Source organism: Lactobacillus selangorensis (assembly GCF_001437205.1).
Lineage (GTDB): Bacteria > Bacillota > Bacilli > Lactobacillales > Lactobacillaceae > Paralactobacillus > Paralactobacillus selangorensis.
In genome coordinates this window covers 57,672-509,764 of record NZ_JQAZ01000001.1, presented here as the reverse complement: position 1 = coordinate 509,764, position 452,093 = coordinate 57,672, and the positions used below count along the sequence as shown (strand labels likewise).

Annotated in this window: 451 protein-coding genes, 4 tRNA genes, 1 other RNA gene, 6 pseudogenes, 2 CRISPR repeat arrays, 3 riboswitches and 3 other annotated features (1 of these 470 only partly in view); of the genes and pseudogenes, 224 read left to right on the top strand and 238 right to left on the bottom strand. The window is 47.3% G+C overall.

All coding sequences use genetic code 11. From position 1 onward, the window contains the following. Positions 1–59: 59 nt before the first annotated feature. A CRISPR array of direct repeats spans positions 60–1,277; the repeat unit is 30 nt; unit sequence GTTTTTATTTAAACAATATGGAATGTAAAT. Positions 1,278–1,669: 392 nt separating this feature from the next. The 14 genes from cas4 to dhaM all read left to right on the top strand — a co-directional run bounded on the left by cas4 (position 1,670) and on the right by dhaM (position 14,332). Continuing rightward, positions 1,670–2,158, top strand: a complete 489-nt coding sequence (gene cas4, locus IV40_RS02570; RefSeq protein ID WP_057768794.1) for a CRISPR-associated protein Cas4 — start codon at positions 1,670–1,672, stop codon at positions 2,156–2,158. A gap of 14 nt (positions 2,159–2,172) precedes the next feature. Next, positions 2,173–3,162, top strand: a complete 990-nt coding sequence (gene cas1b, locus IV40_RS02565; RefSeq protein WP_057768793.1) for a type I-B CRISPR-associated endonuclease Cas1b — start codon at positions 2,173–2,175, stop codon at positions 3,160–3,162. Between the two features lies 1 nt (position 3,163). Beyond that, positions 3,164–3,445 (top strand): CRISPR-associated endonuclease Cas2, encoded by a 282-nt coding sequence (gene cas2 / locus IV40_RS02560; RefSeq protein WP_057768792.1) that lies wholly within the window; start codon positions 3,164–3,166, stop codon positions 3,443–3,445. A 13-nt stretch (positions 3,446–3,458) separates the two neighbouring features. Further along, entirely contained in the window at positions 3,459–4,205 is a 747-nt protein-coding gene (gene cas6 / locus IV40_RS02555) for a CRISPR-associated endoribonuclease Cas6 (RefSeq protein WP_057768791.1), read from the top strand. 17 nt (positions 4,206–4,222) lie between these two features. Continuing rightward, positions 4,223–5,608: a Cas8a1 family CRISPR/Cas system-associated protein gene (locus tag IV40_RS02550; RefSeq protein ID WP_057768790.1), complete on the top strand. Its 1,386-nt coding sequence runs from the start codon at positions 4,223–4,225 to the stop codon at positions 5,606–5,608. Further along, positions 5,598–5,927 (top strand): hypothetical protein, encoded by a 330-nt coding sequence (locus IV40_RS02545; protein WP_057768789.1) that lies wholly within the window; start codon positions 5,598–5,600, stop codon positions 5,925–5,927. The genes IV40_RS02550 and IV40_RS02545 overlap by 11 nt, the downstream gene beginning before the upstream one ends. A gap of 1 nt (position 5,928) precedes the next feature. Continuing rightward, a complete protein-coding gene (cas7i, locus tag IV40_RS02540; protein WP_057768788.1) occupies positions 5,929–6,849 on the top strand; it encodes a type I-B CRISPR-associated protein Cas7/Cst2/DevR in 921 nt (306 codons plus the stop codon). Beyond that, on the top strand, positions 6,836–7,615 hold the full coding sequence (gene cas5b, locus IV40_RS02535; protein ID WP_057768787.1) for a type I-B CRISPR-associated protein Cas5b: 780 nt from the start codon (positions 6,836–6,838) through the stop codon (positions 7,613–7,615). The genes cas7i and cas5b overlap by 14 nt, the downstream gene beginning before the upstream one ends. Positions 7,616–7,625: 10 nt before the next feature. Continuing rightward, on the top strand, positions 7,626–9,947 hold the full coding sequence (locus IV40_RS02530) for a CRISPR-associated helicase/endonuclease Cas3 (protein WP_057768786.1): 2,322 nt from the start codon (positions 7,626–7,628) through the stop codon (positions 9,945–9,947). Positions 9,948–10,120: 173 nt separating this feature from the next. Then, positions 10,121–10,615: direct repeats of the CRISPR family, unit length 31 nt; unit sequence CCTTTTTATTTAAACAATGTGGAATGTAAAT. Positions 10,616–10,913: 298 nt separating this feature from the next. Further along, positions 10,914–11,129 carry a hypothetical protein gene (locus IV40_RS02525; protein WP_057768785.1) on the top strand — a complete coding sequence of 72 codons (216 nt, stop codon included), beginning with the start codon at positions 10,914–10,916 and terminating at the stop codon, positions 11,127–11,129. 173 nt (positions 11,130–11,302) lie between these two features. Then, positions 11,303–12,238 carry a restriction endonuclease gene (locus tag IV40_RS02520; RefSeq protein WP_057768784.1) on the top strand — a complete coding sequence of 312 codons (936 nt, stop codon included), beginning with the start codon at positions 11,303–11,305 and terminating at the stop codon, positions 12,236–12,238. A 128-nt stretch (positions 12,239–12,366) separates the two neighbouring features. After that, positions 12,367–13,368: a dihydroxyacetone kinase subunit DhaK gene (gene dhaK / locus IV40_RS02515; protein ID WP_057768783.1), complete on the top strand. Its 1,002-nt coding sequence runs from the start codon at positions 12,367–12,369 to the stop codon at positions 13,366–13,368. Positions 13,369–13,370: 2 nt separating this feature from the next. Further along, entirely contained in the window at positions 13,371–13,967 is a 597-nt protein-coding gene (dhaL, locus tag IV40_RS02510) for a dihydroxyacetone kinase subunit DhaL (RefSeq protein WP_057768782.1), read from the top strand. Next, positions 13,964–14,332 carry a dihydroxyacetone kinase phosphoryl donor subunit DhaM gene (gene dhaM / locus IV40_RS02505; RefSeq protein ID WP_057768781.1) on the top strand — a complete coding sequence of 123 codons (369 nt, stop codon included), beginning with the start codon at positions 13,964–13,966 and terminating at the stop codon, positions 14,330–14,332. The genes dhaL and dhaM overlap by 4 nt, the downstream gene beginning before the upstream one ends. 14 nt (positions 14,333–14,346) lie before the next feature. Here dhaM and IV40_RS02500 read toward each other — a convergent pair whose 3' ends face one another. Then, positions 14,347–14,616: a hypothetical protein gene (locus tag IV40_RS02500; RefSeq protein ID WP_156404206.1), complete on the bottom strand. Its 270-nt coding sequence runs from the start codon at positions 14,614–14,616 to the stop codon at positions 14,347–14,349. Between the two features lie 2 nt (positions 14,617–14,618). Next, positions 14,619–14,930: a hypothetical protein gene (locus IV40_RS02495; protein ID WP_057768779.1), complete on the bottom strand. Its 312-nt coding sequence runs from the start codon at positions 14,928–14,930 to the stop codon at positions 14,619–14,621. Positions 14,931–15,020: 90 nt separating this feature from the next. Here IV40_RS02495 and IV40_RS02490 point away from each other — a divergent pair, with 90 nt between their 5' ends. Continuing rightward, positions 15,021–15,341 carry a hypothetical protein gene (locus IV40_RS02490; RefSeq protein ID WP_057768778.1) on the top strand — a complete coding sequence of 107 codons (321 nt, stop codon included), beginning with the start codon at positions 15,021–15,023 and terminating at the stop codon, positions 15,339–15,341. A 76-nt stretch (positions 15,342–15,417) separates the two neighbouring features. Next, positions 15,418–15,921, top strand: a complete 504-nt coding sequence (locus tag IV40_RS02485; RefSeq protein ID WP_057768777.1) for a homing endonuclease associated repeat-containing protein — start codon at positions 15,418–15,420, stop codon at positions 15,919–15,921. A 32-nt stretch (positions 15,922–15,953) separates the two neighbouring features. On the opposite strand, the gene galT is transcribed toward IV40_RS02485, so the two are convergent. The 4 genes from galT to arsC form a co-directional block, all read right to left on the bottom strand. Next, positions 15,954–17,438, bottom strand: a complete 1,485-nt coding sequence (gene galT / locus IV40_RS02480) for a UDP-glucose--hexose-1-phosphate uridylyltransferase (protein WP_057768776.1) — start codon at positions 17,436–17,438, stop codon at positions 15,954–15,956. Positions 17,439–17,457: 19 nt separating this feature from the next. Beyond that, positions 17,458–18,624 (bottom strand): galactokinase, encoded by a 1,167-nt coding sequence (locus IV40_RS02475; protein ID WP_057768775.1) that lies wholly within the window; start codon positions 18,622–18,624, stop codon positions 17,458–17,460. 13 nt (positions 18,625–18,637) lie between these two features. After that, positions 18,638–19,612 carry a LacI family DNA-binding transcriptional regulator gene (locus IV40_RS02470; RefSeq protein ID WP_269082186.1) on the bottom strand — a complete coding sequence of 325 codons (975 nt, stop codon included), beginning with the start codon at positions 19,610–19,612 and terminating at the stop codon, positions 18,638–18,640. Between the two features lie 120 nt (positions 19,613–19,732). Beyond that, positions 19,733–20,140, bottom strand: a complete 408-nt coding sequence (gene arsC / locus IV40_RS02465) for an arsenate reductase (thioredoxin) (protein ID WP_057768773.1) — start codon at positions 20,138–20,140, stop codon at positions 19,733–19,735. A gap of 86 nt (positions 20,141–20,226) precedes the next feature. Between arsC and IV40_RS02460 the strand changes: the two genes are divergently transcribed. After that, positions 20,227–20,299: transfer RNA gene (locus tag IV40_RS02460), tRNA-Glu, on the top strand. Between the two features lie 476 nt (positions 20,300–20,775). On the opposite strand, the gene IV40_RS02455 is transcribed toward IV40_RS02460, so the two are convergent. Beyond that, on the bottom strand, positions 20,776–21,432 hold the full coding sequence (locus tag IV40_RS02455; RefSeq protein ID WP_057768772.1) for a hypothetical protein: 657 nt from the start codon (positions 21,430–21,432) through the stop codon (positions 20,776–20,778). 147 nt (positions 21,433–21,579) lie between these two features. Between IV40_RS02455 and IV40_RS02450 the strand changes: the two genes are divergently transcribed. Then, a complete protein-coding gene (locus IV40_RS02450; protein ID WP_057768771.1) occupies positions 21,580–22,350 on the top strand; it encodes a hypothetical protein in 771 nt (256 codons plus the stop codon). A gap of 81 nt (positions 22,351–22,431) precedes the next feature. On the opposite strand, the gene pnuC is transcribed toward IV40_RS02450, so the two are convergent. From pnuC to IV40_RS02435, 3 genes are all read right to left on the bottom strand, one after another. Beyond that, positions 22,432–23,208, bottom strand: a complete 777-nt coding sequence (gene pnuC, locus IV40_RS02445; protein ID WP_082617821.1) for a nicotinamide riboside transporter PnuC — start codon at positions 23,206–23,208, stop codon at positions 22,432–22,434. Between the two features lie 249 nt (positions 23,209–23,457). Continuing rightward, positions 23,458–23,670, bottom strand: coding sequence for a hypothetical protein (locus tag IV40_RS02440; protein ID WP_057768770.1), 213 nt, complete (start codon positions 23,668–23,670; stop codon positions 23,458–23,460). A gap of 16 nt (positions 23,671–23,686) precedes the next feature. Beyond that, positions 23,687–24,016: a hypothetical protein gene (locus IV40_RS02435; RefSeq protein WP_057768769.1), complete on the bottom strand. Its 330-nt coding sequence runs from the start codon at positions 24,014–24,016 to the stop codon at positions 23,687–23,689. A 128-nt stretch (positions 24,017–24,144) separates the two neighbouring features. Here IV40_RS02435 and IV40_RS02430 point away from each other — a divergent pair, with 128 nt between their 5' ends. The 7 genes from IV40_RS02430 (at position 24,145) to IV40_RS02400 (ending at position 31,344) form a co-directional block, all read left to right on the top strand. Then, positions 24,145–24,825 carry a histidine phosphatase family protein gene (locus IV40_RS02430; protein ID WP_057768768.1) on the top strand — a complete coding sequence of 227 codons (681 nt, stop codon included), beginning with the start codon at positions 24,145–24,147 and terminating at the stop codon, positions 24,823–24,825. A 96-nt stretch (positions 24,826–24,921) separates the two neighbouring features. Next, positions 24,922–25,575 (top strand): TetR/AcrR family transcriptional regulator, encoded by a 654-nt coding sequence (locus IV40_RS02425; protein ID WP_057768767.1) that lies wholly within the window; start codon positions 24,922–24,924, stop codon positions 25,573–25,575. A 21-nt stretch (positions 25,576–25,596) separates the two neighbouring features. After that, positions 25,597–27,324 (top strand): ABC transporter ATP-binding protein, encoded by a 1,728-nt coding sequence (locus IV40_RS02420; RefSeq protein ID WP_057768766.1) that lies wholly within the window; start codon positions 25,597–25,599, stop codon positions 27,322–27,324. Next, a complete protein-coding gene (locus IV40_RS02415) occupies positions 27,324–29,213 on the top strand; it encodes an ABC transporter ATP-binding protein (protein WP_057768765.1) in 1,890 nt (629 codons plus the stop codon). Before IV40_RS02420 ends, IV40_RS02415 begins: the two co-directional genes overlap by 1 nt. Positions 29,214–29,413: 200 nt before the next feature. Continuing rightward, a complete protein-coding gene (locus tag IV40_RS02410; protein ID WP_162258837.1) occupies positions 29,414–29,620 on the top strand; it encodes a VOC family protein in 207 nt (68 codons plus the stop codon). Positions 29,621–29,632: 12 nt separating this feature from the next. After that, complete coding sequence (locus IV40_RS02405; protein ID WP_057768763.1) at positions 29,633–30,280, top strand: VOC family protein; 648 nt, start codon at positions 29,633–29,635, stop codon at positions 30,278–30,280. 59 nt (positions 30,281–30,339) lie between these two features. Further along, positions 30,340–31,344 (top strand): serine hydrolase domain-containing protein, encoded by a 1,005-nt coding sequence (locus IV40_RS02400; protein ID WP_057768762.1) that lies wholly within the window; start codon positions 30,340–30,342, stop codon positions 31,342–31,344. Between the two features lie 72 nt (positions 31,345–31,416). On the opposite strand, the gene IV40_RS02395 is transcribed toward IV40_RS02400, so the two are convergent. Then, on the bottom strand, positions 31,417–32,145 hold the full coding sequence (locus IV40_RS02395) for a type 1 glutamine amidotransferase (RefSeq protein ID WP_057768761.1): 729 nt from the start codon (positions 32,143–32,145) through the stop codon (positions 31,417–31,419). 15 nt (positions 32,146–32,160) lie between these two features. Beyond that, positions 32,161–33,513 (bottom strand): Mur ligase family protein, encoded by a 1,353-nt coding sequence (locus IV40_RS02390; protein WP_057768760.1) that lies wholly within the window; start codon positions 33,511–33,513, stop codon positions 32,161–32,163. Between the two features lie 140 nt (positions 33,514–33,653). Here IV40_RS02390 and IV40_RS02385 point away from each other — a divergent pair, with 140 nt between their 5' ends. From IV40_RS02385 to IV40_RS02260, 26 genes are all read left to right on the top strand, one after another. After that, positions 33,654–34,283, top strand: a complete 630-nt coding sequence (locus IV40_RS02385) for a thymidine kinase (protein WP_057768759.1) — start codon at positions 33,654–33,656, stop codon at positions 34,281–34,283. Continuing rightward, positions 34,283–35,362, top strand: coding sequence for a peptide chain release factor 1 (gene prfA / locus IV40_RS02380; RefSeq protein ID WP_057768823.1), 1,080 nt, complete (start codon positions 34,283–34,285; stop codon positions 35,360–35,362). Before IV40_RS02385 ends, prfA begins: the two co-directional genes overlap by 1 nt. Then, positions 35,355–36,197, top strand: a complete 843-nt coding sequence (prmC, locus tag IV40_RS02375; RefSeq protein WP_057768758.1) for a peptide chain release factor N(5)-glutamine methyltransferase — start codon at positions 35,355–35,357, stop codon at positions 36,195–36,197. Before prfA ends, prmC begins: the two co-directional genes overlap by 8 nt. A gap of 15 nt (positions 36,198–36,212) precedes the next feature. Next, positions 36,213–37,256, top strand: a complete 1,044-nt coding sequence (locus IV40_RS02370; protein WP_057768757.1) for an L-threonylcarbamoyladenylate synthase — start codon at positions 36,213–36,215, stop codon at positions 37,254–37,256. A 102-nt stretch (positions 37,257–37,358) separates the two neighbouring features. Then, entirely contained in the window at positions 37,359–38,603 is a 1,245-nt protein-coding gene (gene glyA / locus IV40_RS02365; protein WP_057768756.1) for a serine hydroxymethyltransferase, read from the top strand. 73 nt (positions 38,604–38,676) lie between these two features. Further along, complete coding sequence (gene upp / locus IV40_RS02360) at positions 38,677–39,306, top strand: uracil phosphoribosyltransferase (RefSeq protein WP_057768755.1); 630 nt, start codon at positions 38,677–38,679, stop codon at positions 39,304–39,306. 436 nt (positions 39,307–39,742) lie between these two features. After that, complete coding sequence (atpB, locus tag IV40_RS02355; RefSeq protein WP_057768754.1) at positions 39,743–40,453, top strand: F0F1 ATP synthase subunit A; 711 nt, start codon at positions 39,743–39,745, stop codon at positions 40,451–40,453. A gap of 24 nt (positions 40,454–40,477) precedes the next feature. Then, positions 40,478–40,690, top strand: coding sequence for a F0F1 ATP synthase subunit C (gene atpE, locus IV40_RS02350; RefSeq protein ID WP_057768753.1), 213 nt, complete (start codon positions 40,478–40,480; stop codon positions 40,688–40,690). A gap of 49 nt (positions 40,691–40,739) precedes the next feature. After that, the gene (gene atpF, locus IV40_RS02345) at positions 40,740–41,270 is read left to right on the top strand and encodes a F0F1 ATP synthase subunit B (RefSeq protein WP_057768752.1); all 531 of its coding nucleotides are present in this window, start codon (positions 40,740–40,742) and stop codon (positions 41,268–41,270) included. Then, positions 41,257–41,805, top strand: a complete 549-nt coding sequence (locus tag IV40_RS02340) for a F0F1 ATP synthase subunit delta (RefSeq protein WP_057768751.1) — start codon at positions 41,257–41,259, stop codon at positions 41,803–41,805. Before atpF ends, IV40_RS02340 begins: the two co-directional genes overlap by 14 nt. 25 nt (positions 41,806–41,830) lie before the next feature. Then, on the top strand, positions 41,831–43,429 hold the full coding sequence (atpA, locus tag IV40_RS02335) for a F0F1 ATP synthase subunit alpha (protein ID WP_082617822.1): 1,599 nt from the start codon (positions 41,831–41,833) through the stop codon (positions 43,427–43,429). 15 nt (positions 43,430–43,444) lie between these two features. Then, on the top strand, positions 43,445–44,380 hold the full coding sequence (locus IV40_RS02330) for a F0F1 ATP synthase subunit gamma (protein WP_082617823.1): 936 nt from the start codon (positions 43,445–43,447) through the stop codon (positions 44,378–44,380). 39 nt (positions 44,381–44,419) lie between these two features. After that, positions 44,420–45,886: a F0F1 ATP synthase subunit beta gene (atpD, locus tag IV40_RS02325; protein WP_057768750.1), complete on the top strand. Its 1,467-nt coding sequence runs from the start codon at positions 44,420–44,422 to the stop codon at positions 45,884–45,886. Positions 45,887–45,899: 13 nt separating this feature from the next. Beyond that, positions 45,900–46,331 carry a F0F1 ATP synthase subunit epsilon gene (locus tag IV40_RS02320; protein ID WP_057768749.1) on the top strand — a complete coding sequence of 144 codons (432 nt, stop codon included), beginning with the start codon at positions 45,900–45,902 and terminating at the stop codon, positions 46,329–46,331. A 115-nt stretch (positions 46,332–46,446) separates the two neighbouring features. Further along, complete coding sequence (locus tag IV40_RS02315) at positions 46,447–46,680, top strand: DUF1146 family protein (RefSeq protein WP_057768748.1); 234 nt, start codon at positions 46,447–46,449, stop codon at positions 46,678–46,680. Positions 46,681–46,784: 104 nt separating this feature from the next. Continuing rightward, on the top strand, positions 46,785–47,774 hold the full coding sequence (gene mreB, locus IV40_RS02310) for a rod shape-determining protein (RefSeq protein ID WP_057768747.1): 990 nt from the start codon (positions 46,785–46,787) through the stop codon (positions 47,772–47,774). A gap of 11 nt (positions 47,775–47,785) precedes the next feature. Continuing rightward, positions 47,786–47,968 (top strand): DNA-directed RNA polymerase subunit beta, encoded by a 183-nt coding sequence (locus IV40_RS02305; RefSeq protein ID WP_057768746.1) that lies wholly within the window; start codon positions 47,786–47,788, stop codon positions 47,966–47,968. Between the two features lie 11 nt (positions 47,969–47,979). After that, a complete protein-coding gene (yidD, locus tag IV40_RS02300; protein ID WP_057768745.1) occupies positions 47,980–48,255 on the top strand; it encodes a membrane protein insertion efficiency factor YidD in 276 nt (91 codons plus the stop codon). Positions 48,256–48,266: 11 nt separating this feature from the next. Continuing rightward, the gene (locus IV40_RS02295) at positions 48,267–48,491 is read left to right on the top strand and encodes a DUF2969 domain-containing protein (RefSeq protein WP_057768744.1); all 225 of its coding nucleotides are present in this window, start codon (positions 48,267–48,269) and stop codon (positions 48,489–48,491) included. Positions 48,492–48,509: 18 nt separating this feature from the next. Next, a complete protein-coding gene (locus tag IV40_RS02290; RefSeq protein WP_057768743.1) occupies positions 48,510–49,712 on the top strand; it encodes an FtsW/RodA/SpoVE family cell cycle protein in 1,203 nt (400 codons plus the stop codon). Positions 49,713–50,238: 526 nt separating this feature from the next. Continuing rightward, positions 50,239–51,063: a MetQ/NlpA family ABC transporter substrate-binding protein gene (locus IV40_RS02285; protein WP_057768742.1), complete on the top strand. Its 825-nt coding sequence runs from the start codon at positions 50,239–50,241 to the stop codon at positions 51,061–51,063. 17 nt (positions 51,064–51,080) lie between these two features. Next, positions 51,081–52,139: a methionine ABC transporter ATP-binding protein gene (locus tag IV40_RS02280; RefSeq protein WP_057768741.1), complete on the top strand. Its 1,059-nt coding sequence runs from the start codon at positions 51,081–51,083 to the stop codon at positions 52,137–52,139. Positions 52,140–52,141: 2 nt separating this feature from the next. After that, the gene (locus IV40_RS02275; protein WP_057768821.1) at positions 52,142–52,819 is read left to right on the top strand and encodes a methionine ABC transporter permease; all 678 of its coding nucleotides are present in this window, start codon (positions 52,142–52,144) and stop codon (positions 52,817–52,819) included. Between the two features lie 68 nt (positions 52,820–52,887). Further along, the gene (locus IV40_RS02270) at positions 52,888–53,268 is read left to right on the top strand and encodes a DUF1694 domain-containing protein (protein ID WP_057768740.1); all 381 of its coding nucleotides are present in this window, start codon (positions 52,888–52,890) and stop codon (positions 53,266–53,268) included. A 16-nt stretch (positions 53,269–53,284) separates the two neighbouring features. After that, on the top strand, positions 53,285–54,259 hold the full coding sequence (locus IV40_RS02265) for a DUF2785 domain-containing protein (RefSeq protein WP_057768739.1): 975 nt from the start codon (positions 53,285–53,287) through the stop codon (positions 54,257–54,259). Positions 54,260–54,278: 19 nt separating this feature from the next. Beyond that, positions 54,279–54,932 (top strand): HAD family hydrolase, encoded by a 654-nt coding sequence (locus tag IV40_RS02260; RefSeq protein WP_057768738.1) that lies wholly within the window; start codon positions 54,279–54,281, stop codon positions 54,930–54,932. Between the two features lie 53 nt (positions 54,933–54,985). Here IV40_RS02260 and IV40_RS02255 read toward each other — a convergent pair whose 3' ends face one another. After that, positions 54,986–55,666 (bottom strand): YczE/YyaS/YitT family protein, encoded by a 681-nt coding sequence (locus IV40_RS02255; RefSeq protein WP_057768737.1) that lies wholly within the window; start codon positions 55,664–55,666, stop codon positions 54,986–54,988. Positions 55,667–55,681: 15 nt separating this feature from the next. Continuing rightward, entirely contained in the window at positions 55,682–56,587 is a 906-nt protein-coding gene (locus tag IV40_RS02250; protein WP_057768736.1) for a polyphosphate kinase 2 family protein, read from the bottom strand. Between the two features lie 201 nt (positions 56,588–56,788). Between IV40_RS02250 and IV40_RS02245 the strand changes: the two genes are divergently transcribed. After that, positions 56,789–57,637 (top strand): helix-turn-helix transcriptional regulator, encoded by an 849-nt coding sequence (locus tag IV40_RS02245; RefSeq protein ID WP_057768735.1) that lies wholly within the window; start codon positions 56,789–56,791, stop codon positions 57,635–57,637. 40 nt (positions 57,638–57,677) lie between these two features. Here IV40_RS02245 and IV40_RS02240 read toward each other — a convergent pair whose 3' ends face one another. From IV40_RS02240 to IV40_RS02225, 4 genes are all read right to left on the bottom strand, one after another. Further along, positions 57,678–59,309 carry a 6-pyruvoyl-tetrahydropterin synthase-related protein gene (locus tag IV40_RS02240; RefSeq protein WP_057768734.1) on the bottom strand — a complete coding sequence of 544 codons (1,632 nt, stop codon included), beginning with the start codon at positions 59,307–59,309 and terminating at the stop codon, positions 57,678–57,680. Positions 59,310–59,445: 136 nt separating this feature from the next. Beyond that, complete coding sequence (locus IV40_RS02235; RefSeq protein WP_057768733.1) at positions 59,446–59,964, bottom strand: universal stress protein; 519 nt, start codon at positions 59,962–59,964, stop codon at positions 59,446–59,448. An 85-nt stretch (positions 59,965–60,049) separates the two neighbouring features. Then, a complete protein-coding gene (locus IV40_RS02230; protein ID WP_057768732.1) occupies positions 60,050–60,331 on the bottom strand; it encodes a hypothetical protein in 282 nt (93 codons plus the stop codon). Between the two features lie 329 nt (positions 60,332–60,660). Next, on the bottom strand, positions 60,661–61,944 hold the full coding sequence (locus IV40_RS02225) for a replication-associated recombination protein A (protein WP_057768731.1): 1,284 nt from the start codon (positions 61,942–61,944) through the stop codon (positions 60,661–60,663). Between the two features lie 119 nt (positions 61,945–62,063). On the opposite strand from IV40_RS02225, the gene IV40_RS02220 reads away from it, so the two are divergent. Continuing rightward, complete coding sequence (locus tag IV40_RS02220) at positions 62,064–63,989, top strand: hypothetical protein (RefSeq protein WP_057768730.1); 1,926 nt, start codon at positions 62,064–62,066, stop codon at positions 63,987–63,989. 12 nt (positions 63,990–64,001) lie between these two features. Continuing rightward, a complete protein-coding gene (locus IV40_RS02215; RefSeq protein ID WP_057768729.1) occupies positions 64,002–64,922 on the top strand; it encodes a DUF7916 family protein in 921 nt (306 codons plus the stop codon). Between the two features lie 70 nt (positions 64,923–64,992). Here IV40_RS02215 and IV40_RS02210 read toward each other — a convergent pair whose 3' ends face one another. From IV40_RS02210 to IV40_RS02200, 3 genes are all read right to left on the bottom strand, one after another. Next, positions 64,993–65,442: a YueI family protein gene (locus tag IV40_RS02210; RefSeq protein ID WP_057768728.1), complete on the bottom strand. Its 450-nt coding sequence runs from the start codon at positions 65,440–65,442 to the stop codon at positions 64,993–64,995. Positions 65,443–65,540: 98 nt separating this feature from the next. After that, a complete protein-coding gene (gene rpsD / locus IV40_RS02205; RefSeq protein WP_057768727.1) occupies positions 65,541–66,155 on the bottom strand; it encodes a 30S ribosomal protein S4 in 615 nt (204 codons plus the stop codon). 178 nt (positions 66,156–66,333) lie between these two features. Next, the gene (locus tag IV40_RS02200) at positions 66,334–66,813 is read right to left on the bottom strand and encodes a GAF domain-containing protein (protein ID WP_057768726.1); all 480 of its coding nucleotides are present in this window, start codon (positions 66,811–66,813) and stop codon (positions 66,334–66,336) included. 153 nt (positions 66,814–66,966) lie between these two features. On the opposite strand from IV40_RS02200, the gene ezrA reads away from it, so the two are divergent. The 16 genes from ezrA to thiT all read left to right on the top strand — a co-directional run bounded on the left by ezrA (position 66,967) and on the right by thiT (position 84,479). Continuing rightward, on the top strand, positions 66,967–68,679 hold the full coding sequence (gene ezrA, locus IV40_RS02195; RefSeq protein ID WP_082617826.1) for a septation ring formation regulator EzrA: 1,713 nt from the start codon (positions 66,967–66,969) through the stop codon (positions 68,677–68,679). Between the two features lie 159 nt (positions 68,680–68,838). Next, positions 68,839–69,987 carry a cysteine desulfurase family protein gene (locus tag IV40_RS02190; RefSeq protein WP_057768724.1) on the top strand — a complete coding sequence of 383 codons (1,149 nt, stop codon included), beginning with the start codon at positions 68,839–68,841 and terminating at the stop codon, positions 69,985–69,987. A gap of 18 nt (positions 69,988–70,005) precedes the next feature. Beyond that, positions 70,006–71,229 carry a tRNA uracil 4-sulfurtransferase ThiI gene (thiI, locus tag IV40_RS02185; protein ID WP_057768723.1) on the top strand — a complete coding sequence of 408 codons (1,224 nt, stop codon included), beginning with the start codon at positions 70,006–70,008 and terminating at the stop codon, positions 71,227–71,229. Between the two features lie 48 nt (positions 71,230–71,277). Next, positions 71,278–71,494: a binding site (T-box leader), on the top strand. A gap of 54 nt (positions 71,495–71,548) precedes the next feature. After that, positions 71,549–74,200, top strand: coding sequence for a valine--tRNA ligase (locus IV40_RS02180; protein ID WP_057768722.1), 2,652 nt, complete (start codon positions 71,549–71,551; stop codon positions 74,198–74,200). Between the two features lie 92 nt (positions 74,201–74,292). Beyond that, positions 74,293–75,600, top strand: a complete 1,308-nt coding sequence (locus IV40_RS02175; protein WP_057768721.1) for a bifunctional folylpolyglutamate synthase/dihydrofolate synthase — start codon at positions 74,293–74,295, stop codon at positions 75,598–75,600. Continuing rightward, a complete protein-coding gene (locus tag IV40_RS02170; protein ID WP_057768720.1) occupies positions 75,600–76,247 on the top strand; it encodes an HAD family hydrolase in 648 nt (215 codons plus the stop codon). The genes IV40_RS02175 and IV40_RS02170 overlap by 1 nt, the downstream gene beginning before the upstream one ends. 50 nt (positions 76,248–76,297) lie before the next feature. After that, a complete protein-coding gene (radC, locus tag IV40_RS02165) occupies positions 76,298–76,987 on the top strand; it encodes a RadC family protein (protein WP_057768719.1) in 690 nt (229 codons plus the stop codon). Positions 76,988–77,134: 147 nt separating this feature from the next. Then, the gene (locus tag IV40_RS02160) at positions 77,135–78,142 is read left to right on the top strand and encodes a rod shape-determining protein (RefSeq protein ID WP_057768718.1); all 1,008 of its coding nucleotides are present in this window, start codon (positions 77,135–77,137) and stop codon (positions 78,140–78,142) included. Positions 78,143–78,207: 65 nt separating this feature from the next. Then, a complete protein-coding gene (gene mreC, locus IV40_RS02155) occupies positions 78,208–79,068 on the top strand; it encodes a rod shape-determining protein MreC (protein WP_057768717.1) in 861 nt (286 codons plus the stop codon). A gap of 1 nt (position 79,069) precedes the next feature. Next, positions 79,070–79,594, top strand: a complete 525-nt coding sequence (gene mreD, locus IV40_RS02150) for a rod shape-determining protein MreD (RefSeq protein WP_057768716.1) — start codon at positions 79,070–79,072, stop codon at positions 79,592–79,594. Between the two features lie 55 nt (positions 79,595–79,649). Beyond that, positions 79,650–80,321, top strand: coding sequence for a septum site-determining protein MinC (locus IV40_RS02145; RefSeq protein WP_057768715.1), 672 nt, complete (start codon positions 79,650–79,652; stop codon positions 80,319–80,321). Further along, entirely contained in the window at positions 80,321–81,121 is an 801-nt protein-coding gene (gene minD / locus IV40_RS02140) for a septum site-determining protein MinD (RefSeq protein ID WP_057768714.1), read from the top strand. The genes IV40_RS02145 and minD overlap by 1 nt, the downstream gene beginning before the upstream one ends. A gap of 422 nt (positions 81,122–81,543) precedes the next feature. Beyond that, entirely contained in the window at positions 81,544–82,200 is a 657-nt protein-coding gene (locus tag IV40_RS02135; protein WP_156404204.1) for an amino acid ABC transporter permease, read from the top strand. Between the two features lie 18 nt (positions 82,201–82,218). Next, the gene (locus IV40_RS02130) at positions 82,219–82,872 is read left to right on the top strand and encodes an amino acid ABC transporter ATP-binding protein (RefSeq protein ID WP_057768712.1); all 654 of its coding nucleotides are present in this window, start codon (positions 82,219–82,221) and stop codon (positions 82,870–82,872) included. Further along, positions 82,856–83,671, top strand: coding sequence for an amino acid ABC transporter substrate-binding protein (locus tag IV40_RS02125; RefSeq protein WP_057768711.1), 816 nt, complete (start codon positions 82,856–82,858; stop codon positions 83,669–83,671). The genes IV40_RS02130 and IV40_RS02125 overlap by 17 nt, the downstream gene beginning before the upstream one ends. A 61-nt stretch (positions 83,672–83,732) precedes the next feature. After that, positions 83,733–83,830, top strand: a riboswitch (TPP riboswitch). A gap of 52 nt (positions 83,831–83,882) precedes the next feature. Continuing rightward, on the top strand, positions 83,883–84,479 hold the full coding sequence (gene thiT / locus IV40_RS02120) for an energy-coupled thiamine transporter ThiT (protein ID WP_057768710.1): 597 nt from the start codon (positions 83,883–83,885) through the stop codon (positions 84,477–84,479). A gap of 51 nt (positions 84,480–84,530) precedes the next feature. Here thiT and IV40_RS10565 read toward each other — a convergent pair whose 3' ends face one another. Beyond that, on the bottom strand, positions 84,531–84,644 hold the full coding sequence (locus IV40_RS10565; RefSeq protein ID WP_082617827.1) for a DUF4044 domain-containing protein: 114 nt from the start codon (positions 84,642–84,644) through the stop codon (positions 84,531–84,533). Positions 84,645–84,778: 134 nt separating this feature from the next. Here IV40_RS10565 and IV40_RS02115 point away from each other — a divergent pair, with 134 nt between their 5' ends. From IV40_RS02115 to IV40_RS02035, 17 genes and pseudogenes are all read left to right on the top strand, one after another. Then, entirely contained in the window at positions 84,779–85,126 is a 348-nt protein-coding gene (locus tag IV40_RS02115; protein ID WP_057768709.1) for a DUF3397 family protein, read from the top strand. A 163-nt stretch (positions 85,127–85,289) separates the two neighbouring features. Next, positions 85,290–85,721, top strand: coding sequence for a division/cell wall cluster transcriptional repressor MraZ (mraZ, locus tag IV40_RS02110; protein WP_057768708.1), 432 nt, complete (start codon positions 85,290–85,292; stop codon positions 85,719–85,721). A 19-nt stretch (positions 85,722–85,740) separates the two neighbouring features. Next, complete coding sequence (gene rsmH, locus IV40_RS02105) at positions 85,741–86,688, top strand: 16S rRNA (cytosine(1402)-N(4))-methyltransferase RsmH (RefSeq protein WP_057768707.1); 948 nt, start codon at positions 85,741–85,743, stop codon at positions 86,686–86,688. Between the two features lie 15 nt (positions 86,689–86,703). After that, positions 86,704–87,084, top strand: a complete 381-nt coding sequence (gene ftsL / locus IV40_RS02100) for a cell division protein FtsL (RefSeq protein ID WP_057768706.1) — start codon at positions 86,704–86,706, stop codon at positions 87,082–87,084. A 20-nt stretch (positions 87,085–87,104) separates the two neighbouring features. After that, positions 87,105–89,249, top strand: a complete 2,145-nt coding sequence (locus tag IV40_RS02095; RefSeq protein ID WP_420843253.1) for a penicillin-binding protein — start codon at positions 87,105–87,107, stop codon at positions 89,247–89,249. Between the two features lie 32 nt (positions 89,250–89,281). Then, entirely contained in the window at positions 89,282–90,247 is a 966-nt protein-coding gene (gene mraY / locus IV40_RS02090) for a phospho-N-acetylmuramoyl-pentapeptide-transferase (RefSeq protein ID WP_057768704.1), read from the top strand. A gap of 17 nt (positions 90,248–90,264) precedes the next feature. Further along, positions 90,265–91,638, top strand: a complete 1,374-nt coding sequence (murD, locus tag IV40_RS02085; protein ID WP_057768703.1) for a UDP-N-acetylmuramoyl-L-alanine--D-glutamate ligase — start codon at positions 90,265–90,267, stop codon at positions 91,636–91,638. Then, entirely contained in the window at positions 91,635–92,732 is a 1,098-nt protein-coding gene (gene murG, locus IV40_RS02080) for an undecaprenyldiphospho-muramoylpentapeptide beta-N-acetylglucosaminyltransferase (protein ID WP_057768702.1), read from the top strand. Before murD ends, murG begins: the two co-directional genes overlap by 4 nt. Before the next feature lie 20 nt (positions 92,733–92,752). Further along, on the top strand, positions 92,753–93,616 hold the full coding sequence (locus tag IV40_RS02075) for a cell division protein FtsQ/DivIB (protein WP_057768701.1): 864 nt from the start codon (positions 92,753–92,755) through the stop codon (positions 93,614–93,616). Between the two features lie 136 nt (positions 93,617–93,752). Then, a complete protein-coding gene (ftsA, locus tag IV40_RS02070) occupies positions 93,753–95,075 on the top strand; it encodes a cell division protein FtsA (protein ID WP_057768700.1) in 1,323 nt (440 codons plus the stop codon). A 31-nt stretch (positions 95,076–95,106) separates the two neighbouring features. Further along, positions 95,107–96,058 (top strand): annotated as a pseudogene (gene ftsZ / locus IV40_RS02065) (cell division protein FtsZ); the annotation flags it as partial. Positions 96,059–96,430: 372 nt separating this feature from the next. After that, positions 96,431–96,886 carry a cell division protein SepF gene (locus IV40_RS02060; RefSeq protein WP_057768698.1) on the top strand — a complete coding sequence of 152 codons (456 nt, stop codon included), beginning with the start codon at positions 96,431–96,433 and terminating at the stop codon, positions 96,884–96,886. A gap of 24 nt (positions 96,887–96,910) precedes the next feature. Next, a complete protein-coding gene (locus IV40_RS02055; RefSeq protein ID WP_057768697.1) occupies positions 96,911–97,180 on the top strand; it encodes a YggT family protein in 270 nt (89 codons plus the stop codon). 24 nt (positions 97,181–97,204) lie between these two features. Next, the gene (locus tag IV40_RS02050; protein ID WP_057768696.1) at positions 97,205–97,987 is read left to right on the top strand and encodes a YlmH family RNA-binding protein; all 783 of its coding nucleotides are present in this window, start codon (positions 97,205–97,207) and stop codon (positions 97,985–97,987) included. A 14-nt stretch (positions 97,988–98,001) separates the two neighbouring features. After that, positions 98,002–98,820 (top strand): DivIVA domain-containing protein, encoded by an 819-nt coding sequence (locus IV40_RS02045; RefSeq protein WP_082617829.1) that lies wholly within the window; start codon positions 98,002–98,004, stop codon positions 98,818–98,820. 245 nt (positions 98,821–99,065) lie between these two features. Next, positions 99,066–101,882, top strand: a complete 2,817-nt coding sequence (gene ileS, locus IV40_RS02040; RefSeq protein WP_057768695.1) for an isoleucine--tRNA ligase — start codon at positions 99,066–99,068, stop codon at positions 101,880–101,882. A 121-nt stretch (positions 101,883–102,003) separates the two neighbouring features. Then, entirely contained in the window at positions 102,004–102,207 is a 204-nt protein-coding gene (locus IV40_RS02035; RefSeq protein WP_057768694.1) for a cold-shock protein, read from the top strand. Between the two features lie 47 nt (positions 102,208–102,254). On the opposite strand, the gene IV40_RS02030 is transcribed toward IV40_RS02035, so the two are convergent. Then, positions 102,255–103,457: a toxic anion resistance protein gene (locus IV40_RS02030; protein WP_057768693.1), complete on the bottom strand. Its 1,203-nt coding sequence runs from the start codon at positions 103,455–103,457 to the stop codon at positions 102,255–102,257. After that, a complete protein-coding gene (locus IV40_RS02025; RefSeq protein WP_057768692.1) occupies positions 103,447–104,190 on the bottom strand; it encodes a 5-bromo-4-chloroindolyl phosphate hydrolysis family protein in 744 nt (247 codons plus the stop codon). The genes IV40_RS02030 and IV40_RS02025 overlap by 11 nt, the downstream gene beginning before the upstream one ends. A gap of 180 nt (positions 104,191–104,370) precedes the next feature. Between IV40_RS02025 and IV40_RS02020 the strand changes: the two genes are divergently transcribed. The 8 genes from IV40_RS02020 to recD2 all read left to right on the top strand — a co-directional run bounded on the left by IV40_RS02020 (position 104,371) and on the right by recD2 (position 112,212). Continuing rightward, positions 104,371–104,595 (top strand): hypothetical protein, encoded by a 225-nt coding sequence (locus tag IV40_RS02020; RefSeq protein ID WP_057768691.1) that lies wholly within the window; start codon positions 104,371–104,373, stop codon positions 104,593–104,595. A 35-nt stretch (positions 104,596–104,630) separates the two neighbouring features. Further along, on the top strand, positions 104,631–105,329 hold the full coding sequence (locus tag IV40_RS02015) for a 5'-methylthioadenosine/adenosylhomocysteine nucleosidase (protein ID WP_057768690.1): 699 nt from the start codon (positions 104,631–104,633) through the stop codon (positions 105,327–105,329). A gap of 75 nt (positions 105,330–105,404) precedes the next feature. Further along, a complete protein-coding gene (locus IV40_RS02010) occupies positions 105,405–106,583 on the top strand; it encodes a cysteine desulfurase family protein (RefSeq protein WP_057768689.1) in 1,179 nt (392 codons plus the stop codon). A gap of 2 nt (positions 106,584–106,585) precedes the next feature. Then, positions 106,586–106,924, top strand: a complete 339-nt coding sequence (locus IV40_RS02005) for a DUF1831 domain-containing protein (RefSeq protein WP_057768688.1) — start codon at positions 106,586–106,588, stop codon at positions 106,922–106,924. 155 nt (positions 106,925–107,079) lie between these two features. After that, positions 107,080–108,222, top strand: coding sequence for a tRNA 2-thiouridine(34) synthase MnmA (gene mnmA, locus IV40_RS02000; protein WP_156404203.1), 1,143 nt, complete (start codon positions 107,080–107,082; stop codon positions 108,220–108,222). A 146-nt stretch (positions 108,223–108,368) separates the two neighbouring features. Further along, a complete protein-coding gene (locus IV40_RS01995) occupies positions 108,369–109,031 on the top strand; it encodes a histidine phosphatase family protein (protein ID WP_057768687.1) in 663 nt (220 codons plus the stop codon). Positions 109,032–109,058: 27 nt separating this feature from the next. Then, the gene (locus tag IV40_RS01990; RefSeq protein ID WP_057768686.1) at positions 109,059–109,736 is read left to right on the top strand and encodes a tetratricopeptide repeat protein; all 678 of its coding nucleotides are present in this window, start codon (positions 109,059–109,061) and stop codon (positions 109,734–109,736) included. Then, positions 109,729–112,212 (top strand): SF1B family DNA helicase RecD2, encoded by a 2,484-nt coding sequence (gene recD2 / locus IV40_RS01985; RefSeq protein ID WP_236698001.1) that lies wholly within the window; start codon positions 109,729–109,731, stop codon positions 112,210–112,212. Before IV40_RS01990 ends, recD2 begins: the two co-directional genes overlap by 8 nt. 52 nt (positions 112,213–112,264) lie before the next feature. On the opposite strand, the gene rnjA is transcribed toward recD2, so the two are convergent. Together rnjA and IV40_RS01975 are read right to left on the bottom strand one after the other, a co-directional pair. Beyond that, complete coding sequence (gene rnjA / locus IV40_RS01980; RefSeq protein WP_057768684.1) at positions 112,265–113,950, bottom strand: ribonuclease J1; 1,686 nt, start codon at positions 113,948–113,950, stop codon at positions 112,265–112,267. A gap of 4 nt (positions 113,951–113,954) precedes the next feature. Next, positions 113,955–114,167, bottom strand: a complete 213-nt coding sequence (locus IV40_RS01975; protein ID WP_057768683.1) for a DNA-dependent RNA polymerase subunit epsilon — start codon at positions 114,165–114,167, stop codon at positions 113,955–113,957. A 183-nt stretch (positions 114,168–114,350) separates the two neighbouring features. Here IV40_RS01975 and IV40_RS01970 point away from each other — a divergent pair, with 183 nt between their 5' ends. The 3 genes from IV40_RS01970 to IV40_RS10685 all read left to right on the top strand — a co-directional run bounded on the left by IV40_RS01970 (position 114,351) and on the right by IV40_RS10685 (position 115,570). Then, the gene (locus tag IV40_RS01970; RefSeq protein WP_057768682.1) at positions 114,351–114,872 is read left to right on the top strand and encodes a hypothetical protein; all 522 of its coding nucleotides are present in this window, start codon (positions 114,351–114,353) and stop codon (positions 114,870–114,872) included. Positions 114,873–115,018: 146 nt separating this feature from the next. Further along, positions 115,019–115,222, top strand: coding sequence for a hypothetical protein (locus IV40_RS10690; protein WP_057768681.1), 204 nt, complete (start codon positions 115,019–115,021; stop codon positions 115,220–115,222). Positions 115,223–115,306: 84 nt separating this feature from the next. Then, entirely contained in the window at positions 115,307–115,570 is a 264-nt protein-coding gene (locus IV40_RS10685) for a hypothetical protein (RefSeq protein WP_057768680.1), read from the top strand. Between the two features lie 93 nt (positions 115,571–115,663). Here the strand turns inward: IV40_RS10685 and def are convergent, their stop codons facing one another. Beyond that, complete coding sequence (gene def / locus IV40_RS01955) at positions 115,664–116,233, bottom strand: peptide deformylase (RefSeq protein ID WP_057768679.1); 570 nt, start codon at positions 116,231–116,233, stop codon at positions 115,664–115,666. Between the two features lie 115 nt (positions 116,234–116,348). Then, a riboswitch (M-box (ykoK) riboswitch) is annotated at positions 116,349–116,513 on the top strand. 220 nt (positions 116,514–116,733) lie between these two features. On the opposite strand from def, the gene IV40_RS01950 reads away from it, so the two are divergent. The 13 genes from IV40_RS01950 to holA all read left to right on the top strand — a co-directional run bounded on the left by IV40_RS01950 (position 116,734) and on the right by holA (position 129,560). After that, positions 116,734–117,672: a hypothetical protein gene (locus IV40_RS01950; RefSeq protein WP_057768678.1), complete on the top strand. Its 939-nt coding sequence runs from the start codon at positions 116,734–116,736 to the stop codon at positions 117,670–117,672. Between the two features lie 61 nt (positions 117,673–117,733). Next, on the top strand, positions 117,734–118,573 hold the full coding sequence (locus IV40_RS01945) for an ABC transporter permease (RefSeq protein WP_082617830.1): 840 nt from the start codon (positions 117,734–117,736) through the stop codon (positions 118,571–118,573). Positions 118,574–118,585: 12 nt separating this feature from the next. Further along, positions 118,586–118,873, top strand: a complete 288-nt coding sequence (locus tag IV40_RS01940) for a UPF0223 family protein (RefSeq protein ID WP_057768676.1) — start codon at positions 118,586–118,588, stop codon at positions 118,871–118,873. Next, positions 118,873–119,661 carry an inositol monophosphatase family protein gene (locus tag IV40_RS01935; RefSeq protein WP_057768675.1) on the top strand — a complete coding sequence of 263 codons (789 nt, stop codon included), beginning with the start codon at positions 118,873–118,875 and terminating at the stop codon, positions 119,659–119,661. The genes IV40_RS01940 and IV40_RS01935 overlap by 1 nt, the downstream gene beginning before the upstream one ends. Positions 119,662–119,791: 130 nt before the next feature. Beyond that, a complete protein-coding gene (gene typA / locus IV40_RS01930; protein ID WP_057768674.1) occupies positions 119,792–121,642 on the top strand; it encodes a translational GTPase TypA in 1,851 nt (616 codons plus the stop codon). 223 nt (positions 121,643–121,865) lie between these two features. Then, positions 121,866–123,077, top strand: a complete 1,212-nt coding sequence (locus IV40_RS01925) for an FtsW/RodA/SpoVE family cell cycle protein (RefSeq protein WP_057768819.1) — start codon at positions 121,866–121,868, stop codon at positions 123,075–123,077. Beyond that, on the top strand, positions 123,070–123,417 hold the full coding sequence (locus IV40_RS01920; RefSeq protein WP_057768673.1) for a YlbG family protein: 348 nt from the start codon (positions 123,070–123,072) through the stop codon (positions 123,415–123,417). Before IV40_RS01925 ends, IV40_RS01920 begins: the two co-directional genes overlap by 8 nt. Beyond that, positions 123,404–123,967: a 16S rRNA (guanine(966)-N(2))-methyltransferase RsmD gene (gene rsmD, locus IV40_RS01915; RefSeq protein ID WP_057768672.1), complete on the top strand. Its 564-nt coding sequence runs from the start codon at positions 123,404–123,406 to the stop codon at positions 123,965–123,967. Before IV40_RS01920 ends, rsmD begins: the two co-directional genes overlap by 14 nt. Further along, a complete protein-coding gene (gene coaD, locus IV40_RS01910) occupies positions 123,964–124,458 on the top strand; it encodes a pantetheine-phosphate adenylyltransferase (protein WP_057768671.1) in 495 nt (164 codons plus the stop codon). The genes rsmD and coaD overlap by 4 nt, the downstream gene beginning before the upstream one ends. Positions 124,459–124,462: 4 nt before the next feature. Next, positions 124,463–125,539 carry a SepM family pheromone-processing serine protease gene (locus tag IV40_RS01905; RefSeq protein WP_082617831.1) on the top strand — a complete coding sequence of 359 codons (1,077 nt, stop codon included), beginning with the start codon at positions 124,463–124,465 and terminating at the stop codon, positions 125,537–125,539. 69 nt (positions 125,540–125,608) lie between these two features. Beyond that, positions 125,609–126,298, top strand: a complete 690-nt coding sequence (locus IV40_RS01900; protein WP_057768670.1) for a helix-hairpin-helix domain-containing protein — start codon at positions 125,609–125,611, stop codon at positions 126,296–126,298. Beyond that, positions 126,295–128,544 carry a DNA internalization-related competence protein ComEC/Rec2 gene (locus IV40_RS01895; RefSeq protein ID WP_057768669.1) on the top strand — a complete coding sequence of 750 codons (2,250 nt, stop codon included), beginning with the start codon at positions 126,295–126,297 and terminating at the stop codon, positions 128,542–128,544. Before IV40_RS01900 ends, IV40_RS01895 begins: the two co-directional genes overlap by 4 nt. Then, a complete protein-coding gene (gene holA / locus IV40_RS01890) occupies positions 128,541–129,560 on the top strand; it encodes a DNA polymerase III subunit delta (RefSeq protein ID WP_057768668.1) in 1,020 nt (339 codons plus the stop codon). Before IV40_RS01895 ends, holA begins: the two co-directional genes overlap by 4 nt. A 42-nt stretch (positions 129,561–129,602) precedes the next feature. Here holA and rpsT read toward each other — a convergent pair whose 3' ends face one another. After that, complete coding sequence (gene rpsT, locus IV40_RS01885; RefSeq protein WP_057768667.1) at positions 129,603–129,857, bottom strand: 30S ribosomal protein S20; 255 nt, start codon at positions 129,855–129,857, stop codon at positions 129,603–129,605. A 256-nt stretch (positions 129,858–130,113) separates the two neighbouring features. Here rpsT and rpsO point away from each other — a divergent pair, with 256 nt between their 5' ends. The 9 genes from rpsO (at position 130,114) to IV40_RS01840 (ending at position 139,621) form a co-directional block, all read left to right on the top strand. Further along, entirely contained in the window at positions 130,114–130,383 is a 270-nt protein-coding gene (gene rpsO, locus IV40_RS01880) for a 30S ribosomal protein S15 (RefSeq protein WP_057768666.1), read from the top strand. Between the two features lie 175 nt (positions 130,384–130,558). Then, positions 130,559–131,419: a dihydrodipicolinate synthase family protein gene (locus tag IV40_RS01875; RefSeq protein ID WP_057768665.1), complete on the top strand. Its 861-nt coding sequence runs from the start codon at positions 130,559–130,561 to the stop codon at positions 131,417–131,419. Between the two features lie 12 nt (positions 131,420–131,431). Then, positions 131,432–133,249 (top strand): ribonuclease J, encoded by a 1,818-nt coding sequence (locus IV40_RS01870; RefSeq protein WP_082617832.1) that lies wholly within the window; start codon positions 131,432–131,434, stop codon positions 133,247–133,249. Between the two features lie 61 nt (positions 133,250–133,310). Beyond that, positions 133,311–134,234, top strand: coding sequence for a hypothetical protein (locus IV40_RS01865; RefSeq protein ID WP_057768664.1), 924 nt, complete (start codon positions 133,311–133,313; stop codon positions 134,232–134,234). A 185-nt stretch (positions 134,235–134,419) separates the two neighbouring features. After that, positions 134,420–135,610 carry an elongation factor Tu gene (gene tuf / locus IV40_RS01860; RefSeq protein ID WP_057768663.1) on the top strand — a complete coding sequence of 397 codons (1,191 nt, stop codon included), beginning with the start codon at positions 134,420–134,422 and terminating at the stop codon, positions 135,608–135,610. 206 nt (positions 135,611–135,816) lie between these two features. Then, positions 135,817–137,097 carry a trigger factor gene (tig, locus tag IV40_RS01855; RefSeq protein ID WP_057768662.1) on the top strand — a complete coding sequence of 427 codons (1,281 nt, stop codon included), beginning with the start codon at positions 135,817–135,819 and terminating at the stop codon, positions 137,095–137,097. 233 nt (positions 137,098–137,330) lie between these two features. Continuing rightward, positions 137,331–138,578 (top strand): ATP-dependent Clp protease ATP-binding subunit ClpX, encoded by a 1,248-nt coding sequence (clpX, locus tag IV40_RS01850; RefSeq protein ID WP_057768661.1) that lies wholly within the window; start codon positions 137,331–137,333, stop codon positions 138,576–138,578. A 135-nt stretch (positions 138,579–138,713) separates the two neighbouring features. After that, positions 138,714–139,307, top strand: a complete 594-nt coding sequence (gene yihA, locus IV40_RS01845) for a ribosome biogenesis GTP-binding protein YihA/YsxC (RefSeq protein WP_057768660.1) — start codon at positions 138,714–138,716, stop codon at positions 139,305–139,307. Positions 139,308–139,321: 14 nt separating this feature from the next. Next, complete coding sequence (locus tag IV40_RS01840) at positions 139,322–139,621, top strand: nucleoside triphosphate pyrophosphohydrolase family protein (RefSeq protein WP_057768659.1); 300 nt, start codon at positions 139,322–139,324, stop codon at positions 139,619–139,621. Between the two features lie 32 nt (positions 139,622–139,653). Here the strand turns inward: IV40_RS01840 and IV40_RS10855 are convergent, their stop codons facing one another. Continuing rightward, on the bottom strand, positions 139,654–139,800 hold the full coding sequence (locus IV40_RS10855; protein ID WP_164478925.1) for an SPJ_0845 family protein: 147 nt from the start codon (positions 139,798–139,800) through the stop codon (positions 139,654–139,656). Positions 139,801–139,999: 199 nt separating this feature from the next. Here IV40_RS10855 and uvrC point away from each other — a divergent pair, with 199 nt between their 5' ends. Both uvrC and IV40_RS01830 read left to right on the top strand, forming a co-directional pair. Further along, positions 140,000–141,793, top strand: coding sequence for an excinuclease ABC subunit UvrC (gene uvrC, locus IV40_RS01835; RefSeq protein WP_057768658.1), 1,794 nt, complete (start codon positions 140,000–140,002; stop codon positions 141,791–141,793). Positions 141,794–142,040: 247 nt separating this feature from the next. Continuing rightward, complete coding sequence (locus IV40_RS01830; RefSeq protein ID WP_057768657.1) at positions 142,041–142,358, top strand: hypothetical protein; 318 nt, start codon at positions 142,041–142,043, stop codon at positions 142,356–142,358. A gap of 49 nt (positions 142,359–142,407) precedes the next feature. On the opposite strand, the gene IV40_RS01825 is transcribed toward IV40_RS01830, so the two are convergent. From IV40_RS01825 to IV40_RS01815, 3 genes are read right to left on the bottom strand one after another with little or no spacing between them, the layout of a single operon-like run. Continuing rightward, the gene (locus IV40_RS01825) at positions 142,408–144,375 is read right to left on the bottom strand and encodes a PTS fructose transporter subunit IIABC (RefSeq protein WP_057768656.1); all 1,968 of its coding nucleotides are present in this window, start codon (positions 144,373–144,375) and stop codon (positions 142,408–142,410) included. An 11-nt stretch (positions 144,376–144,386) separates the two neighbouring features. Beyond that, a complete protein-coding gene (gene pfkB / locus IV40_RS01820) occupies positions 144,387–145,301 on the bottom strand; it encodes a 1-phosphofructokinase (protein WP_057768655.1) in 915 nt (304 codons plus the stop codon). Beyond that, positions 145,298–146,056: a DeoR/GlpR family DNA-binding transcription regulator gene (locus IV40_RS01815; protein ID WP_057768817.1), complete on the bottom strand. Its 759-nt coding sequence runs from the start codon at positions 146,054–146,056 to the stop codon at positions 145,298–145,300. The genes pfkB and IV40_RS01815 overlap by 4 nt, the downstream gene beginning before the upstream one ends. Before the next feature lie 258 nt (positions 146,057–146,314). Between IV40_RS01815 and IV40_RS01810 the strand changes: the two genes are divergently transcribed. The 9 genes from IV40_RS01810 to IV40_RS01770 all read left to right on the top strand — a co-directional run bounded on the left by IV40_RS01810 (position 146,315) and on the right by IV40_RS01770 (position 157,658). After that, on the top strand, positions 146,315–147,406 hold the full coding sequence (locus IV40_RS01810) for a DUF871 domain-containing protein (protein WP_057768654.1): 1,092 nt from the start codon (positions 146,315–146,317) through the stop codon (positions 147,404–147,406). A gap of 211 nt (positions 147,407–147,617) precedes the next feature. Further along, positions 147,618–148,910: a GTPase ObgE gene (gene obgE, locus IV40_RS01805; protein ID WP_057768653.1), complete on the top strand. Its 1,293-nt coding sequence runs from the start codon at positions 147,618–147,620 to the stop codon at positions 148,908–148,910. 224 nt (positions 148,911–149,134) lie between these two features. Beyond that, positions 149,135–151,024 (top strand): acyltransferase family protein, encoded by a 1,890-nt coding sequence (locus tag IV40_RS01800; RefSeq protein ID WP_057768652.1) that lies wholly within the window; start codon positions 149,135–149,137, stop codon positions 151,022–151,024. Between the two features lie 149 nt (positions 151,025–151,173). Then, positions 151,174–152,115: a ribonuclease Z gene (rnz, locus tag IV40_RS01795; RefSeq protein WP_057768651.1), complete on the top strand. Its 942-nt coding sequence runs from the start codon at positions 151,174–151,176 to the stop codon at positions 152,113–152,115. Positions 152,116–152,120: 5 nt separating this feature from the next. Then, positions 152,121–152,930, top strand: a complete 810-nt coding sequence (locus tag IV40_RS01790; protein WP_057768816.1) for an SDR family NAD(P)-dependent oxidoreductase — start codon at positions 152,121–152,123, stop codon at positions 152,928–152,930. A 14-nt stretch (positions 152,931–152,944) separates the two neighbouring features. Next, positions 152,945–153,343: a lipopolysaccharide assembly protein LapA domain-containing protein gene (locus IV40_RS01785; protein WP_057768650.1), complete on the top strand. Its 399-nt coding sequence runs from the start codon at positions 152,945–152,947 to the stop codon at positions 153,341–153,343. A gap of 218 nt (positions 153,344–153,561) precedes the next feature. Next, positions 153,562–156,171, top strand: coding sequence for an ATP-dependent chaperone ClpB (gene clpB / locus IV40_RS01780; RefSeq protein ID WP_057768649.1), 2,610 nt, complete (start codon positions 153,562–153,564; stop codon positions 156,169–156,171). Between the two features lie 233 nt (positions 156,172–156,404). Continuing rightward, positions 156,405–156,599, top strand: a complete 195-nt coding sequence (gene rpmF / locus IV40_RS01775) for a 50S ribosomal protein L32 (RefSeq protein WP_057768648.1) — start codon at positions 156,405–156,407, stop codon at positions 156,597–156,599. 168 nt (positions 156,600–156,767) lie between these two features. Then, on the top strand, positions 156,768–157,658 hold the full coding sequence (locus tag IV40_RS01770) for a hypothetical protein (RefSeq protein ID WP_082617861.1): 891 nt from the start codon (positions 156,768–156,770) through the stop codon (positions 157,656–157,658). Between the two features lie 55 nt (positions 157,659–157,713). On the opposite strand, the gene IV40_RS10555 is transcribed toward IV40_RS01770, so the two are convergent. After that, positions 157,714–157,890 carry a DUF2929 family protein gene (locus IV40_RS10555; protein WP_082617833.1) on the bottom strand — a complete coding sequence of 59 codons (177 nt, stop codon included), beginning with the start codon at positions 157,888–157,890 and terminating at the stop codon, positions 157,714–157,716. A 147-nt stretch (positions 157,891–158,037) separates the two neighbouring features. Here IV40_RS10555 and dnaE point away from each other — a divergent pair, with 147 nt between their 5' ends. The 10 genes from dnaE to IV40_RS01720 all read left to right on the top strand — a co-directional run bounded on the left by dnaE (position 158,038) and on the right by IV40_RS01720 (position 169,662). Further along, the gene (dnaE, locus tag IV40_RS01765; protein WP_057768646.1) at positions 158,038–161,379 is read left to right on the top strand and encodes a DNA polymerase III subunit alpha; all 3,342 of its coding nucleotides are present in this window, start codon (positions 158,038–158,040) and stop codon (positions 161,377–161,379) included. A 116-nt stretch (positions 161,380–161,495) separates the two neighbouring features. Beyond that, on the top strand, positions 161,496–162,455 hold the full coding sequence (gene pfkA, locus IV40_RS01760; RefSeq protein WP_057768645.1) for a 6-phosphofructokinase: 960 nt from the start codon (positions 161,496–161,498) through the stop codon (positions 162,453–162,455). Between the two features lie 75 nt (positions 162,456–162,530). Further along, on the top strand, positions 162,531–164,291 hold the full coding sequence (pyk, locus tag IV40_RS01755) for a pyruvate kinase (RefSeq protein WP_057768644.1): 1,761 nt from the start codon (positions 162,531–162,533) through the stop codon (positions 164,289–164,291). 119 nt (positions 164,292–164,410) lie between these two features. Further along, positions 164,411–165,334, top strand: a complete 924-nt coding sequence (locus IV40_RS01750; RefSeq protein WP_057768643.1) for a CvfB family protein — start codon at positions 164,411–164,413, stop codon at positions 165,332–165,334. Then, positions 165,321–166,214, top strand: a complete 894-nt coding sequence (xerD, locus tag IV40_RS01745) for a site-specific tyrosine recombinase XerD (RefSeq protein WP_057768642.1) — start codon at positions 165,321–165,323, stop codon at positions 166,212–166,214. Before IV40_RS01750 ends, xerD begins: the two co-directional genes overlap by 14 nt. A 73-nt stretch (positions 166,215–166,287) precedes the next feature. Next, positions 166,288–166,656 carry a hypothetical protein gene (locus IV40_RS01740; protein ID WP_057768641.1) on the top strand — a complete coding sequence of 123 codons (369 nt, stop codon included), beginning with the start codon at positions 166,288–166,290 and terminating at the stop codon, positions 166,654–166,656. A 2-nt stretch (positions 166,657–166,658) separates the two neighbouring features. Continuing rightward, on the top strand, positions 166,659–167,402 hold the full coding sequence (locus IV40_RS01735; protein ID WP_057768640.1) for a segregation and condensation protein A: 744 nt from the start codon (positions 166,659–166,661) through the stop codon (positions 167,400–167,402). After that, the gene (gene scpB, locus IV40_RS01730; RefSeq protein ID WP_057768639.1) at positions 167,392–168,006 is read left to right on the top strand and encodes an SMC-Scp complex subunit ScpB; all 615 of its coding nucleotides are present in this window, start codon (positions 167,392–167,394) and stop codon (positions 168,004–168,006) included. The genes IV40_RS01735 and scpB overlap by 11 nt, the downstream gene beginning before the upstream one ends. After that, on the top strand, positions 167,999–168,742 hold the full coding sequence (locus tag IV40_RS01725) for a pseudouridine synthase (protein WP_057768638.1): 744 nt from the start codon (positions 167,999–168,001) through the stop codon (positions 168,740–168,742). Before scpB ends, IV40_RS01725 begins: the two co-directional genes overlap by 8 nt. A gap of 54 nt (positions 168,743–168,796) precedes the next feature. Then, positions 168,797–168,958, top strand: a riboswitch (FMN riboswitch). 128 nt (positions 168,959–169,086) lie between these two features. Then, positions 169,087–169,662 carry an ECF transporter S component gene (locus tag IV40_RS01720; RefSeq protein ID WP_057768637.1) on the top strand — a complete coding sequence of 192 codons (576 nt, stop codon included), beginning with the start codon at positions 169,087–169,089 and terminating at the stop codon, positions 169,660–169,662. Positions 169,663–169,731: 69 nt separating this feature from the next. On the opposite strand, the gene IV40_RS01715 is transcribed toward IV40_RS01720, so the two are convergent. After that, the gene (locus IV40_RS01715) at positions 169,732–169,956 is read right to left on the bottom strand and encodes a ferredoxin (RefSeq protein WP_057768636.1); all 225 of its coding nucleotides are present in this window, start codon (positions 169,954–169,956) and stop codon (positions 169,732–169,734) included. A gap of 35 nt (positions 169,957–169,991) precedes the next feature. Here IV40_RS01715 and IV40_RS01710 point away from each other — a divergent pair, with 35 nt between their 5' ends. The 25 genes from IV40_RS01710 to IV40_RS01590 all read left to right on the top strand — a co-directional run bounded on the left by IV40_RS01710 (position 169,992) and on the right by IV40_RS01590 (position 197,019). Further along, positions 169,992–171,023 (top strand): helix-turn-helix domain-containing protein, encoded by a 1,032-nt coding sequence (locus IV40_RS01710; protein WP_057768635.1) that lies wholly within the window; start codon positions 169,992–169,994, stop codon positions 171,021–171,023. Continuing rightward, positions 171,016–172,470 carry a RecQ family ATP-dependent DNA helicase gene (locus IV40_RS01705; protein WP_057768634.1) on the top strand — a complete coding sequence of 485 codons (1,455 nt, stop codon included), beginning with the start codon at positions 171,016–171,018 and terminating at the stop codon, positions 172,468–172,470. Before IV40_RS01710 ends, IV40_RS01705 begins: the two co-directional genes overlap by 8 nt. Positions 172,471–172,537: 67 nt before the next feature. Continuing rightward, positions 172,538–173,263: a LysM peptidoglycan-binding domain-containing protein gene (locus IV40_RS01700; RefSeq protein ID WP_057768633.1), complete on the top strand. Its 726-nt coding sequence runs from the start codon at positions 172,538–172,540 to the stop codon at positions 173,261–173,263. Positions 173,264–173,326: 63 nt separating this feature from the next. Next, positions 173,327–173,998: a (d)CMP kinase gene (gene cmk, locus IV40_RS01695; protein ID WP_057768632.1), complete on the top strand. Its 672-nt coding sequence runs from the start codon at positions 173,327–173,329 to the stop codon at positions 173,996–173,998. Between the two features lie 80 nt (positions 173,999–174,078). Continuing rightward, positions 174,079–175,395 (top strand): 30S ribosomal protein S1, encoded by a 1,317-nt coding sequence (gene rpsA, locus IV40_RS01690; protein WP_057768631.1) that lies wholly within the window; start codon positions 174,079–174,081, stop codon positions 175,393–175,395. 76 nt (positions 175,396–175,471) lie between these two features. Then, positions 175,472–176,782 carry a ribosome biogenesis GTPase Der gene (der, locus tag IV40_RS01685; RefSeq protein WP_057768630.1) on the top strand — a complete coding sequence of 437 codons (1,311 nt, stop codon included), beginning with the start codon at positions 175,472–175,474 and terminating at the stop codon, positions 176,780–176,782. Between the two features lie 232 nt (positions 176,783–177,014). Next, positions 177,015–177,290, top strand: coding sequence for an HU family DNA-binding protein (locus tag IV40_RS01680; RefSeq protein WP_057768629.1), 276 nt, complete (start codon positions 177,015–177,017; stop codon positions 177,288–177,290). A 116-nt stretch (positions 177,291–177,406) separates the two neighbouring features. Further along, positions 177,407–178,672, top strand: coding sequence for a tetratricopeptide repeat protein (locus IV40_RS01675; protein WP_201782043.1), 1,266 nt, complete (start codon positions 177,407–177,409; stop codon positions 178,670–178,672). 180 nt (positions 178,673–178,852) lie between these two features. Continuing rightward, the gene (locus IV40_RS01670) at positions 178,853–180,055 is read left to right on the top strand and encodes a CCA tRNA nucleotidyltransferase (RefSeq protein WP_057768627.1); all 1,203 of its coding nucleotides are present in this window, start codon (positions 178,853–178,855) and stop codon (positions 180,053–180,055) included. A gap of 12 nt (positions 180,056–180,067) precedes the next feature. Continuing rightward, a complete protein-coding gene (locus IV40_RS01665; RefSeq protein ID WP_057768626.1) occupies positions 180,068–181,969 on the top strand; it encodes an ABC-F family ATP-binding cassette domain-containing protein in 1,902 nt (633 codons plus the stop codon). Between the two features lie 11 nt (positions 181,970–181,980). Then, positions 181,981–182,934 (top strand): thymidylate synthase, encoded by a 954-nt coding sequence (locus IV40_RS01660; protein WP_057768625.1) that lies wholly within the window; start codon positions 181,981–181,983, stop codon positions 182,932–182,934. 12 nt (positions 182,935–182,946) lie between these two features. Continuing rightward, positions 182,947–183,447: a dihydrofolate reductase gene (locus tag IV40_RS01655; protein ID WP_057768624.1), complete on the top strand. Its 501-nt coding sequence runs from the start codon at positions 182,947–182,949 to the stop codon at positions 183,445–183,447. A gap of 100 nt (positions 183,448–183,547) precedes the next feature. Further along, positions 183,548–184,423, top strand: coding sequence for a DegV family protein (locus IV40_RS01650; protein WP_057768815.1), 876 nt, complete (start codon positions 183,548–183,550; stop codon positions 184,421–184,423). 188 nt (positions 184,424–184,611) lie between these two features. Continuing rightward, on the top strand, positions 184,612–186,048 hold the full coding sequence (locus IV40_RS01645; RefSeq protein WP_057768623.1) for a GDSL-type esterase/lipase family protein: 1,437 nt from the start codon (positions 184,612–184,614) through the stop codon (positions 186,046–186,048). Position 186,049: 1 nt separating this feature from the next. Further along, positions 186,050–186,670, top strand: a complete 621-nt coding sequence (locus IV40_RS01640) for a YpmS family protein (protein WP_057768622.1) — start codon at positions 186,050–186,052, stop codon at positions 186,668–186,670. A 36-nt stretch (positions 186,671–186,706) separates the two neighbouring features. Beyond that, positions 186,707–186,931 (top strand): YozE family protein, encoded by a 225-nt coding sequence (locus IV40_RS01635; RefSeq protein ID WP_057768621.1) that lies wholly within the window; start codon positions 186,707–186,709, stop codon positions 186,929–186,931. 15 nt (positions 186,932–186,946) lie between these two features. Next, positions 186,947–187,804, top strand: coding sequence for a ribosome biogenesis GTPase YlqF (ylqF, locus tag IV40_RS01630; protein ID WP_057768620.1), 858 nt, complete (start codon positions 186,947–186,949; stop codon positions 187,802–187,804). Further along, complete coding sequence (locus IV40_RS01625) at positions 187,801–188,568, top strand: ribonuclease HII (RefSeq protein WP_057768619.1); 768 nt, start codon at positions 187,801–187,803, stop codon at positions 188,566–188,568. The genes ylqF and IV40_RS01625 overlap by 4 nt, the downstream gene beginning before the upstream one ends. A 61-nt stretch (positions 188,569–188,629) precedes the next feature. After that, a complete protein-coding gene (gene dprA / locus IV40_RS01620; protein WP_057768618.1) occupies positions 188,630–189,514 on the top strand; it encodes a DNA-processing protein DprA in 885 nt (294 codons plus the stop codon). A gap of 163 nt (positions 189,515–189,677) precedes the next feature. After that, positions 189,678–191,762 (top strand): type I DNA topoisomerase, encoded by a 2,085-nt coding sequence (gene topA / locus IV40_RS01615; protein ID WP_057768617.1) that lies wholly within the window; start codon positions 189,678–189,680, stop codon positions 191,760–191,762. Positions 191,763–191,778: 16 nt separating this feature from the next. Beyond that, entirely contained in the window at positions 191,779–193,089 is a 1,311-nt protein-coding gene (gene trmFO / locus IV40_RS01610) for a methylenetetrahydrofolate--tRNA-(uracil(54)-C(5))-methyltransferase (FADH(2)-oxidizing) TrmFO (protein WP_057768616.1), read from the top strand. 59 nt (positions 193,090–193,148) lie between these two features. After that, the gene (xerC, locus tag IV40_RS01605; protein ID WP_057768615.1) at positions 193,149–194,048 is read left to right on the top strand and encodes a tyrosine recombinase XerC; all 900 of its coding nucleotides are present in this window, start codon (positions 193,149–193,151) and stop codon (positions 194,046–194,048) included. Between the two features lie 113 nt (positions 194,049–194,161). Further along, a complete protein-coding gene (hslV, locus tag IV40_RS01600; RefSeq protein ID WP_057768614.1) occupies positions 194,162–194,686 on the top strand; it encodes an ATP-dependent protease subunit HslV in 525 nt (174 codons plus the stop codon). Between the two features lie 13 nt (positions 194,687–194,699). Further along, positions 194,700–196,124: an ATP-dependent protease ATPase subunit HslU gene (hslU, locus tag IV40_RS01595; RefSeq protein ID WP_156404202.1), complete on the top strand. Its 1,425-nt coding sequence runs from the start codon at positions 194,700–194,702 to the stop codon at positions 196,122–196,124. Positions 196,125–196,140: 16 nt separating this feature from the next. Continuing rightward, complete coding sequence (locus IV40_RS01590; protein WP_057768612.1) at positions 196,141–197,019, top strand: aldose 1-epimerase family protein; 879 nt, start codon at positions 196,141–196,143, stop codon at positions 197,017–197,019. A gap of 31 nt (positions 197,020–197,050) precedes the next feature. Here the strand turns inward: IV40_RS01590 and plsY are convergent, their stop codons facing one another. Then, a complete protein-coding gene (plsY, locus tag IV40_RS01585) occupies positions 197,051–197,677 on the bottom strand; it encodes a glycerol-3-phosphate 1-O-acyltransferase PlsY (RefSeq protein ID WP_057768611.1) in 627 nt (208 codons plus the stop codon). Between the two features lie 250 nt (positions 197,678–197,927). On the opposite strand from plsY, the gene parE reads away from it, so the two are divergent. From parE to IV40_RS10680, 7 genes are all read left to right on the top strand, one after another. Further along, positions 197,928–199,925, top strand: coding sequence for a DNA topoisomerase IV subunit B (gene parE, locus IV40_RS01580; RefSeq protein WP_057768610.1), 1,998 nt, complete (start codon positions 197,928–197,930; stop codon positions 199,923–199,925). A gap of 18 nt (positions 199,926–199,943) precedes the next feature. Continuing rightward, a complete protein-coding gene (parC, locus tag IV40_RS01575; RefSeq protein WP_269082183.1) occupies positions 199,944–202,400 on the top strand; it encodes a DNA topoisomerase IV subunit A in 2,457 nt (818 codons plus the stop codon). 83 nt (positions 202,401–202,483) lie between these two features. Continuing rightward, the gene (locus IV40_RS01570) at positions 202,484–203,443 is read left to right on the top strand and encodes a LysR family transcriptional regulator (protein WP_057768609.1); all 960 of its coding nucleotides are present in this window, start codon (positions 202,484–202,486) and stop codon (positions 203,441–203,443) included. A 45-nt stretch (positions 203,444–203,488) separates the two neighbouring features. Next, the gene (locus IV40_RS01565) at positions 203,489–204,418 is read left to right on the top strand and encodes a manganese-dependent inorganic pyrophosphatase (RefSeq protein WP_057768608.1); all 930 of its coding nucleotides are present in this window, start codon (positions 203,489–203,491) and stop codon (positions 204,416–204,418) included. Between the two features lie 19 nt (positions 204,419–204,437). Beyond that, complete coding sequence (locus IV40_RS01560) at positions 204,438–204,794, top strand: ASCH domain-containing protein (protein ID WP_057768607.1); 357 nt, start codon at positions 204,438–204,440, stop codon at positions 204,792–204,794. 440 nt (positions 204,795–205,234) lie between these two features. Further along, a complete protein-coding gene (locus IV40_RS01555) occupies positions 205,235–205,819 on the top strand; it encodes a tyrosine-type recombinase/integrase (protein ID WP_057768606.1) in 585 nt (194 codons plus the stop codon). Positions 205,820–205,900: 81 nt separating this feature from the next. Continuing rightward, entirely contained in the window at positions 205,901–206,077 is a 177-nt protein-coding gene (locus tag IV40_RS10680; protein WP_156404201.1) for a hypothetical protein, read from the top strand. Here the strand turns inward: IV40_RS10680 and IV40_RS01550 are convergent. Continuing rightward, positions 206,074–206,346, bottom strand: a complete 273-nt coding sequence (locus tag IV40_RS01550; RefSeq protein WP_057768605.1) for a nucleoside 2-deoxyribosyltransferase — start codon at positions 206,344–206,346, stop codon at positions 206,074–206,076. The genes IV40_RS10680 and IV40_RS01550 overlap by 4 nt on opposite strands. A gap of 916 nt (positions 206,347–207,262) precedes the next feature. On the opposite strand from IV40_RS01550, the gene IV40_RS01545 reads away from it, so the two are divergent. Continuing rightward, a complete protein-coding gene (locus tag IV40_RS01545; protein WP_057768604.1) occupies positions 207,263–208,960 on the top strand; it encodes an NFACT RNA binding domain-containing protein in 1,698 nt (565 codons plus the stop codon). A gap of 51 nt (positions 208,961–209,011) precedes the next feature. On the opposite strand, the gene carB is transcribed toward IV40_RS01545, so the two are convergent. The 9 genes from carB to IV40_RS01500 all read right to left on the bottom strand — a co-directional run bounded on the left by carB (position 209,012) and on the right by IV40_RS01500 (position 219,743). Further along, positions 209,012–212,191, bottom strand: a complete 3,180-nt coding sequence (gene carB, locus IV40_RS01540) for a carbamoyl-phosphate synthase large subunit (RefSeq protein WP_057768603.1) — start codon at positions 212,189–212,191, stop codon at positions 209,012–209,014. Then, on the bottom strand, positions 212,191–213,279 hold the full coding sequence (locus IV40_RS01535; RefSeq protein ID WP_057768602.1) for a carbamoyl phosphate synthase small subunit: 1,089 nt from the start codon (positions 213,277–213,279) through the stop codon (positions 212,191–212,193). Before IV40_RS01535 ends, carB begins: the two co-directional genes overlap by 1 nt. A gap of 155 nt (positions 213,280–213,434) precedes the next feature. Beyond that, positions 213,435–214,766: a uracil-xanthine permease family protein gene (locus IV40_RS01530; RefSeq protein WP_057768601.1), complete on the bottom strand. Its 1,332-nt coding sequence runs from the start codon at positions 214,764–214,766 to the stop codon at positions 213,435–213,437. 142 nt (positions 214,767–214,908) lie between these two features. Then, positions 214,909–215,448, bottom strand: coding sequence for a bifunctional pyr operon transcriptional regulator/uracil phosphoribosyltransferase PyrR (gene pyrR / locus IV40_RS01525; protein WP_057768600.1), 540 nt, complete (start codon positions 215,446–215,448; stop codon positions 214,909–214,911). Between the two features lie 154 nt (positions 215,449–215,602). Beyond that, positions 215,603–216,511 carry an RluA family pseudouridine synthase gene (locus IV40_RS01520; protein ID WP_057768599.1) on the bottom strand — a complete coding sequence of 303 codons (909 nt, stop codon included), beginning with the start codon at positions 216,509–216,511 and terminating at the stop codon, positions 215,603–215,605. A 6-nt stretch (positions 216,512–216,517) separates the two neighbouring features. Beyond that, positions 216,518–216,979, bottom strand: a complete 462-nt coding sequence (gene lspA, locus IV40_RS01515) for a signal peptidase II (RefSeq protein ID WP_057768598.1) — start codon at positions 216,977–216,979, stop codon at positions 216,518–216,520. Beyond that, positions 216,966–217,643 (bottom strand): uracil-DNA glycosylase, encoded by a 678-nt coding sequence (locus IV40_RS01510; RefSeq protein ID WP_057768597.1) that lies wholly within the window; start codon positions 217,641–217,643, stop codon positions 216,966–216,968. Before IV40_RS01510 ends, lspA begins: the two co-directional genes overlap by 14 nt. Beyond that, positions 217,643–219,316, bottom strand: coding sequence for a formate--tetrahydrofolate ligase (locus tag IV40_RS01505; RefSeq protein ID WP_057768596.1), 1,674 nt, complete (start codon positions 219,314–219,316; stop codon positions 217,643–217,645). The genes IV40_RS01510 and IV40_RS01505 overlap by 1 nt, the downstream gene beginning before the upstream one ends. Before the next feature lie 4 nt (positions 219,317–219,320). Further along, the gene (locus IV40_RS01500; RefSeq protein WP_057768595.1) at positions 219,321–219,743 is read right to left on the bottom strand and encodes an EbsA family protein; all 423 of its coding nucleotides are present in this window, start codon (positions 219,741–219,743) and stop codon (positions 219,321–219,323) included. Between the two features lie 34 nt (positions 219,744–219,777). Between IV40_RS01500 and IV40_RS01495 the strand changes: the two genes are divergently transcribed. Continuing rightward, positions 219,778–220,161 carry a ribonuclease HI family protein gene (locus IV40_RS01495; RefSeq protein WP_057768594.1) on the top strand — a complete coding sequence of 128 codons (384 nt, stop codon included), beginning with the start codon at positions 219,778–219,780 and terminating at the stop codon, positions 220,159–220,161. A gap of 40 nt (positions 220,162–220,201) precedes the next feature. Here IV40_RS01495 and IV40_RS01490 read toward each other — a convergent pair whose 3' ends face one another. Together IV40_RS01490 and IV40_RS01485 are read right to left on the bottom strand one after the other, a co-directional pair. Beyond that, a complete protein-coding gene (locus IV40_RS01490) occupies positions 220,202–221,050 on the bottom strand; it encodes an alpha/beta hydrolase (RefSeq protein ID WP_162258835.1) in 849 nt (282 codons plus the stop codon). Positions 221,051–221,146: 96 nt separating this feature from the next. Further along, entirely contained in the window at positions 221,147–221,479 is a 333-nt protein-coding gene (locus IV40_RS01485) for a hypothetical protein (RefSeq protein ID WP_057768592.1), read from the bottom strand. A 270-nt stretch (positions 221,480–221,749) separates the two neighbouring features. Here IV40_RS01485 and nrdH point away from each other — a divergent pair, with 270 nt between their 5' ends. The 3 genes from nrdH to nrdF are packed head-to-tail and all read left to right on the top strand — an operon-like array spanning position 221,750 to position 225,204. Continuing rightward, positions 221,750–221,980 carry a glutaredoxin-like protein NrdH gene (gene nrdH, locus IV40_RS01480; RefSeq protein ID WP_057768591.1) on the top strand — a complete coding sequence of 77 codons (231 nt, stop codon included), beginning with the start codon at positions 221,750–221,752 and terminating at the stop codon, positions 221,978–221,980. A 50-nt stretch (positions 221,981–222,030) separates the two neighbouring features. Continuing rightward, positions 222,031–224,202: a class 1b ribonucleoside-diphosphate reductase subunit alpha gene (gene nrdE / locus IV40_RS01475; RefSeq protein ID WP_057768590.1), complete on the top strand. Its 2,172-nt coding sequence runs from the start codon at positions 222,031–222,033 to the stop codon at positions 224,200–224,202. Positions 224,203–224,226: 24 nt separating this feature from the next. Beyond that, positions 224,227–225,204 (top strand): class 1b ribonucleoside-diphosphate reductase subunit beta, encoded by a 978-nt coding sequence (gene nrdF / locus IV40_RS01470; protein WP_057768589.1) that lies wholly within the window; start codon positions 224,227–224,229, stop codon positions 225,202–225,204. A 48-nt stretch (positions 225,205–225,252) separates the two neighbouring features. Here the strand turns inward: nrdF and IV40_RS01465 are convergent, their stop codons facing one another. The 4 genes from IV40_RS01465 to IV40_RS01455 form a co-directional block, all read right to left on the bottom strand. Further along, positions 225,253–226,380, bottom strand: coding sequence for a THUMP domain-containing class I SAM-dependent RNA methyltransferase (locus tag IV40_RS01465; protein WP_057768588.1), 1,128 nt, complete (start codon positions 226,378–226,380; stop codon positions 225,253–225,255). A 75-nt stretch (positions 226,381–226,455) separates the two neighbouring features. Next, an RNA gene (rnpB, locus tag IV40_RS10550) (RNase P RNA component class B) lies at positions 226,456–226,822 on the bottom strand. Positions 226,823–226,836: 14 nt separating this feature from the next. Next, the gene (gene gpsB, locus IV40_RS01460; protein WP_057768587.1) at positions 226,837–227,286 is read right to left on the bottom strand and encodes a cell division regulator GpsB; all 450 of its coding nucleotides are present in this window, start codon (positions 227,284–227,286) and stop codon (positions 226,837–226,839) included. 56 nt (positions 227,287–227,342) lie between these two features. Next, positions 227,343–227,912: an SLOG family protein gene (locus tag IV40_RS01455; RefSeq protein ID WP_057768586.1), complete on the bottom strand. Its 570-nt coding sequence runs from the start codon at positions 227,910–227,912 to the stop codon at positions 227,343–227,345. A gap of 82 nt (positions 227,913–227,994) precedes the next feature. Between IV40_RS01455 and recU the strand changes: the two genes are divergently transcribed. Both recU and IV40_RS01445 read left to right on the top strand, forming a co-directional pair. Continuing rightward, on the top strand, positions 227,995–228,624 hold the full coding sequence (gene recU, locus IV40_RS01450; protein WP_057768585.1) for a Holliday junction resolvase RecU: 630 nt from the start codon (positions 227,995–227,997) through the stop codon (positions 228,622–228,624). A 2-nt stretch (positions 228,625–228,626) separates the two neighbouring features. Then, positions 228,627–231,026, top strand: a complete 2,400-nt coding sequence (locus tag IV40_RS01445; RefSeq protein ID WP_057768584.1) for a PBP1A family penicillin-binding protein — start codon at positions 228,627–228,629, stop codon at positions 231,024–231,026. A gap of 45 nt (positions 231,027–231,071) precedes the next feature. Here IV40_RS01445 and nth read toward each other — a convergent pair whose 3' ends face one another. The 4 genes from nth to IV40_RS01425 form a co-directional block, all read right to left on the bottom strand. Beyond that, the gene (gene nth, locus IV40_RS01440; protein ID WP_057768583.1) at positions 231,072–231,722 is read right to left on the bottom strand and encodes an endonuclease III; all 651 of its coding nucleotides are present in this window, start codon (positions 231,720–231,722) and stop codon (positions 231,072–231,074) included. 9 nt (positions 231,723–231,731) lie between these two features. After that, positions 231,732–232,361 carry a DnaD domain-containing protein gene (locus IV40_RS01435; protein WP_057768582.1) on the bottom strand — a complete coding sequence of 210 codons (630 nt, stop codon included), beginning with the start codon at positions 232,359–232,361 and terminating at the stop codon, positions 231,732–231,734. A gap of 120 nt (positions 232,362–232,481) precedes the next feature. Then, entirely contained in the window at positions 232,482–232,961 is a 480-nt protein-coding gene (locus tag IV40_RS01430) for a cell wall elongation regulator TseB-like domain-containing protein (protein WP_156404200.1), read from the bottom strand. A 24-nt stretch (positions 232,962–232,985) separates the two neighbouring features. Next, entirely contained in the window at positions 232,986–235,829 is a 2,844-nt protein-coding gene (locus tag IV40_RS01425) for a helicase C-terminal domain-containing protein (RefSeq protein ID WP_057768580.1), read from the bottom strand. 200 nt (positions 235,830–236,029) lie between these two features. Here IV40_RS01425 and mvk point away from each other — a divergent pair, with 200 nt between their 5' ends. Genes mvk through fni form a run of 3 tightly spaced genes read left to right on the top strand, consistent with a single transcriptional unit; the run spans position 236,030 to position 239,039 of the window. Continuing rightward, positions 236,030–236,989: a mevalonate kinase gene (gene mvk / locus IV40_RS01420; RefSeq protein ID WP_057768579.1), complete on the top strand. Its 960-nt coding sequence runs from the start codon at positions 236,030–236,032 to the stop codon at positions 236,987–236,989. 11 nt (positions 236,990–237,000) lie between these two features. Then, positions 237,001–237,996 (top strand): diphosphomevalonate decarboxylase, encoded by a 996-nt coding sequence (gene mvaD / locus IV40_RS01415; RefSeq protein WP_236698002.1) that lies wholly within the window; start codon positions 237,001–237,003, stop codon positions 237,994–237,996. Further along, on the top strand, positions 237,996–239,039 hold the full coding sequence (gene fni, locus IV40_RS01410; protein WP_057768577.1) for a type 2 isopentenyl-diphosphate Delta-isomerase: 1,044 nt from the start codon (positions 237,996–237,998) through the stop codon (positions 239,037–239,039). Before mvaD ends, fni begins: the two co-directional genes overlap by 1 nt. Before the next feature lie 43 nt (positions 239,040–239,082). Here fni and IV40_RS01405 read toward each other — a convergent pair whose 3' ends face one another. The 3 genes from IV40_RS01405 to IV40_RS01395 are packed head-to-tail and all read right to left on the bottom strand — an operon-like array spanning position 239,083 to position 242,186. Further along, complete coding sequence (locus IV40_RS01405) at positions 239,083–240,426, bottom strand: RsmB/NOP family class I SAM-dependent RNA methyltransferase (protein ID WP_057768576.1); 1,344 nt, start codon at positions 240,424–240,426, stop codon at positions 239,083–239,085. A 3-nt stretch (positions 240,427–240,429) separates the two neighbouring features. Continuing rightward, positions 240,430–241,389, bottom strand: coding sequence for an ABC transporter permease (locus tag IV40_RS01400; protein WP_057768575.1), 960 nt, complete (start codon positions 241,387–241,389; stop codon positions 240,430–240,432). 26 nt (positions 241,390–241,415) lie between these two features. Beyond that, positions 241,416–242,186: a hypothetical protein gene (locus tag IV40_RS01395; RefSeq protein WP_057768574.1), complete on the bottom strand. Its 771-nt coding sequence runs from the start codon at positions 242,184–242,186 to the stop codon at positions 241,416–241,418. Between the two features lie 174 nt (positions 242,187–242,360). Between IV40_RS01395 and IV40_RS01390 the strand changes: the two genes are divergently transcribed. Further along, complete coding sequence (locus tag IV40_RS01390; protein WP_057768573.1) at positions 242,361–242,627, top strand: hypothetical protein; 267 nt, start codon at positions 242,361–242,363, stop codon at positions 242,625–242,627. A gap of 51 nt (positions 242,628–242,678) precedes the next feature. On the opposite strand, the gene IV40_RS01385 is transcribed toward IV40_RS01390, so the two are convergent. Further along, positions 242,679–242,993 carry a metal-sulfur cluster assembly factor gene (locus IV40_RS01385; protein WP_057768572.1) on the bottom strand — a complete coding sequence of 105 codons (315 nt, stop codon included), beginning with the start codon at positions 242,991–242,993 and terminating at the stop codon, positions 242,679–242,681. A gap of 60 nt (positions 242,994–243,053) precedes the next feature. Beyond that, positions 243,054–243,770 (bottom strand): dienelactone hydrolase family protein, encoded by a 717-nt coding sequence (locus tag IV40_RS01380; protein WP_057768571.1) that lies wholly within the window; start codon positions 243,768–243,770, stop codon positions 243,054–243,056. 93 nt (positions 243,771–243,863) lie between these two features. Here IV40_RS01380 and IV40_RS01375 point away from each other — a divergent pair, with 93 nt between their 5' ends. Next, positions 243,864–244,673: a Cof-type HAD-IIB family hydrolase gene (locus tag IV40_RS01375; RefSeq protein WP_057768570.1), complete on the top strand. Its 810-nt coding sequence runs from the start codon at positions 243,864–243,866 to the stop codon at positions 244,671–244,673. A 44-nt stretch (positions 244,674–244,717) separates the two neighbouring features. On the opposite strand, the gene IV40_RS01370 is transcribed toward IV40_RS01375, so the two are convergent. The 3 genes from IV40_RS01370 to IV40_RS01360 form a co-directional block, all read right to left on the bottom strand. Beyond that, positions 244,718–245,692, bottom strand: a complete 975-nt coding sequence (locus IV40_RS01370; RefSeq protein ID WP_057768569.1) for an SLAP domain-containing protein — start codon at positions 245,690–245,692, stop codon at positions 244,718–244,720. Between the two features lie 91 nt (positions 245,693–245,783). Continuing rightward, complete coding sequence (locus IV40_RS01365; protein ID WP_057768813.1) at positions 245,784–245,969, bottom strand: 2-hydroxymuconate tautomerase; 186 nt, start codon at positions 245,967–245,969, stop codon at positions 245,784–245,786. Positions 245,970–246,000: 31 nt separating this feature from the next. After that, positions 246,001–246,930: a YitT family protein gene (locus tag IV40_RS01360; protein ID WP_236698003.1), complete on the bottom strand. Its 930-nt coding sequence runs from the start codon at positions 246,928–246,930 to the stop codon at positions 246,001–246,003. 126 nt (positions 246,931–247,056) lie between these two features. Between IV40_RS01360 and IV40_RS01355 the strand changes: the two genes are divergently transcribed. After that, complete coding sequence (locus IV40_RS01355) at positions 247,057–248,493, top strand: C69 family dipeptidase (RefSeq protein ID WP_057768568.1); 1,437 nt, start codon at positions 247,057–247,059, stop codon at positions 248,491–248,493. A gap of 58 nt (positions 248,494–248,551) precedes the next feature. On the opposite strand, the gene IV40_RS01350 is transcribed toward IV40_RS01355, so the two are convergent. The 17 genes from IV40_RS01350 to rpsU form a co-directional block, all read right to left on the bottom strand. Next, on the bottom strand, positions 248,552–251,089 hold the full coding sequence (locus tag IV40_RS01350; RefSeq protein ID WP_057768567.1) for a M1 family metallopeptidase: 2,538 nt from the start codon (positions 251,087–251,089) through the stop codon (positions 248,552–248,554). A gap of 124 nt (positions 251,090–251,213) precedes the next feature. Continuing rightward, positions 251,214–252,128 (bottom strand): hypothetical protein, encoded by a 915-nt coding sequence (locus tag IV40_RS01345; RefSeq protein ID WP_057768566.1) that lies wholly within the window; start codon positions 252,126–252,128, stop codon positions 251,214–251,216. 184 nt (positions 252,129–252,312) lie between these two features. Then, positions 252,313–253,548 carry a peptidase T gene (gene pepT, locus IV40_RS01340; RefSeq protein ID WP_057768565.1) on the bottom strand — a complete coding sequence of 412 codons (1,236 nt, stop codon included), beginning with the start codon at positions 253,546–253,548 and terminating at the stop codon, positions 252,313–252,315. Between the two features lie 13 nt (positions 253,549–253,561). Beyond that, complete coding sequence (locus IV40_RS01335; protein ID WP_057768564.1) at positions 253,562–254,563, bottom strand: Nif3-like dinuclear metal center hexameric protein; 1,002 nt, start codon at positions 254,561–254,563, stop codon at positions 253,562–253,564. Continuing rightward, the gene (locus tag IV40_RS01330) at positions 254,560–255,261 is read right to left on the bottom strand and encodes a tRNA (adenine(22)-N(1))-methyltransferase (RefSeq protein WP_057768563.1); all 702 of its coding nucleotides are present in this window, start codon (positions 255,259–255,261) and stop codon (positions 254,560–254,562) included. Before IV40_RS01330 ends, IV40_RS01335 begins: the two co-directional genes overlap by 4 nt. A 149-nt stretch (positions 255,262–255,410) precedes the next feature. Continuing rightward, positions 255,411–256,574 carry an RNA polymerase sigma factor RpoD gene (rpoD, locus tag IV40_RS01325; RefSeq protein ID WP_057768562.1) on the bottom strand — a complete coding sequence of 388 codons (1,164 nt, stop codon included), beginning with the start codon at positions 256,572–256,574 and terminating at the stop codon, positions 255,411–255,413. Positions 256,575–256,594: 20 nt separating this feature from the next. Next, complete coding sequence (gene dnaG, locus IV40_RS01320) at positions 256,595–258,409, bottom strand: DNA primase (RefSeq protein WP_057768561.1); 1,815 nt, start codon at positions 258,407–258,409, stop codon at positions 256,595–256,597. 144 nt (positions 258,410–258,553) lie between these two features. Continuing rightward, positions 258,554–258,910, bottom strand: a complete 357-nt coding sequence (locus IV40_RS01315) for a DUF488 domain-containing protein (protein ID WP_057768560.1) — start codon at positions 258,908–258,910, stop codon at positions 258,554–258,556. A 1-nt stretch (position 258,911) separates the two neighbouring features. After that, positions 258,912–260,993, bottom strand: a complete 2,082-nt coding sequence (glyS, locus tag IV40_RS01310) for a glycine--tRNA ligase subunit beta (RefSeq protein ID WP_057768559.1) — start codon at positions 260,991–260,993, stop codon at positions 258,912–258,914. A gap of 1 nt (position 260,994) precedes the next feature. Further along, on the bottom strand, positions 260,995–261,894 hold the full coding sequence (glyQ, locus tag IV40_RS01305; protein ID WP_156404199.1) for a glycine--tRNA ligase subunit alpha: 900 nt from the start codon (positions 261,892–261,894) through the stop codon (positions 260,995–260,997). Positions 261,895–262,183: 289 nt separating this feature from the next. Beyond that, positions 262,184–262,969 (bottom strand): DNA repair protein RecO, encoded by a 786-nt coding sequence (gene recO, locus IV40_RS01300; protein ID WP_057768558.1) that lies wholly within the window; start codon positions 262,967–262,969, stop codon positions 262,184–262,186. Positions 262,970–263,037: 68 nt separating this feature from the next. Continuing rightward, positions 263,038–263,943, bottom strand: coding sequence for a GTPase Era (gene era / locus IV40_RS01295; RefSeq protein ID WP_057768557.1), 906 nt, complete (start codon positions 263,941–263,943; stop codon positions 263,038–263,040). A gap of 19 nt (positions 263,944–263,962) precedes the next feature. Continuing rightward, complete coding sequence (locus tag IV40_RS01290) at positions 263,963–264,361, bottom strand: diacylglycerol kinase family protein (protein WP_057768556.1); 399 nt, start codon at positions 264,359–264,361, stop codon at positions 263,963–263,965. Continuing rightward, positions 264,339–264,815: an rRNA maturation RNase YbeY gene (gene ybeY / locus IV40_RS01285; RefSeq protein WP_057768555.1), complete on the bottom strand. Its 477-nt coding sequence runs from the start codon at positions 264,813–264,815 to the stop codon at positions 264,339–264,341. Before ybeY ends, IV40_RS01290 begins: the two co-directional genes overlap by 23 nt. Positions 264,816–264,819: 4 nt before the next feature. Then, positions 264,820–265,812 (bottom strand): PhoH family protein, encoded by a 993-nt coding sequence (locus tag IV40_RS01280; protein WP_057768554.1) that lies wholly within the window; start codon positions 265,810–265,812, stop codon positions 264,820–264,822. Positions 265,813–265,952: 140 nt separating this feature from the next. Beyond that, a complete protein-coding gene (locus IV40_RS01275) occupies positions 265,953–266,402 on the bottom strand; it encodes a GatB/YqeY domain-containing protein (protein WP_057768553.1) in 450 nt (149 codons plus the stop codon). A gap of 25 nt (positions 266,403–266,427) precedes the next feature. After that, on the bottom strand, positions 266,428–266,610 hold the full coding sequence (gene rpsU / locus IV40_RS01270; RefSeq protein WP_057768552.1) for a 30S ribosomal protein S21: 183 nt from the start codon (positions 266,608–266,610) through the stop codon (positions 266,428–266,430). A gap of 205 nt (positions 266,611–266,815) precedes the next feature. Here rpsU and IV40_RS01265 point away from each other — a divergent pair, with 205 nt between their 5' ends. Next, the gene (locus IV40_RS01265) at positions 266,816–267,646 is read left to right on the top strand and encodes a pyruvate, water dikinase regulatory protein (protein ID WP_057768551.1); all 831 of its coding nucleotides are present in this window, start codon (positions 266,816–266,818) and stop codon (positions 267,644–267,646) included. A 42-nt stretch (positions 267,647–267,688) separates the two neighbouring features. Here the strand turns inward: IV40_RS01265 and IV40_RS01260 are convergent, their stop codons facing one another. From IV40_RS01260 to hisS, 6 genes are all read right to left on the bottom strand, one after another. Next, positions 267,689–268,594: a deoxyribonuclease IV gene (locus IV40_RS01260; RefSeq protein WP_057768550.1), complete on the bottom strand. Its 906-nt coding sequence runs from the start codon at positions 268,592–268,594 to the stop codon at positions 267,689–267,691. Positions 268,595–268,722: 128 nt separating this feature from the next. Further along, positions 268,723–269,601 carry a YitT family protein gene (locus IV40_RS01255; protein ID WP_057768549.1) on the bottom strand — a complete coding sequence of 293 codons (879 nt, stop codon included), beginning with the start codon at positions 269,599–269,601 and terminating at the stop codon, positions 268,723–268,725. A 79-nt stretch (positions 269,602–269,680) separates the two neighbouring features. Then, a complete protein-coding gene (gene msrA / locus IV40_RS01250) occupies positions 269,681–270,226 on the bottom strand; it encodes a peptide-methionine (S)-S-oxide reductase MsrA (RefSeq protein WP_057768548.1) in 546 nt (181 codons plus the stop codon). Beyond that, positions 270,226–270,669 (bottom strand): peptide-methionine (R)-S-oxide reductase MsrB, encoded by a 444-nt coding sequence (gene msrB / locus IV40_RS01245; protein ID WP_057768547.1) that lies wholly within the window; start codon positions 270,667–270,669, stop codon positions 270,226–270,228. Before msrB ends, msrA begins: the two co-directional genes overlap by 1 nt. Before the next feature lie 120 nt (positions 270,670–270,789). Beyond that, positions 270,790–272,562: an aspartate--tRNA ligase gene (aspS, locus tag IV40_RS01240; protein WP_057768546.1), complete on the bottom strand. Its 1,773-nt coding sequence runs from the start codon at positions 272,560–272,562 to the stop codon at positions 270,790–270,792. A 12-nt stretch (positions 272,563–272,574) separates the two neighbouring features. Further along, the gene (hisS, locus tag IV40_RS01235) at positions 272,575–273,873 is read right to left on the bottom strand and encodes a histidine--tRNA ligase (protein WP_236698004.1); all 1,299 of its coding nucleotides are present in this window, start codon (positions 273,871–273,873) and stop codon (positions 272,575–272,577) included. Between the two features lie 358 nt (positions 273,874–274,231). Between hisS and IV40_RS01230 the strand changes: the two genes are divergently transcribed. Next, entirely contained in the window at positions 274,232–275,518 is a 1,287-nt protein-coding gene (locus IV40_RS01230) for an N-acetylmuramoyl-L-alanine amidase (protein WP_057768544.1), read from the top strand. Positions 275,519–275,743: 225 nt separating this feature from the next. On the opposite strand, the gene IV40_RS01225 is transcribed toward IV40_RS01230, so the two are convergent. From IV40_RS01225 to IV40_RS01180, 10 genes are all read right to left on the bottom strand, one after another. Continuing rightward, the gene (locus IV40_RS01225) at positions 275,744–276,295 is read right to left on the bottom strand and encodes a hypothetical protein (RefSeq protein ID WP_057768543.1); all 552 of its coding nucleotides are present in this window, start codon (positions 276,293–276,295) and stop codon (positions 275,744–275,746) included. Positions 276,296–276,392: 97 nt separating this feature from the next. Further along, positions 276,393–276,839 (bottom strand): D-aminoacyl-tRNA deacylase, encoded by a 447-nt coding sequence (dtd, locus tag IV40_RS01220; RefSeq protein ID WP_057768542.1) that lies wholly within the window; start codon positions 276,837–276,839, stop codon positions 276,393–276,395. Between the two features lie 12 nt (positions 276,840–276,851). Beyond that, positions 276,852–279,083 (bottom strand): RelA/SpoT family protein, encoded by a 2,232-nt coding sequence (locus IV40_RS01215; RefSeq protein ID WP_057768541.1) that lies wholly within the window; start codon positions 279,081–279,083, stop codon positions 276,852–276,854. Between the two features lie 58 nt (positions 279,084–279,141). Beyond that, entirely contained in the window at positions 279,142–279,492 is a 351-nt protein-coding gene (locus IV40_RS01210; RefSeq protein ID WP_057768540.1) for a hypothetical protein, read from the bottom strand. 97 nt (positions 279,493–279,589) lie between these two features. Beyond that, positions 279,590–280,339 (bottom strand): 16S rRNA (uracil(1498)-N(3))-methyltransferase, encoded by a 750-nt coding sequence (locus tag IV40_RS01205; RefSeq protein ID WP_057768539.1) that lies wholly within the window; start codon positions 280,337–280,339, stop codon positions 279,590–279,592. Between the two features lie 2 nt (positions 280,340–280,341). After that, positions 280,342–281,274, bottom strand: a complete 933-nt coding sequence (gene prmA, locus IV40_RS01200) for a 50S ribosomal protein L11 methyltransferase (RefSeq protein WP_057768538.1) — start codon at positions 281,272–281,274, stop codon at positions 280,342–280,344. 15 nt (positions 281,275–281,289) lie between these two features. Further along, positions 281,290–281,775, bottom strand: coding sequence for a DUF3013 family protein (locus tag IV40_RS01195; RefSeq protein WP_057768537.1), 486 nt, complete (start codon positions 281,773–281,775; stop codon positions 281,290–281,292). Next, entirely contained in the window at positions 281,772–282,413 is a 642-nt protein-coding gene (locus IV40_RS01190) for a DNA-3-methyladenine glycosylase (RefSeq protein ID WP_057768536.1), read from the bottom strand. The genes IV40_RS01195 and IV40_RS01190 overlap by 4 nt, the downstream gene beginning before the upstream one ends. 106 nt (positions 282,414–282,519) lie before the next feature. Then, positions 282,520–282,900, bottom strand: a complete 381-nt coding sequence (locus IV40_RS01185; protein WP_057768535.1) for a hypothetical protein — start codon at positions 282,898–282,900, stop codon at positions 282,520–282,522. A 38-nt stretch (positions 282,901–282,938) separates the two neighbouring features. Beyond that, positions 282,939–283,355 carry a hypothetical protein gene (locus tag IV40_RS01180; protein WP_057768534.1) on the bottom strand — a complete coding sequence of 139 codons (417 nt, stop codon included), beginning with the start codon at positions 283,353–283,355 and terminating at the stop codon, positions 282,939–282,941. Between the two features lie 151 nt (positions 283,356–283,506). Between IV40_RS01180 and IV40_RS01175 the strand changes: the two genes are divergently transcribed. Next, positions 283,507–284,043: a hypothetical protein gene (locus IV40_RS01175; protein WP_057768533.1), complete on the top strand. Its 537-nt coding sequence runs from the start codon at positions 283,507–283,509 to the stop codon at positions 284,041–284,043. A 162-nt stretch (positions 284,044–284,205) separates the two neighbouring features. Here the strand turns inward: IV40_RS01175 and IV40_RS10675 are convergent, their stop codons facing one another. Next, positions 284,206–284,370 (bottom strand): hypothetical protein, encoded by a 165-nt coding sequence (locus IV40_RS10675; RefSeq protein WP_156404198.1) that lies wholly within the window; start codon positions 284,368–284,370, stop codon positions 284,206–284,208. Between the two features lie 122 nt (positions 284,371–284,492). On the opposite strand from IV40_RS10675, the gene ybaK reads away from it, so the two are divergent. Both ybaK and IV40_RS01165 read left to right on the top strand, forming a co-directional pair. Then, on the top strand, positions 284,493–285,002 hold the full coding sequence (gene ybaK / locus IV40_RS01170; protein ID WP_057768810.1) for a Cys-tRNA(Pro) deacylase: 510 nt from the start codon (positions 284,493–284,495) through the stop codon (positions 285,000–285,002). A 70-nt stretch (positions 285,003–285,072) separates the two neighbouring features. Then, on the top strand, positions 285,073–285,381 hold the full coding sequence (locus IV40_RS01165; RefSeq protein ID WP_057768532.1) for a DUF960 domain-containing protein: 309 nt from the start codon (positions 285,073–285,075) through the stop codon (positions 285,379–285,381). A 47-nt stretch (positions 285,382–285,428) separates the two neighbouring features. Here IV40_RS01165 and IV40_RS01160 read toward each other — a convergent pair whose 3' ends face one another. Together IV40_RS01160 and IV40_RS10670 are read right to left on the bottom strand one after the other, a co-directional pair. Further along, positions 285,429–285,632: a hypothetical protein gene (locus tag IV40_RS01160; protein WP_057768531.1), complete on the bottom strand. Its 204-nt coding sequence runs from the start codon at positions 285,630–285,632 to the stop codon at positions 285,429–285,431. 48 nt (positions 285,633–285,680) lie between these two features. Continuing rightward, entirely contained in the window at positions 285,681–285,830 is a 150-nt protein-coding gene (locus tag IV40_RS10670; RefSeq protein ID WP_156404197.1) for a hypothetical protein, read from the bottom strand. A 152-nt stretch (positions 285,831–285,982) separates the two neighbouring features. Between IV40_RS10670 and IV40_RS01155 the strand changes: the two genes are divergently transcribed. The 4 genes from IV40_RS01155 (at position 285,983) to IV40_RS01140 (ending at position 289,557) form a co-directional block, all read left to right on the top strand. Beyond that, the gene (locus IV40_RS01155; protein WP_057768530.1) at positions 285,983–287,122 is read left to right on the top strand and encodes an alpha/beta hydrolase; all 1,140 of its coding nucleotides are present in this window, start codon (positions 285,983–285,985) and stop codon (positions 287,120–287,122) included. 374 nt (positions 287,123–287,496) lie between these two features. Beyond that, a complete protein-coding gene (locus IV40_RS01150; RefSeq protein ID WP_057768529.1) occupies positions 287,497–288,159 on the top strand; it encodes a B3/B4 domain-containing protein in 663 nt (220 codons plus the stop codon). A gap of 418 nt (positions 288,160–288,577) precedes the next feature. After that, positions 288,578–288,952 (top strand): ArsR/SmtB family transcription factor, encoded by a 375-nt coding sequence (locus IV40_RS01145; protein ID WP_057768528.1) that lies wholly within the window; start codon positions 288,578–288,580, stop codon positions 288,950–288,952. Then, complete coding sequence (locus IV40_RS01140; RefSeq protein WP_082617862.1) at positions 288,952–289,557, top strand: CadD family cadmium resistance transporter; 606 nt, start codon at positions 288,952–288,954, stop codon at positions 289,555–289,557. The genes IV40_RS01145 and IV40_RS01140 overlap by 1 nt, the downstream gene beginning before the upstream one ends. A gap of 28 nt (positions 289,558–289,585) precedes the next feature. Here the strand turns inward: IV40_RS01140 and IV40_RS01135 are convergent, their stop codons facing one another. From IV40_RS01135 to IV40_RS01110, 6 genes are all read right to left on the bottom strand, one after another. Then, complete coding sequence (locus IV40_RS01135; protein WP_057768526.1) at positions 289,586–290,218, bottom strand: TetR/AcrR family transcriptional regulator; 633 nt, start codon at positions 290,216–290,218, stop codon at positions 289,586–289,588. A 43-nt stretch (positions 290,219–290,261) separates the two neighbouring features. Beyond that, the gene (locus IV40_RS01130; RefSeq protein ID WP_057768525.1) at positions 290,262–291,401 is read right to left on the bottom strand and encodes an ABC transporter permease; all 1,140 of its coding nucleotides are present in this window, start codon (positions 291,399–291,401) and stop codon (positions 290,262–290,264) included. Then, positions 291,401–292,123 (bottom strand): ABC transporter ATP-binding protein, encoded by a 723-nt coding sequence (locus IV40_RS01125; protein ID WP_057768524.1) that lies wholly within the window; start codon positions 292,121–292,123, stop codon positions 291,401–291,403. Before IV40_RS01125 ends, IV40_RS01130 begins: the two co-directional genes overlap by 1 nt. 143 nt (positions 292,124–292,266) lie before the next feature. After that, positions 292,267–293,241, bottom strand: a complete 975-nt coding sequence (locus tag IV40_RS01120; RefSeq protein ID WP_057768523.1) for a zinc-binding dehydrogenase — start codon at positions 293,239–293,241, stop codon at positions 292,267–292,269. 97 nt (positions 293,242–293,338) lie between these two features. Beyond that, complete coding sequence (locus tag IV40_RS01115; protein ID WP_057768522.1) at positions 293,339–293,773, bottom strand: GNAT family N-acetyltransferase; 435 nt, start codon at positions 293,771–293,773, stop codon at positions 293,339–293,341. Between the two features lie 75 nt (positions 293,774–293,848). Next, positions 293,849–293,934, bottom strand: a tRNA-Ser gene (locus tag IV40_RS01110). Positions 293,935–294,097: 163 nt separating this feature from the next. Here IV40_RS01110 and IV40_RS01105 point away from each other — a divergent pair. Both IV40_RS01105 and IV40_RS01100 read left to right on the top strand, forming a co-directional pair. Further along, entirely contained in the window at positions 294,098–294,649 is a 552-nt protein-coding gene (locus IV40_RS01105; RefSeq protein ID WP_057768521.1) for a TMEM175 family protein, read from the top strand. Between the two features lie 75 nt (positions 294,650–294,724). Then, entirely contained in the window at positions 294,725–295,105 is a 381-nt protein-coding gene (locus IV40_RS01100) for a hypothetical protein (RefSeq protein WP_057768520.1), read from the top strand. A gap of 50 nt (positions 295,106–295,155) precedes the next feature. Here the strand turns inward: IV40_RS01100 and larD are convergent, their stop codons facing one another. The 3 genes from larD to recJ form a co-directional block, all read right to left on the bottom strand. Continuing rightward, on the bottom strand, positions 295,156–295,866 hold the full coding sequence (gene larD, locus IV40_RS01095) for a D/L-lactic acid transporter LarD (protein ID WP_057768519.1): 711 nt from the start codon (positions 295,864–295,866) through the stop codon (positions 295,156–295,158). A gap of 148 nt (positions 295,867–296,014) precedes the next feature. Beyond that, a complete protein-coding gene (locus IV40_RS01090; RefSeq protein ID WP_057768518.1) occupies positions 296,015–296,542 on the bottom strand; it encodes an adenine phosphoribosyltransferase in 528 nt (175 codons plus the stop codon). Further along, entirely contained in the window at positions 296,532–298,874 is a 2,343-nt protein-coding gene (gene recJ / locus IV40_RS01085) for a single-stranded-DNA-specific exonuclease RecJ (RefSeq protein WP_082617838.1), read from the bottom strand. Before recJ ends, IV40_RS01090 begins: the two co-directional genes overlap by 11 nt. A 148-nt stretch (positions 298,875–299,022) precedes the next feature. On the opposite strand from recJ, the gene galE reads away from it, so the two are divergent. From galE to IV40_RS01055, 6 genes are all read left to right on the top strand, one after another. Beyond that, positions 299,023–300,042 carry a UDP-glucose 4-epimerase GalE gene (galE, locus tag IV40_RS01080; RefSeq protein WP_057768517.1) on the top strand — a complete coding sequence of 340 codons (1,020 nt, stop codon included), beginning with the start codon at positions 299,023–299,025 and terminating at the stop codon, positions 300,040–300,042. Positions 300,043–300,098: 56 nt separating this feature from the next. Then, positions 300,099–300,641: a thioredoxin domain-containing protein gene (locus IV40_RS01075; RefSeq protein ID WP_057768516.1), complete on the top strand. Its 543-nt coding sequence runs from the start codon at positions 300,099–300,101 to the stop codon at positions 300,639–300,641. Between the two features lie 67 nt (positions 300,642–300,708). Next, positions 300,709–301,050 (top strand): hypothetical protein, encoded by a 342-nt coding sequence (locus IV40_RS01070; protein WP_057768515.1) that lies wholly within the window; start codon positions 300,709–300,711, stop codon positions 301,048–301,050. A 282-nt stretch (positions 301,051–301,332) separates the two neighbouring features. Continuing rightward, positions 301,333–301,728 (top strand): hypothetical protein, encoded by a 396-nt coding sequence (locus tag IV40_RS01065; protein ID WP_057768514.1) that lies wholly within the window; start codon positions 301,333–301,335, stop codon positions 301,726–301,728. A gap of 95 nt (positions 301,729–301,823) precedes the next feature. Beyond that, entirely contained in the window at positions 301,824–302,597 is a 774-nt protein-coding gene (locus IV40_RS10890) for a C39 family peptidase (RefSeq protein ID WP_236698005.1), read from the top strand. Between the two features lie 190 nt (positions 302,598–302,787). Continuing rightward, complete coding sequence (locus IV40_RS01055) at positions 302,788–303,417, top strand: hypothetical protein (protein WP_057768513.1); 630 nt, start codon at positions 302,788–302,790, stop codon at positions 303,415–303,417. 63 nt (positions 303,418–303,480) lie between these two features. On the opposite strand, the gene IV40_RS01050 is transcribed toward IV40_RS01055, so the two are convergent. Next, entirely contained in the window at positions 303,481–304,395 is a 915-nt protein-coding gene (locus IV40_RS01050; protein WP_057768512.1) for a CAP domain-containing protein, read from the bottom strand. 60 nt (positions 304,396–304,455) lie between these two features. Next, positions 304,456–304,848, bottom strand: a complete 393-nt coding sequence (locus IV40_RS01045) for a hypothetical protein (RefSeq protein ID WP_057768511.1) — start codon at positions 304,846–304,848, stop codon at positions 304,456–304,458. Between the two features lie 157 nt (positions 304,849–305,005). Between IV40_RS01045 and IV40_RS01040 the strand changes: the two genes are divergently transcribed. Beyond that, positions 305,006–305,527 carry a L,D-transpeptidase gene (locus tag IV40_RS01040; RefSeq protein ID WP_420843255.1) on the top strand — a complete coding sequence of 174 codons (522 nt, stop codon included), beginning with the start codon at positions 305,006–305,008 and terminating at the stop codon, positions 305,525–305,527. Positions 305,528–305,576: 49 nt separating this feature from the next. Here the strand turns inward: IV40_RS01040 and IV40_RS01035 are convergent, their stop codons facing one another. The 8 genes from IV40_RS01035 to IV40_RS01000 all read right to left on the bottom strand — a co-directional run bounded on the left by IV40_RS01035 (position 305,577) and on the right by IV40_RS01000 (position 311,997). Continuing rightward, positions 305,577–306,323, bottom strand: a complete 747-nt coding sequence (locus IV40_RS01035) for an SDR family oxidoreductase (protein ID WP_057768509.1) — start codon at positions 306,321–306,323, stop codon at positions 305,577–305,579. Between the two features lie 70 nt (positions 306,324–306,393). After that, the gene (locus IV40_RS01030) at positions 306,394–307,833 is read right to left on the bottom strand and encodes a nicotinate phosphoribosyltransferase (RefSeq protein WP_269082184.1); all 1,440 of its coding nucleotides are present in this window, start codon (positions 307,831–307,833) and stop codon (positions 306,394–306,396) included. Positions 307,834–308,073: 240 nt separating this feature from the next. Then, positions 308,074–308,439, bottom strand: coding sequence for a hypothetical protein (locus tag IV40_RS01025; RefSeq protein WP_057768507.1), 366 nt, complete (start codon positions 308,437–308,439; stop codon positions 308,074–308,076). Between the two features lie 17 nt (positions 308,440–308,456). After that, a complete protein-coding gene (locus IV40_RS01020) occupies positions 308,457–308,696 on the bottom strand; it encodes a hypothetical protein (protein WP_057768506.1) in 240 nt (79 codons plus the stop codon). Between the two features lie 134 nt (positions 308,697–308,830). Continuing rightward, positions 308,831–309,529, bottom strand: a complete 699-nt coding sequence (locus tag IV40_RS01015) for a GH25 family lysozyme (protein ID WP_057768505.1) — start codon at positions 309,527–309,529, stop codon at positions 308,831–308,833. A gap of 146 nt (positions 309,530–309,675) precedes the next feature. Next, the gene (locus IV40_RS01010; RefSeq protein ID WP_057768504.1) at positions 309,676–310,389 is read right to left on the bottom strand and encodes a class I SAM-dependent methyltransferase; all 714 of its coding nucleotides are present in this window, start codon (positions 310,387–310,389) and stop codon (positions 309,676–309,678) included. A 73-nt stretch (positions 310,390–310,462) separates the two neighbouring features. Continuing rightward, positions 310,463–311,458: an aldo/keto reductase gene (locus IV40_RS01005; RefSeq protein WP_057768503.1), complete on the bottom strand. Its 996-nt coding sequence runs from the start codon at positions 311,456–311,458 to the stop codon at positions 310,463–310,465. A 74-nt stretch (positions 311,459–311,532) separates the two neighbouring features. Next, positions 311,533–311,997 (bottom strand): GNAT family N-acetyltransferase, encoded by a 465-nt coding sequence (locus IV40_RS01000; RefSeq protein ID WP_057768502.1) that lies wholly within the window; start codon positions 311,995–311,997, stop codon positions 311,533–311,535. 114 nt (positions 311,998–312,111) lie between these two features. Between IV40_RS01000 and IV40_RS00995 the strand changes: the two genes are divergently transcribed. Continuing rightward, positions 312,112–312,906, top strand: a complete 795-nt coding sequence (locus IV40_RS00995) for an alpha/beta fold hydrolase (RefSeq protein WP_057768501.1) — start codon at positions 312,112–312,114, stop codon at positions 312,904–312,906. 185 nt (positions 312,907–313,091) lie between these two features. Here the strand turns inward: IV40_RS00995 and IV40_RS00990 are convergent, their stop codons facing one another. Beyond that, positions 313,092–314,852: a hypothetical protein gene (locus IV40_RS00990; RefSeq protein WP_057768500.1), complete on the bottom strand. Its 1,761-nt coding sequence runs from the start codon at positions 314,850–314,852 to the stop codon at positions 313,092–313,094. A gap of 128 nt (positions 314,853–314,980) precedes the next feature. Here IV40_RS00990 and IV40_RS00985 point away from each other — a divergent pair, with 128 nt between their 5' ends. Beyond that, positions 314,981–315,538 (top strand): C39 family peptidase, encoded by a 558-nt coding sequence (locus IV40_RS00985; protein WP_057768499.1) that lies wholly within the window; start codon positions 314,981–314,983, stop codon positions 315,536–315,538. Positions 315,539–315,624: 86 nt separating this feature from the next. Continuing rightward, the gene (locus IV40_RS00980) at positions 315,625–316,239 is read left to right on the top strand and encodes a hypothetical protein (protein ID WP_057768498.1); all 615 of its coding nucleotides are present in this window, start codon (positions 315,625–315,627) and stop codon (positions 316,237–316,239) included. A 93-nt stretch (positions 316,240–316,332) separates the two neighbouring features. On the opposite strand, the gene IV40_RS00975 is transcribed toward IV40_RS00980, so the two are convergent. Next, entirely contained in the window at positions 316,333–316,533 is a 201-nt protein-coding gene (locus tag IV40_RS00975; protein WP_057768497.1) for a cold-shock protein, read from the bottom strand. Positions 316,534–316,774: 241 nt separating this feature from the next. On the opposite strand from IV40_RS00975, the gene IV40_RS00970 reads away from it, so the two are divergent. From IV40_RS00970 to IV40_RS00960, 3 genes are all read left to right on the top strand, one after another. After that, positions 316,775–317,212: a sunset domain-containing protein gene (locus IV40_RS00970; protein WP_057768496.1), complete on the top strand. Its 438-nt coding sequence runs from the start codon at positions 316,775–316,777 to the stop codon at positions 317,210–317,212. A 195-nt stretch (positions 317,213–317,407) separates the two neighbouring features. Beyond that, positions 317,408–318,019, top strand: a complete 612-nt coding sequence (locus IV40_RS00965) for a hypothetical protein (RefSeq protein WP_057768495.1) — start codon at positions 317,408–317,410, stop codon at positions 318,017–318,019. Between the two features lie 124 nt (positions 318,020–318,143). After that, positions 318,144–318,680 (top strand): hypothetical protein, encoded by a 537-nt coding sequence (locus tag IV40_RS00960; RefSeq protein ID WP_057768494.1) that lies wholly within the window; start codon positions 318,144–318,146, stop codon positions 318,678–318,680. A gap of 978 nt (positions 318,681–319,658) precedes the next feature. On the opposite strand, the gene lepA is transcribed toward IV40_RS00960, so the two are convergent. The 25 genes and pseudogenes from lepA to IV40_RS00835 form a co-directional block, all read right to left on the bottom strand. Continuing rightward, positions 319,659–321,497, bottom strand: a complete 1,839-nt coding sequence (gene lepA / locus IV40_RS00955) for a translation elongation factor 4 (RefSeq protein ID WP_057768493.1) — start codon at positions 321,495–321,497, stop codon at positions 319,659–319,661. Between the two features lie 116 nt (positions 321,498–321,613). After that, positions 321,614–322,798, bottom strand: coding sequence for a molecular chaperone DnaJ (gene dnaJ / locus IV40_RS00950; protein WP_057768492.1), 1,185 nt, complete (start codon positions 322,796–322,798; stop codon positions 321,614–321,616). A 103-nt stretch (positions 322,799–322,901) separates the two neighbouring features. Next, a complete protein-coding gene (dnaK, locus tag IV40_RS00945; RefSeq protein ID WP_057768491.1) occupies positions 322,902–324,770 on the bottom strand; it encodes a molecular chaperone DnaK in 1,869 nt (622 codons plus the stop codon). 121 nt (positions 324,771–324,891) lie between these two features. Continuing rightward, positions 324,892–325,446 carry a nucleotide exchange factor GrpE gene (gene grpE, locus IV40_RS00940; RefSeq protein ID WP_057768490.1) on the bottom strand — a complete coding sequence of 185 codons (555 nt, stop codon included), beginning with the start codon at positions 325,444–325,446 and terminating at the stop codon, positions 324,892–324,894. Between the two features lie 18 nt (positions 325,447–325,464). Next, positions 325,465–326,529, bottom strand: coding sequence for a heat-inducible transcriptional repressor HrcA (gene hrcA, locus IV40_RS00935; protein ID WP_057768489.1), 1,065 nt, complete (start codon positions 326,527–326,529; stop codon positions 325,465–325,467). A 455-nt stretch (positions 326,530–326,984) separates the two neighbouring features. Further along, a complete protein-coding gene (gene hemW, locus IV40_RS00930; RefSeq protein ID WP_057768488.1) occupies positions 326,985–328,133 on the bottom strand; it encodes a radical SAM family heme chaperone HemW in 1,149 nt (382 codons plus the stop codon). Beyond that, positions 328,099–329,094 (bottom strand): riboflavin biosynthesis protein RibF, encoded by a 996-nt coding sequence (gene ribF / locus IV40_RS00925; RefSeq protein ID WP_057768487.1) that lies wholly within the window; start codon positions 329,092–329,094, stop codon positions 328,099–328,101. Before ribF ends, hemW begins: the two co-directional genes overlap by 35 nt. A gap of 18 nt (positions 329,095–329,112) precedes the next feature. After that, positions 329,113–330,030: a tRNA pseudouridine(55) synthase TruB gene (truB, locus tag IV40_RS00920; protein WP_057768486.1), complete on the bottom strand. Its 918-nt coding sequence runs from the start codon at positions 330,028–330,030 to the stop codon at positions 329,113–329,115. A gap of 95 nt (positions 330,031–330,125) precedes the next feature. Beyond that, complete coding sequence (gene rbfA, locus IV40_RS00915; protein WP_057768485.1) at positions 330,126–330,482, bottom strand: 30S ribosome-binding factor RbfA; 357 nt, start codon at positions 330,480–330,482, stop codon at positions 330,126–330,128. Positions 330,483–330,515: 33 nt separating this feature from the next. Next, positions 330,516–333,119, bottom strand: a complete 2,604-nt coding sequence (gene infB / locus IV40_RS00910; protein WP_057768484.1) for a translation initiation factor IF-2 — start codon at positions 333,117–333,119, stop codon at positions 330,516–330,518. 66 nt (positions 333,120–333,185) lie between these two features. Further along, the gene (locus tag IV40_RS00905; protein ID WP_057768483.1) at positions 333,186–333,506 is read right to left on the bottom strand and encodes a YlxQ-related RNA-binding protein; all 321 of its coding nucleotides are present in this window, start codon (positions 333,504–333,506) and stop codon (positions 333,186–333,188) included. Next, positions 333,503–333,805 (bottom strand): RNase P modulator RnpM, encoded by a 303-nt coding sequence (gene rnpM, locus IV40_RS00900; protein WP_057768482.1) that lies wholly within the window; start codon positions 333,803–333,805, stop codon positions 333,503–333,505. Before rnpM ends, IV40_RS00905 begins: the two co-directional genes overlap by 4 nt. Positions 333,806–333,913: 108 nt before the next feature. Next, positions 333,914–334,937: pseudogene (nusA, locus tag IV40_RS00895) on the bottom strand (transcription termination factor NusA); the annotation flags it as partial. Positions 334,938–334,954: 17 nt separating this feature from the next. After that, positions 334,955–335,431 carry a ribosome maturation factor RimP gene (rimP, locus tag IV40_RS00890; RefSeq protein WP_057768480.1) on the bottom strand — a complete coding sequence of 159 codons (477 nt, stop codon included), beginning with the start codon at positions 335,429–335,431 and terminating at the stop codon, positions 334,955–334,957. 135 nt (positions 335,432–335,566) lie between these two features. Then, on the bottom strand, positions 335,567–339,907 hold the full coding sequence (locus tag IV40_RS00885) for a PolC-type DNA polymerase III (protein WP_057768479.1): 4,341 nt from the start codon (positions 339,905–339,907) through the stop codon (positions 335,567–335,569). A 79-nt stretch (positions 339,908–339,986) separates the two neighbouring features. Further along, a complete protein-coding gene (locus tag IV40_RS00880) occupies positions 339,987–341,702 on the bottom strand; it encodes a proline--tRNA ligase (protein ID WP_057768478.1) in 1,716 nt (571 codons plus the stop codon). Between the two features lie 30 nt (positions 341,703–341,732). After that, complete coding sequence (gene rseP / locus IV40_RS00875; RefSeq protein ID WP_057768477.1) at positions 341,733–343,001, bottom strand: RIP metalloprotease RseP; 1,269 nt, start codon at positions 342,999–343,001, stop codon at positions 341,733–341,735. 143 nt (positions 343,002–343,144) lie between these two features. Beyond that, positions 343,145–343,939, bottom strand: coding sequence for a phosphatidate cytidylyltransferase (locus IV40_RS00870; RefSeq protein WP_057768475.1), 795 nt, complete (start codon positions 343,937–343,939; stop codon positions 343,145–343,147). 20 nt (positions 343,940–343,959) lie between these two features. Further along, positions 343,960–344,724 (bottom strand): isoprenyl transferase, encoded by a 765-nt coding sequence (locus IV40_RS00865; RefSeq protein WP_057768474.1) that lies wholly within the window; start codon positions 344,722–344,724, stop codon positions 343,960–343,962. 129 nt (positions 344,725–344,853) lie between these two features. Next, entirely contained in the window at positions 344,854–345,414 is a 561-nt protein-coding gene (gene frr, locus IV40_RS00860; RefSeq protein WP_057768471.1) for a ribosome recycling factor, read from the bottom strand. Between the two features lie 16 nt (positions 345,415–345,430). Beyond that, positions 345,431–346,162, bottom strand: a complete 732-nt coding sequence (pyrH, locus tag IV40_RS00855) for a UMP kinase (RefSeq protein WP_057768470.1) — start codon at positions 346,160–346,162, stop codon at positions 345,431–345,433. 112 nt (positions 346,163–346,274) lie between these two features. Next, positions 346,275–347,168, bottom strand: a complete 894-nt coding sequence (gene tsf / locus IV40_RS00850) for a translation elongation factor Ts (protein WP_057768468.1) — start codon at positions 347,166–347,168, stop codon at positions 346,275–346,277. A gap of 287 nt (positions 347,169–347,455) precedes the next feature. Further along, positions 347,456–348,253, bottom strand: coding sequence for a 30S ribosomal protein S2 (gene rpsB, locus IV40_RS00845; RefSeq protein ID WP_057768466.1), 798 nt, complete (start codon positions 348,251–348,253; stop codon positions 347,456–347,458). A gap of 154 nt (positions 348,254–348,407) precedes the next feature. Beyond that, entirely contained in the window at positions 348,408–348,677 is a 270-nt protein-coding gene (locus tag IV40_RS00840) for a GIY-YIG nuclease family protein (RefSeq protein WP_057768463.1), read from the bottom strand. Next, entirely contained in the window at positions 348,667–349,398 is a 732-nt protein-coding gene (locus tag IV40_RS00835) for a tRNA1(Val) (adenine(37)-N6)-methyltransferase (RefSeq protein ID WP_057768462.1), read from the bottom strand. Before IV40_RS00835 ends, IV40_RS00840 begins: the two co-directional genes overlap by 11 nt. Before the next feature lie 95 nt (positions 349,399–349,493). Here IV40_RS00835 and IV40_RS00830 point away from each other — a divergent pair, with 95 nt between their 5' ends. Then, positions 349,494–350,147 (top strand): lysophospholipid acyltransferase family protein, encoded by a 654-nt coding sequence (locus IV40_RS00830; RefSeq protein ID WP_057768460.1) that lies wholly within the window; start codon positions 349,494–349,496, stop codon positions 350,145–350,147. A gap of 76 nt (positions 350,148–350,223) precedes the next feature. Here IV40_RS00830 and IV40_RS00825 read toward each other — a convergent pair whose 3' ends face one another. The 25 genes and pseudogenes from IV40_RS00825 to IV40_RS00710 all read right to left on the bottom strand — a co-directional run bounded on the left by IV40_RS00825 (position 350,224) and on the right by IV40_RS00710 (position 375,470). Continuing rightward, the gene (locus IV40_RS00825; protein ID WP_057768458.1) at positions 350,224–350,460 is read right to left on the bottom strand and encodes a YneF family protein; all 237 of its coding nucleotides are present in this window, start codon (positions 350,458–350,460) and stop codon (positions 350,224–350,226) included. A gap of 71 nt (positions 350,461–350,531) precedes the next feature. Further along, positions 350,532–350,780 carry a DUF896 domain-containing protein gene (locus tag IV40_RS00820; protein WP_057768456.1) on the bottom strand — a complete coding sequence of 83 codons (249 nt, stop codon included), beginning with the start codon at positions 350,778–350,780 and terminating at the stop codon, positions 350,532–350,534. A gap of 21 nt (positions 350,781–350,801) precedes the next feature. Continuing rightward, a complete protein-coding gene (locus IV40_RS10850; protein WP_164478924.1) occupies positions 350,802–350,978 on the bottom strand; it encodes a hypothetical protein in 177 nt (58 codons plus the stop codon). A 129-nt stretch (positions 350,979–351,107) separates the two neighbouring features. Continuing rightward, positions 351,108–352,439: an MATE family efflux transporter gene (locus tag IV40_RS00815; protein WP_057768808.1), complete on the bottom strand. Its 1,332-nt coding sequence runs from the start codon at positions 352,437–352,439 to the stop codon at positions 351,108–351,110. A 146-nt stretch (positions 352,440–352,585) separates the two neighbouring features. Further along, positions 352,586–352,942: a 50S ribosomal protein L19 gene (gene rplS, locus IV40_RS00810; protein WP_057768454.1), complete on the bottom strand. Its 357-nt coding sequence runs from the start codon at positions 352,940–352,942 to the stop codon at positions 352,586–352,588. Between the two features lie 119 nt (positions 352,943–353,061). After that, positions 353,062–353,805: a tRNA (guanosine(37)-N1)-methyltransferase TrmD gene (trmD, locus tag IV40_RS00805; RefSeq protein WP_057768452.1), complete on the bottom strand. Its 744-nt coding sequence runs from the start codon at positions 353,803–353,805 to the stop codon at positions 353,062–353,064. Next, on the bottom strand, positions 353,795–354,319 hold the full coding sequence (gene rimM, locus IV40_RS00800; protein ID WP_057768450.1) for a ribosome maturation factor RimM: 525 nt from the start codon (positions 354,317–354,319) through the stop codon (positions 353,795–353,797). The genes trmD and rimM overlap by 11 nt, the downstream gene beginning before the upstream one ends. A 75-nt stretch (positions 354,320–354,394) precedes the next feature. Continuing rightward, positions 354,395–354,637, bottom strand: a complete 243-nt coding sequence (locus IV40_RS00795) for a KH domain-containing protein (protein ID WP_057768448.1) — start codon at positions 354,635–354,637, stop codon at positions 354,395–354,397. Between the two features lie 10 nt (positions 354,638–354,647). Then, positions 354,648–354,938, bottom strand: a complete 291-nt coding sequence (gene rpsP / locus IV40_RS00790; RefSeq protein WP_057768446.1) for a 30S ribosomal protein S16 — start codon at positions 354,936–354,938, stop codon at positions 354,648–354,650. Between the two features lie 128 nt (positions 354,939–355,066). Continuing rightward, entirely contained in the window at positions 355,067–356,506 is a 1,440-nt protein-coding gene (gene ffh, locus IV40_RS00785; protein ID WP_057768443.1) for a signal recognition particle protein, read from the bottom strand. A 17-nt stretch (positions 356,507–356,523) separates the two neighbouring features. Beyond that, on the bottom strand, positions 356,524–356,865 hold the full coding sequence (locus tag IV40_RS00780; protein ID WP_057768441.1) for a putative DNA-binding protein: 342 nt from the start codon (positions 356,863–356,865) through the stop codon (positions 356,524–356,526). 116 nt (positions 356,866–356,981) lie between these two features. Beyond that, a complete protein-coding gene (locus IV40_RS00775) occupies positions 356,982–357,767 on the bottom strand; it encodes an alpha/beta fold hydrolase (protein ID WP_057768439.1) in 786 nt (261 codons plus the stop codon). 650 nt (positions 357,768–358,417) lie between these two features. After that, positions 358,418–359,410: pseudogene (ftsY, locus tag IV40_RS10885) on the bottom strand (signal recognition particle-docking protein FtsY); the annotation flags it as partial. A 15-nt stretch (positions 359,411–359,425) separates the two neighbouring features. Then, a complete protein-coding gene (gene smc / locus IV40_RS00765; protein WP_057768437.1) occupies positions 359,426–362,977 on the bottom strand; it encodes a chromosome segregation protein SMC in 3,552 nt (1,183 codons plus the stop codon). A gap of 28 nt (positions 362,978–363,005) precedes the next feature. Further along, positions 363,006–363,722 (bottom strand): ribonuclease III, encoded by a 717-nt coding sequence (gene rnc, locus IV40_RS00760; RefSeq protein ID WP_057768435.1) that lies wholly within the window; start codon positions 363,720–363,722, stop codon positions 363,006–363,008. A gap of 179 nt (positions 363,723–363,901) precedes the next feature. Then, a complete protein-coding gene (locus tag IV40_RS00755; protein ID WP_057768433.1) occupies positions 363,902–365,662 on the bottom strand; it encodes an oligopeptide ABC transporter substrate-binding protein in 1,761 nt (586 codons plus the stop codon). A gap of 50 nt (positions 365,663–365,712) precedes the next feature. Further along, positions 365,713–366,624, bottom strand: a complete 912-nt coding sequence (locus IV40_RS00750) for an ABC transporter permease (protein WP_057768431.1) — start codon at positions 366,622–366,624, stop codon at positions 365,713–365,715. Positions 366,625–366,642: 18 nt separating this feature from the next. Next, positions 366,643–367,602, bottom strand: coding sequence for an oligopeptide ABC transporter permease (gene opp4B, locus IV40_RS00745; RefSeq protein ID WP_057768429.1), 960 nt, complete (start codon positions 367,600–367,602; stop codon positions 366,643–366,645). A 1-nt stretch (position 367,603) separates the two neighbouring features. Beyond that, positions 367,604–368,611: an ATP-binding cassette domain-containing protein gene (locus IV40_RS00740; RefSeq protein ID WP_057768427.1), complete on the bottom strand. Its 1,008-nt coding sequence runs from the start codon at positions 368,609–368,611 to the stop codon at positions 367,604–367,606. Beyond that, entirely contained in the window at positions 368,598–369,635 is a 1,038-nt protein-coding gene (locus tag IV40_RS00735; RefSeq protein WP_057768425.1) for an ABC transporter ATP-binding protein, read from the bottom strand. The genes IV40_RS00740 and IV40_RS00735 overlap by 14 nt, the downstream gene beginning before the upstream one ends. A gap of 188 nt (positions 369,636–369,823) precedes the next feature. Beyond that, positions 369,824–370,069 carry an acyl carrier protein gene (gene acpP / locus IV40_RS00730; RefSeq protein ID WP_057768423.1) on the bottom strand — a complete coding sequence of 82 codons (246 nt, stop codon included), beginning with the start codon at positions 370,067–370,069 and terminating at the stop codon, positions 369,824–369,826. Between the two features lie 17 nt (positions 370,070–370,086). Continuing rightward, entirely contained in the window at positions 370,087–371,103 is a 1,017-nt protein-coding gene (gene plsX / locus IV40_RS00725) for a phosphate acyltransferase PlsX (RefSeq protein ID WP_057768420.1), read from the bottom strand. Between the two features lie 21 nt (positions 371,104–371,124). Further along, entirely contained in the window at positions 371,125–373,170 is a 2,046-nt protein-coding gene (gene recG, locus IV40_RS00720; RefSeq protein ID WP_057768417.1) for an ATP-dependent DNA helicase RecG, read from the bottom strand. A 65-nt stretch (positions 373,171–373,235) separates the two neighbouring features. After that, entirely contained in the window at positions 373,236–374,909 is a 1,674-nt protein-coding gene (locus IV40_RS00715; RefSeq protein ID WP_057768414.1) for a DAK2 domain-containing protein, read from the bottom strand. 195 nt (positions 374,910–375,104) lie between these two features. After that, positions 375,105–375,470: an Asp23/Gls24 family envelope stress response protein gene (locus tag IV40_RS00710; RefSeq protein ID WP_057768410.1), complete on the bottom strand. Its 366-nt coding sequence runs from the start codon at positions 375,468–375,470 to the stop codon at positions 375,105–375,107. Positions 375,471–375,712: 242 nt separating this feature from the next. On the opposite strand from IV40_RS00710, the gene rpmB reads away from it, so the two are divergent. Beyond that, on the top strand, positions 375,713–375,898 hold the full coding sequence (gene rpmB, locus IV40_RS00705; RefSeq protein WP_057768407.1) for a 50S ribosomal protein L28: 186 nt from the start codon (positions 375,713–375,715) through the stop codon (positions 375,896–375,898). A gap of 61 nt (positions 375,899–375,959) precedes the next feature. Here rpmB and IV40_RS00700 read toward each other — a convergent pair whose 3' ends face one another. From IV40_RS00700 to IV40_RS10870, 11 genes are all read right to left on the bottom strand, one after another. After that, positions 375,960–376,643: a thiamine diphosphokinase gene (locus IV40_RS00700; RefSeq protein WP_057768404.1), complete on the bottom strand. Its 684-nt coding sequence runs from the start codon at positions 376,641–376,643 to the stop codon at positions 375,960–375,962. Next, on the bottom strand, positions 376,630–377,295 hold the full coding sequence (gene rpe / locus IV40_RS00695; protein ID WP_201782045.1) for a ribulose-phosphate 3-epimerase: 666 nt from the start codon (positions 377,293–377,295) through the stop codon (positions 376,630–376,632). The genes IV40_RS00700 and rpe overlap by 14 nt, the downstream gene beginning before the upstream one ends. Before the next feature lie 8 nt (positions 377,296–377,303). Beyond that, positions 377,304–378,200: a ribosome small subunit-dependent GTPase A gene (gene rsgA / locus IV40_RS00690; protein ID WP_057768398.1), complete on the bottom strand. Its 897-nt coding sequence runs from the start codon at positions 378,198–378,200 to the stop codon at positions 377,304–377,306. 104 nt (positions 378,201–378,304) lie between these two features. Beyond that, a complete protein-coding gene (pknB, locus tag IV40_RS00685) occupies positions 378,305–380,218 on the bottom strand; it encodes a Stk1 family PASTA domain-containing Ser/Thr kinase (RefSeq protein WP_057768395.1) in 1,914 nt (637 codons plus the stop codon). Then, positions 380,218–380,964 (bottom strand): Stp1/IreP family PP2C-type Ser/Thr phosphatase, encoded by a 747-nt coding sequence (locus IV40_RS00680; RefSeq protein ID WP_057768807.1) that lies wholly within the window; start codon positions 380,962–380,964, stop codon positions 380,218–380,220. The genes pknB and IV40_RS00680 overlap by 1 nt, the downstream gene beginning before the upstream one ends. A 16-nt stretch (positions 380,965–380,980) precedes the next feature. After that, positions 380,981–382,336 carry a 16S rRNA (cytosine(967)-C(5))-methyltransferase RsmB gene (rsmB, locus tag IV40_RS00675; RefSeq protein ID WP_057768392.1) on the bottom strand — a complete coding sequence of 452 codons (1,356 nt, stop codon included), beginning with the start codon at positions 382,334–382,336 and terminating at the stop codon, positions 380,981–380,983. Beyond that, positions 382,317–383,282: a methionyl-tRNA formyltransferase gene (fmt, locus tag IV40_RS00670; RefSeq protein ID WP_057768389.1), complete on the bottom strand. Its 966-nt coding sequence runs from the start codon at positions 383,280–383,282 to the stop codon at positions 382,317–382,319. The genes rsmB and fmt overlap by 20 nt, the downstream gene beginning before the upstream one ends. A gap of 23 nt (positions 383,283–383,305) precedes the next feature. Then, the gene (priA, locus tag IV40_RS00665) at positions 383,306–385,720 is read right to left on the bottom strand and encodes a primosomal protein N' (protein ID WP_057768386.1); all 2,415 of its coding nucleotides are present in this window, start codon (positions 385,718–385,720) and stop codon (positions 383,306–383,308) included. A 150-nt stretch (positions 385,721–385,870) separates the two neighbouring features. Beyond that, positions 385,871–386,131: a DNA-directed RNA polymerase subunit omega gene (gene rpoZ / locus IV40_RS00660; RefSeq protein ID WP_057768383.1), complete on the bottom strand. Its 261-nt coding sequence runs from the start codon at positions 386,129–386,131 to the stop codon at positions 385,871–385,873. Next, entirely contained in the window at positions 386,131–386,748 is a 618-nt protein-coding gene (gene gmk, locus IV40_RS00655) for a guanylate kinase (protein WP_057768380.1), read from the bottom strand. The genes rpoZ and gmk overlap by 1 nt, the downstream gene beginning before the upstream one ends. Before the next feature lie 81 nt (positions 386,749–386,829). Then, entirely contained in the window at positions 386,830–387,048 is a 219-nt protein-coding gene (locus tag IV40_RS10870; protein ID WP_057768806.1) for a YdbC family protein, read from the bottom strand. A 134-nt stretch (positions 387,049–387,182) separates the two neighbouring features. Between IV40_RS10870 and IV40_RS00645 the strand changes: the two genes are divergently transcribed. Next, positions 387,183–387,503 carry a hypothetical protein gene (locus tag IV40_RS00645; protein WP_057768377.1) on the top strand — a complete coding sequence of 107 codons (321 nt, stop codon included), beginning with the start codon at positions 387,183–387,185 and terminating at the stop codon, positions 387,501–387,503. A 69-nt stretch (positions 387,504–387,572) separates the two neighbouring features. Here IV40_RS00645 and recN read toward each other — a convergent pair whose 3' ends face one another. The 14 genes from recN to IV40_RS00575 all read right to left on the bottom strand — a co-directional run bounded on the left by recN (position 387,573) and on the right by IV40_RS00575 (position 398,117). Beyond that, positions 387,573–389,294, bottom strand: a complete 1,722-nt coding sequence (recN, locus tag IV40_RS00640; protein WP_057768375.1) for a DNA repair protein RecN — start codon at positions 389,292–389,294, stop codon at positions 387,573–387,575. Positions 389,295–389,313: 19 nt separating this feature from the next. Then, positions 389,314–389,763 carry an arginine repressor gene (gene argR / locus IV40_RS00635; protein ID WP_057768373.1) on the bottom strand — a complete coding sequence of 150 codons (450 nt, stop codon included), beginning with the start codon at positions 389,761–389,763 and terminating at the stop codon, positions 389,314–389,316. 19 nt (positions 389,764–389,782) lie between these two features. After that, positions 389,783–390,610, bottom strand: coding sequence for a TlyA family RNA methyltransferase (locus IV40_RS00630; protein ID WP_057768370.1), 828 nt, complete (start codon positions 390,608–390,610; stop codon positions 389,783–389,785). After that, entirely contained in the window at positions 390,607–391,533 is a 927-nt protein-coding gene (locus IV40_RS00625; protein ID WP_057768367.1) for a polyprenyl synthetase family protein, read from the bottom strand. Before IV40_RS00625 ends, IV40_RS00630 begins: the two co-directional genes overlap by 4 nt. Then, complete coding sequence (locus IV40_RS00620) at positions 391,523–391,771, bottom strand: exodeoxyribonuclease VII small subunit (protein WP_057768364.1); 249 nt, start codon at positions 391,769–391,771, stop codon at positions 391,523–391,525. Before IV40_RS00620 ends, IV40_RS00625 begins: the two co-directional genes overlap by 11 nt. Next, positions 391,768–393,111, bottom strand: coding sequence for an exodeoxyribonuclease VII large subunit (xseA, locus tag IV40_RS00615; RefSeq protein WP_057768361.1), 1,344 nt, complete (start codon positions 393,109–393,111; stop codon positions 391,768–391,770). Before xseA ends, IV40_RS00620 begins: the two co-directional genes overlap by 4 nt. Continuing rightward, positions 393,104–393,958 carry a bifunctional methylenetetrahydrofolate dehydrogenase/methenyltetrahydrofolate cyclohydrolase FolD gene (gene folD / locus IV40_RS00610; protein ID WP_057768358.1) on the bottom strand — a complete coding sequence of 285 codons (855 nt, stop codon included), beginning with the start codon at positions 393,956–393,958 and terminating at the stop codon, positions 393,104–393,106. Before folD ends, xseA begins: the two co-directional genes overlap by 8 nt. 162 nt (positions 393,959–394,120) lie before the next feature. After that, complete coding sequence (gene nusB / locus IV40_RS00605; protein WP_420843252.1) at positions 394,121–394,555, bottom strand: transcription antitermination factor NusB; 435 nt, start codon at positions 394,553–394,555, stop codon at positions 394,121–394,123. Next, a complete protein-coding gene (locus tag IV40_RS00600) occupies positions 394,552–395,052 on the bottom strand; it encodes an Asp23/Gls24 family envelope stress response protein (RefSeq protein ID WP_057768356.1) in 501 nt (166 codons plus the stop codon). Before IV40_RS00600 ends, nusB begins: the two co-directional genes overlap by 4 nt. Positions 395,053–395,083: 31 nt before the next feature. After that, positions 395,084–395,644 (bottom strand): elongation factor P, encoded by a 561-nt coding sequence (gene efp / locus IV40_RS00595; RefSeq protein WP_057768353.1) that lies wholly within the window; start codon positions 395,642–395,644, stop codon positions 395,084–395,086. Positions 395,645–395,777: 133 nt separating this feature from the next. After that, the gene (gene rpmA, locus IV40_RS00590; RefSeq protein ID WP_057768350.1) at positions 395,778–396,068 is read right to left on the bottom strand and encodes a 50S ribosomal protein L27; all 291 of its coding nucleotides are present in this window, start codon (positions 396,066–396,068) and stop codon (positions 395,778–395,780) included. A gap of 37 nt (positions 396,069–396,105) precedes the next feature. After that, positions 396,106–396,453 (bottom strand): ribosomal-processing cysteine protease Prp, encoded by a 348-nt coding sequence (locus IV40_RS00585; protein WP_057768345.1) that lies wholly within the window; start codon positions 396,451–396,453, stop codon positions 396,106–396,108. 36 nt (positions 396,454–396,489) lie between these two features. After that, positions 396,490–396,798, bottom strand: coding sequence for a 50S ribosomal protein L21 (gene rplU / locus IV40_RS00580; protein ID WP_057768342.1), 309 nt, complete (start codon positions 396,796–396,798; stop codon positions 396,490–396,492). Positions 396,799–396,819: 21 nt separating this feature from the next. Then, positions 396,820–396,893: a sequence feature (ribosomal protein L21 leader region), on the bottom strand. Positions 396,894–397,328: 435 nt separating this feature from the next. Continuing rightward, the gene (locus tag IV40_RS00575; RefSeq protein WP_057768339.1) at positions 397,329–398,117 is read right to left on the bottom strand and encodes a DUF1003 domain-containing protein; all 789 of its coding nucleotides are present in this window, start codon (positions 398,115–398,117) and stop codon (positions 397,329–397,331) included. Between the two features lie 124 nt (positions 398,118–398,241). Here IV40_RS00575 and IV40_RS00570 point away from each other — a divergent pair. Then, positions 398,242–398,906, top strand: a pseudogene (locus tag IV40_RS00570) (DNA alkylation repair protein). 85 nt (positions 398,907–398,991) lie between these two features. Here IV40_RS00570 and apf read toward each other — a convergent pair. Further along, positions 398,992–399,612 carry an aggregation-promoting factor gene (gene apf / locus IV40_RS00565; protein WP_156404195.1) on the bottom strand — a complete coding sequence of 207 codons (621 nt, stop codon included), beginning with the start codon at positions 399,610–399,612 and terminating at the stop codon, positions 398,992–398,994. 341 nt (positions 399,613–399,953) lie between these two features. On the opposite strand from apf, the gene IV40_RS00560 reads away from it, so the two are divergent. Further along, positions 399,954–400,217: a hypothetical protein gene (locus tag IV40_RS00560; RefSeq protein ID WP_057768336.1), complete on the top strand. Its 264-nt coding sequence runs from the start codon at positions 399,954–399,956 to the stop codon at positions 400,215–400,217. A 115-nt stretch (positions 400,218–400,332) separates the two neighbouring features. Here the strand turns inward: IV40_RS00560 and IV40_RS00555 are convergent, their stop codons facing one another. The 6 genes from IV40_RS00555 to IV40_RS00535 all read right to left on the bottom strand — a co-directional run bounded on the left by IV40_RS00555 (position 400,333) and on the right by IV40_RS00535 (position 403,765). After that, on the bottom strand, positions 400,333–400,731 hold the full coding sequence (locus IV40_RS00555; protein WP_057768332.1) for a hypothetical protein: 399 nt from the start codon (positions 400,729–400,731) through the stop codon (positions 400,333–400,335). 109 nt (positions 400,732–400,840) lie between these two features. Then, on the bottom strand, positions 400,841–401,143 hold the full coding sequence (locus IV40_RS00550) for a globin family protein (RefSeq protein ID WP_057768329.1): 303 nt from the start codon (positions 401,141–401,143) through the stop codon (positions 400,841–400,843). A 16-nt stretch (positions 401,144–401,159) separates the two neighbouring features. Next, positions 401,160–401,402 carry a hypothetical protein gene (locus IV40_RS00545; RefSeq protein WP_057768327.1) on the bottom strand — a complete coding sequence of 81 codons (243 nt, stop codon included), beginning with the start codon at positions 401,400–401,402 and terminating at the stop codon, positions 401,160–401,162. 124 nt (positions 401,403–401,526) lie between these two features. Continuing rightward, positions 401,527–401,679: a hypothetical protein gene (locus IV40_RS10660; protein WP_156404194.1), complete on the bottom strand. Its 153-nt coding sequence runs from the start codon at positions 401,677–401,679 to the stop codon at positions 401,527–401,529. A 181-nt stretch (positions 401,680–401,860) separates the two neighbouring features. Further along, positions 401,861–403,291: a C69 family dipeptidase gene (locus tag IV40_RS00540; protein WP_057768324.1), complete on the bottom strand. Its 1,431-nt coding sequence runs from the start codon at positions 403,289–403,291 to the stop codon at positions 401,861–401,863. Positions 403,292–403,510: 219 nt separating this feature from the next. Continuing rightward, positions 403,511–403,765: a hypothetical protein gene (locus IV40_RS00535; protein ID WP_057768321.1), complete on the bottom strand. Its 255-nt coding sequence runs from the start codon at positions 403,763–403,765 to the stop codon at positions 403,511–403,513. 123 nt (positions 403,766–403,888) lie between these two features. On the opposite strand from IV40_RS00535, the gene IV40_RS00530 reads away from it, so the two are divergent. Together IV40_RS00530 and IV40_RS00525 are read left to right on the top strand one after the other, a co-directional pair. Then, on the top strand, positions 403,889–404,272 hold the full coding sequence (locus tag IV40_RS00530) for a hypothetical protein (RefSeq protein ID WP_057768318.1): 384 nt from the start codon (positions 403,889–403,891) through the stop codon (positions 404,270–404,272). A gap of 77 nt (positions 404,273–404,349) precedes the next feature. Next, positions 404,350–404,421, top strand: a tRNA-Gln gene (locus IV40_RS00525). A 91-nt stretch (positions 404,422–404,512) separates the two neighbouring features. Here IV40_RS00525 and IV40_RS00520 read toward each other — a convergent pair. The 3 genes from IV40_RS00520 to IV40_RS00510 all read right to left on the bottom strand — a co-directional run bounded on the left by IV40_RS00520 (position 404,513) and on the right by IV40_RS00510 (position 406,419). Beyond that, positions 404,513–405,268 carry an N-acetylmuramoyl-L-alanine amidase gene (locus IV40_RS00520; RefSeq protein ID WP_057768314.1) on the bottom strand — a complete coding sequence of 252 codons (756 nt, stop codon included), beginning with the start codon at positions 405,266–405,268 and terminating at the stop codon, positions 404,513–404,515. Further along, positions 405,262–405,816: a VanZ family protein gene (locus tag IV40_RS00515; RefSeq protein ID WP_057768310.1), complete on the bottom strand. Its 555-nt coding sequence runs from the start codon at positions 405,814–405,816 to the stop codon at positions 405,262–405,264. The genes IV40_RS00520 and IV40_RS00515 overlap by 7 nt, the downstream gene beginning before the upstream one ends. A 126-nt stretch (positions 405,817–405,942) precedes the next feature. Beyond that, a complete protein-coding gene (locus IV40_RS00510) occupies positions 405,943–406,419 on the bottom strand; it encodes a nucleoside deaminase (RefSeq protein WP_057768307.1) in 477 nt (158 codons plus the stop codon). A gap of 125 nt (positions 406,420–406,544) precedes the next feature. On the opposite strand from IV40_RS00510, the gene IV40_RS00505 reads away from it, so the two are divergent. Continuing rightward, the gene (locus IV40_RS00505) at positions 406,545–407,132 is read left to right on the top strand and encodes a zinc-ribbon domain-containing protein (protein ID WP_057768304.1); all 588 of its coding nucleotides are present in this window, start codon (positions 406,545–406,547) and stop codon (positions 407,130–407,132) included. Between the two features lie 46 nt (positions 407,133–407,178). Here IV40_RS00505 and IV40_RS00500 read toward each other — a convergent pair whose 3' ends face one another. The 6 genes from IV40_RS00500 to IV40_RS00475 form a co-directional block, all read right to left on the bottom strand. Continuing rightward, positions 407,179–407,604 carry a hypothetical protein gene (locus IV40_RS00500; RefSeq protein WP_057768301.1) on the bottom strand — a complete coding sequence of 142 codons (426 nt, stop codon included), beginning with the start codon at positions 407,602–407,604 and terminating at the stop codon, positions 407,179–407,181. Beyond that, the gene (locus IV40_RS00495; protein ID WP_057768298.1) at positions 407,601–408,875 is read right to left on the bottom strand and encodes a DnaB-like helicase C-terminal domain-containing protein; all 1,275 of its coding nucleotides are present in this window, start codon (positions 408,873–408,875) and stop codon (positions 407,601–407,603) included. The genes IV40_RS00500 and IV40_RS00495 overlap by 4 nt, the downstream gene beginning before the upstream one ends. Continuing rightward, positions 408,868–409,626 carry a conserved phage C-terminal domain-containing protein gene (locus tag IV40_RS00490; protein ID WP_162258834.1) on the bottom strand — a complete coding sequence of 253 codons (759 nt, stop codon included), beginning with the start codon at positions 409,624–409,626 and terminating at the stop codon, positions 408,868–408,870. Before IV40_RS00490 ends, IV40_RS00495 begins: the two co-directional genes overlap by 8 nt. Positions 409,627–409,920: 294 nt before the next feature. Continuing rightward, a tRNA-Arg gene (locus tag IV40_RS00485) sits at positions 409,921–409,994 on the bottom strand. 274 nt (positions 409,995–410,268) lie between these two features. Then, positions 410,269–410,712, bottom strand: coding sequence for a hypothetical protein (locus tag IV40_RS00480; protein WP_057768292.1), 444 nt, complete (start codon positions 410,710–410,712; stop codon positions 410,269–410,271). 34 nt (positions 410,713–410,746) lie between these two features. Next, positions 410,747–411,001, bottom strand: a complete 255-nt coding sequence (locus tag IV40_RS00475) for a hypothetical protein (RefSeq protein ID WP_057768289.1) — start codon at positions 410,999–411,001, stop codon at positions 410,747–410,749. 150 nt (positions 411,002–411,151) lie between these two features. Between IV40_RS00475 and IV40_RS00470 the strand changes: the two genes are divergently transcribed. The 3 genes from IV40_RS00470 (at position 411,152) to IV40_RS00460 (ending at position 418,169) form a co-directional block, all read left to right on the top strand. Beyond that, on the top strand, positions 411,152–413,575 hold the full coding sequence (locus tag IV40_RS00470; RefSeq protein WP_057768286.1) for a Xaa-Pro dipeptidyl-peptidase: 2,424 nt from the start codon (positions 411,152–411,154) through the stop codon (positions 413,573–413,575). A gap of 236 nt (positions 413,576–413,811) precedes the next feature. Next, positions 413,812–414,411 carry a TetR/AcrR family transcriptional regulator gene (locus IV40_RS00465; protein ID WP_057768285.1) on the top strand — a complete coding sequence of 200 codons (600 nt, stop codon included), beginning with the start codon at positions 413,812–413,814 and terminating at the stop codon, positions 414,409–414,411. A 2-nt stretch (positions 414,412–414,413) separates the two neighbouring features. Continuing rightward, on the top strand, positions 414,414–418,169 hold the full coding sequence (locus IV40_RS00460) for an MMPL family transporter (protein WP_057768282.1): 3,756 nt from the start codon (positions 414,414–414,416) through the stop codon (positions 418,167–418,169). A gap of 98 nt (positions 418,170–418,267) precedes the next feature. Here IV40_RS00460 and IV40_RS00455 read toward each other — a convergent pair whose 3' ends face one another. From IV40_RS00455 to miaA, 9 genes and pseudogenes are all read right to left on the bottom strand, one after another. Further along, positions 418,268–419,188, bottom strand: coding sequence for a DMT family transporter (locus IV40_RS00455; RefSeq protein ID WP_057768280.1), 921 nt, complete (start codon positions 419,186–419,188; stop codon positions 418,268–418,270). A gap of 175 nt (positions 419,189–419,363) precedes the next feature. Beyond that, positions 419,364–420,704, bottom strand: coding sequence for a type I glutamate--ammonia ligase (gene glnA / locus IV40_RS00450; protein ID WP_057768277.1), 1,341 nt, complete (start codon positions 420,702–420,704; stop codon positions 419,364–419,366). 24 nt (positions 420,705–420,728) lie between these two features. Further along, entirely contained in the window at positions 420,729–421,115 is a 387-nt protein-coding gene (locus tag IV40_RS00445; protein WP_057768274.1) for a MerR family transcriptional regulator, read from the bottom strand. Positions 421,116–421,296: 181 nt separating this feature from the next. Continuing rightward, positions 421,297–423,171 (bottom strand): bacterial Ig-like domain-containing protein, encoded by a 1,875-nt coding sequence (locus IV40_RS10655; protein ID WP_057768271.1) that lies wholly within the window; start codon positions 423,169–423,171, stop codon positions 421,297–421,299. An 83-nt stretch (positions 423,172–423,254) separates the two neighbouring features. Then, positions 423,255–423,425 (bottom strand): annotated as a pseudogene (locus tag IV40_RS11005) (bacterial Ig-like domain-containing protein); the annotation flags it as partial. Beyond that, positions 423,400–428,697 carry a bacterial Ig-like domain-containing protein gene (locus IV40_RS00435; RefSeq protein ID WP_057768268.1) on the bottom strand — a complete coding sequence of 1,766 codons (5,298 nt, stop codon included), beginning with the start codon at positions 428,695–428,697 and terminating at the stop codon, positions 423,400–423,402. The gene IV40_RS00435 and the pseudogene IV40_RS11005, both read right to left, overlap by 26 nt. Before the next feature lie 621 nt (positions 428,698–429,318). Beyond that, a pseudogene (locus IV40_RS11000) lies at positions 429,319–429,363 on the bottom strand (KxYKxGKxW signal peptide domain-containing protein); the annotation flags it as partial. Between the two features lie 315 nt (positions 429,364–429,678). Continuing rightward, positions 429,679–430,938, bottom strand: a complete 1,260-nt coding sequence (locus IV40_RS00425) for a methionine gamma-lyase family protein (protein ID WP_057768262.1) — start codon at positions 430,936–430,938, stop codon at positions 429,679–429,681. Positions 430,939–430,977: 39 nt separating this feature from the next. Continuing rightward, positions 430,978–431,916, bottom strand: coding sequence for a tRNA (adenosine(37)-N6)-dimethylallyltransferase MiaA (miaA, locus tag IV40_RS00420; RefSeq protein WP_057768259.1), 939 nt, complete (start codon positions 431,914–431,916; stop codon positions 430,978–430,980). A 90-nt stretch (positions 431,917–432,006) separates the two neighbouring features. On the opposite strand from miaA, the gene IV40_RS00415 reads away from it, so the two are divergent. Further along, a complete protein-coding gene (locus IV40_RS00415; RefSeq protein WP_057768256.1) occupies positions 432,007–432,204 on the top strand; it encodes a DUF3042 family protein in 198 nt (65 codons plus the stop codon). A 60-nt stretch (positions 432,205–432,264) separates the two neighbouring features. Here the strand turns inward: IV40_RS00415 and IV40_RS00410 are convergent, their stop codons facing one another. The 6 genes from IV40_RS00410 to IV40_RS00385 all read right to left on the bottom strand — a co-directional run bounded on the left by IV40_RS00410 (position 432,265) and on the right by IV40_RS00385 (position 437,377). Then, positions 432,265–432,609, bottom strand: a complete 345-nt coding sequence (locus tag IV40_RS00410) for a rhodanese-like domain-containing protein (protein ID WP_057768803.1) — start codon at positions 432,607–432,609, stop codon at positions 432,265–432,267. A gap of 515 nt (positions 432,610–433,124) precedes the next feature. Beyond that, a complete protein-coding gene (locus IV40_RS00405; protein ID WP_057768253.1) occupies positions 433,125–434,096 on the bottom strand; it encodes an ROK family glucokinase in 972 nt (323 codons plus the stop codon). Continuing rightward, the gene (locus IV40_RS00400; RefSeq protein WP_057768250.1) at positions 434,093–434,329 is read right to left on the bottom strand and encodes a YqgQ family protein; all 237 of its coding nucleotides are present in this window, start codon (positions 434,327–434,329) and stop codon (positions 434,093–434,095) included. Before IV40_RS00400 ends, IV40_RS00405 begins: the two co-directional genes overlap by 4 nt. Before the next feature lie 62 nt (positions 434,330–434,391). Then, positions 434,392–434,943 carry a 5-formyltetrahydrofolate cyclo-ligase gene (locus IV40_RS00395; protein WP_057768248.1) on the bottom strand — a complete coding sequence of 184 codons (552 nt, stop codon included), beginning with the start codon at positions 434,941–434,943 and terminating at the stop codon, positions 434,392–434,394. Between the two features lie 62 nt (positions 434,944–435,005). Then, complete coding sequence (rpmG, locus tag IV40_RS00390; protein WP_057768245.1) at positions 435,006–435,155, bottom strand: 50S ribosomal protein L33; 150 nt, start codon at positions 435,153–435,155, stop codon at positions 435,006–435,008. A gap of 107 nt (positions 435,156–435,262) precedes the next feature. Beyond that, entirely contained in the window at positions 435,263–437,377 is a 2,115-nt protein-coding gene (locus tag IV40_RS00385) for a peptidoglycan D,D-transpeptidase FtsI family protein (protein ID WP_420843251.1), read from the bottom strand. 213 nt (positions 437,378–437,590) lie between these two features. Here IV40_RS00385 and IV40_RS00380 point away from each other — a divergent pair, with 213 nt between their 5' ends. After that, entirely contained in the window at positions 437,591–440,236 is a 2,646-nt protein-coding gene (locus IV40_RS00380; RefSeq protein ID WP_057768242.1) for a YfhO family protein, read from the top strand. Between the two features lie 80 nt (positions 440,237–440,316). Here the strand turns inward: IV40_RS00380 and IV40_RS00375 are convergent, their stop codons facing one another. The 12 genes from IV40_RS00375 to IV40_RS00320 form a co-directional block, all read right to left on the bottom strand. After that, positions 440,317–440,811 (bottom strand): MarR family winged helix-turn-helix transcriptional regulator, encoded by a 495-nt coding sequence (locus IV40_RS00375; RefSeq protein WP_057768239.1) that lies wholly within the window; start codon positions 440,809–440,811, stop codon positions 440,317–440,319. 14 nt (positions 440,812–440,825) lie between these two features. Beyond that, positions 440,826–441,458 carry a response regulator gene (locus IV40_RS00370; RefSeq protein WP_057768237.1) on the bottom strand — a complete coding sequence of 211 codons (633 nt, stop codon included), beginning with the start codon at positions 441,456–441,458 and terminating at the stop codon, positions 440,826–440,828. Then, positions 441,455–442,519 (bottom strand): sensor histidine kinase, encoded by a 1,065-nt coding sequence (locus IV40_RS00365; RefSeq protein ID WP_057768234.1) that lies wholly within the window; start codon positions 442,517–442,519, stop codon positions 441,455–441,457. Before IV40_RS00365 ends, IV40_RS00370 begins: the two co-directional genes overlap by 4 nt. Continuing rightward, the gene (gene liaF, locus IV40_RS00360) at positions 442,516–443,265 is read right to left on the bottom strand and encodes a cell wall-active antibiotics response protein LiaF (RefSeq protein WP_057768232.1); all 750 of its coding nucleotides are present in this window, start codon (positions 443,263–443,265) and stop codon (positions 442,516–442,518) included. The genes IV40_RS00365 and liaF overlap by 4 nt, the downstream gene beginning before the upstream one ends. Positions 443,266–443,574: 309 nt before the next feature. Further along, positions 443,575–444,048: a transcription elongation factor GreA gene (greA, locus tag IV40_RS00355; protein ID WP_057768229.1), complete on the bottom strand. Its 474-nt coding sequence runs from the start codon at positions 444,046–444,048 to the stop codon at positions 443,575–443,577. A 67-nt stretch (positions 444,049–444,115) separates the two neighbouring features. Then, on the bottom strand, positions 444,116–444,760 hold the full coding sequence (gene udk, locus IV40_RS00350; RefSeq protein WP_057768226.1) for a uridine kinase: 645 nt from the start codon (positions 444,758–444,760) through the stop codon (positions 444,116–444,118). 207 nt (positions 444,761–444,967) lie between these two features. After that, on the bottom strand, positions 444,968–446,119 hold the full coding sequence (gene mltG, locus IV40_RS00345; RefSeq protein ID WP_082617850.1) for an endolytic transglycosylase MltG: 1,152 nt from the start codon (positions 446,117–446,119) through the stop codon (positions 444,968–444,970). Positions 446,120–446,197: 78 nt separating this feature from the next. Next, positions 446,198–448,609 (bottom strand): phenylalanine--tRNA ligase subunit beta, encoded by a 2,412-nt coding sequence (pheT, locus tag IV40_RS00340; RefSeq protein WP_057768223.1) that lies wholly within the window; start codon positions 448,607–448,609, stop codon positions 446,198–446,200. Further along, positions 448,610–449,659, bottom strand: a complete 1,050-nt coding sequence (pheS, locus tag IV40_RS00335; RefSeq protein ID WP_057768221.1) for a phenylalanine--tRNA ligase subunit alpha — start codon at positions 449,657–449,659, stop codon at positions 448,610–448,612. Between the two features lie 42 nt (positions 449,660–449,701). Further along, positions 449,702–449,926, bottom strand: a binding site (T-box leader). Between the two features lie 25 nt (positions 449,927–449,951). Continuing rightward, positions 449,952–450,311 (bottom strand): winged helix-turn-helix transcriptional regulator, encoded by a 360-nt coding sequence (locus IV40_RS00330; RefSeq protein ID WP_057768800.1) that lies wholly within the window; start codon positions 450,309–450,311, stop codon positions 449,952–449,954. A 109-nt stretch (positions 450,312–450,420) separates the two neighbouring features. Continuing rightward, the gene (locus IV40_RS00325) at positions 450,421–450,912 is read right to left on the bottom strand and encodes an HD domain-containing protein (protein WP_057768216.1); all 492 of its coding nucleotides are present in this window, start codon (positions 450,910–450,912) and stop codon (positions 450,421–450,423) included. Between the two features lie 127 nt (positions 450,913–451,039). After that, positions 451,040–451,798, bottom strand: coding sequence for a TrmH family RNA methyltransferase (locus tag IV40_RS00320; RefSeq protein ID WP_057768213.1), 759 nt, complete (start codon positions 451,796–451,798; stop codon positions 451,040–451,042). A 108-nt stretch (positions 451,799–451,906) separates the two neighbouring features. On the opposite strand from IV40_RS00320, the gene IV40_RS00315 reads away from it, so the two are divergent. Continuing rightward, on the top strand, positions 451,907–452,093 hold the 5' portion of the coding sequence (locus tag IV40_RS00315; protein ID WP_057768210.1) for an acylphosphatase. 95 nt of this gene lie beyond the right edge of the window; 187 of the gene's 282 nt are visible here — the first part of the coding sequence; its start codon is at positions 451,907–451,909; its stop codon lies beyond the right edge, outside the window.

Below are 452,093 nucleotides of genomic sequence, written 5' to 3'. Positions count from 1 at the left end.
TAAACAATATGGAATGTAAATAGGTTAGTGTAACTATGCTTCTTAGTCAGGTGGCCGGCGTTTTTATTTAAACAATATGGAATGTAAATTTCCAAGATGACACAAGGTCGATGTCCCCCGAAACGTTTTTATTTAAACAATATGGAATGTAAATTCTTACGCTATCACGCTCAAGCGCCAGCATCGAAATGTTTTTATTTAAACAATATGGAATGTAAATGATACGGACGACAATCAGCAGAAACGGATGGGCAAGTTTTTATTTAAACAATATGGAATGTAAATTAATGTGCGGTGAGATACATGTCTTCATCTGCACTCCGTTTTTATTTAAACAATATGGAATGTAAATAACCTCAACAACGTTGATGCAACGGGGGCTTACATGTTTTTATTTAAACAATATGAAATGTAAATTACGCTGCTTCATCTCTTTGCGTCTACCCATTCCGGTTTTTATTTAAACAATATGGAATGTAAATTCTTCTGCTGATTTTGCTCTATATCCTCGTTACATGGTTTTTATTTAAACAATATGGAATGTAAATGGTTGTGATGAAATTCAACGCGTTTTGAATTTGAAAAGTTTTTATTTAAACAATATGGAATGTAAATGGTGGTCACACTGTTTCGGTTGACTGGTCCGGCAATGTTTTTATTTAAACAATATGGAATGTAAATCACCCAAAAAATCCCTCTCACCCCAAAAAAATATAAGTTTTTATTTAAACAATATGGAATGTAAATGTGTGTCCGAAAGCAAATCTTTCAAGATGTCTTCATTGTTTTTATTTAAACAATATGGAATGTAAATAGTTTTCTTTCTTGGCATCGTGCATCTTGCGAAAATCGTTTTTATTTAAACAATATGGAATGTAAATCGAGGTGTGACTGTTCCTTGCTCGATCCGTTCAAGCGTTTTTATTTAAACAATATGGAATGTAAATTTTGGTAAATGCCGTGACAACGTGAATGTTTGATAGGTTTTTATTTAAACAATATGGAATGTAAATGTTATGGACGGTCGATTGTATCGTATTCAAACACCGTTTTTATTTAAACAATATGGAATGTAAATGACTTACTAAAAGAGCATAAAACTGGAATTTTAAGAAGTTTTTATTTAAACAATATGGAATGTAAATGCAAAAGAACGTGAGAAAATCATGGCTGATTTTAAAGTTTTTATTTAAACAATATGGAATGTAAATAAAATACACCCCGATCCCTTACTTTTTGATAGCGTCATTTTTATTTAAACAATATGGAATGTAAACATGCAAACAAAATTACAATTGGCTGGTCTAGTTTTTATCTAAACAATTATAGATATTAAATGTTTTCGTTATAAGAAAACATATGCAAGATTGAGGCTAAAAAAACTAGCGATTAAGGAAGTTTTGTTGTATTCTATGTAAACGGATACATAGATAAAAAGAATATAAATATTAAGTCATTTTGTTCATTTATGAATTTTAATCCTTCATGATTTTATATTTGTTTATTACTTCTTAAAAATATTTGACGAAGCATAATATTGTTTTTATAGTTTAGTTATGTTGAACGTATGTAAACGTTACGCAATGTAAATTCATATTTTTATATGTGCTTTATTCTTTTATTTAAACAACATGGAATGTTACATGCCTTGTTAAGGAGGTGATGCTTTATGCAGATAACAGGAAACGAGGTCAATTATTATTTTGTTTGCAAAAGAAAGTTATGGTTATTTTCACATCAAATTAACTTTGAGTCTGAAAGCGAACGAGTTCAAATCGGCAATGTGATTGACAAAGAGACTTATGATCGTGCGCATAAACAGATTATGGTAGATGGTGTGATTAACATTGATTTTATTCAAGATTGGCAAGTGTTGCACGAAGTTAAAAAAAGTAAGGCAATCGAGCCAGCAGCCGAGTTTCAATTAAAATATTACCTTTACTACCTTAAGGAGAGGGAAATTCCGATCGAAAAAGGAATTTTAGATTATCCTAAGCTAAAAGAGCGGCGTGAGATTTTTTTAACTGCGGATGATGAAAAGATCATTGAAAAATTATTAAATGAAATTAAAACAATTATTGACATGAAAATACCACCGTCAAAATTGAAGAAACCTATTTGTAAGTCGTGTGCTTATTATGAATATTGTTTTAGCTGAAGAGAGAAAATAATATGGAAAGTTATTATTTATTTAGCAGCGGAAACCTGCAACTTAAGGACAATGTGATTCGTTTAACCACAGCAGAGGGCCGCTACAAAGACCTGATGATCGAGCAAACAAGGGATATTTATTTATTTGGAGAAGTTACAACGAATACCAAATGTTTGAATTATTTGTCACAAAATAAAATTCCACTACATCTTTTTAACCACTACGGATATTATGCGGGCAGTTTTTATCCTCGTGAAGCAAATGTATCTGGGAAATTACTCATTGAGCAAGTCAAAGCAGAACTGGACTTAGAGAAACGTTTATATATTGCACAGAAGCTTGTAGACAGTGCAGCACATAATTGTTTACGCAATTTACAATATTATCGTACGCGTGGCAAAGATGTTAATGCTGAAATTGCCCAGATAAAAGCATTGCGAAAAGAAATTCCTCGTTCAAAGAATATCCATGAACTAATGGGAATTGAGGGTGATTGGCACGCCGTTTATTATTCAGCTTGGCCGGCAATTTTTAATACGAATACTGGATTTACAAAGCGTGTTCGGCGACCGCCGGATAATCTAGTGAATACACTCCTGTCTTTTTTAAATATGTTAACTTATAGTGCATGTTTATCGGAGATTTATGTCAGCCAATTAAATCCAACTATTAGCTACTTACATACGCCTTCTGAGCGTCGGTTTTCATTATCATTGGATATTTCTGAAATTTTCAAGCCGCTTTTAGTAGACCGTCTTATTTTTACGTTGGTTAACAAAAAAATGATTACAGAAAAGGACTTTGAGCTTGGTTCTAATAATTGTTACTTGAAAGAATCGGGACAGCAAAAGGTACTGCATCAGTTTGATGATCGTTTAAAACAAACAATTATGGATAAAAACTTACATCGCAAAGTTTCATATCGAAGACTGATGCGTTTAGAATGTTACCGACTGATTAAGTATTTGCTTGGTGAAGAGGAATACGAACCTTTTAAAATGTGGTGGTAAGATGTATGTTATTCTAGTTTACGATATCAGTATGGATCGCAACGGGACCCGGACTTTAAGCAGGGTTTTTAAGACTTGTAAAAAATACTTGAATCATGTGCAATTGTCCGTTTTCGAAGGGGAGATTACGCCTGCACAACTAATTCAGTTAAAAGCTGAACTTAATCATTTTATTCGTGATGATTTAGATACAGTGATTATTTTTAAAAATGCTAATAAAAACTGGCTAAAAAAAGAATATTTAGGGATTGATGTATCTGAAAGAACATCGAATTTCTTTTAAAGGAGGTGAAAAAATGCGTTTTACAATAAATATGCAAATGTCAAAGGCTGGGACAATTCCTTATGATTATCGGTCGAATGTCGTTTCTTTACTTAAGTACAGTTTGCAAAAAGTAAATTCTGATTTTTATACAAAACTATATGAAAATGGTAATCAACAAAAATGGTATACATGGAGTTTATATGTTCCGAAAGGAACGTTTGGGCCTAATGAAATCCGTTTGAATGAGGATGAGCCGCGATTGATACTCAATTTCAGCTGCCTTGATCAACAAATGGCAATGAATGTCTATAATGCTTTTAAGTGGTTAAGTGGCAGTGTGATTCGTACGCCGCATCGTTTTTCTGGCGATATCTTGATTAAGCATTTAACCATTAAAAAATATTATTTAACACCGATTAAGACGACCCAAATTGTGGTGAAGACCTTGTCGCCAATCGCTGTCCGTGATCATCGTGCTAAAAATGATGATTGGTATTATTCCGTTAACGATCTTAATCATTTTACACAAATCTTGAAACGGAATATGACGACTAAATATGAACCATACCTAGGCAGCTTGACTCAGCAAATGGTTAACCAGTTTCAAATTTTACCAATTCAACCAAAAATGACAGTTGTTAAGTGTTATAACAAACAGCTTGAATGCTCAACAGGGATTTATGTTTTGCAGGGGTCACAAGAACTGCTTGAACTAATCCGTGACGGTGGTTTGGGAAGCCAGACTGGACTCGGATTTGGATTGCTGCAAATTGTCTAGAGAAAGGGGAAGTCTCAATGACGCAGATCACATTTGACATGAATGATTGGCTGACTAATGCGAGCTTGGAAGGTTTGTATCGAATTTTAAAGAATGAGGGGCATGAACCGCAAATAAATAAGCTGGGCAATGGATTTTCATTCTCTAGTGACCTTCTCGATAATTTTCCAAAAATGTACTTTCATTTTTTTTTGAATCAATATCAAGTGATTTCCAGCTATGCCAAGATTATGGCTTATGAAGATAAGTTGAATCAATGGGAGAATGAACATTATCAGAATTTTAGCTTTGATGATTTTAAAAATTTTCGCGATTATTTACAAAATATTCTGAAGTATTACACCAAAAGCAATAGTTTTAAAAAAATCTATCCATTGATGACAGATTCACTGGATGTAATAGATGCCTTGAAAACTTTGACTAAATTGCCAAATGCAACGACAGAAAAAGCTTTTAATAGCAAGAAGGACGCGATTATTCAGGCGGTAATGCAAGTCAGTGTACAATTGAAGCCGATTTATGCCTATTTTAATTCACCGCAAGCAAAGCAATATTTTCCAGTTTTAAGTACTTTATATACGGTTGTTAATAATACTTGGAGTAATTTGTCCTATTTTAATCGAGGCAATAAAGAACCCGATTTTTATGTAGCTTATGCGCAAACGTTTGTTGATCCTGTCAAAACATATTTGAATGAGGAACATTCAAAAGATAAATATCGGTGCAGCAGTTGCGGTCGTCCGATTGCAAAGCGTGAATTTTCATATTCCTTTTTAACGGACATGGGGTTTGATGCAGCACGTAAAACTTCTAATGTTTGGGATTTTAATAGCGACCTGTATATCTGTCCGATTTGTCAATTAATGTATAGTTGTGCCTCAGCTGGTTTTAATTTTGTGAATGGACACGGTTTGTTCATCAACGATAGCCATGATGTTCAAGGATTGACCAGTACGAATGAACGAATTGCAAGTAGCATTTGGAATACACGCGTAAATAGTAATGGGCGTTATAGCACACCATATGCGGCAATGATTACGGCTTTGACGGATGAAAAACAAAGCAGTTATGATTATTCATTTGAAGATGTCCAAGTGGTTCGTTACGAAAATGAACATTATCAATTTAATTTATTGTCGAAGAAAGTCCTTCGTGTTTTCCAAAAGAGTAGAAAAGCCTTTCACACAATTCGATCGGCAAACTTTACGTTGAATGGCTCTCGTCATTATGTTTTTGAAGATATTGCAAGCCACGTGATCAACAGTCAGAATTTGTTCTTATATACGAATCAGCTTTTACGAGTGAAGGCAACTAATCCAAATAATGCCTATGTATTTGGAAGTCAGGTTCAAGCCATTTTGGAAATCAATGCAAACTTACTGGAGGAGATCAATGATGACTGAGGATAGTCAGACAAAAGGATTCAATAAAAAGCAGTTGTATTTTATTCGTCGTGACGGTTCAATACTGCGTCGTGGGTACAAAGGCAATAATGTGAAAAAGGCAGACGGTATTGCGATTAAGTTATTGGATTATTTGCGTGTGAATAATCGCAATCAATTTATGAATTTAATTCTTAATTCTTATATGTACGTTGGTGAAACTGTTCCAAGTTTCTTTAATGAAGTTTTTCAATCAGATGAAGTTTTTCAAGAAGTAGGATTAGCATTTGTAACCGGATTGTTAGGTGGATTTGAAAAGGAAAACGCAACGGAGGCATAAAATGATGAAAAAAATGGGGTTAACCGCAACAATTCTCTTTTTAGCAGAGAGTGCAAACTATGGGGAATCTTTGGGAAATGTTGCTAATTTGAAGAAAATTACACGTGGGAATGGGTCACAGTATACATATATTTCACGGCAGGCATTACGCTACAATATCGTTGAAGAATTAGATGAGCCCGAAGCACCAGTTACGCAGGACGGTGAAAATAGCAAAGCTGTTATTCAGTTCGATTCATCTGCAACTATTGCTGATTATCCAGAATTAGATTTCTTCGGATATTTAAAGACTGAAAAAGGTAGCAATGGGGAGAAACGGTCCGCAAAGGTACGTCTTTCGAACGCAATTTCGCTTGAGCCTTACATGGGAGATAGTGACTTTCTAACAAACATGGGATTGGCCGAACGTCGTCGTGCCGAAATCAAGGATCCTAAAAAGAAAGATGAAATTCATAATTCAATTGCACAATCACAAACACAACGTTCTTACTATCGCTATACAGTCACAATCGATCTTGATAAAATCGGAATCGACCCGATTGGTAATATTCAGATTTCCAATGATGAAAAGTCCCGCCGTGTTCAACAACTTTTAGACACACTGGCTTTCTTGTATCGTGATATTCGTGGTCGCCGAGAAGATTTAAAGCCACTTTTTATTGTTGGAGGTGTTTATGATGTTAAGAATCCGTTATTCCAGAATTTAGTAAATGTGGACAATAACGAAATCACAATTGATCCAATTGCGAATACAATTCAGGAGCTGCAAACAAAAGATGAACAGGATGAGACCGTGGTTGGGATGGTGCCTAAACAGTTTTCCAATAGTGATGCTTTAAAGACACAACTAAATGCTAGTTCAGTTGGCGAAACTATTAAACAGCTTAAGCAAAAGGTCGCTGATTACTATGAAAGCAATTAGAATCAAGCTCTCACAGGAAACGGCTAATTATCGAATGCCGACGAGTTTTGACTTGCGTCAGACTTATCCGTTGCCGCCTTATTCGACTGTCATTGGTATGGTGCATAGTTTGTGCAATTTCAAAGAATATAAGCCGATGAAAGTCAGCGTTCAGGGAAAATATTTTTCGAAGACGAATGATATGTTTACCCGGTATCAATTTAAGCCAGGTGCTAAATTTGAAGAAGGACGTCATCAGCTGGCTACAAGTCAGGGTTATGGAATCAATGTCGGTCCAGCACAAACTGAACTCTTAGTCAATGTGCATTTGATTTTGCATATTATTCCTGAGGATCAAACACTTGTGGATGAAATTGCGGCAGCTTTTAAATATCCAAATGAATATCCAAGCTTAGGTCGCCGTGAGGATTTAGCTAATATTGAGGATGTTCAGGCAGTGGAGATTGAAGAACATGAGTTAACTGACGCAGATGAAACCGTTCATGATGAAGAAGCAGCTAAAGGATTGGCCGCCTATCTGCCTATTTCGATGATCATTGATCGGGCTGATCCTGATTTATATATTGAAGGGGCTTCCGCTTCCTATACAGGAACCGTATTTAAACTCCCTAAAAAGTATGAATTAGTTAAAGTTGGCGGTGGCAGAAGTGCTCACTATATCCGTCAGTGGACAGAGATGGAACAAGTTGTTTATACATCGCAATTTGAAGCAGATCCTGAGAAAAAGTATTTGTTTGATGGTACTCATATGATTTTTCCAGTGTAGGGTGAATGAAATGACAAAGTTTACTTATTTTGCAAAGTCATCTATGCCAGATGGAACTCAGAAAACGATTGCTGCTCATACGAATGATTTGATTCAGCAATATCAGCTTTTAAAAAAGCACTATCCAAAAGCCATGTCAGAAGAGGCGTGGCTTTTGCTGGAATATGCATGTGTGGATCATGATTTAGGCAAAATGAATTTGAAGTTTCAGAAAAAATTAAAAAACCACCAGCATATGCTTCCTGGAGAAATGCCGCATGCGATTTTGAGCATCACGTTACTGCCAACACAGGAGTTAGCAACTAAATTTCCTAAAAAAGATGTTGCCGCGCTCGTAAAAGCCGTTGCATATCATCATTACCGTGATATGAGCAACATTGAAAAAATAGATTACCGGAATGAAATTAAGGCATTAAAGGATCCGGCGGCAAATTTTCCATTTGATCAGATCCATTCAAATGTGAAATTGAAGGAAAGTACTTCTTTACGGCCATTGTCGCCGGCATATTTCAATTTGAAGTCCAAAGCACGCAATGATCATCCTGAAACATTGAACTATCCGCTTTATGTTCTTCTCAAAGGATTGCTTAATCGAATTGATTATGCTGCTAGTGGCGGCTATGAAGTAGAGCTGCCAAATGATGGTTTTCTGCAGAAAGATCTGCAAGAACATACTTTAGCCACTTGGCAGAAAAAGAATCCACATGCACATTGGAATCAAATGCAGAAATATGCCCAAACACACGCAAATGGGTCGCTGCTGATTCGTGCGCAAACGGGGATGGGTAAAACGGAAGCCGCTCTTTTATGGGCTGGTGATGATAAGACCTTCTTCACATTGCCATTAAAGATTGCAATTGACAGTATCTATGATCGTATCCAGTCTGAGGTTGTGCAGGAAACACCACGATTAGATAAGCAAGGTAAGCAATTGCCTTCTAATTTAGTTGGAAAGCTAGATTCTGATTTTGATGATTTTATGGTGCAAGTTTCACAGAAATTAAATCCGACTGACACAAGATTATTTGGAAATGAACTAAAGAATTGGTCATTACCATTAACCGTGACAACACTTGATCAAGTGTTTAACTTTACATTTCATTACATCAATTATGAGCAGAAGTTGGCTACCTTGGGCTATTCCAAAATAATCATTGATGAAATCCAAATGTATGATAGTCAATTGTTGGGATATATTCTTTATGGATTGCAACAGATTGTCCAAATGGGTGGTAAATTTCTAGTGATGACTGCAACAATGCCACCGTTCATTTGTGATTTGATGAAAAATCAAGGCTTGCAGTTTGATTTACCACCTGCATTTTTAAATGAGAATCTGCCTGTTCGGCACAATATGAAAATCATTAAACAACAAATTAGAGCCGCTGAGATTGTTGAGCAATATCATGATAATAAGGTATTAGTGATTGTTAATAAAGTAAAAACAGCAATGACTTTGTTTGAACAATTGCAAGAAGAAGTGGATGATCCAGGTGAGGTACATCTGATTCATAGTCGTTTTATTCATCGAGATCGTGTTGCCAAGCAAAATGAGATTCTTAAGTTTGGTAACAAAAATACAAAAGGACATGGCATTTGGATCGGCACACAGATTCTGGAAGCATCGTTAGATTTGGATTTTGATGTGCTCATCACAGAACTCTCTGAACTAAATGGCCTTTTTCAGAGAATGGGTCGTTGTTATCGAAATCGTGTTTATGCAGGTAAAGAGCCAAATGTGTTTGTCTTCATCGGTGAAAATGCGACTCAATACCCAACATATATTGTAGACAAAGGACTGTTTAGACTTTCTTACAAAGCACTTGAAAACTGGCAACAGGGGCCAATTGACGAAAAAACAAAAATGCAGTTGATTGACCAAACGTATACGACTCAGAATGTGAAGGTAAATGCACCTGATTATTATGGATCCATTACGAAAACAGAAGCTTATTTAGCCGGAATTGCAAACGATCAGAAATCGAAGGAAGAAGTAGACAAACTGTTTCGGGAGATTGATTCACAAGATGTGATTCCAAAATCGGTGTATTTGGAGAACAAAGGAAAAATTGATGATCAATATCGTATTTTGAATCCAGATTATTCCGATAAGAAAGTGGATTGGCGCAAGAAAAACAAGGCAATAGTAGCATTAAAAGATTTCCTAGTGCCAGTGACTCATTTTCAATTTAGTGCTTTGAGAAAAGCAGGGCGCATTGATGAGGATACTTTAGGAAAAGGAAACTTCAGATATACTATTGCGGATACTCACTATGATGATGAGAAAGGTCTTTCAATTGAAAAAGAAAGTAAAGGGGATAATTTTATTTAACTGTCGATGTCAAATATTGTGAAAAATAGGGGAAATCGACAGTTTGTCAAAATGTTGAAATGAATACATTTGACAGCTTGGTCTAAGAAAGGATTACTTTTTTAACGCAAAACAATCAGATCGACAAATCGGTTACTTTGAAGATTGATATATTAGTATCTAATAGGACAATCCCTTTTTATTTAAACAATGTGGAATGTAAATAACATATTGATCATAGGTAGTGTTGATTGGTTTGACCTTTTTATTTAAACAATGTGGAATGTAAATGAAGATGTGCAAACGACTATCAACTTGCTGAAGCGCCTTTTTATTTAAACAATGTGGAATGTAAATCTTACTATGATTGATAGTTTTTTGTTGAAGAACCACCTTTTTATTTAAACAATGTGGAATGTAAATGTCATTAGAGTTGCGCCCATTTCGGTGGAAACAGAGCCTTTTTATTTAAACAATGTGGAATGTAAATTTGTGGTCGGTCAGGAAGTTGAGGGCGACGGGCTGCTTTTTATTTAAACAATGTGGAATGTAAATATGTTCTTGACTGCGGCCTCGGCCTTCTTCGATAATCTTTTTATTTAAACAATGTGGAATGTAAATTTGAAATTTGATGACAAAGGCAACTTGGTCATGGATGACTTTTTATTTAAACAATGTGGAATATAAATTAAGCGCGTCATTGAACGATCCGTTTAGGATCAACTTTTTATTTAAATAAAATGAAATGCATTTTTTATTGGCAATATAAAGCGGAATTGTAGCAGCTTAAACATCATTTCTGCCATCGGCAAATTTACGGCAGGCAGGACTCTGTTATGGTTGTGCATTTTCTCGCAGTCGTGATATCCTTAAAGTGTGACAGGGTTCTAACAGCCCTGCCAGTTGGAAAATTTTGGTAAACATGATTTTCTGACCTCCTACAGTTAATGAAGCATCTGCCTGTGCAGGTGCTTTTTTTGTTTTGCAGTGGCAACGATTATCAGCGGTCCGCTGATTGCCGTCACCTTTTTGAAGGTTCATTTATTAGGTGCGTGGCTGCCGGTGTGGGGACCATGGAATCGTTCGTTTTTTGCGTTAGGAGCTGATAAAATCAGCTGGTCGATTTTGGCGTTAACGGCCGTAGTCGGAGTATTGGTCGGCATGTACAGCAGTTTCCTATTCGGAAGACAACAGCAAGGTTGATGAATGTGATATCAGATTAAAAAATTGAATTGCGAAGGATTTAAACGGTCGTTGGCGGAGTTTGGTAAAAAGCACCAAAAGGGCATTAAAAATTGATAAAAAACTATTGTAAGGGATTTCAAAAGGCTTAAAATAAAGAGGGTAAAACACTTTTTATTAGGAGGAATGAGAGGATGGATTATAAAACATTAAAGTTGAGCAAAGATGGGATGCCAACTTGGGATGCAATGCTGCCGATTGTTCTTAAAACGGCTGCAGGACAGAAAGAATGGACCCGCAAGGAAATCGAAACAGCTTCGGCAGATGCTTTAGGTTTACCGGAAGATTTACGTCAGAAAAAATATAAAAATAGTTTGGGTAATGTTATCGAAAATCGAGTTGATTTTGCATTAAGCGATTTATCGATTGTGGGTGCAATTTCTCGTGTCAGAAGAGGTGTTTATCAAATTACTGATGTTGGCAAGAAATTACTGGAAACACCAGATAATATTAACGTTGATTATTTACATAGTTTGCCTAAGTATCAGGAACATCAGGCTGAGCTGAATACACGGAATCAGCGTCAGGATATTGCCGAGGATGCTGGTGACGAAAAAGAAGCCGATGATGATGTGGCTGAACAGATTTTTGAAAAAGTGAGTGCCTACAATAATAAGGTGGGTTCCGAATTATTGGATCGTATTCAATCGGGGTCACCGACATTTTTTGAAAATTTAGTGGTTCAATTGCTGATTTCAATGGGCTATCAAGGGCCTAACGGAACTGCACAAGTCACACAAGCAACGAATGATGGCGGCATTGACGGAATCATCAATCAAGATCCACTTGGTACTCGAACGATTTATCTACAGGCAAAACGGTATAAAAAAGATAATGTGGTTCAGCGGCCACAGATTCAGCAATTTGCTGGTGCCATTCATTCGCATAATGGGGTATTCATTACCACATCCAGCTTTTCAGCCGGTGCGACTGAAGAAGCAAAAAAATCAGCAATTGTTTTGATCGATGGTATTCGTCTAACTGAATTGATGTTGAAGTACCATGTTGGGATTCAAACCAAACGTAAATATGAATTAGTTGAAATTGATGAGGATTTCTTTGAGGAGTAAAATCCTCGTTTTTTATTTCCCTTTTGCAATCGCTTGCATTACTATGAATAGGGAAGCATGAATGTGTTCACGTGCTTATTTGTTGCACGGCGAGTAAGCTGGAGCAGAGGATAGGAAGGAGTCTTTCGATGAAGAAGATTATCAATAACGTCGACGATGTGGTTGCTGAAATGGTCGACGGCATGGTGCGGAGCTATCCGCAAATTGTCAAAAAATTACCAGATACAGAGGCGATTGTTCGCAACGATGCTGATCGAGACAAGTCGATTGTCGGCTTAGTCAGCGGCGGTGGCAGCGGCCATGAGCCGACACATGCTGGTTATGTGGGTCAAGGGATGCTGTCGGCAGCTGTTGCTGGGCAGGTTTTTACGTCCCCGACACCCGACCAGATTTATGCGGCGATTAAGGATGCCAACCATGGCAAAGGAGTTTTCCTAATCATCAAAAATTATTCCGGCGATGTGATGAACTTTGATATGGCTAAGGATATAGCCGACATGGATGATATTCCCGTCAAGTCGATTGTGGTCGATGATGATATTGCGGTGGAAAACAGTACGTATACGCAGGGACGGCGTGGGGTTGCCGGCACTATTTTTGTGCATAAGATTTTAGGCGCCGCTGCTGATCAAGGGGCCGATTTAGACCAGATTGATTCGCTTGCCCATCAAATCGTGCCGAACATCAAGACGATCGGCGTCGCTTTGTCCGGTGCAACTGTACCGGCAGTCGGCAAACCTGGGTTTACACTGGCCGATGATGAAATCGAATACGGCGTCGGCATTCATGGCGAACCTGGTTATCGCAAAGAAAAACTGCAATCATCGAAAGATATGGCCCATGAGCTGTTGGAAAAACTCGGTAGCGAGTTTCATTTCGAAGCTGGGCAGCACTATGCCGTTTTAGTCAATGGTATGGGGGCAACGCCGCTCATGGAACAGTATATTTTCATGAATGATGTCCTCAACGAATTGGACAAGGATGGCGTGAGTGTCGATTACACCAAAGTTGGCAATTTCATGACATCGCTCGATATGGCTGGCGTATCATTGACCTTAATGAAATTGGACGATGCACATTGGTTGCAGAATCTCCAATATCCGGTTAAAACAATTGCATGGGGGGCTTAAACATGTTAACCGTTGCAAATACGACGAAATGGCTACAATTATTTACCGATCAAGTCAATACGAATCAGGATGCGCTGAATCAGTATGATACGCCGATTGGCGATGGCGACCATGGCAGTAATCTGGCACGTGGCACCACAGCGATGATGGACAGTTTGAATAAAGCAGACTTGAAGAGTGTTTCTGATGTCTGGAAGACGGCAGCGATGGCGATTATCAGCAAAGTCGGCGGTGCTGCTGGGCCGCTTTATGGGACGGCCTTTTTGGAAATGGCTAAAGCTAGCAAAGATCGACCAGCCGACGACATTGCCGTACAGCCGCTGATTGATGCCAGTTTGAAGGGATTACTCAAGCGAGGCGGCGCTGTTCCCGGCGACAAGACGATGGTCGATGTTTGGACAGATGTCGATGCGGATTTGGAAAAAGGACCGTTAACGTCCGATCAGGTCAAAACGGCCGTCGAGAGCACGAAACCGATGGAAGCTAAAAAAGGTCGTGCTTCATACTTGGGCAAGGATTCGGTCGGTCATCTCGATCCAGGTTCCGTTTCATCGGGTTTCTTCTTCGAATCGCTGATTCAAGAGGGGGAGATTCAATGAGCTACGGAATTTTAGTTGTGTCGCACGTCAAGGAAATTGCCGACGGGGTGCTGAAGTTGATTGCGCAAGTCGCAGCAGATGTTCCAATTACCACAGCCGGCGGCACCGATGATGACGGCATTGGTACAAGTGTTGCCAAAATCACGTCGGCCGTTGAGCACAATGAGGGCGATGAAATTTTAGCGTTCTATGATTTAGGCAGTGCCAAGATGAATCTCGACATGGTAATGGAATTAAGCGACAAAAAAATTCATCTTTATAATGTAGCGTTGGTCGAAGGAGCCTATACTGCCGCTGCATTGCTGCAGGCCGGTCAAGATTTACCGACGATTGAAAAGCAGTTGCAACCATTGAAAATTAAGTAAATAAAAAGATCCCGTTAATCGGGATCTTTTTTCGACAGATACACGTTATGGCTGCGGGGAAATTCATAGGCCAGCAGTTTTTTTAATAAATGGTGGGCTTCTTGCGGCGACAAGTTTTCGAAGTCACGGGTCTGGTAGCCCTGTTCATGGATCGTAATCGTTGAGCCTTGTTTCAGCAAGGTGACGGTGCGGTCCTTTTTGAATGTCAATAATTTAAGTTCACAGTTATCAGTTCGTTTAAACAGCTGTTTGACGCGTTTCAGAACGGTTTGTTTGGGGATCATTTTCATGCTTGTTGGGCCAGGAAATGATTTGCCTTACGGTCGAACTTTACCTTTTGAAGAATATCGGTGATGTAGACGACCTGGATCTGATCGTGGGTATGTAAAAAGGCAGCTCGATAAAAGGTCCGCCCAATCCGGACCTTGAGTTCGAACAAGTGCGGCATATGACCATGGACGGGCTTGATTTTGGCGGGCCGCTGCTGGAGATAGAGCGGCAGCTTTTCCATGAAAAACTCGGTCAATTGGGCTTGTTGCTGGGGGTCGGTGAAATAAGTTTGGACATAAGGAGTAATGGTAACGTGAAAATTCTGCATGGTGACGCCTCGAAATTATTTTTCTTTTAGTATACCATTGCGCAATTTTTAAAGGCGTTTGCGTAATGGTTCTTAAAAGGAGGGATTACAATGCAATTATTGATTTATCCGGTCATTTTCGAACAGCATGAACAGATGGTAACGGCATGGGTGCCCGATTTGGATTTTAAGGTGAATGGCTCATCGCATCGGATTGTGGTCGAACAGATTCGGATTTTCTTAACCGATGTTATACAAAAACGGCCGCTGCCGGTGCCAAGTGAATTGTGCGATTATAAGGTCGGCAAACATGAATTAGCGGCGTATGTTGCCTTCGATGTGGCGGTTCTGAAAAATGAACCGTCGGGCTGGACATTTCGCCAAATGATGCGGACGGCCTGGGAGCTGCGGATGGGGGTCAACTGTATTTAAAGCATTGACGAATCGCCCTGAATTCCCCATAATATAAGTAATGGAAACGATTTGAACGGAACAAGGGGCAAGCACTATGAAGACATCCAAAGAGCAGGGGCCGACGAATGAAGAGCTACTGAATCGCATTCGCGATTTTTATGCGGAACATGGCCGTGCACCTAAAGAAAGTGAATTTGACAACGTATCGGTGGTTATCCGTCGTTTCGGCAAGTGGAGTACGGCCCTCAAGGATGCTTTAGGCAATGAAATCTCTTGGGAGCTGGGAAACTATACCGATGGCGATCTTATTAGTATGCTGCGGGATATGCTGATGCGGACTCGTCAAGAAATCGGCAGTGTGCCGACGAGCTTCATTTCACCGAAAGCCTATGTGCGGATTCAGTATCATGACCACGATTCATGTGTGGTTCCACGAGCTTTCATCGAGCAGCATGATTATGCGATTCAGAATCATTTTGGCAGTTGGGAAAATGCGCTGAAATTTGCGGCGATTCAGCGGCCGCGTGCATCGAAACGGCCGGGTCAACGGTCAGAACAGGGTGAATTGGATTTAAATTGGGATAATTTAGACGAATAAAAACCTCCGTATTTTTTACGGAGGCTTTTTATTTAGTCATTCAATGTTGCCACAAACCGCATAAACGCTTCTTGACCCTGCTGGTCCTGCTTGAAGACGCCGGCGTCGCTGAGGACACGGGCGAAGACAGTACCGATAGCTTGCTGGAGAATGGTGGTCACGTTATTGGCGTTGATGTCAGGATGGGCAGTTTGCAGCTGTTCGGCCCAAGGACGATGCATAGCTTTCATATCGTTCGGTTGGCCCAGCAGGAATTTGCGGACTTCGGCCAGCTCTGGTTTCAAACGGGGCGGCAGGATGGCCCGGCCCATGACTTCGATCAGGCCGATGTTTTCCTGCTTAATGTGCTGAACATCGGGATGCGGATGGAAAATACCATCTGGATACTGGGCTGAGGTTTGGTTATCCCGGAGGACGATATCGATTTGGTAAGCACCGTCTTGGGTGCGGCGGGCAATCGGCGTAATGGTGTGATGGGGTGTTGTACCGGTGAAGGCCTGCACATCAACCGTTGCATCGGAATAGGTGTCCCATTTAATCCGGATTTGTTCGGCAGCGTCGCTCAGCTGTTTTTGATTATCACTGGTCAGACGAATGACACTCATCGGCCAGTGGACGATGCCAGCCGAAACGGCCGGAAAATTCGTTAACTTAAAGTTAGCGACAATAGGGGCGACTTCCATTGGAAACGTGTGACGGCCGCCTTGATAGTGTTCATGGGTCAGAATCGAGCCCCCGACGATTGGCAAATCGGCATTGCTGCCGACAAAATAATGGGGCAGCCATGTGATGATGTTCAGCAGATTGACAAAGGTCAGCCGGTTGATTTTCATCGGCCGGTGCTCGTCAGCCAGAAAAATCGCATGCTCAGAAAAATAAGCATATGGCGAATATTGAAATTCCCATCCGGCACCGTCGATATCGTGGTGAATCATGCGCAGGTTGGCTCGAGCAGGATAGTCGGTGCGGCCGTAGTAGCCTTCGTTTTCCTTGCACAGTTGGCACAATGGGTACTGGTTGGTCGTCGGTTTAGCTAAACGGGCGGCGGCAATCTGTTTGGGGTCTTTTTCAGGTTTCGAGAGGTTGATCGTGATTTCGAGGTCGCCGAAAGTGGTCGGAGTGTTGAAGACGATATTTTTGGCGATGGCACGCGTCTTGATGTAATCTGTTTCCTGACTGAGGGCGTAGAAATAATCTGTCGCCTGTTCTGGTGAAATGGCATAACGGCGTTGGAATTCATGGTTGACTTCACTTGGCAGTGGATTCAAAAAATTCATTAATTCAGCGCCTAGGTTGTCACGGGCACTCTGCAGGTCGGCGATTTTCTGATTATGAATGGCCAGGTCGACCAGCTGATTGCAACTGGTGGTCAGGTCTGGGGTGCCGCTGAGAGCGGTGTCGCTTCCGACCAGATGCAAAATGCGATTAAACAGGTAATCGGCATCGAGGGGCACAAAATCGCTGGTGGATGAAGCAATGACTAATTTGGCAAAATGGGTAATCAATCCTGATGTCACAACAAAGCTTCCTTTCTGGTTAATCCAAGCGTTTCGGGCCGTCTGCGATTTCGGCGACGTAGAAATCGGCGTCATAACCAATGGCGGTGCGATAAGCAGTACCGACATTGTGTTCGAAATCGTCAAGCTGGTCTTTGGCGACAATAGCGATTGCACAGCCGCCGAATCCGGCACCAGTCATCCGGGCACCGAGTACACCGGGCTGCTGCCAAGCGCTGGCAACCAGCGTATCGAGTTCCTTGCCGCTGACTTCGAAATCATATTTCAACGAAATATGGCTGGCGTTGACGAGTTTGCCAAAGGTTTCAAGGTCGTTGTCCTGCAAGGCAGCGGCGGCCAATAAGGTCCGCTGGTTTTCAGAAACGGCATGACGGGCCCGTTTAATCAGTGTTTCATCGTCGATTAAATAAGTATTTTCATCGAACTGTTCGTTATTGAGGTCGCCCAGACTATTGATGGCAAGATTCGTCTGGAGCTTGGCCAGGGCAGCTTCGCACTGGCTGCGGCGTTCATTGTACTTAGAGTCAGTGAGGGCTCGGCGTTTATTCGTATTCATGATGACGATGACATAATTGCCGAGTTTAATCGGAATCAATTCATAATCCAAAGTGTTTGTGTCCAAGAGGACGGCTTGTTCTGCCTGGCCCATTTGAACGGCAAATTGGTCCATGATACCGGACTGGACGCCGATGAATTTGTTTTCTGTTTCGACGCCGATCTTGACTCGTTCAATGGGATCGATGTCGAAGTCGTTGAGATCGTTTAAAATCTCACCGAATAACATTTCAATCGAAGCTGATGAGGACAGACCGGCCGCATTCGGCAGGTCGCCTTGGAGATAGGCATCGAAACCGTGTTTGATGGTGTAGCCGTGTGCCTGGATGAATTTGACCATTCCTTTGGCGTAATTGTCCCAGTCGCTGGTATTTTCGTTGACTAGGTCATCGAGTGTAAACTCAAGGATGCCGGCGTCGGGGAAATTGGCGGAATAGAGCCGGATTGTTTGGTCGTCACGGCCAGCGACGGCAGCGTAAGTCCCCAGACTGATTGCACAAGGGAAGACGTGTCCGCCGTTGAAATCAGTGTATTCACCGATCAGGTTGATGCGGCCGGGTGCAAAATAAGTATGCTGAGCGGGTGTATGGAAAATTTCAGTAAAATCGTGGCGTAATGTGGCTGTTTTCATAATTTATTTCTCCTTAATGTTGGTTGCTTTGTCGTAAAATCAATTGACTGCTTAACTTGAGATTAACCGGAACCGAAGTGGTGCCGTCGAGCTGACTCTGCAGGACTCGTACGGCCTGTTGTCCCATTTCAGTAGTGGCGACGTGAACGGTACTGAGACTTGGTGATAGGTAGCGGCCGACAGCGAGATCGTTAAAGCCGATGACACTGACTCGGTCGGGAATGGCAACATGGTGTTCCTGCAGGGCTTTGATGGCGCCAATCGCTAGGGTGTCGTTGGCAATGAAGAATGCTGTTGGCAGGCTGGAGCCCAATGTTTTGATGGCGTCATTCATCAGCTGGTAGCCGCTGTCAATCGTAAACGGACCGGTAAAGATGAAGTGTTCGTTATAGAGACTGTGAGCCTGCAGTAAGGTCGTCAGAATCTCCGTACGAGGATCGGCCAATAACTGGTGATCGGTTGTTTCTTCCTGGCCGGCCAGCATGCCAATCTTCGTTTGTTTCTGGTCGATGAACAGCTGCAAGATTTGTCGCAGCGGGGCGACAAAATCGGTTGTCACACAGCTGATGCCAGCGGACAATGTGTCCTGATCGACGACGACAACCGGCAGTTTGGTAGCTGCGAAGGCCGCCAGCTGATCAGGACTGTATTTTCCTAAAGCGATAATACCGGTCAGACCATCCGTTTCCGGCAGCTGCTGGTCGGAAAAACTGCGGACAATGTCGAAATCAGCATTGCTTAAGGCGTTCTCGACGCCGAAACGGATGTTGCGGTAGTAAAGGTCGTCCATTTCGGCAGCTTGCGAGTACCATTCAAGAACGGCGACTTTGCCGGCGGCCGTTTTAGGATGTGTCTTTTTTTTGGTATAATTTAAATCTTCAGCGGCGGCGAAGATTCGTTGGCGTGTTTCAGCACTGACTTGCAGTGTCGTGTCAGCATTGAGCACTCGTGAGACGGTGGCGCTGGATACATGTGCTGCTTGCGCAATATCTTTAATCGTTGCGATACGAAAGCCCCCTTGCGAATTGAATCCGGTTTCATTGATAAGCTTATTATAATCTTTTTAGTAAATCTTTCAATGGTTTTAGTAAATAAAAAAACGTTCGAATTAACGAACGTGTTTCAAGTCTAAAATATTGTGTTTGATTTGATCTCTGACCTGCCGAAAGACGGCTAATTGCTGGTCGGGGGTTCCGGTCGCATGGGCTGGATCAGGCAGCGGCCAGTGCAGTTTTTGAACAGTGGGCGGCGTTACAGGACAATGGTCACGGGCATCGCCGCACAAAGTCACGACAAGGTCCGCTGTTTTGAGGACATGCGGATCGATCGGCTTGGCAAATTGTTTGGAAATGTCGATGCCGTCTTCAGCCATAACCTGTACAGCACGTGAATCGAGTTGGCCGGGCGCAATACCGGCGCTTTGAACGCGCCACCCAGGTAACAGCGCTCGAGCGTAACCCTCCGCCATTTGGCTGCGGCAGGTATTGCCAGTACACAGGAAATAAATTTTTTTCATTGCGGACAGCTCCTTTTTGAGTTCATTATACAGAAAATACTTGACGAACAGGACCTCTTTCTATAAACTTAAAGTGTTCCAATTATTGCCCGCTGGTCAAATTGGTTAAGACGTCGCCCTCTCAAGGCGGAGTTACGGGTTCGATCCCCGTGCGGGTGATTTTTAAACGTCCTTTCTTGTTTAGAAGGGGCGTTTTTTGTGTTTTTAAAACTGTTTTCATTTCAGGCTGCGTTTTGATGTTCTAATCTGCCTTGTATAAGTGTCGGAAGAATGCTGAGCAAGGATAAAATAAGGTCATTCTAAAGTGGTGCCACTAAAAAAGAGGCTGTGACATCAGTGCCTCTTTCACGAAAAATGACTCTTTAAATGCAAAAATTGCATTTAAAGAATCATTTTTGTTTGAACAGTATAAATTTGCGAAACGCGGTAGCCATCTGGCATTTACATCGCGCAGTAACCTACCTAGCTTTTACAAAGCTAGGTAAATGCCTAAATGGTCTTGCGGGGGAGGCTACGATGAAGTCAAAAAACGACTTCTGTAGCTCTCCCAAGGCTGAGTAAATGCCTAGCTGTCCTCGCGGGGGCGTGACAACGAGGTCAAAAAGCGACTTCTGTCACGCTCCCTCACAAAGACACTATCCATTATAAACGGCATCGATTCGCTGCCGCATCAGCCATTCAGGCACATTGGCGAGTCGAGCGGCGGTGGCGGTGATAACGCTGATATGCGGGCTGTTGAACAGTTGGTGCACATTGGCCTTGTCGATGACTTTCAGAAACGCCTTGTTGTGCTTCATGGCAAGCTCGGTGTCATGCCGAACCATGTCTTCCGGCAGCAGCAATGCTGCAGCTAAAGATTCAACCGTCCATTTTTGCATCGTTTTGTCATCTTCGCTGAAGTCAGAAACGTAGTCGACGGTTTTCAGAATGAAACTCGCGAAGCCTTTGCCGACAATCCAGGCCTGTTCAGGATAGGTGACATGGCTATCTGTGATGATCAGACTGGCTTCGACCATCTGGGTATCCTCGCCGACTGCTTTCTGGGGATGAATCATGAAATCAGTCTTGAGATCGGCACTGTAATTGATGCGCATATGCAGGGAACCGGCCATCGCCAGTAAATCAACACATGTTGCGTCATTGTAGACTTTCAGTCGGCCGAGAAAATTACGTAAAGTGGGAAAATCCCGCATGATGTCGCCATAAACGGCGGTCGCAGCGTACCAATCAACGCCTTCTTGATCATCGTTCGCCTGTTTTGACTGCTTTTCCTTGCTTGCTTTTTTGCTCATTGTCAAATTCCTCCTCCAAATTGGAAACGCTTGCTTAACCTATTTTACGCCCTTTTAGGACCGTTTGTCAGCCAGATTCGTAAAAAAGCGTTTTGGACCGTGGCAGCTGGCGAAGCTGGTATGATAAAGCTAAGGAAGGTGAAGGGTATGGTGTTCGCAGCGTCAAAAGTGTTGGAGATGGAAGTCGGGACTTCGTGGGCCGAAGTGATCAGCACGATCGGGTCGATCGTTGCTATTTTTCTAGTTATCTGGCAGGTGAAACGGTCGGCGGATTTAATGCGCAAGGAGACCCAGCTGCGTAAAGACAATAGTCTGTATGTGAATGCCAAATTTGCCCGTCCCATTTTAGAGGTCAAATTCAACCGGAAAGCCGTTGCCAGTAATCAGGACACCGTAGCGGTGCTAGCCGATGAAAAACAGCGCCGCCACGCTCACGCTGCTTATGTAAATGGGGAACATCTGCCTATGCTGACGATCGCCAACTATTCGGACAATCGCATCGCCGAACTATATGTGACGGTCCATTACGAACGAGCCGGCGTTGAGGACTATTGCAGCGGGGTTCAGCATGCTGTCGCCAGACCAGGGCAATTGCAGTTTGTGCCGGCCGTTTTCTTAGACGAACTGGATCAGCCGCTAGCAGCACTTGCCAGCCAGATTCAAGCTATCACGATTGAAGGTATCACGGTCAAAAACGAAAAATTCCGGCTGAGCGTGATACTGCCGATTCACCATGGCGAACTGTATCTGGGGCAGCTGCACCGTGAACAGTGGGAGTTTGACTTCTTGAGCAATCCAGTCGACAAGCATGGTCAGCGGACCCGGAGCAATCATGATTTGACACCGCAGGAGGTGCGGGCAATCCAGGATGATGTCAGTTTGACGGCACCATTGAGTGCGCTGCCGGTGCGGCACTGAAGCCACGAAAAAAGGACCTTGCTTCTGCAAGATCCTTCTCACGCTCATTTATTTCTCTCTTTATTTAATAGTAGGTAATGATTAAGCTTCTTTATGATATTGATTATGATGGAACCAAGCAACACCCTTGTCGAAGAAGGCAATGAAGTCATTGCTCAGGTACAGGATATAAGTAATGAATAAGACCCAGTTGGCGCCGCCCTGCATGGCGGTGATTCCCCAGAGGGTAACGGACATCAGGCCCTGTGCCAGCCAGAAGTAGTATGTGTCGGAGAAACGCAAGGTGGTCAGCAGCGCACCGGTAATCCCGATTGCAGCGGCGAGTGAATCGATTGCTGGACGTGGGGAGTTGGTGTAACGGGATTCAAAGAAATACAATGCGGCTAAAACGACCACAAAGAATAGGGCGAACAAAGCCCAGTTGCGAGATGAATGCTTGGATTCCTTAACGGTCCGGACCCGTTCGTTGACATTCTTCGCCCAGCCTGGCATGAGCAGGACCGGCAGATCGAGTAATAAGATGTAGACGGTCTGTAGCAGCATGTCGGAGTAATTTTTGGCGGTGAAAGCCACGTAGATATAAATCAGCGCACTGACCAATCCAAAGATCCCATTCAATGGTTTGGTGTTGGTAATACTGATGGTGCACGTAAACCCAAGCATCCCAGCCAGCATAGTCATGATCGAATCAAAGGTGATTGGGGACAAGAAAGTCGTTCCGCCGATGATGACAAGCCCAATAATCAGCAGGATGTAACTCCGTTTGGTCCAGCCCTTCATTTGTTCGACGTACCAGCTCGGCTTGAGCACGCTGGTGAGCGCAATATCTTCGTGTTGCTTTTGTTCTGATTGTTGCATAGAAAAAACCTCTCCTTTAGGATTTATTTAATGGGTGGCCAGTAAATGAGAAAATTTAGCCACGAACTATTATGCAATGAAAAAAAGATAAATAAAAGGGGTTGCTTTTTCGACTAGATGGTGCGGTCCAAACTTGGTTGTACACTACCAATAGTGGCTCGTGCCCATCAATCGGGCGGGGAAATCCCTTTCACAGGGTATAAAAAAAGAATTCGAATTTTTTTCGAACTCTTGTGATGATTCAGAAATTCACACGTTGCGATTGGTCCAGATCTGCAGTAATAGTTCTCCGAATAAAAACAGGCAGTATAAGCTGCATCCCCAGGCCGCAAAGCGTAGAATGAGAGCTGAAACGACCTGGCTGGCTGCCAGCAAAACGAGGTCGAGCAAAAAGAACTCGAGCAGCTGGACCGTCAGCTCATGCCGGATTTTTTGGGCTTCTTGTTTAGAATGCTGTGCCACATTGCCAGCCTTCTTCCTATTCAAATGACAATTCCACCAGCAGGGCGTGCCGATCGGTCAAATGGGCCGTCGTCATCCAGATTTCGCCGAAATGGCCAAGGTCCTTGTTGGTGATCCGCTTATAGAAGTAGGAAAGCAGGCCGTAATTGCGGGCAACATACTGAGTTGGAAGCCGCCGGACATGGAGCCGCATTGGCGGGAATAATTCCTGTCCATCCGGAAATAACACCAAGTCCGATAAGGTGAAAGTAATGACGTTTTCGTATTGATTGAGTTCGGTCCGGACACTTTCAGGGTGCTGCTGGACATACTGCAGAATTAAAGTATCACTGTCAAATTCGTTCATGACGTTCTCCTTACAAAAAAATTTATTGTAAAACGGTCGTAACGCAGTCGAATATGCTAACATAAAAAGCAATCGCGTTAATTGCTTACATTATAGCATTGGAATCGAAAGATTGGGAGTGAGGGTTGATGACTGCATTAGATCTCTATTTTGTTCGTCATGGTCAGACCGATGCGAACGCACATAGACGTTTACAGGGCATCATGAACGAACCGCTCAACGAAACGGGCCGCAAGGAAGCTGCCCATACACGGGACACACTGGCCAAAATTCCCTTTATTGGGGCCTATGCTAGTGACCGCAGCCGGACACGGGAAACAGCGCAGATTATTTTGGCAACGCACCCGGAAGTGACTGCTAAGACGACAACGGCCCATTTAAGGGAATACAACTTCGGGTCGTTTGAAAATATGCGGGACATTGACATCGGCCGGTTGATGGTTGCCCATTTCGGTGTCCGCAAGATTGCTGCCAGTTTACGGTCGCCGGCGACGTTTATTCCGCTGATGGCGGAGGGGTTCACAGCGATGGACCAGACCGGCGTCGCTGATACGCAGGAAACGGCCCTCGAACGGATGCAGACACAGATCGACGAGATTAAGGCCGATTTTCCGAACGGCGGCAATGTGCTGGTCGTTTCGCATGCTTTCATCATGAGCTTGTATTTGCTGGCACTTGATCCGAAAGTGAAACTGCCGATTTCGATGCCGAAAAACGCCAGTGTGACTCACGTTCATTATGATGAAAACGAGATTACGATCGGTGCCGTCAATGCCACGAGCACCAAACAGCTTTTTTCAGTAAAATGACAGAATGTCGCTTGCAATTCAAGCGCATTTTTTATATAATGACAACACGTCACATGACAAGATGTCATTTAGTTATTTCATGAAAGGAGCTTTTTTGTGCCCAAAAAGACGTTTTTTCGTCTGCCGGAAGCAAAACAACAGCGTTTGATGACTGCGGCTCGAATTGAATTCTCCCGAGCTCGCTTCGAAGATGCTTCGATCAGCAATATCATCAAACTGGCTAGTATTCCGCGCGGCAGTTTTTATCAGTATTTTGAAGATAAAGCGGATATTTTTGATTACTATGTTCAACAGATCTTTGCAAATATGGATGCAGAGTGGAAGGCGTGCTTGGAAGACAAGCACCATGGCGATTTGTTTGCCGCCTTCCGCGATTTCTTTGCACAAAAAATCGTGACGGTCCTGTCGGGTCCGAACGCCGCTTTTTTCGAACGGCAGTTTACCCACGTCGACCGGCTGAATGCGTCTAATAAAGAAGACCATCAGCAACGGGCGCACAAACATCCGCATCATAAGAGTATCGAACGTATGATTTCCAATGTTACAATCGACTATTCCAAACTGAAGATTGACACGCCCGAAGATGCGGCCAATCTCTTTAGTCTGCTGATGCTGATTGTCATCCAGTCGTTAGGGTCCTACTTCCGCCAGAAAGCGGCCGGAGTAGTGGTTCCAACAGCTGAAATTGTGCACATGTTCAATCACGAGCTCGATTGGCTCGAATTCGGGGTCAGCAAACCTCAATTATAAACCGGCGAAGGGAGTTTTAAGATGTTCAAGTTAGCCAAAGGCCGAGTGTCCTATCCGGCCGTGCTGGGCGCCATTTTGTTCATGATCGTTCAAGTGGTTGCCAACCTATACTTACCAAATTTAACGGCGGACATCATCAATAATGGTGTCGCCAAAGGGAATATTGCCTATATCTGGAGTGCCGGTGCGAAAATGCTGGGCTTTTCACTGCTTAGTGTCGCCGCTGCCTTCGGGAACGTGTATTTAGCGGCCCGGACGTCACAAGGATATGGGAAAAATTTACGTTCCGATATTTTCAGCAAAGTCGTTCATTATTCGAACGATGAATTGGATCAAATCGGGACCAGTTCGCTGATTACCCGGACCACCAACGATGTCGTCCAGATTCAGAATGTCGCTATGATGTTCTTGCGGATGATGATTCAAGCACCAATCATGCTGGTTGGGGCAGCGTTCTTAGCTTATCAAAAGAACCATACTTTGACGCAGATTTTCATTTATGTCATTCCAATCCTGATTGTTTTGATGGGAATCATCATGATTTTTGCCGTACCGTTGTTCAAGAAAATGCAGACCAAGACCGATAACATCAACTTGGTCTTCCGTGAAGGCTTGACTGGGGTGCGTGTCATCCGGGCTTTCCGTCAGGATGATTTCGAACAGGAACGGTTTGATGGTGTCAACCGGGATTACACCCAGAATGCCACCAAAGTTTATAGTATTATGGCGATCGTCTTCCCAGCCATGACCTTGATCATGTCCGGCACCAACGTAGCGATCGTTTATTGGGGCGGTCATCTGATTGCCAACCAAGTCATGCAAGTCGGGAATTTAGTTGCCTTCATGACTTATGCCATGCAGATTCTGATCAGTTTCATGCTCTTATCGATGATCTTCGTCTTCATTCCCCGTGGGCAAGCTTCAGCTGCTCGTATTCAGCAGGCCCTCGATTTGAAGTCGGATATTACCGATCCCAGCGATCCGGAGAAACTGGAAGATAAGCCGGTTGCTTTGAAGTACGACCATGTCAACTTCCGGTATGAGAATGCTGAAGCGTTGGCACTCACGGACATTGACTTCTCGGCCACGGCCGGGCAGACTGTTGCCGTCATCGGCGGGACTGGTTCCGGGAAATCAACTCTCATCAACCTGATTCCCCGTTTGTATGATGCTTCCGATGGGAGTGTCAACGTCGACCAGACCAATGTCAAGGATGTTACTCAGCATGATCTGCATGGGCAGGTTTCGTTTGTGCCGCAGAAGGCCAATTTGTTTACTGGGACTGTGCGGGACAACATGCAGTTCGGGAAACCCGATGCAACTGATGATGAAATCTGGCATGCTTTGAAAGTGGCTCAGGCAGATGGCTTCGTTAAAGAAGAAGGCGGCTTGGACATGCACGTCGAACAAGGCGGCGGCAACTTCTCTGGCGGCCAGCGTCAGCGGTTAGCCATTGCGCGTGCTCTCGTTAAGAAAGCATCCGTTTACGTGTTCGATGATTCATTCTCAGCGCTCGATTTCAAGACCGATGCCGATTTGCGGGCGGCCTTGAAAGCCGACCCAGAAATTCAGAAGAGTGTCGTCGTCATCGTCGGCCAGCGTGTGTCGACCGTTGCCGATGCCGATACGATCTTAGTTCTGGATGACGGGAAAGTTGCTGGTAAAGGAACACACAAGGAATTATTAGCCAATAACAAGACTTATCAAGAAATTGTCAACTCACAGATTCGAGAGGGGGACGACAAATAATGGCAGAAGAGACAAACAAAAATCGTCCGGCTCAGTCACAGCAGCATCATGGTCCCGGCGGTGGTCGCGGCCCTGTCGAAAAGGCCCAGAACTTCTGGCCAAGTGCGATGCGGCTGTTACGCTATATGTCTGATCGGACGGTGGCACTGATTGCCGTCTTAGTTTTGGCGATTGCCTCCACCATTTTCCAGATTCGGACACCGAAGATTTTAGGGAAAGCGACTACTGAAATCTACAAGGGCGTTTTGAAGGGAACAGCGGAGCAAAAGGCCGGCATTCCGGTCCGCAGCTTCCCAATCGACTTTGATAAGATTAAACAGATTATTATCACAGTCATCATTATGTATATTGCTTCAGCAATTTTCAGTTTCTTGCAGCAGTTTATTATGACCCGTGTATCGCAGCAGACGGTTTATAAAATGCGTAAAGAACTTAAGTATAAGATGAAGAAAGTGCCGATTTCTTATTACGACACGCATTCAAACGGGGATATCATGTCTCGTGCTATCAACGATATGGATAACATTGCTTCCACCTTGCAGACCAGCTTAACGCAGATGGTTACCAGTACCGTCACGTTTATCGGAACGCTGTGGATGATGCTGTCGATTTCATGGCAACTGACTTTAATTGTGTTAATTACCCTGCCATTGAGCCTGATTGTTGTCGGGATTGTGGCACCACGTTCGCAGAAATACTTCGGTCAGCAGCAGTCCAGCTTGGGCTTGCTGAACAACCAGGTTGAAGAAGATTATGCCGGCCAATTGGTCCTCAAGACGTTCAACCGTGAAGACCAAGCTACGAAAGACTTCGAAGTTCAGAACAACAACTATTATCAAGCCGCATGGAAGGCCCAGTTCATTTCTGGGGTCATCATGCCGTTGATGACGTTCATCAACAACTTAGGCTATGTTTTCGTCGCTGTTGTCGGTGGGATTCGAGTTGCTCATGGGCAGACGACTTTAGGGGACGTTCAGGCGTTTCTGCAGTACACGCAGCAGTTCTCGCAGCCGATTACCCAGCTTGCCAATTTGACGAACACGATTCAGTCAACGATTGCCAGTGCGGAACGGATTTTCGAAGTGCTCGATGAACCCGACATGACCAACGAACCATCTGGTTTGAAGCCAATTGCCAACGATCCTAATATCGTTGAAATGGATCACGTTCAGTTCGGCTATTCGCCAGATGCACCGCTGATGACGGATTACAACTTGCAAGTCAAGCCAGGTCAGATGATTGCGATCGTCGGACCGACCGGAGCCGGCAAGACGACCATTATCAACTTGCTGGAACGGTTCTACGATGTCACCGGCGGCTCGATTCGTTATGAAGGGACCGATACTCGTGACATGAGTCGTGAAGACCTGCGCAGCCATTTTGCCATGGTGCTGCAGGACACATGGCTGTTCACTGGGACCATTTGGGACAATCTCAAATATGGTCGTGAAGACGCAACGGATGATGAAATCTTAGCCGCTGCGAAAGCCGCCCATGTCGACACGTTCGTCCGGCAGCTCCCAGACGGCTATAACACGGTTCTCAATGAATCAGCTTCCAACATTTCACAAGGGCAGCGCCAGTTGCTGACAATTGCCCGTGCGTTCGTTGCTGATCCGCAGATTCTGATTCTTGATGAAGCGACGAGTTCCGTCGATACCCGGACCGAATTGCACATCCAGCATGCGATGAATCGTTTGCTGAAGGACCGGACCAGTTTCGTCGTTGCCCATCGTTTGTCAACGATTCGGGACGCCGATAACATTATCGTCATGAACCATGGGAGCATCGTTGAAACCGGGACCCATGATTCCTTGATGAAGAAGAACGGCTTCTACGCCGATCTCTATAACAGCCAGTTCACAGGCAACATGACCGCAGATGATTAACCAGTTTAAAAAAGAAACTGTCGCTCAATTGGAGCGGCAGTTTTTTTGTGGGAGGAATGGAGGTGGGGATAAAACGTGTTTCAAAGTGCAAACAGCTTGTTTAATCGCACTTTGTCGTACGCTGTGCGTCGTCTTCCTTGTACTTTTTGTCAAAGTGGCGTTAAATGAAGGGGAAGATTGAAAATACGGGAGTGAATGAAATGGCAACGTTTAAAATTGCACCGGAAACACGCATCGGCTTTTTGGCTTTAAAAGTTCAGGATTTAGACAAGATGACAGAATTTTACACGAACATCTTAGGGTTGCGGGTGTTAAAGCGGACGAATGACCAAGTTTATTTAGGCACCCAGGTCAATCAGGAAGTGTTGCTGACGTTCCGGCAGATCGATGGGAAGACCACTGATTAACCGCTGGCTGGAATGACTCATTATGCGTTCTTGCTGCCGAATGATGCCGATCTCGGCAATATGTTGGAGCATCTGCAGCAATTGGGCACACCGATTACAGGCGTTTACGAAAATGGGTACAGCCGTTATTTCGACCTCGAAGATCCTGAGGGCAATGGCGTCGAATTTGCCATTGATAAAGCCATCGAATCGTGGCACAGCAATACCCAATATGACTGGAAGAATGAAGTCAGCAAAGAAATCGATGCAGCCGTTGTGACTGACAAGGCTCACGGCAGCTATGACGGCATTCCAGCCGGGACTACGATCGGTCACGCTGAGCTTCAAGTTGCTGATATGGACGCTTCCACCAACTTTTATGTGCATGGTCTCGGCTTTGGCATCAACGATGTCGCCGGTTCCGACCAAGAGTTTTTAGCCGCTGGTGATTATCATCATCATATTGGCTTGGAACTGATTGAAAAGCACGATGTCGTTGTTCCACAGGAGAATAATTATGGACTTGATTACGTCAACTTATTGCTGCCGAATCAGGATGGCATGGATTTGATCCTCGATAACCTGCGTTCAGAAGAAATTGAATATTCTTACAACCAGGATCATCAAGTTTTGATGGTAACTGATCCGAACGGCATTCAATTATTATTATCACTTGCTTAACAAGAAAATCAGGGGCTGTGACTGCGGTCACGGCCTTTTTGTGAAAAAGAGGTCCTTTTATGTTTGCACAAACCGCTACTGAAATCGAAGCACTTGTCCACCAGCACATCGTTCCCGGCGTCTCGTACGCACTGCTCAAAAACCAGCAGGTCCACCAGAATGTGCTGGGCCGATCTGCTTTAGTGCCGCAGCCACGCCCGCTTAAGGTCAATATGCTGTACGATCTGGCGTCTTTGACCAAGGTGATCGGAACGACGACGCTATTGCTTCAGCTCTTTGAAAAGGGGCAGTTGTCGCTTGATACACCAGTGCGGAAGTACTTACCCGAATTCGGCGATGACCGGGTTACGATTCGTCATTTGATGACGCATACTTCGGGGATTCGGGGGTATATTCCAAATCGGGATGCGTTGCCGCCGGAGCAGCTGAAAACGGCCTTGCTCCACGAACACGTCAACGATACGTTTGAAAAGCAAGTTGTTTACACCGATGTCGGACTGCTGTTTGTCGGCTGGATGATGGAAAAAATCGTCCATGAACCAATCCAGCAGGCGCTTACCGAACGAGTTTTACAGCCGTTGCAGCTGCGCCATTCGACGTTTCAGCCCGACCCCCGTCAGTGTGTGCCGACCGAAGTGACACCAGAACGAGGCGTTATTCAAGGTGTCGTCCATGACCCGAAGGCCTACACGCTGAAGGAACATGGGGCGTCAGCCGGATTATTTGCTCCCTTGAGTGATTTAATTGCCTTTGAACAGTTTATGTTAGGGCAGGCCGACTTGCCGGATGCACCTATTCAGCAAAAGACGGTTGCAAAGCTGTTTCAAAACTATGCGCCTAATAATTTAGGCCGTTCGATTGGTTGGGATTTGCGTTTTGACCCAACGGACGGGCATGCGTTGCTGTATCACACTGGGTTTACCGGCACGTTTATGCTGATCGACCGTCTGAAGCAGAGCGGCCTGATTGTCTTATCCAATCGTATTCATCCGACCCGTGACAATCAGGTTTTTCTGGAGCGGCGCGATCAGATTATCCAAACTTTTTTACAGGAAAATAAGTAAACAAAAACGACTGTCTTCGCAAAATGAAGACAGTCGTTTTTGTTTCGAGGCTGAAATGACTCAGCCAGTCTTTTAAAAATTATGTTTTGCTTCTGGTACGTCGACGGCGGCGTTTTGGATGTCCAATTCATCAACTGGTGTCAGGTCGGCATCGGGATCGGCGGCATGAATGGCTGCCTTGAGCAATCGGCGTGTGATTGGGGCATTGTGCGTCAGAATCGGGCCATGGAAGTAGCTGCAGAAGGTATTCTTGTAAATGGCGCCTTCTGTGCCATCTTGGCCGTTGTTGCCGTGGCCGCTGACAACATGGCCGAGCGGCTGTTCTTCGTCGCCCAAAAAGGTCATCCCGTTATGATTTTCGAAACCGTAGTAATTTTCATCGAAAGCATCGTTGTGAATCTCGATGTTGCCGATGAAACGATTGTGATCCTGGCTCAGTGTATAGTGGCTCAAGGCACTGATACCAGGAATTTTTTCGCCATGGGCCCCAATGTAATATTGACCCAGCAACTGATAGCCGCCGCAAACAGCCAGCAGCGGGCCGCCGTTTTCGATGTAATTCGTCAGTGAATCGGCCTTGTTCTGGATATCCTTTGAAATGACGACTTGTTCGTAATCCTGGCCGCCGCCAAAAAGGACGAAGTGGTACTTATTGGCATCAAACGGAGTATCGAGGCTGACAAGGTCGACGTTGACCTTGATGCCGAGCTGTTCGGCGTAGTATTTGAGGACGAGGATATTGCCGAGGTCCCCATAGGTATTCATGAGATCGCCGTATAAATGGGCAAAATTAAGTTCCATGCTTTTTTCCTTTCCTTACATTCTGTTGGCAACGAGCTTCATATCAGCAAACTTCTGGCGCAGCTGCAGCATTGAAGTGTAGTTGGCCAAGACGTACAAGTGATCAGTGGGAACTTGTTTGAGTTCGTCGATAAAGTGGTCGAGATCCTGATTCGGATGGATTTTATCGTCCGGTGCACCGGCAATTTTGAGCCGGAACGAAATGTCGCTGACCCGATCGCCGCCAGTGACAACGGCCGGTACGTCATTATTCCGCACAAAGTCTTCGAAATTGCCGTCCCAAATCCAGCTCGTATCGATGCCATCGGCAAAGTTAGCATTGAGCAGCCAGCCAAGCGAGAAAGGCTGAGCGTCAGTCGAAATCATGTCGAGTACCTGGTTGAGTCCGACTGGATTCTTGACCAGAATCAAAGTCAGTTTTTTGTCGCCGAGCTGAATCACTTCCTGCCGCCCGAAGACTTTTTCATCATATTGGAAGGCTTTTTCGATTTGGGCTGGTTTGACGCCGAGAAAACGACCGACACTGTAAGCGGCTAAGGCGTTGTAAACATTATATAGACCGCCGACTTGGATGGCATACGGGCGTTCGTCGATACAGAACTGTGAGGACGTTGGGTCCATATGGATTCGTTTGGTAACCCGATACTTCAAGGCCGGCCGGTGGAAACCGCAGTGCGGGCAGAAATATTTGCCCAAGTTGCTGTAAGTAATGAATTTATAGTGGAGAATATGGTTGCAAACGGGGCAGAGGACGCCATCTGTGTTCGGTGTTGCCACGACGTCGCCATCCGGCTGATCGTCGAAACCAAAGTAAATAACTGGATTCGGTAATTTTTCCGAAGCAAACAAGGCTTCATCGCCATTTGCAATCACTGTCGCATTGGGAGCTAACTTGATGCCTTCGAGAATTTTGTCGTTGGTTGTATAGATTTCGCCATAGCGATCGAGCTGGTCCCGGAAGATATTCGTCAGGACGAAGGCTTTCGGCTTCACATAACGGCTGACCAGTTTGACGTTGGCTTCATCGACTTCGAGGACGGCCAGTTTCCGCTGGTGCCGTTTCGGCTTCTCCTTGTCGGTCAGAAACGCTGTGATGATTCCTTGTGTCATGTTGGAACCACTGGGATTGGTCAGAATCTGATCATACTTTTGGGCCAGCACTTTGACGATTAGCGAGGTCGTCAAGGTCTTGCCGTTGGTCCCCGTCACGAGGATGACATCATAATTGCGGCCCAAGTCCTTCAAAACGGCTGGGTCGATTTGTTCAGCAATGCGGCCTGGGAAAGAACTGCCGCCCTTCATAAATGTGTGCAGGAACCAGTAGGACGATTTGCCGACTGTTTCTGCAAAACTACTGCGAATAGTCATGTGTATGTTCCACCTCTTTGATTTGAAATAATCTTACCATATAAGAAGCTAAATTTGAAACGTTCGCATGCCGCAAGACCTCGAAATTTGCAATTAAATCGAGTATACTTGTTACAGAGAAAACAAAGGAGTTGGCAAGCGTGGCCCAATTATTTTTCCGTTATGGTGCAATGAACAGTGGGAAATCGATCGATATTTTGAAGGTCGCCCATAACTATGAAGAACAAGGCAAACCCGTTATTTTAATGACCAGCGGGGTGGACGATCGGACTGGTGTCGGTCAGATCGCCTCACGAATGGGATTGGAACGGGCAGCCGTCCCGATCTTTGCAAAAACGAACATCTTTGATTATGTTGCGGCTCATCGTGATCACATTGCTTGTGTCCTCATCGATGAAGCTCAATTTTTACAGAAACACCATGTGTTGGAATGTGCCAGGGTCGTGGACGAACTGAATGTGCCGGTCATGACGTTCGGCTTGAAGAATGATTTTAAAAACGATCTCTTTGAGGGGTCGAAATATTTATTATTATATGCCGACAAGATCGAAGAAATGAAGACGATCTGCTGGTTCTGCTATCGGAAGGCGACGATGAATCTGCGTGTCCACGATCACAAACCAGTTTATACCGGCGAACAGATTCAGATTGATGGTAATGAGTCCTATTATCCAGTGTGCCGGGAACACTACTTCAACCCGCCGCTGGATGAATTGCAGCAGGACCCACGCACAGAAGATATTAGCGAAGGGGAAGAAAAATGGCAGTAATGGACAAAATGTTCGAACAGCTCGATGGGCTGGTCGATCGTTATGATGAATTACAAGAATTGATGTCGGATCCCGAAGTCATCAACGATACGAATCGTTACCGCGACCTCATCAAAGAAGAGGCCAGCATGCGGGATGTTGTGGCCAAGTACAAGCAGTATAAACAAGTACAAGATGACATCAAAGAAAGCGAAGAAGTGCTCCGTGAATCCAAAGACAGCGACCTAGAAGAGCTGGCCAAAGAAGATCTCAGCGAACTTGGCAACAAGAAGGAAAAGCTCGAGCATGATATCACCATGCTGATGCTGCCGAAGGATCCTAATGATGATAAGAACATCATTATGGAAATTCGGGGCGCCGCTGGTGGTGATGAAGCCAGTTTGTTTGCCGGCGACTTGCTCAGCATGTACGAAAAATATGCTGAAAAGCAGGGCTGGAAGACGGAGATTATCGATTCCAATCCGACCGAAGTCGGCGGTTTCAAGGAAGTCGTTCTGATGATTACCGGCGATAGTGTCTTTTCAAAATTAAAGTATGAAAATGGGGCTCACCGTGTGCAGCGGGTCCCCAAGACCGAATCGGCCGGCCGGGTGCACACGTCGACAGCGACGGTCGGGGTCATGCCAGAATACGATCAGGTCGATATTGATATCGATCCAAAGGATATCCGGACCGATGTCTACCGTTCCAGTGGTGCCGGCGGTCAGCATATCAACAAGACATCTTCGGCTGTCCGGATGACCCATTTGCCAACCGGGATCGTTGTGACGATGCAAGATCAGCGTTCGCAGCAGCAGAACCGTGCCAAGGCGATGCAGATTTTGCGGGCCCGTGTCTATGATTATTATGAAACACAGAACCAGAACGAATACGATGAAAAACGGAAATCCGCCGTTGGGACAGGTGATCGTTCCGAACGAATCCGGACGTACAATTATCCGCAGAATCGTGTCACTGATCATCGCATCGGATTGACTTTAAACAAGCTCGATAAGATTATGAACGGCGATCTCGATGAAATCATCGAAGCTTTAATCTTGTCCGATCAGACCAAGAAGCTGGAAGAGCTGAATGCCTAAAACGTATTTTCAGCTCCTCCAAGATGCGACTCAGCAGCTCAAAACACGGGGGCAGGAAACGACAGCCGCCGCTTATTTGCTGACGGAACGGCTGGGCTGGAATCAGACCCAGCTGCTGGTTCATTATCAATCCGCAGTGCCAGACGCTGTGGCCAAGCAGTTTGCTCAAGATCTGGCTCAGTTCGAGCAGGATGTTCCCGCCCAATACATTATTGGACGGGCCGATTTTTACGGACACTCGTTCCAAGTGACGCCGGCGACCTTGATCCCACGCCCTGAGACGGAGGAGTTAGTCGAATGGGCTCTCAATACTTTGCCTAATCAGCCTCTGCAGGCGGTCGATATTGGGACCGGCACTGGCGCCATTGCCGTTTCACTCAAACTGGAACGGCCAGCCTGGCAGCTGACGGCGACTGATTTATCGGCCAGCGCTGTGCAGGTGGCCCGAGCCAATGCTGCGCAGCTGGGGGCAAAAATTACCTTTAAACAAGGCGATTTGTTTGCACCGCTTGCCGGCCAGCAGTTCGACCTGATTATCAGCAATCCGCCGTACATTGCCGCTTCCGAAAAAGCGGTCATGGATGCTTCTGTTCTAAAGTACGAGCCTCAGGGAGCACTGTTTGCCCCTGAGGATGGCCTGCAGTTCTACCGGCGGTTTGCGCAGCAAGCACAAGCCTATTTGCGGCCGCACGGGTGGTTGTTCTTGGAATACGGCTATCACCAGCAGGATTCGATTGCCGCACTGTTTAAACAGTATTTTCCAGCATTAAAATTACACTTTCGGCGTGACATTGCCGGTCATCCTAGAATGATGGCCGGACAACTCGCCGAATGAGGGAGGTTTCCATTTTTGAAGACAGTTGTTTTTAAACCAGATCAAGTGGCTGCGGCTGCTAAATTGATTCAGGACGGGCAGCTCGTGGCGTTTCCAACCGAAACCGTTTACGGTTTAGGGGCCGATGCGACCAATCCGACCGCTGTCAAACAGGTTTACATCGCTAAGGGGCGTCCTAGCGATAATCCATTGATCGTGCATGTTGTTTCGGCGGAACAGGTCAAACAATATGCCGTTGATCCATCTGGCCGTTTTAAGAAGCTGACGGATGCCTTTTGGCCGGGTCCGCTGACGATGATTTTGCCGTTGCGGCCGCATGCCTTTGATCCAGTGGTGACCGGCGGCTTGAAGACAGCTGCCTTCCGCAACCCACGTAAACAGATCACACTCGATTTGATTCGTGAAGCTGGCGTGCCGATTGTGGGTCCTTCTGCGAATACTTCCGGCAAACCTAGCCCTACTACTGCTGAACATGTTTTGCATGATTTAGATGGTAAAATTGCCGGTGTGCTTGATGGTGGTCCGACCGACGTTGGCGTCGAATCGACAGTGCTCGATCTCAGTGTGACTACACCAGTGATTCTGCGTCCCGGTGCTATTACTCGTGAAGACATCGAAAAGGTCATCGGACCGATTCTGAACAATCACCACCATGTTGCTGCTGATGAAACACCGAAGGCTCCTGGCATGAAGTATAAGCATTACGCACCGAATGCTCAGGTCGTGGTAACCCATGCGGCTGATTTTCCGGCTGCCATCAAATGGGCGCAGGCACAAAATGTGCCGTTCGGGATAATGGCAACTGATGATATTCTGAATGCGCAGAATGTCGTTCGTTTCAAGGAACAATTTTCATTAGGCGATTCCGTTACCTCAGCCAGCAAGCATCTGTTTGACGGCTTGCGCTACTTTGATATGTATCCCGAAGTCAAAATTATTCTGGCCGAAGGATTCGACAAAGAGGGTTTAGGAATTGCCTACATGAACCGGTTAGAAAAATCTGCTGGGCAAGTGCATTTCAATGCGCAGACGAATGAAACTGAACAAAGAAAACAATAGATATTTCATTTCATGGCTGAATAAGCTATAATTTGAACAGCTAGGTTGAGGGCGGTCATGGATCGCAGCTCGGCCTTTTTTATAGAATGAGGGGGTATGTGAATGAATTTTAAAGAAGACGACCCAGAATTATGGGGTGCGATTGCCAATGAAGAGCAGCGCCAGCAGCAGAATATCGAACTGATTGCGTCCGAAAATATTGTGTCACCAGCTGTCCGAGCAGCCCAAGGCAGTGTCTTAACGAACAAATACGCTGAAGGGTATCCTGGCCACCGTTTTTACGGTGGTTGTGAATACATCGATGTCGTCGAAAATCTGGCGATTGATCGGGCTAAAGAATTATTCGGGGCTGAATATGTCAATGTCCAGCCGCATTCCGGCTCGCAAGCCAACATGGCCGTTTACCGGGCTTTTTTGGAACCCGGTGATGTCGTTTTAGGCATGAGCCTGACGGATGGCGGTCATTTGACACATGGATCGCCCGTCAATTTCAGCGGGCAGACGTATCACTTCTATAGTTATGGTGTCGATCCTGAAACAGAACAGATCGATTATGATGCCGTCGCCGAATTGGCCGAACGGGTCAAACCGAAGATGATTGTCGCTGGGGCTTCTGCCTACAGCCGCATCATTGATTTCAAACGGTTCCGTGAAATTGCTGATCATGTTGGGGCGTACTTAATGGTGGATATGGCTCACATTGCCGGTTTAGTGGCCGCCGGCTTGCACCCTAGTCCTGTGCCGTATGCGGATGTCGTCACTACGACGACCCATAAAACCTTACGGGGCCCTCGTGGTGGCATGATTTTAGCTAAAGAACAATATGGCAAGGCACTCAATTCGGCCGTTTTCCCTGGCACACAGGGCGGCCCATTAGAACATGTGATTGCTGGCAAAGCAGCCGCTTTTCATGAAGCGCTGAAACCGTCGTTCAAAATCTATGCCGAACAAACAATCAAAAACGCCCAAGCGATGGCTGATGAATTCAAGCAAGATAAGCGGGTACGCGTCGTTTCCAATGGGACGGATAATCATCTGATGCTGGTCGATGTGACTGGTTTAGGTTTATATGGTCGGGATGTGCAGAATCTATTAGACGAATTGCACATTACTGTCAATAAGAACACGATTCCGTTTGAAAAGAATGGTCCTTTAAAGACCAGCGGCATTCGAATCGGAACACCGGCAATCACCACTCGTGGGTTTAAGGAAAAGGAAGCCCGGCAGGTCGTGCACTTTATCCTCGATGCAATCGAAAAACGGGACGATCTCAAGGCTTTGGAGCAGATCGAACAGGATGTGCTTGCCTTGACGGCCCAATTTCCGGTCGCACAGATCCAATATTAAAAAAAGAGCCGGTTATAGCCGGTAATTTGCGGTAGAATAGAATCAATCAAATTGAAAAGGTGGCTGTCCAAAGATGGGAAAATTCACAGTTTTGAATCATCCGTTGATCCAACATAAGTTGACGATCATGCGCGATAAGAACACAGGAACCAAAGATTTCCGTGAAATCGCCAGCGAAATTGCCGAACTCATGGTCTATGAAATTACACGCGACTTACCTCTGAAGAGTGTTGAAATCGAAACACCGATGGGGAAGACCGTTCAAAAAGAACTTGCCGGGAAAAAATTAGCCGTTGTGCCGATCTTACGGGCCGGCCTCGGCATGGTCGATGGCGTTTTGCGTCTGGTACCAGCAGCTAAAGTGGGTCACATCGGTATGTACCGTGATGAAGAAACCCTTGAACCCCATGAATATTTCTTAAAGCTGCCGCCGGATATCGAACAACGTGATGTCTTTGTTGTCGATCCAATGCTGGCAACCGGTGGTTCTGCCAAAATGGCGATCGAAGCTTTGAAGAAGCATGGTGCCAAAAATATGCGGCTGGTCGTTTTAGTCGCTGCTCCAGAAGGTGTCAAAGCGATTGAAGAAGCCTTCCCGGATGTCGACGTTTATGCAGCAGCATTAGATGATCATCTCAACGATGACGGCTATATCGTCCCTGGGTTAGGGGACGCCGGCGACCGTCTCTTCGGGACTAAGTAAAACGAGATAGATAACTTGAATATGACTGTTGCAGCCATATTTTGTGAAAGGCTGAGACAAAGCAAATTGTCCCAGCCTTTCGTAGCTTTTCGTCCAATTGGATGGCTGATGTGCAAATGGGTGCGGTTCCATTAGCGATTTTTCATATCGTTGATTGCATTTTGCTTTTAAATGCCTATACATAGGTTTTTAGCAACAACCTAAATTGCTCTTTTTGAACGAAAAAAAGTGCAAATCAGTTTTGAATTTTATGAAAATTGGTGGTATAGTTTCAAGTGTGTTTAGGCACGCTCATTGACCATTATGTGTGGTAAACTAAAGCTGATTATCATGCAGCCATGCATGTGCGTGCCGAATTGTCAGTGGCTTTGATCATTTCCCAAGCATACATAACAGTTCTAACACGCTTGATTCTTTCGGAAAGGAGGAAAAATTTGTGGACGAAAAGTATCCAATTGTCAGCCTCTACGGCTTACGATTTAACTTGGCAAATGATTTATCGGCTCTGATCAGCTGTATCATTATCTTTGCAGTTGTTTTTGCCCTTTCACGTCATTTGACGATGAAACCGAACAAAAAGCAGAATGCATTGGAATGGATGGTTGATTTTACCAACAATATTGTGAAGAGTGCAATGCCAGGTGAGGAAGGCAAGCAGTTCTATCTTTTGGCTTTTGTTTTGTTCCTGTACATCTTTATCGCCAATCAGTTGGGCTTGATCATTCAAGTCATCTTTAATGGATTCACCTGGGTTAAGAGTCCGACTACTGATCCGGTGATCACCATGTCGTTTGCCCTGATCGTTTTGCTCCTCTCCCATTACTATGGGGTGCAAAAGTTTGGGTTCAAAGGATACTTGGCCAATTTCGCAAAGCCGGTCAGCTTCTTGCTGCCGATCAACCTGTTAGAGGAGTTCACCAACTTCTTAACGTTGTCACTGCGTCTCTACGGGAATATCTTTGCGGGGGAAGTTCTGTTGAACTTACTTGCTAAAATGGCGTTGAGCCATGGCTGGATCACGTCAATCGTCACAATGCCATTGGAAATGATTTGGCAAGGATTCTCGGTCTTCATCGGGAGTATCCAGGCCTTTGTCTTTGTAACATTAGCAATGGTTTACATTTCTGATAAGCTTGAAAGTGAATAAAAAAATCCTGAGGAGGAATTTTCAATGAATTATTTAGCAGCAGCTATCGCGGCCGGATGTGCCGCACTTGCAGCATCATATGGTAACGGACATGTTATTTCAAAGACTGTCGAAAGTATGGCCCGTCAGCCAGAACTCGCTGGTCAGTTACGGACAACTATGTTTATCGGTGTCGGCTTAATTGAAGCCGTTCCGATTTTGGCGATCGCGATCGCTTTCTTGATCCTCTTCGTCTAAGACGAACGTTTACCGTTGGTACTTTATTTAAGGAAGGAGTGTTGATAAGTTGCCTACAGACTTCATTTTATTAGGTGCAGCCAAGTCTGGTTTATATCTGGGCGATTTTCTCTTCATCCTGATTTCATTTTTGATCCTGGTCGCACTCGTCGGGCATTTCGCCTGGAAACCGGTTGCGGACATGATGCAAAAACGTTCCGATAAGATCTCGAACGATATTGATAACGCTGAAAAGTCACGTCAAGATGCTGAAAAGTTGGACAAACAGCGGCAAGATGCCTTGAAGAATTCACAAAATGATGCCAACAAGATCATCGAATCTGCGAAGGATAATGGTGAGAAACAGCGTCAGACGATCATTACCAACGCTCAACAAGAAGCACAGACTTTGCGCGAAACTGCTCAAAAAGACATTGCACAGGAACGCCAGGACGCTTTAGACAGTGCTCGTAATGACGTTGCTGACATTTCAGTCGAGATTGCCACCAAGATCATTGGCAAGCAATTGAATGCCGCTGACCAAAAGGACTTGATCGATTCGTATATTGAAGGGTTGGGGAAGTCCAATGGCAATAAGTAAGTATACGATCGGCCAACGTTATGGGAAGGCCTTGTTTGAGTATGCACAAGAACAAGATCATTTACAGTCCATTTATGATGAATTGCTGACCTTGCGTGAGCTTTATCAACAGCAGCCGCAGTTAGGGAATGCATTGACTAATGCAGCCCTAAGTCCGGAACAAAAGGAAAAGATCTTTGTCACGATGCAGGGGCCGTTCAGCCATGAGATGCAGAGCTTTATGAACATTGTGTTCGGCAATAACCGAATGAATGATTTATTGCTCATGATCGATGACTTTGAAAAACGCTATGACGATGCGATCGGTCGGGTACAAGCTACCGTTACGACGGCAGTTCCGCTGACCGATGAGCAGGCACAGCATTTGGAAACAGCCTTTGCCAAACGAATCGGGGCCAAAACAACTGTGTTAACACAGAAAGTTGACCCCAGCATTATGGGCGGTGTGATCATGCGGGCCAACGATCAAGTGATCGATGGCAGCGTCCGCACCAAACTGATGCATATCAAGGAACGTTTAACGCAACAAAATTAGAAATTAGTTAGAAGAGGTGAATCCAATGAGCACCAAAACTGAGGAAATCAGTCAACTCATCAAGCAGCAGCTTGAGGGCTATGAAGACGACCTAAACGTCAATGAAGTGGGTATCGTCACTTATATCGGTGATGGGATCGCACGTGCTCATGGTCTAAATAACGCCTTAGCGAACGAATTATTGCAATTCCAAAATGGGACATATGGTATGGCGCTCAATTTGGAAGAAAACGATGTCGGGATTATCATCTTAGGGAGTTATGATGATATCCGCGAAGGCGACCAAGTCAAGCGGACAGGACGGATTATGGAAGTGCCTGTCGGCGATGCTTTGGTAGGTCGTGTAGTCAATGCCTTAGGTCAGCCAATCGATGGCCTGGGCGATATTAAAACAGATAAAACGCGCCCAATTGAATCACCGGCGCCTGGGATCATGCAGCGGCAGTCCGTTGATCAGCCTTTACAGACTGGTTTGAAGGCCGTCGATTCATTGGTTCCAATCGGTCGTGGTCAGCGTGAATTAATCATTGGGGACCGTAAAACTGGGAAGACTTCGATTGCCATCGATACAATCTTGAACCAAAAGGATCAGGATATCATTTGTATCTATGTCGCAATTGGTCAGAAGGAATCAACTGTTCGGAACCAGGTTGAAACGTTACGGCGTTTCGGTGCCTTGGACTATACCATCGTTATGATGGCCGGTCCGTCTGAACCAGCTCCGATGCTTTACATTGCCCCATATGCCGGGACAGCGATGGGTGAGGAATTCATGTACAACGGCAAGCATGTTTTGATCGTGTATGATGATCTTTCCAAGCAGGCGGTTTCTTACCGTGAAATTTCATTGCTGCTTCGTCGTCCTCCAGGTCGTGAAGCTTATCCTGGTGATATTTTCTATACCCATTCACGTTTACTCGAACGTTCAGCCAAATTGAGCGACAAACTGGGTGGTGGTTCAATGACCGCATTACCAATCGTTGAAACACAAGCCGGTGATATTTCCGCTTATATTCCAACTAACGTTATTTCAATCACTGATGGGCAGATCTTCTTACAAAGTGATCTCTTCTATTCTGGGACCCGTCCGGCTATCGATGCTGGGGCTTCTGTCTCCCGTGTTGGTGGGTCGGCACAGATCAAGGCCATGAAGAAAGTTTCCGGGACATTGCGTCTGGACTTAGCTTCATACCGTGAACTTGAAGCCTTCACGCAGTTCGGTTCCGATTTGGACCAAGCTACACAGGCTAAGTTGAATCGTGGTCGCCGGACGGTTGAAGTTTTGAAGCAGCCGTTACATCAGCCGCTGCCTGTTGAAAAACAGGTCTTGATTCTGTATGCCTTAACGCATGGGTTCCTGGACAGTATTCCAGTTGACGATATTTTACGTTTCCAAAATGAACTGTTTACTTACTTTGATAGTAATGATGCCGATCTTTTGAAGACGATTCGTGAAACTGGGAATTTGCCAGATACCGATAAACTCGATCAAGCAATCAAGGACTTTTCAAAAGGCTTCCAGCCATCTAATCAGCGTCAGGGCTTAACCGGCGATGATGATAGCGAAAAAGCTGATTCGGAAGCTGTTCAGCCAGATCAGCAACCGGATGTCACAACGAATTAAAGGTGGTGGACAAATTTGCCTGATTCTTTAATGGATATCAAACGCAGAATTGCTTCCACAAAAAAGACCAGCCAGATCACCAGTGCCATGCAGATGGTTTCTGGTGCGAAGTTAATGCAGATCGAAAAGAAATCAGCTGATTACCAGATTTATTCATCTAAGATCCGTGAAATTGTTACCCATTTAGCCGCTTCGCAGTTATTGGAAATTGCCCGGGCCGAGGCCAATGCCGTCGATCCTGAGGAACGCCAAAAAGCAACGAAGAAGCTGACCGTCAGCAGCTTGCTGCGGGAACGGCCAGTTAAAAAGACCGGCTACATGGTCATCACAAGTGATCGGGGCTTAGTCGGCGGATACAATAACACCGTCATCAAGGCGATGATGGACTTGATTCATCAGGAACATCAATCGCCAGATGAATATGTCTTCATGGCAATCGGCGGAACTGGTGCTGACTTCTTTAAGTCACGGGGCATGAATTTGGCTTACGAATATCGTGGCGTCAGCGATGTGCCGACGTTTAACGAAGTCCGTGAAATCATTTCGACAGCGGTCTCAATGTATGACAACGAGGTTTTCGATGAACTCTATGTTTGTTACAACCATCATGTCAACTCATTAAGTTCCGCTTTCCGTGCCGAAAAGATGTTGCCGATCAACGATTTGGATGTTTCTGAAGTCGAAAACAAAGGCGAAGAATACATTACCGATCCTGATCCGGACACCGTTCTGGATGCGATTCTGCCGCAGTACGCTGAGAGTCTGCTCTACGGAGCCATCATGGATGCCAAAACGGCGGAACATGCGGCTTCGATGACTTCGATGCGCAGTGCAACGGATAATGCGAAGGATTTGATTTCAGATCTATCAATGCAGTTTAACCGTGCTCGTCAGGCGGCCATTACCACAGAATTAACTGAAATTTCTGGTGGTGCCGCTGCCCTTGAGTAGCATGTACAGATTGAAAATAAGACGGGAGGAAATAGCCGCATGAGTGAATCAATTGGTAAAATTTCACAGGTTATCGGACCCGTCGTCGATGTCGAATTTCCTTTAGACAAACCCTTACCCGATATTAACAACGAACTGAAAGTGCAAAAGAGCGATACGGAAGAGACCGTTCTTGAAGTGGCTTTGGAATTAGGCGATGGTGTTATGCGCACGATTGCCATGGAGTCTACTGATGGCTTGCAGCGTGGGATGAAAGTCAAGGACACTGGTGGTCCGATTTCCGTACCCGTTGGTAAAGAAGATTTAGGGCGTGTGTTTAACGTCTTAGGGGATACCATCGATGATGGCCCTGAGTTTCCTGCGGATTACCGTCGTGACGGGATCCACAAGGATGCTCCAAAGTTCGATGAATTAAATACATCCACAGAAGTGCTCGAAACTGGGATTAAGGTTATCGATTTGCTCGAACCTTATCTCCGTGGTGGTAAAGTTGGATTGTTCGGTGGTGCCGGTGTTGGTAAAACTGTTCTGATCCAGGAACTGATCCACAACATCGCCGAAGAACATGGTGGTATTTCAGTCTTTACTGGGGTCGGTGAACGGACCCGTGAAGGGAACGACTTGTACTTTGAAATGAAAGGTTCAGGTGTTCTGAAGAATACAGCCATGGTCTTTGGTCAGATGAACGAGCCGCCTGGTGCTCGTATGCGTGTTGCGCTGACTGGACTGACAATTGCGGAATACTTCCGTGATACGTTGGGCCAGGATGTGTTACTCTTTATCGATAACATTTTCCGCTTCACACAGGCTGGTTCTGAAGTTTCCGCCCTGTTAGGCCGTTTGCCATCTGCCGTTGGTTATCAGCCGACATTGGCCACTGAAATGGGGCAGTTGCAGGAACGGATTACTTCAACTAAGAAGGGTTCCATTACTTCAATTCAGGCCGTTTATGTTCCTGCCGATGATTACACTGATCCGGCGCCAGCAACAACGTTCGCCCATTTGGACGCAACGACAAACCTGGAACGTAGCTTGACTGAACAAGGGATTTACCCAGCCGTTGATCCGTTGGAATCTTCATCAAGTGCTTTGGATCCAGAAATCATTGGGGAAGAACATTACAAGGTTGCGACTGAAGTGCAGCATGTTTTGCAGCGTTACCGTGAATTGCAGGATATCATCTCGATCTTAGGGATGGATGAATTGTCCGATGAAGAAAAGACGATTGTTACGCGTGCCCGTCGGATTCAGTTCTTCCTGTCACAGAACTTCAACGTTGCCGAACAGTTTACTGGCCAACCCGGTTCTTACGTCAAGATCGCCGATACTGTCGAAGGATTCAAAGAAATCCTTGAAGGCAAGTATGACGATCTCCCTGAAGATGCCTTCCGTCTGGTCGGACCAATCTCCGACGTGGTCGCAAAGGCTAAGAAGATGGGCTACAACGTCAGTGAAGATGATACTGCTGAAGAAGTAACTGCCGATAAAGCCGCATCAGCTGAATAGGAGGCGTTAAAGTATGGCGGAAGAGGAAAAGGTTTTGACCGTCAATATTGTGACGCCGGATGGTTTGGTCTATGACCACCATGCCCGGATGCTGGTCGTCGAAGCTTTAGATGGACAACTTGGGATCATGGCGAACCATGAACCGTTGATTGCACCTTTGAAAATTGGTGAAGTCCGGGTCACACGTGTCGATAGTACCGACCATGAAAATGCAATCGCTGTGAATGGCGGCTTCCTTGAAGTCAGCCATAATGTCGCTTCGATTGTGGCCGATAGTGCTGAACGGGAACGGAACATTGATTTGAACCGTGCCGAAAGTGCCAAAGCACGTGCTGAAAAGCGAATCCAAGCTGCTAAAGAGAAACATGATACCGATGAGTTGCAACGGGCCAACATTGCTTTACAGCGTGCTGTGAACCGGATCAACGTTAAAAATCACCGGTAATGCTAATGAAAAATCGTTTCGAATGATTCGTTCGGAACGATTTTTTTGTGCACTCATTTCTTTTTCTCGTTTGCAAGTTATGCTAAACTTTAACCAAACAGAAAGGGCGGTTCAAATGCGTATTTTAGGATTACAAGCGCTTGTGACGATCATTAGTCACTTGGGGTTTATTTTATTGTCGTTCAGAGGGCTGCAGGCACTGCGGTTCGATCAGATTCTCAAAAAGAATCATGATTTCGAAGGACGGCTGATTATTGTTTTCTTGGCAATCGCCATTGGCTTTACGGTCAGCACCTTCTTCCTCAACATTGTCGACCAATCACGAAACTTGTTATTTTTATTCAAATAGACTTTCTTAAGAAAGCAATAATGACGCTTGAACAGTCGCTTTTTGCGTGTGAAAATATGTTATAATCAATAAATGAGTATTGAAAATAGAGGTGAATCTAGTCCATGGCAAAAGATCTTGGAATTGATCTCGGGACAGCGAACGTTGTTATCAATCAGCAGGGAAAAGGAATTGTGCTGAACGAGCCGTCTGTCGTTGCGATCGATGCACATTCAGGCCATGTCCTGGCGGTCGGACAGAAAGCCTACGACATGATCGGGCTGGCGCCTGATGATGTTCAGACGATCCGGCCTTTGCAGCACGGTGTGATCACCAATTTTGATGCGGCCGAAACAATGCTGGCGACGTTTATCGATCAGCTGCACGTCAAAGGTTTCTTCTCGAAACCGACGATATTGATCTGCTGCCCGACTAATATCACGACCGTTGAAAAAAGTGCGATTGAAGAAGCGGCTGAACAAGCTGGTGCCAAAAAGGTTTATCTCGATCTGGAACCGAAAGTAGCAGCCGTCGGAGCCGGTTTGGATATTTTCCAGCCCTCCGGCAATATGGTGATCGATATTGGCGGCGGCACGACGGATATCGCCGTTCTATCAATGGGCAACGTCGTAACGAGTGATTCGCTGCGGCTGGCCGGGATCGATATGGACGAGATGATCCAAGCCGATATCCTAAAACGGCATAAACTACAGATCGGGATTCGCGCCGCCGAACAGATCAAAATTCAGATTGGTGCTGTTTATGGCGCCGATCCGGATCAAAAGATGGCTGTCCGGGGGCAAGATGTTGAAACAGGGATGCCCCGCACGATTACGGTGGCAGCTCCTGAAATTCAGCGGTCCTTGCGCAAAGTAGTGCAGAAGATTCTGAATGCAGCCCAAGCCGTTCTGGAGCAAACCCAACCAGAACTGGCGACTGATATTATCGATAAAGGCATCATGCTGACTGGCGGAAGTGCTTTGATTACAGGGATGGATAAAGCTTTATCCGCTGCCCTGCAGGTGCCGGTTGTCCTGGCAGAACGTCCGCTAGAAAGTGTTGCCTTGGGAACGGGTATTTTGCTGCATGATCTCGAACACCAGAAGCAGCATTAGCGAGGTGAATCATGAAAAATAATTATAAAGATTATGCACGCCCGTTATTGAAAAAAATTGGCTGGGTCATTGTGGGCATGCTGATTGCAATTATCATCGGTGCGATGGTCGGTTATCATCTTGCCGATGGCGGCAATCCGTTTGCAATCTTCAATCCTCAGACATGGCAGCATGTCATCGATTTTACACGCTAGAAGGTTAAACAATGAAATGGCTTAGAAAAGGAATGGTTGCCTTGGTTCGTTTTTACCAATTGGCGATTAGTCCGTTGTTTCCACCGAGCTGCCGCTATTATCCGACCTGTTCGTCGTACATGATTACCGCACTTGAAAAGCACGGGCCCTTTTTGGGATTGATCATGGGGATAGCTCGAATCTTGCGCTGCAACCCGTTTATTCGGGGTGGCTATGATCCGGTGCCGGATTACTTTACAGTGTTTCGGAATAAGCAACCCGATGCCACTAAATCAGCAGAGAATTAAGGAGTATTTATATGTCTAAGAAAGAACGGAATATTAAATTAGAATTGACCGATGCAAAACGGGACGGTATTGATGTCGCTGTTCTGCAGATCGGCAAACATGAAATTGGGTATGTCAAGCCAGAGGGCGAACGCTTTGATGCCTATTTGGCCGGCAATGAAACGCCTTTACACGCCAAAACACAAGATGATGCGATCAACGAACTGATCATGCAGTATCATCTTCATAATCACTAGAAAAGTCGAGGTGGCAATATGCAACGAGAAGCCAGTGAGCGTGCAAATCGCGATTTAAATTCACGAATCGACTATGGGATCATTTTATCTGTCATGTTATTGGCTTTGATCGGCTTAGCCGCAATTTACATTTCAACGTCACATGATACGACTGGTGCCAGCCCGTTACGGGCGACGATTATGCAGGGGCTATGGTATGTCATCGGCGGGATCGCGATTGTTGTGATCATGCAGATGGATTCGGAACAATTGTGGAAGATTGCCCCATATGCGTATGGGGTCGGCCTATTCCTGCTAGCGGCTGTTTTCATCTTTTACAGCCGAGCTTATTACGCCAAAACCGGGTCGAAAAACTGGTTTGCGATTGGTTCGATCACGTTCCAGCCTTCTGAAATCATGAAACCGGCGTATATTCTGATGCTCGGACGGGTGATTACCCAGCACAATGACGAGTACCCGCACACAACGAAGAACGACTGGCTGCTGATCGGCCGGATGTTGTTATGGACACTGCCGATCTTTATGCTGCTGACGCTTGAAGATGATTTTGGGACATCGTTAGTCTTCTTAGCCATTTTCAGCGGGATGGTGCTTGTTTCTGGTGTGACTTGGAAGATTCTGGTGCCGATTGCTTCGATCGGGGCTGTTGTCGGCGGTTCGGCGTTAGCCCTTGTTCTGTCGGATGGCGGACAGGCGTTCCTCAGGCATTTCGGTTTCAAAGCCTATCAGTTTGCCCGTGTCAACACTTGGCGGAATCCATCGCAGGATACGTCTGGAAATGGGTATCAGCTCTGGCAAAGCATGAAGGCAATCGGTTCAGGCCAATTATTTGGAATCGGCTTTAATAAATCAAAGGTCTATGTCCCCGTGCGGGAATCTGATATGATTTTCTCGGTTATCGGTGAAGATTTTGGTTTCATCGGCAGCTGTTTCGTTATTTTAGTTTACTTTATGCTGATCTACCAGATGATTCGGGTCACGTTCGATACGAAAAATGAATTTTATGCCTATGTTTCGACGGGGGTCATTATGATGATTCTGTTCCATGTGTTTGAAAACATCGGGATGAATATTGGGCTCTTACCGTTAACCGGGATTCCGCTGCCGTTCATTTCACAAGGGGGTTCCTCCCTGCTGGGGAATATGATCGGGGTCGGCATGGTGATGTCGATGCGGTATCATTACAGGAGTTATATGTTCAGCGACCAAGGCGACTTCTAAACGGAAGCCGCACTTCCGAAAACACCCACACTGGGTGTTTTTTATTTAGCTGACAAATAAGTTTTTAATGAGATATAAAAAAGATTATTTTCATAAAAGTATTGACAAGTGCAGGCATAGCTCGTATGATAAGAAACATAAGTTATGTCAAATTGATATTTGAAACGAAATGAATGGGAAAGTAATCGACTGAGACTGTACAGAAAACTCATATTCGCTGAGAGTGAGGTAGGGAGCGTCGGTGAAAATGGCCCAGAATCGGTGCACCGAGCGCTTTTGCGTCAGGCTGCAATGAGTGGCACACATTATCGTGCACGCGTATCGGCATTATTTGCCCGTACGTTAGTGAGGGACTCGTCTGTAAAGATGGGCCCGAATTTAGAATGGTAACGCGTCAGCTCGCTTCTAAGGAAACTTAGGAGCGGGCTTTTTTGTCGCATGGGGAGAATTGCAGCGGAGCTAGCCCGCTGCGACCAGTCATTTCAACACATAACGAAAATTTTGGGAATAAGAGAGGATTTTTAAAATGAAAAAATTGAAACGTGTCAGTTTAATGGTCTTATTATTGCTAGTGACGATCGTCGTTGCGGCTTGTGGGAAGCAAACAGCCGCTGCGAAAACACAGACAGTTAAAATCGGGATTATCGGCAGCGATGAAAAAATCTGGAAACCAGTTGTTCAGAAATTAAAAAAGGAACACATCAACTTAAAGTTAGTTACCTTTACGGATTACAACCAACCAAACACCGCTTTGCAGCAAGGTCAAATCGACTTGAACTCATACCAGCATTCTTATTTCTTGAATAACTGGAACAAAGCACATCATGCCGATCTGGTCAGCATCGGCAAGACCGATATCGGCCCAATGAGAGTTTATTCCAACAAGATTACCAAACTGAGTCAGTTGAAGAAGGGCGATAAAGTGGCCGTTCCAAACGATGCCACCAATGAAGGCCGGGCCTTACAATTACTTGCGAACGCCAATTTGATTACTTTAGATAATGCCAAATTGCCAACCAAGAAAGATATTAAGAGCAATAAGAGCGGGATTGTGATCGAAGAATTGGATGCCACCCAAACAGCGCATTCATTGGATGATGTCACTGCCGCTGTGATCAATAACGGGGTCGCCGCCGATGCGAACCTCAATCCGAAGAAAGCCATTGCCACTGAAAAGTTGACTAAGCAATCCGAACAGTGGATTAACATTATTGTCGCACGTAAGAAGGATGCCAATAACCCGACTTACAAGAAAGTGGTCAAGGCCTTCCAGACGGAAGCAACTGCCAAAAAGATCAAGCAAGTTTACAAAGGTTCCACTGAAGAAGCTTGGAACTTGAAATTGAAATAAAGGAAGGAGCTGCAACGATGCAACCAGCCATTGACCTGCGTCATATCGATGTGACGTTTCACAATAAAAATAAAACAGTCCATGCCGTCCAAGACGTCTCCCTTGAAGTTGAACCAGGCGATATCTACGGAATCGTCGGTTACTCCGGTGCCGGCAAATCGACGCTGGTTCGTGTAATCAACATGCTCCAGAAGCCCACCAGCGGTCAAGTAATCGTCAATGGACACAATATGGAAACGCTGAAGGCAAAGGAATTACGGGCCGCCCGCCGTAAAATCGGCATGATCTTCCAGCATTTTAATTTAATGAATGAACGGACGATCGCTGCCAACGTAGCCTTCCCATTGCAGGATGGACCGTTATCCAAGCAGGAGCGCCATGAAAAGGTCGCTAAATTGCTGGAACTTGTCGAATTATCCGACAAGGCTAATTCCTATCCATCGCAATTATCAGGCGGTCAAAAACAGCGGGTCGCCATCGCACGCGCCTTGGCCAACGATCCGGAAATCCTGATTAGTGATGAAGCAACGAGTGCCTTGGATCCGAAGACGACGTTATCGATCCTGAAACTGCTGCAATCTTTGAATCAGCGGCTGGGTTTAACGGTGGTCCTGATCACCCATGAAATGGATGCCGTCAAGGAAGTCTGCAACAAAGTCGCCGTTATGGAAAATGGGCGGATCATCGAACGAGGCAGTTTGCTGGAGCTGTTCAGCCACCCCAAAGAAAAATTAACCCGTGATTTTATCGAAACGTCGACCCAAATCAATCAGGCGTTGCCGAAGATTTTGGCACAGGACAACATCAAACATTTGCAGCCCGGCCAAGTTTTAGTCAAATTAGCTTACCAGGGGGCGAATACGGACGAGCCGTTAATCAGCGGGTTGTATCAGCATTATGAAGTCGCCGCCAACATCTTATACGGCAACATCGAGATTCTGCAGCAGACTCCGATCGGACATCTGGTTGTTGTTCTCAGCGGGACACCGGATCACTTGGACGATGCACTGGAAAACCTGCGGACCGACCAAGTCACCGTTGAAATCTTAAAACAACCTGAGGAGGCGCATGACTAATGATGACTGAAATTGCACGCTTAATGCCGAATGTCGTTTCCAACTGGTCGGAAGTTGTTCAGAGTACCGGCGAAACGATTTATATGACGATTGTGTCCGGAATCTTTGCCGGTATCATCGGCTTGATTCTCGGAATCGCACTGGTTATCACCCAGGACGGCGGCATTCTGGCCAACAAACCCGTTTATCAAGTTCTGGATAAGATTGTCAATTTATTTCGGTCGATCCCATTCATTATTTTACTGGCAGTGATTGGGCCGTTTACGCGTTTGGTTGTCGGCACAACGATCGGGACCACCGGGGTATTAGTCCCGTTGATTGTCGGGTGTGCGCCGTTTTATGCCCGTCAGGTTCAGAATGCGTTATTGGATGTCGCACCTGGCATCATTGAGGCCGCTGAGTCGGTTGGCGCCGGACCATGGTCATTGATTTTCCGAGTCTATTTACGAGAAGGCGCACCTGACCTAGTGCGGGTTTCTGTTGTGACGATCATCAGCTTGATTGGTTTGACGACGATGGCTGGCGTTGTCGGCGGGGGCGGCTTAGGCAATCTGGCCGTCAGCGTCGGTTACCAACGCTTTGAAAATGACATCACTTTATTTTCGACCTTATTGATCCTCATCATGGTTTTCTTAGTGCAGGGGATTGGCGATTGGATTGTTAAAAAGATTAGCCATTAACTACCGTTGATTGATTGTGCCGACGTCTCATTTTGTGTATGATGAAGAGGGATAAGGAGCGCTTTCAAATGACAGAAGATCTGAATGATTTCTTAAAAACACGTCTATATGGTGTTCCACAGCTGAAACCGGATGAAAAACGACGCTTTTTGGGTAATTTTCAAGAACGTGTTGCACTGGCAATCACGGTGTCCCAGCTTCGTAGTGCAAAAATGTATGCACTGGTTGCCCAGATACTGCAGCGTTATCCCGAATACCGGATTTATTTGAATGATAAGCTTGGTCAACACTTGCTGAATCAATATTTGCAGCTAGCAGTTGAACTGAATTATCCGTTCACGATCCTGCACCAGGCGAAGATCCGGATCGATCATCCGCTGCAAGAGGATGATTTCGGATTGGTTTTGGCGTCACCGGACCAAAAGATCCAGCGTCCAATTTTAATCTAATAATGGAGTGGTAATGGTGGTCGATCAAGTCGCACAAACACGACAACAATTGAAAAAAATACAGCAGCAGTTCATGGCCGGCGAGTCCTTCCATGAGCTGCCGGAACGGCTCAATCAGCTCGCTAAACAAGTGACTTATGCGGCGGACAAAACGCCCGTCGTTCTGCCTCGTGATACGCAGACGGCATTAGCCCGTGTCAAACAAATCGATGATGAACTCAAGCAGAGTGATGAACCGCAGATTTCCAATGACGATCTGCAGTTTCTGCTTGCTCATCTAGGGGTGACGAATGCCCGTTTGCGTGATCGTGGCGTTTATTTCCTGTTCAATGATCTGATTCGTTTAACGGCGTTTACGCCGGAACAGGAGGAGTGGCTGGTCATGCAGCTGATTTCGCCGGCTTATATGTTCGACCACATTCTCGAACCGCATAATAATGCCGTTTTTAAACGTTCATTTGCAGTCATGCTTTTAGCAGGGCTGCTTTATGCGGATCGGCATTATTATCATGTCCTGTCGTCTGCAGAAATCAACGCTGTCATTTTAGCGATGGCGACGTATATGCTGCTAGAGCAGGATGGCCGTGGTTACATCGATCATAAGGGCTGGGCCCATAGTTATACGCATATCGGTAATGTACTAGATGAATTGTTTCAGAGTACTGTTTTGAATCGAGCCAATAAACTGTTTCTGCTGGCGGCATTTTATACTGGCTACCGGCAGATGAACGATCCGCTGATTTATGGGGAACCGCAACGATTGGCGATGGCCGTTGCTAATTTGACCAATCTCAATACGTTGTATACCGATTATTTATTATTGATTCTTCAAGATTGGCAAAAAGAAATCGCCCAGCTGCAGCCGGAACAGAACATTGCGTTTTGGAACCGTTGGTACAATCGGGATCGGCTGCTGCAGTCGATGCTGGTGCGGGGGGATCAGCCGCAGAAGATTCAGGATTATTTGGGCAAGATTATCGATATGTATTAAAAAGGGGAGTTTAGAGAATATGCAGGAGATTGAGGCAGTTATTTTTGATATGGACGGGGTGCTTGTCAATAGCGAACCGTATTATTTTGACCGGCGCCGTGAGTATTTTCAGCAAGTTGGTTTGCACCTGACTGAACAGCAGTTGCTGGATCTGGTCGGCGGAAATTTGCGGGATCTGTGGCCGCAGCTGCTGCCGGGCCGGACGGCCGCGCAGTATCAGCAGTTGCAGGATGGCTATCGGGATTATAAAGCCGCCGATCCGATCGATTATCGCAAACGAGTCAATCCGGATGCCAAACCGACTTTGGATTGGCTACATGCGCATGATTTTAAGGTGGGACTCGCTAGTTCCAGTGATCTGAATGCTATCAACGCTATGCTGACGGCGAACCATTTCGAAGATGAATTTGATGTTGTGGTCAGCGGGATGTCGTTTACCCGCAGCAAGCCGGATCCAGAAATCTATCTCAATACAATGCAGCAAATGCATGTTGCGCCTGAACAGGCCATGGCGGTTGAGGACTCAGAAACGGGAATCGCAGCTGGCGAGGCGGCTGGCATGACTGTGGCTGCGTTAGCGCCAATGGATGCCCGGTTCACCGATTCGCAAGCGGCCGCTGACCTGCATATTCAGCACCTGACCGATCTCGAAACCATTTTAAGGCGGCCATAATAAAAAGCGCTGGCAAAATAAATATTTTGTCAGCGCTTTTTATTTTGAAAAAATCAGTTTTCAATTTTGTTGAGACCTTGGTGTTTCAGTGCCGGGAAAACGTGCCGGTCAGACCAGCCGATGATTGCACCCTGGAAGAAAAGTGCGACCAACGTGCCGATGTTGACGGCATACAACTGATGATCGAGCAGCCAGCAGAACACCATAATGACAACTGGCGGAACGATACTGAGCCACATTGCTAATGCCGCACGTCCATGACAGAATTTGAAACGGATAATTTGCATCAAATCATCATTGGGGTGCAACACCCAATTAACTCGCTGGTAAATCGAAATGGCAATCGCCACCAGACTAATCCCAAATAGATCAAGTATCACTTTCAGCCACAAAGGCAGTGAATTAATCGGCGTCTGCAGCAAAAGGTGCGTAAACAAACCGACTAAATAACTATAGGGCAGCATGAAAATAAAATTGCCGACCATGCGAGTCCAATCAAGTTGTTCCAACAATAAGGCATTGGCGATCACGACCAGAATACCATACAGCATCAGGATCGTGAACAAGTTTAAGTGGATCAAATGCATCAGGTTCACGGCTGAGGCGGTCCAAAGGGCACTCCCTAAGTTGAGGGCTACCGTCAGCCCATTACCGAATGTATTGAGCAATAAGGAAATAATAAAGTACGTCACCGCTGCCTGACGGGACAACGGAATGCTTTTTTGCTGGATCAAATTGAGAACACCTTTCTATTTTTTCTGTTGCTGGGACTTTTTGCCGCCTTCGAGTTCATCCAAAGCCGTCTTCAAGCCCTGTTTTTGTTCGGGTGTGACTTCTGGATAGGCCAGCGGCAGTTTTTCGAGACGGGCATTGATAATCTTGGAAACGACGAGGCGTGAGAACCATTTATCATCGGCCGGGATAATGTACCACGGATTTTTAGGCGATGATGTCGATTCAATAGCATCATTATAGGCTTTTTCATACTGATTCCAGTATTTGCGTTCCTTGATGTCCGATTCGGAGAACTTCCAGTTCTTTTCCGGCGTTTCAATCCGGCTCTCAAAGCGGCGCTTCTGTTCGTCTTTGGAAATGTGCAGGAAGAATTTGAGAATCATAAAGCCATTGCGAGTTTCATAATTTTCAAATTGATTGATATCGTTGTAACGATCCTTGAAAAATTTCGGTTTGACATCAGCAGCTGTTTTGATGCCTGGCAGGTGTTCACCGGCTAAAATCTCTGGATGGACCCGGTCAACTAAAACATCTTCATAATAAGAACGGTTGAAGATGCCAATTTTGCCCCGTGACGGCATCGCTAAATGGCAGCGCCACAAGTAATCATGACTGAGCTCTTTTTTAGACGGTTGTTTGAAACTAGTTACTTCACAGCCTTCAGGGTTGATTCCGCTGAAGACGTGGCGGATCATGCCATCTTTCCCAGCAGCATCCATTGCCTGCAAAACAATCAGGACCCCATAAGTCCCTTCGGCGTACAGCATTTGCTGACGAGCCGCCATTTTTTGAATGTCATCCTGAATATCCGTCTTGATTTGTTCTTTTTTGTCTTTGTATTTTGGCATGGGGGTCGTCTTCAGTTTATTCAGTTTGAGATTGTCGTCCCCAGTGTAGCGATATTTTTTTTCAAAATTCATCGGTCAGCAGCTCCTTTAACAATTTAACTCTACCATACACCAAAAAAGGCCTTAATTGGGGCTTGAGATGCGTTATCTTTCATTTTTGTAAGGTACATGAATTGATCTAGACCATTCCGCTTTTTTCTGCTAAAATAAGAAAAAAGATAATTTCAATGAGTGGCAATTATATTTGATGCAATTGAGTTGAGGAGGCCAATGATGATTATTATTTTGGGTGATCAGATCAAACGGTATCGTAAGCAGTATGGGCTGTCGCAGGCCGAACTTGCTGAAGGTATATGTACACAAGCCACAATTAGTCTGATTGAAAAGCAGAATAAGATTCCCAACATGAATACGCTGATCATGATCTGTGAACGACTGGGGATTCAATGGACAGACGTGATCGTTCGGCAGGAAGCCAAAAACCGACGTAAATTGGGTGAGGTTGATCAAGCTTGGATTAAGGACGATTATCAAACTGTGGCAGCACAGTTGGCAGAGATGCATCCGGATCATTTGAAAGATCCGTATGATCTGCGGCATTACAATGTTCTGATGGGCTTTTTGAAATTGCAGTTTGAACAAGATTTAGACGAAGGTATTTATTATCTGACGAAAGCACAACGGGTGCCGATTCATGAAGAAACTGATATTTATGGGGCACTGACCTTATTGGGAATGGCCATCGCTTATTATGCGAAGCATCATTATACGCATGCTAGTGAGTATATTAGTGCGGCGCGACATCTGATTGACCGGCTGCCGGAAAATTTCGTGGCATATAAGAATGCCAAGATGTGGATCTGCATTTATCAAGGCCGGGTTTTATTGAAACAAAACGAGTGGCAGGCGGCAATTGCCGTGACAACAGAGATGGCGCAGTGGATGACGGAACAAAGTGATTTTTATGCGCTGGGACATTTATATGGGATTCAGGCCCATGCTTGGGCTGGTTTGGCACAATCTAAACAAGCACAGCACTGCTTTCATCTGGCTGCGGCGCTGAGCGAAATCAGTGCCGATGCCCAATTGGAACAGAAATTGGCTGAATTGCCGACCGCTTAATCATTTGCAAACTAACACACAGAAAAAAAACCGGAACGGGTCAGACGTTCCGGTTTTTTGATTGCGGTCGTTTCAAAAGAGGAAGACAGCCGAGTAGGGCAATGAGGATGGCCGCATAAAAGCGGATAGAATACGTGTAGCCGATTTGAATCGTATTGGTGCCGGCGTGCAGATGAAGGCCGACTAAACCGCCTTTTCCAGCTGTGACATGAGCTGGATGACCATTAACAGTCGCCTGAGTAGTCGCATAGCGGAAAACGGGCAACGTGACCGTTTGTGCGGCTGACAGACTGATTTTCGTGGTGAAGTGGGCCGCCGTGACGTGATAAGGATGGGTTTGCCAGTTGCCGTCCAGATAAAATAAGTGCTGTGTCGCCTGGGTTTGATACGGAATGGTGGCCGCAGGGGCATAATCGTATTGGTAATATTCACCCATGGTAGCTAATTGACTCGTGTCAGCAGTCGTGAACTTCAGGCTGCCGATTCGGGTAAAGTCAGTTTGCAAAAGGGAGAAGGAAGCCGTACTTAAAACTAGCAGTGCCAGCGCAACTAAACCGATTTTCAAACCGGCTGGCTGACGGAACCAGTGCCAGCATTCGACAAGACAGATACTGGCAAAGAAGGCTTGCAGTCCCAGCAACCGCCATGGAAACTGCAGATAAACCAGTGGTGTGTTTTGCAGCCATTGCCATGGGAACAGGTTGGTCGTCAGAAAGGCGAGAACCAGACTGATGCCATAACTCCATTTAGCTGCTGCCGGCCATTTGCGGAGTGTAAACAGCGGCAAGGTGATTGCAATTAAGCCAAGCAGGCCGAGGTTGGATTGGTCGAGCTGGTTGAGTGCGGCCGCTTTGAGCGTCGTTGTCGGATCGAGCGCTTGGGCTAGTAATTGATTAAACGCCGGATGATTTAGTTTTTGGAAAGACATTTCACGGAGAAACGGCCCCCAGAAGGGCAGCGTAATCAGTGCTGTACAGCTGACTGCTTTGATACCTTCAGATAAGATCGTGCGAATCGGCCGGCGGCGTGTAAAAAGTGCGCCCAGGGTCAAACAAAGCAGCAATAAAATACACAGGAAGGCAGTCAGCAGGTGGGTATACAGGATGCCGACCATGCCCACCGTCAGTAATTTCCAACCTGAGTTGGGCCTGCCAGTGCCCCAAAAGAGTTCATACGCCCCCAAGAAGACGAGGGGCAGAAAAGCCATGGCTGTTCCTTCGGCCAAATCAGCCCGATAGAAAAAATTGGAGAGCCGGTAATTGGCGAATAAGTAAAAGAGGGCAAACAAAACGCCGCTGGTGCGGTTGCGCCAAAAACGTGTGCCGCAGTAAGCCGCAATACCAATTGTCGCTAGATTGACGATCCAAATATACAGCGTATAACTGAGCACTAAACGCTGCGTCAGCGCCTCAAAAAAAGCGGCTGGCAACAAGGTTAAGGATGGATAAAACCAATTAACGCCATACCCATGATGATTAAAAGTTTCGAAATTAACCGGCGAATGCAGAATGGTCGTCAAACCCTGAATCCGTGAGAGATGGAAGGTGAGGTCGCCGGTCGCAATAATCAGATTCAAATGGTGCAGAAAAATGACGGTGGCTGCCGTTGCAACAGCTGTTAAAAAGAGAACCGTTGCAAGCGCAGTCCGGCGCTGCTTGAGCCAATTTTTCATTGCGAAATTCACGTCTTTTCAGATTTTTTATCTTTATTATAGCAATGGAAGCTTTAGAAAACCTGAAACTGAACCGACCAAAAAAGGCTGCGGTATCTGATTACCACAGCCTTGATGGGCCCATTTTTAAAAAGAGTTAATTTTTCTTTTCTTCAGCTTCGGCTTCCTGATTGATGATGCTCTTCTTGCTGCCGTGCAGCGCCGGTTTGTTGTTCAAATCGGTCCGAACAACGAGCACATCGCAGATCGCATTCCGAGTCACGAATTCGGTGACGGAACCAATCAAGAGGCGTTCAACGGCGTTTAAACCGGTTGCCCCGATCATGATCAGATCGATATCGTGCTGTTCCGGCATATCATGGGCAATAATCACTTTTGGTGCCCCATATTCAATGCTGTATTCAACATTTTCCAACCCGAGTTTTTTAGCCGTTTCGACATATTGTTCCATAGTCTGCTTGGCTGTTTCGGTGACTTGTTCGACCATGGCCGAATCAAAACTGGAAACATTTTGGAATGCACGTGTATCGACTACGTGGATCAAATACAGTTCCCCATGATTCCGCTTGGCAACTTCGACCGCCTTCCGGAAGGCTAATTCAGCTTCATAAGAACCATCAATCGCAACTAAAATACGATGATATTGTTGTAACATGTCCTTCACCCCATTTTTGTAAGCATTCTCATCTTTCGATCTAACCCCATTGTACTTTATTCAGGGGCAAATGAAAACCATTTCGCTAAGGTTCGTAGTGCGTTAATGCGACTGCAAAGATGGCAACGACCCCAGCCCCTAATAATAAGGTGATCAGGTTCAATTTCGAATCGTGGCCTAGTATTAGGATTCCAATCCCGGCAATCGCTACTACAATCAGCAGCCCTGCTGTGAAGCGAAAGAGAGTTTGCAGCTGCGGTGACTGCACCGGATCAAAAATTAAAAAGCGCCGGTTCAAATGACGCAGCAGGAAAACCGCCAGCAGCAGTAATAAAATGATGTAAACAATCATGAGTCCTAAAATCATCGTATGACCTCCCAAAAATCTCTATTGGTCCAGTATTCAAGTTCTGCGATCATTTGTCAAGAATACAAAAAAAGAGTCATGCCGAAGCATAACTCCTAAAAAACTACGGATGCCGTTTTGAATTCGATATAGTTGATTCCCGCGGTTAAGCAGGTGGGACGAACCGCTCAGTGATTAGTGCTATCTCGTGAAAAGATCTGCTCACACACCGATTTTGTTATCTGTCCCAATGTAACGTTATTTGTTCGGTCAACATAAGCTAGAATTCCGCGCACATCTTAGCCTTTCGAACATTATAGTAGCATATTATCCGTAACGACGCAAACGCTTTACTCAGAGTCATGCTGAGCAGTTCGCAGTCGTTCGTACTGTTCTTTTAAGGCGTGCTCATAGCGGCCGTTATCTTTGGGATGATAATACTGGGCGTTTTTTAAGGTATCCGGCAAATACTGCTGTTTGACCCAATCGTTAGGATAGTCATGCGGATATTTGTAGGCGACACCACGACCGAGTTTTTTAGCGCCCGAATAATGGGCGTCTTTCAAGGATTTGGGAATTTCACCGCTATGACCGCTGGTAACGTCTTTCATGGCGGCATCAATTGCAGTGATTCCAGAATTTGATTTCGAAGACAGACACAAATCGATGACTGCATCGGCTAATGGAATCCGGGCCTCTGGCAATCCCAGCTGTTGCGCTGCTTGAACGGCCGAAACCGTGCGTGATGCAGCGGCCGGACTAGCCAGCCCAATGTCTTCGTAAGCGATGACCAACAAGCGGCGGCAGGCAGAGACTAAATCGCCAGCTGCGAGTAATTGCGCCAGATAATGGAGGGCTGCATCGGTATCGCTGCCTCGAATCGATTTCTGAAAAGCAGATATGACATCATAATGGGCATCGCCATCTTTATCGGCACTGATTGCCTTTTTTTGGAGACATTCTTCGACAATTTCAAGGGTGATGTGAATGTGGCCGTTTTTTTCAGCGGCCGGTGTCGATTTGACGGCCAATTCGAGTGCATTGAGGGCACTGCGTAAGTCACCATTGGTTGCACGTGCTAGATGCTGCAGGGCATTGTCGTCGATTTGGACATCATATTGGCCTAACCCCCGCTCTTTGTCATGTAAAGCATGCGTTAAGGCCGTTTTAATATCGTTTTCTGAGAGGGGCTTGACTTCGAAAATCTGCGTTCGGCTGCGGATCGCCGGACTGATGGTAATATACGGATTTTCGGTCGTGGCTCCGATTAGGACGATTTGACCGCTTTCGAGGTGCGGCAGCAGAAAGTCCTGTTTGGTTTTATCGAGCCGGTGGATTTCATCCAGCAGCAGGATCACGGTGCCGCTCATTTTGGCTTCTTCGACGACGACTTGCAGGTCTTTCTTCGTATCGGTGGCGGCATTGAGTTTGCGGAACGCATATTTGGTACTGCCGGCGATCGCACTGGCAATACTTGTTTTGCCGACACCGGGCGGTCCATAAAGAATCATCGAGGACAGCATATGCGCATCGACCATTCGGCGGATAATTTTGCCGGGACCGACTAAATGCTGCTGACCGACGACCTCATCTAAGTTTTGCGGCCGCATCCGATAAGCAAGTGGTTGCTGCATGGTTGAAAACCTCCTTTTTTGTTTCTGAACATACGTTCTATTATACCATGATTGCCGCCTATTTTTAAGCCTTTAAAGGGCGTATAATGAAGGCAAAGAATCAGCAGAGGAGCATGATGATGAAAGATTTAGAACAGCAGATTCAACGTTTAGGCTTAGTGCCGCTACTGACCCATTTGCAGGTGCGCTTAAGCAAGGTCGTTCCGGCAAGTTCTGATGATGCGGGACAGACGCCTTATTGGTATGTGCATGCGGGCCAATTCATTCGGCAGACCGATTGGCAGGCCGACCCACAGCAGGTACTAGCCCAACTCGCTGCCATTGATTCGTTGACAGCGGCCGAAACACCGACCATCCTTTCTGAAAAAGGGGCTCAGCTCCAAATCGGCTGGCAGCTGCCGGCCGCATTATTAGTGCCGCTGTTTACGCAGGTGTATCACAAAGAATTTAACGACGATTACATTGCCTTCAGCAACGCCGTTTATCTGCAGCTAGATCAGAACCTGACCCGATTGCGCTATGCGTTGAGTTATTGGCTGGGGGCCAGTCGGAACGGACGAAGTGTTTTGAATCGTAAAACAGCTCAATTTGCGGATGCAGCCACTTTGCAAACGGCGCTGCGAGTTGGTGCGGATGCACCAGTCCGTTTGGTCGGCACCCATGCCGATTTAGCCAAACATGGCATCGATGGGCTGGTCATTCAGCGGCTTGATCTCGATCCGTTTACGACGGATGGCATCAGCCTTACTACGCTGCATTTCTTGAAATTATGGGCTATTTTCTGTTTGTTATTGCCGCTGCCAAAGGATATCAACAAGCAGCTGCATCTGGCCGAACAGTTTAATCAGAAGGTAGCTAGTGAACAGCCGAATGCTACAACACAGGCTCAGAAGTCGTTATTACAGCTGGTTCAAAATCTGCAGCAATTAGCTGTTCATCTGCAGCTGAATCCAACCGTCCTTGATTTGTATGCTGCCGCTGTTAAGGATCCCAAACTGACCAAAAGTGCACGTCTGGCAGCCACACCAGACTTTGTGGCGCAACAACAGCAGTGGGTCGCAATTGAGCAAAAGGGGCATCCAGAGCAGCTGCGTGGCTATCTTGATTTTTCACCGGCCAGTCAGGCAGTGTTAACAACAGCGTATCAGCAAGGTTTGCAGATTGGCAACGTTGATGCAGGTGCCGATCTGATTCAAATTAAACGGGGGACACATTCAACATGGCTGCAGCAAGGCACAGTCACAGCGAAAACACCGCTTGTGGCGGCTAAAGTCGTGGCCGACCGTCAAGTTGTTAAACAGCAGTTGGCACAGGCAGGGCTGAACGTACCGGCCGGGCATGTCTATACGAGCTGGGCGGATGCGCAGAACGATTTTAACACGTCCTTTGGTCAAAAAGCACTTGTTGTCAAACCCAAACAGGGATGTGGCGGCGTGACTGCTTTTACGCGTCCAACCTCATTGGCGGTCTTTCAGGCGGCGTTTGAAAAAGCGCAGCAGGTGAATCGGCAAGTGCTCGTGGAGAGCTTTGTGGCCGGTACGAGTTATCGCTTTCTAGTCATTGGTACTCACGTTGCCAGTGTTCTGGAACGGGTCGCAGCCAATGTTGTTGGCGATGGACGGACGACCATTGCTGATTTGATTACGCATAAAAATGGCACACTACAAGAAAAGGCACTGCAGCTAGATGACAGGGCACAACAAGTACTTGCGACGCAAGGCTATTCAGCCGCTACGATTCTGCCACGGGGAACACAAGCTTGGCTGCAGCATGAAACGGACCTGCGGAACGAACGGCTCGAAGTCAGTGCGGATATGGATGCGACGTATCAAGAGTTAGCGGTTGCGATTGCACGTCAATTCCATTTAGGGGTGGCAGGCGTCGATTTAATCATTCCCAATTTGTATTTGGCTTATCAGCCGGATCAGCCTCAGCTGGCGACCGTTTTAGGCCTGCATGCGGCGCCAGATTTAATGCCGCACTTGCAGCCGACTTTTGGCGACAAACGGCCTGTGACGACGAAACTTTTGCAATATGTGCTTTAAGGAGGCAATATCATGGTCAAGCGGATTTTAGACTGTACCGCCAGCGATTTTGCGGCGCTGACGCCGCAAGAATTAAAGCAGGCGATTTATGCAGGCGAAGGGCGGACGATTTTATCTGAAAATATTGTGACCCAGCCGCCGCTAGTTGAAGATGTGACGAATAGTGAATTGGCTCGTTCGGCCGGTGCCGATTTAATTTTGCTGAATGCGATTGACTTGAATGAGCCGCAAATTCAGGGCTTGCCTGCAACCGATCAGCCCCTGCAGCTGCTCAAAAAATTGGTTGGTCGACCAGTCGGCGTGAATTTGGAGCCTGTTTCTGCAGTTCAATTGATGAGCGCCAAGAAAACGATCATCTCCGGCCGGCAGGCGACCCAGGCTACTTTGCAAAAAGCGGAGCAACTCGGTGCCGATTACGTTTGTTTAACCGGCAACCCTGGCACCGGCGTCGCTAATCAGCAGATTTTAAAGACGATTCAGGTGGCCAAACAGACTTTTCATGGCCTGATCATTGCTGGCAAGATGCATAGTTCGGGTGTGAATGAGCCAATTATGACGGCGACAGTTGCCCAGCAATTTATCGACGGTGGGGTTGATATCTTGCTGGTTCCGGCTGTGTATACGGTTCCGCATTGGACGGAGGCTGATTTGTCCACCGTTATTCGGATCGTTCAAAAGCACAACGCCCAAGCTAACGGAAGCAAAAATAAAGTGCTGACAATGGCGACGATTGGAACGAGTCAGGAAAGCAGTACGCCGGCTGTTATTCGTCAGATTGCATTAGCTGATAAAGCACTTGGCGTCGATATTCATCACATTGGCGACGGCGGCTTTTCCGGATTGGCGCCGTATCAGAATATTGACATATTGGGGAATACGGTGCGAGGGGCCCGCCATCAATTACGCCGGCGGGCACAATCGATTTTACGATAATTCGTTTGGCAGCAAAAAGACTGCTTCGGCATCCATTTGGATACTGAAGCAGTCTTTTTAGTGAAAATTTTTAATGAAATAATTTGTCCCATAAACTCTTTTTTTCAGGTTCCGGAGCTGTTTTCGGTTGCGGGTATTTGGTATCGATATCGATTGTCGGTTCGTTGACCGCCGTTTTGGCCACGATCAGCAGTGCAAAAGCATCGGCTTGGGTATGGGCTGTTTCATCTCGCACTAAAGTGAAGGGGAGTCCAGCATGTGAAAGGGCGCCGATATAAGCGCTGGTGACATCCGTATCCAGTTTGCCATTGATCAGGGCCTGATAATCGTGGTGCAGATAATCAGGCAGGACCTTTTTCAAGGTGGTCAATGTCTGCGGGACCTTCATTTCCGCAACTGTAATTGAAAGCACGACTCGTTCTCGCAACGAACCCAGATACTGACGGCGTTCATCCGGTTTGGTCTGCGGAGTGCCGCCGTGCGAACTGTTTTCAAGTCGTTTGTTTAAATCATCACTCATGGAAAGTGCCTCCTTTTAAAAACCCATTATAGCATGCCTGATTTGGAAAAGGGCACAAAAAAAGAACGGTCCGAAGATCGTTCTTTTCAGTTTGCTGATTAGAGAATCTGGTTGTAGTATTCAACAACTAATGATTCATCAACATCTGGTTCGAGTTCTTCACGTTGTGGTAAACGAACTAAGGAACCACTTAACTTGTCGGAATCAAAGCTGACGAAAGCAGGACGTGCAACGGTGCTTTCAACCGCGTTCTTGATGATGACCATGTCCTTGGACTTTTCACGAACGGAAATCACTTGGCCAACACTAACTTCGTAAGAAGGAATGTCAACGCGTTTGCCATCGACCAAAATGTGGCCATGGTTGACTAATTGACGAGCCTGCGGACGAGTTGTTGCTAAGCCTAAACGATAAACTAAGTTATCTAAGCGAGTTTCAAGCAAGATCATGAAGTTAACCCCATGCAAACCTTCCTTGATTTTACCGGCGCGAACGAAGAGGTTACGGAATTGACGTTCGTTTAAACCGTACATCCAACGTAACTTCTGCTTTTCACGCAACTGTGTACCGTATTCAGAAATCTTACGACGGCCGCTGTTGGGACCGTGATCGCCAGGAGCATATGGACGACGAGCTAATTCTTTACCTGTACCAGATAAGGAGATACCTAAACGCCGGCTTTGTTTCCAGCGTGGACCTGTATAACGTGACATAAATCGAATTCCTCCAATGAATTTTTTTGATTGGAGTAAAATAATCACTGTAAGTTTAATACTCGTTCATTTCGACTTACGATCTTCGCCCTAGCAGCCGTAGGGTTACACAATCGAACGATAGGTGCCGAACTGTTGACGGCTGTACCGCTTACTGCTGCATTATTTTACACAATGGCTAGTATAACGTAGCTTGAGGGGTCAAGTCAAGATGCTTTTCAAGGGCCTGGACAAACTGCTGCATGGCGGTCGCATCAGATGTGGTGAACCGTTCCAGTGTTGGCGAATCGAGGTCGAGGACGCCGACTAAAGTTTCCTGGACGTGAATCGGAACGACCAGCTCCGACTGGCTGGCAGCATCGCAAGCAATATGACCAGCAAATTCATGGACATTGGGGATCAGTTGCAGTTGATCCTGTGCGTATGCTGTGCCAACGACCCCCTTTGACGGCTGAATCTGGGTGCAGGCGACTTTGCCTTGGAACGGACCGAGATGGAGCAGCTGGTCAGCAGGCGTGTAAACATAAAAACCGACCCAATTCAAATCCGATTGGGTCTGCATCAATAACGCCGCTGCATTAGACAAATTCGTGACGTTATTGGTTTCACCGTCTAAAAGGGCGGTCAATTGCTGTACAAAAAGCGGGACTGTGGACATGATTTGACGACACTTCCAATCTAAAATAGGGAAATTACAGGAAAACGACGGAAACAAACCGATTTCATGCTATAATTTGATTAGATTCTATGATGATTTACACAAATTAGCAAGACAAAAATCGAAAAGTTTTGGACAAAGGGTGTGGAAGCTATGATGTATGTGCTCATAGCGATTGTTATTGTGGTGGTGGCAATCTATTTAGGAGCAATTTTCTACCAGCGTACGAATACCAATCGGATCGTACAGTTAAACCAAGCAAAAGAGAAACTGACCAAATCACCAGTGGCAACTGAAATTGGCAATTTGCGTGCGCAGCAATTGAGCGGGGCGAGCCTGAAGACCTTTACCAAGTGGTCAGGCGAATATGACCGTTTGACGAAGGAAAAAATCGGCGCTTTGAATGAAAATCTGGATGAAGCAGCCGCTGCCAACGATAAGTATCAGTTCATCAAAACCCACCGCTTGCTGAAAGAAGCTACAGAAACCTTAGAAAATACCCAGGCTGATTTGGATGATATTGGTTCAGCACTGAAAGATATTGCTGCCAATGCCAAGGCCAATCAGGATGAGATCCAGAAGCTCGAGGGGATTTATCAGGAGCTGCGCAAGCACCTGCTGACGAAGAATTTCTCATATGGACCGGCTGAACAAGCGCTGAAAGATCAGCTCGATGTTTTGGAAAAGGATCATGACAAGGCCAAGCAATTAGCCAATAGCGGTGACCAAGAGGGGGCCGCTAATGTGTTAAGCAAGCTTGAAACCGAAACAGCGGTCCTGCAAGACCAGATGAAACGAATCCCGCCCCGTTATAACGAGTTAGCCAATGAATTTCCGGCGCAGATTACTGAAATCGAACAGACGAATGTGAAAATGCAAAAGGCACATTTCAATTTCTTGGATCGGGATCTGGATGCTGAAATTGCGGCCTTGAAACAGCAGATTGCGACGACGACCACAAAAGTGGCCAAATTGCAGTGCGATGCTGTCGACAGCGACAATAAAGAGATGGAAAGTCAGATTGATTCTTTATATGCCGTCATGGAACAGGAAATCGATGCTCGGCAAGCGGTTGAACAAAAAGAAGATGATTTATCAGCCTTTATCAAACATGCTGATAAACAGAATCGGGAATTGCAGGCCGAACTGAATCATTTGACCCAGAGCTACGATTTGACGCATGATGAGTTGAGTCAATCGATTGCCTTAAAAGATCAGATTGATCAGCTAAATAATAATTATGAAGCTGATCTGCAGAAGATTGCCGATCAGACGGCTGTTTATTCCGTTGTGAATACGGAATTTCAGGATTTTGCCAAGCAATTGACGGAAATCGAAAAGAAACAGCAGGCCATTCATAAAAATGTCGCCGGTTTACATAAAGGCGAGCAAGTTGCCCAAAACAGCCTGCAGCAGTTTGTTTCGGACATGCGCACCATTAAACGTGAGGTCGAAGAATTACGGCTGCCAGGCTTGCCGAAGGATTATCTCGACTTCTTCTTCGTCGTTTCCGATGAAATCAAAAAACTCGGCAACGATCTCAATCAGGTAAAGATCAATCTGGATGATATTTCCAAACAGCTGATTCTGACACAACAGGATATCAATAAGCTGAAGCAGGAAACGAATGATTTGATTGACAGTGCGCTGCTGACCGAGCAGCTGCTTCAATATGCCAATCGCTATCGCCACAGCCATCCCGATGTCGAAGCTGCCGTTACCCAAACCCACCAGCTTTTCGATCAGAAATATGAATATAAACAGGCGGTCGATACGATTGCCACGGCTTTGAATAAAGTCGAACCAGGGGCCTATAAAAAGGTCGAACAAAATTATTACGATCAGAAACAAGCCGATTTGTTTTAGGCTTGAAAACCAGGAAATCTTTCCCGGTTTTTTATTTGCAGTAAATTACTTACTTAAAATCAGAAAAAGTTTTGTTCTTAGCGATGAGATTTGTTATAATAGGAAAGATTTTTGCCAGCAATCATTTAAAAATGATTTTTAAGATAAAGAAGGAGCAAGATGATTTATTTTGATAATAGTGCGACGACTAAAGCCGCACCAGCAGTATTAGACACTTATCAAAAGGTAAGCGAAAACTTTTTCGGCAATCCGTCCAGTTTGCATGCGGTCGGCGAACACGCCAATAACGTGCTGCAGCAGTCCCGGCAGCAGATTGCCGATTTACTCCATGTTGATTCCGATGAAATCTACTTTACTAGCGGCGGTACTGAAGGCGACAACTGGGTCGTCAAAGGAACCGCAATTGAAAAGCGTGAATTCGGCAAGCATATTATTACGAGCAGCATCGAACATCCGGCCATTTTGAATTCCATGAAGCAGCTGGAAGCGTTAGGCTATGAAGTCACATATCTGCCTGTTGATTCACGTGGCTTTGTATCCGCTCAGGACGTTAAAGATGCCATTCGCTCCGATACAATTTTGGTGTCAGTCATGGCCGTCAACAATGAAATCGGCAGTATGCAGCCGATCGATGCGATTGCCGATGTTCTGAAAGATTATCCATCGATTCACTTTCATGTCGATGCCGTTCAGGGAATCGGTAAAGGAATCGAAACGACTATCTTTAATCCCCGTGTCGACTTTGCCACTTTCTCCGGTCATAAATTTCATGCACCACGTGGAATTGGGTTTATCTATGCCAAACGAGGCAAACATTTAGCCCCATTGATGACCGGCGGCGGCCAGGAAAATAATATGCGCAGCGGGACTGAAAATGTGCCTGCGATTGCTGGGATGGCCAAGGCACTGCGGTTACTGCTGACCGATGAAGATCAGAAAGTGGCCAATGAACAAGCCATTCGTAAAGCGATTTTTGACCATGTCAGTCACTTTCCAAAGGTCACGATGTTTTCACAGTTGACACCGGATTTTGCACCGCACATTTTGTGCTTTGCGATTGCCGGTGTGCGGGGTGAAACAATCGTGCATGCTTTTGAAAAATATGATATTTATATGTCGACAACGAGTGCCTGCTCCTCCAAGGACGGGACCGAATCGAACACATTAGCTTCGATGCATGTGCCGGATGGAATTGCGACGAGTGCCGTACGGGTCAGTCTCGATGAAAACAACACCATGGCCGAAGCTGAAAAATTCAACCAGGCCTTTGACCAAATTTATCAGCGTTTCGAAAAAATCAATTCTTAATAAAGAAAGGACTCATCCATGCAATATACTGAAATCATGGTTCGCTACGGCGAATTATCGACCAAGGGTAAGAACCGGCGTGAATTCATCGGTCGTTTAAACGGCAACGTCACCAAAGCGCTGCATGGCTTCGATCAGCTGCGCATTCATCCTAAACAGGATCGGATGCACATCGTTTTAAACGGCGATGATGGCAAAGCAGTTATGGGCCGGCTCCATGAAGTTTTTGGAATCGAAAACTATTCACCAACTGTTAAAGTCGCTAAGAATATGGATGCCGTACATGATATGACGACCAAAATCATGGCGGATATTGCCGGCGACGAACCAAAAACGTTCAAGATCGAAACCCGTCGTTCCGACCATCACTTTGAACTCGATACGAATCAAATGAACCTCGATTTGGGCGACTGGGTCTTAGACCATTTTCCTAATCTGACGGTTAAAATGAAACATCCTGACATCACGCTCCGTGTCGAAGTGCGTCGGGACGGTATTTACTTGATGAATCAGAAGATCAAGGGTGCCGGCGGTCTGCCAGTCGGAACAGCTGGCAAGGGGATGCTGATGCTCTCTGGCGGGATTGATTCGCCTGTGGCTGGTTATCTGGCCATGAAACGGGGCATCGATATCGAAATGGTTCATTTCTTCAGCCCGCCGTATACCAGTGACAATGCCTTGAATAAGGCCAAAGAACTGACGGCAAAATTAGCACCTTATGTTGGCAAGATTACCTTTATTCAAGTTCCTTTTACTGAAATTCAGGAACAAGTCAAGCATGATGTGCCAGAAGGCTATTTGATGACGGTTCAGCGGCGCTTTATGCTGCAGCTGACCGACAAAATCCGTGTAATGCGGCATGGCTTGGCCATCATTAACGGCGAAGCAGTTGGACAAGTGGCTTCGCAGACGCTGGAAAGTATGGTGGCCATCAACGACGTCACAACGACACCAATCATTCGGCCAGTGGTCACGATGGATAAAACTGAAATCATTCAGCATGCCAAAGATATCGATACGTATGATTTGTCGATCATGCCGTTTGAAGATTGCTGCACGATTTTTGCACCGCCGGCTCCGAAGACACATCCCCGTTTAGATCGGGCTCGTTATTACGAAGATCGGATGGATGACGTGGATGGCTTAATTCAACGCTCGCTTGACGGCATTAAGATCAGTGAGATCAAGTCGACTGATCACTTCCTGAACACAGATCAGGATGTTATCGCTGAACTGCTTTAAGACGTGGTCGGCATTATTGACGAAAGAGTTGAAATAGATTAAAATGCAGGTAATGCATTGATCAAGAGCTCATCAGACCGCACCGTTTAGAAAGAAAATGCGTGGCTGAAACATTTTCCGGTTGTCCTGATGAGGTAGCTTGTGAGCTGCCATTCTGAACAGAGTAGGAACGGCCGGACAAGGTTCGTTAACCCGAAATGAAGTGGAGTCATTTAATCATGGCTCAATTTAGGTGGTACCGCGAGTGGAAGCATTCGTCCTAACGATGTGTTAGGATGAATGCTTTTTTGATTGGTTTGAAAAGTAGAGGAGTGAAGCTATGACAGCTAAAAAGGAAATGTCCACGAAGTATAATCCGCAGGAAGTCGAAGCTGGCCGTTATGACAAATGGCTGCAAGAGGACCTGTTCAAGGCGAGCGGCGATCCGTCCGCAAAACCGTATTCAATTGTTTTGCCGCCGCCGAATGTCACTGGTAAATTGCATTTAGGTCATGCTTGGGATACCACTTTGCAGGATGAATTGATCCGGCGCAAACGGATGCAGGGCTACGATACACTTTGGGTGCCTGGCATGGACCATGCCGGAATCGCCACACAGGCTAAAGTGGAAGCCCGTTTACGTGAAAAAGGAATTTCCCGTTATGATTTAGGGCGCAAAAAGTTTGTCGACACCGTTTGGGAATGGAAAGATGAATATGCCGATGTGATCCATGCACAGTGGGCCAAAATGGGCTTGTCGCTGGACTACTCACGGGAACGCTTTACGTTGGATAAGGGCTTGAACAAAGCCGTACGGACCGTTTTCGTCAAAATGTACGAAAAAGGGTTGATTTATCGTGGTGAATACATTATCAACTGGGACCCGCAGGCACGAACAGCCTTGTCCGACATCGAAGTTATCCATGAAGACGATGAAGGGGCTTTGTACCACGTTCGCTATCCGTTAGCGGATGGGTCGGGCGACATTGAAATTGCCACTACACGGCCGGAAACGATGCCCGGCGATACTGCGATTGCCGTTTATCCTGGTGATGAACGTTACAAGGATTTGGTCGGCAAGAAGGTTATTTTACCGATGTTTGATCGTGAAATTCCAATCATCGAAGATCATTACGTTGATCCGAAGTATGGGACCGGTGCTGTTAAGATTACACCGGCGCATGACCCGAACGATTTTGCGGTCGGCAATCGGCATGACCTGCCACGCATCAATATCATGAACGATGATGCAACTATGAATGATAAAGCCGGCAAGTACGCCGGCATGGATCGTTTTGAAGCTCGGAAGCAGATTGTTCAAGATTTGAAGGATCAAGGCTTCCTGCTCAATGTTGAACCAATTACCCATAGTGTCGGTCATTCCGAACGGACTGGGGTTCAAGTTGAACCACGCCTGTCCACACAGTGGTTCGTCAAGATGAAACCGCTGGCTGAAATGGCACTGAAGAATCAGAAGGATCCCGACAACAAAGTTGATTTCATCCCAGAACGGTTTGAAAAGACCTTTGAACAATGGATGGATAATGCCCATGATTGGGTTATCTCCCGTCAATTATGGTGGGGACATCAGATTCCAGCTTGGTACAACAAGAAGACTGGCGAAACTTATGTCGGGATGGAGGAACCTGAGGATGCTGAAAACTGGGAACAAGATCCTGACGTGCTCGATACATGGTTCTCAAGTGCCTTATGGCCATTTTCGTCGTTAGGCTGGCCCGATGAAAATTCAGCCGATTACAAGCGTTACTTCCCAACGAACACGTTGGTAACCGGCTACGATATCATCTTCTTCTGGGTATCCCGGATGATCTTCCAAAGCCTTGAATTTACTGGCAAGCGGCCGTTCCACCATGTGCTCTTGCATGGCTTGATTCGTGACGAACAGGGTCGCAAGATGAGCAAGTCGCTTGGCAACGGGATCGACCCGATGGATGTCATCAAGAAATATGGGGCTGACTCGCTTCGCTGGTTCCTGACAAATGGCTCGACACCTGGACAAGATATTCGGTTCAGTTATGAAAAGATGGGTTCTGCTTGGAACTTCGTCAACAAGATTTGGAATGCGAGCCGCTTTGTCATCATGAACCTTGAAGATACAGCTATCCCGGATCATTTGCCGAATCGTGACAAACTTGACATGTCCGATCGCTGGATTTTGAGTCGCTTGAATGCCACCGTGACTGAGGTTAATGACCATTTCGATAAGTTCGAATTTGGGGAAGCAGGGCGTTCGCTTTACAACTTCATCTGGAACGATTTCTGTGACTGGTACATCGAAATGAGCAAGGCTGTTTTGTATGGCGATGACGACGAAGCCCGTGACAATAAACGCTACAACTTAGCTTACGTCCTTGACCAGACGATGCGGCTGCTTCACCCGATCATGCCGTTTGTGACCGAAGAAATTTGGCAAACAATGCCGCATGCCGGCATTTCGATTATGACTGCAAAATATCCAGAAAGCCATGCTGAATTGAACGATCCGGCTGCAGAACGGGCCATGAAGGCGGTTATTGAATTGATTCGCAGCGTTCGTGGCATCCGTAAAGAAGTCAACGCACCATTGTCAACTCCAGTTGATATCCTGATCAAGACACAAGATGACCAGTTAGCGCAGATCTTTACAGATAATCAAGTTTACATCGATCGTTTCGTCCATCCGAAGGAATTGAAGATCGGCCGTGACATCAAGGCACCGACCCTCTCGATGACTGGTGTGCTGACGGGTGCGGAAGTTTATGTACCATTAGCCGAATTGATCGACTTAGATGCTGAAATTGCCCGTTTGCAAAAAGATGTGGATAAGTATACGCAGGAAATCGGGTTAGCCGATAAGAAGCTGGGCAATGCCGGCTTTACAGACAAGGCGCCTGAACAAGTGGTCGCCAAAGTACGTGCCAAACGTTCCGACTATGCCGATAAACTGCAGAAGACACAAGAACGAATCGCTACTTTGCAACAGAACAAATAATTCTTTTGAACAGTCTTGGCAAATATTGTTTGCCAGGACTGTTTTTTATGTTAGATTTAAAGCAATGACACTTATCAAAAGGAAGTGATTGGATGCAGTTATCGGCATATGCAGATGCAGTCGCCTATATTCATAGTCGGCCCCGTTTGCTGAAAGATGGCCGCTTGCAGCGAATGACACGGCTGATGGATGCGCTGGATAATCCGCAGGACCTGCTGCAGATTGTGCATGTAACTGGAACCAATGGCAAAGGGTCGGTCGTCAATGACCTAAGCTGGCTGTTTCAAGAAAGCGGCTTGAAAACTGGCATGTTTACGTCGCCGTTTTTGACCCGTTTCAACGAACGGTTTCAGATCGATCATCAATCGATTCCAGATGATCGGCTGCTTGAATTGACCAATCTGGTTGGCACGACGATCGAGCAGCTTCAAAAGCAGCAGCCGGATTTTGGCGTGACTGAATTTGAATTTATCACCGCTTTATGTTTTGTTTATTTTGCCCAAGAGCACGTTGATGTGGCGCTAATCGAAGTCGGCATCGGAGGACTGCATGATTCGACCAATATTCTCACCCCTGTTGTCGCAGTGATTACAACAGTCGGGATGGACCATATGCAGATGCTAGGCGACACGCTGGCCAAAATCGCCCATCAAAAGGCGGGGATTATCAAGCCACACCACCCAACGGTCATCGGACAGTTGCCGGATGAGGCCACTGCCGTCGTTTTGAAAGAGGCTGCCGAACGTGACAGTCAAGTCTATGCACTCAATCGTGATTTTCAGACCAGTCAGCGCCAGACACTCCCGAATTGGGCCGAACAATTTGATTTTGAAAATGACGAACGCCGGTTTCGTGGGCTCGAGATTCCGATGATCGGGGCTTATCAGGTCGATAATGCCGCCGTTGCGCTGGAAGCCTACCTCGTTTTTTTGAAAATCCGTCAGATTGATGAAGACGAACAGGTCATTCGCCGTGCTTTGAAAAAGGCGTTCTGGGCCGGCCGGTTGGAAAAAGTCAACGAACGGCCATTGATTGTTCTTGATGGGGCCCATAACGAACCTGGCATCAAAGGGTTGTTAAGCGTGCTCCGTGAAAACTTTGCCCAGCAGCATCTTTTTGTTTTGTATGCCGGACTCAAGGACAAAGCCCTCGACAAGATCCTGCCGCTGCTTCAGAATGAGCATTTGCAGCTGACTGTCACAACTGTCCCAGATAACCCCAGAGCAGCGTCAGAAGCTGATTATGCGCCGTATTTGAAGCCGACAACGCACTTTGTCGACCAGTGGCCGCAGGGATTGGTTCAAATTGTGCAGCAGATGAGCGATTCAGATGTGCTGCTGATTACAGGGTCGCTGTATTTCATTTCGGATGTCCGTCGTTATTTTAAGGAGGAGCAATAATGCAAGCTGTTATTTTTGATATGGATGGTCTGATGTTTGACTCAGAAAACTTATATTTGCAGGCTAATATTGCAGCCGGCCACGAATTAGGCTTATCGGTTTCAAAGGCTGATTACCAGAAATTGATTGGAACACCCGATGCAACGATGCGGGCCTTTTATGAACAGCACTTTGCCTCGCAGGCACAAGCTGATCAGTTTATTCAATTAACTTATCAAAAAGTCGATGAACTGGTTGCGGCTGGCAAACTGAAAGTAAAACCGGGATTGATCCCGTTGCTAGACTACCTCGATGCCCATCAGATGAAGAAAATTATTGCGTCCAGCAATTTTAAAGACACGGTGGAATCATTTCTGAAAATCACTCATTTGGACAATCGCTTCGATCAGCTGGTTACAGAGGCCGATGTCACCAAAGGCAAGCCAGATCCGCAAGTCTTCCAAATTGCTCAGCAGAAGCTCGGCACTCCGAATCAAGAAACATTGGTGCTCGAAGACTCGCCAGCCGGTGTCACAGCAGCTTATCGAGCCAAGTTGCCAGTGATCATGGTGCCTGATCTGGTTCAGCCGACGCCAGAAACATTGCAAGAAGTGACGGCGGTTGTTCCTTCGCTTGATTTCGTCATTCCATGGCTGCAGCAGCATTAAAAAATAAAAAATGGACCGCCTGCGTAATGGATGCGTAGGAGGTCCTTTTTATGAAAAATGAAAAATCAACAGCACGTGAAGAATTAACTGCACATGGGGCCGCAGCGTTAGAAAATGCCGATTTGCTGACGGTGATTTTAGGCAGCGGGACAAAACAAGTTCCAGTTACACAAGTCGCCGCCAATCTATTGCGGCATTTTCCTGAATTGCGGGGGCTAAGCCAAGCGGCACCAGCTGAACTAGCTGCGGTTGACGGAATAGGTCCTGTTAAGGCCCAGCAATTGGCAGCCGTATGCGAATTAGGTCGGCGGACACAGGCGGCCCAGCAGTGGCGGTATGGACTAGCGGTGTCAAGCCAATTGGTCGGCGAACAGATGGCGGCGACCCTTGCCAATCAGTCGCAAGAAATGCTGATTGGTCTTTATTTAGATACCAAAAATCAAATCATCAAGCAGCAGCTATTGTATCAGGGCACCCTGAATTGTTCGGTAGCGCATCCTCGTGAAATCTTTCATTATGCGGTCCAATATTCGGCGGCCCGTTTCATCTTAGTTCACAATCATCCAAGCGGGATTGCAACTCCTTCGGCGCATGATCTGCAGTTTTCACAACGAGTCAGTGAATGCGGACAATTGATGGGTATCGAACTGCTCGATCATATTATTGTCGGCCGTGAAAATTATGTTTCGTTACGGTCGGAGTCGCTTCTGAAAACGCCGAATGCCTTAAAAAACGTTTAAATTCCCTTAAATTTATTTGCAAACACGGAAAAACGCCTAATATAGAGAAGGAGATACGTTTTTTATTGGCAACAAATATGATACAATACTTTTGATTGTTAATATTTAACGTATGAAAACGAATCGGAATTGAAGGAGAGAAAAGCCGTGTTTGGAATAGGAACTAAAAATATTGGTATTGATCTCGGTACCGCCAACACATTAGTCTACATCGATGGAAAAGGAATTGTTTTACGTGAACCTTCCGTCGTTGCTAAAAATACTCAAACGGGAGAAGTCATTTCGGTCGGTTCCGAAGCACGGGATATGATTGGCCGCACACCGGCCAGCATTGTTGCCATCCGACCGATGAAAGACGGCGTGATCGCCGATTATGACACGACCGCTGCGATGATGAAATATTTTATTGAAAAAGCAACTGGCCATTCAAACGCCAAACCATTCGTCATGGTCTGTGTTCCAAGCGGCGTGACTGAAGTTGAAAAACGGGCTGTTATCGATGCGACCAAGGTTGCCGGTGCCCGTGATGCTTATGTGATTGAAGAACCGTTTGCAGCTGCAATCGGTGCTGGTTTGCCTGTTATGGATCCAACCGGCAGTATGGTTGTTGATATTGGTGGCGGGACAACAGATGTTGCCACAATCTCTTTAGGCGGCATCGTTTCCAGCCGTTCCATCCGGATGGCCGGCGACAAGATTGATGATGCGATTGTGTCTTATATCCGCCAGAACTTCAACTTGCTGATCGGTGAACGGACTGCTGAACAAATCAAGATTCAAATCGGTTCCGCTTCAATCGAAAAAGCCAAAGATATCGACAATATGACTATTCGCGGCCGTGATTTGATTTCCGGCTTACCAAAGTCGATCGATATTTCAGCAACTGACATTGCGACTGCCATCAAAGAAGTGGTTGATGAAATCATTACTGCCATCAAAGAAACGCTTGAAGAAACATCACCCGAAATTGCGGCCGATGTGATCGATCATGGGATCGTTCTGACTGGCGGCGGCGCCTTGCTTAAAAACTTGCCGGATGTCATCTCCGAAGCTACAAAAGTGCCTGTCTTCATTGCCCAGGATCCACTCGATTGCGTTGCAATTGGTACCGGTGAATCTTTGAAGAATATCGACGTTATGAAAAAGAATAGATAAACAATTGGGCTGGGATTTTCCCAGCCTAATTCGTATCTCATCATTACGAAGGTTGGAGGATTGGCATGCAGAAGTTTTTTTCAAATAAAAAACTGATCGTCTTACTGATCGCCGTCATCGTTGCGATCAGTATGATTGCCGTAACACTGGGCGTGCGGAACCGGCGTGAGTCGCCTTCGCTTGTCCAACAATTCGGCAATGATATGGTCGGTTTTGCGGACCGGGTAATTGCCGTGCCTGCAAACGGGTTACAAAAAGGAACGGAATCATTCTCTAATCTTTTCAATACCTACGAAGAGAATGAAAAATTAAAGAAACAATTAGATCAACTGGCTCAGACCAAGGTGACCGCCCAGACATTACGGACTGAAAATAAGGAACTGAAAAAGCAGCTCAAGCTGAATGATACGCTGACTGACTATACGCAGATTTCGGCTGCCGTTTTATCACGTTCTCCTGACAATTGGCAGAATCAGGTCGTTATCAATAAAGGCAGTGTCAGCGGCGTTGCCAAGAATATGCCGGTTATGTCTGGATCCGGACTGATCGGACGGGTCGTTGAAGTCAATAAATCGAATTCAAAAGTTGAATTGATTTCAACCACGAATAAAAACAGCGACAAATTTGCCGCCGAAGTGACTACAAAAGACGGTAAACGTGTCAATGGGATTATCAGCGGCTATGATGCCAATTCCAAAGAATTGATCATGAGCCAATTGAACACCAATAAAGGCATTAAAAAGGGCGATAAGGTGACGACTTCCGGTTTAGGCGGCCGCACACCGAAAGGCCTCTTTATCGGGACGGTTCAAACTATCAAAAAGGATGATTATGGTTTAGCTTCTTCCATTTATTTGAAACCGGCGACTGATTTGAATAACTTTACGGTTGTCACTGTCATCCATCGTGAGATGGGAGGCCAGTAAAATGACGAATTTACGCAATCGCTACTTTTTGCCGCTGGGGATTTTTGTCCTGATGCTGCTCGATGGGGCGATTAGCCATGTCTTTTCGCCGCTCTTGTACCACGGTCAGGTGGCCATTATTATTCGACTGATGTTATTGGGTTTTGTGCTGGCTGTGTATGCGCTGCCGCAAGAAAAGTGGCTGATTTGGTATGCCTTATTGATTGGTATTCTGTATGACAGCTTCTTTACTGGCGTGATTGGTATTTATGCTTTTATCCTGCCGATGGTTGTTTATTTGTTGAAAGTGGTCCAGCCCTATTTGCCGAATGCTTTCTGGTCATTGAGCCTGGTTTATGTCATCGTTGCGGCCGTTTTTGAAATTTGTGTGTATGCGGCGAATACGATGATTGGGTTAACGACGGTTGCTTTATCGACATTTATGGTTGATGTGCTGGCACCAACATTGATTTTGAATTTAGTCATCTTTTTCATTTTGGCTGTCCCGTTGACTCGGTTATTGGTTAGAATAGAAGTAGAAGAATAGCGGTTCGAATTTGTGGATACAGATTCGGACCAAATGAGGGGGTTCACACGAAGCAATGAGTAATGTGGCATTAAAAGGACGCAAGGAAGGTTATGAAATCGTTATGGACGCAGCAGCGGATTTAAACACCTGTCTGCTTGAGTTCGAACAGCTCTTACGCCATTTGCAAAGTGAGGAACCCACTCGCAAAGAACCGCTTCAATTCGTATTGGCAACGGGCGACCGTCTGCTGACAGCTGATGAACAGGATCGCGTCACTAAAATTGTGGCACAGTTTTCGCAGTTTGAGCTGCGAGGAATCCGTTCCGATGTGATGACGATTGCCGCCGCAAAGGCTGAAAAAGAACGTGACAATCTGCACGTTGAGAATCGGGTCATTCGCAGCGGTCAGGAAATTGATCGTGAAGGGGATGTACTGTTTATCGGCTCGCTTCACGCCGGCGGGACCTTACGGACAACTGGCAATCTCTTTATTCTAGGAGATGTCAATGGCATCATCCAAGCTGGTTTTCCCGACCATGCAGATGCCGTTGTAATCGGCGATCTGAGCCATGCAACCCAGTTGCGGATCGGCGATGCGATTGAAATCATTGACCCGGATGAACAAAAATATACCAATACGACGCTGAGCTATATCAACGAACTGCATCTGCTTGATCATAGTGACGTCGCGTCATTAAAGACATTAAAGACGAAACTGAATTATGAGATGGAGGAAGACCGGTAATGGGGACATCAATTGTTGTGACATCAGGTAAGGGCGGTGTTGGCAAAACAACATCGACTGCCAATATTGGGACGGCGTTAGCGCTGTTAGACAAAAAAGTATGCTTAGTGGACTTGGATATCGGACTGCGGAATTTGGATGTGGTCTTAGGACTGGGCAATCGGATCATCTACGATATTGTGGATGTGGCGAATGGCCGGGCTCGAATCAATCAAGCTCTGATTAAAGATAAGCGCTTCGAAGATAACCTTTATTTGCTGCCGGCCGCCCAAAATACGGATAAAGATGCGCTGACACCTGAACAGGTAACGCAGATTGTCGATGAATTACGGCCTGATTTTGACTTTATTCTTTTGGACTGCCCAGCTGGAATCGAACAAGGGTTTAAGAATGCCGTTGCCGGTGCTGATGGGGCGATTGTTGTCACAACGCCGGAAATTTCAGCGGTCAGTGATGCTGATCGTGTCGTCGGACTCCTTGAAGAACGGGAAATGAAGATTGCACCGCGTCTGGTCATCAACCGAATCAAGAAACATATGATGAATGACGGCGATACGATGGATGTCGATGAAATTACAAAGCACCTGTCGGTTGACTTATTGGGCATCGTCTTTGATGATGATGCCGTCATTCGGATGTCCAACAAAGGGCAGCCTGTTGCATTGGACCCCAAGGACAATGCCAGCAAATGCTACCGCAACATTGCCCGGCGGCTGCTGGGCGAGTCAGTGCCGTTAATGACTTTGAAAGAAGCCAAGCCATCCTTCTGGCAGCGGCTGTTCCATCGCAATCGCAAATAAAGTTTGACAAAGTCTTTTTGAACCACTACACTAAATGAAAATAAAACGTTGAGCAGAAAAAGTAGGCACTTGGGTTCCAACAGAGATTTCCCGGTTGGTGCAAGGGAAAAACACAAGTGGACGAACACACGTCTGTGAGCAAACGATTGAATGAAGTAGGTCGTTTCGGTGGGCTCGTTATCGCCGTAGTTCTTAACAACTACATAAGGTGGCCTTTGTGAGAAGGTCATAAACCTTGAGGTGGAACCGTGCCGACGCACCCTCTTGAATCTAGATTGATTCGAGTGGGTGCTTTTTTGTTAGGAACTGCATGAGGTTTTTTGTGTGAACAAAAAGCAAATAAAGGTGGAACCACGTGTGAACGTCCTTTAAAGAAATTATTCTTTAAAGGACGTTTTTTTGTATGAAAGAAGGAGATCGCCATGAAATATATTCTTGAAATTGCACCATCCTTATTAAGCGGTGCCGAAATGACATTAAGCATTTTTGGATTGACATTGATTTTAGCCATTCCGTTAGGGATTCTTGTCAGCTTGGGAATTTCGCAGCGCAGCCGCCGGTTTTTACTGCGATTATTGCGGTACGGGTTGAATTTTTATATTTGGCTGATGCGGGGGACCCCATTGCTGCTGCAGCTGATTTTTGTCTTTTATGGGCTGCCAATTATCGGCATTGTCTTTCCCCGTTATAATGCTGCACTCTTTGCCTTTGTATTGAACTATGCTGCTTATTTTGCCGAGATATTCAGAGGAGGTTTTCAATCGATTGATCCCGGCCAATACGAAGCCGCAAAGGTCTTGCGTTTGTCCTATACGCAAACGTTACGTAAAATCATCATTCCGCAGGTCAATAAAATCGTGCTGCCTTCCATCGGCAATGAAGTCATCAATTTAATCAAGGATTCCTCGTTGGTGTATGTCATCGGGTTAGGCGATTTGTTACGGGCCGGAAACGTGGCCAGTGCTCGTGATGTCAGCTTAGTGCCATTGCTGTTGGTGGCAGTTGTCTATTTGCTGATGACCGCCGTTCTGACGTATGGGTTAAAGAAAATCGAACAGCACTATAGTTTTTATCGGTAAGCAAAGGAGGAATAAGAAATGCTTGAATTAAAAGGAATTTCAAAAAACTTCGGTGATCGTCGGATTTTGGACGATGTCAATTTAACAATTCCCAACGGCGATATTTTATGTATTGTCGGACCGAGCGGCGCCGGTAAAACGACATTGCTGCGGGCCATCACCGGCTTGACCAGCGTCGATGCTGGCCAATTCCTCCTTGACGGCAAGGAATACGATCCGATGAGTGAACAAGGTGCCATTGGTGTTGTTTTCCAAGATTTTCAGTTGTTTCCGCAGCTGACGGTTGATCAAAACGTTACATTGGCACCCCAGCTCGTTTTAAAAGAGGACCCGGCAACTTTGAAGCAGCGGACGGCGGACTTGTTAAGCAAACTCGGTTTGACGCAGCATGCCCAGCAGTATCCATACCAATTATCCGGCGGGCAAAAGCAGCGGGTCGCGATTGCTCGTGCTTTAGCAATGCAGCCGCAGATTCTGGCGTATGATGAGCCGACTTCGGCTTTGGACCCGGCGATGCGGGATGAGGTGGCGGAACTGCTGCTCGATCTGAAGGCAGACGGCGTAACCCAGTTGGTTGTTACCCATGACCTTGATTTTGCCCGCAAGATTGCCGATCAGATCTATCAAGTTGCAGCACTCGAAGGAGGCGATGGGGATGCGCAGAGCCGTTAAAATCATTCTGGCCCTTTTGCTTGTCACTGCCCTGAGCGGCTGTGCCCGTGTTTCGCAAAAACAGGATTCCTGGTCGACGATTAAACAGCGTAAAACAGTTGTGATCGGCATGGATGACAGTTTTGTGCCGATGGGCTTTCGCCAGAAAAACGGCAAGCTGGCCGGTTATGATATCGATTTAGCCCGAGCCGTTTTTAAGCGTTACGGGATTAAAGTCGATTTTCAGACGATCGACTGGTCGATGAAAGAAACCGAACTGAAAAATCAGACGATCGACTTGATTTGGAATGGGTACACCGTTAATCACGAACGTGCTAAAAAGGTGGCGTTCAGCGATACGTATTTACAGAACCACCAGGTGCTCGTTTCCGACAAGAAAGCGCACATCGATTCGGTCAATGATATGAAAGGCAAAACGTTAGGCGTTCAGACGAGTTCTTCCGGTTTGACAAGTCTCGATGCCCAGCCGCAGCTGCTGAAGGATAAGATCGCTAAAAAGACGCCAGTTTTATATGACAACTTTAATGAAGCATTTCTTGATTTACAGGCTGGTCGGATTCAGGGACTTCTAATCGATAGTGTGTACGCCAAGTATTATTTGGCGCATCTGAAGAACGGTGACCGGTATCGGGTCACCGCAACGCCGTTCCAACCGGAAGATTTTGCAGTCGGGATGCGCAAGTCGGATAAAACGCTGCAAAAGAAGATCAATCAGGCGTTTGCGGCGTTATATCGCGACGGGACGATGCGGCGCATTTCAGAAAAATGGTTCGGCGAAGACGATACAGTTAAACCATAATGGTCTGATGGATTGACAGTGTTCCCAAAAGTTTGTATGCTTAAACTATCCTAATTGAATAGCCATCACAAAGGGGAGCCATTGTGCTGAGAGTGATTAAGATCAGACCCTTCGAACCTGTTCGTTAATACGAGCGTAGGAATTGTGATGGAGTTTTTATACTCCTTCTTTGTGGTCGGTTTTTTCAAAATCATAAAGGAGGAGTTTTTGTATGGATCGAGAACAATTGCATATTGGGGTTGAAGGCGCAATTATTGCGGCTTTGGCAATGGCACTGGAATACGTGCCGCACACCGTTGGACCGTCGGCAATCGAGGTGTCATTGGGGCTGGTGCCATTGACGTTATACGCATTGCGGCGGGGTTTCCGGCCCGCATTACTCAGTGGTTTGATCTGGGGCATCCTAGATTTAGTGCTGCGTGGTTTTAGTACCGGTGGCGTCTTAAATCCGCTGCAAGGCTTTATTGAATATCCAATTGCCTTTGCAGCGGTCGGCTGTGCTGGTCTGGCCATGCCGGGTCTGCATCGAGCCATTCAGGCGCATGATCATCGGAAAATGGTCGGATATAGTATTTGGGGCGCCTTTTTAGCCGTGATCGTCAAATATTTCTTTCATTTTCTGGCCGGTGCGATCTACTGGGGTTCATATGCACCAAAAGGGATGAATGCGTGGCTGTATTCGCTCACGATCAATGGCGGCAGTGCAATCGTCGGTTTCATCATGACCGCTGTGATTGTTGTCGCCTTAGTGGTGACGATGCCGCAGCTGTTTATGCCTAAAGATACCCAGAATGTAGCGGCAATTTAACCATCAAAAAAGAGTGCGGCGTTGCGCCGCACTCTTTTTAACTGCCTTGTTTTAGAAGAAGGCACTCGCTGCGCCTAAAACGACGCCAGCAACGGTGATGATAATCATCATCCAAATAAAAACTTGTGTGATTTTTGTAAAGGTGCTTTTTGGTTTTTTCTTCACAGAACGTGCCTCCGTGTGTTTATTGCTAATAGTCTAACACTTTTGTAGGGGACGCTTCAACAGCGTCTCCTTTTTATTCTGGTCTAAAACGATTACAATAGAACCAAAAGTATCGACAGAAGGGAAAGAGTTGCATGTGGCTGAACTGGAGTGTTGCCGTTTTGATTGCTGGTCTTCTGCTGGGGTTGTTCTGCCATCGGATCACCCGCAAACGAACTCGTCCGGTCGCGGTCGCAGATGTCTGGCTGCCGTTTTTGTGGGTCAGCGGCTGGCTGGCGAGCGAGGCTCGTTTTGGTGGGATGGCTGTTGCCTATTTGGCGATCGTAATCGTCATTTTTGCCATCATTTGGACGTTATATCGCGGCTTGCGGGAAGGCGAACTATTGATTTGGCCGTTTTTGCATCAATTATGGCGTTTTGCCTTCGCCTTGACGGTGTTATGGCTCCTGATTTTAGTGATTGTACTTACTTTTATCAAGTAACCGCTTCAAAATAACGAAAATAGTTGTTCAAAAATAAAAAGATACGCGTTTTCGCGTGTCTTTTTTATTTTTTTATAACGATTTACCCCTTTTTTTAGCAACCTTGTGGTAGAAAGTGGGGGAATGTGGTAAACTTTGTGTAGCGAAGGCCGAGGTGTAGGCAATGTTCATGGGTGAATTTCATCATTCGATCGATTCAAAAGGACGACTAATCATGCCTGTCAAATTCAGGACGGAATTAGGCGCTTCGTTTGTGTTGACTCGTGGGATGGACGGCTGCCTATTCGGTTATCCAATGGCTGCTTGGGAGAACGTAGCGGCGCAATTAAAAAAACTGCCGCTGAATAAGCGCGATACACGTGCGTTTGTCCGTTTCTTTTATTCAGCTGCAGCGACTTGCACTCTTGATAAACAGGGACGAATCAATATTCCGACAACGCTGCGTGAACACGCCGCACTTAAAAAAGAGTGTGTCGTTGCCGGTGTTTCGAATCGTATTGAGATCTGGAGCGCATCACGCTGGGATGACTTTACTGCGACTACCGCAGAAAACTTTGATGATATTGCAGAAAATTTGCTTGACATCGACTTTTAAGCACAGGAAGGATGAGGGGATGGCTTATACACACGAAACGGTTTTATTAGCAGAAACGGTCGATGGATTGAATGTGAAACCGGATGGGATCTACGTTGATGCCACGCTGGGACTCGGCGGTCATAGCGAATATTTGGCGAAACAGCTGACGACGGGCCATCTCTATTCTTTCGATCAGGACCAAAAGGCGATTGATTCAAGTGCGCAGCGTCTGCAGCCGGAAATTGCAGCGGGCACCGTCACACTGATTCATGATAATTTTCGCAATTTGAAGGCGGCCTTGGCACAGCAGGGCGTAACAGCATTGGATGGCATTTTGTATGACTTAGGAGTTTCTTCTCCGCAGTTTGACGATGCTAGTCGAGGGTTCAGTTACCGCTTTGAAGCGCCGCTCGATATGCGCATGAATCAGGAACAGGAATTGACTGCTTATGAGGTGGTCAATAAATGGTCCTACCAAGATTTGGTCCGGATTTTTTATCGTTATAGTGATGAAAAATTTGCCAAACCGATTGCACGCAAAATTGAACGTGAGCGGGCGAAAGCCCCAATTGAAACGACAACGCAGCTGGCAGCACTCGTTAAGAGTGCCATTCCAGCCGCAGCTCGGCGGACTGGCGGCTTTCCAGCAAAACGCGTTTTCCAAGCAGTTCGCATTGCCGTGAATGATGAATTGGGGGCAATCGAAGATTCTTTGGAAGAAGCAATCGATTTGCTGAAGCTCGGCGGACGAATCAGTGTGATCACATTCCAGCCGCAGGAAGATCGAATTACAAAGCATATTTTTAAAGAACATGCTTCGATGCCGGATGTGCCGCAGGGCTTGCCGGTAATTCCGAAAGACCAATTGCCAGAATTAAAAATTATCACTAAAAAACCGATTTTACCGTCTGAGACGGAAACAGAAAAGAATCACCGTGCGCACAGTGCGCGGTTACGCATTGCAGAGAAAGTGAATCAAAAGTAAAGGAGTGTGAAAACTGTGGCGGAAAACACAGCTCGCGATTATTCATATGCGGCGCCCGTTCGTAAGGAGCGCCAGCAGGAAGTTCCTGAAATACATACACAATCGCAAAGGCAGCCGCAACATGTTGCTGTTTCTGCGTTTGAAAAATGTTTAATGACTGTTATTGGTGTGGCAGTCGGGGTCATGATGCTGATGACCGTTTCGGTTCAAAATCAAATCGCTACCGCACAGCGCGATCTGCAAAATGTGGCTCAAAAGAGCACCACTGCGTTAAACAGCAATAATACGTTAAAACAAGAGATTGGTGAGTTATCCAGTGCTGATCGGCTTGAATATATTGCCCAGCAACAGGGGTTGAAGCTCCACGAATCGAATATAAGGAATGTCTCTAAATGAAGCAGCCAAGAAAAAAACGAATGATGAAATCTAAAAATGCACATAGCAATCGTCAACGGACTGGAATCGCAGTTCTAGCAGTGATGGTAGCGGTATTTTTAGTCTTTGTCTTTCGTTTTTCTTATCTCGTCGTCGGCGGCTCGGCGGACCATGTTAATTTGACCGAACGTTCGAAACAAAAATATACGGACGACTCGACGATCTTGGCCCGGCGGGGAACAATCTATGATGCCATCGGCAATCCAATTGCGGAAGATGCCAATGCGTATTCCATTTATGCGGTGATTGATAAAGATTATGTCAGCACAACGAATAAGCCGCTGTATGTGACAAACAAGAAAAAAGTGGCACGGGTGCTGAGTCAATACCTGTCCCTGTCACAGAAAAAAATCTTGGCGTACTTGAATCCCAAAAACAAAAATGCCTTTCAAGTTGAATTCGGGAGTGCCGGCCAAAATCTGACGCTTGATATTAAGAATGCCATTACGGCGCATCATTTAAAGGGAATTTACTTTACCAATACGCCTTCCCGTTTGTATCCGAATGGCATTTTTGCCTCGCATCTGATTGGGCAAGTTAGTTCGAGCACCAAGAGTAGCGGCAAATTAGTCGGGACAATGGGGCTTGAAAAGCAGTACAATACTGTTTTAGCTGGTAAAAACGGCTACAAGAAATCACAGGTCGATTCTTACGGCTACAAACTGGATAATCGGCCCAGCAAAACGGTTAAGGCGAAGGATGGTTCCAACATTTACCTGACGATTGATTCCCGGCTGCAGAGCTATCTGGAGAGCCTGATGTCAAAGGTCAATCGCAAGTACCAGCCCGCCAGTATGAACGCCATTCTAATTGACCCGAAGACTGGGAAAATCTTAGCAGCAACTCAGCGACCGACCTTCAATGCTCAAACGCAAGCTGGGCTTGGTACTGTTTGGCGGGATACGCTAGTGGAAGATGCTTACGAACCGGGGTCCGTCATGAAAGTCTTCAGTTTGTCGGCGGCCATCAATTCCGGCAAATATCATCCCAACGATTATTATCAGTCTGGTTCTGTTGAAATCGACGGCACTAAAGTCAATGATTGGGACACAGCCGGTTGGGGCACAATTCCAATTTCACAAGCCTTTACCCGGTCAAGCAACGTTGGATTTGTTAAAATCGAACAAGGCATGGGCAAAGCCACTTGGAAAGAATATCTGAAAAAATTCGGCTTCCTCAAGAAGACCAATATTGGTTTGCCAGGCGAAGTCAGTGGCTCGATTCAGTACAAACAACCGCTTGATCAGGCTTTGACCGCTTTCGGACAAGGGGTCGATGTCTCCGCTATGCAGATGGTGCAGGGCTTAACGGCAATTGGAAATGGCGGCAAGATGATGAAACCGCAGATTGTCAGCAAGATTGTCAACCCAAATACTGGGAAGACGACGACTTACAAACCACAAGAAGTCAGCCAGCCAATTACCAAGAAGACTGCTTCGAAGGTCTTATCAGCGATGGAAGACGTTGTTTATAAGAGCTACGGGACTGGGAGCGTCTATAAGATTCCGGGCTATAAAGTGGCTGTCAAGACTGGGACGGCACAGATTGCTAATCCGAAGGGTGGTTATCTGACCGGTGATTCGAATTACATCTTCTCGGTTGCTGGCATGGCGCCGGCTAAAAATCCGAAGTACATTTTGTACATTACGATGAAGCAGCCTGGCAACATGTCCGAAGCGGCTGAAAAAATCCTGTCCGAAGTCTTCAATCCGATGATGAAACGGGCCTTATCGTCTTCTGATGATTCAGATGCGACGACCGATTCGACGAGTGAACCAATCACCTCGATGCCGTCTGTGACGGGCAAGAGTGTGACAAGTGTCCAAACAACGATGCAGAAACAAGATTTAACCACGACCACTATCGGGACTGGCAATCGGGTCGTCCAGCAATTACCACGTGCTGGCGAACAGCTGACGAGTTCGAGTCATATTTATCTGCTGACGAATGGGGCCATGACAATGCCGGATATGAAAGGCTGGAGCAAGGCCGATGTCCGAGAACTCGGCACCTTAACCGGTGTGAAATTCAAGTTCAGCGGCTCTGGAACAGTTGCAAAACAAAGTTTGGCGCCGAAGTCGGTTTTGAATTCAAAAGAAACGATTACTGTGACTTTGAAGGAATGAATCCATAGAGAGAAAGAGGAGTTTACACAACAATGGAAATTGGAAAGATGTTAATCCCAATTGTAAGCAGCTTTGCAATCACGATCATCCTGCTGCCGTTATTCATCGGTTATTTCCGGATGAAAAAGGAAGGCCAAGTGATTCGTGAGGAAGGGCCCAAATGGCATGAGAAGAAGTCCGGTACCCCAACCATGGGCGGCGTTGTCTTTATTCTGGCAATCGCTATTACCAGTTTTTGGGTCGGTGCTTGGACCCAAACCCTGACACATAACTTACTGCTGACCGTCTTTATCTTGCTGTTATATGGTGTCGTCGGCTTCCTAGATGATTTCATCAAATTGGCCAAGAAACGTAACGAAGGATTGACACCGTTGCAAAAACTAAGCGGACAGCTGCTTGGCGGAATCATTTTCTTATGGGTCTACTATGCAGATAAATTGCCGCATACACTGATGATTCCCGGAATCGGTGCAATTACCAACAAGATTATTTATAGTTTGTTCGTGTTGTTCTGGCTGATCGGTTTTTCAAACGCCGTCAACTTGACCGATGGAATCGATGGACTGGTTTCCGGCTTAGGAATCATCTCATTTGCAACGTATGCGATTATTGCGGCTCATGAACAAAATGACGGTATTTTAGTGGTGTGTTTGGCTGTGATCGGCGGGTTGATCGGCTTCCTGCTATTCAACCACAAACCGGCTAAGATTTTCATGGGCGATGTCGGTTCGCTTGCCTTGGGCGGGACTTTGGCAGCTATTTCCATCCTGCTGCACCGTGAGTTTTCACTGCTGCTGATTGGGCTAGTTTATGTCATTGAAACGGCTAGTGTCATGCTGCAAGTCAGCTGGTTCCACATGACAGGAAAGCGGATTTTCAAAATGACACCGATCCATCATGCTTTTGAAATGAGCGGCTGGAATGAATGGCAGATCGATTTGTCGTTCTGGGCTTTTGCAATTGTGTGTTCCGCACTTTATTTATGGATTTTCTTATAGAATTGGAGAATTGAATCGTGAAAAAGATCAAGACGTATGAAAACAAAAAAGTTTTAGTCTTAGGTTTGGGGAAAAGCGGCGTCAATGTGGCCCGTTTACTAGTCAAATTAGGCGCACTCGTAACGGTCAATGATGCCAAGAAATTAGACGATAATGCTGATGCTCAGGAACTCGTTTCCGAAGGCGTGCGGGTCATTACCGGCCATCACCCTTTGGAATTACTCGATGAGAATTTTGAATTGATGGTTAAAAATCCTGGCATCCATTACGATAATCCAATGGTCAAGCGTGCTCAAGAAAAAGGAATTCCGATTATTACCGAACCAGAATTGGCTTATGAAGTCTCCGAAGCACCAATGGTCGGCATTACGGGTACGAATGGAAAAACGACGACGACGACGATGATCGGCATGATGCTCAATGAAGACCGTAAGAAGGGCCATGCTTATTTAGCGGGCAACATTGGGATTCCGGCGACAGAAGTTGCTCAGAAAGTAACGCCTGATGACGTTATGGTTACCGAATTGTCGAGTTTCCAGTTGGAAGGAACGACTCAGCTGCATCCGCATATTGCGGTTCTGATGGATATTTATCCCGCTCATCTCGATTTCCATGGTTCAATGGAAAATTATATCAACGCCAAAATGAAGATTGTCCAAAATCAAACGGCAGACGATTACTTTGTTTTGAATTGGGATGAAGAAAAATTACGGCCGCTGGCAGAACGGACCAAAGCAACTGTAGTGCCATTTTCCCGCACAGATCAGATTGAAACAGGTGCTTACGAAAAAGACGGTGTGCTTTACTTCCGTGGTGACGCCATTATGAAGGCCGATGATGTTCGGGTTCCCGGTCCGCAGAATATCGATGATGCCTTAGCTGCATTGTCAGTGGCTAAATTAGGTGGGCAGACGAATGACGCAATCAAAGCCGTTTTGACTTCTTTCAGCGGCGTTAAACATCGTTTGCAGTTTGTAACGGAATACCAAGGTCGCAAATTCTACAATGATTCCAAATCGACAAATAACGAATCAACGATTGTAGCAATGAATGCATTCAACCAGCCAGAAATCCTGCTGGCTGGCGGACTAGATCGGCACATTAGTTTTGATTCGCTGGTGGCACCGATGAAGAAACATGTCAAAGCGGTTGTGCTGTGGGGCGAAACGGCTGAAAAATTGAAGCAAACAGCTGTAGAAGCCGGTATTACCAATATCCAGCTCGTTAAAAATGCTGGTGCAGCTGTTCCAGCTGCCTATCAAGTCAGTGAACCCGGCGATGTGATTGTCTTATCGCCGGCCTGTGCCAGTTGGGATCAGTACGTCAACATGGAACAACGGGGCGATGAATATATTGCTGCGATCGACAAATTGACAGGAGGCAAAGCATGAGAGTGATTGTTTCAGGCGGCGGCACGGGCGGACATATCTACCCAGCGCTCGCTTTGATCGAAGAACTGAAGAAACGTGGCATTGCCAAAAACAATGAAATTTTATACGTCGGGACTAAAAAAGGTCTTGAGAGCCGGATTGTACCGGACCAAGGCATCCATTTTACGACGATTAAAGTGCAAGGGTTCAAACGGTCTTTGTCGCTGGAAAACTTCAAAACCATTTCGGAATTCATTCAGAGTGTCCAGCGGTCTAAAAAGATCGTTAAGAAGTTTAAACCTGACGTTGTGATTGGGACGGGCGGTTATGTCTCAGGGGCGGTTGTGTTTGCGGCGGCCCGGCTGCATATTCCAACGATCGTTCATGAACAAAACTCTGTGGCTGGAGTAACGAACAAGTTCTTAAGCCATTTTGCCAATAAAGTGGCGATTGCCTTTCCAAGTGTTGCGGATGAATTTCCGCACAAGAAAGTCGTCATGACTGGGAATCCCCGTGCACAGCAGGTTGCCGGAATGAAGCCGAATGATCGTTTGTCGGAATTTGGACTTGATGCAACAATTCCGACTTTATTGATTTTTGGTGGCAGTCGTGGGGCTGAGAAGATTAACCAGGCGTTTGTCGAAGCAGCGCCGGCCTTTTCCAAGCGCACTTACCAAGTTTTATTTGCTTCAGGGCAAGTGCATTATGATGCGATTCAAAAACAATTAGCAGACGTTCAACTGGGGAAAAATGTGGTTGCTGTGCCTTATATTCAGGACATGCCGGAAATTTTACCTGATGTGGCAGCAATTGTAGGACGTGCCGGTGCAACGAGTCTGGCTGAAATTACCGCACTCGGCATTCCGTCAATTTTAATTCCGAGTCCCTATGTGACCCATAATCATCAAGTTAAGAATGCACAAAGCTTGGTAGATGTGGGAGCCGCTAAAATGATCACTGAAGATAAATTGGACGGTGCTAGTCTGTTGGCGGCGGCTGACGAGCTGATGAGCGATGCAGATGCCCGCCAACAAATGGCGACTGCAGCTAAGCAGTTGGGCGTGCCAGATGCTTCTGACCAGCTGATCGCCGTGATGCAGGAACTGACTGATTGATTTAGAAGGAGGGATTCATGATGGCAAAGCATCCACGTGCGTCACATGCAAATGAACAACGTGATCCTGCCGAGGCACTGACTCCCTGGGAACGATATCAGCAACGGCAAAAAAAAGAACAAGAACGGGCCAAGAAACACCAAACCCGGCGTAAACAGTTCAGCAAAGAGCTGCCGCATTTGACGAAACAGCGTCATCATCAGCTGAAATGGCACCTAATTATTTTGTTAGGTGTCTTTTCGCTGCTCTTGATCGGATTGATTTATGGGGTTTCGCCCTGGAGCCATGTCGACCATGTTGAAGTGACGGGTGCCCAGACAGTCAGCCGTCAGGAAATCGTATCGGCGAGTGGGCTGAACAAGAAAAAAATGGTACTTCCGGCTTGGCAAAATCAAAAAGAAATGATTGCCAAACTGAAGCAAAAATATCCGCAGATTAAGAAAGTCGCCTTCAGTGTCAGTTTGCCGAATACGGTCCGTTTGCAGGTAACTGAATATGCAACGATCGGCAGTTTTAAGGTTAAACAAGACCAATATCGGCCGTTGCTTGAAAATGGCCGTATTTTAGCCACGCCACAGACGTCGCCTTTAAAGAACGTGCCAGTCTATTTGAACTTTAAATCGGGCAAGCTCCTAACCCGAACAATTACCGGGGTGCTGAAGATTCCACGTGGGGTTCAGAATGAAATCGCTTCCATCCAGCTGACTCATAATAATATCAATCCGTATCAAATCTATCTTTATATGGATGACGGCACACAAGTAATCGCAGATATCCGAACATTTAGCCGTAAGATGGCTTATTACGAAACGATCCGCAAACAGATGAAAAAGAAGGGGCGAATTGATCTAGAAATCGGGGCCTTCTCGGAATCGGCTTCATAATTGTAAAAGGGCCCAAAATTCGCTTGAATAAGGCTTTCTAAACCGGCGCCACTTGTGTTAAAATCAAGTTTAGTTATACAAAATTATTTTCATTTCAATTAAAAATCAAAAATCGAACAAGGAGGTTCCTTTATTGATGGGAAAATCGGGAATGTATGTCGGCCTGGATATTGGAACCACCTCAATAAAAGTCATTGTTGCTGAATATGTTAAGGGACAAATGAATGTTATTGGAGTGGGGAGTAAACGCTCCGAAGGTCTGAGTCGCGGTGTGATCGTTGACATCGATAAAGCGGCATCAGCGATTCGTGAAGCCGTTCAGGATGCCGAAAAAAAGGCGAACATTGAAATTCATGATGTCATCGCAGGGATCCCTGCCAATATGCTTGAAATTGAAAAATGCCAAGGCATGATTGCAGTCGGTGATGAATCACGCGAGATCACTGATCAGGATGTACATGATGTCGCAGCGGCGGCGCTGGTTCGTAATTTACCGCCTGAACGTGAGATCGTGACCCTGGTGCCAGATGAATTCGTCGTGGACGGATTCGACGGGATCCGTGATCCACGTGGCATGATCGGGGTGCGGCTTGAATTACACGGTCAAGTGTTTACGGCACCCAAAACGGTCATTCACAACACACGCAAGTGTATTGAAAAGGCCGGTTTGAACGTTAAAACATTGGTCGTCAATCCGTGGGCACTCGGTCAATTAGCCTTGACTGACGGTGAACAGGATTTCGGGACTATCTTGCTGGATCTGGGCGGCGGTCAAAGTACCGCTGCTGTCATCCATGACCACAAACTGAAATACACGTATGTCGATCAAGAGGGCGGCGAATATATCACCAAAGATATTTCGGTCGTCTTAAACACATCCTTTGAGAGTGCTGAAACGATCAAACGGGATTACGGACTTGCCAGTGCGGATCAAGCGTCTGAAGAGGAACAATTTCCAGTCGAAGTGGTCGGTCAGACTCAGCCTGTCAGTGTTTCGGAAAAGTATTTGGCCGAGATCATCGAAGCTCGTTTGACACAAATCTTCAATCGTTTGAAAGAACGGCTTGAGAAAACGAATGCACTGGATCTGCCGGGCGGCATCGTCATGACCGGCGGTGTCACAGCCTTGCCGGGCATTACCGACTTAGCCCATCAGATCTTTGATCGTTCGGTAAAGTTGTACATACCTGGGCAGATGGGGCTACGTCATCCGTCGTTTACCCAAGGCTTAAGCTTGATCCAATATGCCGCCAACATGAACGATATTGATCAGCTGATTCAGGATGCCTTAACGGGTAAGAGTCATCCGAATAAACCGACTCCTGAAAAAGTACAGCCGCAGCAACAGCCGGCACAGGCTGCTAATGAGGCTGAACCCGTTGAAAGCACTGAAAAAGAAGAAAATAGCAAGAAACCTTTAGATAGCATCAGAAAATTTCTCGGTAACTTTTTTGAGTAAAAGGACTGAGTCGGTTTAGGAGGAACATTTTATGGAATTTTCATTAGACTCACAGCAAGATACTGGCGCGGTCATCAAAGTGATCGGTGTCGGTGGCGGCGGTGGCAATGCGGTCAACCAAATGATCGCTGAAGACGTTCAAGGCGTTGAATTCATCGCAGCCAACACAGATGTGCAAGCTTTAGCAAGTTCTAAAGCAGAAACAAAGATTCAGTTAGGACCGAAATTGACTCGTGGTCTGGGGGCTGGTTCAAACCCAGAAGTTGGTCAAAAGGCCGCCGAGGAAAGTGAAGAAGCCATTCAGGAAGCACTGAAGGGTGCTGACATGATCTTTGTTACCGCCGGAATGGGCGGCGGCACTGGGACAGGGGCTGCACCAGTCGTTGCTAAAGTGGCCAAAGACGAAGGCGCTTTAACGGTTGGGGTTGTCACACGTCCGTTCAGTTTTGAAGGGCCGAAGCGTGCGAAGAATGCCGCTTCTGGCATTGCCGAATTAAAACAGCATGTGGATACCTTGGTCATCATCGCCAACAACCGTTTACTCGAAACAGTCGATAAGAAGACGCCGATCCTCGAAGCCTTCCATGACGCTGATAATGTGCTTCGACAAGGGGTGCAAGGGATTTCCGATCTGATCACCGCCCCTGGTTATGTCAACTTGGATTTTGCCGATGTCAAAACAGTAATGCAAAACCAAGGATCTGCTTTGATGGGGATTGGTTCCGCAACCGGCGAAAATCGGACTGTTGAAGCAACAAAGAAAGCTATTTCTTCGCCGTTGCTTGAAGTTTCGATCGATGGGGCCAAACAAGTCCTCCTCAATATCACTGGCGGCCCGGATCTGCCGTTATTCGAAGCTCAGGATGCTTCTGATATTGTGGCGCAAGCTGCGACTGATGACGTTAATATCATCTTCGGGACATCGATCAATGAAAAGCTGGGCGATGAAGTCGTTGTCACCGTTATTGCAACTGGCATCGATGATGCTGAAGAAGCCAAGCGTTCCAGCATGCGTCCGCAGGCCAACGCCAAGGGACCAAATCGTTTGTCTGATTCGGGCCATTTACGTTCTGCAGCCAGTCAAAACGACAATGCTGCTAGCCAGAACAACAATGCAACGACTCGTTCCGAAAGCGAAGATCCATTCGGCAACTGGGATATGCGGCGTGAACCGAGCCGGCGTGAGCAGAATAATCACAATGACAATAATGAACATTTTGACCCAGCTGAAAAGAAGGATTTCGATATTTTCCAGCGGGACAATCAAAATACAGATCATGATTCAAATGATGATGAACCTCCGTTTTTTAAACATCGTCGGAAGTAATTGATCGCGTTGTAGAGGGGGAAGTACGATGGCAGCAAAGTTTAGCTTAGGAAAGTTTTTTGGGATGAGTGATGACGACGACGATTACGAAGAAGCAGACACGACAGAAGCAACTTCTGCACCTGCTCCGGCACACCGTCAGTCGGCAGCACCCGTTCAAACGAGCACCAACACTAACCGTGCTAAGGTCGTTTCAATGAATTCAGCACCCACCAAATCAAGCAAGATCATTATTTTTGAGCCCCGAATCTATTCGGATGCCGAAGAAGTGGGCAAAAATTTGGTTGATAATAAGGCCGTGATCGTTAATTTCGACCGAATCGGTGCCGAACAGGCAAAACGAATCGTTGATTTTCTCAATGGGACCGTTTTTGCCATCAATGGCGAGATTCAGCGGGTCGGCGAACAGATTTTTCTGTGCACACCGCCTAATTTCGAAATTGATGGAGGCGACATTTCCGACCTGATGCACTCGCAGATTTAGTATTCGCTAGAAAAGAGGCCGTTTATGATTTTATATTGGCTGTACCGAGTGATCGACTGGGCCATTTATCTGTATATGATCCTAGTCGTCGTTTATACGCTGCTGACATGGATTCCAAACGCTTATCATTCTAAGTTTGGCGACTGGGTCCGGCGGCTGGTTGAACCATTTCTGAATCCGATTGAACGAGTGGTCCCATCTTTCTGGGGCGTCAACTTTTCACCGGTAATCGCGTTTTTCATTCTGACTATTTTACGGAATCTAGTGGCGCGACTTTATTTCAGTTTGGTTTAAATAAAATAAGGAGGAGTGAGGAGCATGGATGAGAATGTTTACCAGCATTTCCGCAAGGAAGAACGTGCGTTTATCGATCAAGTCGGCAATTGGCTTGAGCAGGCACGTGGTGAATACCGTCCGATCCTGACTCCTTTTTTAGATCCGCGTCAGGCCTACATCCTGCAAGAATTGGTCGGGACTGGCGGCGAGATCGAAGTGCATCTCTGGGGCGGCTATCCGCACGCTGAACGGCGACGGGGCATTTTAGCGCCAGATTATTTCGATCCGCAGGAAGATGATTATGGAATTCGGTTGTTCCAAATTCGGTATCCGCAAAAATTTGCCACCCTGCAGCATAGTCAGGTCTTAGGGACGCTGACGAACCAAGGGATTGATTATGACCGCTTCGGCGATATTATTTCCGATGGTCAAAATTGGCAGTTTTTTGTGGAAGCTGAGATCAGCGACTTCTTAGCCGTCGATTTACAGCGGATCGGCAAGGTAACCGTTCATTTGGAACCCGTTGCCTTGCAGGATCATCTTCTGCCGACGGATGATTGGGCCCAGGAAACCGAATTAGTGGCTTCTTTGCGGCTCGATAATGTCGTAGCCACCACGTATCACATTTCACGTTCGCACACGAAGCAAATGATTGAAGCAGGTTTGGTTCGCCTGAATTGGGCCGTTTGTGAACGTCCTGATGCTTTGGTAGCGGATTGGGATGTGATTTCAGTTCGTGGTTACGGCCGGATCCGATTAGAAGCGATCTTAGGCCAAACGCGCAAGGACAAAATTCGTTTATCCTTACGTGTGATTCGTAAATAAGGAGGGAAATTGAGATGGCGTTAACACCATTAGATATTCATAATAAACAATTTAATGTTCGCATGCGTGGCTACGACCAAGATCAAGTGAATGATTTCTTGGAACAGATCAGCAAGGACTATGAAGCAAGTCTGAAGGAAAATGAGGATCTCAAGACGAAGTTGCAGGCGAGCGAGGAAAAGGTCACTTACTTCAATGAATTGAAAGATTCTTTGAATCAATCCATTCTGGTGGCACAGGAGGCGGCTGACAAAGTTAAGACCAATGCGACTAAGGAAGCTGAAATCATCCGTAGCGAGGCTGAGAAGAATGCGCAGGATCTGCTGAATACCACCACGGATAAATCCAACCACATTTTGGAAGATGCTTCCGAACGGGCACGTAAGATTACCGTTGAAACCGAAGATTTGAAGAAACAGACGCGTGTCTTCAGACAACGGCTGCAGGTCATGCTTGAATCGCAACTCGAAGTGGTCAAGAGTCCCGAATGGAATGAATTGCTGGCACAGGATGATTCCAAGACGCAGCAGGATATCAGTGCTCAGATTGCTTCGATCGATCGTGGGATCGCCGATTCTGCTAGTGCAGCGGTTGACAACATCAAAGCAACTGCTGTAAACTCATCTGCAGAGAGCAGCAGTTCTGAGTCCGCCGATTCATCTGTTGCCAGTGCTGCTGACAGCAAGACGGTTCTTTCTTCTTCCGCAACGATGAAGAGCGAGAGTGCCATCGAGATGCCAGCAGGTGTCAGTCAAGAAGATTACAGCGTTCATAGTGACACATCGGCCGCTTCTTCTGAAGCCGGTTCCGATGCCGAGCAGACGAAAGAATAAGTTTTAAGCGAAACGACTAACAGCGAATCAAGATGGGTGAGAGCTTGATGGGGAAACGCCGCTTAGAAAATCATCTTTTTTGTCATCAGCCTGAATCAAGTAAGGCTGGTCGGTTTTAGTCGACCGTTATCAGGCTAGCGAAGGGAAATAAGGCAACTTATTTCTGAATTTAGGTGGTACCACGAAGATCTCGTCCTATGCGGATAAGGTCTTTTTTATTTATTTTAGAAAAGGAGTCGAAGACGATGCGAATCAAAGACACGCTCAACATGGGCAAAACGAAATTCCCAATGCGTGGCAACTTGCCAGTTAAGGAAGTCGAACGCCAAAAATTATGGCGTGAGAATCATGTTTACGAACAACGTCAGAAATTAAATGAGGGGAAGCCGACCTTTGTGCTCCATGACGGGCCGCCATTTGCCAATGGGAACATTCATATGGGCCATGCCATGAACAAAATCAGCAAGGATATCATTGTCCGTTACAAGTCGATGACGGGCTACCGTGCCCCTTATGTTCCGGGTTGGGATACACATGGTTTGCCGATCGAACAGCAGCTGGCCAAAAAAGGCGTCAATCGTAAAAAGATGTCGATCGTGGAATTCCGGAAACTGTGCTACGACTTTGCCAAGAAAGAAGTCGAAAAGCAGCGCAAGGACTTTATGCGGTTAGGCGTGTCAGCTGAATGGGACAATCCGTACATCACTTACCAGCCTGAATACGAAGCGGCCGAAGTACGTGTCTTTGGGAAGATGGCCGAAAAGGGCTACATCTACAAAGGGAAGAAACCTGTTTATTGGTCCCCATCGTCAGAATCGACTTTGGCTGAAGCCGAAATCGAATATCACGATATCAAGTCGCCCACAATTTATGTGGCCTTCGATGTGGTCGATGGCAAGGATCTTTTAGATACCGATACGAAGTTCATCATTTGGACAACAACCCCATGGACAATTCCAGCCAATGAAGGGATTGCCGTCAACCCGAAGTTTGATTACGTTCAGGTTGAAGCCGACGGGCAGAAGTATGTTGTTGCCGCTGAACTGCTTGATAAAGTCAAGAATGACATCGGCTGGCAGGATGTCCAAGTCCTCAAGACGATCAAAGGCCGTGACCTCGAAAACCTGACGGCACGCCATCCCTTAGCCAAATTCAACAAGGCTTATGATCGTGTCGTTCCGGTCATGCTGGGCAATTACGTGACCCTCGACACTGGGACTGGTCTGGTCCATATTGCACCTGGGCATGGGGAAGATGATTACAACGTCGGCGTTAAATACCATCGTCCGATTCTCTCCGTTGTCGATGCTAAAGGGCTGATGACCGATGATGCACCTGGTTTTACGGGCCAGTTTTATGACAAAGCCAATCCAATGGTAACCGATGCCTTGAAGCAGACCGGCGCATTGCTCAAACTCGACTTCTTTACGCATAGTTATCCGCATGATTGGCGGACCAAAAAACCGGTTATTTACCGGGCCACAACCCAGTGGTTTGCTTCTGTTGAAGCCTTCCGTGATCAGATTCTGCAGGCAATTGACGGTGTTCAATTCAAACCAGATTGGGGTCAAACCCGTTTGTACAATATGATCAAAGATCGTAATGATTGGGTGATTTCCCGTCAGCGGGCTTGGGGTGTGCCGCTGCCGATTTTCTATGCGGAAGATGGGACAGCCATCATCACACCAGAAACAATCGACCATGTGGCTAATTTGTTTGCAAAGTATGGATCGAATGTCTGGTTCGAACGGGAAGCGAAAGACTTATTGCCAGACGGCTTCCACAGTGAACACAGCCCGAACGGCCATTTCACCAAGGAAAAGGATATCATGGATGTCTGGTTTGATTCTGGCTCGTCGCATCAAGCTGTCCTGGCTGCTCGTCCGTACTTGACGTATCCAGCCGATCTCTACTTGGAAGGGTCCGACCAGTATCGTGGCTGGTTCAATTCAAGCTTGATCACCAGTGTGGCGGTTGGCGGTATTGCACCGTACAAGCAGATTGTTTCGCAAGGTTTCACTTTGGACGGCAAGGGCCGCAAGATGAGCAAGTCATTGGGCAACACAATCTCGCCGAACGACATCGAAAAACAGATGGGGGCCGAAATCATCCGGATTTGGGTCGCAAATGTCGATACCTCAGCTGATGTTCGGGTTACTCAAGAATCCTTCCGTCAGGCTTCCGAAAGCTATCGGAAGATCCGGAATACCATGCGTTATCTGTTATCCAATGTTTCCGATTTTGATCCGAAACAGGATGGTTATGCGTATGCCGACCTGAATTCAGTCGATCGTTACATGGAAGTCCGTTTGAACCAAGTCTTGGCCAAGGCACGGGCTGCTTATGAGGCTTATGATTTCCAGACAGTTTACAAGACAATCAGCAACTTCATCACCAACGATTTGTCATCGTTCTACTTGGATTTTGCCAAGGATGTCATTTACATTGACAGCAAGAATGATCCGAACCGGCGTAAGATGCAGACGGTCTTCTATGACTGCTTAATCACGTTGACGAAACTGCTGACACCGATTTTGCCGCATACGACTGAAGAAATCTGGGGCTACATGGATGAACCAGAAGAATTCGTTCAATTGACCGATATTCCGGAAGTACAGCATCATGAAGATGAAGACGACTTGTTGAGTGCCTGGAGCGACTTCATGAATGTTCGGACGGATGTGCAGAAGGCATTAGAAACGGCTCGTGATCAGAAGATCATCGGTAAGTCGCTTGAAGCTGCCGTCACGATCTATCCAACGGAACCTGTCAAAGCATTGTTGACGAGTTTAAACGCTGATATTATGCAGCTGCTGATCGTTTCAAAGCTGACCATTGCTGACTCGATGGACGCTGCTCCTGCTGATGCGCTGCAATTCGGCGATTTAGCCGTTTCAGTGGCACATGCACCAGGTGAAGTATGCCCACGCTGCCGGATGACGCGCACCGATATTGGTGCCGATCCGAAACTGCCGATGTTGTGTGGCCGCTGTGCAGCAATCATCGAAGCTGATTATCCTGAAGCATTGACTGAAGGTTTTGAGGCGCCGAAGAAGAAATAATGAGATTTGAAAAGCAATTGCCAGCCCAAAACTGGTGGTTGCTTTTTTTAACGGCTTTACTTGCGGTTCGTGGCCCGATCTTTTATACTTTGAGGGGAAAGTATAAAGGGAGGTCAGCGGCATGCAAAGTGGCACCATTAAATGGTATGATACCGAAAAAGGACTGGGATTTGTTGCGGTGCATGGGCAGAATGATGTGCTCGTGACCGCTGATTCATTTGCCGACCAACCGCAGCCACTGGCAGATGGCGATTGGGTTGAATTTGATGTCCATGATGGCAAGTATGGTCCTGAAGCAATCAAACTGACCCTGAAATCAGCGTAATTAAAAAGCCCGTCAACCGATTTTTCGGCTGACGGGCTTTATTCGTGTTAACGCTCTTCCAACTTGCCATGGGTATAGTTGAGTAAGTGATCCTTGAGTTCGTTTTCCATTTTGCCGAGTTCTTGTTCGGCATTGACACGTTTTTCATGGCCTTCTTGCTGGATTCGCAAAGTTTCCTGCAAGGTATCGACCAGATCACTCTGTGTTTTTTGCAAGGTTTCGATGTCGACGACACCGCGTTCGTTTTCTTTGGCCGTTTCAACGGCTGAAGTCTTCAGCATTTCGCTGTTCTTCTTCAGCAGATCATTCGTCGTCTGAGAAACTTGCCGCTGCGAGGTAACGGCATCTTTTTGCCGTAATAAGGTCAGTGCAATTGCCACCTGATTCTTCCACAAGGGAATTGCCGTATTGATTGAAGCCTGAATCTTTTCGGCAAGGGCCACGTTTGTGTTTTGAATCAAACGAATCTGCGGGGCCTGCTGCAAAGTAATCTGACGAGCCAATTCAAGATCGTAAATCCGTTTTTCAAGCCGGCTCTGGAATTCAGTCAGATCATTGACAGTCTGGACGTCCATTTGATCGCCACTGGTTTGAGCCTTCTGCTGAGCGGCCGGAATCGTTTTGGTCGTCAATTCCTGCATCTTCAGCTGACCGGCCGCAATGTAAATATTGAGGGCATCGAAAAAGGTCTTGTTTTGAACGTACAGCTGGTCGAGCATTTCGTTGTCATGGAGCAGGCCGTCTTTTTCCTTCCCCAGTTTGGTGGCGATCCCATCAATCTGGGCGCCGATCTTCTGATACTTAGCGGTGATTTCATAAACAGACCGTTTGACTTTGCCGAACATCCGTTTAAACACGTTTTTGTCTTCGGCCCGCAGGTCTTCCGGTTTGGCTTCATTGAGCCGGTACATCAAATCGGTTAAGGAATCACCGATTGCACCGGTATCCTGGCTTTGGACCTGATCCAGCATTCCCTGTGAAAATTTGCCTAATTTTGTTTGCGCCGACTGGCCGAAGTTCATGACACTGGACTGGTCATCTGTATCAATCTGAGCCGCCATTTTTTCAGCGGTTGCTTTTTCATCGTCGGGTAATTTGTCAAAAACGGCAGTCGGACTGGCAGCTGCCTCAGTGGTAGCTGGAGCCTGACTGGCGATTGGTGCTTGCGGAGCGCTGATCGGATCACTCAGCAAGTCATCGAGTGAAGCACCGGATGTAAAAGTGGAATGGTTCTCTTCATTATTTGTCATCGTGATGAGCCTCCTTTTGTTTCGCATAACTGCGATTGACGGCACTCATAGCGTCGCTCATCTTCAGGGCTTCCTTTTCGGTATCGGAGAGGGAATCTTTGGCAACGGAAATATCGTCATCGGCTTCCTTCAAATCGCCCTTCATCAGTTCAGTATAGTCTTCCTGAAGCTGTTGGCTTAATGCATTGATCACAGTCGCCGCTTGATCGAGAACGGCATAAGTATCGTCGTTCTTGACTTCATACTGACTGATCTTGAGATACTTGCCGCTCAGATCGACTAAGGATGGCAGATGCTTGTACAAAAATTCGCTAGCCAAATTCAGACGCTGTGGATGTGCCACAAGTTCTTTGAAGATGGCTTGTGCGACACGCAAAGTATGCTGATTAAGGTCGATCGTGTGCAGTTTGGCGTTTGCATCCATGTTGCGCTGCAGCTGGTCGATCTGTTTTTCAGCAGTTGCCATTGTCGAACGGAAGAGGGTAATATCATCCTCCGACAAACCACTCTCGCGATAATGGGCCAACATTGCTGGCGACGCCTTTTTAGGCGCTTCGGGAGCGGCTTGGTCAGGTCGTTCAGAGAGCCGGCCACGCAGACGGCGGCGTTCCCAGAGTGCGACCATCAGACCGAGAAAAATTGCGACGGCCCAATTCGTTTTTAAAATGAGTAACAGAAAAGCTGTCCCGAAAAAGGTCAGCCACGTGATAAAACGTGCTCTTTTTAAAGTCATTGAATTCACTCCTATTTCATACTCGTAAGTGTCCTTATTTTAGCATATTTCATAGGGCAACGAGCATCAGTCCAAAGATTGATTTTTACCCCCCGCTTGTGGCCGAAGTTGCAAAAGTTGCTTTCAAGTCATCGCATTTTGTTTTATCATTTGAGTAAGTTGTGTGAAAGGACTGACAATATGAACGACGAACCACAATCCGAAGCTTCAAGCCGAGCCGAATTCAGGGCTCAGCAGAAGAAGGCCAAGCGTCATCCGGAGCAGCATCCAAAACAATCCGACCAGAATCAATTTGCACTGACGCGTGATGAAAAGATTGCACGTCTGAAAAAACGCCTCAATTGGGCCATTTTAATCGTCATTTTACTGATTGTGCTGGTTTACTTAGTGCTGTTCTTTCTATAGAATAAGAGGGAATAAGTAAAAAAGGGGTTTCCAACATGAAAATTGGTATTATTTGTGCGATGGAAGAAGAAATTCGCACGCTTTTGACAAAACTCGATTCTGACCAAGTGACTGAAGTCGCTGGCAACACGTTTCATCAAGGTCAGATCGGCAAACAAGAAGTGACTTTAGTTCAATCTGGAATCGGCAAAGTGCAGGCAGCGATGACCACGGCGATCATGCTTGACCGCTGGGATCTTGATGTCGTCATCAACACTGGGAGTGCTGGCGGGATTGGCCAAGGGCTTCATATCGGCGATGTCGTTATCTCTGATGGGGTCGGCTATCATGATGTGGATGTGACGGGGTCTGGCTATTTGCCAGGACAATTGCCGGGGCAGCCGCAGATCTTCACAGCCGATCCGCATTTTGTGGCTGAAATTGCCGCTGCTGCTAAAGAAGTCGGTCTGCCGGCCCATGTTGGTCTGATTGTTAGCGGTGATCAATTTATTGCCGGCGCTGCTGAATCACAGAAAATTTTGAAGTGTTATCCGCAGGCTTTAGCCAGTGAAATGGAAGGGGCGGCGATCGGTCAAGTCGCGACACAGTTTAAAGTGCCGTTCGTTGTCATTCGGGCCATGAGTGATGTGGGCGATGCCGATGCCGAAGTCAACTTCGATGACTTTGTCGTTGAAGCTGGCAAGAAATCGGCCGCAATGGTTTTAGCCTTCTTGAAACAAGCCGACCACGAATAAAAGCGTGTTTGGTTTTACTTACTTTTTGTGCTAAACTTAATGCACAACTTTTTGTGAAAGAATGGGGCGACTATTGTGAAGCATATTTATTTGGATAACGCAGCGACGACGCCCATGGCACCTGAAGTCATTGCGACCATGACGGACCAGATGCAGAACGATTTCGGCAATGCGTCGAGCACACATTATTTTGGTCAGCAGGCCCACCGTGTCCTAGATGAATCACGGCACACTTTGGCACAGAATATCCATGCCAAAAAGGATGACGAGATTATCTTTACCAGTGGCGCGACTGAAAGCAATAACACTGTTATTATGCAGACGGCTAAAAAGCGGCAATCACTAGGCAAACACATTATTACGACAGCAATCGAACATCATTCGGTCATGAAGCCGCTCGAATACTTGGAAACGCAGGGGTTTCGGGTTACGTACCTGCCGGTCGATGAAAATGGACTGATCTCACTCGATGATTTTCAGGAAGCACTTGATGACGAGACTATTTTGGTTGCAATCATGATGGGGAATAACGAAGTCGGCAGCCATATGCCGATCCATGAAATCGGTGAAATTCTGAAGGACCATCAGGCGTGGTTCCTGACCGATGCGACCCAAGCGTTTGGAGAACTCGAAATTGACGTTCAAAAGGATCACATTGATTTCTTATCGGCGTCAGCGCATAAGATCAATGGGCCCAAAGGCATCGGCATTTTATACGTTCGTGACGGTCTTTATCTTGATTCCTTCATCCGTGGGGGCGAACAAGAAAAGAAGCGGCGGGCTGGGACTGAAAATATTCCTGAGATCGCTGGTTTTGCAAAAGCAGTGACCTTATTGACGCCTGAAAAAAAAGCAGCCGAACGAGATCGCTTTGCCGGTTTCAAACGCCAGATTGTTGACGGACTCCGTGCCAATGGGATCGATTTCGAAGTCAACGGCAGTTTAGCACCAGATACGCTTGGCCATGTCTTTAACCTCTGGATCAAGGGCATTTCAACGTATGTTCTGCAGATGAACCTTGATTTGGCTGGGTTTGCCATTTCAGGCGGTTCGGCCTGCACAGCCGGTGATTTGGAGCCCTCACACGTATTGATTGCCATGTATGGTCAGGACAGTCCGCGCATCAAAGAAAGTATCCGAATCAGTTTTGGAACGTACACAACGTCTGACGATATTGATCAGTTCGTAGCTGCTTTGACGAAGATTGTTCAACGGATTCAAGCCAAGCAGCAACGTGAAAAGGAGACAGTTTAATTATGCCAATGACAACAACAGCAACGGTTCAGGGCGATGACAAGGCTTATCAATTAAGTCCTGAAATCAAAAAGTATACGTTACGTGATGTTGGGTTCACACCGACGAAAACCGGCAACTTTCAAGTAGTGCGGTCGCTCGATCCGAGTTCGCCGTATCAAAACGGAATCAAACTGAAGATCACGATCGACAAAGATTTGAAGAAATTCCGGATGTCGATTACTGATCCGAATGGTTTGCAAGCCATCAACATCTTCAAAGGCAAAAATCCCGACCAAGTGGAACAGTATCAATACTTCATCGATAACTTGATCGAACGGAAGGTACTCGCCGTTAAATAGGACCATCAGACGTTTTCAAAGACAATTTGAAGACGTCTTTTTATTTATCTAAAACACTTACTTTTAGAAAGCTTTTCTTTTTGCGGCTTTATTGTTATAATGGGAATTACTGGAATTCACGACCTTCAAATCGTAGAATACAGAATCTATTTGAAATGATGGTGATTGATGTGAAGGACAATTCACAGACACGCGTCGTGGTTGGGATGAGCGGTGGCGTTGACAGTTCTGTCACGGCACTTTTGCTCAAGCAGCAAGGTTACGATGTTGTGGGGGTCTTCATGAAGAACTGGGACGATACCGATGATAACGGTGTTTGTACCGCAACGGAGGATTATGAGGATGTAGCTAAGGTTGCCGCTAAGATCGGCATTCCGTATTACTCCGTCAACTTCGAAAAAGAGTACTGGGACCGTGTGTTTACCTACTTTTTGGACGAGTACAAGGCCGGCCGGACACCAAATCCTGATGTGATCTGCAACAAGGAAATCAAGTTCAAGGCTTTCTTGGACTATGCGATGGATTTGGATGCCGATTACATTGCGATGGGTCATTATGCTCAGCTTCGTTACGACCAGGATGGGGTTGCTCATTTGCTGCGTGGTGCGGACAAAAATAAGGATCAGACTTATTTCTTGAGCTCACTTTCACAGTGGCAGCTGCAGAAGGCAATGTTCCCAATCGGTGGGATGCAGAAGCCGGAGGTCCGTAAGATTGCCGAAGAGGCTGGTTTGGCAACGGCGCACAAGAAGGATTCTACTGGGGTCTGCTTCATTGGCGAACGCAACTTCAAGCAGTTCTTAGGCGAGTACTTACCGGCCCAGCCTGGCAAGATGATGACGGTTGACGGCGAGATCAAGGGTCAGCATGATGGTTTGATGTACTATACAATCGGCCAGCGGTCTGGACTTGGCATCGGCGGCAACGGGACTTCGAACGAGCCATGGTTCGTGGTCGGCAAGGACCTCAGCAAGAATATCTTGTATGTCGGTCAAGGTTTCCATAACGATTTGTTATATTCCGATCGTTTGGACGCATCCGGCATGAGCTGGTTAGCACCGAATACCCATGGGACGGACTTCCATGCAACAGCGAAGTTCCGCTATCGTCAGGCGGATATTGGGGTTACCGTTCATTTATTGGATGATGGCAAGGCCAACATCGTCTTTGACGAGCCGGTTCGTGCGATTACACCAGGTCAGGCTGTTGTTCTCTATGACGGCGAGGAGTGCTTAGGCGGCGGTACAATCGATGCAGCCTACAAGAACTCACAGGTCAAGGCCTTACAATACGTTTAAATAATTTCTGAAAAACTCTTTTTGGGGGACGTCAGCTGATTTTAGCCGGCGTCCTTTTTTAATTGGCGCGCAACTTGAAAAACGGCTCGTGTTTAGGGATAATAAGGACAAAGAATGTGTCTCAGAATAAGAGAAGGTAAATGAAAATGACAAAATTATTTTTTGTACGCCATGGCAAAACACAATGGAATTTAGAGGGCCGCTATCAAGGCGCACACGGCGACTCGCCGCTGCTGCCGGAAAGTTATGCTGAAATCGGCCAGCTCGCTAAATATTTGGATGGCACCAAATTTGCCCACATCTATACGAGTCCCTTGCCACGCGCCGTCGATACGGCCGAAACCCTGGCCAAAGATTTGAAACAAGATGTGCCGGTGACGATTGCCAAAGGGCTGCGTGAGTTTGATCTGGGAGCGATGGAAGGCATGCGCTTTACGGACGTGGAAGCAAAGTATCCGGAAGAACTCCATGCATTTCGGCATGCACCGGCTGATTATCATCCGGAAAAAATTCATGGGGAAACTTTTCAGCAGCTGATTGACCGGATGACGCCGACGATTGAAAAAATTGTGCACACTGATCAAACCGGGACTGAAAATCTGATTTTAGTCAGCCATGGGGCAGCCTTGGCGGCTGAAATCCAGCATCTGCTGGGGACACCAATCAAAGACCTCCGCAAAGACGGCGGCTTGACGAATTCGAGCGTCACTGTTTTGGAAACCAACGATGACGGCAAGACGTTCCAGCTGATTCGCTGGAACGAAACTTCGTATCTGCACCGGAAATTAATGCCGAGCGATACAATTTAGATTTTTGAAAGTTAAAGGAAGTTTGCAATGACCAAGACCAATCAATTTCAGCAGTTATGGGACAAGGGCGAGCGTGAAGAGGCCGTTAAACAATTGGCGGCTTATTTGCAGCACAATGAGCATGATCTGCCAGCTTATTTACAATTGTCAACTTATTTAACGGCCCTGAAAGATTTTCCGCAGGCAGAAGAACTGCTGCAGCGGGCGCTAAGTGTTTTTCCCAACGATGCGTCACTGCGCTATAATCTGGGAACACTGTATTATGTGGCGCAAGACTACACAAAAGCAATTCCAATCTTCCAGGAGCTGGTTCAAAACGAACAGATGGCGGATGCCCAGTACATGCTGGGCGAAATTTATTTCCGGCAGAAACAGTATCAGCTGGCGCTGGCATTTGCGTTAACGGCACAGCAGGCTGACCCGACGGCTATTGATGCCAATCAGTTATGCGGTGCGATTTGGATGAGCATGGGTAATTTTGCGGAAGCTGCCCAATATTATCGCAACGTGCTCGACCAGGCGCCCGAAAACGTGCAGGCTAATTTTCAGTATGGATTAACGCAGTTTGCCCAGCGCCAACCAGCTGAAAAATACTTTAATTTCGTTCAGAAACAAGCGCCCGATTATTTCAAACAGCAGAAACAGCAGCTGACGGATATTGAACGTTTCTTGGATGCGACAAAGGATGATCATCAGGATGAATAATGAAGAGCAGCATTTTATCACCGGTCAAGTCGAACGGATTTTTTTCCAGAATGACACGACTTTATATAAGGTACTGCTGGTCAAAATCGATAAAACCGACATCAAGTGGAATGAAGACGAAATCACGGTAACCGGCAGCTTCGGGACCATCAAAGAAGAGGGTAGCTATACTTTTTTTGGCGACATTAAAACCCATCCAAAGTACGGGCCCCAATTCCAAGCCACTAATTATCAATCTGATCAGCCTACCACTAAGTCTGGTCTAGTCGCCTATTTATCTGGTGAACAATTTACGGGAATCGGCAAAATGACGGCTGAGAAAATCGTTACGGCACTAGGCGGCGATGCGATTGATAAGATCATTGCCGATCCGAGTGTACTGGTTCCGTTAGGCATCAATGCCAAAAAGCGCAAGACATTGGTTGACGTTCTGACTGAAAATAACGGGATGGAACAGATCATTATCGGACTCAATGATTATGGGTTCGGGAGTACGCTCGCTTATGCCATCTATCAGCATTATCAGGAAGATACCTTGCGTGTCCTCCGTGAAAATCCTTATCAGCTGATCCTCGATATTGATGGGGTCGGATTTAAACGAGCTGATCAGATTGCCGAAAAAATCGGAATCGCTGACGATGCCGATATCAGGCTACGAGGCGCTTTGCTGGAGGAATTGAATCAATTGACCCAGCAGGAAGGCGATACGTATACGGCGGCCGAACCGTTACTGAATGGGGCACTGAATCTGCTCCAGCAGACTCGGCGGACACCGGTCGCGCCGCAAAAGGTCGCCGACCAGATATTAGCACTGGCTCATGACGGCAAGATTATGAGCGAAGACGATCGAATCTATCCCCGCAGTCTGTTTAATGCAGAGTGGCAGATTGCTCAGGAATTATATCGAATCGAGAAAGAATATGCCGACAAACAGGCTGCTTCTTTAAAGCATTTTGAAACGGAATTGAAGCACGTCGAAAAAAGGCTCAAGATTACGTATGATGATTCGCAGAAACAGGCCATTAAAGCCGCTCTGCAGCACCATGTCTTCTTACTGACCGGTGGACCTGGGACAGGAAAAACAACCGTGATTAACGGCTTAGTGGCGTTATTTGCGCAATTGCACCATTTGTCGCTTGATATCAATGAGTACAAAGAAGAAACGTTCCCGATTCTGCTGGCGGCACCAACGGGACGGGCAGCCAAACGGATGACCGAAACGACTGGCTTGCCGGCGAGCACGATCCATCGTTTGTTAGGACTGACGGGACGTGAGAATGACCCAGATACGCCGACTAAAGAACTCGAAGGCGGCTTGCTGATTATCGATGAAATGTCGATGGTCGACACCTATTTGTTCCGTTCGCTGGTTAGAGCGATTCCAAGTGACATGCAAGTCGTTTTAGTGGGGGATAAAGATCAGTTGCCATCAGTTGGACCAGGCCAAGTCTTTTCCGATTTGCTGGCGGCACAGATTCTGCCTGAGATTGAGCTGAATCAGATTTATCGGCAGAACGATGATTCATCGATCATCGAATTGGCCCATGACATCAACACAGGGCAAGTGCCGGCCAATTTCTTTACCAACCAGAGTGACCGCAGTTTTATTGCCTGCAATGCCTATCAGGTGCCAGATGTGATCGATCAAGTGGTCACACATGCTAAGCAGAAGGGGTTTGAAACCAGCGACATTCAGGTACTAGCACCGATGTATCGGGGGGCGGCTGGAATCGACCGGTTGAATCCGATGATTCAGGAAATTATGAATCCCCGCAAAAATGAACGTACCAAAGAAGTGAAGACCCAAAATGGAGTCTACCGAATTGGGGATAAAGTCCTGCATCTGGTCAACAGTCCGGATGTGAATGTGTTCAACGGCGAGATTGGACAAATTGTCGGAATTACGGAAGCTAAAAAAAGCAAGCATAAATCTGATGAACTGACGATTGCGTTCGAAGGCAACGAAGTGACTTATAAGCGTTCCGACTGGTATAAAATCACACTTGCTTATTGCACTTCAATCCATAAGGCACAGGGAAGCGAATTTCAAATGGTAATCCTGCCGCTAGTTCACCAAGAACACCGGATGCTGAAGCGGAATCTACTGTATACGGCGGTCACACGAGCCAAACAATTTCTGATTCTGATTGGCGAGCGTGAGGCGTTTGAGACGGCTGTTAAGGAACAATCGGCCAATCGCAAGACGACGCTCAAAGAACGTTTAAAACAAGTTTTTGAACAATCGCAGACGATGCCGCATCAGGCGGCCCGGCAATTGCGTTCGACCGCAGAGGCAGCAGTGGCTCCTTCAGAAATACCGGTTGCATCTGATGATGACACAACGGCCACGACAGCAACAACACTGGAACTCCATGAGGATGAAGACGATTATCGGCTGACCGTGGCGAAAGTTGCGAGCGGTGAAATTGATCCGATGATTGGAATGGGAACCGTAACACCACGCAGTTTTATGTAAAAAAATAGGATGTGACAGCAGTCACATCCTATTTTTATTCACTTAAATGGTTTTAAACCATGATAAACATTGGCAGAATCATTGGATGACGTTCAGTCTTGTCGAATAAGAATTCTTGCAGACCGTCGATAATCGCATCCCGCAACATTTGTTCGGTTGGTTTTTTGTTATTGTTAAAGGTATTGCGAATGATATGGAAGACGCGTTTTTGCGCTTGGTTGATCAATTCGCCTGATTCCCGCATGTAGACAAAGCCACGTGAGAGAATGTCCGGGCCAGCCAAGACCCGTTGCGACTTCATATCGATTGTCGCCACCACAACGACGAGCCCTTCTTCAGAGAGGACCCGCCGGTCACGGAGAACGACGTTACCGATGTCACCGACACCGTTTCCATCGACATAAACATCACCGGCACTGAAATGGCCGGCCATCCGTGCTGAATCAGAGGTGAGGGCGAGGACATCGCCGTTTTCCATGATAAAGCAGTTTTCCGCCGGCACATCGCATTGCTGTGCTAACTTAGTGTGAATCCGCAGCATCCGGTATTCCCCATGGATTGGCATGAAGAACTTCGGCTTCATCAAACGCAGCATCAGCTTTTGTTCTTCCTGGCCGCCATGACCGGAAGTGTGGACATTGTTGACCTTACCATGAATGACGTTGGCACCGGCTTCTTCAAGCTCGTTGATAACATGGTTGACACTGATTGTGTTGCCAGGAATCGGGTTGCTGGAGAAGATAACGGTATCGCCAGGTTGAATTGAAATCTGACGGTGGGTACCGTTTGCGATTCGGCTTAAGGCCGCCATTGGTTCACCTTGCGAACCGGTACATAAGATCATGACTTGGTTGGCCGGCAGATGATTGATTTCGTTGGCGTCGACTAACACATCATCAGGAATGTCGAGGTAGCCGAGTTCACGGCCGTTGACGATGGCTGTTTCCATACTGCGTCCGAAGACAGCAATTTTACGGCCATTGGCGATTGCAGTTGCTGATGCCTGAGCGATTCGGGAAATGTTGGAGGCAAAGGTTGCAAAGATAATGCGACCATCAATCCCTGAGAAAATATGACGCAGTGATTGACCGACAAATCGTTCAGACTTGGTAAAGGTCGGAATTTCGGCATTGGTACTATCCGACATCAACAGCAGGACACCTTCAGCACCGAGTTTTGCCATCCGCTGCAAGTTAGGCGCCGGCTGGTCACCGACTGGAGTCAAGTCGAACTTATAATCCCCAGTTTCAACGACGACACCTTGTGGCGTGTGAACGGCAATCCCTAATGTATCTGGAATCGAATGAGTCGTTCTGAAGAACGAAACGCTCATCTTACGGAACTTGATGACGGAATCCTCATTGATTTCGTGGAGTTCGGTTGTCTTGAGCTGGCCATGTTCTTCCAGTTTTCCTTTGATCAAAGCCATTGCTAATGGACCAGCGTAGATCGGGCATTCAGGGACCTGTTGCAAGAAGAACGGAATCCCACCGATATGATCTTCGTGCCCATGAGTGATCACGAGTGCTTTGATCTTGGACCGATTTTGGACTAAGTATTGGTAATCGGAAATGACGTAATCGATTCCGAGCAGATCGTCTTCTGGGAATTTAATTCCGCAATCGATGATGACGATCTCGTCTTGGAATTGCACGCCGTACATGTTCTTCCCGATTTCATTTAGTCCCCCTATAGCAAAAACGGCCGTTTCGTTATTTTTGATATTCAATTTTTTCATAAAATTAGAACTCCGTTAATTTAAAGTCCGGGCTCTTCTTTTCGTAGTCGAGAAAATTGCCAGTGAGTTCTTGAATCAATTCAATATTATAGGGGGTATTGTCTTCAACAAGGGCCCGTGCTGTAACAGCATTCGGGGCTTCCAAATAGAGTGTTTGTGTCGTTTCACGACGCGGATTGCGAATTTGATCTTTTTGATAAAGTACTTTGTAGATCATAAAAGCATCGATCTCCTTTTTAAAATAATTTTTTACCGTTCAATTGGTTGAAAATCCAACATTTAATCATTATTTTAGCATATCCGGTAAGCAATGTATAGAAAGGCAGAGATGAAGTTCGCCCAAAAGGTCCGAAACGATTATACTATGAACAGGGAATCCATTTCAGGGGAGGAATCATTCATGACGATCATTATCGGAATTATCCTATGTCTTGTGGTGCTGGGGCTCATCTTGTGGTTTGCGGTCCGGCGCCTCCGTCGTAACCGTGCTTTGAAAATTTTAAAGGCACACAGTGAAAAACTGACTGACCAGGTCGTCCACGAAAGCTTTCCCGAGCTTGTGCAGCAGTATCCGCATTGGGCCCAGCCGCAGACATTGCTGTCCAATCCCGTTGAAGATATTTGGGGACGGGGTGTGATGGTGTTCGAATATCAGGCTCAGGTCACATCGGCCAAAGTATCCGCCGTCGAAATAATGCATGCATTGGAAAAACTGCTTAATCAAAATGCGCAGAAAGCCCACATTGATTCTTCCAATCAGAAGTATAAGCCGTTTATCGTTTCGGATGGTTGGTACTTGGATGACCAATTTCATTTTGATGTGGCTTTTATGACCAATCAGCCGACGATCGATTATGTTCAAGATATGCGGCGCCTAGATTTGAAAGATGACATTTTGAAACCAGCGTCAAATAAGTCCTAGTTCAAAAAGCAAGAAAAGAGCTCACGAAAAGTTTTCCTTTTTGTGAGCTCTTTTTAAGACAAAAAATCACGGCGGGCATACACTTGAATCGTTGACAGGGGCGGATAAAGCTTTTGTGAAGATCGGAGAAAAAGAAGGTGTTAGCAATGGCAAAAGAAAGTGAAGAACGTCGGCGTCAGACCGGCCATGAAGGCGGTGAAAAAACCGCAGCTACTCATGGCAAAGATTTTTACCAGAAAATCGGTAAAGAAGGCGGTGAAAAGACCGCTGCGACACACGATAAACAATTTTACCAAGAAAATGGTAAAAAAGGCGGCGACAAAACCGCTGAAGAGCGTCACGAGAAGTAAACAGCAAACTTTAATTTGTCCGCTGCTCTGTCAATGAGAATTTATTTTTGAAGGTTTTATTTTTAGATACGGGGGGTATTTAAAATGGCTAAAGAAAATGAAGAAGTACGTCGTGAGAACAGTCGCAAAGGCGGCGAAAAGACTGCCAGCGAAGAGCGTGGCAAAGATTTCTATCAAAAAATCGGGAAACAAGGCGGCGACAAGACCGCAGCCACACACGACAAGAAATTTTACCAAGAAAACGGTAAAAAAGGCGGCGACAAGACCGCAGCCACTCATGGCAAAGATTTTTACCATGATATTGGTGAAAAAGGCGATCAAGTTCGTTACGGCAAGGACAAAAAATAATCCGTTACCAAATCAATTGAAAATTTCTTTCCTTTAATGAGTACACACAAAAGGGGCATCCAGTTTGGATGCCCCTTTTTTAATGCGTTGGTTTTATTCGATGACGGTTGTGTCGTCCGGCATTTCAAACGGCTTCTGCTTGTTGATGTGGTCATAGAATAGAATACCATTCAAATGATCGATTTCATGCTGGCAGACAATGGCCGGATAGCCCTTTAAACGAACTTTGTGTTCGTTGCCGTCGAGGTCTTGGTAAGTGAAGGTGATTTTTTCGTGGCGGATCACATACCCAGGCACATCCCGGAAAACAGAGAGACAACCTTCACCTTCAGCGATGGCAGCATTTTGGACCGAGTAGCTGCGGATCTTCGGATTGACGATCACTTCTTTGAAGATCGGCTTGGCATCGCCGTCTTCACCAGGCACGAGAACAGCCGCCATCATTTCGGACACACCGACTTGGGGTGCGGCCAGACCGACACCGGCACGGAGCTGATGTTTTTCGGCAATTTTTGGATCTTGGCTGTCTTCGAGATATTTCATCATCGCTGCGGCTAATTTCTGGTCTTCTTCAGATAAAGGAAAAGAAACCTGTTTTGCCGTCGAACGAAGTACTTTTTTGGAATCCTTATCATCACGGACCATATCTTTCATTAAAATCACGTTGTTCGACCTCCTATTGAATTCCATTTCATTTTAGCATATCTATTTTAAAAATAAAAAGCGTTTCATTGGTTGCCCTGGCGTGTCCGATCTGTTAAAATAAAATTGTCTAATAAAGCTGTTCCGTTAGGTGAGGCTCCTATATGAACATAAGCTGCTACTCAGAAACATCGAGAGATGCCAATTGAGTGAACTGAAATTGCCTACAAAGGCTTTTTCTAACGTAGCTGAATTTCATTCTACGTCATATAGTGCTAAAACTAAACGATTGGAACGCGCACGGGTCATTTGGTCTGTTTAGTGCGTCCTCCAATCATGGGGGATTTTTTATTGCTTTAAATTCAGAGACAGAAAAGTGTGGTGGGTAAAATGAAACAGTCAACAACGTCTGGTGGTAGTAGCAACGATAATATAGGACAGAGGAAGCTTGTCATTTTCCCCGCCGCATTCAGCAGTTTGTGAAATGACATCTTCCTCAGATAATTTCAGGAGGAAAACGGATGTTCACACAATTACAATCCCGTGTCCTGTTTGGTCCACGCCAGATGGGGCAGCAGCAATCCGGACCTGTGATCCGGAATCGGCGCAGCGGACTGACCGCAAAGGAAATCCGCACTCGGCGCCAGCGCACTGTGACATTGGCCGTACCCCGTTCACATCAAATGAACCATGGGCGGCTGTTCGGTGCCAGTTTATTTTTAATCATTAGTTTATTGTTTGGGCGTAACTGGCTTGGCTTGGGCCTGGTTAGTTTAGCAGCAATGCTTTTAATTGGAATTACCTTTCAGTTATGGCACACTGCCCAGACAGCTCGTCAGCGGGTTAATCTGTTGGCAGATCAGACTTATTTGGTCATTCGACATGGCTTGGCACAAGCATTACCAGCTCGCGAGCTGGTAGCGGGCGACACCGTTATCTTGAGTCAAGGCGAAACAGCGCCTGTTCCCATGGCCTATCAAACTGATTCACAATGGCAGACTTTAGCAACTGGACAAATGGTTCAGGCAGCACGTTTAGTGACCAGTGTTCAGGTGCCTTTGCGACCGGCACAAACAGTGCCGACCATTTTAGAGCTGTTGCAGCGTGTTTTAGCACTGACTGAAATCCGCAAAGGGTTGTTAGGCTTGGCAGTGTTACTGACACTCACTAATTTATCGCATCTGACAGCGATGTTAATGATTTTCTTGGTCATGAATCTCATTTTAGGTGGTCAGCTGCCGGTTCACCAGCAGCAAACAACGACTGACAATCCATTGGCAGTCGCAGTGGCACGCCAGCATTTTCAGGCCCACGTTCAAAAATTAAAGGCATTAAAAGAAAGTATTATTCAAGGCGGCAAAACACTTGATTTTGTCCATCGAAAGACCCCAGCCCCCAGTTACTTTGCGCAACCGCAGGCTGATCAAGATGCCGATCCGCATTTATGGGCCTTGGCGTAAAAACGTCCCCTTTGTGTGGGGCGTTTTTTTAGTGCAAAGGTGGTAGAATAAAGGCAACATAATGGAAGGAAGCGGCTGCCTTGTGCGGTTGTTAAAAAATGAATGGTGCAAAATGTTTGCCAAGAAATCAACCTGGCTGATGCTTGTCATCGAACCGCTCATTATTTTAGTTGTGGCGCTGGTCGGCCGTCTGGCAGCTCATGAAGCACATGCGCCGCGAGTTGAAGCAAATGATCTACTGCAGACGCTTGGATCAGGATTATTGCCCAGCTTAGTCTCCTTGTTTGTAGTTGTGGTAATGGCAGCGAGTGTCGCTGAAGAATTTTCCTATGGCACGATCAACAGTCTATTGACGCAGGCCCATTCACGGTTAGGTATTTTAAATGCCAAGTTTGCAGCTTGTTTAGGCTATGCATTTGTTGTTAATGCAATGGCCATTCTTTCCAGCTGGCTGGTTGGCAGCTTGGTACTTGGGTTTCAATCGCCGTTACGAACGGCATTGGGATTTCCGCACCATTTAACGGTGCTGGAGGTGGCCATTGGGATTGCCGTCAGTAATTGGATCATGGATTGCTTATACGGGGCTGTGACCTTTTTCATTTCGGTGGCGATTCATTCGGAAGGAATTGCGATTGCGGTCGGACTCGGGACCTTATTCATGAATACCCTTGTCAATTCGTTTTTCCTGATGCTGATGGAGCGTCCGCACTGGTATTGGCTAAAATGGCTGCCCTTCAACTTGTTCAATTTACGGTCGAAGTTTCAATTTATCGGTGCTGGGGTCCATTTAGACCCTTGGGACCTGAGCTACCCGCAAATGGTGGGGGCAATTTTAGTGTACAGCACGTTTTTTTATCTGCTCAGTCTGTGGATTTTCAGACGGCAGGATATCGTGGCTTAAGGAGGATTCAGGATGCAGGAAAATTATCAGTATCCGCTTAACTTAGAATGGACGACGGCAGAGATGACAACCGTGATCCATTTTTACAACACTGTTGAAAAGGCGTATGAGGGCGGCGCAACCGCCCAGGCAATTTTAACGGCTTATCGAGCGTTTAAAAAAGTCGTCCCCAGTAAAATGGAGGAACGGCAGCTGGACCGTGATTTTGAAACCGTTTCGGATTATTCAACGTATCAAGCTGTCAAGGCGGCCCGAGCTGACTCAAAGGGGCGCGTGCATTTGAAAGTGGGGGAAAAATAATGCAGCAAACGAATGTCAAACGTCTGATGCTTGATGTGCGGATTTGGCTGTCGCAAGGAGCAGCAGCAATCCGGCAGCAAATCAACTTGCCGTTGCAAGTGACCACGAAATCGGGACCCAATGATTTAGTGACCAACTTGGACAAAAGCAACGAGCAATTTTTAGTGGCCCAGATTCGCAAGGCGTATCCAGATGCTCATATTGTCGGTGAAGAAGGTTTCGGCGATCAAGTGACCGATCTGAAGGGCCTAGTCTTTTTCGTTGATCCGATCGATGGCACCTTGAATTTTGTCAAACAGCATAATGATTTTGCGACAATGATCGGTGTTTACGAAGACGGACAGCCGCTTGTCGGTGCGATCTATGATGTCATGGCTGATCAGATGTATTGGGGCGGTCCTGAACTAGGTGTGTTTGAAAATATGCACCAGCTTAGTCGTCCCGCCGATCTGCATTTGAAAGACGGCTTGTTCGGAATGAACGGGCCCATGCTGGCGGCGAATGGTTATCAGATGGCAGCGGTGCTGAAACACAGTTCAGGTGCCCGAATCATCGGGAGTGCCGGGATCGAATTTACACGGCTCATCACCGGTCGAGAAGTCGGTTATGTATCGCAGCTGGCCCCTTGGGATTTTGCCGCTGGACGGGTCTTAGCCGAAACTTTAGGCTTAAAAGTCGGCCAAATCGATGGCCAACCAGTCGATATGCTGGCCAAACAGCCAGTCATGGTCGCCACACCTACCGTCTTCCAAGAAGTGCTGGATCTGCAGACACACACGGCGGATTGACAATTTTTCTGAAAAGTGCAAAAAAGTTATCCCAATTTCTTGCAAGGTGTGCTAAAATAGTTGATTGTATACTATTACGTAATCAAATGATTAAAAATCGTTCATTTATTGAGAGGGAGCGCAAATAAACTTGAAAACACGTGAAGATATCCGAAACGTTGCGATCATTGCCCATGTCGATCATGGTAAAACAACATTGGTCAATGAAATGCTGAAGCAATCCGATACCTTGAATCAACATACAGAATTACAGGATCGTGCCATGGATACAAATCCGATTGAAAAGGAACGTGGGATCACGATTCTTTCCAAGAATACGGCCGTTCATTACGACGGTCATCAGATCAACATCGTCGATACACCAGGACATGCCGATTTCGGTGGTGAAGTGGAACGAATCATGAAGATGGTTGATGGGGTCCTTTTAGTTGTCGATGCCTTTGAAGGAACAATGCCGCAAACACGGTTTGTTTTGAAGAAAGCTTTGGAACAGCATTTGACACCTGTTGTGGTGATCAACAAGATCGATCGTCCCGGTGCCCGTCCGGAAGAAGTTGTCGACGAAGTTCTCGAACTCTTTATTGAATTAGGCGCTGACGATGATCAGCTTGAATTCCCAATCGTTTACACATCTGCTGTTAACGGGACTTCCAGCTATGATTCTGATCCTGCTAAGCAGGAACACACCATGAAGCCTGTTTTTGATACCATTTTGAAGACGATTCCGGCACCAATCGATAACAGCGACGAACCGTTACAATTCCAAGTTGCGATGCTTGATTATAACGATTATGTTGGCCGAATCGGGATTGGCCGTGTCTTCCGTGGCAAGATCAAAATTGGGGACAACGTTTCTGTTTTGAAGTTGGATGGTTCGAAGAAGAACTTCCGTGTCACGAAGATTTTCGGGTTTATCGGATTGAAGCGGGTCGAAGTCCAAGAAGCTAAGGCCGGCGATATCATCGCTGTTTCAGGGATGGAAGATATCTTCGTTGGGGAAACGGTGACACCAGTTGATCATCCGGATGCTTTGCCGATCTTACGAATCGATGAACCAACTTTGCAGATGCAATTTGTTGCCAATGATTCGCCATTTGCCGGTCGTGAAGGAAAATTCGTGACTGCCCGCAAGTTGGAAGATCGTTTAAAGGCACAGCTGCACACTGATGTGTCCTTACGTGTGGAAGACACAGATACTGCCGGTGCTTGGACTGTTTCTGGTCGTGGTGAATTACATTTGTCCATCTTGGTCGAAGAAATGCGCCGTGAAGGTTACGAACTGCAATTATCCCGTCCGCAGGTTATCTATCGTGATATCGATGGCGAAACTTGCGAACCGTTTGAATCTGTTCAGATCGATACACCTAGTGAATACACTGGTTCTGTAATCGATAGCATGTCTAAGCGTAAGGGCGAAATGCAGAACATGGAAACGACTGACAATGGGCAGACTCGTTTGACCTTCTTAGCACCTTCTCGTGGTTTGATCGGTTATTCAACTGAATTCATGACCATGACGGGTGGTTACGGCATTATGAACCATACCTTCGAAAAGTACCTGCCAGTTATCAAAAACTGGGAACCTGGCCGTCGTAATGGTGCCTTAGTTTCAATCAACAATGGGGCTGCAACCACTTACAGTTTGCAGTCGATTGAGGAACGTGGGACTTTATTCATCGACCCAACGACCGAAGTTTATGAAGGCATGATTGTCGGCGAAAACAGCCGTGAAGCGGATATTGCTGTTAATGCAACGAAGGGGAAGAACCTGACCAACACACGTGCTGCTGGGAAGGATCATGCTGCCGCTATCAAGACACCTAAGCATTTGACGCTTGAAGAATCAATCGAATTCTTGAACGATGATGAATACTGTGAAGTGACACCTGAAAGCATTCGTCTGCGCAAGAAGATTTTGAACACTGGCGAACGTCAAAAGGCTGCTAAGCGTAAAAAGATCGCTGCTAACAAAGACAAATAAGTTTTAAACGGATAGTTCTGGGAGAAAATATTCTCGCAGGACTATTTTTTTGTTCAGCGACGTGAAACTTTTCTTAAGCTGTCAATGTCAAATCACGCTTTGCGGTCGGCTATGCTATAATAATGGCATTGTACTGTGTGAATAGAAGAGGTGGAGAAGCAAGTTGGCAACCAAGAAAGAAAACAAGCGGAAGAAACGGACCGGTGCGATGCGCAAACGATTTATGGCCCGTCTCCGCTATTTGGATTATTTCCTATTGATCCCTTACTTGATTCTGTGTGGCGTCGGGGTCGTCATGGTTTATTCGGCGAGTGCCGATCAATTGATGATGAACAATCAAAGTCCGCAGCTTTATTTGAATAAGCAAATGTTATATGTCACCTTAAGCTTTCTCTTGATTGCAGTGATGCTGTCAATTGGATGGAAGCAGATCAATGATTCGGCGATGATCGGATTGTTGATGCTGATTACCTACATTTTGCTATTTTACTTAGTCGTTTTAAAATATGTTCATCCGAGTTCGGCCGTCAATGGGGCGACTGGCTGGATCGCGCTGGGTGGTTTCAACGTGCAACCGGTGGAAATTGCCAAACTGACGCTGATCCTGTATCTGGCACATGTGCTCGCCAAGCATGGTCATGAATATTCCCAGCTCAAGTTTTGGGGGTATGTGAAGGCGACCCGCAAGCAGCTGGTGTGCATTGCGCTCATGCTGGCAATGGTCCTTATCCAGCCTGATTTAGGCGGGATGGCCATCTTGGCCTTTATTGTGCTGATTGTCTGGATCAGTAGCGGTATTTCGGTGCGGTATAGTGTCACGACGCTGTTTGGAACGATCGGCATCATCATCGGTTTAGTGTTTGCCGTCATTAAACTGAAACCGAGTTTTTTGACCAGCAGTTATAAATTCAGTCGTTTGATGTCCTTTTTGCATCCGTTCCAATTGGAGAACAAGGGGGGCGCCCAGCTGGTCAATTCTTATTATGCAATCAATAATGGGAGCTGGTTCGGTGTCGGACTCGGCAATAGTATTCAGAAACGAGGCTATTTGCCGGAACCATATACTGATTTTATCCTCTCGATTACCACTGAAGAATTAGGATTAGTCGGTGCCTTGATTATTTTAGCGCTGCTCTTTTTCTTGATTTTCCGGATTATGCTGATCGGGATTCGGGCGAAGAGCGCCTATCGTTCCTTAATTTGCTATGGTGTGGCTGCCTGGTTGTTCGTTCAGACTCTGTTCAATGTTGGCGGGATGTCTGGCATTTTGCCGATTACCGGGGTGACGCTGCCGTTTATCAGTTATGGGGGGTCGAGTATGCTGATGCTCGCCATTGCCCTAGGGCTGGTTTTTGATGTTGCTGCCGATGAAAAACGGGAACAGCGGACTCCTAAGCCGGTCCAATTAAAGAAGGAGGAAGAAGCCCATGTTTAAAATGACATCACGCCAAGGAATCGTAGTCTGGGTCTATTCCATGAAACAGATCAAACAATTACGGCGTTATGGGATGATTGATTATGTCTCTAAAAAAATGAAATATGTTTATTTATATGTCGACCAGGATGAGATTGATGCGATTATGGCGCAATTAGAGAAGCTGCACTTTGTCAAACGAGTTGCTAAATCGCACCGTCCGGAGATCAATATGAACTTTACGGCTCGAATCGACCAGCATTCAGGGCTGCAGAAAAAAGGCGAGATCGAGGACGATGAAGAAGACCGCCTGATCCGGCAGCTTGATCATGAGGAGGACGATGCTGATGCGAATCATTAGCGGCGAATACGGCGGCCGGCGTCTTCAGGCGGTGCCTGGCATGAAGACGCGTCCGACCCTTGATAAGGTCAAAGAAACCATGTTTAATATTTTGCGGCCGTATTTGAAGGGCGGCAATGTGCTTGACTTGTACGCTGGAACGGGCGCCTTAGGTATTGAGGCTGTTTCACGGGGCATGGATCATGCGACACTGGTCGATCGCCAGTACGCCGCTTATCAGACGATTCAAAAAAACATTGCGGTTACCAAACAGCCGGAGAAATTTACGCTGCTGAAGATGGATGCCAAAAAGGCATTGCATCACTTTGCCGATGAGCAGGAACAGTTTGATTTAATTCTGTTAGATCCGCCCTATAAAAAGCAGCAGATTGAAAAATTATTGCAGCGCTTTGTCGAATTACAACTTCTGAAGCCTGACGCAGTCATTTTGGCTGAAACGGATACCACCGTCAGCTACCCAGAGCTAACTGATTATCGGATTCTGAAGCAGCAAACTTATGGCATCACGGAAGTGGCCATTTTTCAATATCAAGGAGGACAGCAGGCATGACAAAACGGATTGCATTATTTCCAGGCAGTTTCGACCCCTTTACGAATGGTCATTTAGAAACGGTTGAACGAGCTAGTGCTCTGTTCGATGAAATCATTATTGCTGTCATGACGAATACGGCCAAGAAGCCATTATTTTCGGGGGATGAACGGGTCGCAATGATCAAAGCAGCAACGGCGCAGCTGCCCAATATTCGGGTTCTGGCTGAACCGGAAGTCCTGACAATCCATCTCGCTGAAAAATTAGGCGCACAGTTTTTGCTGCGGGGGCTCCGTGATGTGCATGATTTCGAATATGAAATTGCCATCGCCCAGATGAATAAAACGCAGGATGCCAAGATTGAAACGATTTTTCTGCCGGCATCTGCTGAGTATGTTTTCATTTCATCGAGTATGGTCAAAGAAGTGGCTTCGTTTGGCGGCGATGTGAGCGGTCTGGTGCCGCCGGTCGTCGCAACGGCGCTGCAGCAACGATATTCCACAAAGGACTGAGCAGATGAATAAAAATAAAAAGTGGTTCATCTTTCGCCATCCCGGCCGCTTCTTCCTGTGGTTTGCCGGTATTCTAGTGCTGTTGTGGCTCCTCTTTTACCGGACCAGCCAGTATATTGAAGAACCCGGAACGGCTGAACCCTTAAATCAATATGTACAAGTGAATCACAAACGCGACCATGCGAAAGGGAGCTATATGCTGACAACTGTTGGTGTTCAAGGACCGGCCACACCATTGATGCTCGCTATTGCCCATTTCAAGCCCTATGACGATGTGACCAGCCAGCAGGAACTGATGGGCAACGAGAATAATAGCCAGTACAATCAGCTGCAAGATTACTATATGAAGTCGTCCGAAAACAATGCGATTGTGGTGGCTTATAAAGCGGCACACAAGGCCTATACGAAGAAATACTTAGGCGTGTATGTCTGGACAATCATGGACCAGTCTAATTTCAAAACGGTTTTAAAAGTCGGTGATACGATTACCAAGATTGATGGGCATGCCTTTAAAAGTTCACAGGCTTTTATCGACTATGTCAAAGGCAAAAAGCTGGGCACAAAAGTGACGATTACGTATTTACGTGCGGGCCACACCCATCAGGCGACCCGTAAATTGATTCAATTGCCAGGCACCAAACGGGCTGGGTTAGGAATCACGCTGACCGATCATACAACGGTCAAAACAAAGATTCCGGTCAAGGTCAATGCCGGCAGTATCGGCGGTCCGTCCGCTGGGATGATGTTTACCCTGCAGATTTACAGCCAGCTGACGAATCAAGCCGCTTTGCGCAATGGACAGAACATTGCTGGAACAGGGACAATTGCTGAAGATGGTTCGGTCGGTCAGATCGGCGGCATCGATAAGAAGGTCGTTGCAGCCAATCGAGAAGGGGCAAAAGTTTTCTTTGCACCGGATGAACCGGCTACAAAGGCCATCAAAAAGCTCGATCCGACCTATGTGAATAATTATGTGACTGCTAAAAAGACGGTTCGGAAATTGCATTCGCAAATGAAGGTCGTGCCCGTCCGCAATTTTAAGGACGTGATCAAGTATTTACAAACACATCAAACAAAATAATGAAAAAAATCCGTTACGAAGAAAACGTAACGGATTTTTTTGCGTAATCGTAAGATGAGGTGATCAAAAATGGAACGACAGGAGATTGTGCAAAAAATACGGCAATATTGGTATGTCGGCGTGATCGTTCTTTTAGCCGGTGTCATCTTATGGGGTTGGCAGTCGCAGCACCGGCAGCAGCTGCAGAACAAAAATCAGACAGCGATGACGAGCTCGCAAGTTGAAACACCTTCTGCAGAAAAAGCCGCAGTGTCCAGCAGCCAGGAAGTAAAACGAATCACACATGGGTTTGTTGAACTCAAAGGGGCCGTTGCAAAACCAGGTATCTATCAAATTACCGCCAATTCACGTTTGTTCGATGTGGTGACTGAAGCAGGCGGTTATTTGGAAAATGCGGATACGACCCAGATGAACGGTGCACAGAAATTGACCGATCAGGATTATATCTATATCCCACAAAAAGGAGAAGCCGTTCAGGCCGCTTCACCGACGGCTGGCACGACTGATACAGCCGTCGCAACTGCCACAACGGGCACAGCTGCAGATTCAGCGAGTGATGGCAGTGGGACCAAAGTGAATTTGAACCAGGCGGATGCGTCGGCTTTGCAGCAACTGAATGGCATCGGCCCCAAAAAAGCGGAACAAATTGTTGCTTATCGTGAGGAGCAAGGTTCATTTGCAACAATCGAAGATCTGCAAAAGGTTTCTGGAATCGGTGCTAAAACGTTTGAAAGTCTGAAGGATCACATTACGGTATGAAACGTAACTTGTGGTTTTTTCCAGCCATCACCTGTGTGCTGGTTGCTTACGGACTACTGGCTGAAAAATGGTGGTACGCAGCTGTTTGCGGAGTTCTATGGTTGTTTCGAATGCTGAAGATGCAACAGAAAAGCGTATTGACGGCCGCCGCCATTTTGGGGAGTCTATTTGCGCTCCGCTGCTGGCAGGCACAAGCCTTACAACAATCTCCGCCGCGACCAACGGCCACTACACTGACTGTTCAGCCCGATCAGGTGCGGACAAGCGGCGACTTGGTTTTTATGACCGGTCGGACAGCAGAAAATATCAGGGTGCAGGGGATTTACCGGCTGCGTTCGCCAGCAGAAAAACAGGCGTATCAGCAGATCTACCGCAAACAGCGGTGGATGGTCACTGGAACCTACGAACGGCTGCAACCGGCCACCAATGAGGGAGAATTTGATTATGCTCGTTATCAAGGTCAGCAGCAACATATTTTTTACCAACTGCAGGCTGAGACGATCGACAGACAAACCAACCTGCCCTATCAATTGGGCGATGGCATTCATTGGCTGCGGGCCGCTGTGCAACATTATTGCCGGCAATTGCCGCCCCGTTTGGCGGACCATGCCCGCCAGTTGCTATTAGGCGATCGTTCGGAGAGTGATCGTGAGTATCAGCAGGAGCTCGGCCAATTGGGAATCATTCATTTGTTCAGTCTATCCGGTTTACATGTTTACAGCTTGATTGCAGGATTATATGGGATAACGACTGTTCTGAAGATTCCGCGTGAATGGTGTCGCACGGCCTTGCTTGTTCTTTTGCCAGTGGGCTGTGTATTGGCCGGAGCTGGAACTGGCTTAAGGCGGGCGGTATTATTCAGCTGGTTTGGTCTTTTATGCCAATGCCTGCAAATTCGCACGGCTCGTCTGGACCGATTCAGCATCGTTTTGATCGGTGAACTGTTTTTGAATCCCTATTTATTGTTCAGCTTTGGAGGCGTGCTCAGTTATCTAATGGCTGGCGGACTGATTTACTGCACACACAGGTCGGAATGGCAGCGTTTATGGTTCCTAACAGCGCTGAATCTGCCGATTTGCCTGTTGATGCGGTCGGAGTGGCATTTATTGACCTTGCTGCTGAATCTGGTGGCCGCACCGCTTTTTGTGCATCTGATCGTACCGCTGACATTGATCGGAGCCGCTGTTTTCCCGATTTTGCCGAGTCTCAGCCAGCTAATTGAATGGTTTTTCACTGTTTTAATGCAGCAATTGTCATGGCTGGCACAAGTTCCGCAATTCAATTTTGTGTTTGGCCAGCCAGAAGTGTGGCTTGTTTTATTGCTGCTAGGGGCAACTTTGCATTTGAATCAGCAGTTTAATCAAAAGCGACGACGACATGCTTGGGTGCGGCTTGGCTGCTATTATTTCATTGCATTGATCAGCATTCGCTGGCTGCCATTTGGCAAAGTGGTTTTCTTTGATATCGGCCAGGGCGACAGCATTCTGATTGAAATGCCGTTTAAACGCGGTGCAGTCCTGATCGACACCGGCGGCAAGCTTAGTTTTCAGCAGGAAAAATGGCAGGAACGGACAGCCTCAAATCGTGTCGAGACCATCACGCTGCCGTATTTGAAAAAGGAAGGAATCCGTTCGCTGGATGCCGTTATTTTATCGCATCAGGATGCGGACCACATCGGCGATTTAGCCGTGTTATTGAAACGCTTCCCAGTTCGAGAAGTGGTCTATGGACAGGGATTGGAACAGAATCCGCAGTTTCAGCGCAAGATGGCACCATTTTTGGATCGTGTGCAGCTGCATCCCGTTTTGGCCGGTAGTCAATTGCGTTATGCCGGTCAAAAATTCGATATTTTAGCACCCAGCCGCCCCGGTTTAGGGACCAATGAAGATTCGGTGGTGGTTCACTTCCAAATGGGGACGAAGCGGTGGTTACTGACCGGTGATTTGGACCGCGACGGTGAACAAAAACTATTACAACAGCCGTTTGCCGTCGATTATTTAAAGGCGGGGCACCATGGCAGTCATACAGCCAGCGATCCCGCAGCATTGAAAAAATGGCATCCAGAAAAGATTTTGATCTCAGTTGGACGCAAGAATCGCTATGGGCATCCACATCCGGATGTTCTTGCCACTTATCACACCTTGGGCATTCCGTTTGAAACGACTGCCCAACGGGGGATGATTACGTGGTATGATGGATACCGATCCCACTTTACTTATTATTTGAAAAAGGAGCCGCCAGCATGAAATTAGCACAACTTGTCAAACAGCTGCAACAAGGAAAAACCGACCCAATGTATGTCATTTTGGGTCAAGAAGACTATTTGATCCAGCAGACGAAGCTGGCCTTTAAAAAGTTATTGAGTCCGGACGAAATGACAATGAATTTCGGCGAATATGATATGACAACGACACCGGTGGCGGTTGCGTTGAACGATGCAATTTCGGCCCCTTTTTTGGGGGAGCGGCGGGTCGTCTTCATTGAAAATCCGTATTTTCTGACTGGTGAAACGGTTAAAAATAAAATTACCCATGATCTTGATGGGGTTTTGCAGTATGTCACCGAGCCGCAGCAATCGACCATACTTGTCTTCTTTGCGCCTTATGAAAAATTGGATGCCCGCAAGAAGGTCGTTAAGCAGCTCAAAAAAAAGGCGACTTTGATCGATGTCAGTCGTCTAAATGAACGGGAAAGTACTCGCTTTGTGCAGCAGCGGATCGAACAGGACGGATTTCGAATTGCACCGGATGCACTGCGACTGTTATCGGAACGAACGGATGGCAATCTGACCCAGATGATGAATGAAGTGACTAAATTGGAGACGTATGCTGCTCAGAGCAAGCAGATTGATGCGGCGGCAGTCGATCAGCTGGTCGCCCAAAGCTTGGAGGATAATGTTTTTCATCTCGTCGATGCGGTGCTTTCGAAACAGACGGCCCAAGCCCTTGAAATATACCGAGAGCTTTTGCTGCAAAAAGAGGAACCAATCGGACTCAATGCCATTGTGCTCTCACAGTTTCGATTATTGCTGCAAGTTAAAATCTTAAGCGAAAAAGGGTATTCGCAGGGGAATTTGGCGAGCACCTTAAAAGTGCATCCATATCGGATCAAACTGGCGCTGCAGCAGGCAAAACGATTTTCACGCAGGACACTGAAAGCCGGTTATCTCGGACTAGAGGAGACAGAAGTGCAGATGAAGTCCGGCCAAATGGATAAAAATTTGGCCTTTGAGCTGTTTGTGCTCAAATTCGCTGCAGCATAAAAAAGGACTCGGAAAATTCCGAGTCCTTTTTTTAGCGGCCGCTTACTTGGCCATTAATTTGCTTAAACGTGACTTATCACGGGCAGCTTTGTTAGCCTTGATAATGCCTTTTGATTTTGCCATATCAACGGAACGAACAGCTTCCTTATATAAGGCTTCTGTATCATCGCTACCGTTTGCTTGAGCAGTTTTGAACTTCTTCAATGCAGTACGTAATGTGCTTAATTCAGCGGCGTTGCGAACGCCAGCTTTTTCCTGAGTCTTAACACGTTTCATAGCTGATTTGATTTGTGGCATCGAGTTTCACCTCCACGAGTTAGTTTCACTATCTTGATGACAGATTTTGAGTTTCAACAAATGATATTATAGCAAAGAAAGAGGCGACAATGCAACGATTCTCGCAAACTTTATCGCTATAAGTAAAAAGAACTTGCCATTTAGGTGGTTTTCGCGTAAAGTAGAAGACGTGTTAAAAGCAACCTAATGCTTTGTTTAACGACTCACCGACGTTTTGCCCAGTGTTAGGCTTAAATTCAGAAAGGTGGAAATTCACATGGCAATTTCACAAACAGAAAAGAACGACATTATCAAAAAATTTGCACGCCACGAAGGCGACACAGGTTCACCAGAAGTACAAATCGCCGTTTTAACAGCTGATATCAACGCTTTAAACGAACATTTACGTGCAAACAAGAAAGATCATCATTCATATGTTGGTCAAATGAAGAAGATTGGTCATCGTCGTAACTTGTTACGCTACTTACGTAACAAAGATGTTCAACGTTACCAAGCCTTAATCCAAGCACTTGGTTTACGTCGTTAATCACGACTTCAAACGATCGCCTCAACGGGCGGTCGTTTTTTTGTGCCCTGCAATTGACGGCCATTCATGGGCAAGAGTTTTTTTGCAGCCTGAATTATGGTAAAATGTGTCTTAAGTAATTAAACGGGTTCGCAATTTTGAAGTGCTTCGAAAATTGAAAAAGAGGGTTCTTAAGATGGAACGAGAAATGAGTGTCCTCAAAACGGTTCTGACGACGCCGATGACGGCTGACGGTCAGCTGAATCTCCAGGCAATTCCGGCATTCGTGACCGAATTGGCGGCAACGGGGTCCAGTACAATCGTCGTTGGTGCTGGTGCAGAACAGTTTTTGTCGAGCGCAGAACGGTTGCTGGTGACTGAAAAGGTCAATTCCTGTTTGCCGCAGGGAACTTCATTATGGGTCGCTGTTCCACAGACGGATCTGCAGACAGCGTTGGCCTTTGCACAACAGTATGCGCACATTAACCATGTCAGTGCCTTATTTGTGTCCGTACCGGCTGCGCCTGGCATTCATGCGGACGGAGCAGCTGCTTATCTGCGGGTGTTTGCGGATCATAGTGAACTGCCGATTGTAATCTTGAATCAGTCCCGAACCGTGCCGCACTTATCGGTCCAGCAGTTATTATCGCTGGCACTATTGCCGCAAGTACAGGGCATTGTGACGGATGATGTCCAGCAATTGGATGCCTTGATTGCCGGCACCAAAGAAACACCATGTGCAGTTGCAACAAGTGTTCCGCAACATTTCGCACAAGCCTTGATCAGCGGTGCTGACGGCATTGTCACGCCGGCCGGACAATTATACGGTTCAGCTTTGCAGCGAATCGCACGACTAGTCCATGACCATGAATGGCCGGATGCGCTAGCTGCACAACGAGCTTTAACGACATTGTTTGATGAATGCCAGCGTGTTGGGTGGCATGCGGCGACAAAGGTTTTACAGCCTGAATCTGGGCCATGCCGGCTGCCGCTCAGGAAACCAGCTTTTTCGGAACAACAATTATTACAAACTTTGAATCAACAAGTAAAACTTTAAAGAGGTGAAGGCATGAGTAAAATTAAAATAATCGCACTGGGCGGTGTCCGTGAAAACGGCAAGAATATGTATGCTGTCCAAGTGGACGATGAAATTTTTGTGTTAGATTGCGGGTTGAAATACCCTGAAAATGAATTGTTGGGGATCGATGTTGTCATCCCGGATTTCTCATACTTAGAAGAAAATATTGATAAAGTGGTCGGGATTTTTCTGACCCATGGTCATGCCGATGCAATCGGGGCACTTCCATATTTTGTTGAAAAGCATGATGTGCCTGTTTTCGGTTCGGATTTGACGATCGATCTGGCCAAACTGGCCGTTGCCAATCAACCCAAAGCCAAGAAATTCAAGGATTTCCATGTCGTTGATGAGAACACGGCGATCGATTTCGATCAAGCCACCGTTTCATTTTTCAAGACAACTCATTCGATTCCGGGCTCGATGGGGATCGTGATCAAGACCGATGAGGGCGATGTGGTCTATACCGGCGACTTCAAGTTTGATCAATCGGCTGTGCCGATGTACCAGACGAATTATGCCCGTTTGACCGAAATCGGCTCAGAGGGTGTCTTAGCGTTGCTCAGTGATTCCGCCAATGCTGAATCGCCGTATGAAGATGCCAGCGAACGGGACATTTACAACTATATCTTAGAAGCCTTTGAATATCATGAAGGTCGGATTATTGTTGCTTCCGTTGCTTCCAACATCATGCGGGTCCAGCAGGTCATTGATGCGGCGGCAAAAACAGGTCGCAAGGTCGTTTTGACCGGCCGCGATTTGGAACGGATCGTGCGGACCGCTTTGAAACAAGGTTCTTTGAAGCTGCCGGACGATGATATTATTGTACCGATTAAAGACATCAAACAATTGGATCCGGAAAAAACCGTTGTGCTGGAAACCGGCAAGATGGGTGAACCAATCAAAGCGTTGCAGAAGATGGCTGTTAACCGTCACAGTACGGTTCGAATCAATCAAGGCGATTTAGTCTTTATCACGACGACTCCGTCCCATGCGATGGATACGGTGGTTGCGGAAACCAAAGATATGATTTACCGTGCTGGCGGCGAAGTAAAGTCAATCAGTGATGATTTGCATGCTTCTGGTCATGCCGGCAAGAATGATCTACAGCTGATGCTCAATTTGCTGCATCCAGAATACCTGCTGCCAGTACAAGGCGAATACCGTTTGCTGGCGGCGCACGCTGACATTGCCCATGAAGTCGGGATGCCGTATCAGAATATCTTCATTACGGGGATTGGTGATGTGGTCAGTTATGATCATGGCAAGATGCATGTTTCCGGCCAAGTTGATGCTGGGAATACGATGATTGATGGTATCGGGGTCGGCGACATCGGCAATATCGTGTTGCGGGATCGCAAATTGCTTTCTGAAGACGGAATCTTCATCGCCGTCATTACGATCAACCGCAAGACCAAGTCGATTGTCACTACACCAAAAGTGACGGCACGTGGGTTTGTCTATGTCAAGACCAGCAAGGATTTGATGGCCGAAAGTACACAAATTGTGACCGATACCGTTCAGAAGAACCTCGATCACAAAGAATTCGATTGGAGCCACCTGAAGCAGGATGTCCGTGAAGATTTGGGCCACTATTTGTATGAACAGACAAAACGACGTCCGGTGATTTTACCAGTTATTATGGAGGTCAACCAAAACCGTCAGCGCAGTTATGCGCATAAAGCACATAAAAATACGAAGACGGAAGTGCCAGCTGCAAAGCAGGCACCAGCTAAGAAAACGGCTGCCAAAAAGCCAGTGAAAAAAGCAGCTGCTAAGAAACCGGCTGCAAAACCAGCACAGTCAAAGTAAATTCGATTTAAAACGAGGACGTGACTTATGTCATATCCTCGTTTTTAAAAAGGAGCAGCCTATGGGCGAAAAAATCCAATTTCCATATTCACAAAATCAGCAGCTGCTGGTCGGCAAGAATGCTTTAGCGGCCGGAAAAGCTAAAGAAGCGGTTGCCAATTTGGAAGCGGCTTATACGCAAAACAACAATCTAGCAATCAATCAGCTATACGTTGAAGCCTTGCAATTAGATCAGCAGGAGCAGTTGGCGGCGGATGTGGCCCAAGAACTCGAGCATGCGTATGCGCAGGACCCAAGCCGTCGGGAATTTTATCTGGAGACATTATTAAAAGCAGGCCAATTGATTACAGCGCGCCAGTTCGCATTAGCCGTTTGGCAGGGCGACCAGCTGACGATGGCTTTTCAGAAAATCAAACGTGCCGAACAGCAATTGAAACCAGACAAGATTCGGGATTTGCAAAAACGGCTGTATCATCTAGGCGGTGAACCGATAACAAAGGCACTGCCGTTACTGGAGGAAGCACGACGCCTGCCGTTGGACGCTTATGTGGCGTCAGTGACACACCTGCTTAACGACCCATTTGCCAATTTGCTGATGCGCAGCGATTTGCTGGAAGGGCTGCAGCGCCTGCAGATTCAGACACCGGTCCATTTTATTTGGAACGATGGGTCGACCAAGACGGTAATACCAGCACAACTAACGGCAATTGAAGGCGGTCCGGCGTATCAGGCAGTCAACGATGCACTGGAGTCGCTGAACGATCAGGATCCGTTTTTATATTTGGACATTCAGACGAAGATGAAGTTTGCGTTTGCCTATTTGTATCCCTTCGCTGATCGGATCGTGACTAAACCGGCACAATGGGTCCGAACGGCCATTCTGCGTGCAACCGATCAACCGGTGCCGCCGCAATTGCTGCCGGTTGCGGCTCAGCTGGACGAGATTCAGACTGCTTTTAACAAGCTGCTGCCGCAGATTCAATAAAAAAACAGTCTTTTTTGCAAATAGGTATTTACAAAGGGCATTTTGCCCCGTATAATCTGTTAAGGATTCTACGAATTACTGAAAAAGCGCTTTGTTTTTTTGGTTTTTGAGTAGTATAATAAAAAACAAAGGAACCCCATCTGATAGGATCGGGGTTATCCTAAACATACAGGAGGCTCTCATTAATGGCAGAAAAAGAACATTATGAAAGAACTAAACCCCATGTAAATATTGGTACTATTGGCCATGTTGACCATGGGAAAACAACACTGACAGCTGCAATCACAAAGGTATTGGCTGCAAAAGGCCTTGCCAAAGAAGAAGATTATGCTGATATCGATGCCGCACCAGAAGAAAAGGAACGTGGTATCACTATCAACACTGCCCATGTTGAATATGAAACAGAAAAGCGTCATTACGCACATATCGATGCGCCAGGACATGCTGATTATGTTAAGAATATGATCACCGGTGCCGCTCAAATGGATGGTGCCATCTTAGTTGTTGCCGCAACTGATGGCCCAATGCCACAGACACGTGAACATATCCTGTTAGCTCGTCAGGTCGGTGTTAACTACATCGTTGTCTTCTTAAACAAGACTGATTTAGTTGATGATGACGAATTGATCGACTTAGTTGAAATGGAAGTTCGTGAATTATTATCCGAATACGATTATCCGGGTGATGATATTCCAGTTGTCCGTGGTTCAGCTTTGAAGGCTCTCCAAGGCGACCCAGAACAAGAACAAGTTGTTCTTGATCTTTTGGACATCATTGATGAATACATTCCAACACCAGTTCGTGATACTGACAAGCCTTTCTTGATGCCTGTTGAAGATGTCTTCACAATTACTGGCCGTGGGACTGTTGCATCTGGTCGTATCGACCGTGGGACAATCAAGCTTGGTGATGAAGTTGAAATCGTCGGCTTACAGCCAGAAGTTTTGAAGTCAACTGTTACTGGTTTGGAAATGTTCCGTAAGACATTGGATCTTGGTGAAGCCGGCGATAACGTTGGTATCTTACTTCGTGGGATTAACCATGACCAAGTTGAACGTGGCCAAGTTTTGGCTGCTCCTGGTTCTATCCAAACTCACAACAAGTTCAAGGGTGAAGTTTACGTTATGACTAAAGAAGAAGGCGGCCGTCATACACCGTTCTTCTCAAACTACCGTCCTCAGTTCTATTTCCATACAACTGATGTTACTGGTGTTATCGAATTACCAGATGGCGTAGAAATGGTTATGCCTGGTGATAACGTTACTTTCGAAGTTGACTTGATCAAGCCAGTTGCGATCGAAAAAGGAACTAAGTTTACTGTCCGCGAAGGTGGACGTACGGTTGGTGCCGGTGTCGTTACTGAAATCTTAGACTAATTTGTCAATTTCTGAAAACACGCGATGCAAATCGCGTGTTTTTTTTGCCTTAAAATGAGTTCATGGGCAAAGTGAACTGCAATCAGGCTGAAAATGGCCTGAAAAGTCTTGTAAAACCAGTGATTTGCATTTACTTTATCGTGAAAATAGTTTATGCTAGTAAGGTATGTAAGACTGAAATTTATATAGGATCCGGAGGGAATTATATGTCCGCAAAATGGGAAAAGAAGGGCGCCAATGATGGCGAATTAACCTTCGAAATTGATACAGATACAATCAAATCAAGTTTAGATGAAGCGTTCAAACGTGTTCGTAAAAACATCAGTGTACCAGGTTTCCGTAAAGGTAAGGTTCCGCGTCGTATTTTCGACCAACAATATGGGGAAGGTGCTCTTTACGAAGATGCCCTGAACATTGCTTTGCCAGATGCTTATGAAGCAGCCGTTGCTGAAACGCAAATTTCACCAGTGGATCAGCCACAATTGAATGTGGAATCCATGGAAGACGACAAGCCATGGGTCATCAAAGCAACTGTAACCGTTAAGCCTGAAGTCAAGTTAGGCGACTACAAGAACCTTGAAGTGCCGAAGCAAGATCGTACCGTTACCGATGACGATGTTGACAAGCAATTAAAGGATGACCAAGAAAAAGACGCTGAACTGGTTCTGAAGGATTCTGCTGCTGAAAAAGGCGACACCGTTACAATCGACTATGTCGGTACAATCGACGGCAAAGAATTCGAAGGCGGTAAAGCTGATAACTACTCCCTTGAATTAGGTTCTAACAGCTTCATTCCTGGCTTCGAAGATCAATTGATCGGTCACAAGGCCGGCGATGATGTTGAAGTCAGTGTGAAGTTCCCAGATGACTATCAGGCTAAGGATGTTGCTGGCAAGGACGCGAAGTTCGCCGTTACAATCCACGAAGTGAAGTCAAAGGAATTACCTAAGCTGGACGATGAATTTGCCAAGGATGTTGACGAAAACGTCGATACCTTAGACGAATTAAAGAAGAAGATCAAGGATGACTTGACGAAACAAAAGAACGATGCTGCGGATGCTGCCATTGAAGATGCTGCTTTGAACGAAGCCGTTGAAAATGCGACAATCGGCGACATTCCAGATGCCATGATCCAAGACGAAATCAACAACCAGTTGAATCAATATCTGGGCAACATGCAACGCCAAGGAATCAGCCCGAAGATGTACTATCAATTGACAGGTACAAACGAAGACGATCTCCGCAAGCAGTTCTCCAATGATGCTGAAAAGCGTGTTAAGACTGACTTGACACTCGAAGCAATCGTTGCTGCTGAAAAGATCAACCCAACTGAAGATGAAATCAATGATGAAATCAAGAAGTTGGCTGCTGATTACAGCATGGACGAAAAGGCCGTTCGTAATGCTTTGACAGACGATATGCTCAAGCATGATATCGGCGTTCAAAAAGCCATCGACATCGTTTCAGACACAGCCGTTGAAAAGTAATTTTTAATGGATTTGTGGATTTAAAATAACAAGGGTTCGAAACAAACATCTGTTTGTTTTCGGGCCCTTGTTATTTTATCTTTAACGGCAGGTATGGTATATTGAAGGTACGGGTGATGATAGTCAAAAGCCCGTCGTGCATTGCCGGTTTAAATCTGGTATGATAAAAACATTAGCAATTAAGCGCAAAAATAAATAAATGAATGAATCATTCATAAAGGGGTTGAATTTCAATGTTTGATAGTACGGAAACTGGTGGCCCTGTGAACTGCTCATTCTGTGGGAAATCACAAGATCAGGTCAAAAAAATCGTTGCCGGACCAGGTGTATACATCTGCAACGAATGTATCGATTTATGTAAAGAAATCATTGATGAAGAATTTAAAGACGATGCTTACAAGGATCTCCTTGAAGTGCCGAAGCCAAAGGAAATCTTAGAACAGCTTGACCAGTATGTCATTGGGCAGACTGAAGCTAAGAAGGCACTCTCGGTTGCCGTCTATAACCATTATAAGCGTGTCAATCAGATGTCCGTTGCCGAAGAAGGCGACACTGAACTGCAAAAGTCTAATATTGCTTTGATCGGACCGACTGGCTCTGGGAAAACTTATTTAGCTCAGACGCTAGCGAAGATCCTCAATGTGCCGTTTGCAATCGCTGATGCCACTACATTGACCGAAGCTGGTTATGTTGGTGAAGATGTTGAAAACATCCTGCTCAAATTGTTGCAGAATGCCGATTACAACGTTGAACGGGCTGAAAAAGGGATTATCTATATCGATGAAATCGATAAGATTGCGAAGAAGAGCGAAAACGTATCGATCACCCGTGATGTATCTGGCGAAGGGGTCCAGCAGGCACTTCTCAAGATGTTGGAAGGGACGATTGCCAATGTGCCACCGCAAGGCGGACGCAAACATCCTCAGCAGGAATTCATCCAGATTGATACGACGAACATCCTGTTCATCGTTGGTGGGGCTTTTGACGGCATTGAAACGATCGTCAAGAACCGTTTAGGCGAAAAGACAATCGGTTTCGGCGGTAATTCCAGCAAGAAGCTTGATGAAAGCAAGAGCTTGATGCAGCAGATCATCCCAGCCGATTTGATGCAATTCGGGATTATTCCTGAATTCATCGGCCGGATTCCAATCACAGCTGCATTGGAAAAACTCAATGAAGATGATTTGGTCCGCATCTTGACGGAACCAAAGAATGCGCTCGTCAAGCAGTATAAGAAGCTGCTGTCGCTCGATAATATCGATCTTGAGTTTACGGACGATGCCCTCCATGAAATCGCTCATGAAGCCATTGCACGGAACACAGGGGCACGTGGACTTCGTTCTATTATCGAAGAAGTCATGATGAATACGATGTTTACGTTACCGAGCCGCAATGATGTGGCCAAAGCGATCGTTACCAAAGCGGCGGTTGACGGCAAGGCCGAACCAGAATTGGTTTTGACCGACAAAAAAGCATCATAAGTTAAATTAAAAATTTTTGGGCAGTATAAAGCAGGAACATCGGGCTTGTCCCGTGTTTCTGCTTTTTTGATAGGCCAATTAAATTTCATTTTATGCTACACTGAGAAGCAGACAGCAAGAAAAGGATGGCGGAATATGAAAGTCCAGCAAGTGAAATTAGTGATGAGCGCAGTCAGCGCCAAACAGTATCCAAGCGATGGTTATCCCGAAATCGCCTTAGCCGGACGTTCGAATGTGGGTAAATCTTCATTGATCAACCGGCTGATCAATCGGAATCGATATGCTCGGACGTCGAGTACACCTGGGAAGACCCAGACACTCAATTTTTATCAGATTAACGATGAAATGTACCTTGTCGATGTCCCTGGTTATGGTTATGCCCGTGTTTCAAAGGCCGATCGGGCTAAATTTGGGGAAATGATCGAAGAGTACCTGACGACGCGGAAAACACTCAAAGGGGTCGTCATCCTCGTTGACGGACGCCATGAACCAACGGATGATGACGTTTCAATGTATCAATACGTTCAGTATTATCATTTACCGACATTAGTCGTTGCGACCAAGATGGATAAGATCCCACGCAGTAAGTGGAACAAGCAGGAAAGCAGCATTAAAAAGAAGCTGCAGTTCAATCAGAAAGACGATTTTGTCTTTTTCTCAGCACCAAAGAATTTCGGACAGGAAGCTGTTTGGAATTGGATTGATGCACACACACAATTAACCAATTAAAGGGGCGGGAAAGAATGGAATTCAATGACTATCAGAAATTAGCGAATCGGACGCTATATGGCAACGAGCAGGTGCTGACTAACTGTGCCTTGGGATTAGCCAGCGAGAGCGGCGAAGTGATCGACTTGATCAAAAAATATACATTTCACGGTGCCGATCTTGATCCGGATGAACTTACCAAGAAAATGGGCGATGTCTTATGGTATCTTTCGCAAATCGCTGAATGGGCTGATATTCCGTTTGATGAAGTGGCCGCACAAAATATCAAAAAACTGGAAGATCGTTATCCAGATGCGCATGAAAATAAACAGTAAATAAAGAAGCCGACCTTTTCAGGCCGACTTTTTTATTGTTGCTTTTTGTCTGGATTGTTTTTATGCTTTTTAGGATCAGTCTTCTTCAGATCGTCTTTGACGTCATCCGGCAGGCTGGCAAATTTATCGAATAAACCGGTTAAGGTTTCTTTATTTTCATTGTTGACTTTTAAACCCAATTTCGTCAGTCCTTTCTTTTGCAATTATTCTAACAAAAAAGAAGCAATTTGTCAGGCAATCCTTGCAAACGGTGCTAAAAAAAGTACAATAGAAATAGATAAAAAACGTTATTTATTGCGACTGGCATCTGTTATCTCACGGGGATAAGAGGTGTTCTTTTTTGCAGTCAAAGTAAACCTGAGAAAGGAGCGGGTGCTTGTGGCATCAGACTTAATCGAACATAAATTAACCTTGCTTCCCGACCTGCCTGGTTGTTATGAATGGAAAGATAAAAACGGCAAAATTATCTACGTCGGCAAGGCCAAAAACCTCAAGAACCGGGTCCGTTCCTATATGAAGAGCAGTCATGAAGGGAAAACGGCCCGTTTGGTCGAAGATGCTAAGGATCTCGACATTATCGTCACGTCAACGGATAAGGAAGCTTTCCTGCTTGAAATCACCTTGATTAAGAAGCATCAGCCTTATTACAACATCAAGCTGAAAAAGGGGACTGGGTATCCGTACATTAAAATCACCAATGAACGGGACCCTCGATTGGTGATTACGAGTGAGATCAAAAAAGATGGCGGCTATTATTTTGGACCGTATCCGAATGTGTATGGGGCCCAAGAAACGCTGCATTTTCTGCAGAAGGTGTATCCATTGCGGCGCTGCAATGGCTATCAGGGCCGTCCCTGCCTGTACTATCATATGGGCCAGTGTTTAGGGGCCTGTTTCAAAGAAGTATCGCAGACGGAATATGACGCTCAAATTAAACGAATCAAGAGCTTCTTGAACGGCAATGTCGGCAACGTTAAACGGGAATTAACGGCTAAGATGAAGAAGGCCGCTGACAATCTGCAGTTCGAACGGGCCGCCGAAATTCGGGATCAGCTGCATTACATCGAAGCGACGGTTGAGAAGCAGAAAATTATTACGAAGGATAATACGCCTCGGGACCTGTTTGCTTATTACATGGATAAAGGCTGGATTTCGATTCAAATCTTCTTTGTCCGCCAGTCACGACTGATGAAACGGGAAAAGGCAATGTTCCCGTGTGTCAATACACCGGCGGAAGAATTGGAAACCTTTATCGGTCAATTTTATCAGAATGAAAATCATATTCCACCGAAAGAAATTTTAGTGCCGGCCGAAGTCGATGCCAAAGAATTAGGCAATGCGCTTGATTTGCCGGTGCGGGTTCCGCAGCGTGGTGAGAAAAAAGCGCTGCTTGATTTAGCAACGAAGAATGCCCGAATCAAATTGGAAGACAAGTTCCGCTTATTGGAATTAGACAATCGCCAGACAGTCGGTGCCCAAGAAGAAATTATGCAGGCACTCGGTTTGCCCAAAGACGGCCATGTCATCGAAGCTTTTGACCATTCGCACATTCAGGGAACCAATCCCGTTTCGGCAATGGTCTGTTTTATCGATGGGCAGCCGGCCAAGAAGCATTACCGTAAATACAAGCTGGCGGCCGCTGAGGGCGGCATCAGTGCTGATGAAGATGCCAACACCCGGGAGGTCATTCGACGCCGTTATTCACGCTTATTGAAGGAAAATAAGCCGCTGCCGGATCTGATCTTGATGGATGGGGGCGTGATCGAAATGAATGCTGCCAAGGATGTGCTTGAAAACGAGCTCGACCTCCACATTCCGGTCGCTGGGATGGTCAAAAACGATAAACATAAGACGGCTAATCTGCTGTTCGGGCCGCACGATGATATCATCAATCTCGATCCGAAGAGTCAGGGCTTTTATCTGCTGCAGCGGATTCAGGATGAGGTCCATCGTTTTGCGATTACTTTCCACCGGCAGCTGCGCAGCAAGAATTCGCTTAGTTCACGGCTCGATACCATTAAAGGCGTTGGTCCGAAGACACGGACTAAGTTATTGAAACACTATAAATCTTTGAAACACATTAAAGAGGCATCTGTCGAAGACATTGAGTCTTTAGGCATTTCGAAGACAGTCGCTCAAACGATTAAACTGACCCTGCAAGGGGTTAAATAATCAGAAAGACGCTGACAATTTTTTGCCAGCGTCTTTTTTTAGGCTTTGAAGGCTGCTTTAGGGTGTTTCTGCCGTTTCGGATCACCTCAAGTCAGACGGTTGTCCACATTGGTCAAACATTTGAGAAGCTTTTATAATGAGCATTTCAAGGAGATGATTATTGCGGAAAGGGCAAAAAACGTCTTTTGGTGAATTTGAATGAGTTATGGCAAAAATAGTTTCAGTTTAGCGAACGGAGGAAACACACATGAGCAAGAAAAATGATATCGATGCGAATGGCATCGAAGACTTATCCGATTTAGATCTGAATGATTTAAATCGGATTTTAGCCGCATGGCCGCACCGGCAAATGCAGAGCCGTTACGAGCTGATTGCCCAGATGACGGTCGTAGCCGCCCAACCAGGAAGAGAAAAATATGCACAAGCGGTGAAAAAATTTGTGCGGGATGAAACGCATTTTGCCCGTTTGATTCAAAACTTTGACCCGAAAACGCAGCGGCTGTTCAAATATCAGCTGGAACGACTGAATCGTGATTTTATCCAGACGGCGGCACAACAACATTAAAAAAAGCCTGATTTCGATCCATTCGAAATCAGGCTTTTTGATTCATTCATTAAGCAGCATCGGAATCGGCAGCGGTTTGATCGGCAGCAGCTTTAGAAACGTCTTTCTTCGGTTTCCAAACGCCTAAGATCACACCGGCAATGACGGCACCGATGATAACAGATAACAGGTAGTAAATCGGATGTTGAGCTAACAGTGTGACCCAAATCCCACCGTGCGGAGCAGGAACACTGACATGCCAGAATTGTGACAGGCCACCGCCAATGACGGAACCGATCACACATGAGGTAATGACATGAAGCGGATCAGAAGCGGCGAACGGGATGGCCCCTTCGGTAATGAAGGAGGCCCCTAAAATGTAATTAGAAATACCAGCTTTTTGTTCATCCGGTGTAAACTTGTCTTTCCAAAATGTTGTTGCAATCGCAGTTGCCAGTGGTGGAATCATCCCACCGACCATGACGGCGGCCATTAACTTACCGCTCCCAGTGGCAGTATAAACGCCGATTGCAAAGGCATAAGCAGATTTGTTGAAGGGACCGCCCATATCAACGGACATCATGCCACCGAGAATGGCGCCTAAGAGAACTTCATTCCCAGTCCCCATGGTGTTCAGGAAGTGTGTCAAAGCACTGTTAACGACGGCGAAGACTGGATCGATGACGAAGTACATGGCGAGTCCAGTCAGCAGTAAACCGAGAATCGGGTAGAAAATCATCGGTTTCAGACCTTCAAGCGTATGCGGCAGATTCCGAAAGACATGTTTCAGCCAAACAGTAACGTAACCGGCGATAAACCCAGCGGCTAACCCGCCTAAGAAGCCGGCGACTGAAGTTGTCTTCACAAAACTGGCGGCAGCTGTATTGGCCATGAACCCGCCGACGAACCCAGGCATCAGGGCAGGACGATCACCAATCGCCTCCGCAATATAAGCGGCTAAGACAGGAATCAGAAAACTGAAGGCCCAATTTCCAAGCTGGTTCAGGAATAAGAAAGTGCCAGATGTTTTGCCGAGCCATTGTTCGACCATGAATGAGATCGCCATGAGGATCCCGCCACCCACAACGAAAGGCAGCATGTTGGAAATCCCGTTCATCAATTCGGCATAAATGTTGCTCCAAGCGGATTTCTTTTGACCAGCATCCGCTTCTTCAGTGGGTGCACCGCCTTTAGCGTGATAAATCGGTCCTTCATCGTCCAGCGTTTCCTTGATCAACTCATCTGGTTTATTGATTCCGTCGATCACTGGTCGGTTCAATAAATGTTTGCCATCAAAACGGTCCATGGCCACTTTTTTATCGGCAGTGACGATGACACCACGGGCTCGTTTGATATCGTCGGCAGTCAGCTTATGCTTGACCCCTTCGGAACCATTTGTTTCAACCTTGATATCGACATCAGCAGCTTCGGCAGCTTTTTGCAAAGCGGCTTCGGCCATATAAGTATGTGCGATTCCGTTTGGGCAGGCAGAAACAGCCACGATAAACGGCTTATCCGCACTGTCGGTCTTTTGAGCAGCGGCGGCCTGCTTTTTAGCATCGTCAGCATCTTTCTTTTCCTTGGCTGCTTCAGCATCGCCGAATAATTGTTTGACTTCGGCAGGTGTCTTAGCCGTCTTTAATGCGGCCACCAAATCCGGATTGATCAGCAGAGAGGAGAGGGCAGCTAAGGCTTCCAAATGGGCGTTATTAGCCCCTTCCGGAGCGGCAAACATGAAGAACAGATAAACCGGTTGTTTGTCTAAAGCGTTGAAATCGACCCCTTTATTGCTCTTGGCAAACAAAACGGTCGTCCGCTGCACGGCTTTATCCTGCGCATGGGGCATGGCGATTCCATCACCGATTCCGGTCGTGGATTCTTGTTCGCGTTTGACGATATCATCTTTGTACAATTTCTTGTCGTTGATGACGCCTTTTTCGTAGTAGCGATCGACCATTTCATCGATTGCGGCGTCTTCGGTCGTGGCCTTAAGATCCATGATCATGACGTCTTCAAGCAGTAAGTCTTGAATGTTCATTGGTGCGCCTCCTAATTAAATTCTGTCACAGTAATCGTTTGATAAACGGCATCGATCTTAGCACGCGTGGCCAGGTCTTCTGAGAATGTTGTGGCACTTCCGCAGGCACAGCCCATATGGAAACTCTTCAATGGGTCGTGTGTTTTGGCAAAGGTCCCAACGAAACCGGCAATCATCGAATCCCCAGCGCCAACTGAGTTTTTGACTTCACCAGGAGCAGCTGTCCCAAAGTAAGCTTTATCCTTGGTAATCATCATCGCACCATCACCAGCCATGGAGACCAGCACATGCTGAGCACCCATGTCGAGTAATTTGCGGCCATAGGTCACAATATCGGCTTTGCTGTTCAATTCAACGTTGAAAAGGGCAGCTAATTCATGGTTATTCGGTTTGACGAGTAACGGATGGTCAGGCAGTGTGTCCAATAAAGCTTGACCCGTCGTGTCGATGACAAATTGGGCATGATGCTTTTGAATGAGTGGAATCAAATCTTTATAAAATGTTTCTGGCAAACCCTGTGGCAAACTGCCGGACATGACAACCGTATCATCCGCTTGCAATTCATCTAAGTTTTGGCGGAATTGTTCCGCTTCGGCGGCTGAAATATGCGGTCCCTGACCGTTAATTTCGGTTTCTTCTGCGGCCTTCAGTTTAACGTTGATTCGAGTATCTTCTTTGATCGGTGTCAAATTAGTCGGCAATTCATCTTGTTCCAAAGCCGCTTGAATGAATTCACCAGTAAAACCACCGACAAAGCCTAAAGCCGTTGACGGTGTATCGAGCTGTTTTAAAATGCGTGAAACATTGATGCCTTTGCCACCGGGCAGCTTGACATCGGAAGTCATCCGGTTGACGAGCCCAATGTTGAGCTGGTCGAGACCGATTACATAATCGATCGATGGGTTTGCAGTAACGGTATAAATCATATTTGAGCAACCTCCTCTAGGTTTGTCAGGGTGTGATACTGATGGTGGAGATTCTTGGGTAATTTTGTGGTTAAGATCGTTGCATCATTGAGTTCGCCGAATTTTGCAAAGGAAATCTGGTTGAACTTCGATGGATCGGTCAGGATGTAGGTTTGTTCGGCCTGCTGGATCGCCATTCGTTTGATATCAGCTTCATCAGGGTCCGGCGTTGTCAGCCCGTAATGGGGATGGATGCCGTTTGTACCGAGATAAGCCTTGTTAAAACGCAATTGTGATAAGCGTGTGGTAACAGAAGAACCGATGATCGCTTTCGTGGCTGGTTTCAATGTGCCACCTAATAATAAGGTATGGACGTGATAATCAGCGAGCAGTGATGCATTGTCGACCCCATTGGTAACAACCGTCAGATTCAGTTCGGGCCGGATCAACGGAATCAAAGCTTGAGTCGTGGTCCCGGCGTCTAAATAGATGACATCGTCGCGACAGAGCGTTTTTAACGCTGCCTGAGCGACCCGTTCCTTGTCATGAACGTTTATGACAGCTTTTTCGGCCTGGTCTTGTTCGTCATGCAGGCTGTTAACACGTTTGGCGCCGCCATGGATTCGGACCAGCAGGCCGGCATCTTCCAAGATCTGCAGGTCACGCCGCACTGTCGATTCAGATGCATGCGTGTCGCTGATCAAATCTTGGAGCTTGACGACTTCATGCTGTTTCAGCTGGCCGAGAATAAAATGTTGTCGTTCTTCTGTAAGCACTTTCTTCACCTCGAGATTCATTTTAACGGTTAATTCATTCAAAAGCAACACAAATCTTTCAAAAACGTTCAAATAATTTTAGAAACCGTCATTTTGAGCCGTTTTTAGCCCAAAAAATTTTTTAACGGTCAAGAAGGACGCATTCACACGTTTTGCCGGCCTATACCATTTCCTACAACTTGTAAGTACCTTTCAAACTTGTGCCACATCTGTTATACTTGCGTATGTAAACGAATACAAAATGGAGGCACAAGAGAAATGGGAAAATTAGGTGTATCGGTTTATCCGGAACGCTCGACCTACGATAAGGATGCTGCCTATCTAGATCTGGCCCACAAATATGGATTCAAACGCGTTTTTACGTCGTTACTAGAAATCAATGGCGATCAAGCGACCGTTTTAGGCAACTTTAAAAAGGTGATTACCCATGCGAATGAATTAGGCATGGAAGTCATGGTTGACATGAACCCGAGTTTATTCAAACAGCTGGGGATTTCTTATAATGATCTGAAGTTCTTCCACGATCTGGGCGCATGGGGGGTGCGGTTAGATGAAGGCTTTACTGGTCAGGAAGAAGCTTTGATGACTCGCAATGAGTACGGGCTGAAGATTGAAGTTAACATGAGTTCGGGCACCAGTTACATTGACAACATTATGAGCTATTCGCCCAAACGGGAAAATTTGATGGGATCGCACAATTTTTATCCGCATCGTTATTCGGGCTTGGACTATGACTTCTTTGTCGGGTGTACGAACAAGTACCGCAAATATAATCTCAACACCGCCGCTTTCATCAATTCCCATGCGGCAACATTCGGTCCATGGCCAACACAAGACGGGCTGCCGACACTGGAAGAACACCGTGACCTTGAGATTGCCACGCAGGTCAAGCACTATGTGATGGCCGACCTGATTGATGATCTGCTGATTGGGAATGCGTATGCCTCTGAAGCAGAATTGGCTGCTGTGGCAGAAGCTTTTAATGCCGATTATCCGAGTCTAAAGGTCGATGTGGCCGATGAGATTACCGACCAGGAAAAGACGGTCCTGTTCGACAATCTCCAGTCGTATCGTGGCGATCGTTCGGCTTATCTGCTGCGTTCAACGCAAACACGGGTCAAATACAGTCAATGGCCGTTCCCAGCCCATCACTGTGTCGACATGGTGCGGGGCGATGTCTTGATTGATAATGTTGGTTATGGTCAGTACAAAGGTGAAACTGAAATTGCTTTGCTGCCGATGAAGAACGACGGCCGGGTGAATGTGGTCGGTAAGATCAGTGCCGATGAACAATTCTTATTGACTTATCTCAAACCATGGAGTCACTTTAAACTGATTCCAAGTAAATAGAAAAAAGGTTGTTGCAAAAGTTGTTTGACCATGGCACTTCAAAAGGCGTTTACTGGAAAGACAGCCGTTTGGAACACATTTAAATAGGCAACGAGGCCTGACTGATGTCATGGCCTCTTCTTTTTAGGCGTCCCAACGAACATGTGTTTACTTTTAGGGTACAATTCAGTAGAATAGGAAGGACGTTTTAGATAAGAAGGGAGGCCACAGGATGTTTGTCGATCAAGTGACAGTCGAAGTAAAAGCTGGAAAAGGCGGCGATGGTGCCGTTTCATTCCGGCGGGAAAAATTTGTTGCGATGGGCGGTCCCGTCGGAGGAGACGGCGGCCGTGGCGGAAGCATCATTTTAAAAGTCGACGAAGGCTTAAACACATTGATGGATTTTCGTTACCATCGGCATTTTAAAGCAGCCAATGGTGGTAATGGCCAAGGAAAACGCATGGCCGGAAAGAGTGCTGAGGACACTGTAATCGGTGTTCCGCCGGGCACAACGGTCCATGATGCGGATACAAATGAATTTTTAGGCGATTTAACCAAACAAGGCGACACATTAGTTGTTTCACAAGGCGGCCGTGGTGGTCGCGGCAACCAGCATTTTGCCACTTCACGGGTGCGGGCCCCAGAAATTGCTGAAAATGGTGAACCGGGTCAAGACCGGTTTATCCAGCTTGAACTGCGGGTACTGGCCGATGTGGGGCTGGTTGGGTTTCCATCCGTTGGGAAATCGACCCTATTATCGGTCGCAACGAGTGCCAAGCCGAAAATTGCCGAGTATCATTTTACGACGCTGACGCCGAATCTCGGAATGGTCCGGCTGGATGATGGCCGTGATTTTGCCATGGCTGATTTGCCGGGACTGATTGAAGGGGCCTCAAAAGGAGTCGGTCTTGGAATCCAGTTTTTGCGGCATGTTGAACGAACACGGGTCATCTTGCACTTAGTCGAGATGGATCCGGAAAGCGGCCGGGATCCGCTGACGGATTATCAGCAGATCAATCATGAATTGGAGAATTACGATCCGAAACTGTTGGAACGGCCGCAGATTATCGTGGCGACGAAGATGGATATGCCAGGGGCTGCTGAACGGTTAACGACCTTTAAGAAGCAATTAAAGGAAAACGGAATCGATAAGTCGGTTTATGCCATTTCGAGTGTGGCCCATCAAGGCGTCACTAAGTTGATGCAGGCAACATCGGACCTGCTGGAAACAACACCGAAGTTCCCAATGGGCGATGAACCGGAAAAAGTCGTGACTGAGAAGCAGTACAAGTACGCTGACCAGCAAGACTTTACGGTAACCGAAGAAGAAGCCCATCACTTTGTAATTGAAGGTGAAAAGGTCGAACGGCTCTTTAAGATGAGCAACCTTGATCACGAAGACGGCATCATGCGTTTTGCCCGTCAATTACGGAAAATGGGAATCGATGATGCCCTGCGTAAAGCCGGTGCCGAAAACGGCGACTTGGTTTCAATCGATGACTTTACGTTTGAATTTGTGGAATAGTTAGCAAAGATAACAAAAGAGTGATAATAAAATAAATTTTTGTTCCACGCTTAAGGAACTTTGCCATCAAAAAAGCCCTCACATCATCATGTGAGGGCTTTTTTGATGCCGACAATGTTATTTTCAAAAAATAACAATCTTTACTAAAAGTTTAAGAAAGGATTTGGTATAATGTAGACACTTGTGAATTTTTAGGCCTCAAAAGGGCAGGGAGGATTTTTTTAATGAGTAAGCGATTAAAACGGGCGCGCTATATCTCTGGGTTTGACGGATTGCGGACCGTTGGTGTGATCGGTGTCATCTTATACCATTTGATGCCGGAAACTTTTAAGGGCGGCTATCTAGGGGTGCCGATCTTTATGGTGTTATCCGGGTATTTGATTACCGATCATCTGCTCTTGGAGCATGAACAATATGGGCGCATTGACATGAAGCAGTTTACTTTGCGGCGGATTAAGCGTCTCTACCCAGCCCTTGTGGCAATGCTGTTAGCAACGAGTGCCTATATCACTCTTTTTCAGCGCAATCTTCTACATAATCTGTATCAGATCGTTGTGTCCAACATGGTATATCTGTATAACTGGTGGCAGATTGGACATGGACAGTCTTACTTTGAACGTTTTGCCAATAATGAATCGCCCTTTACCCATTTATGGACGCTTTCGATTGATGGCCAGTTTTACCTGATTTGGCCGTTGCTTGTGATGGTCATGATGATGCTGTTTAAGCGGAATGGCAAACGGCATGCCTTTCGTGTCACCGTTCTCCTTGCACTCCTATCAGCCGGCTGGATGGCTTACTTATTCCAGCCAGGCGCCGATCCCAGCCGGATTTATTATGGGACCGACACACGTGCCTTTTCGTTATTGATTGGTGCGGCGTTGGCCTTTATCTGGCCGAGTGCGGATTTGAATCCGAATATCAAGGCCAGCAACCGTTTCACTTTGGATGGAATCGGAATGCTGACGCTGATCGGTTTGATCATCTTGTTCATGAATTTGAATGCACAGGGCACGCTCGTCTATCGGGGCGGAATGTTCCTGTTTAGCGTGCTGGTAGCCCTGATGGTGGCCATCGTCGTTCACCCTGGTGCCGATTGGAATCGGGTCTGGTCAAACCGTTTCTTCAAATGGGTCAGTTCACGGAGCTATGGCATCTACATTTATCAGTTTCCGGTCATGATTTTTTTTGAAGATGCGTTTCCAAATGTTGCTGATCATCCCGTTTTATATCCAGTAATCGAAGTGCTGATCATTTGTGCAATCAGCGAATTTTCGTTCCGCTTTATCGAACAGCCGCTTGCACATTTCGATTATCAGCAGGTGAAGCAGCATTTGCTGCATGGCAATAGCTGGCACCGTCTGTATGTGACAGCAATGGGGCTGATTTGTGTCGTCGGGATGATTGGGATTGTCACGTCACCGACCAAAAAGGCCAGTGCAGCCAATAATTCGGCGTTGGCGCAAAATATCAAGGCCAACTCGAAACGCAACGATGCCAAGAAAGAAGCACTGCTTAAAAAGGCCAAGGAACAGAAAAAGGCGGCTAAGAATTCGTCGGCTTCTTCAAGTCAGAAACCGGCGAAAGTCGATAAAAAGCTTGAGCAAGACGGTTTGACCCAGCAGCAGCTGCAACAGGCCCAAACGATGCAAGTGACGGCGGTTGGCGATTCGGTTATGCTGGATGGTTCCGATGCACTGCAAAAGATTTTTCCGCAAATGCTGGTCGACGCAGCTGTCAGCCGGCACCTCGAAGATGCGACTGGAATTATTCAATCGTATGCCAACCAAGGCGTGCTGGCTCAGACCGTTCTAATCGGAATGGGAACAAATGGCGCTTTTAATATGGAGCAGCTCGATAAGCTGATGCATCTTATTGGTCCAAGCCGGCAGGTTTATTGGATCAATGTCCGCGTCCCAACCCGTCAGTGGCAGGATCCGGTCAATAACACATTGCGGCAGGCGGACCGCAAATACGGCAATCTGCATGTAATCGATTGGTATGATTATTCCAATGCACATCAGGATTGGTTCTATAGTGATCAGGTTCATCCGACGCCGGCTGGTGCCAAACACTATGCCGCCTACATTGCCGCCGAAATGTTAAAAAAATAAACAGAACGTCCTGAAAAGTGACACGAAACAAAAGTAATTTTGCGGCGTGCCGCTTTTCTTTTCGCTTTTTTTCGTGGTGAAAAGATTGTCAAGACCCTAAAAATTGCCTACAATAAAATGAAGAGCCTAAATAGAATGGAAGATAAATCATGGAATTAGAATTTCTAGGAACGGGGGCGGGTGTGCCCGCTAAAAACCGCAATGTGACCAGCATTGCATTGAAATTATTAAATGAACGCAACGAGATTTGGCTGTTTGATGCCGGTGAAGGAACCCAGCAACAGATCCTCAGAACGACGATCAAACCACGTAAAATCACCAAGATTTTTATTACGCATCTGCATGGCGACCATTTGTACGGCCTGCCGGGACTATTATCCAGCCGGTCGTTTCAAGGCGGCAATACACCGCTGACGATTTATGGACCGCAGGGAGTCGACACGTATGTCCGCACCAGTTTACGGGTGTCGGACAGCCATTTGACGTATCCGATCCATTATGTGATTTTAAAAAATCCCGGCAAGTTGTTTGAAGATAATACGTTCAAAGTCGAAGTGGCAAAACTCGACCATCGTATCCCGAGTTTCGGGTATCGAATCATCGAAAAAGACCATGCCGGCGAACTGCTGGTCGATAAACTTCGTGCCGACGGGGTGCCGTCTGGGCCCATTTATGGACAGCTCAAAGCCGGCCAGGATGTGACTTTGCCGGATGGACGATTGATTCATGGCAAGGATTATGTCGGACCGGCGCAAAAAGGACGGATTGTGACGATCTTAGGCGATACGCGTAAAAATAAAAACGGGTTGAAGCTCGCTCAGAATGCGGATGTGCTCGTCCATGAAAGTACTTTTGGCGATGAAGAAAAGAAATTGGCGCATCAATACTATCATTCCACTAGTACGGAGGCCGCCGATATTGCTAAAAAGGCGCATGTCGGTGAATTACTGCTGACCCATATTTCAGCTCGTTATGTCGGCAAAATGTCGCAGCAACTGGAACGGGAAGCGCGGCAGATTTTTCCGCATACACGAGTGATGAATGATTTCGATACGTATACGATTCCATTACGTTCCGGAAAGGATGCATAGTCATGATGAAAAATTTGGCACAGTTACAGCAATTACAAGGCAAAGTAATCGTCGTTACGGGCGGTTCCTCAGGAATCGGCAAATCCGTCGCCTATGAGGCTGCTAGTCGCGGCATGATCGTTATTGTTTTAGCCCGGCATTTGGATGCTTTGGAAACAGTCCGGCAGGAATGCATGGCCTTGTCCCATCAACCGGCTTATGCAATTCCACTGGATGTGTCTGATCCGGATGACATCGATCGAGCGGTTGCGCAGATCAATGCCCAGGTCGACCAAGTAGATGTGTTGGTCAATGCTGCCGGCTTCGGTGTCTTTGAGAATGCTTTTGATGTTGCGCCGAAGACGGTTGCACAGATGTTCAAAGTCAATGTGCTGGGGTTAATGTACTTGTCCCAGAAGTTGGGCACTCAAATGGTGACGAATGAACGTGGTCAGATCATCAACATTTCATCAATGGCCGGCAAAATGGCCACACCGAAATCGGCAGTTTATTCGGCCACGAAGTTTGCCGTGCGGGGGTATTCAGACGGATTGCGTTTAGAACTGCGGCCAGCCGGTGTGCAAGTGACCGCTGTCTATTTGGGACCGGTCAAAACGAATTTCTTCACGACTGCGGATGCTGGCGGTGATTATTTAAAGCAGGTCGATTGGATCGTTTTGGATCCGGATCGAGTTGCGAAACGGATCGTGGACAGCATTGGCCATGAAAAGCGGGATATTAACATGCCGGCGGTTATGGAAGTCGCAGCCCGTTTTTATCAATTATTCCCCCATCTCGGTGATTGGCTGGCCGGTGGGTTATTCAATCGCAAGTAAGGAGGAGCCGATGAATGAAAAATCAGGGCAAACTAGTATTAGGATTACTCTTAACGCTGATCATCGTTGTTTTTGCGGTGCTGAATGTGGCGCCGGTTAAAATCAATTTTGGTTTTGCAGAGGTCAAATGGCCGCTGATCATTATTATTATTGGTTCATTACTGATTGGCGCAATCATTACGGCACTCGTCTCCACTTCGACAAGTGTTGCGCATCGCAAAGAACAGAAAAAACTGCAGCAGCAGCTTAAAGAAGCGCAGGGCGATCAGCAGAAGCAATTACAGGAACAGGTTCAGAAACAAACGAAGCAGTACAAAGATCAGATTGCACGCAAGAATCAGGAAATCAAGGGTTTGAAGGCACAGATTGCCCAGGCTGATGTACCGGATGACGGGCCGAACAATTTATCATAAAAATATTTATAAAATCGTTGACACAAACATATGTTCGTGCTATTATACTAAGCAGATAGTCAAACGGTACAAAGCGACAGGTCAGTCCTGCCGCTTTTTTGTGCACCAAAAGAGATTTTGCTTGCATGTTTGACCTTCTTTGACTATTATCTAAAGTGTCCACTGAAATTAGAAATAAAATGCTTAAAAAGCAATTCAAAACGAAGGGAAGTTTTTGAATGAATCCAGATAAATTAACACAAGCGGTCCAAGATGCTTTAGCCGAAGCACAACAGATCACGATTACACGGCATCAGCAGGAAATCGGAATTCCGCAGCTGTTTAAATACTTGACGGAACCGGATCAGCTTGGTGCACAGGTCTTTCAGGATGCCGGTATGGATGTTACCGCCCTCCAAGCCGAACTCGATCATGAAATTGATCAGATTCCGACAGTCGAAGGCAGTTCATCTTACGGTCAGACGCTGTCACAGAATTTGTATCAATTGTTGAATGCTGCTGACGGTATCAAGAATAAATTCCAAGATGAATATATTTCGACCGAAGCCGTCATTTTAGCGTTAATGACATTGAAGTATGATCCATTGACACAATTTTTGACGAAAAACGGCATTACCGATAAGAAATTGCAGGCAGTGGTTGAAAAGATTCGGGGCGGCCAGCGGGTCACTTCCAAGAATCAGGAACAAAATTATAAAGCACTCGAAAAATATGGGACTGATTTAGTCAAGGCCGAACGCTCTGGCAAAATGGATCCGATCATCGGCCGTGATGAAGAAATTCGGGATGTGATCCGGATTTTGTCCCGGAAGACCAAAAACAATCCGATTCTCTTAGGGGAACCTGGGGTCGGCAAAACGGCGATTGTTGAAGGACTCGCACAACGAATCGTTCGGGGCGATGTGCCTGATAATTTGAAGGACAAAACGATTATTTCACTCGATATGGGCGGCATGGTAGCTGGTGCCAAGTATCGGGGCGAATTTGAAGAGCGGATGAAAGCCGTTCTCGATGAAGTTAAGAAGAGCAAAGGCCAGATCATTCTCTTTATTGATGAAATTCATAACATTGTCGGTGCCGGGAGTGCAGAAGGCAGCATGGATGCCGGCAACTTGCTGAAGCCGATGCTGGCCCGGGGCGAGCTTCATTTGATTGGGGCCACAACCTTAGATGAATACCGTCAGTATATCGAAAAAGATAAAGCCTTAGAACGGCGGTTCCAGCGGGTCATGGTCCAAGAGCCATCCGTTGAAGACACAATCAATATTTTACGTGGTTTGAAGGAACGTTTTGAAGTGTTCCATGGCGTTCGCATTCATGATAATGCTTTGGTTGCAGCGGCAACGTTGTCGAATCGTTACATTACCGATCGGTTCCTGCCCGATAAGGCGATTGATTTAGTCGATGAAGCTAGTGCTAATATCAATGTTGAAATGAATTCCGTTCCGACTGAACTCGACCAGGCCAACCGTAAATTGATGCAGCTGCAGATCGAAGAGCAGGCATTAAAGAAGGAAACCGATTCGGCTTCGCAGAAACGGTTAAAAGAAACACAAACGCAATTAGCCGATACTCGCGAACAGGTTAATAAGATGCAGGCCCAATGGGATGCCGAAAAGAAAGACATCACGGATCTGAACGACAAGAAGGCCGAAATCGACAAAGCCAAGCACGATTTGGAAGAGGCACAGGGCAACTATGACCTTGAAGCGGCCGCTAAATTGCAGCATGGCACGATTCCAGAACTCGAAAAAGAATTAAAGAGTATGGAAAAGAAGGATCGTCCATCTGAGTGGATGGTCCAAGAATCCGTTACTGAAAATGAAATTGCGCAAGTAATCAGCCGTGAAACTGGGATTCCAGTAGCTAAATTAGTCGAAGGCGACCGCCAAAAACTGATGCATTTGGCTGACAATCTGCATAAACGGGTCGTTGGTCAGGATCAGGCGGTTGATGCTGTTTCCGATGCTGTGCTCCGTTCCAGAGCCGGTTTGCAGGACCCCAACCGTCCATTAGGGTCATTTCTGTTCTTAGGCCCAACTGGGGTCGGGAAAACTGAATTAGCCAAGGCCTTGGCTGAAGATTTGTTCGATTCGGAAAAGCATATGGTGCGGATCGATATGTCTGAATATATGGAAAAAGCGTCTGTTTCGCGTTTAGTCGGGGCAGCGCCTGGCTATGTCGGTTACGAACAGGGCGGCCAATTGACAGAAGCCGTTCGCCGCAATCCGTACACGATCGTCTTACTCGATGAAATCGAAAAGGCTAATCCAGATGTCTTCAATATCTTGCTGCAGGTTTTGGATGACGGTCGTTTGACAGATGGGCAGGGCCGGACTGTCGACTTTAAGAATACGATCATCATCATGACTTCCAACCTCGGCTCGGAAATTCTGCTGGATAGTGCTCAGAGCGACGGCAAGATCACTGATCAAGCCCGTGAACAGGTTAAGGCTTTGATTCAACGGAAGTTCAAACCGGAATTCTTGAACCGAATCGATGATACGATTATGTTCAGTCCGTTGACCTTAAACGATATGAAACAGATTGTGGTGAAGATGCTTGATCAATTATCCCAGCGGATGGAAGATCAAGAGGTGAAATTAACGATTTCCGATGAAGCACAGCAATGGATCGCTGAAAAGGGCTATGACCCTGCTTATGGAGCGCGGCCATTACGCCGCTTCATTACTAACGAAGTCGAAACACCATTGGCCAAGGAAATTATTGCTGGCCGAGTTCAGCCGCATTCTACCGTCCGAATCAACGTCTTGGACGACCATCTTGTTTTTGAAAACACGGCAGCCAAGGATGACGACGCTGAATAATTTAGGCACAGGAATGAGGAACAATCTCATTCCTGCCATTACATAAATAATTTGACCAGCCACAACACTTTTTGCAGAAAAGGGTTGTCTAGCAAGGCTTTTCATTTTATAATAGATTGTACGGCTTTTTACAGTGCGTCTGAAAAAAGGCGTTGACTAACGGATGACGTTTGCAATTAACGAAAAATCCGGTATAGTTATCACAGAATACAAAATAAAGGAGTTTGAAAAACATGGCTGTTCCGAAGAGAAGAACTTCAAAGACTAAAAAGCGGATGCGTCGTGGCGGCAAGAAGTTAACGACGCCAAACGTCCATTTCGATTCAACAATTGGTGAATACCGCGTGAGCCATCATGTATCACCAAAAGGCTTTTACAAAGGCCAGCAAGTTGTTACACCAGCATCTGATGCGAACGATAACAACTAACACGAGGAAGCTCGAAGCAAATTACTTGTTTCGAGCTTTTTTTTGTGCTGAAAATAAAAAATATGACACCTAGTCACATTTTCATTGCAAGTTACGATTAAAAACGCTACTATAAGGGAGCGTTGCATTTTAAACGCCTGATTTTTAAGTGAAAAGGATGGATGCATGATGAAAAAATGGCTTGCAGGAATTGCGGGACTTGCGATGGCCGCATTACTGAGCGGCTGTGGGAGTATTAAATTAACGACCACTAAAACCAATTATCAGCCGAGCGGCATGGTTGCCGTTGTCAAAGGCGAAACCAATAAAAATGCCAAAGTTACTTATACCGTTGATGGCGGCCAACAGAAGAAAGCAGCGGTTAAGAGTAGCGGTTATGCGGTCGAAATCGCACCGACGACGAAAAAACAAACCGTCAAGATCACGGCTAAAAACGGTGGACAGACCACTTCGAAGACTGTTTATGTTGCCGCCGCAAAATCATTAGGCAGTTATGCTAAGATTGCCAAAAACTATAACCAGATCGTGACGGCCACTGCTTTACCAGCAGCAACGCAAAAGCAACTGCAGGAACAGCAGGCACAAAGCAGCAGCACTTCTAAAGCCGCTGCTGCCGCTCAGGCTGCCCAAATGACGGCGGCCCAGAAACAAGCCATGGCCCAACAGCAGCAGGCATTAGCTGCTCAAATGAAGGCTGCTAAGCAGAAGACGGCTGATCAGCAATTGCCGACGAATCCGAAGAACGGCGTTTCCAAGCTGCTCGATCAAAAGGATGACAAGATTTACGGCAACGTTGAAAACAATCAGCTGATTGGTGCGACTTTGTTTATTCCAATGAAGTCCTTTAAGAGCAAGACGGGCCAGAAAAACTTTGGGACGACGTTTGCCTTGTTGGCACAAGCTTTTGGGGCAAAGCCGAAAGAAGTTATGAAGCAGTTCAGCAAAGCAACTAAGAACCAGAAGAGTACGCAGACGACCATGAAGACGATCAAGTCGAATGGCGTTAAATTTGATACGGGCGTAGCCACAAACGGGATCTACATTTATATTACGAAATAATAAAAGAAAAGCTCTGAAACAAAAAGTTTCAGAGCTTTTTTACTGTCTAGCAAGGTTATTTGGTGCTGTAATGAGCCGTTAAATTGGGCAGAATACCTAATAAGATTGCGAAGACACCCATCGTGATCAGCGTATGCGGCACGCTGAAGGCTGTTTGTGTCAATGAAGCACCGATAAAACCAGCCACCAGACCTAAGATGAGTGCCCAAACGATCATGGCAATATATTTCATGGTGGGCCTCCTTCTATTTACTCGCTCATTTTAGCATAATTTGTTCGGAATAGAAACGCTGGCGGCCCTTTTTTCAGGAAAGCGAGTTTGCTATAATAAGGGCACAAAGAATAGGAACGTGTGTTTGAAAAAAGGAGGGTGCTGGCCGTGCCATTTACACAGTTGCAGGTTAAAAGTACATATAGTTTGCTGAAAAGTACCACGACCGTCAATGATCTGGTCACTGCCGCACAAGAACGGGGTTATCAGGCAGTTGCCCTTACCGATGAAAATGTCCTGTACGGTGTGATTGATTTCTATCGGGCCGCACATCAAGCTGGGCTGAAACCAATCTTGGGAATGACTTTGATTTTGTCAGGGCTGCTGGTGACGCAAACGGATTTTCCATTGCTCCTGCTGGCTAAAAATGAGTCCGGTTATCGTCATTTGCTGAAACTATCAACGCTGGTCGAAACGAGTGCGACATCCGTTACTTTTGCACAGGTGCAGCCGTTATTAGGCGATCTCTTTGTACTCACGCCTGGTCAGGGCAGTGAACTGGCTGCGCTTGTCGACCAGGAATCATTGCCGGCTGCAGTCCAATACTTGCAACAGCTGCAGGCAGCTGCCGATGCGGATAGTTTGTACTTAGGAATTAGCTTGCAAGCAAGTGCAGCTGAACAAGCTGCAATTAAAGCGGTCCATGCGGAAAGTAAAGTTCCGTTAGTGGCATTGGGCGATGTCCGCTATTTAGATCCGAACGATGCATTTGCAGTTGACGTAATGGGTCATATTGCTGCTGGCGATAAAATGGCGGCTGCTGAATTGCAGGTTCCGCAAAAGGAGGGACCTTACGCTTTACCAACGATGACGCGCAGTCAGGCCGATTTTGTCATTGCCGGCCTAGCAGAAGCAGCGGCAAATACGGCACTGATTGCCGATCAGTGTGCAGTCACGATTTCTTTCCAGGCACCGCAATTGCCGCATTTTCCGACGCCTGACCAGGAATCGGCAGTGGCGTATCTGAATCAATTAGCGCAAAGGGGATTGCAGGCACGTTTTAAAGGTGCCATTCCGGACAATTATCAGCAGCGGCTGCAGTATGAATTGGGCATCATCAATCAGATGGGGTTTGCCGATTATTTTCTGATCGTCTGGGATGTCGTTCATCATGCTCGTTCCGTCGGGATTCTAATCGGGCCAGGGCGGGGTTCGGCGGCTGGATCATTGGTGGCGTATGCCTTAGCCATTACTGAAGTCGATCCGATTCGCTACAATTTGTTGTTTGAACGTTTTCTGAATCCGAACCGGCAAAACATGCCCGATATTGATTTGGATATTCCGGATGATCGGCGGGAAGAACTCTTGCAATATGTGCATGAACGGTATGGCAGCGAACATATGGCTCAAATCATCACATTCGGAACCTTGGCGGCAAAATCGTCCTTACGGAATGTGGCCCGTGTGTTTGGACTCAGTCAGTTTGAAGCTAGCGAATGGGCCCAAGCCATTCCGAATATTTTTCATGTGACGCTGCAGGAAGCCTATGACAAGTCACAGCGACTCCGTAATTTGGTTCATGACGGGCCGAAAAATCAGCTGCTGTATGAAACGGCCTGCCGCTTAGAAGGGCTGCCCCGCAACTATTCGACCCATGCGGCTGGGATTGTCTTGAGTGCGCATGCGTTAACGGATACGGTTCCTTTGCAAAAAGGCAGCAACGGCATTGACTTGGTTCAATTCACCAAGGGCAACGTCGAAGCGGTCGGTTTGCTGAAAATTGATTTTCTGGGGCTCAAAAATTTAACGATTTTGACTCAGATTGTGGATACGATTCAGAAACAAATGGGACAGCCATTTCATTTAGATCAGATTCCATTGGATGATGAACCGACACTGAAATTATTTCAGCGGGGCGAAACCAATGGGGTCTTCCAATTCGAATCGGACGGGATTAAACGAGCTTTGCAGCAGATTCATCCAACTCAATTCGAAGATGTCGTTGCAACGGCAGCGTTGTATCGTCCTGGTCCAGTCGAAAACATTCCAACCTTTGCGGCCCGCAAAAACGGCACGGAACCGGTTCAATATCCGGACCCGTCGTTAAAACCGATTCTTGGTCCGACTTACGGCGTGCTCGTCTATCAGGAGCAGGTCATGCAAGTGGCTTCAACGATGGGCGGATTATCCTTAGGCGAAGCCGATTTGCTGCGGCGGGCGATGAGCAAGAAGAAAAAGGAAGTCATCGATGCTGAACGGACCAAGTTCATTCAGGGGGCCCAGCAAAAGGGCTATTCTGAACAAACGGCGGTAACGACCTATGATTATATCGAACGGTTTGCCAACTATGGGTTTAACCGTTCGCATGCCGTTGCCTACAGTTTAATTGCCTTCTGGCTAGCGTACTTGAAAGTTCATTATCCGGGTGCTTTTTATACGGCACTCCTCAATTCGGCGCTAGGGGACCGTAAGAAGCTGAAAAATTATTTATTGGAAATGCATCAGCGTGGTGTCAAAGCCCATGCACCGGATGTCAATCGCAGCGGCCGTTATTTCGAATGGTTCGACCAGACGGTTTGGTTCGGTCTGCTGTGCATCAAGGGACTGCGGCGTGATTTTGTCGATGCAATTCTCAACGAACGTCAAGACCGGCCTTATCAAAGTTTGACCGATTTTCTCCGCCGGCTCGATTCCAAATTTCTGAAAGCAGATCTGATTGAACCTTTGATTTACAGCGGGGCCTTTGATGCCGTGAGCCCGAATCGGGGCCAGCTCTTGGCCGACCTGCCGAAAGCACTCGAAAGCATCCAATTATTCGGTGACAACATGGATCTTTTTGCCCAGCTGCCGATGAAAAAGGCCGAAGTGCCAAACTTGGAATTGACGGAACGACTCGATAAAGAGGAACAATATCTTGGTGTCTATTTGTCGGGACATCCAGTCGAACCATATGCTGCCATTCGATTGGTAATGCCGCTGACAGCAATTAATGAGCTGCAACCCGATACACGAGCTAATTTGCTGGGCTATGTGCGCCGGATCAAAGTCATTCGGACTAAAAAGGGCCAACAGATGGCCTTTGTGACCGTTCAGGATGCGAGTGCGGAGATCAGCGTGACCGTCTTCCCGAATTTATTCAAACAAGTTGGTTCCCGACTGAAAAGAGGGCAAGTACTGGTCATTTTCGGAAAAGTCGAATTACACCCTGATCTGCAAATTGCTGCCGACCAGATTCAATTAGCGGCGAATGTGATGAAACGGGTGCCGCAGCAGACATTGTATCTGCAAACGGCAACACCTGCTCAGCAGCAGCAACTGCCGCCGGTCTTATTAAACAGTCAGGGACAGACGCCGGTCGTTTTACATGATCAGACGACTAAAAAGACCGTTTTGCTGCCGAAAAAATACTGGGTGGCGCCGACACAAGTTTTATTAGATCGGCTGGCGGAAATGCTTACATCCAAGAATGTGGTTTTGAAAACGAATTCGGAGCCATCCGGCAAGCAATAAAATCATAAAAGTCCCGGAAATAGGGCGACAGCCTTTCTGAAAAGTGTTACTATATTAGTGAATTTGAAATTGCCCAGAGGTTGATTTCAACAAACATTATTACCTGAGGTGAAAAAATGAAACGCATTGGTATTTTGACGAGTGGCGGCGACGCACCGGGCATGAATGCTGCAATTCGTGCCGTTACTCGTAAAGCAATTCATAGTGGTCTTGAAGTTTATGGGATCAATTATGGGTATGCTGGACTCGTAGCTGGTGATATCTTCAAGATGGATGAATCATCCGTCGGCGACAAGATTCAGCGTGGTGGGACATTCTTATATTCTGCCCGTTATCCTGAATTTGCCAAAGAAGAAGGCCAGTTAAAGGGAATCGAGCAATTAAACAAATTTGGGATTGAAGCATTAGTTGTGATCGGCGGCGACGGCTCTTATCATGGTGCCCTTCGTTTGACCGAACATGGTTATAATGCGGTCGGTTTGCCAGGAACAATTGATAATGATATTCCTTATACCGACTTTACCATTGGTTTTGATACATCTGTCAACACAGTTGTTGAAGCTGCTGACCGGATTCGTGATACAGCTGCCAGCCACGAACGGACTTTCATTATTGAAGTGATGGGTCGTGAAGCTGGGGATATTGCTTTATGGTCTGGTGTTGCTGCTGGTGCCGAAGACGTCATCGTCCCTGAGCATGATTTTGATGTGAAGGAAATCGCTGACCGTCTTCGTTCAAGCCGTCAACGTGGTCAAAAACATGCGATTATCATCCTTGCTGAAGGTGTAATGCATGCGGATGAACTCGCTGAACAATTGAGCCAGTATGGCGACTTCTATCTGCGCCACACTGTGTTAGGACATGTTGTTCGTGGCGGTTCACCAACTGCCCGTGACCGTGTCTTAGCCAGCGAGATGGGTGCTTATGCTGTTGACTTGCTGATGCAAGGCAAGGGCGGTTTAGCCATTGGGATTGAAAACGGCAAGATTACGTCGCATGATATGCTGGATCTGTTTGACTCCAAGCATCATGCTCAAATGTCCTTGTATCAATTAGGGCAAGATCTGTCATTCTAAGCTTTATCTTTATTTAATTTGTTAAAAATGACGTAAAAGTCTTTTTTAAAAAACACAAAAGGAGAGATTCCGTTTATGAAAAAAACCAAGATTGTTGCAACGCTTGGACCTGCAAGTAATGATGTAGAAACAATCGCGAAGTTAATCGAGGCCGGAGCAAATGTCTTCCGCTTCAACTTCTCTCATGGTGACCATGAAGAACACTTATCCCGTATGAAGATGGTGCACGAAGCTGAAAAGCAGACTGGCAAAACTGTTGGGATCATGTTGGATACAAAGGGTGCCGAAATTCGGACCACTGTTCAAAAAGGTAAGAAGTTCGAAGCACATACCGGTGATACAATCCGTATTTCAATGGATGACTCTCTTGAAGGAACACCAGAAAAGATCGCGGTTACATACCCTGGTCTGTATGATGATACTCATGTTGGCGGCCATGTCTTAATCGATGATGGTTTAGTTGACTTGAAGATCACTGAAAAGGATGACAAGAACAAGGAACTTGTTACTGTTGTTCAAAACAATGGTGAAATTGGTTCCCGTAAAGGTGTCAACGCTCCTGGCGTTTCCATCAACTTGCCTGGGATTACTGAAAAAGATTCCAGCGATATCCGTTTTGGTCTTGAAAATGGGATCAACTACATCTCTGCCAGCTTCGTTCGTAAGCCACAAGATGTCTTAGACATCCGTGAATTACTCGAAGAAAAGCATCAAGAACAAGTTCAGATTTTCCCTAAGATTGAATCCCAAGAAGGTATCAACAACTTGGATGACATCTTAAAGGTTTCTGATGGTTTCATGGTTGCTCGTGGGGACATGGGTGTTGAAATTCCATTCGAAAACGTTCCATTTGTTCAGAAAAAGATGATCAAGATGTGCAACGCTGTTGGTAAGCCAGTTATCACAGCCACACAAATGCTTGATTCGATGCAAGAAAACCCACGTCCTACACGTGCCGAAGTATCTGATGTTGCCAATGCCGTTATTGATGGTACAGATGCAACGATGCTTTCTGGTGAAAGTGCTAACGGGGATTACCCTGTTGAATCAGTTGCTGCTATGGCCCGCATCGACGAACGGACAGAACAATCATTAGACAACCAAGATGCTTTTGCATTACAGATGTTTGATAAGAATGATTCGACCGAAGCCGTTGCTCGTTCAGTTGCACATACAGCCCGGAACTTGAACGTAAGCACAATTGTTGCTGCTACAAACTCAGGTTTCACAGCTCGGATGATTTCCAAGTATCGTCCAAAGGCAAACATCTTAGCATTAACCTTCGATGATGTTACTCGTCGTGGCTTAACTGTTAACTGGGGTGTCTTCCCAACGGTTGTTGACCGTCCAGAAAACACAGATGCCTTGTTTGACTTGGCAACACAAACTGCCCAAGACCTTGGCTTTGCTAAGGAAGGCGATTTGATCATTATCACTGCTGGTGTTCCAGTTGGTGAAAGTGGGACAACGAACTTGATGAAGATCCAACTCATTGGGACTAAGTTAACTCAGGGCCAAGGTGTTGGTGATCAGACAGTTGTTGGTAAGGCCGTTGTTGCATCCAGTGCCGATGAAGCTGTTTCAAAGGCAACTGAAGGCGGCGTATTAGTTGTAAAGACAACTGATAAAGACTACTTGCCAGCAATCGAAAAGTCCAGCGCCATTGTTGTTGAAACTGGCGGTTTGACTTCTCATGCTGCTGTCGTTGGGATCGCAATGGGAATTCCTGTTGTTGTTGGTGCCAAAGACGCAACTTCAACTATCAAAGATGGTGAAGTAATCACTGTTGATTCACGTCGTGGTATCGTCTACAAAGGTGCTACTAACGCTATCTAGAGTGATGCACAGTTAAAAATTAAAGGAGTCGTTTCGAAATGAAAATTTCGAGGCGGCTCCTTTTTTGATCCGAAAACAAGTATAATAGAGGTAACTTAGAACAGAACGGAGCACGAATGATGAATCCAGATTTAGGACAGACAATTACCGGAAAAATTATTGATGAGAATGACAAAGCCTATTTTGTCCAAAAAGAGGGTCGTACTTATCAGATGAACAAAGTTACTTTAACTAGTGACCAACAAAAACTCCAAAAAGGCGACAATGTTACCGGCTTTGCTTACGAAAATGAAAAGCACCAGCTGATCATTACGATGAACACGCCGCATATTGGCTTCAATCATTTTGGGTTAGGCGAGGTCGTCGAGACACGCCATGACTTAGGGGTTTTCGTAAATATCGGCTTGCCAGATAAGGACATTGTGGTGTCGATGGATGATTTGCCGTTGATGTCGAGTGTCTGGCCGCACCGTGGCGATCATTTGCGAATCGCCCTGCGGGTTGATAAAAAAGGACGCTTGTGGGGAATTCCTGCCGACGCTAATTACTATCAGAAACGGGCGAAAACAGCCACAGAAGATATGAAGAACGCTGATATTGTTGGTTTGGTTTATCAAACGAAGAAGGCCGGCACTTATGTGGTCACCAAGGACCATTATTTAGGTTTTATTCATCCGTCAGAACGGGATGGCGAACCCCGTCTCGGCGAAACGGTTAAGGCTCGTGTCATCGGTTTGCATCCGGATGGCAGTTTGAATTTGTCTTTACGCCCTCGTGCCTACGAAGTTATCAGCGATGATGCCGCTATGGTGCTGGCCATTCTGATCCGGACGCCAGGGCACACAATGAATTATGATGACAAGAGCGCTCCTGAAAAAATCAAAGCTTATTTTGGCATCAGCAAGAGTGCCTTCAAACGGGCCTTAGGGCATTTACTCAAGCAGCGGCTGATCATCGAAGCGGATGGAAAGACCAGTTTGACAGACGCTGGTGTCGAACGGGCCAATGCTTTAAATGAGGCCGATACCGATGACCAAGACTGATCAGATCGCCGATTACATCCACATGCTGAAGGTCGAAAAGGGCCTTTCCGAAAATACACGGGTGAGTTATCGGTCAGATCTTGATGAGTTTAATCAGTATTTAGAAACGCAAAAATTGTCTGCTTTTCCAGAAGATCGCGCCACGGTTTTGGCTTTTTTAGGGGAGCAGACCCAAAAAGCCAAGGCGGTCAGTTCTTTAGTGCGAATGGTGTCCTGCCTGCGGGAGTTTTATCAATATTTGCAGGAAAGCAATCAAATTACGAATGATCCGATGGCACAGATTGATTCGCCGAAACGGGAACAGCATTTGCCGACGGTTCTGTCGGAAGACGAAATCAACCGGTTATTGGCTGTGCCGGATGTCACCAAACCGTTAGGACTGCGTGATCGCGCCATCTTTGAAGTGATGTATGCTACAGGTCTCCGAGTCAGCGAATTGATTCATTTGAAAATGGATGATCTGCATCTGAGCATTGGATTGATTCAGACAATTGGGAAGGGCGACAAGGAACGAATCCTGCCAATCGGCGATATTGCTATCAAGTGGGTTAATCGTTATTTGAAAGAGGGGCGGCCCAAACTGCTGCGGCAAAATGCACAGCCGGCTGAATTGTTTCTTAATTTTCATGGCCGGCCGTTGACACGGCAGGGTATCTGGAAAAATCTCAAAAAAGATGTCGCCCTGGCCGGTATTAACAAGGACGTTACACCGCATACTTTGCGGCACTCATTTGCAACCCACTTATTGGAAAATGGAGCTGATTTGCGGGTCGTGCAGGAATTGCTCGGACATGCCGATATTTCAACGACCCAATTGTATACGCATCTGACGCAGCGGCATATGATGGACGTGTACGAACACAGTCATCCACGTGCCTAGTTGATTTGAGTCGCTGGTTCATTTATGCTAAAGTTAATGTTTAGACACAAGAAAGAAATTACTGGAGGCCAGTATGCTCGTTAAATATAAAAATGACTATCAGAAGATTGCGATGGGCTTTTTGTCCTACTTGCCTGATTTAAAAGAAATTAGTCATTTACAGGCCGAATTAAAGCTCTACCAGGACGATGAGACGCATTGCCTGTACTTATGGAAAGACGATCAGAATAATTTTACCGGCATCGTCGGAGTTGAAGAAGGCAACGACTTTGTTTTGGTGCGTCATCTTTCCTTTAGTCCGTCTGAACGGAGTGAAACAGCCCTTAATCAAGTCCTAGATGCTTTACAAGCTGCTTACCCAGATAAAAAGATTATGGGCTCGCTCGAAACGACGCCGCTGATCACTCGTTGGGAAAAAGCCCGGCGTTCACCTGAGGAATAAGCATGGCCGGATTGACAATTGTTTTAGAAGATTTCAAAGGACCGCTGGATCTGCTGTTGCATCTGATTACAGAGGCTAAAATCGATATTTATGATATTCCGATCGCACAAATCACCACGCAGTATCTGGATTACTTGCAGCAGTTGCAAGATCTCCAACTGGATATTGCCGGTGATTATTTAGTGATGGCCGCAAAACTGATGGCAATCAAGAGCAAGATGCTGCTGCCGACGCCGCCGAGTGCTGTTGATGAAACGGACGAGGCTGAAGATCCCCGTACGGATTTGGTACAGCAACTGCTGGCGTATCAAACCTTTCAGCAGATTGCGGCGGCTTTGCAGACGAAAGAAACGGAACGAAAGCAGTATTTTGCGAAACCGGCTTCGGTGGCCCCAGATGCCCAATATGTGCGACTTGCTCGTGGTGCAGTCAAAATGATTGATATAACCGGTGCATTGGAAAACATTCTGACCCGCCAGCAGCAGAGCGTTCCAGTTCATCGGACCGTTCAAGAAGAAAAAGTGACTGTCGAACAGCGGATGGATCAGGTATTGACTCATTTGGCACCGCATCAGTCGCGAACATTTGGGTCGTTGCTGACTGCAAAGCCGTCCCGTTCGGAAATTGTGACGACCTTGATGGCCATTTTAGAATTGATGAAAAAAGGACAAATCCGCTGCCGCCAGGAGAGTGAGACGGCGCCGATTCGAATCAAATTGAGAGAGGAAAATGAGGATGACGCATAATGCTGAATTAGAAGCTTTACTGTATGCGGCCGGTGATGAAGGCATTGATTTAGGTGTTTTGGCCCAGCTGCTCGATCAGGATAATTCGGCCGTACGCCAGCAGCTGGAACAATATCAAGCTGAATTGGATGGCAGTCCGGAACGGGGGTTGACCTTGTTGCAGGCGGAGGATCATTATAAATTGGTGACTAAAAAAGAATTGGCACCGTTGCTGAAACGGTATTTTGCCGGTCCGCAGTCGACCAACCTCAGTCAAGCGGCTTTGGAAGTATTGGCGATCATCGCTTACCGCCAGCCGCTGACGCGCATCGAAATCGATGAAATTCGTGGCGTTCAGAGCAGCGGAGCAATCCAAACCTTGCTGCTGCGCCGCTTGATTGAAGAAGCGGGCCGCAAGGATGCACCAGGACGGCCGATTCTCTATCAGACGAGTGCCTTTTTCCTCGATTATTTCGATTTGAAATCACTCAAGAATCTGCCAGCAATCGACCAGTTCAAACAGGAACAGCCGGCTGCTGAAGAGGGCCTCGATTTATTTTACAATCAGTTTTCGCAAGCATTAGGACAGGAAACATCCGGAGAGGAAGACAACGACGATGAATGAAGAACCAGAACGTTTACAGAAAAAGATTGCCAACGCCGGCGTGACGTCACGGCGGAAGGCCGAAGATTTGATTCGGACCGGCCATGTGACCGTCAACGGCAAAGTCGTCACAGAAATGGGGGTCAAAGTGGATAGCCATGACCACGTTGAAGTGGATGGCGTGCCATTGACTCCCGAACGCAAGGTTTATTACTTGTTCAATAAGCCCCGCCAAGTCATTTCAGCCGTTAGCGATAATAAAGGCCGCAAAGTGGTCACTGATTATTTCAAAGATATTCCAGAACGGATTTATCCAATCGGCCGGCTCGATTATGATACCGATGGTGTGTTATTACTGACCGATGATGGTGAGTTTGCTAATCTGCTAATGCATCCTCGTTATGAGTTGGAAAAAACGTATGTGGCGAAGGTAAAAGGAATTCCGGATGGAGCGGCCATTAAAACGCTGCAAAATGGGGTTGAACTCGATAAACGCAAGACGGCGCCAGCTAAAGTCAAAGTCTTATCGACAGATCATGCTAAAAAGACGGCAATCGTTCAGATTACCATCCATGAAGGGATGAATCATCAGGTCAAAAAGATGTTTGCCAAAGTCGGTTCGCAAGTGGAAAAACTGAAACGGGAACAATACGGCTTTTTGCGGGTCGATAATTTAGCTTCCGGCAAGTACCGTAAATTGAAGCCGCAGGAAATCGCCGAGTTACGTAAGTTAGCCAATGGGAAACATTATCGCTAAATCCTTTACAATAAGTAAGTGCCATGCTAGACTAATTAAGTAATTAAAATTTTGGTTCGTCTTCAGGGCAGGGTGCAATTCCCGACCGGTGGTAAAGTCCATGACCTGAAGGAATAGTGTGTGTGGTCAAACGGTTTGACCAGACGCGCTGCTCCTTCAGCTGATTCGGTGCAATCCCGAAACCGATAGTATAGTCTAGATAAAGAGAAGATAAGGCTTATTGAACGCGCATTTTTTAGTGTGATTAAAATAAGGCCTGTTCATCTCCCTGATGAGCAGGCCTTTTTCATGCGTTGGGCAATAAGCGGCGCTTGCGAAGGCGACCTCACTTGGAGGTCTGTATCATGCAACAAACGAACACCCGGCGGTTGATTGGAATCGCCATGATGGCTGCTTGCAGCTATGTCTTGCTATTTTTGGCATTTCCGATTCTGCCGTTATTCAGCTGGTTGAAGGTCGATTTCAGCGATGTGGTCGTCCTAATCAGTACTTTTTTGTACGGTCCATGGGGCGGCATCATTACCGCATTTCTGCGCTCCCTGTTGTATTTCATTACTTCGGGGGCTAATCTGCCGGCATTCATTGGGGATGCAGCGGGTTTCATCGCTTCGGTGGTGTATGTCCTGCCGATTTACTGGCTGTTTAAACGGCGTCCCAACTGGCAGGGCCGTTTCACCGGCTATGTGCTGGGGACCATTTCTTTGACAGTTGTGATGAGCTTATTGAATTATTGGCTGATTACGCCGTTATATATGCAAGTCATCGGCTTGAAGCTGGGAATGCCGCTCGCCAAATATATCTTATTCGGCGTCGCTCCGTTTAATCTGGTCAAAGGCATTTTAGTGGCCGTCGTCTTTGCCATCTTGTATGTCCGACTGGTGCCATGGATGAAACGGCATCAATCCGTTATGACGAAATAAAAAAAACAGATCAGGGCATTTTGCTCTGATCTGTTTTTAAATTGATTCCGAATGATAAACCAAAATATGTTACGATGAGAACGGCTTTTTCGAACGGAGAATCGCACCGGTCGGACAACTGGTGTAGGCAGAACGAAATTGAATCCGATCTGCCGGTGGAATTGCGGCCGTGCCTTTGTTATCATCTCGTTTACCAAAGGCCACGCCTTCTGAATCATAATCAAATAATTCAGGCGCCTTTAACTGGCAAATGCCACACGCAATGCAGCGTTCCCGATCAATTTTTGTATACACACAAATTCACAGCTTTCTAAAGTGAGGTGATTCGAATGGATCAAAACGAAGTACTCAGCTTATTTGCGGCAGCACCACGCCGGGCTAAACCGATTTATTATTTATTGACCGGCAAACGAACGGTGTCTAATTTATACGTCGGACTCCAGTACGGGCTGCTGCAACGATTACAACTTTATCCTAATTTAAAGGAAAGCCAATTTCAAGCCCAAGTACAAGCCTTGGTTCACGACGAACTCTTGCAAAAAGTGACGGACGGCACGTATCAGCAGACTGAAACGGGCTGTCAATTTTTAGCGGACCACCCGGTGTATACTTTTCGTTATTTTGACGGGCCACGCATGGGCCATTTGAATGATTTTCAGGAACGTCTTTTTTTGGTCATTCAGGTCATTTCAGAATACCGCCACCATGAGCGGCGGTATTTCCCGTTGCAAACCCATTTGCGTAATCAGGATGCGGTTAAACGTTGGTTCCGACAGGTAAAGCAGACGCCCCACTTTAGTGATCAATTTGTCGCTGAATTAACGGCCTATTTGCAAGCATTGCCCGCAGAGTTGGCAACGGTAATTGCCAATCGCTGGGTCGGCTACCAAACTACTGGTGCCAGCCTGGAACAAATTGCTGCAGCCACTGCTCAGACGGCTGGACAATTATTTTTACAGCAAGTAGATGCCGAAGCCTTTTTGTGGGATCAGGTGCATCATCATCCGCAGCAATGGCCGGTATTGGCACAATTATGGCCGCAGACGGATTCGGCGTTAAGCGGCAGCACACAAATTACCGTCGATTTGTTTAAAAAGGGAGTTCCATTTGCTCAGATTGGAAAACAGCGCGGTTTGAAGGCCAGCACGATCAATGAACACTTACTGGAAGCAGCGATTTTGAGTCCGCACTTTCCGTTTCAATTCTTTTTGCAAACTAGCCAGATTAAACGTTATGATCAGGTCACTGGCGGAAATCGAGCTGGAAATTATCAGCAGTTATTGGATGCCGACCGGAGTGCTGCTTTTTTTACAGTACGGCTCTATCAGATTTGGATTTTAAGGGGGCGGCCAGATGCCTGATTTACAAGTAGTTTTGCAGCATTATTTCGGTTATAAAGCGTTTAAACCAGGACAAGAAGAAGTTATTCAGGCTGTCTTAAAGGGCCAAGATACCCTAGCCGTTTTGCCGACTGGGTCTGGCAAATCGCTTTGTTATCAATTGCCGGCCTATTTACAGCCAGGACTGACGGTAATTGTTTCACCCTTATTGTCATTGATGCAGGATCAGGTCATGCAGCTGCATTACCTTGGCGAAAAACGAGTGGCGGCGCTGAACTCGAGCTTAACGCCGCAAGAACGGCAGCAAGTTCTCAATTCGCTCGGCCAGTATCGTTTCCTATTCATCTCGCCGGAAACATTAGGCCAGCCCATGATTATACAGCGCCTGAGCCGCTTGCAGATTCAATGTTTCGTTGTCGATGAAGCGCATTGTATTTCGCAGTGGGGGCCGGATTTTCGGCCCGACTATCTGAATCTCGGTCGGCTGCGGCAGCAGCTGCAGCCGCACGTGACACTGGCGTTAACGGCGACGGCGACGAAAGCCGTTCAGCAAGATATTTTGGCAAAACTGCGGCTGAGTCCGGCGACTACGAAACAAATCATCTATTCGATCGACCGGCCGAATATTTATTTGGCGACCCAGGAAGTGGCGGATGATGCGGAAAAGCAGCAGGTATTGTTAGCCTTTGTCAAACATTGCCAAAAACCGGGCATTATTTATTTTTCGTCCCGGCAGCGGTCGGAGGAAATTGCGGCACTGCTCCATGACAAGCTGCAGCTGCGGACAGCCTTTTATCATGGCGAGGTCGATACACAAGATCGTTTTCGAATTCAGCAGCAGTTTATGCAGGGACAATTGGATGTCATTTGTGCCACGAATGCTTTCGGGATGGGAATCAATAAAGCCAATGTCCGCTTTGTCGTTCATTATCATCCGCCGCTGAGTTTGGAGGCCTATGCCCAAGAAATCGGACGGGCCGGTCGGGATGGCCGCCAGAGTATTGCACTAGCGCTGTATGCGCCAGATGATTTTTATCGGCAGGCGGGTCTGCTGGAAAACGGGATTCCGGAAACCAGCTTGATTCGCGCCTTTTATCAGCAGCCTAGCCGTTTCAAACGGGCGACGGGGGATGAATTCGAACTATTACGCCGCTATCAAGCAATGGGATTAACAGCGGAACAGGTAGTTGATTTGCTGGATGCCCGGCAGCAGGAAAAGCAGGCCGCTTTGACCAAAGTCCAACATTTTATGAGCGGCGCTTTTTGCAAACGAGCCGCATTAGTGCGCTTTTTTGGTGATCCGCAGGCAGGTGATCACAATGACCGCTGCTGTAATTATCAAGCACCAGATCTGCAAGCCGATTTAGAAACGTTAGGACTGTTTGAAACGGCACCAGCGGCCGAGCCATCAGATCAGCTGCCTTTAAAAGAGTGGCAAAAAGTCATGCAACAATTATTTTTTGTTTAAACTTAAGTTTTTCGTTTTCAGCATATGGTACAATGATACAGAAAGATTAGGGATAGGAGGATCGTCGATGAACAAGGATGATAAAAACAAAGTCGACCATTCACAAGACAAACCTTGGGAAAATCAGTTTGACGATGATCGAAATGATAAAGGTGACTTATCCCGAGTTGCCTCACACAAACGCGAAAAGCACAATAGTGTCTTCGTGTGGATTTTGACGATTATTTTAATCGCAATGATTGCTTTTCCGGTGATCTACTATCTGGCCAATCAGAGCCAAGTTAACAAACCAAGTAAAAGTGCCGATTCCGAAGTGGTTGTGAGCAGTAACAACAAAAAAAAAGCAGCCAGCAGGAAAGCAGCTTCTAAAAAGCGAGCTGCGTCTGCCAGCGAAAGCTTGAAAGAAGCCAAAGCAAAGTCGGAATCAAAGAAGAAGGCAGCTGCTGCAGCGTCAGCGTCCAAACAAGAGGCTGAAGCCGCTAGCAACAGTGCTGCTGTTGCACAGTCACAGCAGGAAGCAGCGGCCAGCAGTTCTGAGGCCGCTGCTAGTTCAAGTGAAGCGGCCGCCAGCAGCAGTGCCGCTGCGGCCAGTTCTGCGAGTGCGGCTAGTTCGAGTTCCAGCAGTTCGGCAAGTGCTTCATCGACGAGTGGCGATTATGTCACAGTTCAATCCGGACAAGGGCTGTATCGGACAGCGGTCAATAATGGCATTACGCTCCAGCAATTATTAGAGTTGAACGGTTTATCAGCCGATTCAACGGTCGCGCCAGGAACACAGTTGCGAATTAAATAATGCATGGGAGGCTGAGCACATTCTTAGCCTCTTTTTGTGGGATCAAACGAGGAGGAATTTTTTATGCAAGTGGCAATCGATGGGCCAGCATCATCGGGAAAGAGTACGATCGCCAAGATCGTTGCAAAAAAGTTAGGGTTTATTTACTGCGACACAGGGGCAATGTATCGGGCGGCGACCTGGTTGGCGCTGCGGGACCATATCAATTTGGACGATGCCAGCGACTTACTCAAGGCATTAGATGATGTGACGATTCGTTTCGAACCGACCGACGACGGCCAGCTCGTCTTTATCAATGATATCGATATTACTCATGCCATCCGGGAACCGGATGTGACCAATAATGTTTCGCAGGTCTCTGCTTTAGCACCGATTCGGACCGAAATGGTCAAACGGCAGCAGCAGATTGCTGAAGAAGGCAACATTGTGATGGATGGTCGTGACATTGGGACAACGGTTCTGCCGCATGCACAGGTCAAGATCTTTATGACGGCGAGTGCTGAAGAACGGGCGAAACGCCGGTACGCTGAAAACATTGCGAAAGGCATCATGACCCCATTGTCACAATTGCAGGATGAAATCGTCGCACGGGATCACAAAGATTCCACACGTAAAATTTCACCGCTGCGGAAGGCTGATGATGCGATCGAAATCGATACGACGCATCTGGGGATTGACGAAGTCGTGGCACAGATTTTAGAAATTATTCAAACTGTGCAAAATAAAAACGATTAAATTAACAGTTTAGACTAGTATTTATTCGGAATTTAAACTAAAATAGAACATGTATGATAGTCGTTAAGGAGGATTTAGGCATGAGTGATAAAACAAACGAAGAAGATAACAAGACAATGGCGGATGCCTTAAACAGCGTTCATGAAGTGAAGGTTGGGGATGTCGTTAAAGGTGAAGTTCTTGCTATCGATGATAACAAACAATTGATCGTCGGAATTCAAGGTACCGGTGTAGAAGGTGTCGTTCCGATGAAAGAATTGACCGCTCAGCCCGTTGATGATATTACAACTATCGCTAAAGTGGGCGATGTCTTGGACTTAGTTGTAATCTCAACGATCGGTAAAGATAAAGAAAACGGAAGCTACTTGCTTTCCAAGCGCCGCTTAGAAGCACGCAAAGTTTGGGATGACATTGAAAAGGATTACGAAGAAGGCAAGACCATTACTGCCCCTGTTACCAACGTGGTTAAGGGTGGTTTAGTCGTTGATGCTGGCGTTCGTGGTTTCATCCCTGCTTCCATGATCAGTGATCATTATGTTGAAGATTTAAATGCCTACAAAGGCAAGGAACTTGAATTAGCGATTATTGAAATCGAACCAAGCGAAAACCGTTTGATTCTTTCTCATAAAGCTGTTGTTCAAAAGGAACGCGAAGCACAAAAGAAGGAACTCTTCGAACATCTCCAAGTCGGCGATACCGTCGAAGGTAAAGTTGCTCGTTTAACAAGTTTCGGTGCCTTCGTGGATCTTGGCGGCGTGGACGGTTTAGTTCATGTTTCCCAGATTTCTTACGAACATGTTGACAAGCCATCAGATGTTTTGAAGGTCGGTCAAGAAGTTAAAGTGAAGGTGCTCAACCTTGACTTTGACCGTGATCGGATTTCCTTATCCATCAAGGCTACTTTGCCAGAACCATGGGATGGCATTGAAGACAAAGCCCCAGTTGGTTCTGTCTTAGAAGGAACGGTTCGTCGTTTGACCACATTCGGTGCATTCGTCGAAGTCTTCCCTGGTGTTGAAGGTTTAGTTCACATTTCCCAAATCTCACATCAGCACATTGCAACACCAAATGATGTCTTAAAAGAAGGACAAACGGTTCATGTGAAGGTCTTAAGTGTTGACCCTGACAAGCATCGTTTGGCATTGTCCATCAAAGCACTGGAAGAAAAGCCAGAAGGCACAGATGACAACGAAGCACAATCCAATAACAACAACCATAGCAATAACAGCAGTCATCCAGCTCGTCAAAGCGCACCACGTGCTAAGTCCAGCAACAATAACAACGCACACGTTGACAACTCTCAATTCGAACCTGATGAAAACACTGGTTTCAGTATCGGTGATTTGATTGGGGATCAATTGAAGAATGCTGGTTCAGCTGACGACCAAGCTAAATAATTTTTGAACACAACACGAGTGGGGATTGTGAAAACAATCCTCACTTTTTTATGATTGACAGAAAAGAGGGAACAATATGTCACAACCAACTGTTGCCATCGTCGGCCGTCCGAATGTCGGCAAATCGACACTGTTCAACCGCATCGTCGGTGAACGAATCTCGATCGTGAACGATACGCCTGGTGTTACCCGTGATCGGATTTATGCGAACAGCGAATGGCTGGGCCATCCGTTCAGTGTCATCGACACCGGCGGGATTGAAATCAGCGATGAACCGTTTGTCGACCAGATACGTGACCAGGCCGAAATTGCGATCGACGAGGCCGATGTGATCGTCTTCTTAGTCAGTGCTCACAGCGGCGTTACGGATGCCGATGAACAAGTCGCTCAGATTTTGTATCGGAGCGACACACCGGTCGTTTTGGCGGTCAATAAGGCCGATAATCCGGAACAGCGTCAGGATATCTATGATTTTTATTCATTAGGATTCGGGGATCCGATTCCAGTGTCGAGTGTTCATGGGACTGGGATTGGTGATCTGCTGGACGCAATTGTCGCTGATTTTCCAGCCGAACAGGACGAACCTGAAGACGATAGTATCAAATTTAGTTTGATTGGTCGTCCCAATGTCGGGAAATCGTCCTTAGTCAATGCAATCTTGGGTGAACAACGGGTCATCGTCTCGGATGTCGAAGGCACGACTCGGGATGCGATTGATACGAAGTTTACCGATGAAAGCGGTCAGGATTTTACTATGATCGATACAGCCGGTCTGCGTAAACGGGGCAAAGTCTACGAAAATACCGAAAAATATGCCGTTTTACGGGCCATGCGTGCCATTGACCGTTCAGATGTCGTTCTCGTCGTTTTGAACGCTGAAGAAGGCATTCGGGAGCAGGATAAGCATGTCGCTGGCTACGCCCATGAGGCTGGTCGTGGAATCATTATCGTTGTCAATAAATGGGATACGCTTGAGAAGGATACCCACACAATGAGTGATTTCACTAATCTGATTCGCAAAGAATTCGAATATCTTGACTATGCGCCGATTGTGTTTGTCTCAGCCAAGACGAAGCAGCGTTTGAACGTGCTGCCGGAAATGATCAAGACGGTCAGCGAAAACCAGAACCGCCGCATTCAGTCATCCGTTCTCAATGATGTTCTGCTGGATGCCGTTTCGGTGACACCGACACCGACCGTGAGAGGCAAACGATTACGGGTTTACTACATGACTCAGGTGGCAGTCAAGCCGCCGACATTTGTCGTGTTTGTCAATGATCCGGATCTGCTGCATTTTTCCTACCAGCGGTTCCTGATTAACCAGTTGCGCAAGGCGTTTGATTTTACTGGGACACCGATTCATTTGATTGCCCGCAAACGCAAGTAATTACAGGAAAGAGAGCGCTTTTAAGCGTGAAAACTTGAAATTTGCGGTTTTTAAGCAAATAAAGCGCTTTTTTAGTGAAAAAACCTTGATATATCAGCTTTCCTATGATATGTTTAAAAATGAAATAGTGATGGTCATGCATCATTGTTTCCTTGTCTTTGGACCACTCAAAGATGAGATCAGATGAGCAAGATCATCTATTATCTATTTCTCGTTCAGGAGGTGAAAAAATATGGCAAACAAGGCAGAATTGATCGAAAACGTTGCAGCAAAGACTAATTTGACCAAGAAGGATGCTACTGCAGCAGTTGATGCAGTATTCAGCTCCATCCAAGACGATTTAGCAAAAGGCGAAAAAGTTCAATTAATCGGCTTTGGTAACTTCGAAGTTCGTGACCGTGCCGCTCGTAAGGGCCGCAACCCACAAACTGGTGCTGAAATTCAAATTCCAGCAAGCAAGGTACCTGCATTCAAGCCAGGTAAGGCATTGAAAGATGCTGTTAAATAATTGATTCATAGAAGGGGGGCCTGGCATTTGGCAGGCCTCTTTTTTTGTGGCGCACTTTCAGTATGAAAGTGGTAAAATAGATGCTCAGACTTGAACGGTTAGAGGAGGTCGACGGATTGAGTTATTCAGAACAAGCTTTGGCAGAGCTGCAGAAAAATGATCTCGAAAAAGCCAAGCATAACTTTAATTTGGCGTTACGGCATGATGATGACAATACAATCTATAGTTTAGGCGAAGAACTGTATGCATTAGGCTTTTTGCGGCAGGCACGGCGTGTCTTTGAAAAATTGCTGCAAAAGTATCCCGATGAAGATGAACTGCGGACCAAACTGGCCGATATCGATGTCAGTGACGGCAAGACCGATGCTGCAATTGAATTGCTGGCGGCCATCAAACCAGAATCGGATGCCTACGCAGAAGCCTTGCTGACTTCAGCTGATGTTTACCAGACGATGGGTCTATATGAAGTCAGCGAACAGAAGCTGCTGGAAGGGTTGCGACGTTATCCGGATGAACCGGTAATGAAGTTTGCCTTAGGAGAACTTTATAGTGTCATGGGGGACTATCAAAAGGCGAGCGGTTATTATGAAACGCTGCTCGATGATGGTGTGACCGAAATGGCAAACGTCCAGATTGAAGCGCGTTTGGGTGCTGCTTATGCCGGTAGCGGCCAGTATGAAGATGCAATTGCTGCCTATGAAAAAATGCCGCAGATTGCTTTGACGCCGGATGATCAGTTCCAATTAGGGTTTCTGTATTTGCAAATTAAAGAGTATGAACGGTCAATCAAGATTTTGGAACAGCTGCGCCAGTCGAATCCAGATTACTCATCGCTGTATACACCGCTGGCACAAGGCTTGATGCATCAGCAGAAGCTGGCTGAAGCCTTGCAGGTCGTTCAGCAGGGCTTAGGGGTCGATGATTTTAACGAAGTATTGGCTTTGCTAGGCGGTCAAATTGCGATTCAGCTGCATCAGACAGATGTCGCCGAGAAGCTGCTGAAAAAGGCACTGACAATCAATTCTGAAAGTATGGCGGCCACGTTAGCCTTAAGCCAGTTATATCTCGATCAGGAACGTGATGATGAAAATATTGCATTGTTGAAGCAGCTCAATGAGCAGGGGGATGTGAATCCGCAGGTTCATTGGAATTTGGCCATTTCACAGGCACGTTTGGAACAAGATGACGCCGCCGAAGAAAATTATCTGCTGGCATATGATGCCTTTAAGGATAATACCGATTTCTTGCGGCAGTTAATTACTTTCTTCCAGGCACGAGGCAAACGGACGGAAACATTGGCTGCCTTGAAACGATATGTTAAATTAGCACCGGAAGATTTAGAAATGCAGAATTTATTAGATGATTATCAAAACGAAAGCTGATGCCAGTCGGCTTTTTTATTTTGTATGCCGTTAATCACTAAAAGTTACTTTAACTAAAAACAAACACCACCAAAACCAAACCCATCCCAAACATCTGCTTCCGCCCGTTTAAATGCGCCGCCATTTTTGTTACTATTGAAGAGAATGTTTACGGAAAAACAGAAGAGGAGAGGCACGAGAATGAAAATCACTCATTTTGAACCGGACTTTGTGCATGCACTGCCTATTTTGCGGGCCATCGAAGCAGCCGGCTATGAGGCTTATTTTGTTGGCGGAAGTGTTCGGGATGCATTGCTTGAGCTGCCGATCCACGATGTTGATATTGCTACCAGTGCGTATCCAGCCGAAGTCAAACAAATTTTCACTCGGACGATTGATACCGGTATTCAGCACGGCACAGTAACTGTTCGTGACCATGGCCATAGCTATGAAGTAACGACGTTTCGAACCGAAAGCGGCTATCAGGATTTTCGGCGCCCTGATCATGTCACTTTTGTCCGTTCTTTAAAAGAAGATTTAAAGCGGCGTGATTTTACGATCAATGCCTTAGCGATGCGGGAAGACGGCACTATTTTGGATCTCTTTCATGGGTTGGACGATTTGAAAGCCCATTTGATCAGAGCCGTTGGCGATCCGAATCAGCGTTTCCATGAAGATGCGTTACGAATGATGCGGGCGGTCCGTTTTGAGAGCCAACTAGGATTTACGGTTGAAGCACAGACAGCCGCTGCCATCAAAACACAGCACGAATTGTTAAGCAAGATTGCCATCGAACGGACGCACAGTGAATTTGCCAAATTGATGCTGGGAATCAAACGACACAATGGGCTGACGACCTTTATTCAATCGGAACTATATACACAATGTCCTGATTTTGCTACCCATCGAGATGATTTAATCTCGTTAAGCCAATTGAATGATCAGCAATTAACCGATGAAGCCAGTGCCTGGTTATTGATTGCGAACGCGTTCAAACTAACGGTGGCACAGACACGCAAACTGCTGAAAGATTGGAAGAGCTCCAATGAACTGATTGCAACTGTTGCCGCTGGCGTGAAATTATTGCCGCTTATTGTAACGGGCTCCGCACAGCCGCTAGATTTGTATCATGCGGGGGCGGATGTCCTGCGAATCACGCTGGAAGCAGCAGAGATTCTGCAAGGTGTCGCACCAGAAACATGGCAGACACAATATGACGCATTGCCCATCCATGATAAACATGAATTAGCGATCAACGGTAAAGACCTAATGGAGCGTCTTCAGATGCAACCGGGTCCGCAGCTGGGCAAGGCACTGAATGGCGTCGAACGGGCCATTGTACTGGGTCAGCTTGAGAATAATGAATCAGCCATTTTAAAGTGGGTACAAGCAAATGCAGAATAGGGGGACCAGAATGTGCAAACTTTAACAGCAACGGATTTAACCAAAACTTATGGCGAAAAGGTCCTGTTAGACCACGTTTCCTTTCTGATTCGTGAAGGCGATCGAATCGGATTGATCGGAACCAACGGAACCGGGAAAACAACTTTATTAAACATTCTGGCAGGTGAAGAGCCGTTGGACAGCGGCGCAATCACTAAACCGAATGATTATCGGATCAGTTATTTAAAGCAGCAGCCAGAACTGCCAGCTGACTTGTCCGTCATGGATGCCGTCATTACTGGTGATAATCCGGCCTTCAAGACAATCAAAGCTTACGAAAATGTTTTGCAGCAGTATACGGCCCATCCTGAGGACCAGAAACTGATGGACCGGTACATGAAACTCGATGAGCAAATGACGCAGCAGGATGCTTGGAACGTCGATACCGATGTCAAGACAATCTTAACTCAGCTGCATATTACCGATTTGAACCAGAAAATCGGCCAGATGTCTGGCGGCCAGCAGAAACGGGTTGGGTTAGCACAAGTTTTGATTGAACAGCCGGACCTGCTGATTATGGATGAGCCGACCAACCATTTGGATTTTGACTCAATTGCCTGGCTCGAAGATTACTTGGCCAAGTATAAAGGGGCCTTGCTGGTTGTAACCCATGACCGCTACTTCTTGGACCGGGTGTCGAATCAGATTTTTGAACTCGATCATGGGAATCTCGGCATTTTTGCCGGTAATTATGAGCAGTATGTGACCGAAAAAGCCGAACAAGTTCAAACGGCTTCCGAAGAAGCACACAAACAGCAGCAATTATACAAACAGGAGCTTGCCTGGATGCATGCCGGTGCTAAAGCTCGGACGACCAAACAAAAAGGTCGTATCAATCATTTCAATGAGTTAAAGAAGAATCTACCTAAGAAGGAACAAACCCAGAGTGTCGAAATTGAAGTCGGCCAGACTCGGCTAGGCAAGAAAGTAATCGAACTCAAAGACGTCACTTTGAATCTTGGCAGTCATCCTATTCTCGATGATTTCAGCCTGTTAGTACAGGCCAATGACCGTATCGGAATTACCGGTGAAAACGGGGCCGGCAAAACATCCCTCTTGAATGTGATTGCTGGCAAGCTGCCCGTCGATTCAGGAGTCGTTTCAATCGGTGAAACGGTCAATATGGCTTATTACACCCAGATGTCCGAAGAAATGAATCCGGATCAGCGCGTCATCCAATACCTTCAAGAAGCTGGGGAAGAAGTGGTGTCTAAAAATGGCACCCATATCAGTGTGACGCAGCTGCTGGAACAATTTCTGTTCCCACGTTCGATGCATGGTACTTTGATTCGTAAATTATCCGGCGGCGAAAAACGGCGGCTGTACTTGCTGAAACTATTGATGCAGCAGCCGAATGTGCTGCTGCTGGATGAACCGACTAACGATCTCGATATTGGGACACTAACGATTTTGGAAAACTATTTGCAGCAGTTCAACGGTACCGTGATTACCGTTTCACATGACCGTTACTTTTTGGATAAAGTGGCTGATAAACTGCTGATTTTTGACGGCAACGCACAGATTGAACGATTCAGCGGACGTCTGACGGATTATTTAAACCAGGCGGCCCCAAGCTCCGCATCGAAGAAGACGACATCAGCACCAAAGGAAAAAACGGCTCATGAAGCACCAGTTGAACAAAAACCAGCTAAAAAGACTAAACGGACCTACGCCGAAGATCTCGAATATAAAAAGATCGAGCCGGAAATGGAACAGCTCGATCAGACTATTCAGAATCTGAAACAGCAGATGGCCGCAACGGCAGGCACAGATTACACGAAGCTCGGTGATCTGCAGCAGCAAATTGACACGTTGAATAAACAGCTCGACGATAAGATGAACCGCTGGGATTATTTGAGCCAGTTTGATGATTAGGAGGATTCAGCATGCAAGGCGAAGCAGCTTATTTAGAAATGGCACGGACGATCCTCGATAAAGGCGACTTTAAGGCAGATCGGACTCAGACGGGCACTTACAGCATTTTTGGTTATCAAATGCGATTCGACCTCCAAAAAGGGTTTCCGTTATTGACGACCAAAAAAGTCCCATTCGGTTTGATTAAAAGCGAATTATTATGGTTTCTGCGGGGCGATTCCAATATTCGTTACTTGCTCCAGCATAAAAACCATATTTGGGATGAGTGGGCCTTTCAGCGTTATGTTGACAGTGACGTCTATACTGGACCTGATATGACCGACTTTGGACATCGTTCCCAAACCGATCCTGAATTCAATCAAGTTTACAAAGAGCAGAAAAAACAGTTTGACGAGCGTATCTTGAATGACGACGCCTTTGACCAACAATTCGGCGATTTAGGCAATATCTACGGCAAGCAATGGCGGGCCTGGAAAACGACCAAGGGTGATACGATTGATCAGCTGCAGAATGTGATTGATGCCATTAAAACGACGCCTTATTCACGGCGCTTGATTGTCTCAGCTTGGAATCCGGAAGATGTGCCGACAATGGCTTTACCGCCTTGTCATACGTTGTTCCAGTTCTATGTCAATGATGGCAAACTGTCTTGCCAGCTCTACCAGCGGAGCGGCGACGTCTTTTTAGGGGTGCCGTTCAACATTGCGAGCTATGCTTTGCTGACGTGCCTGATTGCCAAAGAAACCGGATTGGCGCCAGGCGAGTTTGTGCATACATTCGGTGATGCGCATATCTACGTCAACCACGTTGACCAAGTCCGTGAACAATTGAGCCGTACGATTCTGCCGGCGCCAACCCTATGGCTCAATCCGGATAAGCAAAGTATCTTCGATTACGATGTTGCGGATATCAAAATCGAAAATTACAAACATCATGGTGCCATCCACGCACCAGTGGCAGTTTAGGAGGCAAGCAAGATGCTGATTTATTTATGGGCGGAAGATGAAAACCATCTAATCGGTGCAAATGGCACTTTACCATGGCATTTACCGGCTGATATGCATCATTTTAAAACACTGACAACCGGACAGACGGTGCTGATGGGGCGCAAGACCTGGGACAGCCTGCCGCATGGTGCTTTAAAGGACCGGACTAATTTAGTCGTCACACGGCAGGATAATTTCTCTGCCCCAGATGCTTTGGTTCTGAGCGGCCGGGTCGCCATTATGAATTATGATTGGTATCACGTTGATGAAAACATTTACGTAATCGGCGGCAGTCAGATTTTTGAGTTATTAAAAGACCAAGTGGATCAGCTTGAAGTCACTCGCATCGGCGCCAGTTTTGACGGCGATGTCTATATGCCTGACCTAGATTGGACTGCCTTCAAACGCATCAAACAGAACGCACATCCAGCCGCTGGCAAGAATGCTTATCCGTATACCTTTGAAACTTATACAAGAGTAGCTGAAAAGTGAAAATATTTTTGTTATACTAGATGAGAATGGATTTGCGGTACAGAAATTTTTTCCGCACGTGCAATATTTATTTTCCAAAGAAAGTGTGGCGGAGACCGTCGTGTCAAAAATTAAAATTGTAACAGATTCATCCGTGCAGTTAACTCCTGAAGAAGTTAAACAATATGAGATCCACGTCCTTCCCTTAACCGTAATGATTGATAATACGGTTTACATCGATGATGTGACCATCACACGGTCCGAATTCATGGATAAGATGGCAGCCGCTAAGGCGTTGCCAAAAACAAGCCAGCCGGCAATTGGTGAATTCGTCAAATTATTCAACGAATTAGGTGCTGATGGCAGCCAAGTGCTGTCGATCAATATGATGTCGGCCATCAGCGGCACTGTCAATACCGCTGAACAAGCCGGAACGATGTCCGATAGCGACGTTACTGTTTATCATAGCGGCCGGACTGATCGTGCCATGAGTTTTCAAGTACTTGAGGCTGCTAAGATGGCTCAGGCCGGCCAGCCGCTGGATGAAATTGTCACACGGCTGAATCAGATTCAAGCCAATACACGCCAATACATGGCGATTACGGATTTAAATAATATTGTCAAAGGTGGCCGCCTTTCCAAAGCAGCTGGTTTTATTACCAACTTGTTAAACATTAAGGTCATCCTTGAAGTTGCGGACAATAGTCTCGACATTATTCGTAAAGGCCGTGGCAAGAAGACAGTCACGAAGTTTGTCAAAGAATTAGAAGAGAAGCTTCAGAAATTGCCAGATATTCAATCGATCGGAATTTCATATACGGATCCGATGCGGGATTATGTCGACCAAATGAAAGCGGAAATTCAGAAGTTCCTGCCGGATGTCCCCTTCTTAGTGCGAGAAACAGATCCGATCATCGCCACTTATGCCGGTTTTGGTGCGTTTGCGATCACTTATTACACAAATGCGCCGATTCCAGCTGACGAAGAAATGAAATAACTGTTGTGTCTGCTTGCTTTTCAAGCCACAGCGTGATACCAATAGTTTAAATAGCAAAACCAAACGAGACTGGGACAATGCGCCATTTGTTCCAGTCTCTTCTTCATAAACGCTTCTTTTACGGAGAGGAGGAGATTCTCACGGGTAAACAAGGACGTTTTTGGCTGTCACTGGGGGCTTTTGTCGTTTTGATTGCAGGAATCTACGCCCTCTGGAATCAATTTACACCGCAGCCGCAGACTTTTTCGAGTTCAGCCAGTACGAGCCGTTCATTAGACGTGGTCGGACTAGGGGATGGCTTGACCAGCGGAGTTGGCGATACAACTGGTGCCGGAGGTTATCTGACGCTGCTCAAGAATGACCTGACGACGAAAGACACCCATTTAAAAGTTCACGTCACTAATAAAGCCGAGCCAGCTGCAACCTTAGCGCAGACTCAGAAACACTTGAAAAAGCAATCCGTTCAAACAGCTGTTCAACATGCAGATGTGCTGACCGTTTCAGTTGGCACCCACGAATGGCAGACGGCAGATGGTCAAAAGCAAAAAGGGGCTGCCAAAACGAAACAGCAGTATACAGCCGATTTAAAAGCCTATTTGAGGGCACTGCGTAAGTTAAATCGAACGGCTCCGATTTATGTTTTGGGGATTTATTCAACGGCGACAACAGAACCGGCTTCGTTAGTACAGTGGAATGCCAACACAAAAACGATTGCGAACCAAGTCAGCCGCACCGAATTTGTGCCGTTGAACGCTGCCCTGCAAAAAGGCGAAACCACGGCCGCATCCAGTTCCAATTCGACTAGTGCCGACAAAAATCAATATATTTTCAATGAAGACCATTTTCATCCTAGCAGCAAAGGATATGACCGCATTACGGCTATTCTGTACAAGTCGGTCGTCAAACACGGTAACCTGCCGAAAAAAGGCGGTTCGCTGCGGATGATCGGGATTGGTGATTCATTAACACATGGGGTCGGTGATACCACCAAGCAAGGTGGCGGCTACGTCCGTCGTTTGCAAAGCACTTTGAAAAAGAAGAAAAATATTACCGTTAAAACAAATAACTTTGGAGTAAATGGCAATATGAGCACCCAGATTCTCAGTCGCGTCAAAAACGATGCGACATTGCGGAACCGGCTGCAACGGGCAGATTTAATTACCGTGACCGCCGGCGGCAACGATATGCTAGGTGTCTTGCAGAAAGACTTTTTCAAACTGGATCAGGCTAAGCTGAAACAAGGCGGCGAAACTTATCAGCAGAACCTAGCACAACTATTGAAAACGATTCGGCAGGTTAATCCGGATGCACCGATCTTCGTTTTGAGTCTGTATAATCCGTTTTATGTCTATTTTCCCAAAATGACGTCGATCCAAACGACAATCAAAGCTTGGAACAAGGTTATCCAGCAGGAAGTCAAAGCAACGGACCATGCTTACTATGTCAATATCGACGCCGTCTTAACCAAGGGCAAGCAGACCAAAGCAAAAGCCACGCATACTAATCGCTACTTAAATGAAGGAACGAAGATGCCGAATAATACAGGATATCAGGTTATTGAACACCAGCTGCTGGACACGATGAATCAGCATCGCTCTTGGTGGCTCACAAAAGAGGAGGAGTAATGTGGCAACACGAGTAGTATCACATCAAAGTGCGCCGAAGAAGCGGCCGCCGATCAATGGCTGGAAATGGGCCTTTATCGTGCTGGCGGCGATCATCATCGGTTCTGGCTTATTCATCGGGACTAAGATGGCTGCACCGTTAGATCCGGCCGTTAAAACGGAAAAGACGATTAAGGGGCAACCGACCTTCTCGATCAAACTCGATAAACAGCAGATTAATGGAATCACCGCCTATTATCTGAATCACTATTTGAAGAATTCGGAGATCAAATATAATGTCAAGCTGGAAAATCAAGCCGTTTTAAGCGGCAAATTTCGCTTTCTAAGCTATCCGACGCAGTTCCGTATGTATTTAGACCCGTATGTCCTTCAAAACGGTGACGTTCAGTTTAAGGCCCGTCAGCTGTCGATCGGGCAGCTGAATCTGCCGATCAGTTTTGTTTTGCAGTATGTTGACAAGTTCTACCACCTTCCAAAGTGGGTCAAAATCGACAGCAAGCAGAAAACGATCGTGTTAGAATTAAATGAATTTAAATTGAAAAACGGCATGCAGGTCAAAGCTAAGAAGATCGACCTGATTCATGATGAAATTGACCTAGATGTTTATGCGCCGTTGAAATAAAGCAACTCGTTTTTGTTTTTAAATAGGAGGAAATGCATGCGCCGCTCTTTTTATCAATATTTAATGACACTGCGCAATCCCAGCAGTACCGAACCAATTGCGGAATTTGCCAATAATGCCTTTTACGATCAGTCTTTTCCCAAACAGGAAACGGATTATCATCGTCTTTCGCAGTATTTGGAGCTCAACGCCGGTTATTTGCCGACGATGACCATCTTTGACGAAGTTTACCGTGATTATCATGAAAAGGAACAACTTTAGGAAGGAGTGACCACCGTGGCTACCATTCAATGGTTTCCAGGCCATATGGCCAAAGCACAGCGGCAAGTCCAAGAAAAATTAAAACAAGTCGATATCGTCTTTGAAATCGTCGATGCACGGGTTCCGGAATCTTCCCGCAATCCCGTCCTGGACCAGATTATTCAGCAAAAACCGCGTCTATTGATCCTCAATAAGGCCGACCTCGCCGATCCGCACAAAACAGCTGCTTGGATCAGTACCTATGAAAAGGCCGGTCAACCAGCGATCAAACTCGATGCCCAGCATAAACAACGTTTGCCGCAGATTGAAAAAGCGGCTCGTTCAATCCTAGCCGACAAGATCGAACGACAAAAGCAGCGGGGCATTCGGAATCCGCTGATCAAAGCGATGTGTATTGGCATTCCCAACGTCGGCAAGTCTACTGTTTTAAACCGGCTCTTATCCAAAAACATTGCCAAAACAGGGAATAAACCTGGTGTCACCAAGAACCAGCAGTGGTTGAAAGCAAGTGATCATTTAGCCTTGCTTGATACACCCGGGATCTTGTGGCCGAAATTTGACGATCCCGAAGTCGGCACGAAGCTTGCTTTGACAGGGGCGATTGCTGAAAATATCTATCATCCGGATGACGTCGCCGTTTTTGCCCTTGACTTCTTTCGGGCTCAATATACCGCTGCCATCACTAAAGCCTATCAATTAACGGCTCAAGATTTAACGTTGCCAGCGCCAGAGCTGTTATTGGCATTGACTAAAAAATGGGGCCTGAAAGACGATTACGATCGTGGTTCCGACCGCCTGATTCAGGAAATTCGCAAGGGTCGTTTAGGCCGTTACACGCTCGATCTGCCGCCGAAAGAAGCGGATGAAGCATGAGTTTAACGATTGCCGAATGGCGAGCACGCATCCATTCAGAAACTGAATTGTCACTGGATGAACTCACCACACTAAAAAATGATCCGCGAGCTGGTGTTCAGCAACTGCTCAAGCAATATCAGCGCCACCAGAAAAAACTGCTGGATGAAGAAACGGCTTTTGAACAGCGGCTACAGTTTGAGCATGAACTTTGGCCACAGTATCCGTATATTGCCGGCATCGATGAGGTCGGGCGTGGTCCGCTGGCTGGCCCAGTTGTCACGGCCGCCGTTGTTTTACCGCATGATTTTCATGTGCTGGAAGTGAATGATTCGAAGCAGTTGTCGGCGGCTAAACGAGAATTTCTCTATCGAGAGATCATGGCTCAGGCCGTTGAAGTCCACTTGGGAATTGCGACCAACACCGAAATCGACCAGGAAAATATCTATCATGCCACTGAAATTGCAATGGGGCGGGCGGCAAGTGGCTTACCGCATCGACCCGACTATTTGCTAGTCGATGCCATGACTGTCCCCGTCACGATTCCACAGCGGAAACTGATTAAGGGCGACGCCCGCAGTATCAGTATTGGTGCAGCCAGCATTGTCGCTAAAGTGGTCCGAGATCATATCATGACGATGTACGATCGAATTTTCCCAGGTTACGATTTTGCCGATAACGCAGGTTATGGCACCAAAAAACATTTAGCTGGACTGCAGAAACTGGGAATTACCCCTATTCACCGTCGTAGTTTTGCGCCCGTTAAAAAATATGCACAGCGATAAAACGAATCAGCATCCTTTGCGTAATTGTTCAGTGAGGAACACTTACAAAGGGGATGTTTTTTTGACTGCTCAGGACCTATTACTGCTGCGTGTTTTTCTGACGGATGCTTTTCCGTACCAAGCATTGCTCAAACTGACCATTTTTCTTAATACGCATCCGACCGTGACTAATTTGGCCGCGAGTGAATGCTGCCAGATTGGCGCATTGGATCAAGCACATAGCAGTGCTTTTCAGAAAAGTTATCACACCCGTGAGCTCGCTATTCGAATGCAGCAGCATTTGCAGCAGACGCATGTGGTCACCATTTTAGATGATGATTATCCGGAGTTACTGCGAGAATGTTACCGACCGCCGTTAATTCTCTTTTATCGGGGCAATCTTAGTCTGACTAAACAGCCGCAGCTGGCCGTTGTTGGGGCACGCAAAGCCTCTGATTATGCCTTTTATGCGATTCAAAACCTGTTGCCACCGGTTATTCGCCAACAAATTGGAATTGTCAGCGGACTAGCAATGGGCGTCGATTCAGCCGCACATCGCTGTACACTCGAAAGCCAAGGTCGACCAATTGCTGTGATCGGAACTGGATTAGATCAAGTATATCCCCGTTATAATGACAAGTTGCAAACGGCCGTTTCAGAAAACGGCCTGCTGCTGACCGAATATGCTTTGGGAGACGCTCCATTACGGTGGCACTTCCCCTTACGCAACAGAATTATCGCTGGGTTAAGCCGCTGTGTTCTGGTGGTCGAAGCACGCCAGCGCAGCGGTAGTCTAATTACCGCCCAGCTCGCCACTCAGGAAAATCGCAATGTTCTAGCTGTGCCCGGCAGTTTGTTTGCACCTTTGTCGGTGGGCTGTAATGAACTGATTCAAGATGGCGCAACGCCGATTTTAAAAAGTGCTGATATTCTCCGTGAATTTGCACCTTATTTAACTTCTAAATAGGAAGATTCACGTTTGTGAAAATAAATTTAAAAAGGGCGCAAGGCACGCAATCTTTGTTGTGGGCCGTTTATTTGCAATGGACAATAGTTGACAAATTCCAAACGAGTAGCATATGATGATTTACGATTTTGAGTAACAGCTACTCATCGAAAGGAGTTTGTCCATGGCAGCCAAAAATTTGGTCATTGTGGAATCACCCGCAAAAGCAAAAACAATTGAACGCTATTTAGGACGGAACTATAAAGTTGTGGCCAGCCTTGGTCATATTCGTGATCTGCCAAAAAGCCAGATGGGGGTCGATATCGAGCATGATTATCAGCCGAAATACATTTCCATTCGTGGCAAAGGCGATGTCATTAAAAATTTAAAGAAAAATGCTAAGAAGGCCGAACATATCTATCTGGCCGCCGATCCCGATCGTGAAGGAGAGGCTATTGCCTGGCACGTTTCACATGTGTTAGGTCTTGATCCGGCTGACAAAAACCGTGTCGTTTTTAATGAAATTACCAAAGATACCGTCAAAAACGCTTTTAAAGAACCTCGCAGTATTGATATGAACTTAGTTGATGCCCAGCAAGCCCGCCGCATCCTCGACCGGCTGGTGGGGTATTCAATCAGTCCGTTACTGTGGAAAAAAGTTAAAAAAGGCCTTAGTGCTGGCCGTGTCCAGTCAGTCGCCTTAAAACTGATTATCGATCGTGAAAAGGAAATCAAGGCTTTCAAGCCGGAAGAATATTGGACGATCGATAGCCAATTCAAAAAAGGCCGTAGCAAATTCAAAGCCAGTTTCTACGGTTTGAACGGCAGAAAAAAGGCTTTGCCGAATAATGATGCCGTTCAGGATGTGTTGAAACGAATCGACCGTAAAGGCAACTTCGATATCACTAAAATTGTACCCCGTGAACGGAAACGGTATCCTGCCGCACCGTTTACCACGAGTTCAATGCAGCAGGAAGCCAACCGCAAGCTGAACTTCCACACGCGCAAGACGATGATGGTTGCCCAGCAGCTGTATGAAGGCATCAATTTAGGCGGCCGGCAAGGAACCGTTGGGCTGATTACCTACATGCGGACCGATTCGACTCGGATCTCGACAATTGCTAAGCATGAAGCCTCTGATTTCATCCATGAAAACTATGGGGCCGATTATGCAGCTGTTAAGGCACGGAAGACGAAAAATCCGGAAGGGGCACAGGATGCCCATGAAGCCATTCGGCCTAGTTCGGTGGCACGCACTCCAAAGAGTTTGAAAGATGTGCTCGATAAAGACCAATACAAACTGTATAATCTAATCTGGTCCCGTTTTGTGGCCAGTCAGATGACACCCGCCATCCTAGACACCTTAACGGTCACGATCGAACAGAACGATGTGACGTTCCGTGCGAATGGGTCAAAGATGAAGTTTGCCGGTTTCACCAAACTGTATGTATCCTCACGGGACAAAGAAGATAGTGCCAAAGATAATTTACTGCCTGATCTTGAAGTCGGCGACCAAGTCCAGTTAGCCCAGACTGATCCAGCCCAGCACTTTACTCAGCCGCCGGCACGCTATTCAGAAGCCAATTTGGTTAAGGCACTCGAAGAAAATGGGGTTGGTCGTCCCTCAACTTATGCACCGACCATTGATACCATTCAACGGCGTTATTACGTCAAGCTGAATGCGAAACGTTTTGAACCGACCGAACTCGGTGAGATCGTCGATAAGATCATCGAAGAGTTCTTCCCTGATATTGTCAATATCGACTTTACTGCCGACCTCGAAGGTGAACTCGATGAGATCGAAATCGGCAAGCAGAACTGGGTCAAAGTCGTGGATGGATTCTACAAACCATTCGAAAAAGAAGTTGAACATGCCGAAGTCGGCATCGAAAAGATTCAAATCAAAGACGAACCAGCTGGGTTCAACTGCGATGTTTGCGGTGCTCCAATGGTCATCAAGATGGGCCGTTACGGTAAATTCTACGCTTGCAGCCGTTTCCCAGATTGTCGCAACACCAAGCCGATTGTCAAAGAAATCGGGGTCGAATGCCCGAAGTGTCATGAGGGCCAAGTCGTCGAACGCAAATCGAAACGGAAGCGCCTTTTCTATGGGTGCTCCCGTTATCCCGATTGCGATTTTGTTTCCTGGGACAAACCAGTTGGGCGTGACTGCCCCGTTTGCGGCCACTTCTTAGTCGAAAAGAAGGTCAAAGGCGGCAAACAAGTCATCTGTCCAAACGAAGATTATCAAGAAGACATTCAAAAATAGAAAATGAGGTTATCGTATGACAGCAAAACCATATGTAAACGTCATCGGTGCTGGCTTAGCTGGCTCTGAAGCTGCTTGGCAAATTGCGAGCCGTGGCGTTGATGTGCATCTTTATGAAATGCGTCCTGTTAAAATGACGCCGGCACACCATACAAGTAATTTTTCCGAACTCGTCTGCACCAATTCACTGCGGGCAAACCAGATTACCAATGCAGTTGGCCTGCTCAAAGAAGAAATGCGCCATCTCGATTCGATCGTAATCGGTTCGGCGGATGCTCATGCCGTCCCAGCTGGCGGTGCGCTCGCCGTTGACCGTGAACCATTCTCAGAAGCCATCACGGCTAAACTGAAGAACCATCCGAACGTGACGGTTTTCAATGAAGAACTGACTGATTTTCCAGAAGGACCGACCGTTGTCGCCACTGGACCGTTAACTTCCAGTGGTTTAGCAGACAGCATCCAGAAGCTGAATGGTGCCGATGGGTTGTATTTCTACGATGCTGCCGCCCCAATCCTTGAAAAAGATTCAATTGATTTCGACAAAGTCTATCTTAAGTCGCGTTATGATCGGGGCGAGGCGGCCTATCTCAACTGTCCGATGGATAAAGATGAATTCGAAGCCTTCTACAAAGCACTGATTACTGCCGAAGTTGCCGAATCACACGATTTCGAAAAGGAAAAGTATTTCGAGGGCTGCATGCCGATCGAAGTCATGGCCAAACGGGGCGAGAAGACAATGCTCTTCGGTCCCTTGAAGCCAGTTGGGTTGGATGATCCCCGCACCGGCAAACGTCCTTATGCTGTTGTTCAATTACGACAGGATAATGCCGCCGCTAGTTTATACAATATTGTCGGCTTTCAGACCCATTTAAAGTGGGGCGAACAGCGCCGTGTCTTCCGGATGATTCCTGGTCTTGAAAATGCCAAGTTTGTCCGCTATGGTGTTATGCATCGCAACACGTTTATGAAATCGCCATTCGTTTTACAGCAGACCTATCAATCTAAAGTTCGGCCCGACCTGTTCTTCGCTGGACAAATGACTGGGGTCGAAGGTTATGTTGAAAGTGCGGCAAGTGGTTTGATTGCCGGCACGAATGCCGCACGTTTAGCGTTGGGGCAAGACCCAGTTGTCTTCCCACAGGAAACAGCGATGGGGGCACAAGCTTACTACATTACGCATGCGGATGAGCATGATTTTCAACCGATGAATGCCAATTTTGGAATCTTTCCGCCGTTAGCAGAGCGGGAACGTGACAAGAAGAAACGTCATGAAAAATTTGCCGAACGGTCGCTTACAGAGCTTGATCAATTTAAGCAAACCATTTAAGGGCTTTCAAAACCCCATATCCTTGTGGTAAAGTTATTACAGGGATAGGGGGTTTTTATGTGCTCGAATTAAACTGGCTCGATGATTACTTTCGCTATCTCAAGGATGACCGTCATTATTCGGCGGATACTTTGACTGCCTATCAGGAAGATTTGAAGGCGTTCATCCAGTTTTTGACGCAAAACGGCGGTCTGCAATCGTTCAAAGACGTTGGGGATGTTGACGTTCAAAGCTATCTAACGGCAATGGACGAAAAAAATTACAGCAGTGAAACAGTGGCTCGTCATGTTTCAAGTTTACGTGCTTTTTATGCTTTTCTCGTTAAGAATGAGTACTTAAGCCGGAATCCGTTTAAAAAGGTCCATCTGAAGAAAAAAGCCAAGCACCTGCCTGATTTCTTTTATGAAAAAGAAATGGACGAATTACTGGCTGCGGCAAAAGGCGATGGTTCGCTGCTTGACCTGCGTAATAGTGCCTTGTTAGAGGTCCTGTATGCGACCGGCATCCGTGTGCAGGAATGCACCCAATTGACACTGGCTCAGGTTGATATGACGCTGCGCGTGATGCTGATCCATGGGAAGGGCAACAAGGATCGTTACGTACCCTTCGGACGTTATGCCCAGCAGGCCCTGCAGACTTATTTTGAAAAGGCCCGACCGACGCTGATGCACCATAAACAACATGACGTGGTGTTTGTCAATCATCATGGAGATCCACTGACGAGTCGCGGTGTTGAGTATATTCTGAAACAGATTATTAAGCGTACTGATTTAACGCAGGATATCCATCCCCACATGCTGCGGCATACGTTTGCAACGCAAATGCTGAATCATGGGGCTGATTTGCGAACCGTTCAGGAATTATTGGGGCATAGCAGTCTTTCGACGACTCAGATCTACACCCATATGACGACGGAAAATCTGCAGAAAAACTACCGGACGTATTTTCCCCGTGCCTAAATGGGTGTTTCGAAGGAAAACTCCGTCAAAAGTCTGATGAAAAAACGTATTAAACGCATATGATGGAACAACAAGAATCTTTAATGTTCCAAATAGAAGGGAATCTTAAACTTATGACAACAATTTGTGCCGTTCGGCAAGGTGGTCACACGGCAATTGCCGGCGATGGCCAAGTCACTTTAGGTGAAAAAGTAATTATGAAACAAGGTGCACAAAAAGTGCGCAAGATTTATGATGATCAAGTTGCAATCGGCTTTGCCGGTGGGGTCGCCGATGCTTTAACGCTCGAAGAGTGGTTCGAGAAAAAATTGAAGGCTTATGGCGGCGATTTACGCCGTTCTGCCGTTGAATTAGCACAAGACTGGCGCAAAGATCCGACTTTGCAGAAGCTTGAAGCAATGATGATTGTTATGGACCGGAAAAACTTACTGGTTGTTTCTGGGAGCGGCGAAGTCATTGAACCAGATGATAACGTCGTTGCGATTGGTTCGGGCGGCAATTACGCTCAGGCTGCTTCTGTGGCCATGCTGCATCATAATCCTGAAATGTCAGCGGCTGATATTGCTAAAGATGCTGTGAACATTGCGGCCGATATCGATGTCTTTACGGATCACAACGTCCGTGTCGAAGCACTCTAATAATTGAGGTGGAATAAATTTGTCAGAAAAAACACCAAAACAAATCGTTCAAGAACTAGATAAATATGTCATTGGTCAGACGGAAGCCAAACGCGCCGTTGCGATTGCCTTGTACAATCGACGCCGGCGCATGGAACTTTCGAAAGACATGCAACAGGAAATCACACCTAAGAATTTACTGATGATTGGGCCAACTGGGGTCGGGAAAACTGAAATTGCCCGTCGCCTGGCTAAGATTGTCGAAGCCCCCTTTGTGAAAGTTGAAGCAACGAAGTTTACTGAAGTCGGCTACGTCGGGCGGGATGTCGAATCGATGGTCCGTGACTTAGTCGATGTTGCCGTTACCATGGAAGAACGTGAACAGTTCAAGCATGTGCGGGCCGAAGCCTCCAAACAAGCCGATAAACGCTTAGTTAAATTATTGGTACCAGGCTTGAAGAAGGAACAGAAGCAGAACAATGCCAACTCGCTGCAAGACTTGATGAAAGCCTTCCAGACGATTCAAAATGGTGATACCGATGCTGCTGATCCGGATGAAAATGACAATGAACAGGTCACGGATCAGATTCGTGACCAGCGGCTCAGTGTCATGGAACAGTTACGGCGTGGCCAATTAGACGACCGTGAAGTCAGCATTAAAGTCGACGAACCGAAAAAGGCTGCCCCGATGAACGACATGATGGGCTCAATGGGCATCGACCTAAGCGATACGCTTGGCCAGATGATGCCGAAGAAGAAGATCACCCGGACAGTTACCGTTAAAGAGGCACGAGAAATCTTCATTCGGGAAGAATCCGATAAACTGGTCAACCATGCGGATATTTACCATGATGCCATCGAACGGGCTGAAAATACCGGGATTATCTTCATCGATGAATTCGATAAGATTGCCGGTGGTCGCAAGCAGCAGTCCGGCGAAGTCTCCCGTGAAGGTGTCCAGCGTGATATTCTACCGATCGTCGAAGGCTCACAAGTCAATACTAAGTATGGTCCAATCGATACCGACCATATTCTCTTCATCGGTTCGGGTGCCTTCGCCGAATCGAAGCCAAGTGATCTAATTGCTGAATTGCAGGGCCGTTTCCCGATTCGAGTCGAGTTGAACGCTTTGTCGAAAGAAGACTTTGTCCGAATTTTGGCAGAACCGAAGAATTCGCTGGTTAAACAATATATTGCTTTGGTCGGCACCGACGGTATTCATTTGACCTTTACACAGGAAGCCATCGAACGCATCGCTGAGATTGCTTACGACGTCAACCAGAACACCGATAATATCGGGGCCCGTCGTTTAGCAACGATCCTTGAAAAGCTGTTGGAAGATATCTTGTATGAAGGCCCAGATATGCAGATGGGCGACATCACCATTACTGAAAAATATGTCAATGATAAAATCGGAGGAATCGTCAGCGATCCGAACTTGAGTCGCTACATTCTCTAAAAAGAGGGTTTGGGAAATGACAGTAAAAATTGAAAATAGTTTTTTGACAGCGACTTTTGTCAATAAGGGCGCTGAGTTGCAAAGCTTAACGGATAATCACAGCGGTATTGAATATATCTGGCAGGGCGATCCTAAAATTTGGGGGCGGCACGCACCGGTTCTGTTCCCCTTTGTCGGTCGTTTAAAAGATGACCAGTACACTTATCAAGGGAAGACCTACCACATGGGACAACATGGTTTTGCCCGTGACCGTGATTTTGTCGTTGAAGAACAGACGCCAGCTAGCGTCACGTTCCGACTCGACTCAGATGCTGAATCAAAACAGAATTATCCGTTCGACTTCATCCTGCGCATTCAGTATTCACTTGAAGACAGCAGCCTGAAAGTCCATTATGATGTGACGAACCCCAGCACCAACGAGCCGTTGTACTTCTCGATCGGCGGACATCCCGGTTTTCGGATTCCGCAGACCGATGATCTGACTTTTGAAGATTATTACTTGTCATTCGACCCGAAGAAGAGCCGGATTCGCATCCCGTTAGATGCACCCTTAACTGATTATGCACATCGGACCTTGGCTGCGACGGATACGGATATTGACTTGACACACGACCTTTTTGACCAGGATGCGATTATCTATACCGGCAATGCGAAGGATAACTTCAGTTTGCGCAGCGACAAGAGCGAACACTTTGTTCAATTGACAGTCAAGGGCGAACCATTTACCGGTGTCTGGTCGCCATACCCGACAACTGGCAACTTAGTCTGCATCGAACCATGGTGGGGCATTGCCGATGATGTCACGGCGTCCGGCGAATTGACCGAAAAACGGGGTATCAATAAGCTCGACCCCGGCCAAGACTTCAAACGCAGTTTCCGCATCACAGTTGGTTAAGGCCAATAAAAAAAGATTGAAGCACATCGCTTCAATCTTTTTTTTGCTTCTTTTTACGAAGATAATAGCCTAATCCGAAGGGCACCATATTTTCAGTCCCATCTTTAATCCGTTTGAAATTATCTTTATGGCGGTAGAAAATAACAACTGTGATCAGCAATGCTGTGGCCGTTAACAACCAGTCATGGAAGAACAGCGAAATGATATCGAGCAGCACCATCGACACGGTACTGGCAACACTGACCATGCTTGACAGCAATAAGGTACTCATGAAACACAGCCAGGCGATTCCGAAGAACGCGGGATTATAAACGAGCACCATCCCAACGCTAGTCGCAACGGCCTTGCCACCCTGAAAATGGATAAAGATTGAATGAGTATGACCAAAAACAGCGACCACGCCAGCCAGTAAAATCAGCCAGTGCTGCGGCAAGCCGAAGAACAATGGTAACGCAGCTGCCAGCGTGCCTTTAAACATATCCATAATCAGTACAATAATGCCGGCTGGTCGTCCTAAGACACGAAAGGCATTGGTCGTGCCGGTGTTGTGACTCCCATACTGACGAATGTCCTTGTGATAGAATAACTGCCCGATCCAGACTCCAGAAGGGATCGAACCAATTAGGTAGGCGAGTATTAAGACAAGTATTATTTTCACAATTTTTCCCTCTCACTTTTGCAATTAGACCTCTATTTTAGCACAAGTCGTTTTGGCTTTGACACTTTCTTAACAATCGCTTAAAATGAGTACGAACGTTTGTTCGACAAAAGAAGTAGAAACTTATCAGTGCTATAAAATACTTTTTGCCAAGTGCCTGGCAAACGTGATAGGATTAGTTTTATATACGGTATTTTTGCACTGAAACAATCAATGAATTTTAAAAATGAAAAAGGGGGATTTGTCCGTAATGGCAGAAAACCATGAATACAATGATGCGTCAATTCAAGTCCTCGAAGGGTTAGAGGCCGTTCGTAAACGGCCTGGGATGTATATCGGCTCGACCGATGCCCGTGGCCTGCATCAGCTTGTCTACGAAATTTTCGATAATGCGGTCGATGAAGCTTTGGCCGGTTACGGCAAAGATATCGAAGTGACAATCCACAAAGACAACAGCGTCACCGTTCAGGATAATGGGCGGGGAATGCCGACTGGGATGCACAAGTCAGGCATTCCGACCATCGAGGTCATCTTGACGGTTCTGCATGCCGGTGGGAAATTTACCGAAAACAGCTACAAAACTTCTGGCGGTCTGCATGGGGTCGGCGCTAGTGTCGTGAATGCCCTCTCAGAATGGCTCAAAGTCCGAGTTGTCCGTGATGGTGTCGCCTATGAGGAAGCATTCAAAGACGGCGGCAAACCTGTCGGGACGTTAAAGAAGGTCGGCAAGACCAAAGATCCACGTGGGACTACGCTGACGTTTAAACCGGATGCGACTATTTTCCAGACGACGAACTTCAACTATGACGTGCTGGCGGAACGGCTCCGTGAATCGGCGTTCCTGTTAAAAGGGGTCAAAATTACCTTTACGGATGAACGTCAGGATAAACAGGAAGTTTTCCAGTATGATGACGGCATCATCTCCTTCGTCAAGTATCTGAATGAAGATAAAGATACGCTCGGCGGGGTTATGTTCTTCGACGGCACTAAAGATGGAATGGAAATCGAGTTTGCCGGTCAATATAATGATGGTTACTCCGAAAACATTCTTTCGTTTGTCAATAATGTCCGGACCGGTGACGGCGGGACCCATGAAGCTGGGCTTCGGGCCGGTATGACTCGTGCTTTCAACGATTATGCTCGTAAAATCAACATGCTCAAAGACAAAGATAAAAATCTGGAAGGGTCCGACATCCGTGAAGGGCTGAGCGGCATCTTATCCGTTCGGATTCCAGAAGAGATTCTGCAGTTTGAAGGCCAGACGAAGGAAAAGTTAGGCACACCCCAAGCCCGTTCAGCGGTCGATAACGTTATTTACGACCAGCTGAGCATCTACCTCATGGAAAATGGGGAATTTGCCCAGACACTCGTGCGCAAGGCAATGAAAGCTCGTGAAGCCCGTGAAGCAGCTCGTAAGGCTCGAGATACGGCTCGTACCGGCAAGAAACGCCGTAAATCCGATGGACTATTATCAGGCAAACTGACACCAGCCCAATCGAAGAACCCTGAGAAAAAAGAATTGTTCTTAGTCGAAGGGGATTCTGCCGGCGGTTCGGCGAAACAAGGCCGGGACCGTAAATATCAAGCCATTCTGCCATTGCGTGGGAAGGTTTTGAACACCCAGAAAGCTAAATTAGCTGATATTGTCAAGAATAAGGAAATTAACACCATTATCTATACAATTGGTGCCGGTGTGGGCGCTGAATTCGACCTGAAGGAAAGCAATTATAATAAGATCATCATCATGACCGATGCTGATGACGACGGTTCGCATATTCAGATTTTACTGCTGACTTTCTTCTACCGTTATATGCGGCCGCTGATCGAAGCAGGACATGTTTATATTGCCTTGCCGCCGTTGTACAAACTACAGCGGGGGACGGGCAAAGATGCCAAGATTGCCTATGCCTGGACGGATGATCAGCTGGCCCAATTAACCAAGACGATGAAACGTGGCTACAATTTGCAGCGTTTCAAAGGGTTAGGGGAAATGAATGCTGACCAGTTGTGGGAAACCACCATGGACCCGCAGTCACGAACGTTGATTCGAGTTCGCATTGACGATGCAGCGCTCGCCGAAAAACGAGTCACTACTTTAATGGGTGACAAAGTCGAACCACGGCGGAAATGGATTGAAAAGAATGTTAAGTTTACGATGGAAGAAGACGGCAGTATTCTCGACAAAGACAAAGCCGATGATCAGCCGTCGACAGGGCAGACCGACTTATTCCATCAGATCAATCAGTAAAGTGAGTGAATAAATATCGTGGCCAAACAACAAGGACAAAAAATTCAAGAATTATCATTTGAAGAGGTCATGGGCGAACGCTTTGGCCGCTATTCAAAATATATCATCCAGGAACGGGCGTTGCCTGATATCCGGGATGGACTGAAGCCGGTTCAGCGCCGCATCCTCTATGCAATGGCTAAAGATGGCAATACCTATGATAAAGGCTTCCGTAAATCGGCGAAGTCCGTTGGGAACGTCATGGGGAATTTTCATCCGCATGGTGATAGTTCGATCTATGAAGCCATGGTCCGGATGAGCCAGTCATGGAAGAATCGTGCTCCATTGATTCAAATGCATGGGAACAATGGGTCGATGGATGGGGATCCGCCGGCTGCGATGCGTTATACTGAAGCACGCTTAAGCAAGATTTCCGGCGAATTGTTGGCCGATATCGATAAAGAAACTGTCGATATGGTCCTCAACTTCGATGATACCGAATACGAACCGACAGTACTGCCCGCCGGCTTCCCGAACCTCTTAGTGAACGGGGCCACTGGAATCTCGGCTGGTTATGCGACTGAAATTCCACCGCACAATCTCAATGAAGTCATCGATGGAATTATGTATTTGATGGATCATCCCGACGCCTCGCTCGACAAAATCATGACCTTTGTCAAAGGACCTGATTTTCCGACTGGTGCAATTGTTCAAGGAGCAGATGGAATTCGCAAAGCCTTCGAAACTGGGCGGGGCAAGATTATCGTCCGTTCGAAGACTAGCATCCAAGATGTCAAAGGCAACCGTCAGCAGATTGTCATTACCGAACTGCCGTATGAAGTCAATAAGGCCAACTTAGTCAAGAAGATCGATGAAATTCGGGTTTTGAAGAAAGTCGACGGAATCAGCGAAGTTCGGGATGAAACGGACCGGCATGGTTTATCGATTGTAATTGATCTGAAACGGAACGCCGATGCGCAAGGGATTCTCAACTATCTGTTGAAGAATACCGAATTGCAGATTGCCTATAATTACAACATGGTGGCTATTTCACACATGCAGCCTGTACAAGCTGGGCTAATCGAAATTCTGCAAGCCTATATCGAACACCGTGAAGACGTGGTCACACGGCGGACCAAATATAATCTCAAGAAGGCAAGCGATCGTCTGCACATCATCAATGGGCTGATGAAGGCTCTTTCCATCTTAAACGATGTCATCAAGACCATTCGCGCCAGCCAGAATAAAAAGTCGGCCAAAGAAAATCTGATGAAGGCTTATGACTTCAGTGAAAAACAGGCTGAAGCCATTGTGTCTTTACAGTTGTACCGGCTGACCAACACCGATATTACCGCCTTGCAAAAGGAATCGGACGAGCTCAACAAGCAAATCATGAGTTACCAGAAGATTTTGAACGATCCGAAAGAATTGAAACGGGTCATCAAGAGCGAACTGCGCCACGTCGAGAAAGAATACGGCAGTCCCCGTAAGACTCAGATTGAAGCAGAGGTTTCTGACTTGAAGGTCGATACTAGCGTGATGGTCGCCGATGACGATGTGATGGTCATGGTCAGTCATGATGGTTACTTGAAACGCAGCAGTATGCGGTCGTTCCAGGCTTCCGCTGAAGATGGTCTGAAGGATGTCGATTATCCCGTCCTGCAAGTCAAGACACATACTTTGGCGCACCTATACATCTTCACCAACTATGGGCACATGATTTATCGTCCGGTTCATGAAATTTTGGATGCTCATTGGAAGGATGCCGGAGAACATTTATCCCAGACGGTCGGGCTAGCGAGTGATGAAAGTGTTATCGCTGCTTATATTTTCGAAGATCTCGATCAAACCGGACAATTTGTCATGGCCAGCACCGATGGCTATATTAAGCAGACCAGTTTTGCCGATCTGAAACCAGGTCGGACTTACAAATCGCATCCGCAGCAAGCCATCAAACTTCATGACGATCATGTCCGGCTCGCTGATATTTATTATGTGGCCGGTGATGAAGCCGACCTGCAAGTCGTCAGTGCCAGCCACAAAGGTTACGGCTTACGTTTCGCCTTGTCCGAAGTGTCCACAATGGGCGCTCGGACACGGGGGGTCAAGTTAATGGATCTGAAACCTGAGGATACGATTGTTGATTTTGTCTTAGTATCACCGGATGCCCATGAAGTCGGGATTATTACCCAACGGGGAGCCTTCAAAAAGATGAACGTTACCGAAATTCCAGTCATGTCGCGCGCACGACGAGGGGTTCAGATTTTACGTGAATTGAAACGTAATCCACATCGAATCGCTGCGATGACGCTGGTCACGCCGGCAACTACGTTAATGGTCGAAACTGACCAGCAGCAGTTCTTTGCGATTGATCCGACGCAGTACCCAAGCGGTGATCGTTACTCAAATGGTTCGTTCGTGCTTGATCCGGATGAAATCGGGGCGCCAAGCGGCGTTCATCTAAAACGATTACCAGATCCTGAGGACGAGAATTAGCAGCGATTTCTATTGCACTTTCTGTAGCGATTGATTAAGATGAAAATAGGGTTTTGGCGAGAAAAAGAAAAGAGGAACCGTTTTTGAAAACAAAGCAGGAAAGTATCTTTTCATCGAAAACACTCACGTATTTCTTGCAGCTTGCAGAAACGATGAACTATACCCAGGCTGCACAGTTACTGGGCATCACACAGCCCGCCTTGACACAGCAGATTAAAAAATTGGAACGTGTTGTGGGTGCACCCTTATTTTATTCGGTCGGCAAAAAACTACATTTGTCGGATGCCGGCAAAACGATGCTGACAACCACACATTCGATTTATGATCTGCTGAACCACGCGACCGATGAGATTCAAAAATCGACGAGTGCGACCAGCGGCAAGATTTCAATCGGTTTATTATCCTCGATTGAAAGTTCGGTCCTAGAAGATTTCATTATTGCGTATTTCAAAGAAAATCCGCATGTTGAAATTTCGCTGCACCTGTTGACTCGCAAGGAAATCTGGGATCGTCTGGAGAATAATCACATCGATTTAGCGGTAATGTACCTGCCGGATGACAGCATCAAGAATTGGAAACCCTATGCGACCAAGAAGATTATCGATGAGCAGCTCTTGTTCTTGCATCATAACGAGAAGCTCGCCCATCGGAAACGGATTGCCTATAAAGACACGCTCGACAAGCCATGGGTCACTTATCCGAATGACTACTACTTGGCAGAGATGATTCACGAAACGTATAAAAATCATTTAATGGATCAGCCGCAGAGTGTCGCCCAATTCACGTCGCCGTATCAGATTGCGAAGTTTGCCAACGTGACGGATGTCAATACGGCACTGCCGATGAGTTTTTATAACGCGCATACCAATGAAATTGACCTCTACGCGTTGCCGTTCGAACCGGCAATCAATTTTAAAATGTCGTTTGTTTTTCGGCGGGATAAAAATCATATTCCACGCATCGAACATTTTCTCACTGCTTTTGACCAGTTCTTAGCGGACGACGACTATGTCAGTCGGCTCCAGCAGTTGAATCAGCATTAAAATCAATTCAGGTAACAAAATTATTTTTAAAGGGAGTTTTATGTTATGAGTAAACAACTTGTTTTTGGTCACCGTGTGCCCGATACGGACGCTATCAATGCGGCGATCGCCTATTCTTATTTTGAAAACCAGCGCGGTTATGATACTGAAGCCGTTGCATTAGGCGAACCAAATGATGAGGAAAAATTCGTTTTAAATTATTTTGATCAGAAAGCGCCACGTGTGATTGAAACGGCTGCCAACGAAGTCGATGAAGTCATGCTGGTCGACCACAACGAATTCCAGCAGAGTGTCAGCGATATTGCCGATGTTACCATTACCCATGTGGTCGATCATCATCGGATTGCCAACTTCAATACAACACTGCCGTTATACTATCGGGCTGAACCAGTCGGCTGCACAAGCACGATTTTATGGGAAATGTTCAATCAGTATGACGTCGAAATTCCAGCTAAATTAGCCGGTTTAATGATGAGTGCGATCATTTCTGATACTTTGTTATTGAAGTCACCGACAACAACTGATGTCGATCGTGAGGCTGTCAAAGCACTTGCTAAGATTGCTAATGTCGATTACGAAAAGTACGGTATTGAAATGCTGAAAGCTGGGACGAATTTATCGTCCAAGTCTGACCAAGAATTGATTGATCAAGATGCCAAAACCTACACAATCAATGGAACAACTGTTCGAATCGACCAAGTCAACACAGTAGACCTCAGTGAAGTCAATGACCGTAAAGACGGCTTATTAAAGGCTATGGAAGCTGAAAGCAAAGATAAAGGCTATGATTTATTCTTGCTCTTAGCAACCGATGTCCTTAACAGCAACTCTGATTTGTATGTTTACGGCACACCGACTGACGCCGTTGAAAAAGCCTTCAGCATCACTTTGAAGGATCAGCAGGCTAATTTGCCTGGTGTCGTTTCCCGTAAGAAGCAGGTTGTCCCACAGTTAACTGACGCCATGAACGCCTAACCATTAGGAGGCAGATACATTGGCAGATCATCAAATGCTCCTCGATCAATACAACTTCAGCCAGATTACCGGCGGTCACGAACGAATCGTCGCACGGTTGTATGACGACACCACTTCACGGATTAAGCAGAACGATCTGATTTTCTTTACCGTACTGCCGGACCGCAACAAGCGGCTGGTCGTCATCGCTCAGGACTTGAAGCAATTTCCTAATTTCAAGGAATTGTTTGCTCATTACACCGCACAAGAAGTCGGTGGGGCACCAGGTGAGTCCGCTGAAGAATTAGCAACCAATATGGCTCGCTATTACACGCCGGAACAAATCAACGAAAATGGCGTCATTGCCATTCGAGTCAATCCGGTTGCGAGTCTGTAAGTAAAAAACGATCCTCCGATTAAAAACAGGAGGATCGTTTTTTATTTGGTGAACCAGCATGAAATTGGCTAGTTTACATAACTAAAATTTAACGAAGTAGGTTTGTTCTGACAAAAAATGGCATTCAAAAAACATGTTCTAAACAGGCCAAAAGTAAATCGCCATTTCACGATCAACTAAGTGTCAATTCATTTAAAAAGGGCTCAAAATACGTCTCTCAGCATTTAATCGGTTACATTGCTGTTATAATAGGATTTGTGGTTGGTAGGCGGCTTTTTCTGCGAAAACATGCTTTTACCCAAAAACATGTTTTCAAACGCCTCTATATCAACACGTGATTTTTATGATATACTGAATACATGGTTTTGAGTTTCTAAAAACGAACAAAAAGGGCAATATTCTCTAAACCATGTATTCAGATGTGATGGGGAGAATTCAAAATGTATCAGCATAATAAAAACAAAAAACTGCATGTAGTTGGTTTGAAAACTGATGACGAAATCGAAGACGCCAAATTCTTCATGCGTCATCATCAAAATGGCAAACGCGACGAATTATTATTCCTGTTTGGAATCAACACCGGATTACGCTGTTCTGACATCGTGACTCGAACCGTTGGCGAAGTGCGGACCGATGACCATCCTTATGTCCGTGAACAAAAAACCGGCAAGTGGCGCAAACTGAATCTGACCAACCTGCGGCCAAAGATTGATGAATATTTAGCACAGGGCGCGTTTAAGGACAGCGATTATTTATTTCAAAGTCGCAAAGGCCAAAACCGGCATTTGACCGTGAATGGCGTTTATCAAATCATGCGCCGGCTTGGTCATGAAATGGGGCGGGATGATTTAGGCACCCATACGATGCGAAAAACCTTTGGCTGGGCCTATTACCAGAAAACGAAAGATATTGCAACGCTCATGGAAATCTTCAATCACAGTAGTCAGGCGATTACCAAACGCTATATTGGTTTGACACAGGACGAAATCGACAAGTCACTCGATAATTTTGCGGTCGGATTATAAGCCTTTAAAATCAGTTCTTATCCAGATCTGCACTATAATAAGTGTGCAGAATAAAACTGATTTTTTAAAGGGGTAATCAACATGGCACAAGCAAATACAGAAAAAGCAAAACAAAGTTTAACAACGGCCCGTCAGGCATTGAAAGACCTTTACACTGCTGTTGACGACACGACACCGCAAGGCCCATCGCAAAAGGAAACTTTAAACGAAGACATTGCTAACGTCAACGATGCCATCGAACATCTGAACAACTATTAACTTGAAGTGGACGTTAAAATGCGTCTGTCAGCACCATCAAAGTCAATAATCGCCACAATTGCATCGCTGGCACGAATTGCGGCCATATCACGATGATAAATCTCATCGGCCCATGGCTTGGTAAATGCCTCAGCTTGGCCATCCTGGTGCGTTCGGGGCGAATAAACATCGCTCACAGATGGATTCTGAGCCAAGGCTTGTTCGACTTGTTCAATGATTTGAACTTGCTGCTTGGAAAAAAACGGACCGGCTAAATAAATTTTGTTCATGTCGTTGCAACTCCTTAAAAGAATCTTTTTCCAGTATAGCAAATGAATTAAAAAAGTGCGAAGCTATTTTATTTTCTCTGTAGTGATTAGAACAGACAATGTTGGCGATTAAACAGACCTGGCAACTAAACAGCTCAATTTTTTTAAAAGCAAAAACGATAAATATTATGCAAAAGAATTCCAATTTTGAATCATTAAAAAGTGTTGCTGCAGATCTCTGAATTTGAGCTGGCTCAGGCCAGCTTTTGGCTTTTGTTCGTTCTTCGTATAATATGTATTATGTAAACTAGAATATATGAATTTGCCCCCTGCCTGAATTGTCAACGAATTGACTCTTTTCAACTCATCCAATGTCCCATTTTGTTTTGAAATTAAATCATCTGAACTATATGATGATTGATACTGCAAACGATTATTGGCATCAATAGTCTATGACACCCGAAACACAGTTAACATTTTTGACTCAACATGCCGACCAATTCATCCAATATTGCGGTACTTATATGATGCTCAATTGATGTGCAGCATTTACGGCAGCTTTCAGAAAATGTAGTTTGCATCATATTATTTATCCGGGCATGCCTTGCCATTAAGTTAATTTAGGGATACCATAATTATGGTGCTTTCGATAAGGGAGAATTGTTAACCTGTAGTGATTTCCACAGTACAGGTGCACCATTAAGAACGTTGGGAGGTTCTTAAACATGCCTAATAAACGCTTTTCGTGGTTTGCATCATTACGCAGACTATATAATCAGCTTTACATGTGGCTGAATTGTTGACGGGCAAGTTTTTACATAGGAGTCGGTCTTTTGATCGGCTCTTTTTGCGTCCTAACGCATAAATAGGTACAATAAATAAGGAAGAAAAACCGTTGCAACCTAAAATCAATCTAACATAGAAAGTGTGATTCAGTATGTCCTTTGATGGTGTTTTCACTCATACCATGACACAGGAATTACAGCCGCTTGTTGATGGTAAGATCACCAAAATCCAGCAGCCCTATCCGAATGAACTGATTCTGACGATTCGTTCGCACCGCAAGAATTATCCGCTCCTATTGTCGGCTCATCCGCAATACGCCCGGGTGCAAGTCACTCGCATTCCGTATGTCAATCCGGCCACACCGTCCAAATTTACGATGTCATTGCGTAAATATCTTGATGGGGCCACTTTACAGCAAATTAAGCAAATCGATAATGATCGCGTCATGCACTTTAGCTTTACCTCTCGTAATGAATTAGGCGATCTGCAGAATATCCGCCTGATTGTTGAAATGATGGGACGCCACAGCAACGTAATCCTCATCAACCATCGCACTAATAAAATTATCGATTTAATCCGGCATGTACCGGCCGACCAGAATCGTTATCGTTTGCTGATGCCAGGAGCCGACTATGTCGAACCACCCCGTCAGAATGATCAAAATCCGTTTGTAATGCCATTCGAAACTGATCTCCTACAGGCAGATCAGTTAGCCCACGCTTTGCAGCAGACTTACCAGGGCTTTGGGCGTGATACGGCTCAGGAGTTGGCTTACCGGCTCGAAAATAGTGCCGACGTATTAGGTGCCTGGCAAGAATTTTTTGCAGCCCTCGACACGCCTCAGCCGACAATTACGACCTTTAAAGGTAAGAGCCAATTCTCAGCGATTCCTTATCGCAGTGAGGACGGAACGCAAGAACATTTTGACAGTCTCAGTGTGATGTTAGACGCCTTCTACGAAAACAAGGCCGAAAGCGACCGGGTCCAGCAGCAAGGAGCCAATCTGATTCATTTTCTGAAAAACGAATTACAAAAGGACAATCGGAAGATGAAGAAGCTCAAGCTGACGATGCAAAGTACTGAAAAAGCCGACGATTATCGGATTCGCGGTGAGGTGCTGACTACGTACTTGTCGCAGGTGGAACGCGGCATGACGGAAATTACCCTGCCAAACTTCTACGATGATGAAAAACCGCTGAAAATCCAACTTTCCAACCAGCTCTCCCCTTCTAAAAATGCCCAAAAGTACTTCACCAAGTATCAGAAACTGCGGAATGCGGTGGCCTACGTCACTGACCAGATGGCGAAAACACAAAGTGAGATTGACTATTTGGAAGGAATCATGACCCAGATCAAACTGGCTTCACCGAAGGATCTTGATGACATTCGGGCTGAACTCCAGCAACAAGGTTATCTGAAGCCGCAGAAACAGGGTAAAAACAAGAAAAAACAGCGTAAATATAAGGTCAATCAGCCGGATACATTCTACGCCAGCGATGGGACCAAAATTCTCGTCGGCAAGAACAATCTGCAGAATGAACAATTAACGCTGCATAAGGCGCAAAAGACCGATATTTGGCTGCATGCCAAGGATGTTCCTGGGTCGCACGTCATCATTACGGATGCCAATCCGACCGAGAAAACATTATTGGAAGCGGCCAATCTAGCTGCCTATTATTCAAAATCACGTGATTCTTCCAACGTTCCTGTCGATTACATCGAGGTTAAGAAAATCCGGAAACCGAATGGCGCTAAACCAGGTTTTGTCGTCTATGAAGGCCAGCGGACGGTGCGTGTTACGCCTGATGAAGTGCTCATTGATAAATTACGTCATCAACCGAATATGTAATCAAAAAGCCAGAACAAATTGTTCTGGCTTTTTATGTCATTTTATAACGGCTTATAACGGCCGTGTGGCAAAAGAACGTTCCTCCATCACTCGTAACAAGGCATCCGTTGTTTCCAGTGACGTCAAGAGTGGGACGCCGGCTTGAACAGCGGCTTCACGAATGCGGAATCCAGCTGAAGTCGTTGTCCCATCCTCATGCATCGTATTGATGACACCTTGGACCTGTCCATCACGGATAGCAGTCAGGATGTTCGGTGTCGCTTCATGTGTCTTCCGGACAATGTGCACTGGCACGCCGTGTTTCTGAAAGTACTGCGCCGTTCCAGCTGTTGCATAGATTTGATACCCGATTTCATGGAAACGGTCCGCTAACGAACGCGCCCGTTTCTTGTCTGGATCGGCGACCGTAAAGAGAATATTGCCAAACCGGGGCAAATGCAGATGTGCGGCTTCAAAGGCCTTATAGAGTGCCTTATCTAATTCGAGATCGCTGCCCATGACCTCACCCGTCGATTTCATCTCCGGTCCCAGCATGCTGTCGACTTTGGCTAATTTAGTGAACGAGAAGACCGGCGCCTTGACGTGCACCCCAACAGAATGCGGCTTCACATCCTCGACCTTCGTTAATTCGAGTAAGGAGGCTCCCAAAATGACTTGGGTGGCGATCTGCGTTAATGGCAAATGAGTCACTTTGCTGAGGAATGGGACAGTCCGACTTGCATTAAGATTGACTGCAATCACAGCGGCCTGCTGGTCATGGACAATCCATTTAACGTTCAGCATTCCTTGGCAATGCAGGGCAACGGCCAGTTTCTGGGTATCCTTCGTCAGCTGTTCCTGCATGTCCGTACTCAGTCCCTGCGGTGGATAAACGGCCATCGAATCGCCGGAATGGACACCTGCTTTTTCGATATGTTCGAGAATCCCTGGGACCATGACATTCTGACTATCGCTGATTGCATCCATCTCATATTCTTTGCCAGTCACATATTGGGTGATCAAAACGGGCTTATCAGCCGCTACTTGGTAGTGATCGCTTAAATAACCATGCAATTCTTCTTTTTGGTAGGCAATCATCAACGCCTGATCACCGAGCCGATCATCCGGGCGCCGCACTAAAACGGGATATTGCATTTTATCAGCCACTGCCTCAGCGGCTTCGACACTTGTTGCAATCTGTTCATCCGGCTGCAGGAGCTGCAATTGCCGGATGATTTTACTGAAGGCATCCCGATTTCGGATCATTTTCTGAGCTGTAACAGGTGTGCCTAGAATTTTGACACCATGCTTGGCTAAGGGAGCTGCTAATTGCTGTGCCGTCTGGCCGCCAAATTGAACGATCACGCCAGCCGGCTGTTCAAGTTCGACAACATTTAAAACGTCTTCGACTGTTAACGGCTCAAAGTAAAGCTTATTGACAACGGCAAAATCAGTCGACACCATTTCGGGATTGTTATTGATGACGATTGCCGCATAACCAGCCTTTTGAATAGCCCGCAAGCAATGCACCGTTGTGTAATCAAATCCGATTCCCTGCCCGATTCGAGTCGGTCCAGAACCTAAAACGATGACGGCCGGTAAATCACTTGGCTGTGACTCGTTCTCCATTTCATACGTACTGTAATAATACGGTGTTTCCGGCGGGAATTCACCAGCTGACAGATCAATGCCTTTATAGACCGGCTTAATTTGTTCACTAATCCGGAATTGCCGCACAGCATCCGGCTGTTCATGCCACCAGTACGCAATGGCACGATCACTGAACCCATTGCGTTTAGCTTCCCACAACGTATCATGATCATCTGGATGAGCTTTCAAATCTTGTTCAATGGCAACGAGATGGGCCATTTTATCTAAGAAAAAGAAATCGATTTTTGTTAATTCAGACAGCTCATCCGGCTGATACCCACGCCGCAGCGCCTCAAAAAGATAAAATAGGCGGTCGTCTTGCGGATGAATCAATTGTTCAATAATTTGGCCGTCACTCGCCTTTTCGATTCGATCCGGATGAAAAATATCCGGTCCCAGTTCGAGCGAACGAATCGCCTTTAATAAGGCTTCTTCAACATCACGTCCAACTGCCATCACTTCCCCAATGGCTTTCATCTGCGGTCCCAGATGCCGATTGGCCCGGGCAAATTGATCAAACGGCCAACGAGGCAGCTTGCAGGCAACATAATCTAAACTCGGCTCAAACGCCGCTGAAGTTTTGTCCGTTAACGGCATCGGAATTTCATCAAGGGCCATGCCAATAGCCGCCTTAGTGGCGACTGTTGCGACTGGATACCCCGTTGCTTTGGAAGCCAAGGCGGACGACCGGCTGACACGTGGATTAACCGCTAAGATTTCATAGTTGCCCGTCTTAGGATCAATCGCAAAATGAATACTGCAATCCCCTTCGATTTTTAAGGCTCTGACAATCTGCAACGAAGCATCCCGCAAACGTTGTGTTTCACGATCTGATAAAGTCTGAGTCGGAGCAAATACAATCGAATCACCAGCATGAATCCCGACCGGATCGAAGTTTTCCATCTCGCAGACCACTAACGCATTATCAAGATGATCCCGCATCACTTCAAATTCAATTTCCTTTTGACCGGCAATACTATCTTCAAGTAAAACCTGTTTAATGGGCGATTGTTTCAGCGCACTGCGCACCAACGGCTGGAGTTCCTTCTTATTATGGGCAATACCGCCGCCGAGACCGCCAGTCGTGGCAGCCGGCCGGATGATTACTGGGTAGCCGATCTGCTGAGCAAACTGAAAAGCTTCCTTTAGATTATGCAGACTCCGTGACGCTGGGAGGGGCTGTTGCAGTTTATGCATCAAATTTTTAAACAGCTCGTGATCCTCCGTCTGCGACATTGCAGCGAGATTGGTCCCTAACAATTCGATCTGCAGTTCTTCAAGAATCCCTGAGTTAGCTAATTCCATTGTCAGGTTTAACCCATTTTGACCACCCATCGTTGGTAAAATCGCATCTGGCAGTTCCTTTCGCAGAATCTGAGCGATGAACTCAAACGTCAGCGGTTCGACATAAGTCCGATCGGCAACACCGGGGTCGGTCATAATCGTGTCCGGATCAGAATTGACCAGCACCGTCTCATAACCTTCCTCATGGAGGGCCTGGCAAGCCTGAGTGGCTGCATAATCAAATTCGGCCGCCTGTCCAATTGTAATCGGACCGGACCCTAAAATTAAAATTTTATGCAAATCATGTCGTTTTGCCATCAGACTTGCCTCCTCTGCTTCTGAAGATTAAATGCATCGATCATTTCCATAAATTCATCAAATAAATGGATCGCATCATGCGGACCGGGTGTCCCTTCCGGATCAAACTGCACCGAAAAAGCCGGATACAGCCGGTGCCGCAATCCTTCGATTGTTTTGTCATTCGTCTCAATATGAGTGACCAGTAATTGATCATTGTTAATTGAAGCTGGGTCCACTGCATAACCGTGATTCTGGGCCGTAAAATCGATCCGGCCAGTGGCAATTTCCCGAACGGGATGGTTGAAGCCATGGTGACCGAACTTCATTTTGTAAGTTGCAGCGCCATTCGCCATCGCAAATAACTCGTGCCCCAGTCCAATCGCAAAGACTGGGATTTTGCCTTCGACGGCTTGAATCATTTCGGCGACCCCATGAATATCATGCGGATTGCCTGGCCCGTTCGACAGTAAAACACCATCGGGAGCCAAAGCAAAAATCTTCTTAGCATCTGTTTTATATGGCAACACGGTCACATTGCAGTTATAATGGGCCAGCATTTTTAGCAGCCCGTGTTTCAAACCAAGATCAATCACCACGACGCGATGCCCGTCAGCTGGGCTCGGATATGGCTTCGTCGTAGCAACCTGCTGAACTTGATCCTTTGGCATGACCAGCGCTTTTAATTGGTCAAACGCATGTTCATCAGCGGCATCGACCAAACTCGCTTTCATTGCCCCTTCCGTCCGGATTCGACGTGTCAGTGCCCGTGTATCGACGCCTTCGATACCAGGGATACCCTCCTGTTTCAGGAAAGCATCCAAGCTCATCGTCGTCTCATGATGATGCGGATGGTAGTCGAGCGAGCGCACAACGACACCTTTGCAAGTTGGTTTAATCGACTCATAATCGGCCCGATTGATGCCGACGTTGCCAATTTGCGGATTTGTAAAGGCAATGATCTGCCCATTATGCGATGGGTCCGTAATCGTCTCTTGATACCCCGTCATGCCGGTCGTAAAGACGATTTCACCGGTCGTCGTTAATGGTGCACCGAAACTGCGGCCCGGAAAGACACTCCCATCTTCTAAGATTAAATAGCGTTTCATAGTGATTCTCCTCAATAAAGAACCTCGCCCGAAAGCGAGGTCTGATGTTTAAATTAAAATGTTCGAATGGCTCATCTGAGCGTATCAGCAAATGACTCGCTATGCGCCGACTCTGACTCTATTGTGCCATTCTCAGCGCCAACAGGCAAGTTGCCCTATTCGGTTTCATCATCGCTCTCAGCAGCATCTTCGCTGCGGGCCTCCTGCGGCAAGACCAGATTCATGACAATGCCCAAGATAGTTGCGACCGCTAAGCCGGAGAATTGATAAGTACCTAATTGCAGGTAAGCATTCCCGATGCCGATGACTAATACCGTTGAAGCAATCATTAAGTTGCGCTTCTGGTCTAAGTCGATTTGTGCTTCAATCATGACCCGCATCCCGTTGGCAGCAATAACCCCAAAGAGAAGGAAACTGATTCCGCCGATCACAGGCGTTGGAATACTTTCGATGAGGGCACTTAGTTTCCCGACAAAGGCAAAGATGATGGCAAAGAAGCCGGCCCCAGCTAATACATACACACTGTGTACTTTGGTCATCGCCATGACCCCGATATTTTCACCATAACTAGTCACAGGCGGCCCACCAACTAAAGCGGCGGCAATTGAAGCCATCCCATCGCCAGTCAGGGTCTTATTCAAGCCAGGATCTTTGAAGAAGTCCCGTTTAGTCAGGCTGTTGAGCACCATAATGTGCCCCATGTGTTCCGTCATTGTGACAAACGCAATTGGTGCCATACTCAAGATTGCGTCCCAATAAATTTTCGGCTGGTATGTAATAAATGGAAATTGAAAATTAGGAAGTGAGAACCAGGCTGCTTCCATAACTGGTTTGAAATTAACAATCCCGACCAGAGCTGCTAAAACGTAACCGCCGATGATGCCTAACAAGATGGGAATCAAACTTAAGAAGCCCTTCAGATACATGTTGAAGGCAATCGTCAGCAGCAAAGTAAACATCGCCACCCCGAAGTACTTGAGGTCATAGACACTCGCACCGGAAGCTGTTGTCCGCATCATCGCATCTTTCGCAGCCGTTCCAGCTAAGGATAACCCAATCACCATAATAATCGGTCCAACGACAATTGGCGGCAGTGCTTTATCAATCCAATCCGAACCGACAATCGCTACCAGTAAAGCAACGATTAGGTAAACGACCCCAACGGCAATCGTCCCTTCGGCAATCCCAGGATAACCGACCGTCTTCATCATCGCTACCATCGGAACGATAAAGGCAAAACTAGAACCCATATAAGCTGGAATCTTTCCATGTGTAATCAGAATATGAATCAAAGTCCCAACACCGGAACTGAATAGGGCAATCCCGGGATTAAGTCCGACTAAGATTGGCACGAGGACGGTTGACCCAAACATGGCAAATAAATGCTGAATCGACAAACCGACCCATTGGAAGAACGGCGGGCGGTCATGAATATCGTAGACCGCATCGTCATCATGAAATTCTTTATTATTATTTGACGCTGGCATTCTTTTCTCCTCCGTTTTCTGAGATTTCTCCAGTAAAAAAACACCCTCTCGTGCGGCACAAGGGTGTTAGATAAAACGGACGGCATCGACGCAGCTGTCTTCTAAAACCCTTTTGCTCTCTCTGGAGACAATTAAATGGTTCCTAATTTAATTTTTCAATGGCGATTCCGTCATGACCGTCAATTTCACTGACTGAAACGCGAATCTGTTCATGAAGCGACGTTGGAATGTTCTTGCCGACAAAATCGGGACGAATCGGCAATTCACGGTGACCGCGATCAACTAAGACCGCTAATTCGATTCGTTTCGGACGACCGACATCCATCAGGGCATCCAAGGCGGCCCGAATCGTCCGGCCAGTGAAGATCACATCATCGACTAAGATAACATCCTTATCGGTAATATCGACTGGAATGTTGGCGCCATGAACTTCTGGTTCGACACTATGGTCGGAACGATGAACATCATCCCGATACAAAGTGATGTCAAGCTCGCCAACTGGGACTTTGACATTTTCTAATTGTTCCAGCCGTTCAGCAATCCGCTGGGCCAGATAAATGCCACGTGTCTTAATGCCGACAAGAACAAGATTATCGATTCCCTTGTTCCGTTCAATGATTTCATACGTAATACGTGTTAATGCGCGTTTCATAGTGATCGCATCGACAACTTCTTTTGCCATTATGTTCCCTCCTTCAAGAGATAAAAAAGACCACTTAGCTATGGAAGCTAAGTGGTCTGGTCCTAAACTACGTTGAACCTTCTTAGCTTCACGGAACTAATTTTAAAGGTTTCTCTTTAATTACAAATAACTATAAAGGTTCAGTAGTTGCTTGTCAACCATGGCGCCGTAATTTATCCAGGGTTTCCTGGAACAGCGGTGGCAACGGAGCTTCAAACAATAAGTCTTTGCCTGTTACCGGATGTTTAAACCCTAACAGGGCCGCATGCAAAAATTGGCCATGGTTGGGCGTCAATGTTTTCTTCGGCCCGTACAACGGGTCACCGGCAACGGGATGATGAATATACGCCAAGTGAACACGAATCTGATGCGTCCGCCCCGTTTCTAGCCGGCAGCGAATCAGCGTATAGTGCTCGAATCGTTCCAGCACTTTGAAATGAGTGACAGCATGACGGCCGCCATCGATAACCGCTTGTTTCTTGCGGTCATTATGGGCCCGTCCTAACGGTGCATCGATCGTCCCCCGATCTTCTTTGATTACGCCATGGACGAGCGCAATGTACTCCCGTTTAGTCGAATGGACTTTCAGCTGGGCTGCCAGTGAAGCATGGGCATGATCGTTTTTGGCAACCATCAAGAGTCCTGACGTATCCTTATCAATTCGGTGTACAATCCCAGGCCGGAATTTGCCGTTAATCGTCGACAGCGGACTGTGATACAGCAATGCATTGACTAGTGTCCCATCCGGATGACCTGGAGCGGGATGAACGACCATTCCTTGCGGTTTATTGACAACGATCACATCATCATCTTCATAAACAATGTCGAGCGGAATATCCTCTGGGATTAGTTCCAGCGGCATGGTTTCCGGGATTTCAATGTGAACTTGATCGCCGGCCACGACCTTGTAATTGGCTTTCACCGGTGTTTGATTGACAGTGACCTGCTTTTCTTTGAGCCACTGCTGCACCTGCGAACGTGAATGCTCAGGGTAAGTTGCTGCAATCACTTTATCGATCCGACCGGTCAGATCGCTCACAGTGAAATCGAGTGTTTGTGCCATGAAATATTACTCCTTTCCGTCGACTAAGACATAAATAAATAAAAGAACGACGCCTACTGTTAGGGCCGAATCGGCCACATTGAAAATGGGAAAATTGATGAAATCGAGCTGAAACATATCAACCACGTATTTAAAATGGACCCGATCAATCAAATTACCCAATGCACCGGCAAACATCAACGTTAAGCCGCCCAAATAAAGCCAGGAATTTTCCTGTGCACGGACAAAGAGCACCAGCAGGACAATCAGGGCAATGGTCGTAATAACATAGAAGAAAACTGTTTTGCCCATCAGCATACTGTAGGCCGCCCCTGAGTTATGGATGTTAGCCAGTGACAGAAGTCCAGGAATGAAAGACTGGCTCGTATTAAGTTCGATATGGACCGTCACAAAGTGTTTGACCCATTGATCTAAAGCCACGATTAAAATGACCAGAATGGGATAAACCACATATTTACGCTTTGTCATCAGTAGACTCCTTTCCTGGCAAGGTCACAAACTGTTGGAAAGCCTGCATATCTGCATCAAGTGCCGTTTGTAATTTGCGATTATAGAAAACCGCTGCTGGATGAAAGGACGGAAAAATCCGGTAAATCCGTTGCGACGGCAAATACGCCTTCTTTTGCGGATGCCATTGCAGAATCGGCTGTTTGATTAGTTTGCCATGAAATTTGCCGACCGTGTATTTCGGTCCTAAGAGCCGTTTTAAGGCCGTATTTCCGACAGCGAGAATCAGGTCGCTATCCAGATGTGCCAGCTCGTAATCGAAGATAAAAGCCTGTGACTGCATTTCTTTCTGGGTCGGTGGCCGGTTATCCTTCTTCTCATATTTTTCACCAGTCTTTTTGTGGACCTTGGTGACGAGTTTATACGGCCGGCTGCGAAAGGTACTTGTAATATAGATTTGGTCACGAGTAATCCCCAGCTTTGCCAGCGTTTTGTCAAGCTCGGCACCCGCTCGACCCGAAAACGGCATATGAGTAGTCAATTCTGTTTCACCCGGTGCTTCGCCAACAAGGATAAAAGCCGGATGCAAGCTGCCGTTACCCGGCAGGAATCCCTCCGTATTCGGATTATGGGCGACAGTCGCCTCCCCTTTTTTAATCAGTTCCGGCGTTAGAATCGTTGCCATTAGAACAACCCCGTAATCTTCCCATTTTCATCGACATCCATATCGAGTGCAGCGGGATGTTTCGGCAGACCAGGCATTGTCAGCACATTGCCAGTCAGCGCAACAATAAAACCAGCTCCTAAACGTGGAACCAATTCACGGACATGGACGGTAAAGTCGGTCGGTGCGCCTAAAGCCTTGGCATCATCCGATAAGGAATACTGCGTCTTAGCCATGCAAATCGGCAGTTTATCCCAACCGTTGCGTTTAATTGTCCGCAAGTTAGTCTTGGCTTTCTTAGATAATTCAACATCTTTGCCGCCATACATTTTCTGAACAATCGCCGTCATCTTATCTTCGACGGACTGTTCTGGTGTATACAACGGGGTAAAATGAGCCGGCTGGTCGAGCGCCTTCAGTACTTCTTGGGCTAAATCGATTCCGCCAGCACCGCCATCGGCCCAGACCGTCGTCGGAACGGCTGTAATGCCCTCTTCAGCACATAACTGCTGCAATAATTGCATTTCGGCAGGTGTATCGGTGGTAAATTCGTTGATCGAAACGACCAGCGGCACCCCAAAATGACGCATTCCGTCAATGTGGCGTTTCAAGTTGGCAAAGCCTTTCCGCAAAGCGTCCAGGTTTTCAGTCGTCAAATCGTCTAGGGCAACCCCGCCGTTATACTTCAAAGCCCGAATTGTAGCGACAATCACTGCAGCATCCGGCGTCTTAGCGAGTGCAGCCGTATTGATATCCATGAACTTTTCACCGCCGAGATCGGCACCAAAGCCGGCTTCTGTGACAGTAATATCACTTAAGGCCATTGCACTGTGAGTCGCTAAAATGCTATTGCAGCCATGGGCAATATTGGCAAATGGGCCGCCGTGAATTAGAGTCGGTGTATGTTCCAGCGTCTGGACCAAATTTGGCTTAATGGCATCCCGTAATAACATGGCGATGGCACCGACAACATGGAGGTCAGCAACGGTGATCGGTTTGCGATCGGAAGTATAGCCGACGACAATGCGTGCAAGCCGTGCTTTCAGATCATCGATATCCCGTGACAAGCACAAAATGGCCATCAGTTCACTGGCAACCGTAATGTCAAAACCATCCTGGCGAGGAACGCCTTGCCAAGGGCCGCCAAGCCCAATCACAATCTGGCGTAATGCCCGATCATTGATATCTAAAGCTCGTTTCCAAGTGATGCGGCGGGGATCAAAATCGAGTTCATTGCCCTGCTGAATATGATTATCAATCAAGGCGGCCAATGTATCATTTGCTGTCGTTAGGGCATGCATATCGCCCGTAAAATGCAGATTGATATCTTCCATCGGCACAACTTGGGCGTAACCGCCGCCAGTTGCTCCGCCTTTGATTCCCATTACCGGACCCATCGACGGTTCACGGAGGGCAATCATCGCCTTTTTATGCAGACGGTTCAAAGCATCGCCTAATCCGATCGTGACCGTCGATTTGCCTTCACCAGCCGGTGTCGGATTGATCGAAGTCACCAAAACGAGTTTGCCCGTTGGTTTATCCTGCAGCCGTTTTAACGTTGCGAGTGTCAGTTTAGCCTTATAGGGTCCGTATTGTTCCAGATCATCTTCGCTCAGACCGACTTTAGCCCCGATCGTTGTAATCTTCTGCATCTCATCTGCTTCATTTTTCTGTGCAATTTCCAAATCAGACATGCTGTCACACTCCTTTTGACGAATTTGTCGTCATTAAATGCTGTGCTTGTAAAGTGGTTTTCATTTGACGCATTCCTTTTTTACCAAGTAAAAGCTGCACTTGGTGCTGATCAAGGCGGGTCAATTCTAAGGTGACGGTGCGTTTTTCCACAACGGCACTCTTGATTTCCGTCCAGCTGATGGTGCGTGCTTTCAACGGCCGGCACCGCCCTAAAATCATGCCGTCGTCATTGACAGTCAGACGGTGGCTCCGCAGATTCCAAATAATGACCAGAACAGCCAGTAAATAGAGCACAATCACGATCCAGTTGAAAGTCAATACTTCAAGTTGTAAAATCGTAGCCAATGCGACGAGTACGATTGTCCACGACCAGATGATCGTGGACCGCTGCCGTCCTGGCTGGTAAAGACACTGCCAGTTTTTCATTCAAACGCCTCAATTCATTTAAAGGAAGTTTATGATGCTTAAATTATATACAGATGCGGCGACGCAAGGCAATCCCGGTCCCAGTGGTGCTGGCATCCTTGTCGTCGGGCCGCACCTTCGCCTGCAAAAACATTATCCATTAGCCGTCATGTCGAACCATGACGCTGAATTCAAAGCTGTTCAGCTTGGTTTGCAACTGCTGATCGAACAAAAGCTGACCGATGCACCAGTCATTTTATATAGCGACAGTCAGCTAGTCATCGACAGCCTTGAAAAAGATTATGCCAAACATTATGGGGATGCAGTCGCTGCAATCGATCAGCTTGAACAGCATTTTCCGGTTGTCCTGCACCAGTGGATCAAGGACCACGCTAATCGTGGGGCCCATGAATTGGCTCAGCAGGCGCTCAATCACTAAAAAAGGATCACTGCAATGCGATCCTTTTTAAATGGCCTGCTTACTTGCCCCATAAAAAGCGGATCATCGCTTTGCTGACGGTCGCATTATCATGCAGATCGCTGTGCTCGGCGTTTTTACCTTTCACTTCAAGCTCTTGATAGGATTTAGCAACCCCACGCAGGATATAACCAAGTGATTTGGCCGATGGCACTGATACATAGTGATCGGTTTTCGTGCCATTATGCAGGTCACCAAAAACATTCAGGACCTTCGCATTGCTAGGGAAATGCTTGCGCAGCCGCAGCATTGCCAGATAAGTGGTATTCATAATGGCAGGTGCTTCTTTGCTGTTGAGCCGGTTCATATCGGGATGGTCGCCCAATCCGACGACGCCGTTAAACGGACCGGCAATCGTCATCAGCTTGTTCAGCTTCGGCAGCCGTGTATCGTGGCTATGCAGCAAAGCTTCATTAACCAGGACATTACACCCTAAGGAATGCCCAACTCCATTATACTTGGTGACACCATAAGTTTTCTTTAAATCGGCAAGTACTTTGTACAACCACGCCGTCTGCCGGGACGGAGCGGCATTATTTTTTTTGAAAACGACCTGCACGATCGGATTGATAGTATCTTTCGGCCATTTGCCCGTGAAGATCACTTTGCCGGTCTTCGACACGGTTGCTTCAACCGTTTTTTGAGCCGCACCGGCTTTATCAGCCGCCTTGATTAGGTCATTCGTTGTGTAAGTCCCGCCGTTATAACCATGTACATAAACGGTGGCGGTGTGCGTCGAATGAAGATAATCCGTTGCCGCACTCGCATGGACTGGTACCGGCCGACTGATCATGAGCAGGCCACAAAATCCCAACCACAATAATGCGGTGCAGAAATTAACTCTTTTCATTCCTTCTAATAACTCCATGTTCAATCAGATTACTATTTATTATAGCGCACTTCAATCCGGCTGACGGCCGTTTGCGGTAATTTTACTGTTAAAAAACTACTTCTCCCAGTCGTCAAAATCCTTCGTATGGCTGCCCAATTCCTGCATTGCTTCTTGTGCCATTTTAGGGGCTTCTGCGGCCGCTTCCTCAGCTGACATGCCATAGAAATCGACTAAAAAGCCTTCCGCAATTTCAAGATAGTTCTGCTTGCGGCCGAGCCCCTGATCGTTGAACAAGGTATCAAGCCCTTTGACATCATCTTTACCGGCGGCATAAATTTTTTCAGCTAAATCATTTTTTTCTTTTGGAAATTTGGTGGCTGCATAATTCATCATAAAATCGTTCATATCAACGATTGCAGCGTGTCGTTCTTTCTTTTCGTTTTTCATTATAATTCCTCCCTTGTGGTGTGCAACTCCATTATAGCGCGCTTGAATTCGACTTGCCCATGCAAATCGAACGAGCAGAAAAAGAATTGGCGTTCTCAAATTTTTTGCGGTAAGATAGACAAGCACCGATAAATCCGAACAAAAGCAGTGGGCACAACATGTCGTAGGTTTAAAATGTTACAGATACGATATATTGTGCTTTTATATTGCAAATTAAAAATTGAGCCTGTATACTGAATTTATCGAAGCAAGCGAAAGAGGGTTTTTAAAATGGCACAAACAGTTTTATATACCAAGAATGGTTGTCCCCAATGTCGGATGACCAAACGGTTTTTAACCAGCCATGGGATTCCGTTCACAGAACATAATATCAACGATGAACCCCAATATATCGACTATTTAAAGCAAAATGGGTTTCTAGCAGTTCCCGTCCTTGAGTCAAATGGGATGAAGCCCTTCTCCGGGTTCCGCCCCGATGAGCTCAAAAAGTTAGCTGTCTAGGGACGGCGCTTTTTTTGTTTTCCGTCTAATTTTATGAAAGTGGTGAAAGTATGTCTCTCAATGATATCAAGTCGCAGGATGTCACTTATTATGCCCTGAACAATGAAATCAACATTCCTGTCAATGGCCAGATTCCATTGGAAAAGGACCAGGAAGCACTCCAGGCCTTCCTGAAAGAAAATGTCGAACCGAACACGATGAAGTTCCCGAATTTGCGGGCTCGTTTCGATTATTTATTGGACAATAATTATTACGAACACCATTTCGTTGATCAATATGATTTTTCGTTCATCGAAAAATTAAATGACTATTTGATCGCACAGCATTTCACTTTCAAGTCCTTCATGGCTGCCTATAAATACTATGCACAATATGCCCTGAAGACCGACGATAATGGCTATTACTTGGAAGACTTCAAGGATCGTGTTCTTGCCAATGCCTTGTTCTTTGCCGATGGCGATACCGACTTAGCCCAAAGTATTGCCGATGAAATGATCCATCAGCGTTATCAGCCGGCTACCCCGAGTTTTCTGAATGCTGGTCGTGCGCGTCGAGGTGAACTCGTTTCTTGTTTCTTGCTGCAGACGACCGACGATATGAATTCAATCGGCCGGACGATCAATTCGGCGCTTGAATTATCCCGCATCGGCGGCGGGGTCGGTATCACACTTTCGAACCTCCGTGAAGCTGGTGCGCCCATCAAAGGCATCGAAGGCGCCGCATCTGGTGTCCTGCCTGTGATGAAGCTGCTGGAAGATTCCTTCTCATACTCCAATCAGTTGGGTCAGCGCCAAGGGGCCGGTGTCGTCTACCTCAACGTCTTCCATCCGGACATTATCGCCTTTTTAGGCGCTAAGAAGGAAAATGCCGACGAAAAGTACCGCTTAAAGACATTATCCCTAGGGGTCGTTGTGCCCGATAAGTACTACGACTTGGTTAAGGATGATGCTGATATGTATTTATTCTCCCCTTACGATGTCCAGCGCGAGTATGGCGAACCATTCTCCTACGTTGATATTACTAAGGAATACGACAAAATGGTTGCCAATCCGAAGATCAAAAAATACAAGATTAAAGCCCGTGAGTTGGAAAATGAAATCAGCAAGCTCCAGCAAGAATCCGGCTATCCCTATGTCGTCAATATCGACACAGCCAACCGTGATAATCCGATTGATGGCAAGATCATTATGAGCAACCTTTGTTCTGAAGTGATGCAGGTACAGCGTCCTTCTAAAATCAATAATAAACAGGAATATGAAGTACTGGGCACCGATATCAGCTGCAACCTCGGTTCAACTAATATTCCCAATTTGATGAAGACAAAGAATTTTGGCGCTTCGATCGAAGCCATGGTTCGAGCATTGACTTATGTCACCGACCATTCCAACATCGACGTCGTTCCTTCCGTTCAGCATGGCAACCATCTGGCGCATACAATTGGTTTAGGGGCGATGGGACTCCATACTTACTTTGCCAAGAACCACATGATGTATGGTTCTGAAGAATCAATTGATTTTACCAATATTTATTTCTTGCTGCTCAATTACTGGACACTCGTTGCCTCAAACAAAATCGCCAAGGAACGCCATGAGACATTCGACAACTTTGCGAAGAGCAAGTACGCTGATGGCAGTTACTTCGATAAATACGTCAATCAAGTCTGGGCTCCGAAGACGGACAAGGTCAAGGAACTCTTTAAGGACATTCCGATTCCAACCCAGGACGATTGGAAACAATTAAAAGCGAGCGTGATGAAAGACGGCTTGTACCATCAGAACCGGATGGCGGTTGCACCGAATGGTTCAATTTCGTACATCAACGATACTTCTGCTAGTTTGCAGCCGATCGTTCAACGTATCGAAGACCGGCAGGAAAAGATGATCGGAACGATCTACTACCCTGCTCCTGGTCTGAATAATGATACGATGCCTTATTATCAATCTGCTTACGATATTGATATGCGTAAGGAAATCGATATTTATGCCGCTGCTCAGCAGCATGTCGACCAAGGCATGAGTTTAACCTTGTTCATGCGGTCAACCATTACCGAAGGTTTATATGAATGGAAAGACGGCGGTACCGACAAGATGACCACCCGCGACTTGAATATTTTGCGGAACTATGCGCATTATAAAGGTATCAAATCGATTTACTATATCCGGACTTACACAGACGATCAGGACGAAATCGGTGCGAACGCCTGTGAAAGCTGTGTCATCTAATTATCTTCAAAGGAGCAATCATATATGAGTGAACCTTATTTAGCGGTCAACTGGAACCGAGTTTCCGATGCGATCGACAAAGCAACTTGGGAAAAATTGACGGAACAGTTCTGGCTCGATACCCGAATCCCAGTTTCAAACGACTTGGACGATTGGCGCACGCTGGACCAGGACCATCAATGGATTGTCGGCCATGTGTTCGGCGGCCTGACCCTGCTGGACACCTTGCAGTCGCAGGATGGTTTAGCCTCATTACGCAAACATGTGCGGACACCTCAAGAAACGGCTGTTTTGAACAACATCCAGTTCATGGAATCCGTTCATGCCAAGAGTTATTCCACCATTTTTTCAACGCTGAACACACCCGATGAGATCGATGAAATCTTTGACTGGAGTGATTCAGAAGAATACCTGCAGAATAAGACCCGTTGGATTTACGACATTTATCGGGACGATACTGTCGATCCATTAAAGCAGAAAGTGGCCAATGTCTTCTTGGAAACCTGTCTTTTTTATTCAGGTTTCTATACCCCACTCTATTATTTGGGCAATAATAAGCTCACCAACGTCGCCGAAATCATCAAATTGATTATCCGGGATGAATCGGTCCATGGCACTTACATTGGCTATAAATTCCAATTAGGGTTCAACCAGCGTCCGCAGAGTGAACAAGATCAATTGAAGGATTGGATGTACGACCTGCTTTATAAGCTGTATGAGAATGAGGAACATTATACCCACATCCTTTACGACCAAGTCGGCTGGACCGACCAGGTTTTGACCTTTGTTCGTTACAATGCCAATAAAGCTTTGATGAACTTAGGCCAAGATCCGCTCTTCCCAGACACGGCAGACGACGTCAATCCGATCGTTATGAATGGAATCTCCACTTCGACCGCCAACCATGATTTCTTCTCGCAAGTCGGGAACGGTTACCGGCTTGGCCAAGTCGAAGCCATGAAGAATAGTGACTACGATATCGGTAAACCGAAAGACAAATAAACCAATCAAAAAGGCATCGGAAAATTCCGATGCCTTTTTGATTGGTTACTAATGACTCCGTTTGCCCCAATACTGAAACAGATCGACACGGAGGGCCCCATTATAGAGTTTGCGGCGTTTAGTCGCCTTTTCGCCGTATTCACCTTGAAAATGAAGGTCACTCGTCAAAATGTACTTGCTCCAATCGGTTAATGGGCGGTAAACATCCCCCATTTGACGGTACAATTTCCGAACAGAATCGACATCCGACAACCGTTTCCCGTAAGGCGGATTGGCGACAATGACCCCGTCATGCAAGTCCGTCTTGAAGTCTTTGACCGCCAGCTGTTTGAAACTGATGTCATGCAGGACACCAGCTTCTTGGGCGTTGACCTTGGCCACATCAATCATATTCTGGTCGATATCACCGCCGAGAATCTGCAGTTCACGATCATTGATAATGGCCGCACGAGCCTCTTCTTGGACCGTGTCGAGAATCTGGGTATCATACCAGTCCCAGCCTTCAAAAGTGAAGTGACGGTGAATTCCAGGTGCAATATTGCGGCCGATCAAAGCGGCTTCAATCGGAATCGTTCCAGAACCCGTTACGGGATCGTAAAATGGGCGGTCCGGATGCCAATTGGTCAACAAGACTAATGCGGCCGCAAAGTTTTCCTTCAACGGTGCATCCCCTTTATTGACACGATAGCCCCGTTTGAACAGGCTGGGACCAGTTGTGTCAAGTGTCAGCATGACTTCGTCTTTGACAATGCTGACTTCCAATGGATAAGCCGCACCCGTTTCGGGCAGACGCCCCCGCCGATGATAGACCTGACTGATTTTTTCAACGATCGCTTTTTTGGTAATTGCCTGTACGTCAGGGGTACTGTGCAGTTTCGAACGGACCGATTTTCCTTCAACTGGGAAACGGGCATCCAGCGGCAAATATTGATCCCATGGCAAGGCCTTGACTTTTTCAAATAATTCATCAAACGTCGTTGCTTTAAATTCGCCGACCACGATCTTAATCCGATCGGCACTACGCAGCCACGTATTCGTACGGGCAATGTCCGTTAAATCCCCAGTGAAACGGACCCGGCCGTTTTCAGTCTGTGTGTCATAACCCATTTTTTTCAATTCTTTGGTCGTTACGGATTCGAGTCCGGACGCCATCGTTGCAATTAGTGAATATTGCATAAAATCCCTCGTTTTTTAAGTGTTTGTTTGTTCAAAAAAAGGGTTGGGAAACCCCAACCCTACCTGTTTGCAAACTTCTATAAGCCATGTTTTGTTCCACGCATTCCTCAGGTAAAGAATACGTTTCGGTAATCATCTATCTACTCTTTCGAGCTCCTGGGCATCGTTCATTTTCAGACTCAGGACGCCCCTACCATAAAGTTTGGGTTACTCGCTCGTGGGGTTTACCGCGTTCCATCAATGCAATTTCTCACATTGCTTCGTCACTGTGGCACTTTTCAGGAATACTAGCGCATGGGTAAAACCGTTAGCGCATTTTTCCGCCGTTACCTTTTCAGGTACCTCAGCTTATTGGGCTGGGCGCGAACACTACAAGCATCGCAGCTTGTGCGGGCATGGACTTTCCTCAGCCGACCATTGCCGACCGCAATTACCCGAAGTTTGCAAAGTTAAAATTTAGAAGCGACTTAAATCGCTGTTTGAATGATCCTGTTCTTGATAGGCATTCCGTTCGCCTGCTGACTTAAAGTCATTCGTATCAGTTTGATCGGTTAATTTTGATCCAAAGACATGACGCTCCAAGTTCGACAACCGTTTCAGAATATCGTAGTTCGTCGCAGCCGAATTGGTCTGCGGTGTGGCATCTTGGACATTCTTCGAAGCATTCAGTTGTTTCGTCAGTTCGTCGACTTTGGTAAATAACCGGGCATTCTCATCGTTGAGACGGTCGATTTCTTTGCCATAAGTTTCGTAGTCCTTGATGACCTTATCCAGGAAGCCATCGACTTCCGTCGGATCATAACCACGCATCTTGGTTTTGAACTCTTTTTGCAAAATATCTTTTGGACCGAAGTTGACTTGAACGTTCGGTTGTTTATCGTTTGTTGGTTGCTGCTTGTTATCCATCTAAAAAACACCCCATCAAAAATACATTCAAGTGATTAATACTATTATAGCAAAAATTATTCCGCTTGAAAATGGTTATTATGATTTTCTGCCCATTCTGTGGCAAAATCTTCAAGATCGTAAAAATCAATCAGCTGTAATTGGTAATCATGATGCTCCTGAAAACGTTGAATGGCCGCGTAATCATACTTCGGTTTGCCCGGATGTTCCGGGTCATATACTAACAACGCCCCTTCGGTATGATTTAACATAAACTGCTGATATTGCTGCAATTGACGAGGCGACTTGTAGCGATCTTTAGTCAAAGTAACATGAAAGTCGCTTTTAGCCAGTTCAGTCGTCAAATACCCCTGATTCTTTTCGTTCCACTTGTCACCGAACTGCGCATAAGGCAGGATGACTGCACTTTTCAGCGGCAAATCGGCCGCCTGGACATCAACCACACTATTGACACTCCATTGCTCAACGCCAAGCTGCGGACCGGTAATTACCCACTCGAGTCCCTCATCGACTAGCTGTTGGAAGCGCTGCTGCAGGCACGCCGTAATCACCGTGACCTTGGGATCATTCGGCTGAAAAATGTTCAGTTCATACCCCCGATAACCAGTGACCCAAAGCCGTCGCATAGCGAACCCTCCCACTAAGTAAAGTTTTATTCCGTTCAATTCAATAAATTGTTATAATTGTCGCTATAGGAGCGTGATTACCGTGACATTTCATTACCCCAACGGGCAACCATATCTTCATCATGAAGCAAAAAAAGCGAAAAAGCAAGCCGCATCCGCCACAACCATTTTCGGCAAACGGGGGATGTCGCTGGAAGAGGAATTAAATGAAAGCAATCAATATTATTTAGCTAAGGAAATCGCCGTTGTTCACAAAAAACCGACACCGATTCAGATCGTAAAAGTCGATTATCCGCAGCGCAGCCAGGCGGTCATTAAGGAAGCTTACTTCAAACGGCCGTCAACGACGGATTACAATGGTGTCTATCACGGCCATTACATCGATTTCGATGCGAAGGAGACCAAAAGCAAAACGTCTTTCCCCCTGCATAATTTCCATGAACATCAGGTCAAACACATGGATGAATGCCTGAAACAAGGCGGAATCTGTTTTGCCCTAATCCGATTTGTGGTGCTCGATCGAATCTTTGTGTATCCGGCCAGCAATCTGATCACTTTTTGGCGGGCGCAAATGACTGGCGGCCGCAAATCAATCCCGTTAGATGCCGTTGTCGCTGACGGGGTCGAAATCAATTATCAGCTCAATCCATTGATTCCCTATTTAGATGGTGTCGATGAATTGATCGCACGCACACAGCAAGGAGGCAACTAAATTTGGCTGGTAATAACCAATCCGGTGAATCGCGTTTAACACGGCGCAAGCCCAAGCGACGTTCACCATGGCGCAAGTTCTTCTGGGGCATCCTGATTTTCTTCGGCGTGATCCTTGTTTCCGGATCACTGCTGTTTGCCTATTACGCCCACTCAGCACCGACTCTCGATCAGGAAAAGCTGGTCAGCGGCGGTGCATCCACTTTATATGATAGTGATGGCAAAGCCTTCAAAACACTCGGCTACGAAAACCGTGATTATGTCAAAAGTGCTGACATTCCGGCCACTTTGAAAAATGCCGTTGTATCGATCGAAGACCGGCGTTTCTATAAGGAACCATTCGGAATCGATCCGATTCGTATTATCGGCGCTGCTATCAGCGATGTGACCGGTTCGTCTGGTTTGCAAGGCGGGAGTACGCTGACCCAGCAACTGGTTAAGCTCTCCTTCTTCTCGACCAAAGCCTCCGACCAAACGATTAAACGGAAGGCACAGGAAGCATGGCTGGCGTTGCAAGTTGAACGAAAGTATTCGAAGGATCAGATTCTTGAATACTACATCAACAAAGTTTATATGGGTAACGGAATCTACGGCATGGGCACGGCAGCCCAGTATTACTTCGGCAAGTCGCTGTCTAAGCTTGATTTGGCTCAATTTGCCCTGCTGGCTGGGATGCCGCAGTCACCAACCGGTTATGATCCGTATACGCATGCCGATCTAGCGACTCAACGGCGCAACAGCGTCCTGCAAGCGATGGAACGTAATAAGGTCATCTCCGCTTCACAAGAAAAGAATGCTGAAGCAGAATCAATTTCAACTGGACTGGTTGATCAAGCAACGGCTAAGAATCAGACGACAAATGATGCGGTTGTGGATCCGTATGTTAAGGAAGTCATCAATCAGGTCAAGGCGGACGGCTTTAATCCGTACACCGACGGCCTGAAGATTTACACCAATATCAATCTGGATGCGCAGAAACATTTGTACAATCTAGTTAACAACGACTCTTCCATTAGTTTTCCAAGCGACAAATTCCAGACAGCGGTTACCATTACGAATCCGAATAATGGACAAGTAGTTGCCCAAATCGGAGCTCGCAAGACGGGTGATACGCAATTAGGCCTGAACCGGGCTGTGCAAACATCCCGCAGCAATGGTTCAACGATGAAACCACTGATGGATTATGCCCCAGCAATCGAATATTTGAATGAATCGACTTATACGCAGTTAGAAGATACGAAGTACACCTACCCTGGCACAGATATTCAGCTTTACGACTGGGATAAAAAGTACGAAGGCAAAATGTCGATGCGAACGGCACTGGTTACCTCCCGCAACGTGCCGGCAATTCGAACACTCAGTAAAGTTGGAATCACGCGTGCTACGCAATTCTTATCCGGATTGGGCATCAATCTGACCCAGAAAGAGCAAGTCGCTTCGACTGGGATCGGCGGTTATGTATCGACCCTGCAGGAAGCGGCTGCATATGGCGCCTTTGCAAATGGCGGGACTTATTACAAGCCTCGTTATGTCAAAAAAGTGGTCACGGCTGATAATGTCGTTCATCATTATAAATCCAAAGGAACCCAAGCCATGGAATCCTCAACTGCTTATATGATTACCGATATGCTGAAAGGGGTCTTCACCGGCAGCGGCACTGGTGTCAATTATAAGGTTGGCGATTTGTATGAAGCCGGCAAGACTGGGACCACTGATTACTCCGACAGCGAAATCAAACAGAATTCCGCACTTGGCGCCACTGGAATGGCTAAGGATTCTTGGTTCACCGGCTATACCCGCAACAATGTTATTTCCGTTTGGACCGGTTACGATAAATCATCGGAAAATGGGCTTGATTATTCTGAACAGAAAATTGCTGGTGAAATTTATAAGAATATGATGACTTATATTAGTCAGGACGAAACCAACAAAGACTGGAAGAAACCAAGCAATGTTGTGGCACGCAATATCGTTAAGAATTCCGACCCAGCGCAGGTTGCGTCCAAGAATGCCAGCAGTTCGACTTACACCCGTGAATTGTTCATCAAAGGGACTCAGCCGGGTTCTACGACGATTACTGATTCAGAAAGCACTTCAAGTGCGGCTGAATCTAATTCCGAATCGAATCGGGATAGTTCACAAAGTCAATCGGTGACGACCTTCTCCCAGCAGAGCTCAGCGACATCAACAAGCGACTCTAGCAGTCAGCAAGCGTCCTCCTCTGAATCAGCATCTTCATCCAGTACAGCTGCAACGTCGAGCACACCCACTGAACAGCAGTCCAGCAGCTCGACAACTTCGACTTCAACCGAAGCTCCGGCCACTCAGAATGACAATACGCAAACACAAGGTGCTGAAACCGAACGCAGTCTTGATCCTGCAAATACAAGCTCCTCTAATTAGGATTACGCAAAAAGACACAGAACAAATTTTGCTCTGTGTCTTTTTTTATTTTGTCTGTGTTAATTTCTGTCCCGTAGCACAAATCTTCAGCAAGGGACACGTCGCACATTCTGGATTGCGAGCTTTGCAGACGTTGCGTCCAAACAATACCATCGTATGATGTGCTTGAATCCATTCTGTTTGCGGCAGAGCTGCTTCTAACGCCGCTTCGACTTGATCGACACTGGCATTTTCAGGAACGATCGGCAGCCGCTTGGAAATACGGGTAATATGGGTGTCGACGCCAAAGGCAGGAATCCCAAAAGCATCACCTAATACAACATTCGCCGTTTTCCGGCCGACTCCTGGCAACGACATCAAATCCTTGCGATTATCTGGAACATGTCCCTGATACTCGTCAAGCAGCTGCTGGCTCATTGTTTTCAAACGATGGGCCTTTGTTTTTGACAACCCAATCGAATGGATGTCCGCCTGAATCCTGCTTTCCGGTGCGGCGGCCATCGCCTGAGCATCTGGATAATCATGAAACAGCTTCGGCAGAACCCGATTGACAGAAGCGTCTGTGGCCTGTGCCGACAACATGATTGCCACCAGAATCTGAAACGGTGTCGAGCCGATCAATTCGGTGTGGGTCTGATTCGGAAATACTTTTTCCATCTGTTGAACCGCCCATTGAATTTGCGGTTTGCTTAACATCTACTCACCTCACAAACGATTGTGACGTTCTCGTTCCTTCTGAACTTGTTCCTTCGTATGAATATTCTTGCGTTCCCAGTTGAGCAGGATACGATCCATATATTTCAACGAATATGCCTGATTTAAGACAGCCTCACGGAGTGCCATTTCGATCATTTCGGGCTGGTAATGGTCCGAATCAAGCCAATCGGCAATGGTTTCCGTTTCAATTGGCGACAACGGCCGGCCGAATTCACGCTCGATCTGATTGAAAACTTCCGCACGTGCAGTTTGCTGTGCTGTTTCGACCTGCTGATCGTCAGCTTGCTGAGTCAGTGCCAGCAGTTTATCGAAAATAGGCGTCAGATCATAATGATCCTGCAATTTACCCTGTTTGTCCGGCACACTTTCGAGGACAATCAGCTTCTGCTGAATCATCCCATGCAGCAGTTCAAAGAGATGCCCCGGTTCACAGTTCAATCGTTTCGCAATCTCATTCAAATCGGGAAAGCCATTGCCACGCTGCGTAAAACTTTGCAGCTGCAAATACAATAATAATTGTTCATCGGTCATGCCGATTTCATGGTAGTGGGCCAGAATCAGATTTGAAATCGTCGTTTCGCCGGCTGTTAAAAATTCTGTTAATGCTTTTTCTGGCATGAGAGCCTACTTTCTAAAATTAGGGACGCATCCGCTTCAGCATGCCTAGACATGGAATTGTTGAAACATCCCTGTCCAAAACGGTGCGGTGCACTGCCGTCGCTGTTCGCAGAACATTGATTACAGATTTTGAATCAATTGCGTCGTTTCACCAGTTTTAAAATCGATTGTATCGTAATTAAGTGACCCGTTCTTTTTAACGTAGGCCACTTGCCAAACGGGCCGATTCTTGTAGAGGCCGAAATTGATGTTAAGCACTTTCTTGGGATTTTGATGATTCCAAACTTTCGTTAACGCATCATTACGGCTAATGCCAGCACTTTGTTTGTAGACATTGATGGCCCCGTTTTTCTTATGAATCAAGACATAAACAGGTGTATTTTTTTGATTCGTTCCAGCCACAGTGAAATAAGTCTGATCCCGGTTATACCAGTAAAAACCGGTCTTTGTTTTTAAACCGGCTTTTTTCTTGGCAATGGCAACAGCCTGCTCTTGCGCTGATTTTGCTGGTGATTGTGCGGTTTGATATGAGAAAAAGACGAAGACGACGGCGACGATAGCGAAGCCGATCCACGCCCAGCGTTTCCATGAACGTTGCACAGTCATTCCTCCTTTGAAAGCTTTTTATGAATTGTTTTTTGATGACGCCGCCGTAAAGAAATCATCGTAAGCCGGCCGGATGTCCGCCAGCGGCAGAATTTCCTTCGGCAGTCCTGACGGCAGCGACCGCAGCATCTGTTTGCCATAGCGTTTGTGAATCAAACGTGCATCCAAAACGACAAAGACACCGCGATCATGTTCCGTTCGAATGAGCCGGCCGAATCCCTGACGCATCCGCAAAGTAGCAGTCGGCAGCGCCTCAGTGGTAAACGGATTGAGGTCCTGCTGCCGCAAAGCATCATAACGGACCTTGACAGCAGGGTCAGCTGGCGAATCAAACGGCAAACGCGTCATAATGACGATTTCGAGCATTTTTTCAGGTAAATCGATGCCTTCCCAAAAACTATTCGCCCCTAATAATAAACTATTTTGACCGAGTGTGAATCGTTTGAGGATCTTTTCATTGCTGCCGGTAACACCCTGCGCTAAAATTTCCCGCTGGCTATTGTGTTCCCGATTCAGCAGCTGCCGGTAGACACCCTTAATTATCGCCAGCGAATTGAATAACACTAATGTTTGCCGCTGGTTATCCGTCGTCAGCTGGTCGATTGCATCGGCCAAATAGGCTTCGTACTCGCTCGCACTCAAAGTCGCCGCATCGGGTGCATCTTCGGCGATGTATAAATGCGCCTGTCGTTTATAGGAAAACGGACTCCGCAGTTTCTTTTCGATGAAGGACGTTCCTGGTGCAAAGCCAAGTGCCTGCTTGATAAACTTGAAACGATGGTTGACGGTAATGGTTGCACCGGTGATGACCGGTGGCTGAAAGTCCTGTAAGACTTCTTGAATCCGTGTTTCTGGCTGAACTAATTGCCAGGCAATGCCAAGGCTCTCTTCGGTCCCGTAGTTGTTCATGGTCAATGACAAGGCAAATGAGCGGTCTGAGGCGGCTAAAATCTCAGCTAACAGGATATCCAATTCTTGGAGACGCTGGTTCGTACTCCGTAAATCAGCTGCACTGACCTGCAAGTTCTGCAAGGCCGCATAATCACTGGCCACATATTTATCGGGTTCGGCCGTAAACCGCCGTTCCAAACGCAGCATCATCTGCAAAATATCACGGAGCAAATGCGTAATCTTTTGCAGCGGCACTTCTTCGCTTTGTGCCAACATCTGTGTTTCGGCCGGTTCGAGCAGATGATTCAGATAGCTGCTGCGTTGCGAGCGGGGAATCTGATGAATAATGAAGGTTTGGTAAAGTTCCGTTTGAACATCAGAAACCTGTTCATCCAGATTCTCGATTGCCGTCTGCAGCGAATCAAGCTGATAGAGGCTCATCTGATCATTTTTAAATAGATTCGGCAAAGCATGAGCACTCGCTGGATTTAATTGTTCCAGTAAACGGTGCAGCTGGCGATGCAATTGCTGCCACGACAGCCGTTTGGAAAAGGCGCCCAGTGTGCCCTGCATCAAATGCTGGGCTTCATCTAACACCAAATACGGATGTGCGCCGAAGACAGGGTCATCGGGATGTGCCACCAAATAAGATTGATTCGTAAACAAAATCTGAGCCGCATTTTGCTGCTGATGAAGATACACCACAAAATCATCGGCTGCAAACGGATCGTCTGCCGCTAATTTTTCATGGGGACGGTGCCGGATTTGTGCAAATAATGGCGCCCGGTAGTTGGTCAGATGCAATTCTTCTAAATCGCCAGTCGTCGTTTGCGTCAGCCAGACTAAAATTTTCATCTGCAACAAACGGGTCTGTCGAGCCTGATTGCTGATCCGCAAGCTCTTGGCAAATTTACCTAAATCAAGGTAATGCGTTGTGCTTTTGACGATTGCACCTGTTAACTGCCGTTTCGTCAATTGATTGACGAGTGGTAAAGCCTGTCGTTGCAGCTGATCCTGCAAAAGAGTCGTGGCTGTGGCGACGACTAATTTCTGCTGATTCGTCACCAAGTAGGCAAACGGCGCTAAATAGCCTAACGACTTGCCTAAGCCGGTCGCCGCTTCGATCAGCAGCGGCTGTGCTGCCGTTTCCGTCTGCGTGTAGTTCTGATAAATCAGGTCCATCATCGTAGCCTGCGACTTCCGCCATTTCAATTGTTTTGGCAGCTGCTTTTTCTTATCCGCATCACTCTGCGGATAATCATGCGGAGCCGGTTTTAATGGCCGCTGTTCTGGCCGTTTGTGCAAGGCAATGCTGTTGCGAATGTAGAGCGTATCCGCTAACGGCACTGGATGTGCTTGTAATTCGGTATACACTGCCGTCAAATATTCGCCCGTCTGCCGGACAAGTTTGGTCCCCAAGCGGCTCAATGATTCTAAGGTAACTAACGGCAATTTCCGCAGCTGCTTAGTCAGATAAATCAGCAGTTCCGCCGTCACCAAAGCGTCACTATCGGCTCGGTGCGGATGATCATGCTCGATATGGAGCTGGCTGGTCAGATCCCGCAATTTATAGCTCATCGATTCGGGCATAACAATCTGCGCCAGTTCAACCGTATCCACACCAGCAATCCCCAACGGATCGAGTCCGACCCGTTCCAATTCATTATTTAAAAACGGTAAATCGAAGTTGACATTATGGGCGACAAAAACTGTGTCCTCTAAAAGCGCACGAATCGTCGGTGCGATCTCTTCAAAATAAGGGGCACCGGCAACATCTGCTTCATGTAAATGCGTTAAATTTTGAATCGGCAATGGGATCGGTTTTTGCGGATTGACATTCTGCGAAAAGGTCTCGATAATCTGACGGTCACGGACCAGCGCACAGCCGAATTGGATGATCCGATCGCCGTTTTTAACACTTGTTCCGGTCGTCTCTAAGTCAACGATCGCATAAGTTGTATGTGCATTCATGATAAGGGTCACCAATTTCTATAATCTAATAGTACAATCATAACACGTTCGCCCATTTTCTCGAAAACTTTCTCTGCCTGCAAACGGTTCATTGGTGGGTTCAGGCTAGAGGTTTCCGTAAAAGTGCGGTAGAATGTGAATGGTTGTTTTTCTACATAAAAGAAACGAAATAAATTGATTTTAAGGACGGCATTTTAACAATGAAGGAAAGTATTGGAACAAGTCATGGCAAGATCATTCTGATCGGCGAGCATGCGGTTGTTTATGGACAACCTGCCATTGCGCTGCCAGTTTCAATGGTCCAAATGCGTGCGACGATTACCGAAACAGATGCAGGACAGACTTTGGACACAATCTATTATTCAGGTCCCCTTGCCCAGGCCTATGGGCAAATGGCTGGCATCCGTTCCCTGATTGAACACATTCTGAACGACTTTGCCGAAACAGAAGCGTCATTCTCAATGAAGATCACCAGTGATATTCCAGCCGAACGTGGCATGGGTTCATCAGCAGCAACTGCGATCGCCGTTATTCGGGCTTTGTTCAATTATTTTAATCATCCGTTAACCCATAAACATCTGCTGAAACTGGCAACAATCTCCGAAAAAGTGATTCATGGCAATCCCAGTGGTTTGGATGCCGCTACCGCCGCCGCAACGGCCCCAGTTTTATTCCGGCGGGGCCAGCCGTTGCAAACACTGCCGATCAGTCTGCATGCTTATTTAGTCATTGCCGATAGCGGCATTAAGGGACAAACTGGGGCCGCCGTTTCCAGTGTCCATGATCGTTTAGAAACAGATTATAACGGCACGATGCAGTCTATCAAAAATATTGGGGCCTTGACACTTAAAGTCGTCGACGATATCAGCAACGACCATGTTGAAGAACTGGGCACTCATCTTTTAGGCGCTCAGGAAAATCTGTGGGCACTCGGTGTCAGCAACCGGCAGCTCGACCATCTGATTCAAGTTGCCAATGAGAATGGCAGTTTAGGTACTAAATTGACTGGCGGCGGTCGAGGCGGCTGTCTGATCGGCGTCGTATCCGACTTGCCAGCTGCACAACACTTGGCACATGTCCTCCAAGATGCTGGGGCCGCCAAGACGTGGATCCAGCCATTACACGAAGAAACACAAGCATTTTCACACTTTACGAAATGAGGGATTCTTTTTTGCAAACTGTTACGGCACGCGCCCATACAAACATCGCCCTCGTCAAATACTGGGGCAAAAAAAATCAGGAATTGATCTTACCTTATACGAATAGCCTTTCACTCACCTTGGATGTTTTTTATACCGACACGAGTGTTCAATTTGATCCGCTGCTTGAGACGGATCAATTTTTATTGAACGGTGAAAATGTCACCGGTAAAAGTTTAATCAAAGTCCAGCGGTTTATGGATTTAATTCGTTCCGAAGCCAACATAGCCATGCCGGCACGGATTGAATCGACTAACCATGTGCCGACTGCAGCGGGACTCGCCTCTTCCGCTTCAGCGTTTGCTGCTTTAGCCGCCGCCGGAAGTCGGGCAGCAGGACTCGACTTGTCCTTACGCGATTTATCTCGTTTGGCGCGTCGTGGTTCTGGTTCGGCTACGCGTTCAATCTATGGTGGCTTCGTCGAATGGGAACGAGGCGACAGTGATGCCACTTCCTATGCCGTTCCGATTCAAGAACAGGTCGACTGGGATATTCAGATGATTGCCATTCTTTTGAATCGCCATGAAAAGAAAGTCAGTTCACGGAGCGAGATGGCTAATGATGTGGCGACCTCCCCTTATTATCCAGCTTGGATCGAAAATGCCCAAACTGAAGTAGATACAATCAAACAAGCCATCGCTGCTCGTGATTTGAATCAAGTCGGTCAAATTGCCGAACAAAGTGCGATGCGGATGCACGCCCTCACTATGAGTGCCGTCCCGCCGTTTACATACTTCGAACCATCGACTTTGCAGGCCATTGCTAAAGTGCAAGAACTCAGAGCACAGGGTTTAAGTTGTTATTACACCATGGATGCCGGTCCGAATGTGAAAGTAATCTGTTCGGCTCGGGAAACGCCGCAGATTTTGGCTGGTTTAAGCACGATTTTTCCGAAGGAGCAGCTGACCGTTGCCAAGCCTGGTCCTGGCATTCAATATTTACCGCCGCAGCAAAGGAGTGACCTGTAATGGCAAAAGCTTCACAACAATCCCATCGTAAAGATGAACATGTTTTTTTAGCTGAGAAATTTCATGATGATGATCGGCGTAACGATTTCGATCACGTTCATTTTATTCACAACAGCCTACCGGAATTGGATATCGATCAAGTTTCGATCGGCACTAAACTTGGCAACGATGCACTCAGAAGTCCCTTTTATATCAATGGCATGACCGGCGGCAGTCCTCGTACCGGTAAAATCAACCGTCAGTTAGCTGAAATTGCCGCTTTAACCGGCATTCCAATGGCATCGGGCTCGCAAACAATTGCTTTAGCCGAACCTGATTTAGCCGATACTTTCAAAGTGATCCGTCAGTATAATCCGTCCGGCTTTGTGCTGGGCAATATCGGTGCTGGTCATGGGGTCGAAGATGCTAAAAAAGCGATTGCCATGATCGATGCCAACGCCCTTGAAATCCACGTTAACGCTGCGCAGGAAATCGTCATGCCCGAAGGCGACCGTGAATACCACTGGCTCGACAATATTGACCAGATCGTTCATCATGTCGATGTGCCGATTATCGTCAAAGAAGTCGGCTTCGGCATGAGCCGTGAATCCATTCAGCAGCTGGCCGAAATCGGCGTTAAAATGATCGATGTTTCGGGTCGAGGCGGCACTAACTTCATTAAAATTGAAAACGAACGTCGCCATGAAAAAGATTTTGGCTTTATGAGCGCATGGGGCCAGTCAACCGTCCAATCTTTGCTGGAAGCCCATTCCGCCGATACGGATGCTCAGATCATTGCTTCTGGGGGCGTCCGCAATCCGCTCGACATCGTCAAATCTTTACGACTGGGTGCTAGTGCTGTCGGCGTCTCCGGTGAAATTCTGCATTCTCTACTGCATGGCGATCCGACTGACACCGCTGCGATGATCATGAGCTGGCTTGGCCAAATTCAGGATCTGCTGCTGTTGCTAGGGGCACGCAACCTCGATGAACTGCATACCAAGGACATTTATTTTGATCCTGAGCTGGTTAATTATCTCCAGCAGCGCGACATTCATTTATAAACACAAAGAATCCCTTCAGAAAATCTGAAGGGATTCTTTTTAATTAATGACGTAAACCTTTTGGAAAAGCGTTTTTAACGGTTGTTTGGACCTGCTTGCCCATACTGAAAATTTTATGCCGCGCACTCAGCGCCAGCCAGCCTTTACCGGCCTGTGGAACTGTAATCGTTTCGCCATGGACATAATGAGTATATTGATCTTCATCAAGGTTCAAGACCTGTTTGAATTGGGTCGGACGTAAAGCCAGTGCCAGTGCATAACTTGGTTCAAAGCGGTGCTTTTTAAATGTACCTAAAAACAAACCAGGCCGCAGCACATGCAAGCCGCTTAAGACGGGTGTTCCCGCTGGCGTTTGATACAGGCGGTCTTTCGACAGATATGGCTGCGTCAGTGCATCAGTAGCTAAGGTCTGCTCGGCAAAGGTTTGCCAATCCTTTTTCTGTTCGCTGCTTAAAGAGGCCTTTTTCTGCAACTTTTCTTTTTTGGGAGCGGCGGTCTCCGAACGGCGCCGCAGTTTGGCGATGAAATGGCCTTCCCCACGCATCAGGTGCGGGAACAACCGAACGGCCTGCGTTAAATCTGGATTGCCATTGGCCCATTCAGGCTTGGCAGCAATCATGCCGGCATATTTTTCAATCGGCACCATTTCAAGGTCGGAATACGTATCCAGTAGCCAGGCAATGACCTGTTCATCTTCCTCCGGCGAAAAAGTACACGTCGAATAAATCAATTCGCTATTGGGCTTCAGCATTTGATAAGCCGATGCCAGAATCTTCTTTTGTCGGCGGGCACATTCAGCCGGATAATCGGGATTCCAATACTGCATCGCCGTAGGGTCCTTGCGGAACATTCCCTCACCGGAACAAGGCGCATCGACTAAAATCCGATCAAATGTCTGCGGCCATTTCTTTTCCAGTTCGTCAGGTGAAGCATTAACGACGACGGTGTTCTGCAGACCCCAGCGTTCAACATTTTCCGACAGAACTTGGGCTCGCTGTTTGTTGATCTCATTAGTAACCAAAACGCCCTGATTCTGCATGAAACTGCCAAGATGGGTCGTCTTGCCGCCAGGTGCCGCACACAGATCAAGGACCCGTTCGCCTGGCTGGGGATGGGCCACTTCACCGACATACATCGCACTCGGTTCCTGACTATAAACATAGCCAGCTTGATGATCAAGTGTGTGTCCATCGACTGTTCCATAATAACCCCAATCACAATACGGAACAGGATCATTCAACGGCAGATCGACATTTTTAAAATCATCCTTGAGCGGATTCAACCGAAACGCTGACACTGCCGGCTGATCAAAACTGGCAAAAAAAGCGGGCGCCTCCGCACCCAGCAAACGTTGATATTTTTCAATAAAAGCCTGTGGTAATTTCATATTTTATCCCTTCTTTGGACGTGAACCATGAATTCGCAGTGCGAAAAACAGGTTCAAAACAACGTACAAGAGGCAGAAGAAGCCGAACAGGAATCCGTAGTGAATGACATCAATCTGTTTGACCCCAATCAAGTATCCGACCAGAATGGCAAAGAAACTATGAACGGCAAACTGCCGGAACAGTCCCCAGCGGTAATGTTCTGCCAAATGTTCGTCAAGCGGCGCATCCAGTTGATGCTGAATCAGCCGGTAGAAAATTTCAGCCAATAAAATCCCGATGCCGACTGCGACAAGCAGACTCAGGACTAATAATCCATAACTGGATAGCCAGCTAGTCCCAACGATGGGTGTCTTAACGAGGGGCGTGATTTTGGTGGCTTTGAAGATTTGTTTCAACTGCTTCTGATTGCCAGTCAAATTAGCACCGTCGGCATAAATCTTGACATGGCGCAATTGCCGGTTGTCAAAGACATACTCTGGCGAGATTGAAATAAAGGTATGGTCGTTTAAGGCACTCTTGCTCTGTGTGCCGACCGTGCCGACCACCGAGAGGTAACGATGGTGTAAGTATAGATACGACTGGCTCGTCGGCGCATAGAGCTGTTTGGTCAGGTTCTGGCCGACGACAACAACTGGAATTTGCGATTTAAAATCATCATCAGTAAAGAAACGGCCGCTGAGTTCGGGAATGTTCGTAAACTTCCCTTCCCCATAAAAATACGACAGACTCTTGCTGGGTGCGAACTGGACTTGATATTGCTTCAAATGCGCCGCATCCAATTTTTTTACCGTCGTCTGCAAGGTCTGGTGCGAATGGGTCCGAATGACGACGGCACTATTCGACAGCCCATTACGGTTCAGCTGGCTCGTGTAGTTGCTTTGATCCTGATGGCCAAAAAGAAAAACGCACCCAAAGGCTAAAATTGCCAGCAGCAGATCCAGTATCAATTTTCGTTTAAACATGTTTTATCCCTGTTTTCTGTATAAGCTTACGCCAGCCAGTAAATCTGGTCGCGCATCAAATCAAAATGCGGATAATGATGGTTGAGCAGCGTCAAACGTGGTGAATGCTGTTCATGTGCCTGCTGCCAAAAGCCGGCACTATTGGTCGCCCCATTTTTTTCTCCGATACAAAAGAACTGCACCGGTTGCGGCAAACTCCGGATAGCGGCTAAAATCTGCTGATCGACCGGATCCCCATCCGGACTCCAGGACAAAACGATCGCATCCGCCCATGGACCGTAGCACTGAACGGCCGTCACGGCATCCAACGGCAGCACTTTTGTTTCAAGCTGGCGGCCGGTTTCGTTTTCGCTGGTCCAGGCCAGACTATCGGTCGCAACGACCTGCTGGCCCTGATCTCGCAAACCGCGACTGATATAACCGTTGCCGGACATCAATTCCAGCCAGTGCTGGTGCGGAAATAAATGGACCCAATTCTGCATCACATCCTGGGTAATATAGGCCCACATGCCGAAGTGAACCTCAACATACTGCCGATAATTCCGGAGCAAATGGTCGCAATCACTCAGCCAGTGCTGTTCGGCCGCCCATTCCGCATCGGTCCATGTGCGGCGGGCAAAGTCAGTAATCAGCACATCAGGTCCGATTCCCAATTCCGGCAGTCCAAACGCCGGCAGCTCATGGCCCTGAAGCTGTAAGACACTGGCTTTAATCGCCGCTAATTGGCGCTGGACAGCCGGTTCCCAGTCAAAATGCTGCCGCATCTTTTTTAAGCGCATTAAATAGGCGTCTGCCATTCCATTTCTCCCCACATTCACAAATTAAATATACGCCATTTATGCTACTTTAAATTCGAAAAACCGTCAACTTAACTTTCTATTACGAAAATGCCAGCGGACAGCCGGTGCGTTCTGGAAGGAGTGTGTTAAAATGAAAGCGAATAGAAAAATCAATGGGTGGAGGTCATGAGGATGAATGAAAATCCAGAGAATTACACGTTTGAAGATTATCGGGATGATTTTTTGGCGGCAACATTAAAACAGTTGCACCTCACCAAAGAACAGGAACATGACATTGATTTCGATGCCAAAAATAATGGGGTTGTCGTGGCATTTCTAAGCAATGACCATGATAATTCGATCACACTGCCATTGGGCGACGAATTCGAAAACGACGTCCCAGCAAAGGATGTTGCCGTTGGTTTTGCCGCTCAGATCAAACAGCAATTGCTTAAATAAATTGAAAAGCCGGGTCGGAAATTTTCCGACCCGGCTTTTTTGTAAAAATTATTATCCGATGCCCAACATCATCCGGGCTTCTGGCGACATCATGTTGATGTTCCAGACGGGGTCCCATTCCAGCTCGATTTTGACACTCTGGATGACATCGACGCCCAGCAAAGCCGATTTCAATTCATCATATAAAACGTCGGTTAAAGGACAGCCGACCGTTGTTAAGGTCATGTGCAACGTGCAATGGCCCTGTTCATCGAGGTCGACCCCATAAATGAGACCCAGATTAACAACGTCGACGCCCAGTTCAGGGTCGATTACGTCACTGAGGACTTTAATAATTTGTTCTTGTAATGCGGTTCTTTCAGCCATAGTGATTACGATTCCTTTTTAAAAAATGCAGCGATAATTTCAGCGGTTTCAGTGATTCGTTCAAAGGTCAGCTGATGCGTGCCTTCTGCTGAGGTCGATAGCGAGACATCCTTGGCGTATGGGGCCGTATGGGGCCACCTGAATCTCATCGACAAATGAGGCGGTACTGTCATACGGAATGACCCGGTCCCGTTTGCCATGCCAAAAATGCAGCAAGCGACCGGTAATCCGTTCGGGATGCAAGGCCAGATCGTATTCGGTCAAGCTAGCCTGATAAGTCTGCGGATCATCGACTAATTTAGCTGGATTCAAATGCTGGGCCCAATGTTCGGCGGCTTCCGTTAAACGCGGTGTGCCCATCATACAAACAGCCCCTTGCAAATCACTTGCCTTCGTCTGTGCCAGCAATGCGCAGGCAATCATACCGCCAAAACCAGTGCCGCCGACAACAACTTGGCCCTGCAGTAAATTCTGATCTTGATAATCACTGCGCAGCGAATCGAATTCATGGACCGTCTGCTTGAGAATCTCGAACAAGTCGACATCATGTTCCCACGTTGGGGCTTCACTCTGCCGTCTGCCATGATAGAGCAGCTCTGGCAGAACAACTCGCAGTCCCCGTTTGGCCAATTCATAGGCAACCGTTAAATTCATTTCCATCGTCTGCTGCCAATCGGGGTACCAGACAACCAGCGGCAAGGGCTCATTTTGAGCGTGTTCAGCAACGACTTCCAATACTGGAATCCCGACACTGTTTTTGGCCTTAACAATGACCATGTGTGCATTCCCCCTTTGCAAGTCCAGCCATTTTTTGCTATTCTATTCCTTAATCACTTAAATTTTAACATAATCAAGTTGGGAGGAACAATTTTGTCGAAAAAGCTTATCGCCATCGATCTCGATGGCACCACGCTCAATGGTGACTCACAAATTACTCTGAAAACACAGGCCACCCTGCAGGCTGCACAACAGGCCGGCAACGTCGTCAGTATTATCACTGGCCGTTCCAACCGACTCAGTCAAAATTATTATGACCAGATCGGACTCAAGTCGCCGATGGTCAACTTTAACGGTGCATTAGCCCATATTCCCCGCCACCAGTGGGATCACGAATATCAATATACGGTGCCCCGTGAAGTCGCCATCGACCTCTTACAATTGAAACAAAAATATGCAATCCAAATGATCGCCGTTGAAGGCAAGCAGCTGCTGATGGCAGATCAGCTGTATAAGAGCGAATATTCGTTCTTCCCGACTGAATTAGCCCCTGAACAGCGCTTAACGGCTGATAGTCTGACCGTCGATCCGACCTCAATCACCGTTTTCCTGGAACGCAATGACCAGAAAATCGTCCGCGAACAGTTGCAGCATGATTTTCCCGATGTCCAGGTTAACGTTTGGGGCGGTGAAGCCAGCGTGCTTGAAATTGTCCATAAGGGCATTCAAAAGGCCAAAGGGGTCGCTTATCTAGCCGATTACTTCGGCTTCGAGCGCAAAAATATCATCGCATTCGGTGATGAACAAAACGACCGTGAAATGCTTGATTACGCCGGCTGGGGAGTGGCCATGCAGAATGCCCGTCCTGAAATTCAGGCCGCCGCAAATGATGTGACCACTTACACGAACGAACAAGATGGTTTGGCCGATTATTTGACCAATTACCTGCATCTACAAAAATAACCTGAAAAAGCGTCTGAACGATTTTTGTTCAGACGCTTTTTTGGTTAATCATAAACAATCTGACCTTCATCAGCAGCGACATATTGATCTGTGCTGATCTGATAATAAACATGACTGTCGGCGGCGATTGCTGTGCCGACGACCCGCCACTGGGACCCGGACGTTAAATGCTGAATCGGTTTGCCAGTGCGACTGACCGCAAACACATTTTCCTTTGTGACGGTAAAAACACCGTTTGCTGTGACCGGCGCATGCGTAAAAATCCCGTACACGGCTGGATAGCGAATTGAAACTGCCGAACTGGCCACAAACTGATCACCGCCCAGACAATCATAAATACGTCCACGTCCATCAACTGCAATTCGTTTTGTCTGCCATTGGGAACCGGCCGGTAATGTGCGCAAGGTCTGTTCGTTGTGATTGACTAAAACGGCTCCATCGGCCGCAGTGACAGTCACAATGCCGTCATTCTCATTGTTCGTCAGTGTTAACTGTGTCTCCGCTGACTGCAAGGTCCCTAAATCGGCGGCGACATACTGATCAGCGCCGATCAAATAATAGGTTTCACCATCAGCTGTTGCCGCAGCGGCATTGATCCGCCATTGACTGCCATCCGGCAATGTCTGTACTTTCTGACCGGCCGAATTAACTGTATAGGCATTATGCTGATCGATAGTGATCACATCCTGCATGGCTTGCGCAGCCACCGTAAAAAAACCAGTTCCAGTGACAGTGGCCGCTGCTGTGCTGATATATTGATGGCCGCCTAGTGATAAATAATGGGCCCCATTGGAATCCGTTGCCACTTGATCGACCTGCCAGCACGACCCGTACGGCAGCTGTCGAATTACGTTTCCGGCTGCATCCAGTAGCGCCGTGCCGCCGACTTGATTGATTGTCGCCACTTCGGCGGTTTGCTGCTGGTCCGTAATCAGCGCCGCCTGAACGGTTGACTGGCTTGTGACACCGCTCAGAAGTGCCGTTAATCCAAACACACCGAGTCTGATCATGTGTTTCATACTTGCTCCGCCTCCTATGCCTTTGTTCTCATTATCGAGTTAATGGGCATTGAAAGCAAAAAAAACACCCAAATGGATGTTTTGATGACAATTACTGTTCGCTGCGTAAGACGCCACCATCGGCATAGCGATTCGGCTGCATTTCATTTAAAACGACATGGACATGTGCGGCTGGGCAGTTGGTATCTTTAACCACTGCAGCTGTGATGTCCTTGACGAGGTCGCGTAATTGGTCTTCAGAACGGCCTGCGATCAGATCAACATGAACTAATGGCATTTGTTTTCCCTCACTTTCAATTGCCCTTTCATTATACAGAATCATGGTGGGTCGGTGCAATCTCCTTTTTCTGAGTCACCTTGCGTTTGGCGGCCTGCTGGTCGGAATTGAGGAACTCGCCAACGACATCAATCGTATTCAAAATATTGATGAACGCTTTGGGATCGGCCTGGATTGCCGCCTGAGTCAGATCATACAATTCATAACGAGTAATGACAATCATCAGCGTTGCATTCGGCCGGCCGGAATAACCGCCTTCCGAATCAATGACAGTGATGCCCCGCAAAACTTGCGACCGAATGGCAGCCAACACTTCTTCTTTGTGACTGGTCACGATCATGGCCGTTACCTTCTGATGGCTCGTGTGGATATGGTCGATGGCATAACTCATGCAATAAATCGAAATAATCGTATACAAAGCACTTTCCCAGCCGAAGAAGACGCCAGCGGCCAAAATAATCAGCATATTGATGGCAAAGGTTAACGCCCCGACTGAACGGCCAGTCGTTTTGGCCAAAATCAAAGCGATGATATCCAAGCCGCCGGTTGAGAACCCATAACGAAGCGCCAACCCAACAGCAACCCCCATCAGAACCCCGCCGACAATCGCATTCATCAACGGATTGGTCGATAAGGCATGGGCAGGCATCACCATGGTAAACAGTGACATGACTACCGCCGTGAGTAAGCTATAGGCCGTAAAATTTGGTCCAATCTTGATCAATCCTAAAATCCCGATTGGAACGTTGAACAGCAAAATCAGCAGCCCAGTATCAACATGAAGCTTCAGCAACCGGCTGAACAGCGCCGACACTAACTGGGCGACCCCGCTAATCCCAGATGAGAATACATGGGCTGGAATCAGGAAAAACTTGAGGGCAAATGCGGCTAATAAGCCGGATACAATCACAATAATCATTTTCTTCAAGTTGTCATTATGAATAAAACGTGCAGTCTGCAATAGAACGCCTCCTTCGTTCACGAATAAATTTCCTTTATTTTATCATGAATGACCTGAATATTTCAGGACAAATTCATTTCAAGCGCGTATAGTGAAAGCAAGGAAAGTTTTATTGGAGGAATCCGCATGTCAAATTCAATTTACCAAAGTTTAAGTGCCTGCACCAGTGTCTTGGTTGGCAAAAATGCGACAATGGATGGTTCACTCATGATTGCCCGCAACGAAGATGCCAAAGCTGCCTGGCCTAAGCATTTTGTCGTTCACGCTCACCAAGTAGCAGATGAAGCACCAATTTTCACTTCAAAAGATACCGGCTTCAAATTAGAATTGCCAAAGGAAAATCTCAAATACACGGCCACACCTGAATGGACCGATAAATATGGGGTGTTCGAAGAAGACGGCTTTAACGAACTCGGTGTGGCCATGAGCGCCACCGAAAGTGCCTATGCCAACAGTCGTGTGCTCGGCTATGATCCCTTAGTCGAACATGGAATCGGCGAAGAAGCTATGGTGACCGTTGTTCTGCCTTATGTCGACTCAGCCCGTGCAGGCATCCAGCGTTTAGGTGAATTAGTCGTTCAATATGGGACCTCCGAATCAAACGGCATTTTATTTGCCGACCAAAACGAAGCGTGGTACATGGAAACAGGCTCCGGCCATCACTGGGTCGCCCAGCGCATTCCCGATGACAGTTATGCCGTCGTTGCCAATCAGCTGGCCATTCAAGAAATCGATTTTGACGATGCTGCCAACTTTATGTTTGACAACAGTATTCGTGATTTTGCAGCTAATCATCATTTATGGCAAGCAGGAACACCTTTCAACTTCCGGCAGATTTTTGGCACCCATGACCAGTCTGATGCCATCTACAACACGCCACGTGTCTGGTATGGTCAGAAATACCTGACCCCCTCTGTTGTTCAAGAACCGCAGTCGCAAGACCTGCCCTTCCTGCGTCAAGCGGATCGGCCAATTCAATTGGAAGATGTCACTTCCATTTTAGCTTCCCATTTCCAAGGCACGCCGTATGATCCTGTTGGTCATGGCTCCGAATCGCAAAAGCATGCTTTCCGGCCAATCAGTTTGGCTAAAACCCAAGAATCGCATGTCCTGCAGATTCGGCCGCATATGCCAGCTGCTGTCGCCGATCTGCAGTGGCTGGCCATGGGTGTTGCCGCTGAAAGCAGTTATGTGCCGTTTTACGGCGGCATTACCGACACCCCGGCCAATTACAAGGTCGGCCAGCTTCCCTACTCGCCTGATTCTGCTTACTGGCTTTATAAGCATGTCAGTATCCTCGTCGATGCCCATTATCCGCAGTTCAGCACCAAGCTCGAAGATGTCCAAAAGGCTGTCCACAGTCAGATGCTAGCACTCATCGCCAAAACTGACCAGGCCGCTTTGGCGGAAGATGATCTCGCCAAACGAGCTGCATTGCTGACTCAAGCCGGTAAAGAAGCTGCCCAGACAGCTGGCAAAGCCTATCAGGATTTAGCGGCCCAGCTGATCACCGCTGCCACAGATTACTCACCATTGAACTTCCATACAGATGCAAACTTATAAATAGCTGCAAAAAGGGTTCGGAACAAAATGTTCCGAACCCTTTTTTAAGGATAATTAATTATTGAATTTCTTTAGCAACTTCTGCATTAACAGCTTTATTCTCGGCTTCGATCAAGTCGACTCGGCTGGAAATGATCTTAATATCCATCGTGATTTCACGAGTCAAACCAGGTGTATTGATCTTTGGTTCGAAGAAGGCCTTGAATTCAGTCAGGCGCTGCTTTGTCTTGAAAATGTTGGCAACTGAAGTGATAAAGCCGGTAAAGGACATGTCGCCGCCGACTGCCTTTTCCATCCACTTCCAATCATTGCGCATCCAGTCCCAAGCAGCTTGTTGTCCGGCGTCATTGCCTAAAACAGCTGGGAACCAAGCACGCAGATCCTGCGGCTTGATGATATCAGCATTTTCGAAGTCCTTGACCAATTCGGCAATCTGATCAGCATCAGACGTGCTGGCTAAAGCCGCTCCTAAATCAGCCTTGAAGCTTGGGTCGCTGGAACGGCTGTACAGATCCAGCAGATGTGCAAATAAGTCTTTATTGTCGTAGTTCTTGATTTCGTTCGTTAAAATCAAGCCACGAACTTCGGCTGGCAAGTCGATCAGATGAGTACTGTTCTTGGCAAACAGTTCATGGGCCGCTGCAATGGCTTTGTCATTATGGGCATACAAAGCAGCATTGAGCACATACGGACGTGTCATCTTGTCGTCTTCAGTATCGTTCTCACGATATTCCCAACCTAAGCGATCGACCTGATCAGCACTCAACAAACCTAAGAAGGCTTGCAGATGTTGTTCTTCAGCGCTATCCGGCTGAACGAATTCCTTCAAAACGCTGGTGATTCGGTATAAGCCGGCGTTCACAATCGCAGAATGGTCCTGTGCAAATTGTTTCAGCAACGGGACGGTTTGTGCAAATGGAATCTGCCGACCTTCTGACAATAAACGCAAATCTTGGAGAATCTGCAGTTGTGAAATGGAATCGTAAGAATTGGATTCACTCATGATATCCTGCATCAATGTGTCATCGTAACGAACGATAAAGTGTGAATTATTACCGACATTGAGACGGAAGGCTTTGCCGTTCTTTTGGCGGAGTTCCTTGTAATCGCCTAATGTAATCGTCTGATCCTTCATGATCGTTGGCACAACATCATAGTTGCCGTTCAACGGAATCTGCCATGTACGGCCTTGGTCTTTGCCTTCACCGATGAAGAATTGTTTCTGGCTTAACACTAATTGACCGGCATCGTTGACACTGGCAGTCACGACCGGATAACCTGGCTGTTCGAGCCACGAATTCATGATGCCGCCAATATCCATATTGGACGCATCGCCTAAAGCTTTCCATAAATCAGCACCAGTAGCATTGCCGTATTGATGCGCTGCAAAGTAAGCTTTCAAACCTTTCCGCAAAGCATCGTCGCCAATTAAGGCACGAACCATAACTAACATCCGTGAGCCCTTGGCATAGACAATCGCACTGTCAAACAACGCCGCAATTTCGGCTGGATCTTCGACTTGAACATGAACCGCCTGGACACCGTCAGTAGCGTCACGCTGCAAAGCACGTGGTACTTCGAGTGTTTGGTATGTTTCCCAAATGTGCCAATCTGGTTCGAGCGCATTGACGCCGACGTATTCCATCATGTTGGCAAAACTTTCGTTGAGCCACAGATCATCCCACCACTTCATTGTGACGAGATCGCCGAACCATTGATGAGCCAATTCATGGGTTACCGTTGTAGCCACATGCTGTTTCGTCTGCATCGAAGCATTGGCCGGATCAAAGAGTAAGTATGATTCACGATAAGTGACCAAGCCCCAGTTTTCCATAGCGCCGGCGGAGAAATCAGGCAAAGCTAATTGCCATGAATGCGGAAGCGGATATGGTGTCTGATAGAAGTCTTCGTAGAATTCAATCGCACGCTTGGCAATGTCGAGTGGGAAGTCCAGTTCGTTCAGCGCATGTGCTTTGGTCGTGAAGACGCCGATTTTAACACCGCTCTTGGTTTCAGTCATCTTGCTCTGCAATTCGCCAAAGGCAAAAGCAATCAAGTAAGACGACATCCGCATCGTCTGATCAAAGTAATGAACTCCGTTTTCGACACGGTTTTCAGGCATGTTGCTGATGATTGTTTCGCCTTCATGTTCATCGAACTTGATTGCTAAGCTGAAAGTAGCCTTTGCTTCTGGTTCATCGACACATGGAAAGGCCTGACGAGCTGAAGTCGTTTCAAATTGGGTGCCGATAATTTCCTTCTTGACCCCATCGACTTCATAATAAGAGGGATAGATGCCCATCATCGAATCTGTCAATGCAGCTGAATAGGCAATTTTAAGAGTCACTTTGCCAGTCTGCGGCACTTCGATTTGGATGGATTCAGTGTCATCATCTGTTGCAAATGGAACGTCTTTGCCGTCAGCAGTGACGGATTCAATCGTCAGATACTTCTGATGGATGCCAATTTTTGTCTGCGAAGCGTTCCCAGTAATCGTTGAGGTCCCTTCGATATGTTTCTGCGCACGGTTGATATCAATATAGATATCATAGTGCTCGGGTTGGAACAGTTCATACAAATGTTGTGATTTTGTCATTGTGTTGCCCCCTACTTTTTAAGATACCCTTATTATAGCAGATGATGACCCTTTCATGAGAAAAGTATTAGAAACAAAAAACGTTTTGCCAGAAAAAGTTTCCAGCAAAACGTTTGTTTTAAATTTAAGCTTCGTTCGTAGTGGCAGCATTGATTTTGTCGATGACCTGCTGATAAGTGCTGGTATCACCGACTGGCAAAATCATGCCCTGTGCGCCCGCCACAGCAGCACTAGCAGCCAGCGTCGGCAGCAGCTGCGGATAATCTTTGGCGGCTGGTTGTGCCAAAACTGGATAATGCGTCAATAACCGTAAGGTCGCAACAGCCCGGTCATTATTCGGGCTCAAAACAGCAATGTGAATATTGCCGGCACTCGCAATGAATTCGGCCATCATCAATAATTGCGACGGGTCGGAAACCTTAGTCCCATCAATCAAAACTGGAATCGGCGTTTGACCGACCTTCTGCAGGAAACTGGTATCATTCAGCAAATCCCCTGTCAGTTCCACCATATCAACCGTCTTTGCAACGGCATCGAACTGTGCGTCCGTATAAACGGGCACAATCAAATCAAGCGACTGCTGATCGGCCAATTGCCGGTAGTTGGTCAGCAATTGCTCAATATCCTGCCGGTCGACCTGCTCATAAGGAGAAAGCGGCTGGGCAAATAAATCTGCTACACAGCCGGTTACCTGTTCGTTTTGCGGCAAATCGGCAAAGCGCTGGCTCAGACTATCCTGATCTTTTTCCTGCGGCAAATGGACAAACAATGGCAGTTGCGTATCGCCTAAAGAGGTTTCATGCAGCTGAATCACCGTATTGTCCGGCTTGAACGTTTTGCTGCTTAAAACATACGGCGGTTCATCGGTTGTGACCGAAGCAATCGCTTCTTTTTCATCATCACTGAATTCAAGTGTTTCAAGGTCGATAATGGCCATATGATTCTGGCTCATAAAACCTGTTTTGCCAAGTTGATGGATTTTATCTTGCAATTCCCGCACGACTTCAGTATTCACAGGTTCTTTGAATTGAATAATCATAAACTAGGGCTCCTTTTACGTCAGGTCGTTTCCCCTTCATTATACGTTAAAGGGCCGTCGGTGTGAAATTGTTTTTGGGAGGGGTTTTGGTTTGTGGGTTGTTTTGTGTTTAGTTAAAGTAACTTTTAGTTATAAACTAGCAAAAAAGAAGAACCTATTAACTACAGGTCCCTCTTTTTAGTGTTTACTGATTATTCAATTCAACAATCTTCAGGATAACATCGACACCCTTTTCAAGGGCATCTTCGGAGACGAATTCGTAACGACCGTGCATGTTTTCGGCACCGGCAAAGATGTTCGGTGTCGGTAAACCCATGAAGGAAATCGTTGAGCCATCGGTCCCGCCACGAACGGGTTCGATTTCAGGCGTGATGTCGAGTGCAGTCATCGCATTCTTCGCCAACTCAACGACATCCATATGGTCCTTCATGACCTCCCCCATGTTGTAATACTCGTCTTTGGTTGTGACGGTCACAACGCCATCGCCATATTCAGCATTGAGTTTGTCGCCGATCCGGTGTGCCAAGTCTTTGCGGCTATTCAATTGGTCCCGGTCGAAGTCACGGATGATGTATTCCATGTGGGCGTGGTCAACGGTACCGTCAAACTTGAGCAGATGGAAGAATCCATCCATCCCTTTCGTCTTTTCAGGCACTTCTTCTTGCGGCAAAGCATTCTGGAATTGAATGGCCACTTCATTGGCATTGATCATGACGCCATAAGCAGACCCAGGATGAACATCCTTACCTTGGACATCGACAACTAAGGAAGCAGCGTTGAACGTTTCGTATTCCAACTGACCAACAGGACCGCCATCCATTGTGTACGCAAAATCGGCATCGAAGTCTTTGACATCGAAGTGCTCGGCACCAGTGCCGATTTCCTCATCGGGACTGAAGCCGATTTTGATGTTGCCGTGCTGAATTTCAGGGTGTTGAATCAGATAATCCATTGCCGTCATGATTTCAGCGACACCAGCCTTATCATCGGCTCCCAGCAGTGTTGTCCCATCAGTGGTAATCAATGTTTGCCCCTTGTAATTCTTCAAGGCTGGGAAGTCTTTGACGGTCAATTCATACTTGCCGTCGGCGCTCAGTTTAATGTCGGATTCGCCATCATAGTTTTCAACGATTTGCGGATTAACGTGCTCCGAATTGAAATCGGCAGTGTCAGTGTGTGCCATAAAGCCGATTGTCGGCACTTTCTTATCCATGTTGCTAGGCAGCAATGCCGTTACATACCCATTGGCGTTGTTGTACTTGACTTCACTCATTCCGATTTGTTCGAGTTCTTTCATCAACTGATGCAAAAAGTCAACTTCACGCTGCGAAGACGGAATCGTCGTTGAATCGGGGTCAGACCGACTATTTACCTTCACATACTTCAAAAAACGTGGTACTAACTCATCATATTTGGCCATGAAAAATTCCTCCTTAAATAAATTGAAATGGATCCGTATTTAATGTCGATGCAAAGATATCAAGATCCCAGCCGTACTGCTGCGACCACTCTTGCAGCATCGGCGTTAAACGCTGTTTGATCGCTTGTTCAATGTGATGACCTGGGTCGACAACGGACAAGCCGTTAGCGAGCATATCATGTGCTGTATGATAATACACATCACCGGTAATGTACAGATCGATGTTCTGCCGAACGGCAGCCGGGAAGAACTGACCGCCATCGCCGCCGACAACGGCTACTGATTCAACCTGTTTCTCCGGTGTGTGGGTCACCAGCCGGGCGCCTTTGACGCCGAAAGCCTGTTTGACAAAATCGGCATACTGCCGAACCGTCATCGTCTGTTTAGGCGTTCCCATCCGGCCGATTCCAATTGGGCGGCCATGCGTCGCAATATCCATCACACCAATCTGATTATGCGGCAGCTGCTGCAACTGACTCATAAAATGGGCCATTTGCAGTTTGGGGACTGTAAAGATGACTTGGTCGGCAGATTGCGCTGCTTTAATATTCGATGTCGTCAAAGCGGCCGTTAATGTTTCTGGTTCCGGCGTTTCCACTGTAACCTGCTGGAGCTGTTCATATTCAGTCACATCAAATGGCTGCACGTGCTGCAGCTGTAGCGCATCCGCCAGCCAATCATTCATACCGCCCCATGCCCGGTCTAAATTCGTATGAGCCGCATAAACGGTGATGTGATGGGCGAGCAAATCGGCATACATTTGATTTTGCGGATCGGCCAGATCCAGTTTATGGATTGGATGAAACAAAACTGGATGGTGCGCAAAGATAAAATCAACGTGTTTATCGATTGCTTCCTGAACCACTTCAGGCCGGACATCAAGGGTAACCAACACCCGTTTGATAGGTGCCGACCGTTTCCCTAATTGAAAACCAGTTGGATCATTCCCCATTCGTAATGCTAATGGGGCAAATTGTTCGAATCGATCGATCAATGTTTGTGCTGCAATCGTCATTCGACCACCTCCTCAATCATCGCAACTAGGTGCTGATGCTGTGCTGCTTTAGCCGTTGGCACTTCTTGCGCCTTCTGCAGCTCACGCAAAACCCGCTGCTCGCGTTGCAACCGGTCCTGCCATTTAGCTTGGAAAACCGAATTGTGCGGATGCTGCCGTAAAAATGGGCCAAAATACAGATCGGCTTCATCATAGTGAACCGGTGCAGCACTTGGCGCAGCAGCAATCACTTCATAAATATGCTGATCCTCTTCCAGAATTTCTTCGGCCGTAATCGCATATTGATGGGCTAGCAGCCATTCACGAACGCGATTCTCACCGACATTCGGTTGCAAGATAAGCCGTTCGGTACCCCTTAAATGCTGCTGATACCCGGCTTCCAAAATATCATGGATCAATGTGCCGCCCATTCCGGCAATTGTCACTGCCGTAATGCGATCCGCCGGCTTGATAGCCGCCAATCCATCCGCCAGCCGCACTTTAATTTGAGCCGCCAATCCGTATTGTGCCACATGTTCTTCCGCTAAATGGAAAGGACCCGGAACGACTTCACCGGCGACAGCAGCCGGGATGCGGCCGCTTTGAACGAGTGCAATCGGCAAATAAGCATGATCGGACCCGATATCGGCGATTCGATCCCCCTGCTGAATATGCTGTGCAACAGTCGCCAGTCGTTGTGATAGATGGATCTGTTCCAAATTAGACACTTCCTTATCCCGTTATATTATAGTTCCAGTATAGCAAATCTAACTTGCAAACGGCTCTTTCTGCGGAAATAAAATTGTTTGTCACTGGGTACAAAAAAAGATCGGCCGCACTGGGCCGATCTTTTCGCATCATTCAAATCTTATTCCAAAAAGTCCCGTAATTGCTTCGAACGAGATGGGTGACGGAGCTTCCGCAACGCCTTGGCTTCAATCTGGCGAATCCGTTCACGGGTCACACCGAAGACTTTGCCGACTTCTTCCAATGTCCATGTCCGGCCGTCATCGAGCCCAAACCGCAGCCGCAAAACATTTTCTTCACGGTCGGTCAGGGTTTCGAGGACACTCTCCAACTGTTCCTTGAGCAACTCATAAGAAGCATGTTCTTCAGGACTGGTTGCATCCTTATCTTCGATAAAGTCGCCTAAGTGCGAATCATCCTCCTCGCCGATTGGTGTTTCAAGGGAAACGGGTTCTTGAGCAATCTTGAGGATTTCACGAACTTTATCCGTCGCCATGTCCATTTCAGCACCGATTTCTTCCGGCGTTGGTTCACGGCCGAGGTCCTGCAGCAATTGCCGCTGAATCCGAATCAGCTTGTTGATTGTTTCAACCATATGCACAGGAATCCGGATTGTCCGTGCCTGGTCAGCAATAGCACGGGTAATGGCCTGACGAATCCACCAGGTGGCGTAAGTTGAGAACTTGAAGCCCTTCCGGTAATCGAATTTCTCGACGGCCTTCATCAAGCCCATGTTGCCTTCCTGAATCAAATCCAGGAACTGCATCCCACGGCCGACATAACGCTTAGCGATTGAAACGACCAGCCGCAAGTTGGCTTCCGCCAATTCCTGCTTGGCATCTTCATCGCCTTGCTCGATCCGCAAAGCCAATGCGACTTCTTCATCCGCCGTTAACAATGGGACTCGGCCGATTTCCTTGAGATACATCCGCACTGGGTCGTTGATTTTGACGCCAGCGGGTGCGGAAACATCCTTGGTCTTCTTTTTGCCTTTGTTCTTCTTTTCTTCATTTTGAAGACTCCGAGCACTCGGATTCCCGTCTTTATCAACAATCCCAATGCCCTGATCTTCGACTCGTTCCATTAGGTCATCAATCTCTTGGTCTTGCAAGCCTAATGGTTTAACGAGTTCATCAATCATTTGGTCTTCGGTCACTTGTTTATCGGATTTATACTTTTTTAAGAATGCTTTGACGGCGTCTTTGTACTTCTTTGTCTTCTCGATGCTCGTCTTCTTATTTGTTGTTTTCTTTGGTGCTGTTTTAGTTGTTTTCTTTGCTGCCATGTATAAATCCCCCTTGATGATTAAGCCTTTTTCAACTGACGAAACAGTTGAACGAGCTGTACCGTCAAATCTGCTTCGCGTGTCTGATCGCCAAGGCGTTTGGCTTCGTCTAAAGAAGCCTGCGTCGTTTTAATTTGTTCCTGCAATGGATTGACCATAATGCGTTTGATGTAGTCTTGGACCGCCGTTTCATTCACTTCGGCCGGCAATTCGAGTGAATCGAGCTCTGCGACCAGTGCCTGCATATCATCCGGCACATAGTCGATAAAGCCAGAAATATCCGGCGAATGCCCTTCTGCTAGGAAACTCTGCCACAGCAGGTAGATTTCCTGATAATTTTCATGAATAAACTGAAAATCAGGTGTCTGTTCGACCGTCGTCTTCACATCCGGATGGTGAAACATCAAATACAGAAGACACCGTTCCGCTAATTCCTGCCCCGAATAATGGACCTGCTGGCGATGATAAGCCTGCGGAGCCACTTGCTGACGCCGAACCGCTTGTTTGGGACGAGATGGCTGCTGTCGCTGCAGTGTCTGCAGCTGCTGCTGCAAGCTTTCCGGCGAGAGCGACACTGTCTCAGCAACCTGGTTGAGATAGAGTTCCCGTTCGACCGGCGAAGCAACCTGCACCAACGTTTGGAGTGCCTGATCGGTGTAAGTCAACCGATCCTTTTCGTTGGCTAGGTTCAACCCCCGCTGCAAATAACGGAGTTTGAACGCGACTGGTGTCAAAACAGCTTGCTCAAGCTGCTGCTTGAACGCATCCGCACCAACTGTGTGAACGTACTCATCTGGATCTTTGCCATCCGGCAGCACGACTACACCGGCATCGACAGAGCGTTGCTGCTGCAGCATTCCTAACGCCCGATGAGCTGCCTGAATCCCTGGTTCATCGCCATCATAACAAACAATGAGATGATTCGTCATTCGTGTCAGTTGCTGCAGTTGTTCATCCGTCAGACTGGTCCCCATCGAAGCGACTCCATTGGAAAGACCGGCCTCATAAGCGGCAATCACATCCATAAATCCTTCGAAGAGATAAACTTTTTTAGCCTGCCGAATGGCGCCTTTGGCCAAATCGAAGTTAAACAAGACCTTGCTCTTATTGAACAGCATCGTTTCCGGGCTATTCAAATACTTCGGTTCGTTCGGCGCTTGATTTAAAATGCGGCCCGAAAAGGCAATCGTCTGTCCCTGCGAATCACGAATTGGAAACATCACCCGGCCTGAAAAACGGTCCCGCAACTGACCAGATTGCGTTTCTGAAAACAAACCCGACTTGCGTAAATCTTCGAAAGTGAATTGCTGGTCCTTCAAGAAATGAAGCAATAAATCCGGCTGTTCCGGCAGATAGCCGATTCCATACGTCTGAATCGCCTGGTCCGTCATTTTCCGCTTCTGCAAATACTTGAGCGCCGGTTCACCGGTTGTTGTGTTGATTAAAATATGGGCGAAAAACTGTTGAGCTTTCTGATACATCTTGCGCTGGGTCGCAATCTGCGGATCAACTGTTGTTTGTGTCTGGGCGCCGACTTGAATGTCGACTGGGATATTTTCCATCTGAGCGACCTTGGCAACAGCCTCCGGAAAGGACAATTTCTCCAAATCCATCAAGAAATTAAAGACATTTCCCCCACGACCGCAGCTGAAACAATGAAAGATTTGCTTTTGTTCATTAACTGAAAAAGAAGGCGTTCGTTCCTCATGGAAGGGACACAACCCGAACAAGTTCTTCCCTTGCTTTTTCAGCTGCACATACTGACCGACTACATCAACAATATTCGTTTTCTGGCGCACGGCCTCGACCGTCGCCTCTGGAATGCGCTGTGCCATCGGTCCCCTCCTCTCTCAATCGGACAATAGATTGCAAAAGCCGCATCTCTGAAGAAATGCGACTTTTTCCGTTATCAACACACGTATACAGCGTATATGATAGCATGTTTACGATTAGTAAGCAACCTTTTTAGGGCAACTTTTTTATTTTTGCAGCCACTGCTGCAGAACAACTGCCTGATTGTGCGTCGTATCTTTGGCACCGTAAATCAGTGTCACGTTGCCCGTTTTTAAAGCCGTTTGCACTTGCTGCTTAAATTGAGCCGCCGCTGGATTCTGATTCAATTCCGCTAGATACCGTTTGGTAAATTCCGGAAATTTAACTGGATCGTGGACAAACCATTGACGCAGTTCAGTCGAAGGTGCAATGTTTTTGTCCCAATCCGTCAAAGCAGCCTTTTCTTTCGACACGCCCCGTGGCCAGATCCGATCGACCAGCAAACGCGTCCCATCGCTGGGCGCAGCCGCCGTATAGGCCCGTTTGATCTGTAATTGCCCCATGTTATTTCACAACTAACTGGTTCAGGTCGCCTAAAACATTCGCTAATTTCGCAACTTGAGCCAATTGCTTCAGCCGATTATCACGGACCTGTTCATTCTTATCCATAATCATCGTCTGATCAAAGTATTCATCGATCAAGGGCCGCAATTCACGAAGACTTTGATAATCTTCTTCAATCGTCTGGTCGAACCACTTTTCACTGAGATCGATCACAGCTTCATTGAGCTGTTTTTCGGAATCATTTTCGAATAAGCTTGGGTCAACCGTTAAATCGGTATTCTCATCAAAATCGGCTTTGGCGTCAAGACGGAGCACACGCGTAACGGCCTCAATCGTATCCTTGAAGTCATCATCATCTTTATGCGCTTCGAGTGTCTTCGCAGCCGCAAACATGGTCAACGGATCTTCGGAACTGCTTTCGACAACCGCATCGATAATATCATGCCGAACGGCGGCGTTGCCTAACCATTGACGCATCCGGTCGAGCATAAAGTCAAGCACTTCTTTTTGGTTCTTGGTGACGTCAAGGCCATCTGTCACACCGGCATCTGTTAAAACACGAGCGACTTCATTTTCAACCTTGCCGATCGGTAAATGCCAGCCATGGTCTTCGACGATGCGGACAATCCCATAAGCTTGACGACGCAATGCGTACGGATCGTTAGACCCATTCGGAATCATATCGACACTGAAGAAGGCGCCGATACTGTCGATCTTGTCGGCCAAGGCTAAAACGGAACCGACAGACGTTTGCGGCAATTCGCCTTCAGAGCTCGTCGGCATGTAGTGTTCACGAATGGCAACAGCAACATTTTCATCTTCGCCGGCCAGCTTGGCGTACACTTCGCCCATGACACCTTGTAATTCGGAGAATTCACCGACCATGCTAGTCACCAGATCAAACTTGTAGATCATGCTAGCCCGATCGAGATCCTTCATTTCTTGGTTGCTCAATTGATACTTTTCGCCTAAGAAATGCGCAATGGCATGGACCCGCAGCATTTTGGCATACATTGAGCCAATCTTATCATGGAAGCTGACTTTCTTGAGCCGTTCCACATAGTCATCAATCGTATGCTTCTGATCTTCTTGATAGAAGAAGGCGGCATCTTCAAGTCGTGCCGTTAAAACTTTTTCATTCCCATGCACGACGTTTTCGAGATGGGCTTTATCGCCATTGCGAACGGAAATGAAATATGGCAATAACTTGCCATTTTGGTCCCGAACATAGAAGTAACGTTGATTATCCTTCATCGAAGTAATCAAAACGGCTTCTGGAATGTCCAAAAACCGCTTTTCAAAGGTGCCGTAAAAGGCGGTCGGATATTCGACTAAATTGTTGACCTCTTCAAGCAGGTCCGCATCCAAAACGACCTGCCAGTTTTGTTCAGCAGCCATTTGGTTGATTTGCTGCCGGATCATGTTCTTGCGGTCTTCCGCATCGGCAATGACAAACTGATCAGCTAAAGCCTGCTGGTAGTCGCTCGCCTGCTTTAATGCCACTGGTTCACCTAAGAAACGATGGCCCTGAGTTTGACGCCCCGTCTTGATATTCAAAACTTGGAAGTCGATGACTTGATCATCGAGCAAAGCAACGATCCAGTGAATTGGCCGGATGTATTCGAAGTGGTATGTGTGCCAGTGCATCCGGGTCGGGAAGGTCATCGCTTCGACGACTTTGTCGAGTCCCTGTAAAACTTCAGCGGCAGGTTTGCCTGGAATCAGTTTATGAATATAGGCATATTCGGTCCCTTTGAGATCTTTGAAGACGATCTGATCTGGATCGGATTTTTGACCACGGGCAAAGCCTTTGGCAGCTTTGGTCCAATTGCCGTCTGCATCCACAGCAATCTTCTTAGCCGGCCCTTTGGCATCGACTTCGATATCATCCTGCTTATCAGCCAAGCCTTCGACCATGACCGCCAAACGACGAGGAGTCGAATACGGACGCACAGATTCATAAGCGAGATGGTTTTTATCTAAAAAGTCCTCGACTCGGTTTTCCAACTGCTCGACACTGGGAGTGACGACATGAGCGGGCATTTCTTCTAGTCCGATTTCTAATAAGAATGTTTTTGACATGTTAATCCTCCTTTGCCTGATCATCGTTCTTCAACAACGGGAAACCGGCCTTTTTGCGTTCTTCAACAAACGTCTTGGCAACGGCATGTGCGAGCTTGCGGATGCGGCTCAAATAGCCGGCCCGTTCGGTCACAGATACGGCCCCCCGTGCATCCAGCTGGTTAAAGGTATGGCTGCATTTGAGCACATAATCATAAGCGGGATGAACCAAGTGCAGTTTCACTAATCGCCATGCCTCTTTTTCGTAAGCATCGAATAATTTCAACAACAAATCCTGATCGCTGTCTTCGAACGAATACTTGGAATGTTCATATTCAGGTTCTTTGAAAATATCACGGTACGAAACGCCATCGCCCCATTCGAGGTCGTAAACGGAATTGACATCCTGAATGTAGGATGCCAGCCGTTCTACCCCATAAGTGATTTCGCTCATGACGGGATCGCACTGCAGGCCGCCGACTTGCTGGAAGTAGGTAAACTGTGACACTTCCATTCCGTCGAGCCAGATTTCCCAACCAACACCGGCACAGCCCATCGATGGGTTCTCCCAGTTATCTTCGACGAACCGAATATCATGTTCGAGCGGTTCGATGCCTAACGCACGCAAACTGTCCAAATAATATTCCTGAATTTCCAACGGTGAAGGTTTCATAACCACCTGAAACTGATGATGCTGATACAAACGGTTCGGGTTATCGCCGTAACGGCCGTCAGCCGGACGGCGGGACGGTTCATCATAGGCTGCATTCCAAGGTTCGGGCCCGACTGCTCGTAAGAACGTATACGGGCTCATTGTTGCCGCCCCTTTTTCAACATCATAGGCATCCATCAGCATGCAGCCCTTTTTGGACCAGAAGTGCTGCAAAGTCTGGATCATGTCTTGCACATTCATCTTTGCCATTCCATTTTCTCCTTTGGTTTTTCTGGATAAGAACGCAAAAACGCCCCTATGCAGAAAAAGTTTCTACATAGGGACGAATAATTTATATTCGCGGTTCCACCCTACTTCAGGCCTATTATGAGACCTGCGCTTCGTTCATAAATCGCTGCTCAGAAACGCCCAGTAATCAGCTGCTCAGTCGGCTTGCACTATCCCGACTCGCTTTCATTTGCACACTAATCCCGTTTTTCCTCATGGCTTGATTTCAAGTTTCATTTTAAACGTCCCCAAAAGGCTTGTCAATCCCAGTTTAATTTTGATCCGGAGCTTTGAAGCGGTCTTCCCAGCCATTCATTTCATCAATAAAATGCTTGCTCTTGAGATGAATGCCGACCGTATCTCGATACAGGACATCGATGACTCGTTTCAAACGTTGCTTCGTCTCTTTTTTGACATCGATCGAATGCAGCTTCATCAAATCGACGACGGAAAATAACCGCAGGTAGTACATCGTCCGCTGATCGACATGGAGGCGGTACGGATCGAGCTGCCAATGCTGATCGCACAGGATGCCGCCGTATTTTTCCGAATAGTCGAAGGAGCCTTTTGTCCGGTGGCAAATCACACAATCCTGCCAATGGGGGCCGACCCCAAACGCTGGCAATAACTGAATCTGGGCAATATCCATGATAATTTCGGCATCAAAGCCATCGTCAATCAAGTTGAGCGCCTGTTTGGCAAAGGCATACCACTGCGGAATCGGTACACTGTCTGGAAAGGCCACATCAATCAGATTAAGAATGTAAGTCGCATAGGCATTCAGAAAAATATCGCTTCCGATCGTCTGAAACTGACGGTACTCTTTGGCCGTATTGATGAACGACAACCCTTCGTCACTCAGATTGCCGACATACGTGCCGATGGTAAAAGGCAGGATCGCTGCCCGCATCCGAAATTTCGGCCGATTAGCGCCTCGCAAAAAGAACATTTTTTTCCCGAATTGATCTGTGATCATTTTGACGAGCATGTCTTTTTCACGATAATTTTTGCGATAAATAACGATTCCTTCGAACTCTTCGAGCGCATGTTGTGCCACTGTAAAACCCCCTTTCGGCAAAACAAGAGCCTGAGCGAACTCAGACTCTTGCCATCAATACGATTGTTCTATAACTTTTTCTTATTGTAGCCGAATTCCTTCAGATAGCGGTTATTGTCCCGCCAATCCTTCGAAACTTTGACCCAAAGCTTCAAGTTGACTTTTTCACCCAGTAAAGCTTCGATGTCCCGACGTGAACGAATACCGATTTCTTTCAGCATTTTGCCGCCCTTGCCGATGATGATTCCTTTTTGACCATCACGTTCGACCATGATGGTCGCTTCGATTTGCAGCTTGCCGTTGACATGCTGATTCATTCGTTCAACGACGACGGCAACTGAATGCGGCACTTCATCATGTGTCAGTTCGAGAATCTTTTCACGAATCAATTCACCGACCACAAAGTATTCGGGATGGTCAGATAATTGATCTTCCGGATAATACTGCGGTCCGGCCGGCAGCTCTTTTTCAAGTGTAGTGATCATTTGCGCGACATTATTACCCTGAGTTGCCGAAATCGGGAAAATATTGGCAAACTGCAGTTCATCTTCATAACTGGCGACGATACTCGGCAGCTGGTCGGGATGAACTTCATCGATCTTATTGACAACAAGGTCGATTGGCTTATTAACCGCCTTAAGTTTATCCATGATGAACTGGTCGCCAGGACCTTTTTTATCAGGTGCACTGATCATGAAGAGGACGACATCGACTTCATTCAGTGTCGACAAAGCCGCATCATCCATATATTCATCGAGCCCGTTTTGCGGCTTGTGAATGCCAGGAGTATCCACAAAAATGATTTGAACATCATCCGTTGTGTAGATGCCCTGAATCTTATTACGAGTCGTCTGCGCTTTTGGCGACATAATGGCGACTTTTTCACCTAAGATCCGGTTCATGAACGTTGATTTCCCCACATTGGGCCGGCCAACAATCGCCACAAAACCAGAACGAAACTTTTTTTCAGTCATTTATCAATTGCCTCTTTCTTTAAAATAGCATCCGCCAGAGATACGGTACAAACACGTACAATCCGATCAAACTTGAGAAAAACGCCGTCAAAAGGACCGTTCCAGCACTCATATCTTTAATTTTCTTCGCTAACGGATCATATTGATGATGGACGACCAGGTCGACCATATTTTCAAACACGGTGTTCCACATCTCGCTGATAACGACGATCGCAATCGCAATCGACAGCAGCAGCCAGTCCCAAGCTGAAACTCGCAGCATAAATCCCAGCAGGATGACCACGATTGAAAAAGTGGCATCTCGTTTCAGATTGTCTTCTTCGGTAAAAGCCGTTCTGACCCCTGTCAGCGCATGGCGGACGCTACGGAAAAAGGTTTTATTTTTGCCGGTCTGCTTATCGTTTGAGTCCATACGCATCTAAAATTTTCTCCTGTAGCGGGATCATCACAGCCTCATCTTCAGGTTTGATGTGGTCATACCCATTCAAATGAAGGAAGCCATGTACCAGTGTGTAGCCGAATTCACGGTCGAAAGAATGCCCATAACGTTCCGCATGTTCCTTAACCGTCGCCGGCGAAATAATCAAGTCGCCGATATCCTTAGGAATATGATAGAGTTCCTCAAAATTCTTGGGCAGCCCTTCTTCGGCAGTTTCCTCCTCAATGGCAAAACTAATCACATCGGTGGCCCGATCGGTCTGCCGATATTCCAAGTTGATCTGATGGATTTTGTCGTCGCTGACAAACGTAACCGACATCTCCGTATCAGCGGCCAGTTTCATATAGCTGCCGGCAAATTCCAGCAAATCATGTGCCATCTTCAGATGGGCTTCATCGACCTGTTTGGTCTCATCTACAATTTCAATATCCATGACCCTACTCCTTATTTCGTTGTTCGTCTGCGTGCGCATATGCTTCGATGATCTTAGCGACTACTGGATGCCGCACGACATCGGTGGCTTTGAATTGAACGAATTCAATTTGATCGATTCCCTTTAAAATGTGACTGGCTTCGATCAATCCGCTCTTCTCATGACGAGGCAGATCAATCTGAGTGACATCCCCATTGACGATCATCTTCGACCCAAAACCAAGCCGAGTCAGAAACATCTTCATCTGAGCTTCCGTCGTATTCTGCGCTTCATCCAAGATGACAAACGCCTGGTCCAGTGTCCGGCCACGCATATAGGCTAAGGGCGCAATTTCAATCACGCCACGATCCAGCAGCCGGTTCGTATGTTCGGTGCCCAGGACGTTATACAGTGCATCGTAAACGGGCCGCAGATACGGATCGACCTTTTCCTTCAGATCGCCAGGCAGGAAACCGAGATTTTCACCGGCCTCAACGGCGGGCCGAGTCAAAATGATTTTTTCAACAAGCCGTTTCTTCAAAGCAGTGACTGCCATGACAACGGCCAAATAAGTTTTCCCAGTCCCGGCTGGTCCGATTCCGAACGTGATGTCCTTATGCCGGACCGCTTCGACATATTGATGCTGCCCGTAATTCTTGACCCGAATCGGGGCGCCTTTACTATCATGTAATAAAACTTCGCTATAAAAATCGGTAAAATAATCTAACGTGCCGGCGTGAGCCATATTGATTGCATTCATCACATCGGCTCCGCTTAATTTGATGCCGTGATCCAAGAGCTTTGTCAGTGCTGTCAAGATCGCATAACTTTGCGAAACAAATTCATTATTATCGCCGCTGATCTTGATATCGTCATCGAAAGCACTCAGTGTCACCTGCATGCCAGATTCGATCAAATGGAGGAACTGATCGTTGATCCCCATTAAATCCGGTGCTTGATCCGGATTTTGCAGGTGAAATGATTTTTCAAATTGTTTTTTGCCAGTCAAAAAATTCATTACCCCTCAAATGATAGATTTACTTTGTATCCCTATTTTAACACACTTAGAGGTTGCGACAAGATTCAGTCGTACCAGACCGAACGACACAAAAAAAGCCCCGATCGGACGACCGAAACTTCTTTCATTTTATATGCAATTTAGTTGGCGTTTAAAGCTGTTTTCACAGCTGCGCTGACTTGTTTCCCATTGGCACGTCCAGTTACTTTCGGCATAACAGCCTTCATAACCTGGCCGAAGTCTTTGCTTGACGTAGCACCAGTCTCCTGGATGGTGTCTTGAACAATTTTGTTCAATTCATCCGCCGTCAATGGCTTTGGCATGTAACGTTCAACGACTTTGATTTCCGTTGCCGTTGAATCAGCCAAATCATCACGACCAGCCTCCTTGAACTCGGCTTCAGAGTCTTTCCGCTGCTTCAATTCCCGTGAGAGCAAACTTAATTCCTCATCCGGTGTCAAATCATGGCCCAGTTTGATCTGCTCATTCTGGAGTGATGATTTTAACATCCGAACAGTGGATAAAGTTGCCTTGTCATGCGCCTTCATTGCAGTTTTTAAATCAGAATTTAAAGAATCTTGTAAGCTCATTTCATCATTTCCTTAGAAATTGACCTTAAAAGCGCTTCTTCTTACGCTTACGTGCTGCTTCTGACTTTAACTTGCGCTTCACACTCGGTTTTTCGTAGAATTCCCGTTTCCGGTATTCTTGTAATGTACCGCTTTTTGAGACGGAACGTTTGAAGCGACGAAGAGCATCATCAAGAGATTCGTTTTTACGAACGACTGTCTTTGACATCTGATATCCCTCCCCTCGCATCTGAAAATAGAAACGACACACACTGGTATCGTTCTTATTTATTATAGCGAAACAGAAAAAGCGCGTCAACAAAACTTTCCCGAAACCCCGACTTTTTTATTTAAAAAAGAGAGCGGATACATTTTCACAGGTGACTATGCTATGATAAGCATATCAATTGAAACAACAGATGGGAGTTTTTTACATGGCAGCCACAAAAATCAGCGTCAGCATTCTTTCCGATTCAGTCGGAGAAACGGCTTTACGCCTTGCACAAGCCGCATTGGCACAATATCCGGATGTCGAACCACGCATCGAACGGTTCCCTTTTATCACGAAAGTCGAAAAAATCCGGCCGATCGTCGAACAAACTAAGAAACACGGCGGTTTTATCATGCATACCTTCGGGACACCAGGGTTGGCCGATCAAACCAACCAGATTTGTACCGAATTAGGCGTCGATTATTTTGATCTGATGACCCCAATCATGAATGAAGTTGGTCATCTGGCCAACCAGAAACCGTCTGGCGAAGCCGGTGCGATTCATCATCTGAACACCAAATATTTCGACCGCATTTCTGCGATGGAATTTGCTGTCATGTATGACGATGGCAAGGATCCGAAAGGCTTCTTAGAGGCCGATATCGTCTTATTAGGCGTTTCACGGACCTCAAAGACGCCGTTATCCCTTTTTCTAGCCAACCAAAACGTCAAAGTAGCCAACCTGCCGCTAGTGCCACAGGCTCACATTCCTGAAGAAATCTTCCAAATTGATCCTAAGAAGATCGTCGGTTTGACGAATGATCCTGAAATTTTAAATAATATCCGCCGGGAACGCATGATTGCTTATGGATTGAACCCGGACACAACCTATTCCGACATGGATGAAATCAACAAGGAATTGAAGTATGCCAATGATCTGTATCAGAAACTCGGCTGTATGGTCATCAACGTTGCCAATCGTTCAATCGAGGAAACAGCCACTGTAATTCTTGAAAAGATGGGACTCGATTACTATGGGACACCGAAAAATTAACGCACTAAAAAAGCTGGAACATTTTTGTTCCAGCTTTTTCTGTCACGAAGCCTCGTTTTCAGCGAGGATTTCATCTTTCATCTCTGGATCAAAGGTTTCAGTCTCAAGCATGGCAATTTCACGCTTGTAAGGCGAGTAGGCCCGTTTCTTTTTACTGCCGTCAATGTAAGGCGTTTCCAAAATCTTCGGAACCGTTTCAAGCTGCGGATGGTGAGCCACATAATTTAACGTATCGAACCCAATCGTTCCAAAACCGATATTTTCATGACGGTCTTTATGACTGCCCTGCGGATTTTTAGAATCGTTCAGATGAATCAGCTGGAGCCGGTCGAGTCCGATAAGATGGTCGAATTCATTCAAGACACCGTCAAAATCGTCTTTGATTGCATACCCAGCATCACTCGTATGGCAAGTATCGAAACACACACTAAGCTTGTCATTATCTTGGACACCGTCGATAATCGTCGCTAATTGTTCAAACGATGTTCCGACTTCGGTTCCTTTGCCAGCCATCGTTTCAATGGCAATATGAACGGTCTGGTCTTCCGTTAAAATCTCATTAAGCCCTTTGATAATCTGCTGAAGCGCAGCATCGGCACCGGCGCCGACATGTGCCCCCGGATGGAAGGCCATTTGCTGCGCACCGATCGCATCGGCACGCGCCACTTCATCCCGCATAAATTGCACACCGAATTCAAATTTGTCCGGTTTCAAAGTATTCCCCAAGTTGACGATATAAGGGGCATGAACGACGATCGTATCGATTCCATGTTCCTGCATATAAGCATGGGCCGGCTCGATTTGAAATTTCTCCGTCGGTTTTCGCCGTGTGTTCTGCGGTGCCCCTGTATAAATCATAAATGCATTGGCGTTTTCAGCAGCCGCTTCCTGTGCCGAACCCAATAACATTTTCGTACCTTTCATCGAAACATGTGATCCAATTTTCATGCCGTTCATTCCTTTCCCTTGCTACGGCCATTGTACCAAAAATCAGGGCGACAAAAAAGCACACTTCCGACTTGGAAGTGTGCTTGAATTGTAATTTAATGGAGTTAAAGTAACTTTTTTAATTTAGTCTAATCATGCGGCTGCTCGTAAAAATGACCGAGAATCTTAACCGCCGAAGTGATACTCACAAAGGCGTGCGGATCGGAATGATACATCGCACTTTCTAAATCGTGCATTTCATACCGTGAAATCACCGTAAACAAAATCGTTTTTTCTTGGTGTTTATAAGCTCCTTCGGCGTCATGCACAATTGTGATTCCCCGCCGCATTTCGCTTTGGATCGCTTCAATCACATTTTTCGGATGGCTCGTCACAATCATAACCTGCAGCTTCTGATGCCGCGTGTAAACCAAATCCATGACTTTCCCATTGATGAAAATACTTAATGCAGAGTAGAACGCATGGGGCCAGCCGAAAATGAAACCAGCCGCAAAAATAATCATCGCATTGAAAATAATGTTGATTGTTCCGATCGATTTGCCCGTTTTCTTCCGCAGAACGATCCCCAGAATATCCAATCCACCGGTGGAAATCCCATTTTTTAACGCAAAACCAGTTCCGGCTCCGTTGAGGACGGCCCCAAAGATTGCACAGATAATCGGGTCGATCGTCAGCTTTGTTACCGGAATGATTTTCATCATCAAACTGGATAAGACAACCGAAATGATTGTAAAGACCGTGAAATGATGGCCGATCTTGCGCCACGCCAACACAAATAAAGGCAAGTTGAGAACCAGCAGCATCAGCGCCGTCGAGACCGTAAACGGTGCAAACCGTTTTGTGATCGTTGAGATCAGTTGGGCAAGCCCAGTAATCCCAGAAGCGTAGATACCGCCTGGCTCCCAGAAAAAGTTTAACGCAACGGCAACCGCAATACTATAGAGGAATGCCGCCGAAAGCTTCGACATATTTTGATGATGTTTCGCAAGTTTCTCAATTCTTTGCATAAAAACCGACCTTTATGAATTTGTTTAGCCTGTATAGCATACTACAAATTGCGTAAAAATCGAACCCCTAAATGAGAGACTACTTCAACGGTGTGTCGCTCTTTCCGTTGTCCCAGTGTTCCTTTTTGAACTGGGCCCGGCCCCCATTTTCTTCGAGCTGATCCCGCAGCGGATTCTTCTTGTAAAAGTCCTGATGATACTCTTCGGCCGGATAAAACGGCTGGGCCGGCTCGATTTGAGTGACAATCGGCTGTTTGAACTTTTCGCTCTTCTGCAGCGCCGCCTTGGATGCTTCGGCGACTTGTTTTTGTTCCGGCGAATTATAATAGATTACCGGCCGATAATTATCGCCCCGATCTTGGAATTGGCCAGAAGCGTCGGTTGGATCAGTCTGATGCCAATAAATATCGACTAATTTGCGATATGAAATGATATCCGGATCAAATGTGATCTTGACTGCTTCGGTGTGTCCGGTCGTGCCGCTGGAAACCTGTTCGTAAGTCGGATTGGCGACGTGCCCGCCGGTATAACCGGAAATGACACTCTTGATGCCTGGATACGTATCAAACGGATGCACCATGCACCAGAAACATCCACCGGCAAAAATTGCTGTGTCAGTTGCCATTATTTTTGACCCCCTTTGAATAAATAATCGTAACGGCCATAACCCTCTTGGTCGAGATCAGCTGCTGGAATGAACTTCAATGCCGCCGAATTGATACAGTAACGCAGACCGCCCTTGTCTTTCGGACCGTCATTAAAGACATGGCCTAAATGAGAATGTGCCTGGTCGCTTTCCACTTCGGTCCGCACCATTCCATGCGAGGTATCCGTTTTTTCTTTCAACGTCTCGATTGGTTTCGTGAAGGACGGCCAACCGCAGCCGGCATCATATTTATCCGTCGAGCTGAACAAAGGCTCGCCATTCACAACATCAACGTAGATGCCTGGCTTGTAAAAATTATCATACTGGCCTGAAAACGGCATTTCAGTGGCACCGTTTTGAGTCACGTTATACTGTTCCGGCGTTAAACGCTTCTTTAATTCATCATCTTTTGTTACTGCCATCTTGATCACCTCTTGGAGCGATTATACGACATTAAATCGATTGGCCGCAATAAAATGGGCTGAATTGCGATTTTAGACAAAAAAAACAGTGATCGCAGGATCACTGTTTTGAAACAAAATTTACTTTTTAGCGTCGTGGCTGACTTCAATGCCCAGATCCGTTAACTGATTATCAGCAACTGGTGCCGGTGCCTTCGTCATTGGTTCAGTAGCCTTTGAATTCTTCGGGAAGGCAATGACATCACGAATGTTGTCTTTATGGGCTAACAGCATTGCAAAGCGATCCAAGCCGATGGCAAGTCCTGCTTCCGGCGGGAACCCGTAATCCAAAGCTTTCAGCAAGAAACCAAACTGTGCTTCGGCTCGTTCTGGCGTGAAGTCCAAGGCCTTGAGCATCTTTTCCTGAATGTCACGTTGATGGATACGAACGGAACCGCCGCCCAATTCATAACCATTGAGAACGATATCGTACGACTGGGCATGGGCCTTATGCGGATCGGTATCCAGATAATGAATATCCTCTTCATTCGGCATCGTGAATGGATGGTGGGCCGGAACCCAACGCTGAATGCCTTCATCAAATTCAAACAACGGCCAGTTGACCACCCATAAGAAGGCATATTGATTTTCATCGATCAAGTCGAGATCATGTGCAAAGTACTTGCGCAACCAACCTAAGCTTTCAGCAACGACTTTCTTAGCATCGGCAACGAAGACGATCAAGTCGCCTTCCTTAGCCCCTAACTGATTCAGCAATGGTTCGTCGTTATCCTTGACGAATTTGGCGATCGGCCCGTTGACCGTGCCGTCCTTGACCTTCAGCCAAGCTAAGCCTTTCGCATCAAACCGCTTGATATATTCTTGCAATTTGTCGATGTTCTTCCGGGAATAGTGACTAGCACCATCCGGAACGACAATCGCCTTCACCTGGCCGCCATTAGCAATTGCGCCACTGAAGACTTTAAAGGCACTATCTTTGAACAAGTTGCTGACATCTTGCAGTTCCATGCCGAAACGAACATCCGGCTTATCAGAACCGTAACGATCCATGGCTTCTTGCCAATCCATCCGCTGGAATGGCAGTTTGACATCGATGCCCTTTTCATCATGCATGACTTGGGCAATCAAACCTTCCGTGTAATCCTGAATATCTTTGGCAGTCACAAAGCTGGCTTCCAAATCAATCTGGGTGAATTCCGGCTGCCGGTCGCCACGCAAATCTTCATCACGGAAGCAACGGGCAATCTGATAATACTTGTCGAAACCCGCTGCCATCAGCAATTGTTTGAACAACTGCGGCGATTGCGGCAAAGCATAGAAACTGCCTGGGTAGACACGTGACGGAACTAAGTAATCACGAGCCCCTTCTGGTGTCGATTTGGTCAAATCAGGTGTTTCGATATCAATGAAGTCATGGTCGTCTAAATAATGATGGACAGACTTCGTGATTTGGGACCGAGTCCGCAAAGCCTTCATCATTTCCGGACGCCGCAAATCGAGGTAACGATACTGCAGCTTCAAATCTTCGCTGGCCGTAATGTTATCTTCAATCGGGAATGGCGGTGTCTTGGACTTGTTTAAAATCGTTAAATCGGTGGCTTCGACTTCGACCATGCCGGTCTTCATCTTCTTATTGATGGCGTCACCGACCCGGCGAACCACTTTCCCAGTCACTTCAACAACATATTCGCTGTGCAGGTCATCAGCCTTTTCAAAGGCAGCCCCTGAATATTCCTTACTGAAAACAATCTGAACGATGCCTTCACGGTCACGGAGGTCAACGAAGATCAATCCGCCTAAGTTCCGTTTTTTCTGGACCCAGCCGTCTAATGTAACGGTTTGATCAACATAGGATTCATCGACTAAGCCACAGTATGTGGTGCGTTTGCTCATATTCTCGCTCCCCTATTCTGCTTCTTTTAATTGTTGTTGCACTTGTTCAAAATGCTGTGCGATCTGCTCAAATGGGACTTGAACTTGCTTCCCAGTCGCCATGATTTTGACATTGGCCACTCGATTGGTCATTTCATCTTGTCCAATCGTAATCACATATTCAGCATTCAACCGATTGGCAGTCTTGAACTGTCCCTTCGCCTTACGGTCAAGATAATCACGGTCGGCAGAGACACCTTCCTTGCGCAAAGCTTGAACCATTTCAAGGGTCGTCGCATTCGTTTCGGCCCCAATTCCGACGACATAGACTTCCAAATCGTCATCAACCGGCACTTTAACATCTTCGGCATCCATAACGAGCATCAGACGTTCGACTCCCATCCCAAAACCGATCCCAGGTGTATCCGGGCCGCCGAGCTGTTCAACCAGTCCGTTGTAACGACCGCCGGCTAAGATTGTCGTCATCTTGCCACCAAAGGCTTTGCTGTCTGTCATGATTTCGAAAATCGTGTGGTTGTAATAATCTAAGCCACGCACCATATCCGGATCGATCACAAAGTCGATGTTGAGGTCTTTCAACAACGATTGGACCGTGTCGAAATGCTGTTGCGATTTCTCGTCCAAATAATCAAGAATGGATGGCGCATCCGTGACGATTTCCTGGTCATGTTCATCTTTGCTGTCGAGTACCCGTAACGGATTCTTTTCCAAACGGGTTTGTGAATCGGCACTCAATTCATCAAAGTGCGGCCGCAAGAATTCCACCAGTGCTTGTTGATAAGCCTGACGAGATTCCTTATCGCCTAAAGTATTGATGACAAGTTTCAGATTTTTGACACCTAATGTGTTCAGTAACTGCATCGCCATTGCAATGACCTCAACATCTTGTGCTGGGCTTTCAGCTCCGAAGGCTTCGACCCCAATCTGATGGAATTCACGCTGACGGCCGGATTGCGGCCGTTCATAACGATACATTGGTCCCATATAGTAAACTTTTTCGGGTTTTACATATTCAGGTCCGTATAATTTGTTTTCAACATAGGCCCGGACGACACCGGCGGTTCCTTCCGGACGCAGTGCAATATGCCGATCCCCTTTATCATGGAAATCATACATTTCCTTGGTCACGATATCAGAAGTATCGCCTGAACTTCTGGAAAAGACATGGTAATCTTCAAATAATGGGGTCCGAATTTCTTGGAACCGATAATCATGAAAAATCTGCCGAGCGGTTTCTTCGACAAAATGCCATTTTGCCGTTTCGCCTGGTAAAATGTCGGCGGTTCCTTTTGGTTTTTGATAACTAGACACGAGCATTCTCTCCTTTTTAAGCGTGATACAAAAAAAGACGCGCTTGTCGATTGACAAGGGCGTCTGGACGCGGTACCACCTTATATTTTCACTGCTGATAACGTTATTTGCTAACGGAATAAAAGATTTATTCAAACCTCGGTAGTCGTCTTTTCAATCGGTTAAGCACCTTTCAGCCTAGGATGCTTTCTCTGCTCAGTGATCTATCCTCACTACGTCATCGGTTTAACTATTCAATTCAATCTTTACGTTACGCGACCCATCAAAAATTGTCAAGGTCAGTTTATAAAAAAAGCAACCTCTTGGCAAGCGTTTTTTGCTATACTGAAAGAGACTTCAAAAGGAGGGACAGCACCAGATGGAAAAATTGAAATGGGCGCTTCGTCATTACCCGATTGCGTGGCTGACGGGGCTGTTGATCCTCCTTGCCTGTGGCGTCACAATCATTATGACGAACAGCCACTCGTTAACGATCACCGCCAATGTGGTCAATGTCCGCAGCGGACCCGGCCTTTCTTATGAAACGAAACGTCAGATCGTCCAGGGTACAAAAATCAATGTCATCGGTCATGATAATGATTGGTATAAAATTCGTTTGTCAGATGACCAAACCGGCTGGGTCGCCAGCTGGCTGATCCACAACACTGAAGTGGGGACGACCACTAATAAGGTCGCCAAAGTTAACAAAAGCAGCGTCCCTGTTTATGAATACGCCCGCACCAGCAGTGATAAACTCGGCACCGTTTCGGATGCTAGAAATGTCACAGTGGTTTATCAACAAGGTTCCTGGAGCCAGATTCTCTATAAAAATACCGTTGGCTGGATTCATCAAGGCTTAAGCCTAACTGATCAAGCCCCTACCACCAAGTCGAATCAGACACCGAAAACAGTGACGACCCAGTTGAGCGGTGTCAAACTGCGCAAGAAGGCCAGCACCAGTTCGGCGGCAATGCAGACTTTGAAGAAAGGCACCACGCTGACTTACATCAAGACCGTTAAGAAGGAATGGTATCAAGTCAAGACCAAGAACGGCCAGACTGGTTATGTGGCCAGCTGGGTCGTTTCCTTGATGGGCGCTCAAGACGTTACTACCACTTCAGCCACCAAACTCTCTGAAGCTACGATCGTACTGGATGCCGGTCATGGCGGCAATGATAGTGGTGCGATTTCCGGCAAGAATACCTATGAAAAGACGTATACGCTTGAAACGGTCAAACAAATCGCCAAGGACCTGCGCAAACAAGGTGCGCGTGTCATCTTGACCCGTGATACAGATAAATATGTCAGCTTGGCGGCACGTCCAGCCCTTTCGAATAAGGACAAGGCCGATGCCTTCATCAGCATCCACTTTGATTCCAGTAAAACCGCTGACAGTCTCAGCGGCGTCACGACTTATTATTACAATTCACAAAAAGACATGAAACTGGCCAAGGCCATCAACACCCAGCTAAAGGGTTTGCCATTAGCCAACAAAGGCGTTCAATATGGCGATTTCCAAGTGCTGCGTCAGAATCATCGGCCGGCAGTACTGCTTGAATGCGGTTATATCAACGATAGCAATGACTACAAGCATATCAAGCAGGCTGCCTACCGCCGTGAAATTGCTTCTAAAGTCACGACGGCCCTAGAAAACTATTTCAAATAAGGTTCAAAAAGCACGCTCCCTTTGCAGGAAGCGTGCTTTTTTACCATCCGGTTCTCAATTTTCCGATTGTGATTTAATTTGAATTGATGTTGTTTGGAACCCGGCACGATGCCGAGTCCCCTTGTGAAAAGCATAGGCACACGCCTCCATTCGTTTTCTTTATTGTACGAAAACAAAGCGGCAATCCCAATTAAAACCGAACAGGTTGGCCAAAGTGTCCCGTTTTTAGCCGGCATTTTGCAGACGTTTGAAGGCACCAGTGAGCAGCAGGCTTGCAGTAGCAACAACCTGCCCAACATCGGGTTCTGCATGTTGTTCCAAAAAATCATTCGTCTGCTGAATCAGGATTTTTGAACAGCCTGCTTCCAAAATCTGCCGCTGAGCAGTCGGCAAATCTTGTTGTGCAGTCGCACAGAAAAGACCGACCAGCAAACGGACTTCTTGGCACATATGCGCATGCCGTTCCATCCGCTGCGTCTGGCGATATAAGTTTTCACAAAAAGACGGATGCTGTTTTAAATAATTAAAATAGCGAATCAGCCCACGTTCCCAATCACGGGCGGCCACACAGGCCAGCAGTTCTGGCTGCAGTTGCTGCTGTAGGACATAGCAAGCTACCTCCAACAACCCATTCGGATAGTGGTTGTAAAACGTCGTACGCGCGATGTGACGCTCTCGGATAAACTGTGACACCGTGTAATGTGTATATAAGCGTGCTTCGTACTCCTCTTGAAAGGTACGAGCAATCTGGTTGTGTGTTTCAAGCCATTTTGTCATTGTTTCTCCCCTTTTTTCGAGAATAACAAAAGCACAGCCATTCGTATAGCTGTGCTTAAGAGTTCTGTGCAAAGTTTTAGGGCTTGCACACGTAATTTTAATTTTGGGCAGTATCGATTACAATCGTGACTGGCCCGTCGTTTTCGATTTTAACATCCATATCGGCACCGAACTCGCCAGTTGCCACTGGAATACCCGTTTCCGCCAGTTTGTGGTTGAAGCGCTGGTACATCCGATTGGCAAACGCTGGCTGACCTGCATCCGTAAAGCTGGGCCGGTTGCCCTTTTTGACGCTGGCATACAGTGTGAATTGGGAAACGGAGAGGATCGCCCCTTGAATTTGGGCAACGGATAAATTCATTTTGCCATTTTCATCACTGAAAATACGCAAATGGGTCAGCTTGTGTACCATCCAATCAAGGTCTTTGTCCGTATCTCCATCGGCAAAGCCGACCAAGAGCAGTAATCCGGCATCAATCTGTCCGACCACTTTGCTGTCAATGGTCACACTTGCCTGCTTGACGCGTTGCAGCACCACTCGCATCGCAATTCCTCCTTATTCGCTGACTCGTTTGACTTCATAAATATTCGGCAGGTTCTTCAAACGGGCGATGATCTGTTCCAGCTGATTGACATTCTGAATGCCAACAGTAACGTGAATATCGGCCATCTGGTCATGATCGACCCGCCCCGAAACATTATTCAAACGCTTGGTCTGGGCATTTAAAACCTGCAAAACATCGTTTAATAATCCATTTTGGTTGTACCCGTAAATTTCGAGATCAGCATCATACATCTGTTTCTGACTCTGCTGTGGGTCCCACCGGACTTCGATCAAACGGTCCTTTTCCTGATCGTTGACGACGACATTCGGACAGTCGCTGCGATGAATCGTGACCCCACGCCCTTTGGTAACGTAACCGACGATCGGATCGCCAGGGACCGGATTGCAGCACTTGGCCAGATGAACCAGCAAATTGTCGACACCTTGAATGATGACGCCCTCTTGATGCGGGGTTTCACTCGTCTTGGTATGCTCTTCTCGTTCCGGTTGCGGTTTTTTATCGGCCGCAAAGACAGCCGCTTCCCGCTCCTTCTGCTTGGCGAGTTCCTTTTCATGGCGATCTTTTTCGGTCAGACGATTGGCAACTGCTTGGGCCGAAATTTCACCATAACCGACTGCCGACATCAATTCATCAGCACTCTGATAATTAAATCGGCCTAATGCCAAGGCTAAATGATCTTTATCGAGATATTCTTTCGGGGCATATCCCTTTTCGAGCAGTTCATGTTCAACCAAGTTATGGCCTTTTTCGATATTTTCATTTTTATCGGCTTTTTTGAAGTACCGGCGAATTTTATTGCGAGCCCGACTTGTTTTAACCATCTTGATCCAGTCATGGCTCGGTGCCGAATTGGCTGCCGTCAGCATTTCAATAATATCGCCGTTTTTGAGCTGATAATTCAGCGGTACAATTTTGCCGTTGACCTTCGCCCCGACGGCATGATTGCCGACTTCGGTGTGGACAAAATAGGCAAAATCAAGCGGAATCGAGCCCTTCGGCAATTCGTAAACATCACCTTTGGGAGTGAAGACGTAGACCCGATCGCTGAAAATGTCGCCTTTGACGCTCTTCATAAAGTCGTCGGCATTTTCGGAATCGTCCTGAATTTCAAGAATCTCACGCCGAAAGTTATCGAGCTTATGGCCGGTGCGGTCTTCATGAACTTCATCCCGAATGCCTTCCTTATAGGCCCAATGCGCAGCGACCCCATATTCAGCGACGTTGTGCATTTCTTCCGTCCGAATCTGGACTTCGAGCGGTTTGCCTTTCGGGCCGATTACGGTCGTGTGCAGGGATTGATAACCGTTATTTTTCGGCATCGCAATATAATCTTTGAAACGGCCCGGCATCGGACGCCATTTCGTATGAATGGCCCCTAAAACAGCGTAGCAATCTTTAATCGACTTGGTGATGATTCGAATCGCCAGCAAATCATAGAGTTCATCGAAATGCTTGTGCTTATCCCGCATCTTTTTGTAGATCGAATAGATATGCTTCGGCCGGCCGTAAATATCATAATCGATGTCAAGGTCGACTAACGCCTTCTTGATTTCTTCGATAGCAGCAGCAATATAACTTTCCCGCTGGTCGCGCCGTGAATTCATCAAATGAGCGATGCGGTAGTATTGCTGCGGGTTTAAATAACGCAGCGATAAATCTTCGAGCTCCCACTTGATTGTGCTGATCCCTAACCGATCGGCTAAAGGGGCGTAAATTTCAAGCGTTTCATTGGCGATGCGGCGCTGTTTCTCCGGCGGCTGAAACTGCAAAGTCCGCATATTATGCAAACGATCGGCCAATTTGACCATAATGACCCGCAAATCTTTGGCCATCGCCAGCAGCATTTTGCGGTGATTTTCGGCCAATTCATCCTTATGGGCCACATACTTCACTTTGCTGAGCTTAGTCAGCCCATCGACAATCACAGCGACATCGTGACCGAATAACTCCTGAATATCGCCGACTGTGACCCCGGTATCTTCGACGACATCATGCAGATAACCGGAGGCAATGGTTTCCGGATCCATTTTCAATTCGGCTAAAATCCCGGCCACCTGAATTGGGTGGGAAATGTAAGGATCGCCCGATTTGCGCATTTGATCTTTATGGACGTACGCAGCGAATTGGTAGGCTTTTTCAACAAATTTCAAGTGTTCTTCATTCATATAGGTCCGGCAGATCGCCATGACATCGTCTTGTGTTAATTCCTTTTCTTTGGGCATTTTTCTTCACTCCCACTAAAGAAAAAGGCCACAGTAAAACCCTGTGTCCCTTTCCATCCTATTTGTTATTTTGCATTTCATGCGGCTTAGCCAAGCCGTATGCCACGTACGCCATCAGCAGGTATGCAATGACCAGCGCATAATTATATCTAGCATAACGCCAATAAACCATTCCTAAAAATAAGATTGGAAAAACAAGCATTAAATACCAGGGCTGCCGTGTCTTGCGTAAATAAACCCCGCTGCCGAGTGCAAATAGTGAATTGAATCCGATAAACAAGGTCCCCATCCGCATCACGACTGAAATGTGTAACCAGTGGTAGATCAGGGGCAGCAACACGGCGACAATTAAGCAGACCAGTGCATAAATCATCTCAGAACGTCCGAATGCTTGCTTTACTTTTGACATTTCATAACCTCGTTTTTTAACTCATTGCAATCACATGCAATTTTGAAATTCTTTATTTCTTATCATAATGAATTCACACGCAGAGTGCAAATCTGAATTAAAGTTCATACACATACGAGGCTACGCTTAACAGGTAAAGCGGCGCCGTCTCAGCCCGTAAAATACGGGGCCCTAAGCCCGCTGCAACGTATTTTTGCTGATCAACTAGCTGCGTTACTTCAGCCGGCGTAAAACCACCCTCCGGTCCAAACAGCGTTACCAGATGAGCACCTGGTTTGAGCGTATTCAAAGTCTGTTTCAAAACGGCGTGCTCGCCTTCCTTCGCCGACTCCTCATAAGCCACTAGCCGTGCGGTATAATCCGCATCCGGCAAGTCTTTCAAGCTCGCAAAATAATCGACCTTTGGCAAATGTGTTCGGTGCGATTGTTCAGCAGCTTCTTGGGCCACTTTGCGCAATCTTTTTAATTTATGATTAATTTTTTTGCCTTCCCACCGGGCCACCGAATACCGGACGGGAAAGAACCAAAATGCATCGGCACCGAGTTCCGTCCCTTTCTCAACAATCTTTTCGGCTTTATCGCCTTTTGAAAGGCCGCAGCCGATCGTAATGTGAACTGGCAGTTCGGATTGACCAGGTAATTGTTTCAAAACGGAAAGCGTCACAAACTTGGCTGAATTTTCAATTTTGGTAATCTTTGCTAGGAAAACTTCTTCATCCGGATCGACCAATTCGACTTGATCATCGAGCTGACGCCGCATCACATGGACCATATGATGATAAATATCGCCGCTGACTTGGATTGGTCGGCCAGCTTGTAACGGTGAATTGACAAAATATCGCTGCATGGCTACTCATCCTTTCCCGCATGTTCGGCAATCAAAGCAACCCAGCCGGCATGTGTCAATTGTTGCACCACTTGAAATCCACTGGCTTCAAGCGCCGCCTGAATTTCAGGACCCCGTGCGGCAATAATTCCGGCCAGCAGAAAATGCCCGTTCGGATTCAAAAGCGCCTTGGCCTGCGGAATCAGCGGCAACAATGCTTCTGGCAAAATATTGGCGACAATCAGGTCGACTGGTGTGACAATCCCCTTCAAGAGATCATTGATACCGGTCTTGATTTCACCTGCATCCGGATTGAGGGCAATGTTCTTCTGTGCCGCAACGACGGCCACTTGATCGACATCATAAGCAGCAACATCGGCAGCGCCCAGCAGTTTAGCAGCGATACTGAGCACACCGGAGCCGGTCCCGACATCGATCATCGATTCGCCGCCACGCACCGTCTGTTCAAGTGCTTCCAGTGATAAAACAGTCGTCGGATGGGTGCCAGTCCCAAAAGATTGGCCTGGATCAAGCCGGATGACTTGTTCCTGTACCTGCTGCGGCTGATAATCCGACCAGCTGGGGGCCACCGTCAGATAGCGAGTCACGCGCAGCGGATGATAATAGGCTTCCCAATTATCCTTCCAAGTGCTATCGTCATCAGCCGTCACTTCGACACGCGCCGGTGACGGGTCCAAACCGAATTGTGCTAAATCAGTGACGTGCTGCTGCAACGTCGACAAATCCGGCAGTTCGGATTGAAAGTAGGCACTGACTTGGGCGCCATTCGTTACCGGTGCTTGTGCAGCCACTGCTTCACCGTACTTGGCTTTAATTTTGTTTAAATCGGCCGCATCTTCAATCTGAATGCCCGCTACGCCGCTTTCTAATAAAAGGTTGGCGACGGCTGCCACTGCTTCATTTGAGGTGAACACCGTTAGTTTTTGCCATTCCATCTGCTCTGTCACTCCTTAATAACTGGGATAGAGGTACCGTTCGTTGGATTGTGGTTCATGTTCAAGCACCGCTTGAAACTTCTTTTCGTCCCAGTGCATCAAGAACGTATCGTCGGTTTCATCGACATCCAAAAAGTCCATCAAATCGCTTTCACCATCGGCCAGCACATCTTCGAAATATTTGAAGAAGCCGTCCAGCACATACTTCTTGATGCCCTTGCGGCCTTGGAACGGAATAACGGTCAAGTAATTATCAGCATAATCTTCCCCGTTCAAATGGGTTTCATCATAAAACAAGACACTGTCTTCATAAGTCAATTTGCCGCCATCATTCAAGTGACCACCTTGGTCCTCTACTTCGATCTGATGCGCATTTTCAGCTTCCAGCGTAAAATCCAGTTCGAAAACACGGGCTTCTTTGTCCCAGTTCACGGCCAATTCGCCGCCAAAAGTTAAATCATCCATGCCTCGATCGAGTGCATCTAAAATTGTTTCTTTCATTTTGATTGCCATCCTTCTGTGGTAAGATTCATATCACGTTTGCGCATTTGAGAAACATACGGATTGCCAGTTACATAAAATCGCAGCGGTGCCAGCGTCCATTCATCATGATTGGGAACTCCGATACGAGGTGCAGCGGTAATCGCAGCCGGTTTTTTGTGCTCCGTTAAGCTCAAGCAGACCCGGCCCCGATCGACAAACACATTATTATCCTTGAGGTCGATTCCAAAGGCCTGGCATAATTTGCCTGGGCCATTGGTCAGGTCATAACCACCTTTTCCATGCCGATTCGCCGTCATTTGGGTGACACCAGTCGCTGGTTGAACGCCCCGAATCAAAATCCCCTGCGGCACATTTTTAGCCTGCGCAATAAAATTCAATAAAAATTGGGTGCGGATCTGATACACATAAACAAGTCCAGCTTCTTGATATAACGGGTCACTGCGTTTAGTATGGCGGCCGCCGTAAGAATGCGCCGCCTGGTCCCGTTCGCCTAGATAAGCTTCCGTTTCGACAATATAGCCGCTTAACGGCCCGACACTCAATTTAGCCCCTAATAACCGTTGGGCGATTTCATCCGTCGGTCCCGACTTGAAAAAAGCCGTCAACGCTTGCGGCGCTCCTTGATTCTCTGTCATTGCATATCCCCCATTTTAGCATAGGCGTGCTTGATTTTCCCCTCCATTATACACAAAAGGGAGCTCCGAATTGCTTCGGGACTCCCTTTTTAAACCAGATTCGCTGTTACGCATCCAGTTGCAAAGTGTGCCAATAGATGACATCCATCGATTGATCTGGATAGAGTTGCCGTTCGATGCCTAACTGTTGGTCGCTCTGACGAATAATGGCATAATAATCTTGTGGTGCGAGCCGTTGCGGATAAACCGCCTGAATCAGCAGAAATTTTGCCATTTCATCTAAGACTGGTTCCGTGACCGCCTGCAGCTGGTCGAACGTCATCGAGGTAAAGATAACCTCTTTGGTGTCATTTTCGATTCGAAACTGCTCAATTGGGAAACCGCCAAAAGAAGCTTGCTGCTGCAAACGCTCTTTAAAAGCCTCAATCTGTGCTAAGCTAAAATCAGGTTTATAAAAAAGCAACCGCCATGTTCGTTTCAGTTCCACCGTCAGCCCTCCTCATGCCTCTATTATGCCATATTTTATCACGCACTGAAGGAGGATGTGCCTAAAGTTTGCAAGGCTTCATTCACCAGTTGTTTGCTGTTGCGCTGCTGAATCTGTGCTTGCTGGAAAACCGGTGTTTCAAGCTGGTTGGGCCGCATCGACTGGGCCATCTGCCATAAGCCCTGCTGATAGGCACTCAAAGCATCGAGCAGCATCTGATGTGTCTGAGCATATTGTTCCGGCACCGCCGTATTGCAGAGCCGTTCGACAAACAGCGTGTAAGCCCGCAGATTTTTAATAAAATAGCCTTTGAGGTCGCTCAAATTTTCGGTGACCAGACAATTACCGGTATGAATGCGGCGACAGGTGTAAGCATATTCATCAAAGACACGGCAAAAGACGATAAAACGTTCCAAACTGTGGTTTAATTGAATTAAGTAAGTTTTCGGGGTCATTTTTGCGTTCCTCCTGGCTTATTTAAAGTGCGAAACCGTTTTCTAATTTCCGATAAGGTTAATATACATTAGTTTATTCGAATAATCAACATTAAATTTTAATAATAGTTAAACAACAAACGTTATTTTATTTTTGAGGAGGAATCGCTTCATGAAACGTTGGACACAGCTTTTATTCTTGGAAACAGCCGTTTTAACGCTGTCAGGCTGCCAATCAAATTCGAATTCGTCGGCAGCTTCAAGTTCAAAGCCTAAAACAGTGGCACGCAGCAATCAGTATTCACAGAAACAATTGGCTTCTTTTTATAATCAGATTTCGGAAGCCGTGATTGCACCCTTAAAAGACCTGCATTATGGTGTCAGCCAAGACCACCTGAAAACGACTCTCACGACCCAGCAGAAGAAGCTGAGTGCGATTGGTCTCAAATTAGCAAATAATACCGCCCAACAGCAGGCCACTCAGGACTTAGGCAATTACACCAAGACAGCGCAAAGCGTCCTGACTGCCATGAAGAACAATGACCAAAACAGTTTTACCGCCGCCATGAAATCCTTTAATAATGAAACCAATTCAATCGCCAAACGGGATTTCTCGAATCAAATTCCACAGTCCTTCCGGGATTACATTACTTTGGAAAAGCAGGATCAATCCATCAGTAGTGTTGCCACCTCCAGCAGCCAGAAATAGCCATCGGGAGCGTTCCTCGGCTGATGATCGTGGTTGGCAAGCGTAACCTGTTAAAACAAAAAAGTTTCCTAAATGCAAAAAATTGCATTTAGGAAACTTTTTTGGAAAGAAACGCCTACGTCACGGTTTCTTCTTAATATCTCGTGCCACACGACACACGGTTCATTTATTTTTCTTTTTGGAATGATAATCGACTTTCAGCTTATCAAAGGCCGACTGGACATCGTGAAAATGATGGCTATCTTTGCGGACATCATTTAATAATGAACGAAAATCATGCGATGACACATCAATATCTTTGGATTTACGCTTTAAATGAAATCCCATGCAAATCGTCTCCTCTAATGATTACACCCTAGTATACTACAAAATTGAATTTCAGAGGCCCCCTTTTCATTCGTTTCCTAAAAGCGGTAAAATAAATGCAGAGTGAAAGCGAAGTGAATCCGATGAGTAAAAAGAAAAAAGCGCAGATGAGCAAAACGCTTGTCGAAAAGATTTTAGATAAAGCCAAGATTCCGTATCAGCAGTATGAATTTCCGACCCACGCCGAAGGAGATGTCGCCCAGTTAACCGTCGATCATCTCAACGTGCCGGAACATGATATCTACAAAACGTTAGCCTTAACCGGCAACAAAACCGGTCCAGTCATCGCCGTCGTGCCGATCGACGAACACGTTGATTATAAAAAGCTCAGCAAGGCTTCCGGTAATAAAAAAGTCGGCATGGTGCCGCTGAAAGACTTGATTGCCACGACTGGCTATGAACACGGTGCCAATACGCCGATCGGGATCTACGAAACCCATCATTATCCGACCTACTTTGCCAAAGAAGCCGAAGCCGAAGACACAATCCTTGTTTCTTCCGGTAAAATCGGTCGTTCAGTGGGAATCAATCCCAAGCAGATCGTCCAATTTGTTCACGGCGAATTTGCCGATATTACCGCACCTGAAAACTAAGGGGCTGACTTTTGGATGGAAACGGCTATAATATAGAAACAATCTTAGTGTCTCAAACGAGGTGTTAAAAATGTTTAATGCACAACATGCACGTTTTGCAACCTTCAGTGTCGTTCAGACCCTGCCTGGTGAAATCATCGACCGCGTTTGGCAGCTCATCGATACTGACCTAAATGGTGTTGTTCCGTTGAGCAACATTTTGAAATTCAACGTCGAAAATCATAATGGCCGTGTGACCTTGCTCTTTTCACAAGCAGACGATGCCACTCAGATTGGATTCGATCTTCCCTTCCCATATGACCGTGATTATCCTGACGAAATCCTTGCTTATGACGATGGTGAAAATCAAACGATCTTACTACCAAATGAAGTCGAATAAGCGTCAAAAAAACTGCGGCCGCTGCCGCAGTTTTTTTATGCTCCCTTTTACAACAATTCCCGCCAGAATTCAGGAGACTTGGACTGGTAGACTTCAAGGTTGCGCTCATCCATTTCCAATTTGGCTTGGAGAGCCTCTTCATCTTCACGGTCTCTTTTTCTTCTTCTGACGGTTAACCATAAACCCAATAACGGTTCAAAAATCATCAGGAAAATGGTGATTCCTAATGCCCAAAAGGCAAAATTCTTCATTGTGAAGGACGCCTTGAACGAGTTGACCTGATGCTCAAACCGTTTTGTTCACGGTGTTTCGACCGTTTGCTGCACCACCGCCCCGTCTTTCGCATCCATCTGCACTGGTTTCGCCTGATTCGGCGTCACCGAAATCCATAAAAACAAACACCCTAATAGGGCTGCAACCCCAATAATTCGTCTGATAACTGTTCTCAAACCTAAACTCCTCTATCTCTTATGTAATACTAAAAATTGTACCACAATAGAAACCGTTTTCAAAGGGTGCTTTCCAAGTCAGCAGGTCTTTTTAAACCTGTTCGGACAATTATTCGTTACAATGGATGTGAATCAAGAAAGGAGCGAGTGGCATGATTACTTGGACACCCTCACGTAAAGATTATCAAAATAAGTTGCAGCGTTTAGATAAGAGTCCTGATTTTGCAAAGGATAAAAATGGTGTTTGGCACAAGGACGTTTTCGATCCCGATGTGGCCAAAGACGCCATGGACGATTTCAATGCGCATTTTCAACAGGATAACGGCGGCCCGTACGCACCGGATTCCGAAATCATGAAACGCACGAAAAACCATCCGACCGATGATGCTTCTGAGGCGGCTTACCGCTGGCGGGCTCAAATGGGCAGCAGCAGCCTCGACCTCTCGAACCATGTAACGGTGACGAAAATTTACACCGATGATGACGAAAAGATTCCGATTTCCGTCTATACACCCGAATTAGCCGATCCCAATGAGTCATTAGGCGCCATCATCGCCTTTCATGGCGGCGGCTGGCTCGGCGGCAATGTGCTCGTCAATGAGCATTTCTGTAAATATATGGCTGAAATTGCCCGTGTCCGTGTCTTCAATGTCGATTACCGGCTCGCACCTGAATTTCCGGCTTTTACCGGTGTTAACGACTGCTACCACGCCACAATGTGGATTATCGAACATGCTGAAAAACTCCATGTCGATCTGAGTTTGGTCGCCGTTTATGGCGATAGCTCCGGTGCCAACAATGCGGCTGTCGTCGCTTATATGGACCGTGCTAACGGCAATCATTACATTACCAACCAGTTCATGGCGTACCCATGCGAATCATTGGACCCAGCTACACAAGCTAAATACGATTGGCCTGAAGATAAATACAACATGGATTCCTTGATGCAGCAACGTTATCAGAAAGACACCCTTTTTTCCGTCAAAGGCAAACAACTTTTACAGAAGGTTTACGTCGGCAAAGAGGATCCGACCGACCCTCGCATTTCGCCATTAAATATGTCAGATGACATGATGGCCAAAATGCCGCCTGCTTTGATTGCAACGGATGAATTCGATCCACTACGTCCGCAAGGTTACGGCTATGCCCAGCGTTTGGCGGAGAATGGCGTTAGTGCCCACTACATCAACTACAAAGGGATGACGCATGCCTTTTTGGATAAGTTCGGCATTTTCCCACAGGGCGAACACTTTGCCTGGGAAGCCGCACACTGGCTGCATTCAGGCAAATAGCGCGTAACCAACAGCGCATAACTTTGTTTTCCAAACGATTTCAAACACAAAAAAAGGACTCGTCACAATTTCTGTGCACGAGTCCTTTTCATGTTTGCGATCTACGCATCGTTCTTCACCTCAGCGTCTCTTTCATGGGAATAAGGGCAGTTTATCATAAGAAATTTATAATTGCAACGATAACTAAAGTTATTTAAAAATATTTTTGCTGCCTATGTTACAATAGACCTACTCGATTCGAAAAGAAGGTGTTTCCATGTTATTCGCACCCTTAATGGAATGTGATGTGCCTGCCCGTGCTTAAAGCAGCGGACCCGTGCCGCTGCACCAGTTGATTTTTAACAAAGACATATTAAGCGGAGGCACAATCAAAAATGACCCAATTTAAATTAGCAGCACAATTACCAACCGAAATTTCACTTGGCATTACGCAATTCACATTTCACAATCAGGCTAACGATACCACATTCTGGCAGGCAGAACTGAATCCCCTGCTCGCCGACATCCAAGCGCATGACAGTTTGGAAACGATCCGATCCAATCCGGCGATTCAGGCTACCAAGCAGCTTTACAAACGGCTAGGCAAAGATCCGGCTCGGTTTCGGCCGTCATCGGACAGTCTGTGGCGGCGGGTCGTCAAGGGCAAAGGACTTTACCAGATCAACGCCCTGGTCGATCTTAATAACTTGCTGTCGCTGCAGTTCAAGCTGCCGATTGGTAGTTACGATCGGCTGCAAATCGGTGACACGGTGACCCTGTCAGTCGGCCAAACTGGTGAAACTTATGCTGGTATCGGCAAAAAAGCCGTCAATCTCGAACACCTGCTGGTGCTGCGTGACCAAGATGGTCCGTTCGGCAGTCCGACTTCTGATTCGACTCGGGCAATGATTACGCCCGAAACGACGCAGGCAGCATTGGTAATCTATATGTTCGACGTCACAGCCGCCCAAGCGCAGCAAATGCAGTCTGAAACGGCAACAATATTGAATCAGTACTTGCAGCCAAGTAAATTGACCCAAGAATGGCTGCATCGCTAAAAACACAATTATAAAAGCCGGAACACTTTGTGGTTCCGGCTTTTTTACGTTTTATCCAATTGCATACACTATGGCTCCGATTATTGCCCAAAATGCGGCTGAAAACAGGAAGCCGTTCCGAACACCGATTGCAAATTTCATTTTCGCCATCCCTTTCACGCTTATTTTTAGAATAGATGAAGTTTAGCACGCTGCTTCGTTGCACTGCAATGATAACAACGGTTATTTAACCTTCAAAATCATTTTAAACTTAAAAAAGCAGATTGGGTTCAATATATGCTCACTTGTGATAATGTTTTTATGATTATTTTTATTAGAAATGGCCCCAATCATTAAGTGACCGATTTCATTTTGAGCTTTACTATTACACAGTTTCATGTAATAATGTGCTCATCAAATCCATTAGGAGGAATGTCCAATGGCTCAATCCGATTGTTGTCCTGAAACACCGGCTTTAACGGCACGTCCGCTCTTAGATGAATCCGATGCCTTGTCAATTGCCGGTTTATTCAAAATATTAGCTAATGACACCCGTTTACGCATTTTGCATAGTTTGGCACTTGATCCGCATCTGACTGTCAGTAAAATTGCCGCTCAATTAAATTTAAAAATTCCCGCCGTTTCGAATCAGCTGCAGCGGCTAGTTGCCCAAAACATCGTCGTGGCCAAATGGCATGGCAATTTTGTTCATTACGAGATTATCGATGCGTGCACAACCCTACTGCTGGAACGTGCTTGGTGTCTGGCTGAAGATACTGGCCGGATTCCTGCAAAAGACGAGGCTAGTGCATGATTCTTGAAACCATCCTGACGAGTGCTGTCTTATATGCCTCCACTGCGATCGACCTGCTAGTCATTTTAATGCTGCTGTTTTCACAGCATTCTTCCAAACAGGAACGCCGTCAGATCTATCTCGGCCAATACATCGGCTCTTACACACTAATCGGCATCAGTTTGATTTTTGCCTTTATTCTGCATTACGTACCCGAAAAATGGTTATTGGGCTTGTTAGGTTTGATTCCAATCTACTTCGGAATCAAAGCGGTGCTGGGTTCGGAAAATGAAGCTGCGGCGGCCCAAAAGAAAATGACGGCCCGTTCCGGTAAAAATCTTAGTGCTACCGTCGCTTTGATTACCGTTGCTTCTTGTGGGGCCGACAATATCGGCCTGTTTGTGCCTTATTTTGTTACCCTCAATCCTGTACAAATCGGCATTGTTTTAATCGTCTTTACGATCTGCATCTATCTCCTCGTTTGGATCAGTACCCATTGTGCCCAATTCAAACCGATTCACCGTGTTCTCGCCAAATACGGCGACTGGATTATGGCGGTGGTCTATATTGGGCTTGGTCTGATGATTCTCTGGGAAAGCGGCACAATTCAGCATTTTACCCACTAAAAAAGAAGCGGAAATTTTTCCGCTTCTTTTATTTTTGGATGGCCCGCAGGATCTCGCCTTCGATGATTGCCAAATCCCGATTCGGTTCAGTCGGTATATTAGGTGCCAGCTGCTGCTGGATAAAATAGAAACCTAATTGTCCGATAATCGTCCGGATTACCGTCGTAGTATCCAAATCCGCCCGTACTTGGCTCATCATTTTCTGATGTAAAAGCGTAAAGAAACTTGGCAACGACTCATTAAATACTTTGTAAACCATCGTTCGAATCGTTTCATTCGTAAATGCTTCATTCAGAAGAATCATGACAACTTCCGAATTGGCCGTCAAAAAACGGTACCGATCCTGAACCAAGAAATGGATTAGCTCCGGCAAAGTGTCGTATTGCTCTAACTCGGCCAAAAAATCGTCCCGATACAGTGGTAGCAGTTCTTCAATCATCGGCTGTAAAATGGTCGTCAGCAAATCCTGCTTCGTCTTGAAATATTTAAAAATTGTCGCCTGGCTGACCCCGGCACTTTCGGCAATTTGTGTGGTTGGCGTACCATTATACCCCTGCTTAGCAAATAAGTCGGTTGCGGCCAGCAACACGGCCTTTTTGCCATGCGGCATTTTTTGATCCAGCAGCCGTTTACGATAGCTGCCAAAGATTTTTTCTTCCATGTTGAACATCCCTCACTGATGATAACGTTACTCTTATTATACGCTATGCCTTGCGATAACGACGCAAACCGACGATATTGAGCACCGTCAGAATCAGCAGGAAAATCAGCAGAATGCCGACATCGAAGCCCAAACGGGACAAAGGGGTGCCGAACATCATAATTTGAGTGGACGCATCGCCGGAATATTTAATCGGAATCACAGCGGAAATAGCGCGTACCCAGCTCGCCATCGAGGCCAGCGGAATAATGCCGGAGAAGAAAACTTGTGGAATGACCACAATCGGCATAAACTGCATCATCTGGAATTCGGAGCTGGCAAATGTTGACAATAAGATTCCGCAGGCTAATGCGACGAGTGCCAATACCAAATTAACGACAACCAGACTGAACAGACTGCCCACCACTTCGACGTTCAACAGCCAGACACTGGCTAAAACGATCACAATCGTCTGTAAAACGCCAATGACCCCGTAGCCAAGCATATAGCCGAAAACAATTTCGGAGCGTTTGACGGGCGTGGCCAACAGTCGGTCCAAAGTGCCGCTGGTCCGTTCCCTAAGCAAGGCCATGCCTGAGATCAGGAAAACAAAGAAGAAGACGAAAAAGCCAATTAAAATCGGCAGAATCTTATCGAAGAACCCCGTTTTCGAATTGCCATAAATATAATGATTGGTGACCTTGGGTGTCTGCGTTTTGGGCGCCGCTTGTGCAGGTAATTTAGCCTGCATGGCCGCCGGCAGCTGCTGTTTCAAGGTTACCAAAGCCGTTGTTGCTTGAACAAGTTTATTCTTTAAGCCCGTTGTTTGCGCATTCGTAACGGCATTTTTAAAGGCCATTTTAACCGCCGCCGTTTTGCTGGAATCCGTATTGGCATAGGTTAAGTGATAATTACCATTGGTTTCACGGAGTGTCGCATCAACACGCTGCTTTTTTAACGCATGGGCCGCCGCTTTTTTAGTGGCATAGTGTTTGACTGTGACGTGTTTTGTCTTGGCCAGGTCCTGATCGAGTGTTTGACCGACCGTCACGGTCCCGATTTTGACATCGATCGTCTGATTGGAACTAAAAATGAAACTCATCAGAACCAGAATCAAAATCGGTGCAATAAACATCAGGGCTAATGTCTGTTTATCCCGCAGCAGCTCCTTCAAAACCCGTTTAGTAATCGCTAAAGTCCGCATTATTCTGCCCCCTCTGCCTTCAAAAAGACTTGTTCAATCGAATCCTCATGGTACTGGGCTTCAAGATTCGTTGATGTATCAAAGGCGATTACCTTGCCGCCAAGCAGCAAAGCCACATCATCGACTAATTCTGCTTCATCCATCACATGTGTCGTAATCAAAATACTGCGGCCTTCTTTTTTGACCCGTTTCAGTTCCCGCCAAATCTGACGACGCAGTGCTGGATCGATGCCAACGGTCGGTTCATCCAATACTAATAACTGCGGATCGCCCAATAAAGCAATTGCCAACGACAGACGCCGCTTCATGCCGCCCGAATAGCCACTCACTCGTTTATTGACATCCTGAGCAAGGTCGACCACATTGACCACATGTTCAATAGCCGCTTCGGTTGCCTGTTGAGGCAATCCCTTCATCACCGCATAAAATTTGAGGTTTTCACGTGCTGATAAATCTTCATATAAAGCATCCGTTTGGGCCATATAACCGATTTGGCCTAATAATTGGCGGTTCGGCATCGTTTGATTGAAAACTTCTGCCGTCCCAGAAGTGGCAACTTCCATTCCTAAGGTAACCTTGATAATGGTTGATTTGCCTGCCCCTGAGGGTCCGATTAAACCAACAATGGTGCCCGGTTGAACCGTTAAATCAATGCCCTTCAGGACCGTTTGCTCTCCAAATTTTTTGACGACGTTATGTAATAAAATAATCGGTGCTGCCATTTTAATGCCTCCATTTGGAATTTAATTTTAATAGTGAGTAATTGATCACTCACTTTACAAACTAATAGTATACCCATTTTAAAAATGACGTCAAGTTTCTTGGGCAACAAAAAAGCACTGTTTGCACAGTGCTCCCTTCATTTTTAAAAACGGGCAACTAATTTACCTAGCGTTTGGCGGTCCCGAATTTGTGTTAAACCACGTTGAATCTGATCAGGTGTCAGGACTTCTCTAATTAACGGGTCCACAGCGCCCGTTGCGACCATCGCCAACAATTCACTTGTCATTCGGCCTAGGTCAGCGACCGCATGCGGATCACCACTGCGATGCGCACCGCCCAAATCTACTTTACTGTAGGATAACGCCCGTTCCGGTCCTAGCGGCTGAGTCGGAGTGTTTTGAATGCGGACCAGCTGCCCATTATAGGCCAATTGCGCTAGAAAGGCATCCGCATCACCGGCTGTATTGACAATCACATCGACGCCACGACCGTGTGTTAATTCACGAACACGTGCCATGACATCTTCATGGCGATAATCGATTAACGCTTCAGGACGCAAACGGCTGGCAAAAGCCCGTTTAGCCGGTGAGACCGTCGTCAAAACTGTTTTACCGGCTTGATGCGCTAATTGAATCGCCATACTGCCGACGCCACCAGCACCCCCTTGGATCAGCACCGTGTCAACGGCTGGTGACAAATTGGCTTTGCGGAATAAATCCTGATAAGCCGTCAAACCGGCACACAAACTCGCCGCTGCCGTCTCAAATGATAAATTATCCGGGATGTGCGCCACCGCCGCTGCTGTTAAAACGGTTTTTTCAGCAAAAACGCCATTTTTAGCCAGATTGGCATGTCCAGCCACTCGGTCACCAATCCGAAAATCCGTCACATTGCTGCCGATTGCTGACACAACACCAGCCGCATCCAATCCAACTGTGTGTGGAAAAGTCCAATCAGAATTGCCGGCCGCAATCACCTTATAGTCGACGGGATTCAGCCCAACCGCCTTGACAGCAATCTGTAATTCATCTGGTCCAGGCGTTGGCACAGCAACCTCCTGCCATACGAGTTGCGCAATTGTTTTTGACTGGGGTGTTTTCACAACGAGTGCCTGCATTTTAATTCAACTCCCTCTTTAAAATAATAAGGTCATTGTACTACACGCCGACGCAAAGAATCTCGCAAGCCTGAAATGCAATAAAAATTTAGAAAAATCAGCGGCGCATAAATAACAACGGATACGGCGCACCCGCTTCATCGACCGTTGTCCGTCGGTACGTCCGAAATCCCAAATGTGCATAAAAACCGATTGCAGCCGGATTTTGCTCATTAACGGTCAATTCATTGACCTGGTAATGAGCGATTCCGTATTGAAGCAGTTGTCGCCCCAACCCTTGTCCTCGTTGTGCTGGCGCAATAAACAGCATCTCCAGCTTCCGCCCGTTGATTCCCATAAAAGCAACTGGCTGTTCGGCTGTTGCAATCACCAAGTGGGCAACGGACGCAATTGCATTCGGAACCTGCAGTTTTATTTTCAAAATCTCATCTTCCGTTAAAAAATGGTGGGTGGCCCGCACTGAATCCGCCCAAACAGCAGTTAATTGCGTGACCAGCTGTGGCGTTCGATTTGTCACTGAAATGAGTTGCATGAGAATCCGCCTCCCTATTTATGTCATCGTAATAAAAAAAGACTAACCACAAAGGTTAGCCATCTGATTTGTATAAGGAGAGTACAGGAATTGAACCTGCGCGCCCGGTTAAGGGTTCGCCGGATTTCGAGTCCGGTGCATTACCACTCTGCCAACTCTCCATAACATTAAAAGTATAGCAGAGATTTTACCATTTGCAAAGTATTTTGAATAAAAATTATAGTCTGACTGCTTTTCCAAGCACTTATCCGGTCCGTTCGCAAATTCACGCCTGGTCCAGACGGGCCATGCTATACTGAAATGAGAGCAAGGGAGGCAGTAATTGTGAACAAAGAACGTTTAGTCAGTTATACGGATGCTGTGATTGCCATTGCGGCGACCATCATGGTTTTGGAACTGCATGCCCCGAAATCAGTGTCTGTGCCAGCATTGTTCTCCATGTGGCCGACAATGCTGGCCTATGTGATCAGTTTTGCACTGATTTATCTCGTCTGGATGTCCCACCAAAATATTTTTAATAAAGCAAATGTCATTTCAATTCAAACTTATCTCATCAATGGTATCTGGCTGTTTATTCTGACACTGGTGCCCTTTGCGACAAGCTGGGTCGGTGAACATCCGAATGACACCCTGCCGGAATTTTTGTACATGCTGATTGAATTCCTCTGGGGTTTCTGTTTCCAACTAATGGACAATCAAATCATTCGGGACAATCCTGGTGTTGAAAAAGATGTGACGGACACCTTTTTAGCACGAACAGTCTTATACGGCGGCTTAGTTCTGGCAATGATGATGTCCTTTTTCATCCCCATTATGAGTCTGGTAATCTTAGGATTCGTCCTGATTATCCTCACGATCGTCATTATCAGAAATTAAGCGACGATCTTTCATTCACAAAGATCGTCTTTTTCTGTATACTAAGGACAGATGAAAATTGAGGAGTATCGAAACATGAAAATCTCATTGGTAAAATTACCGGCGCTTTATAACACGATCTTTTTCCTCGTCTCGATCGTTGAGATCGTGTTGATCGCCATTTTCTTAGGCGGCAGCAATAATCTCAGCTGGGCGACCTTAGTGCTGATTTACAGCAATATTGAAGCCAAGGTCTTCTGGCTCGGTATTATCGCCATCATCCTGCATGTTATTTCCTATCTGGATGCGATGAATCAGCCCTGGGTCCTGACCGCCGATCTAATCGGGATCGCCGCCCATATTCTGCTGATCTTCGTCCCGAGTTTCTTCTATATTTCATTGATCCTCATCTGGTTATCGATTTTCTTAACCTTACGCAAAGCTTATAAACACAAGCACCTTCAGACACGTGCCTAAATAAAAACCACCGACAATTGCTGTCGGTGGTTTTTTCATATGTAATCCCATTAAATGCCTAAATAGAAAGTAGCGAACAAAGCAGCAGCGACGGCACCGAAGAAAGGCGCAATCCCAGGCACTAAAATCCCATACTGCCAATCACTATCGGCCTTGTCTGGAATCGGCAGAATAGCATGCGCAATACGGGGCCCGATATCACGCGCCTGATTCATCGCAAAGCCAGTTGGTCCGCCTAACCCCATTCCAAGTGCCCAAACAAGAATTCCGACGGCAATCGGCACGACACCTGGCGTTTTGATGCGTGAAATGGCCAAAATAGACGTCAGGAAAATAAAGGTGTCAAAAAATTCGACGAAGAAATTACGGGGCAGATTGCGAACGGCCGGTGATGTTGAAAAAATGTTGCGGATCGCCACTGGGTCGACCTTGCCATAGGAATGTTTAAATGAATCGGCATACATAATGTACACGATGATGGCGCCGACGATCCCGCCTAAAATCTGGAACACGGCCGTTTCGAGAAAAGTCGGAAAGTCCATGTTGCCAAGCAGAAACTGGCAAAATGCCATCGCCGGATTGATCGTGACATTTCCAAAGATAAACAGTGCAATCGTAATTCCGAACGCCCAAGTCGTGATTGCAAACAGATGGCCTGAGCCATGATATTTCGTATCATTCAAAACAGTGTCGGCATGAACGCCGACCCCAAAAACAATCATTAGTGCTGTTCCCATAAATTCCGCCATTAACTGGTGCATTTCTTCTTCAATCCCATCTTATTATTTTATTTATTGAATCATTACTTTTTGCGAATACTTTTTTGACCCAAAGAAAAACCCCTGAAACTGGACTGGCAACTTCAGAGGTTATTCAAACTCTTCAGATTGATTTGATTAAACGAACTAATTATTTACCGCTGTACTGCATCAGCGAGAATGTGTCGTAACCTTTGATCTTATCACGGCCGTGCAGGTCGGTTAATTCGATCAGGAAGGCTGTGCCGACGACGATTCCGCCTAATTCTTCGACCATCTTGATCGTAGCAGAAATCGTCCCGCCAGTAGCAAGCAAATCATCAACGACTAAGACACGTTGACCTGGCTTGATGGAATCCTTATGTAAATAAAGGGTTTCAGTCCCGTATTCCAAGTCATAAGTAGCTGAAACTGTTTCACGGGGCAACTTGCCCTTTTTACGAGCAGCCGCAAAACCGATATTCATTTCGTAAGCAACTGGGCAGCCGACGATAAAGCCACGTGCTTCAGGGCCAACGATCATTTCAACGTTTTTGTTCTTAGCATAATCAACAATTGCATCTGTTGCTGCATGATAAGCTTTGCCATCCTGCATCAATGGGGAAATATCCCGAAAGATGACCCCTGGTTCAGGAAAATTCGGCACACTTGCAACATAATCCTTAAAATTAATCGACATTCTTAATAACCGCTCCTTCTCGTTGCTCTTCGCCATTTGATAAATTCTCAGTCAGCCACTGGCGCAAATCGCCAAAAGTTGAGTAGACCAAGGTTTGTTCCATTTTTATCCGTTGCTCACGTTGCTGATAACTGTGCGCACTGTCGAGTGCGTGCGGCTGCGGAGCGACCACGGCATTAATAGAATCCTTTTCCATTTTAACAAATCCAAGCTCAAAAAACACCTGCAGAATAAAAATGAGTTGTCCAAAATCAATTTTGAGGTACTCTGCCAGTTGTTTTAATTGTGCTTTATGGAGATCATGATGATGGCGCACATAGACCAAAAGCTGGCCGTACTGCGTCTTTTGCGGCATTCCCTCTAGATAGACGGAATGCTTCGTATAAAATACACAGCCGATTTTATCAGCCTGCTGCAACTTCAAAAATTGTTGAAATTCAGCTAAATCCTGTGGTTCGTCGACCACAATCAGTTGTTTAGATGCGGCCACATGCTGGTCATCGGCCATCAAAGCCTGGTGAGTGTCTGGCACCCATTTTTTCAGCTGCTGGTAATAATCCGGATTGAAAAAGACATAATCGGCATCCTTTTCAAATAATTGCCGGGTCAGATGCCCCGCCCGTAAGTCCGTGACGACAGTGCCCTTTGTCTTCAAATCCCGAACTTGAATCTGCAAAGTGGTCTTCCCTCGCCACGTGTTTTCAGAAAGCGTGCCAGCAAAAGCCGTTTCAGGGGCATTGTCAAAATCAGCAGCTGCTGTTCCAAACCGAAAGGCAATAGCATTCAGTTTTTGCGGCCCAAATTGGAATTTGAGATGGCTTTTATCGGCGCCAATCCGCCGGACATTAGTTAATGACTGGTTCGTGAAAACAAAAACCGGTTCATGGTTAGCGGTTCCAAATGGTGCCAATTTGCGTATCTGATGGTACAGGTCCGGCGTCACTTGATCAGCAGTCAGCGAACCGGCAATTTCCAGCTGCGGTTTCGTTCCAGGTTGAAAATCCTGCTGAGCAGCTGCGTCGTCAAGCCATTGCTGCAGATTTGGCAGTTTATCGGTCGCAATTGTCAATCCGCAAGCCATCGCATGGCCCCCAAAAGTGACCATTTCATCCTGATGCGGTGCTAAAGCTTCATACAGATTGAACCCTTTGATACTTCGTCCGGACCCCTTTGCCGTTCCTTTTTCAGGATCGATATCCAAGACGATTGTCGGTTTATGCTGAACTTCAACGACCTTGCTGGCCACGATACCAATGACACCAGAATGCCATTTTTCATGGGCCAATGTTAAAGTGGGATGCGCCTGATAGTCCGGCGTTGCGGCCATTGCTAAAGCAGTTTTGCTGATTTCTTTGACAATATCCTGCCGCTGGGTATTCAATTCTTGAATCTGCTGGGCCAAATCAGCGGCCTGGTCTTCATCGAAAGTCGTCAGCAAAGTAACGCCCATCGTCGCATCGCCCATCCGGCCCAACGCATTCAAACGAGGTGCCAGCGCAAAGCCGATTGTTTCTTCAGTAATCCGGTCCGGCTGGACATCGGCAGCTTTGCATAAAGCAGCGATCCCAGTCCGACTGGCCTGTCGTAAAACTTGCAACCCCAGCGACACCAGCGCCCGGTTTTCCTGACGCAGCGACACCAGATCAGCCACCGTCCCAATGGCAACTAGGTCCAGCATTTCAGTCGGAATTTCGCCTAACAAGGCACAAGCTACTTTAAAGGCAACGCCGACCCCAGCCAGATCATCAAACGGATAATCACTGCCAGGATAACGGGGATGCACAATGGCAGCGGCGTCCGTCGGCAGTTCCGCCGGCAGCTCATGGTGATCCGTGACGACAACATCCACCCCCTGAGAATGGGCGTAGGCAATTTCAGCTTTCCCGCTGACCCCATTATCGACCGTAACAATCAGTTGGGTGCCATCTGCAATCAGACGCTTGTAAACGTCCATATTCGGCCCATAGCCGTCATGGAAACGGTTAGGAATATAAACACTTGCATCGCCGCCGACCGACTCGATGGCCTCTTTCATGACCGACGTACTGGTCAGCCCATCGGCATCATAATCGCCGTAAATTGTAATTTTCTCACCATTCATAATGGCGCGTTGAATCCGATCGACCGCCTTGTGCATATCATGTAATTGAAAGGGATCGTTTAAATCATTCAAGGTCGGCTTCAAAAATGCAGCGACCTGGGCGGGGTCCGTCACACCACGCTCCATTAACAATGCCGCAAATTTTTCAGAAATCTGGGCCTGCTCGGCAAACGTTTTTAATTCTGCTGACGACGGTTGCTGTACTTCTTGCCACTGATAACGTGACTGCATCCCGTATTCCTCCCTTAAAAATCCTTTTGAAAAAGACACCGTCCTATTATAACAAACCTATCTTAAAGGTAAATCTTTTTTTCCAATTCCATTCCCGCCAGTAAATTATGATATACTTTAAGCATGAACGATTAGGAGGTTTTTGAATATGACAACAGTGCTTGTTTTAGGCGGTGCGGGCTATATTGGTTCCCACATGGTCGATCGTCTGATCACAAAGGGCTATGACGTCGTTGTCGTCGATAACTTGGTCACAGGTCATCGCAAAGCAATCAACGCTAAGGCTCGTTTTTACGAAGGCGATTTACGTGATAAAGATTTCATGCGTGGCGTCTTTAAGAAGGAAGATAAAATCGAGGCTGTGTTCCATTTTGCCGCATTCTCGATTGTTCCCGAATCGATGAAGAAACCGTTAAAGTACTTTGATAACAATACTTATGGCATGATCGCCCTGCTCGAAGTGATGAATGAATTCAACATCAAGAAGATCATCTTCTCTTCGACTGCCGCTACTTATGGCAATCCGGAACATGTTCCAATCAAGGAAACCGATCCGCAGAATCCGATCAACCCTTATGGGGCCAGCAAGTTAATGATGGAAAAGATCATGCATTGGTCCGATGAAGCATACGGCATCAAGTTTGTTGCTCTCCGCTACTTCAACGTTGCCGGTGCCAAGCCGGATGGTTCGATTGGTGAAGATCATCATCCCGAAACGCATCTGGTTCCAATCATTCTCCAAGTAGCTTCTGGCAAACGGGATAAACTGTACATCTTCGGTGATGACTACAATACCCCTGATGGCACCAACGTCCGTGATTATGTCCACCCATTTGATTTAGCCGATGCCCATATTTTGGCCTTAGACTACTTAAATGCTGGTAATCCGTCCGATGCCTTCAACTTAGGTTCTTCAACCGGATTTTCCAATGAAGAAATGCTTGAAGCAGCTCGTGATGTAACGGGCAAACCAATCCCTGCCGAAGTCGGTCCTCGTCGTGGCGGTGATCCGGACACTTTGATCGCAGCCAGCGATAAAGCCCGCAAAGTCTTAGGCTGGCAGCCAAAATTCGATGACGTCCATGAAATGATCAAGACAGCTTGGAACTGGACCGTCAAACATCCAAATGGTTATGACGATCGCAACGATCAGGATGCTAATCATTAACGAATAAAAAAGTGCCGGTCAACGGCGCTTTTTTAATGCCAGAAAGGAAGTTTGGCATGGATGCACTGCTCACAATTCCTATGCCGGCCAGCGCGACGCTGACCACGAGTTTAAAGCAGCTGATCGCACAAAATGAATTTCCGCCGGCTTTTTCGCAGCAGCCGGACTGGAACCATCGTCAGTATGCCTACGCCGGCCATTATTTAATCGGCCTGCAGCTCCATGCTGATCAGCTGACCTATCAGTCTCCAGTTTCTAACCTGGTAGTCCCCTTTGGCACACTGCCGGCTGACACCCTGAAAAATATTTGGACTTCGCAACCGGAATTATTATTGTGGACGGCCGTCATTGTTGATGGCCCCTATCGTAACACTCACTGGTGGGCCCGCAAAAAAGCCCACGAATTGCCGTTTCGCCTCAACCTCGTTCTCTCGATGGCGACCGATACCGAAGAAATTCAACGCATCACTGCTTACGATCCGGCCGGTCTGCAAATGATTCGCAAGGGCCAATTTCCTAAATGCCCGCACTGCGGTTATTACGTACGTGGCCTCAAAGTATGCTCAACGTGCGGCTATGAAGTTCAATATTCGAAGTAACTGGTTTTATGCTATAATAAAAGAGAAATGTTTCTGCAATAAAAGCGATATTTGGGAGGAATTTAGAATGGCAGCACAAAAGAAAGAACAAGCTGATGTAGTTAAGGAAACCCATTTTGATATCTCAGATGCAGACGTCCAATCCGCAGCCGACAAATTATCAGACACTGATTTGGGTTATGTGACCAAGAAGGATTATCCGCAAATGGATGATGAACAATGGGCACGTGCTTTCTACAGCAAGATTGCCGAAGAATTTACCAACCGCGAAGACGATAATTATCTTTACGTAGAACCATTCGACTATGTCGGTGGGGACATCGATATGATCATCTTCAACATGGATATCGTCAAGACCCGTGAGGATGCTCGTAAAGACCTTGCGAAGGCCTTAGGTGAAAAAGCCTAATCATTCAAAATAAAAAGCCTGAGGTGCTATGCCTCAGGCTTTTTTTAATGTTAAATGACACGTTCCGTTTGATCAATTTTCATTTAATGTTTAACGAATCCATAGACAAGCTGCTGCAATCAGGAGCAGCACTAACGCTGGCAGTAAACTCAGAATCACCCGTTGGATGGTCTTGTTGCGATAATCCATCTTCACTTCTCACCTCACCCAATAGCTTACTAAATCCGGCTTAAATTGCAATCCCTTTTACCAAAAATTTATGAAAAAAGGAAGTTTTTTTTAATGGCACAACAAATCGATTTGAACAGTCCCGAATTCGAACAAATTGAAATGGTGTTAAAACGGCCGATCAACGACCTTTTCGCCCAAAAATACCCGTTTAAAAATGAGCACTTTCATCAAATCAAACCAGGCATCTGGGTCCTGCCAGCGACCAAAACGATTAAAACTGATTACTGGTTTATGAGTATGACGACGAATGGCGGTCAAACAATCTTAGGGTTTGCGGACACCACAACTGATACCCATGGCAAACCTGAATTTCGGGACATGATGTCCACTGGCATGGGCATCCGCCGCATTCGCGAAATCAACGAAGCGGCCGGTAATGACATCTTACGCTATCTCTACCAGTTTAAACAGGACGGCGTTGGTACATTGCATAAGTTACAAAAATAATTATTATTTTTATCAAAAACGATTCCGTTTTCTTGACAAAAGAGGCATACTAGAGTAGATGAATTCGAACTAGGAGGCCTCGCCAATATGCGCCAATGAAACATGCACGTCCGCACCGCAAGTGGCCTAAGTGGCTGTTTGGATTAGTGCTGGCGGTCCTGATCGTCGGGGTAACGATAGCTGTGGTTCAGCAGCCAACTTCTAATCAAGCGGCGACTGCATCCAGCCAGTCTGCTTCGACTGCACAGTCCAAACCGCAAAAAGGCAGCCCAATCTCTCTCAAACAACTGATTGCCGCTGAAAAGAAAAAGTGGGTTCAATTTACCGGTAAGAATAAAGTGACTACTAAAGATCCGGTTGCCGATCAAACGGCTGCCGATGCACCCAAATATATTATGCAAGTCAAACCGCTCTCGCAGTTTCCTGATTTACCGACTGGCTGCGAGATTACCGATGTTGCCATGCTGATGCAGTACCGCAACAAATCTGTTTCAGCGTTGGAAATTGCCAATGAGATTCCGTATACCGATGATCCCGAAACTGGCTTCTGGGGCGATCCGACCAATGACACCGGTTATACAATGTATCCACCGGCTTGGAAAGATTACTTTGAAAACAACCTTGGCAGCTTCAAAGATCTGTCCGGTGCTTCGCTCAGTACGTTGAAGACCGAATTGAAAAACGATCATCCAATCGTCGCTTGGGTCGAAATGCACGGCTTCGGTCAGCATGCAATTCTGCTGATCGGCTATCAAGGTAACAATCTGATTTACAACGATCCTTATACCGGTAAAGGCGACCAAAAGATTTCGCAATCTGATTTCTGGTCGCTTGCCGCTTCGCAGCACCACCGGGCAATGACGGATTAGCTTGTGAAACATTTTAATGATTTTACGGTCTGAAAAGACTATTTAAAAAGGATGACAGCATTTTCAACTGTCATCCTTTTTTGGTGCCCACCAATGTAATAATGCCTTTTTAAACACTTCTTAAGCTTTTGGCCTTACAATAACGGCAATGAAAACTTACATTCGTCGAAAGCAACTGGAGGTGCCGATCATGAAACATTTCTCGTTTTATAAGGAAAACGTCGCACAAATGTCACTCAAGGAACTCTTTCTCTGGACGCTCTTAACCCTTTTTCGCACTGGCCCGCTCTTTGTGGCCATTATTTTACTGGTCTATACACTGCCGATCGAAAACAAAGCCTGGAGCGGTCTGCTATGTGCCCTTGCCGCTTGTGTGGCACTGATTTTATCACCCCATCGTATTTTATGGAAGAAAACCCGTTTACAAGAAACCTGGCTGATTGCCGATCCGACCGCCGAAGAACTGGCACAATGTGCTGAACAAGTCGACCTCGAAAACAGTCTGCCGCAATCCTTAGTCGATGCTTACCTCGATAAGCCGCATGCCCATTGGGTTCAGGCCCTGCAAGATTATTTCGGCACTCATTTGCTGAAAATCTATGCCGACCAGATCAAGCCGCTAGTCAAAGAATTACAAGCACTCAACCAAATGAAACGCCAGCAACATGAAGCCCATCTGGCGGCTCAGATGGATCCGAATGCCGACCACAGCAATAAACGCTGGTATAACGATCAGAAAAATATGATTGAAATCGATGCGCAGCGGCAGAAATTGATTGGCAAATTGTGCCGGATTAAAGAACAAGGGGCAATCCTTTAAAGTGACTATCAAAAAATCGTCATCCAGTTTGCGATGGCGATTTTTTTGACTGCAATCTTTCAATTATTTCGTTTTTGTGCCGTATTCAACGGCGACCCATTCACGCCGACCATCGGAATCGGCTAAAATCGTCAGGCCGATTTCATCATAATCCGGTTGAATCAGCTGTGCATATTTAGTCGGATCTTTCCGCCAGCGATCTAATAACTGCTGCGCCGTTTGAATCTCGCTTGTGCCCAGCCAGCTGCGGTCGATTCCTTCGGCGACTTGCCCTTTGTATCCAGCCACTTGCAAGGAGGGCCGCAAGCCTTCATGATCGTCTAAAACATGATTTTTGCGCTGGGTATCGGCGCGCACGTAGCTTAATGTCTGCAAATGCATATTGATCGTCAGTTGCGACAGCTGTTTCTCAGCCCGAAATTGATTGATGGCTTCGATCATTTGACTCGAAACCAACGACATATTCAATTCCAAGGGGATTATATGCCGATGATAATGAAAAACTTCCGGACTCATTTTAGCCGTGACCGTCACTGTCCGCTGCGTTTCATCCGTCAGATCATAATCGACAATCGCCGGCGCTGTAATATGCAAGGTTGAATCCAAAGGTTCTTCCCGCACAACGGCTTTATGAATCGGCTCGCCCTTCTCATTTAAGAATTCGAAGCGGACTTCAACTGTCGGATGCAGCTGCTGGTACCGGAAGGTGATTGTCTGATCATGCCGGACCTGCAGCCGGCGCATCCGCCCGCTTTCGATCACATAACCAGCAACGGCCGGCGCCTGCAGGTTCAGCCAGTGCCCGACCCGAGTCTGATAAGTCTGCTCTGGACGAACGGCTGTCCCATCCTGATCGAGATATTGCACCGTCGTCGTATATTCAACGGCAGTCCGTTGCGGATCGTTGGCAAAAACGACCGTCTTGCTGCCATCTGGATTATAAACGGTTTCTTCTTGATGCTGCTCTTTTTGCGCCATGTCGTGTTCCTCTCTTCCTCAGCTCAGTGTAGCACAAAAAAGCGGTTTTTTGCCGCCGCTTTATAAAATCACCTGCTGCGGATAAGAAGCACCGCTCGGATCCAATTTAAAATTATAGGACTGGACATGATTCAGTTTCGGACCCGTTTCGGTAATGTAACTAAGGGTGACGATTCCCGCATCATCAGCTTGGACCCGGACTGTATTCAAATCCGGTTTGCGATCGAATAACGTCCAAAAAACGGTTCTTAACCGTTCAATCTGGTGCACTGCCAATGGACTCTCATGGGTGGCCGCCGTATAGGCTAAATAACCCAATGAAAAATTAGTCAGCTGATGCCCGATGTGATCCAAGGCCAATTCTGAACCATACCGATCTTGATAATCAGCGACCGTGATTTTTTCTTCAAATAATGCCGTCAAGTGTGTCAGGACATCCGTTTGTTGTGTCATCTTAATCCCTTCTTTATTCTTAGTATACCGGCATTCAACGCGAAAGGCGAATCCTTTGATTGTTAAGCGCGCTTTTCAGAAAATTTTCATGTACAATAGAGGTGCATCAGATTTGTAAAGGGGGCCGATTGGCTTGAAACAAAAATGGTTTTGGCGTGTGCTGCTCTGCGGACTGCTTTGCGTTGGCGCACTCCTTCAACCGCTGACACAGACTGTTCAGGCAACGAGTACTAAAAAAACAATCAACTGGCGCAAACCATCCCAGCAAAAAGCCTATCCGAATTTAAAGAAACATCCTCAGGTTTGGATCGACGTTTCACAAAAGAAGCAACGGGTTTACATCAAAGATGGCAAAAAGGTGCTCTATACGATGTATGCCTCAACTGGGAAAGATCACAGCACTCCGAACGGCACCTTCCACATTCAAAAAGAACGGGGCAAGTTCTTCTATAACCAGCAATCCGGCGAAGGCGCTAAATACTGGACCTCTTGGAAAGATCATGGCGTTTATCTGTTCCATAGTGTTCCGACCGACCAAGAAGGGCATTTCCTGAAAAAGGAAGCCGACCAGCTCGGTAAAGAAGCCAATTCACATGGCTGTGTTCGTCTGACTGTGCCTGATGCCAAGTGGATCAATGAAAATATGCCAGTAGGCACCAAAGTCGTCATTCATCAATAACCGCAAAAAAGCATTCGGAAAATTTCCGAATGCTTTTCATTTACAATCGTTAGTGTTGTGCGGTCGGCCGAATCAAGACTTCATTGACACTGATATCTTCCGGCTGAGCGATCGCATATAAAACGGCCTGAGCAACGGCGCCGGCATCCATCCCATAATCCTCAATGTTCTTAGTCACTTGGGCTTTCAGCTGCTGGTCAGAAGTGGCAGCAGCAATATTCGTTTCAACCGCCCCTGGCGAGACGATCGTCGCCCGAATATTGTGGTCGGCACTTTCTTCCTGACGCACGCCTTCCATCAACGCCCGAACGGCAAATTTAGTTGCATTATAAACAGCGTAATTCGGTGAAACGACATGGCCGGCCACCGAATCAGTCGCGATAATCTGACCGCTCTTCTGCTTTTCCATGATCGGCAGCACTTCCTTGATGCCATACAAGACACCCTTCAAGTTCGTATCGATCATTTGGTTCCAATCAGAAAGTTTGCCGTCCCGTAATGGTGCTATCGGCATCACACCGGCATTATTATACAGAACATCAACGCGGCCATACGTATCGAGCGTATTCTCAATTAACGTTTTGACTTGGTCGTACTGCTGAACATCAACGGCCTGGCCGATAACTTCGGCCCCTTTGCCTTTAAGTTCGTTGACCAATGCATTGACACGTGCCTCAGTCCGGGCAGCCAAAGAGAGTTTGGCCCCGTTCTGAGCTAGCAGACGGGCAGTGGCTTCACCGATCCCACTGGTGGCACCTGTAATCACAACGACTTTGCCTTTGACATTATTATCCATTCTAAAGCCCCCTCTTTCCCATTCAGTGTAGCATCTTTCACTGCAATAAATGGCAAAGAGGTCTCGACGCTTATTTAGACCGTTCCGCCAGCAAACGGGCCGAAACTTCCGCCAAACGCGGCGACCAATCAACGTTATAAACGTCAGGATTTGTAACGCGTTTCACTTCGTCCCACTGCCGGGCTAATTGTTCCTTCGAGAACTTTTGAATCTCAAGGACAGATGGTGAATGGTAAACCTGCTTCCCATTCTTGAAAATCTGCGGACGAATATCTTCCGCCGTGTAGTTGTCGACAGTCGCCTGCCGATGCGTTTTCTCCGGATTCGCATTCATGACGTGCAGCGGCTGTTCAGTCGGCAGCTTTTCATCATGCAGCGTCAGCAGATCGGCAAAGGCCATGCCGTCGTCGTTATACAACCGATAAACGTTCTTGAACCCAGGGACAGTTGTCTTAGCAACACTGTCACTAATCTTAATCTTCGGCGTAATTTGCCCATCTTTTTCAGTGGCCACTAACTTGTAAACACCGCTCAAAACAGCATCTGATTTGGCTGTAATCAGCTTTTCGCCGACTCCAAAAGCATCGACCTGAGCGCCATCCGATAAAACGGTCTTAATGACCCATTCATCCAAAGCATTCGAAATCGTGATTGTTGCATTTGGAAAGCCAGCATCGTCAAGCATCTTACGGGCCTTCTTCGTCAAATAAGTGATATCGCCGGAATCGATTCGGATGCCGATATGGTCTTCGATACCCTGACCCTTCAATTCCTTGAAGACTTCAATCGCATTCGGCACACCAGAATGGAGCACATCATACGTATCGACTAATAAGGCGCAGTTATGCGGATATAATTCGGCCCAAGTATGGAAAGCATCATATTCAGTCGGGAAAGTTTCGATCCAGCTATGGGCCATGGTTCCAGCCACTGGAATATCGAACATCTGGCCAGCCATCACATTGGACGTCGATTGTGCGCCGCCAATGACAGAAGCACGCGCCCCGTAATTGGCCGCATCCGGACCCTGCGCACGACGCGCCCCAAATTCCATGACCGGCTTGTCACCAGCTGCATGAGTAATCCGGCGGGCCTTAGTCGCAATCAAGGATTGATGATTGACCGTGTTCAAAATCATCGTTTCCAATAATTGGGCCTGGATTAACGGTCCCCGTACCGTCATCAACGGTTCATTGGCATAGACAGGCATTCCTTCCGGCATCGACCAGATGTCGCAGCTAAATTTAAAGTCTTTTAAATAAGCTAAAAATTCATCTTTAAAAATACCCAAACTCTTCAGATAAGCAAGATCTTCATCGTCAAAATGGAGATCGTTCACATAATCGATGACCTGCTGCAGACCGGCAAAAATGACCAGCCCGCCATCATCAGGCACCTTACGGAAATAGACATCAAAATACCCAGTCAGATCTGGGGTTGCCTGCAAGTAACCATTCCCCATGGTTAATTCATAGAGATCGGATAACATCGATAAATTTCTTCGTTTCAAAGGAAGTTCCTCCTAGCGTTCGCTCCAAACAAGCGCGCTTTTATATGACAGCAGCGAGTGCTGTCCTGCCCCAAAAAATTGAACATTATTGGTATTATAGCACATTGCCTTTCCCATCCGGCCGCCTTGTCTCCGTTAAAGCGCATACAATTGGATTGACTGCGTTCTTTCTGTCAGAAAATAACAAAACGGCGCTTCCATTGCTGGGAAACGCCGCTGATTTAAATTTTAATATTGATTTTATGATTGTTCCCATTGAAAAGGAGCGACCTTCTTTTTCTGCGCCATTTGTTCTAATTGCGGCAGCAGTTTGGCATTGATATCACGCCAGGCACTTTGCGCTGCCTGCGTATCGCCCATGTCCGCCAATTGTTGCGGCGACAATTTCAGTGCCTGCGCATAATAGCGCACTTTGATGGCTCGCTGCGTGCGCTGCCAGACAAAAAGATAAACGCCGTCGGCCAAACCAATGAATCCAAGAATAAACAAGAATTGGCCCCCAACTGGTGCTGTAAATAAATGCGCTACTAAATAGAGCACAATGCCCAGCGCAATCACAAAAGTTGCCAGTGACAGCGCCTGTTGCTGTGCTTTTCGTTTTGTCATTTTCTCATTCCTTACTACTAAGCCTGCTGAGCTTTTTTGACGATGCGCTGGGCCTGAACTAAATCCAAAGCCGGATTATCCATCCGCAGCTGCTTGATGGCTGTCGAAGCATCCATCGTCGTCAGTAAAGCTGTTGCATCTGTGATCAATTGCTGCTCGTTGACCGGCACACATGCCCGCAGCGTTTTAATGCGCCGCCGCTGCAGCCCGTCAATAATCAGCAATACAATAATCATTAAGATCAGTAAAAAAATCATCTAGAAAACCCGCTTTTCTAAGATCGCACTAAAACAACGACCGCCTGTTTTCTATATTCTACCATATCTTTTCGACTGCAAACGGTGGAAATCAAAAAGGAACGGTTGCCCGTTCCCATTTTTTACAAAATTAGTTAACTTTTCTTGGTGGAATACCAACCACGAACGGTATTATTATTCGCCAGGTTGACGTCAACCTTCGCCTGATCGATCCCGTCTAAATGGCCGTCGGAACTATACTGCCATAAATCAGCGGTATCGGTGCCTGGATTGCTTTGGTAATTTGCAATCCATTTGCCGTCAAATTGCGATGCATCGAGATTGTTTTCCTGTTGATAACTGGTATAGGTGTATAAAACCAGTTTCTTCTTGGTCAATGTCCGCATTTCCTGAACCCAAGCATTGATATAATCCTGTTCTGGATCGCTGCCGGCTCGTTTTTCATCATCGAGCACATAAAATTTACTGGCTTTATCAGCATGTTTGTAGAAACTATCGGCCGCATTCTTGGCGTCCTGAACACTCGCAAATTCTGAAAACATATAACTCCCGAACGGTACTTTATTGGCCTTGGCCCCAGCCACATTTTCAGCATAGCGATCATCTAACTTATAATCGCTATTGTCTTCCGAACCATATTGGGTCCGCAAAATTGCTAAATTGATTTGCGGTGCTACTTTGGCCCAGTCGATATCGTACTGCCATTCAGATACATCGATGATTTTCTTATCATTATTGTTTGCGGCTTGTGTGTTCTGTGGTGTCTTTCCCATGAAAAACAAGGCTGCCACAGTTGTTGCGAGCATTGAAGCCACTTTGCCATTCCATTTCATTCAATGGTCGCCTCCCCAAACAGCTATTTGTTATTTTAAATATATTATAGCATGTTTAAAAAGAGTTTCAACGATGCGAAATGTTATTTTTAAGAATAAATAAAAAAAGTTCGGGCTCCCTAAATAGGTCGCCTTCCCTCTTAGAATTATTTACCGACAATGATGTGATTATAATAAGCGACCGCCCGATAGGCCGGTTCTGTGCAGACCGCCAGCTCCAATTGCAGCGCTTCATCCGTATAGGGCTGTTCATGGAACCCATAGAAATTGCGAATTCCGAGCTTCGCCAGCCGTTTCGTATTCGTCCCCAGCAACCACACCTGCAAATCGGCGTTCGAATAATAATGAATCGTGCCGAAGAACGGCGAATCTGCTAGCGAACCGTCTAAAACAGCTTGTGCCTGATCGACGTCATCTTGCCCGATTGCCGCATTGAGAACCCGACCAGCCCGATTCTGTTTGATAATCGATAACCGGCCGCCATCGGCAAGGTGTGTCCCTAAAAAGGCAGCTACTTCGGACGGATTCGGCACGTATTCAAGCACGTTGTGACATAAAATCAAGTCGAAGGGTGCTTGTGCTGTCAGCCATTGTTTGAAGGCCGCCCAGTCGCCGCCAATTGTTTGGTAATCGTGTTGATGGACGGCGTGGGCCCGTAAATCAGCATCGGGTTCATACGCCGTAACCGCCAAATCAGACGCCAAGACATCAGCTGTAATCCCTAAGCCGCTGCCAAAATCGAGTACCCGTTTGCCAGCCGGCATATGATGATCCAGCTGTGCTTTTACTTCCGCATAAAAATAGCGCCCTGTGACACTTTTGGTTTGTGCCTGATAGGCAGCTAACTGTTCTTTTTCCATCTGCTTGTGAACCTCCTGTTTTGCGAATTGAAGCCATCAAAAAGGAGAACCGGCTGTCAGTCCTCCAATCACACTATTTGGTCAGACTTAAAATATGATCAATCTGGGTCAGTTCATCGACACTGAACTCAAGGTTGTTGCCCGCTTCCAAATCATCCTTGAGATGGGCAATGCTGGTCGTGCCGATAATGACACTCGCCACAGCTTCGTTCCGCAGCAGCCAAGCTAAAGCCATTTGCGACAAGCTCTGCCCCCGCTGCTGGGCAATCTGATTTAGTTGCTGCAGTTTCTTTTCAACAACACCCTTGCCATTCTTAAAAATCTCCTGGTTGGTCGGATGCGGCTGATAAGTATCTGGAATGCCGTTTAAGTACCGATCGCTCAGCAAGCCTTCTGCTAACGGCCCGTAAGCCACGATTCCCTTATGGTTTTCTTCCAGCAACGACATCAAACCGCTTGTTTCGACGTTGCGGTTCATCATGTTATAAGACATTTGGTCAACAACAAACGGCGTGCCAAGCTTCTTGAACAGCCGAATCATTTCTTTTGCCTGAGCTGTTTCGAAGTTTGAGACCCCGATATAAAGGGCCTTGCCTTCACGGACCACTTGATCTAATGCGGCCGCCGTTTCTTCGAGCGACGTGTCCGGATCGAGCCGGTGCATATAATAGATATCGACATAATCGGTCTTGAGCCGCTTTAAACTGGCATCGATGCCCTGCAAGATCGACTTGCGGGACCCCATCACCCCGTATGGACCTGGGAAGATTTCATAGCCGACCTTCGTCGTGATCACCAATTCTTGCCGATACGGTTTCAAATCGGTCGCCAATACCCGGCCAAGCAGCCGTTCGGCCGAACCGAATGGATTGCCATAATGATTGGCACAGTCAAAACTGAAGACACCTTCATCAAACGCCGTGTCAATCAACTGCCGCCGGTCCGTATACGGATCCGTATCAGTAAAATGATGCCATAACCCTAACGAAATAGCCGGTAATTGTAACCCAGTGTCGCCAACACGCCGGATGGGTAATTTCTGATAACGCTGTGAATCTGCTTCATACATTTTACTCACATCCTCTGATTTTCTGCTTTCATTTTAGGGTCATCGAACCCTGCAGGTCAAGCAAACTTTCTCCGTTAACGGCCGGCCAGGTTCTGCGTAAACAGCAGCATATCATGAGCCTGAATATCATTTTCATAAATCGGTTCGCTGTACTGGTCAAAAAAGCCCCGTTTGACGGCATACATCCGAAACCCGAGCCGCTGATAAAAAATAATATTGCCAATGCTGCTGTTAGCTGTTCCGACCAGCATGGTCTGATAATGGGCCGCCGATTGGTGCATCAGATAACGCACCACTTGGCCGCCAATCCCACGCCGCTGCCATTTAGCATGAATTCCGATGTTTTTTAACTCGATTGTTTTGTCATCAATCGGAATCAGCTGGGCGACCCCAACCTTTTCGTTTCCGACGTAGACCACATCGAGTTCCCCCTGATTCAAATAATGACCGATCTGCTGGACATCAGCATCGCCGACTAATAAATCATCTAAATAAGAAGCTCGTGGTCCCTGAACCGCTTCGATTCGAATCCGTTCCATTTTATTTTCCTCGTTTCTTACTTTAATTTTAATCTTTCTAATCAAATACTTTATGTTAAACTCGTATTAGGATAAGCGTACAACAAATTGTTGGACACGGGAAGGACAGTTGCAATGATTACGGAACAAAGTTTTTTATCGCAAGATTTTTTAATGAGCTATCTCGCCAAAGATAATGAGAGTACCCAGAACATTCTTTTTCTGCATGACCTTGCGATCAATAAAACGGTTTATGCACAAGTGATGCGAAATTGCACCACCGCCAATTGTTTTGCCATGGATTTTCGCTACCATGGTCATTCAGCCGCACGTGGCCCCCAAACGGTGGCTAGTTTTGGAAAAGACATCATCAACTGGATCAAAGCTTTACAAGTCAAGCAGTATACGATCGTCGCTAGCGGAATCGCCGCTTGGATTGTCGAAAGCATTCAGAAACAAATCACACCCGACCACTATCTATTCTTAGACGGCGGCTACCACGATCCACGCCTGTTGCCAGATCCGCTCACCGAGATTCCTTTGCCGCAGTTTGACACCGTCAATCTGCTCTCAGCGGCGATTCTGACCCAAATCAGCGGCATGCGGGCCAGTGGTGTGACTTTCGACGAAGTCAGCCAGCAGGCCCTCTATATCGCCATGTACCATGACTATCGCCGCCAGGACGAACAATACAGCAACCACGTGCTCGATGCCGTTTATTTGCATGTCTATAACGATCTGCAGCGGCATCATTATGCCCTTCCGGAGCACACGACCTTGATTCGTTCCGAATTCGAACAGACGATCGACAATGCCGCCGTTCAGTCGGCCTGGCACCTTGCCGGTGAAGGGGCCCAATTGATTACCGTTCCCAAGACGAATCATTATCTAATGGTTACCCAGCCGCAAGCGATTTTAAAAGCTTTATAAAAAAGGCCAACGAAAAGGGCCGCCTTCACAAATTGTGAGGGCGGCCCTTTTGGGGTATCAAAAACGCCATCAGACTGGTTCGATCTGACGGCGAAAAATCGGGAAATTGAGGAGTCTAGATGACTTCTATGACTCTTAGTATACACGCTTTTTAAGAAAATGCAAACGTATGTTCGCAATCTACTTTAATTTTTCTGCCACCCCTTCAGGTGCTTCGTGATTAAAGCTTGATATGTCGGTAAATCAAGGGCCAAAGTATTCGGAGCAACCGATTCCAAATTGGCATTCTCGATGGCCGCACTTTCCGGCAGCGACCGGATTTTGGCCGACTTGCCGTCCGTATTTTCCTGCCGATATAATTTGCCGTCTGTCACAGCAAACAGCCGGTCAACTTTCTGGTAGTGTGTCCCATCTGCATCAGTCAAAAACTGATAATTTTTAGCAACCTTGACATTAAAGGCAAACCAGAACAGTTCGGACCGCCGTTCACTCAGAATGGTTTCAAGCGGCTGGTCGAACAATAAGTGGTCCACAATGGCTCGGTCGATAATAGCCGGCAGCTGGCTGGCTCGTTCATAATTGAAGCCGAAATAACGACCCACATCGCCGCCGTGAACCGCAATCTGCTGGTCATCGTCCAGTGTGAAATAGTTATTGACGTCCTTTTGGATTAGGCGCTGATAATGCTGCTGTGCCGTTGTAAAGTGATAACGCTGTTCCCAATTCGCAATCAATAATTGGGCGGTGCCATTGCCGGCGCCCGTAAAATACAAACCATCTGTATTGACGTTGAGCAGCTGATACCCAGCATGATATAGCTCGGCGGCCAATTCATAGGTAACTGCTTGGCCAATGATTCGCAGCGAACGCATTCCCAATGGGTTGGCCACTTTTTGTTCGAAACGCGCATCCATCAAGCCGCTGGTCCGATTCAAAACGAGTTTCAAGGCCGTATTGAGCGGATCGTTCGGATTAGTCGCCTTCAGCTGCAGCCGTTGTTTGTAAATGGCCGCATATCGTTGTGTCGCCGCATCACCGAGCGCATTCGTTTGAATAATCAGCGTCGGGTACATCGACTGAATATCAACTCGCTGCACATCTTGATATTGCGATCGAGCGGTCACCCCATGCAAACCGCCTAAACTGAAATCGAGTTCGCAACGGCCTAATTCGACTGGAATCACTTTGGGAAAAGCAGCGCCATTAAAATAGGCCTGGTAGGCTGTGCGAACTATTTCTGGCAGCCGATTCAGCATCTGTTCGCCGCAATAATGTGTTTCATAGGCCGGCCACTTTGGAATTGCAGGTTCTTTCGCCGGCACTAAAACATTGCGGACTAAAGCACCCTGCCCCCAGTTATAGGCCGTTCGGGGCAGCTTAAATGCTTTGATCAAGGCGGCATTCGCATCGAAATAGTTGGGCCGCCGCATTGCATACACGGCGGCGGTCGCCTTAACGTCGTTGATATTATAATGCACCTCAGCGGCCAATTCGTCCGCCGTTAGTGGCGCTTCACGATTAAAATCGATGGCCGTTTCTTCGATGTTCAACCCCATCTGGCTTTCAAGCGACTTCAATGACCAGCGGTGGTCGTCGGCATGGGTATCAAGGTCGATATTGGCGATGCGGGGCAGATGCAGCCGGAACGTCTGTCCATGGCTGTGAATAATCTTATCAGAGACGGCTCGCACGTCCTCTGGCGTCGCATCGGCCAGCATGGGTGCAAGAACATAGTCATCGTACTGATGGCCGTTAAAACTGATTAAAACGGCATCCTTGACGAAATCATTTAGTGCCTGTGCATCTGGCAATAATTGATAATCACCCGCCGGCAGTTGTGCTTGTCCTTTATGATAAATCGCAATTTGCTGCCGATCGAGTGTCATAAAGGTGACCAAATCATCATGCTTTAAACTTTCAATATCAAACACATATTGTTTTGCCATTTCCACACCTTCTCAATTCTAGTATACACGGCTGCAAACACCTTTGGGGAGAAGTGTTTTTCTTTGTACTTCCGGACTTTTTTGGCTAAACTAGACTTATTAAAAATACGCCGATAGAAGGAATTCAATTGCTTACTAAAACACTTGGCGTGACACCGATCGACCAACGCGCCTATAAACTGACCGATGGCTATGAAGCCGCCTGTGCACTGGCTGCACTCCATTACCAAGGGATTTTGTTAAACACAACGCTCGATCAATTCATTACTACGATGCCCATTGCCGCTGACCATGACCCACATCATGGTTTCAGCGGGAATCTTTTTGCAGAAACTCCAGATGCTTGTGCAACGATTCTGCCCAAGCCGCTGGTTGAATGGCTCCGCCGCTACACTGATGATGTCGTCAATCTTAGCGGCAAAACACCGCTGCAATTGCAGGCTGCGCTCGTGAAGGCAACGCCGATTATTATTTGGGCGCCCTTGAAATTCAACTGGCCTGAATTCCGGCGTTACGACTGGGGAATCGGTATTGTTAATTTTCATACTGTCTTGCTCGATGGCTACGCTCCTGAGGAAGGGTATCATATCGTTGACCCTAGCAATGGAACGACCTACTGGATCAGCAGTGAAAAGTTTGAAAACAGTTATAACCTGCGTAAATACGCCGTTGGTATTCAAGCTTAAAAAAGCGTTAAGGGTTTGAGTCGCTCCGTCGCAATCAATCTTTTTATGTTAAAATAGTAGAAAGATGGTTAGGAGGAGTTGTCATCATGAAAACAAAGAATTTTGCTTTAGGTCTTGGTGTGACCGCACTATTATTACTTTCAGCTTGCGGCGGTGCTCAAACCAGTTCCAAGAGCAGCGAATCAAGCCAAGCCCGTTCAAGCAAGGTTTCAAAAGCGAAGAAGAGTTCAAAGAAAGCCGCTTCCAAGAAGAGCAGTTCCGCAAGCTCCGAATCTGAGGCCGCTTCTTCGAACGATAGTACTTCGCAAAGCAGTAATAGCAGTACTTCAAACAGTTCTGCCACGAATCAATCGAGTTCGTCAGCCGCTTCTGATGCTTCTTCGCAAGCAGCCAGCAGCTCGACGACTGCTACTGATTCCAGCAGTCAAACCACACAGCGGACATCTGATACAGCCTTTGTCGGCGACTGGTCCAACAGCAGCAATCAGTCCGTTTCATTCACAAATGCGAATAAATTTACCTTGAACACTGGCGACAAGACCACAACAGGGACCTATTCGATCTCTAGTCACGGTGGCAATACTTACAACATGAGCTTCCAGAACAGTGATGGAACCAGCACATCCTACAAGCTGATTTTGGACGGCAATCAATTAACCTTGACGAACGGCGGAAGCGAAAGCTACACCTTCACCAAATAGATTTGAATTTTAAAAGACCGCGATGGATTCCATCACGGCCTTTTTTATATAAAAAAAAGACGCTCGCATGAGCGCCTTTCTTCAAGGATTAAATTAGTCCTTAGTAACGTTAGTAGCTTGTAAGCCACGGTTACCTTCTTCGACATCAAATGTAACTTTTTGACCTTCGTCTAAAGTCTTGAAGCCGTCGCCTTGGATAGCTGAGAAATGTACGAATACATCGCTGCCATCTTCACGAGTGATAAAACCATAACCCTTGTCCGGATTAAACCATTTAACTGTACCTTGTTCCATGTTCGAAAACCTCCATGAGTAAATATAAATTTTGCATTCACCATTTCAAACTCTATTTGCATCGTTCATGAAACAAAGACAAGATAGGTTTACGTCATAATAAATACATCTAAGTCATCATAACAGGTTGCCCGCTAAATAGCAATTTTTATCGCTTTCTTTTTCGCAAATAATTCGTAACTATCCGCAGAATTTGTTATCATTAAATTGAAATCAATCCATAAAGAAGGTTTTCTAAACGATGAAACGTTTTTTTAAATGGCTCACCCGAATTTTGCTGGGCACCACCCTTGCCTTTGTCGGCTTTAAAGGTTTGACCCGCTGGCTCGACCGTCATGTCGTCTCCGATTATTGGCCGGAACCTAAGGCACCTGAGCCAAAACGGCTGCCGGCCCCGACCTACGAACGGCAGGTCCCGCTGATGACCCAAGTCGCCGCTACCGTCTCTGCACCAACTCAAGAAACGACGAGCGCCCCAGCTGTCCCGGACACCGCTGCCGATTTATTCGAACCTGAAGCGACCGTTCCCGTTGCTCAAATTGTCGGCAATCAGAACACCCATATCTATCATGACAGCACTCAAAAGAGCTACACCAGTGCCTGTAAATCGCCTAATGCCGTCTTTTTCGATACTGAAACGGACGCTCAAGCGGCCGGCTATCGTCGGGCCAAACGCTAGAAAGTCCTCTATCACAAAATTTATCATCAAACATCTACTTCATTGTCAGATTCAATCCGTCAAATATTAAGATAATCGGCTGTGCTTCAGGCACGGCTTTTTTAATGTCAGGATGACAGTGGTCCACATTTTAACTGGTACATCCGATCCGCTAAAATAAAGTTCGTGTTAAAAAACTATTTTGGAGGATACAAAATGAAAAAACGAATGACACTCGGCGTGGCGGTTCTTGCCGTACTGACGCTAACCGCCTGTGGCAATCATACAACGACCACCAAGAAAGACAGTTCTTCATCCAAATCACACTCTGAACGAATCGCCAAACAAAAGCGGCAATCCGAATCACGTGCTAAAGCCGCCAGCAAGAAGAAAGCAGCTGCTGAAAGTCGCTCGGCAGCCAGCCAAGCTGCCGCACAAAGCAGTTCTGCAGCAGCGGCCAGTTCCTCACAGGCGCTTGCAGCGAGCCAATCAGCCTCTTCTGCGGCCGCCGCACAAGCAGCAGCCGCTAGTAGCTCCAGTTCAGCCGCTCAGGCATCCTCTCAAGCCGCACAGTCTTCGTCTGCGGCACAGACTGACAGCACAGTCACAAGTGGCCAGCAAGCTGCCGATCTCGTCAAAAGCAAAATCGGCGACACTTACAATGGTAAACCCGTTACTTGGGGCTTCATGAGTGATGATTCCTCTGATATGCTTGGCGGTGACAATAACGACGCTTATTGGGTGCGTGGTTCTTACACCAATCCCGATGACGGCCGCATCGAGCTCGACTACTATGTCTATCCAGACGGTACAGTGACACGACGTTAGTTTAATGAATGGAACTCAGTGCAGTTCCATTTTTATTTTGCCTATTTTAAAGCGGCGTTTTTCGGATTAAAATAAAGAAGTAAGCACTTACATTGATTTGAGTTACATAAAGGAGTCGGGAAAAATGGATGTTATTTGGAATATTGTCGCAAATGCACTGGGAGCGCTGATTGGCGGCTATGTTGCCTATCGAATTGCAAAGATGGAAATCAATCGGCAGGCACAACACGAACATCAGCAAGACATCATCAAATCAAAAGAAAACATCGGCGTTGTTATTCATAAGATTGATCGCCTGAATAAAATTAAAATTACAGAGGGTGCTGCTTATAAAAATCAATCTCAAACGATTGAAATCGCCAAAAAAGTAGTTGATCAATTTAATAGTTTAAGCACTTCAATCTCGGCCATGGTTGCTTCTTTTATTGCCAGTGATATTTCTGAAAAAAGCTACGAAGACAATATGGAAAGTTTTGAAGACAGCGAATTTCGGTTCGATAAATTTGTGCGGTGTTTAAGATTGTACAAAGACCTCGACTTGAAAAATCTCTCTGATGATATGAAAAAAGTGCCAGATAGCATGATTATTACAAAAAATAATTTGGAAAAAGCATTAGAGAACTACAAACAAGAATTAAAAGAAACAATCAAGGAAAACTAACCACAAGGATTACTGGGACAGGGTGTGTCCGAAATGTCCTGTCCCTTTGTCGACGCAAAAATTTCCATCGACAAAAAGTTTGTGCAATGAAAGCTAGAAATATCTATTTACTGCTTCTGTCTTCACTATTTATGTTCAAAGTGGCCATGATGGCTTCTAATCGAAATGCCCTGTTGATACCGTTCTGTTCACCTCTGTAAAAATTCAATCAGATCCGGCATTATTGTATCTATTAGCAAATAGTTTATTGATGTGTCAAAAAAGCGCCCCTTACTGGACGCCTCATTATGTATAGATTATTCTAGCTTACTTCGATATACTGCAATTGGATTGGAACGGCTTGATCACCGTTAACCAATCTCACAGGCAACGTGCAACCCCATATTCACACCCATAATGAGCAAAGGGGTGATGGCGGTGCACAATCTAGGTAGAAAGCGAATAGGCCCATGCAAAACGCGATCAATTTCGCAATTTGCGTGTATATCCTGTCACGAGCGGCAATTAATTTTGCACGCATTTACGTGGCACTAAAAAAGACTAACCACAAAGGTTAGTCGGCATATTCGCACTGAGCTTGTGCTGGAGGTAGGGTGTGTTGCATACATCCTGCCTCTTTTATATTGTCATTTAAACACGAATCGTGTATGAAGTCAATCATCCTACTGATGGTTTTCATATAAACTGGCCACACCCAAAAACTAAGGCCAGCTATTGAATAATAGAAGCAATTCAAAATAAAATAACAAAAAAATGAGGCTACGTCGGCAAAACAAAAAAGCCCACCGTAGACAAATAGCAAAATTCATCTAATCAGTGAGCTTCAAAATGTAGACAAATGGGTAAAAAGTTTGTGAAATGAAAGCTAAGCATCACAGTAGGCATCTGGTATTGACGTGTTTTCTAAACGACGTCAATACCTAGCTGCCCTTGCGGAGGAACTACTACGAAGGTAAAATCCACCTTCTGTAGTTCTCTCTATTTACCGGTTCTGTCTTCACTATTCATGTTCAAAATGGCCATGAAGGCTTCCTGCGGGACTTCGACACTCCCAACGGCCTTCATCCGTTTCTTACCAGCTTTTTGCTTTTCAAGCAGCTTCCGTTTCCGGGTAATATCCCCCCCATAACACTTGGCAAGCACATTCTTCCGATAGGCTTTAACGGTCGCACGAGCGACAATTTTGTTGCCAATCGTTGCTTGAATTGGGATTTCAAACTGCTGGCGGGGAATCGTCTTCTTAAGCTGGTTGACGACATCTTTGCCCCGTTGGTACGCAAAGTCACGATGCACAATAAAACTGAGGGCATCGACTGGATCCCCATTTAGGAGAATATCCATCTTGACCAGATCACTCGTCCGGTAGCCATCGATTTCGTAGTCGAGCGAGGCATAACCTTTGGTCCGTGATTTTAAATCGTCGAAGAAATCAAAGATAATTTCCGACAATGGCATTTCGTAAACGATATTGACCCGGTATTTGTCGAGGTATTCCATCGTATCGAACTCGCCCCGTTTGGCCTGAGCCAGCTCCATCACGGCACCGACATAATCGTTCGGCACCATAATTTGGGCTTTGACGTAGGGTTCCTGAATTTCTTTGACGGTTGACATATCCGGCATTTCGGATGGATTCTGAATCACTTTTTCAGTGCCATCGGTCAATTCGACATGATAATCGACACTCGGCGCCGTCATAATCAGCTCAAGGTCATAATCCCGTTCGAGCCGTTCCTGAACGACATCCATGTGCAGCAATCCCAAAAAGCCGACTCGAAAACCGAAGCCCAGCGCTTTTGAAGTTTCAGGCGTAAATTCAAGGGCCGCATCGTTCAGCTTGAGCTTCTCTAAGGCTTCCCGAAGGTCGTTGAACTTAGCGTTATCAACTGGATACATCCCCGAATAAACCATTGGATTGATTTTGCGATAGCCCTTCAATGGTTCTTTAGCCGGATGAATGGCAGAGGTGACGGTATCCCCGACACGTGTTTCTTCAATATTTTTAATCGAAGCAGCCACATAACCAACATCACCAGCCTCCAGCTCATCCCGCTGAACGGCATTCGGTGACATGACCCCGACTTCAGTCACTTCATACTGCTTGTTATTGCTCATCATCTGAATCTTGTCGCCAACCTTGATTGTGCCCTCTTTGACACGCACGTTCAAGACGACGCCCCGATAATTATCGTAAACAGAGTCAAAAATTAATGCTTTTAACGGCGCATCCAGATCCCCAGTTGGTGCCGGAATCTCATGCACGATCTTTTCGAGAATGTCATGGACACCTAAACCGGTTTTAGCACTGGCTAAAGCAGCGTCAGAAGCATCCAAACCAATCATTTCTTCGATTTCCTCTTTGACCCGATCAACATCGGCAGACGGCAGATCGATTTTATTGATGACTGGAATAATTTCAAGGTCGTCATCGATCGCTAAATCGACGTTAGCGAGCGTTTGTGCCTGTACGCCTTGTGTCGCATCGACCACCAGCAATGCACCCTCACAAGCGGCGAGAGAGCGTGAAACTTCATACGAAAAATCGACATGTCCGGGCGTATCGATCAAATGAAAGATATACGTTTCTCCATCATCGGCTTGATAATTCAATTCGACCGCATTTAATTTGATTGTGATCCCACGTTCCCGTTCGAGGTCCATGTTATCGAGGACCTGATTTTTCATTTCCCGTTCTGGGATCGTATCGGTCATTTCCAAGATGCGATCGGCCAGTGTCGACTTACCATGATCGATATGGGCCACAATTGAAAAATTGCGAATGTGTTTTTGGCGCTCTTTCATTTGTTCGTGATCCATCGTTTAACCTACTTTCTTTCTGACAAAAATCTATTGTGTCTATTATACCAAAAAGAGACCGTGAGAAAACCAAAGTTTCCCATAGTCTCTTTTAAAACAGTTTTCAACGAAAAATACTAATTATCATCACCGTTAATGGCTTTTTTGAGCTTTTCGAAGAAATTGCTCTTACCTTTTTGCGGGGCGACATCGCTGCCGCTGGCCATCGCAAAGGCCTTCAAAGCATCTTTTTGTTTGCCGTTCAATTTCTTTGGTGTGACAACATTGACGGTCACTTTTTCATCGCCATTCCCGTTACCACGCAGACGTGGTGCACCCTTTCCACGCAAGCGGAAAGTCGTATTGGTCTGTGTGCCGGCTGGAATCTTCATCTTAACCGGTCCATGAACCGTATTGACTTCGATCTCATCGCCTAAAGTTGCTTGAACAAAGCTGATCGGCACCTTCAAATAAATTTCGGCACCATCACGTTCAAATTCCTTGCTGGGTGCGACCCGGAAGATGATGAACAAATCCCCATAAGGACCGCCATTCGTTCCGGCTTCGCCTTGGCCCTGCAGACGCATCTGCTGACCGTCTTCAACACCGGCTGGTACCTTCACTTCAACACGATGCTGCTTCTGAACATGGCCGCTACCGTGACAAGTTGGGCACTTTTCCTTGATTTCTTTACCAGTCCCATGACAAACATCACAGACCTGACGCGAACGCATCTGGCCTAATGGGGTATTGCGAGTGACTTCGATATAACCGGAGCCGCCGCACTTCTGACAAGTAACCGGTGAGGTACCAGGCTTGGCGCCGCTCCCATCACAAGTTGGACAAGTTTCTTCACGGTTATAGGAAATCGTCGTTGATTTTCCGAAGACCCCTTCTTCAAAGCTCAAATCCATCCGATACTGGAGGTCAGAGCCCTGTCGAGGTGCATTGGCCGTTTGCTGCTGACCACCAGCAGCACCACCAAAGAATTGGCTAAAGATATCGTCAAAGCCGCCGGCACCGCCGCCAAAACCGCCAAAGTCTTGTCCGCTAAATCCTTGACCTTGTTGTCCATAACCACCGAAACCACCAGCTCCCTGTGGGCCGGCTGAACCATATTGGTCATAAGCCGCCCGTTTCTGGGGGTCATTTAATGTTTCATAAGCTTCATTGATCTTTTTAAATTTTTCCTCAGCACCAGGTTCATGGTTGATATCCGGATGATACTTTTTGGACATCTTCCGATACGCCTTGGTGATGTCATCCTGTGAGGCATCTTTTTCGACACCGAGAATTTTATAATAATCTGTTTCCTCAGCCATGACAGCCCTCCATCACAATCTTCATTTGTACCTATCATAACGTATTTCAAACAAAAAGCCAAAGTCCAGTCAAACCGGGCCTTGGCTTTTTTAATGACACAGATTACTTCTTGTCGTCGTCACTGACGTCTTTGAAGTCGCCATCAACGGTACTGCCATCATCACTCGACTTTGTATCGCCGCTTGCTGACGAATCTGCTGCTTGGCCGTTGTCTTGCTGTGCCTGTTGCTGCTTAGCAGCATCTTGATACATTTGAACACTCAAAGTTTGAATCTGATCATTCAAAGCATCTTTCTTGGCCTTCATATCGTCCAAGTTATTTTCTTGCTGCGCCTTCTTCAAAGCTTCTTCGGCATCTTGTGCCTTCTTCAGATCATCATCGGAAACTTTACCTTTCATTTCCTTCAATGTCTTATCAGCTGTAAAGATGGCTTGGTCAACATCGTTCTTCAAATCGGCTTCATCTTTGCGCTTCTTATCAGCATCGGCGTTTTCCTGAGCTTCTTGCATCATTTGGTCAATTTCTTCATCGGAAAGACCTGACGAACTCTTGATTGTGATCTTCTGGGCTTTCTTAGTCCCAAGATCAGTGGCCGAGACGTTAACAATCCCGTTCTTATCAATATCGAATTTAACTTCAATCTGAGGGATGCCACGTGGTGCAGCTGGAATGTCTGTTAATTGGAAACGACCTAATGTCTTATCATCGGCGGCCATTGGACGTTCACCTTGCAAGACATGGATATCAACGGCTGGCTGGTTATCAGCAGCAGTCGAGAAGACCTGTGACTTGCTGGTTGGAATTGTTGTGTTGCGGTCGATCAGCTTTGTGAAGACGCCGCCCATGGTTTCAATCCCAAGGCTCAATGGGGTAACATCGAGTAAGACAACATCCTTCACATCACCGGAAATAACCCCGCCTTGGATGGCAGCACCATCGGCAACGGCTTCATCAGGGTTGATGGAATGATTTGGATCTTGACCCATCCAGTTCTTGACAGCTTCCTGAACAGCAGGAATACGTGTCGAACCACCATTTAAGATGACATTATCAATGTCAGAAGCTTGTAATTTAGCATCTGCTAACGCTTTGTCAACTGGAATCTTAGTGCGTTCAACTAAGTCAGATGTTAATTTGTTGAATTCGGCCCGTGTTAAGGTCACATCCAAATGCAATGGTCCATCTTTGCCGGCTGAAATAAATGGCAAGGAAATTTGGGTGCTCGTCGCACTTGATAAGTCCTTCTTCGCCTTTTCAGCAGCATCCTTTAAGCGTTGCAAAGCAACCTTATCCTTGGATAAGTCAATGCCGTTATCCTTCTTGAAGCCTTCGATTAACCAGTTCATGATTGCTTGGTCGAAATCATCGCCGCCAAGATGAGTATCCCCGTTTGTGGAGAGTACTTGGAAGACGCCATCGCCTAATTGAAGGATGGAAACATCGAATGTCCCACCGCCAAGGTCATAAACTAAAATCTTTTCATCAGAATCAGCTGCTTTGTCCAAGCCATAAGCTAAAGCGGAAGCCGTTGGTTCGTTGATAATCCGCTTGACATCCAAACCAGCAATCTTGCCGGCATCTTTAGTTGCCTGACGTTGTGCATCGTTGAAGTAAGCTGGAACAGTGATGACAGCATCTGTCACGGGTTCGCCTAAATAATCTTCAGAGAATTTCTTGATGTACTGTAAAATCATCGCTGAAATCTGTTGTGGTGTGTAAGTCTTATCACCGACTTTAACGGTGTAACCCTCTTCACCCATATGACGCTTGATGGATGAAACGGTGTCAGGGTTAGTAATTGCCTGACGCTTTGCAACATCACCGACTTGAATTTCACCATCTTTGAATGCGACAACGGAAGGAGTGGTCCGACCGCCATCTGGATTTGTGATGATCTTTGGCTCGCCGCCTTCAAGAACAGCGACAGCTGAGTTTGTAGTCCCTAAATCAATCCCAATAACTTTACTCATAGATTCAACCTTCTTTTTTAGTCAATATTTTTAAATTTCGTAACTTGATGTGACCAGCGTTACTGATCTGAACAACACACAAAATTTATCTGCTGTTCAGATCAGTAACGCAGCACGTCGTTTACTGTGCGACAGTTACCATCGCTGGGCGAATGACCCGATCCTTGAGCTGATAGCCCTTTTGCAGAATCTGAGTGACCGTGTCAGCCGGATGATCTTTATCCGCTGGTACCGTTTGAACGGCTTGGTGGATTTTCGGATCAAATTTAACACCGGCGGCATCGATTGCTGTCACATTGTTGTCCTTTAATGCTTGGACTAAATGTTGATAGATCATTTCAACCCCTTTGTGCAATTGCTTGCTGCTGTCATCGGTCGGTTCGGTCTGTAAGGCCCGTTCCAAGTTATCTGCAACCGGTAAAATGGCTGTGGCTAACTTTTGACCGCTGTACTTAGCAGTTTGCTCTTGCTCACGCTTGAAACGCGCATTCATATTCTTAATTTCAGCGGCGGCACGCAAGTACTGATCTTCCGTGTCATCCAGCTTTTTTTGTAAATCTTGTTCATCTGCAGCGGCTTCGTTTTCATCCTGACTCAGCTCGTGCAGATTTTCACGATTCAACTTTTCAACTTGTGCCTTTGCATCCGTGGATGCATTGTCTTTTTCTGTGGCCAATGTCACCCCTCCTTTAGGTTAATGATTCGGATAATGGAAATAATAATCCGTTAACCGTTTCGCAAGTTCCTCTCGGAAAACGTCTAACAAACCAATCATTCGTGAATACGGCATGCTGGTCGGCCCCAACAGAGCCACCATGCCTTGCCCATGTTCACCCAGATCATAATTGGCTGTGATCAAACTGAAATTCTTGAGCGAATCGCTCATTTCATCACCTAACCGGACCCGAATGGATGAATTCGGCAACTGATCCTGCGTCGAAACATTCAGCAGGTTTGCCAACGAATCCGACTGATCGATCATTTCATAGACCGATTTCAGCTGGTCGATATCTTCATCCTTCTTGTCTGCTAGGTAATTCAGCAGATTTAAACGTCCGCCCACATAATAATGTTCCTGGGCGGCCTGTTTTAACACATCCTCGAAAATATCAAGGAAGCCACTTGGTGAGGTCATATATTGCATCAGGACTTGCGGCACGCCGTCTTTCAAACGACTGGCCACTTCCGTCAGCGGCAGGCCCACCAGATTATCATTCACAATCCGGATCGCCTTTTCCAGTTCCTCGCTCGTTAGGCTTTGCGGAATACTAAACACTTGTGATTCAACGGTACCGGCACTGGTAACCAGAATCGCCATCACACGGTAATCGCCAAGTGGCACTAACCGGAACCCCGTCAACGTTGTATCTTTGACTTCAGGTCCCAGTGTAATCGCCGTATAGCTGGTTAAATCCGACAAAATTTTGGCCGATTGGTCAACAATTTCATCGAGTTTGTGATAGTGCTGCTGGAAGGATTTCTGAATCACTTCATAATCCCGAGGAGTAGCGGCGGTTGGTTCCACCAGATGATCGAGGTAGAACCGATATCCCTTCATAGAAGGAATCCGTCCGGACGAAGAGTGCATCTTTTCGATGTAACCCTCCTCTTCCAAAACGGCCATATCATTTCGAATTGTTGCCGAACTAACATGGATCGGAAGTGCCTTCATCAAGGTTTTGGAACCAATGGGTTGGCCAGTGTCTGCGAAAAGACGAATAATTTCTTTCAAAATCAAGAGCTGTCTTTTGGTCAGCATCTAACCACCTTCTTTAGCACTTCATACGTATGAGTGCTAACTACATGTTTAAATATACCACCCCTGTAAAAGAAGTCAAGGGATTTACGCAACTTTTTAGCAGAAAAGTAGAAAGAGTGCTAATTTTAAAAAGAGCATGCGCAAGTGCGTTTAAAAAACGGCGTCTTAACGGGTCTGACCCATCGAATTCGGTTTCTGAATTCACGAATCAGTTCGTTACATGAAATTTTCCATATTTGCGAACGCGTTTAAAGTGTGACCAGAAACGGTTTGAGCATGAACCTGACCGTGACGCTGCCAAGACATTCACGACCACTTCATCAGTCTAGCAAATCAAAGACACACTGCCCTCCGACTTTGGCCACATTTTGACTCCGACTAAAAAACGACTGACTTCAAACCAAGTCAGTCGTTTTCATTTTAGTCAAAACACCGTCCAGCATTTGGCGTAATCTTTAAATGAGCTCCTGTTCATCCAGCAAGAATTCTTGAAAGACATCATTGCCCAAAAACTTGCCCTTTTCAGTCAGGACGATTCGTTCATCAGGTGTAATCCTCAGCAAGCCTTTCTTGACTAAATCAGGAACGGTCTGCCCATAAACTTCTGCAATCGATAATTTGAATTTATCCTGAAAGTGCGCAATTGAAACGCCATAACGCGTTCGCAGGCCCAAGAACATTTCCTCTTCAATCTGTTCGGAGATCGGCAGAATATGATGTTCGATCACCGGGAGTTTGTGGTCATGCAGCGGTGTCAAGTACTGCTGAATCGGGCCAAAATTGTGATACCGATCCTTGCCGATGTAGCCATATGCACCGGCACCAAACCCAAAGTACTTCTTATTCTGCCAATAAAGCAGATTGTGCTGCGATTCCATGCCTGGCTTGGCGAAGTTGCTGATTTCATATTGATGCAAGCCAGCAGCCTTAAATTTGTCGATTGCCAGCTGGTACATTTCCGCTTCGACTTCCTGCGTCGGCAAATGCAAACGCCCTTTGCGCTGCATATTCCAGAAGACCGTCTTGCGTTCCAAAATCAACGAATAGGTCGCATAGTGCGGCAGATCGAGTGCGATTGCTTGGTCGAGACTATCCGTGAAATTTTCAACACTCTGGCCGGGCAATCTGAAAATCAAATCGATGCTGATATTGTCCAGCCCCACCTGGCGTGCATTTTCAATCGCTTTGTAAACATCGGCACTCGTATGCGTCCGCCCGATTTTCTTGAGAATGCGATCATCAAACGATTGCACCCCGATACTGAGCCGATTAACGCCGCCGTCCTTCAACGCTTGCAGTTTATCCGTCGTCAGCAGATCATTGGGATTTGCTTCAAAAGTAAATTCGCCGTCACAAGGCAGGTACCGATGGATGCCCGCAATCAAACGTGTCAATTGGGCTGGTGTCAAGCTGGTCGGCGTCCCACCCCCGACATAAACCGTTTCGACCTTCTCACCTGGATAACGTTCCATGACCATTTTCATCTCACGAATCAGCATGTCGACATAATCATCAACGGGCTGGCCTTCGATGAAAACCTTGTTAAAATCGCAATAGTAACAAATATGATCACAAAACGGAATGTGGATATATGCTCCGGCCATCCTTCTGGCTCCCTCCTAATTTCTGAAAATAGTCCCGTGTGTGCTGGGCATCACGTTTCAATTGCGCAATCAGCCCGTCTGCGCCGTCAAATTTGACTTCGCCCCGCAAATATTGATACCACGCCACTTGCACAGGCTGCCCGTACACGTCGGCCTTAAAATCTAAGAGATTGATTTCAACAGTTACCGGCCGATTGGGTCCAAAGGTCACATTGCGGCCGATTGAAGCCATTCCCATATACCACTGGTCTTTGACTTGGACCTTGGTGGCATAAATGCCAATGCTCGGCAGCCGTTCCGCATGCGGCGTGTCAATATTGATTGTCGGGAAGCCTAGTTCACGGCCCCGCTGCTCGCCATGCACGACCGTCCCAGTCGTGCAATAAATGTAGCCTAATAAAGCGTTGGCACCGGCGACATCGCCGTGGTCGAGCAGCTGCCGGATGTGGGTCGAACTGACCTTCTCGCCTTGGGCATCGTCATCTTCGCCAACCGTGACGATTTCAAAACGAGCATGGGCATAGACCGGCAAGGCGGCCATATCGGCCTTTTCAACCGGACGCCCATACGTATAGTCGAACCCGGCCACAACCACATTGGCATGCAGCCCGACAATATAATTGTCAACGAAGGCCTGCGGTGCCTGGTATTTAAAGCCCGCGTTCAGCTGGGCCACATAGAGCAGGTCGACTCCTAAGGCCGCCATCAGTGCTTGTTTGCGTGTCAATGTCGACAAGTACTGGACTTCATCCGCCGGCACGTTGCGAAAACCAACCGCCGGATGCACATCGAAAGTCAAAACGGCCAATTTTTCATGTTTAGCAATGGCAATCTGTTTCGCCCGATTGATGACGGCTTGATGTCCTTTATGAACACCATCAAAAAAGCCAAGTGCGAGCACGACCGGCTCGTTCGGAATCCGGCTGTGCGGATAAGGGTGAATTAAAGTGATTGTTTGCAAAACCTCGTGCCTTCCTTTCTAATCTGCAACGCCTTCATTTTGTAAAAACATTTTATCGGGCCGATAAACATTTTTCTTCCCGTCCATTAACTGGTAAAGGGCCTTGATGTGGCCTTCGTAAGCCAAACTGACTTTAGGGGCAGTTTGATTCAATTCCAAGAAGACCCCATTTCGAACTTGGGCCCATTCTTCGGCCGTTAAAGCGACACGTGGGAAAGCCCGCAATGCCCAATCGAGCGGCTGCATGATTTCACTCAGCGTCCCATCTTCCTTGTGTTCCGCCAATTGTGCTAGGGTTACGCACTGACCGAGTTGAAAACCGCCGCTCTTCAGACGAGTCAAATCCGACATCACGGCCGGATACCCCAGTTGTTTGCCGACATCAACGGCTAAAGTCCGGACATAGGTGCCCTTTGAACAATCGACTTGAAACTTAAACCGTTCCCGTTGCTTTTCGGGTGAATAATCGATTGCGCCGTCACGTTCGAAGCGACTAATAACCACTTTACGCTGCGGCCGTTCGACCGTTTCACCGGCACGGGCATATTCGTACAAACGGCGGCCATTGACTTTAACTGCTGAGTACATCGGCGGAATCTGAATATTCTCACCCAACATCCCTTGGAGAACGGTATCAATCTGAGCCGCCGGAACTTCAGATTCGACTGGTTTCGTCGCAATCGTGTCACCAGAGAGATCTTCGGTGGTCGTCGCAAAGCCCAACGTCACTTCACCTTGGTAAGTTTTGCCGGAGTTCATTAAGAGTTCAACGACTTTGGTAGCTTGGCCGACACAAATCGGCAGCACCCCATCAACATCCGGATCTAAAGTGCCGCTATGCCCAACCCGACGCTGGTTGACAATGCGCCGTACCTTAGCCACACAATCAAAACTCGTCATGCCACGTGGTTTGTACAGCGGAATAATTCCATCCATGTCCAAACCTCCCTTCAAAAAATTCAATACGCCTATTATACCATTAGTTGCGATGACACAAAAAGAGTCCGCCGCAGCGGACTCTTTTGCAAAACCTATTTCTGTGCTTCATCTTTATGGAGCTGGTCAATCAATTGATCGATCCGTTCCCCATAACGGACGGACTTATCCTGTTCGAACGTCAGCTCAGGAATCTTGTACAAACGGATTCGCTGGCCTAATTCGTGCCGGATCAACCCTTTAGCCTTGTCCAGTCCGGCTTGGACCTTTTCTACATCACTCGCCTTTTCAGACAGGATACTGTAGTAGATCGTCGCTTGCTGAAGATCGCCAGTCAAATCGACACCTGTGATGGTCACGCCCTCAACACGAGGATCACGCACCCGCTTCAGCAAGATATCGTTGACTTCTCGTTGAATTTCTTGTTCAACACGACCGATACGATGTTTCACGGTCGTTCACCTCCTTCATTCTCAAACTTGAGTTTATTGAACGGGAACTTCTTCCATAATGTAAGCTTCAAGCTGATCGTCAACCTTGATATCGTTGTAGTTAGCAATCATCAGCCCACATTCATTACCCTTCTTAACTTCTTTCGCATCATCTTTGAAGCGTTTCAAGCTGGCCACTTCGCCATCATAAATCACAATCCCGTCACGAATCAAACGCACTTTGCTATCGCTGGTAACGCTGCCGCTATCCACGTAACAGCCGGCGATGGTCCCCAACTTGGATACTTTGTAAGTCTGACGGACAGTCAACTGACCGATGACCTTTTCTTTGTATTCAGGTTCGAGCATGCCCTTCATAGCGGATTCAACTTCATCGATCGCATTGTAAATGACGTTGTGCAGCCGGATATCAACCCCGTCGGCATCTGCTTGTTCCTTGGCATTGGCAGACGGACGGACGTTGAACCCGATAATGATGGCATGACTGGCAGCCGCTAAAGTGACATCACTTTCGTTGATTCCACCAACGGCTGCATGGATGACATTGACCCGAACACCTTTGACATCGATCTTTTCAAAACTGCTCTTCAAGGCTTCAACAGAACCCTGCACATCGGCTTTGATGATGACATCGACTTCTTTTAATTGTTCTTCCTTCATGGTATCGAACAAATTATCCAAAGTAACGCTGTTCGTATGACTCCGTTCTTCCATTTGCGCTTTCTTAGCACGTTCTTCACCAGCGGCACGAGCTGTCTTTTCATCATCGAAGACAACGAATTTATCAGCCGCTTCGGGAACATCATTCAAACCAGTGATTTGAACTGGCATCGATGGACCAGCTGTCTTAACACGGCGTGCATGGTCATTGGCCATGACACGGACGCGTCCGTACGTATTGCCAACAACGATTGGGTCACCAGTATGCAAAGTCCCTTGCTGAACCAGTAAGGTTGCGATTGGACCTTTCCCCTTATCCAAACGTGCTTCGATGACAGTCCCGACCGCTTTCTGGTCTGGGTTAGCCTTCAATTCAAGCACATCGGCTTCGAGCAAAATCATTTCGAGCAGCTGGTCGATGTTTGTCCCCATCTTAGCAGAGATTTGAACAAAGATCGTGTCGCCGCCCCAATCTTCAGGAATCAAACCGTATTCCGTCAATTGTTCCATGACATGGTTCGGATTGGCACCTGGCTTATCAATCTTGTTAACGGCAACGATAACAGGTACTTTCGCTGCTTTCGCATGGTTGATAGCTTCGATAGCCTGCGGCATAACCCCATCATCCGCCGCAACGACTAAGACGATGATATCAGTGATTTGGGCCCCACGAGCACGCATGTCGGAGAAGGCCGCATGTCCTGGTGTATCCAAAAAGGTAACCAGACGGTCATCCAAACGAGTCTGATAAGCCCCGATGTGCTGAGTGATTCCGCCGGCTTCACCAGCGGTTACATGCGTATGCCGTAATTTATCCAGCAAAGTTGTCTTCCCATGATCAACGTGTCCCATGATGGTAACGACTGGCGGACGTGGCTGCTGGTTCTGGGTATTGTGCTCCTCTTCTTCGAAGACCTTATCCAAATCGGAAATATCTTCTTCGACTTTTTCTTGCGCATTGATTCCGTAATCGGCGGCTAACAATTCAATTGTATCCTTGTCAAGCGACTGGTTCTGGTTAACCATCACACCTAACATGAACAACTTCTTGATGATTTCAGCTGGTTCACGGTGCAAGATTTTACCCAAATCCTGGGCATTCATACCGACCGTGTAAACCAATGTTTCTGGCAACGGACGATCTTTACGCTGCGGCATCTGCTTCTTTGGTTCGTTGCGATGCTGATTGCGATTCTTCCGGTTCTTTTTATTGTAACGATTGTTGCCGTAACGGCCCCGATTGTTGTTATTGTTGCGGCTGCGGAAGTTATTGTGCTGGTTATTGTTGCCCCGCACTGGATGATCCTGCGCACTGCGAGCCGTTGAACGAGTCGAATTGGTTGTCTGATTATGGCTGGCCGTTACATTTGAATGGTTCTGCTGCGAACGATTGTTGGAATGATTTTGGTTATTCCGATTGTTGTTGTTCGTTGAACGATTCTGCGTGCCATTCTGATTCCGGTTGTTACTGTGATTTTGGTTGCCATTGTGCTGGTTATTGTTGCGGTTGTTGCTATGCTGATTGTTCGAATGGTTCTGCCCATTATTGGCATGCTGGTTATTCGAATGATTATTGTGATTCTGATGATTCTGTGCATTGTTGTTCACATGGTTTTGGGTACTTTGACCATGATTGTTGTTGGCATGGTTCTGCGTACTTTGTGCACGATGATTCTGAGTTGCATGCTGTGCAGCAGGATGATTCTGCTGGGTCGTGTGAGCGGCTGCTTGCGGCTGATGAGCCGTCTGCGGATGGCTCGCCGGCTTTGGTGCAGCTTTTTTCGGTGCTGGTGCAGCCTGAGTGGACTGCTTGGCAGCATGTTTTTGTAATGCCGTCTTTAATTGTTGCTCTTCGTGTACGTCAATTGTTGACATATGGTTCTTAACAGTGATTCCTTGCGCTTTTGCGGCCGCCAAGACGGTTTTACTTGGGACCTTCATTTCTTTTGCAAATTCGTAGACTCGCTTTTTCGCCATATTTTCACGCTCCTTTGACCTGATGGTCGATTCCATGGGGCGTGTGCCAACACTTGCCGACACACGCTACCCAGTTTGCATTTGATTAACTAATTGTGCCATCTTTTTAGCGAAGCCCTGATCAACCACTGCAATGACCGTCCGTTTCCGGCCGAGTGCCATGCTCAATTCTTGTTTTGATAAGGCTTCTGTGATGTCGATTTGATAATAGTGACATTTATCCCGAATCTTTTTAGCGGTCGCCTGACCACTATCGCTTCCTACAAAGACCAGTTTAGCACTTTGTGTGCGAATCGCCGTTAGGACCTGCGGCTCACCCGAGACAATCTTGCTTGCCCGCTGCGCCAATCCTAACAATTGCAGGAGTCGTTGTTTGGTCGTAATCATTTCGATTGATTTCCAAATAATTCCTGACGGGCTTTTTGATGATCGACGTAAGCATACAGTTCATCATAAAAGTCATCGGCAATCTTGAGACCAAAGGCGGCATCCAGCAGATGCTTATCCTTAGCCTTTTTGATCGCAGCTGGTTCCAATGAAACGTAGGCCCCACGCCCCGACTTCTTCCCCGTCGGATCAATACTGATCTCGCCGGCTTGGTTCTTCACAATGCGGACCATTTCCTTTTTCGGTTTCATTTCATTGGAAATAATATCTTTGCGCATCGGGATCTTTCTCTTTTTCATGCTCTTTCACCACCTCGCCTGATCAGGACTGCTGAACATCATCAGACGAAACGGAATCATCCGTTGTCTCGGTGTCATCTGCATCCTGGTCGGCATTATCCATATCTGTTTCGGACTTGATATCGATCTTGTAGCCAGTCAGTTTAGCCGCTAAACGGGCATTCTGACCTTTTTTACCGATTGCCAAGGACAATTGATAATCGGGAACCACGACGGTGCAAGCATGGTCGTTTTCAGGGTCAAACTGCACATCAAGCACTTGGGCCGGATTCAAAGCATTGGCAATGTAAACGGCTGGGTCTTCATCCCAAGCAACAATATCCATGTTTTCACCATGGAGCTCGTTGACAACGGCTTGAACACGGCTCCCCTTAGGCCCGACACAAGTCCCAACGGCATCGACGTTCGGATCGGTCGAACGAACGGCTAACTTAGTCCGGTCGCCGGCTTCACGAGCGGCCGCTACGATTTCAACGATTCCATCGTAAATTTCCGGCACTTCTTGTTCGAAGAGGCGCTTAACGAAATCGGGATGTGTTCGTGAAACGAAGACTTGCGGCCCTTTAGCGGAGTTTTCAACTTTCGTCACATAAACTTTGATTCGATCATGGGGATGATAAGTTTCATTCGGCATCTGATCCTGTTTGCCTAAAACGGCTTCAATCTTGCCCAAGTTGACGTAGACAAACTTATTGTCCCGGCGTTCAACGACCCCAGTCATGATTTCATTTTCGTACTGGCTGTATTCGTCATAAACGATGCCCCGTTCTGCTTCACGGACCCGTTGCATAATGACCTGTTTAGCAGTTTGGGCAGCGATTCGGCCGAAGTCCTGCGGGGTCACTTCAAACTTGATCTCATCGCCGACTTCATAAGCTTTATTGATGTTCAAGGCATCCTTCAAGCTCACTTCCAAACGGGAATCGAACACTTCGTTGGTGACTTCCTTAACGGCATAAACGTGAATGTCGCCCTTCTTTTGGTCAAAATCCACTTCCACGTTTTGGGCCTGGCCATAATTGCGCTTGTAGGCCGAAACGAGTGCCGCCTCCAATGCTTCAACGACGACCTCCTTTTTGACCCCTTTTTCTTTTTCAAGCTGGTCAAGGGCGTTTACTAATTCCTTGCTCATGAGAAATCCTTCCTTTGTTAAAATTCGATTGCCAAGCGTGCCTTGGCAATTTGCTTGCGATCGATTGTGATCTGCTTGCGACGTGTTTTATCCTTGATCGTCAAGGTCACCGTATCCGGAGTCACTTCATTCAAAGTGCCCTCATAAAACTTGTGCCCGTTGATCGCTTTATAAAATGAAAAATGGACATATTGGTCCACAGCAGCCTCATAATCGGCCTCTTTCTTCAAAGGCCGTTCGGCGCCGGGCGAGGAAACCTCCAGCATGTATGCTTGCGGAATCGGATCGGGATCCAAGGCATCTAGTTTTTCACTTAACTCGTCACTGACTGTAGCACACTCTTCAATGGTGATACCGCCCGGTTTATCGACATAGATTCGTAAAAACCAGCTGGGTCCTTCCTTCACATATTCCACGTCGACCAGCTCAAGGTGATGCGCCTCGACAATAGGCGTGACTAAATCACGCACGATTTCAACGACTGATGAACTCAACAATTTCCCTCCTTTGATGAATTTTATGTCTGTTTGAATAATTTGCAATAAAAAGAGCGAGCATCCCTGCTCACTCCCTTCAGAAGTATCGAATTACATAAACCTAGTTTAACATAACTTTGCCGTTCCGACAACCTACATCATGTCAAATAAGCTCAACTGATTTTCATCCGGTAATCCATCGAGGACCCCATTTTCAGTCATATATTCAATCAACGTCTTCGAAACTTTGCCCCGTGTGGCTAAATCTTCCTTTGACAAAAACGGTTTTTCCTCCCGTGCCGACACAATCTGCTTGGCAACGTTATCCCCTAAACCAGGGACAGCTCGGAATGGGGCCAGCAAAGTGTGGTCGTCTTCAATAATAAAGTTTTCAGCATCGGATTTGTTGATATCGATCATTTTAATATTGAAACCCCGTTCCAAACACTCATTGGCAATCTCAAGGACGGTCAGCAAGCCTTTTTCATTGGCAGTCGCATCGTTGCCCTTTTCGTTGATCACCTTCATCGCATCCTTGACGGCCTGCTTGCCACGCGACATGGCGATCAGGTCGAAATTGTCGGCCCGCACGGAGAAGTAGGCACAGTAGTAAATAATCGGATAGTACACTTTGAAGTACGCAATCCGCAGCGCCATCAGGATATAAGCTGTCGCATGCGCCTTCGGGAACATGTACTTGATCTTCAGACACGAATCGATGTACCAATCCGGCACATTGGGGTTGGACCGCATGGCATCCTGCCATTCATCCGGAATCCCACGTCCCTTACGCACATGTTCCATAATCTGGAAGGACATCGACGAGTCCATGCCCCAATGAATTAAATCCATCATAATGTTATCACGGCAGCCAATGACATCTTTTAAGGTGACGGTGCCATCTTTAATCAGTTCTTCGGCATTGCCCAGCCACACATCGGTCCCATGCGACAGCCCCGAAATCTGGAGCAGTTCTGCAAAGGTCGTCGGTTTGGTTTCTTCAAGCATGCCCCGCACAAAACGCGTTCCGAATTCAGGCACACCAAGTGTTCCCATCTTCGAATTGATCTGTTCGGGCGTAACGCCCAATGAACTCGTCCCAGAGAACAAGGCCATGACGCCAGGATCGTCAGTCGGAATTGACTTTGGATTGATGCCGGAAAGATCTTGGAGCATCCGGATCATCGTCGGATCATCATGGCCCAGAATATCCATTTTCAGGATGTTGTCATGAATCGAATGGAAATCAAAATGCGTCGTCTTCCAAGCAGCGGTCTGATCGTCGGCTGGGTATTGAATCGGCGTAAAGTCGAAAATATCCATATAGTTCGGCACAATCAAGATACCGGCCGGATGCTGGCCAGTCGTCCGTTTGACGCCGGTCGCCCCTTTTGCGAGCCGATCAACTTCAGCGGCCCGAAATTGCTGTTCGGTATCTCGTTCATAGGCTTTGACGTACCCATACGCCGTCTTATCGGCCACCGTACCAATCGTCCCAGCCCGGAACACATTGTTCTCGCCGAACAGGACCTGCATATAGTTATGGGCAATCGGCTGATAATCGCCGGAGAAGTTCAAATCGATATCCGGCACCTTGTCGCCGTGGAACCCTAAGAAGGTTTCGAAAGGAATATCATGGCCGTCTTTGTGCAGCGGTGTCCCGCAGTTTGGACACCGTTTGTCGGGCAAATCGAACCCAGACCCGATTTCCCCTTTGGTAAAGAATTCGGAATACTGGCACTTAGGACACCGATAATGCGGCGGCAATGGATTGACTTCGGTAATCCCGAACATCGTTGCGACCAGACTGGACCCAACGGACCCACGTGACCCAACCAAATAACCATCTTTGTTCGATTTATGCACAAGCCGCTGCGCAATCAAGTAAATGACCGAGAAACCATTTCCGATAATACTCTTCAATTCCTTATCGAGCCGTTCTTGGACCAAATCAGGCAGCTCAGCGCCATACAAACGATGGGCTTCATCCATCGTCTTCTGGCGGACTTCATCTTCGGCACCTGGAATTTTCGGTGTATACAGTTTATCCTTCACCGGCACGATGTCATCGATCATATCGGCAATCTTGTGGGTGTTTTCGACTACAATTTTGTGGGCGGTCGCATCATCAAGAAAGTCGAAGGCCTTCAGCATTTCATCCGTCGTCCGGAAATGGACATCCGGCAACGGATTGCGATTCAACGGATTAGCCCCGCCCATCGAGTGAATCAGAATCTTGCGGTAAATCGCATCGGTCGTATCCAAGTAGTGCGCATCGCCAGTTGCGACAACCGGCTTGTTGAGTTCATCACCGATTTTAACCAGATTGGTCAGAATTTCTTCAAGCTGCTGGTCATCGGCAATCAGCCCGCTATCAATCATCGGCTGATAATTGGCTTTCGGCATCACTTCGATGTAGTCGTAATAACGGGCCTTCTTCAAGGCTTCGCCATACCCTTTTTGCACCATTGCAATGAAAACATCGCCGGACCCGCAGGCCGAACCGACCAGCAAACCGTCCCGATACTTCTGGAGCACACTACGAGGCACACGAGGGGTCCGATAATAGTACTTGACCATCGAAGCCGACACCAGTTTAAACAGATTCTTTAAACCAGCCTGTGTTTGCGCAAAAACGGTCGCATGGGTCGGACGGGACTGTTTATAAGCCTCGTTTTCGCCAACATGGTCGTTCAGCTGCTTGTCGTTGGTGATTCCATATTTCTTTTCAGCTTCTTTGAACAGTTTGTACATCAAATAGCCGGTCGACTCCGCATCGGCATTGGCACGATGATGGTGTTCCAAACTAATCTTGTAACGTTTGGCCAAACTGTCCAACTTATGATTCTTGTATTCAGGATGCAGTAAGCGGGATAATTCCAAAGTATCAATAATCGGATTGGAAATCTCGGGCTCGTCATAACGCCGGTAAGCACTATTGATGAAGCCGACATCGAACGTGACGTTATGACCGACCATAATCGTCCCTTTGCAGAACGCACGGAATTCATCCATCACTTCTTGTTCCGACTTGGACCCATGGACCATTTCATCAGTGATATGGGTCAAATTGGTCGTGAATTCAGACAACGGATGCCCCGGATCGATAAATTCTTCGAAATGATCGATGACCGCCCCATCTTTCATTTTAACGGCAGCAACTTCGATTGCCCGGTCATAAACGGCCGATAACCCCGTTGTTTCCAAATCAAAGACGACATATTCAGCTGGTTCAAGTTCGATATCCTGCAGATTATAGGCAATCGGCGTTCCATCGTCGACCAAGTTCACTTCAACGCCATACAAAATCTTGACATTATTCTTCTGGCCGGCCTGATAGGCTTCCGGGTAAGCCTGCAACGCATAATGGTCGGTGACTGCAATCGCCGTTTGACCCCAATCGGCCGCCCGTTTGACGTAATCACTGATACTCGGCAAGGCATCCATCTGCGACATATTGGTGTGCAGATGTAATTCAACCCGGTGTTCGCCCTCAGCAGTATCCTGGCGGACCGGATGGTCAACTTGCATGATGTCATTCGCATTGACGACCAAATCCCGCACGAAGTTATCTTCTTGGACATTGCCCCGAATCTTGACCCACATGCCGGTCTTGATAGCCGCAAAAATGGCCTCTTCTTTTTCGTTGCGAGAAAATTTCTTGACGGTAAAGGAGGACGAATAGTCGGTTACTTTCAAGATCAGCAGCTGCCGGCCCGAACGGAGAACACGCACTTCGCTATTGAAAATATACCCTTCGATAACGACCGACCGTTCTTCTTCGGTAATCGTGCTCATCTGCTTTGTCGGTTCCTGATCGTTGATTGTCCGGCCTAAAGCAATCGGCCCGGTGTATTCACCCGGTTCACTGGCTTTCTTTTTCTTTTCAGCCGCATTCTTTTTGAGCTGCTCGGATGCTTTTTTGGCAAGTGCCGCATCTTTCTTAGCTTTGTCGGCTTTGAAGGCATCGATTTTTTCCTGACTCGCCGACTCATCAACGATTGTGTGCACATTGAAGGACGGAAATCCAACCGTCTGGTAACTCTCTTCGAGCGGTCCCAGCGCCTGCTGGGTCAAGAAATTCTGGATGACTTCATTATCGGCCACCAGCATCACTTGTTTGCCTTCAAGGTACGGCGTCTGCTTATCAAATAATTCTTGGACCAGCGGCGATTTTAGTCCGCTGGCGGAAATGACATATTGCCAGTAAGCCGCTAAATTGGCGTCCGTCACTTGCGGTGCGGTCGTTTCGATTTGAACGGAAACCTTGGCGATATCACGAAAGGCCGTCAGCATCGTCTGCTGCAGCTGTTCGAAAATCTGAAACGGTAAAATATCCTGGAATTGCAGATGGAATTCCCACCGGCGCGATTGGGCATGCACGATCACCTGATCGACGGCCGCCTCTTTAAAGCCTGGATAATTGACAATCTGCTCTGGCAGTTGGATTTGTTCCAACAGTTTCTGGAACAATTCCTGCTTTGATAATGCCACGCTTTTTCCTCCTTTAAAATTGTGTGTCGTTCATAAAGAAAAGGCTGGATAAACTGTCTATCCGGCCCCTCCTTCCTGATTATTTATTTTGATCGGGATTCAGTAAAATGCTAACGGCATTTTCAAGTTCATCCTTCTTCACTTCAAGTGTTTCGCCTGTCTTGCGAATCTTAATCTCGACGATTCCGTCAGCGGCTTTCTTGCCGACGGTGATTCGTAATGGCAAACCAATCAAATCGGAATCGGCGAATTTGACACCGGCCCGCACGTTGCGGTCATCCAGTAAAACAGTATGACCGGAATTTTCAAGCATAACTTCGATTTCGTTGGCCAGAACCACTTGTTCTTCTTTCTTCATGTTGATCGGAATGATGTGCAGTTCGAATGGCGCAATATTACGTGGCCAAACAAGTCCACGGTCATCAGCCTGCTGTTCAGCAATTGCACTCAGCAGACGGCTGACCCCGATTCCGTACGAACCCATGATAATCGGCTTGGCACGACCGTTTTCATCCAAGAAAGTGGCATGCATTGCTTCGGAGTATTTCGTTCCGAGCTTGAAAATGTGCCCAATTTCAATCCCACGTGTAAACTTCAAAGTCCCGTTGCCATCTGGTGATGGTTCGCCTTCCTTAACGGTCCGGAAATCGGCATAAACTTCGGGGTCGAAGTCGCGATTAGGATTAACGTTGAGGTTATGGAACCCATCTTCGTTCGCACCAGCAACCGCATTGACCATGTTTTCAACATTGCGGTCGGCTAAAATACGGACCTCTTTATCAACCCCGACTGGACCCAATGAACCAATCGAAGCATGCAGATACTGCTGAACTTGTTCCGGTGTGGCTAAGTCTAAGAAGTCAGCCTGCAGGAAGTTCTTGAGTTTGACATCGTTGACGTCATCCGTACCGTTGACTAAGACCAGAACGGGCTTTTCATCGGCAATAAACAGGACACTCTTAATCAGTTTTGCTTCAGGCACCTTCAAAAAGGCGGCCACTTCAGCGATTGTTTTCGCATCTGGTGTGGCGACTTTTTCAAGTGCTTTGACGGCTTCGTCAGAATGTTCCTGGACGTTCAAACTAGTTGCCATTTCGATATTCGCAGCATAGTCGCTGCTATCGGAATAAGCAATCGTATCTTCACCGATATTGGCGATGGCGCTGAATTCCTTCGAATCCTTGCCGCCCATTGCGCCGGCATCCCCGATGATAGTCCGATAATCCAAACCGCATTCATTGAAGATTTCTGTGTAGGCCTTTTCCATGTCATCAAAAATCCGGTCCAAGTCGTCAGTGTTGGCAGTAAAGGAATACGCATCCTTCATAATGAATTCGCGGTTCCGCAGCAAACCGGCACGAGGCCGTTTCTCATCCCGGAACTTCGGTTGAATTTGATATAAAACTTTTGGTAATTTTTTGTAGGAGTTCAAATTATCCCGCACAAGATCCGTAAATGTTTCTTCGTGGGTCGGTCCCAACAAGAAATCACGTTCGTGGCGATCCTTCAACTGGAATAATTCAGGCCCGTAAGTACTGATTCGACCGGATTCTTCCCACAATTCAGCCGGAATGATTTCGGGCATCAGCATCTGAACGGCACCGATCTTTTCCATTTCTTTTTCGATAATATCTTCGATATGGCGGAGAACTTTATAGCCCATCGGCAAATACGCAAAGACACCAGCGGACACCTGACGAATATAACCGGCCCGGAGCATCATCTGATGACTCTTGGCTTCGGCATCATTCGGGACTTCTTTCAACGTAGGAATGAACATTTTGGACTGCTTCATTAACTTTTACTCCTCTTATAAACTTAATTTTTAACGCACAAAAAACTGCTGGATATCGTTCCAGGTGACGAGCAGCATCAGGATGACGAGAAACCCGACCCCAATCAGGGTAATAATGCCTTCGTGTTCTTCTGAAACCGGCTTGCCACGCACCGCTTCAATCAGATTCAGCAACAATTTCCCGCCATCGAGCGCTGGAATCGGAATCAAATTCATGATTCCTAAGTTCAAGGATAAATAACCCAGGAAGAAGGTCAATCCCAACAAGCCCTGACTGGCAAATGAATTCGTCATCGAATAGATTCCGACTGGCCCCGCTAACTTATTCAGCGAGAAACCGCCGGTGAAGAAACTGCCAAGTACCGTAAAGATTTGGGTGGTCAGGCTCCATGTTTCGGTGAAGCCGTAACTGACTTTGGCGCCGAGCGACTGGTCACGTGCTGGCGACACTCCAATCAGGCCGACCTTCTTTTTGTTGCTGGTCTGGGAAGTCGTCTTGATTGTCTTGACGCTTTCCTGGCCTTTATGGTCGATTGTCACCTTGATTTTTTTATTCGGTTGCGCCGAGATACGCGCCGAATAGGCATTGAAGTCCTTGGTCTTGTGCCCATTAACGGCCACAATCCGATCACCAGCAACCAAACCGCTGCGAGCAGCCGGCGAATTGGCCTCGATTTGCCCAATCTCGTTATTATCCTTGATTGGGCCGCCCTGCATAAAGCCGACTAGGATGAAAGCCAAAATGGCCAAGATGAAATTATTCATCGGACCGGCAAAATTCGTCATCATCCGTTTCGGCAAACTGACGGATTGAAACTGAACATCGAGCGGTGCAATCTGAATTTCAGTGCCATCTTCTTCGATGATTGTTGCATCGTGATTGACAAAATAACGTTTTACTTGGGATTCATCCCCGTTTTCGTAACCTTCGACATACAAATCGCGTTCCAGGTCGGTTTTGACGATCTGCATCGGGATGCCGTTAACGGTTGTCACCTTATCGCTAGTGTTGATTGTCCGGACCTTGCCGGTATCATCGAGCAATAAGCTGACCGCCGTTCCGGGTTCAAGCTCGAGCTCGTCATCGCCGAGTCCCGCCATCCGGACATAACCACCCAATGGCAGCCACCGCAATGTGTAGGCTGTCCCATTGCGGCGCATCGAAAAAGCTTTGGGCCCCATCCCGACAGAAAATTCCCGCACTAAAATGCCGGACTTTTTGGCAAAGAAGTAATGGCCGAATTCATGCACAATCACTAAGATACCAAAAATGATAATGAAGGCAATGATTGTTGTCACTTTTCTAGCTCCCTTCTCATTTGACCTATGCCTGCTATTATATCACGAAACACAAACACGACAAAGAACGGTTTGAGGCCGTTCCCATCGCAACGGGAAAAAAAACCAGCTCCAAATTTGAATTTGAAGCTGGCTTTTGCAATTTAAAATAAACCAAACAGATGTAACAGCGGCAAGGTAAACAGCACACTATCGAAGCGGTCTAGAATTCCGCCATGCCCGGGCAGGATTTTGCCGGAGTCTTTGACGCCGTAATAACGTTTGTAAGCTGATTCGACCAGGTCGCCGAGCTGTCCGACACATGAGAAGATGAAGGACAAAATCAGCATCGCCCAGTATGGATGTGGGAACGTGCCAGCCGGAGCCACTTTCAGGTAAATCGCTGAAATAATCACAGCAACCACCGTGCCGCCGATTGACCCTTCCCATGTCTTGTTGGGACTGATAACCGGCCACAACTTATGCTTGCCGATTCGTTTGCCGATTTCGTAAGCACCGGTATCGGTTGAGGTAATAATCAGGACAATCCAGAAAATCATCCAAGCACTGCCAAGGTTCCGAGCGGCCGCAAAGTTATGGAAGCCGGTCCCAATGTAAAGGGCCGCCAGCGTCAGCACACCGGCATCATCGAAGTTGAAATGATTTTTGGAGAAGACCATCATCGCCAGTAAAATCATAATCAGGAAATAGAAAACGTCGAAGGCGCCTAAATGGAACGGCATACCGTTGAAAAACGAACGGGGCACAATCAAGGTCAGGGTGGCCAAGGTTGTGATCACAAAATCCCAAGACATGATGACCCGTTTACGCATGATGAAAATTTCAGAAACACCGATCACGCCTAAAATGCAGGCGGCAATATCAAGCCAGATGCCCCCAAATAGCATGAGGGGGATCATAATGGCCATTAAGACTACCGCAGTAATGATTCGTTGCATGTTTTAAAAGCCTCCCTTGCTTATTTGATGCCGCCGAAACGACGATCTCGATTTTGATATGTCGCAATGGCTTTACGCAGCGTTTCCGTTGAAAAGTCAGGCCACAGATCATCGACAAAGACCATTTCGCTATAAGCAATCTGCCAGAGCAGGAAGTTCGAAATTCGTTCTTCCCCACTCGTTCGAATCAGCAGATCGGGGTCGGCTAAGTCGCCTAAAAAGGCCGTCATCAGATTATCGGCAAACAGATGATCATCGATCTCATCCGGTTGAATATTGCCATCAACGGCTTGCTGGGCCAACTTCTGGGCAGCCGTTACGATTTCAGCCCGGCTGCCGTAGTTCAAAGCAAAATTGAGAATCATGCCGGTATTTTGTTCAGTATCCTTCATCGCATCCTGTGCGGCTTTCAAGGTTTGTGCCGGCAGGTCATCCAAATAGCCCATGACTTTGACCCGCACGTTTTCTTCAATCAATTCCGGCATAAAGGTGTTAAAGAAGGTTACTGGTAATTTCATAATGTATTTGACTTCATCCTGCGGCCGTTTCCAGTTTTCGGTCGAGAACGCATATAAAGTCAGCACTTTGACCCCCATTCGACTCGCTGCTTTGGCGATAGTCTTGACGGTTTCCATGCCCTGTTTATGGCCGGCCACACGTGGTAAATGCCGTTTTTTAGCCCAACGGCCGTTCCCATCCATGATAATGGCGACATGTTCGGGAATGCGATCGGGGTCTAATTGAATTTCTGCTGTTTCTGGTTGTTTATTTTTTCCTGAAAACACAGTTTACCCTCCACTCATCTTAAAAAGTTTCCCCATTATTGTATCATACGCACCCAGCGACACCTAATGTTATTTCAGCACTAAAAAAGCATCCCGCACCTCATCATGCGGAATGCTTTCTGAGCAAGACTAGCCTTCGGTAATTTCTTTTTCTTTGTCCTTGGCAATCTGATCGATCTTCTTGGTCGCTTCATTCGTCAATTTCTGGGCTTCATCTTCGAGATCATGCAATTCATCTTCGCTGATGTCGCTGTTTTTCTGCTGCTTCTTGAGCACATCAAGGGCATCACGACGAATATTACGAATCGCCACCTTCGAGTTTTCGGCTTCTTGGCTGACCTGCTTGGCCAATTCCTGACGACGTTCCTTAGTCAGCTGCGGCACAGCTAAACGAATCACGTCGCCATCGTTTGCTGGATTGATGCCGATATCGGATTCTTCGATGGCCCGCACAATATTGTCAGTCGCTGACTTATCATACGGTGTGACCGTCAAAACACGTGGTTCAGGGATTCGAATGGCCGCAATCTGATTCAGCGGTGTCGGTGCCCCATAATAATCAACGTTGATCCGGTCGAGCAGGCTGGCATTGGCACGGCCGGCCCGAGTCCCGCCTAATGTGTATTCCAAAGCTTGTTCGGTCTTCTGCATGTTTTCAGAAGCTTTTTGTAAAGTTGGATTTTGTGTCATAAGTGTTACTCCTCTATTAGTTGTTGATCGTAGTCCCGATGTCTTCGCCTTCAACAGCTTTCTTGATATTGTCGGCTTCATTCAAATTAAAGACCACAATCGGAATATTATTATCCATTGATAAGGTGCTGGCAGTCGAATCCATCACATGAAGATCCTTGTTGACGATATCCATATGAGTTAAGTGTGCATACTTCTTTGCATCCGGATGGGTCTTCGGATCGGCCGAATAAACGCCGTCGACGCCATTCTTGCCCATCAAGATCACATCGGCGCCGATTTCAGCGGCACGTAATGCAGCCGTTGTATCCGTTGAGAAGTAAGGATTCCCAGTTCCGCCGGCGAAGATGACAACGCGTTTCTTTTCCAAATGATGAATGGCCTTCCGGCGAATGTAAGGTTCGGCGATCTGCCGCATCTCAATCGAAGTCTGAACACGGGTCGGAACACCGACTTTTTCGAGACCATCCTGCAAAGCTAAAGCATTCATAATCGTTGCCAGCATGCCCATGTAATCAGCTTGAGCCCGTTCCATGCCCATTTCGGCACCCGTTTCGCCACGCCAGATGTTGCCGCCGCCGACGACGATGCCGATTTCGACACCCATGTCAAAAACCTGCTTGATTTGCGTTGCGATCGTTGCGATCACAGGCGGGTTGATGCCGAATCCGTTTTTACCGGATAAGGCTTCGCCGCTGACCTTTAAGACAATGCGTTTGTACTTGATATGCTGATCCGTATTCGTCATGATTTGCCCTCCATAAATCTTTTTTTCAAGTCCTATTCTAACATATTCAATCCTGAATTTCGGCGCTTGGCCATAAAAAAAGCGTGTCATTAAGACACGCTCTTATTAAAAACTAGTTTTTAGCGTCATCAATTTGTTTCTTGATTTCAGCTGCAAAGTCATCTTGTGCTTTTTCGATGCCTTCGCCAACTTCATAACGAACGTAGCTTTGTACTTCGGCACCTTTTGATTCAGCGTACTTCGCAACGGTCATATCTGGGTCCTTGATGAACTTCTGGTCAACCAAGCAAACTTCGGAGTACCACTTGTTCATCCGGCCATCAACGATTTTAGGCAAAATCTTTTCAGGTTTGCCTTCGTTTTTAGTTTCTTCAGTGAAGACTTCAGTCTGATGCTTTACTTCGCTGTCAGGCACTTCGACACGGTTCAAGAACTGCGGATTGATTGCGGCAACGTGCATTGCAATATCCTTGGCAGTTGCTTCATCGCCGCCCTTGTCGACTACTAAAGCCGCGATTTGGCCGCCGTTATGGATGTACTTGCCGAAGACTTCATCGTCGCTCTTTTCAACGACTTTGAAACGACGCAAGCTGATTTTTTCACCGATCACAGCTGTTAAAGCAGTGATTGTTTGTTCAACATCGCCATCGTCGCCCATGTTGAGCTTCATGGCAGCATCCATGTCAGCTGGCTTGTTCTTTGCGATTACTTCGGTCACATCTTTGACGAAGTTTTGGAACTTGTCATTGGAAGCCACATAATCCGTTTCAGCATTGACTTCAACGATTGCAGCGGCATTGTCATAAACGGCAATATCAGCTAAACCTTCGGCAGCAACACGGCCGCTCTTCTTAGCAGCCTTTGCCACACCTTTTTCACGTAAAACGTCAACAGCCTTGTCCATATCGCCATCAGCAGCAACTAATGCCTTTTTAGCATCCATCATGCCGATACCGGTTTTTTGACGTAATTCCAAGACTTGCTTTGCAGAAATTTTGTTTGCCATCGTCTAGAACCTCCATTGGTTGAATGATTTTTTAAAAAAAGCTGCCTCAAACTTGCCAAGGCAATTTAATAAGACAGCTTTTCCATAATTATTATAATTCAGCGTTCGAATCCCGTTTAGGATTCGAGCTTCATCAGTAAACAGATTGATTTCGACGCTTAGGTCGAAACGCGTTCCAAAGCACTGACTTTTCCGCTGAATAGCCTTTGCCTAGTGAGTAAGACCACTCACCACGTCAAAGGCTACTTCATGCTCAAAGTCACTCCGTGCTTTGTCACGCTCTGTTTTTATTGCTGATCTTTTTTGTCTTTGTTGTCGCCTTCAACAACATCAACGATTTCTTCCATCGAATCGTTGCCTTGCTTGGCGTCGTCGAAGTCGCCTTCTTGAACGTCTTGGTCTTCGCCCTGACGGCCTTCAACAATGGCATCTGCCATCTTTGAAGTGATCAGACGAATGGCACGAATGGCATCATCGTTGGATGGAATAATGACATCGATGTCATCTGGGTCAGCGTTGGTATCAACCATCGCAACGATCGGGATGTTCAGCTTGTGAGCTTCTTGAACCGCGATCTTTTCCTTGCGTGGATCCACGATGAACATCACATCAGGGATGCGTGGCATATCTTCGATACCGCCCAAGAACTTTTCAAGTTTAGCTTCGGACTTCTTTAACTTGGAAACTTCCTTCTTTGGCAAACGATCGAATGTGCCATCAGTTGACATCTTCTTGATGTCCTTTAAGCGCTGAATCCGTGTTTGAATTGTGGCCCAGTTGGTCAAAGTACCGCCTAACCAGCGATGGTTAACGTAGTATTGACCGGCACGAGTAGCTTCTTCTTCAATTGAATCTTGAGCTTGCTTCTTTGTGCCGACGAACAAGAAGACACCACCGTCTGCGGCTTCGTTCTTGACGAAGTCATAGGCGTCATCAATCATCTTAACTGTCTTTTGTAAGTCGATGATGTAGATACCGTTCCGTTCTGTAAAGATATACGGCTTCATCTTTGGGTTCCACCGACGTGTTTGGTGACCGAAATGGACACCAGCTTCAAGAAGCTGTTTCATGGTTAAAACTGCCATAAGTATGATTCCTCCATTGGTTTTTGATTTTCGTCCGCCGGCGTCCTTTTTATGGAGAACTCGTGTGAGCACCGTTCCATAAATCGACCGACGTGTGAATTGATGCAATAGCACCGTTATTTATTTTAACGGATTGTCTTTTTAAAAGCAATCTTTATTTCCAGACAATTTGATGGGCCGTCAAGAATTTTTCCTTGGCACGACGTGGCTGATGTTTAAAGGCATATTCAGCCTTCAAAGCCGCCGATTTAGTGGTAAATTCTTCTGAATACAAGAGTTGCACCGGCCGGCGACTGCGGGTATACTTGGCGCCCTTGCCGGCATTGTGCGTCGCCACTCGTTTAGCCACGTCGTCCGTAAAACCGCCGTAAAAGCTCTGGTCCGCACATAATAGCACATAAAAGTAGTACGCTTTAGTCGCCATAGATCAACCGCTGCACTTCCGGCGTATACTGATTAGGCGCATCATAGACGACCAGCGGTGCTTCCAGATGGAGCCCCCCTGGTTTGCCGTCTTTGATGGCTTCAATCAGAAACATGTTGGCGTCCTTATTCTGAAACGGATAGACAAAGCGAATCCGTTTCGGAATCAGCCGGTTGGCCACCATCTTCTGGCACATTTCTAGAAAACGGTCCGGCCGGTACACAAAACTCGCCCGGCCATTTGTCTTCAATAAAGCACTCGTCGTTGCTAAAACTGTGTTTAAATCGGTTTTGAGTTCATGGCGGGCAATTGCTAAGTACGGATTCGGATTTTTCTGGCTGTGCGGCTGATCGGCAAAGTACGGCGGATTGCAGGTCACAACGTCATAGGCATCTTTTTTCAAGGTTTGCGGCGCATCCTTGAGGTCGATTGGATAAACATGCAGCCGGTCTTCCAAGTGATTTAATTGTACCGACCGGGCTGCCATATCGGCCAAACGGGACTGAATTTCAACTAAATTGATTGGCCCGCTGGTTTTCTGACTCAAAAATAAGGCGACCGCCCCATTGCCGGCACAGAGGTCGACTGCCTTGCTGCGGCGGCTGATACGAGTGAAATCGGCCAGCAACACCGCATCGAGTGAGAAGGAGAAGACTTCGTCGCTTTGAATGATTTTAACAGTTTGTCCATATAACTGGTCGATTCGTTCATCGGGATGCATCGGAACAGCTCCTTTCAAAATAGCATTTTTCTAGGTTTATTTTTTGGTATAATGGAAACGATTGTAGCAACGAACGTCAGAAAGGAAGTTAAACCATGTTTTTTTCGTTTGCACGGGCGTTGATCCGTGCCTTTGTGTGGCTTATCAATGGTAACACACATTATGAAAATCGTGACAAGCTGTTCGACGGTCCGTACATTTTAGTGGGGCCGCACCGAACTTGGTGGGATCCGATCTTCTTTGCGCTCGCCGCAAGTCCCCGTCAATTTTCATTTATGGCTAAAGAAGAATTATTTAATAACCGTTTTTTCCGGTTTGTGCTGGTCCATGCACATGCTTTTCCCGTCAACCGCAAAAATCCGGGTCCTTCGGCAATTAAAACGCCCGTCCGGATTTTGAAGGACGGCAAATTATCTCTAATCATGTTTCCGTCCGGCAGCCGGTACTCCTCCGAATTAAAAGGCGGCGCCACTGTCATTGCCAAACTCTCCAAGGCACCGCTGATTCCAGTTGTCTACCAAGGCCCGCTGAAATTTCGGGACCTCTTCCTGCGGAAACGAATCACCGTTCGGTTTGGCGACCCAATCACCGTTGACCCCAAACTGAAGCTCAACGACGCCGGTTTAGCCACAGTCAGCGACGAAATGCAGGTTGCCTTCGATAAGCTCGACGCCGAAATCGATCCCAATTTCCACTACGTCCCTGATGAAGAAAAAGCTCTCAAGGAAAAAGAAGAAGGCAAAATGTAAGGAGAGTGCGGCCCTGAACGATTAAAACCACAAAAAAACTGTCACCAATTTCAGTTGGCGGCAGTTTTTTTATCGCTTACTTTTTGCTGTTAGCTTTCTTTTGTTCAGCTTTCATCGAATTCATCATTTGATTCAACTTTTTAGCGGATGGTTTTTGTCCCATCTGTGCCATCATCGAACGTAAAACGTCCTCATTGATTGGTGGATTTTCTTGGAAGTATTTCTTCATATATTGACGTGCACCGTAGAATCCGGCGACCGCACCAATGATACCTCCGACCAAGAAGATCAAGATGCCCCATAAGACAGTCATGCTGCTCCCTCTTTCGTGATTGATTTACCTAGTTTATTCTACACAAGTTGCCCTTAAAATGAAAGGCTTGCTTAATCGTTGCGAAGCTTCCGATCGCGCTGAATCTTCTTAACTTTGTCAGAAGTCACTTCTTTACCGTTCTTATCAAAGACCCGCAAGTCTTCAATCTGCTGCTTGAAGCCGGCCCGAAAATCGGCCAGATATTCCTTACGCAGCTTAGCCTGTTCTTTTTTTTCGTCGTTGGTCAAACCTTCAGTAGTCTTGGCCTTTTTTGCTAATGCGTTAATGCGATCTAATCGTGCTTGTGGTTGTTCTGCCATTTTTAAAGCCTCATTTCATTTTTAATATAATGGAATCCGTTGATACGAATAGCCTCCATCAGCAAGCGGATACTCTGGATAAGGTGTCGTCGTTAGCACGGCGACGAAATCTTTCGCCCGCTGTTCGCTGTTAAAGGCCCGCAAAACGGTCATTGTTGTATTTGTCTGATAATAGACCACGTAAATCCAGGTCGTCATAACATTGCCCCCATGCGATATTACGCCGTAAAAAAAGGCCAAGAACAAAGTTTTCGACCTTTTCCGTTTATTGATGTCAGCATAAAACCTTCAAACAACAATTTTACCATGATTTTTAAAATTCGCAACTCACACCGCCGTTTGTGAAGACGGCAGCAGACGCCGATACAGCCAGAAGCCGATTGCAAAAGTAATCACATCGGAAACTGGCTGCCCCATAATTACTCCTTGGAAGCCGCGCCATTTCGATAAGAGAACAATCACCAGGGCAAAGACGACGCCCTGACGGGTAATCGCCATCATGAACGCTCCTATCGCCTTGCCGATTGATTGAAAAACAGTGGTAAAAACTAAAATTGCTCCGATAAAGGGCGCCGTTACTAATAACCAACGCAGCATTTCGGTCCCCTCTTTGACAATTGCCGGCTGCTGCATAAATAACGCCACGACCTGCGGCGCAAAAATCATCAGTAAGACGGCGGATAACAATGCGTAACCAATTTCAACGGCAAAATCAAACTGCAGGATTTTCCGGAAACGCTGCCGGTTGCCGGCCCCGAAATTGTAGCCAATCAGTGGCTGGGCACCAAAAGCAAAACCGACCATAATCAGCATAACAATCATATAGACCTTGGTGGCGATTCCCATCGCTGCCAGCGCAACGGCCCCATAGACCGCCAAATAATTATTGAGCAGCAGGATGCCGAAACTCTGGGTCAGATTGGTCAACGACGCCGGAATCCCGATGCTGAAGACTTGCCGGACACCGGTCATCGGAATCCGCCATAACCGTGGCGACAAGGACAATACTTTGCAGTCGGCGAGCATGTAGTAAATGAGCAGCAGCGTGTTCACGGCGTATCCCAGCACATTGGCCAGGGCCACGCCAGTTGTGCCCCAATGGCACACAAACAGAAACAACGGGTCGAGAACGATGGCCAGTGCAATGCCGGCTAACGTCGCCAGCATCGATTTATTGGCTAGTCCTTCCGTCCGAATGATATTATCCGGCACCAGCGACACAATGATGGCCGTCGACCCAATCGCAAGCATCCGGTAAAAACCGGCAGCATACGGATAAGTGGCGGACGTGACCCCTAACAGGCCTAACAGCGGACGTTCGAAAACCAGCAACAGCGCCGTTAAAATCAAACTGGCAACAATCGCTGCATAAAAACAAAAGCTGCTCAAGCGGGCACATTTCTCATGTTCTTTCTGGCCCATAAACCGTGAGATGACGGCACTGCCGCCCAATCCAAAAATATCGCCAACCGCCAGCATAAACGTCAATAACGGTGCTCCTAATGCGACACCTGCCACCAAATCAGCATTACCCGTCTGCGCCACAAAAAAAGTGTCCGCCAGATTATAGACCATACTAGCGACCATTTCGAGAACGACTGGCAAAGCCAGCTGCATGTACACTTTGGGAATGGGGGCATGTGCAAACATGTCATCCATTTTCATTTTGGTTCCTCCTCCATTGAAAACCGCCGTAACGGCTTTCATCGTTCAGAGATAAGTGTAGCACTTGCTTTTTGCCGGCGCTAATGAAAATTAAACCAACAAAAAAAGCCGTTCTGTAAACGAACGACTTTGAAGCAATCTTAACGACGTGCTTCCTTGATACGAGCAGCCTTGCCGCGTAATGCACGTAAGTAGTACAACTTGGCACGACGAACACGACCATGACGTGTCACATCGATTTGGGCAACACGTGGTGAGTTCAATGGGAATGTCCGTTCAACACCGACACCGCTACTGATCTTGCGAACAGTATAAGTTTCGCTGATGCCATGGCCATGGCGCTTGATTACAACACCTTCAAATAACTGGATACGTTCACGTTCACCTTCGACAACGCGGACATGGACACGAACAGTATCGCCGGGACGGAAATCAGGAATATCGGAACGTAATTGTTCGTTTGTGATTTCGTCGATCAATGGATTTTGCTGACTCATAAATAAGTTCTCCCTTTGTTCCGACGTTCATCACCGCATTCGGGCGAGCGGAGCATCGTTGATTGTGAATTTCTCATCACAGTATTAAATACTACCATAGCAACCATTACTTGTAAAGATTATTTACCAAGGTCGGCTCGTTCGAATTCCCGCAGCCACTTTTTCTGCTGGCTGCTGAGGTCATACGTACTCAGCAAATCCGGCCGGCGTTCATAGGTCCGCCGCAAAGCTTCCTTAGCCCGCCATTTGTCAATTTCCTGATGATTGCCGCTCATCAAGACATCGGGCACCTTCAAACCCCGATATTCAGGCGGCCGGGTGTACTGCGGATATTCCAGCAGTCCCGTCGAGAATGATTCATCTTTATTCGAAGCTTGGTTGCCCAAGACACCTGGCAGCAGGCGAACGGTCGCATCAATCATGGTCAAGGCGCCCAGTTCGCCGCCCGTCAGCACAAAGTCGCCCAACGAAAATTCATCCGTCACCAAGGTCCGGATTCGTTCATCGTAGCCTTCGTAATGGCCGCAGATGAAGACCAGTTCCTCTTCATGCGCTAAGTTTTCGGCAATTTTCTGAGTGAACGGCACACCAGCCGGGTCGAGCAAGATGACCCGTTTCTGGGCCGCCGTTGATTGTGTATTCACATCATCCAGCGCCCGAAAAATGGGCTGCGGCTGCAGGAGCATTCCGGCGCCGCCACCATACGGGGTATCGTCGACATGGTGGTGTTTGTCGTCGGAATAATCCCGAAAGTTAATGACATTCAGGTCAAACAGCTGTTTTTCTAAGGCTTTCCCGACGATTGATTCATGGAGCACTTCGTTAATTACATCTGGGAATAAGGTCAGCACATCAATCTTCATCGTCTAACCCCGCTGGCACATCTACCGTTGCTGTTTTGTCCTGCAAATCAACTTTGAGCACGACACTCTTCAAATACGGCAGCAGCAGGTCGGATTTGCCGTCCCGTTCCACGACCCAGACATCATTCGGACCAAGATCCATAATATCTGTGACCGTTCCGATCGGATTGCCAGTTTGAACGTCTTTAACCGTCAATCCGATAATATCGTTGTAGTAGTATTCATCCGCACTCAAATCGGTGCCCCGATCGGCAGCGGCAACTTCGAGATCATCGCCCTTGAACTGTTCAACGGCATTGATGTCGTCGTAGCCTTCAAAAGTCAGCAGTTCAAAGTTCTTATGCTTGCGATGGCTCTTTACAGTGACAGCAACGGGTCCCTGCTTGGTCTGGATGTACAAACGCTGGCCTGCTTGGAATCGCGCATCCGGAAAATCAGTCGTCGCAAGAATCCGTAATTCACCCTTCAGACCTTGCGTATTTACAATGCGACCGACACGATAAAATTCTGGCATGGTGAACCTCCTTTGGAATGAAAAAGAGTCTGAAACAAAACAGTGTTTTGTCGCAGACTCCCTAGTTGTTAATGCCTAAGCATCAACAATATTTAAACGCACACGCTTTTTCAGCCCTGTTTTGACGCCGTAAACAATGGTCCGAATGGATTGCGCCACATGACCTTGTTTACCAATAATGCGTCCAATGTCATCTTTTGCGACGTGTAGATTAAACTCGATGAAACGGTCCGATTCACTTTGCGTGATCTTCACAGCCTCCGGATGACGCACCAATGGTTGAACGAGCGCCATAATTAGTCCTTCTACATCCGTCATTTAAAAAGACCTACTTTTTAGCTTCTTGATGATGTGCTAAACGAGCTTCATGGTATTGTTTCATAATGCCATGCTTGGAGAGAATATTCCGAACAGTATCGGAAGGTTGTGCACCTTTCTTCAACCAGTTCATGATATCTTCTTCATTTAATTTCACGTCTTCTGGGTTGGTTAATGGATTGTAATAACCAACTGTTTCGATGAAGCGGCCATCACGTGGTGAACGTGAATCTGCAACAACGATACGATAGAAAGGCTTGCGCTTGGAACCCATACGCTTTAAACGAATTTTAACAGCCAATCTGTCCACCTCCTAATTAATTTAACTTCATTATCTTATCAGTTAATGACGAAGCTGTAAAGTGTTTTTTCTTTACAGGGCAAAATATTTTACCGGACGGCACTCTAAAACGGATTTCAGCAGTCCGTCTATTTCGATTGATACCGTTTGATATTCTTCATGCGCTTCTTTTTGTTCCTTTTATTCTTTTTAATCATGCGGTTCATGGCCATCTTGCCGATGCGGCCTTTGACGCCGCCGCCCAGCATCTGGTCCATCCCCTTCATATTGCCTTTGGTCATCTGGTTCATGACTTTCTTGGACTGGTTGAACTGTTTAATCATCCGGTTGACTTCTTGGATTGGGCGTCCGGAGCCAGCGGCAATCCGCCGCCGTCTGCTGGAGCTCAAAAGGTCTGGGTCTTCACGTTCAGCCGGTGTCATCGAATAAACGATAGCCTTCGTATGCGCGATATCCTTGGGATCAATCTTGACGTTCTTCAACGCCGGATTATTAGCCATGCCAGGCACCATCTTGAGAATATCTTCCAAAGGTCCCATCTGCTGGAGCTGGTCCATCTGAGCGACGAAATCATTGAAGTCGAAGCTGTTTTCCTTGATCTTCTCGGCCATATCATCGGCTTGCTTTTTGTCATAGGTTTCCTGGGCCTTATCAATCAAGGTCAGCATATCGCCCATGCCTAAAATGCGGTTCGCCATCCGATCTGGGTAGAAGATATCGAGATCGTTCTTCTTTTCGCCTTGCCCGATGAACTTGATTGGTTTGCCGGTAACGGCGCGAATGGAAAGAGCAGCCCCGCCACGTGTATCGCCATCCAGTTTTGTCAGGACGACCCCGGTAATATCCAGGTCTTTGTTGAAGCCTTCCGCTACATCGACGGCAGCCTGCCCAGTCATCGCATCGACAACCAGCAGGATTTCGTTCGGCTTGGCTAAATCCTTGATATTTTGAAGCTCCTGCATCAATTTTTCATCAATCTGCAGCCGGCCGGCCGTATCGATAATGACATAATCATTATTCTGCAAGCTGGCTTGCGTCAGCCCCTGCCGGACGATTTCAACGGGGTCCGTATCCGTCCCCATTTCAAAGACCGGCACATCGATGTTTTCACCGATTTGTTTCAGCTGATCAATCGCAGCTGGACGATAAACATCGGCCGCAATGAACATTGGACGCGCATGTTCTTTCGTCTTCAGACGGTAAGCCAGTTTTCCGGCTGTCGTCGTTTTCCCAGCCCCTTGGAGCCCGACCATCATAATAATCGTCGGGATATGCGGTGCCTTGTTGAGCGGCACAGCTTTCTCGCCCATCATCTTGGTTAATTCTTCGTCAACAATTTTGACAATCTGCTGCGCCGGCGTCAAACTGTCGAGCACTTCGGCTCCGACCGCCCGTTTTTTGACGGTATTGATGAAATCTTTGACAACCTTGAAGTTAACATCGGCTTCAAGGAGCGCCATTCGGATTTCCCGCATCGCCGTATTGACATCGGCTTCGCTGACTTTACCCTTTTTACGTAATTTACCGAGCGCGTTTTGGAGTCGTTCGGTCAATCCTTCAAATGCCATATCGATTCATTCCCCACTTATTCTTCGGTTGTTGTCAAAACAGCCTGCAAGAGTTGTTGTAATTTTTGGTCCTGCCCATAATGAGCGTCGATGTAATGCTGCAAAGCGTCCACCTGGTCATTTTCTCGTTCGTAATTTTGATATAAATGCAGCTTCTGTTCATAGTCCTCAAGGATTTTTTCCGTCCGGCGGATATTGTCATAAACTGCCTGGCGGCTGACATGATAATCTTCGGCGATCTCGCCGAGTGAATAATCATCGCCATAGTACAATTCGAGGTACTGCCGCTGCTTGTCCGTCAATAACGGCGCATAAAACGCAAACAGCGAGTTCATGCGATTATTTTTGGCGATTTCCACCTCGACCCCTCCGATCTATTGCAGTGAATACATGTCTTAAGATTACCCGTTTTTAGCAATTTGGTCAACGGCAAAAAGAAGGGTATAAACCGTAGTTTATACCCTTCTTGGCTGCTTTATGCAAGCCCATTTAAAAATTGTTGGAGGACCTGATTAAAGTGACGTGATTGTTCCGCCATTACCACGTGTCCCGCCGCTGGAATCACAACGGCTTGCGCCCGTGCCATTTTAGCAGCTGTCAAGGCTGCAAATACACTAGGATAGTACGGACTCTCCTGCCCGGCAATCATCAGATACGGGTGTGTAAATTGGTGCAGCACATCCCGCCAATCTTGAAACGCATGGTCGACTAATAACGGCTGGTCCAGCTTGGCGTCAAATGGATGCGCCTTTTCGGCTGCCTGTACTAGTGCAAAGGTATCATCATCAATGTGCCGATACGTCGATGGCCCCAGCGGCTGGTCGAAGCGGCTAGGAAAATTAGCCCATGTCAGCCCTTTAAATCCATACTGCCAGGTTGCATCGTTAACCATTTTAGCCGGCTGGTCGACATCGATCAGCCAATCGACCCGCTGCTGTCCGAATAACGACAAATAAGCATTGGCCGCTGCCGCACCCATCGAATTGCCCATGATACCAAAATGAGTGACCTGCTGGGCTGCCATAAATTCAGCAATATCCATTCCCAGCCGGCTCATTCGTAACCCATGTGACGTGTGCTGCGAAGCCCCTTGATTGCGCAGGTCGAGATTCAGAACCCGCATTCCTCGTTTTAAAAAAATGGGGAGCTGCCGATTCCAAATCACCTTTTGACCGCCAAAACCAGTCAGAATCAGCACCACTGGGCCCGTACCTTGGTCGGTGTAATCCAACGCCACTTGATCACTCGTCACAAATTTCATAGCAGTTTCTGCCACCAATGCTTCTTGGCCGGTTTCGTTTCCGCAGTCGTGGCTTCGGCAGTGGCCTCAGTCGTTGGCTCAGAAGTTGGTGCGGCGGTCGTTGGTTCCGCAGCTGTTGCAGCGGTCGTTGCTTCTACCGTAGTTTCTGCGGTTGCGGCTGTAGTGGTTTCTGCAACTGTTTCCGCCATTGTCGGTGCAACCGTGACTGCGGTCGTTGGGGCAGTGGTTTCAGCGATAGTTGGCACAGTCGTGGCTTCTGTTGTTGGAACACTAGTTGGTGCATTTGTCGGTGCGGCCGTAATGGCAGCGGTCGTTTCAACCGTCGTTGGGGCGCTCGTCACTGCGGTTGTCGTCTCCATTTCAGAAGCAGCTATTTCGGCGGTCGGTGCGGCAGTCGCCTCAACAACCGGCTCTTCGCTGGCTGTATTGTCGCCGTTATCATGCTCTGGCAAATCGGTTTCGGCCGTTGCCGTTTCAACCACTGGCTCTTCACTGTCCGCATTATCGCCGTCATCATGCTCTGGCAAATCGGCTTCGGCAGTTGTCGTTTCAACCGCTGGCTCTTCACTGGCCGTATTGTCGCCGTCATCCTCCGCCGGTAATTCAGCTGTCGCTTCCGTCGTCGTTTTAGCAACGGGTTCTTGCGGTGCGATTAAGCCCTTGAACAGGCCGTAGATGAACTGATCGGCGTCGAAACGCTGCAGATCGTCCATGTGTTCACCCAAACCGACTAATTTGACCGGAATATGCAGTTCGTTGCGAATTGCCAAAACGATTCCGCCTTTGGCAGTCCCATCCAATTTAGTCAGGACAATGCCGCTGACCTTGGTCGTTTTGTTGAATTCTTTAGCTTGATTCAAGGCATTCTGACCCGTCGTCGCATCCAGGACTAATAAGGTTTCTTCAGGAGTATCCGGTAATTCCCGCACGATGACCCGCTTGATTTTATCCAGCTCGTTCATCAAATTGACTTTGTTCTGCAGACGGCCGGCCGTGTCGACCAGCAGAATGTCATAATGTTCTTCTTTGGCTTTTTTAACGGCATCAAAGACAACTGAAGCCGGGTCGCTGTTGGCCTTGCCCGCAACAACATCGACATGGTCGCGCCGACCCCACTCCTGGAGCTGTTCGATTGCGCCGGCACGGAACGTATCGCCCGCCGCCAGCAGCACCTTTTGGCCCTCACTCTGATAGTGATGGGCCAGTTTGCCGATTGTCGTCGTTTTGCCGGCCCCATTGACCCCAACAAAGAGGTAGACTGTCGGCTGGCCTTCTGGCGCAACTGCGAGCTGGTTATCATGCTCTTTTTCGCCCTCTTCACCGTACATGTCGACTAATTTTTCGACGATGACTCGGGAGACATCGGCTGACGATTTGACGTTTTGAAGCTTGACTTCTTCACGGAGTGCATCGGTCAGTTTCATGGCAACATCGTAACCAACATCGGCTTCAATCAGCATTTCTTCAAGGTCATCAAAAAAGTTTTCATCGACCGTCCGGAAGTTCGCAAACAACGCATTCAGACGCTGGCCGAATGTGGTGCGGGACTTCTTCAAGCCTTGATCGTATTTTTCGGATTCCTGCTCTTGGGCGGGTGTTTCTTGTCCGCCGAATGTTTTTCTGAGTCGATCAAATAATCCCATCTTTTTTCCTCCTCATTAAGCAGATTCGTTTTCGAGTGACACGGCAACGACCTTCGAGATCCCCGATTCTTCCATCGTAATCCCGTACAAACGGTCGGCCGCCGTCATCGTGCCTTTCCGGTGGGTGATGACGATAAACTGCGAATCTTGTTCGAAATGTTTGATAAACTGGCCGAACCGGGCCACATTGGCATCGTCTAAGGATGCTTCGACTTCATCCAAAATGCAGAATGGCACCGGCCGGACCCGTAAGATCGCAAATAACAACGTAATCGCCGTTAAAGCCCGCTCCCCACCGGATAACAGGCTGAGCCGCTGCAATTTTTTGCCCGGCGGCTGGGCCGTAATTTCGATGCCGGTCGTCAGCAGATGACTCGGATCGGTCAGGGTCAGTGTCGCATGTCCGCCGCCGAACATCAACGGAAAAATCTCGTTGAAGGCCTGTGCGGTCGCATCAAAAGTTTCTTTAAACCGATGGGCGACTTCTGTATCCATCTGGTCCATCGTCGTCTGAAGCTGTTTCTGGGCATCCAGCAGGTCGTTCTGCTGCTGGGTCAGAAAATCATACCGTTTTTTGACCCGTTTGTAATCATCGATTGCATTTAAATTGACATCGCCGAGGTCGTCAAGGCCGCGTTTTAATAATTTCAGTTTTTCTTTCGTATCGTGCGGCTGCCAATCGGCCGGTTGTTGGGCCTGAGCAGCTTCATAGCTCAGCTCATACTGGTCCCGCAGCGTTGCTAAACGCCGGTCCAGGCCGCTCTTTAGCCGATCGAGCTGAATCGAGTTTTCCTTCTGCTCATCCAGTGCATTTTCCTGCAGGGCATAATGCCGCTGGAGCTGAGCATCCAGATCCTGCTGTTCAGCCTGCAGCTTGGTCCGTTGGGCTTTAGCGGCCGCCATCGCTTTCTTCAAAGCGGCAATCTGGGTGCGAGCCGTTTGCAATTGCTGGGCCCGTTCCGCTGTCGAACCGGTGCTTTGTTTGAGCGCCGTCTGTAATTGCTGCTGCTGAGTCGTTAAGTCCGTCACCTGCTGCTGCAAAGTGTCCTGCTGCTGGCGAGCCGTTTCTGCCTGTTCCTGCACATGGGCCACTTCCGACTTGGCAACGGCATTCTCCGTCTGCAATTGCTGCAGCTGCTCGGCCGCTTGTTTCTGCGTATCGGCAAAATGGTCAAGCCGTGAATTGGCATCCGCCAGATTCTGCTTGGCTGCGGCCAATTTTTGCGCTACTTCATCAGTCGTCTGCGCTAAGGCCGCCGCCTTCTGCTGGGCGGCTTCGAGCTCATCCTGCTGCTGACGCTGCGTGAACAGATTGCCTTGCACCGTCCGTTCCAGCTGCGAGACTTGCTGTTCGGCCAGCGTCAAATCATTCTGACGTTCCTGCCACTTAGCTTGCAGCGGTTCCAACTGTTTTTGGCAGTCCGCCTGCTGCTGTTCATTATCGCCAAGCCGATTGCGCAAAGCGGTCAATTGATTCTGCTGCTGGTCGAGCTGCCCTTGCATTTTAGCAATCATCTGATTGAGGTCGGTCAGATTCTGCTGCCGTTCCAAAAGGCCGGTCCGCTGTTTCTGACTACGGCCGCCGGTCATCGAACCGCCGGGATTCAAAAGGTCGCCGGCTAAGGTAACAATCCGGTATTCATGATGAGTCCGCTGGGCCAATTGGACTCCATGCTGCAAGGTATCGATCACCAATAAATTACCCAGCAGATGCTCGATCACCGGCTTAAACTGGGAATCGTACTGGACGAGTTCACTGGCAATGCCCTGAAAGCCCTCCTGCTGGCGAATCGTCTGTTCGGCACTGCTGCGAATAAAACGGGGCCGCATCGTCGATAATGGCAGGAACGTTGCCCGCCCTAAGCGATGCGCCTTCAAATATTCGATTGCCTGCTGGGCAGCTGATTCGTCTGTAGTGACAACATTCTGCAGCTGGCCGCCTAGCGCCGTTTCCAAAGCAAGCTGGTCTTCTCTGGGAACGGTCAGTAAATCAGCGACCGCACCCAGTACACCCGATAGCTCCTGCTGGTGCTGCAAAACAGCCTTCGTGCCTTGGTAATAACCGGCGTGTTCGTCCGCCAATTCGGCGAGTCCTTTTTGTTTGGCTTGGGCCTGCTGTAAAACGCCCAACGCCTGATAATACTTATTCTGTTCGTCCTTTTCGGACTGGCGCAGTTTTTTGTCCGTCTGCTGCAGTTTCTGCAGTTCCTGCTGAAAGCGATCGACTCGTTCTTTTAAGCCGGCCGTTTCCTTTTTGAGGTCCTGCTGTTTTGTGGTCAGCGCCTGCTGCGAGTTTTTGGTCTGCTGGTCGGCCTGATTCTGCCGGGAGAGCTGGCCCGTCAATTGTGCAACCTGTTTCTGGGCATAGCTCAGTTCGTTGCGATGGTTCGTCTGGGCTTCCATCTGGTCAATGTAGACTGAACGCAGCCGTTCGATTTCGGCTCGCAGGGCTTTTTCACCGCCGGCTTGGGCTTTGGTTAAAGTCGCTGCTTCCTGCTGGTGCTGTGCTAAAGCGGCTTGTTTGGCCGTCAGTTCCGTCTGCAACTGCTGGACCTGCGTTTGCGTAGCGGTCAGCTGCTTTTGAGCCGTTTGCAGCTGCTGCGTCACTTGATCGAGCTGGCTCTGATTGTTCTTCTGACGTTCAGCCACCACATTATCCTGCCCGACTAAACTTTCTGCCAGCTGGGTCTGCTGCAGAAGCTGTTCCTGCTGCTGATCAAGCTGGGTCGTCAATTGCTGCTGCTGGTCTTTGTTCTGCTGGTTGGCCGTCGTTGCATGTGCGACTTGCCGCTTCAAATGGGCGACCGTCGCCTTTAATTCATCGGCCTTGCGTTGCGTAGCTGTCTGCTGTGCGGCCAAATCAGTAATCTCATAGGTCAATAGCTGCTGATACAGGGCATCGTAGTCCTTTTTCTGCCGCAGATAATCGGTGGCAATACTGCTCTGCTCCTGCAACGGGCCAATCTGGTCTTCCAATTCATGGACAATGTCGTACACACGCGCCAGATTATCGCTTGTTTCGGCGAGCTCTTTTTCAGCCTGCTTTTTCTTCTGCTTGTACTTTAAAACACCGGCGGCCTCTTCAATGATGCCCCGCCGGTTTTCAGGCTTGCTGTTGAAAATTTCTTCGACCCGGCCCTGTGAAATAATCGAAAACGATTCACGACCAAGGCCGGAATCCATAAACAAATCGACGATATCCCGTAAACGGCACGCCTTCTGGTTCAGATAAAATTCACTTTCGCCATTGCGAAAAAGACGCCGGGTCACTGTAACTTCATCCGGCATCTTAGGAAAATAATGATCTGAGTTATCAAACGTCAAAGTGACTTCGGCACGGTTCAGCGGTTTGCGTAAAGCCGTTCCAGCGAAAATCACATCGGGCATGCGTTCCCCACGCAGACTTTTGGCCGATTGTTCACCCATCGCCCAGCGGATGGCTTCGGTAATGTTGCTCTTGCCGCTGCCGTTCGGACCGATCACACCGGTCATCCCTTCCGAAAAATGAAGGGTCGTCTTATCGGCAAATGACTTAAAGCCATTCATCGTCAATGATTTCAGTTGCACCTTCGCATGTCCCTTTCTCTTCTAAAACTTAATCTTGCGGTAATAATGTATCGTCGGCTCCTAAAGAAGCCAGCGCTTCGGCCGCCGCCATCTGTTCGGCCGCTTTTTTATTCTTTCCGGTCCCGGTGCCTAACACTTTACCATCGGCTTCGACATCGACTTTGAAGCGATGTGCCGTGTCCGGTCCATTTTCAGACAGCACATGGTATTCAATCGCCACTTCGCCATTCCGCTGCAGATACTCCTGAAGGTTGGTCTTGTGGTCGAGGGCATACGAAAAGTCCCCAGCATCGATCTTCGGAAAAATCACTTGGGTAATGAAACGAACGACGGCATCTTTGCCTTGGTCAAGATAAAGCGCACCATTAAAAGCTTCGAATAAATCCTCAAGCAGCGTCAGCCGTTTACGGGCACCCGCCTGTTCTTCACCTTTACCAAGACGAATATACTGATCGAAATGAGCCTCTTTGGAAAACGAACTAAAACTCTTCGTCTGCACAATCGCCGCTCGTAATCGCGTCAGTTTGCCTTCAGGCAGTTGCGGATACTTCTTATACAAATATTCCGAAACGGTCAGTTCCAAGACGGCATCGCCTAAGAATTCCAATCGTTCATTGTCTTTCAATGCTAATTCTTTGTGTTCATTTTTATACGATGAATGTGTAAACGCCTCATCCAATAGGGCAATGTCGTTAAAGACGATTCCATATTGGTCGCGCAACTCATTGATCAATCCCGCATCCATGCTAATCAGGTCCTCCCTTGATTTGAGTGTGTCTTCAAAAAAAAGCCACTCGTTCCTTTATTATAGCAATTTTGAGCATTAAAAAACACTCCCCTTTCAGGAAGTGTTCTTTTCGTACCCATAGAATTTAAATTGCTCTAAAGATGATTCGGAGTCGAATCATTTTGGAACCAGAATGATTATTTCGAGGAAACCCCGACGTTTGCCCAGCTGAAGGACGGCTTCAAGCTCAGACCAGTGACACGGCTCGACACTGCATAAACATCCGTGCTGTAAGTTGTCGGAACAACATAAGCTTCTTTGTTCATGTAGGCTTGCCACTTCTTGAAGGCCTTGACACGGTATGCATTATTGAAGGCCTTCGCAGAATCGATGTCATTCAAAAGCTTGGTGTTTTCCTTGGTGTTGAAACGACTGAAGTTAAAGGGTGCTTCAGCAGCGTACAACTGGTAAGGCGAAGCTTCTGAGGATAAGGACCATGCCCCTAAGAACATGTCGACATCTTTGTTGTCATTTTCAAGTTTGTCATAGAAACTGTTGAATTCAATCAAACGACCAGTAGTCAGCTTGACGTTCAAGTGCAGCTTCTTCCGCCAGATTTGCAGGTAGTTCTGAACGGTTGGCTGTTGCGTCGAAGCACCGGACATTGCGGCCAGGTGGATTGTCAGCGGCTTGCCATTTGGCTGGGTCCGCCAGCCGGTCTTCTTATCAATCTTGTAACCAGCGTTGTTCAACAGCTTAACAGCCTTCTTGATGTCATACGGATGACCCTTTTCAGAACTGTCATGGTACTTACTGAAGATGGTTGGAATCAAAGTTGTCCCACGATAGCTCAAGCCATCCGTGAACTTCTTAGAAACCTGCGACACGTTCATGCCGTATGCAATTGCATTCCGGAGCGCTTTGTTGTTCATCTTGGCATTCTTATCTTCAACGTTAGTCCCTGTCTTGCTGTCGTACTTGCCGACCTTGAAACCAAGGTAGCTGTAGGATAAGGATTGCTTGCCGATAAATTGAACGCCCTTGGTGCTCTTGACGTTTTTGTATTGTGACGTTGGCACGGAAACATAATCAAATTTCTTGTTCTTGATTGCAGCGGCGACGGAATCCGGCGAGACAACCTGAACCGAAATCTTGCTCAGCTTCGGTTTCTTGCCGTAATAATACTTGTTGGGAACGTATTCGACCGATTGACCCGAAACGACACTCTTAACCTTGTAAGGGCCGAAGAACAGTGGCTTCTTACGCACTTGCGGCGACGAAATCAGTTTCTTCATCGAAATGTTCTTGTAGTAATGCGCTGGCGAGGCAGATTCCCAGAAGTAGCCGTTCCCAGAGTAAGCCATCCCTGGCTTCATCTGCTTGAAATGAATAACGACTTCATTTCCGTTGGCACCCTTTGGTTCTTCCAAACCGCTGATGGTGCTGGACTTGCCTTCATGGTATTCGGCCATGCCGACGATATCTTCCAAGGTGCTGGAATACTGCTGGCTAGCAGCGGCTTTGCTGCCTAAAATCCGGTAAGCATAAACGATATCTTGGGCGGTCACTGGAACCCCATCGGACCACTTGACGTTTTTGTTAATCGTGATTGTGGCGGTTTTAGCCTTTTGGTTCAATTTCAGGTTTGCGGCACCACCATCAACGATTTTATAGTTGTTATCGGTTTTGAAGAGGCCTTCAAACCCGAACTGCGAGACTTCTTGGTCAGGGGTGTCTGTTTGCAGGGTATCTTCAAAGATTCCTTTAAACGGTGTATCGGTGACTTCCCCGTATGTAAAAGTCCCTCCTTTGACAGACTGCTTCTTATTGCTGACTGTTTCTGCAAAATGCTTCTGTGTTGACGACGATGATTGTGATGATTTACTGCCACAGGCGGCGAGTGATAAGGTCAATGTCGCAGCGAGGGTCAGCCATCCTAATGCGCGCTTCTTTTTCATATGAATCTTCCTCCCAAACATTTTACAGGTGCAAATATGTGTGACGCTTGTTAACTCCGTTGCCGGGCATCAGCGGCATGCCGTAACGCTTGGCCGATATAGTTGATGCCCATTGATAAGACTAAGAGCAATAATGCGGCGGGCAGCCAGACCCACCATTTGCTCGTGATGACTTCTGGGTCGTTGGCATAGCCGATTAAGGTTCCTAAACTAGGTGTCGAGTTCGGCAGCCCGTAACCCAAGAAAGTCAATCCTGTTTCAATCCCGATGCTGGCCGCAAAGGTCAGTGCGGCATCGACGATGACTAAGGAACTGATATTCGGTAAAACCGCTCCGAAAATAATCTTGAAATTCGATGTTCCCGATGTCTTGGCGGCGGCAACGTATTCACGCTGACCTTCCGACAAGGCGTTGCTCCGGATTAGGCGGGCTGTGCCGACCCAGCTGAACATGGCAATAATCCAGACCAAGGAAAACATGTTGTAATGCGGCACAATCGTAACCAGAACAATTTCGATCATCAGCGCCGGCAGAATCATGACGAAATCAACGACCCGCATCATGATGTTATCGACTTTGCCGCCGAAATAACCAGCGATGGTCCCGTAAATGATTCCGACGCCTTCGTTGACCAGCGTGACTAAGAAGGCAATCGTAATCGAATTCCGAGCCCCGACAATCAGCATTTTCAAGACATCGTGTCCACCTTCATCGGCGCCAAGCAGGAACCCGTTGGTACCTGGTGCATCATACTGGTCGAGAATATTGACCTGGGTCACCGACCCTGTGTTCAGAAACAGCGAGCCGATGAACACCGTCAAGATGATTAAGGTCACAACAATCAGCGAGACCATGGCGACTTTATCACGGGCAAATTCATGGAGCAGGACTTGAAAGGCCGACGGTGGTGCACTGACCTTTTCTTCCTTGATGGTTTTGCCTTGAATTTCTTCTGCATCCATACTGGTTCCTCCTTTCTATTATTGAATCCGCAGCCGTGGATCGACGACCCGCAAGATGATATCTGAAATCAAGTTCCCCAACAGGGTGAAGATTCCGAAAATCAGTACCAATGCGGTAATAATCGAATAGTCACGACTGCTGATCGATGAGATGAACAGCTGTCCTAAACCTGGGTAAGAGAAAATCGTTTCGGTAAAGACGGAGCCGCCGATCAAAACGGCAAAGTTGTTGCCGATGAAAGCGGCAATCGGCAGAAACGAATTCCGCAGGATGTGTTTGCTGAACACAACGCGTTCCGGTACCCCTTTGGAACGGGCCGTCCGCACATAGTCTTCCTGCTTGTTATCGATGATGCCGCTCCGCAAGTACTGAATAATACTGGTGGTGGCCAGAATCGCCGCTAACAAGGCTGGCAAAATCATGTGGTAGAGCATGCTGCCGACTTTGCCGATCATGCCGGTCGCACTGACCGAAATCGAACCGCTGGTTGGAAACCAACCGAGCACATAACCGAATAGCCAGATTCCGAATAAGTAGAACACAAAGGCTGGAATGGCTAGGGTAATGTAGGTGTAAACCTGAATCGCATTATCCTTCCAGCTGCTTTCGTAACGACCAGCGATAATCCCGACTGGAATCGCAATCAAGTAGGTCAAAACGAAGGTCAGCAGTGCCAGCCAGAAAGTATTGACGGCCCGTTCGCCGATCATACTGGCTACGGAACGGTGGTACTGGTAGCTAGTCCCGAAGTTGCCATGGAACATGTTGACGACCCAATCCCGGTACTGGACATACCATGGATTGTAGAAACCAGCTTCGACCCGCAGACGATGGAGCTGAGATGGATCGGTCTGGGGAGTGACGAGTCCGGTAAACGGATCACCAGGCATCATCTTGGCTAGCATGAAGACCATCAGGCTCAAGATAATAATTTGGGGAATCATCAGGAGCACCCGTCTTAAAATGGTTTTCCACATGCTACTCCACCTCCATTCTCAAGGGCAATTCATCTGGGTAGCGGTCGTGCTCGATTTCTTGGCGGCATAAGTCGGCTTGCTCCGGCTTGACAGCGGCGGCATGATGTTCGGTCAGCTGCTGCAAATCGAAGACCCGGCCGTTTTGATCGTAATAATCCTTCTTTTCAGATTGAAACTTCTTTTCAACGGCCTGCCGATGCTTGCGATTCTGTTGCCGATGGGTCGGGTCGACTTCGGGAATCGCCGATAATAACCGCTGGGTGTAAATGTGCTGCGGATGTTCGTAAATATCTTCCCGAGTCCCAGTTTCAACAAAACGGCCTTGGTTCATGATTGCCATGTCAGGGCACATATGCTTGACGACCCCTAAATCATGCGAGATGAACAGGAAGCTGATGTGGTACGCCTGCTGAATGTCTTTCATAAAGTTGAGCACCTGCGCCTGCACCGATAAATCGAGCGCTGAAACAGGTTCATCGGCGATAATCAGTTTGGGATGCGTCGCAACGGCTCGGGCAATCCCGATTCGCTGGCGCTGGCCGCCTGAGAATTCGAAGGGGTACTTGTAAATTGAATCAGACGGCATCCCGACAATATCGAGCAGCTGCTGGACCCGCTTCTGCTCATCGGTCGGTGCCAAATGTTCGAAATTGCGGATTGGTTCGGCAATAATGTCTTCGATGCGTTTACGGGGATTCAAACTGGATAAGGAATCCTGAAAAATCATCTGGACGTCTTTGTTGTAGTGCATCGATTTGCGAACGCTGGCTTTGGTAATATCCTGGCCTTCATATAAAATCTGGCCGGAAGTAACTTTTTCGAGCCCGACGATGGCTTTGCCGGTCGTCGACTTGCCTGAACCGGATTCGCCGATCAACCCATAAGTTTGTCCGGCTTCGATGTTAAAACTGACATCATCGACGGCCTTGACATAACTCGTGATCCGATTCCAGAAACCCGTCCGAACTGGATAGTGAACTTTTAAATGCTTTACTTCAATCAGTGACATTCACGATTCCTCCTTCGACGGAACTTAACGCATCTTGAAAATGAAATGTTTTGTAGCAAGTGCAGCGGACGTAATGATTGGGTCCTACTTCATGCATCGTTGGATGGGCTTCATGAGCACTCGCCGGAATCCAAGGAATGCGGGGGGCAAAGCGGCAGCCATCCGGTTGCATATCTTTTAAGGACGGCACCGTGCCTTGAATGACATGGAGCTTGTCTTCAACGTTATCCAACTGCGGCATTGAATTTAAGAGTGAACGTGTGTAGGGATGCAGCGGATGGGCGAACAGCTCATTGACCGGTGCTTCTTCGACAATCTGGCCGGAATACATCACTGCAACCCGATCGGCGGTTTCGGCGACGACACCCAAATCATGGGTAATCAGGATAATGCCGGAACCTGTTTCTTTTTCGATGTCTTCCAACAAATCCAAAATCTGGGCTTGAATCGTGACATCGAGCGCTGTTGTCGGTTCGTCGGCGATAATAATCGGCGGCTTGCAGGCAATGGCGATGGCGATGATAATCCGCTGCCGCATCCCGCCGGATAATTCGTGCGGATACTGCCGGTAAGTCAGTTTCGGATTAGGAATCCCGACTCGCTCAAGAATCGCTAAAACATGTTCTTTCCGTTCTTGTTTATTTAACTTGGTGTGATATTTAAGGGTTTCGGCAATTTGGTCGCCGCAGCGCATCAATGGATTGAGCGCCGATAACGGATCCTGGAAGATCATCCCGATATCGTTGCCACGAATCTTATTAAAGGCTGTTTCGTCGAGACCGACTAAATTCTGGCCGTTATATGCGATTGTGCCGCGAACACGGGTGTTCTTCGGATTATGTAATCCGATGATGCTGGTTGCTAACGTACTCTTACCAGAGCCTGATTCGCCAACGATCGCTAAAATCTCATTTTTATCTAATGTTAGATTGATGTCATCAACGGCGTCATAAAACGCGTCGCCCACACGGAATCCAGTGTGCAGATGCTGAATATCTAATAAATGTGTCGTTTCATCTGGCATGAACAGGCCTCCTCTTTCAAATGAATTATTAGAATTTGATAAGTAATCTAATAATTATTTTAGATTATAGGGTGTATTCGGCCACATTGCAAGTATTTTTATCATTGTTTTCTTATTTTCTTCACAAAAAGGGCATAAAAAAAGGCTTTCAGCAGGAAATCAAATCCCGCCGAAAGCCTAATGCAGTGCTACTTAGTTGGGTGTGCCTGAATATATTTCACGGCATCGCCGACTGTTTGAATTTTCTCAGCATCGTCGTCGGGAATTTCAGCACCAAAAGTATCTTCTAATTCTAAGACGAATTCCACCATATCAATGGAATCAGCGTCTAAATCGCGTTTGAAGTTCAAATCGTTGCTAATCTTGTCCGCCGTCAAATCAAAATGATCTTCTAATAATTTGGCAATTTTGTCGTAAATTTCTTGGTCTGTCATGTGCCAGCACCCCTTTTTTAATCTTTCTTCTCTATTTTCGCTTGTTCTGAAAAATAAGCAACTACTTTTTGAATCGTTTGATTATGCAGCATTTCACGAATCTGCCGTACGGTGTAGTAGACCGCTTCAGAATCGGCCGCACCATGCGCCTTCACAATCGGTGCTTTTAAACCGAGCAGAACAGCGCCGCCATACGCAGACGTGTCAAACGTCGTCTTAAGGCCGCCCAAGCTCTGCTTGAGCAGTAAACCGCCTAATTTCTCCTTCACACCAGCATCCATGATTGAATGCTTGAGGAGATGCAATAACGTGTTAGCCGTCCCCTCAATTGCCTTCAAAGTCGCATTGCCGGTAAAACCATCGGTCACGACTACATCGGCCGGTCCGTTGAACAGATTGCTAGCTTCGACGTTGCCAACAAAATTGAGCGACTTATCGGCCGCAATCAATTTGAAGGCTTCCTGATGAAGATCATCGCCCTTATGCGGCTCAGTCCCATTATTGAGCAGTCCGATGCGGGGATGTTCAATGTGGCGGATATCATGGGCGTAGTAGCTGCCCATCAAGGCATACTGGTACAGCTGACTGGCCCGATTCTCGGCGTTGGCTCCGACATCAAGCATGTTGAAGCTGGAAATACCGCCGCCGACTGCCGGCAAAGTCGGCATCAAACCCGGCCGTTCGATCCCTTTAATGCGGCCGACGATGAATAATCCGGCGGCTAAGAGTGCACCAGTACTGCCTAATGAGAATAAGGCATCGGCATCACCGGATTTAACGGCATTAGCAGCGAGCACCATGGAGGCATCTTTTTTGCTGCGAATCGCTTTGACCGGCGATTCATTGCCGTCAATGACGACATCCGTCTGCACAATTGTGATGCGCTCGTCTTTCTTCAAATATTGGCGAATCTCTTGTTCACGGCCATATAAGGTGAATTCGAGGTCCGGATAAGCATCCCGAGCCCGTTCAACTCCTTCTACGATGACTTGGGGCGCATGATCGCCGCCCATTGCATCCACTGCGATTTTCATTTTGTTTCCTCATTTCTCTTTTTAATCAAAACTCGGCTGGCGCAGCTTCTGGACATCCAGATAGTGCGCCAACGGCCAGTGTTCCTGTTCACGAAGGTCGGGATCGGCCTCAAACAGCTTCTGCACTTCGAGCTGAGCAACTTGCAGGCTGTTGATGTCGGCCACCGGGTCACCGATTTTAAACGCCGGCAGCCCCGACTGCCGATCGCCGAAGACATCACCGGCACCCCGTAATTCTAAATCTTTTTGGGCCAAAGTGAAACCGCTTGTTGTCTCCGTCATAATCGTCATCCGTTCAATCGCCGTCTGATTCTTTGGATCGGCAATCAAAATGCAATACGCCTGTTCCTTGCCACGCCCGACCCGGCCCCGCAGCTGATGCAGCTGGGCGAGCCCGAACCGATCGGCATCGAAAATCAGCATCACATTGGCATTCGGGACATCGACGCCGACTTCGACAACGGTCGTCGCCACTAATAATTGGACGCGATCGGCGGCAAAATCGGCCATGATGGCATTCTTCTCGTCATCCTTCATCTGACCATGCAGCAGCGCCACTTTGAAGTCGTTGCCAAAGACGGCGTTCATCTGGTCGTAAATCTGTTCGGCTGTTTTCAGGTCGAGCGTCTCCGATTCGGCAATTAACGGCGTAATCACGAACACCTGCTGGCCGGCTTCGAGCTGCTGACGGACAAACTGCAGGGCATTCTGAACCTGATTGCTGCGAATCCACGTCGTTTGAATCGGCAAACGCCCCGCTGGCATCTCATCAATCGTCGAAACATCCATTTCACCATAGGCCGTAATCGCCAAGGTTCTGGGAATCGGCGTCGCTGTCATCGTCAGGATATCCGGCTTTTGGCCCTTTTCCCGTAAGATACGGCGCTGATTGACGCCAAAACGGTGCTGTTCATCAATAATGGCTAAACCGAGTCGTTTGAAATCGACATCCTCCTGAATCAAGGCATGGGTCCCGATGACGATGTTGGTCCGGCCGCTGCGCAAGTCAGCCAGCGCCTGCCGTTTATCTTGGGTCCGTAACGAGCCCGTCAGCAGGCTGACCGACACATGCAGGGGCGCAAATAATTTGGCCAGCTTGTTATAATGCTGTTCGGCTAAGATTTCGGTCGGCGCCATCAACGCCGCCTGATACCCTGCCGTCACAGTCGCAAACAGCGCAATTGCGGCCACAATTGTCTTCCCAGATCCGACATCCCCCTGCAGGAGACGGTTCATATGCTGCGGGCGCCGCATATCCCGGCAGATTTCATTGACGACCCGTTTCTGGGCATTCGTCAATTCGAACGGGAAAGTTTTAATAAACTTTTTCAAAGCATCATTATCATATTCAAGGGCGACTCCGTTTTCGGGCCGGTCATTCGAATTTTTGAGCGTCTGCAGGCGCAGCTGGAATAAAAAGAATTCTCTAAAAATGGCCGTCCGGCGGGCTGCTTGTGCTTCTTCGAGACTCTTGGGAAAATGCATGCCTTGGACCATTTCCTGTTCATTCATCAAACGGTAATGGCTGCGGACATTGCTGGGAACCAAATCGACCAGCAGTCCTTGGTAACGTTTATAGGCCTCCTGAATCAGTTTGACGAGTGTCCCCTGCCGAATCTTTTTACTGACGGAATAAATCGGTTCATACGATGGGTGGTCCTCATTCTGAACGGCGAGCACTTTCATTCCGGTCAAACTCTTGCGTTTCGCATCCCACTTGCCATAAACGGCGATTTCGGTGCCGGTCGTAAATTTATCTTTTAAATACGGCTGGTTGAAAAAAGTGACCCGAATCACGGCATGATTGATCAGCAGGCGGACATTGAGCCGGTTGCGGTGCGGTCCGAAACGGCTGATGACGGGATCAGCGACCACCACCCCCTTGAGGGTCACTTTTTCCTGGTCGGCGACGTCGGCAAGTTCTTTGACTTTCAAATCTTCATACCGAAACGGAAAATAGTAGAGTAAATCGGCAATCGTTTCGATGCCGAGTTCCTTGAGGGCCGTGACTCGTTTGGGGCCCACGCCGCTCAAAACGGTCACTGGATCTTGCAAATTAGGCTGCATGTGCCTGCTCCTTTCCACCTGTTGAAAAAGAGGCCCGCATCGCTGCCAGAGCCTCCTTTTAGTGCTTATTCAACCGAAATCAGATACGGATAAACGGGCTGGTCGCCTTCGTGAATCTCAACTTCAAGGTCCTCATCTGCTGCCATAACAGCGGCAGAAATCTGTTCGGCTTCGCTCTTCACACCGTCTTCACCGATCAAAATCGTGACGATTTCGCTGTCCTCATCAAGCATCGTCTTGACCATATCGATAGCTGCTTGCACACGGTCAGGTTCGCTGACCCGAATGTCACCGTCGACGATACCCATGTAGTCATTCTTTTGAATCGTCCGGCCGTTCAGCTGTGTATCCCGAACCGCACGTGTGACTTGACCACTGCGCACGGTTGCTAAAGCAGCCGTCATCTCATCCTTATTCGTCGCCAAGTCGCTCTCCGGATTAAACGACAGCAATGCCGTCATCCCTTGTGCCACCGAACGACTCGGCACAATTGCAACCGGCTGTTCGACCAAATCGGCCGCCTGTTCAGCCGCCAGCTGAATATTTTTGTTATTCGGCAGGACAATCAGCTGTTCAGCGTTGGCCTTCTGAATCGCATCGACAATGTCTTGTGTGCTGGGATTCATCGTCTGGCCGCCCTGAAGAATGTAGGTCGCCCCGAGACTCTTGTACAAGTCGGAGATGCCGTTCCCAGATGCGACGGCCACAATGCCATAGTGGGATGGTGCTTCAGGGACGCCCTTTTCTTCTTCGTCCCGTTCGATAATATTTTCATGCTGAACTCGCATGTTATCGATTTTGACTTTGACAAGCGAGCCATAATGCTGGCCGTAATCCCAGATTTTAGCAGGGTGTTCGGTATGGACATGAACCTTGATGATTTCATCATCGGCCACGACCAACAGCGAATCGCCTAAATCATTTAAATAATTGCGGAATTCGTCATAATCGAATTTACGGTCGCTAGTTGGGCCTTTGCCGATTTCAATCATCATTTCGGTACAGTAGCCATATTTGATGTCTTGAGTCGACAACTGGCTCTGGACGCTCTGATGATGGGCCGCATTGACCATTTCATCCATTTCGGTTTCATCGGGCTGGTAAACATCCTGGTCGGTCACATCGCCGCTCAGGCCTTCCAAGAAGCCTTCTTCAATGAAAACCAATCCTTGACCGCCAGAATCAACGACACCGACTTCTTTTAAGACCGGCAATTGATCTGGCGTTTTAGCCAGTGCCCGCCGTGCTCCTTTAGCAATGGCAGCCATGACTTCAACGGCATCATCCGTTTCATTGGCCTTGCGATTACCGGCTTTAGCAGCTTCACGGGCAACGGTCAAGATTGTCCCTTCAACCGGCTTCATGACTGCCTTATAAGCCGTTTCAACGCCATGCGTAAAGGCAGCCGCTAAATCTTGCGCTGTTAAACTCTTTTTATTTTCAGTACTTTTAGAAAACCCACGAAAAAGTTGGGAACTAATGACGCCCGAATTTCCCCGAGCACCCATCAATAAGCCTTTCGCAAGTGCCTTCGTTAATTCGCCGACACTATCCGATGTGGATTCATTGACTGCCTTGGCTCCACTTTGAAAAGTTAAATTCATATTGGTTCCCGTATCCCCATCTGGGACCGGAAAAACATTGAGGGAGTTGACAAATTCGGCATTTTTATTTAAGCGGTGCGCTGCAACGCGGACCATATCCTTAAAATTCGCAGCCGTAACCTCAGTAACTTTCACAATCGTTCCTCCTCGACGACCAAGCATCGAAAGACTGCTCGCCCGTCGTTTTATTTTTCATCAAGATTTGTCACGATAACTGACTTATTTTACTTCTTTCACCAGTTTTTGACAAACCAGACCCGATTCAGGTCCATCTGTGCCTATTAAAAAAGAGCGCACGGCACCGCCGAAGTGGCGCCACCCCGCCCTTTTCTAGTCTTCGCTGATGACACGGACTCCCTGAACAAAAACGTTCACAGAGTTGGCTGAAATCCCCAGCATTGTGTTCAAATTATATTTGACCTTATCCTGCACATTCCGGCAGACTTCTGAAATCTTGATACCGTAAGCGACGATAATGTAAACATCGACTGTGACGCCATTGTCTTCTTGCCGGACAACGACCCCACGACTGTAATTTTCACGCTTTAAAATATCGTTGAGATTGTCACGAATCTGGCTCTTGCTGGCCATGCCGACAATGCCGTAAATATCAGTTGCAGCACCGCCGACCACCGTTGCGATCACATTATTGGTGATATCAATATCCCCATATTTTGTTTTGATTTTGACTGCCATCAAACAGCCTCCTTACTGGAACTTCTTTCCTATTTTAGCATAGGTCGACAGGGAAGGAAAGGACCAGGTTTGTGCCTATTTGACAAGCTGTCAAGTAAAATTACTTTAAAGAAAATCTTGCTATCTGTCGGGATTTATGATAAATTGTTTAAGTGAATTATGAAAAGCTACGTCGTATTCGATCAAGCAGATTGTTTTAAAATGCGTTCGGTTGGCTTTTTAGTATAAAGGAGGAAAAAACTATGGCAAAAGATTTCATTACTGGCCGTAAAACACGTTTTGGCAACAAGCGTTCTCATGCCTTGAACTCTTCCCGTCGTTCTTGGAAGCCGAATCTTCAAAAAGTGCGCATTTTAGTTGACGGTAAGCCGAAGCGCGTTTGGGTTTCAGCTCGCGCTTTGAAGTCAGGTAAGGTTACGCGCGTTTAATTGAAATAAGTGTTTCATAAAAAAGAACACCAACAACTGTTGGTGTTCTTTTTTTGTGCCTTCAGACAGGCGCATCGGCTTTCTGGCCGTTCAGGTCGCTGCTTTGAATGACCGCCACCACCCCGCTGGTAAACGAGAAATGGCCGGTTGTGCCGATAAATTCGTTGCTGGCCCATGAAATCGGGTCGACCGAATCGGCCTGCTCGAGCCGGTATTTTTCGTCGGGCAAGGTCAAGCCGGTCACAGCAGTCAGCGGCACAAAAGCTAAATAACGTTTATCGGGTTCTTTTTGGATGACATGTGCGCCGGGCCGATAAAAACGAATCGAATTCTGCCGATCAAGCAGCATGACACGTTCGCAATACGGCTTAAAACGCGGTTCTAAGACCATGAACAAGTTCACGAGAAAATGATCCAGCCGGCCGCCAGTTGCGCCGTAAATCGCGACCTGATCGGCTTGCAAGTCAAACAAAGCCGTTTTTAGGCCCAATTCGGTGTCCGTATCATCTTTTTCAGGAATCGAATAACGAATGTCGGGCACCTTTTTTTCAAGCTGGTGCAGTTCGGTATGATGCAGCGAATCGAAATCGCCAATCGCAATTTGCGGAACAATCCCCATTTTGAGGAGCCGCAAACTGCCGCGATCGATTCCCAGCCAGCCGCCAGGAATCGCGGTCGGTGCCGTTTTCAGTTGTGCCGGCCATAATACTTCCGGTCCGCCGACAAGCAGGTTAATGCGTTGCATCGGCTGCTAAATCCCGTAAATGATTCATGCGTGCGACCGGATTATCGCTGTCGTAGACATATGAACCGGCCACAAAGACGTCAGCGCCGGCTTTGGCACAAGCTGCAATCGTCTGATCGTTAATGCCGCCGTCGACTTCAATCTTGAAATCCTGATTGTAATTCGTCTGCCGCAGCTGATCGAGCCGGGATACTTTTTTAAGCATCCCCTTCAGAAAGACTTGGCCGCCGAAGCCAGGATTGACGGTCATGACCAGGACCTGGTCGACAATTGGCAAGACATTGGTGATCAATTCAAGCGGCGTGCCCGGATTGATGACCACACCGGCTTCGAGTCCGGCATCCTTAATCATTTGGAGCGCCCGATAAATATGTGGTGTACTTTCAACATGGACCAAAATACGGTCGGCGCCCGCCTGCGCAAATGCTTTGATATATTGTTCAGGGGCATCGATCATCAAATGGCATTCCAATGGTAATTTCGTAATCGGACGCAATGCCGAAACGACCCCTGGTCCGAATGATAAATTAGGCACAAAATGGCCGTCCATGACATCGATATGCAATAAATCGGCGCCGCCTTTTTCGACCAGCTCGACGTCACGCTGCAAGTTGGCATAGTCCGCACTTAAAATAGAAGGTGCAATTTTGATCATTATGATCACTCCTTATGTGAATAAGTTGGTTTCTGCTGCATAATTTCGCCCCGAAACTGCAGATAATCCGTATAGCGGCTCTTGAGGATGCGGCCATCATCGACACGGCGCTTGACCTCGCAGTCAGGTTCTTTGACGTGCAGGCAGCTGCGGAATTTGCAGTACGGTGCGGCAGCCACAAAATCAGGAAAATCATTCGGTAATTCCGTCAACGGGATTTTGAGGATACTCAGCGACGAGAAACCGGGTGTATCGGCGACGAGTCCCCCAGCAAGCGGAATCAATTCGACGTGCCGGGTCGTATGCTTCCCACGATTCAAACTTTGTGAAATCGCCGCCGTCTTCAAATGCAGGTCCGGCGCAATATGATTGAGCAGCGTCGACTTGCCGGCACCAGACTGGCCGGTGAAAATCGTCAGTTGCTGCTTGAACGTCGCTTCGAGCTGTTCCAAACTGGCCTGGTCGAACACCTGCTCCGGCATCACAACCGGATAGCCGATCGAACGGTAATAATCGCTGATTGTCTTCAATTCGGCCAGCTGCTGTTCCGATGCCAAATCCGTTTTAGTCAAGTAAATAACCGCCTTGATTCCCTTGCTCTCAAGGTAAACGAGGAACCGGTCGAGCAGGTTCGCCGAAAACTGCGGTTCGACGCAGGAAGTCACGATGACGGCCTGGTCAACGTTGGCAACCGGCGGCCGGACGAGTTCGTTCTCACGGGGCAGGATATTTAATAAGTAGCCTTCCGTTTCACTGCTGCTCTCGAATTCGCCCCAATCGCCGACTAACGGCTTAATCCCCCGTTTGCGGAAATTGCCCCGCCCCCGTGTCCGGTAGACGTTCCCGTCGCTGGCTAAATCGTAAAAACCGCTGATGGCCCGAATGATTTGTCCTTTTTGCACAATGACACCTCTTTCAAATATAGTCTTGTGCCCATTATAGCACGTGTTTAAAAACAAAAGCATCCCCGTTCGATTGTGAACGGCGATGCTTATTTTGAAATGCTTTAATGACTGGATTCGGTTACTGCCGAGTTGCTAGATGCATTCGGAACCGCTTCAGACGCACTCGACTCGCTACTGCTGCTTGCCGCTGCTGGTTCGCTAGCAGCTGAACTCGAACTGGCCGTCGTCTGATCTTGTGCTGGTGTATCCGTTCCGCTGTTATCGCTGGCCGACTGGCTCGACGCCGCATCATCGGTCTGTTTTTTGCCTTTCGAAATGACAACCGACAATGAGTCGCCACGATGCATGACCGTTTCCGGCGTGACCGACTGACTGACGACTTGGTCTTTGGAAACCGTCTCCGAATTGGCTAGTGTAATCTGCAGATTCAGCCCTCGTTCTTCGGCGTAGTCTTGAACACTCTTTTGTGAATAACCGGACAAATCACGGAGTTTAAAGGAGGCTAAGCCCGAACTGACGACAAACGTGATGGTCGTTTCACTAGGAACGACTCGTTTGCCGCTGGCGATGCTCTGTGAAATAATGTCGCCGGTGCTAACTGTCTTCGACGTTTTTGTTTCCTTTTGAACAGTAAAGCCTTCTCGTTCCAGCTGCTTGCGGGTCTTCTTATAAACGGTGCCCCGCCAGTCCGCTAGTTTGATTTTCTTGGGACCCGTACTAATTACGAGCGCAATCGGCGTATTACGTGCCACCTTCTTGTTCAGCTTCGGTTTTGTTGCAATAATATGCTTTTCGTTGACCGTGTCGCTGCTGCGGTGCTGAATGGCACCCACTTTCAGCCCGGCATCCGCCAATACCGGCTCAGCTTGTTCCTTGGTCATTTCGGACAGGTCCGGAACAATGACCCGCTGCTGCTGCACAACAATCCAGCCGCCAATCACGCCAATCAGAACGATGGCCAGCACCCACAACCACCAGCGCCGGTGTTTGTGCGGCTGCTTCTGCGAGTCAGACTGGCGATCGGGCGTATTCTGCGGCGGATCGGGCGGCGTGGTGCCGCTGCTCGCTGCCGGACGCTTGATGGTCTGGGTCGGCTCATCTGTAGCAGCCACCAAATCGGGTTTGGAGAGCACTTTTGTCTCCTCCTCCATCTGGTGATTATCTTCCGGAATGAATTTCGGCTCGTCTTTCCGGACGGGCGATAACGATGTTTTGAGGTCAGCCGCCATATCTTCGACGGACGCATACCGTTCGGACGGCTGTTTGGCCGTTGCCCGGTAGACGACGTTTTCGAGCGCCTGTGGAATATTCGGGTCGTAATCCCGAACCGATGAAATCGTCGTTTGGAAATGCTGCAGGGCGATTGCCACCGCCGATTCGCCTTCAAACGGCACTTTACCCGTCAATAATTCATACAGGATAATCCCTAACGAATAGATATCGGAACGTTTGGTCGCCATCCCGCCGCGAGCTTGTTCCGGCGATAAATAGTGGACCGACCCGAGCATCGAGTTCGTCTGCGTCAAAGAATTTTCGCTCATCGCAATTGCAATGCCGAAATCGGTAATTTTGATGTGATGCTGGTCATCGATCAGAATATTCTGGGGCTTCAAATCACGGTGAATAATGCCGTGCTGATGGGCAACCGCCACCGCCGAGAGAATCTGTTCCATAATATCGATGACCCGTTCATACGGAATCGGAAAATGTTTGGCGATGTATTTCTTCAAATCGGTGCCATGGACATACTCCATGATGATGTATTGCATCCCGTCCTCTTCGCCGACATCATAAATCGAAACGATGTTGGGATGGACAAGTTCTGTTGTGGCTAATGCCTCCCGCTGAAAACGACGTTCGGTGGCCACATCGTTGCGGAGATCGAGCCGCAGCACTTTGACGGCAACCTGACGGTTCAGAATCAGGTCCTGGGCTAAGTAAACATTGGCCATGCCGCCTTCTCCCAGCATGCTGAGAATCCGGTAGCGGCCGTTAATGGTATATCCTTTTTCCATTAGTCATTCACCGCCTGTTGCGTCTCATGAATCAAAAGTGCCGTGATATTATCCAATCCCCCCGCTTGGTTGGCTACTTTGACAAGTGCCTTGCATTTTTCAGTAATATCTTCTGGCGACGCTAAAATCATGGCAATTTGACGGTCGGTCATCATGTTGGTCAGACCATCGGTGCACAATAACAGGAGGTCGTTTTCAGCCAGTTCGTAGATGGTCACATCGGCATCGACATCAGTTGAGATGCCGAGACTGCGGGTGATGATGTTCTTCTGCGGATGATTGCGAGCATCTTCCGGCGAGATTTCGCCCTGCTTGACCAATTCATTGACCAGTGAATGATCTTCGGTCAGCTGTTTCAGCCGGTCGGACCGGTACAAATAGGCCCGGCTATCCCCAATGTTGGCCACTACGAATTTATGGTCGACTAAGATGACAGCGACCATCGTCGTCCCCATTCCCATTAAATCAGCATATTCTTCAGAGGCATCGATAATCTGCTGGTTTTCATTCTGGAGCTCGACGACGAGCCATTTGATGAGTTCTTCGACATCGGTGCTGGTCGTCTGTTCGAAATGATACCCGATGTGCGAAACGGCCATTTCAGAGGCGACATCGCCGCCCCGATGACCGCCCATCCCATCGGCAACGATGGCAAAACGAGCCCCGCCTTTGTTGAGGAATGTGCCGACATAATCCTGATTACTTTCCCGTTTTTGTCCGACATCGGTTTGATACGCAATTTCTATCATATTTGATCCATCCTTAATCTGCGACTCGTTTCAACGTAGCAATAAAGAAGCCATCTGTGCCGTAATCGTCCGGCAGCAGCTGTACACTCGGCGATTGCCGATAAGCCTGTGTCAATGGAACGGGTGTCGCCACCGGCACCTGCTCGAAAGCGGGATGGCCGTTCAAAAAGTCAGCCACCACGTCGTCATTTTCTTCCTGAGTGAGTGTACAAGTGCTGTACGTCAGCAGGCCGCCGACTTTTAAGGTGGCGGCGGCACTGGTCAGAATCGCCAGCTGAATGTCATGCAAATGGTCGAAATCGGCCTGACTCTGATGATACTTGATTTCAGGCTTGCGGCGCATCAATCCCAGGCCGGAACATGGGGCATCGACCAAAATGCGGTCAAACTGGGTGTCTTTGAAAACGGTCTTGACGTCACGAGCATCCATCGCCTTCGTAATGATACGATCGGCAACATGGAGCCGGTCGGCGTTGGCTTCGATCAGCTTCAGTTTTTTGGCATGTAAATCCAGTGCCAGCACTTGGCCGCCCTGAGCCGGGTCAAGGTAAGTAGCGATATGCGTCGTCTTGCCGCCTGGAGCAGCGCAGGCATCGAGCACTTGGTCGCCGGGCTGAATCTGCAAGCTAGGGGCGACCAGCTGCGAACTTTCATCCTGCATCGTATACTGACCGGCTGCAAACTCTGGCGTACCGGCAAAATGACCGCCGTCCGCCACCAAACCGATGGGTGAAATGGCGCTCGTCGTTAGCGATTCATGGGCCGGCTGCAGTGCGGATAACACTTGGTCACGGTCTGTCACGACAGTGTTGACCCGCATGGCTGCACGTGGCGCCCGATCGATTGAAGCGAGCATGTGCGTTGTTTTGTCCATGCCGAACCGGCCGATAAACTTTTCGACCAGCCATTGCGGGACACTCGTGCGAACGCTGAGCGACTGAACCGGATTGGTAATTTTGCTGCCGTCCGGCACGCCTTGGCGTTCCAGCTGCCGCAGTATCCCGGTCACAAAGCCGGCCACGCCCTTGTGGCCCCGCTGTTTGGCGATTTCGGTGGCATCGTAAAAGATGGCCCGATTCGGAATCTTATCCAAGTAGACCATCTGGTAAATCGACAGCCGCAGCAGCTGCCGGACCCAGTCTTGAATCTTTTTTGGCTTTTTGGCAACTTGGTCAATCGCATAATCGAGCGTCAGGCGATGCTGAATCGTCCCGTAGATGATGTTCGTCAGCAGGGCTGCATCCCGACCGTCGAGCTGGTTGTGAGCGATGACATGGTCGAGTTCTAAATTCGAATAGCTGCCGCTTTTTTCAACTCGATCAAGCAAATCGAGCGCTAGTAAACGTGGATTAGTCTTGCTGAGGCGCATCGATCAAATGATCCCCTTCCTGAATGTGCTGGCCTTGGCCGTTTAAATAAGCCGCAATCGGCATTTTGGCCTTGCCGGCCGGCTGCAATTCCTGAATGGCGAGAACGGTGCCGGCGCCAGCTGCGACCCATAGCTTCTTCTTGGTCACGGCGACTACCGTTCCAGGGGCTAGTGCAGTTGTGGTCGCTGCCACTGGAGCAACTTGCCACAGTTTGGTCCGTTTGCCGTCTAAAATGGCATACGCAACGGGGTCGGGCCGAAATGCCCGAACTTGCTGGTCGATTTGAGTCGCCGTCTGGTCGATATTGATTTCTTCTTCTTCTGGTTTGATATTGTAGGCAAAGGTCACCTGTGCCTCATCTTGGGCAACGGATGGTGCTGTGCCCGCCACAATGGCCGGTAACGTCTCCATCAGCAGGTCGCGCCCGGCCAAACTTAATTTCTTAAAGAGGGATTCGTTATCATCTTCGGTCGTGATCGGCACTTTGACTTGGGCAATCATGTTGCCGGCGTCCATCTTTTTGACCATGTACATGATGGTGTCGCCGGTTTCGGCGTCCCCCTTCCAGATTGAATACTGAACGGGTGCGCCGCCCCGATATTTCGGCAGTAAGGACCCATGGACGTTGATGGCGGCAATTCGAGCGGCCTGCAACAATTTAGTCGGCAAAAATTGACCGAAGGCGGCCGTAATGAAGAGATCCGGCGCCATCGCAATCATTTCCTGCATTTCGGGACTGCCGCTCAGCTTCTGCGGCTGAAAGACTTTGAGACCCTGTTCGTCCGCATACTGCTTGACGGGCGATTGGCTCAGTTTCTGCTTGCGGCCGACTTTGCGGTCGGGCTGGGTCACAACGGCCTCGACCTGGTAATCAGGCGATTCGTTGAGGGCGGTCAGAATCGGGACGGAAAATTGCGGTGTTCCCATAAAAATAATTGATGTCATCACGGATAACTTCCTTTCGGTGTCTACGTAAATTGCTGCGGCTCATGGTCGATCACGATTTGGAAGCCGTGACGCGTTTCGGTTTGAGTCGTTTCCAAAATTTCTTCGAGTTTGGCATGCAAGCGTGGTTCATGCTTGTATTTAATCACAATCTGATAATAGTACTTTTTATTGATACGGGCGATCGAACGTGGGGTCGGCCCTAAAATAATCGCTTGGTCGCTTAAAATCGGCTTGATGCGATTGGCAATTTCAAACATCATTTTAGCGGCCTGGCCTTCGTCTTCATGGCTGACTTGGACTAAATCGCTGTAATAATACGGCGAATAGTTGCCCCGATGCCGAATCTGCATCTCATGGCGGTAAAAGCCTTCGTAATCCTGACGTTGGGCGAATTGAATCGCATAGTGCTCCGGATTGAACGTCTGAATGATGACTTTGCCTTCCTTATTCGCTCGTCCGGCCCGGCCGCTGACTTGGGTCAGCAGCTGAAACGTGCGTTCACTGGCTCTGAAGTCGGGCAGTCCTAAAGCAGTGTCGGCATTGATGACACCGACCAAGGTCACATCGGGAAAATCGAGGCCCTTCGCAATCATCTGGGTCCCCAGCAGAATGTCCGCTTCTTTGCTGCCGAATTGCTGGAGGATGCGTTCATGAGCGCCCTTCTTACGGGTCGTATCGACATCCATCCGCAAAATACGGGCTTCAGGCAATAATTCCTGGAGTTCTTTTTCAACTTTTTCAGTCCCAGTTCCATAGTAACGAATCTTGTGGCTGTGACAGTTGGGACAAATCTGCGGAATCGGCTCTTCGTGGCCGCAGTAATGGCAACGCATCGAGTGCGTGTCCATATGTAGCGTCAGACTAATATCGCAGTTCGGACATTTCAGGACAAACCCGCAATCCCGGCACATCACAAATGACGAAAAGCCCCGCCGGTTCAGCATCAGAACGCTCTGTTCATGCTTGATGAGCCGACCTTGCAAGGCCGTCAGTAATTGCGGCGAAAAATTGCCGTTTTTATTTTTGCGCAGGGCAGCCTTCATATCAATCAAAGTTACCTGCGGCAGCGGCTGGCCGTTGATGCGTTCCGGCAGGCGCAGGAGCTGGTAAACACCTTTTTGCGCCCGAGCTCGTGACTCCAGCGAAGGCGTCGCACTCCCCAATAAGACGGGACAATGGTTGTACTGGCCCCGCCAAATAGCCACATCACGGGCATGGTAACGGGGCGATTCATCCTGCTTGTAACTGGACTCATGCTCCTCATCCATGATGAGGACACCCAGATTTTCTAGCGGTGCAAACACCGCCGAACGCGCTCCGACAACCACTTTGGCTTCGTGCCGTTCGATGCGGCGCCATTCATCGTATTTTTCACCTTCGGACAAGCCGCTGTGCAGGACGGCGACTAAATCGCCGAACCGTCCTTTGACCCGGTTGACCATCTGCGGCGTCAAGGCAATTTCCGGCACCAGCATCAGCGCCGTTTTGCCATGCGCCAGTGCTGCCGCCATAATCTGCAGATAGACTTCGGTCTTGCCGCTGCCGGTCACACCTTCGAGCAGGAAGGTCCGGTCCGACCCGTTTTTCGAAGCTGCCACGACCGCATCGACGGCCGTTTTCTGGTCGGCCGTCAACTGCAAGGGCTGAGTCTGTTCAATCTGCGTATCGCGAGTCGGATCACGGTAAACCTCCTGCTGACTCAATTCGAGCCAGCCTTTTTTAGCACCGGCCGTAAAAATGGCCCGGCTCAGTTTGGTTTCATCTTCAGCCTGCTTTAACGGCACCGTTTCTGGATGCCGTTCCAAATACGCCAGCAGTTCGAACTGCTTGGCGGCATTCTTACGCAAGGCAGCGCTGGCGGCGGCAAAAGCAGCCCGATTCTTGAGAACGGTCGTTACCATCGTCTGTGTCTTGACGCGGGCGCGATTTTTGACGTGATAGACGGTTTCGAGCTGACCGGCCTGCTGCAGTTTGCTTAACGTCCGCAAAGTCTGGTCGGATAAATCCTCACTGTATAACAATTCGGCCTGATTATGAAAAATTTCGGTGCGGATTTGTTCCGGAATTGTGCCCTGAATGCGAAATGCTTTTTCGTACTTGGCCCGCATCACGTTCGGCAGCATCGTCTGCATACAGCTAATCCAGAAGGAATAAGTCGTGTCGGCCATCCATTTGGACAGCTGCAGGAGTTCGGTGTTGAGTGCCGGTCGCAAGTCGACGAGTGTGTCGATGGCTTTCAGGTCGCCGTCATAATGCTGCTGGGTCGTCAGTGCGGTCACAAAACCCTGCACCCGGCGCCCGCCTTTGCCAAAGGGCACGACGACACGCATTCCGGGCAGGATTGTGTCGGTTAAGGCCGCAGGAATCGCATAATCATACGGCCGGTTGGTTTGCAAGGTCGGTACATCGACCACGACTTGTGCAAATTTTGTCACGCTGCGAATCCCCCTTTTCCGTTCGTTCAATTAACTCTAGTTTACCAAATTCAATGCGTGCGATAAAGGAACAGTTCGCACGCCTTCAAACGGCAAAAAAAGGCTGGCCAAAACAAAACGTTTTGCGCCAGCCTCCTATTGTTCGAAGGACTACTTGTCTTCTTCGTGTTTTTCTTCGTTGTCGATCCGTTCGGCATCTTTTTCAAGCATCATTGAATCTGGGTCGATAATGATATCGCCGGCTGCGATCTCTTCAAGCGCCTGGCCGAGCGGCTTCGGTGATTTGTATTCACTGAGCATTTTAACATCACCGGCCTCGATTTGATGTGCGCGTTTGCTGGCTAAGACAGCTAACGAGTAACGTGAATCCACACGGTCTAACAATTTATCAATAGATGGATAAACAATCATTATTTCACAGCTCCAATCATCTTTTCGTAACGATCCAAAACACGGTCGACTCGTAAATGTTCACTTTCGATAATCTTTTCGATCCGCTGAACGGCCAAATCGACCTGATCATTCACAACAGCATAATCATAGTGCGCCATCATTTTAATCTCGGCCGCTGCCTTGTCCATCCGTTTATCGATCGTAGCTTCATCGTCGGTGCCCCGTTTTTCGATTCGTTGCCGCAATTCGCCCAAATCAGGCGGCGTCAGGAAGATAAAGACACCATCCGGACATTTTTCCCGCACCTGACGAGCACCGTTCACTTCGATTTCAAGCAAGACGTCACGCCCCTCATCGAGGGTCTGATTGACATACTTCAACGGCGTCCCGTAATAATTGTCGACATACCGGGCGTATTCAAGCATCTGGTCGTTTTTAATGTTGTCTTCGAATTCTGCTTTGGAGACAAAGTAATAATCGCGACCGTTGACTTCGCCGGGACGCGGCTTCCGTGTCGTCATCGAAACCGAATACTGAAAATCTCGGAATTCATCCTCCAACATTGCCTGCCGCACTGTACCCTTACCGACACCTGACGGCCCCGATAGGACAATTAACATTCCCCGTTCTGTCATCTTTCACGTAACCTCTTCCTGAAATAAGTTTACCTATCATTATGCTTCTTTTTCATAAAAATTTCAAGAGGCATTCGCAGGTTACATACTCGTCAAAATGTCCTTCAGGGCCGCCAGCTCTTCATTCGTCAGCGTAATACCCTTGCCCATTTTTTCATGGTCAGGTGCCCAGACTCTCAAATCAAATTTCGGCGCCTGGCCGTTCCAGGAAATCAGGTTTAATTCCTTCGTCCACCCTTTGGCATTAGTCGATAATGTGCCGATATGGGTTTCGATTTCATATTTAATTTCTTTTGCGATGCTAATCTGCCTCCTCACTTGCTTCGTCCTCACTTTAGCATGCTTTGGGTCAGAAGTCAGCAAATTTCTCCTTGCATTTTCGAACGTCTGTTCGTATAATGAAAGTACAAACAAGCGTTCGGAGGTGCTCTTAGATGGATCGCAAATCAAACACATTAAAAAAATTCAGTCAGCAAGTCATCGCGGGTTATCAGCATTTCTTCGACCTCGAACAACCCACGACGCCGCTTCCGCAGATGAAATACGACCAGTTAAAATTATTCTTACAACAAAGTCTCAACCGGCACTATCGGGTGCGCATCTACTTCAACCATCATGCGCTCGAAGATGTCACTTTGCAAGGACAGCTGACGCATCGGCTCGATGACCAGCGCTACCTCCTCCAAAACGAAGCGACAAACGTCGTCGGCATCGTTGACATGCGTCAAATCCGTTACATTCAGAAAATTGATTAGGATTACATAATCAAAAACCGCCGTTAATGCTAAAAAGCATTGACGACGGTTTTTTTGTGCACAGACGCTTTATTCCCCACTGGGATGTTCGGTATAAATCTGCTTGCGGGTCTGCTGCGCCATGCGCAATAATTCTTCGGCATGCTCGGTCGTCAGCTGGGTTACGGCGGTGCCGGCCAGCATTTTAGCCAAGGCAGCCACCCGTTTCTGGCCGGTAATCTTTTCAACGGTCGTCGTCGTCCGTTTGTGCTGAACCTTCTTTTCAATCCAGTACTGGTGGTCGCTCATCGCTGCCACCTGCGGCAAATGGGTGATGCACAGGACCTGCGAGTTTTTGGCAATCAAACTGATTTTATTGGCGATGGCCTGCGCAACCCGGCCGCTGACGCCGGTATCGACTTCATCGAAAATAATACTGGTGACGCCTTGGGATTCGGAAAAAATGGTTTTAAGCGCCAGCATCATGCGGGACAGTTCCCCGCCGGATGCGACTTTCGCTAATGGCAAGAACCGTTCGCCGGGGTTGGTCTGAACGTAAAACTCGACATTATCCAAACCAGTCGCATAAAAGTGCGGCGGATGAGTCGGCTTGGCAAACCGGACTTCGAAGACGGTCTTGCCCATGTAGAGTTCGGTCAGCTGCTGATGAATCGCCTTTTCGAGACGTTTGGCGGCTTTTTGGCGGGCGGCCGTTAACTGGGTTCCGACTTGAGTCAGCTGCTTGGTCAGTTGCTGAAGCTGTTCTTCGAGGGCATCTTCGCTCTCGTCGGTCGCTTCCATCTGGCCCAATTCCTGCTTGACCTTGGCACCGTAAGCAATCACGTCTTCGACCGAATCGCCGTACTTCCGTTTCAGTTCGGTCAGGACTTCGAGCCGTTTTTCGATTTCATCGAGCCGGCCTTCATCCCATTCCAACCCATCGAGCTGGTGCGATAAATCGCTGCCGCTGTCCTGAAGGGCATAATAAGCGTTGGCAATGTTAGTCGCAATCTCCTTGTATTCAGGCGCAAAATCGGCGATGCCCTGCATATTATTCATCGCTACGGCAATCTGGTCGAGAGCCTGGTTCTCATCGCCGGCTAACGCCGAATAGCTTTCCTGCAAAGCTTCGGCAATCTTCTGATAATTGCTGAGCCGGTCCCGTTCTTCGCTCAGCTGCGCCTCTTCATGCGGCTGCAGCTGGGCCGCTTCAATCTCGCTCGACTGATAACGGAGCATATCGAGCCGTTGCGCCCATTCCTGCTCGTTCTGCTGCTTCTTCTGAACATTTTTCTGGACCCGCTGATATTCGGCGTACAGTTTGTCATACTGGCTCCGGATTTTGGCAACAGATTGGCCGGCAAATTGGTCTAACAGCCCGAGATGTTTTTCGGGGTGCATCAATTCCTGATGTTCGTTCTGACCATGAATATCGACTAATGATTCGCCGATTTCCCGCAGCGTCGCCGTGTTGACCATTCGGCCGTTGACCCGGCAAATATTGCGGCCGGACTGATAGAGGTCACGCTGCAGCAGAATGGTGTCGTCTTCGTGGTCGATGCCGTATTTTTCCAGAATCGTCCAGACCCGATTTTCGCTGGGCACGACAAACAGCCCTTCCAAGGTCGCTTTTTTAGCGCCAGTCCGAATGAAATCACTCGAACCACGGCCGCCTGCCAATAGACCGACGGCATCGATAATAATCGATTTACCGGCCCCAGTTTCCCCAGACAGCACCGTCATGCCATTTTCAAATGCCATCTCGAGCTGTTCGATGATTGCAAAGTTATGAATTGCTAATTCTTGTAACACAACAACGCCCCTTTTACCATTAAATCAATTTCTGCAGCCGCTGCATCAGCCGTGAGGCGGCCTCAGCGGACCGGGCAATCATCAGCACCGTGTCGTCATCGCCAATCGTCCCGAACAATTCCGGATAGTGAATCTGGTCGATGAAGGAAGCCGTCGCTGGCCCATTGCCTGGCAGGGTCTTCAGCAGCAAGAGCTCATTCTGCTGGCTAAGACTGACATAAGCGTCGGCCAAAACTTGTTTGAGGCGCTGTTCGTGGTCCTTATTCTCCGTGTCCGGCAGGCTGTAGCGATAACCGCCGTCGTCGGCCGGCACTTTGACGAGGTGCATCTCACGGATGTCGCGTGACACCGTCGCCTGCGTCACAGCCACCCCTTCTTTTTTCAGACCGGCGACGAAATCAGATTGCTTTTTAATCGAATGGTGCAGCAGCATCGTCCGAATCAGTTGCTGGCGTTCACTTTTGCGCATCTTCTCGTCTCCAATCTGCTTATTTCTGCTTCTTATTCAAGTTGGCGTAGGCCGCCGCCATCACACCGTCAACGCTGACATCGGGACTGATGACACCCTGTTCGTGGCCATTATTGCCCAGGTGGATTAAAAATTCGATGTTGCCTTCTCCGCCTTTGATCGGTGAATAGCTGAGCCCCAGCACATCCAGTCCAATTGACTGGCTGAAGTCGACGATATCCGTCAGCACAGCTTTATGAACGGCCGGGTCACGGACGATGCCGTGTTTGCCGACGTTTTCGGGACCGGCTTCAAACTGCGGCTTAATTAAAGCAACTGCATCAGCGCCTGGTTTGATGATGTCTTTCATCGGCGGCAAAATCAGATGCAGCGAAATAAACGAAACATCGGTCATCGCAAAGTCCGGCCGCCCCAGTTTGAAGTCGTCCAACTTGCTGTACCGGAAATTGACCCGTTCCATCACTTCAACTCGGGGGTCTTCCCGTAGTTTCCAAGCCAGCTGATTGTAGCCGACATCGAGGGCATAGCTCATTTTGGCGCCGTTTTGGAGGGCGACATCGGTGAACCCGCCGGTGGAAGCCCCAATATCGAGCACAATTTTATCCTTCAAATCAATATCGAACACCTTGAGGGCCTTAGCGAGTTTAAACCCGCCCCGGCTGACATAGGGCATCTTTTTGCCCTTCGTATGCAGTTCCTTGGTGGCATCAATTTTCTCGCCCGGTTTATCTAAACGTTCATCGTTATTATCATATAATTCACCGGCCATAATCGCCCGTTTGGCTTGTTCCCGTGACGCAAACAAACCTTGCTGAACGGCCATGACATCGACTCGTTCTTTTTTCATTGCCGCTGCTCCTTTAAAGTTTCTAAATGGTCCGTATCAAAATAATCAAGGAAACTCTGCAGCAAAGTCACATCGCCCAATGATTGGACTGCCGCCAGCGCATCGTTCGCATCAGCGACTAACTGGTTGATGCGCTCGATTGAGGCATCGATGCCGATTAGGCTTGGGAACGTGTTTTTGTGTGCTTCGGTATCGTTGCCGACTGGTTTGCCCGTTTCGGCTTCAGTACCCAGCACATCCATCAAATCATCCTGAATCTGGAAGGCCAGCCCAAAATCGCTGGCATAGCGTTTCAAAACGTCCTGCTGGGCCTTCGTTAAATCAGTCATGACGGTGCCCATCCAGACCGCCGCTTCAATCATCGCACCGGTTTTGTGCCGGTGCAAAGTCGTCAGGTGGTCCAGGTCGAGCTTCTTTTGTTCGCCTTCGATATCTTCGACTTGACCGGCAACCATATTGGCCGGACCGGCTGCCCGGCTCAAAATACCGACCTGCTGAATCCGTTGTTCAGCCGTTAAATCCGTATTTTCAGCGAGCCATTGGAAAGCTAAGGTCAGCAGCCCGTCGCCGGCTAAAATCGCATGGGCTTCGCCGAACACCTTGTGGTTCGTTGGTTCGCCTCGCCGTAAATCGCTATTGTCCATTGCCGGCAAATCGTCATGAATCAACGAATACGTGTGAACCAGTTCGATGGCACCGGCCGCACCGAACCCCTGTGCCAATGGGGCATCGCTGAACGTGCCCATCGTTGCCAGGACCAATAGTGGCCGCAGACGTTTGCCGCCTGCGTCGACCGAATATTTCATCGCATCCCGCAGATTAGGGCCGACGATATCCTTGTCGAGCCGTTCATCCAGATACTGATTCAGATGCGGCAGAACGTGTTGCGCAAACTGCCGATAATCCTGCTGCTCAATCGTCATCCTCGTCCTCCTTAGCATCTGCGTCCGTTTCAAACGGCTCTTCCTGGCCATTATCGGCCATCACTTTCGTCAAGGTCGTTTCGGCATGGGTCAGCGTCGTCTCGAGTTTTTTACTGAGGGCGATGCCTTTTTGAAACTGATCGAGCGCCTTTTCCAGCGGGACGTCGCCTTTTTCAAGCCCGTCGACGATTTGTTCCAGCTGGGTCAAATTTTCTTCAAATGTTGGTTCTGCCATCATGATTGCTCCTTTTTTGCATCGATCACCTGCGCCCGCACTTGGCCGTCAGCAACATGGATCGTAATCTGTTCGTGTGGTTGGTACTGGGCGACAGTTTTCAGCATCTCGCCCTGATCGTTGGTCGTGTACGTATAGCCCCGGCCGAGAATCTTCAGCGGACTCAAGTATTGCAGCGCCTGAATCTGCTGCGTAGCGGCTTGCCGTTTCTGGTTCATCGTCTGAACAACGGCCCGCTGCAATCGCTGCTGCAACTGTGCCAGTTCGTGCTGTGACTGCTGCACCCGTTGCAGGGGGGAATTGTCCGATAACTTCTGCTGTTCGAACACAAACTGCTGCCGTTTCGTCTGAACTTGTTTTTGAATCGCTAAGTTCAGCTGATGGTCCAATGTATCGACACGCTGGACATACGAATCGTAGAGGCGTTCCGGCTGCATCAGAACGGGACTTTCCCGTAATTTCTTATACTGAGCTCTGGCCCGTCCGACGGTGCGTGAAAAAGCCTGCAGCAGCCGAATCTGGAGGCTCTGAATCTTGGCAACTTCCTCCGTCAGCACCGGCGTAGCGGCTTCAGCAGCAGCCGTCGGGGTCGCCACCCGGACATCGGCGACATAATCGGCGATGGTCGTATCGGTTTCGTGCCCGACCGATGAAATCACCGGAATCCGGCTGGCATAAATCGCTCTGGCGACACTCTCTTCGTTAAAGGGCCATAAATCTTCAATCGAACCGCCGCCCCGGCCGATAATAATCGTATCGAAATCGGTACGGTTGTTGACTTCCTGCAGCCGTTTGACCAGACTGGGAGCAGCCGTTTCACCCTGCACGACGGCGGGAAATAAAACGAGCTGCACGATTGGATAGCGTTTGCGGACCGTGGTCATAATATCATGGATGACCGCCCCGCTTGGACTCGTAATCACCGCAATCTGCTTGGGAAACTTCGGAATTGGCCGCTGCTTTTCAAATAAACCTTCCGCCGCCAATTTTTTCTTGAGTGCTTCATACTGCTGATACAGGTCGCCGATACCGGCCAGCGACATCGTGTCGAGCACCATCTGGTAGTTGCCGGTCCGTTCATAGACACTGATGCGGCCGGAAACAATCACTTTGTCGCCTGTTTTCGGTTCGAAATTGATTTTTGCAAACTGCCGCTCGAACATGACGACATCCACTTTGGCATTTTCATCTTTTAAACTAAAGTACTGATGTCTGGGACGTAACCGGAAATTCGAGATTTCCCCGACGAGGTAGACTTTACCTAAGTACGGGTCGGCGTCGAATTTGCGTTTGATATATTTGGTCAGGGCACTGACCGTTAAGTATTGTTCTTGTTCACTCACGCTGCGCACGTCCTTTGGCTAATTGAATCGTTTGGTTCATCAACATGGTGATTGTCATCGGGCCGACGCCACCGGGAACGGGTGTAATCGCACTGGCCACATCCTTGACATGCTCAAAGTCGACATCGCCGGTTAATTTGCCATCCGGCAGCCGGTCCATGCCGACATCGACAACGACGGCACCTGGTTTGACATCGTCAGCGGTAATGAAATGCGCCACGCCGCAAGCGGCAACGATTAAATCCGACCGCCGGGCAATGGCTTTCACATCGTTGGTTTTCGTATGGGCAATCGTCACCGTCGCATCGGCATTGACCAAAAGTCCTGCCATCGGACGGCCGACAATGGTACTGCGGCCGATTACCAGTGCATCCATGCCGGCAACATCGATTCCGTTGGCCGCCAATAATTTCATGATGCCCAGCGGCGTGCAGGCAATCACATCGGGCCGTCCGGACCACAGTTTGCCCATGTTGACCGGACTGAATCCGTCGACATCCTTGTGCGGATCAATCGCCAGCAGCACATGCCAAGGGTCAATCTGAGCCGGCAAAGGTAGTTGGACCAGGATACCATCAATTTCCGGGTCCCGATTATACTGGTCAATCAGCTGCAAAAGTTCCGTTTCGGTTGTTGTGACCGGCAGTTCTTCAATCACTGACCGGATACCCAGCTTTTCGGCCCGCCGCTTTTTATTGCGGACATAAATATGACTGGCCGCATCATCCCCGACCAAAATCACAGCCAGACCAGGAATGATTCCTTGGGTCGCTAAGGCCGCGACGTCCTGTTTCATTTGGACATTCATTTTTTGTGAAAGTTTCTTGCCATCAAGCAGTTTTACCACCGGGCATCCCTCCGTTTTTAGATTCGATAGCTATATTCTACCATATTAAAGAGCGTGACGAAGGGTGTTTAGAAAGTGAGGATTGCTGATGACCAACTAGCTTACAATTACGCCAAACATTAAAAAAGCCACGACATCTGCCGTGACTTTTTCAAGCTTGAATTACTGTTCTGAAGCCGCTTGTTCTTCCGTTAAAACTTGTGACAACAAGCCGTTGATAAAGCGCCGTGATTTGTCATCGCTGAACTGTTTGGCCAGTTCGATGGCTTCGTTGACGCTCGCCTTTTGAGGCACATCTGCGACATTCTTCATTTCATAGAGTGCAATCCGCAAGATAATCAAGTCGGTCTGCGACAAACGCTGCAGCGACCAGCCCTTCTTCAAGTGCGCTGTGATGATTTCATCCAGCTGCGCCTGCTGAGCTTGGACACCGGTAACCAGCTGTTCAAGGTAGGCTGGGACCGGCTGTTCATCATCCGATTGCGCCATCAATTGCAGCACCTGCTGGTAGGCCAGCGGTAATTCCGCATCGGAATTGGCGTTCAGCATAAATAACGTTTGAAAAGCCGCCGCACGGATCTGGTGTCGATTCATCATGACTGCGCCTCACCATCTTCACTGGCTGCGCCGGCGTCTAAGGAACGCGTCCGATCAATTTCGGGCTCTTCGTCGTCTTCATCGTCATCCTTGAACAGATCTTCGGGATTGACTGGGACAGTCTTTTCAGGCACGACCCCAACCACATGGACATTAACGTTTTTGAGCTTGAGGTCCGTCATGTACAATAGCTGCTGCTGCAGGGATTGCTGCATATCTAACGCCACCTTGGGAACGGCCACACCGTAGTTCAGGTAGACATAAACGTCGGCACTCAGTTCGCCGTTGTCATCGGTCGTCAAAGTAACGCCCTTGCCACGGTTTGTCCGGCCTAACCATGCGTTGATGTTGTTGGCTAATGAACCACGCATCTGATAAACACCGTCGACTTGTTCAGCGGCGATGCCTAAGATGATCTCCAACACTTCGGGCGCAATCTCGATCTTGCCCATTTTGTCGGCCCGATCTTCTAAAACAATATTTGTATCTTCAGCCATGTTCAACCCTCCCAGCGTACTGTGCTGTGACTTACTTGGCACGTGAAATGTAAGTGCCGTCTGTTGTGTTGATTGTCAGGACATCCCCCTGATTGATAAAGAATGGGACCTGAACAATCAAACCGGTTTCCATCGTCGCTGGTTTCGAACCGCCAGAAGCCGTGTTGCCGCTGATGTTTGGTTCTGTTTCAGCAACAGTCAAATCAACCGTGTTTGGCAGATCGATTCCAAGGGTTTCATCCCCATGCATGTTGACATTGACAATCATGTTTTCCTTCAAATAAGGAATTTCGTCCTTTAATTCTTCTTTAGGGAGTGCCAATTGTTCATAAGTATTGGTATCCATGAAGTTGTAATTGTCGCCATCTGCGTATAAGTACTGCATCGACTTTTGATCGATTTGTGCTTGTTCCACTTTAGCGGTGGCACGGAAGGTCTTATCCTGAACGGCACCTGTCCGTAAGTTCTTTAATTTAGAGCGGACAAAAGCGCCGCCCTTGCCTGGCTTAACATGCTGGAATTCAACAATACGCCATAAGTCGCCATCAACTTCGATGGTCAAGCCGTTTTTAAAATCGTTGACAGAAATCATGTTTGTTCCTCCAATTCATTGCTTTCGTGAATACTATATCAGGAAACGCCTGCATTGGGCAAGCGTCCCGGAAAAGATTCAAAAAAAGCCGGCTCAAAGCAATGCTTTCGAGTCGGCCATTTATTTGTCCTTTTTACTTAGCAGCTTCTGCTGGGTAAACAGAGACCATTGTCTTCTTCTTACCTAAGCGTTCAAAACGGACAACACCATCTGCTAAAGCAAACAAAGTATCATCACCGCCACGGCCAACATTTTGACCTGGGTGAATTTTTGTACCGCGTTGGCGATAAATGATGTTTCCTGCCTTAGCAGTCTGACCATCAGCTACTTTAGCGCCTAAACGACGACCAGCTGAGTTACGGCCGTTGGCAGTCGAACCGCCCCCCTTATGATGGGAGAAGAATTGTAAGTTCATTTCTAACATGGGATACACCTCCGAATGTAAATTTTTACGATAAAATTTAAGCCGTTTGTTGCGTTTTAACACTCAGATACTGCCCGTACTGCTCTTGAATGCTCTGTAATTCCAGCAGCAGATTCTCCAGCAGAATGCCGGCAATATTGGCCTGTTCGCCTGACAATGCATCTTCTGTAATTTTCAGGGTCAAATGCCCGCCGTTGACGGTATCGGACTGGACTTCCGGCTCGAAACCGGCTAACGACTCAATGCCGTTGACCGTCCCGATTGAAACCGCCGACACGGCTGCACAGACAATGTCGCTTCCGTAAGGACCGGCATCGGCATGCCCCGTCAATTCAAATGCATCAATATTGCCATCTGTATCCCGTTTAAAGTTCGCTCGAATCATGTTAAATTCCTCGTGGATAAATCTTTTTTTATCTAATTAAGCGTTGATCTTGTTGATTGTTACCTTTGTATAAGGCTGACGATGGCCCTTCTTCTGATGCTGATGCTTCTTAGGCTTGTATTTGTAAGTAACGACTTTCTTTTCGCGTCCTTGCTTATCAACAGTTCCTTCGACTGAAGCGCCATCAACGAGTGGTGTGCCGACTTGTGTCTTGTCGCCACCGACTAAGATGACTTGATCAAAAGTAACCTTGTCGCCTGCGTTGACATCAAGCTTTTCAACATAGACCGGCTGGCCTTCTTCAACTTTGTATTGTTTGCCACCTGTTTTGATAATTGCGTACATGTGTGCACCTCCTATGAATTTTTTACCTCTTATACTCGCCAAGGACGGCCAGGCAGAACCTGTTTGAAACCGGCGTTGAGCGGTTGCAGCTGTGAGGTCCACAATTACAACGGTCTTATTATACTAAAATCCCGCCGTGCCGTCAATAAGCATTTGCAGCAGGCCGGTTAAAATTGGCGGCAGTCTGATGAATTGCCGCCGACTGAAAGACACAGACTTTGGGAACGTGTTCGCACAGACTGGTGTGCTTGTTTAGTGAATGCTTTGAAACGTGTTCCGTAGAGCTATCTGCTGCGGCTAAGTTGTTTCAGGTTCAATCCTGAAGCCCAGAGTGGTTCCTATTAAACGTGTTCGCACAGACTGGTGTGTTTGTTTAGTGAACTTTTCCGTGAATGCTCAAAAACGTTCTTCCGAAACGTGTTCCATAGAGCTATCTGCTGCGGCTAAGTTGTTTCAGGTTCAATCCTAAAGCCCAGAGTAGTTCCTATTAAACGTGTTCGCATGGGCAGCTAGCTGCCCATGCTCACACTCTAATCAATTGGGTGTTCTTTGGCGTGTCTGGAGGGGTGGCGGGTGGTGCGGCTGCCAGGACGGGGTGCTTTCTGATCGGCTTTGAGCGACTGAATTTCGTTTTCGATTTCGCTGAGGACTTCGATCTGCATCTTCTGGACATCGAGAATATGCGGCCACTGAACCTCATTCATCTGGTCGACTTTCTGGTGCAGAATATGAATTTCCATTTCAGACTTGGTATTGGTATGATAATCGTTTTCGGCATCGACACGGTCCCGTTCGGCCTGCCGGTTCTGGCTCATCATGATAATCGGCGCTTGAATGGCGGCGACACAGCTCAAAAACAGATTCAGCAAAATGAATGGGTACGGGTCGAATTTAATGCCAAACAGATGGGTCACATTCAGTGCCATCCAGACGATTAAAACGATTACGAACGTCACGATAAAAGCCCAACTGCCCCCAAACTTGGCCACGGCATCAGCGAGTTTTTGGCCGCTAGTCAATTGCTGGTCGACGGTATCGTTGATGTTGCGTACCTGATAGGTCTGTTCGCTTAATTTTTTCTCCAGCTTAGAATTGATTTCTTTATCGACTTGCAAGTCTTGGTCAATCATGGATTGCATCTCCGACAGACGCACTTGCTGGAGGTCTTTCAGGCAGATGAAGGAACTATTTTTAGCGTATTTATAACGATGCCGGATTTCGGCTTGAAGCCGATTGTTCAGATCACGCAGAAATAACCCCTCCGTCGTTGTGAAATGATTTCCGCAGACAATGCACACTTGATTCTTAACAACCGCCATGATTTCAGCCTCCACTTTTTCTTTTCCAATTCAGTATACGGCGCATCGGCGGCCGATTGCAATCGAAAAGGGCCAAAAATGCCTATTTATCGGTTTTCTTGCGCCAAACGCGTCTAAAAATGGTATGCTAAAGAAAAAACGAGGTGGTCCTACGTCAACTTTTCAATTCACACCAAATCCCGTCAATCAGGTGCCAATGGCGAAATATATGCACAATAAGTTTCCGTTTGCTGGGCTCAAAGCACCCGACCGCAAAGCACAGGAAAAACCGTTAGGCTGGCCAGCAAAACCTGGCCCATGGACCAGCTGTTTGCCACGCTCAGCGACTTTTATCAGCGGCCCGAACGTGAATACCAGTATGCGGCAATCGATTTGGCAGTGCGCAACGTCCGCCGCTTTGAATTCACGGACCTGCAGCGCACACGCCCCTACCTAGGCGTCAAACAATGGTGGGATTCAATCGATGCCTGGGCCAAACTGTATCGTGAATATTTGAAACGGCATCCTGACGACTTCGACCGTGTCGCCGCCCTTTTCGCTGGCAACGACGATTTCTGGCTGCGGCGCATCAGCCTGACCTTGCAGCTTGGTTTTAAGGAGCGCACCAAGACAGATTTTCTCACCCACGTCATTGAGACCGACCTTCAAACAGATGAATTCTTCATTCAAAAGGCGATCGGCTGGGCCCTCCGTGACTACAGCAAAACCAATCCCCAGTGGGTGGCGGCTTTTATCGCCACGCATTCTTTAAGCAAACTGGCCGTCCGTGAAGGCAGCAAATACCTCTAAATGAGGCCCGTTATAATACATTACGCAAAAAAAGAGCCTGACGTTTTTTCGTCAGACTCTTTTTTGAAATTTAATTTAATTCGGCTTAGTACCAGCCGTTTGCTTGCCAGAATGCTTCGGCAGCTGTCCATGAACCGTAACGTGATGTCACATAGTTGTTGGCAACACGTTCTTGGTTGGCAGCGGAGTAGTCACCGTTTAAGTAAGATGCACTTAATTGGTACTTCCCAACGTATTGGCCGTTTGTGGCTGTGTATGAACCGCCTGATTCTTTGTTAGCAATCCATGCTTTAGCAGCTTCTTCAGAGCTTGATGCTGAAGTAGTTGCTGTGTAGCTGGTTGTGCTGCTTGCGTTTGAAGTTGTTGTGTAGTTGCTGCTTGTGTTTGTGGTTGTAGCAGCGGCAACTTGTGTATTGTTATTTGAAGTTGTGTTTGATGTTGTTTGTGTACCATTGACTTTAATGGTTTCACCAGGGAAGATCAAATCGTAACCACCGACTGTGCGGCCGTTCAATGTTTCAAGGTTTGCAACGGTCATGTTGAATTGCTTAGCAATTGACATGTAGCTATCGCCGGATTGAACAGTTACGGTACCGTCATTGTTGTTAACAGCAGCATGTGCGTTTTGGTTGGCACCTTGTAAAGCAAGGACACCTGTTAATGCTGTTGTTGCGACCAATAATGTTGTCTTCAAAGATTTTTTCAAATTCGTACACTCCTATTTCTTTAGTTGATTAAATGCGTTTCACTTGTCTCGTGCTTAACTACAAGACGTAGTATACTGGCCCAGTGTTACAGTCGTGTTACAAAAGAATTATCGAATGAATACAAATCACAATTTTTACTGTAATATTTACCTCTTTTTTGACACAAATAAGTCGTTTTGCTTGATTTAATGGCGTTTTCGTGTCACAATTTTGAAGAATTTGTGACTTCAAAAAAGTGACTTTTTAAGTTGTGAGGCACGCAAAAAGGCTTGTTTTCCCGAAAATCGCCCTCAAAAAACGACAATCTGTAGTAAAATAAGGGCATGAAAGGAATGTTGTTATGCTATTCGTCAACATCATGATTCTCTTTTTGACGCTCGCCCTGCTGATTGTGCTCGCTCAAAATCTGAATCTCTACCTGGCATTGGTGATTGATGCCGTGCTCGTAATCGGGCTCTATGTACTTTCTGGAAAAATGACCGGCTGGTTTGCGCCGTTTAATCTTGTCTTTCTCTTTTTAATGGTCGTCACTTACGGATTAGCGTTTCTCGGACGCCCCAAAGGCAAAGTCAAAGGCACGCCGATGAAGAAAAACGGGCGCTGAATGCCATTGCTGCTCATGAAAATAAAAAAAGGATCACGCCATTTACGGCGTGATCCTTTTTACGTAGTGCCCCTGCCAAGGAACTTCATTATACATCTAATCGGAAGAAAAGAATTCAGCCCTGTAAAATTTGCGCAATATCGGCCTGTGTCAACTTCATTCCGTAGTCAATGTCGCCGTCTGCATCAAAGAACTGCTCCTGATGAGCGTCGACATAAGCCACAATCTGGTGCCACAATAGCTGCTCCGAATCATCTGCCAGACCCAAGTACGTGAGATAGGCAAATTTGACCGGATTATTGGTGCACGACATCCGTTCTTCCACCGTGTCGACCGTTCCGGTTTCGGTGAAGGCCACAAATGGCTGTTCCTCATCGCTGCGGTCGTAGACACGATACAGAATTTCCTGATCCTTATTCGAATACTGAACAATGACACGCTGGCTGTAATCGACAATACGTGGTTCGCCGGTCACTTCAGTCACCACACGAATATCAACTGGTTGTTTCGTCAAACGATCACTCCTTTTTCTGAGCAGCAGGGGATTGCGTTCCTTCTATTATATACGCTTTTTTTAGCGTCGGCGTTCCCGAAAGCAAAAAACGACTGCTGTTGTCTTGGCCTTATTGGGCATCCCAATCGGTGTGCGCTGCTTCAAAGTCCATGAGGGCATCCAAAATCTTGGCGCTGGTTTCATGCGATGGCTTGTCAATCCAATGCTCGCCAAGTGCGAGAATCGTCTTCAGCCCCTGCTGGTCGATTTTCAGATGCTGCTGTTGCGCTTGGGCCAGCATCGCTAGTGTTTCCGCATTCAGCGACTGAATAATTTCACGGGTGATTTTATCCGGCTGCAGCACAATATTGGCGCCATAACGGGTAACGATGTCTTGGACGGCCTCATTCAACGTTGTTTGCGTGTACTTCATTCACAAGTCCTCCCTCTTATTGGTGTGGTTCAAACTTTTTAATGACTAAGCCGTCCGCCGTCTTGCCAACGACGTGTACTAATTGGCCCAGCGCCAAATCGGCTTTCTGCAGCGACATGACTTGGTCGTTTTCGTCCGCATAAACGAGTGCGAAACGAGTCGTCTGAAAAGTATGGCGGCCTGTTTTCAAATCCGTCCGTGAAATCATGAAGGGTTTTGCAACCGCACGTGCCTCAATTCCAGTCAAATGTGTTTCCATGTGCGTTCGTCCTTTCCAATTCAATCTAATTTGATTATAGCCGCTCCGCATTTGAAAAAACGCTTTTTCTGCAAAAAAGGACCGTTCGTTAGTTTGCGAACGGTCCTTTCGGCTGAGGTCAATCCTAGCAGCCAGCTGCTCCTAGTGATTGTTTCCACCTAGGCAGCGGTACGTCATCACGGTCATTTCCGCCTTGTTCGAGCCGGTTCTCCTCGACGGTTTCGCCGAACATTACGCCGACAACAGCAACGGTTGCAACTGCAAATACAAAATTCATCGTACCACCTCCTCACATGTACAAAAAATAAGTAATATAACTATATTACGCTTTTCCCAGCAAAAAGCAACTTATTTAGGTACCAAGCTACATGGCAATTATGGCACACAAAAAGGACTCAAGCTAATAATCGTGCTTGGGTCCTTTTGAAACGTGTTCCAAGAAACTGGTCATACGCTGTTTACAGATTGCGGTCCATGTTGAAGGTGAACTTGGATAAGTCGATGCCTTCTTCGACCAGATGGGCCATGAGCTTTTCAGAACGGCCTCGCATTTCTTTAACGATGGCATGGTTCTGGTCGGTCAAATAGGCCGTTACTTCTTCGGGAGCGAGTTCCTGGGCATGGGCATCTGTATCCAGGATGTGTTTGCGCATAATACGCTTGCTTTCGGTCAAGAAATCCGTATCTTCTTGGACAAACTTGCTGTAATGGGATTCAACCAGCATGGAGAGTGTCTTGTACATCCAGTAAGCACTGTCGCCGCCCCATTCAAGGTTGAGCGGTGTTTCGGAGTATGTCGGGTCCGTGTCGGTGGCATTCGTGTAGAATGGCAGATACGGGGCAAATTCGGGATAGCCGAAGCAGAGCCACATCACAGCGGAATTTGCTTCTGGGGTATCATTCCGTAATTGGAGCACATGCGAATTCTGAGTCCGGTTCAAACCAATCGGACGGTAACGGTATTTGTCGGCATCATCGGCATGGCCCATTGGATCGTACTTGGTTTCGTTATAATGAGAACCTAATACATATTCAATGTCTTCCACACTGATTTTGTGCGATGTATGGCAGATGAATGGCAATTCGCTGGATTCTGGGTCTTGTTCAATTTCCGGGTTGAAGTAATGCTGGCCGTACCAAACACGCGGTGTGTTGTAATGACGGTCTTTTTCATTGCTGGTCCCAAAAATGTGCCGGAAGTTCCAGCCTTCTTGATCAGTATTCAAATGATATTTTTCAACAAATTCTTGGATGCCGTCTGCATACATGAAGTTGTCAGGGTCATTGAAATCGACTTGCTGAATCGAAACCTGGTTGGCTGCGATGGCATATGCATCGTCCGGAATCCGCTGTGCGACCCATTGATGGCCGGAAACGATTTCCATGTACCACACTTCATCCTTATCGGAGAACAGAACGGAGTTGCCAGCCGGCGAACCATACTTTTTAATCAGCTTGCCTAAACGAGTGACCCCGTCACGAGCTGAATCGATATAAGGGAGAACCATCGTCGGCATGCAGTCTTCATCCAGACCATCCTTAACGAGCGGGTCGACGGACAACGCACGTTCGTTGCCATAAGTACTTTCAGTCGCACTCATTGCAACGTTCTTTTCGTTGATTCCGCTTTCGTCATAGTAGCCGTACTTCTTGTAGTCGACATTCGGAACGGCATTGTAACGGTAACCGTCTTCAGGAAGCGGTGCTTCAAAACCATTCAAATAAGACTTCAATGTCGCACCCTTGCGGCCGTGAACGGCAGGATGCATATAGAAACGGTGTGGACTTAAGGCAGCGAAGGTATCATCGTTGCGGGCAATCATCGTTGAACCATCTAATGAAGCCTTTTTCCCAACTAAGATACTTGTGCAGGCACTTTCAATTTTCATAACTGTGTGCTCCTTTACTTTGTTGTTGTCATCATTGTAGCGTATTTTTATGAGAAAAGCTATTCGAATATTAGAAAATACTCATGTGCAATCCCCAGCCGGAAACACTGGCCGAACCGTGTGTCCATCGTTAGACTGAAGTCCTTGCAGACGACCGCCCATCAAAAAAAGCCTTAGACGGGTCTAAGGTCGGCGTGCAGTGCAAATTTCTGTTTTTGATTAGAGGAAAATGCGGTAATTGCGTTTATTGATATTGAGAGTTTCTTTCGTGATTTTCTTGGAATTGCGTGAAACCAAATTCTTAACCATCCGTTGCAGCACTGAATCATCCTGACTTAATTTATCCAAAACATCTTTGCCGATCACCACGGTCAGATCTTCCTTCCGATTCGGCACTTTGACGGTGATTTTATCGTCGCTCTCGTCCAAAACGGTTGCATGAGCAAGTCCCAAAAAATCCTGCTTTGTTTTCATTGCAATTCCTTCTTTCTAATGGTATTATATACTATTTTACGCAAAATTTAAACAAGAGAGCTGTTGACTTTTCCGAACAATGCTCGTAAAATCCCGTTTAAATAGGAAAGAAGGCCGAACAAAATGTTATTGAATCGTCGTGATTTAGAAGCATATGCGGTGCAGCGGCACCTCAAGCTCGCCGCTCCGCAGCCGCACGCTGATTACTCCGATCTCGATGCCCCCAGTCGGCACGCCAGCGCTGCCCTTGCCAAAGCGGATGTACCAATGCCGGCGCCCCTGCCGACGGTGCCCAAACGGCCGTTCACACTGCCCCTCTCAGCCGGCACACCATTAGAGGAACCTGACGACACGTTTGATGCAGCACCAGCAGTTCCAAGCGAGCCGGAAGAATTGACTGCCGAAGTGCCTGATTGGACCGTCATCAACGGCGACGATGAACAGCTGACCGATGGCACATTCGGTAGTCCGGATGCTGCCTTTTGGAACTGGTTCAATCACGCTTGAAAATTTTTAAGAAAAAGTGTTGACACATTTTCAAATCCAGGCTATACTATAATAGTTGTTTCGATGAGAGACATTATTGGGTAATAGCGAAATGGTAACGCATCGGACTCTGAATCCGTAATTTCCTGGTTCGACCCCAGGTTACCCAATCAGAACAAATCGGTAGACGACCAGAAATGGTCGTCTTTTTTTTGTACATTAAAGGCGGCCGTGACATTTGTCAGGGCCGCCTTTTTAGCTTTATCCAATTTCTAAATAACGTGGCTGACCTAATAACGTGGCATAACCGAGCCATTGATGATTTTCCAATTGCAGCTGGAACGTGTACGGGATTTCCTGACCGCCGACGTACTCAGCAATCACCGGCGCAAAGCGGTCCGGGATTGCTCTGACAGCGAGCACCTGTCCATCCGGCACCCGATAATATTCCTTCACGCGTGAAAAATCACGTGGTGCAACTGGCATCCGGCGATGAATATGGCCGCTTAACAGGTCTTGGGCGAATAATTGCTGATTCACACCGAAACGATCGAAATAAGCCCATGGGTCCTGATGACGGCCTTGATAATGCGCTGATACCCACGCATGTGATTTAATGCCGTTTTCCGAATCATCATCCAGCGTCAGCGGAATCTCAGCCGCAAACGCCAGCCGCCGGATTAAATGAATATAAGCCTCATAATCATGCATAAATAATAAGGGATTGTTGGTATTGGTCAGTTCCACCTGTGCATATGCCGCCTGATCGGCTTCCGGACCGGCACTCCAGGCAATGCGGCCGACTGGTGCCAATTGCGTCACATGCCCGCCGCCGATGAGATAATGCACAAAACGCTCGGTCGGTGTCTGCCGCATCCGTTCGACCGCTTTCTTGAGCGACTGGCGGCTATCATGCCGATAATCGCCGGCCTCATGCAGGACGATAATGCGATTTTCTGTGGGCCCCGTTTCAGGTAAATTGGGGATAAACCGTTGTTTCACAAAACGTGTTAACATTTCTCTCGCCTCGTTAATGAATGGACTGCCAGCCACTGATGAATCCCATGAAACTGCAGCAGTCCTTTTAAAACTGCATAGCCCAATAAAACCCCCAGCGTGTTGGTCACAATATCATTCACATCAAACGTCCGATTCATTGCAAAATAATGATTCAGGACCAGCTGCCCGCATTCATTGAAGAGGCCGACCAGCGGCGCAATCGCCCAATAAACCCAATGATGCAGACGCGGCATTAAGAGCGGCATCAGCAGCCCCGCCGGCACCGTCAGCAGAATATTCTGCCACAAATCTTTGAACGACGTATCGTTGAACAGCATCAAGTTAATCCGGCCTGGTCCCGGCGCAATGTGATAAATATGGATGCCAGTGAAGGCAATCGGTGTAAACACACAAGCGCTCATACATAAAAAGTATCCGGCACTGAGAATCAATGTCCGCCGCTGCTGGTGCGTATAAGGGGTCAATGGCACCAATAAGCAAAATAGCCCCACACCAACACCAATCACAAACAAAGGCACCCAGCGTTCTCTGCCGATTGCAGTCATTTTCATCCCCTCCTCGATTCTTTATTCTACCAGCCTTTTTCTGAAAAAAAGGCTTCTTAAATAAATCTTTACTAAAAATTTGCCGGCACCGAAAAAGGCCCGAACAGCAGGGCTTGTTCCGGTCTTTCAATAAAGGGTTTTGTTCTGATCAGCCGCAAAATCATTGAACGAACGAATCGTCAGGTCATGGTCTTTCTGCGTCAGTGCGAGCACGTCTTTATTTTGCATGCCGCCCTGAATGAAATCGTAGATAAATTGGTCCCGAAAACCAATTTTAGCGGCATCCTGCGGCGTATTGCCGTAATAAACCGTCTTGATATTCGCCCAGATGATTGCCCCAAGGCACATCGCACACGGATAGCCCGTTGTATACAGCTCGCAGCCGCTGAGGTCATGCGTCTTCAGTTCGGCACAGGCGACGCGAATCGTGGTTATTTCCCCATGCGCCGTCGGGTCGTTGGTGATTAGCACCCGATTATGTCCTTCAGCGACTAATTGACCGTTTTTAGTGATGACACAGCCGAATGGGCTGCCCTGGTGGGTCAGAATATTACTTTCGGCTTCGCTTTCAGCTAACTGCATGAATTTTGGTTCGTAACTCATTAAAAATCATTCCTCCTTTGAATCGGTTTTCTTCTTCATTGTAGCGTATCCGCCGAAATAAAGTGTGCGGGACGCGCAAACTTTGTTAAACTGAGCCTAGTAACTTTTTAATGGGAGGCAATCACGTGTCAAAATATCAACAGGTCTGTCCCAATTGCGGCGCGAAAATTCCGAAAAAAACCACCGTTTGTCCTTACTGCGGGGCGATTTTAACCGGCGCTGCCGCTGCACAGCCGAATGCCAAGCCTAAAATTGCGGCCAGCTGGACGAAGGTCAAACCAAAAGCCCGGCCGCACGGCGAAAAATGGTATCGCAACCCCTGGATTCTGGTCACGATTGCTATTTTTGCGCTCTTCGGGATGTGGGTCCTCCAGAAAATAAGTATCAATCATGATTCAGCGGCCCATATGGTGCAAACGGCCGTTTTGGACGGTCACGATGATTACAAGGGGGCCACGGCCAAATGGAACCAGAAGGCCAATTCCGTCATCGTCACCATTCCAGCTTCTGCCCCTGTCCTGCAGAATTTTCAGCACGGCAAGCTCAAAAAATGGAATACCCTCGTTCAGGCGCTCCAAAAAGAATCCAGCCAGATTGCAGGGCTCAACAACGGCGTTTCCAATATTCAGGTCCTGAATCCCCAATCGCACCGGCACGTCATCCTGCAGATTAAGAGCGGCAAGGTTGCGTATAACGTCAGCGACGATTTGTAAGCTGATCAAAAATTTGAAAAAGCCTGATTGCAATTGCTGATTGGAATCAGGCTTTTTTTGCACCCTGGTCAGCTACTGGTGGCAATTCGTCTAAAACCGGAATGCCGAATTCAGCAAACAGCGGCCGCCACTTAGCGGTCAGCTGCTGCAGATAATCAACGTCCGCCAGATTGTATTTTTCACCACGCAGCGTGATGGAACGTTTTACAGCCGGCGACCCGAACTTCTCCAGGTTGCCTTGCCTGAGCACATCCAGCTCATCGACATATAAACTGTCCATCCACTTGGCCAGTTCAGCCTGAAGGGATTCCAGCGCCATTTCAGACGCATGCGGCTGATAATTTTGAATCCGTGTTTCCCAGTCGTTAATTTTTTGCTTGTCGATCACAATCGCTTCGAGCGACATCATAATCAGCAGCGAACCTGAATATCCATGCGCTTTAAAGAGTGTCATCAGCTGCTTGAAATTCATAGAAAGACCTCCTTGAACTTCAGCTGGTTGGCCGCAAAGCTGAAGCTTACTCGTCCTAATGCACCGGCACGGTTTTTCTGAATATCCAAAATCACTTTGCGGGGCTCATTTGGTTTGGGCCGATAACTTTTGGGCTGTCCGCACTCCAGATAACCGTTATACAGAAACGCAACAATATTTGAATCCTGCTCAATCGAACCGCTATCGCGCAAATCGGCTGAATTCGGCACTTTGTTCGGACGCATTTCCACCTGCCGATTGAGCTGGCTCAGTAAAATAATCGGAATATCCAGCTCATTTGTCAGCAGCTTTAATTCGCGTGTGATACTGCTGATTTCCAGGGTCCGGTTTTCGTTCGGCTGTTTCGTTTTAATCAGCTGCAGATAATCGATCACGGCCAGATATTTGCCCTTTGCGGCAGCCTGCGCATGGGCACTGATTTTGGCGATGATTTCATCCAGAAAGAAGATGTTGTCGTGCAGATACAGCTGCTGTGCTTTCAGCCGTTCCATCGCCGACTTCACCGTCAGCTTTTCATTCGGCGCGAGCTGCACGCTGGGATTATTAAATTTGCTGTTATCCAGCGTCGTTTCCATTGCAAGCAGGCGCTGATAATTTTCGTTATTGGTCATTTCCAGGCTGAAGAGGTCGACAAGCACCGCCTTGTTCTTGCTTTCAAGCTGATGAATCAGATTCAGCGCAAAAGCCGATTTTCCCACCGCCGGACGGGCCCCAATCGTAAACAGGATGCCGCCGCGCAGGCCGCCGCCCATTAAATCGTTCAAACCTGTGTAAGTTTGAAGGCCGTCATCAACCTTGTGGTCAAGTTTGTAATCCATCACATCGGCCAAATCACTTAGGCTCACATCACTGCGAATACCGTCATCCTGTTTGGTGTTATCCAAAGCAGATTCAAGCGCCGCACGATTCTGACGTGTCGGTGTCTGCTGATAATGAAAAGCAGCTTGGCGCAGCTGCTGATTCATGTAATCATCCCGGACCATTTTCAGCCAGCCGGAATAATCGGCGGTTGTAACGGCGCTATTGTCGATTTCAAGCCAGTCCTGCCGAGTCATCTCGTTTGGATAAGCACCGTTAAACTGGCTGATTAAATCCAATTCGCCTGCAAACGCACCGTCCAGGCGGTGTAATAATTCAATTAGATGCTGCAACCCGGCGCCGGCAAACCATTTTGAATCAACATTCGCGATGCGCATCAGTTTGGGCTTCCGAATCAAACAATAAAGCACATGCAATTCAGCTTCACGCAAGTTCAACACCTCCCTGTTTCAGCACCTCAAGCACAATCGCCGGCGTGATTTCATTGGCAGACGAACCGTCTGATAATTCAGCTGCCGTTGCTACGACATCCTTGTCCCTATTTAAATACAGATTTTTGACAATCCGCACAAACTGCGCTGAATACCCAGACTCCTGGTGCGGCGGTTCAGAAAATTCCTGCGGTGACGGCATTTGGTTTAAATATTCATCGAATTTATTGCCAAACAACGTCGCTGGCCGCAGGTAGACACTCATTTTGTCATCATTGCACCATTGCGCCGCTTTGAAGCTGATTACTTGTTTGAAATCATCCAGCGAGTGCGCTTCATGCCAACGGGCGCGAATCAGCCTTTGATTGGCAGCGGCCTTGCTCGAATACTGCTTGCCAGTTTTTTCATTGAGATAACCGATAATTTCTTGATAGGGAATGCGTTCCTTGGGGGCAGCTGCGATGGTTTCTGGATTACTTTCTTGGATTACTCTGTTCGGAATATTCTCAATACCCGCTTTAGGATGCTCAATCCCCCTATTTAATTTATGCACCACCCTAATTTGCCGTTCGACCGTTTGCTTAGGATTTCCTTTGGCCTTTATCTCAGTCACCTTAATCAATCCTTTTTTGTTCAAACCTGAAATAATTTGTGACGCTCTTGAACGGTCGATTCCAAAAAAATGGGCAAAATGTTTATTACTGGCATAACAGCCGCGCGGGGAATTATCCAAGCTATCGATTTCAGTCATGAATAAGATTTCCATGATACTGAGCTGATTATTCAGCCAATATTCGGCTGGAATCCATACCCCCTGAAAGGCGCGATTTTCATTTGTAATGACGCGATTTGTCATCGTGCGAACCTCCAATGTTCAATTTGCTTGACTTGCGGCGGGCTGTTCAACTCCCTCCCTCTATACAAGGCATTCTGCGGACCAGAAACGCAGCCTAAAAGACAATTAATTATTTTACCAAGCAAATAAAAAAGCCCCTAAGCACCGTCATATCAGTGCTCAAAGGCCATTTAGAGAAGTTTATCAATATGTCACAAGTGGGGTTCGAACCCACGACCTACGGTTTAGAAGACCGTTGCTCTATCCAGCTGGGCTATTGTGACAAAAAATGTTCCTTAGTTATTATAAACGGGGCGTTTGGGGGCTGTCAATCTTTCTTGGAAAAATTGACAGCCGCTGCGGCCGGCAATTTCTGGTACACTGAACGTAAAGTGGTTTTACCAGCAAAGGAAGTCTGACGATGAAAAAAGCGCTGCAAATCGGTTTCGTGGTGTTAGTGGGGGCGATTGTGCCGTTCCTGCTGAGTACGCAGAAGGTCGAAGCACCGGCCCGGCATCAATAATATCGTAGCTGCAAAAAGTCTGAAGCATCGCTGCCTCAGGCTTTTTCTTTGCCGGTATCATCGGCCAGCACAACTTGACTGACCAATGTTTCGGCGTGTTCCCAATCTGAAATCACAATACTATTGCGATATTTGATTCGGTCATGCCGGTTTTCCTGCACAAAATAGTTAAACCGCACGGCCGGTGCATCTTCTTTCAAAATGACACGCACTTTTTCGACCGGCTTATCTTCAAGGACAGCAATATGTGTCTGCAGCACTCGCAGACTGTCGGTCAGATAAAAATCGAGCCCATGCTGCATGCAATAAAACAAATAGGCAATGCTGATATTACGCGTCCGCTGCCGTCCGAGCTGATTTTCAGAACGATAACGGCTGCAATAATCTTCAGCACTGATTTCATCATTCAAAAAGCGGAGCAAATGTTCGATCACGTTCAATTTCTGTGTATAGGAATCGTCGCTATCCAGCACCAGCACCCCTGTCACTTCCTATCAGATTCAGATAATCTCTCTAATGAAGCCGGTCGTTGCGAACAGGCGTTAGTTTGGCAATCAGATAGTCGTTCAGGTCGCCGACGAGAATATTGGCATTGTCCGTCTCGAAAACGGATTCGCCCTTCTCGTTTAAGACCTGGATCTTTCCGACATTGTCGCCCGAATCGTCCTGTTCTTCCAGCTTGCCATGACGCTGCTGAAAACTGTGCGTGATTTGAACGTAAACGGTCCAATCGCCCACAACAGATTCTAGTTTTTTTCGTTCTGCCATACGGATCCCTCCTTATCCTATAATTCTCTTTAGCATATCATGAAATGGCCGCGCCTTCATGATTTTTAGCCCGTTTTTCGACTTGTTTTTCGCCGGCAAAGTTCTTACACTGAAAGCAAGATTAAATCTAACTCGAAATGGGGCTTTTTTATGCATCTGAACCAATTTGCACGGTTACAACCTGATTTTCAGGAACAATTAACAGAATTACAAGCCATCCACCTGCTCGACCAGGACGAAGTGAACGCCCCGCTGCCAGAACTGGCCCGGACTGTCTTCAGCCGCCTGTTCCCGGCCGCCCATTCTGCCAGTGCCCGGCGTGAGGCTGAAATGAAGCTGTCTGTGAGCGATGGGCGGAGCTTGGCCGCTTATCTCGACCAGCTCGTTGCATCGTTTGACGCCGTTGCCTTCGAAAACAGTGCCCTCCAGATGCTCGGTTTCGAAGCCCAAACTGAATTTTCACTGCGGGAACCTCGTGTCTTCATGGACAAAATCGGGCTGCCCCATTTAAACGAAACGACCTTCGACCACGACACTTTTCTGAAAGCTGTTTACTTCCTATTAAATACCCGGGCCAAAAACGGCCAGGTCTTTCTCGATTTATTGACGGCCCAAGGCTTCTTCAATGGGTTCTGGCAGCCGGCGAACCAGCAGCCGCATTTTGTTATCTTCAACGGCAAGAGCCAGCCGGTTTTCGACCCCCATCAATTCATCCGGGAAGTCGTCTACGTCGAAGCGCCGCTTGATACCGATGAAGACGGTCAGCGTGATTTGCTGGAAACAACGATTTTCCGGCCGGTTGAAACGAACCATGGCTTGAAGGTGCCGGCGCTCTACACCGCCAATCCGTATTTCAAGGGCACCAACGATATGACCGAACAGCTCCATGACGTCAACCGTGACTTGAATCGCAAGGAACCGAACGACACAACTTACCACGACATCGAATTTAATGGACAACGGCCCGATTTACCGGCGGCCCGTACTCCTGAGGGCGAATCCGACCAGAGCGACGTGTATGGCGGCACCAACGGCATTTATAGCCTGAATGATTATTTTCTGGCCCGTGGTTTCGCCAATGTTTATGCCGGCGGAATCGGGACACGGGGTTCGGACGGCATCCGCACTTGCGGCGGTCCTGAAGAAACAACTTCGACGATTGCCATCATCGAATGGCTGGCCGGCAATCGGGTTGCTTATACCAACCGCACCGACCACATTGCCATCAAAGCATGGTGGTGCACTGGTCTGGTTGCCATGACCGGCAAATCCTACTTAGGCACTTTGGCGATTGCAGCTGCGACGACGGGCGTTGAAGGGCTCAAGACCGTCATTTCCGAAGCAGCCATTTCAAGCTGGTACGATTATTATCGGGACAATGGGCTGGTGGTCGCCCCCGTTGACTGCCAAGGCGAAGACTGCGACGTTTTAGCTGAAGACTGCTTCTCCCGCCAGAAAGACGCTGCCGATTGGAAACAAGTGCAGCCCGTTTTCGATGCCGAAATGCAGAAACTCCGCACCGGCCAGGACCGCACCACCGGCAATTACAACACCTTCTGGGACGCCCGCAACTATCGCAAGCACGTCGCCGGTATCAAGTGCGATATCATCAGCGTCCATGGACTCAACGACTGGAACGTCAAGCCCCGCAACGTCGGCAAATTCTGGAATGCCTTGCGGACAACGAAGGTGCCCCATAAGATTTTCCTTCATCAGGGCAAACATATTTATATGAATAATTTCCAGTCAATCGATTTCACCGACATGATGAATTTGTGGCTCGCCAACGAATTGCTGGGGGTCGAAAACGGCGCCATGGACCGGATTCCGACGGCCACCATCGAAGACAACGTCGACCCGACCGAATGGCATCACTATCGGGACTGGAACGACCCCAAGGCTCCGAAGACGTTGTTCTACGTCACCAAAGACCATGGCCTGACTCGTGACGAACCCGACGATGAAAAAATGCTGACTTTCACAGACGACGGGACGGAACGCTTCTTAGCCGGCGATCACGATGAACACAAGTGGCAGCACCAGCTGATTCAGGCGGAAAGTCCGTATTCGGACAACCGGCTGCTGTTCCAGACCAAACCCTATGACCACGACGTCTATATTGATGGTGAAATTGCCGTGACCCTCCAAGCTGCCGTCAACCAGGACAAAGGTTTATTGTCCGTCATGGTGCTCGATTACGGCACCGCCAACCGGCCGCTCGCCGACCCGACTGTCCTTGCAGCCAAGGGCCAATACCTTGGTTACGATTGGAAGACCGACGACGTCAAGGATTTTCGGCTCGAGACACAGCCCAGTGATGCGCATGTCATCACTCGGGGACACATCAACCTCCAGAACCGCCGCCATCCTTGGGAAAACGAAGAATTGAAGCCGAATGAATTTGTGACCGTCCACTTCGACCTGCAGCCGACGCATTATCATCTGCCAGCTGGCCGCCGTCTCGGCCTCTGTGTCTATGCCACCGATATGGGCATGACTGTCCGTTCGAAACAAAAGGCGGTTTATTCGCTCGATTTGAATGCCTGCCAGTTAGAAGTTCCTTTCGAACGTTAATTTGCTCTCAAAACACGCCACCGCAATGTGGGGTGTTTTTTTATGTGCAAAAATCGTTAAAAATGCGCCTCACAGCCCTTTTTGGACCTCCGCAATTATTTTTTTGCCATGAAAGCCTTTTAATGTCCATTATGGATATTAAAAGTCCTTGACAGGATAATTTGATGCGGTAAAATGGGCACTGTTGAAAAAACGGAATGAACATTCATTCCGGATTTAAAGAGGTGAATCAATGAGTGACCGCAAACAATGATAAGGCTAAAAAAATCACGGATGCTGCGTTGGCGCTCTTTGCAGATCGTGGTTATGAAATGACAAAGATGCCGATGATTGCCGAAAAGGCCGGCGTCGGGACGGGGACCATCTACCGGTACTTTACCAATAAGCGGGAACTGCTGAATGCGTTGTATCAAAGCTGTATGCAGGACCTCCTGGCTGCCCTGCAGGACGGCTACCCGTACCACACGTCGATTCATGAGCAGTTCAACCATATGTATCAGAACGGGGTTGCCTTTTTAAAGCAGGACACCCGCATCAGTTATTTCATCAGCAAACACAATTTCAACCCTGACCTGGACGATAAAAGTGTCGCCGCACAGCAGCAAGTGCTCGATTTCATTCGGGCGTTTGTCGAAAAGGGGCAAAAAGAGGGGAGCCTGAAGCAAATCAATCCGGACGTTTTTATCGCCCTCTTGTATGGTTCGCTCACCTTCATCATGGATTTCATCTTGCACACAGACGCGAAAAAGGACCAGTTCGAACGGTCCTTTAATGAATTACGCGAGGCAAGTTGGGATGCGTTTCAAAATAATTCATTTGGGAAAGAGAGGAACTAGGTGTGCGTAATTTTCGTAAAAATCACATCGGAAGTGCGGTCATTTGGCTTGTGGTCGTATTAATCGCCATCTTCAGCCTGCCGAACCTGACACAGCTTGTCAGCGAAAAAGGGCAGACGAAGATTCCGTCTTCTTCACAAAGCCAAGTGGCCAACATGATTCAAAAGAATTGGGGACATGGCCAAAAGAACACGACGCAGGTCGTCGCCGTCTTTAATAACGGCGACCACAAGCTGACTGATTCGCAAAAGGACCAGATTGATGATGCCGTCCAGACCTTGGAAGATAACAAGGCCCATTTCGGCATCAAAGATGTGTTGGACCCTTCCAGCAACAAGGAGGCCAAGAAACAGTTAGTTTCCAAAGACGGCACGACTGAAATCGTTCAGTTGATGGTGGCAAAGAGCCATGGGAGCTACACTAAGATTGATTCGCAATTAACGAAGGCAATCAAGACCCCAGGACTCAAGACCTATGTGACCGGTGCCGATATCCTGAACGACGACTTCAGCAAAGCGACCGAAGCTGGGATTCAGAAGACCGAAGTCATTGCGGCCGTCTTCATCTTCATCGTCTTAATCATCGTCTTCAGGTCGCCGGTCGTCCCGCTGATTTCGTTATTGACCGTCGGGGTGACCTACATCACTTCACTGTCGATCGTGGCGAACTTAGTCAAATATGCCAACTTCCCGTTTTCGAACTTCACCCAGGTCTTCATGGTCGTGGTCCTGTTCGGGATTGGGACGGATTACAACATCCTCCTGTACGATCAGTTCAAGGAGGAGCTGAGCCACGGCAAGGATAACTGGGAAGCAACCCGTTCGGCGGTTAAAATCGCTGGCCGGAAAATTCTGTATTCCGGTTTATCGCTGTTAATCGGATTTTCCGCCCTCTTCTTGGCGCAATTTTCGATTTACCGTTCGGCTTCAGGCGTTGCCGTCGGGGTGGCTGTCTTACTGATTGTCCTCCTGACGCTGAACCCGTTCTTCATGGCGACACTCGGCCCGACGATGTTCTGGCCGACCAAGAACTTCAACGGCGGCAGCCGCAGCAAGATGTGGCAGTGGTTATCGGCCCATTCGGTTCTGCATCCGATTATTTCGTTAGCAATCGTGCTGATTGCGACCTTGCCGTTTATCCTGACCTATCATAATAATTTAAACTATGATAATCTGGCCGAATTGAGCGATTCACTGCCGGCCAAACAAGGGGTCCAGGTCGTTCAGAAGCATTTCTCCAAAGGGACAGCCGAACCGTCGACCTTGTACATTCAGGCCGACCACAAGCTCAACAATGAAGAAGCGCTGAAATTGATTGATATGGTGACGAAGACGGCCCAAGCCGAACCAGGCGTTAAGACTGTCGCTTCAGCCACCCAGCCTGGCGGTTCCAAAGTTTCCGCCCTTTATGCCAACAATCAGCTGAGCACCGTTACTAGCGGCATGAACACCGCCAACAAAGGGCTCAACAAAATCGGCAAAGGGCTGAATTCCGCCGACAAGAAATTGTCCGGCACCGATATGCAGAGCGGCTTAAGCCAAGTCAAACAACTGTCTGACGGTGCTTCAACCCTTGCCAATGGTGCGGTTGCCCTCAATTCCGGGATTACCGAATTGGACAACGGCTCCGAACAAATCAGTTCCAACCTATCCGTCTTAAATGACGGTGTCCAGCAGTATACCGCCGGCGTCGGCCGTTTGAACAGCGGTGCTAGTGCCCTCAACAACGGTATCCAGTCCTACACAGCCGGTGCCAGCCAGCTCGGTTCGGGTGCTTCGCAGTTGTCCAGCGGCGTCCAGACGTATACTAGCGGCGTTTCTAGCTTGAATAACGGCTTGCAGACCTTGGCCAACAAGAACAGCGAGCTCGAAAGCGGCGCCAGTCAATTGGCTAGTGGTGTCACCAGCCTGCAGTCCGGCAGCCAGCAATTGTCAAACGGCTTGAGTCAGATGCAGAGCCAGCTGAACGGCAGCACCTCAGCCGCCCAGCTTGAACAATTGAACACTGGTTTAGGCCAAATCAACAGTGCCATCAGTACGCTGGCCAATACACAGAGCACCTTATCGACAAGTTTGACTAGCGTTGGTGATAACATCACTTCTGCTGGTGCTTCGACTCAGAAGACAGCGGATGATTTGAAACAGATTCAAGCTGCCTTAGCTGCCAACCCGCAGTTAGCACAATCGAATCCAGCCTTAGCCGCCGCCGTTTCTGATATTGCAACAAATACAAAGAATACCGGCGACCAGCTCAACACAGCTGGTACTACCTTGAAAGGCATCTCCGGCTCTTCCAGCTCCTTGACGAGCGACCAAATCAGCCAGATGCAGACAGCCTTAACGGGTGCGCAATCCGCTGTGACGGCACTTGAGAGCGTTCAGAACGCTTTGAATAATCAAGGCCTCGTCAGCGGTTCACAACAGCTGACTGCCGGCTTGAATCAGCTGACCGCCGGAACCAATCAAGTTACCAGCGGTCTCCAAGCTTACACCAGCGGCGTCGCATCAGCGGCCAGTGGTGCCAGCCAATTATCCGCCAACAGTTCGACGCTGAACTCCGGTGCTGCCCAATTAGCCAGCGGGACGAGCGAATTAAACGCCAACAGTTCGGCTTTGAATTCTGGTGCTTCGCAATTAGCCAGCGGCACCAGCGAATTGAGTGCCAATAGCGCCACCTTGAACTCAGGTTCCGCCCAGTTAGCCGCTGCTTCCCAGCAGATGACCACTGGTTTAGGCACCTTGAGCTCGCAGGCGCCGACCTTCGTCAGCGGCCTGATGCAAGTTTCGAACGGGACACAAACGATGTACACCACCCTCTCCGGTTTGACCGGCGAAATGGGTCAGCTGCAGACCGGTTTGAATTCCGCCGCAACTGGTGTCACTAAGGTTGCTAAAGGAACTAAATCCGCCAACAGCTACCTCAAAGGGTTGCAGAACTCGTCCGCTGCGGATGAATTCTACATTCCGAAGAGTGTCCTTAAGGGCGATACCTTCAAACAATCGCTGAACACGTACATGTCCTCCGATATGAAAGCCACTAAGATGACCATCGTGCTTGATTCCGACCCGGCCAGCGAAACAGCAATGAACCGTGTCACGAACATGCAGAAAGTCATCAAGAACAATCTCAAAGGCACTTCGCTTGAGAATGCGACCGTTGCAATCGGCGGCCAGACCTCGACCTTGGCTGATACCAAGAGCATTGCCAGTCAGGACTTTATCCGGACCGCTGCCATCATGCTGGTCGGCATCGCCTTAGCCTTGATGGTCGTGACTCGTTCGCTGCTCCAGCCGTTCTACATTCTCGGCACCCTGCTGCTCGCTTACATGACCTCCCTCGGTCTGACTAAGCTCTTCAGCACCGCCTTCTTAGGTCAGTCGATGCTGACTTGGAACACCCCGTTCTTCGGCTTCATTATGCTGATTGCGCTCGGTGTCGATTACAGCATCTTCCTGATGATGAAGTACCGTGAATTGGCCGGAACCGGCACACCAGGCCAGCGCATCGTCCAAGCTTCAGGCATCATCGGCGCCGTTGTCCTATCGGCTGCCTTGATCTTAAGCGGGACATTTGCCGCTCTGATGCCATCCGGCGTCTTGACCTTAATCCAGGTCGCCTTAGTCGTGATCATCGGTCTGATTATCCTCGTGATTATTTTGCCGATCGTTCTGCCCGCCTTGATCAAATTAACTTACCCAGCCAAGCCGGATAAGAATGATGATACCAAGACCACCCGCCAAGAACGGAACCAGGATTAAAGTACGAATTGGACTAACGTTGATTTGAAATGATTTAAAAAAAGAGCCGCAACTGAAAAAGTTGCGGCTCTTTTTGCGTAATGATAAGTATCAGGCTGTTAATCGGTTTCTGTCCGGTACCGTTGCAAGATATAAATGGCAATCAGGACAATAATCGCACCGAGACATTCGACCCAGTTGAACTTCAGATTTAGGAACAACAGGCTCAAAATGAACGTCACAACCGGCTGAACGGCATCCAGAATGCTGATGACCGACGACGGCGCAAAGTTCGAAGCATGCAATAACGCCAAGAACGGCAGGATTGTGCCGACCAGAATCACCGTCGCAATCGCCAGAATCGTGCTGCCATGCAGGGCCGGCACACCCACCCACACCGGATGGAACAAGTTAAACAGCACACTTGCAATTATCAAGGCCCAGCCGAGCACAATCATCGGCGGAATTTCTCTGGTAATCGGCCGGGGCAGAACGACATAAAAAGCCGCCGTCAGACCGGATAGAATCCCCCAAATCAAGGCATTCAGCGGAATCGCCAGGGTATGGATATCGCCATGCGTGATGGCCAGGAAAACCCCAATTAGCGCCAGTCCGAACGTAATCAAATCAACCTGGGTCGGTTTTTCATGCAAAAATAAAATCCCGCCCAGCACGATGAATAACGGGCTCAAATACTGCAGAATCGTCGCCGCAGAGGCATTCCCCGTCTGGACGCTCATATAAAACGTGAACAGGTTCGCCATTAAGCCGAAAATCGCATAGGCCAATAACCAGCCAATCAATCGCGGTGTTTTGAAAATGGCAAACGTCCGCTTGCCGTATTTAATGAGGCTGAGTGCCAGCAGAATGACGCCGGCCCCCAGTGTGCGCACCGAAAGGAACCACGTCGCTGGAATAGCCTGGCCCTGCGAAATAAACTGCAGCACCGTTCCCGAGATTCCCCACAGGGTCGAGGCAATCAGCGCCCACGTGATTCCAGTGCCGATTTGACTGCCAAATAGATGTTTCTCATTTTTCATGGTCTGAATTCCCTTCATTTCAAAATCAACTTTTCCATTATATCATGCCATAAGAAAAGAACCGCAGCTGAGCTACGGCTCTTCTGATACGATTTTGAGATAAAAACGAATGATTTATTGATAAAGAACGATTTCTGCCGCTTCCGAAACATGTTTCCAGTTCCGATTCGCACGCTTAGTACTGATGCAGATACTGGTCACGTTCCCACTGCGAAACTTGCTGCTGGTAGCTGGACCATTCAAGGCTCTTAGCGTCCATGAAACTGTGATAGATATGGTCGCCGATTGCTTTTTGAACGACTTCATCGTCACGGAGAGCTTTCAAAGCATTATGCAAGGTCGACGGCAAATCGCTGATGTGGTTGGCTTTGCGTTCTTCATCGCTCATTTGGTAAATATTGCGATCGATTGCTGGAGCTGGCACGGTTTCGGCCCGCACACCGTCTAAGCCGGATTCCAGCATAGCCGCAATCGACAAGTATGGGTTGGCAGTTGGGTCGACACTCCGCAATTCGAGCCGAGTTCCGACGCCACGTGATTGCGGAATCCGAACTAATGGCGAGCGGTTGTGGCCGGACCAGGCAATATATACAGGTGCTTCAAAGCCTGGCACCAGACGCTTGTAAGAGTTGACGATGGGATTGTTGATGGCGGTCAAGGCACGCGAATGTTCCAAAATACCGGCCATGAAGTGCATCGCCAAATCGGACATCTTGCCCTTGCCGTTTTCATCGTAAAAAGCATTACCATCCTGATTGAACAAGGACATGTTCATATGCATCCCCGACCCATTGATGCCGGACAGCGGCTTCGGCATGAAGGTCGCATACAGATTATGCTTCTGCGCAATCGTCTTCACAACCAGTTTGAAAGTTTGAATGTTATCGGCCGCCTCTAAAGCGTTGGCATACTTGAAATCAATTTCCTGCTGGCCAGGCGCAACTTCATGGTGGCTGGCTTCGACTTCAAAGCCCATCTTCTCGAGCTCGAGCACCATATCACGGCGGGCATTGCTGCCGAGATCCAGCGGTGCCAAATCGAAGTAGCTGCCTTCATCGTTGAGCTGCAAAGTCGGTTTGCCATTTTCATCGAGCTGGAACAAGAAGAATTCGGGTTCCGGCCCAATGTTGAATGCCGTATACCCAGCATCCTTGGCGTCTTGGAGGACCCGAATCAAGTTGTTGCGGGGGTCGCCCTCATACGGTGTACCGTCAGGATTGTGGACACTGCAGATCAGGCGGGCAATTTTGCCTTGATCGGCTGTCCATGGGAAGACCAGGAATGTCGACAGGTCGGGATAGAGATACATATCACTCTCTTCAATCCGGACGAAGCCATCAATCGACGACCCATCAAACATAATTTTATTATTCAAGACTTTATCGAGTTGGCTGAGCGGCACTTCGACGTTTTTGACGATTCCATTGATGTCAGCAAACATCAAACGGATAAACTGGACGTTTTCCTCTTTGATGATTTGACGAATATCCTCTTTGGTGTAATCTTTTCTAACCATTCTTGAAAACTCCCTTGGTTTTTTCTACTTTTTCGGATTCTGGTGGTACAAACTGGCGCGTTGATCATGGTGATCGAGTCCGCCGGCCGCAAGCAGTTCATCATGGAGAATGCGGCGGACATCATCGTCGGTGACGGGACGCTGTTTCTGCGCCTGCTGGTCAGCCTGTTGCTGCTGATACACATATTTAATCCCGGCGATGTTCATGCCGTCCGCTAAATAATCTTTGATTTCAAGCAAACGATCGACGTCATTCAATGAATACATCCGCTGGTTGCCTTTATTCCGTTTCGGCGTGACCAACCCTTGTTCCTCATAGTAACGAATCTGGCGGGCGGTCAAATCAGTCAATTTAATGACTGTACCAATCGGAAGAACAGCCAGTGTTCTTCGCAGCTCTTTTTCCTTCATAACGCCTTCCCCCTCAAAACTGTTTTCATGATAGCATTTTGAGAATAGGGCCGTCAAGGATTTATGTCAGCTTTTCTCACATTTGTTTTAAATTATTTTCAAATTGACCTATACCAATTAAAAAAGAACCTCATTCCGAAATTGATTTCATTTCAGAATAAGATTCTTTCTTCAAACAGCTTTAATGCTCATCATGCTTTTTACGCCGCAGACCTGCTAAACCTAGCAAACCCATCAACGTCATCCCCAAGCCAGCGAAGGCCGAAGTTGTCTCTTGTGCATCCCCCGTTTGCGGCAATGCATTCGCCTGTTTCTTTCCGGTCTGGGCTGCATTCGTAGGTGCCGCTGGCAAATTACTTTCCACTTGCTGTGCTTCAGATTGAGCAGCAGCTGCCTGACCTGTGACGCTCGCTGCCGAACCCGTTGCACCTGTGGTCGCTGTCATTGCCGGCACACTTGTCGGTGCCGTCGTTGGTGCACTAGTTGGCGCTGTCGTTGGCTGACTTGTCGGTGCTGTCGTTGGTGCACTAGTTGGCGCACTAGTTGGGGCTGTCGTCGGTGCACTTGTCGGCGCTGTTGTTGGTGCCGATTCCATTACAAAGTGAACGAGATATTGATTTGCAGCGGTATCTGCCGCAAAAATTGTCTCAGTCGAAATCGGACTGTATTCCGTTGCACGAGTAACCACCTGATACCCTTGCTGAATCAATGCATCGATTGCTGCATTAACTTTGGCCACATCGGCTGTTGTCACATGATCGCCTTCATTACCAGTAATGCTTGTCGTTCCCAATATCGCACCATTAGTAACGTCCACATATTTAACCGTAATCGTTTCTTCAGCCTGCACTGGTGAAGTTGGGGCTGTCGTCGGCGCTGTTGTTGGTGCACTAGTTGGGGCTGTTGTTGGTGCACTTGTCGGCTGACTTGTCGGTGCTGTCGTTGGCGCACTTGTCGGTGCTGTCGTTGGCGCACTTGTCGGTGCCGTCGTTGGTGCACTAGTCGGCGCTGTTGTCGGTGCACTTGTCGGCGCTGTCGTCGGTGCACTAGTCGGCGCTGTTGTCGGCGGTACTGTTGGTTCGGTGGAGCTATTCGCTTTCACCGTGACAGTGATGATTGTATAAACCGAATTACCGGCTTTATCTGTATAAGTGTAAACCACATTATACTTGCCAGGGGTTGCAGAATCGACAGACCCGCTCACTTGTACGTCTCCGTAAGCAACAGATTTTCCGTTTTCATCGGTCGCACTCACAAAGTTGTCCTTCGGATTCCAAGTTGTGCCTTGAGTAAGGGTTGAATCCTTGCCGGCCACTGACAGGTGCGATTCAACCACATAAAGTGTAATTGTCTTTGAAACCGTCTTGCCATTTGCATCGGTGTAACTGTACGTAACCTGATAATTGCCTGGCTTGCTTGTGTTGACCAACCCGCTGACTGTCATGTCGGCCAGGTCAACTGGATCGCCATTCGCATCCGTTGCACCGTCAAAGTTATCGGCGGTATTCCAAGTCGAACCGTTCAAAATATTAGAATTATGCGCATAGATAGCCGAATGGTCCGTAGCCTTGGCGCCAACTGTCACTGTGACTGTCTTTGAAACTGTCTTGCCATCAACATCCTTGTAACTGTAGGTAACGTTGTAGTTGCCAGCTTGGGCTGTGTCGACGGTACCGCTGACTGTCATGTCGGCCAGATCAACTGGATCGCCATTCGCATCCGTTGCGCCATCAAAGTTATCGGCGGCATTCCAAGTCGAACCGTTCAAAATCGTTGAATTATGCGCATAAATTGTCGAATGATCAACCGCTTTGTCACTGACTGTGATTGTCACTGTCTTGGAAACTGTATTTCCGGCGGTATCCGTATAGCTGTAGGTAACGGCATAATTGCCGGCAACAGCGGTATTGACGCTGCCGCTGACTGTGACCTTTGAAAAGTCGAGCGAATCGCCATTATCGTCAATGGCACCGTCAAAATTATCGGCCGGATTCCAAGTTGCCCCATTGGCAATCTGGCTATTGTGGGCAAACAGATTTTCTTTTGAGGCGGCCACTGTAACAGTGATCGTCTGGGCATGTTCAACGCCCCTACCATCTGTATACGTGTAAGTAATCTGATAATGGCTGGCTTCGTCGAATCGACCGTGCCAGTCACAGTTACATTGGAAAAAGCGACTGCATTGCCGTTTTCATCAGTCGCAGCGTCAAAATTATCCTGCGCCTGCCAAGTTGCATTCGGCCCGGCCACCATGGATGAATCATGTGCAGTCAGACTCCCTTGGTCAAGCTTGTCCCCAACTGTGACCATCACTGTTTTGGCAATTGTCTTGCCAGTTGCATCCACAAAGTGATAGGTAATTTGATAATCGCCTAGCTGTGCTAGAATCAACCGTCCCGGTTACTGTGACTGCTGAAAAGTTCATCGCATTGCCGTTTGCATCCACTGCACCGTCAAAATTATCGGCCGGATTCCAGGTCGCCCCATTGGCAATTTGACTGTTGTGGGCGTAAATGGCTGCTTTCGAATCAGCTACCGTGACCGTTACTGTTTTGGCAATCGTTTCACCGGATGCATCCGTAAACGTATAAGTGACGTGATAGGCGCCTGGCTTCGACGTATCAACGGTATCGCCGCTGACTGTAATTGCCGAATCAGCAACCGTCTTGCCATTGGCATCAACGGCCCCATCAAAGTTATCGGCCGCATTCCACGTCGACCCAATCGCCACTTCGCTATCATGCGCATATAGCTGCGCCACTGAGTCGGAAACGGTAACCGTAATCATCTTAGCAACTGTCTTGCCAGTTGTATCCGTATACGTGTAGGTAATCTGATAGGCACCTGGCACCTTTGTATTCACGGTTCCTTCAACCGAACTCAGCTGACCAAATGAAACAGGATTCCCATTTGCATCGGTAGCCCCATCAAAGTTATCAGCGGCCGACCAAGCAGCATTGACTGGCAGTTCACTATTATGGGCATAAATATTGGTTTGCGAGTCAGAAACTGTGACCGTGACACTCTTCGTAACCGTATTACCAGCTTGATCGGTGTACGTGTAAATCACATGATAACTGCCGGATTGATTCGGATTGACGGTATCGCCGCTGACTGTGACGTGACTAAAATCGACTGGTTCGCCGTTTTCATCGGTGGCCCCATCAAAGTTATTTTCAGCATTCCAAGTCGACCCATTGGCAATTTCACTGCTGTGTGCATAGAGATTGGCTTGTGACGCTACCACTGTGATCGTCGCAACGGATGTGTGTGTCATCCCACGACCATCCACATACGTGTAGGTCACTTGATACGTACCCGGTGTGTGCGGATCAACCGTTCCAGTTGTCGTAATCTTTTCAGAGCCAAAAACGATCGGATTGCCATTTTCATCAGTCGCACCGGTAAAGTTATCGTACGCACTCCAAGTTGCATCCGGACCGGCGACGATTTCAGAATCATGCGCCGTTACACTGCCTTGGTCTGCGGCTGGCGCAACAATCACCTGGACTGTCTTAGAAACCGTTTCGCCAGAAATATCCGTATAGCTGTAGGTGACCTGATAAGTGCCGGCTTTCGTCGTATCGATTGTTGAAAGGGCCGCATCGTTTTCATCTTTGATCGTCGTTGAAATCAAGATGCCATAACTGACGTTATTTCCATTTTCATCAACCGCACCATCAAAGTTATCTTCTGGCTGCCAAACAGAGCCATTGGCAACTTCGCTATTATGCGCATAGATGCTTGTCTTGGAATCAGCGATCGTCACCGTTACCGTCTTTGTGACCAGCACCCCAGTGACATCCGTAAAACTGTACTCGATATCGTAGCTGCCAGCCTTGGCGGTATTAACGCTGCCTGTAACCGTCACCTTAGAAAAATCAACGGTATTGCCATTGGCATCCATCGCCCCGTCAAAGTTGTCCGACCCCGTCCAAGTTGAACCAAGTCCGAGTTGACTATTATGGGCATAAATGTTTGAATGCGAATTGCCGATTGTGACCGCCACTGTCTTTGAAATCAGATTGCCGGCCTGATCCGTGTAGGAATATGTGACTTGGTACGGACCTGTTTTAGTGGTATCGACCGTCCCGGCAACTTTAATGCTGCTGAAGTCAACTGGATTGCCTTCGATATCAGTGGCCCCATCAAAGTTATCTTCTGGATTCCAAGTCGAACCAATCGGCATTTCGCTATTATGGGCATAAACACTGGCATGCGAATCTGCAACCGTCACCGTAACGGTCTTCGTAACTGCATTGCCAGCCTCATCCGTGTATGAATACTGAATCTGATAAGTGCCGGCTGTACTTGTATCAACTGTGCCGGTCACTTTTACATCGGCAAAATCAATCGCATCCCCGTTTTCATTCGTGGCCCCGTCAAAATTGTTGGCCGCCGACCAGCTGGAACCGATTGAAATAGTACTGTCGTGACCATAAATAGCTGCTTGAGTGGCAACAACTGTGACATTGACAGTGGTGGTGTGCTGAATGCCCCGGCCATCCGTATACGTGTAAGTCACTTGATAGTTGCCCGGCGTGTGCGGATCAACCGTTCCTGAAGTCGTAATCGCACTAGAATCCAGCGCCACTGGATTCCCATTTTCATCATAAACGGCATTTAAATTATCTTGTGCCTGCCAAGTGGCAGCTGCTCCAGCTACGATTGTTGAATCATGTCCCGCAATCGAACCCTTGTCCGCTGTCGGATCCACGGTGACCATAATTGTCTTAGAAGCAGTTTCACCAGTCGCATCGGTATAACTGTAGGTGACATTGTAAGTGCCGGCTTTCGTCGTATCGATTGCCGTCTGGGGATTCCCCTTGGCATCTGTGATTGTCGTCGCAATTTGAGCTCCATAAGCAACATTATTCCCATTTTCATCGACGGCACCATCAAAGTTATCACTTGGTGTCCAAACGGAGCCATTGGCAATTTCGCTATTATGGGCATAAATATTGGTCTTAGCGTTCGCAATCGTCACGGTCACTGTCTTGGCAATCACCGTTCCGGATTGGTCGGTAAACTGGTAGGTAACGTGATAGACGCCCGCTTTAGAAGTATCAACTGTCCCCGACGTGGTGACATTGGCAAATGAAACGGCATTCCCGTTTGCATCGACGGCACCATCAAAATTATTCTGTGCGGTCCATTGTGCCCCAATCCCAAGAGAACTGTCATGGGCATACAGGGCTGAACGTGAATCGGCGACGGTGACTACAATCGTCTTCGAAATGGATTCGCCATTCGCATCGGTATACGTGTAAGTCACATTATACTTGCCGGCCTTGCTTGTATCCACAGACCCGTCCACTTGCACTTGTGAATAAGCGACAGTATTGCCGTCCACATCGGTCGCACCATCGAAATTATCGGACCCAGTCCAAGCCGACCCAATCCGGACTTCGCTGTTATGGGCATAAATGTTCATTTGCGAATCGCCGACAGTAACGGTGATTGTCTTGGAAACGGCATTGCCGGAAACATCTGTAAATCCGTACGTAATTTGATAACTGCCGGCCGTAGCAGGATCGACCGTCCCAGAAACAGTCACATCTGAAAACGGCACCGCATCCCCGTTAGAATCGGTGGCCCCATCAAAGTTATCGGCTGCCGTCCAAGCTGCCCCGCTCGGCAAATTACTATTATGGGCATAAATCGTCGATTGCGAATTCGAAACGGTGACTGTATATGACTTCGTAATGTCGTTACCGGCACCATCGGTATACTGATACGTAACGGTATAATTGCCAGCCACCTTCACATTGACATTATTCGTTGAAGTAGCCGCTGATGAGGCGATTGTATTCCCATCCATATCAACGACACCGTCGATATTATCAAGCGGCGACCACGCCGAACCATTTGAAATAGTCGAACTATGGCCGAAAATATTTGCTTTTGAGGCGACCACATTCACATCGGCTGTTTTAGTAATCGTATTGCCTTCACTATCTGTATAGGAGAAAGTGACCGGATAAGTGCCAGCAGTGGTTAAATCAACCTGAGCTGCGCCAGAAATCGTCATGGCAGACAAATCGAGCGCATTGCCCTTAGCATCAGTCGCACTCGTAAAGGAATCGGCCGGCGTCCACGTATTATTAGGACCAGCAACATAAGTTGTGTCATGCACATTGACAGCTGCTTGTGAAGCCACCACTGTGATCGTTGCAGTGCTCGATTCTGTATTGCCATATTTGTCCGTATAACTATAAACAACAGCATATTTTCCCGGTGTCGTCGTATTGACTTGAGCGGCACCTTCAACCGTAATCTGGTTATAGGTGAGCGCTGTACCGTCTGCTGCCGTTGCACTCACAAAGTTCATTTCTGGATTCCAGGTATTATCCGGCCCAGCGATAAGCGTCGCATCGTTAGAATTAACCGCAGCCGCCGTTTGCTTGAATGTTGCGGTCACTGTCTGCGAAACCGCATTTCCCTGCGGATCGGTGTAGCTGTACACAATCGTATAGGTACCTGGTGTCGTTGGATCAACCTTGCCATCTGGATACGAAACCGTCACGTCATCAACGCTTAATGCCTTCCCATTGATGTCAGTCGCGCTGACAAAGTTATCCGCCGGCGTCCATGTTTGATTCGGTCCAGCAATACTGCCAGTTGTACTTTGTGCGTTCAGACTGGTATGCACTTCGCCAACCGTGATCGTATAATTCGTCCCTAAAACAGCTGTACCAGGATTATCCACTGACCACTTGCTAGGCGTAAAGGTTTGTGTACTTGTTAAGGTCCCTTCATTGATACTTAACGAACTTTGTGAATACTGCGTCCCAGATAGTCCTAGTCCTGACAATGTGATATGCCCATCACGACTGTAAGTAGTCCCATCCTGGCCTGTTTGCGTTTGAATCACTTTGAGAACGGTCGGATTGCCATTTGCATCTAATTTATCTTTATCGACAACCGTATAGGTATCGTAAACAGCAACATGCGTATAGGTCAGAATCCGATTGATTCCCGAATAGACGATGCCGGCAATGTTCGCATCAGGTGCATCTGTCATGCCTAACGAGCTCGTCGAAACAGTGGTATAAAAACCGCCCGACGTATAATTACCAGTCCCAGCAAACAAAACATCTTTAGAAATGTCGGCCAATGTATTGGCATTCATTGTGACTGATTCTGGGGTCGAACTCGTATCCGCCGCTGTGGTGAAATTAAATTTAAACGAAATCTTCGCAGCGCTAGTACCAGGGGCACCATTAAAGACCGCCCCATCATTGGGACGTAAATAGAAAACCTGCCGACCCTTCAAATCGGCTAATTGATAAGCCGTGACCGAAGTCGCATTATCAAACTCGCCGGAAGACTGCATCTCCGCCAGCATGGAATCCGCAGCAGTCTGTGCATCCGCTAAGGTACTCGTAAAGGAACTTGGTAAAATGACGTAAATGCCATACGCTTGCCAGCCTGATCCTAAACCTTCATAAATACCAAGCCACATGCTTGATTTGGCGTTATAGAGGACATATGAGCCATCCGGTTGAACATAAAAATTAGAGAGCACCGGAAAACCAGACAACACTGGTGCCGTAATCGTCGCCGCTGAATCCGCACTCACTGCTTCGCTCGCTTCTGAAACAGGAACTGCCGAACTCACCGCAGCATCCGCAACGCTACTTAAATTAGCCGCACTGCTGCTAAAATCAGCACTCGAAAAGGCAGCGGTATTTGAACCGCCGGCTGCACTGGTGCTGCTGCCGGCACTTGCCGCCGAACTCGTTGCACTGCTGCTTGTTGCTGAAGAGCTTACGGCTGAACTTGCCGCACTACTGCTAATTGCTGAAGAACTTACGGCCGAACTTGCCGCACTGCTCTTTACAGACGAACTTGCCGCTGAACTTGTTGCGCTGCTGCTAATTGCTGAAGAACTTACGGCTGAACTTGCCGCACTGCTGCTTGCCGCTGAAGAACTTACGGTTGAATTTGCCGCACTGCTCTTTGCAGACGAACTTGCTGCTGAACTCGTTGCACTGCTACTTGTTGCTGAAGAACTTACGGCTGAACTTGCCGCACTTGAAGAAGCTGTTGCCGACGAAGCATTTGAAGAAGCACTGCTGGCTGGCTGTGAACTTGCACTGCTAGCCGCACGAACCGCGACTTCTGTCGGCGCACTACTATTTAGGACCGCCGCTTGTGCCAGTGTTGGCTGTGTTAAGAAGACTCCTGTTCCTAACAAAGTAACACTTAAACCAGCAAATAACCAATTTTTGCCTGCTTTATACATTTTATAATGTGTTTTAGTGGTACTTTCAGCCTGCATCAATTTACGTTGCTGCTTTGTGACATGTTTCATCTCAAAAATCTCCCTCAATCAATCATTCCTTGTTCCAGAATCATATATACTTGCCAAAATGACATTGTGGAAAATAGAGCGAGCATTATGTAATGATGAGGATACACCGCTAATCATTTCACAATTCATCTTCATAAGTTACCCTACTCCATTTGTGTGCAAAAGATAAACATAACGACTTTTCACAACTTGTTGCTCCCTTGCATACAAAAAAAGAGCCCCTTTGACAGGACTCTTTTGCTGAAATTATTGATGTTGATAGAATGTTTCGTTGACGGCGTTGGTAATCGCAATCTTGATGTGCTCATACGTCAAACCACCCTGCAAGTACAAGATGTACGGCGGCCGAATCGGACCATCTGCCGAAAACTCGATGCTGGCACCCTGAACGAACGTCCCAGCGGCCATGACGACTTTATCTTCATAACCCGCCATTTCGTCCGGAACCGGCGTCACAAAGGAATCGACCGGTGAATTGTGCTGAATCTCGCCGGCAAATTTGACCATGTCATCGGGATTGCCGAATGTAATGGTCTGAATCAAATCAGTCCGGGCTTCATCCCAAGTCGGGCTGACTTGCAGACCTTGCTTAGCCAACAATGCTGCTTCATAAATGGCCCCTTTGATGGCTTGGGCCACTACATGCGGTGCTTCGAAGAAACCTTGGAACATCCAGCGCAACTGGTCGTTGGTGGCCCCTTCATCGGTCCCAATACCAGGCACCGTCATCCGGTAGCTGGCATTTTCGACCAAGTCGGCCCGGCCGGCGATATAAGCCCCCGTTTGGGCCAAACCGCCGCCTGGGTTTTTAATCAGCGAACCAGCCATCAAATCAGCGCCGACATCCGTTGGTTCTTCCCGTTCGGAGAATTCACCGTAAGAATTATCGACAAAGATGATGATGTCTTTATTGATTGCTTTCACAAAATCAATCATCTTTTTGATTTGGGCGACCGTGAAGCTTTCCCGCACATCGTAGCCCCGTGACCGTTGAATGACGACCATCTTGGTGTCCTTGTTAATCTTCGTTTTGGCCAGCTCGAAATCAACACTGCCGTCTTCTTTGAGCGGCACAAAATCAAACCCGATGCCGAATTCTTTGAGCGAGCCGTTCCCATTGCCGGCCATACCGACGACCTGCTGCAAAGTATCGTATGGTTCGCCCGTTAAGTAGAGCAGCTGGTCTTTCGGCCGCAAGTTGCCCAGCAAGGCCACCCCAATCGCGTGGGTGCCGGACACAAACTGCGGCCGCACTAAAGCAGCTTCCGTATGGAAGACTTCTGCATAAACGGCTTCGAGGGTATCACGGCCCTCATCATCGTTGCCGTACCCATTCGTACCGGCAAAATTGCTTTCGGACACATGCTGGTCCTTGAAGGCTTGCAGAACCTTGGCCTGATTATCCAAGGCCTGCGCATCGATTTCAGACAAACGCCCCGCAATCTCCTTGTCGACGGCACTCACTTTTTGACGTAAAGCATCCGGATACTGACTTTCCCATGACATACTATCCACTCCCATCTCATTGTTCAATTTCATTGTACTCTAAATTGAAGGCGTTGACAGCCACCCAGCCACATCTGCAGTGACCGTTTGCAGTTCTTCGGGGTGCTGGACCAGATTGAACCACTCACAGGGCAGCTGATGCCGCAACCAGGTCAGCTGCCGTTTCGCATAGTGACGCGAATTCTTTTTAACCGTTTCGACCGCCGTTGCCAATGAAATTTGGCCCTCAAAATACGGGAAAAACTCCTTATAGCCGATTCCCTTCTGTGCCTGCGGACTTTCCTGCCGGTGGTGATAGACGTAGCGGGCTTCCTTCAGCAGCCCTGCATCCATCATCTGGTCGACCCGCAAATTGATTCGTTCATATAACAAGTCCCGGTCGCAGTTGAGGGCAATGATTTTGGCATCGTATTGGAAACCTGCTTCCGTGTGCTGAGCTGAAATCGGCCGGCCTGTTTTGTCATAGACCTCGAGGGCCCGGATGACACGACGCGTATTGCCGACTGGAATCTGAGCCGCCGCTGCTGGGTCGACTTGGTGCAATTGCGCCCATAACTGTTCAGGCCCGTGTTCGCTGAGATAATTCTGCCACTGGTGCCGCTCGCTGAAATCCTGTTCGGCCTGCTTCGTATCGCCGCCCAGCGTCAGTCCTTTCAAAAGCGCCTGAATATAAAAGCCGGTTCCGCCGACAATAATCGGCAGTTGGTGTGCCGTCGTCAGCTGGTCGATCAGCTGGCCGGCCTCCTGCTGAAATTCATAAGCACTGTACCGCTGATTCAAGTCCCGAATATCAATCAGATGATGGGGCACGGCCGCTTGCTCAGCGGGCGTCGCTTTCGCCGTTCCAATGTCGAGTTTACGGTACACCTGCAGGGCATCGCCGGAAATGATCTCCCCATCGAACCGCTGGGCAAGCTTGATTCCCAGTGCCGTTTTCCCGACAGCAGTGGGTCCCATAATTACCAATACTTTTTTCATTTTCTTTTCCGCACCCTTTCTGTGAATTCGACTGGATATTCTTGTAAAAATAAGCAATAATAAAGGTGAACTTCATAAGGAGGTATGACCATGAAAAAATTAGCATTTTTTAACGGCACCTTATTCGGCTTAGCCTTAGCTGCAGGTGCTGCAGCCGGCGCAGCCTTGGCCCTCAAGCAAGACGTTGTCAAAGAATTCATCGCCCCATCTGTTGATGAAGGCGCCGATTTGATTGACAATCGCAAACGTGCCATTCGCAAGAGTATGGCCGCTCACCAAAACAACTAATGATTTAAAAATAAAGAGGCTGGGACAAAACGTCCGAGCCTCTTTATTATACAATGAATTTTATTTACCCGTCTTGGTCTTGCCGGTCCAGTCTTCATAACCGCCAGCCAGCCACTTGACGTTGGTGAACCCCTTCTTGCGGAGCATCCGAGTCGCACGAACTGCTAACGTTGTGCCCGATTCATATAAATAAACGGGCAAATCCGGCCGTAATTCTGCATACGTATTCCGGAAAGTCGTGTACGGCATGTTCCGTGCCCCCAGAATATGGTTGGCATTGAAATCTTTCTTTTCCCGAAGATCGATGATTTGTGCTTTCCGCATCGTCTTTTCGAAATCTTCCTCACTCAGTTCGCCGCCTAAATGCTTGCGCTGAACCCTATAGTACAGCCAGCTCCCGAACATATATAAAATAATCCCAATCAGGACCAAATTGATGATTAGCCACGGCGTAACCTTGATTGCTGCTAAATTAACCACGTGTATGTACTTCCTCTCATAACTTCTTCAAGCTCCATTCTACCGAAAAAACAGCAGGTTGACTAGACCTATTTTAAAGAAGTGCGACAAAACACGAGTTGATTCTGCGGATTAGGGACGTTTTGACGCCGAATCCAGTTTTTGGATTCAAGGAAAAACAACCTAAACGCCAGAATCAGTGTTTTGGAGCACGTTAACGAAGAAGTGTGACAAAGTGCGGGTAAATCACGAGTCGCAGCACCACTTTGACGCTAGATTCGTATTCTGAATCTAAGGAAAAGTGAGCTGGACGCAGTGATTGGCACTATGGAACACGTTAATGAAGAAGCGCAACAAAGCAAATCGGCACTCGTGCTGAAATATACAAAAAAAGCCTTCTCCATCGAGAAGGCCTTGCGGAGGCGCTACAACGAAGTCAAAACCCGACTTCTGTAGCGCTCTCAATTATTATATTGTAATGCCAACGATGCGGCGCCGATAACACCGGCTTCATTGCCAAGGGTTGCTAAACGAACGGTCGTGGTATTCTTGACGTTCGGGAATGTGAACTGCTTGAAGTAGTTGGTCGTTTGGTCAAGCAACGTCTTGCCGGCGTTGGAAACACCGCCGCCGATAATGACGTACTTCGGGTTCAAGGTGTTGGAAACGTTGGCAACGGCTAAACCGAGGTAGTACATCACACGGTCCATGACTTTGACAGCCAATGGGTCGCCTTCTGCAGCTAAGTCGAAGACAATCTTGGAGGAAATTTCGTCCCCGTCATCGAGCATCTTCTTCAGCTTGGAATCGCCGGCGTACTGTTCAGCCATATCACGGGCAACTCGAACGACACCAGTTGCGGAGGCCACTGTTTCGAGGCAGCCGTGCTTGCCGCAAGTGCAGAGGTAGCCGCCCTGCGGTTGAACGGTCACATGGCCGATTTCACCGGCAGAACCGGCCACACCATGCAGCAGTTCGCCGTTCATGATGATTCCGCCGCCGACACCAGTGCCTAAGGTGATGAAGACAACGTCCTGGGCGTTATCGCCGGCACCCTTCCAGCGTTCGCCTAATGCGGCAACGTTGGCGTCGTTATCGATTGCAAAGGGAATCCCAGTTCCGGCTTCGATATCACGCTTCGGATAAACGGTGCCCTTCCAGTTCAGGTTGAAAGCACCAGTTACCGTGCCGGCGTCGATGTCGACACTACCAGGCGAACCCATGCCGATTCCGATAAAGTCCTTTGGTTCCATGTCAAAAATCTGCAGATGGTGATTGATTGAATCAACGATATTTGGAATAATGTGACTGCCTTCATCCATGATGTCGGTATCAATACTCCACCGTTGCTGAACGTCACCCTGCTCAGTCATGATCGCAAATTTAGTCGTTGTACCGCCTAAATCGATCCCGATCAGCTTCTTGTCGTTCATTTGTGTGTTTCCCCCAATTCAGTTGGATTGATTAACGGGTCTTTTTCTTCCCGATGATGCTCATGTGCCAAGATGATGCGTGCCGTACTAAACGTTTTGGCGTCAATGAGTCCAGCGTCATGAATATGGTCGAGTTCCAATGCCATGAGTTCAATATCCCAGATTCGCTTGCCTAAATGAACATAAATATTATATTTCGCTAGTAATTGTTGCACATCATAAAGTGTTTTCATTCGCTTCACCTGCCATATTATACATGAAAAATCGTGGGCTGACCACCCACTGCGAAGACAAACTATTCACTGACAAAATAAATCTGATCGAGCGCTTGATCATAGTCAGCGACGTCCCAATATGGCTCATCGAACGTCTGCGCCGGCAGGGCCAGTGCAATCGTTTTCGGCTGGTATTTGGCGATATACCGATCATAATAGCCGCCGCCAAAGCCGACTCGCCAGTGCCCTTGTTTGGAAAAAGCCAAGCCAGGGACGATAACAACATCCGGCGGATCGATTCGGGCTTCCGGCAGCCACTTAGGCTCCCACACCCCGAAATCGCTCTTTTCCATATTGTTGAGGCCGACGTACGGCAGAAAACTCATCTGGTGCTCGGCCAAAGTGCGTGGAACAACCACCGATTTGTGCAGCTCCTGCAGACGGGTAATAATCGGTTTCGTATCGACCTCGATATTCTGACTAATCGTGATGCCGATTGTATTGGCCTTTTGAATCTGCGGATCATGATAGAGTTTGGAATAAAGCTCCTGTTCCTGCTTGAGCTTATCGGGCGTCTTGCTGAGTTTGACCAGCTTTTTGATTAAATCCTGCCGTAATTGCTTTTTCTCCATCGAACGGCCTCCTTTCATCCTATAAAAAAGACAACAGGACGCATCCTGTTGTCTTTTTTAATTTACTTTGTTTCGCGGTAAACTGTCACTTTGCGTTGACGTGGGCAGTATTTCTTTAATTCCAGACGATCTGGATTATTCCGCTTGTTTTTGCTTGACAGATATGTGCGTTGATGACATTCTGTGCATTCTAATGTAATGTGGACACGCATGATAGAACCTCCCCATCCGTTGAGTTGTTTTTGCTAAGTGAATTCTCATTCCGAAATCTTAGACAGCTTATATTGTAGCATTTTTTTAAGACCTTGAAAAGAGACACTTACTTGATATTGTAGTCTTTGTAATAGTCGCTAATCATTTCCTTGCCGAGAACGGTGTTGTAGGCCCCGTCTTCATCCGTCATATTCGGGAAAATCAAGGCGATGGCAACCTTCGGATTCTTGTAAGGGGCATAAGCAACGAGGCTTAAGTTCATCGTCTCGACCTGCTTGCTGTTATCATTATCCGGGTCCGTATGGGCGAACGTCTGGGCTGTCCCAGTCTTAGCGGCGGCTGATGGGCTCAAGCTCTTCAAACGAGTCGCAGTTGCCCAGGCATTGGTCCCATGAATGGTTTCATAGAAGCCCTTATGCACAACATTGAATTCGTCTTTCGTCGCATTGACGGTATTCATGACTTTCGGCATGGTAACCGATTCGACTTGTCCCTTCTTGCCGTTGTTCGACGTCGATTCAACCGATTTAACGACGTACGGCTGCATCCGCCGCCCGTTATTAGCGATTGTCGAAACATATTGAGCTAATTCAACAACGGTATAGGCATCGTAGTTTCCGTAGGACAAATCGAGGGCCGACCCTGATTTGAACGAGCCATCGGAGTTCGTCGTCGACCCGATGTATGGCGAAGCTTCGCCGGGCAGGTCGATTCCGGTTTTGACGCCGAGCCCGAACTGGTTGAAGTAGCCACGTTCGGTCGCGAAGATGTTATGGTCGATACTGAAGGACGAATCGGCAACATACTTCGCATTTCCTTCCTTCATGGCCAAACGCATCATGTAGATGTTCGACGAAATTTCGAGCGCCGTGACCGCATCCAACGATGTGAACGTCCCAACTGGGTAAACGGACTTCTTGACCGCTGTCCCTGGCAGGTAAATGGCATCATCGGACTGCGTGTTGTTGGTAGGTGTAATGACCCCATCCATCAGCGCTCCCATGACCGTGGCCCCTTTGACCGCCGACCCAGGAACGAAGGTCTGGTTGATCGCTCCTAAGGCGTTATCGGTAATTTTACCCGTCTTGCGGTTCTGCTTGACCCCGGCAATGGCTAAGACAGCCCCTGTATTCGGGTCCATCGCCATCGCATAGGCCCCGTCGGAATATTTAGCCGCACCGTCACTGACGGCCGCCTTGAATTCCTTCTTCAGTGCTGCTTCAACCTGATTCTGATACTTCGAATCAATCGTCAGGTTCAGGCTGGCCCCTTTCTTGCCAGCGTAAACTTCCTTCGTACTCTTAACCGAACCTTCAGAATTCGTTTTAACTTCCGTCTGCGACTTGGTCCCACTTAAAATTGACTGGTATTCCTTTTCGAGGTAGCTGGTCCCGACCCGGTCGTTGCGTGAATAGCCATCGGACAGCAATTCCGTTAATTGATCGGACGGCAGCCCCTGCTTTTCAGTGGAGACATTCCCAATGATGCTGGTAATGCCTTCCCCGTTCGGATAGGAACGTTCCCAATCGGTCCCGACACTGACACCAGGCAGTTCGGTCAGATGTTCGCTGACTTTGGCCAGCGTTGCTGAGGTCAAACCGCTGTTTTTGATGTACACCGTCGACATCTGGTAAGCCCCATTCATAATCTTGTAAATCGCCGCTGCATTTTTCTGCGTGGCCGTCAATTCATCCAGATGATGGGCTTCGACATATGCAATCTGATTCTTATAGACTGTTTTTTCAGCGAGTTCGCTACCGGATGAATCCACCTTTTGCGACTTCGGCAATTTGGCATTCGTCGTTTTAAGGTTATGGGCATCCGCCAAGTAATAATCGGCCTTATCCTGCGGGGTCAAAGTGTCTGTATCAACAGTAATATAAGTACCTAACTTGTTGGCGACGGCATACATCTGCGTCGACAGCGTATCAGCACCTTTTGTATAAGTAATCGCACTCTGGGCTTTGTTGCCGACCAGGACACGACCTTTCGTATCGTACATCATCCCACGTGGCACAGCGCCGCTGACCGTTGTTTGGTCCGTTGAGTTAACGCTGGATGAGAATTTAGAACCATACATAATTTGCAGATAAGCAAGCTGCCCTACTAAAGCTGCGAATAGCAGGAAAACAATGAAGAATAATAAGTTCAGCCGAAACGGAATGTTTGATTTCGCACGATTCGGCTTTTGTGGTTTCTCTTTTGAATCAATCGGTCTCACTGAAAAATCCTGCTCCTTATTTTCTAATTAAACGTCTCAAGGACTATTACTCATTTTAACAGACATTGACAAGTGTGACCACGTCTGAATGTCGGAAAGCTGAATATGTTATCCTATATAAGAATGAATCATTCTGGCCGCCTTTTTTAGGATAACGCAGTTCTAATCCGAAAAGGGGTTCCTTTATAAATTCTTAGCATTTGAGGTGAAACAATGCGTTTCAAAAAAAAGCGTTCTTGGCCGATTTTTCTGTACGGGCTCAGTTTTGCACTCCCGTTGCTGATTATGGGCATCTATGCGATCTATCGAGGGGTCTTTCCCTTCGGCAAGTCGTCCTGGCTGACAGTCGACCTCGGCCAGCAATATATTGACTTTTTTGCTTACTTCCGTTCCACCCTCCTGCACCATCCGTCGACCTTTCTCTATTCATTTTCGAAAGCCCTTGGCGGCGGCATGATTGGGAGCTGGGCATATTATCTGATGAGTCCCTTTAACCTGATTCTGCTGCTGACACCCGGCAAATGGCTCACTTTTGGGGTCGTGCTCGTCATCCTGCTCAAATATGCCTGCAGCGGCTGGAGCTTTGCCTTCTTCCTGCGCAAAAGCAAGCTGCTCGACGGCTTGTGGGTCCCAGCCTTTGCAACGGCCTATGCCTTGATGGGATTCACCATCGCCAATCAGCTCAACTTGATGTGGCTCGATGCTGTCGTCTTTCTGCCTTTGATTGCATTGGGCATTCAGGAATTGTTTGTGCCGCACCATTTTCTCCGTTATCCGCTGATGCTGGGGGCGCTCCTCATCGTCAATTACTATATGGGCTGGATGGTATGCCTGTTCAGCATCCTCTACTTCATCTGGCAATTGGCCATCCATCGTGGTCCCCTGAAACGCCAGCTGCAGGTTATCGGCAAATTTATCGGCGGTTCCCTGCTGGCCGGCGGAATCGGTGCTTGGCTGCTTCTGCCGAGCTTCTTCGACCTGCTGCAAGGCAAGGGCCAGTATACCGTCCACACCTTGAATTGGAAGTTGGAATACAAACCGTTCAAGCTGCTGGCAAAGTTTGTCGTCGGCGCCTTCAATTTCGACCAGATGCCGAAGGGCCAGCCGAACTTGTTCATCGGAATGCTGCCGTTAGTGGCCGCATTGCTCTATTTCATGCAGAAACGTTACGCTTGGCAGGAACGCCTGACGGCACTCGTCATCACAGCCTTCTTAATTGCGTCGTTATTCGTTGAGCCGTTAGACTTGCTGTGGCATGGCGGTCAATTTCCGGTCTGGTATCCATATCGGTTTTCTTACATCGTCAGCTTCTGGCTGCTGGTTGTGGCCGCTCGCGCCCTCAGCCACCATCCTGATATCAAGCTGTGGCAACTGATTGTCTGCAGTTCGCTGTTTGCAGCAATGATGATTTATTTGATGGATACGCTGAAACACATCAGCTATCTGAAGACCGACCAAGTCCTGATTTCCTTTGGGTTCGGTGCCTGTGCCCTGTTATTGCTGGCCGTCGGCATTCGCCGTTCGCCCATCTATCAGGGGCTCATCCTATTACTAGCCGTCGTCGAAATGACGACCAATGCTTACATGAGTCTCAACAATATTTCCTATTTGACACAGAGCGATTATGCAGCTTATACCAGCCAGCTTCAAAAAGAAGTCAATAAGCTGCCGGAGAATACCCACCGTTTCTATCGGGTTGGCAAAACGTTCAACCGCACCAAAAATGATGCACTCGAAACAGGTTATTACGGAGCGTCGCATTTCAATTCTGTCTTGGAAGCCCAAGTGCCGACCTTCATGGGCAATATCGGCCAGCCGTCCGGCTATGGTGTCGTCAACTATTCGAACGGGACGCTGTGGACGGATGCCCTGCTGGATATGAAATATTATCTTGCTGCTAAAGCTGCTAAACCAATCGGCTCTGAGGTCATCAAACCATTATTCACTGCCGATACGAATAAGCCGGATTTGGCGTACTACCGTCTGCAGTCCGCCGACACCAACAGCAGCATCTACAAAAATCCATACGCTTTATCGCTGGGGTTTGCTGCTAGTGCCAACGCCCTGACCGAACGTCCGGTTGCCGACCAGCCAATCACCGAACAGACTAACATGTTTCATTCCCTGATTAGCGCGACAACTAGCCAATCGCCCCTTTATGCGGCGGTACCGTTTGATGAAACGGTGCTGCACAATGTCAAACGCGATTCGAATTTCAACGATGCCAATTATACCAAGGTCGATTCGTCTAAGCCGGCCAGCGTTGACTTTTACTTCACGCCGCAGACAGATGAGCCGTATTATCTGACCCTAGGCAACAATCTCTCTGGCAACGTTGTCAACCTGCAGCTGAACGGAGAAACCCTGACTCAATATAGTCCCTTTAATGATCCGGTTGTCATCAATGTGGCCGCCGGACAAAAGGGCCAGCGCCAGAAACTGACCATTTCCTTTACAAAGGACAAGACATGGCTGCAAGACCTACAGCTTTATCAGTTCCAGCTGTCCACCTTCGACGCCGGCATCGCTAAGCTGAAACAGCATCCGCTTAAAATCAGCCATTTCAGCAACAACAAGATTACCGGCACCATCACGACTACGAAACAACAGCCGCTGTTGATGACCACCATCCCGTACAACCAGGGCTGGCACCTCAAAGTCGACGGCAAAGCAGTTGCCACCAAACGCGTCTTCAAGATGTTTTTGGCGGCCAAGCTCAAACCCGGTCATCATCAGATTGAATTGACCTACTGGCCGCCCTATCTGACGCTTGGAATGGTAATCTCGCTTCTCTCGCTGGGCATTGTCGGTGTGCTTTGGAAACAGCCGGCATGGCTGCCAAAAAAGAAAAAAGCATAGCCACTAAAAAAGCCGGTCACAGAAAAATGTGACCGGCTTTTTTTACGCCATGTATCTTAAAGACCCTTGTTTTAAATGCACTACAATTCGTCGCCATTATGCATGCGGCGGTGCAGCCGTGAAAATGGCTGCGGTGTGAGGGCATTTGTGCGCTGCAGGAGGTGATCGGCGGCGGCGGCCGCTTCAATCAGCGCATGCAGTTCATAATGCGTCATGTGCCGGGTAATCTTCCGCAGGGCTTCCGGATAGAAACGCCAACCATCGTTGGCCAGCTGTTCGCCCCGTGCCGTCAGCATGACATGAACCAGCTGCGAATTGCGGCTGTCCGGTTCGAGTTCAATCAAACCGGCAGTCGCTAAATGCCGTAAAATCTGTTTTAAAGCTGAGGGCTGCAGATCAAAATGCTCGCCCAACTCCAGCTGGGTCATACCGGGATGCGCCGCCAGCAGATGAAAGAAATGTATCTGCTTGGGCCGGCCGAGCCGCAGCCGATTCCGGCCGTATTGAAAAAGCTGTTTTTGAATATCTTTGAGCAAACTCAGTAAATGTTGAATTTCTGATTGTTCAGCAAACATATTCATTCCTCCTCTTACTTGATCAAGCCGTGTTTGTAAGCGTAGATCGCCGCTTGGGTCCGATCTTCGACCTCCAGCTTCGCCAGAATGTTCGAAACATGCGTCTTGACCGTTTTCAACGTAATAAAGAGTTCATCGGCAATTTCCTGATTGCTTTTCCCCTTCGCAATCAATAATAACACTTCTCGTTCCCGTTTCGTTAAGTCTTCGTAAAGCTGCGGCTGTGCTTGTGTGGATAAATGGGTCATCATTTTCTTAGTCACTTCCGGCTCGAGCACAGAGCGCCCTTGAGCGGTCGCCCGAATCGCATTCGCAATTTCTTCGGCCGTCGATGTTTTCAAGATATAGCTCTTGGCACCAGCTTCAATCGCAGGATAAACTTTTTCATCATCGATAAAACTCGTTAAAATGATGATTTTCGCTTCCGGCCACGCCTTAAGAATTTTTTGAGTGGCTTCGATGCCATCCATTTCAGGCATCACTAGGTCCATTAAAATAATGTCCGGCCGCAAAGCTAAGGCTTTCCCGAGTCCTTCCTTACCGTTGCCGGCCTCGCCGACCACTTCGATGTCATCCTGCACACCTAGATAGGTACTAACCCCTAAGCGCACCATTTCGTGGTCATCCACGATCAATACTTTTATCACGATTTTGATTGCTCCTTCAATAACGGAACCCGAATTTCAGCACTCGTCCCCTGACCAGGAAAACTGATCACTTTGACGACACCGCCGATACTCTTTGTACGTTCCTGAATGTTTTTCAAGCCATAACTGCCGGCATTCTCATTGCCCGTCATCTTAAAACCGATTCCATCGTCGACGACCCGCAGCAGTACCGTCTGGTCGATTTTCTTCAAGAAGACATCGATTTCTTTGGCCTTCGCATGCCGTAACGTGTTCGACAGAAGCTCCTGCACGATTCGAAACAGATTGTCTTCGATTCCGCTCGGCAGATGCACATCATCGATTTCGGCGTTGATGTTAATATGCACTTTCGATTGCAATTCCCGCAGTAACTGCTGGATTCCCTCTTTGAGACTCTTGCCTTCGAGGTTAACCGGCCGCAGATGCAGCAAAAGGGCCCGCATTTCAGATTGAGCTTCATTGATGACCTTCTCGACGGTCGTCAATTGCTGGCTGATTTTGTCGGACAAGTGCTCTTTTTCGGCAATCGAATTAATCGCCGACAGCATCATCATCGCCGCAAACAGCTGCTGGCTGACGGAATCATGCAGTTCGCGTGCCAAACGATGGCGTTCCTGCTCGAGAATTTCTTCCTTGGTTTCCCCGTCGACCTTTTGGGGCCGATTGCTGTAGCCTTGAATCTCTTGCTGTAAGCCTACCATTTTTAGGCGCAGGTTTTCAATCGTTTGTTCCAAGTTGGCCGCATTGACTGCTTTGCCATCCGTTTTCAATTCTTGGGCTTCATACTGGCCGCTGACCAATAATTGTAGCTGACTTTCCACTTTCGACGCCCGTTGATGGGCAAAAAAGGCAATCAGCCCGGTCAGCAGTCCCCCGACCACTAACGAAACGAATAGCAGATACACCAAAATCGGCACATAGAAAAACTGTGCCGTAACAAGGTGCAATAACCAATTTTGAATGCCTGTCGCATAAAAGTACGAGCAGAACATCAATAAGCTGACCAGAAAAATGCTCATCGTAATCAGCATAAACGTATAAATCCGACCTGTTTTTGTCATACGTACAGCACCTCGAGATCGCCGACCAGAACATTTGTCATGATCTTCAGTTTGCGGCTGCCTTCATCGTAGTGGTCGCTGTACAATTTTACCTGTTCATTGTGTAATTTCAAGTGTTCATTTTGGAAAGTGAGGCCGCCAAGCATCGCAGAATGGTCGATCATCACGCTCGTCCCGACCGGCACCAAAATCCGGGTTTTGCCGATGCCTTTGCGAATCATAATGACATTATCCTCCTGCGGCAAAATCGTATTGCCGAGGTCAATAATCGTATCCCCTGCCGCTACAGCAAAATTAAGGTCGTCCCATTCGAAGACCTGCAAACCAATTGTCTGGCTGCCGAACCACGGATGCTGAATCTTTTTGCCGTCTTTGGACTGCGGTTCACGTGTATTGACCGGCATGAAATGTTTTTTCTGCCATGGCGCATGCGGCCACCAGCGGCCGGGATGCAAGCCGTCCAGCCGGCTCGACGCATCAAGCCCAAAGAACATAAATAACAGCCCGACAAAGACCATTAACCAAGCCGACACGTTGATCAAAATCGTGATTCCAATCGTCAATGTCCCGAATAGGGTCAGGAAGCTGCCCGAATGATGCCGGCTGCGACGGTGCTGCGCCCAGACTAGACTGACGATTCCAATAATCAGGAAGCTCAGCGTTGCTTGATTGGAAAAAATCTGCCAGCCGAGAATGACAAGCAGGATCGTTTCGATGATGAAAAATAATTGCCAAGGTCTGCGCATGAATGCATACTCCTTCCGTCCATTTTAATTATCTTCTATTATAGCGGACTTGCTGCCTGAATGGGAACTCACGCAAGACCGAAATTGAATCGGGCTAAAGACTGAGAGTGTGCGACCAAGCGAATGACGACGAGGCTTAAGAAACATTCGGACACATTCGGGCTGTGAATGGCGGCCGAATGGGCTTAAACGAAGTCAGCAGCTTGGTCAAACACGTTTAAACTGAGAGTGTGCGACCAAGCGAATGACGACGAGCCCCGTCAGACTAAAAAAGACCGGCTTCTGGGCCAGTCTTTTTTGAGATGCAGCTTACTTTACTGCGGTAATTTTAACTTCCATGTCGCCGCCTGGTGTGTGAATCAAAACGGTGTCGCCCTTCTTCTTGCCCAGCAAAGCTTTGGCAATCGGCGAATCGTTTGAAATCTTGCCGGAAAATGGATCGGATTCGGCCGAACCGACGATTTGATAAGATTCTTCCTCAGTATCGCCCGTTTCAACGAAAGTAACGGTCTTGCCGACGGAAACTTCATTTTCGTCAACGGCGGAAGCGTCAATCACTTCGGCGTAACGAAGCATGTTTTCAACTTCGGAAATCCGGCTTTCAGTGATACTCTGTTCATCTTTTGCGGATGTATATTCGGAGTTTTCAGAAAGGTCCCCGAAGCCACGAGCCGTTTTAATCCGTTCGATAATTTCCGGACGTTTAACTAATTTCAAATTTTCCAGTTCGTCTTCTAGTTTTTTCTTACCTTCAGCTGTCATTGGATATGTTTTTTCAGCCATAATTATTCACCTCATTATTTTTACAGACAATTCGGAGCATACCACGTTTTTCGTGGGATGTCTAAATTTATTTTCTCTCCCGCTGCTTTAAAATATCACGAATCTTGGTGACTAACAAGTCGATCGCAACTTGGTTTTCGCCGCCTTCCGGCACAATAATGTCCGCATAGCGCTTAGTTGGTTCGATAAATTGATGATACATCGGACGAACGGTCGCCAGATATTGATGGATGATATTATCCAGCGAACGGCCCCGTTCGTTCATATCCCGCTTGATGCGCCGGATTAGACGAATATCGTCGTCCGTATCGACATAAACTTTGATATCCATTAAATCCCGCAGACGGGGATCATCCAAAATCAGGATCCCTTCAAGGATAATGACCTCTTTCGGTTCGACCTTAACGACTTCATCGCTGCGGTTATGATTCGTATAATCATACACCGGCTTTTCGATTGTCTGGTAATGAATCAGGTCGTTGAGCTGTTCGAGCAGCAAATCTGTGTCGAATGAGAGCGGATGATCGTAATTGATTTTTTTGCGTTCTTCAAACGGAAGGTCGCTCTTTTTGTAATAAGAATCTTCCTGCATCATCAAAATCGAATGTCCGGCGAACTGATCAAAGATCGCACGGCTGACACTCGTCTTGCCACTCGCTGAACCACCTGTGACGCCGATCACAATCGGTCGTTTTTCCTGTTGCGCTGCCATGTTCAATTATTTCCCCCAAGCTGTGATTTGTAGTATGAAAACAGAGGTCGACGATTGGTCGGCCCCTGTCTTTTTTGCGGTGTAAACGCGTTTTGAGAAGCTGAACATCACGTTTAAGTCACTGCGGCTTCAATCTCCACAAATCAGAGATTTTAGCCGCACTTTCCTTAAGCCGTCCGTTCAAAACGCTTCTTACACGCTCTTTTACTATTGTCCTAATTCAGACGTCTTCTTCTGTTGTTCGGTCAAGGTGGTAAAGAAGTGCACCTTGCCGGTCTTCAGATTGGCAATAAAGTATAGGTAACCTTTGGATTGATCTTTTGGATGCAGGGTCGCATAAACGGAGTAGAGACTCGGCGAGTTGAACGGCCCAGGTCCATAGCCGGTGTTCTTGTACAAGTTATACGGCGAATCGACTTGGACATCCTTATTGGTCAAATGTGTCTTATGCGTTTTAAGAGCATACATGACGGTGATATCGGATTGGATCGGCATATTAGCATCGAAACGGTTGTAGAAGACCCCCGCAATCTTTTGCCGATCGGATTCCTTGACCCCTTCACGCTCGATGATAGATGCCAATGTCAGCGTCTGCTGAACGGTCATATCCTTAGCGGCCATCTGTTTGTAGTATGGCTTTAAATTCGTATTGGCCGTCGCGACCATCTCAGTGACCAGGCTCTTCAGCGTTGTATTCTTATAAATCGGATACGTCGCTGGGAAGAGGTAGCCTTCAAGATGATAGCGCACATTCTTGGATTTCATCGAAGATGACAGCAAGGTTGGATACTTAGCTGCTAATTTATCCAAGAAAGCCTGGTTCTTCATCAATTTGATGAAATCGGATTTCTTGAATTTCTTATTCTTCTTAGTGGCTTTCTGGATTGCAGTCCCGATTTCATCGACCGTGACCCCTTCTTTGACAACCACTTTGGCTTCAGCCACCTTCTGCTTGGCCGTGCCGCCCTTTTGCAAGGCAGCGATGACTTCATCCAAAGTCATCGCCGGCGACAGCTTGTGGTAGCCGGCCTGGAAATTCGAATCATTTTGTGTTTTGACATAATAGTTGAACACCGTTGCACTCCGGATAATTCCTTTGTTTTGCAATCGTGTTGCAATTTCTTTGTTTGATGAACCGATCGGAATGTTGACCTCAACGGTTTGATGACTATTCGAGTCGACTGGCTGCAAGGATGTTTTCACATACCGATAGCTCATAAAGGCAATGATCACTAACAGGACAACGAGCGTCCCGACGATCCAGTAGACGATATGATTGACAGTCTGCTTTTCTTCTTGTCGTGATGCCTGTTTGTCGTTTTGATGATTGTCTGTGCTCTGTTTATCGTGATTCGCCACAGGAAAACCTCCTAGATGATGATTAAATCACAAATATTATACCAAAAAAGCGGACCGCCGTGCAGCTTTTCCTGAAAATTAACGGATCTTCGCATCCAAATCGGATTCGAGATGGTCGACCACTTTGGCAAAGGCTTTGTTGACTTCATCTTCCGTCAAAGTTGCCTTGGCATTTTGATACGTCAAGGTGTAGGCCAATGACTTTTCACCATGGGCAATCTTTTCACCAGCATACACATCGAACAATTTGACGCTGGTCAGGAAACGGCCGCCATTCTTGGTGATGACGTCCATAATCTGTTCGTTCGTCACCTCTTTGGCAACTTGCAATGCCACATCACGTGTGACAGCCGGGAACTTCGCCGTCGGTTGCGAAACAACCTTCTGGCGATCCTGTGCCAGCACTAAGTCGAGGTTCAATTCGAAGACATAGGTCGTTTTCACTTCATAGGCCTTGGCTGTTTCAGGATGGACTTCACCGACAAAACCGACATACACGTCGCCGACGTAAATCGCCGCTGTCCGGCCCGGATGCATTTCCGGCTTCTGAACAGCCTCATAACGAACGGGTGCGGCCAGATGATATTGTTTTAATAAACCATCGACAACCCCTTTTGCGTAATAGAAGTCAACGGCTTCTTTCGTCTGGTTCCAGTTGCGCTGGCGGACCAGTCCTGTGAATGCACCAGCCACATATTCGACTTCATCCGGCCGAATCGTCGCATCGTCTTCTTTTAAGAAAACCCGTCCTTGTTCGTAGAAAGCCACATCATTTTGCTTCCGAGCTAAATTATACGCTAAATCTTCCAACAGACCTGTAATCAAGTTCTGCCGCAAATAAGCATGATCTTGCGTCATCGGGAAATCCAGCTTGGTTAAGGCACTATCGGTCAACGTGAATTGTTGTGCCTTTTCAGCCGTTGTCAGCGAATAACTGATGGCTTCGGTCAAGCCGGCACTTTCAAGATAACGGCGAGTGCCCCGAATCTCCTGCTGTTTGCGTGTTAAGTGGCCCAACGTCATATCGCCGGTCGGCAATGTACTTGGCAAATTGTCGTAACCGTAAATACGAGCCACTTCTTCAATCAAATCGGCATCGATGTGGATATCCCAGCGACGTGGCGGAATGCTGACCGAGAAGAGACCATCGCTTTCATGGGTCGGGAAACCCAGCTGTTTGAAAATCCCCAGCACTGTCGGCACATCCAAAGCTGTTCCTAAGACATGATTAATCCGGTCAATCGAAATATCGATTCCGACAGACAGCGGTTCGATGCTGCTGGCGCTGAGATGGCCCTGTGCCACTTCGCCACCAGCAAACTGATTCATTAAAGCAGCGGCAGCATCAAGGGCTTCATTGATGGTAGCTGTATTGATGCCTTTTTCGAAGCGTGACGAGGCTTCAGAGCGCAAATTGTAACGCTGGGCCGTTTTGCGGACTAAGGTCGGCTGGAACAATGCGGATTCGAGCACGACGTTTTTAGTATCTGCAGTGATTTCGGTAGCGAGTCCGCCCATCACACCGGCCAAAGCAACCGGCTTCGTCCCATCGGTGATGACGATGTCTTCTTCAGTCAAATCATGATCATTGCCATCCAAAGTAGTCAGGCTTTCGCCGTCATGGGCCCGCCGGACTAAAATCTTGTCACTCTGCAATTTGTCATAGTCGAAGGCATGCATCGGCTGGCCGTAAGTCAGCATGATGTAATTGGTCACATCGACAATATTATTGATTGGCCGAATCCCCGCATTCCATAACCGAATCTGCAGCCACAATGGACTCGGTTTGATGTCGACATTCTGCAGAACCCGTAATTGGTAACTCGGTGCATCTTTTTCGTCGTTGACAGCAGCCGTTAACAAATCGGCGATGGGAGTGGTGCCTTCGGTCAATTCAGGTTCTTTGAAAGTTGGTACTTCATTGTACATCGCACCTGTTTCCCAAGCTACGCCCCGCATACTCATGCAGTCGGCCCGGTTCGGTGTAATATCATAATCTAAAATAGCATCGTCCATGCCTAACAAGGGAAAGACAGAATCCCCTGGTGTTTCGGCATTGGGGAACACATAAATCCCGTTGACGAATTCTTTTGGAACGACGCTTTCAGGAAAACCGATTTCCTGTAAGGCACACAGCATCCCGTTGGAAGCTTCGCCCCGCATCTTGCCCTTCTTAATCTTGACGTTGCCGGCAATTCGAGCACTGGGCAAAGCAACGATGACATATTGACCTGCAGCAACATTGGGTGCACCACAGATAATCTGTGTCGGTTCGTCTTCGCCAATATCGACTTGGCAGATGTGCAGATGATCGGAATTCGGATGCGGAACACATTCAAGCACATGGCCGACCACAATCTTCTTCAGCCCATCCGCCGGCACCTTGACGTCAGTGACTTCAAGGCCTGTCCGAGATTCATTATCGGCCAACTCAGCGGGTGTGGCCTTCACTGGTAAATATTCTTGCAACCATTGATATGAAACTTTCATTTATTTGTCCTCCCCATTGAATTGCGATAAGAAGCGAATATCATTCTGGTAGAATTGGCGAATGTCCGTAATCCCGTACTTGAGCATCGCAAAACGATCGATTCCGAGACCGAAAGCAAACCCGCCATAAACATCGGCATCGACATGAGCAGCTTTCAGCACATTCGGATGGGTCATCCCGGCACCGAGCACTTCAATCCAGCCGGTGTACTTGCAGACGGCACAACCCTTGCCGTTACAGTTGAAGCAGGAAATATCGACTTCAATCGATGGTTCCGTGAACGGGAAGTAGCTGGGGCGGAACCGAATCTCCCGATCGGCACCGAAGAAGCTGTGAATCGCATATTCCAAGGTTCCTTTGAGATCGGCCATGGTAATGTGCTTGTCAATTACCTGTCCTTCCATCTGGAAGAATTGGTGCGAATGCGTCGCATCATCGGTATCGCGCCGGTAAACCTTGCCGGGTCCGATCATTTTGATTGGGCCTTCGGAAAAGTCGTGTTCTTCGAGCTCACGTGCTTCGTTGGGCGACATGTGGGTCCGCATCAGCACATCCTGGGTGATGTAGAACGTATCCTGCATATCACGGGCAGGATGGTCTTTTGGCATGTTCAGCATCTCAAAGTTATGGTGCTCATCTTCGACTTCATAACCTCTAACAATCTGGAAGCCCATTCCCATGAAGACGTCTTCGAGGTCTTCCATCACCTGCATCAGGACATGCGGAGTCCCATCGACAACTGGTGTGCCTGGCAGGGTCACATCCAGTTTTTCGTGGGCTAATTTCTGGTCGAGCCGTTTTTGTTCCAAAGCAGCTTTCTGGTTGTCGATGGCCGTCACAAGGCCGTCGCGGATTTCATTCGCAAATTGACCGACAACTGGCCGATCCTCCTTTTTCAAATCCTTCATGCCCCGTAACACATTGGTAATGGGACTCTTTTTGCCCAGCACACCGACACGAATTTCATTTAATTCCTTGAGATTCGTGGCTTGCTGAATCTTCGCCAAATTCTGATCGTTGATGGTGCGTAACGTATCTCGTAATGTCATTTTTTCCACTCCTTTTCGATTGCACAAAAAAACCTCGTTCCAAAAAGGGACGAGGTTCTCGCGGTACCACCCTAGTTCACAGCTAAATAAGCCGTGCACTTCATTTCGTTAACGACAAAACTGCCGGTACCTTTTTCATCTTGCGACTCCCAAGGCCAGCTCCGAAAGTGAACTTCATTGTTCGTACCATTGACTCCCTTTCAGCCATGAGAAGTCTTTCTGAAAAATGGTCCGTCACAATTACTTTTCTTTCATCAACGCCTTTATATCTGTCCATAGTGTAGGCTTTTTTTTATTGTGCGTCAACACATGATTCGACGCCATCCTGCCACGTATCCGACCATGAGTGAATTTCATCGATTACGTTCCGCAAGGATTCTCCTTTGGTCGTTAATTGGTATTCGATCAAGGCAGAATCCTCATGGGTCATGCGTTCGACGATTCCATCCGCTTCCAATTCTTTGAGCCGTTCGACCAACACCCGGTCGCTGCACTTCGGCACCATCTTAGTGAGGTCTTTAAACCGTAACGTCCCGTTTTCAAGCAGCACATCGATAATCAAACCGTTCCATTTTTTGCCCAGCATGGTAAACGTTTTTTCAAACCGGGGACAGAGTTTAAAATCGACTGTCGTTTGTTTTTCTGTCAGCATTGCCAAATGAGCCACCTCCATTTTTGTCATTTTATTTATAAAAATTCTTGTTAATTTTCACTTACGAAAAGTATATAAAAAAAGGCTGCTAATTGCAACCTTTTCCAAGCTAATGATTCACTTTTAACTTGTCTTCCACGTCGTTGGCCAAATGACCCATGTATTCATCCATGGCACAATAGTCATCCACGAGTGAAACAACCCATGTTTCTTTGTAACGGGGCAATCCAATCGTCGCACCCCACATGTGCTTGACGATAATGTCCTTTTCCATGGGCGTCAATTCTGTTATTTTTTCGGCATTGCGCAAGGCCACACGTGGGTGGATATAAGCATGCGTCCCACGGTTGAACTTGGTTTTCCGCCAGTCGTAATAGAAAAGGTCATGTAAAAGGCCAGCTCGTGCTAATGCACGTGTGTTTAAGTGTAATTTTTTTCCGATTAGATAACTGCGGTAAGAAACGTTCAGGGAATGTTCCAAACGAGTCATCGAATGATGCTGCGTATAATTGTTTAATTTTTGAACGGCATCTGTGTGCAACAGATCGTCGATTTGAGCGACGTACTCAGGGTCATCCTGCCAAGCTAATAATCCAGACATTCAAAAGCTCCTTTTTGCCATCAACTGACTGCTATTTATTCTTTGGTTCCAAATTCATCATAACAGCAAACGTCCGGAAAAGATAGCATTTTCATTTATTTAAGACAAGCTTAAGAAATCGTTATTTTTAGCCTCTTAAGGCGAACATTAAAATCCCCGCTGCGACAGCCACATTCAGTGACTCGGCTTGGCCGGTGATTGGAATATACAGATTCTGCGTTGTCTGCCGCAAAAATTGGGCCTGCATCCCGTTGCCTTCATTGCCGACGACTAAGGCCATTGCTTCACCGGCTGGCACATCGGTATAGGAAACGGCCTGCGGATTCAATTCCGACCCGTAAACAGGCAGCTGTGCCTTTTTGAAGGCCGTCATCCAATCACCTAAATCACTCTGATAAATCGGCAAATGAAACTGGCTGCCCTGCATGGCCCGCAGTGTCTTCGGATTATACGGGTCGACGGTTCCCCGCCCGAAAACGACCCCTTGATAACCGGCGGCATCCGCTGTGCGGACCATCGTACCGACGTTGCCAGGATCTTGGACGGCATCGAGAAATAGCCACTGCCCGTCGAACGCAGCCGGCATTGTCTGCTCCGGCACCGCCACAACGGCAAAAATGCCTTGGGGCGCCTGTGTGTCGCTTAAATGCTGCGCAACTTCGGGGGCAATTTCGATTGTCTGGTCGTAGTAAGCCCGCAGTTCCCGTTCGTTCAAATACTTTTCAGTGGCAAAAATCTTGCTGATTTCGGCACCGCTTTGGATAGCTTCCTTGACTAAATGCCAGCCGTCGAGCAGATAACTGTGATTGCGTTCCTGATATTTGCGTGTGGTTAGTTTTTTAGCTTGTTTAATCTGGTCGTTTTTGGCCGATTGGATAAATTCCATAGGTAACAGAACCCCTTCTCTTTTTGGCCCATTATAGCATATTCTTCCGGCTGGTATTTTGCCGGCCCGGCGCTTATGATAGAGGAGAAACACAAGGAGGTTGTGAAGATGACACAAAAAGCAGTTTCCATGAAAGTCACGGGTATCGTGCAGGGGGTCGGTTTCCGCTGGGTTGCGCAGCGGATTGCCAATCAGCTGCACTTAAACGGTTTTGTCCGCAATAATCCCGACGGCACGGTCTATACGGAAGTCGTTGGCGCTGAAGCGGACGTCAATAAATATATCGAGATGATTT

Coding starts and splice junctions, on each gene's coding strand:
- IV40_RS02430 (WP_057768768.1), top strand. CDS start 24,145: ATGACTGCATTAGATCTCTATTTTGTTCGTCATGGTCAGACCGATGCG.
- larD (WP_057768519.1), bottom strand. CDS start 295,866: ATGCACCAGTTAATGGCGGAATTTATGGGAACAGCACTAATGATTGTT.
- IV40_RS00700 (WP_057768404.1), bottom strand. CDS start 376,643: ATGCAACGCATTAACCTGCTTGTCGGCGGACCGGAAGTATTATGGCCG.
- mreD (WP_057768716.1), top strand. CDS start 79,070: ATGACGAATTTACGCAATCGCTACTTTTTGCCGCTGGGGATTTTTGTC.
- fni (WP_057768577.1), top strand. CDS start 237,996: ATGGCAAAAGCTTCACAACAATCCCATCGTAAAGATGAACATGTTTTT.
- IV40_RS02240 (WP_057768734.1), bottom strand. CDS start 59,309: ATGAAAAATTGGCTCAAGCAGCGCCGGACTGCGCTTGCAACGGTTCTC.
- IV40_RS02020 (WP_057768691.1), top strand. CDS start 104,371: ATGAACGACGAACCACAATCCGAAGCTTCAAGCCGAGCCGAATTCAGG.
- IV40_RS10675 (WP_156404198.1), bottom strand. CDS start 284,370: ATGGGATTTCATTTAAAGCGTAAATCCAAAGATATTGATGTGTCATCG.
- IV40_RS01530 (WP_057768601.1), bottom strand. CDS start 214,766: ATGCCAGCGTCAAATAATAATAAAGAATTTCATGATGACGATGCGGTC.
- IV40_RS00325 (WP_057768216.1), bottom strand. CDS start 450,912: ATGTCTGGATTATTAGCTTGGCAGGATGACCCTGAGTACGTCGCTCAA.
- IV40_RS00815 (WP_057768808.1), bottom strand. CDS start 352,439: ATGGATGACATGTTTGCACATGCCCCCATTCCCAAAGTGTACATGCAG.
- IV40_RS10660 (WP_156404194.1), bottom strand. CDS start 401,679: ATGAATTTTGTATTTGCAGTTGCAACCGTTGCTGTTGTCGGCGTAATG.
- IV40_RS00820 (WP_057768456.1), bottom strand. CDS start 350,780: ATGGCAGAACAACCACAAGCACGATTAGATCGCATTAACGCATTAGCA.
- IV40_RS00965 (WP_057768495.1), top strand. CDS start 317,408: ATGAAAAAACGAATGACACTCGGCGTGGCGGTTCTTGCCGTACTGACG.
- IV40_RS01490 (WP_162258835.1), bottom strand. CDS start 221,050: ATGAAAAGAGTTAATTTCTGCACCGCATTATTGTGGTTGGGATTTTGT.
- coaD (WP_057768671.1), top strand. CDS start 123,964: ATGACAAAACGGATTGCATTATTTCCAGGCAGTTTCGACCCCTTTACG.
- IV40_RS01100 (WP_057768520.1), top strand. CDS start 294,725: ATGAAAATCTCATTGGTAAAATTACCGGCGCTTTATAACACGATCTTT.
- IV40_RS01495 (WP_057768594.1), top strand. CDS start 219,778: ATGCTTAAATTATATACAGATGCGGCGACGCAAGGCAATCCCGGTCCC.
- IV40_RS01135 (WP_057768526.1), bottom strand. CDS start 290,218: ATGGAAGAAAAAATCTTTGGCAGCTATCGTAAACGGCTGCTGGATCAA.
- IV40_RS01195 (WP_057768537.1), bottom strand. CDS start 281,775: ATGAAAGAAACAATTTTAGATGCACTCGATCGAGGCATGGATGATTTA.
- IV40_RS02060 (WP_057768698.1), top strand. CDS start 96,431: ATGGCAGCAAAGTTTAGCTTAGGAAAGTTTTTTGGGATGAGTGATGAC.
- IV40_RS01175 (WP_057768533.1), top strand. CDS start 283,507: ATGAAACGTTGGACACAGCTTTTATTCTTGGAAACAGCCGTTTTAACG.
- arsC (WP_057768773.1), bottom strand. CDS start 20,140: ATGAAAAAAATTTATTTCCTGTGTACTGGCAATACCTGCCGCAGCCAA.
- IV40_RS00470 (WP_057768286.1), top strand. CDS start 411,152: ATGCATCTGAACCAATTTGCACGGTTACAACCTGATTTTCAGGAACAA.
- IV40_RS00425 (WP_057768262.1), bottom strand. CDS start 430,938: ATGTCATGGGAAAGTCAGTATCCGGATGCTTTACGTCAAAAAGTGAGT.
- IV40_RS01750 (WP_057768643.1), top strand. CDS start 164,411: ATGAATCCAGATTTAGGACAGACAATTACCGGAAAAATTATTGATGAG.
- IV40_RS01370 (WP_057768569.1), bottom strand. CDS start 245,692: ATGAAACACATGATCAGACTCGGTGTGTTTGGATTAACGGCACTTCTG.
- IV40_RS01925 (WP_057768819.1), top strand. CDS start 121,866: ATGGCCCGTCTCCGCTATTTGGATTATTTCCTATTGATCCCTTACTTG.
- IV40_RS00415 (WP_057768256.1), top strand. CDS start 432,007: ATGAAAAAATTAGCATTTTTTAACGGCACCTTATTCGGCTTAGCCTTA.
- IV40_RS02175 (WP_057768721.1), top strand. CDS start 74,293: ATGCAGTTATCGGCATATGCAGATGCAGTCGCCTATATTCATAGTCGG.
- IV40_RS02285 (WP_057768742.1), top strand. CDS start 50,239: ATGAAAAAATTGAAACGTGTCAGTTTAATGGTCTTATTATTGCTAGTG.
- yidD (WP_057768745.1), top strand. CDS start 47,980: ATGAAATGGCTTAGAAAAGGAATGGTTGCCTTGGTTCGTTTTTACCAA.
- IV40_RS01405 (WP_057768576.1), bottom strand. CDS start 240,426: ATGAAATTACCACAGGCTTTTATTGAAAAATATCAACGTTTGCTGGGT.
- IV40_RS02245 (WP_057768735.1), top strand. CDS start 56,789: ATGATTATTATTTTGGGTGATCAGATCAAACGGTATCGTAAGCAGTAT.
- holA (WP_057768668.1), top strand. CDS start 128,541: ATGAAATTAGCACAACTTGTCAAACAGCTGCAACAAGGAAAAACCGAC.
- rpsU (WP_057768552.1), bottom strand. CDS start 266,610: ATGTCAAAGACAGTCGTTCGTAAAAACGAATCTCTTGATGATGCTCTT.
- IV40_RS01000 (WP_057768502.1), bottom strand. CDS start 311,997: ATGGAACGGATTCGAATCGAAGCGGTTCAGGGACCACGAGCTTCTTAT.
- udk (WP_057768226.1), bottom strand. CDS start 444,760: ATGGCAGCGCAACAGGAAAAACGACCGATTGTGATCGGCGTCACAGGT.
- nrdF (WP_057768589.1), top strand. CDS start 224,227: ATGAGTGAACCTTATTTAGCGGTCAACTGGAACCGAGTTTCCGATGCG.
- IV40_RS01895 (WP_057768669.1), top strand. CDS start 126,295: ATGAAACGTAACTTGTGGTTTTTTCCAGCCATCACCTGTGTGCTGGTT.
- obgE (WP_057768653.1), top strand. CDS start 147,618: ATGTTTGTCGATCAAGTGACAGTCGAAGTAAAAGCTGGAAAAGGCGGC.
- ffh (WP_057768443.1), bottom strand. CDS start 356,506: ATGGCATTTGAAGGATTGACCGAACGACTCCAAAACGCGCTCGGTAAA.
- rpsA (WP_057768631.1), top strand. CDS start 174,079: ATGAGTGATAAAACAAACGAAGAAGATAACAAGACAATGGCGGATGCC.
- IV40_RS01810 (WP_057768654.1), top strand. CDS start 146,315: ATGGGAAAATTAGGTGTATCGGTTTATCCGGAACGCTCGACCTACGAT.
- IV40_RS01510 (WP_057768597.1), bottom strand. CDS start 217,643: ATGGCAACGATTCTAACGCCGGAACTGATTAAAAAAGGGGAGGCGACT.
- upp (WP_057768755.1), top strand. CDS start 38,677: ATGGGAAAATTCACAGTTTTGAATCATCCGTTGATCCAACATAAGTTG.
- prmC (WP_057768758.1), top strand. CDS start 35,355: ATGCCTAAAACGTATTTTCAGCTCCTCCAAGATGCGACTCAGCAGCTC.
- era (WP_057768557.1), bottom strand. CDS start 263,943: ATGACTGAAAAAAAGTTTCGTTCTGGTTTTGTGGCGATTGTTGGCCGG.
- cas6 (WP_057768791.1), top strand. CDS start 3,459: ATGCGTTTTACAATAAATATGCAAATGTCAAAGGCTGGGACAATTCCT.
- mvk (WP_057768579.1), top strand. CDS start 236,030: ATGAAGGAAAGTATTGGAACAAGTCATGGCAAGATCATTCTGATCGGC.
- IV40_RS01025 (WP_057768507.1), bottom strand. CDS start 308,439: ATGACAAAACGAAAAGCACAGCAACAGGCGCTGTCACTGGCAACTTTT.
- IV40_RS01635 (WP_057768621.1), top strand. CDS start 186,707: ATGCGCCGCTCTTTTTATCAATATTTAATGACACTGCGCAATCCCAGC.
- IV40_RS01735 (WP_057768640.1), top strand. CDS start 166,659: ATGGCCGGATTGACAATTGTTTTAGAAGATTTCAAAGGACCGCTGGAT.
- IV40_RS00825 (WP_057768458.1), bottom strand. CDS start 350,460: ATGACTGTCTTATGGGGCATCTTGATCTTCTTGGTCGGAGGTATCATT.
- IV40_RS01550 (WP_057768605.1), bottom strand. CDS start 206,346: ATGAACAAAATTTATTTAGCCGGTCCGTTTTTTTCCAAGCAGCAAGTT.
- IV40_RS10890 (WP_236698005.1), top strand. CDS start 301,824: ATGAAACATGCACGTCCGCACCGCAAGTGGCCTAAGTGGCTGTTTGGA.
- dhaL (WP_057768782.1), top strand. CDS start 13,371: ATGTTAACCGTTGCAAATACGACGAAATGGCTACAATTATTTACCGAT.
- tsf (WP_057768468.1), bottom strand. CDS start 347,168: ATGGCAAACAAAATTTCTGCAAAGCAAGTCTTGGAATTACGTCAAAAA.
- IV40_RS01150 (WP_057768529.1), top strand. CDS start 287,497: ATGACCCAATTTAAATTAGCAGCACAATTACCAACCGAAATTTCACTT.
- atpA (WP_082617822.1), top strand. CDS start 41,831: ATGAGCACCAAAACTGAGGAAATCAGTCAACTCATCAAGCAGCAGCTT.
- rpsD (WP_057768727.1), bottom strand. CDS start 66,155: ATGTCACGTTATACAGGTCCACGCTGGAAACAAAGCCGGCGTTTAGGT.
- IV40_RS02275 (WP_057768821.1), top strand. CDS start 52,142: ATGACTGAAATTGCACGCTTAATGCCGAATGTCGTTTCCAACTGGTCG.
- glyQ (WP_156404199.1), bottom strand. CDS start 261,894: ATGGCAAAGATGAATGTGCAAGACATGATCCAGACTTTGCAGCACTTC.
- IV40_RS02550 (WP_057768790.1), top strand. CDS start 4,223: ATGACGCAGATCACATTTGACATGAATGATTGGCTGACTAATGCGAGC.
- carB (WP_057768603.1), bottom strand. CDS start 212,191: ATGGCAAAACGACATGATTTGCATAAAATTTTAATTTTAGGGTCCGGT.
- IV40_RS01770 (WP_082617861.1), top strand. CDS start 156,768: ATGAAAAAATGGCTTGCAGGAATTGCGGGACTTGCGATGGCCGCATTA.
- cas2 (WP_057768792.1), top strand. CDS start 3,164: ATGTATGTTATTCTAGTTTACGATATCAGTATGGATCGCAACGGGACC.
- IV40_RS01535 (WP_057768602.1), bottom strand. CDS start 213,279: ATGAAACGCTATTTAATCTTAGAAGATGGGAGTGTCTTTCCGGGCCGC.
- IV40_RS00455 (WP_057768280.1), bottom strand. CDS start 419,188: ATGAAAAATGAGAAACATCTATTTGGCAGTCAAATCGGCACTGGAATC.
- fmt (WP_057768389.1), bottom strand. CDS start 383,282: ATGACATCAATTATTTTTATGGGAACACCGCAATTTTCCGTCCCGATT.
- IV40_RS01950 (WP_057768678.1), top strand. CDS start 116,734: ATGTTCACACAATTACAATCCCGTGTCCTGTTTGGTCCACGCCAGATG.
- IV40_RS10685 (WP_057768680.1), top strand. CDS start 115,307: ATGGCTAAAGAAAATGAAGAAGTACGTCGTGAGAACAGTCGCAAAGGC.
- ezrA (WP_082617826.1), top strand. CDS start 66,967: ATGATGTATGTGCTCATAGCGATTGTTATTGTGGTGGTGGCAATCTAT.
- mreC (WP_057768717.1), top strand. CDS start 78,208: ATGCAGAAGTTTTTTTCAAATAAAAAACTGATCGTCTTACTGATCGCC.
- rpmA (WP_057768350.1), bottom strand. CDS start 396,068: ATGTTAGAAATGAACTTACAATTCTTCTCCCATCATAAGGGGGGCGGT.
- IV40_RS01035 (WP_057768509.1), bottom strand. CDS start 306,323: ATGGATAATAATGTCAAAGGCAAAGTCGTTGTGATTACAGGTGCCACC.
- efp (WP_057768353.1), bottom strand. CDS start 395,644: ATGATTTCTGTCAACGATTTTAAAAACGGCTTGACCATCGAAGTTGAT.
- IV40_RS02530 (WP_057768786.1), top strand. CDS start 7,626: ATGACAAAGTTTACTTATTTTGCAAAGTCATCTATGCCAGATGGAACT.
- rnc (WP_057768435.1), bottom strand. CDS start 363,722: ATGGATGCGGGATTGATCAATGAGTTGCGCGACCAATATGGAATCGTC.
- dtd (WP_057768542.1), bottom strand. CDS start 276,839: ATGCGAGTGGTGCTGCAACGCGTCAAGCAGGCAAGTGTGACCATTGAC.
- IV40_RS01165 (WP_057768532.1), top strand. CDS start 285,073: ATGTTTAATGCACAACATGCACGTTTTGCAACCTTCAGTGTCGTTCAG.
- cas7i (WP_057768788.1), top strand. CDS start 5,929: ATGATGAAAAAAATGGGGTTAACCGCAACAATTCTCTTTTTAGCAGAG.
- nth (WP_057768583.1), bottom strand. CDS start 231,722: ATGTTAAGCAAACCGCAAATTCAATGGGCGGTTCAACAGATGGAAAAA.
- prfA (WP_057768823.1), top strand. CDS start 34,283: ATGGACAAAATGTTCGAACAGCTCGATGGGCTGGTCGATCGTTATGAT.
- opp4B (WP_057768429.1), bottom strand. CDS start 367,602: ATGTGGAAAACCATTTTAAGACGGGTGCTCCTGATGATTCCCCAAATT.
- IV40_RS00320 (WP_057768213.1), bottom strand. CDS start 451,798: ATGGAATTTATCCAATCGGCCAAAAACGACCAGATTAAACAAGCTAAA.
- minD (WP_057768714.1), top strand. CDS start 80,321: ATGGGGACATCAATTGTTGTGACATCAGGTAAGGGCGGTGTTGGCAAA.
- IV40_RS01070 (WP_057768515.1), top strand. CDS start 300,709: ATGGCAGCACAAAAGAAAGAACAAGCTGATGTAGTTAAGGAAACCCAT.
- IV40_RS01255 (WP_057768549.1), bottom strand. CDS start 269,601: ATGCAAAGAATTGAGAAACTTGCGAAACATCATCAAAATATGTCGAAG.
- mraZ (WP_057768708.1), top strand. CDS start 85,290: ATGTTCATGGGTGAATTTCATCATTCGATCGATTCAAAAGGACGACTA.
- IV40_RS02075 (WP_057768701.1), top strand. CDS start 92,753: ATGGCAAAGCATCCACGTGCGTCACATGCAAATGAACAACGTGATCCT.
- frr (WP_057768471.1), bottom strand. CDS start 345,414: ATGACACAAAATCCAACTTTACAAAAAGCTTCTGAAAACATGCAGAAG.
- IV40_RS01720 (WP_057768637.1), top strand. CDS start 169,087: ATGCAACAAACGAACACCCGGCGGTTGATTGGAATCGCCATGATGGCT.
- IV40_RS01125 (WP_057768524.1), bottom strand. CDS start 292,123: ATGGCAGCACCGATTATTTTATTACATAACGTCGTCAAAAAATTTGGA.
- IV40_RS01045 (WP_057768511.1), bottom strand. CDS start 304,848: ATGACACAACAAACGGATGTCCTGACACACTTGACGGCATTATTTGAA.
- IV40_RS00405 (WP_057768253.1), bottom strand. CDS start 434,096: ATGAACGACAAGAAGCTGATCGGGATCGATTTAGGCGGTACAACGACT.
- IV40_RS01145 (WP_057768528.1), top strand. CDS start 288,578: ATGGCTCAATCCGATTGTTGTCCTGAAACACCGGCTTTAACGGCACGT.
- IV40_RS01115 (WP_057768522.1), bottom strand. CDS start 293,773: ATGCAACTCATTTCAGTGACAAATCGAACGCCACAGCTGGTCACGCAA.
- IV40_RS02230 (WP_057768732.1), bottom strand. CDS start 60,331: ATGATTTTAGGACTCATGATTGTTTACATCATTTTATTACTGCTGCTG.
- plsX (WP_057768420.1), bottom strand. CDS start 371,103: ATGAAAATCGCAGTGGATGCAATGGGCGGCGATCATGCGCCCCAAGTC.
- hemW (WP_057768488.1), bottom strand. CDS start 328,133: ATGGCCGGAGCATATATCCACATTCCGTTTTGTGATCATATTTGTTAC.
- dnaG (WP_057768561.1), bottom strand. CDS start 258,409: ATGGCACAGCGCATTCCAGAGGCGACGGTCGAGGCCGTGCGCCAGAAA.
- IV40_RS01365 (WP_057768813.1), bottom strand. CDS start 245,969: ATGCCATTAGTTCATGTTGATCTGATCGCAGGCCGTTCTGAAGACCAA.
- IV40_RS02295 (WP_057768744.1), top strand. CDS start 48,267: ATGTCTAAGAAAGAACGGAATATTAAATTAGAATTGACCGATGCAAAA.
- prmA (WP_057768538.1), bottom strand. CDS start 281,274: ATGGAATGGCAAAAACTAACGGTGTTCACCTCAAATGAAGCAGTGGCA.
- IV40_RS01500 (WP_057768595.1), bottom strand. CDS start 219,743: ATGAAAAACTGGCAGTGTCTTTACCAGCCAGGACGGCAGCGGTCCACG.
- IV40_RS02500 (WP_156404206.1), bottom strand. CDS start 14,616: ATGATCCCCAAACAAACCGTTCTGAAACGCGTCAAACAGCTGTTTAAA.
- IV40_RS02215 (WP_057768729.1), top strand. CDS start 64,002: ATGGTCAAGCGGATTTTAGACTGTACCGCCAGCGATTTTGCGGCGCTG.
- IV40_RS01455 (WP_057768586.1), bottom strand. CDS start 227,912: ATGCGACGGCTTTGGGTCACTGGTTATCGGGGGTATGAACTGAACATT.
- IV40_RS02170 (WP_057768720.1), top strand. CDS start 75,600: ATGCAAGCTGTTATTTTTGATATGGATGGTCTGATGTTTGACTCAGAA.
- IV40_RS01020 (WP_057768506.1), bottom strand. CDS start 308,696: ATGATTTTTTTACTGATCTTAATGATTATTGTATTGCTGATTATTGAC.
- nrdE (WP_057768590.1), top strand. CDS start 222,031: ATGTCTCTCAATGATATCAAGTCGCAGGATGTCACTTATTATGCCCTG.
- IV40_RS01130 (WP_057768525.1), bottom strand. CDS start 291,401: ATGCGGACTTTAGCGATTACTAAACGGGTTTTGAAGGAGCTGCTGCGG.
- recJ (WP_082617838.1), bottom strand. CDS start 298,874: ATGCAGTCACGTTATCAGTGGCAAGAAGTACAGCAACCGTCGTCAGCA.
- IV40_RS10690 (WP_057768681.1), top strand. CDS start 115,019: ATGGCAAAAGAAAGTGAAGAACGTCGGCGTCAGACCGGCCATGAAGGC.
- IV40_RS01465 (WP_057768588.1), bottom strand. CDS start 226,380: ATGCAATATTCACTAATTGCAACGATGGCGTCCGGACTCGAATCCGTA.
- IV40_RS01090 (WP_057768518.1), bottom strand. CDS start 296,542: ATGTCGATTAATTTTAAGGATTATGTTGCAAGTGTGCCGAATTTTCCT.
- IV40_RS00990 (WP_057768500.1), bottom strand. CDS start 314,852: ATGGCAAAACAATATGTGTTTGATATTGAAAGTTTAAAGCATGATGAT.
- gmk (WP_057768380.1), bottom strand. CDS start 386,748: ATGACAGAACGGGGAATGTTAATTGTCCTATCGGGGCCGTCAGGTGTC.
- IV40_RS01230 (WP_057768544.1), top strand. CDS start 274,232: ATGGAAAAATTGAAATGGGCGCTTCGTCATTACCCGATTGCGTGGCTG.
- IV40_RS00515 (WP_057768310.1), bottom strand. CDS start 405,816: ATGACTGCAATCGGCAGAGAACGCTGGGTGCCTTTGTTTGTGATTGGT.
- IV40_RS01670 (WP_057768627.1), top strand. CDS start 178,853: ATGAAAATCACTCATTTTGAACCGGACTTTGTGCATGCACTGCCTATT.
- IV40_RS02315 (WP_057768748.1), top strand. CDS start 46,447: ATGCGTATTTTAGGATTACAAGCGCTTGTGACGATCATTAGTCACTTG.
- IV40_RS00560 (WP_057768336.1), top strand. CDS start 399,954: ATGCTATTCGTCAACATCATGATTCTCTTTTTGACGCTCGCCCTGCTG.
- IV40_RS02030 (WP_057768693.1), bottom strand. CDS start 103,457: ATGACAAATAATGAAGAGAACCATTCCACTTTTACATCCGGTGCTTCA.
- IV40_RS00600 (WP_057768356.1), bottom strand. CDS start 395,052: ATGGCTGAAGATACAAATATTGTTTTAGAAGATCGGGCCGACAAAATG.
- IV40_RS01660 (WP_057768625.1), top strand. CDS start 181,981: ATGCAAGGCGAAGCAGCTTATTTAGAAATGGCACGGACGATCCTCGAT.
- IV40_RS00445 (WP_057768274.1), bottom strand. CDS start 421,115: ATGAAGGAAAAAGAGCTGCGAAGAACACTGGCTGTTCTTCCGATTGGT.
- IV40_RS01435 (WP_057768582.1), bottom strand. CDS start 232,361: ATGCCAGAAAAAGCATTAACAGAATTTTTAACAGCCGGCGAAACGACG.
- IV40_RS02005 (WP_057768688.1), top strand. CDS start 106,586: ATGCCAATGACAACAACAGCAACGGTTCAGGGCGATGACAAGGCTTAT.
- IV40_RS01355 (WP_057768568.1), top strand. CDS start 247,057: ATGTCAAATTCAATTTACCAAAGTTTAAGTGCCTGCACCAGTGTCTTG.
- ileS (WP_057768695.1), top strand. CDS start 99,066: ATGCGAATCAAAGACACGCTCAACATGGGCAAAACGAAATTCCCAATG.
- IV40_RS02415 (WP_057768765.1), top strand. CDS start 27,324: ATGGCAGAAGAGACAAACAAAAATCGTCCGGCTCAGTCACAGCAGCAT.
- cmk (WP_057768632.1), top strand. CDS start 173,327: ATGCAAGTGGCAATCGATGGGCCAGCATCATCGGGAAAGAGTACGATC.
- IV40_RS00475 (WP_057768289.1), bottom strand. CDS start 411,001: ATGGCAGAACGAAAAAAACTAGAATCTGTTGTGGGCGATTGGACCGTT.
- pheS (WP_057768221.1), bottom strand. CDS start 449,659: ATGACATTACGAGATACGTTACGCACCATCAACGATCAGAATTTGGCG.
- IV40_RS02225 (WP_057768731.1), bottom strand. CDS start 61,944: ATGCAGCAACCACTTGCTTATCGGATGCGGCCGCAAAACTTAGATGAG.
- gpsB (WP_057768587.1), bottom strand. CDS start 227,286: ATGGATAACAAGCAGCAACCAACAAACGATAAACAACCGAACGTTCAA.
- IV40_RS00795 (WP_057768448.1), bottom strand. CDS start 354,637: ATGACGGATGTAGAAGGACTAATTATGGCGCTCGTTCAACCATTGGTG.
- IV40_RS02305 (WP_057768746.1), top strand. CDS start 47,786: ATGAAAAATAATTATAAAGATTATGCACGCCCGTTATTGAAAAAAATT.
- IV40_RS02125 (WP_057768711.1), top strand. CDS start 82,856: ATGCGCAGAGCCGTTAAAATCATTCTGGCCCTTTTGCTTGTCACTGCC.
- IV40_RS02455 (WP_057768772.1), bottom strand. CDS start 21,432: ATGAGCAAAAAAGCAAGCAAGGAAAAGCAGTCAAAACAGGCGAACGAT.
- IV40_RS01825 (WP_057768656.1), bottom strand. CDS start 144,375: ATGAACATTCAAGACTTACTGCTTGAAGACGTCATGATCATGGATCTT.
- IV40_RS00625 (WP_057768367.1), bottom strand. CDS start 391,533: ATGACGATTGAGCAGCAGGATTATCGGCAGTTTGCGCAACACGTTCTG.
- IV40_RS00550 (WP_057768329.1), bottom strand. CDS start 401,143: ATGAAGTACACGCAAACAACGTTGAATGAGGCCGTCCAAGACATCGTT.
- IV40_RS00630 (WP_057768370.1), bottom strand. CDS start 390,610: ATGAAAAAAGAACGAGTCGATGTCATGGCCGTTCAGCAAGGTTTGTTT.
- IV40_RS01740 (WP_057768641.1), top strand. CDS start 166,288: ATGCTCGTTAAATATAAAAATGACTATCAGAAGATTGCGATGGGCTTT.
- IV40_RS00710 (WP_057768410.1), bottom strand. CDS start 375,470: ATGGCAGTCAAAATCAAAACAAAATATGGGGATATTGATATCACCAAT.
- msrA (WP_057768548.1), bottom strand. CDS start 270,226: ATGGCAACTGACACAGCAATTTTTGCCGGTGGATGTTTCTGGTGCATG.
- IV40_RS02055 (WP_057768697.1), top strand. CDS start 96,911: ATGATTTTATATTGGCTGTACCGAGTGATCGACTGGGCCATTTATCTG.
- glyS (WP_057768559.1), bottom strand. CDS start 260,993: ATGTCAAAAACATTCTTATTAGAAATCGGACTAGAAGAAATGCCCGCT.
- IV40_RS02095 (WP_420843253.1), top strand. CDS start 87,105: ATGATGAAATCTAAAAATGCACATAGCAATCGTCAACGGACTGGAATC.
- rsmD (WP_057768672.1), top strand. CDS start 123,404: ATGCGAATCATTAGCGGCGAATACGGCGGCCGGCGTCTTCAGGCGGTG.
- thiT (WP_057768710.1), top strand. CDS start 83,883: ATGGATCGAGAACAATTGCATATTGGGGTTGAAGGCGCAATTATTGCG.
- IV40_RS02025 (WP_057768692.1), bottom strand. CDS start 104,190: ATGACTTTAAAAAGAGCACGTTTTATCACGTGGCTGACCTTTTTCGGG.
- IV40_RS01290 (WP_057768556.1), bottom strand. CDS start 264,361: ATGCGTATGGACTCAAACGATAAGCAGACCGGCAAAAATAAAACCTTT.
- IV40_RS01265 (WP_057768551.1), top strand. CDS start 266,816: ATGGCAGCCACAAAAATCAGCGTCAGCATTCTTTCCGATTCAGTCGGA.
- IV40_RS00395 (WP_057768248.1), bottom strand. CDS start 434,943: ATGGAGAAAAAGCAATTACGGCAGGATTTAATCAAAAAGCTGGTCAAA.
- IV40_RS01800 (WP_057768652.1), top strand. CDS start 149,135: ATGAGTAAGCGATTAAAACGGGCGCGCTATATCTCTGGGTTTGACGGA.
- trmD (WP_057768452.1), bottom strand. CDS start 353,805: ATGAAGATTGATGTGCTGACCTTATTCCCAGATGTAATTAACGAAGTG.
- IV40_RS00755 (WP_057768433.1), bottom strand. CDS start 365,662: ATGAAAAAGAAGCGCGCATTAGGATGGCTGACCCTCGCTGCGACATTG.
- IV40_RS02340 (WP_057768751.1), top strand. CDS start 41,257: ATGGCAATAAGTAAGTATACGATCGGCCAACGTTATGGGAAGGCCTTG.
- rsmB (WP_057768392.1), bottom strand. CDS start 382,336: ATGCGCCTCAGCAAGACTAATCCACGTTTACTAGCGCTCGATTTGCTT.
- pknB (WP_057768395.1), bottom strand. CDS start 380,218: ATGGAAAAAGGATATACCATTAACGGCCGCTACCGGATTCTCAGCATG.
- acpP (WP_057768423.1), bottom strand. CDS start 370,069: ATGACAGACCAAGAAATTTACGACAAAATTGCCAAATTATTAGAAGAT.
- IV40_RS01055 (WP_057768513.1), top strand. CDS start 302,788: ATGAAACATTTCTCGTTTTATAAGGAAAACGTCGCACAAATGTCACTC.
- IV40_RS01215 (WP_057768541.1), bottom strand. CDS start 279,083: ATGCCCAAAGAAAAGGAATTAACACAAGACGATGTCATGGCGATCTGC.
- IV40_RS01990 (WP_057768686.1), top strand. CDS start 109,059: ATGACCAAGACCAATCAATTTCAGCAGTTATGGGACAAGGGCGAGCGT.
- topA (WP_057768617.1), top strand. CDS start 189,678: ATGGCAGCCAAAAATTTGGTCATTGTGGAATCACCCGCAAAAGCAAAA.
- IV40_RS00905 (WP_057768483.1), bottom strand. CDS start 333,506: ATGATTACGACCAAACAACGACTCCTGCAATTGTTAGGATTGGCGCAG.
- IV40_RS00645 (WP_057768377.1), top strand. CDS start 387,183: ATGGATCGCAAATCAAACACATTAAAAAAATTCAGTCAGCAAGTCATC.
- pheT (WP_057768223.1), bottom strand. CDS start 448,609: ATGAAAGTTTCATATCAATGGTTGCAAGAATATTTACCAGTGAAGGCC.
- IV40_RS01260 (WP_057768550.1), bottom strand. CDS start 268,594: ATGAAAATTGGATCACATGTTTCGATGAAAGGTACGAAAATGTTATTG.
- IV40_RS00880 (WP_057768478.1), bottom strand. CDS start 341,702: ATGAAGCAGTCCAAAATGTTCATTCCTACGTTGAAAGAAGTCCCGAAT.
- IV40_RS01425 (WP_057768580.1), bottom strand. CDS start 235,829: ATGAATGCACATACAACTTATGCGATCGTTGACTTAGAGACGACCGGA.
- IV40_RS01970 (WP_057768682.1), top strand. CDS start 114,351: ATGACGATCATTATCGGAATTATCCTATGTCTTGTGGTGCTGGGGCTC.
- IV40_RS01705 (WP_057768634.1), top strand. CDS start 171,016: ATGCCTGATTTACAAGTAGTTTTGCAGCATTATTTCGGTTATAAAGCG.
- IV40_RS02050 (WP_057768696.1), top strand. CDS start 97,205: ATGGATGAGAATGTTTACCAGCATTTCCGCAAGGAAGAACGTGCGTTT.
- mraY (WP_057768704.1), top strand. CDS start 89,282: ATGGAAATTGGAAAGATGTTAATCCCAATTGTAAGCAGCTTTGCAATC.
- IV40_RS02200 (WP_057768726.1), bottom strand. CDS start 66,813: ATGTCCACAGTCCCGCTTTTTGTACAGCAATTGACCGCCCTTTTAGAC.
- IV40_RS02475 (WP_057768775.1), bottom strand. CDS start 18,624: ATGAAAACAGCCACATTACGCCACGATTTTACTGAAATTTTCCATACA.
- aspS (WP_057768546.1), bottom strand. CDS start 272,562: ATGAGCAAACGCACCACATACTGTGGCTTAGTCGATGAATCCTATGTT.
- IV40_RS00740 (WP_057768427.1), bottom strand. CDS start 368,611: ATGTCACTGATTGAAGTAAAGCATTTAAAAGTTCACTATCCAGTTCGG.
- IV40_RS01005 (WP_057768503.1), bottom strand. CDS start 311,458: ATGTATGAAGCAGATTCACAGCGTTATCAGAAATTACCCATCCGGCGT.
- IV40_RS01680 (WP_057768629.1), top strand. CDS start 177,015: ATGGCAAACAAGGCAGAATTGATCGAAAACGTTGCAGCAAAGACTAAT.
- msrB (WP_057768547.1), bottom strand. CDS start 270,669: ATGGCAGTAACAAAAGATGATGAATTAAAGAAGCGTTTAACGCCGGAA.
- IV40_RS02290 (WP_057768743.1), top strand. CDS start 48,510: ATGCAACGAGAAGCCAGTGAGCGTGCAAATCGCGATTTAAATTCACGA.
- clpX (WP_057768661.1), top strand. CDS start 137,331: ATGTTTGATAGTACGGAAACTGGTGGCCCTGTGAACTGCTCATTCTGT.
- IV40_RS00545 (WP_057768327.1), bottom strand. CDS start 401,402: ATGGAAACACATTTGACTGGAATTGAGGCACGTGCGGTTGCAAAACCC.
- IV40_RS00980 (WP_057768498.1), top strand. CDS start 315,625: ATGAAAACAAAGAATTTTGCTTTAGGTCTTGGTGTGACCGCACTATTA.
- IV40_RS01870 (WP_082617832.1), top strand. CDS start 131,432: ATGAGTAAAATTAAAATAATCGCACTGGGCGGTGTCCGTGAAAACGGC.
- cas5b (WP_057768787.1), top strand. CDS start 6,836: ATGAAAGCAATTAGAATCAAGCTCTCACAGGAAACGGCTAATTATCGA.
- IV40_RS02190 (WP_057768724.1), top strand. CDS start 68,839: ATGATTTATTTTGATAATAGTGCGACGACTAAAGCCGCACCAGCAGTA.
- IV40_RS01485 (WP_057768592.1), bottom strand. CDS start 221,479: ATGAAAAACGAAAAGAAAGAACGACACGCTGCAATCGTTGATATGAAC.
- IV40_RS01160 (WP_057768531.1), bottom strand. CDS start 285,632: ATGAAGAATTTTGCCTTTTGGGCATTAGGAATCACCATTTTCCTGATG.
- IV40_RS00330 (WP_057768800.1), bottom strand. CDS start 450,311: ATGCTGACAGAAAAACAAACGACAGTCGATTTTAAACTCTGTCCCCGG.
- IV40_RS01120 (WP_057768523.1), bottom strand. CDS start 293,241: ATGCAGGCACTCGTTGTGAAAACACCCCAGTCAAAAACAATTGCGCAA.
- IV40_RS02270 (WP_057768740.1), top strand. CDS start 52,888: ATGACAGAAGATCTGAATGATTTCTTAAAAACACGTCTATATGGTGTT.
- IV40_RS01840 (WP_057768659.1), top strand. CDS start 139,322: ATGGAATTCAATGACTATCAGAAATTAGCGAATCGGACGCTATATGGC.
- hrcA (WP_057768489.1), bottom strand. CDS start 326,529: ATGCTGACCAAAAGACAGCTCTTGATTTTGAAAGAAATTATTCGTCTT.
- IV40_RS02390 (WP_057768760.1), bottom strand. CDS start 33,513: ATGACTATTCGCAGTAGTTTTGCAGAAACAGTCGGCAAATCGTCCTAC.
- IV40_RS00400 (WP_057768250.1), bottom strand. CDS start 434,329: ATGAAAACACTTTATGATGTGCAACAATTACTAGCGAAATATAATATT.
- ybeY (WP_057768555.1), bottom strand. CDS start 264,815: ATGGATATTGAAATTGTAGATGAGACCAAACAGGTCGATGAAGCCCAT.
- cas1b (WP_057768793.1), top strand. CDS start 2,173: ATGGAAAGTTATTATTTATTTAGCAGCGGAAACCTGCAACTTAAGGAC.
- IV40_RS02520 (WP_057768784.1), top strand. CDS start 11,303: ATGGATTATAAAACATTAAAGTTGAGCAAAGATGGGATGCCAACTTGG.
- IV40_RS01700 (WP_057768633.1), top strand. CDS start 172,538: ATGAACAAGGATGATAAAAACAAAGTCGACCATTCACAAGACAAACCT.
- nrdH (WP_057768591.1), top strand. CDS start 221,750: ATGGCACAAACAGTTTTATATACCAAGAATGGTTGTCCCCAATGTCGG.
- pyrR (WP_057768600.1), bottom strand. CDS start 215,448: ATGGCAAAAGAAGTTGTCGATGCGATCACTATGAAACGCGCATTAACA.
- IV40_RS00530 (WP_057768318.1), top strand. CDS start 403,889: ATGTTATTGAATCGTCGTGATTTAGAAGCATATGCGGTGCAGCGGCAC.
- radC (WP_057768719.1), top strand. CDS start 76,298: ATGAAAAATGAAAAATCAACAGCACGTGAAGAATTAACTGCACATGGG.
- miaA (WP_057768259.1), bottom strand. CDS start 431,916: ATGAAAAAAGTATTGGTAATTATGGGACCCACTGCTGTCGGGAAAACG.
- IV40_RS10850 (WP_164478924.1), bottom strand. CDS start 350,978: ATGACGACCTGGATTTACGTGGTCTATTATCAGACAAATACAACAATG.
- IV40_RS01395 (WP_057768574.1), bottom strand. CDS start 242,186: ATGGCAGACGCCTATTTAATGCGCTTAAAAAAGATGCGGCAGCATTTT.
- IV40_RS00375 (WP_057768239.1), bottom strand. CDS start 440,811: ATGTTTGCTGAACAATCAGAAATTCAACATTTACTGAGTTTGCTCAAA.
- rnz (WP_057768651.1), top strand. CDS start 151,174: ATGGAATTAGAATTTCTAGGAACGGGGGCGGGTGTGCCCGCTAAAAAC.
- scpB (WP_057768639.1), top strand. CDS start 167,392: ATGACGCATAATGCTGAATTAGAAGCTTTACTGTATGCGGCCGGTGAT.
- rpmB (WP_057768407.1), top strand. CDS start 375,713: ATGGCAAAAGATTTCATTACTGGCCGTAAAACACGTTTTGGCAACAAG.
- IV40_RS01010 (WP_057768504.1), bottom strand. CDS start 310,389: ATGGAAAAAGAACAGTTAGCTGCCTATCAGGCACAAACCAAAAGTGTC.
- nusB (WP_420843252.1), bottom strand. CDS start 394,555: ATGATGAATCGACACCAGATCCGTGCGGCGGCTTTTCAAACGTTATTT.
- IV40_RS01655 (WP_057768624.1), top strand. CDS start 182,947: ATGCTGATTTATTTATGGGCGGAAGATGAAAACCATCTAATCGGTGCA.
- pepT (WP_057768565.1), bottom strand. CDS start 253,548: ATGGCCAAATATGATGAGTTAGTACCACGTTTTTTGAAGTATGTGAAG.
- IV40_RS01065 (WP_057768514.1), top strand. CDS start 301,333: ATGGCACAACAAATCGATTTGAACAGTCCCGAATTCGAACAAATTGAA.
- IV40_RS00735 (WP_057768425.1), bottom strand. CDS start 369,635: ATGCCAGATGAAACGACACATTTATTAGATATTCAGCATCTGCACACT.
- IV40_RS01940 (WP_057768676.1), top strand. CDS start 118,586: ATGCAGGAAAATTATCAGTATCCGCTTAACTTAGAATGGACGACGGCA.
- IV40_RS01385 (WP_057768572.1), bottom strand. CDS start 242,993: ATGGCTGAAAGAACCGCATTACAAGAACAAATTATTAAAGTCCTCAGT.
- IV40_RS00585 (WP_057768345.1), bottom strand. CDS start 396,453: ATGATTCGAGCGAACTTTAAACGGGATACAGATGGCAATATTGATGCA.
- IV40_RS00835 (WP_057768462.1), bottom strand. CDS start 349,398: ATGCATCCCGATGAACGAATCGACCAGTTATATGGACAAACTGTTAAA.
- IV40_RS00750 (WP_057768431.1), bottom strand. CDS start 366,624: ATGGATGCAGAAGAAATTCAAGGCAAAACCATCAAGGAAGAAAAGGTC.
- parE (WP_057768610.1), top strand. CDS start 197,928: ATGGCAGAAAACCATGAATACAATGATGCGTCAATTCAAGTCCTCGAA.
- IV40_RS00365 (WP_057768234.1), bottom strand. CDS start 442,519: ATGACAAAAACAGGTCGGATTTATACGTTTATGCTGATTACGATGAGC.
- IV40_RS02220 (WP_057768730.1), top strand. CDS start 62,064: ATGAAAGATTTAGAACAGCAGATTCAACGTTTAGGCTTAGTGCCGCTA.
- IV40_RS10555 (WP_082617833.1), bottom strand. CDS start 157,890: ATGAAATATATTGCCATGATCGTTTGGGCACTCATCTTAGGTCTGGTG.
- IV40_RS00830 (WP_057768460.1), top strand. CDS start 349,494: ATGTTTTTTTCGTTTGCACGGGCGTTGATCCGTGCCTTTGTGTGGCTT.
- IV40_RS02250 (WP_057768736.1), bottom strand. CDS start 56,587: ATGAATTTTGAAAAAAAATATCGCTACACTGGGGACGACAATCTCAAA.
- IV40_RS01280 (WP_057768554.1), bottom strand. CDS start 265,812: ATGAATTTTTTGACTGGCAAAAAACAATTTGAAAAATCATTTCACCTG.
- pfkB (WP_057768655.1), bottom strand. CDS start 145,301: ATGATTTATACCGTTACTGCAAACCCATCGATCGATTATGTAATCGGT.
- IV40_RS02420 (WP_057768766.1), top strand. CDS start 25,597: ATGTTCAAGTTAGCCAAAGGCCGAGTGTCCTATCCGGCCGTGCTGGGC.
- IV40_RS01155 (WP_057768530.1), top strand. CDS start 285,983: ATGATTACTTGGACACCCTCACGTAAAGATTATCAAAATAAGTTGCAG.
- rplU (WP_057768342.1), bottom strand. CDS start 396,798: ATGTACGCAATTATCAAAACAGGTGGCAAACAATACAAAGTTGAAGAA.
- rplS (WP_057768454.1), bottom strand. CDS start 352,942: ATGAGTCAGCAAAATCCATTGATCGACGAAATCACAAACGAACAATTA.
- rpsO (WP_057768666.1), top strand. CDS start 130,114: ATGGCAATTTCACAAACAGAAAAGAACGACATTATCAAAAAATTTGCA.
- clpB (WP_057768649.1), top strand. CDS start 153,562: ATGAATCCAGATAAATTAACACAAGCGGTCCAAGATGCTTTAGCCGAA.
- tuf (WP_057768663.1), top strand. CDS start 134,420: ATGGCAGAAAAAGAACATTATGAAAGAACTAAACCCCATGTAAATATT.
- rpsT (WP_057768667.1), bottom strand. CDS start 129,857: ATGCCACAAATCAAATCAGCTATGAAACGTGTTAAGACTCAGGAAAAA.
- IV40_RS00410 (WP_057768803.1), bottom strand. CDS start 432,609: ATGTTCGGGAGCTGGCTGTACTATAGGGTTCAGCGCAAGCATTTAGGC.
- rpoZ (WP_057768383.1), bottom strand. CDS start 386,131: ATGATTGTTTATCCATCTATTGATAAATTGTTAGACCGTGTGGATTCA.
- IV40_RS01995 (WP_057768687.1), top strand. CDS start 108,369: ATGACAAAATTATTTTTTGTACGCCATGGCAAAACACAATGGAATTTA.
- greA (WP_057768229.1), bottom strand. CDS start 444,048: ATGGCTGAAAAAACATATCCAATGACAGCTGAAGGTAAGAAAAAACTA.
- infB (WP_057768484.1), bottom strand. CDS start 333,119: ATGGCGAAAAAGCGAGTCTACGAATTTGCAAAAGAAATGAAGGTCCCA.
- cas4 (WP_057768794.1), top strand. CDS start 1,670: ATGCAGATAACAGGAAACGAGGTCAATTATTATTTTGTTTGCAAAAGA.
- pyrH (WP_057768470.1), bottom strand. CDS start 346,162: ATGACGAATACGGATCAGCATATCAAGTACAAACGCATTGTCTTAAAG.
- rpmF (WP_057768648.1), top strand. CDS start 156,405: ATGGCTGTTCCGAAGAGAAGAACTTCAAAGACTAAAAAGCGGATGCGT.
- galE (WP_057768517.1), top strand. CDS start 299,023: ATGACAACAGTGCTTGTTTTAGGCGGTGCGGGCTATATTGGTTCCCAC.
- IV40_RS00490 (WP_162258834.1), bottom strand. CDS start 409,626: ATGACTGAAATCGATAGCTTGGATAATTCCCCGCGCGGCTGTTATGCC.
- rnpM (WP_057768482.1), bottom strand. CDS start 333,805: ATGAAAAAGAGAAAGATCCCGATGCGCAAAGATATTATTTCCAATGAA.
- atpD (WP_057768750.1), top strand. CDS start 44,420: ATGAGTGAATCAATTGGTAAAATTTCACAGGTTATCGGACCCGTCGTC.
- rsmH (WP_057768707.1), top strand. CDS start 85,741: ATGGCTTATACACACGAAACGGTTTTATTAGCAGAAACGGTCGATGGA.
- glnA (WP_057768277.1), bottom strand. CDS start 420,704: ATGGTTAGAAAAGATTACACCAAAGAGGATATTCGTCAAATCATCAAA.
- dhaM (WP_057768781.1), top strand. CDS start 13,964: ATGAGCTACGGAATTTTAGTTGTGTCGCACGTCAAGGAAATTGCCGAC.
- IV40_RS01710 (WP_057768635.1), top strand. CDS start 169,992: ATGGATCAAAACGAAGTACTCAGCTTATTTGCGGCAGCACCACGCCGG.
- IV40_RS02180 (WP_057768722.1), top strand. CDS start 71,549: ATGACAGCTAAAAAGGAAATGTCCACGAAGTATAATCCGCAGGAAGTC.
- IV40_RS01180 (WP_057768534.1), bottom strand. CDS start 283,355: ATGACCCCGAAAACTTACTTAATTCAATTAAACCACAGTTTGGAACGT.
- IV40_RS01520 (WP_057768599.1), bottom strand. CDS start 216,511: ATGGCACAAACACTCGATTTCACTGTGAGCGATCTGACCGGTCGGATC.
- xerD (WP_057768642.1), top strand. CDS start 165,321: ATGACCAAGACTGATCAGATCGCCGATTACATCCACATGCTGAAGGTC.
- IV40_RS02545 (WP_057768789.1), top strand. CDS start 5,598: ATGATGACTGAGGATAGTCAGACAAAAGGATTCAATAAAAAGCAGTTG.
- rpmG (WP_057768245.1), bottom strand. CDS start 435,155: ATGCGTGTCCACATTACATTAGAATGCACAGAATGTCATCAACGCACA.
- rpsB (WP_057768466.1), bottom strand. CDS start 348,253: ATGGCAGTTTTAACCATGAAACAGCTTCTTGAAGCTGGTGTCCATTTC.
- IV40_RS02130 (WP_057768712.1), top strand. CDS start 82,219: ATGCTTGAATTAAAAGGAATTTCAAAAAACTTCGGTGATCGTCGGATT.
- rpoD (WP_057768562.1), bottom strand. CDS start 256,574: ATGGCAGCAAAGAAAACAACTAAAACAGCACCAAAGAAAACAACAAAT.
- IV40_RS01545 (WP_057768604.1), top strand. CDS start 207,263: ATGTCCTTTGATGGTGTTTTCACTCATACCATGACACAGGAATTACAG.
- IV40_RS01905 (WP_082617831.1), top strand. CDS start 124,463: ATGAATAAAAATAAAAAGTGGTTCATCTTTCGCCATCCCGGCCGCTTC.
- IV40_RS02035 (WP_057768694.1), top strand. CDS start 102,004: ATGCAAAGTGGCACCATTAAATGGTATGATACCGAAAAAGGACTGGGA.
- IV40_RS00535 (WP_057768321.1), bottom strand. CDS start 403,765: ATGAAAACAAAGCAGGATTTTTTGGGACTTGCTCATGCAACCGTTTTG.
- IV40_RS00995 (WP_057768501.1), top strand. CDS start 312,112: ATGATTACGGAACAAAGTTTTTTATCGCAAGATTTTTTAATGAGCTAT.
- IV40_RS02405 (WP_057768763.1), top strand. CDS start 29,633: ATGACTCATTATGCGTTCTTGCTGCCGAATGATGCCGATCTCGGCAAT.
- IV40_RS02280 (WP_057768741.1), top strand. CDS start 51,081: ATGCAACCAGCCATTGACCTGCGTCATATCGATGTGACGTTTCACAAT.
- IV40_RS10680 (WP_156404201.1), top strand. CDS start 205,901: ATGGCACAAGCAAATACAGAAAAAGCAAAACAAAGTTTAACAACGGCC.
- pnuC (WP_082617821.1), bottom strand. CDS start 23,208: ATGCAACAATCAGAACAAAAGCAACACGAAGATATTGCGCTCACCAGC.
- thiI (WP_057768723.1), top strand. CDS start 70,006: ATGCAATATACTGAAATCATGGTTCGCTACGGCGAATTATCGACCAAG.
- IV40_RS01920 (WP_057768673.1), top strand. CDS start 123,070: ATGTTTAAAATGACATCACGCCAAGGAATCGTAGTCTGGGTCTATTCC.
- IV40_RS01505 (WP_057768596.1), bottom strand. CDS start 219,316: ATGTCTGATTTGGAAATTGCACAGAAAAATGAAGCAGATGAGATGCAG.
- IV40_RS01225 (WP_057768543.1), bottom strand. CDS start 276,295: ATGACAAAATGGCTTGAAACACACAACCAGATTGCTCGTACCTTTCAA.
- IV40_RS01830 (WP_057768657.1), top strand. CDS start 142,041: ATGAGCAAGAAAAATGATATCGATGCGAATGGCATCGAAGACTTATCC.
- IV40_RS02400 (WP_057768762.1), top strand. CDS start 30,340: ATGTTTGCACAAACCGCTACTGAAATCGAAGCACTTGTCCACCAGCAC.
- IV40_RS00775 (WP_057768439.1), bottom strand. CDS start 357,767: ATGAAATTTGTGACGAGTGATCAAGTGGCGTTGGATTACACCGACCAA.
- IV40_RS00575 (WP_057768339.1), bottom strand. CDS start 398,117: ATGGCGGTTGTTAAGAATCAAGTGTGCATTGTCTGCGGAAATCATTTC.
- rimM (WP_057768450.1), bottom strand. CDS start 354,319: ATGCCAGAATTTTATCGTGTCGGTCGCATTGTAAATACGCAAGGTCTG.
- IV40_RS02045 (WP_082617829.1), top strand. CDS start 98,002: ATGGCGTTAACACCATTAGATATTCATAATAAACAATTTAATGTTCGC.
- recD2 (WP_236698001.1), top strand. CDS start 109,729: ATGAATAATGAAGAGCAGCATTTTATCACCGGTCAAGTCGAACGGATT.
- IV40_RS00870 (WP_057768475.1), bottom strand. CDS start 343,939: ATGCAACGAATCATTACTGCGGTAGTCTTAATGGCCATTATGATCCCC.
- IV40_RS01350 (WP_057768567.1), bottom strand. CDS start 251,089: ATGACAAAATCACAACATTTGTATGAACTGTTCCAACCCGAGCACTAT.
- IV40_RS01555 (WP_057768606.1), top strand. CDS start 205,235: ATGTATCAGCATAATAAAAACAAAAAACTGCATGTAGTTGGTTTGAAA.
- IV40_RS01790 (WP_057768816.1), top strand. CDS start 152,121: ATGAAAAATTTGGCACAGTTACAGCAATTACAAGGCAAAGTAATCGTC.
- IV40_RS01565 (WP_057768608.1), top strand. CDS start 203,489: ATGAGTAAACAACTTGTTTTTGGTCACCGTGTGCCCGATACGGACGCT.
- IV40_RS02115 (WP_057768709.1), top strand. CDS start 84,779: ATGTGGCTGAACTGGAGTGTTGCCGTTTTGATTGCTGGTCTTCTGCTG.
- IV40_RS01935 (WP_057768675.1), top strand. CDS start 118,873: ATGCAGCAAACGAATGTCAAACGTCTGATGCTTGATGTGCGGATTTGG.
- IV40_RS00960 (WP_057768494.1), top strand. CDS start 318,144: ATGGATGTTATTTGGAATATTGTCGCAAATGCACTGGGAGCGCTGATT.
- IV40_RS01725 (WP_057768638.1), top strand. CDS start 167,999: ATGAATGAAGAACCAGAACGTTTACAGAAAAAGATTGCCAACGCCGGC.
- yihA (WP_057768660.1), top strand. CDS start 138,714: ATGAAAGTCCAGCAAGTGAAATTAGTGATGAGCGCAGTCAGCGCCAAA.
- IV40_RS01400 (WP_057768575.1), bottom strand. CDS start 241,389: ATGTTTAAACGAAAATTGATACTGGATCTGCTGCTGGCAATTTTAGCC.
- IV40_RS01015 (WP_057768505.1), bottom strand. CDS start 309,529: ATGAAATGGAATGGCAAAGTGGCTTCAATGCTCGCAACAACTGTGGCA.
- IV40_RS02135 (WP_156404204.1), top strand. CDS start 81,544: ATGAAATATATTCTTGAAATTGCACCATCCTTATTAAGCGGTGCCGAA.
- IV40_RS01380 (WP_057768571.1), bottom strand. CDS start 243,770: ATGGTCATTGTTAAGGCCAAAAACAGTGTCGGGATTCCAGTATTGGAA.
- IV40_RS00380 (WP_057768242.1), top strand. CDS start 437,591: ATGCGTTTCAAAAAAAAGCGTTCTTGGCCGATTTTTCTGTACGGGCTC.
- IV40_RS01210 (WP_057768540.1), bottom strand. CDS start 279,492: ATGTCAAAAGTAAAGCAAGCATTCGGACGTTCTGAGATGATTTATGCA.
- IV40_RS02320 (WP_057768749.1), top strand. CDS start 45,900: ATGGCGGAAGAGGAAAAGGTTTTGACCGTCAATATTGTGACGCCGGAT.
- IV40_RS00840 (WP_057768463.1), bottom strand. CDS start 348,677: ATGGCGACTAAAGCGTACTACTTTTATGTGCTATTATGTGCGGACCAG.
- IV40_RS01590 (WP_057768612.1), top strand. CDS start 196,141: ATGACAGTAAAAATTGAAAATAGTTTTTTGACAGCGACTTTTGTCAAT.
- IV40_RS01900 (WP_057768670.1), top strand. CDS start 125,609: ATGGAACGACAGGAGATTGTGCAAAAAATACGGCAATATTGGTATGTC.
- tig (WP_057768662.1), top strand. CDS start 135,817: ATGTCCGCAAAATGGGAAAAGAAGGGCGCCAATGATGGCGAATTAACC.
- IV40_RS01335 (WP_057768564.1), bottom strand. CDS start 254,563: ATGACGATTGCAGCACAAACATTGATCGATCGATTCGAACAATTTGCC.
- IV40_RS01865 (WP_057768664.1), top strand. CDS start 133,311: ATGGGCGAAAAAATCCAATTTCCATATTCACAAAATCAGCAGCTGCTG.
- IV40_RS00510 (WP_057768307.1), bottom strand. CDS start 406,419: ATGAGTTACGAACCAAAATTCATGCAGTTAGCTGAAAGCGAAGCCGAA.
- pyk (WP_057768644.1), top strand. CDS start 162,531: ATGAAAAAAACCAAGATTGTTGCAACGCTTGGACCTGCAAGTAATGAT.
- IV40_RS02450 (WP_057768771.1), top strand. CDS start 21,580: ATGGTGTTCGCAGCGTCAAAAGTGTTGGAGATGGAAGTCGGGACTTCG.
- pfkA (WP_057768645.1), top strand. CDS start 161,496: ATGAAACGCATTGGTATTTTGACGAGTGGCGGCGACGCACCGGGCATG.
- IV40_RS02435 (WP_057768769.1), bottom strand. CDS start 24,016: ATGAACGAATTTGACAGTGATACTTTAATTCTGCAGTATGTCCAGCAG.
- IV40_RS00975 (WP_057768497.1), bottom strand. CDS start 316,533: ATGGAACAAGGTACAGTTAAATGGTTTAATCCGGACAAGGGTTATGGT.
- IV40_RS01275 (WP_057768553.1), bottom strand. CDS start 266,402: ATGAGCTTACAAGATTCTTTAAATTCTGATTTAAAAACTGCAATGAAG.
- mnmA (WP_156404203.1), top strand. CDS start 107,080: ATGATGGTGATTGATGTGAAGGACAATTCACAGACACGCGTCGTGGTT.
- hslV (WP_057768614.1), top strand. CDS start 194,162: ATGACAACAATTTGTGCCGTTCGGCAAGGTGGTCACACGGCAATTGCC.
- IV40_RS00970 (WP_057768496.1), top strand. CDS start 316,775: ATGAAACGTTTTTTTAAATGGCTCACCCGAATTTTGCTGGGCACCACC.
- IV40_RS01945 (WP_082617830.1), top strand. CDS start 117,734: ATGGAAGGAAGCGGCTGCCTTGTGCGGTTGTTAAAAAATGAATGGTGC.
- IV40_RS01975 (WP_057768683.1), bottom strand. CDS start 114,167: ATGATCTACAAAGTACTTTATCAAAAAGATCAAATTCGCAATCCGCGT.
- IV40_RS02235 (WP_057768733.1), bottom strand. CDS start 59,964: ATGTTACAACAATATCATCGTATTTTAGTTGCGATTGATGGTTCTTAT.
- recG (WP_057768417.1), bottom strand. CDS start 373,170: ATGCAGCCTAATTTGCAAGATCCAGTGACCGTTTTGAGCGGCGTGGGC.
- dnaJ (WP_057768492.1), bottom strand. CDS start 322,798: ATGGCTGAGGAAACAGATTATTATAAAATTCTCGGTGTCGAAAAAGAT.
- IV40_RS02410 (WP_162258837.1), top strand. CDS start 29,414: ATGGCAACGTTTAAAATTGCACCGGAAACACGCATCGGCTTTTTGGCT.
- IV40_RS02485 (WP_057768777.1), top strand. CDS start 15,418: ATGAAGACATCCAAAGAGCAGGGGCCGACGAATGAAGAGCTACTGAAT.
- dnaK (WP_057768491.1), bottom strand. CDS start 324,770: ATGAGTAAAGTTATTGGGATTGATTTAGGGACTACAAACTCAGCTGTC.
- IV40_RS01315 (WP_057768560.1), bottom strand. CDS start 258,910: ATGGGGCAATTACAGATCAAACGGGCCTATACGGCGGCTGCGCCCAGC.
- IV40_RS02260 (WP_057768738.1), top strand. CDS start 54,279: ATGCAGGAGATTGAGGCAGTTATTTTTGATATGGACGGGGTGCTTGTC.
- der (WP_057768630.1), top strand. CDS start 175,472: ATGTCACAACCAACTGTTGCCATCGTCGGCCGTCCGAATGTCGGCAAA.
- IV40_RS00540 (WP_057768324.1), bottom strand. CDS start 403,291: ATGAAAATTGAAAGTGCCTGCACAAGTATCTTAGTTGGGAAAAAGGCT.
- IV40_RS01875 (WP_057768665.1), top strand. CDS start 130,559: ATGGAACGAGAAATGAGTGTCCTCAAAACGGTTCTGACGACGCCGATG.
- atpE (WP_057768753.1), top strand. CDS start 40,478: ATGAATTATTTAGCAGCAGCTATCGCGGCCGGATGTGCCGCACTTGCA.
- IV40_RS02395 (WP_057768761.1), bottom strand. CDS start 32,145: ATGGAACTTAATTTTGCCCATTTATACGGCGATCTCATGAATACCTAT.
- IV40_RS02145 (WP_057768715.1), top strand. CDS start 79,650: ATGAGTAATGTGGCATTAAAAGGACGCAAGGAAGGTTATGAAATCGTT.
- glyA (WP_057768756.1), top strand. CDS start 37,359: ATGAATTTTAAAGAAGACGACCCAGAATTATGGGGTGCGATTGCCAAT.
- ybaK (WP_057768810.1), top strand. CDS start 284,493: ATGAGTAAAAAGAAAAAAGCGCAGATGAGCAAAACGCTTGTCGAAAAG.
- mreB (WP_057768747.1), top strand. CDS start 46,785: ATGGCAAAAGATCTTGGAATTGATCTCGGGACAGCGAACGTTGTTATC.
- IV40_RS01625 (WP_057768619.1), top strand. CDS start 187,801: ATGAGTTTAACGATTGCCGAATGGCGAGCACGCATCCATTCAGAAACT.
- IV40_RS02490 (WP_057768778.1), top strand. CDS start 15,021: ATGCAATTATTGATTTATCCGGTCATTTTCGAACAGCATGAACAGATG.
- argR (WP_057768373.1), bottom strand. CDS start 389,763: ATGCGCAAAAGTGAACGCCAGCAACTGATTCGGACGATGCTGCTGCAC.
- IV40_RS00620 (WP_057768364.1), bottom strand. CDS start 391,771: ATGATGGCAGAACCAACATTTGAAGAAAATTTGACCCAGCTGGAACAA.
- dhaK (WP_057768783.1), top strand. CDS start 12,367: ATGAAGAAGATTATCAATAACGTCGACGATGTGGTTGCTGAAATGGTC.
- IV40_RS02015 (WP_057768690.1), top strand. CDS start 104,631: ATGAAAATTGGTATTATTTGTGCGATGGAAGAAGAAATTCGCACGCTT.
- liaF (WP_057768232.1), bottom strand. CDS start 443,265: ATGCGCAGACCTTGGCAATTATTTTTCATCATCGAAACGATCCTGCTT.
- IV40_RS01390 (WP_057768573.1), top strand. CDS start 242,361: ATGAATGAAAATCCAGAGAATTACACGTTTGAAGATTATCGGGATGAT.
- lepA (WP_057768493.1), bottom strand. CDS start 321,497: ATGGATCACGAACAAATGAAAGAGCGCCAAAAACACATTCGCAATTTT.
- IV40_RS01205 (WP_057768539.1), bottom strand. CDS start 280,339: ATGCAGCGATATTTTGTCAATTCACCGTTACAAGCTGGCCGACCAATC.
- truB (WP_057768486.1), bottom strand. CDS start 330,030: ATGGATGGAATTATTCCGCTGTACAAACCACGTGGCATGACGAGTTTT.
- IV40_RS02495 (WP_057768779.1), bottom strand. CDS start 14,930: ATGCAGAATTTTCACGTTACCATTACTCCTTATGTCCAAACTTATTTC.
- IV40_RS00500 (WP_057768301.1), bottom strand. CDS start 407,604: ATGAATTTCAAGCAGCTGATGACACTCTTTAAAGCGCATGGATATTCA.
- IV40_RS01050 (WP_057768512.1), bottom strand. CDS start 304,395: ATGGCGCAAAAAGAGCAGCATCAAGAAGAAACCGTTTATAATCCAGAT.
- murG (WP_057768702.1), top strand. CDS start 91,635: ATGAGAGTGATTGTTTCAGGCGGCGGCACGGGCGGACATATCTACCCA.
- IV40_RS00520 (WP_057768314.1), bottom strand. CDS start 405,268: ATGTTAACACGTTTTGTGAAACAACGGTTTATCCCCAATTTACCTGAA.
- IV40_RS01190 (WP_057768536.1), bottom strand. CDS start 282,413: ATGACAGAGAATCAAGGAGCGCCGCAAGCGTTGACGGCTTTTTTCAAG.
- ftsA (WP_057768700.1), top strand. CDS start 93,753: ATGGGAAAATCGGGAATGTATGTCGGCCTGGATATTGGAACCACCTCA.
- IV40_RS02210 (WP_057768728.1), bottom strand. CDS start 65,442: ATGAGTGATGATTTAAACAAACGACTTGAAAACAGTTCGCACGGCGGC.
- trmFO (WP_057768616.1), top strand. CDS start 191,779: ATGACAGCAAAACCATATGTAAACGTCATCGGTGCTGGCTTAGCTGGC.
- lspA (WP_057768598.1), bottom strand. CDS start 216,979: ATGACAAAGCGTAAATATGTGGTTTATCCCATTCTGGTCATTTTAATC.
- rnjA (WP_057768684.1), bottom strand. CDS start 113,950: ATGAAAAAATTGAATATCAAAAATAACGAAACGGCCGTTTTTGCTATA.
- IV40_RS01345 (WP_057768566.1), bottom strand. CDS start 252,128: ATGATTATTCAATTCAAAGAACCTGTGAATACTGAAGTCGTGCGGGAA.
- IV40_RS01785 (WP_057768650.1), top strand. CDS start 152,945: ATGAAAAATCAGGGCAAACTAGTATTAGGATTACTCTTAACGCTGATC.
- IV40_RS01075 (WP_057768516.1), top strand. CDS start 300,099: ATGGATGCACTGCTCACAATTCCTATGCCGGCCAGCGCGACGCTGACC.